418 protein-coding genes, 7 tRNA genes, 5 pseudogenes and 1 other annotated feature (2 of these 431 only partly in view) are annotated in these 461,373 nt (G+C 56.0%); of the genes and pseudogenes, 246 read left to right on the top strand and 184 right to left on the bottom strand.

Annotation, left to right across the window (positions count from 1 at the left end; all coding sequences use genetic code 11):
• The 3 genes from ACZ5CE_RS12225 to ACZ5CE_RS12215 all read right to left on the bottom strand — a co-directional run.
• Window positions 1-109, bottom strand: the 5' portion of a protein-coding gene (locus ACZ5CE_RS12225; protein ID WP_464575183.1) for a hypothetical protein. It extends 89 nt beyond the left edge of the window; 109 of the gene's 198 nt are visible here — the first part of the coding sequence; it begins with the start codon at window positions 107-109; its stop codon lies off the left edge, out of view.
• 3 nt (window positions 110-112) lie between these two features.
• On the bottom strand, window positions 113-2,821 hold the full coding sequence (locus ACZ5CE_RS12220) for an MGH1-like glycoside hydrolase domain-containing protein (RefSeq protein WP_464575182.1): 2,709 nt from the start codon (window positions 2,819-2,821) through the stop codon (window positions 113-115).
• A 111-nt stretch (window positions 2,822-2,932) separates the two neighbouring features.
• The gene (locus ACZ5CE_RS12215) at window positions 2,933-3,757 is read right to left on the bottom strand and encodes an inositol monophosphatase family protein (protein WP_464575181.1); all 825 of its coding nucleotides are present in this window, start codon (window positions 3,755-3,757) and stop codon (window positions 2,933-2,935) included.
• Between the two features lie 45 nt (window positions 3,758-3,802).
• On the opposite strand from ACZ5CE_RS12215, the gene ACZ5CE_RS12210 reads away from it, so the two are divergent.
• The 5 genes from ACZ5CE_RS12210 (at window position 3,803) to galU (ending at window position 9,672) form a co-directional block, all read left to right on the top strand.
• Window positions 3,803-4,522 (top strand): RNA methyltransferase, encoded by a 720-nt coding sequence (locus ACZ5CE_RS12210; RefSeq protein ID WP_464575180.1) that lies wholly within the window; start codon window positions 3,803-3,805, stop codon window positions 4,520-4,522.
• Window positions 4,523-4,762: 240 nt separating this feature from the next.
• Window positions 4,763-5,233, top strand: coding sequence for a Fe-S cluster assembly transcriptional regulator IscR (gene iscR / locus ACZ5CE_RS12205; RefSeq protein WP_464575179.1), 471 nt, complete (start codon window positions 4,763-4,765; stop codon window positions 5,231-5,233).
• Between the two features lie 118 nt (window positions 5,234-5,351).
• Window positions 5,352-6,509 carry a cysteine desulfurase family protein gene (locus tag ACZ5CE_RS12200; RefSeq protein WP_464575178.1) on the top strand — a complete coding sequence of 386 codons (1,158 nt, stop codon included), beginning with the start codon at window positions 5,352-5,354 and terminating at the stop codon, window positions 6,507-6,509.
• A 451-nt stretch (window positions 6,510-6,960) separates the two neighbouring features.
• The gene (locus tag ACZ5CE_RS12195) at window positions 6,961-8,517 is read left to right on the top strand and encodes a cytochrome B6 (protein WP_464575177.1); all 1,557 of its coding nucleotides are present in this window, start codon (window positions 6,961-6,963) and stop codon (window positions 8,515-8,517) included.
• Between the two features lie 99 nt (window positions 8,518-8,616).
• Window positions 8,617-9,672, top strand: coding sequence for a UTP--glucose-1-phosphate uridylyltransferase GalU (gene galU, locus ACZ5CE_RS12190; RefSeq protein ID WP_464575176.1), 1,056 nt, complete (start codon window positions 8,617-8,619; stop codon window positions 9,670-9,672).
• Window positions 9,673-9,698: 26 nt separating this feature from the next.
• On the opposite strand, the gene asd is transcribed toward galU, so the two are convergent.
• Both asd and ACZ5CE_RS12180 read right to left on the bottom strand, forming a co-directional pair.
• Complete coding sequence (gene asd, locus ACZ5CE_RS12185) at window positions 9,699-10,583, bottom strand: archaetidylserine decarboxylase (RefSeq protein ID WP_464575175.1); 885 nt, start codon at window positions 10,581-10,583, stop codon at window positions 9,699-9,701.
• A 709-nt stretch (window positions 10,584-11,292) separates the two neighbouring features.
• The gene (locus tag ACZ5CE_RS12180; RefSeq protein ID WP_464575174.1) at window positions 11,293-13,161 is read right to left on the bottom strand and encodes an ABCB family ABC transporter ATP-binding protein/permease; all 1,869 of its coding nucleotides are present in this window, start codon (window positions 13,159-13,161) and stop codon (window positions 11,293-11,295) included.
• 215 nt (window positions 13,162-13,376) lie between these two features.
• On the opposite strand from ACZ5CE_RS12180, the gene ACZ5CE_RS12175 reads away from it, so the two are divergent.
• Window positions 13,377-13,817, top strand: coding sequence for a hypothetical protein (locus ACZ5CE_RS12175; protein WP_464575173.1), 441 nt, complete (start codon window positions 13,377-13,379; stop codon window positions 13,815-13,817).
• 303 nt (window positions 13,818-14,120) lie between these two features.
• Here the strand turns inward: ACZ5CE_RS12175 and cbbX are convergent, their stop codons facing one another.
• The 3 genes from cbbX to ACZ5CE_RS12160 form a co-directional block, all read right to left on the bottom strand.
• Window positions 14,121-15,071 carry a CbbX protein gene (gene cbbX / locus ACZ5CE_RS12170; protein WP_464575172.1) on the bottom strand — a complete coding sequence of 317 codons (951 nt, stop codon included), beginning with the start codon at window positions 15,069-15,071 and terminating at the stop codon, window positions 14,121-14,123.
• 185 nt (window positions 15,072-15,256) lie between these two features.
• Complete coding sequence (locus tag ACZ5CE_RS12165) at window positions 15,257-15,691, bottom strand: ribulose bisphosphate carboxylase small subunit (RefSeq protein WP_464575171.1); 435 nt, start codon at window positions 15,689-15,691, stop codon at window positions 15,257-15,259.
• A gap of 29 nt (window positions 15,692-15,720) precedes the next feature.
• Complete coding sequence (locus ACZ5CE_RS12160) at window positions 15,721-17,190, bottom strand: ribulose-1,5-bisphosphate carboxylase/oxygenase large subunit (RefSeq protein WP_464575170.1); 1,470 nt, start codon at window positions 17,188-17,190, stop codon at window positions 15,721-15,723.
• A gap of 144 nt (window positions 17,191-17,334) precedes the next feature.
• Between ACZ5CE_RS12160 and ACZ5CE_RS12155 the strand changes: the two genes are divergently transcribed.
• Window positions 17,335-18,240, top strand: coding sequence for a LysR substrate-binding domain-containing protein (locus tag ACZ5CE_RS12155; RefSeq protein WP_464575169.1), 906 nt, complete (start codon window positions 17,335-17,337; stop codon window positions 18,238-18,240).
• A 27-nt stretch (window positions 18,241-18,267) separates the two neighbouring features.
• Here the strand turns inward: ACZ5CE_RS12155 and ACZ5CE_RS12150 are convergent, their stop codons facing one another.
• The 5 genes from ACZ5CE_RS12150 to ACZ5CE_RS12130 all read right to left on the bottom strand — a co-directional run bounded on the left by ACZ5CE_RS12150 (window position 18,268) and on the right by ACZ5CE_RS12130 (window position 28,905).
• On the bottom strand, window positions 18,268-21,426 hold the full coding sequence (locus ACZ5CE_RS12150) for a multidrug efflux RND transporter permease subunit (protein ID WP_464575168.1): 3,159 nt from the start codon (window positions 21,424-21,426) through the stop codon (window positions 18,268-18,270).
• Window positions 21,423-22,628: an efflux RND transporter periplasmic adaptor subunit gene (locus ACZ5CE_RS12145; protein ID WP_464575167.1), complete on the bottom strand. Its 1,206-nt coding sequence runs from the start codon at window positions 22,626-22,628 to the stop codon at window positions 21,423-21,425. Before ACZ5CE_RS12145 ends, ACZ5CE_RS12150 begins: the two co-directional genes overlap by 4 nt.
• 517 nt (window positions 22,629-23,145) lie before the next feature.
• A complete protein-coding gene (locus ACZ5CE_RS12140; protein ID WP_464575166.1) occupies window positions 23,146-24,654 on the bottom strand; it encodes an efflux transporter outer membrane subunit in 1,509 nt (502 codons plus the stop codon).
• Window positions 24,651-27,770 (bottom strand): efflux RND transporter permease subunit, encoded by a 3,120-nt coding sequence (locus ACZ5CE_RS12135; RefSeq protein ID WP_464575165.1) that lies wholly within the window; start codon window positions 27,768-27,770, stop codon window positions 24,651-24,653. The genes ACZ5CE_RS12140 and ACZ5CE_RS12135 overlap by 4 nt, the downstream gene beginning before the upstream one ends.
• Window positions 27,771-27,780: 10 nt before the next feature.
• Window positions 27,781-28,905: an efflux RND transporter periplasmic adaptor subunit gene (locus tag ACZ5CE_RS12130; protein WP_464575164.1), complete on the bottom strand. Its 1,125-nt coding sequence runs from the start codon at window positions 28,903-28,905 to the stop codon at window positions 27,781-27,783.
• A gap of 210 nt (window positions 28,906-29,115) precedes the next feature.
• Here ACZ5CE_RS12130 and ACZ5CE_RS12125 point away from each other — a divergent pair, with 210 nt between their 5' ends.
• From ACZ5CE_RS12125 to ACZ5CE_RS12050, 16 genes are all read left to right on the top strand, one after another.
• Window positions 29,116-29,733 (top strand): TetR family transcriptional regulator, encoded by a 618-nt coding sequence (locus tag ACZ5CE_RS12125; protein ID WP_464575163.1) that lies wholly within the window; start codon window positions 29,116-29,118, stop codon window positions 29,731-29,733.
• A 523-nt stretch (window positions 29,734-30,256) separates the two neighbouring features.
• Window positions 30,257-30,775 (top strand): Rrf2 family transcriptional regulator, encoded by a 519-nt coding sequence (locus ACZ5CE_RS12120; RefSeq protein WP_464575162.1) that lies wholly within the window; start codon window positions 30,257-30,259, stop codon window positions 30,773-30,775.
• Between the two features lie 58 nt (window positions 30,776-30,833).
• Complete coding sequence (locus ACZ5CE_RS12115; protein WP_464575161.1) at window positions 30,834-31,175, top strand: HesB/IscA family protein; 342 nt, start codon at window positions 30,834-30,836, stop codon at window positions 31,173-31,175.
• Between the two features lie 103 nt (window positions 31,176-31,278).
• Window positions 31,279-32,715: a Fe-S cluster assembly protein SufB gene (gene sufB / locus ACZ5CE_RS12110; protein WP_464575160.1), complete on the top strand. Its 1,437-nt coding sequence runs from the start codon at window positions 31,279-31,281 to the stop codon at window positions 32,713-32,715.
• Window positions 32,712-33,500 carry a Fe-S cluster assembly ATPase SufC gene (sufC, locus tag ACZ5CE_RS12105; protein ID WP_464575159.1) on the top strand — a complete coding sequence of 263 codons (789 nt, stop codon included), beginning with the start codon at window positions 32,712-32,714 and terminating at the stop codon, window positions 33,498-33,500. The genes sufB and sufC overlap by 4 nt, the downstream gene beginning before the upstream one ends.
• Before the next feature lie 2 nt (window positions 33,501-33,502).
• On the top strand, window positions 33,503-34,819 hold the full coding sequence (sufD, locus tag ACZ5CE_RS12100; protein WP_464575158.1) for a Fe-S cluster assembly protein SufD: 1,317 nt from the start codon (window positions 33,503-33,505) through the stop codon (window positions 34,817-34,819).
• A gap of 3 nt (window positions 34,820-34,822) precedes the next feature.
• Complete coding sequence (locus ACZ5CE_RS12095; RefSeq protein ID WP_464575157.1) at window positions 34,823-36,082, top strand: cysteine desulfurase; 1,260 nt, start codon at window positions 34,823-34,825, stop codon at window positions 36,080-36,082.
• A gap of 16 nt (window positions 36,083-36,098) precedes the next feature.
• Window positions 36,099-36,581, top strand: a complete 483-nt coding sequence (sufU, locus tag ACZ5CE_RS12090) for a Fe-S cluster assembly sulfur transfer protein SufU (RefSeq protein WP_464575156.1) — start codon at window positions 36,099-36,101, stop codon at window positions 36,579-36,581.
• Window positions 36,582-36,702: 121 nt separating this feature from the next.
• Window positions 36,703-37,263, top strand: coding sequence for a NifU family protein (locus tag ACZ5CE_RS12085; protein WP_464575155.1), 561 nt, complete (start codon window positions 36,703-36,705; stop codon window positions 37,261-37,263).
• Between the two features lie 300 nt (window positions 37,264-37,563).
• Window positions 37,564-37,977 carry a protoporphyrinogen oxidase HemJ gene (gene hemJ, locus ACZ5CE_RS12080; RefSeq protein ID WP_464575154.1) on the top strand — a complete coding sequence of 138 codons (414 nt, stop codon included), beginning with the start codon at window positions 37,564-37,566 and terminating at the stop codon, window positions 37,975-37,977.
• Between the two features lie 69 nt (window positions 37,978-38,046).
• Window positions 38,047-39,147: a 3-dehydroquinate synthase gene (gene aroB / locus ACZ5CE_RS12075; protein WP_464575153.1), complete on the top strand. Its 1,101-nt coding sequence runs from the start codon at window positions 38,047-38,049 to the stop codon at window positions 39,145-39,147.
• Entirely contained in the window at window positions 39,140-40,270 is a 1,131-nt protein-coding gene (locus ACZ5CE_RS12070; RefSeq protein WP_464575152.1) for a deoxyguanosinetriphosphate triphosphohydrolase, read from the top strand. The genes aroB and ACZ5CE_RS12070 overlap by 8 nt, the downstream gene beginning before the upstream one ends.
• 269 nt (window positions 40,271-40,539) lie before the next feature.
• On the top strand, window positions 40,540-41,607 hold the full coding sequence (gene hemE / locus ACZ5CE_RS12065; RefSeq protein ID WP_464575151.1) for a uroporphyrinogen decarboxylase: 1,068 nt from the start codon (window positions 40,540-40,542) through the stop codon (window positions 41,605-41,607).
• 141 nt (window positions 41,608-41,748) lie between these two features.
• A complete protein-coding gene (locus ACZ5CE_RS12060) occupies window positions 41,749-42,432 on the top strand; it encodes a response regulator transcription factor (RefSeq protein WP_464575150.1) in 684 nt (227 codons plus the stop codon).
• Window positions 42,419-43,687: a sensor histidine kinase gene (locus ACZ5CE_RS12055; RefSeq protein WP_464575149.1), complete on the top strand. Its 1,269-nt coding sequence runs from the start codon at window positions 42,419-42,421 to the stop codon at window positions 43,685-43,687. The genes ACZ5CE_RS12060 and ACZ5CE_RS12055 overlap by 14 nt, the downstream gene beginning before the upstream one ends.
• A 248-nt stretch (window positions 43,688-43,935) precedes the next feature.
• Window positions 43,936-45,054, top strand: a complete 1,119-nt coding sequence (locus ACZ5CE_RS12050) for a hypothetical protein (protein ID WP_464575148.1) — start codon at window positions 43,936-43,938, stop codon at window positions 45,052-45,054.
• 132 nt (window positions 45,055-45,186) lie between these two features.
• On the opposite strand, the gene ACZ5CE_RS12045 is transcribed toward ACZ5CE_RS12050, so the two are convergent.
• The 5 genes from ACZ5CE_RS12045 to ACZ5CE_RS12025 are packed head-to-tail and all read right to left on the bottom strand — an operon-like array spanning window position 45,187 to window position 54,653.
• Complete coding sequence (locus ACZ5CE_RS12045) at window positions 45,187-46,683, bottom strand: complex I subunit 4 family protein (RefSeq protein WP_464575147.1); 1,497 nt, start codon at window positions 46,681-46,683, stop codon at window positions 45,187-45,189.
• On the bottom strand, window positions 46,676-48,241 hold the full coding sequence (locus tag ACZ5CE_RS12040) for a complex I subunit 4 family protein (RefSeq protein ID WP_464575146.1): 1,566 nt from the start codon (window positions 48,239-48,241) through the stop codon (window positions 46,676-46,678). Before ACZ5CE_RS12040 ends, ACZ5CE_RS12045 begins: the two co-directional genes overlap by 8 nt.
• 7 nt (window positions 48,242-48,248) lie before the next feature.
• Window positions 48,249-49,880: a proton-conducting transporter transmembrane domain-containing protein gene (locus ACZ5CE_RS12035; protein WP_464575145.1), complete on the bottom strand. Its 1,632-nt coding sequence runs from the start codon at window positions 49,878-49,880 to the stop codon at window positions 48,249-48,251.
• 4 nt (window positions 49,881-49,884) lie between these two features.
• Window positions 49,885-53,175 (bottom strand): DUF2309 domain-containing protein, encoded by a 3,291-nt coding sequence (locus tag ACZ5CE_RS12030; RefSeq protein ID WP_464575144.1) that lies wholly within the window; start codon window positions 53,173-53,175, stop codon window positions 49,885-49,887.
• Between the two features lie 2 nt (window positions 53,176-53,177).
• Entirely contained in the window at window positions 53,178-54,653 is a 1,476-nt protein-coding gene (locus ACZ5CE_RS12025) for a complex I subunit 4 family protein (RefSeq protein WP_464575142.1), read from the bottom strand.
• Window positions 54,654-55,496: 843 nt separating this feature from the next.
• Between ACZ5CE_RS12025 and ACZ5CE_RS12020 the strand changes: the two genes are divergently transcribed.
• The 3 genes from ACZ5CE_RS12020 (at window position 55,497) to ACZ5CE_RS12010 (ending at window position 57,874) form a co-directional block, all read left to right on the top strand.
• A complete protein-coding gene (locus ACZ5CE_RS12020; RefSeq protein ID WP_464575141.1) occupies window positions 55,497-56,474 on the top strand; it encodes a sodium-dependent bicarbonate transport family permease in 978 nt (325 codons plus the stop codon).
• A gap of 147 nt (window positions 56,475-56,621) precedes the next feature.
• Window positions 56,622-56,921, top strand: a complete 300-nt coding sequence (locus ACZ5CE_RS12015; RefSeq protein WP_464575140.1) for a P-II family nitrogen regulator — start codon at window positions 56,622-56,624, stop codon at window positions 56,919-56,921.
• A gap of 461 nt (window positions 56,922-57,382) precedes the next feature.
• Window positions 57,383-57,874: a transposase gene (locus tag ACZ5CE_RS12010; RefSeq protein ID WP_464575139.1), complete on the top strand. Its 492-nt coding sequence runs from the start codon at window positions 57,383-57,385 to the stop codon at window positions 57,872-57,874.
• Window positions 57,875-57,958: 84 nt separating this feature from the next.
• Here ACZ5CE_RS12010 and ACZ5CE_RS12005 read toward each other — a convergent pair whose 3' ends face one another.
• A complete protein-coding gene (locus tag ACZ5CE_RS12005) occupies window positions 57,959-58,144 on the bottom strand; it encodes a hypothetical protein (protein ID WP_464575138.1) in 186 nt (61 codons plus the stop codon).
• 1,027 nt (window positions 58,145-59,171) lie between these two features.
• Here ACZ5CE_RS12005 and ACZ5CE_RS12000 point away from each other — a divergent pair.
• The 3 genes from ACZ5CE_RS12000 (at window position 59,172) to ACZ5CE_RS11990 (ending at window position 61,876) form a co-directional block, all read left to right on the top strand.
• Window positions 59,172-60,521, top strand: a complete 1,350-nt coding sequence (locus ACZ5CE_RS12000; protein ID WP_464575137.1) for a SulP family inorganic anion transporter — start codon at window positions 59,172-59,174, stop codon at window positions 60,519-60,521.
• Between the two features lie 94 nt (window positions 60,522-60,615).
• Complete coding sequence (locus ACZ5CE_RS11995) at window positions 60,616-61,038, top strand: universal stress protein (RefSeq protein WP_464575136.1); 423 nt, start codon at window positions 60,616-60,618, stop codon at window positions 61,036-61,038.
• A gap of 253 nt (window positions 61,039-61,291) precedes the next feature.
• Window positions 61,292-61,876, top strand: a complete 585-nt coding sequence (locus ACZ5CE_RS11990) for a gamma-glutamylcyclotransferase (protein WP_464575135.1) — start codon at window positions 61,292-61,294, stop codon at window positions 61,874-61,876.
• 520 nt (window positions 61,877-62,396) lie between these two features.
• On the opposite strand, the gene rsgA is transcribed toward ACZ5CE_RS11990, so the two are convergent.
• Genes rsgA through ACZ5CE_RS11975 form a run of 3 tightly spaced genes read right to left on the bottom strand, consistent with a single transcriptional unit; the run spans window position 62,397 to window position 64,961 of the window.
• Window positions 62,397-63,278 (bottom strand): ribosome small subunit-dependent GTPase A, encoded by an 882-nt coding sequence (rsgA, locus tag ACZ5CE_RS11985; RefSeq protein ID WP_464575134.1) that lies wholly within the window; start codon window positions 63,276-63,278, stop codon window positions 62,397-62,399.
• A gap of 14 nt (window positions 63,279-63,292) precedes the next feature.
• Complete coding sequence (locus ACZ5CE_RS11980; RefSeq protein ID WP_464575133.1) at window positions 63,293-63,634, bottom strand: 4a-hydroxytetrahydrobiopterin dehydratase; 342 nt, start codon at window positions 63,632-63,634, stop codon at window positions 63,293-63,295.
• Window positions 63,635-63,668: 34 nt separating this feature from the next.
• A complete protein-coding gene (locus ACZ5CE_RS11975) occupies window positions 63,669-64,961 on the bottom strand; it encodes a M48 family metallopeptidase (protein WP_464575132.1) in 1,293 nt (430 codons plus the stop codon).
• A 116-nt stretch (window positions 64,962-65,077) separates the two neighbouring features.
• On the opposite strand from ACZ5CE_RS11975, the gene orn reads away from it, so the two are divergent.
• Window positions 65,078-65,659 carry an oligoribonuclease gene (gene orn / locus ACZ5CE_RS11970; protein ID WP_464575131.1) on the top strand — a complete coding sequence of 194 codons (582 nt, stop codon included), beginning with the start codon at window positions 65,078-65,080 and terminating at the stop codon, window positions 65,657-65,659.
• A 26-nt stretch (window positions 65,660-65,685) separates the two neighbouring features.
• Window positions 65,686-68,241, top strand: a complete 2,556-nt coding sequence (gene glgP / locus ACZ5CE_RS11965) for an alpha-glucan family phosphorylase (RefSeq protein WP_464575130.1) — start codon at window positions 65,686-65,688, stop codon at window positions 68,239-68,241.
• A gap of 51 nt (window positions 68,242-68,292) precedes the next feature.
• Here the strand turns inward: glgP and glgA are convergent, their stop codons facing one another.
• Together glgA and glgB are read right to left on the bottom strand one after the other, a co-directional pair.
• Entirely contained in the window at window positions 68,293-69,768 is a 1,476-nt protein-coding gene (gene glgA / locus ACZ5CE_RS11960; protein ID WP_464575129.1) for a glycogen synthase GlgA, read from the bottom strand.
• A 520-nt stretch (window positions 69,769-70,288) separates the two neighbouring features.
• Window positions 70,289-72,511 carry a 1,4-alpha-glucan branching protein GlgB gene (gene glgB, locus ACZ5CE_RS11955; RefSeq protein WP_464575128.1) on the bottom strand — a complete coding sequence of 741 codons (2,223 nt, stop codon included), beginning with the start codon at window positions 72,509-72,511 and terminating at the stop codon, window positions 70,289-70,291.
• Window positions 72,512-72,674: 163 nt separating this feature from the next.
• Between glgB and glgC the strand changes: the two genes are divergently transcribed.
• From glgC to mltB, 7 genes are all read left to right on the top strand, one after another.
• Window positions 72,675-73,952 carry a glucose-1-phosphate adenylyltransferase gene (glgC, locus tag ACZ5CE_RS11950; RefSeq protein ID WP_464575127.1) on the top strand — a complete coding sequence of 426 codons (1,278 nt, stop codon included), beginning with the start codon at window positions 72,675-72,677 and terminating at the stop codon, window positions 73,950-73,952.
• 119 nt (window positions 73,953-74,071) lie between these two features.
• Window positions 74,072-75,781 (top strand): glycoside hydrolase family 57 protein, encoded by a 1,710-nt coding sequence (locus ACZ5CE_RS11945; RefSeq protein WP_464575126.1) that lies wholly within the window; start codon window positions 74,072-74,074, stop codon window positions 75,779-75,781.
• A 403-nt stretch (window positions 75,782-76,184) separates the two neighbouring features.
• Window positions 76,185-78,242, top strand: coding sequence for an alpha-amylase/4-alpha-glucanotransferase domain-containing protein (locus ACZ5CE_RS11940; RefSeq protein ID WP_464575125.1), 2,058 nt, complete (start codon window positions 76,185-76,187; stop codon window positions 78,240-78,242).
• Between the two features lie 513 nt (window positions 78,243-78,755).
• The gene (gene fdxA / locus ACZ5CE_RS11935; RefSeq protein ID WP_464575124.1) at window positions 78,756-79,079 is read left to right on the top strand and encodes a ferredoxin FdxA; all 324 of its coding nucleotides are present in this window, start codon (window positions 78,756-78,758) and stop codon (window positions 79,077-79,079) included.
• 21 nt (window positions 79,080-79,100) lie between these two features.
• Window positions 79,101-81,878 (top strand): PD-(D/E)XK nuclease family protein, encoded by a 2,778-nt coding sequence (locus ACZ5CE_RS11930; protein ID WP_464575123.1) that lies wholly within the window; start codon window positions 79,101-79,103, stop codon window positions 81,876-81,878.
• Entirely contained in the window at window positions 81,875-85,477 is a 3,603-nt protein-coding gene (locus ACZ5CE_RS11925; RefSeq protein WP_464575122.1) for a UvrD-helicase domain-containing protein, read from the top strand. The genes ACZ5CE_RS11930 and ACZ5CE_RS11925 overlap by 4 nt, the downstream gene beginning before the upstream one ends.
• A 48-nt stretch (window positions 85,478-85,525) precedes the next feature.
• Window positions 85,526-86,578, top strand: coding sequence for a lytic murein transglycosylase B (gene mltB, locus ACZ5CE_RS11920; RefSeq protein WP_464575121.1), 1,053 nt, complete (start codon window positions 85,526-85,528; stop codon window positions 86,576-86,578).
• A 41-nt stretch (window positions 86,579-86,619) separates the two neighbouring features.
• On the opposite strand, the gene ACZ5CE_RS11915 is transcribed toward mltB, so the two are convergent.
• The 3 genes from ACZ5CE_RS11915 to ACZ5CE_RS11905 form a co-directional block, all read right to left on the bottom strand.
• Window positions 86,620-87,696: an ABC transporter ATP-binding protein gene (locus ACZ5CE_RS11915; RefSeq protein ID WP_464575120.1), complete on the bottom strand. Its 1,077-nt coding sequence runs from the start codon at window positions 87,694-87,696 to the stop codon at window positions 86,620-86,622.
• A gap of 260 nt (window positions 87,697-87,956) precedes the next feature.
• Window positions 87,957-89,516, bottom strand: a complete 1,560-nt coding sequence (locus ACZ5CE_RS11910; RefSeq protein WP_464577507.1) for an ABC transporter permease — start codon at window positions 89,514-89,516, stop codon at window positions 87,957-87,959.
• A gap of 138 nt (window positions 89,517-89,654) precedes the next feature.
• Window positions 89,655-90,632: a Fe(3+) ABC transporter substrate-binding protein gene (locus tag ACZ5CE_RS11905; protein WP_464577505.1), complete on the bottom strand. Its 978-nt coding sequence runs from the start codon at window positions 90,630-90,632 to the stop codon at window positions 89,655-89,657.
• 132 nt (window positions 90,633-90,764) lie between these two features.
• Between ACZ5CE_RS11905 and ACZ5CE_RS11900 the strand changes: the two genes are divergently transcribed.
• Window positions 90,765-91,034 (top strand): hypothetical protein, encoded by a 270-nt coding sequence (locus tag ACZ5CE_RS11900; protein ID WP_464575119.1) that lies wholly within the window; start codon window positions 90,765-90,767, stop codon window positions 91,032-91,034.
• A 162-nt stretch (window positions 91,035-91,196) separates the two neighbouring features.
• On the top strand, window positions 91,197-91,517 hold the full coding sequence (locus ACZ5CE_RS11895; protein WP_464575118.1) for a heavy metal-binding domain-containing protein: 321 nt from the start codon (window positions 91,197-91,199) through the stop codon (window positions 91,515-91,517).
• 132 nt (window positions 91,518-91,649) lie between these two features.
• Here the strand turns inward: ACZ5CE_RS11895 and ACZ5CE_RS11890 are convergent, their stop codons facing one another.
• Entirely contained in the window at window positions 91,650-92,345 is a 696-nt protein-coding gene (locus ACZ5CE_RS11890) for an SDR family oxidoreductase (RefSeq protein ID WP_464575117.1), read from the bottom strand.
• 216 nt (window positions 92,346-92,561) lie between these two features.
• Here ACZ5CE_RS11890 and ACZ5CE_RS11885 point away from each other — a divergent pair, with 216 nt between their 5' ends.
• Entirely contained in the window at window positions 92,562-93,383 is an 822-nt protein-coding gene (locus ACZ5CE_RS11885; protein ID WP_464575116.1) for an SDR family NAD(P)-dependent oxidoreductase, read from the top strand.
• 45 nt (window positions 93,384-93,428) lie between these two features.
• Here the strand turns inward: ACZ5CE_RS11885 and ACZ5CE_RS11880 are convergent, their stop codons facing one another.
• From ACZ5CE_RS11880 to ACZ5CE_RS11840, 9 genes are all read right to left on the bottom strand, one after another.
• On the bottom strand, window positions 93,429-94,490 hold the full coding sequence (locus tag ACZ5CE_RS11880) for an AI-2E family transporter (protein ID WP_464575115.1): 1,062 nt from the start codon (window positions 94,488-94,490) through the stop codon (window positions 93,429-93,431).
• Between the two features lie 469 nt (window positions 94,491-94,959).
• Window positions 94,960-95,358, bottom strand: coding sequence for a GlcG/HbpS family heme-binding protein (locus ACZ5CE_RS11875; protein WP_464575114.1), 399 nt, complete (start codon window positions 95,356-95,358; stop codon window positions 94,960-94,962).
• Window positions 95,359-95,436: 78 nt separating this feature from the next.
• Entirely contained in the window at window positions 95,437-97,470 is a 2,034-nt protein-coding gene (locus ACZ5CE_RS11870) for a sodium-translocating pyrophosphatase (protein ID WP_464575113.1), read from the bottom strand.
• A gap of 138 nt (window positions 97,471-97,608) precedes the next feature.
• Entirely contained in the window at window positions 97,609-98,868 is a 1,260-nt protein-coding gene (locus ACZ5CE_RS11865) for a 6-phosphofructokinase (RefSeq protein ID WP_464575112.1), read from the bottom strand.
• A 195-nt stretch (window positions 98,869-99,063) separates the two neighbouring features.
• The gene (gene adk, locus ACZ5CE_RS11860; protein WP_464577504.1) at window positions 99,064-99,717 is read right to left on the bottom strand and encodes an adenylate kinase; all 654 of its coding nucleotides are present in this window, start codon (window positions 99,715-99,717) and stop codon (window positions 99,064-99,066) included.
• 122 nt (window positions 99,718-99,839) lie between these two features.
• Window positions 99,840-102,857 carry a valine--tRNA ligase gene (locus tag ACZ5CE_RS11855; protein WP_464575111.1) on the bottom strand — a complete coding sequence of 1,006 codons (3,018 nt, stop codon included), beginning with the start codon at window positions 102,855-102,857 and terminating at the stop codon, window positions 99,840-99,842.
• A 156-nt stretch (window positions 102,858-103,013) separates the two neighbouring features.
• Window positions 103,014-103,376 carry a hypothetical protein gene (locus tag ACZ5CE_RS11850; RefSeq protein ID WP_464575110.1) on the bottom strand — a complete coding sequence of 121 codons (363 nt, stop codon included), beginning with the start codon at window positions 103,374-103,376 and terminating at the stop codon, window positions 103,014-103,016.
• Between the two features lie 83 nt (window positions 103,377-103,459).
• Window positions 103,460-103,885: a DNA polymerase III subunit chi gene (locus tag ACZ5CE_RS11845; RefSeq protein WP_464575109.1), complete on the bottom strand. Its 426-nt coding sequence runs from the start codon at window positions 103,883-103,885 to the stop codon at window positions 103,460-103,462.
• 1 nt (window position 103,886) lies between these two features.
• A complete protein-coding gene (locus ACZ5CE_RS11840) occupies window positions 103,887-105,398 on the bottom strand; it encodes a leucyl aminopeptidase (protein ID WP_464575108.1) in 1,512 nt (503 codons plus the stop codon).
• 267 nt (window positions 105,399-105,665) lie between these two features.
• On the opposite strand from ACZ5CE_RS11840, the gene ACZ5CE_RS11835 reads away from it, so the two are divergent.
• The 3 genes from ACZ5CE_RS11835 (at window position 105,666) to ACZ5CE_RS11825 (ending at window position 107,894) form a co-directional block, all read left to right on the top strand.
• The gene (locus ACZ5CE_RS11835) at window positions 105,666-106,148 is read left to right on the top strand and encodes a methylated-DNA--[protein]-cysteine S-methyltransferase (RefSeq protein ID WP_464575107.1); all 483 of its coding nucleotides are present in this window, start codon (window positions 105,666-105,668) and stop codon (window positions 106,146-106,148) included.
• Entirely contained in the window at window positions 106,135-107,046 is a 912-nt protein-coding gene (gene xerD, locus ACZ5CE_RS11830) for a site-specific tyrosine recombinase XerD (protein ID WP_464575106.1), read from the top strand. The genes ACZ5CE_RS11835 and xerD overlap by 14 nt, the downstream gene beginning before the upstream one ends.
• Window positions 107,047-107,204: 158 nt before the next feature.
• Window positions 107,205-107,894, top strand: a complete 690-nt coding sequence (locus ACZ5CE_RS11825; protein WP_464575105.1) for a YiaD family glycine zipper/OmpA-like lipoprotein — start codon at window positions 107,205-107,207, stop codon at window positions 107,892-107,894.
• 19 nt (window positions 107,895-107,913) lie between these two features.
• On the opposite strand, the gene ACZ5CE_RS11820 is transcribed toward ACZ5CE_RS11825, so the two are convergent.
• Window positions 107,914-108,366 carry a YbaN family protein gene (locus tag ACZ5CE_RS11820; RefSeq protein ID WP_464575104.1) on the bottom strand — a complete coding sequence of 151 codons (453 nt, stop codon included), beginning with the start codon at window positions 108,364-108,366 and terminating at the stop codon, window positions 107,914-107,916.
• A gap of 562 nt (window positions 108,367-108,928) precedes the next feature.
• Between ACZ5CE_RS11820 and ACZ5CE_RS11815 the strand changes: the two genes are divergently transcribed.
• From ACZ5CE_RS11815 to ACZ5CE_RS11565, 51 genes are all read left to right on the top strand, one after another.
• Window positions 108,929-109,393 (top strand): FKBP-type peptidyl-prolyl cis-trans isomerase, encoded by a 465-nt coding sequence (locus ACZ5CE_RS11815; protein ID WP_464575103.1) that lies wholly within the window; start codon window positions 108,929-108,931, stop codon window positions 109,391-109,393.
• A 250-nt stretch (window positions 109,394-109,643) separates the two neighbouring features.
• Window positions 109,644-109,728: transfer RNA gene (locus tag ACZ5CE_RS11810), tRNA-Tyr, on the top strand.
• A 182-nt stretch (window positions 109,729-109,910) separates the two neighbouring features.
• A tRNA-Gly gene (locus ACZ5CE_RS11805) sits at window positions 109,911-109,984 on the top strand.
• Window positions 109,985-110,092: 108 nt separating this feature from the next.
• A tRNA-Thr gene (locus ACZ5CE_RS11800) sits at window positions 110,093-110,167 on the top strand.
• 50 nt (window positions 110,168-110,217) lie between these two features.
• A complete protein-coding gene (gene tuf, locus ACZ5CE_RS11795) occupies window positions 110,218-111,408 on the top strand; it encodes an elongation factor Tu (protein WP_464575088.1) in 1,191 nt (396 codons plus the stop codon).
• Between the two features lie 89 nt (window positions 111,409-111,497).
• Window positions 111,498-111,573 (top strand) — tRNA-Trp (locus ACZ5CE_RS11790).
• 164 nt (window positions 111,574-111,737) lie between these two features.
• The gene (secE, locus tag ACZ5CE_RS11785) at window positions 111,738-112,082 is read left to right on the top strand and encodes a preprotein translocase subunit SecE (RefSeq protein WP_464575102.1); all 345 of its coding nucleotides are present in this window, start codon (window positions 111,738-111,740) and stop codon (window positions 112,080-112,082) included.
• Window positions 112,082-112,615 (top strand): transcription termination/antitermination protein NusG, encoded by a 534-nt coding sequence (gene nusG / locus ACZ5CE_RS11780; RefSeq protein ID WP_464575101.1) that lies wholly within the window; start codon window positions 112,082-112,084, stop codon window positions 112,613-112,615. The genes secE and nusG overlap by 1 nt, the downstream gene beginning before the upstream one ends.
• Before the next feature lie 100 nt (window positions 112,616-112,715).
• On the top strand, window positions 112,716-113,147 hold the full coding sequence (gene rplK / locus ACZ5CE_RS11775; RefSeq protein WP_464575100.1) for a 50S ribosomal protein L11: 432 nt from the start codon (window positions 112,716-112,718) through the stop codon (window positions 113,145-113,147).
• A gap of 2 nt (window positions 113,148-113,149) precedes the next feature.
• On the top strand, window positions 113,150-113,842 hold the full coding sequence (gene rplA / locus ACZ5CE_RS11770) for a 50S ribosomal protein L1 (RefSeq protein ID WP_464575099.1): 693 nt from the start codon (window positions 113,150-113,152) through the stop codon (window positions 113,840-113,842).
• 74 nt (window positions 113,843-113,916) lie between these two features.
• Window positions 113,917-114,048 carry a hypothetical protein gene (locus ACZ5CE_RS11765; RefSeq protein WP_464575097.1) on the top strand — a complete coding sequence of 44 codons (132 nt, stop codon included), beginning with the start codon at window positions 113,917-113,919 and terminating at the stop codon, window positions 114,046-114,048.
• Window positions 114,049-114,366: 318 nt separating this feature from the next.
• Window positions 114,367-114,891, top strand: a complete 525-nt coding sequence (rplJ, locus tag ACZ5CE_RS11760; protein ID WP_464575096.1) for a 50S ribosomal protein L10 — start codon at window positions 114,367-114,369, stop codon at window positions 114,889-114,891.
• Between the two features lie 64 nt (window positions 114,892-114,955).
• A complete protein-coding gene (gene rplL, locus ACZ5CE_RS11755; RefSeq protein WP_464575095.1) occupies window positions 114,956-115,336 on the top strand; it encodes a 50S ribosomal protein L7/L12 in 381 nt (126 codons plus the stop codon).
• A 170-nt stretch (window positions 115,337-115,506) separates the two neighbouring features.
• On the top strand, window positions 115,507-119,580 hold the full coding sequence (rpoB, locus tag ACZ5CE_RS11750; protein ID WP_464575094.1) for a DNA-directed RNA polymerase subunit beta: 4,074 nt from the start codon (window positions 115,507-115,509) through the stop codon (window positions 119,578-119,580).
• A 110-nt stretch (window positions 119,581-119,690) separates the two neighbouring features.
• Window positions 119,691-123,920: a DNA-directed RNA polymerase subunit beta' gene (gene rpoC / locus ACZ5CE_RS11745; protein WP_464575093.1), complete on the top strand. Its 4,230-nt coding sequence runs from the start codon at window positions 119,691-119,693 to the stop codon at window positions 123,918-123,920.
• 276 nt (window positions 123,921-124,196) lie between these two features.
• Complete coding sequence (locus ACZ5CE_RS11740) at window positions 124,197-125,609, top strand: aspartate aminotransferase family protein (RefSeq protein ID WP_464575092.1); 1,413 nt, start codon at window positions 124,197-124,199, stop codon at window positions 125,607-125,609.
• Window positions 125,610-125,996: 387 nt separating this feature from the next.
• Window positions 125,997-126,374, top strand: a complete 378-nt coding sequence (gene rpsL / locus ACZ5CE_RS11735; protein WP_464575091.1) for a 30S ribosomal protein S12 — start codon at window positions 125,997-125,999, stop codon at window positions 126,372-126,374.
• A gap of 73 nt (window positions 126,375-126,447) precedes the next feature.
• A complete protein-coding gene (gene rpsG, locus ACZ5CE_RS11730) occupies window positions 126,448-126,918 on the top strand; it encodes a 30S ribosomal protein S7 (protein ID WP_464575090.1) in 471 nt (156 codons plus the stop codon).
• Window positions 126,919-127,023: 105 nt separating this feature from the next.
• Window positions 127,024-129,114, top strand: coding sequence for an elongation factor G (gene fusA / locus ACZ5CE_RS11725; protein WP_464575089.1), 2,091 nt, complete (start codon window positions 127,024-127,026; stop codon window positions 129,112-129,114).
• Between the two features lie 24 nt (window positions 129,115-129,138).
• Complete coding sequence (gene tuf, locus ACZ5CE_RS11720; protein WP_464575088.1) at window positions 129,139-130,329, top strand: elongation factor Tu; 1,191 nt, start codon at window positions 129,139-129,141, stop codon at window positions 130,327-130,329.
• Window positions 130,330-130,414: 85 nt separating this feature from the next.
• Window positions 130,415-130,723: a 30S ribosomal protein S10 gene (rpsJ, locus tag ACZ5CE_RS11715; protein ID WP_004180980.1), complete on the top strand. Its 309-nt coding sequence runs from the start codon at window positions 130,415-130,417 to the stop codon at window positions 130,721-130,723.
• Window positions 130,724-130,842: 119 nt separating this feature from the next.
• Window positions 130,843-131,568 (top strand): 50S ribosomal protein L3, encoded by a 726-nt coding sequence (gene rplC / locus ACZ5CE_RS11710; RefSeq protein ID WP_464575087.1) that lies wholly within the window; start codon window positions 130,843-130,845, stop codon window positions 131,566-131,568.
• Window positions 131,568-132,191, top strand: a complete 624-nt coding sequence (rplD, locus tag ACZ5CE_RS11705) for a 50S ribosomal protein L4 (protein WP_464577502.1) — start codon at window positions 131,568-131,570, stop codon at window positions 132,189-132,191. Before rplC ends, rplD begins: the two co-directional genes overlap by 1 nt.
• Entirely contained in the window at window positions 132,188-132,523 is a 336-nt protein-coding gene (gene rplW, locus ACZ5CE_RS11700; protein WP_464575086.1) for a 50S ribosomal protein L23, read from the top strand. The genes rplD and rplW overlap by 4 nt, the downstream gene beginning before the upstream one ends.
• The gene (rplB, locus tag ACZ5CE_RS11695; protein ID WP_464575085.1) at window positions 132,524-133,357 is read left to right on the top strand and encodes a 50S ribosomal protein L2; all 834 of its coding nucleotides are present in this window, start codon (window positions 132,524-132,526) and stop codon (window positions 133,355-133,357) included.
• A 6-nt stretch (window positions 133,358-133,363) separates the two neighbouring features.
• Window positions 133,364-133,651, top strand: coding sequence for a 30S ribosomal protein S19 (rpsS, locus tag ACZ5CE_RS11690; protein ID WP_464575084.1), 288 nt, complete (start codon window positions 133,364-133,366; stop codon window positions 133,649-133,651).
• An 8-nt stretch (window positions 133,652-133,659) separates the two neighbouring features.
• Window positions 133,660-134,007 carry a 50S ribosomal protein L22 gene (gene rplV / locus ACZ5CE_RS11685; protein WP_464575083.1) on the top strand — a complete coding sequence of 116 codons (348 nt, stop codon included), beginning with the start codon at window positions 133,660-133,662 and terminating at the stop codon, window positions 134,005-134,007.
• Between the two features lie 14 nt (window positions 134,008-134,021).
• Entirely contained in the window at window positions 134,022-134,942 is a 921-nt protein-coding gene (rpsC, locus tag ACZ5CE_RS11680) for a 30S ribosomal protein S3 (RefSeq protein ID WP_464575082.1), read from the top strand.
• Window positions 134,926-135,342, top strand: a complete 417-nt coding sequence (gene rplP, locus ACZ5CE_RS11675) for a 50S ribosomal protein L16 (protein ID WP_464575081.1) — start codon at window positions 134,926-134,928, stop codon at window positions 135,340-135,342. Before rpsC ends, rplP begins: the two co-directional genes overlap by 17 nt.
• A gap of 1 nt (window position 135,343) precedes the next feature.
• Entirely contained in the window at window positions 135,344-135,538 is a 195-nt protein-coding gene (gene rpmC / locus ACZ5CE_RS11670) for a 50S ribosomal protein L29 (protein WP_464575080.1), read from the top strand.
• Window positions 135,535-135,804, top strand: a complete 270-nt coding sequence (rpsQ, locus tag ACZ5CE_RS11665) for a 30S ribosomal protein S17 (protein WP_464575079.1) — start codon at window positions 135,535-135,537, stop codon at window positions 135,802-135,804. The genes rpmC and rpsQ overlap by 4 nt, the downstream gene beginning before the upstream one ends.
• Window positions 135,805-136,002: 198 nt before the next feature.
• Entirely contained in the window at window positions 136,003-136,371 is a 369-nt protein-coding gene (rplN, locus tag ACZ5CE_RS11660) for a 50S ribosomal protein L14 (protein WP_464575078.1), read from the top strand.
• A gap of 17 nt (window positions 136,372-136,388) precedes the next feature.
• A complete protein-coding gene (rplX, locus tag ACZ5CE_RS11655) occupies window positions 136,389-136,706 on the top strand; it encodes a 50S ribosomal protein L24 (protein WP_464575077.1) in 318 nt (105 codons plus the stop codon).
• 15 nt (window positions 136,707-136,721) lie between these two features.
• Window positions 136,722-137,261: a 50S ribosomal protein L5 gene (gene rplE / locus ACZ5CE_RS11650; protein WP_464575076.1), complete on the top strand. Its 540-nt coding sequence runs from the start codon at window positions 136,722-136,724 to the stop codon at window positions 137,259-137,261.
• 6 nt (window positions 137,262-137,267) lie between these two features.
• Window positions 137,268-137,573: a 30S ribosomal protein S14 gene (rpsN, locus tag ACZ5CE_RS11645; protein ID WP_464575075.1), complete on the top strand. Its 306-nt coding sequence runs from the start codon at window positions 137,268-137,270 to the stop codon at window positions 137,571-137,573.
• A 150-nt stretch (window positions 137,574-137,723) separates the two neighbouring features.
• Complete coding sequence (rpsH, locus tag ACZ5CE_RS11640; protein WP_464575074.1) at window positions 137,724-138,119, top strand: 30S ribosomal protein S8; 396 nt, start codon at window positions 137,724-137,726, stop codon at window positions 138,117-138,119.
• A 10-nt stretch (window positions 138,120-138,129) separates the two neighbouring features.
• Window positions 138,130-138,663 carry a 50S ribosomal protein L6 gene (rplF, locus tag ACZ5CE_RS11635; protein ID WP_464575073.1) on the top strand — a complete coding sequence of 178 codons (534 nt, stop codon included), beginning with the start codon at window positions 138,130-138,132 and terminating at the stop codon, window positions 138,661-138,663.
• Window positions 138,664-138,674: 11 nt separating this feature from the next.
• Complete coding sequence (gene rplR / locus ACZ5CE_RS11630; RefSeq protein ID WP_464575072.1) at window positions 138,675-139,031, top strand: 50S ribosomal protein L18; 357 nt, start codon at window positions 138,675-138,677, stop codon at window positions 139,029-139,031.
• 14 nt (window positions 139,032-139,045) lie between these two features.
• Entirely contained in the window at window positions 139,046-139,588 is a 543-nt protein-coding gene (gene rpsE / locus ACZ5CE_RS11625) for a 30S ribosomal protein S5 (RefSeq protein ID WP_464575071.1), read from the top strand.
• Window positions 139,585-139,773: a 50S ribosomal protein L30 gene (gene rpmD / locus ACZ5CE_RS11620; protein WP_464575070.1), complete on the top strand. Its 189-nt coding sequence runs from the start codon at window positions 139,585-139,587 to the stop codon at window positions 139,771-139,773. Before rpsE ends, rpmD begins: the two co-directional genes overlap by 4 nt.
• Window positions 139,774-140,205: a 50S ribosomal protein L15 gene (gene rplO / locus ACZ5CE_RS11615; RefSeq protein ID WP_464575069.1), complete on the top strand. Its 432-nt coding sequence runs from the start codon at window positions 139,774-139,776 to the stop codon at window positions 140,203-140,205.
• 17 nt (window positions 140,206-140,222) lie between these two features.
• On the top strand, window positions 140,223-141,551 hold the full coding sequence (gene secY, locus ACZ5CE_RS11610; RefSeq protein WP_464575068.1) for a preprotein translocase subunit SecY: 1,329 nt from the start codon (window positions 140,223-140,225) through the stop codon (window positions 141,549-141,551).
• Window positions 141,552-141,565: 14 nt separating this feature from the next.
• Window positions 141,566-141,784 (top strand): translation initiation factor IF-1, encoded by a 219-nt coding sequence (infA, locus tag ACZ5CE_RS11605; protein WP_004181006.1) that lies wholly within the window; start codon window positions 141,566-141,568, stop codon window positions 141,782-141,784.
• A gap of 17 nt (window positions 141,785-141,801) precedes the next feature.
• Window positions 141,802-141,915 carry a 50S ribosomal protein L36 gene (rpmJ, locus tag ACZ5CE_RS11600; RefSeq protein ID WP_074746766.1) on the top strand — a complete coding sequence of 38 codons (114 nt, stop codon included), beginning with the start codon at window positions 141,802-141,804 and terminating at the stop codon, window positions 141,913-141,915.
• 53 nt (window positions 141,916-141,968) lie between these two features.
• Window positions 141,969-142,349 (top strand): 30S ribosomal protein S13, encoded by a 381-nt coding sequence (gene rpsM, locus ACZ5CE_RS11595; RefSeq protein ID WP_464575067.1) that lies wholly within the window; start codon window positions 141,969-141,971, stop codon window positions 142,347-142,349.
• 40 nt (window positions 142,350-142,389) lie between these two features.
• Window positions 142,390-142,779 carry a 30S ribosomal protein S11 gene (gene rpsK, locus ACZ5CE_RS11590; RefSeq protein WP_464575066.1) on the top strand — a complete coding sequence of 130 codons (390 nt, stop codon included), beginning with the start codon at window positions 142,390-142,392 and terminating at the stop codon, window positions 142,777-142,779.
• Between the two features lie 9 nt (window positions 142,780-142,788).
• Window positions 142,789-143,415, top strand: coding sequence for a 30S ribosomal protein S4 (rpsD, locus tag ACZ5CE_RS11585; protein ID WP_464575065.1), 627 nt, complete (start codon window positions 142,789-142,791; stop codon window positions 143,413-143,415).
• 34 nt (window positions 143,416-143,449) lie between these two features.
• A complete protein-coding gene (locus ACZ5CE_RS11580; RefSeq protein WP_464575064.1) occupies window positions 143,450-144,454 on the top strand; it encodes a DNA-directed RNA polymerase subunit alpha in 1,005 nt (334 codons plus the stop codon).
• Window positions 144,441-144,839 carry a 50S ribosomal protein L17 gene (gene rplQ / locus ACZ5CE_RS11575; protein ID WP_464575063.1) on the top strand — a complete coding sequence of 133 codons (399 nt, stop codon included), beginning with the start codon at window positions 144,441-144,443 and terminating at the stop codon, window positions 144,837-144,839. Before ACZ5CE_RS11580 ends, rplQ begins: the two co-directional genes overlap by 14 nt.
• 241 nt (window positions 144,840-145,080) lie before the next feature.
• On the top strand, window positions 145,081-145,398 hold the full coding sequence (locus ACZ5CE_RS11570; RefSeq protein ID WP_464575062.1) for a hypothetical protein: 318 nt from the start codon (window positions 145,081-145,083) through the stop codon (window positions 145,396-145,398).
• Window positions 145,399-145,490: 92 nt separating this feature from the next.
• Window positions 145,491-145,937 carry a hypothetical protein gene (locus ACZ5CE_RS11565; RefSeq protein ID WP_464575061.1) on the top strand — a complete coding sequence of 149 codons (447 nt, stop codon included), beginning with the start codon at window positions 145,491-145,493 and terminating at the stop codon, window positions 145,935-145,937.
• 68 nt (window positions 145,938-146,005) lie between these two features.
• Here ACZ5CE_RS11565 and ACZ5CE_RS11560 read toward each other — a convergent pair whose 3' ends face one another.
• Window positions 146,006-147,169: an NAD(P)/FAD-dependent oxidoreductase gene (locus ACZ5CE_RS11560; protein WP_464575060.1), complete on the bottom strand. Its 1,164-nt coding sequence runs from the start codon at window positions 147,167-147,169 to the stop codon at window positions 146,006-146,008.
• A gap of 62 nt (window positions 147,170-147,231) precedes the next feature.
• Entirely contained in the window at window positions 147,232-148,155 is a 924-nt protein-coding gene (gene gluQRS, locus ACZ5CE_RS11555; RefSeq protein ID WP_464575059.1) for a tRNA glutamyl-Q(34) synthetase GluQRS, read from the bottom strand.
• A 636-nt stretch (window positions 148,156-148,791) separates the two neighbouring features.
• On the opposite strand from gluQRS, the gene ACZ5CE_RS11550 reads away from it, so the two are divergent.
• Window positions 148,792-149,607 carry a methane monooxygenase/ammonia monooxygenase subunit C gene (locus ACZ5CE_RS11550; protein ID WP_464575058.1) on the top strand — a complete coding sequence of 272 codons (816 nt, stop codon included), beginning with the start codon at window positions 148,792-148,794 and terminating at the stop codon, window positions 149,605-149,607.
• On the opposite strand, the gene ACZ5CE_RS11545 is transcribed toward ACZ5CE_RS11550, so the two are convergent.
• Complete coding sequence (locus ACZ5CE_RS11545; RefSeq protein ID WP_464575057.1) at window positions 149,604-149,819, bottom strand: hypothetical protein; 216 nt, start codon at window positions 149,817-149,819, stop codon at window positions 149,604-149,606. The two genes, ACZ5CE_RS11550 and ACZ5CE_RS11545, sit on opposite strands and share 4 nt — an antisense overlap.
• Window positions 149,820-149,855: 36 nt before the next feature.
• Between ACZ5CE_RS11545 and ACZ5CE_RS11540 the strand changes: the two genes are divergently transcribed.
• Both ACZ5CE_RS11540 and ACZ5CE_RS11535 read left to right on the top strand, forming a co-directional pair.
• Complete coding sequence (locus ACZ5CE_RS11540; RefSeq protein WP_464575056.1) at window positions 149,856-150,680, top strand: methane monooxygenase/ammonia monooxygenase subunit A; 825 nt, start codon at window positions 149,856-149,858, stop codon at window positions 150,678-150,680.
• On the top strand, window positions 150,680-151,939 hold the full coding sequence (locus tag ACZ5CE_RS11535; protein ID WP_464575055.1) for a methane monooxygenase/ammonia monooxygenase subunit B: 1,260 nt from the start codon (window positions 150,680-150,682) through the stop codon (window positions 151,937-151,939). The genes ACZ5CE_RS11540 and ACZ5CE_RS11535 overlap by 1 nt, the downstream gene beginning before the upstream one ends.
• A gap of 469 nt (window positions 151,940-152,408) precedes the next feature.
• Here ACZ5CE_RS11535 and pdxR read toward each other — a convergent pair whose 3' ends face one another.
• The 6 genes from pdxR to ACZ5CE_RS11505 form a co-directional block, all read right to left on the bottom strand.
• Window positions 152,409-153,911 (bottom strand): MocR-like pyridoxine biosynthesis transcription factor PdxR, encoded by a 1,503-nt coding sequence (gene pdxR, locus ACZ5CE_RS11530; protein ID WP_464575054.1) that lies wholly within the window; start codon window positions 153,909-153,911, stop codon window positions 152,409-152,411.
• Window positions 153,912-154,150: 239 nt separating this feature from the next.
• Entirely contained in the window at window positions 154,151-154,747 is a 597-nt protein-coding gene (locus ACZ5CE_RS11525; RefSeq protein ID WP_464574880.1) for a NapC/NirT family cytochrome c, read from the bottom strand.
• Window positions 154,747-155,454: a cytochrome c-550 CycA gene (gene cycA, locus ACZ5CE_RS11520; protein ID WP_464574881.1), complete on the bottom strand. Its 708-nt coding sequence runs from the start codon at window positions 155,452-155,454 to the stop codon at window positions 154,747-154,749. Before cycA (ACZ5CE_RS11520) ends, ACZ5CE_RS11525 begins: the two co-directional genes overlap by 1 nt.
• Window positions 155,455-155,842: 388 nt before the next feature.
• Window positions 155,843-156,946 carry a hydroxylamine oxidation protein HaoB gene (haoB, locus tag ACZ5CE_RS11515; RefSeq protein WP_464574882.1) on the bottom strand — a complete coding sequence of 368 codons (1,104 nt, stop codon included), beginning with the start codon at window positions 156,944-156,946 and terminating at the stop codon, window positions 155,843-155,845.
• Between the two features lie 3 nt (window positions 156,947-156,949).
• Window positions 156,950-158,674, bottom strand: coding sequence for a multiheme c-type cytochrome (locus ACZ5CE_RS11510; protein WP_464574883.1), 1,725 nt, complete (start codon window positions 158,672-158,674; stop codon window positions 156,950-156,952).
• 310 nt (window positions 158,675-158,984) lie between these two features.
• A complete protein-coding gene (locus ACZ5CE_RS11505; protein ID WP_464575053.1) occupies window positions 158,985-159,734 on the bottom strand; it encodes a Nif3-like dinuclear metal center hexameric protein in 750 nt (249 codons plus the stop codon).
• Between the two features lie 56 nt (window positions 159,735-159,790).
• Between ACZ5CE_RS11505 and ACZ5CE_RS11500 the strand changes: the two genes are divergently transcribed.
• Complete coding sequence (locus tag ACZ5CE_RS11500; protein ID WP_464575052.1) at window positions 159,791-160,987, top strand: Do family serine endopeptidase; 1,197 nt, start codon at window positions 159,791-159,793, stop codon at window positions 160,985-160,987.
• A gap of 79 nt (window positions 160,988-161,066) precedes the next feature.
• Here ACZ5CE_RS11500 and tatC read toward each other — a convergent pair whose 3' ends face one another.
• From tatC to sdhC, 24 genes are all read right to left on the bottom strand, one after another.
• A complete protein-coding gene (gene tatC / locus ACZ5CE_RS11495) occupies window positions 161,067-161,861 on the bottom strand; it encodes a twin-arginine translocase subunit TatC (protein ID WP_464575051.1) in 795 nt (264 codons plus the stop codon).
• A gap of 140 nt (window positions 161,862-162,001) precedes the next feature.
• Window positions 162,002-162,418, bottom strand: coding sequence for a Sec-independent protein translocase protein TatB (gene tatB / locus ACZ5CE_RS11490; RefSeq protein WP_464575050.1), 417 nt, complete (start codon window positions 162,416-162,418; stop codon window positions 162,002-162,004).
• A gap of 81 nt (window positions 162,419-162,499) precedes the next feature.
• On the bottom strand, window positions 162,500-162,742 hold the full coding sequence (gene tatA / locus ACZ5CE_RS11485) for a Sec-independent protein translocase subunit TatA (RefSeq protein ID WP_464575049.1): 243 nt from the start codon (window positions 162,740-162,742) through the stop codon (window positions 162,500-162,502).
• 11 nt (window positions 162,743-162,753) lie between these two features.
• The gene (locus tag ACZ5CE_RS11480; protein WP_464575048.1) at window positions 162,754-163,107 is read right to left on the bottom strand and encodes a histidine triad nucleotide-binding protein; all 354 of its coding nucleotides are present in this window, start codon (window positions 163,105-163,107) and stop codon (window positions 162,754-162,756) included.
• Between the two features lie 2 nt (window positions 163,108-163,109).
• Window positions 163,110-163,439 (bottom strand): phosphoribosyl-ATP diphosphatase, encoded by a 330-nt coding sequence (locus ACZ5CE_RS11475; protein WP_464575047.1) that lies wholly within the window; start codon window positions 163,437-163,439, stop codon window positions 163,110-163,112.
• Window positions 163,436-163,825 carry a phosphoribosyl-AMP cyclohydrolase gene (hisI, locus tag ACZ5CE_RS11470; RefSeq protein WP_464575046.1) on the bottom strand — a complete coding sequence of 130 codons (390 nt, stop codon included), beginning with the start codon at window positions 163,823-163,825 and terminating at the stop codon, window positions 163,436-163,438. The genes ACZ5CE_RS11475 and hisI overlap by 4 nt, the downstream gene beginning before the upstream one ends.
• 109 nt (window positions 163,826-163,934) lie before the next feature.
• Window positions 163,935-164,693 carry an imidazole glycerol phosphate synthase subunit HisF gene (gene hisF / locus ACZ5CE_RS11465; protein ID WP_464575045.1) on the bottom strand — a complete coding sequence of 253 codons (759 nt, stop codon included), beginning with the start codon at window positions 164,691-164,693 and terminating at the stop codon, window positions 163,935-163,937.
• 263 nt (window positions 164,694-164,956) lie between these two features.
• Window positions 164,957-165,700 carry a 1-(5-phosphoribosyl)-5-[(5-phosphoribosylamino)methylideneamino]imidazole-4-carboxamide isomerase gene (gene hisA / locus ACZ5CE_RS11460; RefSeq protein WP_464575044.1) on the bottom strand — a complete coding sequence of 248 codons (744 nt, stop codon included), beginning with the start codon at window positions 165,698-165,700 and terminating at the stop codon, window positions 164,957-164,959.
• Window positions 165,701-165,763: 63 nt separating this feature from the next.
• Window positions 165,764-166,417, bottom strand: coding sequence for an imidazole glycerol phosphate synthase subunit HisH (hisH, locus tag ACZ5CE_RS11455; protein ID WP_464575043.1), 654 nt, complete (start codon window positions 166,415-166,417; stop codon window positions 165,764-165,766).
• Between the two features lie 27 nt (window positions 166,418-166,444).
• Window positions 166,445-167,032 carry an imidazoleglycerol-phosphate dehydratase HisB gene (gene hisB / locus ACZ5CE_RS11450; protein ID WP_464575042.1) on the bottom strand — a complete coding sequence of 196 codons (588 nt, stop codon included), beginning with the start codon at window positions 167,030-167,032 and terminating at the stop codon, window positions 166,445-166,447.
• A gap of 34 nt (window positions 167,033-167,066) precedes the next feature.
• On the bottom strand, window positions 167,067-168,170 hold the full coding sequence (gene hisC, locus ACZ5CE_RS11445; RefSeq protein WP_464575041.1) for a histidinol-phosphate transaminase: 1,104 nt from the start codon (window positions 168,168-168,170) through the stop codon (window positions 167,067-167,069).
• Window positions 168,171-168,305: 135 nt separating this feature from the next.
• Complete coding sequence (gene hisD, locus ACZ5CE_RS11440) at window positions 168,306-169,613, bottom strand: histidinol dehydrogenase (protein WP_464575040.1); 1,308 nt, start codon at window positions 169,611-169,613, stop codon at window positions 168,306-168,308.
• A 14-nt stretch (window positions 169,614-169,627) separates the two neighbouring features.
• Window positions 169,628-170,311, bottom strand: a complete 684-nt coding sequence (gene hisG, locus ACZ5CE_RS11435; protein WP_464575039.1) for an ATP phosphoribosyltransferase — start codon at window positions 170,309-170,311, stop codon at window positions 169,628-169,630.
• Between the two features lie 387 nt (window positions 170,312-170,698).
• Window positions 170,699-172,138, bottom strand: coding sequence for a dihydrolipoyl dehydrogenase (gene lpdA / locus ACZ5CE_RS11430; protein ID WP_464575038.1), 1,440 nt, complete (start codon window positions 172,136-172,138; stop codon window positions 170,699-170,701).
• A 68-nt stretch (window positions 172,139-172,206) separates the two neighbouring features.
• The gene (gene odhB / locus ACZ5CE_RS11425) at window positions 172,207-173,535 is read right to left on the bottom strand and encodes a 2-oxoglutarate dehydrogenase complex dihydrolipoyllysine-residue succinyltransferase (protein WP_464575037.1); all 1,329 of its coding nucleotides are present in this window, start codon (window positions 173,533-173,535) and stop codon (window positions 172,207-172,209) included.
• 11 nt (window positions 173,536-173,546) lie between these two features.
• The gene (locus ACZ5CE_RS11420; RefSeq protein ID WP_464575036.1) at window positions 173,547-176,414 is read right to left on the bottom strand and encodes a 2-oxoglutarate dehydrogenase E1 component; all 2,868 of its coding nucleotides are present in this window, start codon (window positions 176,412-176,414) and stop codon (window positions 173,547-173,549) included.
• A 55-nt stretch (window positions 176,415-176,469) separates the two neighbouring features.
• Window positions 176,470-177,771: a citrate synthase gene (gene gltA, locus ACZ5CE_RS11415; RefSeq protein ID WP_464575035.1), complete on the bottom strand. Its 1,302-nt coding sequence runs from the start codon at window positions 177,769-177,771 to the stop codon at window positions 176,470-176,472.
• Between the two features lie 39 nt (window positions 177,772-177,810).
• On the bottom strand, window positions 177,811-178,044 hold the full coding sequence (locus ACZ5CE_RS11410) for an FAD assembly factor SdhE (RefSeq protein ID WP_464575034.1): 234 nt from the start codon (window positions 178,042-178,044) through the stop codon (window positions 177,811-177,813).
• 7 nt (window positions 178,045-178,051) lie between these two features.
• Window positions 178,052-178,747, bottom strand: a complete 696-nt coding sequence (locus ACZ5CE_RS11405) for a succinate dehydrogenase iron-sulfur subunit (RefSeq protein WP_464575033.1) — start codon at window positions 178,745-178,747, stop codon at window positions 178,052-178,054.
• Between the two features lie 306 nt (window positions 178,748-179,053).
• Window positions 179,054-181,537, bottom strand: a complete 2,484-nt coding sequence (locus tag ACZ5CE_RS11400; protein ID WP_464575032.1) for a glycogen/starch/alpha-glucan phosphorylase — start codon at window positions 181,535-181,537, stop codon at window positions 179,054-179,056.
• A 98-nt stretch (window positions 181,538-181,635) separates the two neighbouring features.
• Entirely contained in the window at window positions 181,636-183,144 is a 1,509-nt protein-coding gene (gene zwf / locus ACZ5CE_RS11395) for a glucose-6-phosphate dehydrogenase (RefSeq protein WP_464575031.1), read from the bottom strand.
• A 237-nt stretch (window positions 183,145-183,381) separates the two neighbouring features.
• Entirely contained in the window at window positions 183,382-185,145 is a 1,764-nt protein-coding gene (gene sdhA, locus ACZ5CE_RS11390) for a succinate dehydrogenase flavoprotein subunit (protein WP_464575030.1), read from the bottom strand.
• Window positions 185,136-185,498 (bottom strand): succinate dehydrogenase, hydrophobic membrane anchor protein, encoded by a 363-nt coding sequence (sdhD, locus tag ACZ5CE_RS11385; protein ID WP_464575029.1) that lies wholly within the window; start codon window positions 185,496-185,498, stop codon window positions 185,136-185,138. Before sdhD ends, sdhA begins: the two co-directional genes overlap by 10 nt.
• Complete coding sequence (sdhC, locus tag ACZ5CE_RS11380; protein ID WP_464575028.1) at window positions 185,492-185,869, bottom strand: succinate dehydrogenase, cytochrome b556 subunit; 378 nt, start codon at window positions 185,867-185,869, stop codon at window positions 185,492-185,494. Before sdhC ends, sdhD begins: the two co-directional genes overlap by 7 nt.
• Before the next feature lie 504 nt (window positions 185,870-186,373).
• Between sdhC and ACZ5CE_RS11375 the strand changes: the two genes are divergently transcribed.
• The 3 genes from ACZ5CE_RS11375 to prpC are packed head-to-tail and all read left to right on the top strand — an operon-like array spanning window position 186,374 to window position 189,454.
• The gene (locus ACZ5CE_RS11375; protein ID WP_464575027.1) at window positions 186,374-187,357 is read left to right on the top strand and encodes a malate dehydrogenase; all 984 of its coding nucleotides are present in this window, start codon (window positions 186,374-186,376) and stop codon (window positions 187,355-187,357) included.
• Between the two features lie 32 nt (window positions 187,358-187,389).
• Window positions 187,390-188,298, top strand: coding sequence for a methylisocitrate lyase (gene prpB / locus ACZ5CE_RS11370; protein ID WP_464575026.1), 909 nt, complete (start codon window positions 187,390-187,392; stop codon window positions 188,296-188,298).
• On the top strand, window positions 188,291-189,454 hold the full coding sequence (gene prpC, locus ACZ5CE_RS11365; RefSeq protein ID WP_464577500.1) for a bifunctional 2-methylcitrate synthase/citrate synthase: 1,164 nt from the start codon (window positions 188,291-188,293) through the stop codon (window positions 189,452-189,454). The genes prpB and prpC overlap by 8 nt, the downstream gene beginning before the upstream one ends.
• A gap of 297 nt (window positions 189,455-189,751) precedes the next feature.
• Here the strand turns inward: prpC and ACZ5CE_RS11360 are convergent, their stop codons facing one another.
• A complete protein-coding gene (locus ACZ5CE_RS11360) occupies window positions 189,752-192,607 on the bottom strand; it encodes a DEAD/DEAH box helicase (RefSeq protein WP_464575025.1) in 2,856 nt (951 codons plus the stop codon).
• A gap of 802 nt (window positions 192,608-193,409) precedes the next feature.
• On the opposite strand from ACZ5CE_RS11360, the gene ACZ5CE_RS11355 reads away from it, so the two are divergent.
• The gene (locus ACZ5CE_RS11355; protein WP_464575024.1) at window positions 193,410-193,775 is read left to right on the top strand and encodes an MliC family protein; all 366 of its coding nucleotides are present in this window, start codon (window positions 193,410-193,412) and stop codon (window positions 193,773-193,775) included.
• An 80-nt stretch (window positions 193,776-193,855) separates the two neighbouring features.
• On the top strand, window positions 193,856-195,307 hold the full coding sequence (locus ACZ5CE_RS11350) for a bifunctional 2-methylcitrate dehydratase/aconitate hydratase (RefSeq protein ID WP_464575023.1): 1,452 nt from the start codon (window positions 193,856-193,858) through the stop codon (window positions 195,305-195,307).
• Window positions 195,308-195,893: 586 nt separating this feature from the next.
• On the opposite strand, the gene ACZ5CE_RS11345 is transcribed toward ACZ5CE_RS11350, so the two are convergent.
• Window positions 195,894-197,252, bottom strand: a complete 1,359-nt coding sequence (locus ACZ5CE_RS11345; protein WP_464575022.1) for a hypothetical protein — start codon at window positions 197,250-197,252, stop codon at window positions 195,894-195,896.
• Window positions 197,253-197,268: 16 nt separating this feature from the next.
• The gene (locus tag ACZ5CE_RS11340) at window positions 197,269-198,030 is read right to left on the bottom strand and encodes an esterase/lipase family protein (protein ID WP_464575021.1); all 762 of its coding nucleotides are present in this window, start codon (window positions 198,028-198,030) and stop codon (window positions 197,269-197,271) included.
• A 28-nt stretch (window positions 198,031-198,058) separates the two neighbouring features.
• On the opposite strand from ACZ5CE_RS11340, the gene ACZ5CE_RS11335 reads away from it, so the two are divergent.
• The 3 genes from ACZ5CE_RS11335 (at window position 198,059) to ACZ5CE_RS11325 (ending at window position 202,440) form a co-directional block, all read left to right on the top strand.
• A complete protein-coding gene (locus tag ACZ5CE_RS11335) occupies window positions 198,059-198,211 on the top strand; it encodes a hypothetical protein (RefSeq protein ID WP_464575020.1) in 153 nt (50 codons plus the stop codon).
• 408 nt (window positions 198,212-198,619) lie between these two features.
• On the top strand, window positions 198,620-199,378 hold the full coding sequence (locus tag ACZ5CE_RS11330; RefSeq protein ID WP_464575019.1) for an SDR family oxidoreductase: 759 nt from the start codon (window positions 198,620-198,622) through the stop codon (window positions 199,376-199,378).
• A gap of 233 nt (window positions 199,379-199,611) precedes the next feature.
• Complete coding sequence (locus ACZ5CE_RS11325; protein ID WP_464575018.1) at window positions 199,612-202,440, top strand: aconitate hydratase; 2,829 nt, start codon at window positions 199,612-199,614, stop codon at window positions 202,438-202,440.
• A gap of 36 nt (window positions 202,441-202,476) precedes the next feature.
• Here the strand turns inward: ACZ5CE_RS11325 and ACZ5CE_RS11320 are convergent, their stop codons facing one another.
• The 9 genes from ACZ5CE_RS11320 to ACZ5CE_RS11280 form a co-directional block, all read right to left on the bottom strand.
• Complete coding sequence (locus tag ACZ5CE_RS11320) at window positions 202,477-203,394, bottom strand: Crp/Fnr family transcriptional regulator (protein WP_464575017.1); 918 nt, start codon at window positions 203,392-203,394, stop codon at window positions 202,477-202,479.
• Window positions 203,395-203,600: 206 nt separating this feature from the next.
• A complete protein-coding gene (panC, locus tag ACZ5CE_RS11315; RefSeq protein WP_464575016.1) occupies window positions 203,601-204,425 on the bottom strand; it encodes a pantoate--beta-alanine ligase in 825 nt (274 codons plus the stop codon).
• A gap of 24 nt (window positions 204,426-204,449) precedes the next feature.
• The gene (panB, locus tag ACZ5CE_RS11310) at window positions 204,450-205,241 is read right to left on the bottom strand and encodes a 3-methyl-2-oxobutanoate hydroxymethyltransferase (RefSeq protein WP_464575015.1); all 792 of its coding nucleotides are present in this window, start codon (window positions 205,239-205,241) and stop codon (window positions 204,450-204,452) included.
• Between the two features lie 157 nt (window positions 205,242-205,398).
• Window positions 205,399-206,040, bottom strand: a complete 642-nt coding sequence (locus tag ACZ5CE_RS11305; RefSeq protein WP_464575014.1) for a deoxynucleoside kinase — start codon at window positions 206,038-206,040, stop codon at window positions 205,399-205,401.
• Window positions 206,041-206,043: 3 nt separating this feature from the next.
• Window positions 206,044-206,544, bottom strand: a complete 501-nt coding sequence (folK, locus tag ACZ5CE_RS11300; RefSeq protein WP_464575013.1) for a 2-amino-4-hydroxy-6-hydroxymethyldihydropteridine diphosphokinase — start codon at window positions 206,542-206,544, stop codon at window positions 206,044-206,046.
• A gap of 12 nt (window positions 206,545-206,556) precedes the next feature.
• Window positions 206,557-207,960, bottom strand: a complete 1,404-nt coding sequence (gene pcnB, locus ACZ5CE_RS11295; protein ID WP_464575012.1) for a polynucleotide adenylyltransferase PcnB — start codon at window positions 207,958-207,960, stop codon at window positions 206,557-206,559.
• Window positions 207,961-208,095: 135 nt separating this feature from the next.
• Entirely contained in the window at window positions 208,096-208,878 is a 783-nt protein-coding gene (locus tag ACZ5CE_RS11290) for an ABC transporter ATP-binding protein (protein WP_464575011.1), read from the bottom strand.
• 87 nt (window positions 208,879-208,965) lie between these two features.
• Window positions 208,966-211,029 (bottom strand): ATP-dependent DNA helicase RecG, encoded by a 2,064-nt coding sequence (recG, locus tag ACZ5CE_RS11285; RefSeq protein ID WP_464577499.1) that lies wholly within the window; start codon window positions 211,027-211,029, stop codon window positions 208,966-208,968.
• 50 nt (window positions 211,030-211,079) lie between these two features.
• On the bottom strand, window positions 211,080-211,469 hold the full coding sequence (locus tag ACZ5CE_RS11280; RefSeq protein ID WP_464575010.1) for a Rid family detoxifying hydrolase: 390 nt from the start codon (window positions 211,467-211,469) through the stop codon (window positions 211,080-211,082).
• A 414-nt stretch (window positions 211,470-211,883) separates the two neighbouring features.
• Between ACZ5CE_RS11280 and murA the strand changes: the two genes are divergently transcribed.
• A complete protein-coding gene (murA, locus tag ACZ5CE_RS11275) occupies window positions 211,884-213,134 on the top strand; it encodes a UDP-N-acetylglucosamine 1-carboxyvinyltransferase (protein ID WP_464575009.1) in 1,251 nt (416 codons plus the stop codon).
• Between the two features lie 74 nt (window positions 213,135-213,208).
• Here the strand turns inward: murA and ACZ5CE_RS11270 are convergent, their stop codons facing one another.
• Window positions 213,209-214,063, bottom strand: coding sequence for a formylglycine-generating enzyme family protein (locus ACZ5CE_RS11270; RefSeq protein ID WP_464575008.1), 855 nt, complete (start codon window positions 214,061-214,063; stop codon window positions 213,209-213,211).
• Between the two features lie 285 nt (window positions 214,064-214,348).
• Between ACZ5CE_RS11270 and ACZ5CE_RS11265 the strand changes: the two genes are divergently transcribed.
• Window positions 214,349-214,675 (top strand): hypothetical protein, encoded by a 327-nt coding sequence (locus ACZ5CE_RS11265; RefSeq protein WP_464575007.1) that lies wholly within the window; start codon window positions 214,349-214,351, stop codon window positions 214,673-214,675.
• Between the two features lie 78 nt (window positions 214,676-214,753).
• Here the strand turns inward: ACZ5CE_RS11265 and ettA are convergent, their stop codons facing one another.
• Window positions 214,754-216,418 (bottom strand): energy-dependent translational throttle protein EttA, encoded by a 1,665-nt coding sequence (gene ettA / locus ACZ5CE_RS11260; RefSeq protein ID WP_464575006.1) that lies wholly within the window; start codon window positions 216,416-216,418, stop codon window positions 214,754-214,756.
• Window positions 216,419-217,106: 688 nt separating this feature from the next.
• Here ettA and ACZ5CE_RS11255 point away from each other — a divergent pair.
• Complete coding sequence (locus ACZ5CE_RS11255; RefSeq protein WP_464575005.1) at window positions 217,107-218,660, top strand: DUF7868 domain-containing protein; 1,554 nt, start codon at window positions 217,107-217,109, stop codon at window positions 218,658-218,660.
• 3 nt (window positions 218,661-218,663) lie between these two features.
• Window positions 218,664-219,398: a DUF2182 domain-containing protein gene (locus tag ACZ5CE_RS11250; protein WP_464575004.1), complete on the top strand. Its 735-nt coding sequence runs from the start codon at window positions 218,664-218,666 to the stop codon at window positions 219,396-219,398.
• A gap of 228 nt (window positions 219,399-219,626) precedes the next feature.
• On the opposite strand, the gene ACZ5CE_RS11245 is transcribed toward ACZ5CE_RS11250, so the two are convergent.
• Window positions 219,627-219,800: a hypothetical protein gene (locus ACZ5CE_RS11245; RefSeq protein WP_464575003.1), complete on the bottom strand. Its 174-nt coding sequence runs from the start codon at window positions 219,798-219,800 to the stop codon at window positions 219,627-219,629.
• A gap of 390 nt (window positions 219,801-220,190) precedes the next feature.
• On the opposite strand from ACZ5CE_RS11245, the gene ACZ5CE_RS11240 reads away from it, so the two are divergent.
• Window positions 220,191-221,249 (top strand): ISNCY family transposase, encoded by a 1,059-nt coding sequence (locus ACZ5CE_RS11240; protein ID WP_464575002.1) that lies wholly within the window; start codon window positions 220,191-220,193, stop codon window positions 221,247-221,249.
• A gap of 17 nt (window positions 221,250-221,266) precedes the next feature.
• On the opposite strand, the gene ACZ5CE_RS11235 is transcribed toward ACZ5CE_RS11240, so the two are convergent.
• Window positions 221,267-222,022, bottom strand: coding sequence for a glutathione binding-like protein (locus ACZ5CE_RS11235; protein ID WP_464575001.1), 756 nt, complete (start codon window positions 222,020-222,022; stop codon window positions 221,267-221,269).
• 241 nt (window positions 222,023-222,263) lie between these two features.
• Here ACZ5CE_RS11235 and djlA point away from each other — a divergent pair, with 241 nt between their 5' ends.
• On the top strand, window positions 222,264-223,037 hold the full coding sequence (gene djlA, locus ACZ5CE_RS11230; RefSeq protein WP_464575000.1) for a co-chaperone DjlA: 774 nt from the start codon (window positions 222,264-222,266) through the stop codon (window positions 223,035-223,037).
• 33 nt (window positions 223,038-223,070) lie between these two features.
• Here the strand turns inward: djlA and ACZ5CE_RS11225 are convergent, their stop codons facing one another.
• The gene (locus ACZ5CE_RS11225) at window positions 223,071-223,817 is read right to left on the bottom strand and encodes a hypothetical protein (RefSeq protein ID WP_464574999.1); all 747 of its coding nucleotides are present in this window, start codon (window positions 223,815-223,817) and stop codon (window positions 223,071-223,073) included.
• A 198-nt stretch (window positions 223,818-224,015) separates the two neighbouring features.
• Between ACZ5CE_RS11225 and ndhC the strand changes: the two genes are divergently transcribed.
• The 14 genes from ndhC (at window position 224,016) to ACZ5CE_RS11155 (ending at window position 239,294) form a co-directional block, all read left to right on the top strand.
• Window positions 224,016-224,453 (top strand): NADH-quinone oxidoreductase subunit A, encoded by a 438-nt coding sequence (gene ndhC / locus ACZ5CE_RS11220; RefSeq protein WP_464574998.1) that lies wholly within the window; start codon window positions 224,016-224,018, stop codon window positions 224,451-224,453.
• A gap of 113 nt (window positions 224,454-224,566) precedes the next feature.
• Window positions 224,567-225,121: an NADH-quinone oxidoreductase subunit B gene (locus ACZ5CE_RS11215; RefSeq protein ID WP_464577498.1), complete on the top strand. Its 555-nt coding sequence runs from the start codon at window positions 224,567-224,569 to the stop codon at window positions 225,119-225,121.
• A gap of 3 nt (window positions 225,122-225,124) precedes the next feature.
• Window positions 225,125-226,906 (top strand): NADH-quinone oxidoreductase subunit C/D, encoded by a 1,782-nt coding sequence (gene nuoC, locus ACZ5CE_RS11210; RefSeq protein WP_464574997.1) that lies wholly within the window; start codon window positions 225,125-225,127, stop codon window positions 226,904-226,906.
• 6 nt (window positions 226,907-226,912) lie between these two features.
• Complete coding sequence (gene nuoE, locus ACZ5CE_RS11205; protein WP_464574996.1) at window positions 226,913-227,446, top strand: NADH-quinone oxidoreductase subunit NuoE; 534 nt, start codon at window positions 226,913-226,915, stop codon at window positions 227,444-227,446.
• Window positions 227,424-228,695, top strand: a complete 1,272-nt coding sequence (gene nuoF, locus ACZ5CE_RS11200; protein ID WP_464574995.1) for an NADH-quinone oxidoreductase subunit NuoF — start codon at window positions 227,424-227,426, stop codon at window positions 228,693-228,695. Before nuoE (ACZ5CE_RS11205) ends, nuoF (ACZ5CE_RS11200) begins: the two co-directional genes overlap by 23 nt.
• Window positions 228,696-228,697: 2 nt before the next feature.
• On the top strand, window positions 228,698-231,484 hold the full coding sequence (nuoG, locus tag ACZ5CE_RS11195) for an NADH-quinone oxidoreductase subunit NuoG (protein WP_464574994.1): 2,787 nt from the start codon (window positions 228,698-228,700) through the stop codon (window positions 231,482-231,484).
• On the top strand, window positions 231,481-232,437 hold the full coding sequence (nuoH, locus tag ACZ5CE_RS11190; RefSeq protein WP_464574993.1) for an NADH-quinone oxidoreductase subunit NuoH: 957 nt from the start codon (window positions 231,481-231,483) through the stop codon (window positions 232,435-232,437). Before nuoG (ACZ5CE_RS11195) ends, nuoH (ACZ5CE_RS11190) begins: the two co-directional genes overlap by 4 nt.
• A 27-nt stretch (window positions 232,438-232,464) precedes the next feature.
• Window positions 232,465-232,980, top strand: a complete 516-nt coding sequence (nuoI, locus tag ACZ5CE_RS11185) for an NADH-quinone oxidoreductase subunit NuoI (RefSeq protein ID WP_464574992.1) — start codon at window positions 232,465-232,467, stop codon at window positions 232,978-232,980.
• A 35-nt stretch (window positions 232,981-233,015) separates the two neighbouring features.
• Complete coding sequence (gene nuoJ, locus ACZ5CE_RS11180; RefSeq protein ID WP_464574991.1) at window positions 233,016-233,552, top strand: NADH-quinone oxidoreductase subunit J; 537 nt, start codon at window positions 233,016-233,018, stop codon at window positions 233,550-233,552.
• Entirely contained in the window at window positions 233,539-233,865 is a 327-nt protein-coding gene (nuoK, locus tag ACZ5CE_RS11175) for an NADH-quinone oxidoreductase subunit NuoK (RefSeq protein WP_464574990.1), read from the top strand. The genes nuoJ and nuoK (ACZ5CE_RS11175) overlap by 14 nt, the downstream gene beginning before the upstream one ends.
• A 237-nt stretch (window positions 233,866-234,102) precedes the next feature.
• Window positions 234,103-236,076 (top strand): NADH-quinone oxidoreductase subunit L, encoded by a 1,974-nt coding sequence (nuoL, locus tag ACZ5CE_RS11170; RefSeq protein ID WP_464574989.1) that lies wholly within the window; start codon window positions 234,103-234,105, stop codon window positions 236,074-236,076.
• Window positions 236,073-237,575, top strand: a complete 1,503-nt coding sequence (gene nuoM / locus ACZ5CE_RS11165; protein ID WP_464574988.1) for an NADH-quinone oxidoreductase subunit M — start codon at window positions 236,073-236,075, stop codon at window positions 237,573-237,575. The genes nuoL (ACZ5CE_RS11170) and nuoM overlap by 4 nt, the downstream gene beginning before the upstream one ends.
• The gene (locus ACZ5CE_RS11160; protein WP_464574987.1) at window positions 237,572-239,095 is read left to right on the top strand and encodes an NADH-quinone oxidoreductase subunit N; all 1,524 of its coding nucleotides are present in this window, start codon (window positions 237,572-237,574) and stop codon (window positions 239,093-239,095) included. Before nuoM ends, ACZ5CE_RS11160 begins: the two co-directional genes overlap by 4 nt.
• A gap of 31 nt (window positions 239,096-239,126) precedes the next feature.
• Window positions 239,127-239,294, top strand: a complete 168-nt coding sequence (locus ACZ5CE_RS11155; protein WP_464574986.1) for a DUF3330 domain-containing protein — start codon at window positions 239,127-239,129, stop codon at window positions 239,292-239,294.
• A gap of 149 nt (window positions 239,295-239,443) precedes the next feature.
• On the opposite strand, the gene ACZ5CE_RS11150 is transcribed toward ACZ5CE_RS11155, so the two are convergent.
• From ACZ5CE_RS11150 to ACZ5CE_RS11135, 4 genes are all read right to left on the bottom strand, one after another.
• A complete protein-coding gene (locus ACZ5CE_RS11150) occupies window positions 239,444-240,610 on the bottom strand; it encodes a lipocalin-like domain-containing protein (protein WP_464574985.1) in 1,167 nt (388 codons plus the stop codon).
• A complete protein-coding gene (locus ACZ5CE_RS11145) occupies window positions 240,610-243,216 on the bottom strand; it encodes an ABC transporter permease (protein ID WP_464574984.1) in 2,607 nt (868 codons plus the stop codon). Before ACZ5CE_RS11145 ends, ACZ5CE_RS11150 begins: the two co-directional genes overlap by 1 nt.
• The gene (locus ACZ5CE_RS11140) at window positions 243,213-243,887 is read right to left on the bottom strand and encodes an ABC transporter ATP-binding protein (protein WP_464574983.1); all 675 of its coding nucleotides are present in this window, start codon (window positions 243,885-243,887) and stop codon (window positions 243,213-243,215) included. Before ACZ5CE_RS11140 ends, ACZ5CE_RS11145 begins: the two co-directional genes overlap by 4 nt.
• A 298-nt stretch (window positions 243,888-244,185) precedes the next feature.
• Complete coding sequence (locus tag ACZ5CE_RS11135; protein WP_464574982.1) at window positions 244,186-244,830, bottom strand: phosphoribosyltransferase; 645 nt, start codon at window positions 244,828-244,830, stop codon at window positions 244,186-244,188.
• Between the two features lie 568 nt (window positions 244,831-245,398).
• Here ACZ5CE_RS11135 and ACZ5CE_RS11130 point away from each other — a divergent pair.
• From ACZ5CE_RS11130 to ACZ5CE_RS11120, 3 genes are all read left to right on the top strand, one after another.
• Entirely contained in the window at window positions 245,399-246,592 is a 1,194-nt protein-coding gene (locus ACZ5CE_RS11130) for an acetate/propionate family kinase (RefSeq protein ID WP_464574981.1), read from the top strand.
• Window positions 246,567-248,990 (top strand): phosphoketolase family protein, encoded by a 2,424-nt coding sequence (locus ACZ5CE_RS11125; RefSeq protein WP_464574980.1) that lies wholly within the window; start codon window positions 246,567-246,569, stop codon window positions 248,988-248,990. Before ACZ5CE_RS11130 ends, ACZ5CE_RS11125 begins: the two co-directional genes overlap by 26 nt.
• Before the next feature lie 355 nt (window positions 248,991-249,345).
• Window positions 249,346-249,624, top strand: a complete 279-nt coding sequence (locus ACZ5CE_RS11120) for a hypothetical protein (protein WP_464574979.1) — start codon at window positions 249,346-249,348, stop codon at window positions 249,622-249,624.
• Window positions 249,625-249,691: 67 nt separating this feature from the next.
• On the opposite strand, the gene ppsR is transcribed toward ACZ5CE_RS11120, so the two are convergent.
• Window positions 249,692-250,531 (bottom strand): posphoenolpyruvate synthetase regulatory kinase/phosphorylase PpsR, encoded by an 840-nt coding sequence (ppsR, locus tag ACZ5CE_RS11115; protein WP_464574978.1) that lies wholly within the window; start codon window positions 250,529-250,531, stop codon window positions 249,692-249,694.
• A 223-nt stretch (window positions 250,532-250,754) separates the two neighbouring features.
• Between ppsR and ppsA the strand changes: the two genes are divergently transcribed.
• From ppsA to ACZ5CE_RS11090, 5 genes are all read left to right on the top strand, one after another.
• Window positions 250,755-253,160 (top strand): phosphoenolpyruvate synthase, encoded by a 2,406-nt coding sequence (gene ppsA, locus ACZ5CE_RS11110; RefSeq protein ID WP_464574977.1) that lies wholly within the window; start codon window positions 250,755-250,757, stop codon window positions 253,158-253,160.
• Window positions 253,161-253,217: 57 nt separating this feature from the next.
• Window positions 253,218-253,832, top strand: coding sequence for an undecaprenyl diphosphate synthase family protein (locus ACZ5CE_RS11105; RefSeq protein ID WP_464574976.1), 615 nt, complete (start codon window positions 253,218-253,220; stop codon window positions 253,830-253,832).
• A 125-nt stretch (window positions 253,833-253,957) separates the two neighbouring features.
• On the top strand, window positions 253,958-254,293 hold the full coding sequence (locus tag ACZ5CE_RS11100) for a hypothetical protein (protein ID WP_464574975.1): 336 nt from the start codon (window positions 253,958-253,960) through the stop codon (window positions 254,291-254,293).
• A 674-nt stretch (window positions 254,294-254,967) separates the two neighbouring features.
• Window positions 254,968-255,297, top strand: coding sequence for a hypothetical protein (locus ACZ5CE_RS11095; RefSeq protein WP_464574973.1), 330 nt, complete (start codon window positions 254,968-254,970; stop codon window positions 255,295-255,297).
• A 456-nt stretch (window positions 255,298-255,753) separates the two neighbouring features.
• Window positions 255,754-256,782 (top strand): methyltransferase, encoded by a 1,029-nt coding sequence (locus ACZ5CE_RS11090; protein ID WP_464574971.1) that lies wholly within the window; start codon window positions 255,754-255,756, stop codon window positions 256,780-256,782.
• A 21-nt stretch (window positions 256,783-256,803) separates the two neighbouring features.
• On the opposite strand, the gene ACZ5CE_RS11085 is transcribed toward ACZ5CE_RS11090, so the two are convergent.
• From ACZ5CE_RS11085 to ACZ5CE_RS11075, 3 genes are all read right to left on the bottom strand, one after another.
• A complete protein-coding gene (locus ACZ5CE_RS11085; protein ID WP_464574970.1) occupies window positions 256,804-257,220 on the bottom strand; it encodes a hypothetical protein in 417 nt (138 codons plus the stop codon).
• Between the two features lie 379 nt (window positions 257,221-257,599).
• Window positions 257,600-257,929: a BON domain-containing protein gene (locus tag ACZ5CE_RS11080; protein WP_464574969.1), complete on the bottom strand. Its 330-nt coding sequence runs from the start codon at window positions 257,927-257,929 to the stop codon at window positions 257,600-257,602.
• A gap of 316 nt (window positions 257,930-258,245) precedes the next feature.
• Window positions 258,246-258,383, bottom strand: coding sequence for a hypothetical protein (locus tag ACZ5CE_RS11075; RefSeq protein ID WP_464574968.1), 138 nt, complete (start codon window positions 258,381-258,383; stop codon window positions 258,246-258,248).
• 131 nt (window positions 258,384-258,514) lie between these two features.
• On the opposite strand from ACZ5CE_RS11075, the gene ACZ5CE_RS11070 reads away from it, so the two are divergent.
• A complete protein-coding gene (locus ACZ5CE_RS11070) occupies window positions 258,515-258,664 on the top strand; it encodes a hypothetical protein (RefSeq protein ID WP_464574967.1) in 150 nt (49 codons plus the stop codon).
• 48 nt (window positions 258,665-258,712) lie between these two features.
• A complete protein-coding gene (locus ACZ5CE_RS11065) occupies window positions 258,713-258,901 on the top strand; it encodes a hypothetical protein (RefSeq protein WP_464574966.1) in 189 nt (62 codons plus the stop codon).
• 338 nt (window positions 258,902-259,239) lie between these two features.
• On the opposite strand, the gene ACZ5CE_RS11060 is transcribed toward ACZ5CE_RS11065, so the two are convergent.
• The 7 genes and pseudogenes from ACZ5CE_RS11060 to ACZ5CE_RS11030 all read right to left on the bottom strand — a co-directional run bounded on the left by ACZ5CE_RS11060 (window position 259,240) and on the right by ACZ5CE_RS11030 (window position 264,822).
• Window positions 259,240-259,587: a YegP family protein gene (locus ACZ5CE_RS11060; protein ID WP_464574965.1), complete on the bottom strand. Its 348-nt coding sequence runs from the start codon at window positions 259,585-259,587 to the stop codon at window positions 259,240-259,242.
• A 386-nt stretch (window positions 259,588-259,973) separates the two neighbouring features.
• Complete coding sequence (locus ACZ5CE_RS11055; protein ID WP_464574964.1) at window positions 259,974-260,468, bottom strand: hypothetical protein; 495 nt, start codon at window positions 260,466-260,468, stop codon at window positions 259,974-259,976.
• A 124-nt stretch (window positions 260,469-260,592) separates the two neighbouring features.
• The gene (locus ACZ5CE_RS11050; RefSeq protein WP_464574963.1) at window positions 260,593-261,252 is read right to left on the bottom strand and encodes an IS630 family transposase; all 660 of its coding nucleotides are present in this window, start codon (window positions 261,250-261,252) and stop codon (window positions 260,593-260,595) included.
• The gene (locus ACZ5CE_RS11045; protein WP_464574962.1) at window positions 261,252-261,695 is read right to left on the bottom strand and encodes a helix-turn-helix domain-containing protein; all 444 of its coding nucleotides are present in this window, start codon (window positions 261,693-261,695) and stop codon (window positions 261,252-261,254) included. The genes ACZ5CE_RS11050 and ACZ5CE_RS11045 overlap by 1 nt, the downstream gene beginning before the upstream one ends.
• A gap of 83 nt (window positions 261,696-261,778) precedes the next feature.
• Window positions 261,779-262,542: pseudogene (locus tag ACZ5CE_RS11040) on the bottom strand (IS5 family transposase).
• 241 nt (window positions 262,543-262,783) lie between these two features.
• A complete protein-coding gene (locus ACZ5CE_RS11035; RefSeq protein ID WP_464574961.1) occupies window positions 262,784-263,821 on the bottom strand; it encodes a hypothetical protein in 1,038 nt (345 codons plus the stop codon).
• Between the two features lie 269 nt (window positions 263,822-264,090).
• The gene (locus ACZ5CE_RS11030; RefSeq protein WP_464574960.1) at window positions 264,091-264,822 is read right to left on the bottom strand and encodes a hypothetical protein; all 732 of its coding nucleotides are present in this window, start codon (window positions 264,820-264,822) and stop codon (window positions 264,091-264,093) included.
• 99 nt (window positions 264,823-264,921) lie between these two features.
• On the opposite strand from ACZ5CE_RS11030, the gene ACZ5CE_RS11025 reads away from it, so the two are divergent.
• Window positions 264,922-265,904 (top strand): IS5 family transposase gene (locus ACZ5CE_RS11025; RefSeq protein WP_464574959.1). Its coding sequence is split into 2 segments (ribosomal slippage): window positions 264,922-265,828 and window positions 265,828-265,904, totalling 984 coding nucleotides; the frame shifts between segments, so codons are not numbered across the junction.
• Between the two features lie 169 nt (window positions 265,905-266,073).
• On the opposite strand, the gene ACZ5CE_RS11020 is transcribed toward ACZ5CE_RS11025, so the two are convergent.
• From ACZ5CE_RS11020 to petA, 7 genes are all read right to left on the bottom strand, one after another.
• A tRNA-Lys gene (locus ACZ5CE_RS11020) sits at window positions 266,074-266,155 on the bottom strand.
• A 60-nt stretch (window positions 266,156-266,215) separates the two neighbouring features.
• A tRNA-Thr gene (locus ACZ5CE_RS11015) sits at window positions 266,216-266,291 on the bottom strand.
• Window positions 266,292-266,352: 61 nt separating this feature from the next.
• Window positions 266,353-266,778, bottom strand: a complete 426-nt coding sequence (locus ACZ5CE_RS11010; protein ID WP_464574958.1) for a ClpXP protease specificity-enhancing factor — start codon at window positions 266,776-266,778, stop codon at window positions 266,353-266,355.
• Window positions 266,775-267,374, bottom strand: coding sequence for a glutathione S-transferase N-terminal domain-containing protein (locus tag ACZ5CE_RS11005; protein ID WP_464574957.1), 600 nt, complete (start codon window positions 267,372-267,374; stop codon window positions 266,775-266,777). Before ACZ5CE_RS11005 ends, ACZ5CE_RS11010 begins: the two co-directional genes overlap by 4 nt.
• A gap of 62 nt (window positions 267,375-267,436) precedes the next feature.
• Window positions 267,437-268,174, bottom strand: coding sequence for a cytochrome c1 (locus ACZ5CE_RS11000; RefSeq protein ID WP_464574956.1), 738 nt, complete (start codon window positions 268,172-268,174; stop codon window positions 267,437-267,439).
• Window positions 268,171-269,418: a cytochrome b gene (locus ACZ5CE_RS10995; protein WP_464574955.1), complete on the bottom strand. Its 1,248-nt coding sequence runs from the start codon at window positions 269,416-269,418 to the stop codon at window positions 268,171-268,173. Before ACZ5CE_RS10995 ends, ACZ5CE_RS11000 begins: the two co-directional genes overlap by 4 nt.
• A complete protein-coding gene (gene petA, locus ACZ5CE_RS10990) occupies window positions 269,418-270,020 on the bottom strand; it encodes a ubiquinol-cytochrome c reductase iron-sulfur subunit (protein WP_464574954.1) in 603 nt (200 codons plus the stop codon). The genes ACZ5CE_RS10995 and petA overlap by 1 nt, the downstream gene beginning before the upstream one ends.
• 405 nt (window positions 270,021-270,425) lie before the next feature.
• Here petA and yacG point away from each other — a divergent pair, with 405 nt between their 5' ends.
• Complete coding sequence (yacG, locus tag ACZ5CE_RS10985) at window positions 270,426-270,626, top strand: DNA gyrase inhibitor YacG (RefSeq protein ID WP_464574953.1); 201 nt, start codon at window positions 270,426-270,428, stop codon at window positions 270,624-270,626.
• A gap of 160 nt (window positions 270,627-270,786) precedes the next feature.
• Here yacG and ACZ5CE_RS10980 read toward each other — a convergent pair whose 3' ends face one another.
• Both ACZ5CE_RS10980 and ACZ5CE_RS10975 read right to left on the bottom strand, forming a co-directional pair.
• The gene (locus tag ACZ5CE_RS10980) at window positions 270,787-271,737 is read right to left on the bottom strand and encodes a Nudix family hydrolase (RefSeq protein WP_464574952.1); all 951 of its coding nucleotides are present in this window, start codon (window positions 271,735-271,737) and stop codon (window positions 270,787-270,789) included.
• Window positions 271,734-272,609, bottom strand: a complete 876-nt coding sequence (locus ACZ5CE_RS10975; protein ID WP_464574951.1) for an ATP-binding protein — start codon at window positions 272,607-272,609, stop codon at window positions 271,734-271,736. The genes ACZ5CE_RS10980 and ACZ5CE_RS10975 overlap by 4 nt, the downstream gene beginning before the upstream one ends.
• Before the next feature lie 345 nt (window positions 272,610-272,954).
• Between ACZ5CE_RS10975 and ACZ5CE_RS10970 the strand changes: the two genes are divergently transcribed.
• Entirely contained in the window at window positions 272,955-273,599 is a 645-nt protein-coding gene (locus ACZ5CE_RS10970; RefSeq protein WP_464574950.1) for an HvfA family oxazolone/thioamide-modified RiPP metallophore, read from the top strand.
• 133 nt (window positions 273,600-273,732) lie between these two features.
• Here the strand turns inward: ACZ5CE_RS10970 and argJ are convergent, their stop codons facing one another.
• Window positions 273,733-274,971 carry a bifunctional glutamate N-acetyltransferase/amino-acid acetyltransferase ArgJ gene (gene argJ / locus ACZ5CE_RS10965; RefSeq protein WP_464574949.1) on the bottom strand — a complete coding sequence of 413 codons (1,239 nt, stop codon included), beginning with the start codon at window positions 274,969-274,971 and terminating at the stop codon, window positions 273,733-273,735.
• Between the two features lie 111 nt (window positions 274,972-275,082).
• Here argJ and ACZ5CE_RS10960 point away from each other — a divergent pair, with 111 nt between their 5' ends.
• Window positions 275,083-275,316, top strand: a complete 234-nt coding sequence (locus ACZ5CE_RS10960) for a sulfurtransferase TusA family protein (RefSeq protein ID WP_464574948.1) — start codon at window positions 275,083-275,085, stop codon at window positions 275,314-275,316.
• A 106-nt stretch (window positions 275,317-275,422) separates the two neighbouring features.
• On the opposite strand, the gene ACZ5CE_RS10955 is transcribed toward ACZ5CE_RS10960, so the two are convergent.
• The 4 genes from ACZ5CE_RS10955 to ACZ5CE_RS10940 form a co-directional block, all read right to left on the bottom strand.
• On the bottom strand, window positions 275,423-276,388 hold the full coding sequence (locus ACZ5CE_RS10955) for an ADP-ribosylglycohydrolase family protein (protein ID WP_464574947.1): 966 nt from the start codon (window positions 276,386-276,388) through the stop codon (window positions 275,423-275,425).
• 75 nt (window positions 276,389-276,463) lie between these two features.
• A complete protein-coding gene (locus ACZ5CE_RS10950; RefSeq protein WP_464574946.1) occupies window positions 276,464-276,643 on the bottom strand; it encodes a Trm112 family protein in 180 nt (59 codons plus the stop codon).
• Between the two features lie 117 nt (window positions 276,644-276,760).
• Window positions 276,761-277,177: an ExbD/TolR family protein gene (locus ACZ5CE_RS10945; protein WP_464574945.1), complete on the bottom strand. Its 417-nt coding sequence runs from the start codon at window positions 277,175-277,177 to the stop codon at window positions 276,761-276,763.
• A 26-nt stretch (window positions 277,178-277,203) separates the two neighbouring features.
• Entirely contained in the window at window positions 277,204-277,818 is a 615-nt protein-coding gene (locus ACZ5CE_RS10940) for a MotA/TolQ/ExbB proton channel family protein (RefSeq protein WP_464574944.1), read from the bottom strand.
• 259 nt (window positions 277,819-278,077) lie between these two features.
• Here ACZ5CE_RS10940 and ACZ5CE_RS10935 point away from each other — a divergent pair, with 259 nt between their 5' ends.
• The 5 genes from ACZ5CE_RS10935 to ACZ5CE_RS10915 all read left to right on the top strand — a co-directional run bounded on the left by ACZ5CE_RS10935 (window position 278,078) and on the right by ACZ5CE_RS10915 (window position 283,247).
• Window positions 278,078-279,061 (top strand): IS5 family transposase, encoded by a 984-nt coding sequence (locus ACZ5CE_RS10935; RefSeq protein ID WP_464574943.1) that lies wholly within the window; start codon window positions 278,078-278,080, stop codon window positions 279,059-279,061.
• Window positions 279,062-279,466: 405 nt separating this feature from the next.
• Window positions 279,467-280,798, top strand: a complete 1,332-nt coding sequence (xseA, locus tag ACZ5CE_RS10930; protein WP_464577496.1) for an exodeoxyribonuclease VII large subunit — start codon at window positions 279,467-279,469, stop codon at window positions 280,796-280,798.
• A 307-nt stretch (window positions 280,799-281,105) separates the two neighbouring features.
• Window positions 281,106-281,480 carry a DUF423 domain-containing protein gene (locus ACZ5CE_RS10925; protein ID WP_464574942.1) on the top strand — a complete coding sequence of 125 codons (375 nt, stop codon included), beginning with the start codon at window positions 281,106-281,108 and terminating at the stop codon, window positions 281,478-281,480.
• A gap of 67 nt (window positions 281,481-281,547) precedes the next feature.
• Window positions 281,548-282,759, top strand: coding sequence for a THUMP domain-containing class I SAM-dependent RNA methyltransferase (locus ACZ5CE_RS10920; RefSeq protein ID WP_464574941.1), 1,212 nt, complete (start codon window positions 281,548-281,550; stop codon window positions 282,757-282,759).
• Window positions 282,760-282,764: 5 nt separating this feature from the next.
• Window positions 282,765-283,247: a disulfide bond formation protein B gene (locus ACZ5CE_RS10915; RefSeq protein WP_464574940.1), complete on the top strand. Its 483-nt coding sequence runs from the start codon at window positions 282,765-282,767 to the stop codon at window positions 283,245-283,247.
• Here the strand turns inward: ACZ5CE_RS10915 and ACZ5CE_RS10910 are convergent.
• Complete coding sequence (locus ACZ5CE_RS10910; protein WP_464574939.1) at window positions 283,244-283,414, bottom strand: hypothetical protein; 171 nt, start codon at window positions 283,412-283,414, stop codon at window positions 283,244-283,246. The genes ACZ5CE_RS10915 and ACZ5CE_RS10910 overlap by 4 nt on opposite strands.
• Here ACZ5CE_RS10910 and htpX point away from each other — a divergent pair.
• On the top strand, window positions 283,413-284,294 hold the full coding sequence (gene htpX, locus ACZ5CE_RS10905) for a protease HtpX (RefSeq protein WP_464574938.1): 882 nt from the start codon (window positions 283,413-283,415) through the stop codon (window positions 284,292-284,294). The genes ACZ5CE_RS10910 and htpX overlap by 2 nt on opposite strands.
• A 247-nt stretch (window positions 284,295-284,541) precedes the next feature.
• Here htpX and ACZ5CE_RS10900 read toward each other — a convergent pair whose 3' ends face one another.
• Window positions 284,542-285,564: an MlaA family lipoprotein gene (locus tag ACZ5CE_RS10900; RefSeq protein ID WP_464574937.1), complete on the bottom strand. Its 1,023-nt coding sequence runs from the start codon at window positions 285,562-285,564 to the stop codon at window positions 284,542-284,544.
• A gap of 262 nt (window positions 285,565-285,826) precedes the next feature.
• Window positions 285,827-287,365, bottom strand: a complete 1,539-nt coding sequence (gene murJ / locus ACZ5CE_RS10895; protein WP_464574936.1) for a murein biosynthesis integral membrane protein MurJ — start codon at window positions 287,363-287,365, stop codon at window positions 285,827-285,829.
• A gap of 252 nt (window positions 287,366-287,617) precedes the next feature.
• Between murJ and rpsT the strand changes: the two genes are divergently transcribed.
• A complete protein-coding gene (gene rpsT / locus ACZ5CE_RS10890; protein WP_464574935.1) occupies window positions 287,618-287,881 on the top strand; it encodes a 30S ribosomal protein S20 in 264 nt (87 codons plus the stop codon).
• 56 nt (window positions 287,882-287,937) lie between these two features.
• On the opposite strand, the gene ACZ5CE_RS10885 is transcribed toward rpsT, so the two are convergent.
• On the bottom strand, window positions 287,938-288,816 hold the full coding sequence (locus ACZ5CE_RS10885; protein WP_464574934.1) for a slipin family protein: 879 nt from the start codon (window positions 288,814-288,816) through the stop codon (window positions 287,938-287,940).
• Between the two features lie 44 nt (window positions 288,817-288,860).
• On the bottom strand, window positions 288,861-290,357 hold the full coding sequence (locus ACZ5CE_RS10880; protein WP_464574933.1) for an NfeD family protein: 1,497 nt from the start codon (window positions 290,355-290,357) through the stop codon (window positions 288,861-288,863).
• Window positions 290,358-290,438: 81 nt separating this feature from the next.
• Between ACZ5CE_RS10880 and ACZ5CE_RS10875 the strand changes: the two genes are divergently transcribed.
• The 5 genes from ACZ5CE_RS10875 (at window position 290,439) to ACZ5CE_RS10855 (ending at window position 297,109) form a co-directional block, all read left to right on the top strand.
• Window positions 290,439-292,418, top strand: a complete 1,980-nt coding sequence (locus ACZ5CE_RS10875; RefSeq protein ID WP_464574932.1) for an aminotransferase class I/II-fold pyridoxal phosphate-dependent enzyme — start codon at window positions 290,439-290,441, stop codon at window positions 292,416-292,418.
• Between the two features lie 357 nt (window positions 292,419-292,775).
• Window positions 292,776-293,948, top strand: coding sequence for an acetylornithine/succinylornithine family transaminase (locus ACZ5CE_RS10870; RefSeq protein WP_464574931.1), 1,173 nt, complete (start codon window positions 292,776-292,778; stop codon window positions 293,946-293,948).
• Between the two features lie 365 nt (window positions 293,949-294,313).
• On the top strand, window positions 294,314-295,270 hold the full coding sequence (gene argF / locus ACZ5CE_RS10865; RefSeq protein ID WP_464574930.1) for an ornithine carbamoyltransferase: 957 nt from the start codon (window positions 294,314-294,316) through the stop codon (window positions 295,268-295,270).
• 71 nt (window positions 295,271-295,341) lie between these two features.
• Entirely contained in the window at window positions 295,342-296,559 is a 1,218-nt protein-coding gene (locus ACZ5CE_RS10860) for an argininosuccinate synthase (RefSeq protein WP_464574929.1), read from the top strand.
• A gap of 64 nt (window positions 296,560-296,623) precedes the next feature.
• Window positions 296,624-297,109 carry a YajQ family cyclic di-GMP-binding protein gene (locus tag ACZ5CE_RS10855; protein ID WP_464574928.1) on the top strand — a complete coding sequence of 162 codons (486 nt, stop codon included), beginning with the start codon at window positions 296,624-296,626 and terminating at the stop codon, window positions 297,107-297,109.
• A gap of 107 nt (window positions 297,110-297,216) precedes the next feature.
• On the opposite strand, the gene ACZ5CE_RS10850 is transcribed toward ACZ5CE_RS10855, so the two are convergent.
• From ACZ5CE_RS10850 to ACZ5CE_RS10825, 6 genes are all read right to left on the bottom strand, one after another.
• On the bottom strand, window positions 297,217-297,996 hold the full coding sequence (locus ACZ5CE_RS10850; protein ID WP_464574927.1) for a type 1 glutamine amidotransferase: 780 nt from the start codon (window positions 297,994-297,996) through the stop codon (window positions 297,217-297,219).
• 538 nt (window positions 297,997-298,534) lie between these two features.
• The gene (locus tag ACZ5CE_RS10845) at window positions 298,535-299,152 is read right to left on the bottom strand and encodes a FecR family protein (RefSeq protein ID WP_464574926.1); all 618 of its coding nucleotides are present in this window, start codon (window positions 299,150-299,152) and stop codon (window positions 298,535-298,537) included.
• Between the two features lie 51 nt (window positions 299,153-299,203).
• Complete coding sequence (locus ACZ5CE_RS10840; RefSeq protein ID WP_464574925.1) at window positions 299,204-299,626, bottom strand: ExbD/TolR family protein; 423 nt, start codon at window positions 299,624-299,626, stop codon at window positions 299,204-299,206.
• Window positions 299,626-300,375, bottom strand: coding sequence for a MotA/TolQ/ExbB proton channel family protein (locus tag ACZ5CE_RS10835; RefSeq protein ID WP_464574924.1), 750 nt, complete (start codon window positions 300,373-300,375; stop codon window positions 299,626-299,628). The genes ACZ5CE_RS10840 and ACZ5CE_RS10835 overlap by 1 nt, the downstream gene beginning before the upstream one ends.
• 4 nt (window positions 300,376-300,379) lie before the next feature.
• Window positions 300,380-301,021: an energy transducer TonB gene (locus tag ACZ5CE_RS10830; protein ID WP_464574923.1), complete on the bottom strand. Its 642-nt coding sequence runs from the start codon at window positions 301,019-301,021 to the stop codon at window positions 300,380-300,382.
• A 4-nt stretch (window positions 301,022-301,025) separates the two neighbouring features.
• A complete protein-coding gene (locus ACZ5CE_RS10825; protein WP_464574922.1) occupies window positions 301,026-301,577 on the bottom strand; it encodes a TlpA family protein disulfide reductase in 552 nt (183 codons plus the stop codon).
• 527 nt (window positions 301,578-302,104) lie between these two features.
• Here ACZ5CE_RS10825 and ACZ5CE_RS10820 point away from each other — a divergent pair.
• From ACZ5CE_RS10820 to ACZ5CE_RS10805, 4 genes are all read left to right on the top strand, one after another.
• Window positions 302,105-302,674 carry an RNA polymerase sigma factor gene (locus ACZ5CE_RS10820; protein ID WP_464577494.1) on the top strand — a complete coding sequence of 190 codons (570 nt, stop codon included), beginning with the start codon at window positions 302,105-302,107 and terminating at the stop codon, window positions 302,672-302,674.
• Window positions 302,671-303,033, top strand: a complete 363-nt coding sequence (locus tag ACZ5CE_RS10815) for a DUF3619 family protein (RefSeq protein ID WP_464574921.1) — start codon at window positions 302,671-302,673, stop codon at window positions 303,031-303,033. Before ACZ5CE_RS10820 ends, ACZ5CE_RS10815 begins: the two co-directional genes overlap by 4 nt.
• The gene (locus ACZ5CE_RS10810) at window positions 303,015-303,407 is read left to right on the top strand and encodes a DUF3106 domain-containing protein (protein WP_464574920.1); all 393 of its coding nucleotides are present in this window, start codon (window positions 303,015-303,017) and stop codon (window positions 303,405-303,407) included. The genes ACZ5CE_RS10815 and ACZ5CE_RS10810 overlap by 19 nt, the downstream gene beginning before the upstream one ends.
• Before the next feature lie 73 nt (window positions 303,408-303,480).
• Window positions 303,481-303,909: an RDD family protein gene (locus tag ACZ5CE_RS10805; RefSeq protein ID WP_464577492.1), complete on the top strand. Its 429-nt coding sequence runs from the start codon at window positions 303,481-303,483 to the stop codon at window positions 303,907-303,909.
• A 53-nt stretch (window positions 303,910-303,962) separates the two neighbouring features.
• On the opposite strand, the gene tldD is transcribed toward ACZ5CE_RS10805, so the two are convergent.
• From tldD to ACZ5CE_RS10790, 3 genes are all read right to left on the bottom strand, one after another.
• On the bottom strand, window positions 303,963-305,423 hold the full coding sequence (gene tldD / locus ACZ5CE_RS10800) for a metalloprotease TldD (protein WP_464574919.1): 1,461 nt from the start codon (window positions 305,421-305,423) through the stop codon (window positions 303,963-303,965).
• 25 nt (window positions 305,424-305,448) lie between these two features.
• The gene (locus ACZ5CE_RS10795; protein WP_464574918.1) at window positions 305,449-306,306 is read right to left on the bottom strand and encodes a carbon-nitrogen hydrolase family protein; all 858 of its coding nucleotides are present in this window, start codon (window positions 306,304-306,306) and stop codon (window positions 305,449-305,451) included.
• A gap of 357 nt (window positions 306,307-306,663) precedes the next feature.
• Entirely contained in the window at window positions 306,664-310,554 is a 3,891-nt protein-coding gene (locus tag ACZ5CE_RS10790) for a YhdP family protein (protein WP_464574917.1), read from the bottom strand.
• Window positions 310,555-310,768: 214 nt separating this feature from the next.
• On the opposite strand from ACZ5CE_RS10790, the gene glnE reads away from it, so the two are divergent.
• From glnE to ACZ5CE_RS10765, 5 genes are all read left to right on the top strand, one after another.
• Window positions 310,769-313,534: a bifunctional [glutamate--ammonia ligase]-adenylyl-L-tyrosine phosphorylase/[glutamate--ammonia-ligase] adenylyltransferase gene (gene glnE / locus ACZ5CE_RS10785; protein WP_464574916.1), complete on the top strand. Its 2,766-nt coding sequence runs from the start codon at window positions 310,769-310,771 to the stop codon at window positions 313,532-313,534.
• 138 nt (window positions 313,535-313,672) lie between these two features.
• Window positions 313,673-314,593, top strand: a complete 921-nt coding sequence (locus tag ACZ5CE_RS10780) for a branched-chain amino acid transaminase (protein ID WP_464574915.1) — start codon at window positions 313,673-313,675, stop codon at window positions 314,591-314,593.
• Window positions 314,594-314,632: 39 nt separating this feature from the next.
• A complete protein-coding gene (locus ACZ5CE_RS10775; RefSeq protein WP_464574913.1) occupies window positions 314,633-314,839 on the top strand; it encodes a zinc-finger domain-containing protein in 207 nt (68 codons plus the stop codon).
• Window positions 314,840-315,137: 298 nt separating this feature from the next.
• Window positions 315,138-316,514, top strand: a complete 1,377-nt coding sequence (locus ACZ5CE_RS10770; protein WP_464574912.1) for a phosphomannomutase/phosphoglucomutase — start codon at window positions 315,138-315,140, stop codon at window positions 316,512-316,514.
• Between the two features lie 6 nt (window positions 316,515-316,520).
• The gene (locus ACZ5CE_RS10765) at window positions 316,521-317,048 is read left to right on the top strand and encodes a low molecular weight protein-tyrosine-phosphatase (RefSeq protein ID WP_464574911.1); all 528 of its coding nucleotides are present in this window, start codon (window positions 316,521-316,523) and stop codon (window positions 317,046-317,048) included.
• A gap of 542 nt (window positions 317,049-317,590) precedes the next feature.
• Here the strand turns inward: ACZ5CE_RS10765 and ACZ5CE_RS10760 are convergent.
• Complete coding sequence (locus ACZ5CE_RS10760; RefSeq protein ID WP_464574910.1) at window positions 317,591-320,434, bottom strand: Rne/Rng family ribonuclease; 2,844 nt, start codon at window positions 320,432-320,434, stop codon at window positions 317,591-317,593.
• A 404-nt stretch (window positions 320,435-320,838) separates the two neighbouring features.
• On the opposite strand from ACZ5CE_RS10760, the gene ACZ5CE_RS10755 reads away from it, so the two are divergent.
• The 7 genes and pseudogenes from ACZ5CE_RS10755 (at window position 320,839) to ACZ5CE_RS10725 (ending at window position 325,254) form a co-directional block, all read left to right on the top strand.
• On the top strand, window positions 320,839-321,873 hold the full coding sequence (locus ACZ5CE_RS10755) for an RluA family pseudouridine synthase (protein WP_464574909.1): 1,035 nt from the start codon (window positions 320,839-320,841) through the stop codon (window positions 321,871-321,873).
• A 115-nt stretch (window positions 321,874-321,988) separates the two neighbouring features.
• On the top strand, window positions 321,989-322,939 hold the full coding sequence (locus ACZ5CE_RS10750) for a S49 family peptidase (protein ID WP_464574908.1): 951 nt from the start codon (window positions 321,989-321,991) through the stop codon (window positions 322,937-322,939).
• 357 nt (window positions 322,940-323,296) lie between these two features.
• Window positions 323,297-323,458 (top strand): annotated as a pseudogene (locus tag ACZ5CE_RS10745) (type II toxin-antitoxin system RelE/ParE family toxin); the annotation flags it as partial.
• A gap of 48 nt (window positions 323,459-323,506) precedes the next feature.
• Window positions 323,507-323,770: a HigA family addiction module antitoxin gene (locus tag ACZ5CE_RS10740; RefSeq protein WP_464574907.1), complete on the top strand. Its 264-nt coding sequence runs from the start codon at window positions 323,507-323,509 to the stop codon at window positions 323,768-323,770.
• Between the two features lie 220 nt (window positions 323,771-323,990).
• Complete coding sequence (locus ACZ5CE_RS10735) at window positions 323,991-324,329, top strand: VOC family protein (protein ID WP_464574906.1); 339 nt, start codon at window positions 323,991-323,993, stop codon at window positions 324,327-324,329.
• Between the two features lie 344 nt (window positions 324,330-324,673).
• Complete coding sequence (locus ACZ5CE_RS10730; protein ID WP_464574905.1) at window positions 324,674-324,931, top strand: AbrB/MazE/SpoVT family DNA-binding domain-containing protein; 258 nt, start codon at window positions 324,674-324,676, stop codon at window positions 324,929-324,931.
• Window positions 324,928-325,254, top strand: coding sequence for a type II toxin-antitoxin system PemK/MazF family toxin (locus ACZ5CE_RS10725; RefSeq protein ID WP_464574904.1), 327 nt, complete (start codon window positions 324,928-324,930; stop codon window positions 325,252-325,254). The genes ACZ5CE_RS10730 and ACZ5CE_RS10725 overlap by 4 nt, the downstream gene beginning before the upstream one ends.
• A gap of 390 nt (window positions 325,255-325,644) precedes the next feature.
• On the opposite strand, the gene ACZ5CE_RS10720 is transcribed toward ACZ5CE_RS10725, so the two are convergent.
• The 5 genes from ACZ5CE_RS10720 to ACZ5CE_RS10700 form a co-directional block, all read right to left on the bottom strand.
• Window positions 325,645-326,193 (bottom strand): DUF1444 family protein, encoded by a 549-nt coding sequence (locus tag ACZ5CE_RS10720; RefSeq protein WP_464574903.1) that lies wholly within the window; start codon window positions 326,191-326,193, stop codon window positions 325,645-325,647.
• A gap of 10 nt (window positions 326,194-326,203) precedes the next feature.
• Window positions 326,204-331,021 (bottom strand): RHS repeat-associated core domain-containing protein, encoded by a 4,818-nt coding sequence (locus tag ACZ5CE_RS10715; protein ID WP_464574902.1) that lies wholly within the window; start codon window positions 331,019-331,021, stop codon window positions 326,204-326,206.
• Window positions 331,022-331,145: 124 nt separating this feature from the next.
• Entirely contained in the window at window positions 331,146-331,805 is a 660-nt protein-coding gene (locus ACZ5CE_RS10710) for a PEP-CTERM sorting domain-containing protein (RefSeq protein WP_464574901.1), read from the bottom strand.
• A gap of 325 nt (window positions 331,806-332,130) precedes the next feature.
• Window positions 332,131-332,859, bottom strand: coding sequence for an SAM-dependent methyltransferase (locus ACZ5CE_RS10705; protein WP_464574900.1), 729 nt, complete (start codon window positions 332,857-332,859; stop codon window positions 332,131-332,133).
• A 13-nt stretch (window positions 332,860-332,872) separates the two neighbouring features.
• Entirely contained in the window at window positions 332,873-333,469 is a 597-nt protein-coding gene (locus tag ACZ5CE_RS10700; protein ID WP_464577491.1) for a Maf family nucleotide pyrophosphatase, read from the bottom strand.
• 268 nt (window positions 333,470-333,737) lie between these two features.
• Here ACZ5CE_RS10700 and ACZ5CE_RS10695 point away from each other — a divergent pair, with 268 nt between their 5' ends.
• From ACZ5CE_RS10695 to mltG, 9 genes are all read left to right on the top strand, one after another.
• Window positions 333,738-334,238, top strand: coding sequence for a YceD family protein (locus tag ACZ5CE_RS10695; RefSeq protein WP_464574899.1), 501 nt, complete (start codon window positions 333,738-333,740; stop codon window positions 334,236-334,238).
• A gap of 25 nt (window positions 334,239-334,263) precedes the next feature.
• The gene (rpmF, locus tag ACZ5CE_RS10690) at window positions 334,264-334,443 is read left to right on the top strand and encodes a 50S ribosomal protein L32 (protein WP_464574898.1); all 180 of its coding nucleotides are present in this window, start codon (window positions 334,264-334,266) and stop codon (window positions 334,441-334,443) included.
• 71 nt (window positions 334,444-334,514) lie between these two features.
• Window positions 334,515-335,576, top strand: coding sequence for a phosphate acyltransferase PlsX (gene plsX / locus ACZ5CE_RS10685; protein WP_464574896.1), 1,062 nt, complete (start codon window positions 334,515-334,517; stop codon window positions 335,574-335,576).
• Complete coding sequence (locus ACZ5CE_RS10680; RefSeq protein ID WP_464574894.1) at window positions 335,573-336,532, top strand: beta-ketoacyl-ACP synthase III; 960 nt, start codon at window positions 335,573-335,575, stop codon at window positions 336,530-336,532. The genes plsX and ACZ5CE_RS10680 overlap by 4 nt, the downstream gene beginning before the upstream one ends.
• Window positions 336,533-336,674: 142 nt before the next feature.
• On the top strand, window positions 336,675-337,625 hold the full coding sequence (gene fabD / locus ACZ5CE_RS10675) for an ACP S-malonyltransferase (RefSeq protein WP_464574893.1): 951 nt from the start codon (window positions 336,675-336,677) through the stop codon (window positions 337,623-337,625).
• 70 nt (window positions 337,626-337,695) lie between these two features.
• Window positions 337,696-338,436 carry a 3-oxoacyl-ACP reductase FabG gene (fabG, locus tag ACZ5CE_RS10670; RefSeq protein WP_464574892.1) on the top strand — a complete coding sequence of 247 codons (741 nt, stop codon included), beginning with the start codon at window positions 337,696-337,698 and terminating at the stop codon, window positions 338,434-338,436.
• A 146-nt stretch (window positions 338,437-338,582) separates the two neighbouring features.
• Window positions 338,583-338,819 carry an acyl carrier protein gene (acpP, locus tag ACZ5CE_RS10665; RefSeq protein WP_464574891.1) on the top strand — a complete coding sequence of 79 codons (237 nt, stop codon included), beginning with the start codon at window positions 338,583-338,585 and terminating at the stop codon, window positions 338,817-338,819.
• A gap of 36 nt (window positions 338,820-338,855) precedes the next feature.
• On the top strand, window positions 338,856-340,103 hold the full coding sequence (fabF, locus tag ACZ5CE_RS10660; protein ID WP_464574890.1) for a beta-ketoacyl-ACP synthase II: 1,248 nt from the start codon (window positions 338,856-338,858) through the stop codon (window positions 340,101-340,103).
• 111 nt (window positions 340,104-340,214) lie between these two features.
• Window positions 340,215-341,213 (top strand): endolytic transglycosylase MltG, encoded by a 999-nt coding sequence (gene mltG / locus ACZ5CE_RS10655; RefSeq protein WP_464574889.1) that lies wholly within the window; start codon window positions 340,215-340,217, stop codon window positions 341,211-341,213.
• Between the two features lie 252 nt (window positions 341,214-341,465).
• Here mltG and gshA read toward each other — a convergent pair whose 3' ends face one another.
• Window positions 341,466-343,052, bottom strand: coding sequence for a glutamate--cysteine ligase (gene gshA, locus ACZ5CE_RS10650; protein ID WP_464574888.1), 1,587 nt, complete (start codon window positions 343,050-343,052; stop codon window positions 341,466-341,468).
• 659 nt (window positions 343,053-343,711) lie between these two features.
• Here gshA and ACZ5CE_RS10645 point away from each other — a divergent pair.
• From ACZ5CE_RS10645 to nuoN, 28 genes are all read left to right on the top strand, one after another.
• Entirely contained in the window at window positions 343,712-344,662 is a 951-nt protein-coding gene (locus ACZ5CE_RS10645) for an HpcH/HpaI aldolase/citrate lyase family protein (RefSeq protein WP_464574887.1), read from the top strand.
• Between the two features lie 273 nt (window positions 344,663-344,935).
• Window positions 344,936-346,126, top strand: coding sequence for a malate--CoA ligase subunit beta (locus ACZ5CE_RS10640; RefSeq protein ID WP_464574886.1), 1,191 nt, complete (start codon window positions 344,936-344,938; stop codon window positions 346,124-346,126).
• Window positions 346,126-347,013: a succinate--CoA ligase subunit alpha gene (gene sucD, locus ACZ5CE_RS10635; RefSeq protein ID WP_464574885.1), complete on the top strand. Its 888-nt coding sequence runs from the start codon at window positions 346,126-346,128 to the stop codon at window positions 347,011-347,013. The genes ACZ5CE_RS10640 and sucD overlap by 1 nt, the downstream gene beginning before the upstream one ends.
• 151 nt (window positions 347,014-347,164) lie before the next feature.
• Window positions 347,165-347,551 (top strand): hypothetical protein, encoded by a 387-nt coding sequence (locus ACZ5CE_RS10630; protein WP_464574884.1) that lies wholly within the window; start codon window positions 347,165-347,167, stop codon window positions 347,549-347,551.
• A gap of 661 nt (window positions 347,552-348,212) precedes the next feature.
• Window positions 348,213-349,937: a multiheme c-type cytochrome gene (locus ACZ5CE_RS10625; RefSeq protein WP_464574883.1), complete on the top strand. Its 1,725-nt coding sequence runs from the start codon at window positions 348,213-348,215 to the stop codon at window positions 349,935-349,937.
• Window positions 349,938-349,940: 3 nt separating this feature from the next.
• Entirely contained in the window at window positions 349,941-351,044 is a 1,104-nt protein-coding gene (haoB, locus tag ACZ5CE_RS10620; RefSeq protein ID WP_464574882.1) for a hydroxylamine oxidation protein HaoB, read from the top strand.
• Between the two features lie 388 nt (window positions 351,045-351,432).
• Window positions 351,433-352,140, top strand: coding sequence for a cytochrome c-550 CycA (gene cycA / locus ACZ5CE_RS10615; RefSeq protein ID WP_464574881.1), 708 nt, complete (start codon window positions 351,433-351,435; stop codon window positions 352,138-352,140).
• Window positions 352,140-352,736 (top strand): NapC/NirT family cytochrome c, encoded by a 597-nt coding sequence (locus tag ACZ5CE_RS10610; RefSeq protein WP_464574880.1) that lies wholly within the window; start codon window positions 352,140-352,142, stop codon window positions 352,734-352,736. Before cycA (ACZ5CE_RS10615) ends, ACZ5CE_RS10610 begins: the two co-directional genes overlap by 1 nt.
• A 403-nt stretch (window positions 352,737-353,139) precedes the next feature.
• The gene (gene pstC, locus ACZ5CE_RS10605) at window positions 353,140-354,084 is read left to right on the top strand and encodes a phosphate ABC transporter permease subunit PstC (protein WP_464574879.1); all 945 of its coding nucleotides are present in this window, start codon (window positions 353,140-353,142) and stop codon (window positions 354,082-354,084) included.
• Window positions 354,085-354,177: 93 nt separating this feature from the next.
• On the top strand, window positions 354,178-355,104 hold the full coding sequence (pstA, locus tag ACZ5CE_RS10600; protein ID WP_464574878.1) for a phosphate ABC transporter permease PstA: 927 nt from the start codon (window positions 354,178-354,180) through the stop codon (window positions 355,102-355,104).
• 29 nt (window positions 355,105-355,133) lie between these two features.
• A complete protein-coding gene (gene pstB, locus ACZ5CE_RS10595; RefSeq protein ID WP_464574877.1) occupies window positions 355,134-355,910 on the top strand; it encodes a phosphate ABC transporter ATP-binding protein PstB in 777 nt (258 codons plus the stop codon).
• 878 nt (window positions 355,911-356,788) lie between these two features.
• Window positions 356,789-357,547, top strand: a complete 759-nt coding sequence (gene tpiA / locus ACZ5CE_RS10590; protein WP_464574876.1) for a triose-phosphate isomerase — start codon at window positions 356,789-356,791, stop codon at window positions 357,545-357,547.
• 18 nt (window positions 357,548-357,565) lie between these two features.
• Complete coding sequence (gene secG / locus ACZ5CE_RS10585) at window positions 357,566-357,919, top strand: preprotein translocase subunit SecG (RefSeq protein ID WP_464574875.1); 354 nt, start codon at window positions 357,566-357,568, stop codon at window positions 357,917-357,919.
• An 82-nt stretch (window positions 357,920-358,001) separates the two neighbouring features.
• Window positions 358,002-358,086, top strand: a tRNA-Leu gene (locus ACZ5CE_RS10580).
• A gap of 89 nt (window positions 358,087-358,175) precedes the next feature.
• Window positions 358,176-358,532, top strand: a complete 357-nt coding sequence (locus ACZ5CE_RS10575; protein ID WP_464574874.1) for an NADH-quinone oxidoreductase subunit A — start codon at window positions 358,176-358,178, stop codon at window positions 358,530-358,532.
• 4 nt (window positions 358,533-358,536) lie between these two features.
• Window positions 358,537-359,013 carry a NuoB/complex I 20 kDa subunit family protein gene (locus ACZ5CE_RS10570; RefSeq protein WP_464574873.1) on the top strand — a complete coding sequence of 159 codons (477 nt, stop codon included), beginning with the start codon at window positions 358,537-358,539 and terminating at the stop codon, window positions 359,011-359,013.
• Between the two features lie 11 nt (window positions 359,014-359,024).
• The gene (locus ACZ5CE_RS10565) at window positions 359,025-359,639 is read left to right on the top strand and encodes an NADH-quinone oxidoreductase subunit C (RefSeq protein WP_464574872.1); all 615 of its coding nucleotides are present in this window, start codon (window positions 359,025-359,027) and stop codon (window positions 359,637-359,639) included.
• Window positions 359,640-359,660: 21 nt separating this feature from the next.
• On the top strand, window positions 359,661-360,914 hold the full coding sequence (locus ACZ5CE_RS10560) for an NADH-quinone oxidoreductase subunit D (RefSeq protein WP_464574871.1): 1,254 nt from the start codon (window positions 359,661-359,663) through the stop codon (window positions 360,912-360,914).
• 30 nt (window positions 360,915-360,944) lie between these two features.
• A complete protein-coding gene (gene nuoE / locus ACZ5CE_RS10555) occupies window positions 360,945-361,421 on the top strand; it encodes an NADH-quinone oxidoreductase subunit NuoE (RefSeq protein ID WP_464574870.1) in 477 nt (158 codons plus the stop codon).
• Window positions 361,418-362,695 (top strand): NADH-quinone oxidoreductase subunit NuoF, encoded by a 1,278-nt coding sequence (gene nuoF, locus ACZ5CE_RS10550; protein ID WP_464574869.1) that lies wholly within the window; start codon window positions 361,418-361,420, stop codon window positions 362,693-362,695. Before nuoE (ACZ5CE_RS10555) ends, nuoF (ACZ5CE_RS10550) begins: the two co-directional genes overlap by 4 nt.
• A gap of 90 nt (window positions 362,696-362,785) precedes the next feature.
• A complete protein-coding gene (gene nuoG, locus ACZ5CE_RS10545; RefSeq protein ID WP_464574868.1) occupies window positions 362,786-365,221 on the top strand; it encodes an NADH-quinone oxidoreductase subunit NuoG in 2,436 nt (811 codons plus the stop codon).
• Window positions 365,222-365,252: 31 nt separating this feature from the next.
• Window positions 365,253-366,353 carry an NADH-quinone oxidoreductase subunit NuoH gene (nuoH, locus tag ACZ5CE_RS10540; protein ID WP_464574867.1) on the top strand — a complete coding sequence of 367 codons (1,101 nt, stop codon included), beginning with the start codon at window positions 365,253-365,255 and terminating at the stop codon, window positions 366,351-366,353.
• A gap of 13 nt (window positions 366,354-366,366) precedes the next feature.
• Window positions 366,367-366,855 carry an NADH-quinone oxidoreductase subunit NuoI gene (nuoI, locus tag ACZ5CE_RS10535; protein ID WP_464574866.1) on the top strand — a complete coding sequence of 163 codons (489 nt, stop codon included), beginning with the start codon at window positions 366,367-366,369 and terminating at the stop codon, window positions 366,853-366,855.
• A gap of 18 nt (window positions 366,856-366,873) precedes the next feature.
• Window positions 366,874-367,479: an NADH-quinone oxidoreductase subunit J gene (locus tag ACZ5CE_RS10530; protein WP_464574865.1), complete on the top strand. Its 606-nt coding sequence runs from the start codon at window positions 366,874-366,876 to the stop codon at window positions 367,477-367,479.
• A 51-nt stretch (window positions 367,480-367,530) separates the two neighbouring features.
• Window positions 367,531-367,836 (top strand): NADH-quinone oxidoreductase subunit NuoK, encoded by a 306-nt coding sequence (gene nuoK / locus ACZ5CE_RS10525; RefSeq protein WP_464574864.1) that lies wholly within the window; start codon window positions 367,531-367,533, stop codon window positions 367,834-367,836.
• Window positions 367,837-367,921: 85 nt separating this feature from the next.
• On the top strand, window positions 367,922-369,877 hold the full coding sequence (nuoL, locus tag ACZ5CE_RS10520; RefSeq protein ID WP_464574863.1) for an NADH-quinone oxidoreductase subunit L: 1,956 nt from the start codon (window positions 367,922-367,924) through the stop codon (window positions 369,875-369,877).
• Window positions 369,878-369,986: 109 nt separating this feature from the next.
• The gene (locus ACZ5CE_RS10515) at window positions 369,987-371,471 is read left to right on the top strand and encodes an NADH-quinone oxidoreductase subunit M (protein WP_464574862.1); all 1,485 of its coding nucleotides are present in this window, start codon (window positions 369,987-369,989) and stop codon (window positions 371,469-371,471) included.
• A 40-nt stretch (window positions 371,472-371,511) separates the two neighbouring features.
• On the top strand, window positions 371,512-372,963 hold the full coding sequence (gene nuoN / locus ACZ5CE_RS10510; RefSeq protein WP_464574861.1) for an NADH-quinone oxidoreductase subunit NuoN: 1,452 nt from the start codon (window positions 371,512-371,514) through the stop codon (window positions 372,961-372,963).
• Between the two features lie 202 nt (window positions 372,964-373,165).
• Here nuoN and ACZ5CE_RS10505 read toward each other — a convergent pair whose 3' ends face one another.
• On the bottom strand, window positions 373,166-374,287 hold the full coding sequence (locus ACZ5CE_RS10505; RefSeq protein ID WP_464574860.1) for a PQQ-dependent sugar dehydrogenase: 1,122 nt from the start codon (window positions 374,285-374,287) through the stop codon (window positions 373,166-373,168).
• Between the two features lie 171 nt (window positions 374,288-374,458).
• Here ACZ5CE_RS10505 and htpG point away from each other — a divergent pair, with 171 nt between their 5' ends.
• On the top strand, window positions 374,459-376,396 hold the full coding sequence (gene htpG / locus ACZ5CE_RS10500; protein ID WP_464574859.1) for a molecular chaperone HtpG: 1,938 nt from the start codon (window positions 374,459-374,461) through the stop codon (window positions 376,394-376,396).
• Window positions 376,397-376,466: 70 nt separating this feature from the next.
• Here htpG and nhaR read toward each other — a convergent pair whose 3' ends face one another.
• Entirely contained in the window at window positions 376,467-377,399 is a 933-nt protein-coding gene (gene nhaR / locus ACZ5CE_RS10495) for a transcriptional activator NhaR (RefSeq protein ID WP_464574858.1), read from the bottom strand.
• Window positions 377,400-377,747: 348 nt separating this feature from the next.
• On the opposite strand from nhaR, the gene ACZ5CE_RS10490 reads away from it, so the two are divergent.
• The 5 genes from ACZ5CE_RS10490 (at window position 377,748) to slmA (ending at window position 385,126) form a co-directional block, all read left to right on the top strand.
• Window positions 377,748-379,133 (top strand): TolC family protein, encoded by a 1,386-nt coding sequence (locus ACZ5CE_RS10490; protein ID WP_464574857.1) that lies wholly within the window; start codon window positions 377,748-377,750, stop codon window positions 379,131-379,133.
• Window positions 379,134-379,141: 8 nt separating this feature from the next.
• Window positions 379,142-380,293, top strand: a complete 1,152-nt coding sequence (locus ACZ5CE_RS10485) for an efflux RND transporter periplasmic adaptor subunit (protein WP_464574856.1) — start codon at window positions 379,142-379,144, stop codon at window positions 380,291-380,293.
• A gap of 3 nt (window positions 380,294-380,296) precedes the next feature.
• Window positions 380,297-383,479 carry an efflux RND transporter permease subunit gene (locus ACZ5CE_RS10480; protein WP_464574855.1) on the top strand — a complete coding sequence of 1,061 codons (3,183 nt, stop codon included), beginning with the start codon at window positions 380,297-380,299 and terminating at the stop codon, window positions 383,477-383,479.
• Window positions 383,480-383,520: 41 nt separating this feature from the next.
• Window positions 383,521-384,462, top strand: coding sequence for an acetylglutamate kinase (gene argB, locus ACZ5CE_RS10475; RefSeq protein ID WP_464574854.1), 942 nt, complete (start codon window positions 383,521-383,523; stop codon window positions 384,460-384,462).
• A 61-nt stretch (window positions 384,463-384,523) separates the two neighbouring features.
• Complete coding sequence (gene slmA / locus ACZ5CE_RS10470; protein WP_464577489.1) at window positions 384,524-385,126, top strand: nucleoid occlusion factor SlmA; 603 nt, start codon at window positions 384,524-384,526, stop codon at window positions 385,124-385,126.
• A 120-nt stretch (window positions 385,127-385,246) separates the two neighbouring features.
• On the opposite strand, the gene ACZ5CE_RS10465 is transcribed toward slmA, so the two are convergent.
• The 4 genes from ACZ5CE_RS10465 to ACZ5CE_RS10450 all read right to left on the bottom strand — a co-directional run bounded on the left by ACZ5CE_RS10465 (window position 385,247) and on the right by ACZ5CE_RS10450 (window position 386,313).
• Complete coding sequence (locus tag ACZ5CE_RS10465) at window positions 385,247-385,603, bottom strand: type II toxin-antitoxin system RelE/ParE family toxin (protein ID WP_464574853.1); 357 nt, start codon at window positions 385,601-385,603, stop codon at window positions 385,247-385,249.
• Window positions 385,596-385,841, bottom strand: coding sequence for a type II toxin-antitoxin system ParD family antitoxin (locus ACZ5CE_RS10460; RefSeq protein ID WP_464574852.1), 246 nt, complete (start codon window positions 385,839-385,841; stop codon window positions 385,596-385,598). The genes ACZ5CE_RS10465 and ACZ5CE_RS10460 overlap by 8 nt, the downstream gene beginning before the upstream one ends.
• Before the next feature lie 68 nt (window positions 385,842-385,909).
• On the bottom strand, window positions 385,910-386,038 hold the full coding sequence (locus ACZ5CE_RS10455) for a hypothetical protein (protein ID WP_464574851.1): 129 nt from the start codon (window positions 386,036-386,038) through the stop codon (window positions 385,910-385,912).
• Between the two features lie 29 nt (window positions 386,039-386,067).
• Window positions 386,068-386,313, bottom strand: a complete 246-nt coding sequence (locus ACZ5CE_RS10450; protein ID WP_464574850.1) for a hypothetical protein — start codon at window positions 386,311-386,313, stop codon at window positions 386,068-386,070.
• 300 nt (window positions 386,314-386,613) lie between these two features.
• Between ACZ5CE_RS10450 and ACZ5CE_RS10445 the strand changes: the two genes are divergently transcribed.
• The 3 genes from ACZ5CE_RS10445 (at window position 386,614) to ACZ5CE_RS10435 (ending at window position 389,011) form a co-directional block, all read left to right on the top strand.
• A complete protein-coding gene (locus ACZ5CE_RS10445) occupies window positions 386,614-386,892 on the top strand; it encodes a hypothetical protein (protein WP_464574849.1) in 279 nt (92 codons plus the stop codon).
• 152 nt (window positions 386,893-387,044) lie between these two features.
• The gene (locus ACZ5CE_RS10440; protein ID WP_464574848.1) at window positions 387,045-387,251 is read left to right on the top strand and encodes a hypothetical protein; all 207 of its coding nucleotides are present in this window, start codon (window positions 387,045-387,047) and stop codon (window positions 387,249-387,251) included.
• A 137-nt stretch (window positions 387,252-387,388) separates the two neighbouring features.
• On the top strand, window positions 387,389-389,011 hold the full coding sequence (locus ACZ5CE_RS10435; RefSeq protein ID WP_464574847.1) for a dihydroxyacetone kinase subunit DhaK: 1,623 nt from the start codon (window positions 387,389-387,391) through the stop codon (window positions 389,009-389,011).
• 296 nt (window positions 389,012-389,307) lie between these two features.
• On the opposite strand, the pseudogene ACZ5CE_RS10430 reads toward ACZ5CE_RS10435, so the two are convergent.
• Window positions 389,308-389,906: pseudogene (locus tag ACZ5CE_RS10430) on the bottom strand (IS4 family transposase); the annotation flags it as partial.
• A gap of 93 nt (window positions 389,907-389,999) precedes the next feature.
• On the opposite strand from ACZ5CE_RS10430, the gene ACZ5CE_RS10425 reads away from it, so the two are divergent.
• The 11 genes and pseudogenes from ACZ5CE_RS10425 to ACZ5CE_RS10375 form a co-directional block, all read left to right on the top strand.
• Complete coding sequence (locus ACZ5CE_RS10425) at window positions 390,000-390,251, top strand: hypothetical protein (RefSeq protein WP_464574846.1); 252 nt, start codon at window positions 390,000-390,002, stop codon at window positions 390,249-390,251.
• The gene (locus ACZ5CE_RS10420; RefSeq protein ID WP_464574845.1) at window positions 390,251-390,793 is read left to right on the top strand and encodes a P-loop NTPase family protein; all 543 of its coding nucleotides are present in this window, start codon (window positions 390,251-390,253) and stop codon (window positions 390,791-390,793) included. The genes ACZ5CE_RS10425 and ACZ5CE_RS10420 overlap by 1 nt, the downstream gene beginning before the upstream one ends.
• The gene (locus ACZ5CE_RS10415; RefSeq protein ID WP_464574844.1) at window positions 390,790-391,230 is read left to right on the top strand and encodes a hypothetical protein; all 441 of its coding nucleotides are present in this window, start codon (window positions 390,790-390,792) and stop codon (window positions 391,228-391,230) included. The genes ACZ5CE_RS10420 and ACZ5CE_RS10415 overlap by 4 nt, the downstream gene beginning before the upstream one ends.
• Before the next feature lie 637 nt (window positions 391,231-391,867).
• Window positions 391,868-392,098 carry a DUF433 domain-containing protein gene (locus ACZ5CE_RS10410; RefSeq protein ID WP_464574843.1) on the top strand — a complete coding sequence of 77 codons (231 nt, stop codon included), beginning with the start codon at window positions 391,868-391,870 and terminating at the stop codon, window positions 392,096-392,098.
• The gene (locus tag ACZ5CE_RS10405; RefSeq protein ID WP_464574842.1) at window positions 392,095-392,469 is read left to right on the top strand and encodes a DUF5615 family PIN-like protein; all 375 of its coding nucleotides are present in this window, start codon (window positions 392,095-392,097) and stop codon (window positions 392,467-392,469) included. The genes ACZ5CE_RS10410 and ACZ5CE_RS10405 overlap by 4 nt, the downstream gene beginning before the upstream one ends.
• 6 nt (window positions 392,470-392,475) lie before the next feature.
• Entirely contained in the window at window positions 392,476-393,033 is a 558-nt protein-coding gene (locus ACZ5CE_RS10400) for a recombinase family protein (protein ID WP_464574841.1), read from the top strand.
• An 851-nt stretch (window positions 393,034-393,884) separates the two neighbouring features.
• The gene (locus tag ACZ5CE_RS10395) at window positions 393,885-394,922 is read left to right on the top strand and encodes an IS110 family RNA-guided transposase (protein ID WP_464574840.1); all 1,038 of its coding nucleotides are present in this window, start codon (window positions 393,885-393,887) and stop codon (window positions 394,920-394,922) included.
• Window positions 394,923-395,193: 271 nt separating this feature from the next.
• A protein-coding gene (locus ACZ5CE_RS10390) for an IS3 family transposase (protein WP_464574839.1) occupies window positions 395,194-396,362 on the top strand; the annotation gives its coding sequence in 2 pieces (ribosomal slippage) (window positions 395,194-395,482 and window positions 395,482-396,362; 1,170 coding nt in all).
• Window positions 395,472-395,588, top strand: a sequence feature (AL1L pseudoknot). It overlaps the preceding gene by 117 nt.
• A gap of 25 nt (window positions 396,363-396,387) precedes the next feature.
• Window positions 396,388-397,568, top strand: a protein-coding gene (locus tag ACZ5CE_RS10385) for an IS3 family transposase (RefSeq protein ID WP_464574838.1) whose coding sequence is annotated in 2 segments (ribosomal slippage) — window positions 396,388-396,640 and window positions 396,640-397,568 — 1,182 coding nt in all. Because the reading frame shifts where the segments join, the coding sequence is not laid out codon by codon here.
• Between the two features lie 45 nt (window positions 397,569-397,613).
• Window positions 397,614-398,012, top strand: coding sequence for a hypothetical protein (locus ACZ5CE_RS10380; protein ID WP_464574837.1), 399 nt, complete (start codon window positions 397,614-397,616; stop codon window positions 398,010-398,012).
• Between the two features lie 31 nt (window positions 398,013-398,043).
• A pseudogene (locus ACZ5CE_RS10375) lies at window positions 398,044-398,388 on the top strand (Tn3 family transposase); the annotation flags it as partial.
• Between the two features lie 59 nt (window positions 398,389-398,447).
• Here the strand turns inward: ACZ5CE_RS10375 and ACZ5CE_RS10370 are convergent.
• Genes ACZ5CE_RS10370 through ACZ5CE_RS10280 form a run of 19 tightly spaced genes read right to left on the bottom strand, consistent with a single transcriptional unit; the run spans window position 398,448 to window position 423,891 of the window.
• On the bottom strand, window positions 398,448-400,745 hold the full coding sequence (locus ACZ5CE_RS10370) for an eCIS core domain-containing protein (RefSeq protein WP_464574836.1): 2,298 nt from the start codon (window positions 400,743-400,745) through the stop codon (window positions 398,448-398,450).
• Between the two features lie 12 nt (window positions 400,746-400,757).
• Window positions 400,758-401,507 carry a carboxypeptidase-like regulatory domain-containing protein gene (locus tag ACZ5CE_RS10365; protein ID WP_464574835.1) on the bottom strand — a complete coding sequence of 250 codons (750 nt, stop codon included), beginning with the start codon at window positions 401,505-401,507 and terminating at the stop codon, window positions 400,758-400,760.
• Between the two features lie 3 nt (window positions 401,508-401,510).
• Window positions 401,511-405,086, bottom strand: a complete 3,576-nt coding sequence (locus ACZ5CE_RS10360; RefSeq protein WP_464574834.1) for a DUF6519 domain-containing protein — start codon at window positions 405,084-405,086, stop codon at window positions 401,511-401,513.
• 10 nt (window positions 405,087-405,096) lie between these two features.
• The gene (locus tag ACZ5CE_RS10355) at window positions 405,097-407,376 is read right to left on the bottom strand and encodes a hypothetical protein (RefSeq protein ID WP_464574833.1); all 2,280 of its coding nucleotides are present in this window, start codon (window positions 407,374-407,376) and stop codon (window positions 405,097-405,099) included.
• The gene (locus tag ACZ5CE_RS10350) at window positions 407,373-410,183 is read right to left on the bottom strand and encodes a baseplate J/gp47 family protein (RefSeq protein WP_464574832.1); all 2,811 of its coding nucleotides are present in this window, start codon (window positions 410,181-410,183) and stop codon (window positions 407,373-407,375) included. Before ACZ5CE_RS10350 ends, ACZ5CE_RS10355 begins: the two co-directional genes overlap by 4 nt.
• Window positions 410,180-412,753, bottom strand: a complete 2,574-nt coding sequence (locus ACZ5CE_RS10345) for a baseplate J/gp47 family protein (protein WP_464574831.1) — start codon at window positions 412,751-412,753, stop codon at window positions 410,180-410,182. The genes ACZ5CE_RS10350 and ACZ5CE_RS10345 overlap by 4 nt, the downstream gene beginning before the upstream one ends.
• A gap of 7 nt (window positions 412,754-412,760) precedes the next feature.
• Window positions 412,761-413,132, bottom strand: coding sequence for a GPW/gp25 family protein (locus ACZ5CE_RS10340; protein WP_464574830.1), 372 nt, complete (start codon window positions 413,130-413,132; stop codon window positions 412,761-412,763).
• The gene (locus ACZ5CE_RS10335) at window positions 413,129-413,377 is read right to left on the bottom strand and encodes a hypothetical protein (RefSeq protein ID WP_464574829.1); all 249 of its coding nucleotides are present in this window, start codon (window positions 413,375-413,377) and stop codon (window positions 413,129-413,131) included. The genes ACZ5CE_RS10340 and ACZ5CE_RS10335 overlap by 4 nt, the downstream gene beginning before the upstream one ends.
• Before the next feature lie 4 nt (window positions 413,378-413,381).
• Window positions 413,382-414,095, bottom strand: a complete 714-nt coding sequence (locus ACZ5CE_RS10330; RefSeq protein ID WP_464574828.1) for a phage baseplate assembly protein V — start codon at window positions 414,093-414,095, stop codon at window positions 413,382-413,384.
• Entirely contained in the window at window positions 414,095-415,213 is a 1,119-nt protein-coding gene (locus ACZ5CE_RS10325) for a hypothetical protein (RefSeq protein WP_464574827.1), read from the bottom strand. Before ACZ5CE_RS10325 ends, ACZ5CE_RS10330 begins: the two co-directional genes overlap by 1 nt.
• 2 nt (window positions 415,214-415,215) lie before the next feature.
• Complete coding sequence (locus tag ACZ5CE_RS10320; RefSeq protein WP_464574826.1) at window positions 415,216-415,488, bottom strand: hypothetical protein; 273 nt, start codon at window positions 415,486-415,488, stop codon at window positions 415,216-415,218.
• A 9-nt stretch (window positions 415,489-415,497) separates the two neighbouring features.
• Complete coding sequence (locus ACZ5CE_RS10315) at window positions 415,498-416,184, bottom strand: hypothetical protein (protein ID WP_464574825.1); 687 nt, start codon at window positions 416,182-416,184, stop codon at window positions 415,498-415,500.
• Window positions 416,184-416,459 carry a hypothetical protein gene (locus tag ACZ5CE_RS10310; RefSeq protein WP_464574824.1) on the bottom strand — a complete coding sequence of 92 codons (276 nt, stop codon included), beginning with the start codon at window positions 416,457-416,459 and terminating at the stop codon, window positions 416,184-416,186. The genes ACZ5CE_RS10315 and ACZ5CE_RS10310 overlap by 1 nt, the downstream gene beginning before the upstream one ends.
• Window positions 416,456-418,576 (bottom strand): ATP-binding protein, encoded by a 2,121-nt coding sequence (locus ACZ5CE_RS10305; protein WP_464574823.1) that lies wholly within the window; start codon window positions 418,574-418,576, stop codon window positions 416,456-416,458. Before ACZ5CE_RS10305 ends, ACZ5CE_RS10310 begins: the two co-directional genes overlap by 4 nt.
• Window positions 418,573-419,700 (bottom strand): Pvc16 family protein, encoded by a 1,128-nt coding sequence (locus ACZ5CE_RS10300; protein ID WP_464574822.1) that lies wholly within the window; start codon window positions 419,698-419,700, stop codon window positions 418,573-418,575. Before ACZ5CE_RS10300 ends, ACZ5CE_RS10305 begins: the two co-directional genes overlap by 4 nt.
• Window positions 419,701-419,704: 4 nt before the next feature.
• Complete coding sequence (locus ACZ5CE_RS10295; RefSeq protein ID WP_464574821.1) at window positions 419,705-420,544, bottom strand: hypothetical protein; 840 nt, start codon at window positions 420,542-420,544, stop codon at window positions 419,705-419,707.
• Window positions 420,541-421,362 carry a hypothetical protein gene (locus ACZ5CE_RS10290; RefSeq protein ID WP_464574820.1) on the bottom strand — a complete coding sequence of 274 codons (822 nt, stop codon included), beginning with the start codon at window positions 421,360-421,362 and terminating at the stop codon, window positions 420,541-420,543. The genes ACZ5CE_RS10295 and ACZ5CE_RS10290 overlap by 4 nt, the downstream gene beginning before the upstream one ends.
• Before the next feature lie 5 nt (window positions 421,363-421,367).
• Entirely contained in the window at window positions 421,368-421,877 is a 510-nt protein-coding gene (locus tag ACZ5CE_RS10285) for a phage tail protein (protein WP_464574819.1), read from the bottom strand.
• Window positions 421,878-421,902: 25 nt separating this feature from the next.
• Window positions 421,903-423,891: a phage tail sheath subtilisin-like domain-containing protein gene (locus ACZ5CE_RS10280; protein ID WP_464574818.1), complete on the bottom strand. Its 1,989-nt coding sequence runs from the start codon at window positions 423,889-423,891 to the stop codon at window positions 421,903-421,905.
• Window positions 423,892-424,159: 268 nt separating this feature from the next.
• Here ACZ5CE_RS10280 and ACZ5CE_RS10275 point away from each other — a divergent pair, with 268 nt between their 5' ends.
• From ACZ5CE_RS10275 to ACZ5CE_RS10265, 3 genes are all read left to right on the top strand, one after another.
• Window positions 424,160-424,303: a hypothetical protein gene (locus tag ACZ5CE_RS10275; protein ID WP_464574817.1), complete on the top strand. Its 144-nt coding sequence runs from the start codon at window positions 424,160-424,162 to the stop codon at window positions 424,301-424,303.
• An 82-nt stretch (window positions 424,304-424,385) separates the two neighbouring features.
• Window positions 424,386-425,867 (top strand): eCIS core domain-containing protein, encoded by a 1,482-nt coding sequence (locus tag ACZ5CE_RS10270; RefSeq protein ID WP_464574816.1) that lies wholly within the window; start codon window positions 424,386-424,388, stop codon window positions 425,865-425,867.
• Window positions 425,868-425,938: 71 nt separating this feature from the next.
• Window positions 425,939-426,337 (top strand): hypothetical protein, encoded by a 399-nt coding sequence (locus ACZ5CE_RS10265; protein WP_464574815.1) that lies wholly within the window; start codon window positions 425,939-425,941, stop codon window positions 426,335-426,337.
• Between the two features lie 303 nt (window positions 426,338-426,640).
• Here ACZ5CE_RS10265 and ACZ5CE_RS10260 read toward each other — a convergent pair.
• From ACZ5CE_RS10260 to gpmA, 9 genes and pseudogenes are all read right to left on the bottom strand, one after another.
• Window positions 426,641-427,727, bottom strand: a pseudogene (locus ACZ5CE_RS10260) (IS630 family transposase).
• Window positions 427,728-428,090: 363 nt separating this feature from the next.
• Window positions 428,091-428,480: a hypothetical protein gene (locus ACZ5CE_RS10255; protein ID WP_464574814.1), complete on the bottom strand. Its 390-nt coding sequence runs from the start codon at window positions 428,478-428,480 to the stop codon at window positions 428,091-428,093.
• 506 nt (window positions 428,481-428,986) lie between these two features.
• Window positions 428,987-429,646, bottom strand: coding sequence for an IS630 family transposase (locus ACZ5CE_RS10250; protein ID WP_464574813.1), 660 nt, complete (start codon window positions 429,644-429,646; stop codon window positions 428,987-428,989).
• A complete protein-coding gene (locus ACZ5CE_RS10245; RefSeq protein ID WP_464574812.1) occupies window positions 429,646-430,089 on the bottom strand; it encodes a helix-turn-helix domain-containing protein in 444 nt (147 codons plus the stop codon). Before ACZ5CE_RS10245 ends, ACZ5CE_RS10250 begins: the two co-directional genes overlap by 1 nt.
• A 523-nt stretch (window positions 430,090-430,612) precedes the next feature.
• Window positions 430,613-431,689, bottom strand: a complete 1,077-nt coding sequence (locus ACZ5CE_RS10240) for an aKG-HExxH-type peptide beta-hydroxylase (protein WP_464574811.1) — start codon at window positions 431,687-431,689, stop codon at window positions 430,613-430,615.
• Window positions 431,690-431,745: 56 nt separating this feature from the next.
• Complete coding sequence (locus ACZ5CE_RS10235) at window positions 431,746-432,561, bottom strand: HesA/MoeB/ThiF family protein (protein ID WP_464574810.1); 816 nt, start codon at window positions 432,559-432,561, stop codon at window positions 431,746-431,748.
• 83 nt (window positions 432,562-432,644) lie between these two features.
• Window positions 432,645-434,093, bottom strand: a complete 1,449-nt coding sequence (locus ACZ5CE_RS10230; protein ID WP_464574809.1) for a S41 family peptidase — start codon at window positions 434,091-434,093, stop codon at window positions 432,645-432,647.
• Window positions 434,094-434,128: 35 nt separating this feature from the next.
• Entirely contained in the window at window positions 434,129-435,430 is a 1,302-nt protein-coding gene (locus tag ACZ5CE_RS10225; protein WP_464574808.1) for a murein hydrolase activator EnvC family protein, read from the bottom strand.
• A gap of 145 nt (window positions 435,431-435,575) precedes the next feature.
• Entirely contained in the window at window positions 435,576-436,325 is a 750-nt protein-coding gene (gene gpmA / locus ACZ5CE_RS10220) for a 2,3-diphosphoglycerate-dependent phosphoglycerate mutase (RefSeq protein WP_464574807.1), read from the bottom strand.
• 322 nt (window positions 436,326-436,647) lie between these two features.
• Between gpmA and ACZ5CE_RS10215 the strand changes: the two genes are divergently transcribed.
• From ACZ5CE_RS10215 to ACZ5CE_RS10195, 5 genes are all read left to right on the top strand, one after another.
• The gene (locus ACZ5CE_RS10215; protein ID WP_464574805.1) at window positions 436,648-437,055 is read left to right on the top strand and encodes a rhodanese-like domain-containing protein; all 408 of its coding nucleotides are present in this window, start codon (window positions 436,648-436,650) and stop codon (window positions 437,053-437,055) included.
• Entirely contained in the window at window positions 437,019-437,318 is a 300-nt protein-coding gene (gene grxC / locus ACZ5CE_RS10210; protein WP_464574804.1) for a glutaredoxin 3, read from the top strand. The genes ACZ5CE_RS10215 and grxC overlap by 37 nt, the downstream gene beginning before the upstream one ends.
• Before the next feature lie 236 nt (window positions 437,319-437,554).
• Window positions 437,555-438,037: a protein-export chaperone SecB gene (gene secB, locus ACZ5CE_RS10205; protein WP_464574803.1), complete on the top strand. Its 483-nt coding sequence runs from the start codon at window positions 437,555-437,557 to the stop codon at window positions 438,035-438,037.
• A 12-nt stretch (window positions 438,038-438,049) separates the two neighbouring features.
• Window positions 438,050-438,547, top strand: coding sequence for an SH3 domain-containing protein (locus ACZ5CE_RS10200; protein WP_464574802.1), 498 nt, complete (start codon window positions 438,050-438,052; stop codon window positions 438,545-438,547).
• Complete coding sequence (locus tag ACZ5CE_RS10195; protein ID WP_464574801.1) at window positions 438,544-439,545, top strand: NAD(P)H-dependent glycerol-3-phosphate dehydrogenase; 1,002 nt, start codon at window positions 438,544-438,546, stop codon at window positions 439,543-439,545. The genes ACZ5CE_RS10200 and ACZ5CE_RS10195 overlap by 4 nt, the downstream gene beginning before the upstream one ends.
• 50 nt (window positions 439,546-439,595) lie before the next feature.
• Here the strand turns inward: ACZ5CE_RS10195 and trmL are convergent, their stop codons facing one another.
• Together trmL and ACZ5CE_RS10185 are read right to left on the bottom strand one after the other, a co-directional pair.
• Window positions 439,596-440,060, bottom strand: a complete 465-nt coding sequence (gene trmL, locus ACZ5CE_RS10190) for a tRNA (uridine(34)/cytosine(34)/5-carboxymethylaminomethyluridine(34)-2'-O)-methyltransferase TrmL (protein ID WP_464574800.1) — start codon at window positions 440,058-440,060, stop codon at window positions 439,596-439,598.
• 126 nt (window positions 440,061-440,186) lie between these two features.
• Window positions 440,187-440,825: a phosphoribosyltransferase family protein gene (locus ACZ5CE_RS10185; protein ID WP_464574799.1), complete on the bottom strand. Its 639-nt coding sequence runs from the start codon at window positions 440,823-440,825 to the stop codon at window positions 440,187-440,189.
• A gap of 283 nt (window positions 440,826-441,108) precedes the next feature.
• Between ACZ5CE_RS10185 and bioB the strand changes: the two genes are divergently transcribed.
• The 5 genes from bioB to bioD all read left to right on the top strand — a co-directional run bounded on the left by bioB (window position 441,109) and on the right by bioD (window position 445,744).
• The gene (bioB, locus tag ACZ5CE_RS10180; RefSeq protein ID WP_464577487.1) at window positions 441,109-442,098 is read left to right on the top strand and encodes a biotin synthase BioB; all 990 of its coding nucleotides are present in this window, start codon (window positions 441,109-441,111) and stop codon (window positions 442,096-442,098) included.
• Between the two features lie 99 nt (window positions 442,099-442,197).
• Complete coding sequence (bioF, locus tag ACZ5CE_RS10175) at window positions 442,198-443,367, top strand: 8-amino-7-oxononanoate synthase (RefSeq protein WP_464574798.1); 1,170 nt, start codon at window positions 442,198-442,200, stop codon at window positions 443,365-443,367.
• A 9-nt stretch (window positions 443,368-443,376) separates the two neighbouring features.
• Window positions 443,377-444,174 carry a pimeloyl-ACP methyl ester esterase BioH gene (gene bioH, locus ACZ5CE_RS10170; protein WP_464574797.1) on the top strand — a complete coding sequence of 266 codons (798 nt, stop codon included), beginning with the start codon at window positions 443,377-443,379 and terminating at the stop codon, window positions 444,172-444,174.
• Window positions 444,171-445,049 (top strand): malonyl-ACP O-methyltransferase BioC, encoded by an 879-nt coding sequence (bioC, locus tag ACZ5CE_RS10165; protein ID WP_464574795.1) that lies wholly within the window; start codon window positions 444,171-444,173, stop codon window positions 445,047-445,049. Before bioH ends, bioC begins: the two co-directional genes overlap by 4 nt.
• An 11-nt stretch (window positions 445,050-445,060) precedes the next feature.
• Window positions 445,061-445,744 carry a dethiobiotin synthase gene (gene bioD, locus ACZ5CE_RS10160; protein ID WP_464574793.1) on the top strand — a complete coding sequence of 228 codons (684 nt, stop codon included), beginning with the start codon at window positions 445,061-445,063 and terminating at the stop codon, window positions 445,742-445,744.
• Between the two features lie 53 nt (window positions 445,745-445,797).
• On the opposite strand, the gene ACZ5CE_RS10155 is transcribed toward bioD, so the two are convergent.
• The gene (locus ACZ5CE_RS10155; RefSeq protein ID WP_464574791.1) at window positions 445,798-446,187 is read right to left on the bottom strand and encodes a phage holin family protein; all 390 of its coding nucleotides are present in this window, start codon (window positions 446,185-446,187) and stop codon (window positions 445,798-445,800) included.
• Window positions 446,188-446,870: 683 nt separating this feature from the next.
• Between ACZ5CE_RS10155 and ACZ5CE_RS10150 the strand changes: the two genes are divergently transcribed.
• The 3 genes from ACZ5CE_RS10150 to ACZ5CE_RS10140 all read left to right on the top strand — a co-directional run bounded on the left by ACZ5CE_RS10150 (window position 446,871) and on the right by ACZ5CE_RS10140 (window position 451,271).
• Window positions 446,871-447,851 carry a diguanylate cyclase gene (locus ACZ5CE_RS10150; protein ID WP_464574789.1) on the top strand — a complete coding sequence of 327 codons (981 nt, stop codon included), beginning with the start codon at window positions 446,871-446,873 and terminating at the stop codon, window positions 447,849-447,851.
• Window positions 447,852-448,240: 389 nt separating this feature from the next.
• Window positions 448,241-450,328, top strand: a complete 2,088-nt coding sequence (locus ACZ5CE_RS10145) for a putative bifunctional diguanylate cyclase/phosphodiesterase (RefSeq protein WP_464574787.1) — start codon at window positions 448,241-448,243, stop codon at window positions 450,326-450,328.
• A gap of 169 nt (window positions 450,329-450,497) precedes the next feature.
• Entirely contained in the window at window positions 450,498-451,271 is a 774-nt protein-coding gene (locus tag ACZ5CE_RS10140) for an MBL fold metallo-hydrolase (RefSeq protein WP_464574785.1), read from the top strand.
• Between the two features lie 90 nt (window positions 451,272-451,361).
• On the opposite strand, the gene ACZ5CE_RS10135 is transcribed toward ACZ5CE_RS10140, so the two are convergent.
• From ACZ5CE_RS10135 to ACZ5CE_RS10125, 3 genes are all read right to left on the bottom strand, one after another.
• On the bottom strand, window positions 451,362-451,568 hold the full coding sequence (locus ACZ5CE_RS10135) for a hypothetical protein (RefSeq protein WP_464574784.1): 207 nt from the start codon (window positions 451,566-451,568) through the stop codon (window positions 451,362-451,364).
• Between the two features lie 222 nt (window positions 451,569-451,790).
• Entirely contained in the window at window positions 451,791-452,072 is a 282-nt protein-coding gene (locus ACZ5CE_RS10130; protein ID WP_464574783.1) for a hypothetical protein, read from the bottom strand.
• 153 nt (window positions 452,073-452,225) lie between these two features.
• Window positions 452,226-452,351, bottom strand: coding sequence for a hypothetical protein (locus tag ACZ5CE_RS10125; RefSeq protein ID WP_464574782.1), 126 nt, complete (start codon window positions 452,349-452,351; stop codon window positions 452,226-452,228).
• Between the two features lie 62 nt (window positions 452,352-452,413).
• On the opposite strand from ACZ5CE_RS10125, the gene ACZ5CE_RS10120 reads away from it, so the two are divergent.
• Window positions 452,414-452,644 carry a hypothetical protein gene (locus tag ACZ5CE_RS10120; RefSeq protein ID WP_464574781.1) on the top strand — a complete coding sequence of 77 codons (231 nt, stop codon included), beginning with the start codon at window positions 452,414-452,416 and terminating at the stop codon, window positions 452,642-452,644.
• Here ACZ5CE_RS10120 and ACZ5CE_RS10115 read toward each other — a convergent pair.
• From ACZ5CE_RS10115 to cysB, 5 genes are all read right to left on the bottom strand, one after another.
• Window positions 452,627-452,851, bottom strand: a complete 225-nt coding sequence (locus tag ACZ5CE_RS10115; RefSeq protein WP_464574780.1) for a hypothetical protein — start codon at window positions 452,849-452,851, stop codon at window positions 452,627-452,629. The two genes, ACZ5CE_RS10120 and ACZ5CE_RS10115, sit on opposite strands and share 18 nt — an antisense overlap.
• Before the next feature lie 267 nt (window positions 452,852-453,118).
• The gene (locus tag ACZ5CE_RS10110) at window positions 453,119-454,234 is read right to left on the bottom strand and encodes a JmjC domain-containing protein (protein ID WP_464574779.1); all 1,116 of its coding nucleotides are present in this window, start codon (window positions 454,232-454,234) and stop codon (window positions 453,119-453,121) included.
• Window positions 454,235-454,328: 94 nt separating this feature from the next.
• A complete protein-coding gene (locus ACZ5CE_RS10105; RefSeq protein ID WP_464574778.1) occupies window positions 454,329-454,502 on the bottom strand; it encodes a hypothetical protein in 174 nt (57 codons plus the stop codon).
• Window positions 454,503-454,656: 154 nt separating this feature from the next.
• The gene (mutL, locus tag ACZ5CE_RS10100) at window positions 454,657-456,528 is read right to left on the bottom strand and encodes a DNA mismatch repair endonuclease MutL (RefSeq protein WP_464574777.1); all 1,872 of its coding nucleotides are present in this window, start codon (window positions 456,526-456,528) and stop codon (window positions 454,657-454,659) included.
• 225 nt (window positions 456,529-456,753) lie between these two features.
• Window positions 456,754-457,680, bottom strand: coding sequence for an HTH-type transcriptional regulator CysB (gene cysB, locus ACZ5CE_RS10095; protein WP_464574776.1), 927 nt, complete (start codon window positions 457,678-457,680; stop codon window positions 456,754-456,756).
• Window positions 457,681-457,865: 185 nt separating this feature from the next.
• Here cysB and ACZ5CE_RS10090 point away from each other — a divergent pair, with 185 nt between their 5' ends.
• The 3 genes from ACZ5CE_RS10090 to cysD form a co-directional block, all read left to right on the top strand.
• Window positions 457,866-459,959, top strand: a complete 2,094-nt coding sequence (locus tag ACZ5CE_RS10090) for a nitrite/sulfite reductase (RefSeq protein ID WP_464574775.1) — start codon at window positions 457,866-457,868, stop codon at window positions 459,957-459,959.
• A 36-nt stretch (window positions 459,960-459,995) separates the two neighbouring features.
• Window positions 459,996-460,829, top strand: a complete 834-nt coding sequence (locus tag ACZ5CE_RS10085) for a phosphoadenylyl-sulfate reductase (RefSeq protein WP_464574774.1) — start codon at window positions 459,996-459,998, stop codon at window positions 460,827-460,829.
• A gap of 83 nt (window positions 460,830-460,912) precedes the next feature.
• Window positions 460,913-461,373 carry the 5' portion of a sulfate adenylyltransferase subunit CysD gene (gene cysD / locus ACZ5CE_RS10080; RefSeq protein WP_464577485.1) on the top strand. 487 nt of this gene lie beyond the right edge of the window, so only the first 461 of its 948 coding nucleotides appear in the window; its start codon is at window positions 460,913-460,915; its stop codon lies beyond the right edge, outside the window.

Genomic DNA, 461,373 nt, shown 5'->3' with positions numbered 1-461,373 from the left:
TCCTCATCCTGCTGCGGCGCGAGCGCGAATAAGCCGCATCGGCTCCGCGCAAGCGTTCCGCGATAACGCTGGCAACAGCGCGACGGGCAAGCGGCTCGTCAAGCGGCATCTCTCATTCGGTTGGTTTTGACGGGGCGGTGGCTGACCGCTGCTTCCAGAATTCGGGAATATCCTGGTGGTAACCGCGCATGATCAGGTTTGCCACCAGCCCGCTCCAGCCGGTCTGATGGGCGGCGCCCAGGCCCTGGCCTGTCTCGCCATGAAAGTACTCGTAAAACAGCAGCAGTTCTTGCCAGTGCGGATCTGTCTGGTGGGGACTGTCCTTGGGAAAGGCGGGGATAAGGCCCGATTCTCCGCGGCGGAAAATATCCGCAAGCCGGTCCGCGAGCAGCGTGGCGCCATATTTGAGGTTGATTTCGTAACCGTTCAGGCAGGGAGCGGGAAAGGTGAACGAATCTCCCAGGAAGCGATACAGTTTTTCCATGGCCTGTATCAGCAGATAATTGGTGGGCATCCATACCGGTCCACGCCAGTTGGAGTTGCCGCCAAACAGCGGTGAATCGGATTCACCCGGTACATACTGGATGATGGCGCTGCCAATGCCGGGAATGTGCCCGAGGTCATGCCGGGTAGCGTGATACTTGGATACCGAGCGGATGCCGTGCGGGGAGAGGAATTCCTTTTCGTCGAACAGGCGAGGCAGTATCCTGACCAGCATGGAAGCATTTATCAGGGACAATAAATGTTCTCCGCGTTCGTTGGTATGCACCGGGCAGGCGCAGATGCTGCTTCCATCGAACATTCCGCCCTTATGTTTCCACATCAGCGCATTGAACCGCGTGCGGCCGGCCAGCAGGCGCGCATCCACTACCTCGCTCGCGAACAGCGGGATGATGCCGACCCAGGAAAATACGTCGATGCGGTGCGTCGATCCATCTGGAGTAACCACGAGATCCTTGAAAAAACCGTCTGCATCATCCCAGAGAGATACCTCTGCGCCGGTGTGTCCGGCAATCGTGTTGGCAATCGCCAGGAACTGGCTATAGCACTGGATTGCAATGTCCTCATATGCGGAATCTTCAACAGCGATTTCCAGCGCCATCACGGTGAGCTGCAGCGAGAACATCGCCATCCAGCCGGTGGCATCGGCCTGCTTGAGTGTGTAGCCGGGAGGCAGCGGCCGGGAGCGGTTGTATACCGAAATATTGTCCAGCCCCAGAAAACCGCCCTCAAATACGTTCATGCCCGACGCATCCTTGCGGTTTACCCACCAAGTGTGGTTCAGCAGCAGCTTGTGCAGTACGCGTTTGAGAAAAGCGGTATCCCCCTTGCCGCGCTGAACGCGCTCGGCACGGAATACCTTGAGCGCACCCATGGCGTGCACCGGCGGATTGACATCATCAAACATCCACTCGCAGGCAGGGATCTGGCCATTGGGATGCAGGTAGTCTTCGTGCAGCAGCAGCTCGATCTGATCCTTGGCGAAATCCACGTCAATAATCGCCAGCACCGCAGCGTGAAAAGCCAGGTCCCATGCGGCGAACCAAGGATATTCCCATGCATCCGGCATGGAAATCACATGATTTGCCTTGAGATGGCGCCAATTATGGTTACGCCCATGTTTCCTTGCCGGGGATGGGATTTCGCTGTCGCCTCGCAGCCAGGTGGAGACGTCGTAATGAAAAAACTGCTTGTTCCAGATCATCCCAGCCAGTGCCTGTCGCAGGATGCGATGGTCCTGGGTAGTCGCTTCTGGAAGCAGGCTCCTGAAGAAAGCATCGGCTTCGGAACGGCGCAAGGCGAATATGTCCTGATGGACGGCAAATGGCTCGGCATGAGGGGCGGCTGACAGTACCATGTCAAGGACAGCGGCTTTTCCCGCTGCAATGTGAAGTTTATGCATGGCCGCAAACTTTGTTCCCCGCTGCGCCGGGTTGACCGCAGCATGATCGCCATGGATGAGATAGCGATGAAACGCATCCTTTACATAAGGACCCGAATTGGGTACGGCCCACAAGTGGCAGTCATTGGTTTCGTTTTCGGTATATAAAAGGTCTGCCTGTTGCAAGCCGTAGAGATGATACGTTCCCAGCACCGGATGTTCGGCCACGGTCGCCCAGGCTGCGCCATCGGGTGCTGGAATAGCAGAAAGCGATGGTTTCTCGCTTTTTTTCTGTAACCACGACCAGTCGTTGCGAAACCAGAGCTGGGGCAATAACCATAGCGTGGCGTCCTCGTTGCCACGGTTGGTGGCAAGAACGCGAATATGCACCTCTTCCGGCGACGCCTTGGCATAGCCTATTTCCACGTCCCAGTAGCGGTTCCCGGCAAAGGCGCCGCTGTCGATCAGGCTGAATGGCGGATCCTCCCGCGAACGGCGCGTGTTCTCATCGACCAGACACCTGTAAGGGAAAGCCGACTGGGGGTACTTGTAGAGATAGCGAAGCCAGGAGTGCGATGGTGTTGCATCCAGGTAGAAATAACATTCCTTTACATCTTCGCCGCGATTGCCCTGTTTTCCAGTCAGGCCGAAGGCCCGCTCCTTGAGAATATCATCCTCGCCGTTCCATAATGCCAGTCCGAAACAGAGCCGTTGCGCTTCGTCACAAATGCCGCCCAAGCCATCCTCGTTCCAGCGGTAGGCGCGCGAACGGGATTGGTCATGGCTGAAGTATTCCCAGACATTACTATCCGGACTGTAGTCTTCCCGCACTGTGGCCCAGGCGCGTTCAGAAAGATACGGTCCCCACAAACGCCAGTTCTCGACCTGATGACGCTGGTTTTTCAATCGTTGCCGTTCGGCATCCAGTTGAGTGAACACGGCCTTACTCTCCTCTTTTCTGTGGAACCGGGACCATCGGGACTATCGGGAACATCAACCACGATAAATAACCGCTCCGGTTGAGTGGACGTGGCGCAGCCGGGACAGTACCTACCGGTCGATTTCCGCGCCTGTTTTCAATGCTTTCGTGAGATGAGGGGCGATCACCTGCAACAAGTGCCCAAAAATTTTGGGACTGCCAGCGACCAGGTTGCCGCTTTGCATATAATTCGGGTTGCCTTCCAGGTCTCCCACCAGGCCGCCCGCTTCGGTTATAAGCAGGCAACCGGCAGCGATGTCCCAAGGCGACAGCCCCAATTCCCAGAAGCCGTCGTAGCGGCCCGCCGCCACGTAGGCGAGGTCCAGTGCGGCGGAGCCGGGACGCCGGATACCGGCGACACGAGGCATGACATCCCTGAACATGGCCAGGTACGCTTCCACATGGGTAAAGTCGCGAAATGGAAAGCCGGTGCCGATCAGGCAGTCAGTTAGCTGGGTTCGCTTCGTTACCCGCAGCCTATGGTCATTCAAATAAGCACCGCTGCCGCGGCTGGCGGTAAAGAGTTCGTTGGCGGAAGGGTTATACACCACGGCCTGTACCGGGATATTTCTATGCATCAGCCCGATCGATACCGAATAGTGCGGAAAACCGTGAAGAAAGTTCGTCGTCCCGTCGAGCGGATCGATGATCCACTGGTAATCCGATTCGCCCTGGCCGTTTCGAGCGCCACTTTCTTCTGCTAGAATGGAGTGATCCGGGTAGGCATCCAGCAACGTCTTGATAATCGCATTTTCCGCGGCGCCATCCACCTCGCTCACGTAATCGCTGTGCGCTTTGCGCGAGACATGCAATAAATCCAGGTTTTGCGCAGCGCGGTTGATGATATTGCCTGCGCGGCGGGCGGCTTTAACCGCAATGGTAAGCATGGGATGCATTTTGGGGTTCAGAAGTTCCAGAATTGAGCAGAATGCGATTTTAATATGAATCCCCCCCATCCGCTCGATAAAGTCCGTATCGTCCTTAGCCACACCAGCCATCCCGGCAATATCGGAGCAGCAGGCCGTGCCATGAAAACGATGGGATTGGACAAGCTCTACCTGGTCAATCCCAGGTTTTTCCCTGACAAGGAGGCTGAAAGACGTGCCGCGGGGGCATGGGAAATACTCCATGCTGCGGTTGTATGCACGAGCCTCGATGAGGCCTTGTGCGGGACCAGCCTGGCCGCGGCTGTCACCGCCCGCCCGCGCGATCTCTCGCATGAGGTGTTCGATGCGCGCCAGGGAGCGCGGGAGATGCTCGGATATGCCCGGGGAGGACCGGTAGCGCTGGTTTTCGGCAATGAGACCGCAGGCCTTACAACGGCGGAAGCCAGTAAATGCCAGATTTTTGTCAATATTCCCGCCAATCCGGAATACTCCTCGCTTAACCTCGCCAGCGCGGTACAAGTCATGGTTTACGAATTGCGCATGGCGCTGCCGGACGTGTCGTCTTTTTCCCCGCAGCCGGGTCTGGCAGCAACTTTCGACGATATCGAACTGCTTTACCGTCACCTGGAACGTCTGGCGATAAGCAGCGGGTTCCTGAACCTGAAAGAGCCCAAGCGTTTCGAGCAGCGCATGCGGCGGCTGTTCGCGCGGGCGCGCCTTGAAAAAGAAGAAGTCAATATGCTGCGCGGCATATTGAGCGCGCTGGAGAAATAGGAGAGTTGCCTATCGAGGCCTATCAATATTCCGTTATCAAACGTCTTTACAACCAGGTAGTCTTCAAAAATAGTTGACTGCGATAAAGGGACTTTATATACTCGACTAACCTTGTCGGGTATTTGAGACTGTCGGGTATTTGAGACTGCTCATGACCCCAGGCCAATTATGCGCAGTATTATCCTATCGATTTCGTATCATTTCGTATCAATCCCGTACTAATTCTCATTGGAGCAGAAAATGCGATTGACGACCAAGGGACGTTTTGCAGTAACGGCTATGATCGACCTTGCCTTGCACAGTGCAGAAGGGCCGGTCACATTGGCGGGCATCAGCGAACGTCAGAAAATTTCCCTTTCCTATCTGGAACAACTGTTCGGAAAACTGCGGCGCAACAAGCTGGTGGGAAGCGTGCGCGGACCGGGGGGCGGATATTGCCTGACAAAGCCCATGAGCGAAGTATCGGTGGTGGATATCATCCTTGCGGTGGATGAGCCGATCGATGCTACGCAGTGCGGCGGCAAGGAGAACTGCTACAACGATCAACGTTGCATGACGCATGACTTGTGGGCAAGCCTTAACGCCAGGATTAGGGATTATCTAGCGCTGGTTACCCTGGAGCAACTGGTGGCGAGCCCAAAAGTAAAAGATATCGCCGTCTTGCAGGACATGAGGGCCTGTAAAAGCGAGGAAGAAGCCGCTCTGGCCTGACGGGACTTCCCGCCTTTCTTCGGATTCGACAGCTGGATCCGCCGGTAGCGATATCATGCCCGCGAACCAATAGCCAATAGCTGGCTGGAGTTGGCCGAATTGGCTGAATGGAATCTCGATGACCTACACATATTTCGATCATAACGCCACGACGGCTGTGGATGATGAAGTCCTGGATGCCATGCTGCCGTATTTCCAGAAAGAGTTCGGCAATGCTTCCAGCCGGCACGTTCGCGGTATTGCGGCACGCCAGGCTATAAACCGGGCACGGGAACAGGTAGCGGAAGCAGTTGGCGTGCAGCCAGCGCAAGTAGTGTTTACCAGTGGTGGATCAGAAGCGAATAATCTCTTCATGCTCGGAGCAGCAGGATATCTCAAGCCTTCACGTGTTATCGTCAGTTCGATCGAACATCCCTGCGTAATGAAGGCAGCGCAGGAATTGGCGCGGAACCCGGACAGGAAATGGGATTTGCGCCGCATTGCAGTGGACGCCCTTGGAAGGGTGAAGGCCGCCGATGCCGAACGCGCCCTGAATGAGCGAACGGCGGGGCTTGTCTCGGTAATGTTGGCCAATAACGAAACCGGCGTGATACAGGATGTGGCAGCCGTGGCCGAGAAGGCCAGGGCCGCTGGCGCGTGGGTGCACACAGACGCGGTGCAGGCGTTTGGAAAGATTCCGGTGAATTTTGCAGCGCTCAAGGTTCATGCCATGACGATATCAGGCCATAAAATCAATGGTCCCAAGGGTGCCGCCGCTCTTATCATGGACAAGCGCCTGCCGCTCAAGCCGATGATTTTTGGTGGAGGGCATGAAAACGGATTGCGCTCCGGGACAGAAAACGTTCCTGCCATCGTGGGGTTCGGAGTGGCGTGCACCCTGGCCAGAAAAAGAATTACGGAATCCGCGTCGCGCCTTTTGGCGATGCGCGCGCAACTGGAGCAGGGGCTGCGCGAAATGGGTGCGGTAGTTTTTGGCCTTGGCGCCGAGCGCTTGCCGAACACATGCTATTTTTCTCTGGAAGGCATCGAGGGCGACACCCTGGTCGTCCGCATGGACAAGGCAGGTTTCGCAGTGGCCAGCGGCGCTGCCTGTTCCAGTGTAAATCCCGGCCGCAGTCATGTGCTGGAAGCGATGGGTGTGGATCCCCTATTGACGCGTTGCGCCGTGCGAGTGAGCCTGGGCAATAGTAATTCTCCGGAGCAGGTGGACAGTTTCCTCCAAAGCCTTCGGTCTATAACAGACCAGTTAAGACAGATGAGCATGGCTGCCATCTGAACAATTTTCTTTACTCCTTCTACAGGGAGAACGGGTTTCTCCTGCTTCTTCCTGCTGCAGCGGTGGGCGTATTCTTCATTGATCCACACAAATGGGGCAGCGAATAGCGAATAGCTGCTGTGCTGTGGATAAGTGGCAGTCTGTCCTGTTTTATTCATGAGCTGGATGGCGAACGGCAATCTGGCCAATCTGGTTTTTCTGTACTTCGCTTCATCCGTTTTTCGTGGTTTCCAGTAATGTTCAGTAATGAGAAGGTAACGCGCATCCGATATGCTTTATTCTCATCATTCTCCATTTCCCGATCTCATCCAGGTCAATTTTCATTGTGCGATGGCGTACAGATTGGGGACCCGAAAACTGAAAAAATACCAAGGAATTTCCTCTTCGAAAATTTGAGGATTGGCACAATCGGGCGGTGATGGTCTGCTCTTTGATTTCTTCAGGAGGAGAGATGAAAACGACAAAAATCCTGGCATGCTGTTTGACCTTCGCCGGATTGGGATCAAGCGTGAACCATGCGCTTGCCCAAACCGACCAGTACGATCGGCCGCGGCAAACACAAACGGCTGGAAGCCAACCGGATGCGGTTCGAGATGCGCAGTCCGTGCGAGAAGTGCCGGTTTCCCGTCCCGAGCAGAACAGGAACGAACACGACCGCTCCGGCGTATTTTCCGCGACGAGCGCCATGCCTTCGTCGCCTGCGTTTAATAACCAGCCTGATAAAGGAAAAACACCCGGTTTTGATTTCTACCGCGATCCATTGAACGCCAGGAAGCCGATGCAGACGTTCGAAGAAATCATGAAAATGGATGTCGCAGATCGAAGCGGAGTCATGAGAGCTCAGCGCGAACTGCTCATGCGGCGCTATAACCTGACTCCCGTGCTGGATCGGGAAGCAAAAATGTCGCGTGGCAAACCCTTGGCAATAGGACCGACCGCGCGTCTGCAGGGGGAACTAACCTGGCAAAGGCTGGCAAGCATGTCTCCCGCGGAGATACGAAGCCAGAATGTTTTTCCGTATCCGGCATTGCCTCACCCCAAGCAGTCTCCGGGAGGACAGGTTTTTCCGCAAGTGCAGCTCGACATGTTTCCCCGCCTGCAGCGGTTTGATGTCGAGTTTGATCTCCCCGATGCCTTTTTGCCGGAGTTTCCTCCCGCCATATTTCTTCAAACCCGGCCTGAGCTTGGCGACGTTTCGCGCGGAGAAGTGGTATCGATCAATAATTACTACCGCCTGTTCAAGGATATCCTGACGCCCGTGCAGCTGGATGGATTGCGGATGCTGCTTACTCCTTTTCCCCAGGAGGAATTCAATCCGACCGATGACCGCAAGAGCGCGCAGCCCAGCCTGGGGGTCGCCTGTCTCGACTGCCATGTGAATGGGCATACGACCGGGCAGTTTCATCTCAGTCCGGATATCCGGCCCCAGGAGCGTCGTTTCCGCCTGGATACCGTCAGCTTGCGCGGGCTGTATAACCAGCAGATCCATGGCTCCAAACGAAGCCTGCGTTCGGTCGAGGATTTCACTGAATTCGAGTTCCGCACGGCTTACTTCAATGGCGATCCGATTCATGCGATGAAAAAGGGAATGACCATTTTTGATCGTATCCATGTAAGCCATATGGCGCAGCTCCAGAATATGCTCGATTTTCCACCGGCTCCCAAGCTGGATAGCCGGGGCCAGCTGGATCCCGGTAAGGCTACGGATAAGGAGCTTCGCGGTGAAAAGCTTTTTTATGGGAAGGGCCAGTGCGCCGCCTGCCATAAACCGCCAGCTTTTCTTGATAACCAGATGCATGACCTGAAGCTCGAACGCTTCCTCAACGAGCCAGGGGATGGGCCGATGAAGACGTTTACGCTACGCGGAATCAAGGACAGTCCGCCCTATTTTCATGATGGCCGTCTATTGACGCTAGAGGATACCGTCGAGTTCTTCAATCTCGTACTCGGGCTCAAACTGACCGACGAGGAAAAATCGGATCTCGTGGCGTTTCTGCGCGTGCTGTAGCTCGACCAATGACGATTCGGAGGAATCAAAAGGAATGAATGATGGAATGACAGCCTGACTGGACGATATCACCCCCGTAATATCCTATGGAGAATTCTCATGAGCCTGAACACTGCCTCTGCCTCACCCGCAACTTCTGTCGGGAAAGAAGTGCTTTCTCTTAAAGGGTCAGTATCTCGAAAGCCGGCAAAAGTGGTACGCAAGGCGGTGTTTCCGGTTGCAGGCCTGGGAACGCGTTTTCTGCCGGCGACCAAAGCGATAGCGAAGGAAATGCTGCCGATCGTGGATCGCCCCCTGATCCAGTATGCGGTCGATGAAGCCGTAGCGGCCGGGATCGAAGAAATCATTTTTGTAACCCATCGCAGCAAGCGAAGCATCGAGGATCACCTGCATCGCTCGGTGGAACTGGAAGCCGAATTGTCCACCCAGGGCAAGCATGCCACCCTTAAAATGTTACGCCAGCTTACACCCAGCGGAGTTCATTTCAGCTTTGTCCGGCAGGAAGAACCGAAGGGATTAGGGCATGCGATCTACTGCGCACGGCGGCTGGTCGGCAATGAATCTTTCGCTGTGCTGCTTCCCGATGACCTGATCGATGGGCAGCCACCGGTGCTGGCTCAAATGGTCGCGCAATACGAGCGCACGCCAAACAGTCTCATCGCCGTTCGGTCCGTGCCGAGGGAAGATACACGCCGCTACGGCGTGGTGGATGCGGCGGCAGAGGAAGCAGGAAGCCGTATCGCGAAAATTCGCAGCCTCGTGGAGAAGCCCGCCCCCGAGGTTGCGCCTTCGACCATGGCGATCGTGGGACGCTATATCCTTTCGCCCGCGATTTTCGAGTGCATAGCGAACCTTGGTCCGGGAATAGGGGGAGAAATTCAACTTACCGATGCGATATCCCGCCTGCTGAAGCTGGAACCGGTCATGATCTATCGTTACCAGGGCAAGCATTACGATTGCGGAAGCAAGGCAGGGTTCCTGGCGGCCACCGTGGCGTATGGCTTGCGGCATCCCGAAGTCGGGGAAGAATTTCGCGAAATTCTGCTGAAGGCTGTGCATGAGCTTGCGACGGAGGCTGCTTATCCTTCAAGTTTCGGATCAGACGAGGATGTCCATCCGGCGACCCTGATGCGGGGGGCGCTGCAAAGCGTCTGATTGCGGTAGAGGCTCCTGGCAGCAACCTATCGGGCGTTTGCTTGTTCCATCCTCATTTCGGTGCTGGCGGTGGTGGCCATCATTTCCCCGAGCCGCACAGCTTGCGTGGAAACCCATGCCTCATTGAACATCATGCCGCTTTTCGGGAATAGCATGACCACCGTCGATCCAAGCTGGAACCGGCCCATTTCATCACCCTTCTGCAACACCGGACCCCGTTCGCCGTAGCGCCATTCCTGTGTTCCTGCCGAATGGCTGGGGTTGACAACTCCATGCCAGACGGTGGATATGCTACCGACGATCGTGGCTCCAACCAGGACCATTACGAATGACGCGCCTCCCGATTCGAACACGCAGACCACGCGTTCGTTCCGTGCGAATAGACCTGGGATGCCGCGAGCCGTAGCGGGATTTACCGAGAACAGGGAACCGGGTATGTAAGTCATGCTCGTCAATCTGCCAGCGCACGGCATGTGGACGCGATGATAATCGCTGGGACTGAGATATACCGTCGCGAAATGACCGTCGTAAAACTGATCGGCCAGTTCCTGGTCCCCTCCCACCAGAGCCATGGTAGAGTAGTTGTGGCCTTTGGCCTGCAATATCTGGTTTCCGCCAATAACGCCAACCTGGCTTATAAAACCATCGGCCGGACAGACATAATCCGCCTTTGAAATGGAGCGCTTTCCGGGCGCCAGCGCACGGGTGAAGAATTCATTGAAGGTGCGATAATGATGAACATCCCGCTCGGCTGCCTCCTCCATGTTGACGCCATAGCGCCTGATGAACCAGCGGATGATCAACGTGGTGATGGGTCCAGCTTCGGCATTGGCAACTTTTCCCGCGAAAATCGTCAATGCCTGCTTGGGTATGAGATATTGGGGAAATACCGAAAAGAACTCGCTGAACACTTTGGATACCTGGGGCAAAAATAACCGGGAATTATAATCGGGCTGGGGGATTAAGGAAGCGCTGAATAAATCTCCGCTGGCGCGGCGGTGGCTTTGCGGGATGGGATGCGCGAAAGGCAACGACGCGAATGGTTGATCCCCTTCGCTAGGAGCCTGACAAGGCAGACCGCTCGCAAAGCCCCGCCCCATAAGGGTTGCAGTAAAATCGGGTGCTCACCGCGTTGCGCTCCTTGGCATCGTAGTCCCGGCTACGACCTTCGTCGCGCGCCTTATGATCATCCCGATTTTACCAGTAACGCGCTCAGTGAGGATTTGTTCAGCGCTTCCTTAAGTCTTGCTGTGATCTTCAACTGCTTTGGCGAAAGCCGTGTTGTCCACTATGGGACACTTTTAATGACTTCAATCCAGGATAAAAATTCCAGTCGCCCTCGACAATACAATGATCTTCAATCCGGCAGCTTGAGAAGGCTCTGGATTCCGGCTCGCCACTGGTGCAGCGGCCGGAATGACGGGTATTTTTTATGCAATGAATTTATGACTTACCACAGCTGGCAGCTTGTCGGACTTAAAGGAAATCGGCTGTAAAAGCGTCTGGCTGGTCTTATTTCGTCGCTTTTTCGATCAATAGAACAACTATTGGCCTTCAAAATCGTCAAAATCCTCCTCACCCAGTCACATTTTCGCTTCGGTTGTCAAGTCCGACAGGCTGCTAGAAGCCGTCAATTGTCCCGGCCTTCGAAAGCTTGGGCGAGTTTGCCGGGAGAGATTCTTCAGCTGAAATCGCTGGCGATTGCAGGTGGGGCCGTTCTTCCTGCTGCTGAAGCCGCCACATATGCGCATAAGCGCCGTTAGCCGCAAGCAGTTCCAGGTGAGCGCCACGTTCTATAATACGGCCATTGCTCATCACCAGTATCTGATCGGCATCCGCTATGGTCGACAACCTGTGGGCGATGGTTAAAGTGGTACGGTGCATGGCGACACGTTTAAGCTCAGCCTGGATGGCTTTTTCCGACTTCGAGTCCAGTGCCGAAGTTGCCTCATCAAATATCAGTATTCTTGGGTTCTTCAGGATCGCACGCGCTATGGCCACGCGCTGTTTTTCTCCCCCAGAAAGTTTCAAGCCGCGTTCCCCCACCGTGGTTTCATATTTTTTCGGCAGGCTTTCGATAAAGTCGTGAATATGCGCCGCCGTCGCCGCCGCGATGATCTCCTCCCTGGCTGCATGGGGACGCCCATAGGCGATATTGTAATAAATCGTGTCGTTGAACAGGACAGAGTCCTGGGGAACAATTCCAATGGCTGCGCGCAGGCTTTTCTGCGTCACTCCCTTTATGTCCTGTCCATTTATTAGGATTCTGCCGGAGGTTGTGTCATAGAAGCGAAACAGCAACCGGGCCAATGTCGACTTTCCCGATCCGCTGTGTCCGACGACAGCGACATTACCGCTTGGAGGAATCTCGAAGCTGACATCAAATAGAATTTGCCGATTGGGTTCATAGCTGAAATCGACGTTTTCGAAGCGAACCTCGGCACTGTTTCCGGCAAGCTCGATTGCATCGGCACTGTCCCTGATTTCCTCATCCTCTTCCAACAGGCTGAACATTTTTTCCATGTCGGCCAACGAGTGTTTGATCTCCCGATAGACGAACCCCAGAAAATGCAGCGGCATGTAGAGTTGCAGCATGAAAGCGTTGATCAGCACCAGATCGCCCAATGTCATCGTTCCCTGGATAACCTCCTGCGCCGCCAGTGAAAGCAGGAGTGTAATTCCTATCGCGATGATGACGCTCTGCCCGGAGTTGAGAAGAGCAAGCGATGTCTGGTTGCGAACCGCTGCCATCTCCCATTTTTGCAGATGTTCATCATAGCGCCGAGTCTCCCACGCCTCGTTGCCGAAGTACTTGACCGTTTCATAGTTCAGCAGACTGTCGATCGCCTGGGTATTGGCTTTTGAGTCCATGTCGTTCATCGTCCGCCGAAAGATCATGCGCCACTCTGTCACGACCAGGGTGAGCGTGATGTACGCGGTCAGGGTACCGAAGATGATCACCGAGAACCATGTGCTGTATCTGGATAGGAGAATGACCGCAACCAGCCCGATTTCCAGCAATGTCGGCAAGATATTGAACAGCATGAAATTGAGAAGAAAAGAGATGCCGCGCGATCCGCGCTCGATATCGCGGGATACGCCCCCTGTCTGGCGCTGCAGATGAAAACGCAGCGACAAGGCGTGCAGGTGGTTGAATACATTGATAGCCGCGCGGCGTATGGCGCGCTGCGTGACCTTGGCGAAGATCGCATCCCGCAGCTCTCCGAATAGTGTGCTGCCCAGGCGCAACACGCCATAAGCGGCCAGCAGAAGAACCGGCAGAGCCATCAGCGCGCGCGGGCGGTCAAGGGTGTCTATGATTTCCTTCAGCACCAATGGGACGCCCACATTGGCGAGCTTTGCCATGATGAGAAGTGATAGTGCCAGAACGACCCTCCCTTTGAATTCCCAGAGGTAAGGCAGCAGGCTGCGGATGGTCTTCCAGTCGTTTCGGTTGGCGGGTGGCACTTCCAGGCGGGTGGGGCGCATCGATCTTGGAGTTAGGGATGGCGATATCGGGATGAATAGTGGAATGAAATCTATCTTATATTGCTGCCAATCCCAGGTGAGGAGGTTGAAATATGGACATAGCCTTCTATAGTACAAAAGTGGCGGCAATTTGTAGATAAGAGTTCTTTCGGACTATCAATAGCGTCAATTTATCGTCTCCGCCGTCATCCCTTTCAACCAACCTGGAGATAAAAATGGAAAAATATTTCTTTCTGAAGTGCCCACTCTTCGATCGCGTCCGCATTGATGCTCCGTCATCGTTAGTCGCATCCTCGTCTTTTACGATTGGCTCGAAGGCATCGATCAAAGCTGGTTTGGCAGTGGTAAAGAGTTCCCCTTTCAAGACAGTATTCGTGATCGACGAGGCGAACAAGCAATCCATCTTCGCGATCACCCAGAATATCGACCTGGTCAACGAAAGCAGAAGAAGAAAAGGCGGCGGAGGAGGACCGGGACCACTGCCACCCGATCCGGCTTCAGCGTGCTGCGCGACATGCTTGAGCCGCGGCGCTTCCGGATGCCTGGTCCTGGAAAATATGGATTGCTGGTGTCTCTATACAGATGGAGGCGGCGGCGGTACAAGGGATATCGATACCAACAATGATCTGGACGCGATGCAGCGCCTGGGCCGATAGAAAAGGGAACTGAAATTTTACAAGCGGAAAACCTGGCAGACCGGCATTTTTGGGATCTACGGCAATGGCAATTGAGGCAAGCAAGCTTCGGGACTTCGAGCCGGAGTTAAACCCAAATCCGGCAGTGGATCGCTCGTTTTTGTTGAATCCTGCTGCCTTCTGGATTCTTATTCCAAAAAAGAGGGCGCCGGAACCAGGCGCCCACCCAATGGAAGGTTTTCAATAACTTGCCCAGGATAACAAGGTGAGGTATTGGAGCCAGTTATTCATCCGCTTCCCACAAAATGGAGGCTGCAAGCCCATTCAACTCGCTGGCGGATTCTCGTTTGCACCCTCATCGCCGTCCAGGTCGACTGCTCCTTCCTTGAATACGCGGCTGGCGCGGATATCCTCCGCCTCGATGGTCATCAGATCGATCCGTGAAAGATTCTTGCGCGCTCCCTTGAACAAGCGATTGGCCTGCCGCAGTCTTGCCCGGTCGAGGGCGTTGCGAACCGAGCGTGCATTGGCAAAATGATCCATTTTCATCCTCAGGTGGATATATTCGCCAAATGCCACCTCGCCTTCGGGGCTGAAGCGATAATTCTGGGCAGCGAGCATGAGCTTGGCGATAGCGACCAGTTCATCCGCGCTGTAGTCGGGAAAGTCGATATGATGGGCGATACGCGAACGCATGCCAGGATTGCTGCGGAAGAATTTTTCCATGCGGTCTTTGTAGCCCGCAAGAATGACAACCAGGTCATCCCGGTTGTTCTCCATTGTCTGCAGCAGGATTTCTATCGACTCCGCGCCGTAGTCGCGTTCGTTTTCCGGCTTATAGAGATAATAGGCCTCATCGATGAATAGCACTCCACCCATCGCCTTTTTCAGCACTTCCTTGGTTTTTGGGGCGGTATGGCCTATATATTGGCCCACCAGGTCGTCACGTGTCACCGAGACAAGATGCCCTTCCCGCACATAACCCAGTCTATGCAGGATTTCGGACATGCGTAGCGCTACCGTGGTTTTCCCTGTACCTGGATTACCGGTAAAACTCATGTGCAGGCTGGGCGCACCGGCAGTCATATCCAGTTTCTTGCGCACGCGATCCACGAGCAGCAATGCGGCTGTTTCGCGAATGCGGGTTTTTACCGGTTTCAAGCCGATCAATTCCAGATCCAGCTTGTCCAGCACTTCCTTGATGTTGGAATTGCGAAATTCGGCGTCCAGATCCACTGAACTATTATCGGGAGTTAGGAGTTCTGGATTTTTCACTTTTGTTCCACTTGTTTAGGTGTGTCAGGAAACATTCCTGGGTATGTCAGTTTAAAAAACGAGCTTGCTGTCAACTTGATAAAGGGCTGGGTAAAGCGCTCGATGAATTCACAGCCTCATCATCCCGCCTATCCAGCCCCCTCCTTGGGCTTGGCCCCTTCCCGGAAAGGAAGAGGCCAGTTCCATCAATAACGCTCGGCTTCCGGCTTGTCGGTAGCGTAGGAGTGAATGGTATAGCGAACGCAACGGCCATCCGTTTCCTGGCGATCCAACCTGAAACCCGGCTCGTTCTTGGGGCGGTTGACGATGTATGACATGGTCGGGCTTTCGACCCCGCGCGTGGAGTTGAAGGCCGTTACCCGAATGTAATGATTCGGATAGGTTTTGCGGCAATCATTGATTTCCGAGAGAATGCCGGCAGGATCCTTCAGATCAAACATCGGGTTGCCGAACATTTCCCAGTATGTATTGCGCGGATGCGGATCGTCGGTGTATTCCACACCGATGGCCCAGCCGTTCTTCAGCGCGTACTTGATTTGCGCCGATATCTGCTTATCCGTCAGCGGGGGCAGAAAAGAGAACTGCCCCTGCGTGACACGGTTTCCTACATTGGTCATCATAATTATTTTCTCCTGGATAGGGGATAGGGTTAGACGTTCGCCGTGGTCGAGGGCACGAAATCGGCGGTGTCGGTGGATTCGTAATTGAAGGTGATATCCTTCCAGGTGTCCAGAGCCTGCTTGAGCGGTGTGCACCACTTGGCAGCAGCTTCGAGAATCTGAGGACCTTCTTTCACATAATCGCGACCTTCATTGCGTGCCATGACCATCGCCTCCAGCGCCACGCGGTTGGCAACAGCGCCAGCTTGAATACCCATGGGGTGGCCGATGGTGCCGCCGCCGAACTGCAGGATCACGTCTTCGCCGAGATAATCCAGCAACTGGTGCATCTGGCCAGCGTGAATGCCGCCCGAAGCAACCGGCATGACCTTGTTCAGCGAGGCCCAGTCCTGATCGAAGAACAGGCCGGTTTCCAGGCTGGTCTTTGTGTCGGTTTCCCGCAGGGTATCGTAGAACCCCTTGATCATGAGGGGGTCGCCCTCGAGCTTGCCGACAACCGTACCGGCATGGATGTGATCGACCCCGGCCATCCGCATCCATTTGCAGATCACGCGGAAGTTCATGCCATGGTTTTTCTGGCGCGAGTAGGTCGAGTTGCCCGCACGGTGCAGGTGCAGGATCATGTCGTTCTTGCGCGCCCACTTGGCCATTGACTGGATGGCGGTGTAGCCGACCACCAGGTCGATCATGACAATGACAGAACCGAGCGACTTGGCGAATTCTGCGCGCTCGTACATGTCTTCCATGGTGCCCGCAGTGACGTTCAGGTAGTGGCCCTTGACTTCGCCCGTCGCGGCGGAAGCTCTGTTGACTGCTTCCATGCAATACAGGAAGCGGTCGCGCCAGTGCATGAAGGGTTGCGAATTGATGTTTTCGTCATCCTTCATGAAGTCCAGGCCGCCCTTGAGCCCTTCGTACACCACACGCCCATAATTGCGGCCGGAAAGCCCCAGTTTCGGCTTGGTGGTGGCGCCCAGCAACGGACGGCCGAATTTGTCGAGGCGCTCACGCTCCACAACGACGCCGGTGGCGGGCCCCTGGAAGGTTTTCAGGTAAGCCACAGGAATGCGCATGTCTTCCAGGCGCAGCGCTTTCACTGCCTTGAAGCCGAAAACATTGCCGATGATGGAGGCAGTCAGGTTGGCGATGGAGCCCGGTTCGAACAGATCCAGATCATAGGCGATGTAGGCAAAATACTGTTGCTCGGTCTTGGTGCCCGGGCCGGTATTGGGAACCGGATCAGAACGATAAGCCTTGGCGCGGTATAGTTCGCAGGCGGTCAGGCGGTCCGTCCATACCACGGTCCAGGTTGCGGTGGAGGATTCGCCGGCGACAGCCGCGGCGGCTTCCTCATGATCCACCCCTTCCTGGGGCGTGATGCGAAAAAGTGCAATAATATCAGTTTCCTTGGGGACATAATCAGCGTCCCAGTAACCCATTTTCTTGTATGGAATGACGCCGGATTTGTAGCGTTCCTTGCCCTTTATTTCTTGACTCATGGTCGGTTCTCCTCGTGGGGTGGTAAAAGTACTACACGTACATTGTAATCGGATAGATTATAAATTCCAGTCATGTATTTTGATGGATATGATAATATTTTCCTTATATATCATAGTACCCGTGCCGCGGGCTCAATCCTGGCGATGCTGCATATTACCCTGAGACAATTAAAGGTTTTTGAATCTGTCGCCCGCAACCTCAGTTTTTCGCGCGCTGCCGAAGAGCTTTATCTCACCCAGCCAGCTGTATCAATGCAAATCAAGCAATTGGAGGATAATATTAATCTGCCTCTCTTCGAACAGTTGGGCAGGAAGGTGTACCTGACCGATGCCGGCCGGGAGTTATATCATTACAGCCGTATCATTTCCCAGCAACTGGCGGACATGGAACTCGCGCTGGATGAATTGAAGGGGCTGGACAGGGGCAAGCTCACCATCTCGGTGGTGAGTACCGCCAATTACTTCGCTCCGCATCTGCTCGCCAAGTTCTGCCAGCGCTATAGCGGCATCACGGTCAGTCTCAATGTTGCCAACCGGGAAACTGTGCTGAAGCATCTGGCGGATAATGTCACAGATCTGGCCATCATGGGCCTGCCGCCGGATGGGCTGGATATCGCCACGGAATCATTCATGGAAAATCCGCTGGTTGTCATCGCTCCGCCAACTCATCCACTGTGCGCTCTCCGGCACATCCCGGTGAAAAGGCTGGAGCAGGAAACATTCCTGGTGCGCGAGCCTGGTTCCGGCACGCGCAGCGCGATGGAGCGCTTTTTTTCCGAGCATCATATTTCCATCAACAAAAGCATGGAAACGGATACCAACGAAGCCATCAAGCAGGCAGTCCAGGCAGGAATGGGATTGGGTATCATGTCGTTGCATACCGCCGAGCTGGAGCTGGAGACAAAGCGGCTCCAGATTCTCGATGTCCAGGATTTTCCCATCATGCGCCACTGGCATGTGGTGCATCGCAAGAACAAGCGCCTCTCGAGCGCGGCGCACGCTTTCAGGGAATTCCTGCTGAAGGAAGCGCCGGGCTTGATGCCCGCATGACCACAGCGGCACCTGCGGCGCCTATGTCTACGGCTGGCTTCCCGCGTTGTTCTGGGAATTTTCCGGGGTGGATTCCTTGTTTTTTCTTCTCGTAATTTTTCCGATCACCACGAAAAAGAGCGGGACAAAATAGATAGCCAGAAAGGTGGCGGCCAGCATTCCCCCAAAAACGCCCGTTCCGATCGAATTCCGGCTCGCCGCGCCTGCTCCGGAGGCGACGACGAGCGGCACGACGCCCAGGATAAATGCGAGCGACGTCATGATGATAGGCCGGAATCGAAGCCTAGCTGCTTCCAGGGCAGATTCGACTAGCGGCATTCCGGCGCTGTAGCGTTCGTTGGCGAACTCGACGATGAGAATCGCGTTTTTTGCTGCAAGCCCGATCAATGTGACCAAGCCGATCTGGAAATAGATATCGTTGGTCAATCCCCGCAACCATACGGCCAGCAGTGCGCCCAGAATTCCGAAAGGTACAGCAAGTATGACAGCGAATGGAACGGACCAGCTTTCGTACATGGCGGCGAGTACCAGGAAAACCATCAGGAGCGCGAAGGCGAATACCACCGCGGATTTTCCCCCGGCATGCCGTTCCTGATAGGACATTCCGCTCCAGTCGATGGCATATCCCTGGGGAATCAACACTTCGTCGGCTACCTGCTGCAAGGCATCCAGGGCTTGCCCGGAGCTGAACCCGGGCGCGGCGCCTCCCAGCACAAGCGCGGTGTTGAAGCCATTGAAGTGGGTAACAGGATCGGGACCGCTGGTAAATTTTGTGTTGACCACCGAGTCCAAGGGAATCATGGTAGGGCTTGTCCCGCTTTGGGAGCGTACAAAAACCTTGCTGATATCGCCGGGATTGGACCGATATTCCGGTGGGGCTTCAGTCTGCACGCGATAGACGCGGCCGAATTTCATGAAGTCATTGATATACAGATTCCCGAAGTAGGCCTGCATGGTGTCGAACACTTCGGAGATCGGAACGCCCAGTGCCTTGGCCCTCTCGCGGTCCACGGTGGCGTAAAGCCGCGGCGTGCTTACGCGAAAGCTGGTGGTCACCGCCCCTATCGCGGGCTGCGCTCTGGCTTTCGCTACAAATTCCTCAGCCACGGCGGCAAACCGCGTGAAATCGCCTCCGCTCGGGTCCTGGAGTTGTACCGAAAATCCCCCGGTGGAGCCGAGCCCCCGGATGGAAGGGGCATTGAACGCGAGAATCAGTGCTTCGGGAATTCGGGCAAATTCCTGAAATGCTGCCGCGATGAGCGCGGGGACCTGCTCGTTCGCGTTCTTCCGCGCATCCCAGTGATGCAACGGAATGAACATCGTGGCCTGATTGGCGCCGCGAGTGCTGAATACGAAATTCTGGCCAGCCAGCGCATCAGTGGAATGTATAGCTTTGATTGATAGAAAGTAGTTTTCCAGTTTACGCACCACCTCGATGGTGCGCTGTTTCGAAGCGCCTTCGGGCAATTGAACAACTGTAATGAAGTATCCCTGGTCTTCTTCTGGAAGGAAGCTGCCGGGAATGGTCCTAAACAGACCGAAGATCACGAACAGAAGCACCAAGAAGATAATCAGCGCCATTATGGAGTGCCGCAGGACCCTGGTCACCCCTCCTGCATAACTTGCCTGCATCGAGTCGAACGACCGGTTGAATATTATCCAGAATCCTTTTGGTGCCTCATGGCCGGGCTTGAGAACGAGGGCGCAAAGCGCGGGACTCAATGTGAGCGCGACGAACCCGGAGATCGCCACCGACAAGGCGATGGTAATGGCAAACTGCTTGTAGAGTTCGCCGGTGATGCCTCCGAGAAAGCCCACGGGCACAAACACAGCCGCCAGTACCAGTACGATCGCAATCACGGGACCGGTTACCTCATCCATGGCTTTCTTGGCGGCATCCTTGGGCGCGAGGCCCCGGGACATATGACGCTCGACATTTTCCACGACCACGATCGCATCGTCCACCACGATGCCGATCGCGAGCACCATGCCGAACAGGGTCAGTGTATTTATGGAAAATCCCAGGGCTTCCATGCCTGCGAGGGTACCCAGCAGTGAAACGGGAACAGCGACCGCGGGAATGAGCGTGGCGCGCCAGCTTTGCAGAAAAACATATACAACCAGGATGACCAGGAGCATGGCCTCGGCAAGCGTCTTGATCACTTCCTTGATGGACACATCGATGAACGTGGTGGTGTCGTATGGAATATCGTAAGACACTCCGGCGGGAAAACTGACAGCGAGTTTGTCCATCTCTTCCCGCACGTGCTTGATGGTGTCGAGCGCATTGGCCCCCGGTGAGAGGAAGGTCAGGATGAAGGTATTCGGTCTTCCGTTCCACCGCCCTTCGAGATCATAGGATTGCGCTCCCAACTCCACCTGAGCTACATCCTGGAGACGCACCATGGAGCCGTCCGGATAAGCCCGGACGATCATCTCCTCGAATTCCTTGACCTCGCTCATCCGGCCTTGCGTGATGACCGGAATGGTCAATTCCGTGCCCTTGGGTGCCGGCTCACGGCCAATCCGGCCTGCCGGAAAATCCCGGTTCTGCTCCCGGACGATGGTGGCGATGTCGGTGGGCGTGATGTTGAGCTGCGCCATCTTGACGGGATCCAGGATGAGGCGCATCGAATAATTCTGGCCACCAAAAATAATGGCATCGCCGACGCCCGGGAGCCTCTTGACGTTGTCCAATAGGCGAAGCAATGCATAATTCGACAGATAGATGGTATCGTGCCGGGGATCGGTCGAGCTCAGCGCAATCACTGCCAGCAAATCCGGCGATGTCTTTTTTACCGTTATGCCCTGGCGGATTACTTCATCGGGAAGCTGGGGTTCGGCGAGCCGCTGCCGGTTCTGCGTCTGAACCTGGGCGATATCGATATCCGTCCCGATCTCGAACGTAAGGCGCATCGTCATGTGGCCGTCGTTGGTGCTGATCGAGTCGTAGTACATGAGATTGTCGATGCCGGGCAGCTGGACTTCGATGGGACGCGCTACCGCGTCTGCCACCACTTCGGCACTGGCCCCAGGATAATCAGCATCGATCTGCACCATGGGGGGGGTGATCTCAGGGAACTGGGCAATTGGCAAGGCCTGGAGCGATACCAGGCCCACGACCACAATGATAATGGACAGAACCGAAGCAAAAATCGGCCGGTCGATGAAAAAATGCGGACTCATGAGGTTTGCCCGCCAGGCTCTTCGTTCTTCTTGCCGGGAGAGGAATCCGTATTCCGATATGGAACGGCATTGACCTGGATTCCTGGCTGAATCCGGTAAAATCCTTCCACCACGACCTGCTCTCCTGGCTGAAGGCCCCGATCAATCAGCCATTCATCGCCATACCATATGGTCGCGTCGATCGGGCGTTGCTCCGCCTTGCCATCCTTGCCGATCACGTACACGAAGGCGCCCTTGGGGCCGTGCTGGACTGCGCGCTGCGGAATCAGGATGGCATCCGTGCGGATGTACCCTTTCAAGCGAACTTTCACGAATTGCCCGGGATAGACATAGGATTGCCCCGGAGAGAGATTTCCCTCCGGATTAGGAAATACGAAGCGTCCCTGCAGCATGCCGGTTTCCGTGCGAAGGCCGACTTCCGCAAAATCCAGCACCCCCTCCTGCGGGTAGACGGTGCCATCGGAAAAAGTCATGACTCCACGCAACTGAAAAATATCCGGCCTGGCCACCTTGTGTTCCGTCAGCTCGCGCCGCCTTCGAAGCAGATAACTTTCTGGAACGCTGATATTGACGTACATGGGATCCAGCTGGTCGATGGTCGTCAGCAAGTCGGTCTGGGCCGAGATCAGGCGTCCTTCATAGTAGCGGCTGCGTCCGATTCGTCCGCTTACCGGCGCCGTGATGAGCGTGTTTCCCATATCGAACTCGGCCTTCACCAGGTCGCTTTGCGCGGATTCGAGCGTTGCGCGCGCAGCCAGGTCCTGCGCGACGGCATCGTCCACGTCTTTCCGGCTGACAGCCTGCTCTTCAAGCAGGGGCTTGACCCGTGCGACATCCTGTTCTGCCTGCAGCAGGTGTGCCTGCGCCTGGGCCACTCTTCCCTTTGCGCTAAGATAGGCTGCCCGGAAAGGAACAGGATCGATGAGGTACAGCTTGTCGCCCCTTCTGATATTGCGACCCTCGGTAAAATAGATTTTCTGGATAATGCCGGTAATCTGCGCCCGGATTTCCACGGGACGAAAGGCTTCGGTGCGTCCGATGAACTCCGGTTCGTCCGGGACCGTCCTGGGAGTAACGGTGATCACTTCCACCTCGGGCATGGGCTGGGGCGAAGGGGTGGGGGGCTTGCCGCCGCAGCCGGCGAAAAAGGCCAGGATCATTCCAACGCTACTTTGCACAATGATGCTTCTGCTCAAGTTCATTGCTTTGCTCCCGGCATACTCCTGGATCAGGAATAGAATAAGAAACACTTCAGGCTTTCGAGGAAGCCCTGAATAAATCTCCGCTGGCGCGATGACCAAAGGCGGAACAGGTCTTCCCGACGGAAGAAGCGTCCCCGCAGTGGGCTGCTAACGCCCCATATATACTTTGGCACGGTCCGGTATCCCCGCTGCCGCCCGATCCCCGTTTCACGGGGTCCGCCGGACCATGCTTCGGGGGAGCCATGGCGTTGCGCTCCCTGGCATCACAGATCCGGCTATGGCGTTTGCCTGCATGCTTAATGATCATCCCGGTTTTACCAGCAACGCTCAACGAGAACCTGTTCAGCGCTTTCTTAAGTTCAGCACTTCCTCAAGCTTAGACCGGTCCGGACAAAATTAAAGCTAAAGGAAAATTTGTCGAGAGGCTGGCCTGGCTATGCAGTGGAATTCATGATGCAGCAGATTAAGGTGCATCATGATGACAGAAGAAGAGAAACCTGCTTCCTGAATGCGCCTGTCAGGCGGGCGACCATCCTCCGCCGAGGGCACGGTAGAGCTGAACGACCGATACGAGATGCAGGCGGCGCGTTGCTGCAAGGGCGAATTCAGCGTCGAAAAGAGTACGTTTTGCGAGAAGTACGTCGACATAGCTTGTGATTCCTCCCTTGTAACGTAAATTGGCGACATGCAAAGCCGAGCGTAGCGACTTAACCTGCTGCTCCTGGGCTTTTTGCTGTTCAGTAACCGTACGAACCGCGACCAGCGCATCCTCGACCTCCTTGAATGCCACCAGAATCGTTTGCTCGTACTGGGCCAGAACCTGCCTTGCCTGGGCCTCCACCGCGCGCTGTTCGAAGCCCAGGCTTTGCGCATTGAGCAGCGGCCCTGCCAGCCCGAGCCCTCCCACCCCGAACTCGCTACCAGAGAGCAGAATTTTCGACAAGGCCGGACTGGCGACACCCAGGAAACCCGTGATGGTCAACCTGGGAAACCGCGCCGCCTTGGTCATGCCTATCCGGGCCGTAGCCGCAGCCAGTGTTTGTTCCGCCTGCAGAATATCGGGGCGGCGCTGCAATAACTCGGAAGGAAGGCCCGCTGGAACTTCCGGGGGAACAATCTGGCTCGTCAGCGACCGGCCTCTTGAAATGGAAACCGGGTTTTTCCCAACCAGCACGCTCAGCTCATTTTCCTTCTGAACCATTTGTCGCTCAAGCTCCGCCACGCGAGTCGCCGCATTGGCGCGTTCCGCCTCGAACTGATCCAGGTCCAGGCGGGAGATCACCCCTCCGCGCAGTTGTGCCCGGGAGAGGGCTACCGATTCCTCCCAGGATTGCAGCGCATTTCGGGCAATGTCCAATTGCATATCGAACTGCAGGAGATCGAAATAGGATTGTGCGACGGAACTCACCACGGTAAGAACGATTGCACGGCGATTTTCCTCGCGCGCAAGCAGATCCGCGCGCGCTGCCTCGTTGGAGCGCCGCACCCTGCCCCAGATATCGATTTCCCAGTTCAAGGTGGTCTGGCCGAAGTAGCTGTAAGGGGTCGGGAATCCCGGAAAAAGAAAGCCTCCAAGGCGTCCGAAGGCGGGCGCATTGACGTTCATATCCATTTTTGGAAGATAATCCCAGCGCGCTATGCCCAGGCGAGCCTGGAGCTCCTCGACGCTGGCCACCGCCTGCTTGAGATCCCTGTTCTGGAGAAGGGCCTGCCTGATCAGCCGTTGAAGTTCCGCGTCGTTGAGAAGCTCCCACCAGGGAAGGTTGGCGATGGACTGCCCCTCGGTGTAGGCCATGCGAAACTTGTCGGACGCGTCGACATGCGGCCTGGTATAGTCCGGTCCCATTGCGCAGGACGCCAGGAACAATATCGAAGGGAGCACCAATAGGCGCGTCCAGCGGCGGGAAGTTGTTGTCCCGGCCCGCTGGCCAGGGAGCAGACCCATGCAGGCGATGCCTTCCGATTCAAGGCGCAAGGTCATCCAGTTTGGCAAGACCACGCGCCACCACTTCGAGCATGCGTTCACAATGCCTCCTGCCCCGATTCTTTGATGGGCGCTGGTGCCCGCTTGCGCGAGAGCCAGGTGAAAAACAGCGGAATGAATATCGTGGCCACGAATGTCGCCAGCAGCATGCCTCCCAGCACGCCGGTGCCCATGGACTGGCGCGCCGCTGCTCCGGCTCCGGTCGCGAACACCAGTGGCAGGATACCTAGCACGAACGCCATCGAAGTCATGACAATGGGACGAAAGCGCAAACGCGCGGCTTCCATTGCAGCTTCGGCCACCGGCAAACCTTCCTTTATCTTCTGGCTGGCGAATTCCACGATCAGAATAGCATTTTTTGCGGCAAGACCGATCAGCGTAATCAAGCCTACCTGAAAGTAAATATCGTTGGGCATTCCGCGCACCAGAACCGCGAGCAATGCACCCGCCAGTGCAAACGGGACAGCCATGATAACTGCGAGCGGCAGCACCCAGGTTTCGAATTGAGCGGCCAGTATGAGAAATACCATGATGATAGCGAAACTGAAGGCGAAAACTGCGGCGGAACCGGTCCGTTTTTCCTGATAAGCCTGCCCTGTCCAGGCAATCTGATAATTGTCTGGCAGATTTTTCGCGGCAATTTCTTCCACAAGCTCGATGGTCTCGCCCGAGCTCACGCCAGGCGCTCCCCCACCCAGTATCTTTGCTGAAAGCAGGCCATTGTAGCGTTCCAGTTGCTCGGCGCCCACGACAGTGTTGATCTTGCTCAAGGCGGACAAGGGTACCATGCCTCCGGATTGCGATCGCACGTAAACCCTGCCGAGATCCTCCGGTTTCATGCGGTATTGAGGCTCGGCCTGCAATTGTACGCGATAAGTGCGCCCCAGACGGTTGAAATCATTTATATAAAGTGAACCCATTGTGCTCTGCAATGTGGCGTAGATGTCGGCAATTCTTACTTCCTGTGAAATGGCCTTGGCCTCGTCCACTTCGATAAAGAATTGCGGCACGGTGGGACGGAAAAATGTGGCGATGCCGGCAAGGCGCGGCTCCTGGTTCAGCGCCGCGATAAAGTTGTTTACCACTGCGGATAACTGGGCCGGACTGGCCCCGGTCCGGGTCTGCACATACACTTCAAAGCCGCCGGCCGTGCCCAGCCCCCGGATCGAGGGCGGGTTGAATGTGATTGCTATGCCATCCGCCTGCTGCATGCCGATGCCCATCAGTTTGCCGACGATGTCATCCGCGGTGGCCGTGCGTTCCGACCAATCCTTGAACGCCACGAACATGGTGGCCGAACTGGTCTTGTTGCCCCCTCCGATCAGGTCGAAGCCATTGACCACGAACTGGTGGGCTACGGCGGGGTCTTCCGCAATGGCGGCGCGCACCGACTCAGCGGTACGTGTTGTCCGGGCAAGGGTGGCACCATCGGGCAGAATCGTTGCGGTAACGACATAGCCCTGATCTTCCGGTGGCACGAAACTGCCGGGGACGGTATCAAGCAGATATACCGAAACGCCGATAATGCCGGTGAATACAAAAGCGCCGATGATTTTATGCCGGATCGTGATTCCCACCGTGCCGACATAAAACCGGGTAAGCCGGCTGAACCCGCTATTGAAGGCACGGAAGAATGCGGATTCGCCATGGGTGTGTCTCAGCAGGATGGCGCATAGCGCCGGCGTGAGGGTCAGCGCCACCACGCCGGAAATGGTGACTGCGACGGCTACCGTGACGGCGAACTGGCGGTAAAGCTCGCCGGCAATGCCGCCCATGAAGGCGACGGGCACGAATACGGCGCAAAGCACCAGTACGATGGCGACGACGGCACTCGCAACCTGCTCCATGGAGCGGATGGCTGCCTTGAACGGAGATAGCTTTTCCTCATCCATCAAGCGCTCGATATTTTCCAGCACGACAATGGCATCGTCCACCACGATGCCGATGGACAGGACCATGGCAAAAAGGGTGAGCGTATTGATGGAAAAACCGAATATCCATAAGCCGGCAAAGGTGCCTATCAGTGAAATGGGAACCGCGATGATGGGAATGAGTGTTGCGCGCCAGCTCTGCAGGAACAGGTAGACGACGATGATCACCAGCACCATGGCTTCCCCCAGTGTCTTGACCACCTCCCACATCGATGCCTTGACGAACTTGCTGGTATCGTAAGGCACCACATAATCCATCCCTTCGGGAAAGCGCTGCTTCAGCTCATCCATTTTGGCTATGAGCTCATTGGCCGTTTCCAGCGCATTCGCACCCGGCTGCAAAAAGATGGGTATGCCCGCACCCGGCTGGCCATTCAGGGCAGTCCGGACATCATAGCTTTGCGCCCCGAGTTCGATGCGGGCGACATCCCTGAGATGGAGAACGCCTCTGGGTCCATCCGCACGCAAAATGATGTTGCCGAATTCTTCAGGTTCAAGCAGCCGCCCCTTGGCATTTACAGTATAGATCAGTTGCTGGTCTGCGAGCGCCGGTTCCTGGCCTATCTTGCCTGCCGCATACTGCGCATTCTGGGCCTGAATGGCGGTGGCGATATCCGTCGTGGTCACGCCGAGCTGCGCCATCCGGTCCGGGCGCAACCAGACGCGCATGGAATAATCCTGCCCCCCGAAAACCAGGGCGTCGCCCACGCCTTTGGTTCGCTTGAGCTCATCCAGCAGGTTGAGCGTCGCGTAGTTGCTCAGATACAGCGGATCATATTTCCCTTTCTCCGTTGAGATCAGCATGAAGACCAGCAGAATGTCGTTGGAGCGTTTCTGGATGATCAGACCCGTCCGCCGGACTTCATCGGGCAGGCGGGGCAGGGCGATATTGACCCGATTGCTGACGTTAAAGGTTGCCTGGTCGATATCGGTGCCTACCTCGAAGGTGACGGTAATCGTCAATGTTCCACTGGAGTCGGCACTGGAACTGAAGTAAAGAAGATCGTCGACAGCGCTCAACTGTTCCTCGATCGGCGCGGCGACAGTCTTGGTCAGGGTCTCGGCGCTGGCGCCGGGGTAGGTCGCGGTGATCAGGACAGTGGGAGGCGCGATCTGCGGATATTGGGCGATGGGCAACTGCATGGCGGCTGCCAGTCCGGCCAAAACAATGATGATCGAGATGACCGATGAAAAAATCGGCCTGGTGATGAAAAACGAGCTGCCCATTGATGTCCGCTTATGTTTTCTTGTCAGCGGCGGCGGGCGGGCCGGGCGGCCCTAGAGGCATTTCTCCCGGCGCATGAGGCGATACCCGCGCGCCCGGGCGCAGTTTGATGATGTTATCGACAACGACCTTATCGCCTGCTTTCAATCCTTCCAGGATTATCCAGTCGGTTCCGATCCACTGTCCCGCAACGACGGGCCGTACTGTCACCTGGTTTTTGTCATCGAGCGTGTATACGCTTTTCCCCAGGTCCGACGTCTGCACGGCAATCTGCGGCACGAGAAAAACACCGCTGCGCTCGCCCGTGGTGACGCGCGCGCGAACGAATTGCCCCGGCAGCAATTGATTGTCGCTATTGTCGAATGTCGCGCGTAATTGCTGCGTCCCCAATGTAGGATCTATGCGGCTGGCCGCGAAATTCAATTCCCCTTCCTTTCCATATTCGGTGCCGTCGGGCAGTATCAGGGTCACCTTCCTGACCTTTTGTTCGGTCAGGGGCCCGCCGATCTGGGCGAGTTCGTTGTCGGACAGGCTGAATCGCACCCATATCGGCGTCAACTGGACAATCGTGGTCAGCAGGCTGCTATTCGCTTCCACCAATGCTCCCTCGGAGAACTGGAAGCGCCCTGATATGCCGCTTACCGGCGCGGTCACCAGCGTATAGGAGAGATTGCGCTCCGCATCGCGCACCCGGGCTTCAGCCGCTTGCTGCGCGGCGCGCGCAATAGCGCTGTCGGAAACGGCGTTATCATATTCTCGCTGGCTGATGGCCTGATTGGTCAGCAGGTCATGCAAGCGTTTCTCCTCGCGCTCGGTCTGCGCCATGCGCGCTCGTTGTTCGGCGAGCTGGGCTCTTGCTTGATCCAAAGCATACTGATAGGGCACGGGGTCGATCTGAAACATGGACTGGCCCGCTTTGACCGGCGCGCCTTCCTCATACAGGCGCTTGAGCAGGATGCCGCCGACGCGCGGCCTTATTTCCACTTCCTTGGCGCCTTCGGTTTGCGCAACGGCTTCGGCGCTGACAGGCACGGTGGCAGGCTGGACTTCGATGACACTGACAGGAAGGGCCATGTCACCCGAAGGCTGAGCAGGCGCAGAGCTGCCTTTGCCACAACCGGTCAATACAATACCCATAGCGCCCGTTGCCAGAATGATCAGCGCTTTTGAGCGAATGGCCGCTAACAATTTGTGGCATTTATTTTTATAATTGCTGCCAGCCGGCATCGTCAACTCCCGTTTCGATAATATAATCGCTTGCATACATTCGTGTATGTATGTAAATTATTCATCAAAAGCATGCCGGTGTAAATAGGAAATATTGGAAGCGAGAACGAAACTGGAACCATGGTTCGAAAAACGAAAGAAAATGCGGAGTTGACCCGGCAATGCCTCATCGAGGCGGCTCGCCAGGTTTTTCTGGAGCGCGGCGTCAGCCGTACCACGATGGAGCATGTTGCGGCGCAGGCGGGGGTTACGCGCGGTGCCATCTATTGGCATTTCAACAATAAAATCGATCTGTTCCAGGCGATGCGCGAACAGGTCTTCCTTCCGCTTATCGACCGCATGGACGATACATTGCTCGTGGAAGACTCCGGGGACCCGCTCAGCCGTATAGAAAATTTTTTGTGCGATACCATCCAGATCCTGACTGACAGCATCGAGACCCGCCAGATATATGAAATCATGATGATCAAATGCGAATACGTGGATGAATTCGCTACCGTGCTGCAGCAAATTTTATTGAATTGTTCTGGTATCGAGGCAAAACTCCGTCTGGTTTACGAGCGCGCCGAAGCTCGGGAGCAACTGCATCCGTCTCACCATCCCGCTCAATTGGCAATGGACACACACTTGTTTTTTATCGGCCTGCTGCATATGTGGGTAAAGGATACGGATGGCAATCGCTTTCGCCACCAGGCCATTGATCTCATCAAGGCGCATATGAGGCTGCGCCACCGTTAAAGTGTTGGGAAGAATGCCTGGGCACCTGGGCAGATCCCGTACGAGCGCTTCCCAAAAACTCGCCCAGATTCCTTGATCGCCATTCCTCGATCCGGCTTCCAGGTCCAAGTGACCTGCTTCAGAGACTTCGGGGATTCACCCGTTCCGCTGGTTTGATTCCCTCGGCGCCCACATTCTGGCCGCCTGCACGAAGCCGCATCGGACTATGGAATTTCCAAGGTCCAGGGAACCGGCTGCTCTTTTTAGTATTGCCCGTATTGCTGGCTGCCGTTGCCGCCGGAACAGGCTGCGATTTTTCGCACAGTTACCAATGGATGCGTTTACGCCATGGCGGGAATCGCTGGTGGCATCGCTTCCTTGTGAAGGATTCGCGATGGCCGAATATTTCGGCAACCGCATGCGCAGTTATAGTTGACTAAATCTCTCAGGTATCTTATAGTTGACTAAATCAGTCATGTATTGATCGCATGGACTGTCATTTTGGTGACTTTTCAACCGAATTACGAGTAAGGAGGAGCTTAACATGAGGCTAACGACGAAGGGACGATTTGCAGTAACAGCACTGTTGGATCTTGCCATGCAGCGCAGCGCTCGTCCGGTGACGCTTGCGGAAATCAGCGAGCGTCAGCAAATTTCGCTGTCTTATCTCGAGCAACTGTTTGCCAAGCTGCGGCAGCGTTCACTTGTCGATAGCGTGCGGGGACCGGGAGGGGGATATTGCCTCGCAAAGGATATGGGGCAAGTGTCCATTGCCGAGATTATCCTTGCCGTGGATGAGCCGATGGATTCGACGCAGTGCAGCGGAAAGGAAAACTGCCATAACGACAAAAAGTGCATGACTCACGATTTATGGGTAAAACTTAACGAGCTCATTTTTGATCATCTTGGCGGGATAACCCTCAAGCAATTGGTCGATGAGCAGAAAGCAAGACAAAATGCGGTCGTGCAGATGATCGATATGCGCAAGATCATGCCGGAGCGCGTAGTGCCGGAGCGCGAGGGCATGTTGCGGGAGCGTGAACGAGCAACAGTTTCAGCCTGATCCATGCGGGGAAGGCCTTCGGCCGCCAGCGTGTGAAACAGTAAAGCGGGAGCGAGACATGGCAATAACATTGACCGAAAATGCGGCAAAGCAAATCCGGAAGCAACTCGCAAAACGTGGCAAGGGGCTTGCGCTTCGCGTCGGCGTAAAAAAGTCCGGCTGCTCGGGGTTTGGCTACACCTTTGATTATGCCGACGAACTCCATGCGGATGATCAACTGTTCGAGTCGCATGATGCCAGTGTCGTGGTTGATGCATCCAGTCTTCCATTCATCGATGGCTCTCGTATCGACTTTGTAAAGGAGGGGTTGAACGATTCTTTCAGATTCGACAATCCCAACATCGACAGCACTTGCGGCTGCGGTGAAAGCTTTAACCTGAAGGAATCCGCCAACGCGTAGCTTCGCGCAGCTTCCGGATCGAGTCGGGGCTGGCGGTTTCGCCAATACACGACAGGAAGTGCGGCCGGAATTTCTTCGATGTGAATGATAGTGGAGCGAGCTAATGAGCGCAGTACTGCAAAATCTGGTCAATCAGCCCTACAAACACGGTTTCGTCACCGAGATCGAGTCGGATGTCGCGCCAAAGGGACTGAATGAAGACATCATTCGCCTCATTTCAACCAAGAAAAACGAGCCGGAATGGCTGCTTGATTTTCGACTGAAGGCCTATGAGCAATGGCTCAAGATGGAAGAGCCCAAATGGCCGAACGTCAGGTATCCGGCTATCGACTTTCAGGCGATCAGTTACTACGCGGCGCCAAAGCCGAAACAGAAATTGAACAGCATGGACGAGGTCGACCCGGAGTTGCTGCGCACCTTCGAAAAACTGGGGGTGCCGATGCACGAGCGCGCCGCTCTGGCGGGAGTCGCGGTTGATGTGATTTTCGACAGCGTGTCCGTGGCCACCACCTACAAGCAGAAGCTTGCGGAGGTGGGCATTATTTTCTGTTCGATTTCGGAAGCGGTTCATGCGCATCCTGCCCTGGTGAAGCAGTACCTGGGCACCGTGGTTCCCGTCGGAGATAATTATTACGCTGCCCTCAACTCCGCGGTATTTACCGATGGCACCTTCTGCTTCATTCCAAAGGGCGTCCAGTGCCCTATGGATCTCTCGACTTATTTTCGCATCAATACGGAAGAATCAGGCCAGTTCGAGCGCACGCTGATCATCGCCGAGGAAGGAGCGTCCGTTTCCTACCTCGAAGGCTGTACCGCTCCAAAGTTCGACACGAACCAGTTGCATGCGGCGGTGGTCGAACTGGTTGCTCTGGATAACGCCGATATCAAGTACTCGACCGTGCAGAACTGGTATGCGGGTGATGAAAATGGCCTGGGCGGCATCTACAATTTCGTGACCAAACGCGGTCTGGCCAAGGGAACTAATTCGCGTATTTCGTGGACCCAGGTTGAGACGGGTTCAGCCATTACGTGGAAGTATCCTTCCTGCGTTTTGCAAGGCGAGAATTCCGTAGGAGAATTCTATTCGGTTGCTGTCACCAACAATTATCAGCAGGCGGATACCGGCACAAAGATGGTTCATATTGGCAAGAATACGCGCAGTACCATAGTCAGCAAGGGGATTTCCGCAGGGCATTCCAATAACAGCTACCGCGGACTGGTCAGAATTGCGCCTACGGCTGCCGGTGCGCGCAATTATTCGCAATGCGACTCCATGCTCATAGGCGACAAATGCGGCGCTCATACCTTTCCCTATATCCAGGTGCGCAACAATAGCGCCAAGGTCGAGCATGAAGCATCAACTTCGAAGATCGGTGAAGACCAATTGTTCTATTTTGCGCAGCGGGGCATTGGCAACGAGGAAGCGGTTTCGATGATTATCAATGGATTTTGCAAGGACGTGTTTCAGCAATTGCCCATGGAATTTGCGGTAGAGGCGACCAAGCTGCTTGGATTCAAGCTTGAGGGGAGTGTGGGATGATATACCATGACAGCAAAGTGCTGCTTGAGGTGCGCGGACTTCGCGCAACCGTTAATGGCATCGAAATACTGAAGGGTATCGACCTGACGGTGAGAAGCGGCGAAGTTCATGCAATCATGGGGACGAATGGCTCGGGCAAAAGCACGCTCGCAAAGGTTCTTGCCGGCCATGACGCCTATGAGGTGACGGGTGGTTCCGTTTTGTTCCAGGGCAGCAATCTCCTGGATCTGGCGCCGGAAGAGCGTGCCCGCGCGGGCGTGTTCCTCGCATTCCAGTACCCGATAGAAATACCAGGTGTCGCCAACAGCCATTTCCTGCGGCTCGCCTACAATACCCTGCAGGCGCAGCGCGGCGAGGAAGAACTCGATCCGCTCGAGTTTGAGGACTTCGTTCGTGAAAAAATGAAGCTGCTGGAAATGAATCCGGATTTCCTGGATCGCGGCGTCAATGAGGGTTTCTCGGGCGGCGAGAAAAAACGGAATGAAATCCTGCAGATGGCGCTGCTTGAGCCAAGGTTGGCGATACTCGACGAAACCGATTCCGGGTTGGATATCGATGCGCTGAGGATAGTCACCAAAGGAGTGAACCAGCTCGCCTCGCAGGATAACGCCATCGTCCTGGTGACGCACTATCAGCGCATGCTGAATTACATCGAGCCGGATTTTGTGCATGTGATGCGGGCGGGCCGTATTATCAAGACTGGCGGCAAGGAGCTTGCCCTTGACCTCGAAATGCGGGGTTATGACTGGGTAGGCGTGGAGCACCGCGCTGCCGTCGAGGCATGAGCATGAGCGTGGCCGCCGGGAGCAAATATCTTGAAAGCCTTCTTCAGGGACGGCCACGGATGCCGTCGAGTCCCCTGGGATGGCTCAATGAATTGCGGGCGGAAGCGGTAGACCGGCTGGGAGCCCTGAAACTACCCACCACCCGCGATGAGGAGTGGCGGTTCACCGATATTTCACCTCTTGCCAACCTGTCGCTTCAGCCAGCCCGCGCGGGCTCATCATCGTTGCAGACTTCCGATATCGCCTATCTCCATCTGGATGAAGCCGCGGTCAGGCTGGTTTTTGTGGATGGATCGTTTGCGCCGCACTTGTCTCTCCTGCCCGACCCGACAGAGAACAGTCAGGGGACGATGATTGGAAATCTGCCCATTGTCCTCTCCAGGCAGGATGAGAGTGTCGAAAAGCATCTCGCGAAACAGGTCGAATTTCGCAATAACCTGTTTGCTGCGCTCAATACCGCCTTCCTGCATGATGGCGCGCTGGTCGTGGCACGGCGAAATACCGCGATCGAAAACCCGGTTCACCTCCTGTTTATCACCACCCAGGCAGAAACGGCAAATCATCCCCGTTGCCTGGTTATTGCCGAGCAGGGCAGCGCGATAACGGTTGTCGAGGACTATGTTGCATTGCAGGAGGGAGTCTGCGTTACCAACGCCGTAACGGAAATTTTTCTTGACGATAATTCTGAAGTGAATCATGTCCGCGTGCAGCGCGATAGCGCGGAGGCATTCCACATCGCAAACTGCGCGGTATCGGTCGGGCGTTCCAGCCGTTATCGGACCACCAGCGTGGCGATGGGGGGGCGTATTTCACGCTATGACCTGAACGTGTTGCTTGCGGCGGAAGGTGCCGAGTGTGCGGTTGACGGGCTCGCTTTGATTGGCGGCCGCCAGCTTGCGGATACGCATACCTGCATAGATCACGCGAGGGCGAATGGCACGAGCCGTCAGTTGCATAAGTGTATTGTCGATGGCGCCGCGCACGCGGTATTCAACGGCAAGATCGTGGTCCGTCCAAACGCGCAGCGCACCGATTCCTCGCAGTCGAGCCGCAACTTGCTGCTGAATCCGAGGGCCCGCGTGGATACCAAGCCACAGCTTGAAATTTTCGCGGATGACGTAAAATGCGCGCATGGCGCGACCGTGGGACAGCTCGACCATGAAGAGCTGTTCTATCTCAAAAGCCGCGGGCTGGCTGAGGCTACGGCACGCAATCTTCTTACCTATGCATTCGGCGCTGAAATTATCGAACGAATTCGCATAGCATCGCTCAAGCACCGGCTCGAAGAGATGGTGCTCGAACAAACGCGGAAAAATTGACTAGTGAAACTCATAGAGTCTGCTTTGGAACCGCAATTCACTTCCATGCTCGATGTCGAGCGCATTCGTGCGGATTTTCCCATCCTCGGGCTCCAGGTCGAGGGCAAGCCGCTCGTTTATCTGGATAACGCCGCTTCCAGCCAGATGCCCCGGCAAGTGATGGACCGGCTGGTGCGCTACCAGACGACGCAGCATGCCAACGTCAATCGGGGAGTGCATTACCTGTCCGAAACCGCCACGGCGGAATACGAGCAGTCCCGCCGCAAGGTGCAGCACTTCATCAACGCGCGCGAGGACCGGGAGGTTATTTTTACCAGCGGCACCACCGATTCCATCAATCTGGTCATGCATGGTTATGGACGCAAATTTATCGGTCCCGGCGATGAGATTATTCTGACCATGCTCGAGCACCATTCCAACATCGTTCCCTGGCAGATGCTGGCGGAAGAAAAAGGGGCGAAGATCCGCGTCGTGCCGATCAACGATGCGGGCGAACTCCGTATCGACGAATACGACAGGCTCTTCAACGAGCGCACCAAATTTGTCGGCGTTCTGCATGTATCCAATGCGTTGGGGACCATCAATCCGATCAAGCAGATGATCGCGGCCGCGCATCAGCGGGGCGTCCCGGTATTGATCGATGGGGCCCAGGCCGTGCCGCATGTGGTCGTGGACATGCAGGACCTCGACTGTGATTTCTATGCGTTTTCCGGGCATAAGCTTTGCGGTCCTACCGGTATCGGCGTTCTCTATGGCAAGGCGGAATTCCTCGAGCGCATGCAGCCGTTCAAGGGCGGCGGCGACATGATCCTGTCGGTAACATTCGAGAAAACGGTTTACAATTCGATTCCCCACAAGTTTGAAGCTGGTACTCCTCCGATTGCTGCCGCCATCGGGCTCGGCGCCGCCATAGATTATTTGTCTGGAATCGGCATGAGCGCAATCGCTGCGCATGAGCACCGGCTGCTCGAGTATGCAACCGGACAGATACGCGACATACCGGGCCTGCGGATCATCGGGACTGCTGCTCATAAGACCGCCGTGCTGTCGTTTGAGGTCGAGGGCGTGCATCCGCACGATATTGGTACGCTTCTGAACCAGGAAGGGGTTGCTGTGCGCACCGGCCACCATTGCGCGCAGCCGGTAATGCTGCGCCTCAAGGTTCCGGCGACGACGCGCGCTTCTTTCGCGTTTTATAACACGATGGCGGAAGTGGATGCGTTTATCGCCAGTCTTCGCGCCGTTCTTGAAATTTTCAGATAATGAAGAACGGATAATAATGAATACTAAATCGCTTTATCAGGAGGTTATCCTCGATCACAACAGGAAACCCCGTAATTATGGCGTTTTGGAAAAACCCAGCCATCAGGCCGTGGGGCATAATCCATTATGCGGAGACCATCTCGACATTGCCCTCGATCTCGAGGATGGACGCATCGATAGAATCGCATTCAAGGGTGAATCGTGCGCGATCTGCAAGGCCTCAGCGTCGATGATGACGACTGTGGTAAAAGACAAGACCCGGGCGGATGCGGAAACCCTGATTGAGGAATTTCGCGATATGGCCATGGGCAAGCTGGACGTGGATGGCCCTCACCACCTGGGGCGGCTGACGGTGTTCGCCGGCGTGCGGGACTTGCCGACTCGCGTCAAATGCGCGATTCTGCCATGGCATACCCTGCATGCGGCTCTTAACTCTGTTACCGTGGCCTCCACCGAAGCCCAAGATGATCCGATGCACGCTGCGATCGGCGATGCCTAGGGCCTGTCACTCTGCTGCGCAGCACATGCCTCGTTCCGGTTAAAATTTGCACCTATCATGGGTCTCGGGCGATGCGTAACAAGTGTTAACAGGTCCTAGAAAATCCTGAAAGGAAAAGACAATGCCTAAAATAGCTGAAATAGAAGGGACACCGAACCGGAATGCATTGAAATTCATCCTCAAGGAACCTTTGACCTGGGGGGTGACCTGTTCATACGACAATGCGGAGCAGGCAAAGGACGATCCGCTCGCGGCGGCGCTGTTCGATATCGATCATGTAACCAACGTATTTTATGTCGATCGCTGGATTACGATCACCCAGGATGGTGGCGCGGACTGGCAGGACCTGGCTCGTGAGGTGGCGGATCCGATTCGCGCCGCACCCGCTGCCGCATCCGGATCGGCTGCCAAGATCGAAGCTGCCAGCAGCACCATTGCGGGTTTAAGTCCGGAAGACCAGCAACGCCTGGAAACGATCAACATGCTGCTCGAGGAGGAAGTCCGGCCCTATCTGCAAAATGATGGAGGTGATCTCCATGTGCTTGGTCTTGAAGGCAACAAGCTCAGCGTTCATTATCAGGGTGCTTGCGGCACCTGCCCCAGCTCCATCTCGGGCACCCTGAGGGGGATTCAAAATATGCTGAGATCGATAGAACCGGATATCGTTGTGGTCGCGGTCTGAGCCTATCCATAACGTATATCCGGTATTTTTAGCAGGGCCGCGGGGAATGGCTTTCCGGGCTGCTCTCCATCCTGCCCGGTAAACTCCTTCGCTTGAACTCGAGTTCCTGCTACTCATCTTTTTCTGCGAATTCCCGCTAACAATGGTATCGTAGGCACGCTCGCCAGCTCTGCTGGAACGTCATCCGGCTTCCCCGGCTTCCTTTCCGGCGGTGCTCGATGCCCTGGCTTATGAGGGTCCGGCGAGACCCAGATATGCCTGGCTTATCCCGAAGAATGGGTCCCGTGTGTTCAAGGAAAGATGCTCTGGATAAAATCTCTACATATCATTTTTGTAGTGACCTGGTTTGCGGGCCTTTTTTACCTGCCCCGCTTGTTCGTCTATCACGCGGCCAGCAGTGACCCAATAGGCATCGAGCGCTTCAAGGTAATGGAGCGCAAGCTGTTCTATGGCATCATGACACCGAGTGCCGTGCTGGCGGTTCTTCTCGGTTCATGGCTCTGGCTGGGCTATGGAATTTCAGGAGGGTGGCTGCATGCCAAGCTTGCGCTCGTTCTCCTGCTACTGATCTATCACGTGTATTGCGGGAAATTCCTGGTTGAATTCAAGCATGACCGCAACCGGCGAAGCCATGTCTATTATCGATGGTTTAACGAAATTCCCGTCGTGATCCTGTTTGCCGTGGTCATTCTCGTAGTAGTAAAGCCTTTTTAGGGAAACATCTCCTCTCTTTCCAGGGCCTATGAACGATGCGAATCAGGCCCTTTACGGATCTTCAAAAAAATGCAGACAATTACGGTAGGACTTGCTTCAGCCTCGGCTGATCGCAGCTACCCCATACATATCGGCAGCGGAATCCTGAACCAGGTTTCGCTCATTTCACATCATTTGCCGCGAAAGCGGGTCGCAATTGTCTCCAACACGACCGTTGCGCCGCTTTACATGGATAATCTGCGCAGCGTGCTGGAAAGCCAGGGGATAACATGCATTCCCGTCATTCTGCCCGATGGCGAAGAACACAAGAATTGGCAGACACTGAATCTCATCTATGATGCGCTTCTGGCATCCCGGTGCGAACGCAGCACTCCCATTATCGCGTTGGGCGGCGGTGTGGTAGGAGATCTGGCCGGTTTTGCGGCAGCAACCTACCTGCGCGGCGTTCCCTTCATACAGATTCCGACTACCCTGCTGGCGCAGGTCGATTCATCGGTGGGAGGCAAGACCGGCATCAACCATCCGCTCGGGAAAAACATGATAGGCGCCTTTTATCAACCCCGGATAGTGGTGATAGACGTCAACACGCTTGATACCCTGCCCGAGAGAGAACTGCGCGCCGGCCTCGCGGAAGTCATAAAGTATGGCCTGATACGCGATCCGGATTTTTTCATGTGGGTAGAGCAGAATATTTCAGGGCTTCTTGCCCGGAATATTCCGGTGATGGTGGAGGCGATAGAGCGGAGTTGCCGCAACAAGGCGCAAGTCGTGGAAGCTGATGAGCGTGAGAGCGGCCTTCGGGCATTGCTCAACCTTGGCCATACCTTTGGCCATGCCATAGAAAACGCCATGGGTTATGGCAACTGGCTTCATGGGGAGGCGGTAGCGGCGGGGACGATGATGGCGGTGGAACTTTCGCGGCTGTTGAACATGATTTCCAGAAGCGATGTGGAACGCATTCGCGCGCTCTACGTCCGGACCGGGCTTCCCGTCCATGCTCCAGATCTTGGCATGGAGAAGTATTTGAAGTTGATGGAACTGGACAAGAAGGTGGAGGGAGGAAGAATGCGCTTTGTCTTGCTGAAACGTATTGGCGAGGCAGCGGTTCATTCCGATATTCCTATCGAAGTGTTGGCGAAAATATTTCCGGATCGCGCAGTCAATGCGTGAGCTGGCGCCTTACGCGGTATCCGCGGAAATTTCGCGCGGCAGAAGGATTTCCGAAGACTCGGCGCCTGGACGGACCGTATTTCAGCGCGACCGCGATCGCATCATTCATTCCACCGCGTTTCGCCGGCTCGAGTACAAGACCCAGGTTTTCGTCAATCATGAGGGCGATCTGTTTCGCACGCGTCTGACGCACAGCCTGGAAGTGGCACAGATCGGCCGTTCGGTCGCGCGCAATCTGCGCCTCAACGAGGATCTGGTCGAGGCTATCTCATTGGCTCACGATCTCGGCCATACGCCCTTCGGGCATGCGGGACAGGATGCATTGAACGGCTGCATGAAGGACCATGACGGGTTCGAGCACAACCTGCAATCGCTGCGGGTGGTGGATGTGCTGGAAGAACGCTATGGCGCGTTCGATGGCTTGAATCTGTGTTTTGAAACGCGGGAAGGAATACTCAAGCATTGCTCGAAGAAAAATGCCGCCCGCCTCGGAGAAATTGGCGAGCGCTTCCTATCGGGTGGCCGGCCGTCTCTCGAGGCGCAACTGGCCAATCTTGCCGATGAGATTGCATATAACAATCATGATGTGGATGACGGGTTGCGCTCCGGTCTGATCACCCGGCAGCAACTCGAAGAAGTCGGCATATTCGCACGGCATTTCTCCATGGCACAGGAGGCATACCCGACAATATCCGGACGGAGATTGATCCACGAAACCGTGAGACGCATGATCAATACGCTCGTCGGGGATTTGACGAAGCAAAGCGAAATCAATATCGGCGTTGCACAGCCTAAGGACGTAACGGCGGTAAGGAGCGCGCCGTATCTTATCGGATTCAGCGAGGAAATCCGGAGAGAACAGCAGGAGTTGAAGCAATTTCTCCGCGAAAACCTGTATCGGCACTACAAGGTGGTTCGAATGAGCGCAAAGGCGCGGCATACCGTGGAGAGGCTGTTTGAAGCGTTCCGGTCCGACGTCCGCTTGCTGCCGCCTGTCTATCAACAAAAATACGATCAGGACGGATACCAGGCAATCGCCGACTATGTCGCCGGCATGACAGATAGGTATGCGATCAGAGAATACCGGCGGTTGTTCGGAATAGAGGGCATAGAGGAAAGCTGAATGGGAGTGGATCGGCCTGCGGCATGATGCTGGAATATGGATGGACGATGGTCCGCGCAGCGACGGCAGGCAGGCCATGCTGCAACAGGATAATATACCGGGACCCGGATCACTGGTAATATCGAGGGTTGAGGAGAAGGACTCCGCGCATGGATGGGCGCCGGAAATGATTTTGGAATCGAGTATTAACGGTTTTCCGGCCGGATGCGGATATTTTTCCGCAGGTTTTTGATTGTTTTTTGGCAACAGAGTGGAACCAAGCAACGCAAATGACAAAACTGAAGAATGACACGCTGTTACGGGCGCTGATGCGCCAGCCGACAGACTATACTCCGGTGTGGCTGATGCGCCAGGCCGGACGGTATCTGCCTGAATACAACCAGACCCGCGCCCGCGCCGGCAGCTTTCTTGCGCTTTGCAAGAACCCCGATCTCGCTACCGAAGTAACCCTTCAGCCTTTGGCAAGATTTCCGCTGGATGCCGCAATCCTCTTTTCAGACATTCTTACCATCCCCGATGCGATGGGTCTGGGGCTTTATTTTGCCGATGGCGAGGGCCCGAAATTCGAACGTCCCTTGCGCGAGGAATGGGAAATCAGGGACCTTGCCGCACCCGATCCCGGAGTCCATTTGCGATACGTGATGGACGCGGTTTCGCAAATTCGCAAGGCGCTCGATAACCGGGTGCCGCTGATCGGATTTTCCGGCAGTCCATTCACGCTTGCCTGCTACATGGTGGAAGGTTGCGGTGGTACCGATTTTCGCCAGGTCAAGACCATGCTCTATCGGCGTCCGGATCTGCTGCACCATATTCTCGGCATCAACGCACAAGCCGTGACCGCTTACCTCAATGCGCAGATCGAATCAGGCGCGCAGGCGGTAATGATATTTGATACCTGGGGCGGTACATTGTCGCATTCGGCCTACCAGGAATTTTCCCTGCGCTACATGAGCCAGATTCTGGCGGGACTCAAGCAGGATCATGCAGGCGTGCATGTTCCCAGTATCGTCTTTACAAAGGATGGGGGACTCTGGCTGGAGAGCATAGCCGACAGCGGCTGCAATGCCGTAGGCCTCGACTGGACCGTCGATATCGGCGAAGCCCGGCGGCGTGTAGGCCACAAGGTAGCGCTGCAAGGCAATCTCGATCCTGCAGTGCTATTCGCCGGACCGGAGACTATTGCCGTCGAAGTCGAAAAGACACTTGAGAGCTATGGCGCCGGCCCGGGTCATGTATTTAATCTGGGCCATGGCATTTCTCAATTCACCCCGCCGGAGAGCGCCCTGGCGCTGGTCGAAGCAGTGCACGCCATCAGCCGGAAGTTTTGCAAGCAATAACCTTTATAATTTACCGTTGGATAAAATCTCGATATATCATTTAAACTAGAGTTAATGGCGTTGTTGCCATTCCAGTTAAATTTGGATTTTTCCAGTCCTATTTCGCCCGCAACAGACCTGAATTCCGAGTAGAGGCATTTCGTGCATATACTGATTATAGAAGACGATCCAGCCATCGCTACCAATCTCTATGATTTCCTGGAAGCGCGCGGACACAGCGTGGATGCCGCAGCGGACGGAATTACTGGGTTGCATCTGGCGGTTACGCAGCGATTCGATGGCATTCTGCTCGATCTGGGCCTGCCGGGCATGGATGGCATCACCCTCTGCCGCAAGCTGCGGCACGAGGCGGATCTCGATACTCCTGTGCTGATGCTGACTGCCCGCGATACGCTGGAGGATAAACTGAAAGGTTTCGATTGCGGCGCCGATGACTACCTAATAAAGCCGTTTGCCCTGAAAGAAGTCGAAGCGCGCCTGGTCGCCATGCACAAGCGGCATGGAGGCAAGGTCACCAGCCGCCTGCTGGAGACCGGGGATCTGTCTTTTGATCCGAAGACCTTATCCATTCGTTTCGCTGGCGCCGCAGTCAAGCTCCCTCCCAAGTGTATTCGCCTGCTTGCGCTCATGATGGGTGAGCCCGGCCGCGTATTCAGCCGCCGCGAGCTTGAATCCGAAGTCTGGGGGGACGCCCAGGGAACCAGCGACACCTTGAGAAGCCACATGCACGAATTGCGCCGTGCGTTGAGCCGGGCTGGAGGCTACGATCCCATAGAGACTGTTCACGGCCTGGGTTACCGCCTAGTTTCTCGTGCCCGGGCTTAAGCGCGGCCTTCGCCTGCGGGTTGCGCTGGCGTTCGCAATATTCTGCATCATCGTCGTCGGCACGCTCGGTATCAGCCTCTATATAGCCTCCGACGACATCGAGGAGGCGCATATCGAGCAGATCATGGAAACCGAGATGGACTATCTGCTCCAGCGCTATCGGGAAAGCGCCGATTTCGTACCGCAGGTTGGGTCCAATCTTGAAAAGTACATTGTTCATGATCCCACCGACGAGGCCCATCTTCCTCCCTACCTGCAGGGACTCAATTACAGGCGTCACAAAGTATTTCGCGGACCGGAGGAGATCCGGGTTGCGGTGCGCCATGTCGACGGCGTAAAGTTTATCGTCGCCTACGAAATCGGACTGCATGACCAGCGCCAGCAGGAGCTGAGGCTCCTCATCGTATTATCCCTACTCTCGGTCGTAGGCGTCGCGCTGGTGGTGGGATATCTGCTTGCCGGGCTGCTCGTGAAACAGGTTACGGACCTTGCCGAGCGCGTCAGGCATCTTGCGCCGGGAGATGTGCAGGGAACAACGATGATCCAGCCCGGCCAGGATGAGGAGGTGGCCCAGCTTGCCCATGCGCTGGATGATTACCAGAACCGGATTACGCGCATGCTGCGGCGCGAGCAGGAATTCACCGCCAACGTCAGCCATGAATTGCGTACGCCGATAACGACAATTTTGACGAGTTGCGAGTTGCTGGTAACAGAGCCCGGTTTTTCGGAAAGGGCGCGGGTTCGCATCGGGATGATCGAGGCCGCTGCCGGCCGAATGGGCGAGCAGCTCCAGGCGCTCTTGTTCCTTGCCCGCGAGCAGGCGCTGGGCATCATGGAACCGGTAGCGCTTGCCGAGTGCGTCTATGAGGCCGTCGAGCCGGTGTGCACGGAAATCTACCGGAAGCGGCTTCTTTTCGAGGTAACGGTCGAGCCGAAAGCCGTGCTTACATTGAATCGGCAAGCACTGCACACTGCGCTCGTCAATTTGCTGCGCAATGCCGTGCAATACACTGAGCGCGGCTTCATTCGTGTCAGTTTCAGCCAGAAACGCCTTTCAATTTCCGATTCGGGAATTGGTATCGAACCCTATTACCTGCCTTTGCTCTATGAGCGATTCTTCCGGGGATCCACTCAGGGAGAAGGGTTGGGAATCGGCCTTGCGATCGTCAAGCGCATATGCGACCACTACGGATGGATAATAGACGTGGAGAGCACGCCGGGAAAAGGTTCGACTTTCCATATTACGTTTCCGTAGGCAATCTCCGAACAAGTTCCGGGCCGCGCTCCAGAAGCCATGGCGTTGCGTTACCTGGTATCGTAGAGGCCCAGCTACGACCATCGCCGCGCACCTTATGTCTCCATTTTGCTGCAACGCGTTCAACGAGCGCTTATTCAGATTCTGTAAAGAGCTTGACGAATTTTTTACATTCCCTATGGTAAGATTGATGGTCTTGACGCCATCAGCATATTCAAAATCCCACCCAAACGCCCGGAGATCACAGTATGTATACTAATGTTACCCGTTTACCGATAGAGAAACGCATAGACTGGCTCTTCAACCTCGCTGACCGGCATGGAAATACGTTTCGCAGCCCTGAGGCGTGGCTGGCGCGCGAACGCTATCTTGCCGAACATCCAACAGCCATTGCCGTAATGAAGTGCATGGACGGCCGCATCAATCTGCCGGTGATGACGAATACGCCACCGGGTATTCTCATGCCGTTTCGCAACCTTGGCGGTGCTTTCGATCTCGGCTGGCCTCATCTGGGCGAGGTGCTTGCTCATCATGTGCAGGACTGGGTAAGGGTGGGTCGCAGAGTCCTGTTTCTGGTTACTTACCACTATTCCAAAGGCGATCCGCATCGTGGATGCGCCGGTTTCAACTATGATACCGAAGCAGCCTATGCCCATACCCTGGTCATCCGCCGCCAGATGCAGCAAATTTTCGGTGCGGAGCACTCAACGATTTATCCCCTTATCTGTGGTATCGAAACCGACGAGGATACGATTGTCGTTCATGGCACCAACGGTGAAAAACTGGATATGTCGCAGATCACGCCGGATGAGAGATCGACGCTGGAACCCCGTCTTGCCGCCCTGCTGCCCGACATGCCCGCCCAGATGCGAGCCGACCTGTTGCCCTTGTTGCTTGGTAACCTCGACACTATCGCGCGGGTGCGTGAACAGGCGGCGCGTCATGAGCGGCTTCTGGATATCGAGCATCGCGAATGGATGATCTGTGTGGGCCGTGGCTTCGACTTCCTGCATACGCCTAACCTGGCCCTGATAATTGGGCCGTACAGCCCGAACCTGGATGTACCCATCGGCAAGGCCGCCGGCATTATCGAGGGCAATATGCGCAGCGGCCGCATTCCCGATGATGGGTTCCTGCTTCTGGCCTCGGTTCCTTACATGGAGATCGGCATCGACCGGGCGCGCGCCGAGTTGAAATCCATCTTCCTGGCTCGCTTCGCTGCAGAGGTCATACGCAACGAGCGTCCGGAATTGGCTGAGAAGATGTTCATCCGTACCGCTGTGCTCGACTGGCACGCGCGGACGCTCGAGACCATAGCGGAAGATGCAGCGGAAAACGATCAGGGCGATATCGCGGCATCGTTCTGATACCGGGGTTCCGGAGGCCGTGTTGACGGCGCAAGGGAATTTCAGGATGGAGATGATGGAGATGTGTCTGCGGAAGAACCTCGTCGCTCTAGGGTAGTCCGTTAAAAATCATGACCAGGCAGGCTGACTAGACTAATGAGTCAGCCTGTTTAGCCAGGATGTGGCAGCCACCCTGTTTATATCAAGGATCAGATCGGGAAAAAATCCGAATAACAGCACTATGGATGCAGGTACGCACAGTAACCCAAATTCACGGGAACGCAAATCCATGACACGGCTCAAGTGTGCATGGATGACTGGTCCGAGGAAGGCGCGCCTCATAAATGACAGCATATAGGCTGCTCCCAGAATAGCTCCCAGCAATGCGGCGATGCCTAGTCCGGGATGGGCGTTCAGCGCGCCGAGTATCAGCAGTAGTTCCGCCGGAAATCCGCTCGTGCCCGGAACTCCTATGCTGGCGAAGGCAAAAATAAAGAAAAATGTTGTCAGGCGCGGCATTATTTTTGCCAGACCTCCCAGATGGATCAGTTCGGTGCTACCCAGGCGATGCTGTATGAGACCAGCAATCAATATCAGGCAGCTGGCAATCAGCGTGAAATTGAGCAGTTGAAAAATTGCTCCTTGTATGCCCTGCATATTGAGTGTCGCCACGCCCACTATCACCAGGCCAACATGGCTGACACTTGCGTAAGCCAGCACGCGGCGCAAATTGGTCTGCCGCAGGGCGATCATGGCTGCGTAGATGAAAGTGATGGCTCCTAATATTCCCAATACCCAGGCATATTTCGCTGACGCGTCCGGGGCCAGCGGCATGGCGAAGCGCAGCATGCCGAAAGCACCCAATTTCAAGCCTACCAGCAACGCCGTCAACTGTGACGGGGCCTCTACCGCAGTGGTAGGCAGCCAGGTATGAAATGGCACCAGCGGGGCCTTGACTGCGAAACCGGTGAGCAATAGCAGGAAAATGATTTTTTGCAGATCTTCAGAAATGGGTGTGTTCAGCAACACAGGAAAACTGAAGGAAAGATCCAGCGGAATGTTGCCGCCGGTCTGCATGGCGTGATTGACCCCAAGCATGATAAGGGCAAAAAGCAGCGGCACACCGCTGAACAGCATATAAAGCATATATTTCATCGCCGCGCCTCGGCGATCGGGACCTGCTCCCCACAGTCCGATCAGAAAGAAAATAGGCGGCAGTATCAATTCCCAGAAAAGAAAGAACAGCATCATGTCGAGTGCAACGAACACGCCCATGGTGCCTCCCTCCATAGCGAGCAGAAGGGCAAAATGAAAACGGGTCAGGTGCTGAACGGATTTCCACGAAGCGATAATCGCCACCAGTGTCAGCAACGCTGACGCCGGCAGGAACAATACTGAAATTCCATCAATACCGATCAGGAACAATATATTGAGGCTGGGTATCCATGTGTGCTGCTCAACCAGCTGAAAGCTGCTGCCGTTCGCAGCGTCAAACCAATCCACTACCACCAGGGTGGTGATGAATTCAAGGCCGGCGATTATCAACGCAACCCATTTGGCGATATGGGTGTCCTGGATAAGGCCGACCGCAACGCCGCCGGCCAGGGGCAGAAGAATGACCAGGCTCAGTATCGGAAAATTTTCAATCATGCCGGGCGTCCGGTGCGGCCGCGGGCCCGTGGGAGCGGCCGTTTTTGGGTTTATGATAATAGGCGCTCATTCCAGTCGGATCCCTTTCGATATAGTTGAGCCATGGGGCCGTATTAAAACCGGTCCCGATGAGCAACGAGCAGATGGTGATAATAATGGCGGGCTCCATCCTGACCCGATACTGGTGAGGCTTCTGGGGTTGAAAGGCGCGCCTTGAGGTCGTCATGAATATCCGCTGGAAAGCCAGCAGAAGGAAGGCTGCCGCCAGGACATTGCCCACGAGAATGGCGATTGCAACCAGCCACCCATATTCCTCGATAGTCCCTTCGATCAGCAGGTGAGCTGCATCGAATCCGGGTGTTCCGGGCATGACCATGGTACTTAACGCAGCAATGAAAAAAAGCAGCGCAATGCCGATATTCGTATCAAAAAGTCCGCCCAGGCGAGGGGTAAATACGGTTCGTGTACGCTCGTAGACCAGGCCGACGCTAAAGAGCATGCCAGCCGATGCCAGGCCCCATGCCAGGGAGAGGAATATGGCGCCATTCAGCCCATGTTCGTTGAAACAGAAAAGGCCAATAATCAGCATCCCGGCGTGGCTGATAACGGAAAATGCGAGCAGCCGCCGCACATTGATCTGCATCAGGGCGAGCAGCGCGCCGTAAAAGATCGTGATGAGCCCCAGAGAGACCACAAACCCGGCCCATTGCTCGGCGGCTTCCGTTACCACCGGCAGGATGAAACGTGCGGTCCCATAGATACCCAGTTTCAGGCCCACCACCAAAGCGATCACGCTGGCCACGGCGCTCTGTTCCGCCAGTATCGGCAGCCAGCCATGAAATGGGAACAGCGGAATGCGAACGGCAAAGCCGAAAAACAGAAGAATAAATATCAGTGTTCCGTTCTGCAAAAAGGCTTTGTTATGCTTCAGTGTCAGCCAGTCGAAACTCACGGGCAACCCCGAATCCTGCAATCCGAAGCCCAGCAGCAGAAATCCAGCCAGTGTCATCAGCAGTGCCCAGCCCCAATACTTCAGCAGGTGGGCGATCACCCATAGTTTTTTATGTCCTGTGCCACTGTGGATCGTGAGTAAAATAACCGGCACCAGTTCCAGGAGGGTCCAGAGCCAGAACTGCGCGATATTCAGCGCGGTAAAAGCGCCGATCAGGATGGCTTCGTAGCCCAGGAGGCAGGTAATGAATTTCCAGTCGAAGGTCCGGCGGGTGGTTGCCTTGTATACGAGAACCAGCGCGACCAATATCGTCGTGAGAGGAATGAACAGGATGCTCAGGCCGTCAACTCCGACGCTGTAATAGGTAAAGCCGAAAAAACGTTCCTGCTCGGCGAACTGGATTCCGGCTTTTTCCGGATCGAACAGGGATAACATATAGAAGCTCAGGAATAAATCGAGCAGCGTGGCGGCGAAGCCGAGCGTTACGGCAATGGCTGTGGAACGCAGGATGAGAATAGCGGCCATGGCCGCCATTGGAATGAGTACGAGCGTGGTCAGCAACGGAAATGTCACTGATTCCTGCCAGAAAGCGATATTGGTTTCCATCAGCGTTTCATAGCCCGACCAGCAATATGGTCAGAACAAACAGGGTAAGGTAGCCGGGATTGAGCAGCAACTGTTCGATCTTGTTGGCCGCGAGCCCAAGCTTGCGCCCATAATCGATCATATCCTCGCCAATACCGCGTATGACGAGCCGGTCTTCGAACCAGTAAAGGATGGCGGTAACCCGGCGGGTGAGGTCCCCGGTAAACCCGCTCCCCCGGGCGAAATCGCTATCTTGAATTTCAGGTTGCGGAGCCATTCTTCTTTTTTCCAGCGTGAGGCTGCTGGCGACACCCAGAGTGGAATACAGGGATTGTTTCGTGGCGATCTTGCGCTTTTCCATTTGGGCCAGGGTCGATATCGTGCGAAGGGAGGGAAGCGGAATCCCCATTGCGCGGTCAACGACATGGTCGTCAAAATAAGCCAGATCATGAGACAGCCTTTGTACCGGTTTCACCAGAAACCAGTCCGTAACCTGATCCATCCAGAAACGCTGCAACGAAGCGGTATATAGCCAGCGCATACCCGCAATTTCGCGGTCAACGGGTCTGATTGGGTTGCCCAGGATGTAATGCATGAGAGATGGCGCCGAAAGTACCTGATATCCCCGGACCACCGCATGGGCGCATAAATGCCAGCTTGCCAGTTCCCACAAGCCCAGTCCGCATTCCAGGAACATCAGGCCCAATTGTCCGGACGTGGCAAAAAACAGCGAGCTCTTGACGTCGATCTGGGTCAGTCCGATGACAAATCCGTATATGGCCGTGAGCAATCCGACAATTGCAACCAGTACCATCACGAACGGCGCCCGTTCAAAAACCGGCTGTAACAGAAGGATGAGATAAACGCCGGAATGCACCATTATTGCGCCGTAAAAGCCGGCGCTGGAGGGGGTGGGCCCTTCGGCTGCGCGAGCGAGCCAGGGGGCGAACGGCAGTTGCGCCGATTTTGCAAACGCCGCGATGGCGAAGCAAAGGGCAATCGCGCTTGCCTGTCCGGCGGATAGCTGTGCGGCGAATGCGTTGAGCTGGTTCCAGTCGAGCGTTTTTGCCCAGGCATAGCTCAGGCCGATGCCGAGGATAAACCCGATATCGCCTGCGCGAACGGTAACGAATACGCGCGTCGCATTGTACGCCGCCACCGGCCTGTCATAGGCATAAGCAATCAGCAGATAAGAGCAAAGCCCTGCAATTTCCCATCCTATGAACGTACCCACCGCATTCCCCGATAACACCAGCAGGAGCATTGCGGAAGCATAAAGGCTCAGCAAGAAAAAGAAACGGTGAAAGCCGGTTTCCCTGTGCAGGTAATTGACCGAAAACCGCACGATGACAAACAAAAGCACTGCAAACAGCGTTGCCAGCACCATGCTGAAACCGGAGGTAATGAAATTGACCGGCACGCTGAGGCTGCCGCTATCCAGCCACTGCCCAGCCTCAAAGGAGCCAGCGGTCCATCCCAGGAAATCGCCGGCCAGCAGCGCCAGCGCCGCCACGCAGGAGAGGGAGATGGCCCAGGTGGCGATGCCCGCCGTGGTTCGTTCACTGGCTTCGCCATCCAGCACCCCCCAGAGGTGGCCGATACCGATCACCGCGCCGGCAATCAGGGGAAGCAATGGGATGAGTATGGCTAGCGCATCCATCGCATCAGGCCTCCAGGCGCCGTGGTTGCCCGATCAGGGCAGGGGGCAGAGGCAAAGTCTTGTCATGATAATACTCCGGCGATGTTGCGCAGACCGGCAGGGTTATGGCGTCTTCGGTCCATGGGACAAATCCTGTTTCAGGTTCAAAAACGAATATCTCTCCGCTATCCGGATCTTTTGCACTGAGAAGTATCCATTCCCCGGCGATCAGTTCACGCAGGCTTGCCTGCCGGGCATAGATTTGCCCCAGTATCGACGTTTTTGCTTCAACCAGAATCTGCAGCCGCATCGCCTCGTGAATCTCTATCATCTGTCGCGGCAGGCCGGTACGCAGATCGCTCGATGCGCCTTCCATGACGGCGAACATTCCCACGACATTATGCGGAACCTTGGTTCCGCAACCGAGGCGTTCATTATTGGCCGTGGAGAAGTAGTACTCGAGATTGATGCCGGCACCCACCGGGCCGACTGCGAGCAAAATGCCTTCCAGGACTTTGCCTTCCGGATCCTGCGTCGGATCGTAGGAGATTAGAAAGACTCGGCGATCGAAGAATACTCCCTGCGTAACCGATCTGCGCCCAACCACGGCCGATGCGTTGGTGGCATGCCCCAGCTCGGGCCTCGCCTGGGAAAAATCGGTGGCGCGCTCTTCGATATGCTTCAGCGCCTTTGCCGGCGTAGGCCTGCGCGGGGCAGATGCCAGGCGGCGACAGCGCTCGTGTGCGGACATCTGCTGCGCATGCCGCAATTCGGTCTGCAGTTTGGCCAACTCCCCCCGCTGTTCCCCGGGTACATCATTCAGGTCGTACCAGATAATTTCTTCATTGCATGTATTGTGCTCGGCTCCGATAAACCAGGTGTCCTGCGGAATGTCGATGCCGCGTTCGGCTACCAGTTTGCGTATCTCCGGGCGGTTGGCCATGGCGGCAAACAGCCTCGCGTTCGGTCCGCCATGGCGTCCGCTGCAGGCGCCGCAGTCATAGGCTGCAAGGTGAGGATTATTCTGGCTGATGGAACCATGGCCCATCAACACGACCAGATGCGAGAAGCCGTAGGTCAGGCCGGCATTGCGCAGAAAGCCCGCCACCCGATCCGCCTGCTCCTTATCCGTGAAGCCCAGCTTGGGCCGGTCGGGGGTTGCAACGGTGGCCGTATCCGTCGACGTGAACATGAGTTGGGTGTTTACCGGTGTTACGACAAGCTCGCGAACACTTTCGACCAGCCTTTGCTGGCGTTTGGGCACTATTGATTTGGCGAGCAGTCCGGCAAGCATGACTGGTGCGATGGCATCGATGACCGGATAGGAGAGCAATAGATTGCGGCGCAAGCCCTGATGCAGCAGATTACCGATCCGCCTGCTTCTCTGGCGGCCGTCATTGTGCTGGAGCAGGGCCTCCTCGCTGTTCGGCCTGGGTATTTCCTGAACTTCATGCGCTGGCGTGACGACTATCGGGCACAGCGGAGTCACTTTCGTATCGTCCAGGCCTTTATAGTTCATCGGTACGCCAAAGAATCCTGCGGCTCCCAGTGTTTCGATCCGCGGATTGAGTTCTTCCAGATGGCGGCGGAATCCTTCTTCCCGGTCGTCGATGCAGAAAACGATCTGCGAGTTGGGGCGCACTTCCCGTCGCGGCCATGTTCCCCGACCATGGTTGGCGCGCATTGCCTGAAAAATGCTGTCGCGGTAGTTTCGTTCATAGGCATGCAACCAGATCTTGGCCCGCTCCGTCACGTCAAATTCATCCAGTATCGCTAGCATGTTCTTCAGATCGCGGCCATTCAATTCCTCGACGCCGGACGCATTCAGTCCAAGGTGCTGGCATAAGCGGAAGGATCGCCAGCCACTCCCATAAATAGTATGGATACGTCCTTGTTCCTCCGCCAGCGGGCTGAACCGCCAGGTCTGAATCAGGTCCGCGAGCTGCTGCCAATCGGCGCGCGCATGCCGTTCCGATCCGGCGAGCATGGTCAGCGATTCTGCCCGCTGGGTCAGGTATTCCGGTAATTTGCCTTGGTAGAGTTGGTAGCGAACTGTGAATTCCGAAAGATTTTTATAAAAATAAGCCTCAAGGCTGCTCACCTTTGCTTCGATCTTCCAGGTTCCCCTGCAAATCTGGTTCAACCAGAGCCGGTCCAGCGTGAGCCGGATTGCCAGATAATCGGCAAGATTGGGTTTTGCATCTTCCTCCGCCTGATACTTGGGATGATGCTGGCGCCAGTTGATCAAGCCCGACCATCCGGGTATCTCCAGTGCCAGCCGGCGCAAGTATCCTTCCCATTTTTTTTGTGGAATCTCCAGCTCAGTCAATTGCAGGATGATCGCATCCATGGCATCCGCAGGCAATTCCGCCAGAATTTCCCGCCAATCGGGTAAATCGTGCAGAAAAGGATTGACGTCATATCGAATCAGGGCGCGCCACGCTGCGTAGATCCCCAATTGACTACGCTCCGGGGTGCGCCACGCCGCGATTCCTTCATCCATGCAGGAGCCGCAAATGCGAATCAGTTGAGGCCGAACGGAATCGAGGATATCGGTTCCGGTCAAGGCCAGGATAAAACCCCGCAGGGTGAGGCTGTCGCCCAATTGCTCAAGCAGATTATCCAGCGCCTTGCTTGCTCGCTGCCGCACTTCCTGGTGCACCGACGTGCTATTGGTTCTGCTGCGGATATGTTCCAGCCATGCTTCAGCTTGCTCCACGGACAAATCCAGTAAATTTTCCGGATGCAATCCCGCATGTTCCAGTTCCAGCTTTTCCAGGATCGCGGTCCACAGCTGCCTCAGGGCATCGGATGGTCGCGTGTTGCCGGAAAGAAGCCGCTTGCGGGCGCTATCGGGCACATCGGCCTGTATGGCGTCCAGGGCATCGAGTTCTTCGATTTGCCAGTTCAATTCGCTGACGGTCGACGGCTGCAAGTCGTACAGCAGCGCGATGTGATAAAGTTCCTTGCGCGTTATGGTTCTGTCTTTCACGCTGCAGACAATCTGGTCTGCTTCGAGGCCGGAGTTGCGTGCGAGGGCGTAAAAGAGGTCGCTGTCGGTAATGCGGCCTTGCCGGTAGAATTCCCGGCTGCGTGTTTCCGGAAGGTAGCTGCAAATACCCGTTAGCGCCTCGAAAGCCGCCAAAGCTTCGTGAAACGGGAGATGCTGAAAACCGTGAAGGGTATTATGATGAACAAAGTCGAGAATGGGCGCCTGTCCCGGCAATACATGGTCCAGATGGTTCAAGGCTGCCGTGATTCGTTCGCGTATGCTGACTTCGCCGCCCGCCTCAGCCTCAATATGCGTTTCTTGCATCGTTATCCTCCCGGAAGCCGTACCCTCACCAGATTGTTCATTTCGGCAAGCGTTGCCGTTGAAAGATCAATCAGCGAAGCCGGCAGAAGCCCGAACAAAACGATACCGGATACCAGAATGCCCAGCGCCAGCAATTCCTGCGGCCGCAAATCTTCGATCTGCTTCATCTGCGGCTTGACCGGACCGGTGAATAGCAGGCCAATGGTGCGAATCGCGTAGGCAGTGCTGATCAGAATAGCCAGGCTGAAAAATATCATCAGGCCGCCCCATCGCTGGAAGCCGCCAACCATTGCGTGCAGTTCCGCTACCGCGCCAACGGTTCCGGGCATGCCCATCGCCGCCAGAAGTGTGATGGTGGTGAAAAATGCAAAGCGCGGCATCACCTGCACCAGCGAACTGTAGTCCTGGATATTGCGCGTATGGGTGCGGTCATACAGCAGGCCCACCACCAGGAACAGTGCTCCCGCGATGAGTCCGTGAGCTGACATCTGCAATACCGCGCCGATAAAGCCGGTCTCGTTCAACGTCGATATCCCCAGCAGGACTATACCCATGTGGCTGATCGAAGAATAAGCCACCATCGCCTTGAGATCGCTTTGCCGCCAGGCGAGCAACCCTCCGTATATCATCCCGAACAGCGCGAGAAAAACCAGCATCGATTGCAGGGCCTGGGCAGCTTGGGGCAATATGGTCACCACCCTGATAAGGCCATACGCACCCATTTTCAGCAATATTCCCGATAGCAGGATACTGACCGGGCTGGGCGCTTCCACGTGAGCCAGAGGTAGCCATCCATGCAGAGGGAAGATCGGCATCTTGACCCCGAATCCGATCAGAAAACCGAGGAATGCCCAGATCTGCTGGTCTTTGGGCATGTTTTCCGAAACATGGCTCATTGCGCTCATCAGGGAGACATGCTCGGGTACATACTGATATACGGCAATCAGGCTGACCAGCATGAAAATGGATCCACCCATCGTGTATAGCACAAAGTTGAGGCTCGCCGTTTGACGGCGTTTTCCACCCCACCGGTCGATCAGGAAAAACATCGGAATCAGGGTAATTTCCCAGAAGATGTAGAAGAGCGACCAGTCCTGGGAGAGAAACACACCCAGCATGCCGAATTCGGTCAGGAGGATGCTGATGTGATAGCCCTTGACGCTGCTGGTTATGCTGGAAGACACCAGGAGGGCAATGGAGGTGAGCAGCGTGGCGAGCGCCACCATGGGCAGCGACAGCCCGTCGACGCCCAGTGCATAGGCGCTGCCAACCTTGGGGTTGATGGAGAAATACTCGCCGAACTGCAGTCCCGCGTTATGGGGATCGAAGCTTGCAAGCAGATAACAACTTAGAAGAAAGGCGATGCTGGCAAAAAGGTTGCCTATATTGCGGGCTACATCTGCATCCCTTCCGGCAATCAGCGCCATGAGTAGAGCGCCTATCGCTGGGGTCCAGAGAATTGCACTCAAAATCCCCATTTTCTAGTTGTGAACCCCCTTGTTCGCGTTTTTGGTTTTAATTGTTATTTAATTGTTATGAATATTATCTGGGAACTAATGTTGCGCTTTTAGTGTGGGGTATTTGATGAAGAAGTGCAAATTTATTTTTCGAAATACGGCGATTATTAGTGCGTTCACAAATACATCACATATAGAAAATGTTTTCTTCACATTCGATATGTTAATTTCGCTACAACCGGAATTCGAATCCTTTATAACGATATATAAGCCGGTGAAATATTGGTTTATACATAAATACAATGAATTAAGAAGAGATATTATACTGGGATGGATTGAGAGGGGATTTAACTCAAACAGATCGCATTCTAGCGACTCGAGTTGAGCAATAAAGGCAAAGGAATGAGAATAAGAGTCCTGGCGGTCAGTGGTTTTGCATGACGAGCGGGTTTTTTTGGTTCCTTGCGCCACGATTTCCCATGCCGGAGTCCAATCCAATTTTGGAGCGACATATGACTATCCTGTATTTGAAAGACATAAAACGGCCTCTCTCCCATCCGACAGGCACAGATATCGAGCCTGCCACCTCTGGGAAGAAGGGAAGCGTAGTTCAATTGGCCGAGCGGCAATCGTGGTGGCCAAATATTGTGCAATGCCTGGAATTTCCGCAGCAATTGCGGAAGGGTAAGAATTATGCTCCTTCGAGCAGTTGGCTTCCGGAACATTCGAGCCAATGCCTCGAGGGTGTGCATAGCGGGGGGTCTTAAAGGGCCAAGGAGTTCAAGAGGTTTAAGGGAGTGGGTGGAAAGGGCGGATGTTCGGAATAATCCAACCAAGTTAATAATTATCAAGAGGAGTTTTTAAATGTCTAGTCTTCTCGTACCGGCGATTCTTTTCTTCGCCCTTGGTATGTTTGCGTGTCTCATCAAGTCGGATCTGAAGTTCCCGCCCGACATGCACAAGATGATCGTCATCTATCTGCTTATCGGTATCGGGTTGCATGGCGGCAGAGCGTTCATCAATTCGCCGATCGGAGACGCCATGCCCGCAGTTTTGGCGGCTTTCGGGTTCGGGATAGGGCTGCCGATCATCGCTTATGTTATTTTGCGAGGCGTGGGAAAGATCGATCCGCTCAATTCCGCGGCGATCGCGGCGCACTATGGTTCGGTATCTGCCGGGACTTACATGACGGCGGTTGCAATGCTGAACAGCATGAACGTGACTTACGAAGCTTATCCCGTCATCATGCTTGCCATCATGGAGTCCCCCGCTATCATGATCGGCCTCGTCCTGGCCGGTTATTCCCGCAAGATCATGGGCGGCGCGCAAAAGGGCGAAAAGGGAATGTACGGCCACCTGATAAGGGAAGCCTTCACCAATGGCAGTATCCTGCTGCTGTTTCTGTCCATGGGAATCGGCTATGTGGTTTCGGAGCCGAGCTACAAAAAAATCGAACCATTCTTTGAAGGCATATTCATGGGCGCATTGTGCATATTCCTGTGCGACATGGGCATGGAGGCCGGAAAAAGGATCTCGGAATTCAAGACAGTGGGTGTCTTCCTGGTGCTCTTCGGCATCGTGATGCCTATCATTGGCGCCACGTTCGGCATGCTGGTCGGCCACTACTATCTACAATACTCCGTGGGCGGCGTTACCCTGGTAACCGTGCTTGCGGCAAGCTGCTCCTATATCGCAGTGCCACCAGCCATGCGGCTTGCGATACCGGAGGCGAACCCATCCTTTTATCTCACACTATCGCTAGGCGTGACCTTTCCCTTCAACATCGTGATCGGCGTCCCCACCTATTACGCCATTGCTCAGCATCTGGCGGGACAAGGTTAACAAGAACTGAGTTGGTTAATAATGGAATGATATTAACTTCCTGAATCTTTCGAGTGGGCTTCTTTCATTCGAAGGATTCAGGTTCCTACCGAATAACTTTAAGAGAAGAGCGAAGCCATGATCATGAGACCGGATACTTTAATTAGAATGAAACGAATCGAAATCGTCGTGGACGAAGAGGCGCTTGGGGATTTGCTCGGACTGTGCAGGACCGCCGGCGTTCGCGGGTATACATTCATCAAGCATGCAGGGGGGCTTGGGTCGCGCGGCGAACGGCTGCCCGATGACTACGCGCTGGAGGAAAAAAATGCTGTCGTAATCCTGGCGTGCGAGGAGCAGCAGGCGGAAAGGATGGTAACGGCCCTGCGGCCTCGTCTCAAGGAATGGGGGGGGATGTGCCTCGTTTCCGACTGCGACTGGGTGATCGGTCCCGCTGCTTCGTACTGATGGACCTTTCTTTCCTCCGGTCCCCTGGGAATATGGGTTCAATATCCACGGGGTTCGGAGGAAAGGGTCATCAGGTTTGTTGCCAGTAGACGGTATTTTTCGCAACTTCCGACACAAGGAAAATTGATCCCGGATGGTATGCGAATATGGTGAAAATCCATGATCCTCTTTGCAGCATTTCGCTGGACTGACCTAAGGATTGGAGATTGGTCGATGATTTCCACAAAGGCCCCCCAGCTTGCGCCATTTTTTTTAGCTCCTGCCAAATACATCACAGATAAAAAATGTTTTCTTCACACCCGATATGTTAATTTTCTCAGCAACCAGAAAGAGAAGGTCGCATAAGCCGAACCTTGAAATCCGAGTTTTAGCTTCTGGATTTATATCCTTTGGAGCCCGCGCGATCAGGACGCGCATGAAATGGCAAAGCTAATCGATCAACTTTGGATTGAACAATAAAAATGGCAAGACCTGCAACGGGGCGAGAATTTGTGGAGGCGGCAAAAGAAAGAATCGCATCGGCCAAGACGGTTGATGCACTACGAGCAGCTCAAGCATTGCTCCTTCCGCTGGAGTTTGGGTTGTCGCTGGAGCAGACGGCAACCATTATCGGATTGTCCAAGAGCCGGACAGGAAAGCTTCGGACACGATTCCAGAGAATCGAAACCGGCCAGGAGCAGATCAAGACCAAAAAAGGCCTGCGGAATCATGCAAGAATGAGCCTGGATGAGGAGGTGCAGTTCCTCGCTCCTTTTATTTCCCAGGCGCAGAACACCGGGGTTCTTCCCATTCCTCAACTGAAGGCCGAGTTGGAGCGCGCCGTAGGTCGGTCGGTATCGACATCCACCGTTTACCAGTTGCTTCGCCGCCACGGGTGGTCGAAGCTGGCGCAACATCCGAGGACGGATGCAACCGTCATGCAGGCGTGGGAACGGCTGGGCCGAAAGAAGTAGTAGTGATCCGGTCAGCCGCGATCAATTCCAGATATCCGGGTTTTGGGCGAAAACCCCTGGACAGGGAGATGCCGGATTCCCATATCATTGCTTCTTGATCGCCCATACTCCCTCTGTATTCCGTAACGCCTTGGCCGAGCTCAGTTCCTCCACCAAGCTAAAATAACCAGATCTGTCAAACTCTGTTTCGCGTCCGCATTTTTTCATGCGCAACCCAGAGATGGGGCGGAATTTCACCCGATCCATCGCTGTCGCCACCTGCCAGTTCATTTTCTATTCCAAGGTTTAACACCACCGGTTTTAGTCGGGCTTTAGTTTGGGCAGGATGGGTGAACAACGCGTAACCCGTCATTTCCTGGTGTTGGATAGCTATTTTTTGATGGGTTGCGTTTCACTCCATCCATCCTACCGTTGCCACAATTGTTACAGTTGCTACCGATGATTTCCAAATGAAAGCCAATCGGACGCATTGTGCAGGCGAGCGTGTCCGGACTTTCAGTCCGCAACCCCAACCCACCAGCTTTAGCTGGTGGTTGTCGGTTAATCATGTGGTTCGCATCCCGTTCCGGCGAATCCAGCACCGGCATGGGAAACAGGTGTAAACAGTCCTGGATTCCTCTTTTCCCCCTGCCATCTTTCCCCCCGTCATTTGCTTCCAGCCAGTCGGAAACAACAAGGCAAATAGATACCGACGCCGGATCGACGCGTTCGGCATGCCTGTTCCTTCAGGAAAGCAATCCGATAGTCCTCAGCTTATCTCAAGGAGCTTTTTCGTTCCCATTCTCTATCATTCATCAAGCTTTTATCCAGAAAGTCAGGAATAAAAATATCTCACATAAAATTCACAAATATAAATAATTATATTTCCAAAGGCTAGATATAAGATCCTTTGAATATATATAACACATTGAATAAAAGTATATTTATAAGATAAAGTAAAAGAGTCTCGTGAGAGTCAGTTGCATTTGTGAAGTTCTGTAGATATTACTTCACAAAAATTTCACAAGTATTATACATATTCTTCACATTATAGGTGCTATGTTATCGCCGTCTTTAATGCCATTCAGGTGGTGCAAGGCGTTCCAGGCGAAATTTGGCAAGGAAAGGGCTTCAAGGTGTTAGGGTTGGTCTTGGCCAAGATTTGGTGGAGCCATTCACGGTACTCGGGGTGAAATGAAGACTTGGGAATTTCTCCTAACATCAAGGCAGGAAGCGAAGGAAGCGGCCAGGGTACAGGTTCATCCTTCACGGCAGATACTCTTTTATGGTTAAAAATTTGGAAGGAAGGATAGGTATTATGAGCTCATATACATCAGATAAGCCGCTTCCGCAGGCGAATGATCCCCAGGCCGGCGGAAATGCCGAACACATCGATCCATCCGGATCGGCGGGGTTTCAGGCAAGATTCCTGGCTCGGGACATACAGGCGGGAATCATATGCGGTGCAATGGCCATTCCGCTATCGACAGGTATCGCCATGATGTCGGAGTATCCCATCAAGGTGGCGCTGGCTACGGTAGTTTTTGCCTGTTTCATTGGCTGGATCAATGCCTTTTTCAAACCCGGAAATTATATCGGCGTGCCCGGGGTGGCCGCCGGCCTCGCCCCCGCGCTGGCATTGGGGGTGCATAGCTTCGGCATAGAGAACATGGCATTCGTGATCTTCCTTACCGCCGCGATGCAGGCCGTGGTGTGGAAATATAACTGGCAACGCTATATTTTGCAGGCGGTGCCGGTTTATCTCGTCGAGGGTTTGCTGGCAGGGGTGGGTTTGAAGATCGCGCTCAAATTCGTGACCTTCACCTATGAGATTCCGGCCGACCAGGAGACGGCCGATGTATTCTGGAACGAGGCCCGCATCCAGATTGCGCTTATATCCGTGGCCGGATTCGCGATGTTTGTCTACCTGTTCTCCAAGTTCAAGGATACGAAACCTGCCATTCCTTATTTCCTGTTGATAGCAGCGAGCATAGTCGTGGCACAATTCATTCCCGTATCCATGCTGCACGTGGATGATGTGGATCTCGAGCTCGCCCTGCCTATTCCCCATATCGAAGATGCCATGACCTGGGTTTACATCGTCGGGTTTGCCGCCATGTTGGCGACGATAGACGTGATCGAGCAGGTGATGAGCAATGCCGCAATCGAGAAGATCGATCCTCTGAAGCGCAAATGCAACACCAATAACAGCCTCTTCGCCATCTGGATTTCCAACATGGGTGCAAGCTTCTTCGGAGGCATGACCAATCTCGACGGTCTGGCGAAAAGCACGACCAACAAGCTGGCTGGGGCTTATACCAAGTTCTCCAACCTGATAGTCGGCCTCGTTATCCTGTTCTTTGTGCTCAATACCCATTATCTGGAGTATCTGCCGAAATTCTCGCTGGCGGCAATCATGATATTCTCTGGCTGGAAAATGATCATGGGCCTGTGGCATGTCGCTCACTATGGGCAGTATGCCTTGATACTGGCGACGGTAACCGGTCTGCTGGTATTCAAGATAGGCATTTTCGAAGGCATGCTGGTTGCCCTGGCGGTGCACGGTTTAGTCAACTACCTGGTTTTCCATCAAGCGGGAAAGCTTCCCAGCAAAGTCATCATCAAGAAATATTTCGAAAAGTTCTCCACCGGCGGTGGGGCTGATTAAGCCCGGAAGCAGATGGAGTGGGAAGCACAGCGGGAAGTGCCAGGAGCGCTTCCCCCGGTAACCAGTGATAATGAATAGGTGAATAGGAGTCGATATGTACAAAAAAATCATGGTGGCAGTAGGGGATGATGCAAGCTCGCCTCTCGCCCTTCAGGAAGCTGCACACATTGCACGCGCTAACGGTGCTGCTCTGTGCATCGTTCATGCAGTAGCAGAGGATGATGCCGAGGAGGATTCCGAAGACAGAAAACAGGAGGGTCAACGCCTTCTGGATCGCGCGAGAAACGAAGTATCTGCCATTCTCCCCGTCGAGGCGCGCCTGCTGGAGGCGGAAGCCGAATATGGACTGAATGGCATCGCGGCAGCGGTCGCTGGCGCGATTGTTGAGTGGGGAGCGGATCTCCTCGTGGTAGGGACAAAAGACCGGAGCGGGCTTGAGCGTCTGGTAATCGGGTCGGTAGCCGGGAGATTGGTGGATACGGTGGAAATCTCTATCCTGCTGGTGCGTCCCCACTGATTGGGTTCAAAAAAATTTCCGCCTAATGTGAAGAAAACATAAAGTTCTCATAAAATACTTGTGAATATGTAAAGAATATGTATAATAATTGTGAAGGAAATGTGAAGGAATGATGAAACAACGAAGATAGTTAGAGAGGAGGCATCAGATGACTGTGAGGGTGTGCCCCTATTCTGGTGTCGTTAAAGCAGGTAATAGTTGATACCGGGGCGCAATAGAAATATCCCATTAACTTATTTGGTTGACTACTATCATGATAAAGACATCCACTCAAACGTTTTTGTATTTCGCCTATGGCGCCAACATGTTCTCCCGCAGAATTCAATCTCCCAACATTGCACCCTCAGCCGTAGCCGTGGATATCGGTTTCGTGCAAGGGCGGCGCTTTACGTTCGGCAAGGTCAGTCGCGATGGTTCCGGTAAATGCGATGTGGAAATGACTAACAATTCGAGCAACCGCGCGTATGGCGTACTTTATCGTATCAACGCGAAGGACAGGGAAAATCTGGATCGGGCAGAAGGGCTAGGTCTCGGATATGGCGAGGCGAACGTCCAGGTTGTGACCGCGAAAGGCACTTATACCGCCATGACCTATGTTGGAAGCTACAGGGAGCCGATTCTGCGACCCTATCAATGGTACAAGGCATTTGTCATCGCCGGCGCCATTGAACATGGATTACCGGCCGAGTATATCGAATGGTTGCGGACATTCGAAGCGCAAGCTGACAGCAACGCCAACCGCAGATCTGAAAGGGAAGCTCTGCTTTTCGGAGATCTGCCCCTGGCCAGCTTCAATCAGGACGCTGATACCCGGCAACTGGCAGTGAATGAAGCATGACGCATTTATTCAGGCAAGCTCGATATCAATGAAAAACGGCGCCCTTGCAGGCGCCGTTTTCTTTTCATGTGAGCCTCTCCCGTTGATACCGTTCATGATTGAATCTAGGGAAGCGCTGAACAAATCCTCACTGAGCGCGTTGCTGGTAAAATCGGGATGATCATAAGGCGCGCGACGCAGGTCGTAGCCGGGACTACGATGCCAAGGAGCGCAACGCGGTGAGCACCCGATTTTACTGCAACCCTTATGGGGGGGGCTTTGCGAGCGGTCTGCCTTGTCAGGGTCCTAGCGAAGGGGATCAGCCATTCGCGTCGTCGCCTTTCGCGCATCCCATCCCGCAAAGCCACCGCCGCGCCAGTGGAGATTTGTTCAGCGCTTCCCTAACTCCGCCCTGTGGCGAACTCGCCATACAGGTGAACGTCGAGTAGCGCGGAAAGTCTTAGTGGATTATGGCTCTGGACTGGAAATGAGTAGCCAGCTGCCGGGTTTACGTTGAACCTGAAGCTGAATCGGTGGGCGATCAGAGCGAGGTCCCAGGTGGCGAGACCAGCTTCTGATAAAAAGCAAGGCGACGTGGATCGATCCTGCCTTCGTTTGCGGCTTGCGCTATTGCGCAGGCTGGCTCTCCCGTGTGGCGGCAATTACTGAACTTGCACTGACCAAGATAACGCCGGAACTCGACGAATTCCCAAGCGAGCTCCGCCGAACAGATATGGTTTAGTCCGAATTCCTGCAATCCGGGAGAGTCTATGAGCCGCGTATCCCCATCAAGCGCATAAAGACGCGCATGGGTGGTCGTGTGGCGGCCCGAGTCGAGCGCGGCAGAAATACCTCCGGTAGCCCGGTTTGCCGCTGGAATCAGCCCATTGATGATGGTCGACTTGCCCATGCCTGACTGGCCCACGAGAACGCTAAGATGTCCCTGCAGATGGGGTAGCAGGACGGACGCATCGATTTTGGCGCTGAGTTGCACCACGGGATAGCCCAGGCTTCCATAGAGGGCAAGCGACTCGGAAGCGGTACGGGTGGGTTCTCCCAGATCGCTTTTGTTCAATGCGATCAGCGTGCGGATATGTTGATTTTCAGCTGCCGCAAGACAACGGTTTACCAGTTCTTCGCTAAAACTGGGAATTGCCGCCACCACAATGACCATCTGGGTGATATTCGCGGCGATGAGTTTTTGCCGATAGGGGTCGCTACGATATAGCGAGGTGCTCCTGGGAAGTATGGTTTCTATGACACCCTGCGTGGATGTAGTGGGCCGAATTTCCACATGGTCGCCGCACGCCCCGCCGCTCCGCTTCCCCCGCATGACACAGGAATAAAGAGAGCCATTTGCCGCATTCACCAGAAAATGCCTGCCGAACGCAGCAACGATTTCGCCCGAAAGCGCAGTAGCCAAGCCGCTGGCAGACTTCAAATCGCGAATATGGTATCGATCTTCGCCGCGCAGATAAAATCATTTTCCGACAGGCCGCTTATTGCGTGGGTCGTATACTCCACGCGACACCTGTTATAACCTACGGTCAGATCGGGATGGTGGTCCTCACGATGAGAAATCCAGGCAATCGCATTCACGAAGGCCATGGTCTGATAATAATTTTTGAATTGATAATCCTTCCGGATGACGTTATCCAGAAACTCCCATCCCTCAAGCTGCTGCATCAGTTCGGCAACCTCGGTGGATGAAAGCGGAGGCATCGCACCTTCGCAGGGCTTGCACCGCCGGGCTGTCAAATCGTCTACCACTGTCTCCATAATTCCCCTCCCGCATCGTGTTGGTTGTCAGTTATTATATAGGCAACTGGCTCCTTGCTTTATACGCAATTTGATCCCGTACCAAGCCCTGGAGGCGGCCTATCCTTATTGCCGCTGGCGGATGAGAATCATAAAACGCCGAATGCAGCGGATCAGGCGTCAGTGTCGCCGCGTTATCCTTGTAGAGCTTGATCAGGGCCCGTGTGAGATCTTCGGCAGAAGAATTGTCGGCGGCATATTGATCCGCCTCGAATTCATGCGTGCGGGAGTACAGGCTTGCCAGTGGCTGGAACAGAAAAGTGAATGCAGGCATCACCAGGAAGAATAGCGGCAGTGCAACCGCGGTCGAAGGTACCGAGGCTACGGTCACGCCCAGTTCACGGTAGAACCATTCCTGTTGCATGAGGTATTCCAGAATCCAGAGAAATACCAGGCTCATGAAGAAGGTCCATACGATACGCTTGATTACGTGATGACGCTTGAAATGCCCCAGTTCATGAGCTAGCACCGCCTCGATCTCGGATTCATCCAGGTGCGTTATCAGGGTATCGAAAAAAACGATGCGCTTGGTCTTGCCAAAACCGGTAAAATAAGCATTCCCATGGCTGCTGCGGCGCGATCCGTCCATTACAAATAGCCCGCTGGACCTGAATCCGCATTTCTGCATCAATTGCTCGATCCGCGTTTTAAGCGATGCATCTTCGAGAGGCGTAAACTTGTTGAATATCGGCGCTATCCACGCTGGGTAAACGGCCAGAATCACGAGATTGAAGGCCATCCATGCGAGCCAGACGTAGAACCACCAGTTCGTGCCCATCTGTTCCATCAGAAAAAGGACGCCCAATAGCAGCGGCATTCCGAGAAACAGGCTTAGTACGGTCCGTTTCGAAAGATCAACGAAGAACATGGGGGGCGTCATGTTGTTGAAACCGAATCGCCGCTCCACGACAAAAATACGATAATAGCTCAAGGGAAGTCCGACCGCGGTCATCAACAGCGCAGTGCTCGCAATCAGCATCGCCCCGTTCAAAATAGAATGGCTTGACCAGCCCATCCAGAAGCCGGCCAATGCATTCAAGCCGCCGCCCAGGGTCAGTATCAGCAAGACTGCTGTCTCCAGACAAACGGAAACATATTCCAGCCGCGTTTTCGCGCAGGTATAGTCCGCCGCTTTCTGGTGGGACTCAAGACTGATTTGTGAAGAAAAGTCATCCGGCACGCGGCCGCGATGGGCGGCCACGTGGTGGATGTGGCGCCTCGCCAGCCATATCCTGGTAAGGAAGGTAAGCATTACGGCGAGGAGGAACAGGAGTGTAAAAACAGGCATAAATGTAAGGGGTCGATCATTCCTCGGGATTGAGGGGCTTCAGGGGCGGAGAAGTGACGAGCTACCTCCGGATATGACACAATTGCCTGTCAAAAATTCAGTAGACGTTTTTAATTATGGCACAAGACAATAATAACCTCATATGGATCGATATGGAAATGAGCGGGTTGAGTCCCGATAGCGACCGTATCATCGAGGTAGCGCTGGTGGTGACAGACAGCCAGTTGAACGTATTGGCGGAAGCGCCGGTATTGGTGGTATCTCAGCCTGATTCGGTGCTGGATGGCATGGACAGCTGGAATAAATCGACCCATGGCCGATCCGGGTTGATCGATAGAGTCAAGGCATCCAGGCTGGACGAAGCCGAGGTGGAGGACCGCATGATCGCATTTTTGCAGCAGCATGTTCCCCCAGCGATCTCTCCCATGTGCGGCAACTCGATCTGCCAGGACCGCCGGTTTCTGGCGCGCTGGATGCCACGGCTCGAAGCCTACTTCCATTACCGCAACCTGGACGTCAGCACCCTGAAAGAACTGGCGAAGCGCTGGAGGCCGGAAATCCTCCCGGGTTTGACCAAGCAATGCAAGCATGAGGCGCTGGCGGATATTCATGACTCCATAGCGGAGATGAAATATTACCGCGAGCATTTCATTCAAAGCGTGGATGGCAGCATAGCCATTCCCGCCCGATCGTCATAATTTACTTCTCCCGCGAGGAACTGCGCATGGCCTCAGGAACCGCATACACTCTCGTCGTCAATCCCAAAATACCTGAACGTCTGGCGCGGCTGGAAGAGCTGGCGAACGATCTCTGGTACAGTTGGGATCGTTCCACGCGTTCGCTATTTTCACGCCTTCATCCCGGTTTATGGGGAGCGGTCGGCCATAACCCCAAAGCTTTTCTCAAACGAATCGATGAATCGTTGCTGCTGAAAGCGGCTGAAGACCCCGTATTCCTGGCGAGCTACAACAGCGTGTTATCCGCCTACGATTTCTATCATTCCGCTCCCGTCCGGCATGATCCGGGGGAGACGCTCGAATCCACCGATCGAATCGCATACTTCTGCTTCGAATTCGGCTTTCATGAAAGTTTTCCAATTTATTCGGGTGGACTGGGAATCCTTGCCGGCGACCATTGCAAGGCGGCAAGCGATCTGCGCCTGCCGTTAGTCGGCGTCGGGCTGCTGTATCGCCAGGGATATTTCTCCCAGACCATCGATAACCTTGGGAATCAGCAAGTTACTTATACTGATTCCGATATCGAAGATTTACCGGTCGCGCCCGTGTTGCGGGCCGACGGTTCGGCAGTTTGCGTCGAAGTGGAATTGCCGCATCGCAACGTAATGGTGAAGGTATGGGAAACAAAAATAGGCCATGTGGTCCTTTATCTGCTCGATACAGATCTCCCGGACAATTCGTTCGATGATCGCGACATCACCCATCAGCTCTACGGCGGTGACAGGATCATGCGCATAGAACAGGAAATCATACTCGGCGTCGGCGGCGCTCGTGCCTTGCGGGAACTGGGAATAAATCCGGCGATATGGCATATCAACGAAGGCCATGCAGCTTTCATGATGCTTGAACGCATGCGAAATCTGGTTCGGCGGGGACTGGATTTTGATAGCGCATTGGAGGCGGTGGCGGCGAATACCGTATTTACCACGCATACGGCGGTTCCCGCAGGGCACGATCATTTCAGCGATGACATGATTTTTACCTATTTCGAAAGTTTTTGCCGTGACATGAAAATCACGCGCGAGCAACTGGTTGCGCTCGGCCGCGTGCCTGGCAGTCACGATTTCAACATGACTGCGCTTGCGATCAACGGTTCCCGTTTTCATAACGGCGTGAGCAAGATACACGGGAACGTGTCGGCGCGTATCTGCCGGGAACTGTGGCCTCAGATCGAACCGGAGGAGAATCCGGTGGACTACATAACGAACGGCGTGCATGTATCGACCTTCCTTGCGCAGGAATGGTCCGATTTGTTTGATCGTTATCTCGGTTACGAATGGCGCAACAATATCAGCAATACGGCGTACTGGTCGCGTCTGGATACCATACCCGATCATCTGTTCTGGAGCGTGCGGCAAACCCTGAAATCCCAGATGCTCTATGGAATACGCGCCCGCCTTTCCCGGCAAAATGCCCGAAATCACGGTTCGGAAGCGCATCTCGATCGCCTGCTCCGATTGACCGATCCCATCAACCCCAATATTCTGACGCTCGGTTTTGCCCGCCGCTTCGCCACCTATAAGCGCGCTGCATTGCTGTTCGAGGATCTGGACTGGTTGCGCAAGATCGTGCTGGATCAGGATCGTCCGGTTTTGCTGATTTTTGCCGGCAAGGCGCATCCCGCTGATGTGCCGGGGCAGGATTTGATCAGGCGGGTGAGCCAGGTAGCACAACTTCCGGACTTCGAGGGAAGGCTCCTGCTGGTCGAGGGTTATGATCTGCGTCTGGCGCGCCGTCTGGTCGCAGGAGTGGATGTATGGCTCAACAGTCCGGTCTATCCGCTTGAAGCAAGCGGAACTTCGGGCATGAAAGCCGGTATCAACGGAACCATCAACCTTAGCGTGCTCGATGGCTGGTGGGGGGAGGGTTACGATGGCAAGAATGGCTGGGCCATCAAGCCGGGACCCGAAAACATGTCTGCGAGCCTGCGCGATAGCGAGGAAAGCAGGGATTTCTATGAAACCTTACAGGACGACGTAATTCCGCTCTATTATAGCCGCGAGAAGTTTGGCTATTCGCCAGGATGGGTAAAAATGGCAAAAAACTCCATGATGTCTCTTTTGCCGCGCTATAACGCAGCCCGCATGGTAGGTGAATACACCAGCAAGTTCTATTTCCCGGCAACCAAACAGGGCAAGCGTTACGCGGAGAATGATTTCCGTGAGGCAAGAAACATCGCCGCGTGGAAGAACTTCATCAGAAAGGTTTGGACCGGGGTGGGGATTCGCCGCATCGACACTCCCCATAAGCGTATCAATTTTGGCGACACCCTGCATTTCGACGTTGCGTTGAAGCTGAATGGCCTCAGGCCCGAGGACGTCACAGTGGAACTGCTGATTTGCCGCCAGTTCAAAAAAACAAAGCTGCACGAATTCGAACACTTCGAGTTCGAATTCACCGGGGTACAGGAAGCGGGAGAAGACATGTTCGCGCTCGATCTGACTCCGGGCCTCTGCGGGAAGCTGGAGTATTACATACGTGCCTACCCTTACCACCCCCTCTTGACGCATCCTTTCGAGATGGGAATGACGGTGTGGCTCTAATTCGCATGGTTCCAGCGATCACCGCATGAAGACGGAAAATGAAGCTGGAAATCAGGACAGCAGGGACAGATAGAGTTTACGGTAGGAACTGGCGCTGGAGCGCCAACTGAAATCCTTCAGCATTCCATTCTTTTGCAGTTGCCGCCAGATCCGCTTATTATCGTAGGCGGCAGCAACGCGGCTGAGCGCACCGGCAAAACTTTCGGCAGTCATGTCGTGAAACACAAAGCCGCTGGCGCTCCCGTCGGCGAGCGTGTGGGGCGTGCAGTCGACCACGGTGTCGAGCAGTCCTCCAGTGCCGTGGACCACCGGGGGCGTTCCGTAACGCTGGCTATACATTTGATTCAGCCCGCAGGGCTCGAAGCGGGACGGCATGAGAAAACTGTCTGCCCCAGCTTCGATCAGGTGCGTCAGCTTTTCGTCAAATCCAATTCTGACCGCGATTTTCCCTGGATGATGGTTGGCCAGAGCGGCCAGCTCCTTTTCAAGCACCGCTTCGCCGGTGCCTAAAATGACCAGTTGCGCCGGAATATCCACTAGTTGCCTGGCTATTTCCAATAACAGGTCGCAACCTTTCTGATACGTGATCCGGCTGACGGCGCCGAACAGCAGAACCTGCCGGTCGACGGCCAATCCCATCGCCTGTTGCAGGGCGCGCTTGTTGGCAACTTTCGGGGCGAGATCGTCCGGGCTGTAATTCTGTACAAGATGAGGATCGGTGGATGAATCCCACTCTGTGACCGGGATTCCATTGAGAATGCCGCTGAGATGCTGTGCGCGGGCAGCCAACAGGCCTTCCATCCCGAAACCCAGCGGGGCGGCCTGGATTTCTTTTGCGTAGGTCGGGCTTACGGTAGCAATACGGTCGGCATAATAAAGCCCCGCTTTCATAAACGACATTCCGCCATAATATTCCACCCCGTTCATGCTGAAACTGGCAGGGGGCAGGCCCAATTGCCCTGCTGTCTCTGGAGAAAAAACGCCCTGGAAGGCAAGATTATGGATTTCCATGAGGGACGCTGCTTTTTTCCCTTTATGAAAATGGAGGTATGCCGGCGCGAGGCCGCTTTGCCAGTCATTGCAATGTATGACATCCGGATACCAGGGGAGGGGGCTCGCGTCGCTCGCCAGAATGGCGCCGATCCTGGACAACAAGCCGAAGCGCAGGGAATTGTCGCTCCAGTCATGCCCGGCTTCATCCACATAAGGACCTCCTCCCCGGTTATAAAGTGGCGGGCAATCGATGATGAATACCGGAATGTTCGCGGATGGTCCGGCGGGTAATTTTGCCGACAACAATGCCGATGCCGGAAAGGGCGCATGTTCAGGAAAATCCGCTACCTTACGTTTATATCTGAGCTTTTTCAGTACTTGCGAATATCCTGGGATAAGCACGCGTACATCCACCTTCATTTCGCGCAGCGCCGCCGGGAGTGCCGCGCTCACATCTCCCAGACCTCCCGTTTTGCTCAAGGGATAAATTTCAGGAGTGACAAATAGAATGCGAAGGGTGGAAGAAGACAGCATGGCTGAAAAGAATGTATGTCGTTATATCCGTCTGCTTCAGGCTCTGTAGCTCATCCCGCATAAATTCCGCTGATCCTCGATGGACCCTGCCGGCCAGGTGCAGTCATTATCACATGGCATTCCAGGCGAATAGCCGTGCTTTGCAGGCTTTGGAATGATCTTGATTCAGGTTCAAGAACAGGTACAGCACTCGACCACAGGCGGTGTGAATGATTGCACTGCTGCGGGGGGATTCCCTGAGCGCCCGCCAGTTTTTCTGCGTCTGTTATCGGGATCGGAAAGGGCTCAACCTGCAGCAGCACGAGGCAGGCCCCTTGAGTCCTTCATATTCAGCGGATTCAGCGGACTCGCAGGGCTCGCCGAACTTGCCGGACTTGCATTTGGCAACTCAAGGATGGCGGAATCATGGCAGGAAATGGTGCCGAGATTTCCGGATATTTTCGCCACATGTTTTTTCCTGCAACGGATGCCGTGCTCCTGCAATCAGCCTGATTCTACCGGCAGCGTATTTCATGAACCCTTATTCAGGAGTCCTTAATACCATAACGTCCTCCGTTCTTTCAAGTGACAGAACGATTCCGGCCAGCGGGGGCAGCGTAATGACAAGAGAGTCCGGCCACCCCATCCAGGATTTGCCCGTGGAGGCGATCAGGCCCATGTTGCCCAGGTTGGCGCCGCTATAATGAGAAGAATCGCTGTTGAATATCTCCAGGTAATTTCCGCCTTCCGGCGCTCCGATGCGATAGCCGAGACGGGGCACCGGCGTAAAATTGAGTACGATGAGAAGAAAAGAGCCGCTTCGGGAATAGCGGAGATAGCTGATGACCGAATTGTCGGCATCATGGCAATCCACCCAGGAGAAACCTTCGGCTGCAAAATCCATCTGATGCAGAGCAGGTACATGGCGGTATAGCCGGTTCAGGTCACGCAACGCGGTTTTTATCCCGCGATGCTGCTCATATTCGAGCAGTTTCCAATCCAGTTCCCTCGCGGAATCCCATTCGCGGTCCTGCGCAAATTCGTTGCCCATGAAATTGAGCTTCTTGCCGGGGTAGGTCATCTGATAGGTTAACAACAGACGCACGTTGGCGAACTGCTGCCAGGTGTCGCCGGGCATTTTTCCCAACAGCGACCCCTTGCCATGCACGACTTCATCGTGCGACAGCGGCAGGATAAAATTTTCCGTATAAGCATAAAGCTGGCCAAAGGTGAGCTGGTCATGATGAAAGTGACGATGAATGGGGTTTTTTTTCATATAGAAGAGCGTATCGTTCATCCAGCCCATATTCCACTTCATCGAAAAGCCCAAGCCACCCAGATAGGTGGGACGGGATACCGCAGGCCAGGCAGTTGACTCTTCCGCGAGCGTCAGGGCGCCCGGGAATTCCTCATGCACCATGATGTTCAATTCCCGCAGAAAATCTATCGCTTCCAGGTTTTCCCTTCCTCCATACCGGTTGGGCAGCCAACTCCCCTGATCGCGCGAGTAGTCCAGATAAAGCATGGACGCGACCGCGTCGACGCGTAATCCATCGAAATGAAATTCGGACAGCCAGTAGTGCGCGCTGGACAGCAGAAACGATTTCACTTCGTTGCGCCCGAAATTGAAAATATATGTCCCCCAGTCCAGGTGAACTCCGAGGCGAGGGTCTTCATGCTCATACAGCGCGGTCCCATCGAACCGGGAAAGCGCAAAGTAATCTTTCGGAAAATGCGCGGGGACCCAGTCGAGAATGAGTCCGATGTTGGCTTGATGGCAGGCATCGACCAGAAATTTCAGATCTTCCGGGGAGCCGTATCGGGAAGTCGGCGCAAAGTAACCAGTGGTTTGGTAGCCCCAGGACTCATCAAGCGGGTGCTCCGAAATTGGTAGCAGCTCGATATGGGTAAAACCCATTTCGCGCACATAGGGGATAAGGTGACAGGCAAGCTCGCGATAATTGTAAAATTGCCCATCGGCATGCCGTTTCCAGGAGCCTGCATGCAGCTCGTAAATATTGAGCGGCGCGTGCAGCCAATCCCATGATGCACGGTTTGCCATCCACTCGGCATCCCTCCAGATTGTTTCGGAGGGCGCGGATACAAAAGCGGCATTTGCCGGACGCAGTTCATACCAAGTGGCATATGGATCGGTTTTCAGCAGGATCTCTCCGCTGTCACGATTACGGATTTCATATTTATAAAGCGAATGCGGTGAAACGGAAGGGATGAACAGCTCCCATACTCCGCTAGTCCCATGAACGAACATGGGGTGCACCCGCCCATCCCAGCGATTGAAGTTTCCAACCACGCTGACCCGTTCCGCGTTGGGCGCCCACACCGCGAAAAGCACGCCCGAGACGCCTTCGATTTCAAGAGGATGGGAGCCCAGGGTGTCATAAGCGCGCCGCAGGCGGCCTTCATTGAACAGATACAGGTCGTGGTCCGAAATCTGAAGCGGAAAAGCGTAGGGGTCGTAGGTTTCATACAATTGCCCCTTGAAAAGCGGATCGTTGCTTTCGATGCGCAAAAGATACGGAACCGGCGGAAGGGCGGCGCCCCGCCATTCGAAAATTCCGTCGGGATGCACCCTGGACATCCCCTCGAAATTCCCTCGAATATTCACCCATACATTGATTGCGTCGGGATAGAACACGCGGATCAGGCTGAAATCTCTTTCCCTGCGGGGGCCGAGGTAGGAAAAAGGATCGTACAGCCGCGCCGCCAACAGTGCGTCCGTCAGCAAACTATCGCTATCCGGCATGATGTCTCCTGAAAAGTGCTCGCATGGCGGGAATTATAACTTGCGCTTGGCGTTGAATTGGGATCAAATTATGCAAGGATGAGGCGGCGATGGCGGCAGGCAGAATGGAAGCGGGCCGAAATGAAAGACGGCCGAAGTCGAATTTTTCGAGAGCGGACATCTTATGACTCACGAGGTTGATTTACGTTTTCACAGCCATATTACGCGCAATACCGTGGCGCTCATACTGGCCGGAGGGCGAGGCAGCCGCCTGCGGCAGCTTACGGACTGGCGGGCCAAACCGGCTGTGCCGTTTGGCGGCAAATTCCGGATTATCGATTTTCCCCTGTCCAACTGCGTCAATTCCGGCGTTCGCCGGATAGGCGTGGCCACGCAATACAAGGCGCAAAGCTTGATCAGCCATATCCAGCATGGCTGGGGCTTTCTTGACGGCCGCTTTCAGGAGTTCGTCGAACTGCTGCCAGCGCAGCAGCGGATAGAGGAAACCTGGTACCAGGGGACTGCCGATGCGGTGTATCAGAATATCGATATCCTTCGGCGGCATAACCCGGAATACGTTCTGATCCTGGGTGGGGACCATGTTTACAAGATGGATTATCGAAAGCTGCTGGCCGACCACGTCGAAAAATCGGCGGACATGACGGTCGCATGCGTCGAGATTCCCCTGGAAGAGTCGCGCTCCTTTGGCATCCTCAGCATAGACCAGAACTGGCGTGTCACCGATTTTGCCGAAAAACCATCCCATCCCACCCCCGTGCCGGGTCAGCCAACGAAGGCGCTGGCGAGCATGGGCATTTATGTATTCAATGCATCGTTTCTTTTCGACCAGTTGATCCGCGACCATGATGAAGGGCGCTCATCGCATGATTTCGGCAAGGACCTGATTCCTTATCTGGTTCCCCTTCATCGCGTATATGCTCATCGATTTTTCGATAGTTGTGTCAACATGGCTTCCGGTATGCCGTATTGGCGCGACGTGGGGACGATCGACGCCTACTGGGAAGCCAATCTCGACCTGACGCATATCACCCCGGATCTGAACCTGTATGATGAGGAGTGGCCGATATGGACGCATCAGGAGCAATTGCCTCCTGCCAAATTCGTTTTTGACGACAATGACCGCCGGGGCCAGGCGCTGGATTCCATGGTTTCCGGCGGCTGCATTATCAGTGGCTCATCGGTGCGCCGTTCCTTGCTGTTTTCCAACGTCCAGGTGCGCAGCTATAGCAGCATCGAGGATTCGGTGATATTGCCCAACGTGGATATCGGACGCCATGTCAGGTTGAGGCGGGTGGTGGTGGACAAGAACTGTGTGATTCCGCCGGGAATGGTAGCCGGGTTTGATCCGGACGAAGACCGGCAGAGGTTTCATGTCACGGAAACCGGGGTAACACTCATTACTCCCGAAATGCTGGGGCAAAAAACACATTTTGTGAGATAGCCGGAAAGGCGCCAGGGATGGCAGCGAACGGGATGGCGGCTGTATAATCCGGGTCCCAGGGAATTTCGGCGATTCAATTGCGGGTATTGGGGAATGCGATAGGTTCTGATCAGGCTTACATGGAAACGCAATCATTGAATCTGGTTCTGCTGTGGCACATGCATCAGCCGGATTATCGCAATTACGAAACCGGCGAATTTACCCTTCCGTGGGTATATCTCCACGCCATCAAGGATTACACCGACATGGTGGCGCATCTGGAAGCGCATCCTCGCATGAAAGCGGTAGTGAATTTTGTGCCCGTATTGCTGGACCAGATCGAAGACTACGCTGCGCAATTCGCCAATGGAGAAATGCGGGATCCGCTCCTGCGCTTATTGGCCACGCCAGATCTGGACCGGATTTCCGCAAGCGATCGCCTGCGCATATTCGACAGCTGCTTTCGCAGCAACCACGTAACGATGATGCAACCGTATCCTGCATACAAGCGGCTGCACGATATGCACGAGACATTGCGCGGAAGAGGCGAGGCGGAGCTGACTTATCTTTCCGGCCAGTATCTGGCGGATCTGCTGGTGTGGTATAACCTGGCATGGACCGGCGAGAGCGTGCGCAGGAGCAACGAAGCAGTGGTCAGGCTGATGACCCAAGGTGGCGGTTTCACCTATTCGGACCGCATGCATTTATTCAACCTGATCGCGGAACTGATGACGGGATTGATTCCACGCTACCGCAAGCTTGCCGAAGCCGGGCAGATAGAACTTTCCACCACGCCGCATTATCATCCGCTTGCGCCTCTTCTGATCGATTTCAATTCCGCCCGTGATAGCATGCCGGACTTGAGCTTGCCGATGGAGGAAGCATACCCTGGCGGCCGCGGCCGCGTGGGCATTCAGCTGGCTTCGGCCATCAAAAGCCATGAAAAGCGCTTTGGCATCACGCCTGCGGGAGTCTGGCCGGCGGAAGGGGCGGTATCCGGACAGTTGCTGGATATCATAGCGGAGCACAACGGTGGTTGGTGCGCCAGTGGGGAAGGTGTGCTCGCCAATAGCCTGCATCATTCCTATCCGGAAGGCCACCCGGAACGGAGCCGCTACCTCTACCGTCCTTATCGGGTGGAGGGAAGAGCAGAAAACGTTCTCTGTTTTTTCCGCGACGAGAAGCTATCGGACATGATTGGCTTCGAGTATGCAAAATGGTTTGGGCGGGATGCCGCCGAGCATCTGGTGCATTCCCTGGAAGACATCGGGCGAAGCATTCCACCCGGAGAGAATTCCATTGTCAGCGTCATCCTCGATGGGGAAAATGCGTGGGAATATTATCCGTACAACGGATATTATTTTCTTAATGATCTCTACGGAATCCTTGAAAATCATGGCGCGATCCGGACCACCACCTATCACGGCTATATTGCTTCGATGAAGCAGGGCGACGCCGCGACCCTGCCGGTTCTGGCTGCGGGTAGCTGGGTCTATGGGACATTTTCCACCTGGATCGGCGACCGCGACAAGAATCGCGCGTGGGATCTGCTGTGCGCGGCGAAGCGCAGTTATGATCTCGTCATCCAGAGCGGACGACTGACCGAGGAGGAGAGAACGAAGGCGGAACGCCAACTGGCTTCCTGTGAAAGCTCCGACTGGTTCTGGTGGCTCGGCGATTATAATTCACCCCACGTCGTGGCGAGTTTCGACAAGCTGTTTCGCGACAATCTGGCCAACCTTTATACTTTGCTGAAGTTGCCGGTGCCGGTAACCTTGCTGGAGCCTATCAGCCACAGCCACGGGGGTGCGGCGCCGGAAGCGGGTGGCACAATGCGGCGCGCATCCTGAGACCCGCATGAGAGATGCCCGGCGCGCTTTCATTCAGCGCCGTTCGTGATGCAGCAGCCGATCTTTTCGCCCGGAACATGCGAAAGCGGATCTTCTCGCGCGAGGCGTGGATGGATGTGCCGCGTCTCGCTTCAGCGAGGATTTGTTCAGTGATTTCCTCGTTGCGGGAAGGCGAAAGTGCCGGTTGCCGTGAAATGCAAGTCTGGCCTTGATTCCAGCAAAATATTCCAGCCAGCAGCACCGTTTATGGCGCGAGCCGATGCGTTTCATCCCATGACCAGCCATGCCCGCGTTCCCGTGACGGCGGGCGATGGTGGCGAATTGCGTTTCGATATCCCTTGCCCGCAAGATTTCGCAGGCCCGGGTAGATGCTTTCCCTCGGCATTGCTCTGGAGGTAACTCGATGGCTTCCCCGGTCAGTCTGCTCTTCGGTGTTCATGCTCACCAACCGGTCGGCAATTTTCCTGAAGTATTGGCGGATGCACACACCCGCTGTTACCGGCCGTTTCTGCAAGTGCTTCATCGCTACCCCGATTTTTGCTTTGCAATGCATATTTCCGGTTGGCTGTTGGACTATCTGATCGAGCATTACCCCGCGGATATGGACTTGCTGCACAAAATGGTATTACGCGGGCAGGTTGAACTGTTTGGCGCGGGCGACACCGAGCCAGTGCTCGCGGCAATTCCCAATCGCGATCGCATAGGGCAAATTCAGACTTTTTCGGACAAACTGGAGCTGAAGCTGGAGCAGCGTCCCCGCGGCGCCTGGCTGACGGAGCGGGTCTGGGAGACATCGGTGGTCCCGGCATTGGTGGATTGCGATATTCGCTACGTGATCGTGGACGACTATCATTTTCTTTGTGCTGGCAAGAGCACCGTGGAACTGCAAGGCTACTTCACTACCGAGGAGGATGGGCGCAAGCTCGACTTATTTCCGATTTCGGAGACGTTGCGTTATAGATTGCCATTTTCTCCGGCTCATGAAGTAGTGGCCTATATCGAGGCCCTGGCAGAAAACAGCCATGATCACGCCGGCAGCGCTGCGATATATTTTGACGATATCGAAAAATTTGGCATTTGGCCCGAAACGTATCAGTGGGTATACGAAAAAGCCTGGCTAGACGACTTTATCCAGCGAGTATTGTCGTCGCCGCGAATCCGCACGCAGCATTATCGTGATTACCATGCCGCCACGAAAACACGCGGGATCGTTTATTTGCCCGCGACTTCGTATATCGAGATGAACGAATGGACATTGCCTGCGAGTGCCGCCAACGCCTATGCGGACCTGGTGCATCAGGCCAGGGTCTCGGGGTGGTATGAGAGCCGCAAGGCGTTTTTGCGTGGCGGAATCTGGAAGAATTTTTTCTCGCGCTATCCGGAATCCAACTGGATGCACAAACGAATGCTGGGCTTGTCGGCGCGCCTGGGGATGCTGCCCGAGCCGCAACGCACCGCTGCAATGACACAAAAACTTTATGAGTCACAAGCCAATGATGCGTATTGGCACGGTTTGTTCGGAGGTTTGTATTTGCCGCATCTGCGGCGAGGGGTATACAAGGCCATGGTGGAGCTGGAAGGCATGCTGGATGTTCGCGTTCCGCGTCCCTCGCATTTCCTGGAGGATACCGACCTCGATGGGATGGAGGAACTGTATCTTCAGAACGGGGTGATCCAGGCCATTTTGAAGCTGGATGGAACCGGAAGTGTCTGTGAACTCGATTCTTATCTGCTGAATCACAATTTCGGCGACACCTTGCGGCGCCAGGCCGAACACTATTACCGGAAAATTCAGCAGGGCGAATACGGCTCTGGCGGCGCGGGCTCGGGCGGTATCGCATCAGCCCATGACAGAGCGGGCCTGAAGCATGAAATCAGTGCCAGCGATATGGAAGTCGACGATCATCCCCGTGGAATGTTTATCGATTGCTTCAAAGGCCAGTTCGTCAATTATCAATTGCGGGACACCGACCAGGGCGCGCATTTCGCGGCGGGTGTGCTGGCGCTTCACGTGGACAAAAGAATCCGTCTTTCAGACGCACGCTTGACGGTTTCGTACGTTTTCGCGGGCGAAAAAGAGGGCATGTTCGGGACGGAAATCAATGTTGCCATGCCGAGCTCCGATGGCTGGGGCGGACGCTACATTTATCAGGGCGAGATTCCTGGCGGGTTTGGCCATCACCTCGAACTGCCAGGTTTGACCGATATCATTCTGGATGACGATGCGCTGCCTGGCGGGATCGCGTTAAAGACTTCTGCTCCAGTTGGGTTGCGCGCCCAGCCGTACCATTCCGTGTCCCAATCGGAAGGAGGATTCGAAAAGATCATGCAGGGGGTGGCCATCACCCTGGAATGGCCGGTGGCCACGGGGGAACTGGTGATCAGCATGGAGATCAGGCCGGGAACCAGGCACGGCAATGACGATCCGGATGCGGGAAACCCAGACGGCACGGGGTATTGAACCTAAATCCGGCAGTTGACCGCTCTTTTCTTAGTTTAGAGCCATGATCCACAAAGACTTTCCGCGGTACTCGACGTTCACTGTTATGTTGAGTTCGCTACAAGGCGGATTGCGCGATTTTTGCGGCACATGGCAGCGTTGCAACTCCTTGCAATGGAATGGCCATTGCGCGTCGTTGCGCCTTGCCCTGCACTTCAAAAACCGCACACTCCACCCTGTCCAACCGCCGGATTTAGGTTGAAGCATCGCAGCGGGGATCCGTCTAACGGACGGGATTGCGCGAATCCCCGCCCTCACAGTAAACGTAGCGAGACTTGGGCGTCCGTTCGTTTTTTTGCGGGGTTTAGGTATCCATGACCGCTGCAATCTTCCACCGCTGCGGTTTAGCCGCGGCTGTTTTTTTGCCCGAGGATGGTGCGGAGCAGGGTGAGGAGCAGGCTGCACAGTTGTGGCGATACGTACAAGATTTCTGGTAAAATCGCGAATTCTCAAAGAGACAAGCAAGGACCCGAAATGAGTTACGTGGTAACTGAAAGCTGTATCAAATGCAAATACACTGATTGCGTAGACGTTTGCCCAGTGGACTGCTTTCGCGAGGGGCCTAATTTTCTGGTGATCGATCCGGATGAGTGCATCGATTGCACCTTATGCGTGGCGGAGTGCCCGGTGGAAGCAATTTTTGCCGAGGATGACGTGCCAGTTCATCAGCAGCATTTCACAGCGCTTAACGCTGAGCTATCCAAAGTCTGGAAGCCCATCATCGAGAAGAAAGATGCCTTGGCCGATGCCGACGAATGGGCGAATGTAACTGAGAAACTGGACAAGCTCGAACGCTGATCCGCAGCGGTTTGCAACCGCATGTCCTCTATTTCGAATTTCCCCGGTATTCATTTCAACGATCTTTTCCCCGATCTCGCCGCTGGCCCCACGACCAGCGTCACTGTAGTCACTCCTAACCGAAGGCTCGCGGCGGAGCTCAAGCGCAATTTCAACCAGACCCAGGCCTCTGGCGGCGCTGCTGCCTGGGAAGCCGCGGATATCCTGCCGATTTCCGCATTCATCGAGCGTCTTTACCAGGAAGCGCTTTATTCCGGGCAAGTGCCGGAACTGCCCATGCTTCTTACCCCTGCGCAGGAGAATGTCTTATGGGAAGACATCATCCATCATTCCGCAGCGGGCGCGGCCTTGTTTTCCATTCCCGAAACCGCACAGCTCGTTCGCGAAGCATGGATACTGGCACACGCTTGGCAGCTTGTTCCGCAACTCCGGAGTTTTCCGCTGAACGAAGATGGAAGGGCATTCCTGGATTGGGCGGGCCTTTTCGAAAAGACCACGCAGCGTATGCGGCGGACAGATCGCGGGCGCTTATCCGATCTGGCGTCGGAGCTATGCTTGCAGCCCGAAACCAGGAAGCCGAAGCGCCTGGTCTATTATGGCTTTGATATCCTTACGCCCCAGCAGGCATCATTTCTGCGCACGCTCCAGGAATCGGGTTGCGAAGTCATGGCAGCCGAGCCTCTGCAGCGCGGGCCGCAAAGCGTCAATGTGAGCCGCGTGACCTGCGCGGACCATGAAGACGAAATACGCCTTGCAGCTGCCTGGGCGCGGGCGCGCATCGAGGCGAACGGCTCCGCCCGAATAGGTATCGTCGTTCCGGAGCTTTCCAGCCGTCTCGATGTTGTCAAGCGTGTATTTGGCTCCCTGATGCAGCCGGATGTGCAGCAATCGCTGCCGGGGGCAGCCAGAGCCGTTTCGCCTTTCAACATCTCGCTTGGCGTGCCTCTCACCTCCTTCCCCATCGTACGCGCTGCTTTCCTCGTGCTCGAACTGGGTGCGATGGAAGTGTCATTCGAACAGGCGAGCATCCTGTTGCGTTCCCCCTTCATCAGGGGCGGCGAGACGGAAATGACGGACCGTGCGCGGCTCGACGCGCGCTTGCGCAAGCATGGCGACCCTGCCATCACCGTGGAACAACTGCTCGCTTCCATAGAGCGGGAGCGCGAAGGGGGCGATATCGTCTGTCCGCTGCTGCTGCAGTCATTATCGGCTCTTGTCCAATTCAAAAGGGCATGGTCGGCTGGCCGGCATCCTCCGTCTGCATTAGCCAGTGCAATGACAGATGTGCTTCGTGCAGCCGGTTTTCCCGGTGAACGGCAACTGGATTCCACCGAGTTTCAGGCACTGAAAAAATGGCAGGAGATCATTGCGGATTTTTCGGTTCTTGATGCCGTGTGGCCGCGAACGGGATATCACGCAGCGCTATCGCGCCTGCACCGGATGGCGGCCGAAACCTTGTTTCAGCCGGAAACCCCCGAAGTCCCAATTCAGATCCTGGGAGTGCTGGAAGCCGCGGGGATGAGTTTCGATCACCTGTGGGTGATGGGATTGTCGGACCAGGCATGGCCGGCACAATCGCGTTCCAATCCGTTTTTACCGATCGAGCTGCAGCGCTCCTCGAACTTGCCACAGGGCTCCCCCGCCGCCTCGCTTGAGTTAGCACGCCGGCTCACCCATGGCTGGCTTTGCGCCGCAGATGAAATTATTCTCAGCCATCCCGAGCGCGGCAATACACAGGAATCCGCGACGCTTGCTCCCAGTCCCCTGATCGCCGGCATTGCTGTCCGCGGCCCTGTATTGCCCGCTTACGCCAGCCACCGGGACCTGATCCATGATGCCCGTCAACTGGAACGCGTGGAAGACGACAAGGCTCCGGCGCTCGGCCGGCTCGCCGCCAGCGGAATCCACGGCGGCGCTGCGGTAATAAAAGACCATGCGGCCTGTCCATTCCGGGCTCTTGCCATCCACCGGTTCCACGCGGAAGGCATCGAAACGCCAGGCACCGGCCTCTCGGCAGCGGAACGCGGGATATTGGCTCACCATGTACTCGCCCAGGTGTGGAGCTGCCTGAAGACCAGACGCGCGCTCGACACGATCAATGAGCAGGATCTCGAAGTGGTGCTTGCCGATGCTGCGGAAAGTGCAGTCGCCCGCCTGCGCAAATACCGGCCAGTCACTCTTTCGGGGCGCTTCGCGGAAATCGAGCAGCGACGGCTGACCAGACTGGCGCGAGCGTGGCTCGACGAGGACAGGAAACGCGGCGATTTTCGCGTTGCGGCAGTGGAAGGCAAGCGGAACATCGAAATTGCCGGGTTGGTATTGACGACGCGGCTGGATCGGGTGGACGAGGTGGGCGATGGCCGCCGCATCATTATCGATTATAAAACCGGCGCACCATCCGCGGGCGCCATGCTCGGCGAACGCCCGGATGAACCGCAACTGCCCTTGTATCTCCTGGGTGCCGAGCCGGACGCCGCCGCGGTTGCGTTTGCACAGATCAAGGCAGGCACGGCGCGATTCCTGGGGTTTGCGCGCGACAACGACTTGCTGCCAGGGGTGCCGGCATTTTCAGAACCCAATTTCGCTCGCCAGCATGGACCATGGGAACAGCTCGTAGCCACCTGGAAGGCCGATCTTGCTCGTATCGCGACTGGATTTGCGAATGGTGACGCGCGGGTGGATCCGAAGAAAAACCGGCAGACTTGCGGCAACTGTGGCTTACGGTCTTTCTGCCGCATCGATGAGCGCTATGAGTATATGGAGGCCTTTCTTATCGAAGGTGGAGAAGGCGGAGAATGAGCAGGGTTTCGTTTATTCCACCGGATATCGCAGCGACCGTTATACCGGATCCATCCGATATGCCGGAACGTCGTCGTGCGCTCGATACCAGGCATTCCTTCATTGTTCAGGCGCCCGCCGGTTCGGGCAAGACCGGCCTTCTGATTCAGCGTTACCTCACTTTGCTCGCCTGCGTCGATGAACCGGAAGAGATCGTTGCCATCACGTTTACGCGGAAGGCGGCCGCGGAAATGCGCGAGCGGATCACGAGGGCGCTTGTCCAGGCACATGGATCGTGCGGCGACCCGACCCCGGAAACCGAACATGAAAAACTTACCCGCGAACTCGCTGACGCCGCCTTGAGAAGAGATACCCAGGCCGGCTGGAATGTCCTGGAGAATCCTGCACGGCTTCGAATCCAGACATTCGATTCATTGTGCGCATCGCTGACGAGGCAGATGCCGTTATTATCGAATCTGGGTCCTTCGCCTCAGAGTGTCGAGGATGCTTCGGATTTGTACCTCGAAGCGGCCTCTGCCACCATCCGCATGGTCGAGACCAGCCACGACGTGGGAAAGGACATCGAGCGTCTGCTCGAGCATCTCGACAACGATGCCGCCCGTCTCGAAAAATTGCTTGCAAGCATGCTGGCGCGACGCGACCACTGGCTGCGCCATATTCATAGCAGAGGCCGCGATGAGCTGGAAGGGGCATTGAAGCGCACGCGGCGCGCGGTTGTGGGACAAGTGCGTGGCCTATGCGAACTTTTCCCCCAGGGCATGCGGGCTGAACTGATCGATGTGATGCGCTATGCCGTGAGCAATTTGGCTAAGGGCGACTCCCATTCCGGGGACGTGGATCATTTCCAGTTACTTCAGTCGCTCCGGTCACTCCAGTCACATGGGGTAAAAATCCTGCCTGGGGACGGGGAACAGGATATCGCGTACTGGCGGGCGATCGTCGAACTGCTTCTGCGGAAAGACGGCGAATGGCGAAAACAGTACGCGGCACGGGAAGGATTCCCCCCGGGCAGCGGCAAGGTGGAAAAAGCGGTGGGGAAATCCTGGAAAGACAGAGTTTGCGCGCTGGTTTCTGGAATTGGCGCACAAGATGGTGCGGGCACGCTTCGGCACGCGCTACAGGAAATCCGCCACATGCCGCCTGCGACGTATACGGAGACCCAATGGGAAGTGCTCGGCTCCATCATGCGGTTACTCCCGCATGCTGTCGCCCAGCTCAAGCTCGTGTTTCAATCGAGCGGCAGAGTGGATTTTATCGAAGTCGCGCAAGGTGCCCTGCGCGCTCTCGGGGAACCGGAATCGCCCACGGACCTGGCGCTCGCGCTCGACTATCGTCTTCGTCATTTATTGATCGACGAGTTCCAGGACACTTCCATCAGCCAGTTCGAATTGGTCAGTAGGCTTACATCAGGGTGGGAGCCGGAAGATGGCCGCAGCATGCTGCTGGTCGGTGATCCTATGCAGTCCATCTATCGTTTCCGCGAGGCGGAAGTAGGATTGTTCCTCCGTGCCCGCGCCACGGGGATCGGTAATGTTGCCCTGCACCCGATTTCCCTTTCAAGCAACTTCAGATCGCAGGGCGGGATCGTGAATTGGGTCAACGATACTTTCGCGCGGGTGATGCCGCAGCAGGAAGATATTTCGCTTGGTGCAGTTTCCCATAAAAAATCGATTTCAACGAGAGACTTCCTTGGCGGAACGGCCGTGAGCATCCATCCGTTCTTTAACGATGATCACGCGGGCGAGGCGGGAAAAGTGGTGGATATCGTCGCTCAGGTCCGGCGTGAGAACCCTTGCGCCACTGTTGCCATCCTGGTGCGCAACCGCGGCCATCTCGGTGAAATCCTGCCCCGGCTAAAGAAGGCCGGCATGCGCTACAGTGCTATGGAAATCGACGGATTGGGTTCCCGGCCGATAGTGCAGGATCTGATGGCCCTGGTCCGTGCCTTGACGCACCTGGCAGACCGGTCGGCCTGGCTGGCGTTGCTGCGCGCACCCTGGTGCGGGCTTACACTGGCGGATATGCATGGCCTTCTGGCGGAACGAATCGAAGTCGTGCAGGGCGACATGCCGGAACCGGGCTTTGGCGAACCGGGCGGGATGAATTTCGAGCGGGGAAATCATACCGTGTGGGAGTTGCTGAACGATGCCAACCGGTTGCGCCGGATTTCTGCCGATGGTGCCGCCCGGCTGCAACGCGTGCGAAAGGTACTGGCAATGTGTATCCGCAGTCGCTGTCGACTATCCTTGCGATCAACGGTTGAGGCGGCATGGCTTGCATTGGGGGGGGCGGCATGCTGCGAAAACGCGGCTGACCTGGAGGATGCACAGGTCTTTCTCGATCATCTCGAAATGCATGAAGATGCAGACGGTGTCGCGCGAATAGCCGAATTGGAAGAGAAACTCTCCCGGCTTTACGCTTTTCCCGATCCACAGGCGGATGATACGCTGCAGATCATGACCATCCATAAAGCCAAGGGTCTCGAGTTTGATTACGTGATCCTGCCCTGCTTGGGACGCGCTACGCGCAACGGCGACAAGAAGCTTTTCATGTGGATGGAGTACCCGCGCGAATTCGAAGCGGGGCAAACCGAAGGCAACGAGCTGCTGCTTGCGCCGATCCAAGAAACAGGCGCGGAAGATGATCGCATTTATGCCTGGCTCGAAAAACGGGATGGGGAGAAAGAGCGATTCGAGAACCAGCGCCTGCTGTACGTGGCCGCGACACGTGCCAGGGAGCGGCTGCATCTGCTGGGCAGCATTGATGTAGGTCGGGATAATCAGGGTGGTTTTGAGCTGAGGCCGCCGGACAGGAAGACATTGTTGAGCAGGATCTGGCCAGTGGTTGAGCTGGATTATAGGGAAGCGGCCATGCGATTGGAGGTTTTGAACGCGCCGGAAACCGATGGCTTGCTGATAGCCGATGGAAAAGTGGATGGTAAAAGAGGAGAATATCCTATCAACCAGTCGTTCCGCCGCCTGGTATCGGGCTGGGTGTTGCCATCCGCGCCGGCCCCTGTTCGATGGAAGACGCCGGATCATGTTATATCGGCGGGAGGAGAAATCGAATATTCCTGGGTGGGGGAGACTGCGCGCCTCATCGGCAGTATTGTTCATCGCTGGCTGCAGCGCATCGCAGAGGAAGGGGTGAAAAGCTGGAGCCCGGCGCGAATTCAAGGCTTGCGCGATACCTTGAGGTTCCAGCTTGTGGCTGTCGGCGTCAATGAAATCGATAGCGGGACCGCTGTCCAGCGCGTGGTTGCGGCGCTTGTCCAGGCAGTGACCGATCCGCGGGGACAATGGCTGCTCGGGCCGCAAAAGGATGCACGCAATGAATTGCGCATGACGACCGTCATCGATGGCAACTGGATGGATTTCGTCATCGATCGGACGTTTATGGACGAGGACGGTCAGTGCTGGGTCGTGGACTATAAGACGAGCAGCCATGAAGGCGCGGATATCGAAGGTTTCCTCGATCGCGAGCAAGCTCGCTACCGTATCCAGCTCGATCGTTATGCAGCCCTGCTGCGGAATGAGGATGGGGCGCCGGTGAAGCGAGGTTTGTATTTTCCCTTGCTGAGAGGCTGGCGGGAATGGTAGACGAGGATAAGACGTAAGGTCGAGCAGTAATTCAATAGATAGGGCCTGATGAAACCAAGAAATTATTTGCCGCCATATCGCGGCGCCAGATGGGGGCGGACTATCCGCTTTTTATTGCATGCATCGGTATTTCTTGCTGCTGGCGGTGCACCGGCTTTGGCTGTGGCGGAGCAGTTGCGCCCGGAAGTGGAAAGTTTTATTGGAGAAATGGTGGTGCGCCACGGTTTCGAGCAGGCGAGCCTGGCCCATATCTTTAGCACCGTGCAGTTTCAGCCATCCATTATCACTGTGATGTCCCGGCCGGCTACCTCAAGGCCATGGTATGAATACCGCCCCGCATTCATCAATTCGAAGCGTATTTCCGGTGGGATCGAATTCTGGAACAGGTATGGCGGGATCCTCGAGCAGGCGCGCAAGGAATTCGGTGTTCCAGAGGAGATCATCGTCGCGATTATCGGTGTCGAAACGATGTATGGCGTGCAGACTGGCAGCCATCGCGTGCTGGACGCATTGGCGACGCTCGCGTTCGACTATCCCAGGCGAGCGAGTTTTTTTCGGGACGAACTGGAGCATTACCTGCTGCTGGGACGGGAACGCTCGGCAAAACTGGCGGATCTTTTGAATATCAAGGGTTCTTATGCCGGGGCGATCGGCGTTCCCCAATTCATGCCCAGCAGCTACCGACGCTATGCGGTCGATTTTGACCATGACGGCAAGATAGATCTAACGGGTAGCATGGCCGACGCAATCGGAAGCGTGGCGAATTATCTCAAAAGTTATGGCTGGGAGGCAGAGCAGGCGATCGTGCTCCCTGCTCTCGTCAATGGTGAGAAATATCGGGCCGCGCTCTTCGCTGGCCAGAAGCCCGGATACTCGGCGGAAGAAATGAGAAAACTGGGAATCATCACACGTACAGGTTTTCCCCTGGGAAGGCATGCCACCCTGATCAAGCTTGAAAACGCCGATGGCAATGAGTATTGGCTGGGCTTCAATAACTTCTACGTCATTACGCGCTACAACCGCAGCGTGCACTACGCGATGTCGGTATTACAGTTAGCCGAGCATATACGCACTACCAGGATTTTCAGTGTTCAGCAGTAGATTTGGCGATATTCAGAAGTTCCTAAGCTACTGCTGTTCTACTACTGTTCGTCCGATTGACTGAATGCGACGACATGATCGGCTTCGAGCCTGATGCCGATCTGCTCTCCTATGGCATGGTTGTGATGGCTGGGCACCAGCGACAGTGCCGTACTTCCGCCGGGCAGGCGCAAGGTATACAGGATATCCGCGCCACGAAAGGCCTTGTGGAGCACCGTTGCCCGAATGGGACTGTCGTCGTCATGGACGATGTCGTCGGGACGCACCAGCACGGCTACCGAATGGCCGGGGCTGCACACGCGGCAACTGTGCCCACACTGGTGCGGAACCTCTCCCGTTAGAGTGCCAAGCTCGATTTCCACATGATGCGAGTCGAGTACCGTGCCGGAAAGAAATACACCCCTGCCGATAAAGTTGGCTACGAAGCGATTGGCCGGCCTATGGTAAAGATTATAAGCGATGTCGTACTGCTGAATTTCGCCGTGATGCATCACCCCGATCTCGTCGGCAATGGCGAACGCCTCATCCTGGTCGTGTGTCACCAGGATAGCGGTAGCATTCTGACTCTTGAGGATATCGCGAATTTCCAGGCTTAAGCGTTCACGCAAGCTCACATCCAGATTGGAAAAAGGCTCGTCCAGCAGCAACAGATCGGGACGAGGAGCCAGCGCACGGGCGAGCGCTACACGCTGCTGCTGCCCGCCGGAGAGTTCATGGGGAAATCTGGCTGAGGAGTCCGCCAGCCCTACGATTCGCAGCAATTCGGCAACACGAGCCGCCTTCTCGGCTTTTTGCATCCTGTGCAGGCCAAAACCGATATTGGCGGCAACCGTGAGATGAGGAAACAACGCATAATCCTGAAACACCATCCCGATATGACGCTGTTCCGGGGGCATGGAGAATCGTGGGCTGCTTACCTCCTTTCCGTTGAGCAGGATTTCCCCTGCCGAAATGGATTCGAACCCGGCAATACAGCGCAGCACCGTGGTTTTGCCGCAGCCGCTCGGCCCCAGCAGGCAGCCGATATTACCCTTGGCCAGGGTCAGCGATAAATCTTTTACTACCGGCTGTTTTCCATAGGCATGCCGAATATTTTTGAGCTCAAGCAGAGCATTCATCCTAAATCCGGCAGTTGGACGGGGTGGAGTGTGCGGTTTTTAGGGTGCAGGGCAAGGTGCTGCGACGCGCAATGGCCATTCCATTGCAAGGAGTTGCAACGCAGCCATGTGCTGCAAAAATTGCACAATCTGCCCCGTAGCGAACTCACCACGCGGGTGAACCTTGGGTACCGTGAAAAGTCTTTGTGGATCATAGCTCTAAGCTCGAAATGAGCGGTCAACCGCCGGATTTAGGTTCATAGACTGTAGGCTTCACCGATTCATCTTTCAGTTTGCCGGACGAACAATACTATCGGAACCAGGCCAGCCAGCACGAGCGCCACGGCGGGGAGCGCAGCCTGCTCCCAGACGCCCTCCGACGTCATTTCGAAGATGCGTACCGCCAGCGTATCCCAGCCGAACGGGCGGGTCATCAATGTAATAGGCATCTCTTTCATTACATCGACGAACACCAGCGCGGCTGCAGTGTAGATTCCTCCCTTCAGGATGGGCAAGTGTATGCGTCTGAGCATGGCCCAACCATTCAGCCCAAGGCTGGTAGCAGCCTCATCGATGCTTCTGGTTATGCGCTGCATGGCGCTCTCGATTGGGCTGTGGCTCACCGCCAGGAAGCGCGTCATATACGCAATCAGCATAGTGAAGAGGGTGCCTTGTATTATTAGCCCTGTTTCAATATTGAACAACCGCAAAGTTATTGCGCTCGCCCAGTTATCGAGCCAGGCGATCGGAATAAATATGCCTACCGCCAGCACCGCGCCGGGCAATGCGTAACCGATCGTGGAGATGCGCACCGCCGTGCGAGTAAGCGGATCGGGGTAGCGGCGCGCGGCATAGACCACAAGCAGGGTCACTGAACAGGTGAGCAGCGCGGCAAAGGAGGAAAGCAGGAGGGAATGCCAGAGAAATTCGAGATAACGCTGGTTGAAATCCTGAGCGAAGACGCTTGCCGCCCAAATGACTAATTGCGTTACCGGCAGCACGAAAGCAAAAAAAAGGACGGCCGAGGCAAAGCAGCCAACCAGCCATACGTGCCAGCCCGTGAGCGGAACGCGAGCAGCCCGCGCACTTTGCCGGTTTTCCGCGTAGCGCATGCGAGAGCGGAATTGCTGTTCCAGAACCATGGCCGCAAACACGATCATGATCAGCAATGACGCAAGCTGGGAAGCCGCAGGCAATGAAAACAGGGCGTACCAGGCCTTATAGATGGCGGTGGTGAAGGTATCGTAGTTGAAAACGGATACCGTTCCGAAATCGGCAAGTGTTTCCATCACCACCAGCATGACACCCCCCACGATCCATGGGCGTCCCATCGGCAGCGCCAGCTTGAAAAACCCCTGGGTGCGATTGAAGCCCAGGGATTGGGCTGCTTCCAGCGTTCGCCTCCCTTGAGTGAGAAAGGCATTGCGGGCAAGCAGGTATACATAGGGGTAAAAAGACAGGATCATGACGATGATGACGCTAGCCCTGCCACGTATATCGGGAAACCAGGATAGGTCGGAATCCAGCCATTCGCGCAATCCTGTTTGTACCGGGCCGGTATAGTCAAAGAGACCGAGCGCGACGAATGCGGTGACGTACGCGGGAATGGCGAGCGGCAACAGCAGCGCCCAGGAAAAGAATTTCCTCCCGGGAAATTCGCATACCGCAGTAAACCAGGCCAGGCTTACCCCGATCACTGCCGTGCCCGAGGCCACGCCGAGAATCAGCCAGAATGTATTCACCAGCAGGCCGGGCAATGTTGTTTCGACCAGGTGTTGCCAGATCTCGCCGGAAGGCGTAAATAGAGAAGAGATGACGGTGCCGACGGGGACAAGAACCAGGGCGGCTACCAGGAACGGGACGAAGCGCCAGCCGGGAAATGTGCGGTGTCTGGAGGGCGATTGCTCAAGAAGCGTGTTCTGCGCGGCTGTATCGCCAGCCGCCCCATTGAACGTCTCGCCTTTCACCCTTCGAGAACCTTATTTATATCCGGCGCGATCCATCAGCTTTACCGCTTCCGCCTGCAATTCACCGGCTTTCTTGACATTGATGGGATTCTGCTTGAAGCTGCCCCATGCTGCAACCACGGGGTCGACTGGTACCCCGGGATTGGCGGGATATTCCAGGTTGACATCAGCGAACAGGTTCTGGGCTTTTTCGGACGAAAGAAATTCCAGCAGCTTGAGGGCGCCAGGTGCATTATGAGCATAGCGTGTTATGCCCGCGCCCGAGATGTTTACATGAACACCGCTTCCAGCCTGATTAGGCCAAAAAATAGCCAAAGGCAACGAAGGCTTTTTTTGCATCAACCGGCCATAATAGTAAGTATTGGCGATGGTAACGTCGCACTTTCCCGCAGCCACGAATTCCATTGCCCTGGTTTCGTCCGACAGCGGATCCGTCGCAAGGTTGGCTACCCATCCTTTTATTATTTGCTCGGTCTTGGCCTCACCCAGCTCCGCGATCATCATTGCCACCAGTGACTGGTTGTATACTTTCTTGGAAGTGCGCAGGCATAGCCTGCCTTTCCATTTCGGATCCGCCAATGCTTCATAGGTGGAAAGATCGCCCGGTTTGACTCGCCGCGTATTATAAATAATGGTACGGGCACGTACCGACAAGCCAAACCATTGATTCTCTGGATCACGCAAATAGGCGGGAATATTGGACTCGAGTATTTTTGATTCCACCGGTCTCAACAGCCCTTCTCGCGCGGCTTCCCACAGATTACCTGCATCCACGGTGATCAGCATGTCCGCCGGCGTATTTTTGCCTTCGGCTTTGAGGCGCGCCAGCAACGGGCCTTCCTTGTCAGTGACAAATTTGACGCCTATGCCGCTTTCTTTCGTGAAAGCATCAAACATAGGTTTGATGAGTTGCTCGATCCGGGCCGAGTAAACGACTACCCCCTCGGCATGGGACGTACCGGTGGCAAGCACGGTGATCGTGCAGAGCATTGAGATAAGATAATGCTTGAAACAGAGTCTCGCCATTTTTTTCTACCTTCGGCACTTGCGGCCATATGCCTTCTGATGAATCGAAGGCTGTATTATAAATGATAATAATTATCAGTGAAGTGTTAATATATCATGGAAAAACCACCACCTGATTCTTCTCGCCGGCGTTTGCAGGAGCTTCTTGGGATTCCGGAGAGACAAAGGACTGAAACCGACTGGGATGAGATCAATGAGCTTGAGATCGCCCTTACACCTGCAAACCGGACTGCTGTGCCGGAGCGAAGCGTGTACCGCAAGTCCGCTGCCGCGACGGCGGACCAGTTTAAAACCCGCGAAACGGGACAAGGCAGGCGATTCCTGAAGAAGCCGCGCAAGAGACTCCCCAAGGGTGGGGCATCGTAGCCTGTGCTGGCTTGCCGTGGCAATCCAGTCCAATCCGCGGGAGCGATCGAAGGAACCGCAACCCTGCAGATAAATACATTGTCTCATTGTCTTGCTGTTATTCTTTTACGTCACTATCACTATCAGGAACAATCGTCGGATTGACGAAACAAGGGAGAATTCATGTTGCTTACGACAACGCCGAGCGTGGAAGGAAAACGGATCACCAGGTATTGCGGCGTCATAGCTGGCGAGGCTATTCTGGGAGCCAACCTGTTCAAGGATATGTTCGCCGGAATACGGGATCTGGTGGGCGGACGTTCTGGAACCTACGAGAAAGAGCTTCAACGGGCGCGGAAGATTGCGCTTGAGGAACTGGAGGAGCAGGCTCGCGATATGGGCGCCAATGCCGTGATTGGCATCGATATCGACTATGAAATAATGGGTAAGGAAAACGGTATGCTGATGGTTTCTGCCAGCGGGACGGCGGTAATTATCGAGTAGGTCGTCCCCGGTCGATCGGGGCAAAACCGACCTGTATTGCAGTATCCTTTCCATCGGGGCGGCGAGCAACGTTCGTGCGGATGCATCTGGCCGGGGAAGGGGGAGAGGGAGAGTGCGCCGCCTTTCCCCAGGCTACCAGGGTACGATCCGGCCATCGTACGCGAGAAATTTTCCCGAATCGGCCGGAGTGAGTCCATTTATGACTTTCCGCATCCCTGCCACGCTTTCGGTCGGGGTGATCAGCGCCTTGGGTCCGCCCATGTCGGTTTTTACCCATCCAGGATGAAATATTACCGATGTGATACCCGCCGGCTGCAGGTCGATAGCGAGCGTTTTCGCGACCATGTTTACCGCCGCCTTGCTTGACCGGTAGACGATGCTGCCACCGCTGGTATTGTCGGCCAGACTGCCCATCATGCTGCTGATTGTCACCAGGGTTTTCTTTTTGCTTTTCGCTATTTGTGCTGCAAAAACTTGCGCCATCTTGAGGGGCGCCAGGGTATTGATACGGAAAGCCTGCATCCAGGCTTCATAATCGCTGTCCTGAAAGACAGCAGGAGACTTCGTATAAATACCTGCATTATTTATGAGCAAATCGATGGATTCGCCATGGAGTGACTGCGCCAATTGGTCAATTTGGGCGTGATTGCCTACGTCGAGCGCATGCACTCTGACCCGGCCGGGATGAGCGGCCGCCAGTTCGTTGAGCATGTCGGAGTGTGCGGGAAAACGGCTGCATGCAATGACCTGCCAGCCATCGGCGGCATACTGCTTACAGAATTCCAGGCCAACTCCACGGTTTGAGCCCGTGATCAATACGGTTTGCATTTGTCCTCCTGGCGAGTGCGATCGCTATCTGGATTCCGAATCCTGGATATTTATCCGAAGCGGACGCCAGGGGAGTGCGCGGGAGAGCAGAGGATGGCTGGATGTGTGCTGACCGGCTGGCATCGCGTCGGGAATATCGCCAAAAATCGCATCTTCTCGCATTATGCCTGAAAAGTAAATTTAGTCGCGGTCAGAGAGACGAGGAAGGAGAAGAGCATGATCCAGCAAATAGCCTTGGTTACCGGGGCGTCAAGCGGCATAGGAAGAGCCACGGCTGAGCTTCTTGCGCGGAATGGCTATTACGTATTTGCTATTGCACGGCGCCTGCATCGGCTGGAAGAGATACGCAGCGACCAGATCGAGCCGATTCAGCTGGATGTGACTGATGGGGAGGCGATCCGGATGGCAGTGGACCATGTCATATCCACAAAGGGGAAAATCGACATACTCGTGAATAACGCCGGCTTTGGCCAACTGGGAACAATAGAGTGCGTGCCCATGGAAGCGGCGCACCGTCAATTCGAAGTAAACGTTTTCGGCTATGCGCGCTTCATGCAAGCCGTATTGCCGCATATGCGGGCAAGAAAATCGGGATGCATCGTGAACATGACTTCTGCCATGGGAAAAATGACAACTCCCGGTTTTGGCTGGTACTCTGCTTCCAAGCATGCGATCGAGGCGCTGACCGATGCAGTGCGCGGAGAAGTGATGAACCAGGGCATCGATGTGGTGCTGATTGCGCCAGGCCTGATCAGGACGGAGTTTGTTCCCAGGCAACTGCAGCTGCTCGATGCTATTGCGCATCCCACGGTTTATCATGAAATTCTCAATGGACTGCGCCACCTTCTGGCCAATGAACCCCAATCCCCTGGTCCTGCCATTATTGCGCAGGCGGTATTGCAAGCCGTGACGAGCTCGAACCCGCCAGTACGGCGGGCACTGCCGCTCGATTCCAAAATGGCGGTGGCGGCGCGGTGGCTTTTTGGCGCTCGCCTTTTTGCTTGGGCGGTCAGGCAGCAGATGAAACTTAAATTTTAAAGACCCGGGATCGAGGGAAAAGGTGCGTAAATACGGCGAGTCTTGTCATTGGCCCTTGTTCGTCTCCCTGGTTGCTGAAAAGAGATCCCAGGCAGCGATAAAAAGCGCTGCAATCACGGGACCGATAACGAAACCATTGAGACCGAAAAGAACCATCCCTCCCAGCGTCGAGATGAGCACAACATAGTCGGGCAACTGGGTATCCTTGCCGACAAGCAAGGGCCGCAAGAGGTTGTCGACCAATCCGATTACGAGCACGCCGAAGGCTGTCAGGGTCAGGCCCTGCCAGATCGCTCCCGTGAACAGGAAGTAAATAGCTACCGGAGCCCAGATGAGGCTCGCCCCCACTGCGGGGAGCAGGGAAAGAAAAGCCATCACGCATCCCCATAGCAGCGCTCCCTGTATGCCCAGAAACGAAAAGATCAATCCTCCCAGCGCGCCCTGCGTCGCAGCCACGGCGACATTGCCTTTAACCGTTGCGCGCACCACAGTGGTGAATTTGCTGAGCAGAAGCCGTTTGTGTTCCAAGCTGAGCGGAATTGCATGTTTGATGCGGACGGACAAAACGGCTCCATCCCGCAGCAGGAAAAATAACAGATAGAGCATGATGCCGAAACTAACAATGAACTCAAATGTGTTCTGCCCGATACTGAGCGCCTGGGTTGCAATCAGTTGGCTTCCCTGCAAGGCGCCGTTTGACAGCATGTCCTTTAACTCGGATGTATTCTTTAACCCGACATTTTCCAGGAAGCTGCTCATCCAGGGCGGCAAGGCCGTCACGATCTGTTGGAAATAGGCACCGAAGTTCAGTTCTCCTGAGCGGATGCGTTGATAAACCATCAACCCTTCCTGCAGTAGCGCTGCCGCCATGAAGGTAAACGGGAGTATGACGATGATCAGGCAGAGCAGCAGGGTGGTGAGCGCTGCAAGATTTTTACGCTGGTTCATCATCGCCAGCAGACGGCGATAAAAAGGGGTGAATATGATGGCGAGAACAGAGCCCCAGAATACGGCGCCATAAAATGGCAGCAATATCCAGATAAATGCCAGGGAGACAACCACTAGCAGCAGCACGAAAGCTTTTTGCTGAAACTCCGAAGAATTCATGTGAGTCCGGACATGTAAGGGAAGAATCCTGTTGAATCTGAATCCGGCAGTTGACCGCTCTTTTTTAGTTTGGAACCATGATCCACAAAGACTTTCCGTGGTACTCGACGTTCACTTGATATGGCGAGTTCGCTACAGGGCGGATTGCGCGATTTTTGCGGCACATGGCTGCGTTGTAACTCCCTGGAATGGTCATTGTGGCCATCGTGCCCACTGCGCGTTGCTGCGCCTTGCCCCGCACTCTAAAAACCGCACACTCCACCTTTGTCCAACCGCCGGATTCAGGTTGAAAGGCTATCCTACCTTAATTGGGGCTCAAGTGAGTAGTGCATGAGGAAAAGAGAACAGTCGGATACGGCAGCAAACCTGGGAAAATTTGGCATCCCGAACCAGAGCGAGCGTCATCTCGCCCGTGCCGCTGTCAGATAATTTCTTTCCCTGGGAAGAGCACGAACGATTGATGCAGCATTTACAGTCCGTTCAATCCAGCCTGTGCAATTTGTGCGTCCTGGTGAGATCTTACGCCGCTCACTCCTACCGCGCCAACAAATTGGTCATCTACGATGACCGGTAATCCTCCTTCTATGGGGAGGGTTCCGGGCAAGCCGAGATAGCGTAGCTGGCCGGCTGCCACATGCTCTTCCCATACTTTGGTGGGGCGGCGAAATGCAATAGCGGCGCGGGCTTTTTGTATCGCTACCTCGATGCTGCCGTGCTGGGTGTTATCGAGGCGGGATAGATGAAGAAGATGGCCACCCTCATCCACGATTGCAATCACGACTGGCCAGCCATTGCGATCGGCCTCCGCTTCGGAAGCAGCCGCGATCTTCTTTGCATCGTCCAGGGTGAGCGTGATGCGGGTGTTCATAGGGATATAGGAGGTATCAATGGCTCGTCATAAAAAAAGCACGCCAGATATTTCCTGGCGTGCCTGGCCGGCTACCGGCTAGATCAGTGGAACAATCAACAAGGCCACGATGTTCATGATCTTGATCAAGGGGTTGATGGCTGGACCTGCGGTATCCTTGTAAGGATCGCCCACCGTGTCGCCAGTTACCGCCGCCTTGTGCGCTTCCGAGCCTTTGCCGCCAAAGTGGCCGTCTTCGATGTATTTCTTGGCGTTATCCCACGCGCCACCGCCGGCAGTCATCGAAATGGCAACAAAGATGCCGGTGATGATGGCGCCGATCAGCACCCCGCCCAAGGCTACCGGACCCAGCATGAGACCCACCAGGAGCGGGACCGCTACCGGCAGGAGCGAAGGAAGTATCATTTCCTTGATTGCGGCTTTGGTTACCATATCCACTGCTCTGGAATAATCCGGTTTGGCGGTGCCTTCCATAATGCCCGGAATCTCCTTGAACTGACGGCGCACTTCCACTACCACCGATCCCGCTGCCCGGCCGACCGCTTCCATGGCCATGGCGCCGAACAGGTAGGGAACCATCCCACCTAAAAACAACCCGATGATCACCATATGATCGGACAAATCGAAATTGACGGACTTGCCGCCGGTTGTGAGCGCATGAGTGTAATCGGCAAACAGCACCAGCGCGGCCAGGCCTGCCGAGCCGATGGCATAGCCCTTGGTCACTGCCTTGGTGGTATTGCCTACCGCGTCCAGCGGATCGGTAATGTCGCGTACTTCGGAAGGCAGGCCCGCCATCTCGGCAATACCGCCCGCATTATCGGTAATCGGGCCATAGGCATCCAGCGCCACGATGATTCCCGCCATGGACAGCATCGAGGTCGCTGCAACGGCAATACCGTAGAGTCCAGCCAGTTCGAATGTACACCAGATCGAGAGACAAACGACCAGTACCGGCGCAGCGGTGGATTTCATGGAAACCCCCAGTCCGGCAATAACGTTCGTGCCGTGGCCGGTGCTCGATGCCTGGGCGATATGCTGCACCGGTGCGTATTCCGTGCTGGTGTAGTATTCCGTGATCCATACCATCGCTGCGGTCAGCGCCAGACCAACCAGGCCAGAAAGATACAGATTCAGGGAAGTTACCAGCTTACCGTCGATCATCACGCCATCGCCCAGCATGATGGTGGTAATCGGATAATAGGCCACCGCGGCCAGCGCGCCCGCAACCGCCAGGCCGCGATAGAGTGCATTCATGATCTTGCCGCCTTCGCGCGCCTTAACGAAGTAGCAGCCGATAATGGAGGCGATGATGGAGACGCCGCCCAATACCAGCGGATACAGCGCCGCATTCGGTCCGGCATCGGTGATGAGTAATCCGCCCAGCAGCATGGTGGCAATAATCGTGACCGCGTAGGTTTCAAACAGGTCCGCTGCCATGCCTGCGCAGTCGCCGACATTGTCTCCGACGTTATCGGCAATGACCGCCGGATTGCGCGGATCATCTTCCGGGATACCGGCTTCCACCTTGCCGACCAGGTCAGCGCCGACATCCGCGCCCTTGGTAAATATGCCGCCTCCGAGACGCGCAAAAATGGAGATAAGGGAACTGCCGAATGCCACACCGACCAGAGCATGGATTGCCTCGGATTCGGAGGATCCCATGGCGATAAGCACGCCAAAATAACCGGCCACGCCTAAAAGACCCAGGCCCACCACCAGCATGCCGGTAATTGCACCGCCCTTGAAGGCGACGTCCAGCGCGGCGTTGAGGCCCTGTGTGGCGGCCTGCGCCGTGCGTACATTGGCGCGCACGGATACGTTCATGCCTATATAGCCCGTCAAGCCCGACAGGAACGCCCCAAGTGCGAAGCCGACGGCGGTTTTCCAGCCCAGCGCCACGAAAATGGCCACGAGCAGAATGACGCCTACGATGCTTATCGTGGTGTACTGGCGGTTCAGGTAGGCGGAGGCGCCTTGCTGAATCGCCATGGCGATGTCGCGCATGCGCTCGTTACCGGCGGGCAGACCGACGATCCATTTTATCGAAACCATTCCATACACCAGTGCCGCCATCGCGCAACCGATCGCGATGATTAAACCATTACCCATTAAAATCTCCAGTTAAGTCAGACCGGCCAAAAACGCATACGAAATTCCGATCCCATAATTTCGCATTAAGCGCCTGTTTCCGAGTCGAGGGCGGGCCTGGCAGTACGTTGCTGCCCATGCTGCCCGAGGCACGACTCTTCAGAGGGTGAAATCATCCAGTTTTTTTTCCACTGCTTTATTTTTCAGGCGTACATAGCTGGGCAATCCGTCCTTGTACGGAGGATAATCTTCGCCCTTGATAAGGGGCGCAAGATACTCCCTGCATTTGTCCGTGATTCCAAAGCCATCCTTGCTGATAAAATTCTTGGGCATCAGCTTCTCGACGTTGGCGACCTTCGAGAGCTGAGCCATGCCGACCTTCCACTTGTAGGGCTTGCTGGATAGGCGCTCGATCGTCGGCATCACCGCGTTATGGCCTTCAATGGCAAATTTGACGGCTGCTTTTCCCATGGCATAGGCTTGCTCCACGTCCGTTTTCGACGCGATATGGCGGGCGGCGCGCTGCAAGTAATCGGCTACGCCCCAATGGTATTTGAGCCCGAGGCCTTCCTTGACGATGTTCGCCACCACCGGCGCAACGCCGCCCAGTTGGGCGTGGCCGAAAGCATCGCGGACGCCCTGGTCGGATAAAAACTTTCCATCCTCTCCTTTCACGCCTTCCGATACTACCACCGAACAGTAGCCGAATTTTTTGACGTAACTGTCCACCTTGGCCAGAAACTTGGCTTTGTCGAACTGTATCTCCGGGAACAGGATAACGACCGGAATCTCGCAATCCTTGCCTGATGCCAGACCGCCAGCCGCTGCGATCCATCCCGCGTGCCGCCCCATGACCTCCAGCACGAATACCTTGGTCGATGTCTTCGACATGCTGGCGACATCGAAGCTTGCCTCGAGCGTCGATACGGCGATGTACTTGGCTACGGAACCGAATCCCGGGCAGCAATCGGTAATGGGCAGATCATTGTCGACGGTCTTGGGAACATGAATGGCTTGAATGGGATAGCCAAGCGTGTCGGAAAGTTGTGAGACCTTGAGGCAGGTATCGGCGGAATCGCCGCCGCCGTTGTAGAAGAAATAGCCTATATTATGCGCCTTGAATACCTCGATCAGGCGTTCGTATTCACGGCGGTTCTGCTCCAGGCTTTTCAGTTTGTAGCGGCAGGAACCGAATGCGCCCGACGGCGTATGCCGCAAGGCCTTGATGGCCGCCAGGGAATCCTTGCCGGTATCGATCAGATCCTCGGTCAGCGCTCCTATGATGCCGTTACGGCCGGCATAAATTTTGCCTATTTTTCCACGTTGCTGGCGTGCGGTTTCAATAACCCCGGCTGCGGACGCGTTGATAACGGCGGTCACGCCACCGGACTGAGCATAAAAAGCGTTCTTTGCTGCCATATGACCCTCTCCAGATTGTTAAATCTCCCTCATTTTCCCGAAACGTGAGCAGCCTGCCGCCGCTGCGCCGCAGTCCGGGCAGGACAACGCGCCATCAGCGCGGGTATTGGCCCTTTGCCGATGCGAGTGGCTCCGTTCGCGAAAAAAGGCGGTATCGCCAAGATCCACCAGATGCGCCGGGAAGCGTAACTGAAGCTATTTCAGTGACGCGAAAATGCTGTCACGGATTCCTTCAACCGATCCGACGCCCGCGATTCTGACATATTTGGGCGCGCCCTGGCCGCCGGCAGTCGACCATTTGGAATAGTATTCTACCAATGGTTTGGTTTGGGCGTGATAGATTTCCAGGCGCTTTCTGACGGTTTCTTCCTTGTCATCGTCGCGCTGTATCAGCGGCTCTCCTGTTACATCATCCACATCAGCCATCTTGGGAGGGTTGAATATGACATGGTAGCTGCGGCCAGATGACGGATGCATACGGCGGCCGGACAGGCGCTTGATGATCTCGTCGTCGGATACATCGATTTCGATCACAAAATTGATCGGGACGCCGGCGGTCTTCATCGCATTCGCCTGAGGGATCGTGCGAGGAAAACCATCAAACAGGAACCCTTTCCTGCAATCCGGTTGCGCAATACGCGATTTGACCAAGCCGATGATGATATCGTCGGAAACCAGACCTCCTGCATCCATGATTTTCTTTGCCATCATGCCAAGCTCAGTCCCCGCCTTGACGGCGGCGCGCAACATGTCGCCAGTTGAAATCTGCGGAATACCGAAGCGTTCCTTGATGTAGTTTGCCTGCGTGCCTTTTCCCGCGCCAGGCCCGCCCAACAGGATGATTATGATTATTCCCCCTTATCCCATAAAACCCTCACCGGCTGCACGGAGAAGGTGAGAGACACCACCGTCTATTATAAATTATAGGATTATAGCGCAGCCAGCCTGAATACCTGAAGCTTTTCCTGCGCTCAGCGCAGCTTGCGCAATTGTTCCTGGAGCTTTTCCAGGGTCGCCTCGAAACTTGCGAGCCGTTCTTTCTCCTGCTGCACCACGGCTGCGGGGGCTCGTTGGATGAAACTTGCGTTGGCCAGCTTGTTTTGCGCCTTGCTGATTTCTCCTTCGACGCGAGCGATTTCCCTTGCCAGGCGGGCACATTCCTCACTGATGTTTATTTCAATTTTCAGCATCAGCCTCAGTTCACCCACAATTGCCACCGGGGCTTCCGCGCGGGGCAATTCACCGGGCATGATTTCGACGGTGGACAATCGCGCCAATGCCATCAGGTACGGGGTGAATTCGGCAAGTGTCTGCCTGTCTCCCGCTGCCAGGAGCGGGACCTTCAATGCGGGAGAAAGACCCATTTCTCCGCGCAGCGTCCGGCAGGCATTGATCGCCTCTTTGAGTAAAACGATGCGCCGGGTTGCTTCATCATCCATTTTCGAAGAATCCGCTGCAGGATACGGCTGGATCATGATGCTTGCGCCTGTTTTCCCTGTCATGGGCGCAACCTTCTGCCACAACTCTTCGGTAATGAACGGGATAATCGGATGCGCAAGGCGCAGGGTTGCTTCCAGTACCCGCGTCAGCGTATCGCGGGTGGCAAGGCGTGCCTCAGGGTCTCCACTGTGGAGTTGTACCTTTGCAAACTCCACATACCAGTCACAATACTCATCCCATACAAATTCATAAATTTCACGTGCCGCTATATCAAAGCGGTAGTCGTGAAAAGCCTGTTCCACCGCTGCCTCCGCCGCTTGCAGACGGCTGACGATCCACTTGTCGGCGTTTGAACGGGCGAAGGATGGATCATGGTTCGGATCCGTCGTCACCCCTGCCTCTTCGCCCTGGCAATTCATCAGCACATAGCGGGTGGCATTCCATAACTTGTTGCAGAAATTCCGGTAGCCTTCGCAGCGCTGCATGTCGAATTTGATATCCCGCCCGTGAGAGGCCAGGCTGGCAAAGGTAAAGCGCAGCGCATCGGCCCCGAACGCGGGAATGCCTTCGGGAAAGTGCTTGCGCGTGATCTTTTCGATGGATTCGGCCTGCCTCGGGTTCATCAGTCCGGTCGTGCGCTTGGAGATCAGCGCCGGCAGCGTGATGCCATCGATGAGGTCGAGCGGGTCGAGCACGTTACCTTTGGATTTGCTCATCTTTTGGCCTTCCGAGTCGCGGATCAGTCCCGTCACGTAGACTTCCCGGAATGGGACCTTGCCGGTGAAATGCGTCGACATCATGACCATGCGGGCGACCCAGAAGAAAATGATATCGAATCCTGTAATCAGGACCGAAGTCGGAAGAAAGGTTTCGAGCTCCTGTGTTTGTTCAGGCCAGCCCAGCGTGGAGAATGGCCAGAGCGCGGATGAGAACCAGGTATCCAGGACATCCTCGTCCTGACGCAGAAGAGGGATTCCAGTTGTTCCTGCACGTTGTTCTATTTGCTCAATGCCGCAATCAAATTTACTCATCGCAAACAATGAGGGGATTTCATCATACAGGGGCCACCCGCTGGCAGCTTTCATAAGATATTCGAAGTATTTTTGATACGCTTCTTCTTTGGTTTTCGCCACATAAATGTTCCCGTCCTCGTCGTACCAGGCCGGAATCCGGTGCCCCCACCACAACTGGCGGGAAATGCACCAGTCCTGGATGCTTTCCAGCCACTGGTCATATACATGCCGCCAGTTTTCGGGAACGAAGGTGATTTCTCCATTCGCCACCACATCGAGCCCTCGCTTGGCCAGCCCTTCCATCGCCACGTACCACTGGTCCGTCAGCATCGGTTCAATGACCGCGTGGGTGCGGTCGCCACGGGGCACCATGAGGTTGTGGGGCCGGGTCTCGGCCAGCAGATCTTGCGCTTCCAGATCCAGGACAATTTTCCTGCGGGCATCAAAACGGTCCAGGCCCCAATACGTCTGGGGGATACCGATATCTGAGGCTAGCGGTTGTGTTCCGACGGGTCCGATTCTATGGTCATGTTGATTGGGAGCGACGTATCGTTGCCAGTCGGAGCCCGCTGCCATGGCAGAGTTATCGATGACCCTCGCATCCAGCGTGAAAATCGAAAAAATCCCGCCCGGTAGCTGGGCACGGTGCCTTTCCCAAACCTTGTAATCGTTGAAATCATGCGCAGGCGTCACTTTTACGCAGCCTGTGCCAAATTCCCGGTCCACGTAGTCATCCGCAAGAATGGGGATGGGCCGTTCGCATATCGGCAAACTCACCTTTCTACCCACGAGATGCCGGTATCTTTCGTCATCCGGATGCACCATGACCGCCACATCGCCGAGCATGGTTTCGGGACGGGTGGTCGCCACCACGACATGGGTCATACCATGTTTTTCGTCCGGTTCCACCAGCGGATACCGGATATGCCAGAGAGAACCTTCCTCCTCCACCGATATCACTTCCAGGTCGGATACCGCGGTCTGCAGCACGGGATCCCAATTTACCAGCCGCTTGCCCCGATAGATGAGGCCTTCCTCATAAAGACGAACGAAAACCTCCGTTACGGCACGGGATAAGCCCGCATCCATGGTAAACCGTTCGCGCGACCAATCGCAGGATGCGCCCAGTCTTCTCATTTGCCGGCTGATAGTGGACCCGGACTCCTCTTTCCATGCCCATACACGCTCGAGAAATGCTTCCCGTCCCAGGTCGCGCCGGCGGATATGCTGCTGGTCCAGCTGGCGTTCCACCACGATCTGCGTCGCAATGCCGGCATGATCGGTGCCTGGCTGCCATAAGGTGTTGTCGCCACACATGCGGTGATAGCGGGTCAGTGCATCCATCAGGGTATGCTGAAACGCATGCCCCATATGCAGCGTGCCGGTTACATTGGGCGGCGGCAACATGATGCAATAAGCAGAAGCTTTGCCGCTGGCTTCGTCATGGGGTTGGGGTTTGAAGTAGGAAGCGGATTCCCAATGCGGATACCAGTAACTTTCGATAGCGCCGGGATTAAAGCTTTTTTCGAGTTCCATGATGGGAGGACGGGATCGGAGAAAGGCACGAATTATAGCGGAAGACCGGAATGCCGATGCAGGCCCGGAAGCGGCCTGCGGCATGGGAGCCGGGGAGAAAGTGGGATACGGAGATACCAAGCTGCCTGGTTACCGGGATTCCAGCGGGCCAGGCGGCTAAAGACCGAATAAACGGGACTCCAGGGCCTCGACCAGGGCTTTGCGCGCGTCGGCGTCGAGCGTGGTTCCCGCATCCTTGAGCGCGGAATCGACGATTTGCGCGAGTATCGCCGTAATGCCGGACTGCGATGACAGCATCCCTGAGGTCAGCATTACCGCTTCGGTAAGGGTAGGGATATTGCCGGCCGCGCCTAATGTGTCCGCTGTCGGGATTCCGCCGGGAATGATGTTGTGAAGGGACTCGACTTCTCTTCCAACCGGAGATTGGGGCTTGCCCTGGTGCTTGTGCAATAGCGCGTCAAGCTTGTTCAGGATGCTGTCATACTCGGTTTCTGAGGAGGGACCATCATCGGTTGTCATCGGATATCCATGCGAAATGTGAATGGTGGGTTGCCTGCTCCGGGTATGTGAGTATGGACATTGTAGATTTGAAAGGTTCGAACTCAATCATGCACATCGACTCTATGGTGGCGGATCTGGTAGCCCCGGTCCTGGTAAAACCGATAGCGTTTCCGTGCCGCCTGGGTATCTTCCGGTGTCGAACCGGTAACTTCGATCAAGCGCTGGAACCGGCTGAAGAAAGGTGGATTTTCCATATCGAGATTGATCAGTACATCGTTGTGCAACCCATCCGGCGGTTCGTTGCCGACTATGACAGCTGTCACTTCGGAAAGCTTGTCCCCGGATCGGCAGTGAGGAACGAAGTCGGTCGGCGCAAACGTCCAGAGAAGCTCGTCGAAGCGCTGCGCGAGCCTCTCGTCAGAGGTGTAAATCATGACTCTGCGACCCTTCCGGTATGCTTTCGCAACCAGGCGGCAGGCAATGTTGAGCTTGTCTCCCGTACCGGAGTAGAAATCGATTTCAGTCATGTCACGGGTGGCGATTTCCTTCCTTAGTTCGGGCGATCAGAAATTGCGTGAGCAGCGGTACCGGACGGCCCGTCGCGCCTTTTTCCTTGCCTGATTTCCAGGCTGTTCCCGCTATGTCCAGATGGGCCCATCGATATTTGCCGGTAAAACGCGATAGAAAGCAGGCAGCGGTTATGGTGCCAGCGGCGCGTCCACCGATGTTCGCCATGTCGGCGAAGTTGCTTTTCAATTGTTCCTGATAGTCGTCCCATAGAGGCAGCCGCCATGCCGGATCAGATGCCTGCCTGGATGCCAGCAGCAATTCCTCCGCCAGTTCATCATCATTGCTCAGCAGTCCGGATGCGACGTGGCCAAGTGCGATGACACAGGCGCCGGTAAGGGTGGCGATATCGATCACCACCTGGGGTTCATAGCGCTGCGCATAGGCGAGCGCGTCGCACAGGATCAGGCGGCCTTCTGCATCGGTATTGAGTATTTCTATGGTTTGCCCCGACATGCTGGTGACCACGTCGCCGGGCTTGGTGGCGTTTCCGCCGGGCATGTTCTCGGTAGTGGGAATGATGCCCACGACATTGATTGCCAGACGCATCTGCGCGATTGCGGCAATTGTGCCGAGCACGCTTGCAGCGCCGCACATGTCGTATTTCATTTCATCCATTTCCGCAGCCGGTTTCAGCGAAATACCGCCCGTGTCAAAAGTAATTCCTTTTCCCACCAGCACGACCGGTTTTTCTTTCTTTGCGCCTCCCCAATATTCCAGCGAGATCAGTTTGGCCGGCTGGCGGCTTCCCTGCGCCACCGCAAGCAGCGCACCCATGCCGAGCTTTTCCATATCCCTTTGCTCCAGAACAGTGACCTTGAGCTTGTGATTTTTGGCAATGGTCACGGCCTGCTTGGCCAGATAGGCTGGAGTGCAAATGTTTGGAGCGAGATTGCCGAGATCTTTCGCCAGGTTGATTCCTTCGGAGATGGCGAAAGCCTGCTGCAGGGCGTTCTCCTGTGCGGCAACGCTTTCATGGTCGAGACTGGAGGCTGCCAACACGAGCTTGCGCAGTCTCGATCCGGTTTCATCGATCTTGCTTTTAAGGCGGTTGAAGCGGTAACTGTTTTCCTGAGCCAGTATTACCGTCTGGGAAATCTTCCAGGCGGCATTGCGATTTTCCACGGGTATGTCCGTCAGGAACAGCATGGCATCTTCCGCGCCCGTCTCGCTCAGGCCCTGGAACGCACCGCGGATGACGTCGCGATAGATCTTGTCATCGAGTTTCGTTTCCTTGCCGAACCCGACCAGCAGCAGCCGCTCGCACTGCGTACCGGGTACGTTGTGCAGTACCAGCGTTGACCCGGCCTTCCCATCAAAATCGCCCCGGCCAAGAATGTTGTCTATGTATCCTTTTGCAGTTTTGTTCATCGCTTCCGCTGGTGGCGTCAGTTCGCCTGATTCAAATACGCCCACGACAATGCAGGAGCTGCGTTGTTTTTCCGGGTTTCCTTTTTTTATGCTAAATTTCACTGTCCGCTCCTTGATTCCTGGTGGCCGATAATGGAAATGGATCAACTGGCTCAAGCTTGGGGAAGTCCTGAACAAGTCCTCACTGGCGCGATGGTGGAGGCTTGGGTGGTAGAGACTTGTTCAGGGCTTCCTCAGGAGGATTATCGCTGTTCTGTTTGCATAAAGTCAAAGTCCCAGGCATTGAGAAATCTCCAATAAATCCTCGCCATGTTGCCGTCGCACTACCAGAAGCTTGAACAAGGATGTGATGAGCAGAAAGGAGTCCCATTGAAAGTAAAGCCGGAGGATGACTATCAGGCCAGGCTTCCTACGCCATTTGCGGTACTCGGTATTCGCATCGATGAAGATTGGGTAACGGATATCGAGTACCTGCCGCTGGATACGTCGCCAATGGGGCCGCGAGGAGCGCTCGCGAAGGAGGTGTGCGCTCAGTTGTCGGCCTACGTGCGCGACCCGCGTTTCGTATTCGACTTATCGCTCCATATTGGAGGCACCCTTCATCAGCGCCGGGTATGGCGCGCCATTGAAGCCATACCCAGCGGTACAACGCGAAGTTATGCGGATATTGCTGCGGAACTGAAATCGGCTCCGCGTGCAGTGGGGCAAGCGTGTGGTGCAAACCGGCTGCCCATCGTCATTCCTTGCCACCGCGTCATTGCGAAGAATGGCGGACTCGGGGGTTTTATGAATGCGAGCGATGGGATGCCTCTTTCCATCAAGCAGTGGCTTCTGAATCATGAGCTTGGCTGAGTCTGATTCGCGCCTGCTGGATGCTTTTTTCGACGCGCTATGGCTGGAGGATGGTCTTTCCCCGAATACGCTGGAGAGCTATCGCAGCGACCTGACCCAGTTCGGGGCATGGCTTGTGAAACGGAATCCGGCCGATGGCTCCCTGGCAGCAGTGACGCGCGCCGATCTGCTTGAGTTTCTTGCCCACAGGGTTTCGGGCAGGATCAAGGCCAGCACTACCAGCCGGGAACTTTCGAGCCTGAGGCGGTTTTACGGTTTCCTGTTGCGCCAGGGGCGGATTCAAACCGATCCCAGCCTTAATATCGACATGCCAAAACTTTCCCGTCATCTGCCAGTCAGTCTGACGGAGACGGAGGTTGAAGCATTGCTCAATGCGCCGGATATAACACAACCCCTGGGTTTGCGCGACCGGACGATGCTGGAGATGCTTTATGCCAGCGGGCTGCGGGTGTCCGAATTGGTCAATCTGGAGATCGGGCAAGTAAATCTTAACGCTGGGGTGGTACGGGTCCTGGGCAAGGGAGGTAAGGAGCGACTGGCGCCATTGGGCGAGGAAGCGATGGAATGGATCGCCGCCTATGCCAGGGATATCCGGTCTGGTCTGTTGGGAGGAAAAACCAGCAATGCCTTGTTCGTGACTTCTCGCGGCTGCTCCATGACACGCCAGGCCTTCTGGCATCTGATCAAGCGGCATGCCGCCTCCGCGGGCATCAGCCGAGACATGTCCCCTCATACGCTTCGCCATGCCTTCGCCACCCATTTGCTCAACCACGGCGCGGATCTGCGGGTGGTGCAAATGCTGCTCGGGCATGCGGATATTTCCACTACTCAGATATATACGCACGTGGCGCGCGAGCGGCTCAAACAGATTCATGCTATGCATCATCCACGGGGATGATGGAAACGGGGTGGGATGGATGAGCTGTTGTCGATCCTGCGGATGAGGATACTGGAAAGTGCAAAGTAGAAAGTGCAAAGTATATAGGAGAGGGTTTTGGTGTCGTGCGATCATTGCTCGGGATGACTGATAGTAAGCCTTACAACAGGGGAGGACCCATGCGTAGACAATCTTCAGTAGTTGTTAATACAGTTGCCGCAGCGCTGGTGCTGGGCGGGTGTGCCGCGACACCTGAAATGCAGAGCAGCAGGACGAGAGATACCGCCATTGGCGCAGGGATCGGTGCGGGCACGGGCGCAATAATTGGCGCTATCGCAGGGAAGGGAACAGGCGCGGCCATCGGCGCGGCCGCGGGTGCCGGATTGGGCGCCATTGCAGGAAACGTCTGGTCCCGGCGAATGGAGCAGCAGAAACAGGAAATGGAGCAGGCGACCGCGGGAACAGGGGTGAAGGTGGCCAAGACTTCGGATAACCGCCTGAAGCTGGACGTCCCGAGCGATATTTCTTTTGATAAGGGGAGCGCTGAAATCAGGCCGGATTTCCGGTCGATACTGGATAATTTTGCGCAAAGCCTCACGGCCAATCCGGGCACCCAGGTATCCATCATCGGCCATACCGACAGTTCCGGCACCGATGCGATAAATTTGCCGCTTTCCCTCAACCGGGCGTCGAAAACACGCGATTACCTGGTGAGCCGGGGTGTGTCGACCTATCGCATCAACATCGATGGGCGCGGCTCCGCCGAACCGATTGTTGCAAATGATACACCGGCGCACATGGCCCAAAACCGGCGCGTTGAAATTTTTGTCGCGGAGCAGGCAGCACCCCAGCAGGCAGCGCCCCAATGAGGCTAGTCCTCTGCCGATGTCACGAATCGGAAATCGAGTCCCGCACCGGTATGCGCCATATGAAGAACGTCAAAACGATACCCAGCACGGCGAGCATCACCTGAAGCCATAGGGTGGGCATGACCAGAATGGATGAGCCGAATGACAGGGCCATTAGCACGTACACCCAGCGTTTGACCTCCCGCCGGATGCTGCGATGGGCTGTCCATTCGCGTATGATCGGGCCGGCGATGCGATTGGCCAGCAGCTTGTCGTGGAATCGTTTCGAGCTTTTCGCAAAGCAAGCGGCAGCGAGCAGCAAAAAGGGAGTGGTCGGCAATACCGGCAGCAACGCTCCAGCCACCGCCAGAGCGAGCGCTGCGAAGCCGGCCGCAAGGTAGAAGGAGCGCATGAGGCGGGAATCATGCAAGCGAACGGATGCCGGTTCCTGCGCTTCATTTATTTCTTTATTCACCTTCACCTGCTCCGGCATGGGTTTGATTCCGGTTGAAATCGGCGTTGTCGTTATCGGGTTGCTGCCGCCGGCTTGGGGGTCGTTGGGGTAGCCTGCTGCCGCTTCGGGCTGTAATGGGTATAATACCGGGATACGGGGAACGGATGATACCGAATGAGCCGGGTGAGCCGGAGACCATGGCGGTAAAGCAGGATATGAAACGGCTGCGAGGCCGGTTTCAGAATCACCGGACTTAGGGAAGCGCTGAATAAATCTCCGCTGGCGCGACGGCGGCTTTGCGGGATGATGCGCGAAAGGCGACGACGCGAATGGTGCGACCGCGCAGGGCGGAGCAAGCAGTGTCTTCCGAAGGAAGATGCGACCCCGTAGCGGGCTATTGGCGCCTCATGTATACTTTGGCGCGCTCTGGCATCGTAGTTCAAACTACGACCTGCGTCGCGCGCCTTATGATCATCCCGATTTTACCAGCAACGTGCTCAGCGAGGATTTGTTCAGCGCTTCCTTAATTTAACCGGGCTTGTCCGGCGTAAATCGCAATCGCTGCGGCCGCGAGCAACATTAATCAACATTCGAGGTAGCCATGTCTAGAGCAAGCAAGCTGATCAATCTGGTGGCAGTGATATTGAGCGTGATTCTGCTGCCTGCCGAAGCTTTTTCCGAAACTGCGCAAGGAGCGAACAAGGTGACTGAACTGATAAAAAAGGATACAAAAATCGGTACCGGGGAGGAGGCAATCATTGGGAAAACGGTAGAGGTTCACTATACCGGTTGGCTTTATGATCCCAGCGCGGCTGATAAAAAAGGTGCAAAATTCGACAGTTCAAGGGACCGCGGATCGCCCTTTTTCTTTCTGCTCGGAGCGGGGCGAGTCATTAAAGGCTGGGACAAAGGGGTCACAGGCATGAAAGTGGGCGGACAGCGTACCTTGATCATGCCGCCCGAGATGGCTTATGGGGCCCGAGGCGCGGGTAACGTCATACCGCCGAATGCCGCCCTGATTTTTGATGTCGAGCTGCTTGGGCTCAAGCCAGGTCCTACCCATTAAGGAAGCGCTGAACAAGTCTCCGCTGGTTCGCAGTTCGTGATGAGGCATGAGTTGCTGCATGGCGGAAATCACCCGGCTCGCACAGCCATAATTTTTTCCTTATTTCCATCCATTCCTGGAATCAATGCCACTGTTTCGTTGCGCCAGCTTCCCCTCGATGTGTCGCGAGGCATTCTGTCTTTCCTGCAAGTAACCCTAAAATCCTCGTTGACTTGCGGGATTAAACCCTTCACAATTAGAGGTTTCGTTTGGAGGGGTTCCCGAGCGGTCAAAGGGATCAGACTGTAAATCTGACGGCTCTGCCTTCGAAGGTTCGAATCCTTCCCCCTCCACCAGACAGTAGCAGAAAGTAGCAGAAATTTTATTGGAAACAGCAGAGTTGGCCGGTTTCTCGCGGTAAATGCGGTGGGAGCGCTTTCCTGCGCGATCTGAGATGCCGGACAAGGATGCTGGGAAGATGCAGTGACGATCCAGTGGAAGGTGATTATTTTGCTTTGATCCAAAGCGATTCCCAGAAGCGGGTGTAGCTCAATGGTAGAGCAGAAGCCTTCCAAGCTTACGACGAGGGTTCGATTCCCTTCACCCGCTCCAACTGATTCCAGGCATCGAGCTTGAAGGAAAGTAAAAGATCCCCGGAAAGTTATTGCAAGTTTCTGCGGAACTGGTTTTTGCAAAGGCATTTTTGGCAGAAAGATGCTTGCCCATGTAGCTCAGTGGCAGAGCACTCCCTTGGTAAGGGAGAGGTCGCCAGTTCAATCCTGGCCATGGGCTCCATAGGTATTTAGATGACAAATTGGACGTAAAAAGCCTTAGGGGGGAATCTCATGTCGAAGAGTAAATTTGAGCGGACGAAGCCGCACGTGAATGTTGGGACGATAGGTCATGTGGACCATGGGAAGACGACGCTGACGGCGGCGATCACGATGGTTTTGTCGAAGAAATTTGGAGGGGAGGCGAAGAGCTATGCACAGATAGACTCGGCGCCGGAAGAGAAGGCGCGCGGGATCACCATCAACACGGCGCACGTGGAATACGAGACCAAGAGCCGGCACTACGCGCACGTGGACTGTCCCGGGCACGCCGACTACGTGAAGAACATGATAACGGGTGCGGCGCAGATGGACGGAGCCATACTTGTGGTATCGGCTGCGGACGGTCCGATGCCGCAGACACGCGAGCACATACTGCTGGCGCGGCAGGTAGGGGTGCCCTACATTGTGGTGTACATGAACAAGGCGGACATGGTTGATGACGCCGAACTGCTGGAACTGGTAGAGATGGAAGTGCGGGAATTGCTGTCCAAGTACAGTTTTCCCGGGGATGACACCCCCATTGTGATTGGATCTGCCCTGAAGGCCCTGGAAGGAGACCAGAGCGACATAGGCGAGCCCTCCATATACAAGCTTGCGGATGCGCTGGACAGCTACATACCCGAGCCGGTGCGTGCGGTTGATGGCGCATTCCTGATGCCGGTGGAAGACGTATTTTCCATATCCGGGCGAGGCACGGTGGTGACCGGGCGGGTAGAGCGCGGGATAGTCAAGGTAGGGGAAGAAATCGAGATAGTTGGATTGAAGCCCACCATCAAGACCGTGTGTACCGGAGTGGAAATGTTTCGCAAGCTGCTGGACCAGGGACAGGCTGGAGACAACGTAGGCGTTCTGTTGCGCGGGACCAAGCGAGAAGAAGTCGAACGCGGGCAAGTGCTGGCCAAACCTGGGACGATCACCCCGCACACCAAGTTTGCGGCCGAGATCTACGTGCTGAGCAAAGAAGAAGGCGGGCGGCACACCCCCTTTTTTCAGGGATACCGTCCGCAGTTTTATTTTCGCACCACCGATGTGACGGGTGCGATCGAACTTCCGGCGGGGACCGAGATGGTGATGCCTGGGGATAATGTATCGGTGACGGTCAACCTGATTGCGCCCATCGCCATGGAAGAAGGACTGCGCTTTGCCATTCGTGAAGGCGGCAGAACCGTCGGCGCCGGCGTCGTGGCCAAAATTATAGAGTAACGCGGAGGTGGTCGTTACGCTTCCTTGCTTTCCTGAGTCCATATGCAAGTGAACTTGCTGATTTTTATCTTTGCTTTCGAAGGAAATACAGGCCAGTAGCTCAATTGGCAGAGCGTCGGTCTCCAAAACCGAAGGTTGGGGGTTCGATGCCCTCCTGGCCTGCCAAAATAAGATAAGAAGAATTAATCATAACGTGTTTCGATGAAAGCAATATTTCATAATGCCCATCCAGTTGAATCGTTATCTATCCGCCAGATCGGACGTTTGCGTAAACGCAGCCCTGGCGTCGTTTTTTTACTGGCGGGGCATAAAGGCAGAGTGAGATAGTGGTGGACAAGATCAAATTAGGCCTGGCTTTTCTGTTACTGATTGCAGGAATCGCCGGTTTCTACTATCTACGCGATAGTGCCATGGTTATTCGCGTGATATCGGTATTGGCAGGTCTCGCACTGGCAGCTGCAGTAGTCTCGTTTACTGCGGCGGGCAAGCAGTTTTATGCGTTCAGCAGGGAGTCTTCGGAAGAAACCCGCAAGGTGGTATGGCCGAGCCGGAAGGAAACGCTCCAGACCACTGCCGTCGTTTTCGCGTTTGTGCTGATAATGGCCATATTCCTGTGGCTGGTGGACGCGGGCTTATTGTTGGCGGTGAAATATCTCATGGGCCAGGAGGGGTAGTGGATAAGAAATGGTTTGTGGTTCATGCCTACTCCGGATTCGAAAAAAGTGTGCAGCGCGCACTGAAGGAACGAATCCATCGCGCGGAGATGGAGGACAAGTTTGGCCAGATACTGGTTCCGGTGGAAGAAGTGGTTGAAATGAAGGGGGGGCAGAAGAACCTCAGCGAGCGCAAGTTTTTCCCCGGCTACGTACTGGTCGAGATGGAAATGACGGATGAGACGTGGCATCTGGTCAAAAATACCGCCAAGGTTACCGGTTTCATCGGTGGCTCCGCCATGAAGCCCACACCGATCAGCGAGAAGGAGGTTCAGAATATCCTTCATCAGATTCAGGAAGGTGTGGAAAAGCCCAAGCCCAAGGTGCTTTTTGAGGTGGGAGAAGCCGTGCGTGTCAAGGAGGGTCCCTTCACTGATTTTCACGGCAACGTGGAAGATGTTAATTACGATAAAAGCAAGCTGAGGGTATCCGTGTCGATTTTTGGCCGGCCTACACCGGTCGAGCTGGATTTCAGCCAGGTCGAGAAGGCTTGATGACCAGAGGCAGGTACGGAAGGAATCGGTTCGGCTTTGTTAATTTTGTTTATCGGGGAGAGCGCTATCGCGTTCGCTTGCACCCAACGGGAGGCTTATCGTGGCAAAGAAGATAGTTGGTTATATCAAGCTGCAGGTGGCAGCAGGCAAGGCTAATCCCAGTCCGCCGATCGGGCCTGCGCTCGGTCAGCGAGGGCTTAACATCATGGAATTCTGCAAGGCGTTCAACGCCGCGACGCAGAAAATGGAAGTTGGTCTGCCGGTTCCTGTCGTCATTACCGCATATGCCGACAAGAGCTTCACCTTTATCATGAAAACCACGCCGGCGACCGTGCTGATCAAGAAGGCTGCGGGTGTGGGCAAGGGGAGTCCCAAGCCGCATACGGATAAAGTGGGCCGATTGACACGAAAACAGGCCGAAGAAATTGCTCAGGCAAAAATGCCTGACCTGACTGCAGCTGACCTGGATGCAGCGGTGCGCACTGTCGCCGGTAGCGCCAGAAGCATGGGCGTGGAAGTGGAGGGCGTATAAGCATGAGCAATATTTCCAAACGCTACAGGGCAATCAAGGAAAAGGCGGATCGCAGCAAATCCTATCCGTTGCCGGACGCGCTCAACATCATAAAGGAAACCGCGACTGCGAAATTCGATGAGTCGATCGACGTGGCGGTGAATCTCGGTATCGATGCAAAAAAGTCGGATCAGGCGGTACGCGGTTCGGTTGTGCTTCCAGCGGGCATAGGCAAAACGGTGCGGATCGCGGTATTTGCACAAGGTGACAAGGCCAGAGACGCGCTGGCAGCGGGCGCCGACATCGTCGGGTTCGAAGACCTGGCCGAACAGATCAAGGCAGGGAATATCGATTTCGATGTGGCGATTGCCAGTCCGGATGCGATGCGCATCGTTGGCCAATTGGGGCAGATACTCGGTCCCCGCGGATTGATGCCCAATCCGAAGGTTGGGACGGTAACGCCGGATGTGGTGGCCGCGGTAAAAAATGCAAAGGCTGGGCAAGTGCAATACCGGGCCGACAAGGGTGGCATCGTGCAGTGCACCGTTGGCCGTGCCTCGTTCAGTGTGGACGCCTTGACGCAAAATATACTGGCGCTGGTGGATGCGCTCAACAAATCAAAGCCGGCCACGTCCAAGGGCGTCTACCTCAGGAAAATTTCGGTCTCCAGCACGATGGGCATTGGAGTTCGAGTGGACCAGACCACCGTAAGGTAACAGGGTAAACGGGTAACAGGTAGCTTCCGGAGATCGCCTGGATTTGCCCGGACGAGTTGGAATGGCGGTGTCGAATGTGGCTGTTTGCCTGCGGAAATGCGGGTGCTTTTCACATCGTCGTGCCGGATATGAAGTATTTGCAAGACTTTGGGCTGCCGGACGATGTCATAGCGATCCGGCAGGTTATCAAAGACCGTCGGGGTTGAAAGCCGATGGACTTTGGCGGGACTTAAGCTGGGAAAGCAATTCGGTTGCGAACTGCTTGTTTGGCTGCCAGGCTGGTCGAAGACTGTCGCTCGAAACTTAATTGTAAAACGGAAAAGATCGAACAGAGTTAAATATATTGGCTATATGGATCTCGTTTCTTTTTCGATTGAACGCCCAACGCAGATGGCGTGCCCCAAAACAGGAACAGATTCAGATCCTGATCGAAGGTCGCCGGTTCGTGGATCGGGTATGGGTTGGCGAATATTATCGCATCAGTCCAAAACTCGATATCACATTTAACTGATGGGGAATGTATCTTGAGTCTAAATCTAGAGGAAAAGAAGGCGGTAGTCGCCGAAATCAATGCCCAGGTGGCAAACGCCCAAGCCATTATCATTGCGGAATATCGCGGGCTTGGGGTGGGGCATATGACTCAGCTACGTGCGAAAGCGCGCCAGTCGGGAATATATTTTCGTGTTCTCAAAAACACGCTGGCGCGCCGTGCCGTTATGGATACGCCATTCGCTGCGCTATCGGAGCATATGGTGGGCCCTCTTGCTTACGGCATCGGGAGCGATCCCGTGGCTGCGGCAAAAGTGCTGTATGAGTTTTCCAAGGGTAACGACAAATTTGTGATCAAGGCAGGCGCGATGGCGAACCTTGTGATGAACGGCAAAGAGATTGCGAGTCTTGCCGCGCTTCCAGGGCGGGATGAGTTGCTTGGCAAGTTGCTGGGCACGATGCAGGCTCCGGTTGCCAATTTCGTCCGGACGCTGAACGAAGTGCCTGCACGTTTCGTTCGCGGCCTGGCAGCCGTTCGCGATCAGAAGCAGGCTGCCTGACCCCGGCTTGGTCACACAATCCCCGGCATATCCATATTAGAACGCTTTATATCAGGAGAAAATCATGGCTGTAGGCAAGGCAGAAATTCTGGATTCAATTGCAAACATGACGGTGTTGGAGCTATCCCAGCTCATCAAGGAAATGGAGGACAAATTTGGTGTTTCGGCTGCTGCAGTGGCTGTTGCAAGCGCAGCGCCCGCAGGCGGAGCCGCGGCCCCGGTGGTGGAGGAGCAGACCGAGTTTTCCGTGATTCTGAAGACCGTAGGCGAAAGCAAGGTCAACGTCATCAAGGTGGTACGGGCGATCACCGGTCTTGGACTGAAAGAAGCGAAGGATCTGGTGGATGGAGCGCCAAAGGCGGTTAAGGAGGGCGTTTCAAAAGCTGATGCCGAAGCAATACAGAAACAACTCACCGAAGCCGGTGCCACCAGCGAGATCAAGTAAGCTTCGTGGATCAAGGCCAGCTGACGGTGTTTTCGAAACACCGTCAGGTTCTGGCGTTTTTAACGTTTGGTTTGCCACAATCTGCGTTACAGATACTTGGCACGGTAGCTGAAACAGGTACTCTGCTCTTCCATTTTCTGTCACTGTCTTCTGACCCTTCCGGAGATTCCATGAGCTATTCGTTTACCGAGAAAAAACGTATCCGTAAAAGCTTCGCCAAGCGCGCCAGCGTCTTGCCGATTCCTTTTCTTCTCGCGACACAAATCGAATCTTACGCAGCATTTCTGCAAGCTCAAGTTGAGCCCGATCAGCGGGTTAATCAAGGATTACAGGCAGCGTTCCTCTCGATTTTTCCTATCGAGAGCCATTCCAAGAATGCCCGGCTGGATTTTGTCAATTATGTCCTCGGCGCTCCTCCGTTCGACGTCAAGGAATGCCAGCAGCGCGGCCTTACTTACGCGTCTCCACTGAGAGCCAAGGTGCGGCTGACGATAATGGACAAGGAAGCATCCAAGCCGACCGTACGGGAAGTGAAGGAGCAGGAAGTATACATGGGTGAAATTCCGCTCATGACGAATACCGGTTCCTTTGTCATAAACGGCACCGAACGAGTGATCGTCTCCCAGTTGCATCGCTCCCCCGGCGTTTTCTTCGAACATGATCGCGGCAAAACGCACTCGTCCGGGAAACTGCTTTTTTCCGCGCGCATCATCCCCTATCGCGGCTCCTGGCTCGATTTCGAGTTCGACCCCAAAGACTATCTCTATTTTCGGGTGGATCGCCGGCGCAAGATGCCCATCACGGTGCTGCTCAAGGCGATAGGCTACACGCCTGAGCAAATCCTCGCGACTTTTTTTTCATTCGACACGTTTCATCTGTCCGGGCAGGGGGTTCTGTTTGAACTGATACCGGAACGACTGCGTGGCGATATGGCGCGTTTCGACATTACCACGAAAACCGGAAAAGTCATTGTCCAGAAAGACAAGCGCATTACCGTCAAGCATGTCCGGGAAATGCAGCAGTCTGGCCTGGACAGACTGGCGGTGCCGGAAGATTTTCTCTTGGGACGGGTGTTGGCGCACAATGTGATAGACAAGGAAACCGGGGAAGTCCTTGCGCAGGCAAACGATGAGATTACGGAATTGATGCTTGCCAGGCTTCGCGAGGCGAACATAGAAAAAATCCAGACTATTTACACCAATGATCTGGATCAGGGCGCGTACATCTCGCAAACCCTGAGAATAGACGAGACCACCGATCAGATGGCTGCCCAGGTATCGATTTATCGGATGATGCGCCCAGGCGAACCGCCGACCGAGGAAGCGGTCAAAGCGCTGTTCAACGGTTTGTTTTATGCGCCGGAGCGCTACGATCTTTCCGTTGTCGGCCGCATGAAGTTCAATCGGCGCGTGGGCAAGACGGAGTTGAGCGGTCCGACGACCCTCTCGAACGAGGATGTGATCGCCGTCATCCGGATTCTGGTGGAGCTGCGCAACGGCCGTGGCGAAATCGATGACATCGATCATCTGGGCAATCGCCGGGTCAGGTCGGTGGGCGAATTGGCGGAAAACCAGTTCCGCTCTGGGCTGGTAAGAGTCGAAAGAGCGGTCAAGGAACGCCTTAGCCAGGCGGAATCGGACAACCTGATGCCGCATGATCTGATCAATGCGAAACCCGTATCGGCAGCCGTGCGCGAGTTTTTTGGCTCCAGTCAGCTATCCCAGTTCATGGATCAAACGAATCCGCTCTCCGAGATTACTCATAAGCGGCGTGTCTCTGCACTGGGTCCCGGCGGCCTGACGCGCGAGCGCGCGGGTTTTGAGGTGCGAGACGTGCATCCCACCCATTATGGCCGTGTATGCCCGATCGAGACTCCGGAAGGGCCGAATATCGGATTGATCAATTCACTGGCATTGTATGCCCGCACCAATGAGTATGGTTTTATGGAGACGCCATACCGCAAGGTGAAAAGCGGAAGCGTAACCGATGACATCGATTATCTGTCAGCCATCGAGGAAGGCCAGTATGTGATCGCTCAGGCGAATGCAGAGCTGGCCCGTGACGGCCAATTTACCAATGATATCGTTTCCTGCCGCTACAAAAACGAATTTACGCTGGCAACGCCGGATCGGATCGAATACATGGATGTTGCGCCGGCGCAGATCGTTTCCGTAGCGGCGTCATTGATCCCGTTTCTGGAGCACGACGATGCCAACCGCGCGCTGATGGGCTCGAACATGCAGCGACAGGCGGTGCCTTGCCTGCGTGCGGAGAAATCTCTGGTCGGAACGGGGATTGAACGCGTGGTTGCGGTCGATTCGGGGACCGCGGTACAAGCGGTGCGTGGCGGCGTAGTGGATTATGTGGATGCAAGCCGCATCGTTGTTCGGGTACACGATACGGAAACACGTGCCGGTGAAGTCGGGGTGGATATCTATAACCTGACCAAATATACCCGATCCAATCAGAACACCAATATCAATCAGCGTCCTCTGGTCAAGGTGGGTAACGTGATTGCCCGCGGCGATGTGGTGGCGGATGGCGCATCGACTGACAAGGGAGAGCTCGCGCTGGGGCAGAACATGCTGGTGGCATTCATGCCCTGGAATGGCTTCAACTTCGAGGATTCCATACTCATCTCCGAACGTATCGTCGCGGATGACCGCTTCACGTCCATCCACATTGAAGAGCTATCGGTGGTCAGCCGTGATACCAAGCTGGGAACAGAGGAAATCACCGGAGATATCTCGAATCTGTCCGAGGTTCAGCTTGGGCGGCTGGATGCTTCCGGAATAGTCCATATTGGCGCGGAAGTGGAAGCGGGCGATGTGCTGGTGGGGAAGGTCACGCCAAAAGGCGAGACTCAGCTGACTCCCGAAGAAAAACTGTTGCGTGCCATTTTTGGCGAGAAAGCATCGGACGTGAAGGATACCTCGCTGCGCGTGCCGTCGGGTATCTCGGGGACAGTGATAGACGTGCAGGTGTTTACCCGGGAGGGAATAGAGCGGGATAAGCGTGCCCAGCAGATCATCGACGATGAACTCAAACGCTACAAGAAAGACCTCGCCGACCAGATGCGGATTGTGGAAGCCGACGCGTTTGAACGCATCGAGCGTCTGCTCAAGGGTAAGGTGGCGACAGGGGGGCCGAAAAAACTTGCGAAGGGAACTCAGATAACAAAGGAATACCTGGATGGCGTCGATCCGCATCACTGGTTCGACATTCGTCTCGCGGATGAGGAGACAAGCCTTCAGCTTGAACAGATCGAGGATGGCCTTGCGCAGAAGCGCAAGGCATTCGATGCCGCTTTCGAGGAGAAGAAGAAGAAGCTTACACAGGGCGACGAGCTGCCGCCGGGCGTTCAGAAAATGGTCAAGGTTTATGTGGCCGTCAAGCGGCGCCTGCAACCGGGCGACAAAATGGCGGGGCGGCATGGCAACAAGGGAGTGATTTCCAAGATCGTTCCGATAGAAGATATGCCTTACATGGCAGACGGTACGCCGGTGGATGTCGTGTTGAATCCTCTCGGGGTGCCATCGCGCATGAACGTGGGCCAGATCCTGGAAACCCATCTCGGATGGGCCGCGAAGGGGTTGGGTAAAAAAATTGGCGACCTGCTGCAAGCACGCAGCAAGATAGCCGAGATCCGTGATTTGCTGGACAAGATCTATAACACGAGCGGCAAGCAGGAGGATATCGCTTCACTTAGCGATGCGGAGATTCTCGACCTGGCGGAGAATCTCAAGGATGGGGTGCCCTTCGCAACCCCCGTATTCGATGGGGCGACCGAACAGGAAATCAAGAATATGCTGGAGCTTGCCGGTCTCCCCAGATCTGGCCAGGTGACCCTGCTCGATGGAAGAACCGGGGAGGCTTTCGACCGCCCGGTATCGGTAGGGTACATGCACGTGCTGAAGCTCCACCATCTGGTGGACGACAAGATGCATGCGCGTTCCACCGGGCCTTATAGCCTCGTGACCCAGCAGCCTCTTGGGGGCAAGGCGCAATTCGGTGGACAGCGCTTTGGCGAGATGGAAGTATGGGCGCTGGAAGCGTATGGCGCTGCGTATACGCTGCAGGAAATGTTGACGGTGAAATCCGATGACGTAAATGGCCGTACCAAAGTATATGAGAGTATTGTTAAGGGTGACCACAAGATTGACGCAGGAATGCCTGAATCCTTTAACGTACTTGTGAAGGAAATTCGCTCGCTGGCTATGGATATCGATCTGGATCGGCATTGACGCTTTATTAGCGATTTTATTATGGGCGGGACCGATACGGAATCCTATGCGCCGGTCCCGCGCTTTTCGCCATTATTTTTGTATCGGCGCCTGATCAACAGGAGTGACAAATGAAAGCACTGCTTGATTTATTCAAACAGGTTACCCAGAAGGAAGAATTCGACTCGATCAAGATCGGACTGGCTTCTCCCGAAAAAATACGTTCCTGGTCTTATGGCGAGGTGAAAAAACCGGAAACCATCAATTACCGCACGTTCAAGCCGGAGCGGGATGGCCTGTTCTGCGCAAAGATTTTTGGCCCCGTCAAGGATTACGAGTGCCTGTGCGGGAAGTATAAACGCCTGAAGCACCGTGGCGTGATCTGCGAGAAATGCGGTGTCGAGGTAACACTGGCCAAGGTTCGGCGCGAGCGTATGGGCCATATAGAACTCGCATCCCCCGTAGCGCATATCTGGTTCCTCAAGTCCCTGCCATCGCGTCTTGGCATGGTGCTGGACATGACGCTCCGGGACATCGAACGCGTGCTCTATTTCGAGGCCTACGTGGTTACCGACCCGGGCATGACGCCGCTCAACCGGTGCCAACTGCTTACAGACGACGATTATCGCGCCAAAACGGAGGAGTACGGAGATGATTTTCGCGCCAGCATGGGAGCGGAAGGAATTCGTGACTTGCTGGCAAACCTGAACATTCGCGTCGAAATCGATAATCTTCGGCGAGAAATGGGAACGACAGGTTCGGAAACCAAGATGAAGAAGATCTCCAAGCGCCTGAAGGTGTTGGAGGCGTTCAATAAATCGGGCATCAAGCCGGAATGGATGGTGTTGGCGGTCTTGCCGGTCCTGCCACCCGAATTGCGCCCGCTGGTTCCCCTGGATGGAGGACGTTTCGCCACCTCGGACCTGAACGACCTGTACCGCCGTGTCATTAATCGCAACAACCGGCTGAAGCGTCTGCTCGAGTTGAAGGCTCCAGAAATCATCGTGCGCAATGAAAAGCGCATGTTGCAGGAAGCGGTCGATTCGTTGCTGGATAACGGCCGCCGGGGCAAGGCCATGACGGGCGCCAACAAGCGGCCGCTGAAATCTCTGGCTGACATGATCAAGGGCAAGGGAGGGCGGTTCCGCCAGAACCTGCTCGGGAAACGCGTCGATTACTCCGGCCGGTCCGTGATCGTGGTTGGGCCGCAGCTCAAATTGCACCAATGCGGCCTGCCAAAGAAAATGGCGCTGGAATTGTTCAAGCCGTTCATTTTCAACAAGCTCGAAATCATGGGTATTGCCAGCACCATAAAGGCTGCGAAGCGCGAGGTGGAGAATGAAAGCCCTGTAGTGTGGGATATTCTCGAGGATGTGATTCGCGAACACCCGGTGATGCTGAATCGCGCGCCTACGCTGCATCGGCTTGGCATCCAAGCATTCGAGCCGGTCCTGATAGAAGGCAAGGCCATTCAGCTTCATCCTCTGGTATGCGCGGCTTTCAATGCCGACTTTGACGGTGACCAGATGGCAGTCCATGTCCCGCTCTCGCTGGAAGCGCAAATGGAATGCCGTACGTTGATGATGTCAACCAATAACGTGCTGTCGCCGGCCAACGGCGAGCCGATCATCGTGCCATCGCAGGATATCGTTCTTGGCTTGTACTACACCACGCGCGAGAAGATCAATGCGCGCGGCGAAGGCATGATTTTCTCCAACATCGGCGAAGTATCGAGAGCTTACGAAAGCCGCATAATCGAATTGAACGCCCGGATTACCGTGCGCATCAAGGAGTATGAGATAGACCGCGATGGCGAGCGCAGCGAAAAGACGACTCGTTACGAGACGACGGTGGGGCGGGCTTTGCTCTCCGAAATCCTTCCAACCGGGCTGCCATTCCCATTGATCAACAAGGTACTCAAGAAGAAGGAAATTTCCAAGCTTATCAATGCCAGTTTCCGGCGCTGCGGGCTGCGCGAGACGGTCATTTTTGCCGACAAGCTGATGTACTCCGGCTTCAGCTATGCCACGCGTGCCGGCATTTCGATCTGTCTGGACGACATGCTCACCCCTGCGCAGAAAGATGCCATCATCAATGCGTCGGAGAAGGAAGTGCAGGAGATCGAGGTCCAGTATACCTCGGGGCTCGTCACGCAAGGAGAGCGCTACAACAAAGTGGTGGACATCTGGGGCCGGGCCGGTGATCAGGTTGCGAAGGCCATGATGGATCAGCTCGGTGTCGAGCCGATATATGATCCGGCCACGCGGGAGGTCAAGACGGATAACAAAGGCGAGCCGCTGACGCAGGAGTCCTTTAATTCCATCTACATGATGGCGGACTCGGGCGCGCGCGGGTCCGCCGCCCAGATTCGGCAGTTGGCAGGGATGCGCGGTCTGATGGCAAAGCCCGATGGCTCGATCATCGAGACGCCTATCACCGCGAATTTCCGTGAAGGGTTGAACGTGCTTCAGTATTTTATTTCCACCCACGGCGCCCGCAAGGGTCTTGCCGATACGGCATTGAAAACGGCAAATTCCGGTTATCTTACCCGCCGTCTGGTCGATGTCACCCAGGATCTCGTGGTAACCCAGGAAGACTGCGGCACCAGTAACGGCGTTGTCATGAAAGCTCTGGTTGAAGGCGGTGAAGTCATTGAAGCCCTGCGGGAGCGGATACTCGGGCGGGTAGTGGCCAACGACATCGTCAATCCCGAGCATCAGGCAGTGATTTATCCTGCGGGCATCCTCCTGGATGAAAACGCGGTGGATACCATTGAATCTCTGGGAATCGACGAAGTCAAGGTAAGGACTCCTCTTACCTGCGAAACGCGCTATGGCCTTTGCGCCAAGTGCTATGGAAGGGATCTGGGGCGTGGAACGCCGGTGAATGTGGGTGAGGCCGTGGGCGTCATAGCTGCTCAATCCATTGGCGAGCCCGGCACCCAGCTTACGATGAGAACATTCCACATCGGAGGCGCCGCTTCCCGAACGGCGGTGGCCAGCCAAGTGGAAAGCAAATCCAACGGTGTCGTGCACTATTCTCCTACCATGCGCTATGTGACCAACGCCCGCAATGAACTGGTCGCGATTTCCCGTAGCGGCGAGGTAGTGATACATGATGACAACGGCCGGGAGCGGGAGCGTCACAAGGCGCCTTATGGAGCAACCCTGCTGATACGCGATGGCGAGGTTGTCCGGGCAGGGCAGGTGCTGGCCGCCTGGGACCCGCATACTCGTCCCATTATCACCGAGTACGCGGGCAAGGTTCGCTTCGAGAACGTGGAAGAAGGCGTTACCGTGGCCAAGCAGATAGACGAGGTGACTGGCTTGTCCACACTTGTGGTAATCGATCCGAAACGGCGCGGCGTGGCTCAAACCAAGGGCTTGCGTCCGATGGTGAAGCTGCTGGACGAGGATGACAAGGAAGTAAGGCTGGCCGGCGGTACCTTGCCTGTCAACATCACTTTTCAGGTCGGCTCGGTTATCACCGTTCGGGACGGCCAGCAGGTAAGCGTGGGCGAGGTGCTGGCGCGTATTCCGCAAGAGAGTTCCAAAACCAGGGATATTACGGGGGGGTTGCCGCGGGTTGCGGAATTGTTTGAGGCGCGATCGCCCAAAGATGCCGGAGTCTTGGCGGAGGTGACCGGAATTGTATCTTTCGGTAAGGATACCAAGGGCAAGCAGCGGCTGGTCATTACCGATCTGGACGGGATTTCTCATGAATATCTGATCCCCAAAGACAAACATGTCACTGCACATGACGGCCAGGTGGTGAACAAGGGTGAAAGTATCGTCGATGGGCCAGCCGATCCCCACGACATTTTACGGCTGCTAGGCGTAGAGGCCTTGGCCCGCTACATCACCGACGAGGTCCAGGATGTTTATCGTCTGCAGGGTGTCAAGATCAATGACAAGCACATCGAGGTGATCGTGCGCCAGATGTTGCGCCGTGTGCAGATCACGGATGCCGGAGACACGCGTTTCATACCTGGCGAGCAGGTGGAGCGTGCAGACATGCTGGCGGAAAATGAGGCGGTAATGGCCGAGGACAAAAAACTTGCGCAATATGAGTTCATGCTGCTGGGTATTACAAAGGCTTCCCTGTCCACGGATTCGTTCATTTCGGCCGCTTCCTTCCAGGAGACTACACGCGTGCTGACGGAAGCAGCCATCATGGGCAAGAAGGATGATCTGCGTGGCCTGAAGGAAAATGTGATCGTCGGGCGACTCATTCCCGCGGGTACCGGTCTTACCTTCCATAACACGCGCAAGAAGCAGAGGTTGCTGCAGGATGCGGGGGAAAGTCCGGATCTGGGCGAAATCGAGACCGAAGAAATGCGCGACAGCGGATATACGGTCTAGCAATACATACATGGGGAAGCGGGGTTATCATAAATTTCATTAGATCGCCCTTGCCGAATAGGAAGAGCGATTCACATGCTTTGAGGTCGAAATCCGCGCCTGCCTACTGCCTGTACCGGTATGCGAGGGAGAATATTGAGAAAGGATAGCTTGGCTCATATTTAAGGATGGAAACAATGTCTGGTGGAAACAGGGGGGACAGGTTAAGAGCGCTAGGTCGTCCTGAAATGGATCATTATGGTTATCGCCTGAGCGGTGCGGACGCGGGGGCGGATCATGCCGATTGATATCAACGGAATAATCAACGAGACACGTGGCAGGAACTTCGAGCTTTTCGAGGAGCATATCAATCCGGTTTTCGTAAAGGTATTGCGCACGCTGGGCTTCAATCGATCATGGGTTCGCGGTGAAGGGCCGTATCTTTGGGATGAAACGGGAACGCGCTATCTGGATTTTTTGACAAACTGGGGCGTTTTTAATTTTGGCCGACGTCATCCGGCGATAAGGAATGCGCTGCAGCAGGTGCTGGATTCCGATTTTCCGGGATGGGTGGGGTTTGACGCGCCTCCGCTTGCCGCCACCCTGGCTCGCGAACTCGTAAAGCGTATGCCGCCCGGGTTGGACACAGTCTATTTCAGTAATTCGGGGACTGAAGCGATTGAGGCGGCTATCAAGTTCGCACGCGCATACACTGGCCGGCCTCGTACCATTCATCTGGCCAAAGCCTTTCACGGGCTGACGATGGGGTCGCTTTCCCTTAATGGAGAAGCGAGTTTTCGCCGAGGTTTCGACCCCATGCTTCCCGATAGTTCCGAAGTCAAACTGAACGATCTGGCCAGCCTTGGCGCGCAACTCGCCAAGGGCGACGTGGCTGCCTTCGTATTCGAGCCTATTCAGGGCAAGGGTGTCAATATTGCCAGCGACGAATATCTGCTCGGCGCTCAGGATCTGTGCCGGAAGTACGGCACACTCATGGTGTGTGATGAAGTTCAGACAGGCATGGGACGCACAGGCCGGTTTTTGGCAACGCAATGGGTCGACAACTTGCGGCCGGACATCATTTGCCTTTCCAAGGCATTGTCGGGAGGATATATACCGGTAGGCGCGACGATTACGCGCCGTGCGGTTTACGACAGCGTTTACGATACGATGCACCGCGCGATCGTGCACGCTTCGACTTTTGGCATGGGGAATATGGCGATGGCCGCAGCCCTTGCATCATTGAGCGTTCTTGATGACGAGAATCTGATGGAGCGCGCAAATGAACTGGGAGCCCGTTTTCGCCGCGGAATCGAGGAAATGGTGCCGCGTTTCGAATTTTTGAAGGGAGTGCGACAGCGCGGACTAATGATTGCCGTCGAGTTCGGCCAGCCGGAGTCCATGTCGTTAAGGGCTGCCTGGGCCATGGTCAACAAAATGGACGAGAATCTTTTCGCTCAGGCCATCGTTCTGCCGTTGCTGGACGATCATCATATCCTGACGCAGGTTGCCGGTCATGCCATGCCCATCATAAAGCTTCTTCCCCCTTTGAATATCGATGAAAGCGATGTCGATTGGTTTCTGGCTGCGCTTGAGGATGTCATGGTGAATCTGCACAGGTTTCCAGGACCGGCCTGGGAGGTACTGAAGAAGCTGGGCAGCCACGCTCTCACGGCAAAGCGGCGGGAGGGCCGGGTTACGGCCGGCTGACGCTGACACGTTTGCGCGGCCATGTGAGACGAACTGCCGAAATCCGCCCCGTAGCGAACTCACCATATGAGTGAATGTTGGGTATCGCAGAAAGTCTTTGTGGATCACGGCTCTAAACTGGAATTGCGCGGCCAACTGCCGGATTCAGGCTCAATCCTCACGTTCTCTTGCCCGACAAAGACTTGAGCTTGACATGTCGCGATAATGTCCATAAAATGCGCAGTCTTTTCAGCCGCCTTAGGTCCTTTCAGATTCTCTTAGGTTTGGGGTTCCCTCAAGGTAAGGGAAAGAAAGGAAAATACTTCGCAAGGGCGGAATCCACACTTCACTTGTATCGGATAGCGGGCGGACGGCTTCTGCCGTCATCCTGCTTTATTAGGAATTGAAATGCCGACAATCAGTCAGTTAGTAAGGAAGCCTCGTGCGGCCAGGAGGGTCAAGAGCAAGGTCCCTGCGCTGGGAAACAGTCCGCAGAAGCGCGGCGTTTGCACTCGGGTTTATACCACGACGCCCAAAAAACCGAATTCCGCATTGCGCAAGGTAGCACGGGTCCGGCTGACTAATGGATTTGAAGTATCGAGCTATATAGGTGGAGAGGGGCACAATCTTCAGGAACACTCGGTAGTTTTGATTCGCGGCGGACGTGTCAAAGACTTGCCAGGCGTTCGTTACCATACTGTGCGCGGAAGCCTGGATACGGCCGGAGTCAAGGACCGCAAGCAAAGCCGTTCCAAGTATGGCGCCAAAAGACCGAAAGCAGCATAGATTAGTGCGAGGTGAAGCCGGAATCCATTTCCGGTCATCTCTGCTGAATTATCAAGAAAACCGGGGTTAGAAAATGCCAAGAAGGCGAGAAGTTCCAAAGCGGGAAATTTTGCCCGATCCAAAATACCATAATGCCGAAGTTGCCAAGTTTGTCAATGTGCTGATGACGCGCGGCAAAAAATCGGTGGCGGAGCGAATTATTTATGGCGCCATGGATCACATTCATAAAAAAACGGGTAAAGATCCTGTAGAAGTTTTCACGCAGGCATTATCGAACGTGCGTCCGATGGTGGAAGTGAAGAGCCGACGTGTTGGAGGGGCAAACTATCAGGTGCCTGTCGAGGTGCGCTCGGTTCGGCGCAACGCCTTGGCGATGCGCTGGCTGCGCGATGCTGCGCGCAAGCGGGCAGAAAAATCCATGGGCGCACGCCTGGCCGGCGAACTGTCGGAGGCGGCGGAGGGGCGGGGCGGCGCTGTCAAGAAACGTGAAGAAGTCCATCGCATGGCGGATGCGAACAAGGCATTTGCGCATTATCGCTTCTAGCCAATCTGGAAGAGCGGAATTGCCTGCGAGCGGATCTTTTTGCTTGAAAGACTGAATACCTGTTTTCAACGTTTTGTCCTGATATAAATTTAAGGTCTAAACACCGTGCCAAGAAAGACACCTATCGAACGATATCGGAATATCGGCATCATGGCGCACATCGATGCGGGTAAGACCACGACCACCGAACGCATTCTCTTTTACACGGGTGTATCGCACAAACTCGGAGAGGTCCATGATGGCGCGGCCACCATGGACTGGATGGAGCAGGAGCAGGAGCGGGGCATTACCATAACTTCCGCTGCCACAACCTGTTTCTGGCGGGGAATGGAAGGCAATTATCCCGACCATCGTATCAACATCATCGATACGCCCGGTCACGTCGATTTCACTATCGAGGTCGAGCGTTCGTTGCGCGTTCTGGATGGCGCGTGCACCGTATTCTGTGCGGTTGGCGGAGTTCAGCCCCAGACCGAAACGGTATGGCGCCAGGCAAATAAATATAAGGTTCCGCGCCTTGCGTTCGTCAACAAGATGGATCGGGCGGGCGCCAATTTCATGCGTGTGTACGAACAGATCCAGTCCCGGCTTAAAGCTCATCCGGTGCTGGTTCAGCTGCCTATCGGCTCGGAAGAGAAATTCGAAGGAGTCGTGGATCTGGTCAAGATGAAGGCCATCTATTGGGATGACTCGAGCCAGGGTACGAGATTCGAGGAGAGGGATATTCCCGGCGGAATGGTGGAAGACGCCAGAAAATGGCGCGAAAAAATGGTGGAAACCGCTGCCGAGGCAAGTGAAGAATTGATGAACAAGTACCTGGAAGAGGGAGACTTGTCCATTGACGATATCAAGCAGGGTTTGCGTCTTCGCACCCTGGGTAACGAGATCGTGCCGATGCTCTGCGGCTCGGCCTTCAAGAACAAGGGAGTCCAGGCCATGCTGGACGCCGTGCTCGACTATCTGCCGTCGCCAGCCGACATTCAGGCCATAGATGGAGAGAAAGAAAACGGCGAGCACGGCGAGCGTCATGCCAATGATGAGGAACCCTTTGCAGGGTTGGCTTTCAAGATTGCAACGGATCCCTACGTCGGCCAGTTGATTTTTTTTCGCGTCTATAGTGGCGTGGTCGCCTCCGGCGATACGGTATATAACCCGGTGAAGGGGCGCAAGGAACGCATCGGAAGATTGCTGCAGATGCATGCCAATCAGCGCGAAGAAATCAAGGAAGTTCGTGCGGGCGATATCGCTGCTGCCGTTGGCCTGAAGGAAGCGGTGACCGGGGATACCCTGTGCGACCCCGGTGACGTCATTACCCTCGAGCGGATGACCTTTCCCGAGCCGGTCATTCATGTTGCGGTGGAACCGAAGACAAAGCTCGACCAGGAAAAGATGGGCATAGCGCTGAATCGCCTGGCTCAGGAGGATCCGTCCTTCCGGGTTCGCACCGATGAGGAATCAGGTCAAACCATCATTTCCGGAATGGGTGAATTGCACCTGGAAATTATTATAGACCGGATGAAGCGGGAATTTGGAGTGGAGGCCAATGTCGGCGCGCCCCAGGTTGCTTATCGCGAAGCCATCAAAAAACCGGTGGAGATCGAGGGCAAGTTCATCAAGCAATCGGGTGGACGGGGGCAGTATGGCCACGTCTGGCTCAAGATGGAGCCCAATGAAGCGGGCAAGGGCTATGAATTCGTGGATGCCATCAAGGGTGGCACCGTGCCTCGGGAATATATCCCCGCGGTGGATAAAGGACTCCAGGAAACGCTTCCCAATGGTGTATTGGCGGGTTTTCCCGTGGTGGACGTCAAAGTCACGCTATTCGATGGGTCCTACCATGATGTCGATTCCAACGAGAATGCGTTCAAGATGGCCGCATCCATCGCGTTCAAGGACGGTATGCGCAAAGCCAATCCGGTGCTGCTGGAGCCGATGATGTCAGTGGAAGTCGAAACGCCAGCCGATTTTATGGGTAACGTGGTCGGGGATCTGTCTTCGCGGCGCGGCATGATTCAGGGAATGGACGATATGCCTGGGCTCAAGGTGATACGGGCCGAGGTCCCATTGGCGGAGATGTTCGGCTATTCGACTTCACTGCGGTCAGCGACCCAGGGGCGAGCGACCTATACGATGGAATTCAAGCATTATTCCGAGGCTCCGAAAAACGTAGCGGAAGCAATCATAAACAAGAAGTAATCGTCATCAAGTAAAGGGAATCTCATGTCGAAGAGTAAATTTGAGCGGACGAAGCCGCACGTGAATGTTGGGACGATAGGTCATGTGGACCATGGGAAGACGACGCTGACGGCGGCGATCACGATGGTTTTGTCGAAGAAATTTGGAGGGGAGGCGAAGAGCTATGCACAGATAGACTCGGCGCCGGAAGAGAAGGCGCGCGGGATCACCATCAACACGGCGCACGTGGAATACGAGACCAAGAGCCGGCACTACGCGCACGTGGACTGTCCCGGGCACGCCGACTACGTGAAGAACATGATAACGGGTGCGGCGCAGATGGACGGAGCCATACTTGTGGTATCGGCTGCGGACGGTCCGATGCCGCAGACACGCGAGCACATACTGCTGGCGCGGCAGGTAGGGGTGCCCTACATTGTGGTGTACATGAACAAGGCGGACATGGTTGATGACGCCGAACTGCTGGAACTGGTAGAGATGGAAGTGCGGGAATTGCTGTCCAAGTACAGTTTTCCCGGGGATGACACCCCCATTGTGATTGGATCTGCCCTGAAGGCCCTGGAAGGAGACCAGAGCGACATAGGCGAGCCCTCCATATACAAGCTTGCGGATGCGCTGGACAGCTACATACCCGAGCCGGTGCGTGCGGTTGATGGCGCATTCCTGATGCCGGTGGAAGACGTATTTTCCATATCCGGGCGAGGCACGGTGGTGACCGGGCGGGTAGAGCGCGGGATAGTCAAGGTAGGGGAAGAAATCGAGATAGTTGGATTGAAGCCCACCATCAAGACCGTGTGTACCGGAGTGGAAATGTTTCGCAAGCTGCTGGACCAGGGACAGGCTGGAGACAACGTAGGCGTTCTGTTGCGCGGGACCAAGCGAGAAGAAGTCGAACGCGGGCAAGTGCTGGCCAAACCTGGGACGATCACCCCGCACACCAAGTTTGCGGCCGAGATCTACGTGCTGAGCAAAGAAGAAGGCGGGCGGCACACCCCCTTTTTTCAGGGATACCGTCCGCAGTTTTATTTTCGCACCACCGATGTGACGGGTGCGATCGAACTTCCGGCGGGGACCGAGATGGTGATGCCTGGGGATAATGTATCGGTGACGGTCAACCTGATTGCGCCCATCGCCATGGAAGAAGGACTGCGCTTTGCCATTCGTGAAGGCGGCAGAACCGTCGGCGCCGGCGTCGTGGCCAAAATTATAGAGTAACGACAGGACCAGGATGGGATTTGGGATGAGTGCCCTGCACTGAATCGCCAATTCAAAATCCAGATCCTCAACCTGAGGTTTAAGCATGCAAAGCCAAAAAATCCGGATTCGTTTGAAAGCGTTTGACTATCGATTGATAGATAAATCCGCCATGGAAATCGTTGAAACGGCAAAGCGTACAGGCGCGGTGGTAAAGGGTCCGGTGCCGCTGCCGACGCGTATCGAACGCTTTGATGTCCTGCGGTCCCCTCATGTAAACAAGACTTCGCGTGACCAGTTCGAGATCCGGACTCATCTGCGACTCATGGATATCATGGATCCCACCGACAAAACCGTGGATGCCTTGATGAAACTGGATTTGCCCGCGGGCGTGGATGTGGAAATCAAGTTGTAAGTATTGCGTTTTATCTGGCTGGATCCCATTGAAATAATCATGGGCTCAGGATTCGCTTCAAAGAACATATAAAATCGCCGGTCAATTGCAATCGGCACCTTTTAAGAAGGGTAATTAAAATGAGTTTAGGACTTGTCGGCCGGAAGGTTGGCATGACCCGCATTTTTACGGAGGATGGCGATAGCCAGCCCGTAACCGTGCTGGATGTGTCCAACAATCGTGTTACACAACTCAAATCCGCGGAAACCGATGGTTATACCGCCGCCCAGGTGACCTTTGGCAAGCGCCGCCCCAGCCGGGTCAATAAACCTGCCGCCGGACATTTCGCAAAAGCTGCGGTGGAAGCTGGCCGTATTCTGAAAGAATTCCGCGTAACGCCGGAAGTGCTTGCCGGCCTTGCTCCCGGAACAAGCATAGCCGTCGATATTTTCAAAACCGGTCAAAAAGTGGATGTGACCGGGATCTCGATTGGCAAGGGATATGCCGGGGTAATCAAACGCCATAATTTTGCCTCGAACCGGGCCAGTCACGGTAATTCCAGGTCGCATAACGTTCCGGGTTCCATTGGCATGGCACAGGATCCCGGGCGCGTGTTTCCGGGCAAACGCATGTCCGGACACCTGGGGAGCGTGCGGTGTACTACGCAGAATCTGGAAATATTGCGTATTGATACCGAGCGCAGCCTGTTGCTCATCAAAGGGGCGATTCCCGGGTCGAGAGGGAGTGATGTGCTCGTGTGTCCAAGCGTAAAAATTACCAGGATTACGGCAAAGCCCCCCGTCAAATCTGAAGGCAAAGGGGTGGCAAAAGGTGGCACGAAGGCCGGCAAAAAGGCGGGAGCATGATGGAACTTAAACTCATCAGTGAGAAAGATGGGCAGTCGGACGCGAGCGTTCCGGTTTCCGACGCGCTATTTGGCCGTGAATATAATGAAGCCCTGGTGCATCAGGTAGTGACGGCTTATCTGGCCAACGCCCGTAGCGCGAACCGGGCTCAAAAAGGACGTTCGGACGTCGCCAAATCCACTCGTAAGCCATGGCGCCAGAAAGGAACCGGCCGGGCGCGCTCGGGAATGGCATCCAGCCCGTTATGGCGGGGTGGCGGAAAAATCTTTCCCAATAGTCCCGACGAAAATTTTACACACAAGGTCAATCGCAAGATGTATCGCGCCGGCATCGTTTCCATTCTGTCTCAACTGGTACGGGAGGATCGCTTGTCGATAGTGGAAAGTTTCAGCATAGATGCGCCGAAGACCAAGGTGCTGGCGACAAAGCTGAAGGACATGGGGTTGGACGAGGTCATGATTATTACTGACAGTATCGATGAGAACCTATATCTTTCTTCCCGCAATCTAGCTCGTGTGAGAGTAGTGGAAGCAGGTCACGCCGATCCGGTCAGTCTCATGCGTTTTGCCAAGGTACTGGTGACACGAGGGGCCTTGACTAAAATGGAGGAGATGCTTGCATGAAAACGCAAACATTCAACCAGGAACGTCTTATGCAGGTGATATTGGCACCCCAAGTTTCCGAGAAGGCGACCTATGTGGCTGAAAAGCACAACCATATCATCTTTCGTGTTCTCCGGGACGCTACCAAGAACGAGGTTAAAGCGGCTGTCGAATTGATCTGGAAAGCGCAAAACATTCAGGTGGAAAGAGTGCAAGTCGCAAATGTTAAAGGAAAGGAAAAGCGCTTTGGCCGCTTCATGGGGAAGCGCAGCAGCTGGAAGAAGGCTTTCGTTAGCATTAAGGCCGGCCAGGAAATAAATTTCTCGGAAGTTGCTCAGGGAGAGGTCAAGTAAATGGCGCTCGTGAAAGTCAAACCTACTTCTCCGGGACGGCGAGCAGTCGTCAAGGTCGTCAATTCCGAACTGCATAAGGGCGCTCCCCATGCGAAACTTCTGGAAAGGCAGAATCGTACCGCGGGGCGCAACAACCATGGCCATATTACCACCCGCCACATAGGCGGAGGCCATAAGCAGCACTACCGAATCGTTGATTTTCGCCGGAATAAGGATGGCATCAATGCCAGAGTCGAGCGGCTGGAATATGACCCGAATCGCAGCGCGAATCTTGCGCTGCTTTGCTATGCGGATGGGGAGCGCCGCTATATCATCGCGCCGCGCGGCATTACTGCCGGGAGCGTGTTGATGAGCGGGGTGGATGCGCCTATCAAGGACGGTAACACGCTTCCTTTGCGCAATATCCCGGTAGGAAGCACCATACATTGTGTGGAAATGATGCCTGGCAAGGGTGCGCAGCTGGCCCGTTCGGCTGGTGCTTCGGTTCAGCTTCTGGCGCGTGAGGGGGATTATGCCCAGTTGAGGTTGCGTTCGGGGGAAATACGAAAGGTTCATATAAATTGCCGAGCCACCATCGGAGAGGTGGGTAACGAGGAACACAATCTACGTTCGATTGGCAAGGCGGGTGCGCAACGCTGGCGCGGTATCCGGCCTACCGTGCGCGGCGTTGTGATGAACCCTATTGATCATCCTCATGGTGGCGGGGAAGGAAAGACTGCGGCGGGCCGCCACCCGGTCAGTCCTTGGGGAACGCCTGCGAAGGGGTTTCGTACACGCACAAACAAGCGTACTGACGGCATGATAGTACGGCGCCGTTATTCAAACAAAGGATGATGAGTCATGGCACGTTCCGTTAAAAAAGGACCTTTTGTCGATCTGCATCTGATCTCGAAGGTGGAGGCTGCGCGCGCAACCAACGACAAGCGGCCGATCAAGACATGGTCCCGCCGTTCGACAATTCTTCCCGATTTTATCGGCCTGACCATTGCCGTGCACAATGGCAAGCAGCATATCCCCATATATGTCACGGAAAATATGGTAGGGCACAAGCTGGGGGAATTTTCGCATACCCGGGTTTTCAAGGGCCATTCGGGCGATAAGAAGGCGGGCGCGGGATCAAAGAAATAGGAACATAAATGCAAACAACTGCCGTATTACGTGGAGTGAGATTGTCCGAGCAGAAAGGGCGGCTGGTGGCCGATCAGATTCGCGGGCTGCCGGTGGACCGGGCACTTAATCTGCTCGCTTTCAGCCCGAAAAAGGGAGCAGCGATCATACGCAAGCTGCTGGAATCGGCCATTGCCAACGCTGAGCATAATGAAGGTGCGGACATAGATGAATTGAAGGTGTCGACAATATATGTGGATCGGGGGCCTTCCATGATGCGAACCAGCGCTCGCGCCAAAGGGCGCGGCAACCGCATTGTCAAGCCGACTTGCCATATCTTTCTTACCGTTGGCGACAAAGTCGGCAACAAAAAATAGGCGCACAAAGACATATGGGACAAAAAATAAATCCGACGGGCTTCAGGCTTTCCGTATTGAAGAACTGGTCGTCGAAGTGGTACGCCAATGGAAAAAATTTCCCTGGGATGCTCAACGAGGATATCAAGGTACGGGAATATCTCAGGAAAAAATTGGCTCATGCCTCGGTAGGAAAGGTCGTCATCGAGCGGCCTTCCAAGAATGCCCGTATTACGATTTATAGCTCACGCCCTGGTGTAGTCATCGGCAAGAAAGGTGAGGATATAGAGGTGCTCCGCGGAGCGCTCCAAACCCTCATGGGTGTGCCCGTTCACGTGAATATCGAAGAAATCCGGAAGCCGGAAATCGATGCACAGTTGATCGCGGACAATATCGCGCAGCAGTTGGAAAAGCGCATCATGTTTCGTCGCGCGATGAAGCGCGCCATGCAGAATGCCATGCGGCTTGGCGCTCAGGGAATCAAGATAATGAGCGCGGGCAGATTGAACGGCATTGAAATCGCTCGTACTGAATGGTACCGGGAAGGTCGCGTGCCACTGCATACCTTGCGTGCCGATCTGGATTACGGCACTTCTGAAGCAAAAACGACCTATGGCGTGATTGGAATCAAAGTATGGGTTTTCAAGGGCGAAGTAATCGGAAGAGGTGATCAGTCTACAGGGACAGGCGCGCAACTTCCCAACCAGGCGCCCGCTCCGAGCGGAGAGCCCGAAGGAAAGCGGCCGCCCAGGAAGCCGGCATCCGCTCCCGGCAGGACTGGAGCAGGACCAAGGCCAGCCGCCAGAGCGGAATCGAAAAACGAATCCAAATCCGAAATCAGGTCAACTGATAAGAAAGCGGAAAAAAGGATGGATGGTGCTGGCGAGGACTCTAGCGCCACCTCTGCAGTTGGAAAGACAGTAAAGCCAGGAGCAAGAGATGCAGCAGCCAGCTAGAACCAAGTACCGCAAACAGCAAAAAGGCCGCAATACCGGGGTAGCGACCCGCGGTGCAAAGGTCAGCTTTGGCGAATATGGGCTTAAGGCGATAGGTCGCGGCCGGTTGACGGCGCGCCAGATAGAAGCCGCCCGCCGTGCCATGACCCGGCACATCAAGCGGGGCGGACGTATCTGGATACGGATTTTTCCCGATAAACCCATTTCGCACAAGCCTGCTGAGGTTCGGATGGGAAATGGCAAGGGAAGCCCCGAGTACTTTGTCGCCGAAATTCAACCGGGGAAAATGTTGTATGAAATGGATGGCGTCGATGAAGTCCTGGCACGCCAGGCCTTTCGCCTGGCTGCCGCAAAGTTGCCAATCCAGACTACGTTCGTTATAAGACAGGTGGGTGGTTAATATGAAGGCAAAGGAATTGCGCTCCAAAGAGCCGGCAGCGCTGGAGCAGGAGTTACTGGAACTGTTGAGGGCGCAATTCGGCTTGCGCATGCAAAAAGCTACCCAGCAGCTAAGCAATACCAATCAATTGCGGAAAATGCGCCGCGATATTGCGCGTACCAAAACCATACTCAGCCAAAAAGTGAAGCTGTCATGAGCGAAGAAGCCAAGTTAAATCGTACCCTTTCGGGAAAGGTGGTGAGCGACAAGATGGACAAAACCATTACCGTCTTGGTTGAACGTAAGGTAAAGCATCCGCTCTACGGAAAAATTATGGTTCGCTCAAAAAAGTATCACGTTCATGACGAAAACAATGAGTTTCATGCCGGGGACACCGTTGTAATCGAAGAATGCCGGCCGTTTTCCAAAACAAAAGCCTGGCGTGTGGTCAAGTTGATGGAGAAAGCCGCGCAATTCAGCTGACCGGGTTCGAGGCTGAATGAAACGAGTCCTCACTTGTTTTTCCAAAGGGAAGGCCGTATAATTCCGCCTCTTCGATTTTCCGGTTTTCAGATCTTAAATTTTGTGCGGCCGATGTACTGGCGCCGCTACACCCCCGAACGGGATCCAATACTGTCCGCGCCGGATTGGGCGGGAAAAGTTGGAAAGAGCGAGTAAATAATGATCCAAATGCAATCGACTCTGCAAGTTGCAGATAATACCGGTGCACGTTCAATCATGTGCATTAAGGTGCTGGGGGGCTCCAAGCGGCGATATGCCGGCATAGGGGACATAATAAAAGTCAGCGTCAAAGACGTGGCACCGCGCGGACGCGTCAAGAAAGGCGAGATATACAATGCGGTGGTGGTGCGTACTTCCAAAGGCGTCCGTCGTGCCGACGGCTCATTGATCAAGTTCGACAATAACGCCGCGGTATTGCTGAATTCGAAGCTGGAGCCTATCGGCACCCGCATTTTTGGTCCGGTTACCCGGGAATTGCGGAATGCGCGCTTCATGAAAATCGTGTCGCTTGCGCCGGAAGTTCTGTAGCGCGTCAGGGAGTCAGTATGCGGAAAATAAAAAAGGGTGATGATGTTGTTGTCATCAGCGGCAAGGATAAAGGCAAGCGGGGTACCGTATTGCGCGTGGTAAGCGCTGACCTCGTGGTTGTCGAGGGGGCCAATAAGGTCAAGAAGCACCAGCGGCCGGACCCGAATAAAGGTACCACCGGCGGAATTGTTGAAATGGAGAAACCTGTCCAGATTTCCAACGTGGCAATATTTAATCCCGCTACGCAAAAGCCGGATCGCGTGGGTATCAGAATTCTTGAAGATAAACGCAAAGTCCGCTATTTCAAATCGAACGGCGAGTTGCTTGACGCGTAGGGGTGAAGAGGACATATGGCTCGTTTACAGGAATATTATCGTAATACCGTCGTAAAGCAGCTGATGGAGCAATTCGGCTACAAGTCGGTAATGGAGGTCCCGCGGATCCGCAAGATTACGCTCAATATGGGCGTGGGCGAGGCGGTGGCCGATAAAAAGGTGATGGACAGCGCTGTAGGGGATATGCAAAAAATAGCTGGCCAGAAACCGGTGATCACCAAGGCGAAGAAATCCATTGCAACCTTCAAGGTGCGGGAGGCGTACCCGGTGGGGTGCATGGTGACATTGCGGCGTATTCGCATGTACGAGTTCCTCGATCGGTTGGTCAATGTGGCCATTCCACGCATTCGCGATTTTCGGGGTATTTCGGGCAGATCCTTCGATGGACGGGGTAATTACAACATGGGAATCAAGGAGCAGATCATCTTTCCCGAAATCGAATACGACAAAATCGATATGTTGAGGGGCATGAATATCACCATCACTACCACGGCGAAAACAGATGCGGAGGCCAAGGCGTTGCTGGCGGCATTCAAATTCCCATTCAAGAACTGAGACGATATGGCCAAAGTAGCTATCATTAACCGCGATTTGAAGCGTAGGGAAACCGTAAAAAAGTTTGCCGCACGGCGTGCAGAGCTATTAGCCGTGATCAACGATTTCAATTTAAGTGAAGAAGAGCGCCATTCAGCGCGAATCAAGCTCCAAATGCTTCCCAGGAATGCGAGTCCGGTTCGGCTGAGAAACCGTTGTTCTCTGACGGGCCGCCCCCGGGGCGTCTATCGCAAGTTTGGCCTCGGCCGCAATAAATTGCGCGATATCGCCATGAACGGGGAAATACCCGGGTTGACCAAGGCCAGTTGGTAATCGAAGCTTGCCTGCATTAAATTATCCGGCCGCCACGTTTGCTCGGGGCGCCGAATCTGTCGAGGGTTTGATCTTTACGGTCTGCCCCGGTATCTTAACAATATATGTATTGGCCCCTTGCCAAAATCGGATTTCTAGAGGTATCCCCGGATGAGCATGAGTGACCCCATCGCTGATATGCTGACGCGCATCAGAAACGCGCAGCTTTCTGAAAAGGCCTCGGTAGCAATGCCTGCTTCGAAGCTCAAGGCCGCCATTGCAGGAGTGTTGAAAGAAGAAGGGTATGTTGAGGATTTCGCGGTGCATGAAGCCGATGGCAAGTCCGTGCTGGACATCAGTTTGAAATATTATGCCGGGCGTCCCGTGATTGAAAAGATCGAGCGGATCAGTCGCCCCGGCCTGCGCATATATAAAGCAAGCGATAAGCTCCCGAACGTGATGAACGGGTTGGGGGTGGCGATAGTGTCGACATCGAAAGGCGTCATGACCGAAAGAAAGGCACGGGCCAATGGCGTGGGCGGTGAAGTTTTATGTATAGTTGCCTAGAGGTATAGAAATGTCTCGAGTGGGAAAAAGTCCTATTCCGGTTCCGGCGAATGTGGAGGTAACCTTGTCGGCTTCCGAAGTGGCGGTAAAGGGACCGCTGGGTACATTGCGCCGCGATATCGGATCCGATATCGCTGTCGAGCGCGAAGGAGATAGCTTGCTGATAAAAGTCTCCAACGATACCAAGCACGCCAACGCCATGTCCGGAACGATGCGCGCCTTGCTGGCGAATATGGTGAAAGGCGTAACCAGCGGCTTCGAGAAGAAACTGACATTGGTGGGAGTGGGATATCGCGCTCAAGCGGCTGGTGATGTCCTGAATCTGACGCTGGGATTCTCTCATCCGGTCGCGCATAAAATGCCCGAGGGAATAAAGGTCGAAACGCCGACCCAGACAGAAGTCATCATAAAAGGCATAGATAAGCAGCAGGTTGGCCAGGTTGCCGCCGAGGTGCGCGCCTACCGTATCCCGGAACCGTACAAGGGCAAGGGTGTACGATATGCCGACGAGGTAATCGTCATGAAAGAAACCAAGAAGAAATAATCAGGATATATATGCCGAATCCGACAGAATCCCGGTTGCGCCGGGCGCGTCAAACCCGCGCCAAGATCGCCGAATTGAAGATGATACGGTTGGCCGTGCACCGCAGCAACTGCCACATCTATGCTCAACTCATAGATGGCGCTGGCGGCAGAGTATTGACCAGCGCATCTACCCTGGAGCCAGAGGTAAAAAAGGAGATTCCCAATGGCGGCACCATCGGCGCTGCCGCAGCTGTGGGCAAACGTGTCGCAGAAAAAGCGAAAGGACTGGGTATCGAAACTGTCGCATTCGACCGTTCAGGTTTCAAGTACCACGGGCGTGTGAAGGCCTTGGCCGATGCCGCGCGTGAATATGGCCTCAAATTCTGAGTGAGGACTAAATAATGGCTAAGATGCAGGGACGGATGCAGGGAAAGATTCCAGCCGGTGACGATCGCGGCGATGGACTCAAGGAAAAAATGGTGGCGATCAATCGGGTCACCAAGGTAGTGAAAGGCGGGCGCATATTGGGTTTTGCGGCATTGACCGTGGTTGGAAACGGGGATGGCAGCGTTGGAATGGGCAAGGGCAAGTCACGTGAAGTGCCTGTGGCAGTGCAGAAAGCGATGGATGAAGCGCGCCGCAAGATGATCAAGGTGAGTCTCAAGAATGGAACGCTTCATCATCCGGTTATCGGCAGGCATGGGGCTGCCACTGTATATATGCAGCCGGCTTCCGAAGGAACGGGCATTATTGCGGGTGGCCCGATGCGGGCAATATTCGAGGTCATGGGCATACATAACATTCTGGCTAAATGCATAGGCTCAACCAACCCCTACAATGTCGTGCGCGCGACGCTGCAAGGACTGCAAGACATGAATACGCCTGCGGAAATCGCCGCCAAGCGGGGTAAAAGCGTGGAAGAGATCATGGGGTTGTCCAAATGACAGAGAGCCGGAAAAAAATAAAGGTCACGCTGGTCAGGAGCCTGATCGGCACCAAGCGGTCTCATCGCGCCACTGTGCGCGGGTTGGGATTGAGTAGAATCAACAGCAGCACCGAATTGGAGGATACGCCAGCGGTGCGCGGTATGATCAATAATGTTTATTACCTCGTCAAGAGTGAGGCATAGATGCGGTTAAATTCCATCAGACCGGCTACCGGAGCAAAGCATGCCCGCCGGCGCGTGGGGCGCGGGATAGGCTCGGGCCTGGGTAAAACCGCGGGACGTGGCCATAAGGGACAGAAATCCCGAGCGGGGGGGTTTCACAAGGTGGGATTCGAAGGCGGGCAGATGCCTATGCAGCGGCGTCTTCCGAAACGGGGCTTTATATCGCGCGGCAGAAAAAATGTTGCGGAGATCCGATTGTCCACCCTGGGAAAAATGAACAGTGATGACATCGACATTCTCGCGCTGAAGCAGGCCGGAATTATTCCCGATTCTGTGATGGCAGCCAGGGTAATACTCTCCGGGAATATCGAGCGGGCGGTGAAGCTCAAGGGCCTCGCCGTCACCAAGGGTGCAAGGATGGCCATAGAAGCAGCGGGTGGAAGCGTTGAATAAACTCATTGGGATAGACATTGGCTGCTAGCGATTCCTTTCGGGGACTCTCCGGAAAGCTCGGCGACTTGAAGCGCCGCCTTTGGTTTCTGCTCTTCGCGCTGATCGTCTACCGGATTGGCGCGCATGTTCCTGTTCCTGGCATTGATCCCGTCGTGCTGAAGGATTTGTTCGAGTCCCAGCAAGGGGGCATCCTGGGAATGTTCAACATGTTTTCAGGCGGCGCGCTTTCCCGTTTCTCGATTTTCGCTCTCGGCATCATGCCGTATATCTCGGCGTCGATCATCATGCAACTGGGAACGGTAGCCTTCCCTTACCTTGAAGCATTGAAAAAGGAAGGGGAGTCGGGCCGCAGAAAAATCACCCAGTACACCCGGTATGGAACCCTGGGTCTGGCGCTTGTTCAGGGATATGGCATATCCATTGCGCTGCAGTCCCAGGCTGGCCTGGTAATCGAGCCCGGCCCCATGTTTCTTTTGACCACGGTGATCACGCTGGTCACGGGCACCATATTCCTGATGTGGCTGGGAGAGCAGATAACGGAGCGCGGAATCGGCAATGGCATATCGCTAATCATTTTTGCCGGCATTGCAGCCGGATTGCCGAGTGCCATTGGCGGTACGCTCGAACTGGTTCGGACGGGTGCAATGCATTTCCTGGTCGCCCTGGGGATTTTTATCGCTGCGACGCTGGTAACCGCTTTCGTGGTTTTCGTGGAGCGCGGCCAGCGCAAGATACTCGTGAATTATGCGAAACGCCAGGTCGGGCGCAAGGTATATGGAGGCCAGAGCTCTCATCTCCCGTTGAAGCTCAATATGGCAGGAGTCATTCCTCCCATTTTTGCTTCCAGTATCATATTATTTCCCGCGACGTTGGCGGGGTGGTTTGCCGGCGGTGAATCCATGAGCTGGCTGAAGGAAATAAGCGGCGCATTATCGCCGGGGCAGCCAATCTATGTGATTTTGTATGCTGCCATGATCATATTTTTCTGCTTCTTTTATACGGCTCTGGTATTCAATCCGAAAGAAACGGCTGAAAACCTGAAGAAGAGCGGCGCTTTCATACCGGGTATACGGCCCGGCGACCAGACTGCCCGATATATCGAGCGTATCATGTTGAGGTTGACGCTGGCTGGTGCGATTTATGTGACGCTTGTATGCTTGCTGCCCGAATTCCTGATTTTGAAATGGAATGTTCCATTTTATTTTGGTGGTACGTCTTTGCTGATCATAGTGGTGGTTACAATGGATTTCATGGCGCAGGTTCAGGCTTACATCATGTCCCATCAATACGAAAGTCTATTGAAGAAAACGAATTTCAAAGGTGGCGGCGGACTGCCCGCGCGATAGTCTACAGGGACGGGATGGCAAAGGAAGAAACAATACAGATGCAGGGGGAGATCCTGGAAACGTTGCCCAATGCGACGTTTCGGGTCAAACTGGAAAATGGGCACGTAGTATTAGGGCATATTTCCGGCAAGATGCGCATGCATTACATCCGTATTTTGCCTGGCGACAAGGTTACGGTGGACCTGACGCCATACGACTTGAGCAGAGCGCGTATCACGTTTCGCGCCAAATAGGAAGAGAGGATCTGAGCATGAAAGTACTCGCATCAGTAAAAAAAATATGCCGCAATTGTAAAATCATTCGGCGCAATCGCATCGTGCGCGTTATCTGCACGGATCCACGGCATAAGCAGCGGCAGGGCTGAAAGCGCCGCGAAGATCGGAGTAATCTTATTACAACATTCTGCAGGAATAACGTATGGCCCGTATCGCTGGAGTAAACATTCCCAATCATCAGCATGCCGTGATCGCGCTGACTTCGATATATGGCATCGGCCGCACCCGAGCCCGTGAGATTTGCGTGGCTGTGGGCATAGGAACCACGACCAAGATAAAAGACGTGACCGATGCCCAGATGGACAAATTACGCGACCACGTGGCTAAATTCGTCGTGGAAGGCGATTTGCGAAGAGAAGTATCGATGAACATAAAACGCCTGATGGATCTCGGTAGCTATCGTGGCCTGCGCCATCGTCGCGGCTTGCCCGTGCGAGGGCAGCGTACGCGTACCAATGCCAGGACGCGCAAGGGACCCCGCAAGGCGGTTCGTTCTTCCAGCGCAAAGGCGGCAACACGCTAATTTGACCATTAACCGGGCGCCAGAATAAGGGAATCATTACATGGTAAAAGCATCAACGCGGGTACGCAAGAAAGTCAAGAAGAACGTGGCGGAAGGAATTGCACATGTTCACGCCTCGTTCAACAACACGATCGTCACGATCACGGATCGGCAGGGGAATGCATTGTCCTGGGCGACCTCTGGCGGAGCAGGTTTCAAGGGATCACGCAAAAGCACGCCATTTGCTGCGCAGGTTGCGGCGGAGCAGGCAAGCAGGGTTGCGCAGGAGTGCGGGGTAAAAAACCTGGAGGTGCGTATCAAAGGTCCCGGCCCCGGACGAGAGTCGGCGGTGCGCGCATTGAATGCGGCGGGATTCAAAATTACCAGTATTTCGGATGTGACGCCGGTTCCGCATAATGGTTGCCGGCCACCGAAGAAACGTCGTATTTAAGGAGTTGCCGTGGCTAGAAATCTAGATCCAAAGTGCCGTCAGTGTCGCCGCGAAGGAGAAAAGCTGTTTTTGAAAGGCGAAAAATGCTTCACTGAAAAGTGCGCAATCGAACGCCGGAACTATGCGCCAGGCCAGCATGGCCAGAAAAGCGGGCGGTTGTCTGATTATGGCGTGCAGTTGCGGGAAAAACAGAAGCTGCGCCGTATATATGGAATCCTGGAGCGCCAGTTTCGTAATAACTATGAGCTGGCCGACCAGCAGCGCGGCATCACCGGGGAGAATTTACTTCAGTTGCTGGAATGCCGCCTTGATTCGGTTTCCTATCGGATGGGTTTCGGGGCGTCCCGATCGGAAGCACGGCAGATTGTACGGCACAACGGAGTGCTAGTGAATGGCCGCAGGGTTAATATTCCCTCTTATCAGGTAAAGCCGGGCGACGTGATAGAGGTTGCGGAGAAGGCAAAAGGCCACCTGCGTATCAAGGCTGCGGTGGAGGCTGCGGAACATCGCACTTTTCCCGAGTGGATAGAGATGGATGTCAAAGCGATGAAGGGAACATTGAAGGCCAAGCCCGAACGTTCCGATCTGCCTGCGAGCATCAATGAATCGCTAGTAATAGAACTGTACTCGAAGTAATCAATCATCGAGCTTTCCGCAAAAGGATCAGGTTATGCCAAGTAACACTTTTCTTACGCCGCGCATTATTGACGTTCAGAATGTTTCTCCATTGCATGCGAAAATTACAATGGAGCCATTCGAACGTGGTTATGGGCATACGTTGGGAAATGCATTGCGCCGTATTCTTCTTTCTTCGATGCCGGGATTTGCGCCAACCGAGGTTCAAATCAGCGGGGTGGTGCATGAGTACTCTGCCCTGGACGGCGTGCAGGAGGATGTGGTCGATATCCTGCTGAACTTGAAGGGTATCGTTTTAAAGTTGCATAACAGGAGCGAAGCCGTACTGGTTCTCAAGAAGAAAGGTGAGGGTACGGTTACAGCCGGCGATATCGAAGCCTCGCACGATGTGGAAATCATTAATCCCGACCACGTCATTGCGCATCTTACCGCGGGTGGAAAGCTTGATATGCAAATAAAGGTGGAACTGGGCCGGGGCTATGTACCCGGGACCGTTCGCCAGCCAGGAAATGAAGGCCGCACCATCGGCAGTATTCTCCTCGATGCGTCCTTTAGCCCGGTGCGGCGCGTGAGTTATGCGGTGGAAAGCGCGCGCGTGGAGCAACGCACCGATCTGGATAAGCTTGTGATGGATATTGAAACCAACGGTGTTGTGGATCCGGAAGAGGCAATCCGGTACGCGGCAAAAGTCCTTGTGGAGCAACTCTCCGTATTTGCCGACCTCAAGGGCACGCCAATGCCTGTGGAACAGCCTAAGCTGCCTCAGGTGGACCCGGTCCTTCTTCGGCCTGTCGATGATCTCGAGCTTACCGTTCGTTCGGCCAATTGCCTCAAGGCCGAAAACATCTATTATATCGGCGACCTGATCCAGCGTACTGAAACCGAGCTACTGAAAACCCCCAATCTGGGGAGAAAGTCGCTGAACGAAATCAAGGAGGTATTGGCCTCTCGCGGATTGACGCTCGGTATGAAGCTCGAAAGTTGGCCTCCAGCCAATCTTGATAAAAGTAAAAAGGAAGCAAGCCATGCGTCATCATAACGGACTTCGGAAGCTGAATCGCACCAGCAGTCATCGTCTTGCCATGCTGCGAAATATGACCAATTCGTTATTGCGGCATGAGGTCATTAAAACTACATTGCCCAAGGCCAAAGAGTTGCGCCGTGTCATTGAGCCAGTAATAACCTTGGGCAAGAAGCCCTCCCTGGCTAACAGGCGGCTTGCATTTGATCGTTTGCGGGATCGGGATATGGTCGGAAAGTTGTTTTCTGAATTTGGGCCTCGCTATCAGGCTCGCCATGGTGGGTACGTGCGCATTCTTAAATACGGGTTTCGTAAAGGCGACAATGCGCCGATGGCGCTGGTGGAGTTGATGGATCGTCCTCAACCAGTCACGGAGGCAACGCCAGCAAAGGCCGCTGGTTGAGCGTTACGATCACGCTTGTAATTACATTCGCAAATGGAGCAGGGAAAAAGCCGGGAATACCCGGCTTTTTTCATTGAGCTTCACCCATGCTGGCTCATAGAATAAATACCGGAGGCGCGGGATAGCAAGTCAGCGCATCAGCTCGCGCCTATTCTTATATGGTTAAGTTTTTTTTCTGGGCATGGACTTGGTTCCGAAGCATCGTTAAAATAAATAGTTTTGATCGGGAGAACCCTTTTTGATGGACTTGACGGACTGGACAAACGAAGAAATTATTTCAGTGCATGAAAAGCTTGTTGATTGGCGCCGCCGGCGTCAGGCACCCACATGGGGAAATAAATTTCTGAACTGGACGGGATTTACCGGAGCGTTTGCCTTCCTCACGGGGCTGATGGATATGTTCTTTGGCGGCCCCGGTCTGGCAAACGTCATCCTGGTTTTGCTTGGTGCGCTTGCCTGTTTTTCCTGGTACAAGGGGGACAAGCAATTGAAGAAAAATATCGGTTTCCTCGGCGAGTTGGATCAGGAAATTATCCGCCGTGGGATAAAAATCAAATAGCCTCTCCAAATTCCCTATCTCTATGGGAACCTGCAATTTTCATAATCGGACTATCCATCTGATTCTAATGCTTCCCCATGATTGTGTTCTAAATGCTTCTCGATAAAGAGACTGGTGCATATGTCGACGATAGAGACGTATCGCTTTTCACGCCGCTGTGCCAGTTTATTTGGATTCAGGGAAACCCTCTGCCCCTGATTTATGGCCTGAAGCCCGAGGTATACAGGGAGCAAGGTATCGACCTGCTGTTACTGAAGCATCTGGAAGCGGTTGATCTGATCTCTCTCGCGGCTGCGGGATACGTCAAGAAAAAGCTGGGCAAACATACCCGTTTATTTTATTTTGGCCAACCGACCAAGATACAGTTTCCCGGTGATGCAAACAATCAACTGGATCTTGGACATGTACTTTTAACCGACAAGGGAAAAATGTTGGCTCGCTTTTGTGAGACGAGACGGAATCAGGCTTTTTACGAGTACGTTGTCGAGAGATGGCTGCGGCAGGGAATGGTCGTTTCATCCATCCTCAAGCGGCGCTGAATCGAATGATTGCCCCTGCCATATCTGCTTTATCCACGAATGTGTTTGGGATCTGGTACACGGACTTGTCATAGAAGATAAGAGTTGATTCCTTCCAGCAGTAAATCGTATTGCGCCTCCACCACTTCTTTTATCACCAGTGCCGGCATGCCGGTAATGACGTTACCCTCCGATGCCAGCCATCCCACCGCATCCTCCGGCCCCAGGCTGATGACATAACCCAGGTCACGGTGCAGATAAGGTTCAAGCAGTTTCAACGAGCCGGAGTGACGCAGCATATTTCGAGCTGCAAGTGTTCCTTTACGCACGGCGGATTGAGCGGTGCAGGTGTTCGAACCAAAAGCCTCAAAGCTCGAACAATCTCCCGCCGCAAAGATATTTTGCAGTGTTTTTTGTCCAGCCAGGACTTGCCCAAATGCGTTTGTGGAAAGCAAAGGGGAGCGGGTTTTACCCACGAATAGAAACGAGAAAGTGGAAGGTAATGCATATTGCCGGCCACTTTCCATCTCCTCCAGCACAATTTCATGCCTTTGCTGCTCCCGATAGAGCGTGCGCGGGTAAAAATCGATGCTCATTTCGGACATCCGGTCCTGTGCATAGGTGGAAAAACCTGCCGGAAATGGGCTGAGTATTCGGGTATCGCCATGAATCAGGCGTAGCCTTCGCTGAATTTTCCGGCGCTTGAGGAAATGAGCAATTTCAAAAAGAAACTGGATCCCTGTTGCTCCGCCCCCAATTACAGTAATCGGCCCCTCCGCGATGCCATCGCTATCATGACCAACGCGGGTGTCCCACAGGTTGGATCCCGCGATATCCATGAAGTCATGCAGGTCCGCCACATTTTCAGATTCGAGGATGGGCGCGGGATCGGAACCGGATGCAATCAGCGCATAGTCGAATTCCAGGATTTCGCCGTTGACAAGAATTGATTTGTCGTTCTGCCATTGCAGGAGCGCATCTGCCTGCCACGCCAGTCCAGCACAAATATGGCGGCAGCCGTATTGATTTTCCAGCATCGAAAACGGTATCTGAAAATCTTCAAGCGGGTATCTGAAGGTTTCGTGCAGGTGGGTGATCTTCAAATGATGCGGCCGGGGATCGATAATGGTGACAAGCGCTCGTGGCATATACCGAAAAATTGTCACCAGGGCGGCTATTCCCGCATATCCCGCACCGATGATCAGAATTCTAAGCTGCGTATGCCTGGGTATATAAAAAGGCAGAAAAGACACAGTATCTCCTTTCAAAATACGGGAAAAGATTCGATTTTCATTTATTATACTCGTTTTGAACCTTATTCCCCGAGTCCACCATCATCGATATTCATGCGCAGCGTGATGGCTTCCGGTTTCCAACTGCTTATCGCCCATTCCCAAAGCGTTTTTACATTTGCCCGAACCAGTTCTGCCGGTGGCATTTGACCCAGGAAGCGCAACGCCTCCATCAGCTGAGGTATCGGGCGAGAAGCATCCAGCGGCGCAGCCCCGGTCTGTTTGCTGAGCTTTTCACCCCGGGCATTGGTGACGACGGGAAGATGCATATATAGCGGCGTGGGGTAGCCCAGTAATCTCTGGAGATAAATCTGGCGGGGAGTGGAATTCAGCAAATCCTCTCCACGCACCACGTGCGTAACCCCTTGTGCAGCATCATCCACCACAACCGCCAACTGATACGCAAAGACTCCATCGGCACGGCGCAACACGAAGTCGCCAACATCGCTTTCGAGCCGTTGTTGCATTCGGCCATGCAACGCATCAGTAAATTCAATCGGGTTGTTATCCGTTTTTAAGCGTCGAGCGCCAGTTTGTCCTTTATCGGAACCAGCACGGCAAGTACCGGGATAGATCGGCCCCTCAATTCCCCTGATGCTGGAATCAGCGATTTCCCTGCGGCTGCAGAGGCAGGAGTAAACCAGGCCGCAGTTTTCAAGTGCGCAGAGCGCGGCTCGGTACGCTGCATCCTGCTGGTTCTGATACATCGGTTTGCCATCCCATTCCATACCCAGCGCTTCAATCATGCGCAGTATTTCTTCCGATGCGCCCGGAGGTTCACGGGTGGCGTCCAGGTTTTCCATCCTGACCAGCCACTTGCCATGCCGTGACCTTGCCTCCAGATAACTTCCCACGGCGGTGACGAGCGATCCAAAATGCATCGGTCCCGTAGGCGATGGAGCAAAACGACCGATGTAGGCGGAATCTTGAGGGTTGTTGATGGGCACAGGTGAAGGCGATATTCTGACCTAACGGCAACAACAGACAACAACACTTGAATGGTGGCGGGTAGTATACCGAATAACACCAGAGCGGGTATTTCCTGCTGGTTTCTCCATGGCATTCATTTGCAGGGTAGTCACAACCGCTGCTGAAGCTTCATGCTTTACGACTGAGCTGGAAGAAAACCTCGTTCTCCGCGTTCTGCCCGCATCATCGCCTTTCACGCACTCATCCGCAAAGCCCCTGTCTGCGGCGGAGGCGACATTGGGAGGGCGCCCCGGCAAGTTGGCGCTGGCGGTGGGAGACAAACTGCTTGACTTGGGCGATCTTCGCGGATAGTCTTTACGGGGTTGTGGGTATGTAAAGTATCTGTAAGGACGGGTGGACGGGCGGGAACTGGCGGGATCGGGATATCGGGGAAGGGAAGATATTTTGGATTGTGCCGGGTAGCATCGGCCGGGCGCCAGGGTAGTAACGAGTGTAACAAGTAACGGGAAAGAGAAGAAAGAAGGAAGCCCGATCCGGGAAGCGAGCATGCTGGCCTGCAGTTCTTGGGGCAGGAAGGAAGGAATGGGGGCAGGCGGCAATGCGGCCGGGCAGGAAGGAGCGGCACTTGATCAACGCAATAGGAGATAAATGAAATGGCAACAACACTAGGGACGTCAAGCCACGCGGCGTCGAGCGGACGCGACTACGACATGTCGCTGTGGTACGACTCGAAGTGGTACAAATTTGGGTTATTGACCATGCTGGGCGTAGCGATTTTCTGGATTTGGTTCCAGAGGACGTTTGCCTACTCGCACGGGATGGACTCGATGGAACCCGAATTCGAGAAGGTATGGATGGGTCTGTGGCGGGTTCACATGATCGTCATGCCGATATTTGCACTGGTGACCTGGGGCTGGATATGGAAGACCCGCGACACCAAGGAACAGCTGGACAACCTGGACCCCAAGCTGGAAGTCAAGCGTTACTTCTACTGGATGATGTGGCTGGGCGTGTACCTGTTTGGCGTATACTGGGGCGGCAGCTTCTTCACCGAGCAGGACGCCTCCTGGCACCAGGTCATCATACGCGACACCAGCTTCACCCCGAGCCACGTGGTGGTGTTCTACGGCTCCTTTCCCATGTACATCGTCTGCGGCGTGGCGAGCTACCTGTATGCCATGACGCGCCTGCCGCTGTACTCGCGCGGGACCTCGTTTCCGCTGGTCATGGCCATTGCCGGCCCGCTCATGATTCTGCCGAACGTGGGATTGAACGAATGGGGCCATGCCTTCTGGTTCATGGAAGAACTGTTTAGCGCGCCGCTGCACTGGGGCTTCGTCATCCTGGGCTGGTCCGGGCTGTTTTCTGGCGGCATTGCTGCCCAGATCATCACCCGCTACTCCAACCTGACCGACGTCGTCTGGAACAACCAGAGCAAAGTCATCCTCAACAACCGCATCGTACCCTAAGAAACGAAACACTGGAACACGGGCAACAGAAGAGGAAGCAGGAACGCAACAGAGGAACTGGCGGCTGCACCCCCGCAAACTGCAGCAAGCAGCGGCCCGGGAACCCGGGCAGCCGCCGCAACACCCAGGGAACAGCCTGCGCCCGGCTTGCGCGACACGCAAGCAATCGCAAGCGCAAACACCGCGAGCAGGCGGCAAGGAACATTTCGCAAACAAGGAATCAACGACACACATGAGGGGAGGGCGCGATGAGCAGAACAGATGAAATAATACGGGCGGCGAAAATGCCGCCGGAAGCGGTAAAGATGTCCAGGATGATAGACGTGATCTATTTTCCCATTCTGTGCATTTTATTGGTTGGAACCTACCACATGCACTTCATGCTGCTGGCAGGAGACTGGGACTTCTGGCTGGACTGGAAAGACCGGCAATGGTGGCCGGTGGTCACCCCGATCGTGGGCATCACCTACTGTGCAGCCATCATGTACTACCTATGGGTCAACTACCGGCTGCCCTATGGCGCCACCCTATGCATCGTCTGCCTGCTGGTAGGCGAATGGCTGACCCGGTTCTGGGGCTTCTACTGGTGGTCGCACTACCCCATCAACTTCGTGTTTCCCTCCACCATGATACCGGGAGCGCTCGTGATGGACACCGTCATGCTGCTCACCCGCAACTGGATGATCACCGCCCTGGTAGGCGGAGGCGCGTTCGGACTGCTGTTCTACCCCGGCAACTGGCCCATTTTTGGCCCGACCCACCTGCCGCTCGTGGCTGAAGGCGTGCTGCTCTCCCTGGCCGACTACACCGGCTTCCTGTATGTACGCACCGGCACCCCCGAGTACGTGCGGCTGATCGAACAAGGATCGCTGCGCACCTTTGGCGGCCACACCACCGTCATAGCCGCGTTCTTCTCCGCCTTCGTCTCCATGCTCATGTTCTGCGTATGGTGGTACTTTGGCAAGATCTACTGCACCGCCTTCTTCTACGTCAAAGGCCCGCGTGGACGCGTATCCATGAAGAATGACGTCACCGCCTATGGAGAAGAAGGGTTTCCGGAGGGGATCAAATAATGAACGCAAAGAACCTGATCAAACTGGGCAAAGTGGGGATAGCCGGCGTAGCTGGCGCTGCCACCCTGGCCTTGAGCCTCATGCTTGACATCTCCCCTGCGGCCGCGCACGGCGAACGCTCGCAAGAACCGTTCCTGCGCATGCGCACCATCCAGTGGTACGACATGAAATGGGGTCCTGACACCACCAAGGTCAACGACATCGCCACCATGACCGGCAAATTCCACCTTGCCGAAGACTGGCCGCGCGCCGTAGGCAAGCCGGGACGCGCCTTCTTCAACGTTGGCAGCCCCAGCCCCGTGTTCGTGCGGCTCTCCACCAAGCTCAACGGCGAACCCACCTACATCTCCGGCCCCCTGGAGATCGGGCGCGACTACGCCTTTGAAGTCAGGCTCAAGGCGCGCATACCCGGGCGCCACCACATGCACGCCATGGTCAACATCAAGGACGCAGGCCCGATTGCCGGCCCTGCCGCGTGGATGAACATCACCGGCAGCTGGGACGACTTCACCAACCCCGTCAAGCTGCTGACCGGCGAGACCATAGACACCGAGACCTTCAACTTCAACAACGGCATGTTCTGGCACATCCTGTGGCTGGGCCTTGGCATCTTCTGGATCGGCTACTACGTAGCCCGGCCCATGTTCCTGCCCAGAAGCCGGGTACTGCTGGCCTATGGAGACGACCTGCTGCTCGACCCCATGGACAAGAAAGTGGCCTGGATCGTTCTCATTGCCACCTTTGGCATCGTCTGGGGCGGGTATCGCTACACCGAGACCAAGCACCCGTACACCGTCCCCATCCAGGCGGGCGAATCCAAAGTGCAACCCATGCCCGTCAAGCCCAACCCCATCGCCATCAAGGTGACGCACGCCAACTACGACGTGCCGGGGCGTGCCCTGCGGGTGACCATGACCGTGACCAACAGTGGCGACACCGCCTACCGCATAGGCGAATTCACCACTGCGGGCGTACGGTTCATCAACAAAGTGGGATTGAAGCACCTGGACCGCAACTATCCGAAGGAACTGGTAGCCACCGGACTTTCGTTTGACAACGACAGCCCGATCCAGCCCGGAGAGACGCGCGAAGTCAAGATGGAAGCCAAGGACGCACTGTGGGAAGTACAGCGGCTGATGGCGCTTCTGGGCGACCCGGAAAGCCGGTTTGGCGGATTGCTCATGACATGGAGCGATTCGGGCGACCGCAACATCAACAGCATAGCAGGCGCTGTGATACCGGTCTTCACCAAACTCTAAAGCAACCCAGGCGAAACACCGGTCCGCCACCGTCGCCAGACGGCAGTGGATCGGTGTTTTTTAACGTGAGCGAAACAGAAGCATAAAGCAAAAAAGACAACGAACAATCCAATCAGTTTTCAGTCCAGGTTATTTTCGCCGAGCCTCTACTAATTAAGTGAGGTAAACCCCCGGCTTTGCCGGGGGACTCCGAAAGGTTTGACCTTTGCGTCGGTCGGAGATGGTTTTGAATCGGTGCATGGAACTGGAGAGGCCCTATGATCGAAGTAATGTTTGCAAGAGAGATCAACTTTGGAGCTGTACGCCTCACTGCGCCGCGAAGCGGCTCACGGTTTTGAGACCCCTTTGAGGGGTTCACCCAATAAACCACCGGCTTTGCCGGTGGTAATTTAATTCGAACTGCCATCCTGAAAGGAAAGAAGAAAACGATCAGTCTTGATCGTGATGGAGCTGACGCTTGCTGCTGCGGTCAAGTTATGTCCCGGGTCAGGATATTGGGCGGAAAATCTCGAAATGCGTCCGCTATTCGCCGGATGCCGGCACGAATCTGATATTCATTGAGAGATGAAAAACCGAGTACTAGCGTGCGTGCACTATAGTCACATTTCCCGAAATCACAGGCAGTACCGGGGCCAATTGAGTAAATGCCGACTCCTTGACGTAAAGCCAATGCCTGGAGTTGAAATGCGTCCGGGTAGCTTTCCGGTAAATGCCAGGCGAGATGCAGGCCACTTTCCAGGCCAGAAAGCTGGACAGGCCCGAAATGCTCGTGTAACGCTTCCACAAGGCAATCCCGCCTCTTGCAATAGAGATTACGCATGCGTCTCAAATGGTTGCCATATGCGCCACTGCGAATGAACTCAGCCATTGTAGCCTGATCGAGCCAGGCATGCCCACTGTTGAGCAATGCCTTGGCCGCACGTGCTGCCTGTACCAGGCTTTTGGGTACGACCAGATAGCCCAGGCGTAATCCAGCTCCCATGGATTTAGAAAAAGTACCCAGGTACATCACGCAACCGTAATCATCCAGTCCCATTAGAGCAGTCAATGGCGAACCGCGATACCGAAAATCCGAATCGTAATCATCTTCAATGATGTATGCTCCGCAACGCCTGGCCCAATCGAGCAGCTTTAGGCGGCGCTCGATAGGCAGTGTGAAGCCCAGGGGATACTGATGAGATGGGGTTACATAAAGAAGTGCGACGCCCTCCTTGGGCAATTGTTCCACATTCAGTCCCGATTCATCCACTGGCACCTGTATCAATCGGGCGTAATAGCTCTCGAAGAGGAGAGCTGCTCCCTGGTAACAAGGATTTTCCGTTGCGACGAGGGTCCCGTCTTTGACGAGAAGGCGGGCAGCCAGATTCAGCCCTTCCTGCGAGCCAGCGGTAATGATGATCTGATCGGATGACACGCTGATTCCACGCGCTACCCCCAGGTGATCGGCAATAACCTCTCTTAGCTGGGATAATCCGCCTGGATCACAATATTCGGTGAAATTGAAATGAGTACTGGTGGAGGTGAATGTCCTGTTGATAAAGCGGCGCCATATCTTATGCGGGAATAGATCAGGATCAATCCTGTCAGGATAGAAATCGAAATCCAGATTTCGCGGATTTCGCGCCGGCACTCGTCCGATAAAGGGTATTACAGGCCGATCTATCGATTCCCCGCTGATGGGAACTGAAGTCGCGATCCGGCGCGTGGCGGCAAGGCAGGTTTCAGGAAGCTCAAGATTTACATAGGTTCCAATTGCCTTTCGGGCTTGAAGATAGCCCTCTGCAATCAGCCGATCGTAAACCAGCAGAACCGTATTTCGGGATGTGCCCAGTTGCTCGGCGAGCACCCGGCTGGCAGGGATGGGAGTGCCTGGTTTCAGCCTTCCCGCCAGGATCAGGTGCCGGAGCTGCTCAAAAATCTGTCCTTGCAGGGACTGCCGGCTGCCGTGGTCCAGCACAATGGGAATTGCCATAGTCTTTTTGCGGCACACGCGAGTGCCGATTTATAATCCAGGGCCTGTTAACACTTGTTTCTCGCTTACGACCCAGGAAGGTAGCGGGTTTCAGGTGCGAACCGCACAGCGGAGCAGGCCTTGGCAAGTTCCGGCTAAACTCCTTCTGGCGCAGATTGACCGTAAGAGCCAACAAGACGTGGCAAGCCTGATTTTATACGGTTAAAGCGGTCAATAGAGTTGCGCCTGGCGAAGGCAAACTATTCCTCCTCCTCTTCGTCGTCCTTATCTTTTTTCTCGGGTTTCAGGACCATTTTGCCTTCCTTGAGGCTGGCATTGAGGTCGGTCTCGGCCACTTCCTTGTGCACCAGGTTCTGGTGGCAGTCGATGCAGGTTGCCCCCTCGGTCTCCATCTTCTTGTGCGCCGCCTTGGCATCGCCCCCCGGCGGCTGCGGGTTCTTGTGGCATTCGCGGCAGGTCCTGCTGTCCCATTTCTTGAGGTTCATGCGCGCATCGTGCGCCATGATGAGCCTGCGCTCGTTGAATTTCTCCAGGGTGGAGTAGTCGTTGGCATATTCCAGGTACAACTCGCGCGCACCATCGACCACGTGCGTGGCCACAGCCAGGTGGAAGTTCTTGAACCCCTGCGGGATGTGGCAGTCCTTGCACCCGGGATTGGCACCCAGCGCTCCATAGTGGGAGGAGCTCTTGAGCTCTTCGGCCGGATAGGACATCGAATGGCAGCTGGTGCAGAATTCAGTGGTGGAGACGGCGGCCTCGCCGCCGAATACCACCGCCACCATGACGATCCCCAGTAATACACCCCCAAGCAGGGTGCCTGTGCGCGCCCCGGCCATCAGTCTTCCGTGCCCGATTTCTCGCCGACTTTGGCCTTGGACTGGAAGTCGTCATGGTACTTGAACTTGGGATCGCCCTCGAAGGTGCCGTCCAGCTTGTAGTGCTCGTGCATGGCCTTGGTGTCCTTGACGTATTTGTCGAAGTCGAAGGTGTATTTCTTGTCCACTTCAGGGGTGAACGGGGTGTAGGGTTCCTTGGCCCCCTTCCACGGCGAGCCCTTGTAGTTCAGGTGGCAGGCGTTGCAGGATTCCTCGAACTTGAAGTCCTGCCCGGCATCGGCCAGGCTCTGGCGCGGGGCGGTCTTCTTGGATTTTTCATACGCCGCCCCCGCCTTGCGGTGCATGCCGCGATACTTGGAGCCGGGGCCGTGGCAGGATTCGCAGCCTACGCCAGTGGTGAATTTGCTGGGGTCCTCGATGGTGTAGCCGCCTTCCTTGCCCCAGCCGTCCACGTGGCAGCCCACGCAGTCCTTGTCCTTGGTGTAGTCTTTCTTGGGATCGAGCTTGGCTTTCTTCTTGGCTTCAGCCTTGGTGTTGGGCTTGAGCGAGTCCATGGCCTTGGCGTGGGCGGTCTCGCCCCAGGATTGCGCCTGGCTCTTGTGACAGGAACTGCATTTCTTGCGGCCTTCGAATGATTGGGCGGTGGCACTGCCCGCGAATACCGCCAGCATGGCTGCCGCGGCAAGTGCAAATGTCAGGGGGCGCATGGTTTCTCCTTTTTTATTCGGGAATGAAGATCTGTTCGTATCCGTGAATTATCCGTCTCTTATCAGGATATCCAGCAATCCCCACAGGGATTTCATTTCGGGATTCCTGCCTTTATTCCCATACTGTATCGCTGGTTTATCCAAACGGGTAGCACCAGTACCATCACTCTTTCTGGTACCATGGTACCGCGTCCGCCAAAGCCGGTAGCCAGGCATGAGGGGCTCTCTCTATGGCGGGGTCGGGCAGCGCAGGAACGCATCGGGCGCAAAGCCCAAAGCCGCTTGTCATCCCGGCAGCACGTGCCTTGCGGTCGAGCACAAGGGGTGCTGCATGGGGACGCATCTTGCAGCAGGGGAGGTCTGCCAGGGATCAAACCTTGCCAGGGGTTCAGCTTTCAGGAGCAGCCGGGACAGGGGTTGCAGGGGTTGCACTGGCTGCATCAGCTGCAGGCCTGGCCCCGGGGATCTGGTAGACCCAGTAACCGCCTTGCTGGTAGATGAGCTGCAGGGCGGTCAGTTCCAGGGGCATGGTTTCGGTGAAGGGCAGCATCTGGGCGATCAGGGTCTGGCTGCTCTGGTCGTCGCGCAGGAAGTAGCCGCGCACCATCTTGTCAGAGATGGATTGCAGGGTGTAGGTGTGAAAGCCGTTGCCCTGCATCCAGTTCTTGAGGTAGCCGATGAGGCCGTGCATGTTGCCTTCCATGGGGAAGTTCTTGTAGGTGATGTCGAATTGCTGGGGCCGCAACAGCCCCAGCTTGTAGAGGTCGGTGACGTGGATGACAAGGTAGGCTTCGCGTTCACCCGCGAGCTCGCGCAGCTGTGCGGCGCCTTTTTCGGGGGCGGCCAGCAGGGCGTCGGCAAAGCGCTGGAACTGGCGCTGCTGTTGCGCGTCGGGGGCGCCACCCCAGAAGCTGTCTTCGTATTGGCGGATGCTGTCGCCGCGGTTTTGCCAGTGGGCGGGAATGATGAGGGGTTCGCCCAGGTGGGAGGTGAACAGGGTGTCGCGCCCGGCCAGGAGGCGGATCTGGCGGGAGGTGTCCCACCAGCCGAGGATGAGGGCGTCCCTGGGGGCATGCTTGCCGATGGCGGCAGCCAGGGTGATGAGTTCGGAGAGCTTGCTGTCGGTGGACAGGAGCAGTTCGCTGGTGCGGTTTTCCCAGTCGAGCATGACAGGCGGGGTGGCGCCCTGGCGCGCGGTGTGGAGGATGGCTAAAGGCTGGTCCACGCCTTCGGTGCGGATTTCGTACTGGGCGATGGCAAGGTCGGGCCAGGCTTCCAGTCCCAGCTGGCTGAAGGTGTCGGCATTGCCTTCCTGCACCAGTTGGTAGCGGTAGGGGGCGGGTGGGGGATTGAACCAGAGCCAGGCAAACCAGGCAAGCAAAAACACGCCTCCCGCCACCAGGAGGATGCCCAGTGACGGGAGGAGTTTGTTCCCCGGGCGCGCCGTGCTTCGGTCAGCGCTCGGGGAGGGGGTGCCGGTGGAGATGGCCAAGCTTTACTGGCGCTCGCTTCTTTCGCGCCGGCGCCATCCCGCCAGGGCCAGGGTGCCAGCCAGCAGCATGCCCCCGCCCAGGCCGCCCAGGGAGAGCTTCTCGCTGTTGCCATCGAGGTCGAGGAAGCTGGTGCGGCCTTTTTCCATCTTGGCTACCCGGGCCTGCAGGGCGGCCATTTCACGGATCTTGGTGTTCTCGTCCATGACTTCGACGTAGGCGCGGTTCATGGGGCCCCAGCCTTCGGTGTAGGTCCAGCCGCCCGGGTTGACGTGCGCCAGTCCTACGTGCAGCTTGGGCAGGTCGTTTTCTCCCATTTCCAGCACCTTGAGTTCGATGGCGGCAGGGTTGTTGTCCTTGGACCAGTAGAGCTGGGTGAAGCCTGCGAACATTTCCTTGTCAGGCGGCAGCGGCAGCGGCCGGTTGGTCTTCTGTCCGGTGAGCAGTCCTTCCTTGTAGAGCTTCTCGGCTACACCGTGCGCTTCCTTGAATTTGGCGATGCCGTGCAGGGTGCCTTTGTCCATGAATTCCAGGTAGGAGCGGGCAAAACGCTCGCTGTGGCACTGGGTGCAGGTCTTGACCCAGGAGTCCAGCCGGGCTTCGGACCATTCGCTGTTGATGTTCTCGGCTATGCCAGGAACAGCCGGGTAGTTGGCCCAGCGGATCTTCCTCACGACGTTGTGGCTGTATTTGCCTTCGTATTCAAAGTGGCAGCCGGCACAGGTGGGGGCGGTCTGTCCGCCTTTGCTGTAGGCGTCCTTGAGCGGCGCTTCCCAGTTCCATTTGTCGCCCATCATGGAGACGATCTTGCCGTGCTTGCTCATGGAGTACGCTTCCCAGTTGTTGTGGTCCACGCCGCTGTGGCAGGTGGCGCACGCTTCGGGTTTGCGCGATTCGGCTACGGAGAATTCGTGACGGGTGTGGCAGGAGTCGCATTTGTTCTGGTTGGTGTGGCACATGCTGCAGCCTTCGGCGATCTCGCGCTGGGGCATGGCGGCAAATACGGCAACTTCAACGTTGGCTTTCCAGTCCAGTGCGTGCGAGGGGCGCCCTTGCGGCCATTGCTTGTTGGGCCAGACGAGGGTGTCGCGCTCGGATTCGCGCTCGGCAAATTCCTGCAGGTGGCAGGTGCCGCATACGTCCGCCGTGGGCATGCGCAGGTCCTTCATGTGGTCGGCTTTCTTCTTGGTGTTGATGTCGACGTGACAGTCGATGCAGCCAACTTCCTTGAGCTTTTCATTGGCTCCCAGCCGCCCCATGGAGCGCAGGTTCTTCTCAACGTCTTCCAGCTTGGCTTTCTTGTAGTAGGTGGGGTCGCTGGGCTTTAGGTTCCTGACCTTGTCCAGGTTGGCGTGCGTGCTCTTCTTCCAGGCATTCACCCATATCGGCGATTCGTCCGTGTGGCATTTGACGCATTCCTGCCGCTCGGCCACTTCTTTCATGGAGGTCGGCGGCTTGTAGTAGGAGGCCGGGTCAAAATACATGCTCATGGGTATCGGCTCCCAGTATTTGGCCAGCGTCCCTCTCCCCGCTCCTTGCTCAGGGTCCTTGTAGCGCTTGGTCACCGCTTCGTGCAGTTGCTTGGGCGATGCGCTCTGTTCCAGATTCAGCGCTTTGTAGGTCTCCTTCGGTACGCTCGGAAAATTCGCCTGCGCTCCCGACGCCAACATCAACCCTACCCCTATCCCCACCGCTCCCTTACATACCCTCAGCCAATACTCGGCTCCCATCGCTCTCTCCTTTCCAATATATATTTGTCATGAGGCACATGTTGTTCCCGTTTTCCCGAGTGCGAACAACACCTGCACCATGCGTCACGCCGAACCGGCATCCTTTCAGGCGGACATCCGTAATTATCGACAGTACTTTATTACTTTTGATAATGTATAACTCGTCTGGTCAAACGGGTAGCACCAGTTTCCGGACTCTTGCTGGTACCAATAATTTCGTATGTGCCGATCAATAAACCGACCACCCGCAGACCTGCCCGATTCAGTTTCAACTTTTCCGCCTACAACTGCTTCGGGCACTCCGGATCGTTCAGACGGGGTTGTCGATATCGATGAACTGATGGCTGATTCCGAACTTGTCCGATATATGTTCCCCTAGCGCCTGTACGCCGTACCGTTCCGTGGCGTGGTGGCCTGCGGAAATGAAGGCCACTCCTGATTCTCGGGCGATATGAACAGTCTGTTCGGAAATTTCCCCCGTGATAAAGGCATCCACACCAAACCGGACTGCTTCGTCGAAATAACCCTGCGCGGCGCCCGTACACCAGGCGATCCGGCGCATGACTTTGGCGTCATCCCCGATTACCAGGGGCTTGCGCAGCAGCGTGGCTTCTATATGCTGCCGTAATTCCTTCAGTTTCATGCCCTGAAATGGCGGAATCCCCTGCATGGCAAGATCCTGCTCGCCGAAACGGCCGTCTTCAACCAGTCCCAGCCGGCGGGCGAGCTGTGCATTATTGCCCAGCTCCGCGTGCGCATCCAGCGGCAGATGATAGGCGAGCAGACTGAGATCGCTCTCCAGCAATGCCGCGAGCCGCCGCCGCTTGATGCCAACGACGCGCGATTCCTCATTGCGCCAGAAATAGCCGTGATGCACCAGGACCGCGTCCGCACCCGCCAGAATGGCCATTTGCAGGAAATCAAACGAAGCGGTTACCCCGCTGACTACCCGCCATACTTCATTTCGGCCTTCCACTTGGAGTCCATTTGGGCAATAATCACGAAACTGGTCAATATTCAGGAGCTTGTTCAGGTATGCTTCAAGCTCGTTCAGTTGCATCGATATTTCATCCCTTTTTTATTCGGGTGTGTTAAACCCCAGTCTCCCTATTCCAAATGCGCAAACTCTGGTTGATTTTCGCACAATTCACGACACTGGTTCTCGCAATAGTGTTTGTGGTTTCCACCTTGAGGCCGGATCTATTACCCCGGGGCCAGTTGAGAGAGGGGGGCGGAACGATAGTGACGATCAAGGAAGCGGTTTCTGATACGCAAACCAAGGCGGAATTCAGGCCGGGCAGTTTCAGCAACGCGGCGCAAGCCGCCATGCCATCCGTCGTCAATGTTTTTACCAGTAAAGAAGTGAAGGCAGCGCCCCACCCATTGCTGGAAGATCCGCGATTCAGGCGCTTCTTCGGCGACCCCCTTGAATCCCAGAGCCGGCGCGCGTCCAGCCTCGGGTCGGGGGTGATTGTCAGTCCGGAAGGTTATATTCTCACCAATCACCATGTGATTGAAGCGGCGGACGAGATCGAGATTGCACTGGCGGATGGTAGGAAGAGCAAGGCCAGGGTCATCGGTTCCGATCCTGAAACGGATCTTGCCGTTGTGAAAGTGGATATGGAAGCGCTTCCCACCATGACTTTCGGGCAATCGGACAATGCCCGGGTCGGGGATATCGTGCTTGCCATAGGCAATCCCTTTGGAGTGGGACAGACCGTTACCATGGGAATTATCAGCGCATTGGGTAGAACCCATCTTGGCATCAATACTTTCGAGAATTTCATACAAACCGACGCCGCCATAAATCCCGGAAATTCGGGCGGCGCGCTGGTAGATACGTCTGGCAATCTGATTGGCATCAACACCGCCATCGTTTCCCGCACCGGGGGGTCGCTTGGCATCGGATTCGCCATTACGACCACTGTCGCCAAGCAGATCATGGAGCAGATCATCCAGACGGGAGGAGTAACACGGGGCTGGATCGGCGTGGAAGTGCAGGATCTGACACCAGAGCTCGCCGAGTCGTTCAAGCGCCCCAACACCAACGGCGCACTGATCGCCGGAGTCCTCAAGGGAGGTCCGGCGGATCGCGCCGGGGTCAGGCCGGGAGACATACTTATTGCGGTGGATAGCAAGCCGGTGATCGATTCCTCGGCAATGCTCGACCTGATCGCCGCCTTGTCTCCCGGTCAAACCGCTACGATCCTGGTGATGCGCAACCAGGCGGAAAAAACCGTCAAAATCAGCGTAGGCAAGCGACCCAAGCCTGCTTCCCAGGAGCAGGATCTCGACCCGGAGGGAATGGAATAGGTAACAGGATTCCGAAGCCGTGCGAGATCTTTGTGCGAAACCCGGGCATCCTCTGCATCAGCCCGAGCGTGGGGAAGCACTATTCGGAAGTTCCGGCATCTCCCGCTTTGCGCGCCCGGTGTCCACCGTCCGACCGGTCGGGGATCAGCCGGGAAGTAGGGGTCGAGCGGGAAATCAAGTTCGCCACCAGGATTCCAGCTTCATACAACAGATAAAGCGGCACCGCCAGCATGAATTGCGAGACGATGTCCGGCGGGGTAAAAATCGCGCCAATCACGAACGCGCCAACCAGAACATAGCGGCGAGCATTCTTCAATTGTTCTATTGAAACGACGCCGATATGGGCCAGTAGCACAACAAATACAGGCACTTCAAAAGTGATGCCGAAAGCGACGAACATGGTCAGAACGAAGTCAAGATATTTGCCGATATCGGTCATGACCGCGACGCCTTCGGGGGCAAAGTGGGTAATGAATTCGAAAACAAGTGGCAATGCGGCAAAGTAGGCGAAGGCGATTCCGCAGAGAAACAGGAACGTGCTGACGAATACGAGGGGCAGTATCAGTCGTTTCTCGTGGGAATATAATCCGGGCGCCACAAATGCCCAGATCTGATAGAGAGTGTGGGGCAGGGTAATCACAAACGCAGCCATCATGGCCACCTTCATCGGCACAAAAAACGGCGTAACGACCTCGGTGGCGATCATCTGCCCCCCCTGCGGCAGTTTCTCGAGCAAGGGCAGCGCAAGCAGAGAATACAATTCCCGCGCATAAAAAGAACATGGCAGAAAGCCGATCAGTATTCCTCCGCATATGCGCACCAGTCTTGCGCGCAGTTCCACCAGATGCGAAATGAACGTTTCCTCGGTGCTCATGTGCCGGAGAGAACCAGGTAGCTTGAACCTGAATCCGGCAGTTGATCGTTCATTTTCAGTTTAGAACCGTGATCCACAAAAACTTTCGCGATACTCGACGAATGGCGAAGAGCGTTGCCTGTCATGCACGGTTTCACCGGCTAAAGGTTCGGCCGGCGCGATAGGGAGTCTGCGGGGCCGGGTTGAACTGCGGAGTCCGGCATGTTCTCCCGGACAGGTTCCGTCATTGTATCCGTGACAATAACAGATTTTGTTTCGGTTTTTTCCATCAAATCTTCTTCTGGTTTTTCGCTGGCCACCTCCCGAATTCCATTTACTTCCGTCCTTATCGTCTCCTCCATGGAATGTGCCGCCCCTTCCATCGAAGTCTTCAATTTCTTCAATTCCTCCAGTTCCATCTCGCGCTGTATATCGTTCTTGACGTCTGCGACGTAGCGTTGGGCACGTCCCAGCAGGTAGCCGAGTGTACGCGCCACCTTCGGCAAGCGCTCCGGGCCAACGACAATCAAGGTGACTACTGCAATGACCACGATCTCCGCGAGACTGATATCGAACATTTTCGAAAGTATGGATCAGGCCGCGAAAGTACCAGGAAGATGCTTGAACGGCGAAGCGCTGGGAGAAGATTGCACCACTCCTCATCCCTCGCGCTTTTCGTGTACCTTGTCCCGCGTGTGGCTGAGATCGATCTCTATGGTTTGGCCGGTATTTTTTTCATGTGCGCCTGATATTGCCTCCTCATCGGCTCCTTTCACGCCTTCCTTGAATCCTTTTACTGCGCCGCCCAGATCGCTGCCAAGATTTCGCAGCTTCTTTGTTCCGAAAACCAGAACAACAATGATCAGAACGATCAACCAGTGCCAGATGCTCAATGAGCCCATAATTCGCTCCTTTATCTCCTGTGCGGAATCATGCCGGGCAGGCGCTCCCCGCCGCCGATGACATGAATATGCAGGTGGTATATCTCCTGGCCTCCGACGGGTCCGGTATTGATAACAGTCCGAAAGCCGTCCCGGCACCCCTGTTCCTCCGCAAGCCGCGGTATCAATGCCATCATTTCTCCCAATAGGTCGCGGTGCTTGTCATCCACTTCCATCAGGGAGGGAATGTGGAGTTTAGGTATCACCATGAAGTGCACGGGAGCTGCGGGATGGATGTCGTGAAATGCCAGAATGCTGTCATTCTCGTACACCTTCCCCGAGGGGATTTCTCCCCGCACAATCCTGCAAAACAAACATTGATCCATGATCATTCCGTTTTCCGAGCCGCCTTTTCATCGATTCCGGACAGGCCTTCGCGGCGTTCCAGCTCGGCAAGCACATTGTCCGGGCTGAGGCCGTGGTGGGCCAGCAGTATCAGGCAGTGAAACCACAAGTCCGCCATTTCTCCTGTAATATGCTTCTTGTCCCCGTCTTTCGAAGCCATCAATACTTCAGCCGACTCCTCCGCAAGTTTTTTCAGGATTCTGTCCTGGCCTCCATGCAGCAATTTCGCTACATAGGAAGAGGCGGGATCGGCCAGCCTCCGGGCTTCGATCGTTCCCGCCAGCCGGAACAGGATGGAGGAGTTATCGATCATCTGCCGTAAATCTGTTCCGGATCCTTGATCACCGGGTCCACTACTTTCCATTGCCCGTTTTCAAACTTATGGAAAAAACAGCTGTGCCTTCCCGTGTGACAGGCAATGCCGCCAACTTGTTCAACGGTGAGCAACAGGACATCCCCGTCACAATCCAGTCGAATTTCCCTCAATTTTTGCACGTGGCCGGATTCTTCGCCTTTGTGCCACAGCTTTTTGCGGGAGCGGGACCAGTAGTGCGCCTCGCCTGTTTCCACTGTAAGTTTCAACGCCTTGCGGTTCATCCAGGCAACCATCAGCACTTCATTGCTGCCTGTCTCCTGTGCCACGGCCTGCACCAGTCCGTCATCCGACCAGTTCACTCTGTTGAGCCAAGTATCTGACATGGATAATGCAACAATCAGTAGTTAAAAAATCATCAGCGAGCTGCCCATGATGCGGCCCGGCAGTTTCTCGCAAGGCTCGAAAATCGCGGGAAGTGAATTCATTCTATCACTATAGCCGTATTTCCACGCCGCGTTGCGCCAGGTACTCCTTGGCCTGGCGTATGGTATATTCACCGTAGTGGAAAATACTGGCAGCCAGCACCGCATCGGCATGGCCTTCCAGTATTCCCTCCGCAAGATGCTGCAGATTGCCGACGCCGCCGCTGGCGATAACCGGAACAGTCACCGCATCCGATATGGCGCGGGTGAGCGCCAGATCGAAACCGTTGCGCGTGCCGTCCCGATCCATGCTGGTCAGCAATATTTCTCCCGCACCCAGCGATTGCATCTTCCCTGCCCATTCGATGGCATCAAGGCCGGTTGCCTTGCGCCCCCCGTGGGTGAAGACTTCCCAGCCTTGCGCCGTCCGCTTTGCATCTATCGCCACGACGATGCATTGCGAACCGTAGCGGCTGGCGGCGTCCGCCACCAGGTCGGGATTCTGCACGGCCGAGGTATTGATGCTTACCTTGTCAGCTCCGGCGTTCAATAACCTCCGGACATCTTCGACCTTGCGAACGCCGCCTCCCACAGTCAGCGGAATAAACACTTGCGCCGCAACTTCTTCAATAATGCGAAGTATCAGGTCGCGATTGTCGGAACTGGCGGTAATGTCGAGAAAGGTCAGTTCATCCGCGCCCTGCTCGTCATAGCGGCGGGCTATCTCGACTGGATCTCCTGCATCTCGCAGCTCGACAAAATTGACGCCTTTGACGACCCGGCCATTGGTAACGTCGAGGCAGGGAATGATACGTTTTGCCAAGCCCATGGTATTTCTCTACGTTCTTTATAAGGACAGGTTTTTACTCAACATTGGTGGTCAACCTGCCTTCAATGCCCTCAGATGCGCTATGCGGGCAGGCGAGCGATTCGCTCCGGATTGTTGAAGCTTTCCGGAATCCGAAGCGAATCCGTGCTGAACATGACGGCAGAAACAGCACTTTTCCCAATGATGGGCAATTGGAATGAGCGAGCAGCCGCGGTGCGGGCGGCTCAATCGCCGATGGATTCAATATGGAAGGGCATCCAGTTTCATTTCAGACATAGATCATCTGCCAGGGCCTGTGCCAGCTTGAAATCCAGCGTACCCTCATACAGCGCCCGTCCCGTGATGGCGCCCATGATGCCTTCCGCCTCGATCTCGCAAAGCGCCTTGACATCATCGAGATTCTTTACACCGCCGCTGGCAATGACGGGAATGCTGAGAGCCCTGGCGAGTTCCACCGTGGCATCGACATTGACACCGCTGAGCATGCCATCGCGTCCGATATCCGTGTAAATGATGGCCTCGACTCCATAATCCTCGAACTTCCTTGCCAGATCCACGACGTCATGCCCGGTAACCTTGGACCAGCCGTTAACGGCCACCTTGCCATCCTTTGCATCCAGCCCAACCATGATATGGCCGGGAAAAGCATTGCATGCATCATGCAGAAAGCCGGGTGTTTTGACCGCTGCCGTTCCAATGATGATGTAGGTGATGCCATCGTCGAGATAACGCTCGATCGTTTCCAGGTCGCGTATGCCGCCCCCAAGCTGCGTTGGAATCTCATCGCCGATTGCCTCGACTATCTCCCGGATTGCCGGCTCATTCTTCGGTCTTCCGGCAAATGCGCCATTGAGATCCACGAGATGCAGCCGCCGCGCGCCCTGATCCAGCCAGTGCCTGGCCATCGTACCGGGCTCTTCCGAAAAGACCGTGGCCTTTTCCATCATGCCTTGTTTCAGACGGACACAATCACCGTCTTTGAGATCTATTGCAGGAATGATCAACATTTTGAGTCAGGATAGGAATGTGGAGATCTCGGATGGGAGAACAAAATGACGTCTGCGCTCTGGCTACCCATTTCGGGAAAGCGGCTTCCACTGCACGAAGTTTTTCAGCAACGTCAAGCCTGCTTCATGGCTTTTTTCCGGATGAAACTGAACGGCGAAAATATTATCCTTTGCCACGGCGCAAGTAAACGAAAAAGGATACTGGCTGTAGGCCGCTACCGACTCCGGGGAGGAGGCCGCGACGTAGTAGCTATGCACGAAATAGAAACGCGCGTTCTGAGCGATACCTCTCCACAAGGGATGCGCCGAGGTCTGATGTACCTGGTTCCAGCCCATATGCGGCACCTTGAGCTTCTGCCCGCCGGACTCCTCCGTCCGGCTGGAGGGGAAGCGCACTACTTTCCCCGGAATGATGCCAAGCCCGCTCACATTTCCTTCCTCGCTGCTTTCAAGCAGCATTTGCAGGCCGATGCAGATGCCGAGAAACGGTTTGTTGATGGCGGCATCCCTCACGGCGTCGCGCAATCCGCGGGCATCGAGCTCGTGCAGACAATCCGGCATGGCTCCCTGGCCGGGGACCACGACCCTGCCTGCTTCGCGAACCAGTTCCGGATCGTCGGTTACTGCTATCGAGGCATCCGGCGCCGCGTGCTCCAGAGCTTTGGCCACGGAACGGAGGTTTCCCATGCCATAGTCGACGATTGCGATATCAGTCATGCCCGGAAATGAAGAGGGGGAGAGAAGCTACAGGGAGCCTTTGGTGGAGGGGATGGTTCCTGCGGCGCGGGGATCAGGTTCCGCCGCCATGCGCAATGCGCGGCCGAAGGCCTTGAATATGGTTTCCGCCTGATGATGCGCATTGCGGCCGGAAAGGTTGTCGACATGCAACGTCACCATGGCGTGATTGACGAAGCCCTGGAAAAATTCATTGATCAAGTCGACGTCGAATTCGCCGATGCGGGCGCGTCTGAATTCGACATTGAATTCCATACCCGGCCGTCCCGAGAGGTCCACGACAACCCGGGATAACGCTTCATCCAGGGGCACGTAGCTGTGTCCATATCTGCGCAGGCCTTTCTTGTCGCCAATCGCCTGCGCGAATGCCTGTCCCACGGTGATGCCGATATCCTCCACCGTATGGTGAGCATCGATGTGCAAATCTCCTTTGGCACTGACGTGCAGGTCTATCATACCATGCCTGGCTACCTGTTCGAGCATATGGTCCAGAAATGGCACGCCGGTATCCAATGAGGCTTTGCCGGTTCCGTCCAGATCGATCTTCAGGGAAATCCGGGTTTCCAGGGTGTTGCGAGTGACTTCGGCGTGGCGCATGTGCGGGATGGGTGCGGGTATGGTTCGGTATCAATCAGTATGAAGGAAGAGGCGATGCCGGTTCGAACTCGGCAAGCGATGCTTTCAGCATGTCCAGGAAACATGCATTTTCGCCCGGTGTGCCAACCGTTACGCGCAAGCAGTTTTTGAGCAACGGGTGGGAGCCATTCAGATTCTTGATCAGCACTCCCCGTCGTTTCAGTTTTTCAAATACCTGAGTGGCTTCATTTACGCGAAACAAAATAAAGTTCGCGTCCGTCGGAAAAGCGTGAATGCCGCCTATAACTGACAGTCGCTCGATCATGACCGCGCGTTCAGTCCTTATCACATTCGCCTGACGCAGAAGAACTTCATGATGTTGTAATACACGTTCCGCAATCGACTGGGTGATGACCCCGATATTATACGGCAAACGCAGTTTCTCGAAATGCGTCAACCACTCCTTCCTGCCGACCAGCATTCCCAGCCGCAAGCCGGCCAGCCCCAGCTTCGAAAGCGTGCGCATCAGCAGCAGATTGGGATATTGCGCCAATCGGTCCATGAAGCTGGCGCCGGCGAACGCGTGGTAAGCTTCATCCACGACGACCAGGCCAGGCGCAGCTTCGATGATACGCAGGATCGCGGCGGCGTCAAACAGATTGCCGGTGGGGTTATTGGGATAGGCGATAAAAATGAGCTCAGGCTCGTGCCGTACGATGGCGTCCAGCATGGCGTCAACGTCGAGCGTAAAATCGGCCTTCAAGGGTACTCCCACGTATTTCATTCGCGCAAACGTCGCTATCATGCGAAACATGACGAATGCGGGTTCGACACTCATCAGCACCGCTTCAGGCTTCGCGACCGCCAAAGCAATGAGCTGGATGATCTCGTCGGACCCGTTGCCCAGAACGATATCCATTCCATCCGGAATAGGCAGCGCGCTACGCAGCACATCCTTGAGGGAAGCTGCGTTTGCATCGGGATAACGGTTGATGGCGGCTTCGCCGGCGAGCCGCGCTATTTCGCTGCGTAGCTCCGGCGGCAGGCTATAAGGGTTTTCCATCGCGTCCAGCTTTACCATGCCTTTTGCGGGAGGAACATGATAGGCGGAGAGCGCGAGGACTTCCGGGCGGATGACTTGATCGGGAGAGCGGGGCATAAGCGGGCTATTCTACACCATGGCTACACTATGGCCGATAAAGCTGAATCAGGGCTGGTTTTTGCCGTCATTGCTTCATCTTCGTGGGACAGCGTTTAACACGCTACAGCGCCCGATCCGGAACAGACTGAAAATCTAATCGTTCTTCCTGTATCGATATTCCGCTGACATGGCGTGGGCCTGCAGGCCCTCTCCCCTTGCCAGTATGGAAGCAATCGCGCCAAGCTCGGCTGCATTCTCCCGTGATACATGGATAAGGCTGCTGCGCTTCTGGAAATCATATACGCCCAATGGCGACGAGAACCGGGCAGTGCGCGAAGTGGGCAGCACATGGTTGGGCCCCGCGCAATAATCGCCCAGGGCTTCGGAACTGTAGCGTCCCAGAAATATTGCTCCGGCATGCCTGATTTTCTCGACCCATGCTTCCGGCTGCTCGACCGATAATTCCAGATGTTCGGGGGCGATATGATTGGCGATGGCGCAGGCTTCGTGCAGATCACGCACCTGGATCAATGCCCCCCGGTCGCGAAGCGAAGCTTGTATCACAGCCTTGCGCGGCATGGTTTCCAACTGGAGCGCAATGCTTTCCGCTACCGCATCGATGAAAGCCGCTTCGGGGCAAAGCAGGATGGCCTGCGCCAGTTCATCATGCTCCGCCTGTGAAAACAGGTCCATCGCGATCCAGTCGGGGTCCGTCCCGCCGTCGCAAATGACCAGGATTTCCGAAGGTCCGGCCACCATGTCGATGCCGACCAGGCCAAACACATGCCGTTTGGCTGCGGCCACGTAGGCATTGCCGGGGCCGACGATCTTGTCCACTCGCGGCACGGCATGCGTTCCATAAGCCATTGCTCCCACCGCCTGCGCCCCTCCGATGGTGAAGACGCGATCCACTCCGCAAATGGCTGCCGCCGCCAGCACCATGTGATTGGTCTCTCCATTGGGAGCGGGCGTAACCATGACGAGTTCCTTGACGCCCGCCACCTTTGCCGGAATGGCGTTCATCAGCACCGATGAAGGATACGATGCCTTGCCGCCCGGTACATATAATCCCACGCGATCCAGCGGCGTTATTTTTTGGCCAAGCTGCGTGCCGCCGGGCTCGACGTAGCTCCATGAGTGCGCCACTTGCTTTTCATGGTAAACGCGGACACGCCACGCCGCCAGGTCGAGCGCCTTGCGCTGATCTTCCGGCAGGCTTTGCAGGGCGTGCTGCAACTGGTCCCCGGACAGTTCCAGTTCCGCTATTGCCGCCACTTCCCGGCGATCGAACCGGCGCGTGTAATCGAGCAGCGCATCGTCTCCGCGCTTCTTGATATCCGCAAGAATATCGATGACTACGGCATTGAGCGCAGCATCCTGCGTATCGTCGAATGCCAGCAGCCTGTCCAGCGTGCCTTGAAAGCCGCTGTCAGTGGAACATAAGCGTGTGATCTGGGCCATGAAAATCGAGAATATTACTGGTGCGCAACCTCTGTCACTTCCTGTGAAGCGCCGCGCTGCATGCTGGCGGCCGAGAATGCCTCCAGCATCGGTTGTATCGTTTCACGCTTCAATTTCAGTGCCGCCTGATTGATGACCAGGCGTGCCGAAATTGGAACGATCTCTTCCACCGCCTTGAGCTGATTGGCTCTTAGCGTGTTGCCGCTTGAAACCAGATCGACGATGGCGTCAGCCAGGCCTACCAGTGGCGCAAGCTCCATGGAACCATAAAGCTTGATGAGATCCACGTGCATGCCCTTTTCCGCGAAGTGCTCCCGGGCGGTATGGAGATATTTGGTCGCAACCCGCAGGCGGGCGCCGCGCCTCACTGCTGACTCATAATCGAAGTCGTTGCGTACCGCCACTATCATCCGGCAGCGGGCAATATTCAAATCGAGAGGCTGGTAAAGGCCCGCTCCGCCATGCTCCAGCAACACATCCTTTCCCGCTATGCCCATGTCCGCGGCACCGTACTGCACGTAAGTTGGGACGTCGGAGGCGCGCACGATGATCAGCCGGACCGTATCGCGGGTAGTGGCGAGGATCAGTTTGCGCGACGTCTCGGGATCCTCCAGCGCCACGATTCCCGCAGCTTTCAACAGCGGAGCGGTGTCATCGAAAATGCGCCCCTTCGAAAGGGCAATGGTGATGGGGATCATGGAAAATTCATGAAAAACCGTATTTTACCCTAAAGGCGGCAGCACCGGACTATTGCCGCAATATTGAATTTGCAGGCCGAATTGGTGGAGTGTGATTCGATATAAGAAGTCGGAACCGATATGCGACAGTTCCTGAGGGAGGGGCGTCAGCATGGATGAACGAATTGCCGTTGTCGGATTACGCCTCGCTAATCCGACCTACAAACTTATCCTAAACAGGGTCTTAACCCCTTAAACCACTACCTGCAACCCTTTTCACCTTCACCACCTTTACCACCTTCACTCTCTAAATTATCCCCGACAGTAGTGGGCTTACGCAGGAATGACGAGGCAAGAGGCTTCGATAGAATCATTTCGATCAATAGCACAGCTTCAGGCTGAATTGGGTTATATATGGATTGCCCGCTTTTCCACGCCAAGCGCCGCCTCATGCAGGACTTCCGACAAAGAGGGATGAGCGTGCACGATACGGCCAATGTCTTCGCTGCTGGCGGCGAATTCCATCGCCACCACCGCTTCCGCGATCATTTCGGAAACGTACGGGCCTATCATGTGGACGCCCAGGATACGATCGGTAGCGGCATCAGCCAGCACCTTGACGAAGCCACCGGTTTCGCCCAGCGCCCTGGCGCGGCCATTGGCCATGAAAGGAAACTGGCCAGCCTTGTATGAGACACCCGCCGCCTTCAATTCCTGCTCGGTCTTGCCCACCCAGGCAATCTCGGGCGAGGTGTAGATGATGGAGGGAATGGTGCCAAGGTTCACATGCCCATCCTGGCCGGCGATCGTTTCAGCGACCGCCACACCTTCCTCGGAGGCTTTATGCGCCAGCATGGGTCCGCGCACCACATCGCCTATGGCGTAGATATTCCGCAGATTGGTCCGGCAATGGTTATCCACTTCGATATAGCCGCGCTCATCCACTTTCAACCCGATATTTTCCGCGCCCAGCCCAGCCGTATTGGGCACGCGTCCCACGGCGATGATCAGTTTGTCCACTTCCAGCTTTGCAGCTCCGTTTTCCGGGGTTGCATACTCAACGGCAACACTGTTTTCTCCCGCGCTGATCCCCGTGATTGTGGCGCCGGTCTGGATAACCAGGCCGGTTTCTCTCGTAAGGAGTTTGCGCGCTTCCTTTGCCACCTGCTCATCGGCGGCAGCCAGGAAACCAGGCAACGCTTCCAGGATGGTGACTTCAGCGCCCAGACGGCGCCAGACGCTGCCCATTTCCAGGCCGATGATGCCGCCGCCTATCACCCCCATCCGGGCGGGCACATCCGTCAGCGCCAGCGCGCCCGCGCTATCCAGTATTCGCTCGTTGTCCACGGGAGCGAACGGCAATTGGCGCGGCGTGGAACCGGTGGCGATAATGACATGCCGGGCTTCCACCATCTCCTTTTTGTCGCCATCGCTCACCGCTATCTGCCAGGACGTATTGCCGTCGCCGCCGCTGAGCAGGATTCCTCGGCCGTGTATCGAGGTTACCTTGTTTTTCTTGAGCAGCATGGCGACACCGCCGGTAAACGCGGAAACGATCTTGTCCTTGCGCGCTATCATGGTGGGAACATCGAACGACAGGTTTTCGATCCTGATCCCGTGAGCGGCAAATTTTCCCGCCGCGCGCTCGTAATTCTCGGACGATTCCAGGAGGGCCTTCGACGGGATGCAGCCGACGTTCAGGCACGTCCCGCCGAGGCTGGGTTTGCCTTGCGGGTTTTTCCATTCGTCTATGCAAACGGTATTTAGGCCCAGTTGGGCGCACCTTATGGCTGCGACATAGCCGCCCGGTCCGGCGCCTATGACCGCTACATCAAAAATTGCTGACATTGTTGTTTATTATGAAAATGTATGAAAAGACTGACAGAATTGGCTCCAAGCGATCGGCGCGTGATGTTTCAATCTTCCAGCAGCGGGCTTGCCGGATATTCGAGCGCTTCTTTCATCGCGACCAGGGAGAGCACCGCTTCTCGCCCATCTATGATGCGATGATCATAGGAGAGCGCAAGATAGTTCATCGGACGGATTACCACCTGGCCATTCTCCGCCACGGGTCTTTCCTTGGTGGCATGGATCCCGAGAATGGCGCTTTGCGGCGGATTCAGAATGGGCGTGGAAAGCATGGAGCCGAACACGCCGCCGTTGGTGATGGAAAAAGTGCCGCCCGTCAGATCTTCAATGGTCAGTTTGCCATCCGTGGCGCGCTTGCCGAAGTCTGAAATCCTTCTTTCTATCTCGGCCTGAGACAGCGTGTCGGCGTCCCGAATGACGGGAACCACCAATCCACGCGGGCTGCTCACTGCAATGCCGATATCGTAATAGCCATGGTAGACGATATCGTTTCCGTCCACCGACGCATTGACAATGGGGTATTTCTTCAGCGCGGCGACAGCCGCCTTGACAAAAAAAGACATGAGGCCCAGCTTGACTCCATGCTCCTTTTCGAACCTGTCCTTGTACCGGGTGCGCAGATCCAGTATGCCCTGCATGTTGACTTCATTGAATGTGGTCAATATCGCGGCTGTGGATTGCGATTGAACCAGGCGCTCCGCTATGCGTGCGCGCAGCCGCGTCATGGGTACCCGTTTTTCTGGCCGCCCGGCTGCCGGTTGGGGAGCAGCCGCCACAGGCATTTCTGCAGAAGCGGCGGCAACAGCAGAAGCCGTGGAACCTTCCGGAGTCGCGTCCGGCGCGGAGGGGCGATTTCTGCTTTCCCTATGCGCTGCAACGTCTTCCTTGGTAATCCGGCCGCCGCGTCCGCTACCCTTGATGCCACCGATCTCATCAGCCTCGAGATTTGCTTGCGCCGCCATGCGCCGGGCCGCCGGCATCAGGGTTGCCTGGTTGGCGGCAGCGCGAGGTGTTGGAGCGGGAGTTGAAGCAGTGGCGGGTTGCGCGCCAGCTATCTTCGGCCTGGCTGCCGTTGTTCCGGGAACAGCGGGAACATCGGGAGTCTCGGAAGCGGGCGCTGGCGAAGCAGCGGTTTTAGCCTCGCTATCCAGTAGCGCGATAATTTCACCGCTCGCCACTATGGCGCCATCGCCCTTATTGATTTTCGTCAATATGCCGGCCATGGGGGCAGGCAATTCCAGCACGACCTTATCGGTTTCGATATCGACGAGATTTTCATCACGATCGACATGTTCGCCTTCTTTCTTGTGCCAGGAAAGCAGCGTCGCTTCCGCTACGGATTCGGACAACACGGGAACCTTGATCTCGACAGGCATGGTTCTTCCTTTTAAATTTTCTCGCGAAATGCTGCCTCGACCAATTCCTTCTGCTGCAGATTATGCTTCTGGGAATATCCCACGGCGGGGGAGGCCGAGGAGGGACGCAGGGCATAGCCCAGCACCTGCCCTGGCCGCGTATGCCTCAGAAGGTAATGCTGGATGCGATGCCAGGCTCCCTGGTTTCCCGGTTCTTCCTGGCACCACAGCACGTCCCGGGCATGGGGATAGCGCTCGATCTCGACCTGAAAGTCTTCATGAGGGAAGGGATACAGCTGCTCGACGCGGACTATTGCCACATCCGAAATTGCCTGTTTCCGGCGATAGGCGAGCAGATCGTAATAGACCTTGCCGCAACACGCGATTATCCGCCGCACCTTCCCTGAATCAAGCTCTTCGGTCTCCGGAATGATCGCCTGAAAACGTCCTTCCGCGAGTTCTTCGAGGCTCGATACCGATTCCTTATGACGCAGCATGCTTTTCGGGCTCATGATGATCAGGGGTTTGCGCAGCGGCCTGATCATCTGCCGGCGCAGCAGATGAAACATTTGAGCGGGCGTGGAGGGAACGCATACCTGAATGTTGTATTCCGCGCAAAGTTGCAGATAGCGTTCCAGCCGTGCGGAAGAGTGCTCCGGCCCCTGGCCCTCGTAACCATGCGGCAGCATCATCACCAGGCCGCATTGCCGGCCCCACTTCGCTTCACCGGATGCGATGAACTGGTCTATCACTACCTGTGCGCCATTCGCAAAATCGCCGAACTGCGCTTCCCATACCACCAGCTCATTCGGTTCCGCCGTCGCATAACCATATTCGAAGCCAAGCACGGCTTCTTCCGACAGCACGGAATCGATGATGACGAAGTCCGGCTGGCCCGGCGCGATGTGGCGCAGCGGAATATAGGTCCCTTCGTTCCACCGCTGCCGGTTCTGGTCATGAAGCACGGCATGCCGATGAAAAAAAGTGCCACGTCCCGAATCCTGCCCGGAAATGCGCACCGCGAACCCGTCCGCAAGCAGCGCGGCATAAGCAAGATTTTCTGCCATGCCCCAATCCAGAGGCAGTTTTCCTTCGCTCATCTGGCGGCGATCGGCGATTATTTTTTCCACGCGGGGATGCAGCTTGAACTTTGCGGGAATGTCGGTCAGCCGGTCTCCGAGCTTCTTCAGCTCCGCCATGGGCAGGCCGGTAACTGTCTCCATATTCCACTTGCCCCCCTTCAGGAACGGTGTCCAGTCCATGGCATGGGGGGATTTGTAGTCATAGAGGACCGTTTTATTCGGGTTGCGCCCTGCATCCATGTCGTCGCGATAGGCCTTCACCAACTGTTCGGCCTGTCCGGCGCCGATCACGCCTTCTTTTTCCAGTTTCTCGGCATACAGCTTGCGTGTGCCGGGGTGGCGGCTGATGATCTTGTACATCAGCGGTTGCGTCACCATCGGTTCATCCTGCTCATTGTGGCCCAGTGTGCGGAAACAGACCATGTCGACGACCACGTCCTTGTGGAACCTCATCCGGAAGTCGAGCGCGATTTCTGTAATCATGAGCACGGCTTCCGGATCGTCTCCGTTGACATGAAAAATCGGCGCTTCGATCATTTTCGATACATCGGTACAGTAAAGCGTGGAGCGTGCGTCCCGAGGGTCGGAAGTGGTAAATCCGATCTGGTTATTGATGATGACATGCAGCGTTCCGCCCGTTCCATACCCGCGGGTCTGGGAGAGATTCAGCGTTTCCATCACCACGCCCTGGGCGGAATACGCCGCGTCGCCGTGCAGCAGCACGGGCAGCACCAGGTTGCCTTCCCTGTCCCCGGCGCGATGCTGCCGGGCTCGCACCGAGCCCTGCACCACCGGATCCACAATTTCCAGATGGGAAGGGTTGAACGCCAGGGTCAAACGCATGACGCCGCCCGGCGTCGAAACCGCGGAGGAAAATCCCTGATGGTATTTGACATCTCCTTCGGAGAGTTCCTGCACCTGCTTGCCCTCGAATTCCTGGAACAGGTTGGCCGGCGCTTTGCCCAGGGTATTGACCAGCACGTTCAGCCGCCCGCGGTGGGCCATCCCGATGACCATCTGTTCCACGCCCATCTCTCCGGCCCGTTGCAGCAGGTTGTCAAGCAGCGGAATCAGGCTTTCCCCGCCCTCGCCGGAAAATCGTTTCTGGCCCACGTATCGGGTATGCAGGTATTTTTCCAGCCCTTCCGCGGCGGTAAGCCGCTCCAGGATGTGGCGCTTGTATTCCGCGGAGAAGACGGGCTGGGAGCGCGAGCCTTCGATACGATTCTGTATCCACCGTTTTTGCTCGGTGTCGGTGATATACATGTACTCGAGGCCGACACTTCCACAATAGGTCTGCCGCAATATTTGCAATATATCCTTCAGCGGAGCGCGGGCCGGACCGATAAGGGAGCCTGTGCCGAACACCGTATCCAGGTCCGATTCCGTCAATCCGTAGTAGCCGGGATCAAGCTCGGGAATAAATGGCTTTTCCTGGTGCTTGAGCGGATCGAGATTGGCATGCCGCACGCCGAGAAAACGATAGGCATTGATCAGCTGCAGGACCGAGATCTGCTTGCGCTCCAGGGCAAGGCCTTCGTTATCCTCACTTTCATTTCCGCCGGCTCTTCTGGCTCCAGGAATGGCGCGCGGACCAGCGCCGCCAAGAGGGGAAGAAGGGGAGGTTGACGTGGTTGCGGGACGCATGTCGCCCTGGCCATTCCCAGTTTGGGGCAGTTTTTCGAAAAACCTGCTCCATTCCGGCGAAATCGACTTCGCGTCCCGCATATAGTCTTCATAAAGCCCTTCGACGTAGGACGCATTCGACGCGGACAGGGGAGAACTTTCGAGCACCATTCCGGAGCGCTGTTCTGTCATGCCGGGTTCTCCGCGGATAGAGAAATTTTCGAGTGAGGCCACGTCATTTGCCAGATCATTTACGCAAGGCAATCGGGACGACATCGCGCGTTACCGTGCCGGTATAAAGCTGACGCGGACGTCCGATCTTGTGGTCGGGGTCGGAAATCATCTCATTCCATTGCGCAATCCATCCGACCGTGCGCGCCATGGTGAAGATGGCGGTGAACATGGATATCGGAATCCCGAGAGCGCGCTGTACGATGCCGGAATAGAAGTCCACGTTGGGATACAGCTTGCGTGAAATGAAATACTCGTCCTCCAGTGCAATCTTCTCCAGTTTCATCGCCAGCTTGAACAAGGGATCGTCATGCAGTCCGAGCTCGCTCAGCACTTCATGGCATGTTTCGCGCATCAGTTTCGCGCGCGGGTCGAAATTCTTGTATACGCGGTGGCCGAAGCCCACCAGCCTGAAGGGATCGCTCTTGTCTTTGGCGCGATCGATAAATTCGCCGATGCGCGATTCATCGCCGATCTCTTCCAGCATGTTGAGACAGGCTTCGTTTGCTCCTCCGTGCGCGGGGCCCCACAGACACGCAATCCCCGCGGAAATGCAGGCGAAGGGATTGGCTCCGCTGGAGCCCGCCATCCGCACGGTGGAGGTGGACGCATTCTGCTCATGGTCTGCATGCAGGATAAGGATACGATCCAGCGCCCTGGCCAGCACCGGATTGGGCTTGTAGTCCTCCGCCGGGGTGGCGAACATCATGTGCATGAAGTTTTCCGCGTAACTCAGGTTGTTGCGCGGATAAATGAACGGCTGGCCGATATTGTACTTGTATGTCATCGCGGTGATGGTCGGTAATTTCGCTATCAGCCGATAGGCGGATACCTCGCGGTGCGACGCATCCGAAATATCCATTGCATCGTGATAAAACGCAGACAATGCGCCCACCACGCCCACCATTACCGCCATGGGATGCGCGTCGCGCCGAAAACCGGTAAAGAACCGCGCCAGTTGCTCGTGCACCATGGTGTGTTCTTTGATGGTTTTGTCGAATGAAGCTTTTTGCGTCCTGGTCGGCAGGTCGCCATTCATCAGCAAATAGCATACCTCCATGAAATCGCACCGCTTTGCCAGTTGCTCGATAGGGTAGCCGCGATACAGCAGTATGCCTTTGTCGCCATCGATGAAGGTGATTTTGGAATTGCTGCTGGCGGTGGAAAGAAAGCCGGGATCATAAGTAAAGACGCCGGCCTGGGCATGCAGGCTGCGTATATCCACTACATCCGGCCCCATCGTGCCGGAGATGAGCGGAAACTCGAAAACCTTCTCGTCACCATCCAGGCGGAGGGTTGCTGTGCGTTTTTGTTCCATGCCATCCTCGCTATTCAAAAATTTTCAGGGCCGGCGCCATCAGACAGTCTGCAGCAAACGCAGCACAGGCTGGACGCTTGGGTCCCACGCTTGCTGCCTTTGCATAATCATATCCCACAAGTCGTTATCGGGAATGTCCAGCAGCATTTCGAATTGCCGCAGTTCATTCTTTCCCAGCGTGGCGTAATGCTCGTCCATGAAACGCTCGAGCAGGATATCCAGTTCCAGCAAGCCGCGCCGGCAGCGCCAGCGGGCGCGTTCCAGTTCTCTCATCGTTGTCTTATACCGTCCTTTTGACCATCATATCCTTGATTTTGCTGATCGCCCGGTTGGGATTCAATTCCTTTGGGCATACATCGACGCAATTCATGATGGAATGGCAGCGGAACAACCGATACGGGTCTTCAAGATAATCCAGTCTTTCCTCGGTAGCCTGGTCGCGGCTGTCCGCCAGAAAACGGTATGCCTGCAATAATCCGGCAGGACCGACGAATTTATCGGGATTCCACCAGAATGACGGACAGGCGGTGGAGCAGCACGCGCATAAGATGCATTCGTACAGTCCGTCCAGTTCCGCGCGTTCCTGCGGCGATTGCAACCGTTCGGTTTCGGGTGGCGGATCATTGTTGATGAGATAGGGCTTGATCGAATGATATTGCTTGAAGAACTGCGTCATATCGACGATAAGATCCCGTATTACCGGCAATCCCGGCAGCGGGCGCAATTCTATCGGTTCGCGCAGCCCCGCTATCGGCGTGATGCAGGCCAGTCCATTGCGCCCATTGATATTCATTCCGTCCGAACCGCATACGCCTTCCCTGCAGGAACGGCGAAGGCTCAGGCTGTCATCCACCGCCTTGATGCGCACCAGGGCGTCCAGCAGCATCCTGTCCGCCGGTTCCAGCGCGATGTCATACTGCTGCATGTATGGCTTTGCATCCTTGTCCGGATCAAAGCGGAAAATGGAGAATCTCATGATCGAATCCTTTATCGTACACACATTCTGCGGCACTCCGCTTCAGCGGAAGGATTGCCGCCGCCTATTCAGCACACACCGCCGCTGCTCTCAAAGCACCACTATAAAAATAACGGAATCCTTATTTGCCCGGAAGTCCCTGGTGTGGCGAATCATGAATTCATTGCGTAAAAAATCCCCGCCATTCCGGACGCCGCACCAGCGGTGAGCCGGAATCCAGAGCTTTTTCAGGCTACTGGATTTCCGTCCCTCGCTGCGTTCCCCCATCGAAATTATTCCGGGCTGGTGACCTGTGATACCCGCTTTCTACTGGCGGCTGCTCCTTGGCCGGGAATCCCAGATTTCGGTGGCATATTGCATGATCGTCCGGTCGCTCGAAAATTTGCCCATGTTGGCGATATTCAGGATGGCTTTGCGTACCCATTGCTCCTGGTCCTGGTAAACGATCTCGACCTTTTTCTGGCAGGCGATATAGGACGCGTAATCGGCCAGCAGAAGATACTGGTCTCCATGATCTAGCAGTGCGTCCACAATGGGCTTGAACCGGTCCGGCTCGTCCGGCGAAAAGAAGCCGGAGCCGATCATGTCGAGCACGGCCCGCAATTCCTCGTTGGAATGGTAGAAGTCCCAGGGGCGGTAACCCTCGGCTTTCACCTGGGAAACTTCGGCTGCGGTCAGGCCGAAAATGAAAATATTCTCATTGCCGACCTCATTGCCGATTTCGATATTGGCGCCATCCAGCGTTCCTATCGTCAAGGCGCCGTTCAATGCGAGTTTCATATTCCCCGTTCCCGAGGCTTCCGTGCCCGCGGTGGAAATCTGCTCGGACAGATCCGCCGCCGGGATCATCCGTTCCGCCACCGAGACGTCGTAATTGGGCACGAATACGACCTTGAGGTTGTTGCCGACGCGCGGATCGTTATTGATGATATCAGCAATATCATTGATCAGCTTGATGATGAGCTTCGCCATGAAATAGCCCGGCGCCGCCTTGCCGCCAAAGATGACCGTGCGAGGGACGTGGCGAGCGCCGGGCTGGTGGCGGATGCGGTTGTATGCGGTCACGACATGCAGCAGGTTGAGTAGTTGCCGCTTGTATTCATGGATGCGCTTGATCTGGACGTCGAACAGCGACTCGACGCCGATCTCGAGGTCGAGTTTTTGTTTCAGCATGCTTGCCAGTTGCTCCTTGTCAGCGCGTTTTACCGCGGCGAATGCCTGCCGGAAGGATGCATCGTCGGCAAGCGGTATCAACTGCTTCAACTGGGCGAGATCCTTGATCCAGCCGGAACCGATGCGGGAGGTAATGAGCTCGGCCAGACGGCGGTTGGCCAGATGCAGCCAGCGGCGCGGCGTGATGCCGTTGGTGATATTGATGATCCTGGAAGGGAAAAAACGGTCGAAGTCCGCGAATATCGTTTGTTTCATCAATTCCGTATGGATCTGCGCCACTCCGTTTACCTTGTGGCTTCCGACAATGGCGAGATGGGCCATGCGAATGCGTCTTTCACCCTCTTCATTGATGATGGACATGCGGCGCAGGATACCCGTATCGCCGGGATAGCGGTGCATCACGTCTTTCAGAAAACGGCGGTTGATCTCATAAATGATCTGCACGTGGCGAGGCAGGACTTTTTCGAACAGCGAGACTGCCCAGGTTTCGAGCGCTTCCGGCATGAGGGTATGATTCGTATAGGCAAAGGTGCGTGTGGTGATATCCCATGCCTTGTCCCAATCCACCTGATGCAAGTCCACCAGGATACGCATCAGTTCGGGGATGGCGATTGCCGGATGCGTATCGTTCAACTGAATCGCGACCTTGTCGGGCAAGGCATCGAAATCCGCCTGATACTTGCGATAGCGGTAGAGAATATCCTGCAGCGAAGCGCACACGAAGAAATACTGCTGCTTGAGCCGCAGTTCGCGTCCCATTGCCGTGGTATCGTCAGGATAGAGCACCTTGGACAGGTTTTCGGATTCGTTCTTATCCTCCACCGCCTTGACATAATTGCCTTCGTTGAAATACCGCAATTCGAAATCGCGCGTGGCCTTTGCCGCCCATAGCCGCATATTGTTGACGGTAGCCGTTCCGTAACCCGGAATGGGCGTATCGAATGCCATGGCCATGACATCGTCGGTATCGATCCAGTGATAGCGCGCGGCGCCCCGCTCGTTTTCGTATTGCACCACCCGGCCGTGGAACTTGACCTGGTATAACACTTCCGCGCGAGGAAATTCCCATGGATTGCCGTAACGCAGCCAGTTGTCCGGATGTTCGATCTGCCTTCCATTTTCGATGCGCTGGGAGAACATGCCATACTCATATCTTATGCCGTAGCCGTAGCCCGGAATATCGAGTGTCGCCATGGAATCGAGAAAACAGGCGGCAAGCCTTCCCAGGCCGCCATTTCCCAATGCGGCATCCGGTTCTATTTCGCGCACTGCATCGAGATCGATTTCCAGTTGCTGCAGCGCTTCCCGGAATTGCGGATCGAAGCCAAGGTTTTGCACGCTGTTCATCAGCGTGCGGCCTATCAGGAATTCCAGCGAAAAATAGTAGACGCGCTTGACATCATTGTCGTAATAGCTGCTCATGGTTTCCATCCAGCGGTCTATCAGGCGATTGCGCACCATGTAGGCCGCTGCGAAAAACCGGTCGCGATCGGTCGCGGTCCGCGTATCTTTGCCGACGGAATAGATCAAACTGTTGGAAAGAGACTGTTTGATCGCGCTCACATCGAAACCAACTTTTTCGTGCTCAAAAATGGATTTCTTCAAGGAATGGGTCATGGTTTATCCAATCATTTGGCGATAATCAGGAAACGTATTCCTCTGGTATTCCTTATCTATCTGGTTGGCAAAATGGCTCGCCCGGACCAGGCATGATATCAATAAGCCTGCAAATCAGCGCCTTCCGGATTTAGCGAGTGGCGCCAGAACTGGTCGTCATTGTCGAACAAGCGGTATGTGCCTCGCGGTCCCCAACTGCCGGCCTGGTAGCCGTTGATAAAATCGCGCTCCATCGCCCATACCTTGATGATGGGATCCACCGCGCGCCAGGCCCATTCCACCTCGTCAATACGCAGGAATAATGAATGGTCGCCCAGCATTACATCCAGCAGCAAGCCTTCGTAGGCGTCATGCTCCTGCTCGGTTCCCTTGCGGTAAGTTGCGTCCAGGCTGATGGTGCGCGTGGTCAGATCCAGTCCCGGCACCTTTACCTGCATTTCTATCTTCAGGGAGTCATTGGGCTGGATGCCCAGCATAATCCAGTTCGGGTGGGAAGCTTCGTGATGATGCGTGTGGCGCAGCAGATCCTGTGGCGGTTTTTTGAAGCGGATGCAAATTGCCGAGCTGTTTTCCGCCATGCGCTTTCCAGTGCGCAGGTAGAACGGCACACCAGCCCAGCGCCAGTTGTCGATAAAAAGCTTCAGCGCGGCATAGGTTTCCGTGGCGCTGTCCGGTGCGACGCCTGGCTCATCCAGGTATCCGGGAACGGGTTTGCCGTTGATGGTGCCGCTGGTATATTGTCCGCGAAAAGCATGGGCATGCACGGAATTCTGCGTAATTGGCCGTATCGCCTTCAGCACTTTTACCTTCTCGTCCCGCAAGTGCTCTGCCGACAGTGTCACCGGCGGTTCCATCGCCACCAGAGCAAGCAACTGCAACAGATGGCTCTGGATCATGTCGCGCAGCGCGCCGGCGCTCTCGTAATAATCGGCCCGGCCTTCTATGCCCAGCGTTTCAGAATGGGTAATCTGCACGTGATCGATATAATGATTGTTCCAGATCGGTTCCAGCAGAATGTTGGCGAAGCGGAAGACGATCACATTCTGCACCGTGCCCTTGCCGAGATAATGGTCGATGCGATAAATCTGCGGCTCGTTCAAATGGCGGTACAAGCTTCCCTGCAGGGTTTGCGCACTGAGCAAGTCATAGCCGAAAGGTTTCTCGATGACCACCCGGCACCATCCTCTCTGCTGGTTGAGCAACCCCAGTGTTCCCAGCCGGTCGATGATCGCGGGAAATTCCGACGGGCGCACTGCCATGTAAAACACCACGTTTGGAGCGAAGCCCGGGGTTTCTTCCAGTACCTGCTTCAATTTCGCGTAGGCATCGCTATTTCCCGGAGGATTGGGATGATAGTGCAGGCGGGTGCAAAAACGCTCGAACGCCTGCTCATCCATACCATCAGGGAATTTGGCCTTCAGAATATCGGTTACTTCCGAAGTCCACCGCTCATCGTTCCACGACTCGAGGCCGCAACCCAATATGGTCATGCTGTCGGAGAGGCGCCCCGCTACTTCCAGGCGAAACAGCGCTGGTATCAATTTGATACGCGACAGGTTTCCGTTTGCCCCGAAAATCACCAAAACACAGGGATCGATACTTTTCATATTTCTCTCCTCATGGTTTTTCAGCATTGCTGCCCTTGCTGCACCGGGAAACGCGGGCGCGGATGATCGCCATGCTGCGCCTGGCTGATCCACTGGCCGGCAATCGGACTGGCAGCTTGTTTCTTATTTCCGCTTGTCTATTCGCCCTTGCCCTCTACCCCTGCCTGGCTGCAAAAAAACGCCTGCGTGGTTATGTTTGTGTCGTTATCCAATGGCGGCAGTCCGGCCGATATTCCGTCAGTATGTCCTGGCTTTCGGCGGAAATGACGGGACCGTCAATGGTTTCAGCCGCACGGGCTTGTAATCCAGCCGCTGCTCTTCGTTGAAATACAATGTATGCTTGAGCCACTTGTTGTCATCCCGGTCAGGAAAATCGTCCCGGGCATGGGCGCCCCGGCTTTCGGTGCGCGCTTGCGCCGAAGCCATGGTTGCAACCGCCACCTTGACCAGGTTGTCGAGTTCCAGCGCTTCCATCCGCGCGGTGTTGAAGACCCTGCTCTTGTCCCTGATCTCTGTGTGATTGGCGCGCTCTGCTACCTCGCCGATTCGCGCCACACCCTGCTCAAGCATTTCGGCAAATCGAAATACGCCGCAATGTGTTTGCATGGTCTTGCGTAATGCATCGCTGACTTGTGCAACGCTTTCCCCATCCTTCTGGTTTTCCAGGCGGGCAAGCCGTGCCAGCGTTCCGTCAGCCACATCCGGCGCCAGAGGCTTATGATGGGGGTTTTTTTTCAGATCCTCGATGATTTGCTGTCCCGCTGCCCGCCCGAAAACAAGGATGTCCAGCAGTGAATTGGTTCCCAGCCGATTCGCGCCATGAACCGAAACGCAAGCGCACTCTCCGACTGCATAGAAGCCCTGGACCACTTCCTCCGGGCCGGTTTTATAGGGCACGACCACTTGTCCGTAAAAATTGGTCGGAATGCCCCCCATCATATAGTGTGCGGTGGGAGTGACGGGTATCGGGTCATGGATGGGATCCACATGCGCGAATTTCATGGCGATCTCGCGTATACCGGGAAGCCGCGTGTGGATGACTTCGGCGCCCAGATGATCGAGCTTCAGCAGCAGATGATCTCCATCCCTGCCGCAGCCTCGTCCTTCCTTGATTTCGGTAGTCAATGCACGCGACACGACATCCCGGCTGGCCAGATCCTTGGCATGAGGCGCATACCGTTCCATGAAGCGCTCGCCGTCCTTGTTGAGCAGATAGCCTCCTTCTCCGCGCACCGCCTCGCTGATGAGTACGCCCACCCCATATACGCCAGTAGGATGAAATTGCCAGAACTCCATGTCCTGCAAAGGAATGCCTGCCCGCGCGGCCATTCCCAGGCCATCTCCGGTATTGATGAAAGCGTTGGTGCTGGCGCCGAATATGCGCGCGCTGCCGCCGGTTGCGAACAGCGTAGCTCGCGCCTGAAGCAGCATGACTTCGCCTGTTTCCATGTCTAGCGCCATCACCCCGCAAACGTCCCCTCCCTCGTCGCGAACGAGATCGAGTCCCATCCACTCCACGAAAAATTGCGTATTGGCCCGCACATTGCGCTGATAAAGCGTATGCAGCATCGCGTGGCCGGTTCGATCCGCAGCCGCGCATGAGCGCGTTGCCTGGGCTCCGCCGAAATGTTGCGATTGCCCTCCGAAGGGCCGCTGGTAAATTTTGCCGTTATCAAGCCGGTCGAACGGCATGCCAAAGTGCTCGAGCTCGTACACGACTTCGCTCGCCTGGCGGCACATGAACTCGATAGCATCCTGATCACCGAGATAATCGGAACCTTTCACGGTATCGTACATATGCCAATGCCAGTTATCCTCGGTGACGTTTCCCAAAGCTGCGGCAATGCCGCCTTGTGCCGCGACAGTATGAGAACGAGTGGGAAACACCTTGGACAATACCGCAACCTTCAGGCCCGCTTCGGATAACTGCAGTGCCGCCCGCATGCCGGCGCCGCCCGCTCCCACGATCACCGCGTCGAATTTTCTTTTCACTATCGCCACGAAGTTCCCGGAGCCCAGAGGATTTCAGCGGACCAGATGGCATAAAACAGCAATGAGAGGATAGCCAGTACCTGCAACGCCAGCCGGATGGCAGTGGCATGCACATAATCCATCAGGATGTTGCGAATCCCGACCCATGCATGCCAGAAAAGGCTGACGAGAAACAGGAAAGCGCCTATCCGCATGCCGCTGTAACCGAATATCGTTTTCCATCCGTCATGGCCGTGCGGCGCCGAAAACAGCCATGCAGCCGCCGCATACAGGACGAAAACAATCATTACGAATGCAGTGATGCGCTGAGCCAGCCAGTCGAACAGGCCATAATGCGCGCCAGTCAATGCTCGTTTCACCATACTCGTATCGAAACCAGCACAGTAAACAGGATGCCTGCGGCAAGGACCGCCTTGCTGCTCGCACGCGCTTGCCTCAGCGCGCCTCCATAGCCGAGATCCAGTGCGAGAAAGCGGATGCCGGCGAAGAAATGATGCAGAAAAAACCAGAGCAGAAGTGTCAGAAGTCCCTTGATCAGGGAATTGTCCAGGACAGATTGTAATCGGGCATAATCCTGCGGAGAATTCAAAGCCATGTCGAGCCCGCAAAGCAGGAGAGGGATTCCCGGAAAAAAAAGCAGCGCTCCGCTCACCCGATGCAGAAATGAGACTACAGCCGGCAGGGGCTGTCGTATTTTGAGAAGGTTGAGGTATTTGGGGCGATCACTTTGCACTTTTCGCTCCCGAACGGTTGAGTTTTGTATCTACCGGATTAGTTTAGACGGTTATACTGGACGATACAACAGGAGCACACCTCACTTAATCCATACTGAAAACAGGGTCTTGAGAATGCCTGAATGAATCTTCGCTGAGCGCGTTGGTGGTAACATCCGGATGATCATAAGGCATGCAACGATGATCGTGCTGGGGCCACGATGCCAAATGAATGCAAATTGACAGTGATGGGGAATGTTTTTATAGTCGAGTTAGTAAGGCGAGCATCGTTGAGCGGAAAAAGTCGTGTGAGCGCGCGAGTTGTCTCATCTGTGCCGGATGATGGCTTCTGCGACGCTCGTCTTTGCGATTTCCGCGCCTTGGCCATTTCAGGCTGAGGCTGACCGGTATGTGTACTGCCACGGACTCCCTGCCGCTTCCATTGCTGTCGCGTTGTTTGCCAGGAATGCGGCAAGGATATTGCCGTGCCAGGTTTAACGGCAATCTCCCATAGGAGCGCAAGAATGAAAAATCCTATTCGCATAGCGGTCACGGGAGCGGCCGGCCAGATCTGCTATAGTCTGCTGTTTCGTATCGCTGCGGGCGACATGCTGGGTAAGGATCAGCCGGTCATCCTGCATTTGCTGGACATCCCCCAGTCATTGCCTGCGCTGAAAGGCGTGGTGATGGAGCTGGAGGATTGCGCGTTTCCCCTTCTGGCAGGGCTGATTGTTACCGATGATCCGAAGGCTGCTTTTCGCGATGTGGATATCGCATTGCTGGTAGGAGCGCGGCCCCGCACCAAGGGCATGGAGCGGAAGGATCTCCTGGAAGCAAACAGCGCCATATTCATCAGCCAGGGCAGGGCGCTCAATGAAGTAGCGAGCCGCGAGGCCAGGGTCCTGGTCGTGGGCAATCCGGCCAATACCAACGCTTATATCGCGATGACCCATGCGCCCGACCTGAAGCCGGGAAATTTTTCCGCAATGATGAGACTGGACCATAACCGGGCGCTATCCCAGCTTGCCGCTCGATCTGGTTGCCCCGTGGCCGGCGTGCGAAGGATGATCGTCTGGGGAAACCACTCGGGCAGCCAGTATCCGGACCTGAGCCACGCGCAGGTGAACGGAAGAAAAGCCCTTGATGTGATCGGTGATCCAGGATGGGTGGAGCGTGAGTTTATTCCCACGATCCAGAAACGCGGCGCAACCATTATCGAAGTGCGCGGCTTGTCCAGCGCCGCCAGCGCCGCGAATGCGATTATCAATCATGTCAGCGACTGGTTCTTTGGCACCAGGGAGAATGACTGGGTTTCAATGGGCATTCCCTCGGATGGGAGCTATGGCATTCCAGGGGGTGTCATATATGGCTTTCCGGTGGTATGCAAGGGCGGCACTTATCAAATCGTTCCTGATCTGGAAATAAGCGAATCGGGAAAAGAGAAGATGCAGGTTTCTTACCGCGAGTTGGTGGAAGAACAGGAATCGATCAGGCACTTGCTCAAATAAACATCTCTCCCACGATTCGTGACGATTTCCTGATGATCCCTTCCTCCGCGGGTTCGCGTTTTCGCGCCGCACTTTCAAGCGAACGGCCACTGCAGGTGGCGGGGTGTATAAACGCCTACTCCGCGCTCCTGGCGAAACGTGCGGGTTTCAAGGCAATCTATCTCTCCGGCGCGGGCGTGGCTGCAGCATCCCTCGGCTTGCCGGATCTCGCTATCTCGACACTCGACGATGTTCTGACCGACGTTCGCCGCATTACCGATATTACGGACGTACCATTGCTGGTGGATGCGGACACCGGCTTTTCCATATCGGACAGCAGCTTCGGCATTGCCCGCACCGTAAAGTCGCTGATCAAGGCCGGGGCAGGGGCGATGCATATCGAAGACCAGGTGCCTGCCAAACGTTGCGGTCATCGTCCGGGCAAGGTTATCGCCAGTGAACGGACAATGGTGGATCGCATCATGGCTGCGGTAGATGCCCGGTGCGATTCCAGTTTCATGGTCATGGCAAGAACGGATGCGCTGGCGGTGGAAGGGGTGTCTGCCGCTATAAGCCGCGCGTGCGCCTATGTGGCGGCCGGCGCGGATGCGATATTTCCGGAGGCCGTTGCCGACCTGGAGACATACAGGCAGTTTGCGGCAGAGGTGAAGGTCCCCATCCTGGCAAATATTACGGAATTCGGCGCCACTCCGCTCTTTACGGTCGAGGACCTGGCGCGAGCCAACGTCGCCCTGGCACTTTATCCTCTGTCCGCATTCCGGGCCATGAGCGCAGCTGCATTGGCGACATACCAGGCGATACGGCGCGATGGCACGCAAAAAAACATGGTCGGTGCCATGCAGACCCGCGCGGAGCTATATGATTTCCTCGATTACCACACATACGAGGAGAAGCTGGATAGCTTGCTCACCCAGGCAGCGAGGCAGATTGAAGATCAGTGACAATACACAAAATTCCGGTGAGGCTAAAACGAAGAAATCCGTAGCGCTTTCCGGCGTCGTTGCCGGCAACACGGCGATATGCAGCGTTGGCAAAAGCGGCAATGATCTGCATTACCGCGGGTACGATATCCTGGATATAGCGGAGATCTGCGAATTCGAGGAAATCGCCTATCTATTGATTCATGAAAAACTGCCCACGATGGCGGAACTGGCCGGCTACAAGGAAAAGCTCCGGTCCCTGCGGGATGTGCCCGCCGGCATTAAAACGGTACTGGAGGCACTTCCCGCCTCGGCGCATCCGATGGATGTCATGCGGACCGGCGTATCCGCGCTGGGTGCCATGCTGCCGGAAGAGGAAAATCATTCCGCGGTGGGTGCCCGGGATCTGGCGGACCGGCTGCTGGCCAGTCTCGGCAGCATGCTGCTTTATTGGCATCACTATGTCCATCATGGCCGCCGAATCGACCTGACCACCGATGCCGGTTCCATCGCCGCGCATTTTCTGCGCTTGCTGCACGGCAGAGAATGCCCGGTAACGTGGATCAGGGCGATGCATGCTTCGTTGATATTGTATGCGGAGCACGAGTTCAATGCATCGACCTTTACCGCTCGGGTGATCGCGGGAACCGGCTCGGATTTCTACTCGGCAGTAGCCGGCGCAATCGGCGCGTTGCGTGGCACCAAGCACGGCGGCGCGAACGAAGCAGCTTTCGATCTTCAAACTCATTACGCAAATCCGGATGAGGCGGAGGCAGATATACGGCGGCGCGTGGCAAACAAGGAAATCATCATCGGCTTCGGCCATCCCGTCTATACCGTCTCCGATCCGCGCAACCGGATAATACGGGAAATTGCGAGAAAACTGTCGGTGGAAGCGGGCGACATGGAAATGTTCGATATCGCAGCCAGGATAGAGGAGGTGATGCAGGATGCCAAGAACATGTTTCCCAATCTGGATTGGTTTTCCGCCGTGAGCTACCACATGATGGGTATCCCCACGGCGATGTTCACGCCGCTGTTTGCGATCGCCCGCACTAGCGGCTGGGCTGCGCATATTATCGAACAAAGGGACGACAACAAGATCATACGGCCTTCCGCGAATTATATCGGGCCGGAGGATCGGAAGTTTGTTCCAATCGCGGCGCGCAATGAGTAATTCATGCGGCGCAATGCGCTTCGCTTATTGCGCCCTAGGTGACTGCGTGACTACGTGGCGAGGAGACCAATGGGTCTGACCCCAATTCTCTTTAATTTCCCAATTCTCTTCCCAATTTTTCCGCATTAGCTCTTCCGTCTCGCTTTGATTTCAGCCCGAATTCGCTCGATCTCACGTTGCTTGGCCTCGCGGGTGCCCCATTTCGGCGTCTCTTCCAGTCGCTGTTTTCGCGCCGCCTCCTGCTCAGTCTTCCACCGTTCGAGTGCCGCATACCGTTCGGCCTCTCGTTGCTTCTGCTCATGTTCCGTCGCCTGCCTGCGCGACTGCGTGCTCGGCAGCGATGGGTACCGTGCGATCGGGTAGCCCCGACAGTGCCAGATATTCATCAATGCGGCTCCAGACGAAATCCCAGGCGAACTCGCTGACGAAAGGCAGATTGAGCGCCTGATAGACAGGTACCCAGGTTTCCTCCTCCCCCTGCCGGCGGCGCACCGAGAGTTCCGGGTTGAACTGGTACCAGCCCTGTCCCACCCGTTTGAAGAGACCCCGGTTGTAGGAGTACTCCCGCTCCACCTCGTTTCTTGCCAGCACACCGGAGAGATGCTGCCGCTTGTTGCGTTCCGGCCGTACCACGTTGGCTGGCAGATGCTGCCATGCATCCAGGATCGCCTGTGTTTCGAACGCGCCGTAGGGTCGTCGCTGCCGGTGCGTGAAGCGTGATTTGAATAGCGCCCACAAGGTCTGAAAAAGAAAGTATTCGGACAGATGCCGGTCGATGCGCACCAGTCGTTCGCCGATGTTCACATCGATGCTTGCCGGGGCCAGGAGTTCATAGAGAGCGGCAAACGGACCTTTTGCGAATTTCGGGTCACGGAATGCCTCCAGCATCGTCCAGTGGAGCGCATTACGGCCATAATGGTCGGTCGTTTCCCGGTTTGCGCCACGCAGTATCAGAGCCTCGGCCAACGGCATATTGCCCGCTGATGCGGCCGCCATGAGCGGCGTCTGATTCATCGGGAGGCGATGTTCGATACCATGCCGGTCGCACTGCCGCAAAATTTCCTTGAAATTGCCGGCGAAATAATGAATGAAGCTTTTACGCCCCAGACTCGCACGCTGCATTAAAAAATTCTTCGCACCGGTGAAATCGGTCTCCTGCTCGAGCCAGGCGACGAGTACCGGCTCGTCGTGGCAGGTGGCAATCTCGTAGAGCTGTTGCTTGGGCTTGCCGCCCGGTGTCCGTTCGCGGAATACCTTGATGAGCAGTTCCCGCACCCTTGCCTCGTCGAACACCGGCCACGGTGGCAGGGTCTGCTTCAGGATACTGTGCCGGATGGCATCCGCCTGCTCCTGCTTGCCCTGCAATTCCAGCTTGCGGGCCTCCTTCTGCCAGTCTTCCACTGTTGCCTGCCTGGCCTCGATCGTCGCCGGCCCTTCTTCCGCAATGTTGAGCAGATTGAAGAGAGGATGCTCCATGTCGGATTCAATGAGATACAAATTCTTCACCGCCCGCGTAAGCGCCACATACAATGCATTGATGAAGAATTTGTAGACTTCGAGCGACTTGTCGCTCTTGTCCCGGGAGCGGCGGTACGCCAGTGCATCGATGGCTAGATCGCGCTTGTCCACGCCTTCCAGAATATCGGCAAACTCGCCCCGATGGTCGGAGACGAAGCGGTAGAGCACGATATTATCGTACTCCAGTCCCTTGGCTTCGTGGATGGAAAAAAGCAATGGCGTGGAAAAATGCTTCTTTGCTTCGATCTTGTCCTCGTCTCGCATCACCAGCACGGCGAATTGTGTCGATTGGCGAATCTTCCGGTCCAGATCACGCTTGACATTGTCTTTGTCCGGCAACAAGGCCACTTGTCCCACCTCGTCGCCCACCGCATCGACCAGGAAGTTGCTTTCCCGATCGATGGAGCCGAAGCGCCTGTGCTTGATCTTGAGCAGTGTATTGGCGATGCGTGTTGCCTCGCGGCTATTGCGGAAATTGGTGGTGAGTACGCGCAATTCCTGCCGCTCGGCAAGTTGCGGGTCACGCCAGAACAGGCTCTTTACCCGGCTCCATGCGAAGAAGTTGGGATGGACGATCTGATTCGAATCGCCACACAGCAGAAAATGGCCTGGTTTCTTCAACGTCTTGAGCACTAGCGCCAGTTGCACCGCGGTAAGATCCTGAACTTCATCGATAATGATGAAGTCGTAACGTGGTGCTGCGAGCACCAGCCAGTCCTGTGCGACAAGGTTGACGTCGTAGAGCTTGGCCTCGGCCAGCCAGGACCGGTACTTCTCGAAAAGATCGTAGACCCGGTCGCGTTCGCTTTCCGGGAAGATGCATTGGCGCACGCCCAGAGCATGGTAGTTCTCCCGGGTGAGCAGGCCATTCGCCCCTGCCGAGATCACGCCGCGAAGCTCCTCGAAAGACTGGTGACCGTCGATGCCACGAAAAGCCTGGCGCATACGGCCGAACCATTGGGTGAAGTCGCGCCAGCCGGCCTCCCGCCCTGGCGGCACACGGATCGACTCGATGAACTCGCGGTAGGACAGAAACACCGCATCTTGGCCGGTATGCTCAAAACCGTTGGCGTAATAGAGATCGCGGGCGCTGTTGGCGAGATAAGCGGAGTGGGTGACATATAATATCTCGCCCTCGGCGTGCTTGAGCTTTTCCAGAGTCAGGGCGGTCTTGCCGCTGCCGGCGGAACCGACAACGATTAGCGGCGGTGGCAGATGATAGATGGCTTGCTGTGCGTCATCGAAAGAGATGGGTTTGTCAAGCAAATGGATGTCGCGACGAGAAGGATGCAGGTAGCGTATGGGCAGGGCGTCACGAAGCGCTTCACTGGCATCGATGTCGGCAATCTTGGTCTCGTCGATTGCCGCACCCCGCAGGAAGCGGCTCTTGTCGTAATCATGATTTTCGATGACCTCGAGCATGAGAGCACACACCTCGTCGGCATGGCGTACGAGGGAAAATAGCAGCCGGTTGGTGTCGTCAAGCTTTGCCCGGTAGAACTTGCCGTGGCTGAGGTTGGAGAGTTTCTTTACTTGAGCGGCGCGAAAGTCATTACGGACGATGGCCTCGGTTACTTTAAGGTAGGCCGCTTTGACACGAGAGGTGTCGAGGCCCACATATTCGAGGATTTTCATGGAACGTCCATCCGCTGGCGTTAGTCGAGAATTAATGAGAGGCTGGAATCACGGAGAGACACAACTACGCGCCTATATCTATGTATAAGGCGTTGCCCGGACGAACATAACGGCCGCTGTCCGCGTTGCGTATCTGCTACCGGCCTCACGGATACGGTCCCGCGCACCAGGGTCGTTGTAAAGGTCATCATCCTAAGGAAGCGCTGAATAAATCTCCGCTGGCGCGGCGGTGGCTTTGCGGGATGGGGTGCGCGAAAGGCGACGACGCGAATGGCTGATCCCCTTCGCCAGGAGCCTGATAAGGCAGGCCGCCCGCAAAACCCCGGCCCCATAAGGGTTGCGCTCCCTGGCATCGTAGTCCAAGCTACGACCTGCGTCGTGCGCCTTATGATCATCCCGATTTTACCAGCAACGCGCTCAGCGAGGATTTGTTCAGCGCTTCCCTAAGTCCGTCCTGTAGCAAACTCGCCATGCAGGTGAACGTCGAGTACCGCCGAAAATTTTTGTGGATCATAGCTCTAACCTGGAAATGAGCGGTCAGCCGCCGGATTTAGGGTCATGGTCTCAGATTTTGCGTTGGTGGGATCAGACAAAGGGCACGTCCCAAGCGGACAGACAGGAGCTGATAGTAATTGTAACGCCTTCCGCTGGAGGCTTCCATAAACCCGGCTTACGTGGCGAGAGCATTATTGCTGGTTTAGCCGGATTCCGGGTTAACAGCCCGGAATGACGAGATTCATGGTATTTTTTGTGGAATCATTCGTTCGGGTACCGTTCAACTCAATTGGGGCATCAAATATCGATGCGTTTTTTTCTTCTCGTTACCATCATCGCCTTGACCGGTTGTAGTCATTTCTTTCCCGCTCACGTACCAATTGACGAGAGAGAAGCGGGTATTGGCGTACCGATTGCCTACCGCTGCAATAGCGGCAATATCGTGAAGGCATCCTATCCCTCCAGCACCATGGCAGCTGTGCAGTACAAGGGCAGGATGCGCGAGATAGCCATTGCCGTTTCGGGCAGCGGAGCGCGCTATGTCGGGAACGGGTTGGAGTGGTGGACCAAAGGAGCGGGACCAGGTTCATCTGCCACGCTTTTCCGGCATGAGAAGGACGGCACGACAGGGGATATAGTCGAAAGCTGTATTCAGCTGCATACCGGCGGATGAGACAGTGCTGCCGCTTTCGCCGGAATAACAGTATTCCCTGGCGGGATCGCCAGCTTTATGACAGGTAACCCATGCCATTCATGTCACCGCACACTTCCAGTGGCCGCCCCAATCCTGACCAGGTGCTGGCGGATATTGCCGACTACGTCATCGGCCGCCCTATCCGGAATGCCCTGGCTTATGAGACGGCCCGGCATTGCCTCATCGACTCCCTTGGCTGCGCAATGGAGGCGCTTGCCTACCCGGCTTGTACCCGGCTTCTGGGTCCGCTCGTTCCAGGAATAACGGTGGCTGGCGGAGCGAGGGTGCCCGGTACCGGGTTCGAGCTCGACCCCGTGCAGGCGGCATTCAACATCGGTGCCATGATACGGTGGCTCGACTTTAACGATACCTGGCTCGCGGCGGAATGGGGCCATCCCTCGGATAATCTCGGCGGCATACTGGCCGTAGCGGACTGGTTGGCACGCAATGCGGCAACCCCGGGAAACGGGCCGCTCGTCATGCGTGATGTATTGACCGCCATGATCAAGGCGCATGAAATCCAGGGCTGCCTCGCGCTGGAAAACAGTTTCAACCGTGTCGGGCTGGATCATGTCCTGCTGGTGAAAGCCGCTTCGGTTGCGGTGGTGACACACATGCTGGGCGGTAGCCGCGAACAGATCATCGATGCCCTTTCCCAAGTGTGGGTGGATGGGCAGGCGCTGCGCACTTACCGCCATGCGCCCAATACCGGTTCCCGCAAGTCCTGGGCGGCGGGAGACGCCACCAGCCGCGCAGTCTGGCTCGCCTTGATTACCTTGAAAGGAGAAAGCGGTTATCCATCCGCGCTTACTGCGGAAAAGTGGGGTTTTTACGATGCCTTGTTCAAGGGACAGTCATTCCGGTTCCAGAGGCCGATTGAACAGTGGGAATCCTACGTGATGGAAAATATCCTGTTCAAGGTTTCATTTCCGGCTGAGTTTCATGCGCAGACAGCGGCGGAGTGCGCGATGCAACTGCATCCCCACCTAAAGGCGCGTATCCATGAGATCGGGAAAATCACCATTCGCACGCACGAGGCTGCGATCCGCATCATCGACAAGAAAGGACCGCTAGGCAATCCCGCGGACCGCGACCATTGCATGCAATACATCGTTGCTGTCGTGCTGATTTTCGGACGGCTTACGGCCGGCGATTATGAGGACGCGGTAGCTGCCGATCCCCGCATCGATGCGTTGCGGGAAAAAATGACCTGCGTGGAGGACCCGCAATTCACGACGGCGTATTATGACCCGGAAAGACGGGCAATTCCGAACGGCATAGAGGTGGAATTCAAGGATGGGAGGAAGCTGGAGGAGATCGTGGTGAGCTACCCTCTGGGCCACAGGTTTCGCCGCAACGAAGGTATTCCACTGCTGCAGGAAAAATTTCGCCGCAATCTTGCGCTTCGCATTTCGCCCCAACGGCAACAGGCGATAACCGGTTTATGCCAAGATCAGGCCAGGCTGGAAGAAACGCCAGTCGACCAATTTGTCGATATGTTCGTGATCTAGGGAACCTCTGAACAAGTCTCCACTGGCGCGGCGGTGGCTTTGCGGGATGGGATGCGCGAAAGGCGACGACGCGAGTGGTGCGACCGCGCAGGGCGGAGCAGTGTCTTCCGAAAGGAAGATGCGACCCGTAGCGGGATGCCTGCGCCCCAACAAAACTGTGGTGCGGTCGAAGCATCCCCTCCGCTGCCCGATCCCCGCTCCGCAGGGCCCCTCGGGCGACGCTCCGGGGCGCTCCTTCGCCAGGAGCCTGGCAAGGCAGACCGCCCGCAAATCCCCGTCCCATAAGGGTTGCGGTAAAATCGATTGCTCATGGCGTTGCGCTCCTTGGCATCGTAGTCCCGGCTACGACCTGCGTCGCGCGTCTGTCTTATGATCATCCCGATTTTACCAGCAACGCGCTCAGCGAGGACCTATTCAGAGGTTCCCTAATACCGCCGGCAACCCGGCCGGGTAAATCCGGATTCAGGCGGGCTGCCTTCAGTAAAATTCAATCTGAATCCGCGTTGTAGCGAACTCACTATATTGGTGAACGTCGAGTACCGCGGAAAGTCTTTGTGGATCATGGCTCCAAACTGGAAATGAGCAGTCAACTGCCGAATTTAGTTTCAACCGGTGTATCCCCTGTCCCAGGGGTCGAGTGGGCCGGGTATTCTGTCGGGCCTGGATGGATATTGAGCAGGATCTTGAGAGCGATGAGTCTCACTTTCCAGGACTCAATCACCGCGGGGTCCGCCGATAGTCCCCCTGCCAGCATCGCCGCACCGTCCATATGCGCGGCGTCGCCCTCGGTCAGGAAAAGGCGCAGCTCGTTGCTGCTCGTTATGCCGGTGCGCCGGACAAAGTCCGGATAATCCTCCCGCAGGTGTGCCGCAAGCCAGGCCTGATTTATCCATTGCTTTGACTGGTTGTAGGAGAAGCAGGTGCACACCGCCAAATCCACGGCATCGGCGTTGCACAGATTTTCAACGTTGTCGTAACCTTCCCGTTCCAGCCGCAGCTCATGCGCATAACTCATCCCGGCCAGCATGGAAAGCGGCAGCGCCCGGTAGCTGTCTCCGGGGATGCTTCTCATCACTTTGAGCACAACGCGCTCGATTGCCAGCGCAGCCCGCTTGGGATAGAAACCGAAGAAAAAGCTCAAAACGGGAAGCAGGCTCAGGCTTGCCGGTATGGTTGGCTCTGTTTCATCCGCAGCATCTTTCGCATCCTCCTTCGCAGGCGCGGAATTACTGGCGGGTGTGGCAACGGCTTTGAAATCCTCGGGAAAGGTGAAATTGAAGACGAATGAAAGCACCAGCGCCAATATGCTCGCGACGATCATGCGCACGGCGCCGTCGACAAAGGTATGCGACGTCAGATCCAGCGTGAAGTATGCGCGGATAACCGAACCGATGAAGTAGATGTAGGCGCCCAGGAAACCATACTGGAAAGCCGTGAGGCTGCGGACAACATGGGAATAGTACGCGTCCGGGTTTTTCCCGTATAGTTCCGCGAAAGGCCCCATGGTCAGCATATTTGCGCCAAGGCTGAAATCCACACCCAATTCCGCGCATGAGGGAGCGGGTTTGAACAGCAGCAGTATGCAGGTGCCCAGCAGGACCACGGTCGTGGTGAGCCATACGCTGCCCCGATAGGCGCTGAAGGATGCTCGGCGGCCCATGCGTCGCCGAATTTCTCCCCGCCGCTCAACCGGCACTTCGCGCTGCAGCAGTTTTTCCTTGCGATCCGTCATGGCCTGTATATAGCTGAGCGCCAGCGATGGCACCACGAGAACCGCAAGCAGGGTCATGACCAGGTTATATTGAAAAAAAACGGGATCGAACCAGTGCGCGACCGCCCGGAAATCTCTGTATTTCACGTCATCGGGACCAAGAGCGGACTCCAGTCCCAAGCCAACGATCAAGCACGCCGGAACGATGAATACCAGCCAGTCATACCACGGCATGGTTCGTCTGCGATCTTCACCCTGATCCATGGCCGTCCTTTGGGTTCATTGCGTCTTCTGCCGCCGCCAGGGATTCGGCAGCCACTTTTTTCCAGAACTGCAGATGATTGAATGGCCGGGCCGCGCGGGCATTGGGTAAACCCAGGCTCCATCCCAGAAGCTCGATATGATCCGCGCGCACCATTCCACGGAATGTTCCCCATCGCGCCGAGCTCTCCGGCACCAGGCCATCGTTCGCTTCCGGAATAACGTGCGCATAATGCCTGAGCCAGAAGGGAAGTTCATTATCGGGACGGACGCTGGCATAAGAAGCATAGGTCACGTCTTCCCGGTTCGGTATCGGCGTTGCCAGACGTGTTTCAGGAGTCAATTCTCTCAATCCGGGCAGTCCGCAATGCCTGAACCAGGCCGGTATGGCGCCGCGCGATTCGATCATCCACTGGGCGAGAGGAGAGCCGCGATGCGGCGTGGCAACGGTAACCAGGCTCTTCACGCGCCGATCCGGATCGAGATGGGCAATGAGATACCTGGCGTCGAGCCCTCCCATGCTGTGGCCCACCAAGGCAAAAGCCTGTGTATTGCTGCGGAAGATGTGCCGGGCGAGTGTCTCAGCCCGCTCCGCGATGGTGCCAGCGCCGGGTACTTCGGGTATCAGAGGCATGATTCGCATGGGCAGCAGGACTTTCCTTATGCCACGAAAGTATTCGATCGGTCCGAGGTGTGAGAAACCAAGAAACCCATGCAGGAGAACCAGGCTGGAAGGAGTCGTGAAAGCCATTTTTTTATGATATTTTTATGATATCCACATGGCAAGTAATCTTCTTTTGACGCAGAGGCATGCTGATCCGGTGGCAGCGCTGCGGGCAGGTGTCGGGCTTCTCCACTATGATAGTGATGTCGCCGCCCTATTTATGTTACTCGATTTTGAGATTCGCGTGATTACGCTCGCTAAAAAATGAATCCAGCGCAGCCACGGGTGATAGACTTAAGGAAGCGCTGAATAAATCTCCGCTGGCGCGACGGTGGCTTTGCGGGATGGGATGCGCGAAAGGCGACGACGCGAATGGTTGATCCCCTTCGCCAGGAGCCTGACAAGGCAGACCACCCGCAAATCCCCGTCCCATAAGGGTTGCGGTAAAATCGGGCACTCATGGCGTTGCGCTCCTTGGCATCGTAGTCCAAGCTACGACCTGCGTCGCGCGCCTTATGATCATCCCGATTTTACCAGCAACGCGCTCAGCGAGGATTTGTTCAGCGCTTCCTTAACAGCGAGGATTTGTTCAGCGCTTCCTCAAGGGTGTGTGGGGCATCTCCATCGTCACCATGGAAGCATGATCGGGCCTCGCGATGAATCGGGAATGGACAGCATGAAGCCAAGGTATGACATCAGGGACAAGGTGGCGGTCATCACGGGCGCAAACCGCGGAATCGGCAGAATGATAGCGGAGGTGTTTCTGCGTGAGGGTGTCGCCAAAATCTATGCCGCGGTCAGGGATGTGTGTTCCGTGGAGCCTTTGATCAACCAGCATGGCAACCGGGTCATCCCCGTTCATCTGGATCTCGCCAAGCGGGAAACTATTTCGGCGTTGGCCGGCAACGTACCTGACGTCCAGATAGTGGTCAACAATGCCGCCGTCTTCATGGCAAGGACACCTCTGGATGGCGACGCCGTGGAAGCGCTGGAGCTTGCGATCAGGATCAATGTATGCGGCCTCATGCATGTGGCGCAAGCCTTCGCTCCCGTCCTCAAGCGCAACGGCGGCGGCGCCTTCGTGCAAATCAACTCGGTTGCTTCATTGAAATGCTCTTCAAGCTTTGCAACTCATTCCGCCTCGAAAGCGGCTGCCTATTCCATTACTCAGGCGCTGAGGGAGTTGCTGGGCCAGCAAGGCACGCTGGTGCTCAGCGTCCACCCTGGCCTTATTGCCACTGATATGTCCGATAGCGCCGGCCTCAACAGGTCCGCGGAGCCGCCTCTGGTCGTCGCGGAAGAAATAGTCTCCGGCCTGAAAAGCGGACATTTTCACCTTTTCCCCGATTCCCTGGCTAAAAGGGTGGGCGACGCCTACGAAAGCTTCGCAAAGAATGTGATCGAAGCCGATATTCCGGAATACCATACGGAATGAAGGGGCATCAAGCCTGTCAAAGCTTGTTTTGCCTCCGCGATAGTGGGTTTCGGCCGGAACGAAGCACGAGGCACGCAGTGGCGGAAGCTTTGCAGGTGGCTGGCAACAACGTTGGAGGCAGCAAGGACCATATCATGCCGCATACCCCAGCTCCCGATGTTGCCGTGCCGCGAATTCTGCGCCGATGCGCTTCCTGGGGCTTGCGGCCCCGCTAATTTTTGAAGGAATATTCCGTGACGCATAATCTGTTTGATACTCTCAAGGAGCTTGCTCTTCCAGGCGGCAAAAACACGAAATATTATTCCCTGCCCGCGCTGGAGGCGGCCGGCTTCACCAAAGTTTCGCGACTGCCGGTTTCGATCCGCATCATTCTCGAGTCGGTTCTGCGTAATTGCGATGATATAAAGGTTACCGAGGCTCATGTGAAGCAGCTCGCCAACTGGCAGCCCAGCGGGGCGCGCATGGAAGAGATTCCGTTTGTTGTATCCCGCATCGTTCTCCAGGATTTCACCGGAGTTCCCCTGCTGGTTGATCTTGCGGCAATGCGCAGCGTCACGAAAAGGATGGGCCGGGATCCAAAGGTGGTCGAACCGCTGGTGCCGGTTGATCTTGTGGTCGACCATTCGGTGCAGGTCGACTACTATGGTAATGACGATGCGCTCAAGCTCAACATGGAAGTGGAATTCCGCCGCAATCATGAGCGTTACCAGTTCATCAAATGGGGCATGCAGGCGTTCGATACGTTCAGGGTGGTGCCTCCGGGCATCGGAATCGTCCATCAGGTGAATCTGGAATATCTCGCCCGAGGCGTGCATCAGAAAGAGGGTGTGGCGTACCCGGATACGCTGGTAGGGACGGATTCGCATACGACCATGATCAATGGCATAGGCGTAGTGGGATGGGGTGTCGGAGGGATAGAGGCGGAAGCGGGTATGCTGGGCCAGCCCGTCTATCTTTTGACCCCGGACGTGGTGGGTGTGAATCTTAGAGGACGCCTGCGCAATGGCGTTACCGCTACCGACCTGGTATTGACGATTACGGAAATGCTGCGCAAGGCTAATGTGGTGGGACAGTTCGTGGAATTTTTCGGCGAGGGGACCGCTTCATTGACAGTACCGGACCGTGCAACGATCGGCAACATGGCGCCGGAATATGGAGCGACGATGGGTTTTTTCCCGGTGGATGATAAAACCATCGAGTATTTCAGGAACACGGGGCGCACCAGGGACGAGGTTGCCGCGTTCGAGTCCTATTTCAAGGCACAGGAACTGTATGGCGTTCCACGGGGGGGCGACATCGATTACACCCGTGAACTCGAACTCGACCTGGATACGATTACACCCTCTCTGGCGGGGCCGCGGCGTCCGCAGGATCGTATCGAGCTTGGCAGCATGAAAACCCGGTTTTCCGAGCTTTTTTCCAAGCCTGCCGCCCAGGGTGGCTATGGCAAAAATGCCGAGGATCTGGAGCGGCGCTATCCTGTGCGCGGCTGCGGGGATGCCGTGAGCAAGGAGGCGGCCGATGGTGAAGCCCAGGAAAAGGTTCCTCTGCAGCCGGGAAGCGCGAGGAATATTGCCGAGATGATTGCTAATCGCCCCCTGATGGATACGGATGAAAAAGTATGCCTTCCCAATGGACCAGTCGATCTGAGGCATGGCGATATCCTGATTGCGGCAATTACATCCTGCACGAATACATCCAATCCCAGCGTATTGATCGCAGCCGGATTACTGGCGAAAAAGGCGGTCGAGCGGGGTTTGACGGTAAAGCGCCATATCAAGACTTCTCTTGCGCCCGGATCGCGCGTGGTGACAGAATATCTTTCCGCCGCCGGATTGCTGGCCTACCTGGAAAAGCTCGGCTTCAATCTTGCGGGCTATGGCTGCACCACTTGCATTGGCAACTCCGGCCCGCTTTCGGAGCCTATCGAAGAGGCTGTGGTCGAGAATGATCTCGTGTGCGCGGCGGTGCTATCCGGCAATCGCAATTTCGAGGCGCGGATCCATCCCAGCATCCGGGCAAATTTCCTTGGTTCTCCTCCGCTGGTAGTGGCGTATGCACTCGCCGGAACGATGCTCAAGGACCTGTCTTCGGAACCATTGGGTCTGGGAAAAGACGGCAAACCGGTATGGCTCAGCGATATCTGGCCAAAAGATGAAGAAATCCAGGAATTGATAAAATTTGCAGCGAATGCGGAAACATTTCGCCGGCTCTACAGTAACCTTACCAGGAATCATCCCTTATGGAACGATATCGCTTCAATAGCCGGGGATACCTATGACTGGCCGGCCTCCACTTATATAGCGGAGCCGCCTTTCTTCCAGGATTTTTCGATGAAGTATGCGCAGCCCGGCAATATATCGGGAGCACGCGTCCTGGCCATATTTGGAGATTCGGTGACCACCGATCATATCAGTCCTGCGGGAGCGATCAAGGATACCTCGCCCGCAGGAAAGTATCTGCTTTCAAGCGGCGTGGCGAAGATGGATTTCAACAGCTATGGCGCACGCCGCGGCAATCACGAAGTCATGATGCGAGGGACTTTTGCCAACGTGCGTATCAAAAACATGATGATCCCCGGCAGCGAAGGCGGGATTACGCTGCACCAGCCCGATGGTCGGCAGATGAGCATCTTCGATGCCGCGATGCAATACCTGGCTGACGGCGTGCCAACGCTGGTATTCGGGGGTGAGGAGTATGGCACCGGCTCAAGCCGGGATTGGGCGGCAAAGGGCACGCAATTGCTAGGGGTAAAGGCGGTTATTGCCAAGAGCTTCGAGCGGATACATCGAAGCAATCTGGTGGGCATGGGTGTATTGCCGCTTCAGTTCAAGGATGAAAATGACGCGCAATCGCTCGGCCTTCGGGGCGACGAGCAATTCGATCTCTCGGGGCTGAAGGAGATTCGGCCACAGCAGAACGTGAAGCTCGACATATCCCGCAAGGACGGTTCGCGGCAAACAGTCGACCTGCTATGCAGGATAGATACGGCGATCGAGGTCGAATATTACAGGCACGGGGGGATTCTTCCCTACGTACTCAGGGAACTCATGGCTTCCTGAATTTCCTGAAGAGGCCAGGTCGACAAGCCGGGCTACTCAGCTTGAACCAAAGTCAGGGGAGGGCGATATTTGGTTTCCAGCCGAGCAGTCCGGGGCTCTCCACAGTTTACGGACCATCGTTCTTTCTCTCCGCCTGCCTTTCGTGCCGCCCCATGGGCCATGGACAGCACTTCGATGAGTTCGCCTGGTCCACAGCAATCGCTCATACTCTTTGTTGACCACGGAATAACATTCGCACACGGATTTCTTCAGTTTTTCGTGCTCAAACACCGTGATGTGGCCACGGCTGTACCGGATGGCGCCGGCGGTCTGCAACTTGAGCGCAGCCTGAGTCACGCTCTCTCGACGCACTCCCAGCATGATCGCAATCTGCTCATGCGTCATTTGCAGTTCACGTCCGGATGACCTGTCGAGGCTCATCAATAGAAAACGGCATAGCTGCTTCTCCACATTGTGATGACGGTTACATACCGCGTTCTGCGCCATCTGCGTCATGAGCGCCTGGACGAAATGCAGAGCCAGCTGTTGCAGAAAGCCTTGCCGTTCAAATTCCATTTTCAGTATCTTTTCCTTTATTCTGTAGCCATAACCGGGGGCTTGAACCACTATTCCCGGGCTGCTGCCTCCGCCGAGGAGCGACGAGATGCCGGTGAATCCCTCGCTGCCGACAATGGCCAACTGTACCGATGCACCATTTTTTACTTCATATAGCGGTGCAACGATGGCGCTGGTCGGAAAATACACATAAGTTATCGGGGTCGCGGCTTCATGTATGAATTGCCCAGGTGACATCCTGACATGTTCGAAATAGGGCTGCAGCCGCTTATAGTCTTCCGCAGGGAGGGCGGCGAGCAGGCGGTTATTCCTGGGGCTTTCGAAAAGAAACATCTCCTTCTCAATCTGGTGCATTTCTTCGCGGTGGTCCGGTTGGTTGGCCTGATTCTTTACAAGCACTTACCATGCCAGAAATAAAGATGAGAAAATACAATGAGTTGAGCGGGAAAGATTTATTTAGGGGCAAGTTTTGTTGCCCTTCAGCAACATGCTGATCTTCTCCCTGGATAAGTTCTTGAAACCAAACATTTCATGTCTGTCGTCAAAAGGTGACGCCTATCGAATTCCATCCATTTTGCCGGGTCAAACCCCGTAATGCTGTTCGGCTAGACTTCGAGATTGTCAATCAGTCTGGTCTTGCCCAGCCTGGCCGCCCCCAGTACCACCACGCGCTCGTTACCGGCCTGGGCTGGAGCGAATGTATTTTGGTCTCGCACTGCCACATAGTCGACCTTCCAGCCGTGCCGATCGAGGACGGCCGTCCCGTTTTCCTCCAACTCGCGAAAGCTTGTATTGCCGCTTTTTATTTCCTGCCCAAGTTGACGCAATGTCTGATATAGCCGGGGGGCCTGGCATCGCTCCTCGGGAGCGAGGTAGCGGTTCCGTGAACTCAGGGCAAGGCCATCCGGCGCTCGCACCGTATCGGCGGCAAGGATTTCGATTGGCAGATTCAACTGCTTTACCATTTCGCGCAGGATATGTAACTGCTGATAGTCTTTTTTTCCGAATACCGCCACCTGGGGTCCGACGATATTGAAAAGCTTGAGCACAATCGTGGAGACGCCGCGAAAGAAGCCCGGCCGGAATTCGCCCTCCAGCGTGTCTGCCATAGACGGGGGATCCACCAGGAATTCCTGAAGGGCGGGATATAAATCCTTTTCTCCAGGAGCAAAAACCACATCAACATAATGGTTTTGCAGAAGACGGTAGTCTTCCTCCAGTGTGCGAGGATACCGATCGAAATCCTCCGTCGGTAAAAATTGCAGCCGGTTGACGAAAATGCTTGCGACTACAAAACCGGTTTTTTGCCGCGCGGCGCGGATCAGTGCCAGGTGGCCGTCATGCAGGCCACCCATCGTGGGCACAAAGGCGATTGAAGGTTGTTGCCTGAGACGGCTTCGCAGCGAGCCGATGGTAGTGATGATTTCCATGCCGCGGCACGTCACCCCGGCAGATCAAAAAGCATGTTCCGGCCCTGGAAATTCGCCGTTCTTTACCGCCTTGACGTAATTTCGCACCGCCTCGTGGACGCCGCCGGTTCCGGCCAGGAAATTTTTCATGAATCTGGCCTTTTTCCCGGAATAGATTCCCAGCATGTCATACAGGACCAGAACCTGTGCCGAGCAATCCATTCCGGCGCCGATGCCGATGGTGGGGATGGATAGCGTTTCGGTAACCTGCTTTGCCAGTACCGCGGGAACCACTTCCATCAGGAGCATGCCCGCACCCGCTTGTTCCAGGCTGACGGCATCCTCCAGCAATTGCTTTGCCTGAAAGCCGGTCTTGCCTTGCAGCTTGTAGCCACCCAACTGATGGACTGACTGAGGAGTCAAGCCGATATGGGCGCATACCGGGATGCCTCTGCGGGTGAGAAATTCAACGGTTTCCGCCATGATGCAGCCGCCCTCGATCTTGACCATGTTTGCGCCCGCAGCCATGAGTTCGGCGGCATTTTCAAACGTATCCCCGGGTGCAACCTGAGAGGTGCCAAATGGCATGTCTGCCATGATAAATGCCCTGCTGGAGCCTTTTTTTACGCAGCGGGTATGGTAGATCATATCTTCCAGCGTCACCGGAAGCGTTGTTTCCTCGCCTTGCAGGACATTTCCCAGCGAATCGCCCACCAGAAGGATATCGACGCCGGCATCTTCCAGCAAGGTGGCGAAACTCGCATCGTAACAGGTAAGGATAACTATTTTTTCACCATCATCCCGCATTTTTTGTAGCGTGTCCTGTGTAGTGCGCATACATGGCTCCTGCATAACTCGTCAAATAGATCTTGAAGCGAAACGGATATTGGCTTCGCCGTTGCCGGACGCCATTTCGTGCCTCGCTTCAACCGAACTTCGATTCTTCAAGTCCGACCAGACTGCTAGCCTGTCGTCCCGATATCCGGAGTGCCGGTCAGACTCCCTGGTCGAAGTACTCGCGCCGACTTCGCATTACGTTGACGCGCTCCAGCAGTAGCCGGAAATTCCCCGGGTTGTCCACCAGATTGAGATTTTCGCTATTGATGATCATCAAGGGCGCATCTTCATATTGGTGAAAAAATCGGGCATAGCTGTCGGCAACCTGCCGAAGATAGTCTTCGGAAATATTTTTCTCGAAGGGGCTTCCCCGCCTTTTCACCCGCCCCATCAGCGTCGGAACGGATGCCTGCAGATAGATCACAAGATCTGGCGGTCGCTGCCTGGACTGTAATTGATGGAAGATTTTTTTGTATAGATCGTATTCGCTGTCACTTAGCGTGAGCCTGGCAAATAGCGGATCCTTATCCAGAAAAAAATCGCTTACGATGGTGCTCGCAAACATATCCATTTGCGTTAAGCCCTGAAGCTGATTGATGCGCTGAAACAGGAAAAATAATTGCGTCTGCAACGCGTGACGCGGCATGTCTCCGTAAAATCTGTCCAGAAACGGATTTTCCTCCGGTTTTTCCAGCAATGTCTGCCCGCTCAAGTGAACGGCCATGCGCCGCGCCAGGCTGGTTTTTCCCGCTCCTATGGGACCCTCGATTACAACGTAGCGGCAATCTTCCAGCTTCACGGCCTATGTCCGTTCGATTTGCTGGTCTTTGCATAATGCCAGCAATTGAGCAAGGGGACCATGCCCATCGATGTGACAATCCGGCGCAATTTCCAGAAGGGGCTGCAACACGAATGCGCGTTGATGCATGCGTGGGTGTGGAAGGATAAGATCGGGCTCATCACTTTTTATGTGATCATACATGAGAACATCCAGATCGAGTGTTCTGGGAGAGTCAGGATATTCACGTATTCGGCCATGGCTGCGCTCGATTTCAAGTAGAGCCGCGAGCAGTCCGCGGGGTGAAAGGGCGGTCGCCATTTCTACCACCGCGTTGATAAAATCGGGTTGATCGAGCCGCCCAACCGGGGTGCTGCGATAGAGAGAAGAGCGCCGCAGCACGCGGCTGGAAGGAAGCTCCGCCAGCTCCTCGAATGCGCGTCGAATCTGGGACACCGGATCATCCAGATTGCTGCCGAGCGCAATATAAGCCCGTGAGACAGGGTTGGGGAATGGGCATGCCATGGAATTATTTCGCTATTCCCGTATTTCGCCTTTATTCCGCAACGCCGGCTCGCCGGCGGAAGCCGGCTTCTTTCGGGCGCGGCTTCTTTTACGCTTCCCGGGCGTGTCGTCCTTGAGCAGCATGGCTTCGCGCTCCCTCGGATCGACCCGCTGAAATGCTTCCCACCACTTTCCCAATTCCCTATCCAGTTCGCCGCTTTCGCACCGCAGAAGCATGAAATCGTACGCAGCGCGGAAGCGGGGATTCTCCAGCAGCCGGAAGGGCCTGCGGCCGGATCTCCCGATAAAGCGTGGCTGGATGGCCCAGATCTCCTTCATGATGGCGTCATACCTATGAGGAATGGCAAGCTTCTTGTTCTGGATCGCCAGGACGTCGCTCATCGCCTGATGCAAGGCGGGAATCACTTTTTCCCCTGTGCGCTGGCGGGCATCCCACGCCGTAAGCACTTCATGCCATAATAGAGCTGCGAACAGAAAGCCCGGAGATACCGGTTTTTCTTCGCGTACCCGCTGATCGGTATTCTCGAGCGCGAGCATGATGAAGCGCTCGCCCAGTGGCTGTTCCAGTATCGCGTCCAGCATTGGCAACAGGCCGTGATGCAGGCCACGCCTGCGCAAATCCAACACGCACGCCGATGCATGCCCGGATAACAGCAGCTTCAGCATTTCATCGAACAGGCGGGATGGCGGCACATTCTGTAGCAGGGGAGCGAGATCGGCGATCGGCGCCGCAGTGCCGGCATCTATCTGCATGTCGAGCTTGGCTGCCAGCCGGACTGCTCGCAGCATGCGGACGGGATCTTCGCGATAGCGCTGGATCGGGTCGCCGATAATGCGCAGGCGCTTCGCCTCGATATCCTCATAGCCGTCCAGGTAATCCCAGATCTCTCCCTTTACCGGGTCGAAAAATAAGGCATTTACGGTGAAATCACGCCGTCTCGCATCCTCTTCCTGGCTGCCGAACACGTTATCGCGCAGCAGGCGCCCGTGTTCATCGGCATGTACGTGGGGGGCGCCATCGTTATCCTCGCCGAGGGGCATGCTTCCCCGAAATGTTGAAACTTCCACGGTTTCCGGGCCGCACATCACATGCACCAATCTGAAACGCCGCCCTATGATGCGCGAGCGCCGGAAAATCGACCGCACCTCCTCGGGCGTGGCGTTGGTAGCGACATCGAAATCCTTGGGTTCCAGCCCCAGGAGTACGTCACGAGCGGCTCCGCCTACTACAAAAGCGGCATATCCTGCTTCCTGCAGTTCCGAAGTGACTTTCAATGCGCAAGAGCTGATATGGTCCCGTGTTATCCGATGCTGCCTGCACGAAATGATTCGCAGCCCGGAACTGGATGAGCTGGAAAGGGGAACAGGGGCAGCAGGTTTGCGGTTGAAGACGCGGTGAAGCAGTTTACGAATCATTACGAAAGTGGAGGACCTCTGAATAAATGCGGTAGATATCGAGAACCAGGAGAATCAGGATAGCGATATGCTAAAGATGCGGAAAAGCGACCAAGTTAGGAAATTCTCAAGGATTTCCTGAAGAAATCGGCTGAATTATACACTGGAGACAGATCCCGGCAGCGTGTGCCGCCGTGGCTCCCTCACAAATTCCTCCATGCTGCATTGATAAAGCGCTTCGAGATTTTCCCGATTGAGGAGATCTTCAGCACCTCCCGCAATAATTTGCCCGTTTTCGAATATCATCAGGACGTGGTCGCAGAAGCGGCTGGCCCATCCTATATCGTGGAGCACCATCATGAGGGCGCTGCCTTGCCTCCCCAATTCCTTGAAAAGCTGCATCACGCCAAGTTGATGCCGCAGGTCGAGGTGTTGCAAGGGTTCATCCAGCAGGTAATATTGTGGCGATTGAGCAAGCAGCAAGGCAATACGCGCACGTTGGCGTTCCCCGCCGGAAAGCGTGCCAAGGGGCCGGTGGGCGACATCGGCCAGTTCCATCCGTTCTATGGCTTTAAGCGCAATGTCACGGTCGGCCGACCGCCAGCCAAACAGGGTATCGGCGTAGGGATGCCGTCCCAGGAGCACGTATTCCCGCACGTCTCCCCAAAATTCCCCGGGTTCTTCCTGCAGCAGCATGCCCAGATGACGGGCAAGATCCCGGCGGGACCAGTTTTCAAGCAGCTTGCCTCCCAGACTGATGAGTGAGCCGCCATCCCCGTTTGCCTGCCGCAATCCCCCCAACGCATGGATCAAAGTAGTCTTTCCGCAACCATTGCGGCCGAGTATGGCCCAGCATTCGCCCGGATTGACAGTCAAATTCAAGTCGTGACAAAGTAATTTATCGGGGTATTTCAGCGTCAAATTTCTGGTTTGCAGCATCACAATATGTCTCTTCGCAGCATGCGCCTCCCGCCACGGTGCGGTTTCGAGATCACGACTGGGTATCGATGGACGTCACAGGTATTTTCATGCCCTCAGGTATTCGCTTTTTTTCCCGAGCCACCGCTGAAGATGCCGCTGCGCGGCATAAGGATGCTCGCGGAGGAGCTCGCTCGCCGCGGTTTGCGCGGCGGCAAGCAAATTCCCATCCTGTTCGAGGTTGGCAAAGCGCAGCATGGGTACGCCACTTTGGCGCGCTCCAAGAAACTCGCCGGGTCCCCGCAGCTTCAAGTCCTCATGCGCGATCTCGAAGCCATTCGCATGTTCGAATATGATTCTAAGCCGTTCCCGCGCGATGGGCGACAAGGGTTTCTGATATAGCAGTATGCATATGCTTGCCTCACCACCGCGTCCAACCCGGCCTCGCAACTGGTGCAACTGCGACAAGCCCATGCGTTCGGCATGCTCGATCACCATTAGCGACGCGTTGGGCACATCCACGCCCACTTCAATTACGGTTGTTGCAACCAGTAGTTGAGTTTCACCTTTCCTGAATGATTCCATCGTTGCCGATTTTTCCCGCGCGGAGAGGCGGCCGTGCACAAGACCGATTTTCAGCTCGGGAAATGTGGCCGCCAGTTTGCCATGCGTCTCCAACGCGGTCTTCAGCTGCAAAGCCTCGGATTCCTCGATCAGCGGACACACCCAATAGGCCTGTTTTCCCGACCGGCACGCCTCGCGTATGCGGCCTGTTACTTCCTCGCGGCGTTCATCGGCAACCAGCTTGGTCACCACCGGGAATCTTCCTGGCGGCAGCTCGTCTATTACCGAGACATCCAGGTCGGCATAGTAGCTCATCGAAAGGGTGCGTGGGATTGGGGTAGCGCTCATCATCAACTGATGCGGTACCATTCTGGCTGCTGTACCCTTCATTCTCAGCGCCAGCCGCTGATGCACACCAAAACGATGCTGTTCATCGACGATGGCAAGCCCAAGCCGATGAAACTCCACATGCTCCTGCACCAGCGCATGCGTACCGATCGCCACCGATGCACTCCCCTGGGCGATGCTGGCGAGCATATTTTCCCGCTGTTTTGGTTTCTGGCTTCCAGACAGCCACGCAATCATCAATCCGCGCGGGGCAAAAAGCGGATCCAGCCAGCCGGAAAATTTCTGATAAAGCTGCTCGGCAAGAATCTCGGTAGGAGCCATCAAGGCGGCCTGGTAGCCGTTTTCAACAGCGGCCAGCACGGCCAACGCGGCAACCACCGTTTTGCCGCTGCCTACGTCACCCTGCAGCAACCGCTGCATCGGATGCCCGGTGACGAGATCCTTCCTGATCTCTGAAAAAGCGTTCTGCTGGCCGCGCGTGATCTGGAAAGGAAGCGATTGCAGCAGCGCCGAGGTCAATTCTTTCTTTTCGCGCAGAACGGGGGCGCTGCCGCTGCGGCGCTGCTGGTAATGCAGGCGCATGGAGAGCTGCTGCGCCAGCAACTCATCAAACTTGATTCGCTGCCAGGCCGGATGGGTGCGCTGCTGCAATAATGCTATTGACGCTTCGGGAGGAGGATTGTGCAAAAAGAATACGCTGTCCCAGAAACCGGGAAGCCGATGGCGTTTCAACAATGCCTCCGGCAATGTTTCCAGATCTTTCTGCTGCTGGTTGTTATCGGCGATCTGTTGCAGAGCCTGCTGGATCAGTCTGCGCAGGGTTTCGGAGGAGAGGCCCGCCGTGGATGGATAAACCGGCGTCAGAGTTTTGGGCAACGGCGTATGCTTATGTATTATCCGGCACTTCGGATGCACCATCTCGACCCCGAAAAAACCGGAGCGGATCTCTCCCAGCAGTCGAACGCGGACACCTTTGGAATAAGCTTTTACCTGGCTGCCATAAAAGTTGAGGAAACGCATGAAGAGGGTACCACTGCCATCCTCCACCTGGCATACCAGCTGGCGTCGCGGGCGAAACAGGATTTCGCTGTGCGTGATATTGCCTTCGACTTGAACTGCCTTGTTCAGAGGAACATCCCCGATGGGATAGAGGTGAGTTTCGTCATCGTACCGCAGCGGCAAATGCAGCATCAGATCGAACTCATCAGCAATGCCAAGCTTGGCCAGTTTCTCCTGTGTTGCCTGGTGGATGGCGCGGATAGCGGGAGGTCCGGCCGCTCGATGGCCGGAATCCTGCCCGGCATTGCCCTTCACCCCGGCAATACCATCACCGCATCCATTTCCACCAATGCACCGCGCGGAAGCGCCGCCACGCCTATCGCAGCCCTGGCGGGATACGGTTTATCGAAGTAGCTTGCCATGGCGGTGTTGACCTTTTCAAAATTGGAAAGATCCGTCAGATAGACATTCAGCTTCACGATATCGGACAGGCTTCCTCCACTGGCTGTTGCTACAGCTTTCAGATTCGATAGTACCTGCTGTATTTGCCCCTCGATCCCGGCCACCATCTGCATCGAGGAAGGATTCAGGCCGATCTGCCCGGAAAGATAAACCGTATCCCCTCCATTTACGCGAATTGCCTGAGAATAAGTTCCTATGGCCTGGGGTGCATCGGGGGACTGGATTGTCTGTTTTTTCATCTGATTTCCTTAAGAGTATATAAATTGTGCCAAACTTGAGCCGCCCGCCAGTAAATCAGGACGGATAAATACGAAGCCGAGGAGTCCAGTTTACGATATGATGGCGGGAACGACAGGTTTTCAGTCGATAATCAAAGTGCTAGCCCCGCGTGATCCTATCGGATCCTGTCTGCCCGTATCTCCTGAATTCCGAATTGTAATCCAGGTCGATCTCATCAGTCTTTCCAAATGAGAACCCATGTTCGACGTCGGGAGCCGAGGGAGTTTTTTGTGGGAGACGGCAGATAGGGAAATCCCGAATTTGTTCTCGCGGCGCCACGGCGCAACAGCGACGCGGAGGAAGCCGGTCCCGGCGCCCCAGCGCGCCCGGCCGGATTGTACGCGCCAATATAACCTGACAACTATTTTGTAACCATGCAAAAACTCATCATTCAAGGCGGGATGCCCATCTATGGCGAAGTCCGCATTTCCGGGGCCAAAAATGCGGCATTGCCCATTCTATGCGCGTCGCTGCTCACCGCAGATATGCTCACAATCGAAAATGTTCCCTATTTGAACGATGTGATCACCATGCTGAATCTCCTCGGACAGATGGGTATCGGCATTGAGACGGAAAAAGAAAGAACGACGCTGACTGCGGCGCATCTCAATCATCTCATCGCACCGTATGAAATGGTTAAAACGATGCGGGCGGCAATCCTGGTACTGGGACCCATGCTGGCGCGCGCGGGGGCGGCAAAAGTGTCGCTGCCGGGTGGCTGCGCGATTGGCTTGCGTCCGGTGGATCAGCATATCAAAGGCTTGCAGGCCATGGGAGCCGAGATCGAAATCGAGCATGGATATATCCACGCAAAAGCCAGGCGGTTGAGCGGCGCCCATATCGTTATGGATATCGTTACCGTTACTGGCACTGAAAACCTGATGATGGCCGCCACGCTGGCCGATGGAACCACGATAATCGAAAATGCCGCGCGTGAGCCGGAAATATCGGATCTCGCCAATTGCCTCATCGCGATGGGTGCAAAAATCCACGGGGTCGGGAGCGATATCATTACCATCGAGGGGGTGGAGACATTGCATGGCGCGACCTATAGAGTGATGCCGGATCGAATAGAAACCGGAACATTTCTGATCGCGGCAGCCGCAAGCGGCGGGGAGATATACCTCAAGGAGACTCGACCCGATACCCTGGATGCAGTGCTCGACAAACTGATGGAGGCTGGCGCGGCAATCGAATCGGGACCAGACTGGATTCACCTCAAAATGAAACATGCTCCCAAGTCCGTCAATCTGAGGACTGCGCCTTATCCCGCTTTTCCTACGGACATGCAGGCGCAGTTCATGGTATTGAATAGTGTCGCTACCGGGACCGCAATCATTACCGAAACCATATTTGAAAACCGCTTCATGCATGTGCAGGAATTGAAGCGGATGAATGCGGATATCAAGGTGGAGGGGAACGCAGCCATCGTATGCGGTGTCGCCGCGCTGGATGGCGCAGCCGTCATGGCGACTGACTTGCGCGCTTCAGCCAGTCTTGTGCTGGCCGGATTGATCGCCAGGGGGGAAACCGTCATCGACCGCATTTACCACCTGGACCGCGGATATGAATTCATCGAGCAGAAACTGTCCATGCTGGGCGCAAGAATAAGGCGCGCAACCTGATTTTCTTCGGGTGGGCTTCGTCGGCGCTCAATAGCTGCTTCGGAATTTTTACCGCTACTGCCGCAGAAAGTGCTTCAGGGGAGGGTGATGGCCAGACGAAATCCGAGATAGCGCATGCGTTTGTTCGTCTCGAACCAGTTGCACATTCCGGCACGCATATCCTGCGGCCGATGGTTCCATGATCCCCCGCAGAATACCCGCCGGGTGCAGTTACCGCTCCTGCAGGCATCCGTCCATTGCCAGACATTTCCCATCATGTCGTATAAACCGAAAACGTTGGGTTTGAAGCTGCCCACGGGAGCGGTTTTTTTATTATCCCACTCGCTTCCGCATCCGTCGCAATTGGCATGATTGCGTCCGATGTCGTTTCCCCAGTAATAGTCGGAGGTGGTTCCGGCACGCGCGGCGGTTTCCCACTCCTGTTCGCTTGGCAGACGGTAGGCTTTACCCGTCTTGTGAGACAGCCATTGGATATAATTTTGAGCATCGTTCCAGCTTACGTTGATCACCGGCCGGTTTCCTCGTCCCCACCCATTGTCCGATGGCTGATATCCTCCACAACCGCCATCCGCAACGCATGAATCCCATTCCCTGAAAGTTACCGCAAATTTGCCAATTGCAAACTTGTTGCCGGGAATGGGAATGATTTCCGGGCAATCCGGGCAGCTGTCGAGTCCGCGCAACGCTTCTCCCGGGCCGGACCGCGTTCCGTTCCCCAGATTCTGGTCCCGTTCCTGCTGCGCCACCAGGTGGACCGGTTCGGCAGTCTGGATTCCGGTGGTGTTTGCAGGCGCGGCTATGCCGGCTGGCAATTTCGCATCCGGAGAATCATTTTTGTGATTGCCCATGAGACTGGGCGAATAGGCGTGCACTTCGGAAAGATGCATTATCAGGATCGGTGCGAGAAGGAGGCAATAAACTGATTTCATGAACTGCTTTACAAAAGTAGTAGGCAAGCTGATAGTCGGCTATATTGATTTAACGTAATCCGCGGCGAAGCAGAAGAGGCTGCGCAGGCAGAGTCCAATCCGGATGGCAAGTGCCGCAGGGAAAAGGCAATCCTGATCCGGACGCGGCCGTGGATGATGAATACATGTCCCTGCGGGATATCCGCAGTTATTGTTGTGCTATGTGTGTTAACGCACCGTATTTTTCATTGATATAAGCCTATTGTTACAGAAGCAGTTTAATGGATCAATCAACGGGAGACTACCATGAAATCTTGCTCAATCTCAAAATCGAGGTCACTGTTTTTGGCGGGGGTATTCATGTTCGGCGCCACCGTGGGAGTGGCTCAGGCCAATGGAGTGGTTCAGACCAAGGAGTGCGATATGCCGGATGAGATTGCTGCGGGCGATTCCGCTGCCGTCAGGGCCGATTGCCCCCCCGATCAGGAAGCAATGAAAAAGAAACCGAAAAAATACAAGGCAAACCCGGATAATTCCCGGTATACCACCGACGGCACTGAACGGTTCGATGATGGCGGCGATAAAGGGCAGGACTACTCAGGTACCGGACCCAAGCGCGAAGGCCGCTATTAGCCCGGACAGATCCGGCAGGGTGTATCCTCACTTGCCGGACCCGCTTTTACCGTCATTAAAAGAATAACCCAGCCAACGTCACCGGTTGATCGGCTTGTATCGAAGGCGCTTGGGCTTCGCACCTTCTTCGCCCAAGCGTTTCCGCTTGTCGGCTTCGTATTCCTGATAGTTGCCGCTAAAGAAGGCAACCTGGGAATTTCCTTCGAACGCGATGATATGCGTGGCGATACGATCCAGGAACCAGCGGTCATGCGAGATGACGAGCACGCATCCGGCGAACTCGAGCAAGGCGTCTTCCAGCGCGCGCAAGGTTTCCACGTCCAGGTCATTCGAAGGCTCGTCCAGCAGCAGCACGTTGCCGCCGGAAATAAGCGTCTTCGCCAGATGCAGCCGCCCGCGCTCGCCGCCAGAGAGATTGCCCACCAGCTTTTGCTGGTCCGCGCCTTTGAAGTTGAAGCGCCCCAGATAGGCGCGGGCAGGTGTTTCATATTTGCCCACTGTAAGGATGTCGTGGCCTCCCGAAATCGTATCGAATACGGTCTTGCCGCCTTCCAGGATATCGCGTGACTGATCCACATGAGCGATCCTGACTGTCGCTCCCACCGCTATCTCTCCCGAGTCGGGCTGTTCCTTCCCGGTTATCATGCGAAACAGCGTTGACTTGCCCGCGCCGTTCGGCCCGATGATGCCGACAATGGCTCCGGGAGGAATCTTGAAGCTCAAGCCGTCGATCAGCAGCCGTTCGCCATAGGCTTTCGAAATATTCCTGAATTCGACGACCTCATTGCCCAGCCTGTCCGCGACCGGGATAAAAATTTCCTGCGTCTCGTTACGCTTCTGGTATTCCTGCGAGTTGAGTTCCTCGAAGCGCGCAACCCGCGCCTTGGATTTTGCCTGCCGTCCCTTGGGGTTTTGACGCACCCATTCGAGCTCCTTGTGCAGCGCTTTCTGGCGTGCTGATTCGGTCGCTTCCTCCTGTTTGAGCCGGTTTTCCTTCTGCTCCAGCCATGAGCTGTAGTTGCCTTTCCATGGAATGCCATGCCCACGGTCAAGCTCCAGAATCCACTCCGCGGCATTATCCAGGAAGTAGCGATCGTGCGTGACGGCCACGACAGTACCGGGAAAACGCGTGAGGAACTGTTCCAGCCATTCCACCGACTCGGCGTCCAGATGGTTGGTCGGTTCGTCCAGCAGCAGCATGTCAGGCTTGGACAACAGGAGCCTGCACAGGGCAACCCGGCGCTTTTCGCCACCGGAAAGGTTTTTTACCACTGCATCCCATTCGGGCAGGCGCAGCGCATCCGCCGCAATTTCCAGCTGTTGCCCGGCATCGCCTCCGCCAGCGGCGATGATGGCTTCCAGGCGAACCTGTTCGGAAGCCAGCACATCAAAGTCCGCGTCCGGCTCGGCGTAAGCCGCATAAACGTCCTCCAGTCTTTGCTGCGCGCCGAATATTTCGCCCAATCCTTCCTGCACCGCTTCGCGTACCGTCTGCGCTGGATCGAGCTGCGGTTCCTGCGCAAGATAGCCGATGTTGAGATTGGGCATGGCGGTGACTTCCCCCTCGATCTCCTTATCCAGTCCAGCCATGATTTTTAGCACGGTGGATTTTCCCGACCCGTTGAGTCCCAGCAGGCCTATCTTCGCGCCAGGAAAGAAGCTGATGGAAATATCTTTGAGAATCGTGCGCCGCGGGGGAACGATTTTGCTTACGCGATTCATGGTAAGAACATATTGGGCCATGGCAGGGTGTAGGTCTGTGAATGATAAGCGCGCAAGTTTAACGTATGAGGTTGCTCATATGAAAACTTTGCCTCCTCAGAGACAGTAAATCGGGTAATTTGGCTGATCAACCTCTGAAAAATCCAAGATAACACAAACCGCCTGGCGGGCCTGCAGGGAGCAGGTTGCTTCAGTAACAACATAGTTAATTCATAATTGACAAAAGAGATAGATCAGGCGTAATCTTTGCCATGAGGTCCAGCAAAGGTTAACCATTTAACCTTTGCCGCCCGAATTTCTATTGTTCTTGCGAGTGAAATATGGGGCCGTGCCTGATTCAACTTCGCCGCAGATACAAACTCAGCCAGATCTTGGGCGAACTGTGCGGCGTTTCCAAAGCTGCCGGTTTCCCAATGGGAAACCGGCAGCGCACGCCGGAAATAAAAAAGCTACTCGAGCTTCGGTTGCAGCTCGATTTTTCTTCCGACTGGTTGCTCACCGGAGAAAGAGATCCTCACTTGATGCACGGTGGCAACTTCTAGAGGCATAGAAAAGGTGGAGGACATGAAAAAATAACTGCGTTGGCGGTATTTAAGTGAACCGCGGTGACGACGTATCGTTTCTGGGCTCCAGTCTTGGGCGGGATACCGCCGGCCGGTGATTGTGCGGTTAAATCATAAAGTGACAAGTTTAGAAAGCAGAGGAGAGAATGGCTATCTATACACGCTCGAACGCTTGGAATAACGGCGGCACTTTCACCAATAAGGATCTGCTTTGGTATGCCAAGGGGGTTCAAGCGATGCAGGCGCTTCCGCTCGACAACTTAAATAGTTGGTGGTCATTCGCCGCCCTCCATGGCGAGTACATCACGGATCCTTCATTTCCAGGCTGGGGTTACTTGCCATCACCGCCCGCGACGCCGACAACTCCGCAACCGCCACAGAGCATCCAGGATAAATACTGGAATCAATGCCAGCATCAGAGCTGGTATTTTCTGCCATGGCACCGCGGCTACCTGATCGCCCTGGAGGCGCAGATCCGGGCGGTGGTGAAGGCTGCTGGCGGCCCGTCGGACTGGGCGCTACCCTATTGGAATTATTTCGGGACGAATGAGAGCAGCATTCCCCCGGCTTTCATCGCGACAACACTGCCCGACGGCAGCCCTAATCCCCTCTTTGTCAAAGCCCGTTACGGCCCGCTGGGCAACGGGAATATTTTCGTGCCGATTCCGCCGGTTAGCCAGAGCGTAATGTCCAATGACCTGTTCACCGGTTCGGACACGAAAACCGCTAAGCCCGGGTTCGGCGGACCGAAAACGGGATTCAACCATGGAAGAGGGTTGAACGGCAACCTGGAATCCAATCCGCACAATCAAGTACACGGCGCTGTCGGGGGGAGTCTGCCGAACGGCACGTACGGTCTGATGAGCGATCCGGGTATTGCGGCACTCGATCCGATCTTTTATTTGCATCACTGCAATATCGATCGCATGTGGGCTGTTTGGAACCAGGCCGGAAATAAGAATTCCACCGATCCAGCTTGGCTCAACGGTCCTGCTGCGTCGGGCCAGCGCGAGTTTGTGATGCCGTTGCCTACCAACAGTTCATGGGTGTACATTCCTAGCCAGATGGATAGCCTGAGCAAGGTGGATTACACCTATGACACATTGCCGGCACTGGCCCCGACCGTTAATATGCTTTCACAACGGCTGTACCGCCTGGGAGCTGTCGCCGCGGCGGCAAACGTAAAGGAAGAAGAGCCTGTGGACCACGGAGCGGAAGAGGAGCTGTTGGGCGCAAACGAAGGCGCCTTGCCCATCAAGGGCGCGAGCGCCGCAACTACAGTCAAGCTTGCGCCGCGGGTTCGGGCCAAGGTTATCGCGAGCCTTGCCGCCCCATCCGAGGCCGCCCCGCCCGATCGAGTCTACCTGTACCTTGAAAATGTTCGCGGCACCCAGGACGCCGTGTCGCTCAATGTCTATATCAACCTGCCAGAAGGCACCAATCCGTTCGGTCATCCCGAACTACTGGCAGGAACCGTCGGGCTGTTCGGGCTTCGCCTAGCCAGTCGAACGGATAAGGGGCATTCCGGCGATGGTCTAGATTTCAACCTCGAAATCACTGACATCGTGGATACGCTGCATCTGAGAAACCAGCTCGACACCGATTCGATCCACGTCACCATCCTGCCCCAACCGCCGGTTCCAGATAGTGGAGAGGTTACTGTCGGGCGGGTCAGTATTTATCGCGAAGGGTCGAAGTAGCCGATGACATATGAAGCACGGGAATTCGCACGAGTGCGCTATTCTGTGCTGCTGCTCACCGCAGGGACATGGATTCTCCTGATTGTGCAGCCGCAGGGCATGGCAGGACATTCGCACCCCCATACCTTGAATTTTGCCACGGCGCTAACGCTGGCTGCGGGCTGGGCGCTGATGTTGGTGGCGATGATGGCGCCGTTGCTCATTCCTTCTATTCAATACGTGCGGCAACGCAGCTTCAAGCACCGCCGAGCGTGCGCCGTGGCGCTCTTCGTTGCGGGTTATGGAGCGTTGTGGATGGCCGCTGGGGCCGTAGTGCTAGCAATCGAGACCACCGTCAAACTGCTGGCCCCGATGTCGTTTTTGCCGGCAGTAGGCGTGGCGCTGATTGCCGTGGTGTGGCAGTTTTCGCCTATCAAGCAGCGGGCTCTCAATCGCTGTCACCTGCATACCGAACTTGCCGCATTCGGCGCTACCGCCGATCTCGCCGTGCTGCGTTTCGGTTTGGCGCACGGAGTCTGGTGCGTGGTTTCCTGCTGGGCGTTGATGCTGTTCCCTATGTTGCTGCCATCGGGGCGCCTGGCCGCCATGGCCGCGGTGGCATTCCTTATTTTCAGTGAGCGGTTGGATCGGCCGATGCCGCCGTCCTGGCGATTTCGCGGATTGGCCAGCGTGAAACGAATGGTAGTGGCTCGCGCACATATTCAGTCCACGGGCCCACGCACAGGTTCGCACGCTTAAGCGGCGTTTTGCGAGGATGACATAATTGCCAACGGTCACTAGGCGCGCTTCATCTCCTATGTCGGACCGGAGCTGATAGATCAGCGGATTTTGGCTTGTCTCGCGGAACCTGACGCGAATCTCCTGGATGAAAGTCATCACACGGTGTGGGTTGTCCTGGGTGATGGTGATATACCCGGCGATATCGTTCAGATCGCTATCAACGAAGCGGGAGAGCTCCAGTCGCATTTATTTTGCCATGCCTGAAGCATCGGCGATTGCCTGATATTTGTGTTCAAGGCGGTCGAGCGCCTCATCGGCGACGATTCCTGGCGTCTTGTCACGCAGCGCTTCCTGCCAAAGTTTCCGCAGTCCCGTGATTCCCTGCTGGCGCAAGGCGCGTTTGTTTGTCCAGTCACGCACCGCATCACGGATGACTTCGCTGCTGCGGCATGTTCGCCCATCGCCACGGCGTTACGGTTAATGGTTACCATTTCCGGCGGCAGGGCAATACTGGTCTTCTCGACAGTGGCCTTTCGGCACCTCCTGATAGAGTAGGAATAATTCTACCAAGATAGCAAAAATGACGAGCAGTGGCGGTTGAATCCCTGCCATGCGAATTGCCTCAATAAAAAAGTAACCGAAGGAGTGGATCAAGAGGATACGTTGCCTCAAATTGCCGGTAACCGGACGAATAGGGGTTATCGACATGGGCAAGCATGAGAAACGGGTTTATCTTGAGGCAATACGCAAGCGTTATCGTCAAGCCAGACGTGCTGACAAAGGCAGGATTCTGGATGAATTCAGCTCGGTATGCGGTTATCAGCGCAAGTACGCCATCAGGCTTTTGAGTCACAGGCCTGTCAAACCGGCGGGGCGTCCTGGACGCCCTTCGCAATCAATCAGCCGGTACTGCTGGCGGTACTGCGCAAGCTATGGCTTGCAACCGATCAGATGTGCAGCAAGCGTCTGGTAGTTGCCATGCCGCTGTGGCTGCCCCACTATGAGACGCGCTTTGGCGCCCTGGACGATCCTGCCCGAGCGAAGCTTGCAGGGATTTCGGCCGCCAGCATCGATCGTCTGCTTAAACCAATCCGGGTCCAGCACCCCAAGGGGTTATCCGGCACCAAGCCAGGCACGTTGCTGAAGAATCAGATTCCGATACGCACGACGCATTGGGATATCACGCTGCCTGGTTTCATGGAAGCCGATACCGTGGCCCATTGCGGCAACAGTCTGGCCGGTGATTTTGTCTGGAGCCTCACCTTGCCTGGTATCCTCACCGGCTGGACAGCGTGCCGTGCCACCTGGAACAAGGGTTCAATCGGTGTGCTGGAGCAGATCAAAACCATTGAGCAGGCATTGCCTTTTGACTTGCGTGGATTTGATTGCGATAACGGGAGCAAGTTTCTCAATCATCACTTGCTGCATTATTTTTCCGAGCATCCAGCCAAGCCCGCCTTCACCCGTTCGCCCTATAAAAAGAACGACAATGCGCATGTCGAGCAAAAGAACTGGCCGCATGTGCGGCAGTTGTTCGGTTATGAGCGTTTCGATAATCCTGGACTGACAACGCTGATGAACGCCTTATACGCCAAAGAGTGGAGCCAACTCCAGAATCATTTCTACCCGACACTGAAACTCAAACACAAGGAGCGCAGCGGTGCGCGCTATCGCAAAGAGTATCATCCACCCAAAACGCCATATCAGCGCGTCATGGACTGTGACAGCGTGACAGACGATATCAAGTCAAGACTGCAGGCACTGCATGAAACATTGAATCCATTCGATCTGAAACAGCAGATCGATGCTAAATTGCGTCACATCTTTTCTATCGTCAAAGTTACCTCAATTATGAGGCAACGTTCCTGACCTTCGGTATCCTTTTGTTATGAGGCAATGCGGGGATCGATTTTCCGGGCACCCGATCCCGAAGTGGCCTGGGCCAGCCTTTCGCCATTATCCCGGGTGTCATAAATATCGATTGCCTGGCGTCCCTGCGCGGCCTTGGCCATGCGCGCACGGATCTCGTCAGCCATGGCGTTGTTGCGCCGTACCGCTGGGCGGGCTTCCATGCTTTCGAACCAGCGCGTGAAATGGGGGTAGCCGGTTTCTCCAATGCCGCGCTCGGCATGCCTCTTGCACCAGGGATAAGTGGCAATGTCGGCGATGGTGTATTCATCGCAACCGAGCCAGGCGGATTCCGCCAGGCGATTGTCCAGCACCCGGTATAGCCGCAGCGCCTCGTTGTTATATCGATCTCGGGCGTACCGGTTGTCATTGGCCTGATTATTGAAATGGTTTGCCTGGCCAAACATGGGCCCGACATGCGCTACCTGAAAAAACAGCCACTGGAGCGTATCGTAGCGCTTGCGCCGGTCGGCCGGTAAAAACTTTCCAGTCTTTTCAGCGAGATAAACCAGAATGGCGCCGGATTCCATCATGGTGTAGCGCCCGCCTTCAAGGCTGTCCGTATCCACGATGGCGGGAATTTTGTTGTTGGGATTGAGTTTCAGATGTTCGGCCTTGAACTGTTCGCCGGTTCCGATATCCACGTCGATATGTTTCCATTCAAGCCCGGTTTCTTCCAGCATGATGATGATTTTTTGGCCGTTCGGGGTGGGACTGGAATGCAATTCGATCATGGATTTCTCCTCGGTAGAGTGCTATGGAGAATATTACACCCCCTTCCTTTTGCCGCACACCAGACGCCAGGGAGGGCTCTCGCCTTGCGCCGCCGTCCTTGCTGCCCGTGTTGTCTTGTGCATGCCTGTAAATACTAAATCCGCAATGCCTGCAGGGATTGCTGATATCATTTTGCAGCCGGAAGGCTCAGGACTTCCTGGGTGCAAAGGCCCGAGTTCATAATCATCGCGGGAACCTCCCTTGTTCAAGATAATTGGAATTTTTCTAGGCTATTACTTCCTCGGTATTTTCGGCGCATTCCTCGGATATATCGTGGGAAGTTTCATCGACCGCTACCGGGCCTACGGCGCAGGGGCGATCAATCCTCTTACGAGCGCCCAACGGCAGACCGTTTTCGTTGAAACGGTTTTCATCCTGATGGGGAAACTCGCCAAGGCGGATGGACGTATTTCCCAGGACGAAGTTTCCCATGTCGAAAACTTCATGGCAAAGATGGGAATGTCCTCCGAGCATCGGCGGCTGGCAATAGCCCTATTCAAGCAGGGAGCGGAGCCGGGGTTTGACGTGGAGCCGAAACTGAATGAGTTCATGGCGGTTTGCGGGCATACGAACAGCCTGAAGCAAATGCTCCTGGTTTATCTCATTGTCATGGCATTGTCCGACGGCGTGCTGAATGCGGCAGAGGAGGGCATGCTGAAAAGCTTTGCCTCTCATCTGGGATATGACCAGCTGGCCTTCAGGCAACTGCTGGACATGGTGTTGAGCCAGTCTCATTTCGCGGGAGGCCAGGCGACCTCCGCCGATGCGCTGGATGAAGCCTACAAGGCGTTGGGCGTCACTAAGGAAAGCAGCGACCAGGAGGTCAAGCGTGCCTACCGCAAGCTGATGAGCCAATACCATCCGGATAAATTGATGGGCCAGGGTGTTCCGCAGGATATGATCAACATGGCTACCGCGCAGACCCAGGAAATACAGACCGCCTACGAGTTGATCAGGAAGAGCCGGGGGATGTAGGCCCGGTTGAAATATGGCCAGTCCGGCCGGGATTCAGAATGGCTGGTGGGCGTCCGGCGGGCAATTGCGCAGGCGGTTATTCACATGGTTATAGGATAAAGGCGAGTCGATCGCGCGGTGAGCGGTTATCGCACCCTTCATCAAGCGTTTCCAGAACTGTTTCATTTCCTCTTCCACCCAAAGCTTCAGGCCGGCCTGAGCATCGGCCTGTGTGCGATAATAGCGCGGCTGGGAAAATACCTGGCGCAGCGGGCCTTCCAGCAATTTCGCGCCGGCCCGGAAATGGGACTTCCATGCCGACACATGCTCCATTTCGTGGTCGCGCACAACGCCTTTTCTGCAGGTTTCCTGAAGCTCCCTGGCGAGATAGACCCGCATCGACGAAAATCCCATTTCCACCGATACATCCGGCAGCGCGCACACCTGTCCGTCCGGGTCAATATGCCACCTGGGCATGAACTGGTAGCTGAATGCCGGTTCGGCATGCGTCAGGCCATACACGTGGTGATACGGGTCGCTGGTCTTGCCCGATAGCGATCTGAGAGCTTTCACTGTCTGCGAACTATCTTCCGTCGGGACAATATCCGTGTAGGTGGCCGCTATCCTGACCGTATCGCCCAGTTTCCGGCAATTGGCCTGGTATCCCTGGTTTTTATCCGAAGCCGAGCCATCGTTTGTCCAGAACAGCACCATCGCACAGAGAAAAAAGTCGATTGCCTGGATTCCCGGCTTCCGGTCAGCCATGATCTCTTCGCTGGAAAAATAAGGTCGGGTTTTCATGCGGGTGCGAACGGCAATTAGCTGATTACCTCCGGCCGGTCGCTACAGGCGACGGTTGTGCTGGATTTTCGCGGTGTTTCATATGTTGCCTACCGTACAGAAGGCGTGCGAGGGATTGGAAAATACTTGTTCGCTACTGCTTTACCGGGCTCGCCAGGAGTGAAGGGGCGAGGGGTCCGATCCAGAGGAGCCTGATCCTTGAATACTCCCGCCGCGCAACCCACCGAGATCTGGCCCCTGGCTGCCTATTTTCTTCTCGTCTTCGCGCTTCTCGCGGGGATTCTCATGCTTTCCCATGTTATCGGTGAGCGGCATAAGGCAGGAGCGGCAGATGAGCCGTTTGAATCCGGCATCCTTGCGGTTGGTTCAGCCCGGCTGCGACTGTCCGCCAAATTCTATCTGATCGCGGTGTTCTTTGTGATCTTCGATGTGGAGGCGGTATTCCTTTTTGCATGGGCTGTTGCTCTGCGCGAACTTGGCTGGACCGGTTATATCGAAGCGGCAATCTTTATCGGCGCCCTGGTTGCAGCACTTGTTTATTTATGGAGGCTGGGAGCCCTGGACTGGGGTTCCAGCGGACGGCGCTTCCCTGGACGCCATGGACGAAGGGAGGATGAACGATGCGATGGTCGTTAACCGCGGCAGCAGAATCGACCGGACCAACCCGGCCCGGGGCGCGAGATGAGCCAGCACCGCGGGCTTCCACCAGCCACAGTGATCATGGTTTTGGAGGAGATGGGCGGCGCAGCGTGCTGCTGGCGCGGCTACAGGATCTTGTCGCGTGGGGCCGCAAGAATTCTGTATGGCCTTACAACTTCGGCCTCTCGTGCTGCTATGTGGAAATGGCCACCAGCTTCACCAGCAAATATGACCTTGCGCGGTTCGGTTCCGAGGTGCTGCGCGCCTCGCCCCGGCAGGCCGACCTGATCGTCATTTCCGGCACCGTATTCATCAAGATGGCGCCGGTGCTCCAGCGGCTTTACGAGCAGATGCTGGAACCCCGCTGGGTCATCTCGATGGGTTCCTGTGCCAATTCAGGCGGCATGTATGATATCTACAGCGTGGTCCAGGGGGTGGATACATTCATTCCTGTAGATGTTTATGTTCCGGGTTGTCCGCCTCGCCCCGACGCATTCATGCAGGGTCTGAACCTGCTGCAGGATGCGATCGGCAAGGAAAGGCGGCCATTGAGCTGGGTCATCGGTCCGCAAGGGATCGAGCGGTGGGAGCGGCCATCCCAGCGGGATCTCAACAGGGACGGCCGAATGCGCCAGACCGCGTTGCGCAGTCCCGATGAGGTTTGAGCCTTGAATGAAATTTCATCCAGCGTGGCTCCCCCGGAACCGGATTCCCCGGGCATTCTCCAGGAACTGCGAGCGCGCTTCGGTGCGGCGATCGGTGCTTGCCAGGCAACCTGTGATGGTGTGCCCACTCCCTGGATTGAGAAGAGCAGAGTGCGCGATATCCTGCGTTATCTGAAACTGGAGGCGGAGCAGCCCTACCGCATGCTATATGACCTTACCGCCATCGACGAGCGCACGCGCGTCCACCGTGAAGGCCAGCCGGAAAGCAGTTTCACCGTGGTTTATCATTTGCTGTCGTTCGCTCGCAATGCGGACATCCGCCTCAAAGTAGCGCTTTCCCCCGAGGATCTGGTGATGCCCACCATTACGGACATCTGGACTTCGGCGAACTGGTACGAGCGCGAGATCTGGGATATGTTCGGCATCGTTTTTTCCGGCCACCCGCATTTGCGGCGCATCCTGCTCCCGGCCACCTGGCAGGGGCATCCGTTGCATAAAGACCATCCGGCACGCGCTACCGAAATGGAGCCATTCCGCCTGCCGCAGGATAAGGAAAACGCCGAGCAGGAGGCGCTGCGCTTCCATCCGGAAGAGTGGGGCATGCGGCGGGCGCATGACGGCACCGATTTCATGTTTCTCAACCTGGGACCCAACCACCCCGCGATGCATGGCGTCTTCCGCATCATATTGCAGCTCGATGGCGAAGAAATCGTCGACGCCGTGCCGGAAATAGGCTTTCACCATCGCGGCGCGGAAAAAATGGGCGAGCGCCAATCCTGGCATACCTATATTCCCTATACCGACCGAATCGATTACCTGGGAGGGGTAATGAACAACCTTCCCTACGTGCTGGCTGTGGAAAAGCTGGCGGGCATCGAGGTGCCGGACAGGGTGAAGGTGATTCGCGTGATGATGTGCGAATTTTCTCGCATTGCCAGCCACCTGGTGTTCTACGGTACCTACGCACAGGATCTGGGCGCCCTGTCGCCAGTATTTTTCATGTTCACCGATCGCGAGCGGGTATTCGACATCGTCGAGGCGATTTGCGGGGGGCGCATGCATCCGAGCTGGTTTCGCATCGGTGGCGTGGCCCAGGATCTGCCACAGGGATGGGATAAGCTGGTGCGGGATTTCGTCGACTACCTTCCATCCCGGCTTGACGAATACGACCGGATCGCGCTTGGCAACAGCATCCTGAAGGTACGCAGCCGGGATGTGGGCAGCTATACCGTGGAAGAGGCAATGGAGTGGGGCGTCACCGGACCGGGGCTGCGCGCGTGCGGCTTCGAGTGGGATTTTCGCAAGGCGCGTCCCTACTCAGGATACGAACAGTTCGAGTTCGAGATACCGACCGGCCAGCGCGGCGATTGCTACGATCGCTGCGCCGTCCGTGCCGAGGAAATCCGCCAGAGCTTGCGCATCATCAAGCAGTGCCTGGACCATATGCCGCCCGGTCCCTATAAAGCAGATCATCCGCTTACCACCCCGCCACTTAAAAAACAGACTTTGCAGGACATCGAGACCCTCATCGATCATTTTCTGGGCGTGAGCTGGGGGCCGGTGATCCCTGCGGGGGAAGCATTCATGTGCGTGGAGGCAACCAAGGGAAGCAATGGCTATTACCTGATCAGCGATGGCAGCACCATGGCCTACCGGGTGCGTATCCGCACGCCTTCCTTTCCGCACCTGCAGATGATTCCCCTTATCAGCCGCGGACTGATGGTTTCTGATTTGGTTGCCATTCTGGGGAGCATCGATTATGTCATGGCCGACGTCGATCGTTGAGGAATCATGCTGAGCGAGCAGGAGCGAAAGGAAATAGAGGCGCATTCCCGGCACTATCCGAACAATCGCTCTGCATGTATCGAAGCGCTCAAGATCGTGCAGCGATATCGGGGCTGGGTGTCGGATGAAGGCATCAAGGACGTAGCCGATGCCTTGCAGATGACACCGGCTGAACTGGAGGGCATTGCCACTTTTTACAACATGATTTTCCGCAAGCCGGTGGGCAGGCATGTGATCCTGCTATGCGACAGCGTGAGTTGCTGGATCATGGGCTATGAGCGCATGCGCGAGCATCTGCATGCCCGGCTGGGTATCGGACTGGGTGAAACCAGCGCGGATGGCTGCTTTACCTTGCTTCCGAATGTATGCCTCGGCGCATGCGACCACGCACCGGTCATGATGATAGACGACACGCTGCACCAGGATCTGGACCCCGCCAGGCTTGACGAAATCATCGACTGGCATGCGAAGCGCTTTTTTCTACAGGAAGAAAAGAAGGAAAAAAAAGAGGCCGCCGATGGAAACACCTCTGACCCGTAACATCTTGCCGGGGGAAAAACCGCCGGATTTCGCGCAGTATGAGAAGGCGGGCGGTTACGCGGCGCTGCGCAAAGCCCTGCGCATGTCGCCCGACGACATCATGGAGGAAGTAAAGGAGGCCAACCTGCGCGGTCGAGGCGGGGCGGGGTTTCCAACCGCGAAGAAATGGAGTTTCGTACCGATGGGCGAGGATGCGCCACATCCTAAATATCTCATCTGCAATGCGGACGAGATGGAGCCCGGTACGTTCAAGGACCGTTTCCTGCTCGAAGGCGATCCGCACCAGTTGCTGGAAGGCATGATCATCAGCGGGTACGCGATACAGGCCGATATCGGCTACATTTTCCTGCGGTGGGCCTACAAGCTGGCGGCGGAGCGGCTGGAACAGGCTATCGGCGAAGCTTACCGCCAGGGTTATCTGGGCAGGAATATCCTGGGCTCGGAATACAGCCTGGAACTGCATCTGCACGTCAGCGCCGGCCGCTATATGTGCGGGGAAGAAACCGCGCTGCTCAATGCCCTGGAAGGCAAGCGCGCCAATCCACGCGCCAAGCCGCCCTATCCACAGGTAAGCGGTTTATGGGGCAAACCCACGGTCGTCAACAACGTCGAGACACTGTGCAATGTGCCGCATATCGTGAACCACGGTGCCGCGTGGTTCAAAAGCCTGAGCCGTAGCGGCGATGGCGGCACCAAGCTGTATGGCGTGAGCGGAAGGGTAAAGAAGCCGGGGTTGTGGGAACTGCCGATAGGGACGCCCATCCGCCAGATCCTGGAGGAGCATGCCGGCGGCATGCGGGACGGATACCGTTTTCGTGGTCTCCTGCCGGGAGGCGCTTCGACCGATTTTCTGGTCGCGGATCATCTTGACACGGCAATGGATTTCGAATCGATGCAGGCGGCAGGCAGCCGTCTCGGCACCGGTACCATGATCATCCTCGACGACAGGACCTGCCCTGTCGGCATGCTGCGCAATCTCGAACACTTCTTCGCGCAGGAATCATGCGGGTGGTGCACGCCTTGCTGGTCCGGGCTTTCATGGGTCGAGCAAATCCTGCAAGGCCTGGAAGAGGGAGAAGGCCAGGCTTCCGATCTGGAACGGCTGCAGGCTCATGCGCGCCTGCTGGGGCCCGGCCATACCTTTTGCGCATTGGCGCCCGGTGCCGCGGAACCGCTGCAAAGCGGACTCAAATATTTCAGGGATGACTTTGAGCGGCACGTCCAGGAGAAACGCTGTCCATGGAGATGAAGATGGCGACCGTTCATATCGAGAACCGGCCCTATCCGGTCAAGGATGGCGAAAACCTGCTGCAGCAATGCCTTTCCCTGGGGTTCGACCTTCCTTATTTCTGCTGGCATCCTGCACTGGGTTCGGTGGGCGCCTGTCGGCAATGCGCGATCAAGCAATTCAAGGACGAAGAGGACAAGCGCGGCAAGATTGTCATGGCATGCATGACCCCGGCCACGGACGGAACCCGCATTTCCATAGATGATCCCGAGGCGCGGGAATTCCGCGCCAGTGTGATCGAATGGCTGATGGTCAATCATCCGCACGATTGTCCGGTGTGCGATGAAGGGGGCGAGTGCCACCTGCAGGACATGACAGTCATGACCGGCCATACCTATCGCCGCTACCGCGGGCGGAAGCGCACATTTTACAACCAGGACCTGGGGCCGCTGGTCAATCATGAGATGAATCGCTGCATCCAATGCTACCGCTGCACACGGTTTTATCGCGACTATGCCGGCGGGCGCGACCTGGAGGCACTGGCACTGCGCAACCAGGTCTACTTCGGCCGCCATCAGGATGGTACGCTCGAAAGCGAATTCAGCGGCAATCTGGTGGAAGTCTGCCCTACCGGTGTTTTTACCGACAAGACCCTGAAACAGCATTACACCCGCAAGTGGGATTTCCAGACAGCGCCCTCGATATGCGTGCACTGCGCGCTGGGTTGCAACACGATTCCCGGCGAGCGTTATGGCAAATTGCGGCGCATTCGCAATCGTTACAATGGTGCAGTCAACGGCTATTTCCTGTGCGATCGCGGGCGCTACGGGTATGACTTCGTCAACAGCCGGCACAGAATCAGGCGGCCCGCATTTCGAAAACAAAAGGATGCGCCGCTGCAATCCGCCACCAAAGACGAGGTGCTTCAGCACCTGGCCGAGCTGTTCTCGAAGGGAAGCCAGGTAATCGGCATTGGTTCGCCACGCGCCTCGCTCGAAGCCAATTTCGCGTTACGCACACTGGTGGGACCCGAACGGTTCTATGCCGGGATATCTGCGCGCGACCATGATTTACTTTCTTCCATACTGGATATTTTACGGCAGGGTTCCGCGCGCTCGCCGTCGCTGCGCGAGGTGGAACTCGCCGACGCGGTACTGGTATTGGGGGAGGATGTAGCCAACACCGCGCCGCTGCTGGCGCTGGCGCTGCGTCAATCGGTACGTCGCCAGCCGCTCAGGATCGCCGGGAAAATGCACATTCCACACTGGGATGATCATGCGGTGCGCGAAGCAACCCAGGGAAAAAGCGGCCCATTGTTCATTGCCACGCTCGTCGGCACCAGGCTCGACGATATTGCCACGCAGACCTTTCACGGCACACCCGATGAGCTCGCCCGTCTTGGTTTCGCCGTGGCGCATGCGCTCGATTCCCATGCTCCGCCGGTTCCCGATCTGCCGAGTGAAACAGGCAAGCTGGCCCATGCCATCTCGGAAGCGCTGAAAGCGGCGGAGCGTCCTCTCGTCATCTCCGGCACGGGCTGCGGCAATGCCGGAGTCATCGAGGCGGCAGCCAATGTGGCATGGGCGCTATGTCATACGGGACACCCGGCGGAGCTTTGCTTTGCGCTTGGCGAGTGCAACAGCCTGGGTGCGGCAATGATGGGAGCCCCTGGCTTCGAATCGGCGTTCGAACCCGTGCATGGCATCGACGGTAGCGCTGAAATGCCTGCCACAACCGTTATCCTTCTTGAGAACGACCTCTATCAGCACGCGGATGCCGGCGTAGTCGGCCGGTTCCTTGCCGCTGCCCGGCACGTCGTGGTCATCGATCACACCGCCCACCAAAGCAGCACGCAAGCCGACGTCGTGCTGCCAGCCAGCACTTTTGCCGAAGCCGATGGAACCCTCGTGAATAGCGAAGGCCGGGCTCAGCGTTTTTTTCAGGTATTCGTTCCGCAAGTCGATATCCGGGAAAGCTGGCGCTGGGTGCAGGACATCATGACCCTGACCGGGCGCAGCAAGGATGCTTCATGGGTGAATCTGGATCACGTGATGGCAGCCTGCGCAAGGGATATTCCCGAACTGGAGCCTATTTTGTCCGCCGCGCCCGGTTCGGAATTCCGGATGGAAGGACAGAAAATCCCGCGCGAGCCGCACCGCTACAGCGGGCGTACGGCCATGTCGGCCAACGCCAGCGTGCATGAGCCCGAACCGCCAGACGACCCTGATGCGCCGTTTTCATTTTCCATGGAAGGATATTCGGGACGTCCTCCGCCAGCGCTCATCCCCCGCTTCTGGGCGCCAGGCTGGAACTCAGCGCAGGCGGTCAACAAGTTTCAGGATGAGGTGGGTGGACAGCTTGCCGGAGGCGATCCCGGCACACGCCTGATCGAGCCGAAACCCAACAGTCGCATGGACTATTTCCGCAACGTACCTTCCGTGTTCGACCGTCGTGCCGGAGAATGGCTGGTGGTGCCGCTGCATCATATCTTCGGTTCGGAGGCGTTGAGCTTGCTTGCACCCGCTATCGCCGAGCTGGCTGTAGCACCCTATCTCGCGCTGAACCCGGAGGATGCGGCGGAACTGGGTCTGGCTGCCGGAGCCAGTGTGTTATTGCAACTGAGCAGGAATGGCGGGGCGGATCACGAAATGGATTATGAGATACCCGTGCAATTGAGGGCCGAGCTGCGGCGCGGCGTGGCCGGGCTGCCCGCAGGCCTGCCGGATCTCGCCGGAATCATCCTGCCTGCATGGGGCAGGGTGGCAGGAGCGAAGAAGAGTACAAAGATAGGGGAGGGCGCTGCACCATGAACGAGCTGGCGCGAAACTGGCTCAACATTATCGTGATCCTGATCGTCGTGTTCAGTTTCGCGGCGTTGCTGTCCTGGATCGAGCGGCGGCTGTTGGGGGTCTGGCAGGATCGCTATGGCCCCAACCGGGTTGGGCCATTCGGTGTGCTTCAAGTCGTTGCCGATGCGATCAAGCTTCTCACCAAGGAAGACTGGGTGCCGCCATTCGCCGACAAGGCGGTATTCGTCCTGGCGCCGGCAATCATCTTTGCCACCACGCTGTTCGCGTTTGCCGTCGTGCCTATCGCGCCAGGTATCGGCGTAGCCGATTTGAATATCGGATTGCTGTTTTTTCTCGCCATGTCCTCGCTCGGGGTGTACAGCATCGTTCTGGGAGGCTGGGCATCCAACGACAAGTACTCGCTTCTGGGCAGTTTCCGTGCAGCGGCCCAGATGCTGAGTTATGAGGTTTTCATGGGGCTCTCGCTGATGGGCGTCGTCATGCTGGCTGGTTCGTTCAATCTGCACGACATCGTGACCGCGCAGGAAGATTTATGGTTCTGCGTTCCGCAAATCCTCGGCCTTATGACCTTTGCCGTCGCTGGAATCGCCGAGGCGCGGCGCCTGCCTTTTGACCTGCCCGAAGCGGAGAATGAACTGGTAGCGGGCTTCCATACCGAGTACTCCAGCATGAAATTCGGCCTGTTTTTCATTGGCGAATATGTCGGCATCATTCTCATTTCGGCGATGATGGTGACATTGTTCTTCGGTGGATGGCAGGGACCGTTATTGCCGCCGCTGATATGGTTTCTTCTCAAGACCTCCATCATCATCAGTTGTTTCATCCTGCTGCGGGCGTCATTACCGCGGCCGCGCTACGACCAGCTGATGGCCTATGGCTGGAAAGTGATGCTGCCGCTGACGCTGGTCAATCTGCTGCTTACGGGAGCGATCGTGCTCGCATGGGAGTCATGATGACCTGCCGCTTGGGAGAGAAATGACATGTGGAATTCATTGAAGACGATGTGGATCATCTTTTTGCATATGTTCCGGCGCAGAGTGACGATCCAGTACCCGGACGAAAAGCCCGATATTCCGCCTCGCTGGCGTGGCCGCATCATCCTGAGCCGCGATCCGGACGGGGAGGAACGTTGCGTGGCGTGCTATCTCTGCGCGGCCGCCTGCCCGGTCGATTGCATTGCCCTGCAGGCCACGGAGGATGAGCATGGCCGGCGCTATCCGGAATTCTTTCGCATCAATTTTTCCCGCTGCATTTTTTGCGGCTACTGCGAGGAAGCGTGTCCCACCGATGCCATCCAGCTCACCCCGGATTTCGAAATAGGCGAATACGACCGGAAAAACCTGGTGTACGAAAAAGAGGATCTGCTGATCGATGGACCCGGCAAGTATCCAGACTATAACTTCTATCGGGTGGCGGGACTCGCCATAGGGAGCAAGAACAAGGGCGAAGCCGAGAACGAAAAGCCCCCGGTGGATCCGCACAGTCTGCTGCCCTGAATCCCGAAACCGTATCCGATGTAGAGGAGGCGTTCATGGAAATCACGTTCTACCTGTCAGCGGCGATTGCCATTGCCGCCACGCTGATGGTCATCACGGTTTCTAACGCGACGCATGCGTTGCTCTACCTGATCGTTTCGCTGCTTGCGGTGGCTATCGTATTTTTCGTGCTGGGCGCACCCTTTGCGGCAGCGCTGGAAATCATCATCTACGCCGGAGCGATCATGGTGCTGTTCGTGTTCGTGATGATGATGCTCAACCTGGGAAAGGCTGCCGCCGCGAGAGAGCAGGGCTGGCTGAATCCGGGCATCTGGACGGGTCCGGGCGTTCTGGCCGCCCTGCTGCTGGCCGAACTGGCGTATATTTTCGCGCAAGGCGGCGATACGCCCTGGGGCACGGCCGCGGTGACTGCGAAGGAGGTCGGCATCGCTCTCTTCGGACCCTATCTTCTCGGCGTCGAGCTGGCTTCGCTGCTGCTCCTGGCGGGTTTGGTGGGAGCATGCCACCTGGGCTGGAATCAGGCGGGCATCGAAACCGGGCACGAGGAAGAGCGTGGCCATGAGAACGGCTGAGGCCATTGCCGCGATCCCGATGCATCATGGGCTGGTGCTTGCAGCAATCCTGTTCGCGCTGGGAATGATCGGCATCCTGGCCCGGCGCAATCTCGTTTTCATCCTGATGTCGATCGAAATCATTTTTAATGCGGCCGGACTTGCCTTTGTGGTTGCCGGTGCACGCTGGGAGCAGGCCGATGGGCAGGTGATGCTCATCTTTATCCTTGCGGTGGCAGCGGCGGAAGTTTCGGTCGGCCTCGCATTGCTGCTGTTGCTCTATCGCCGCTTCCAGACCCTGGATGCCGACGCGGTGAGCAAGATGCAGGGATGATCCCAAACCCGGCGGTTGGACAGGGAGGGAGTATGTTTTTTGGGGTTGCAGGGCAAGGCGCAACGACGCGGGAATGGCTGTTCCATTCCAAGGAGTTGCAACGCAGTCAGGTACCTCAAAAAAGCATAATCTGCCCTGTAGCGAACTCACAAAAAGGTGAGGGTCAAGTGTCTTAAGAGCTTTGCAGATCAGGGTGGTAACTGAAAATGAGCGATCAACTGCCGGGTTTAAGATAATATGCTGTCCCTCCTCTGGCTCATTCCCACGCTGCCTCTGGCCGGTTTCCTGGTGCTGGCACTCGGAGAAAGATATCTGGGGCATCGCAGCATTGCGGTAATTGGGACGAGCTCGACGGCTCTCTCGGCACTCATTGCCATCCTGATCGGGATGGATTTCATCGCTGCGCCACCGCCGGGCTTTGTTTTCCGGCAGGAAGCATGGAGCTGGATCGCCGTGGCCGGTTTCTCGCCAGGGATCGGCTTTTATCTTGACGCATTATCACTGGTGATGGTCCTGGTGGTGACTCTCATCAGTTTTCTGATACACCTTTATTCCACGGAATTCATGAGCGGCGATGAGGACTATGCGCGCTTTTTCGCCTATATGAATCTCTTCGTCGGTTCGATGTGCATCTTGATACTTGCCGACAATCTCCTGTTTCTTTATCTGGGTTGGGAAGGGGTGGGGCTTTGCAGCTATCTGCTGATCGGATTCTGGTATCGGGATCCTGCCAACGGACGCGCCGCGCGCAAAGCGTTTATCGTAACCCGGATCGGCGATACCGCCATGGCGATCGGCCTTTTCTTGCTATTCACCCATCTGGGAACCCTCGATATCCAGCCGCTGATGCAGTCTGCCGGCCAGCAATGGCCGGAGGGGGAAGGACTCGCCATTCTTACCGCGGCACTTCTGCTTGCCGGTGCGGTGGGCAAATCCGCGCAGCTTCCATTACAGACCTGGCTGCCCGATGCAATGGCCGGGCCTACGCCGGTGAGCGCGCTGATGCATGCTGCAACCATGGTAACGGCAGGCGTTTATCTGATTGCCCGCACGCATGTGCTCTTTACGCTCGCGCCAGTGGCGCAGCATGCGGTAGCGGTGATCGGCGCCCTTACCCTGTTGCTGGCGGGATTCAGCGCGCTCGTTCAAACCGACATCAAGCGGGTGCTGGCCTATTCGACCATCAGCCAGATTGGTTATATGTTCCTGGCCCTTGGAGTAGGCGCATGGTCAGCGGCCATTTTTCACCTGATGACGCACGCTTTCTTCAAGGCCTTGCTGTTCCTGAGCGCGGGCGTGGTCATCATGAGCCTGCACGAGGAACACAATATCTTCCGGATGGGCGCACTGAGGAAAAAACTTCCCATCGCATTCTGGACTTTTCTGATTGGCAGCGCATCGCTCGCGGCGCTGCCACTTGTTACTGCAGGCTTCTACAGCAAGGACCTGATTCTCTGGCGGGCCTGGTCGTCAGCAGGAGGAAATCCATGGTTATGGGCCGCGGGGTGGGGGGGTGCAATATTGACTGGCCTTTATATCTTTCGCGTGGTGTTTCTCGTCTTTTTTGGCGAAGCGAGGACTGCTATGCCTCCCGGAACCGCACGGCCAGGGCTGCGCATAACTCTACCGCTTATAGTGCTTGCCGCATTCTCTCTGGTTGGCGGATTGATTGAAACTCCACCTTTTCTCGGCAATTTAACGCTGTTTTCCAGCTTTGTTCAGCATGCCTTGCCACCGGCTCAGGCCGTTCATGACGAAAAAAATGACGAAACCATACTGGAGCTGCTCGCAATTGCTGCCTCTCTTGGCGGCATCGCATTGGCGTACCTGTTGTTTTTGAGATATCCCGCCTTTCTCCAGGGAATGATGCTGATCCCGGCATTCGCAAGAATCCGGGAATTCTGGCAGTCTGGCTGGGGTTTCGACCGTTTCTATGAGTTCCTGTTCGTGCGGCCCTATCTCTGGCTTGCGCACGCGGATCGGCGTGACGTGATCGACAATATCTACAAGATGGCGCTTTCATGCATGCTCAGGTGGCTGCAGAAGGTCGATCCTCACGACGTGATCAACACTATCTACAATGGCCTGGCCGGGCTTTGTCTGTTTCTCCATCGCGCCTTGAGTGCAACGCAAAGCGGACAGGTGCGCCGCTACGCGGCGGCGATCGCCACCGGGTCGATCGGTATTCTATTCATCGGGATATTCGCATGATTCTCTCCGCCTTAATTTTCATCCTTGTAGCCGGCGGTGTGCTGGCATGGATGGCGAATCGGTGGTATCCGGGCTCTGCAAAGTGGGTCGCGCTGGCTACGGTGGGCATCGAACTGGTTTTGACGATATGGCTTTGGCTGCAGTCTGCCAGCGCCATGGCTCTTTCCGCTCACGGGGGATGGTTTGCCGAGATCAAGGCGGAGTGGATACCGCGTTTCGGAGTGAGCTTTCATCTGGCCATGGATGAAACAAGCCTCATCCTGGTCATGCTGACCGCTTTTCTGGGGATAGTCTCAGTGGCATGTTCCTGGACGGAAATCCAGGAGCGTGCCGGGTTCTTTTACTTCAACCTGCTATGGACTCTGGCAGGGGCAATCGGCGTATTCCTTGCGCTGGACCTGTTTCTGTTTTTCTTCTTCTGGGAGCTGATGCTGGTGCCGATGTATTTCCTGATTGCGATCTGGGGTCACGAGAATCGGCGGTATGCATCGATCAAGTTCTTCATTTTCGCCGAGGGGAGCGGCCTGTTCATGCTGGTGGCAATTCTTGCGCTGGTATTCGTCCATTACCGCGGTACTGGAGTCCTGACATTCGATTATTTCGAGCTATTGAATACGGCAATGGCTCCCTCCACCGGACTGTGGATCATGCTCGGCTTTTTCATTGCTTTTGCAGTCAAGACGCCCATCGTGCCATTTCATACCTGGCTGCCGGACGCACATACCGAGGCGCCGACAGCGGGAAGCGTAATTCTTGCAGGGGTATTGCTGAAAACCGGCGCGTACGGACTGCTGCGCTTCGTTGTCCCGCTATTCCCCGATGCCGCGCTGCAATTTGCGCCGGTGGCGATCACGTTGGGAGCAACCGGAGTTCTCTACGGCGCTTTCCTGGCGTTCGCCCAGACGGATTTGAAACGCCTGGTGGCCTACACCAGCGTGAGTCACCTGGGCTTTGTGGTGCTCGGGATATTCGCCTGGAATCCCTGGTCGCTTGGAGGAGCCGTGATGCAGATGATCGCGCACGGCATCAGCACGGGAGCGCTGTTTGTAATCGCAGGCATTTTGCAGGATCGGACCCACACACGCGACATGCGTCGCTTTGAAGGCCTGTGGAGCGTCATGCCGCGCCTGGCGGCAATGGGACTGTTTTTTGCCATTGCCACGCTTGGGCTGCCGGGAATGGGTAATTTCGTCGGGGAATTCCTGATATTGATGGGATTATACCGCGTCAACAGCGTACTGGCGTCCGTCGCGGCGGTGGCATTTGTCGCCAGTGTCGTGTATGCGCTTGCGCTGGTGCAGAAAACCTTTTATGGTGAGAATAAGCATGATTGGCAACTACCTGATCTGTCGGGCCGAGAAATGGCGACCTTGTATTCAATGGCGGCCATTACGCTATGGCTGGGGCTGTACCCTCAACCGGTACTCGATGCCGCGCCGGACATAGCAAGCCGTCCGCCTGCGATTGCTGTCGCTGATCGCGAGGGGAACGCGGAATGAACCCGCCACCCTCCGCGCTACACCCGGACTTCATGGCCCTATCCCCGCTCATCCTCCTTTCCGGGTCTGCGATAGTGGTGATGCTGGCCGCAGCCTTTTGCCGTCATCCCCGACCGGTCATGATGTTGACGCTCGCGGGGCTGGTTCTGTCATTTGCATCACTGTTTCTGCCCCAGGGCATCGGGTCACGCCAGATCACGGCTCTGCTGATCCTCGATACCTATGCGCTGTTTTTTATCGGGCTCATCTTTGCCGCAACCTTTGTCGTCGCAGTACTGTGCTATCGCTACTTCGGCGGCTCTGAAAGCCGCCATGAAGCGCTTTACATCCTGCTGCTGCTGGCTGCGCTCGGAGGCGGAATTCTGGTGGCGAGCAGCCATTTTACCTCGTTTCTGCTGGGTCTGGAATTGCTCAGCATTTCACTGTTTGCATTGATCGCCTATCCGCGCTTCACGGAGCGGCCTCTCGAAGCGGGAATCAAATACCTGATCCTCGCCGGGCTCTCATCCGGATTGCTTTTGTTTGGCATGGCGCTGGTCTACGCACAGCTCGGAACGATGCAGTTTGCGAAAATCGGAACAATGCTTGCTGCCCCGCATCAGGCGCTGGAGCTCTACGGACTGGCAGGGCTCGCGCTGATTGTCTCCGGTGTCGCATTCAAGCTGGCGCTGGTGCCCTTTCACATGTGGACCCCGGATGTATATGAGGGTGCGCCTGCGCCGATTACCGCATTTATCGCCACTGTTTCAAAGGGCGCCATGCTTGCCCTGCTGCTGCGCTATTTCCTCATGGCAGGCGCGCACCAGTTGCAGCCGATCACATTCGCACTGAGCCTGGTTGCCGTCACGACGATTCTGGTTGGCAACCTGCTCGCCCTGTTACAGGATAACATCAAGCGGCTTCTTGCCTATTCCTCAATTGCCCAGCTTGGCTATCTGCTGGTCGGCTTTCTGGCATTCGGCGCAATGGCGGCTGAGGCGGTGGCTTATTATCTCGCCGCTTATTTTGTAACCATGCTGGGCGCTTTTGGTGTGGTTACCGTATTGTCCCGAGGGGTTCCGGAACAGGACAGCGGTTCGCTCGCTGATTATGCCGGTCTGTTCTGGCACAGGCCATGGCTGGCCGGAGTATTCACTGCCATGCTGTTGTCGCTTGCGGGCATTCCGCTGACCATGGGTTTCATCGGCAAGTTTTACGTGCTGGCGGCCGCAATCAGCGCTTCATTATGGCTGCCGGTCATCGTCCTGGTGGTTGGCAGCGCGATCAGCCTGTATTATTACCTGCGGATCATTGCCGCGATGTTCTCGAGCGACTCGAACGCAGACCATGGCAAAGAAATATCACCTCCGGTGCCGGCTTCCCTGGCGGAAAGCATCACGCTGGCTGCACTGACAGGGTTGCTGATAGGATTGGGCATCTATCCCGCGCTCCTCGTTCCATCGCTTGAGACAATGGCCGTACAGGTGGCCGGGCTGGCGGAACATTCCACCCTGGCTTACGTTTCCTGGAACGGCAAGTGACAGCAAAAGCTGAAAAAAGAGGAGGTTTGGAATGCGTGAGCCGGAGCAGCCATCCGATCCCGAGATGATCCCCTGCATCGTGTGTTTCAAGGAAATTCCGGTATCAGAGGTGTTAAGCGAAGAAGCAGTCGATTATGTGCTGCATTTTTGTGGATTGGAGTGTTATGCGAAATGGAAGAGTCATGAGGACGCCGGATGAGTTTCGGGATCGAAGCCGGGTTGTGCCGGGCAAAAAGGGGAATGGAAATACATGTTCTGATCGAGTCAATCGCTCGTGGCGTCGCGGCACCTATGTTCTCCGACAAATTGCATTCATAGCCTTGTAATTCACGAGCCGATATTCATCCTTCATAGCTTGAGCGGCTTCACATAACCGGTCATTTCAAAATAGCCGCGTCCCGCAGGCGCCCCATCGCGGGTCACCGTTACCGCCCCCTCCCAGTAAACTGCGCCGACGGATTCGCGCGAATCGAGTTCCTGATCGTCCTGCAATGGGGTGAGCAGCCATTCTGTCGCGCCGGTTCTGATTCGCATCGCCACGGGATAGGTGGCGCCCGTTCGCGGTGAACGCCAGGTGCGCTGCGGTTCGAAGTTCACCTCCTGCGGCGTGAAAAGCGTCATTTTTCCGGATTGATCGCGTAGGCCGGCGTAAGCCCATATCTTGCAGCCGTCCTTGCCACGAATCTGAAAAGCCATCAGGGCCGATCCGTCATCGAGATTGACTCCAACCCAATCCCATCCGTCCGCATCCGGGTCGAGATAGGCGGTGGACCACTCGTGGTCGAGCCACGCACTGCCGTTGACGGCAATGGATTTGCCGTCGCGCACGATCGTCCCCGCCACCTCGAGGTGGGGTTCGCTATAGTAGTAGCTTGCCTGTTCCGGTTGTGGTCCTTTGCGGGAAAAACCGTTTTCTCCCTGCTTCATCGGTGGTTGCGTGGGCGTGAGCGAAAGGTGCAGCGAGAAGTCCCGGGAGCTTATGCTGGTCTGGTAGCGGCCGTTTTCTTCGCGCAGCATCGTCCAGTCGTCCAGCCTTACGTCCGTATTGCCGACCTTGGTATAAGCCAGGCCAAATCCGTCGCGGGCGCTTTTCTGGTCATGCTGGAGTTTCCCGACCGCGGGGTCGGATAGAGCCGCATGGGCAATGATGAGCTGATTCGGTGCAAAACGGCTGGGGTTGCTCGTGTCGAGGCCGGTGGCTGCGCGAAAAAACGTGACCTGGAATCCAAGCGGTTTTTTCTCCGGCGTTTCCAGCCACCCCGTCACGTACCACCATTCGGTTCGAAAGGTGGGGTGAGCGCCAAAATCGCGAGGAAATGACAGGGCGACCCCTGGCACGACGGCAGAAAACTTCGGCAGGACGCGAGATGGCTCATCCGGCGATGCGGCGCACGCAGCGGCAATGAAAGCCAGTGACAGAGACAGCGGCAGGAACACCTTTCTTCCAGCCGCATGTTTCCGGCCTGCGCGTCCAAGATGGCTATTGGAAATCAATGTACAATCTGGTGATGGCATTACCAATCCTCCCTTACTGCACGCACCGCCTTGCCGGAAACCGCATGCCGGCCGGACATCAAGGCCGTCAGCGACGCCAGGGCCAGCAATGTCAGGGCGACCGCCCCCAGCCCCTTCCACGGCAAGCTCATCTGCATCGTCCAGTGGAACGATTGCGGATTCACTATGAACACCAGGATCAGGCTGATGCACCAGCCGATCATCGATCCGAACATGATGCCGAGGGCGGTAAGGCAGGCGCCCTCCATACCCAGCATACCGAGAATTTGACCCCGCGTCATGCCTATATGGCGCAAGATGCCAAATTCCCTGGCCCGTGCCAGCGTTTGTGCGGAGAAGCTCGCGGCCACTCCCGACAGCCCGATGATGATCGCTACCCCTTCCAGGAGATAGGTCACGGCGAAGCTGCGGTCGAAAATATTCAGGCTCAACGCGCGTATTTCGCCAGGTGTGGAAAACTCCAGCGCTTCCCCGAAGGAAAGGCGTTTCAACCAGGTGATTACCTGCTCCGGCTTGACTCCGGATTCCAGCCACAGCGCGGCGTCGTTGACTTTCTGGTCTCCCGTCAGCGCGCGATAGTCCGAAAGCCGCATCTGTATGGCGCCGAACTGCCTCCCATAGTCGCGCCACACACCAGCAACGACAAAGGCGGGTGGGATGCGGCCCGATGATGGAGCTGGTCCCGGGGTCCCCAGGGGCAGATCTACCCGCGTTCCGGCCTTGAATCCATACAAGTCCACCATCGCTTCCGATACCCATATGGGAATCGCGTCCTCCGGGAGCAGGGAAGGCTCCATCACATCGGCAGTCAGCGGCAATATGCTCGCAGGGTCGGTTATGTCGATAGGGCGAGCCGTTAAGGCCACGGCGGGCCGCGCCGGGTCGAGCATGATCTGGGATGAACGAAAGAAATCGATGCGCGATACGCCGGGGGCGGCTGCGATCGACTTCATTTCTTCCGGGTAAAGGCCGCGCGCATCGCCTGCCGCCGCGGTTTGAACGTATAAATCCGCTGGGAGGATATGCCTTAGCCAATCGTCGACCGATACGCGAAAGCTGGCGACCATGATGGCCATGGCGACCACCAGGCTGAAGCTGGACACCACGCCTCCCAGGGCGATGGCGGCCTGGTTCGGCGCATTCGCCAGCCGTGCCAGGGCGAGCGCGGGTAGCGTCCCTGACATGTGGCGCATCATGGAAAGCAGCATGGAAAAAATCGATGCGGAAAGGCGCGGCATGAGCGCGATGCCGCCAATCAATAGCAGCGCTATGGTGAGATAACCGAACACCGGTAATTCAAAAACCGGCGGCATTCCTGCGAACAAGGCCCCTGATGCCAGGCAGAGGAGGGCTGGCCACGGATTGGCAAGCCGGGAGAGCGCCATATCCTCGCTGCCTGCCTTGAGCGCAAGAGCCGGCTTTGCCTTCGCCGCTTCCCTGGCGGGAGCGGCGCTTCCAAGCAAGGTGACGGTAAGTCCCAGCAGGAAAAAGATGGCGGCCGCAAGCGGATCAAAATGCAATCGGGGTTTTACGCCGGAGAAAAATCCGCTTCCCAGGTCGCCGCCGAAAAAATGGATCGATCCGGCGGCGGCCAGATAGCCCAGCCCGAGGCCGAGCAGGGATCCCAGGGATCCCAGGACGGCGCCTTCCAGCAGGATCTGCCCCAGTAGCTGCTGTTGCGTCCATCCGATCACCCGCAGCAGCGCAAACTGGCTTCGGCGCCGTACGATTGACAGCGCCTGCGTGGAAAAAACGAGGAATGCGCCGGTGAACAGCGCCACCAGAGCCAGCATGTTGAGGTTGACCCGGTAGGCGCGCGACATGTTTGCGACGCGCACTTCCTGGTCCGCGGTTTCGGTAACGAGGTATCGCGCGCCCAGGTCCCGCGCGAGCGCAGTCTTGAAACGGTCGTGGTCGATACCACGGACCAGTTTAAGTTCGATCCGCGATAACTGGCTCAGGCGCTGGAAGCGCCATTGCGTCGCGCCGATATCCATTACACCCAGTCTCTGTCCTGCCCGTGTCCGCACCAGGCCGCCGGCGACCCGAAGCCTGACGGCTTGCGTTCCCATGCGCAATTGCAGCCGATCCCCTCGCTTCACTTTCAGCCATTCCATTGCCGCCGGGGAAAGAAAAATGGCATCATCCTCCAGCATATCGAACAGCCTGTCTTCGTCTGGAATGCCAATCACATCGGGAGAGATGGCCGCAGCCCGAAAAATATCCAGTCCGAGTATCTTCAGCGTAGCATTTTTGCGCTCACCCGAATTGCCGGGGATGGCAACGTCGAGTTCCAATATCGGATTGGCGAGCTCGACCCCGGACCGTTGGGCCAGACGCGGATAGAGGGATTCGTCGAACGTGGGCTGGACTCCGCGCACTTGCAGGTCGGATTGGCCGGAAAGGCTGCGGGCAGCCGCGGAGAATTCGTTGAAAGCCGCCGTGTTGATCAGATGCACGGCAAACCCGAGTGCCACCCCGAGAGCGATCGCGCAGATGGTTACGGCTATTTGCAGCCGATGAGCCCGCCATTCGCCCGATAACAGCCAGAAACCCAGGACACTTCTGCGTGACGAGGCCGTCATCCTGTTTCGTGTGGTTGTCATTGCATCTGCCGTGCTGCGGGACTGAGTCCTTCTTTCGTCAGCAGCAGCGTCCGGTCGGCAGTGGCCGCCGCTGCGTGCGAATGCGTGACGAGGATGCCGGAGGCGCCATTTTCCCTGATTTCTTCCCGCATCAGCATAAGGATCTCATGCGCTGTGTCAGGGTCGAGATTGCCGGTCGGCTCGTCCGCCAGAATCAATGCGGGGCGATGCACCAGGGCGCGGGCGATGGCAACGCGCTGCAGTTCTCCACCGGACAACTGCCGGGGAAAATCATCGGCCCTGTCCGGCAATCCCACGGCGCCCAACATCTGTTCAGCGCGTTTTTCCGCGTGTTGCGTGGCGGCGTTGTTCAGCAGCAAGGGCAGGGCGACATTCTGGCGCAGCGTCAAATGCGGCAGGATGTGAAACGCCTGGAATACGAAACCAAATTCCTTGCGCCTGAGCCTGGTCGCGGCGTCGTCGCTCAACGAGGAAATAGCGGTGCCGTTAATCAGAATTTCACCGCGATCGGGTGAATCGAGGCCCGCAATCAGGTTCAGCAGTGTCGATTTGCCCACGCCGGATTCGCCCATTATCGCCACATATTCGCCCTGCCGAAGCAGGTAGGATAAGCCGGCCAGTACTTGCCGCCCGCCGGCGTAGGCTTTATCGATATTCCGCAGTTCCAGCATGACTGATGCGCGCTATACCGCGTGGGCGAGCAGGAGCAGGTTCCGGGTGGGTATTCCGGGTTTCTGGAGGCATCAACATTAAATCGTAAAAATAGTGAAATTTTTCATGGCGATAAGCTTTATCGGTTTTCCCGGATTTCTCCGGGTTTCTGAAGCCGAAAAGCCTATTGTACCGCTTTGCACCGTTTCGGACTGGGTTCGGACCGGGAGCACGAGAGTCGTTTGAATGAGTACAGCGGAAAAACCGCCGGGACGTAATCCTGTTAACGACAGATTTTCCCATTAGTAAAAAGTAAACCTAACCGGCTTGTGGTCGGGCGGAACCGGCAAGAATGGCGACAACTTCTTCATCGTCCACCTGGGGAAATTCCCCGTAAAATTGTCCTACCGCCTGGAAGTGGGCTGGAACCGAGAGACACACCACGCGGTCCGCATCAGCGCCGACTTTTTTCAGCGCGTCGGACGAGGCAACCGGTACGGCGCAGACCAGTTCCCCCGGATTTTTTGCTCTGATGGAATGCAGTGCCGAGATCATGGTTGAGCCGGTTGCGAGTCCGTCATCCACCACGATAACCACGCGGGAAGCCGGGTTGATCGGCGGCCGCACGGGTGTATACTGGGCGCGACGCTGACGCATCACGTCAAGCTGGGCGGAAACTTCGGCATCGATATATCGCTGGGTCGCGCCAACGCTGGAGGCGTAATCCGCGAGATAAATCCGGCCGCTTTCGTCCACGGAACCGATGGCGAACTCGGGGTGGTGGGGAGCGCGCAATTTATGCACGAGCACCACGTCCAGATCGCCGTCCAGCTCGTCGGCGATGACCTTGGCCATGGGTACCGCGCCCCTGGGAATCGCGAGAACCAGCGGCTGCCTGCCCCGGTATTCGGATAGCGCTGCGGCAAGCTGTCTGGCTGCCGCCATACGATCTTCAAAAAACATTCTGCCTCCAGCTGGGTCTTGTCGTTTATCGATCGGGCAAACGTAAAAAAGCGGATGTAAAAAAGTGGATGGGCCTCTTTTCTTCCAGCATCGCCTGAAGACGGTTTTTCAAGAATTTCCATAGGGTGTCCATAGGGTAGTATAGGCTTTATGGCGATTGTCGGCGCCAGGCGCATGTCAAGTACTACGGCGCCGGTCATGATTTCGGGGGATAGAAAAATCTTTTTTCTGATGCCAGAGATAGACGGATGGCTACGCCTATGATCGGCAACGTACAGACCCGGCACGAAAGCGCGTCTATTTTCGCGGTGCGCTTATAAAATCTGCGATTCGAGTCCATTTGTCCGCAGTATCGACAATGGGAAGCATTAGTATCCTGAACCGGAAATACGTCGAATAAATACCTGGATCATTTCCGCGAAGACCGCAATCCAGTAACCTGAAAAAGCGCTGGATTGCGGCGCCCGGAATGGCACGGGCTTTTTATGCAATGGATTTACGATTCACCACACTAGCGCTGTCATCTATAGCGGTGACAATGGCAGCGCGATAATCTGAAAGAACGCCAATGCCAGATCCTTCCAGCAGCGCATCCGAGATCATTCTGACTGTCAATACCGGCAGCTCATCCGTGCGCCTTGCGGCATTCGCGCGCGAGGATGATGTGGTTTCCATGCTGGCGAACGAGCGCTATGGGTTTGGCGCCCGTGCTTTGTCTGCGAAGGATGTGCTTGCCACGTTCATGCAGACTCATGGAATCGCGCATGTGGATGTTTCCGCGCACCGTGTGGTCCATGGCGGGGAAACACTCAATACCTCCCGCTTGCTCGACCGGAAAGTCGAAGCCGAAATTGACCGGCTGACCCATCTCGCACCCTTGCATAACCCCGTTTCACTGCAATGGATACGTGCGGTCCGTGAGATACTGGGTGGAGATATTCACCAGGTCGCCGTATTTGACACGGCCTTCTTCGCCAACCTGCCCCCGGTGGCGAAGATCTATCCCATTCCACATGTTTTGTCGCAAAAATATCGGGTGCGCCGCTATGGCTTCCACGGACTGGCGCACCAGGCCATGTGGCAGAAATGGCAGTTGCTACGGCCGGAGATAGGGGGCGGAGGGAGAGTTGTCTCCATGCAGCTTGGCTCCGGTTGTTCGATTGCCGCGATCGATAAAGGTCTGCCGCGCGATACGTCCATGGGGTTTTCGCCCCTGGAAGGATTGATGATGGCGACGCGTTCGGGAGATATCGACCCCGGACTCATCGCATTTCTCCAGCGGCAGGAAGGTCTTACGGTGGCGCAACTGGACCGGATGCTGAACGAGCAGTCCGGCCTGCTGGGCATTTCCGAAACGAGTGCCGATATGCGGGAACTGCTCGAGTCCCAGGATGAGCTTGCACGCCTGGCGGTGGAGATCTACTGCTATCGCGCGCGCAAATACCTTGGCGCATACCTTGCAGTATTAGGAGGCGCAAATGCGGTAATTTTTGGCGGCGGCGTGGGGGAGAACCTGCCTGCCATCCGCGAACGAATTCTCAGCGGCATGGAATGGTGCGGGATCGGGATCGACCATGAAAAAAACAGGTGCGTGCAAGGACCCTCGCGTGTCAGCACCGCTGCCGCCGGTATCGAAGTTTGGGTTATACCGGTTGATGAGGCCGAACTTCTGGCGCGCGAAGCGGTAGCCCTGATGCAAACACAAACAGTGGAGACCAGGATTTTTGGAGGATCGGATGAAGGATACCCCATTGCTGGCTGAAAACGAGCTGCCGCTTTCCCCGGATGAACTGAACCGGATTCAGCGTTATTGGCGGGCAGCGAATTATCTCTCCGTAGGCCAGATTTATTTGCTCGACAATCCGCTGCTCAGGAGGCCGCTCACGCTCGATGATGTCAAGCCTCGCCTGCTGGGGCATTGGGGAACGACCCCGGGACTCAACTTCATCTATGCTCATCTCAACCGGATCATCAAAAAAAATGCCCTGAGCATGATTTATATCGCCGGCCCCGGCCATGGCGGTCCGGCAATGGTTGCCAACACCTGGCTGGAGGGGACTTATAGCGAGTTCTATCCTTATGTTTCGCGGGATGCAATCGGGATGCAGCGGCTGTTCAAGCAGTTCTCGTTTCCCGGTGGAATACCCAGCCACGTGGCGCCGGAAACGCCGGGTTCGATTCATGAAGGCGGAGAGCTGGGTTATGCGCTATCACATGCTTTTGGCGCCGCTTTCGATAACCCTGATCTTATCGTCGCCTGCATAATTGGAGATGGAGAAGCGGAGACCGGGCCGCTTGCGGCCTCCTGGCATTCAAACAAGTTTCTCAATCCTGCCCAGGATGGGGCGGTGCTGCCAATCCTGCACCTGAACGGCTACAAGATCGCGGGTCCGACGGTGCTTGCCCGCATCAGCCATGAAGAGCTGGAAGACCTGCTCAGGGGATATGGCTATGAGCCCTATTTTGTCGAAGGCGCCGATCCCGGATTCATGCACCAGAAAATGGCCGCCACGCTGGATAGCGTGATTGGCAGGATCCAGGCGATCCAGAGGGCAGCCCGGGCTGTGGCGCCGGATGCGAGCGCAACCGGCAGCGCCGGGACCTACCCGCGATGGCCCGTGGTCGTGCTGCGCAGCCCCAAGGGCTGGACCGGGCCCGAGGAAGTGGATGGAAAGAAAATCGAGGATTACTGGCGCTCTCACCAGGTACCGCTTGCCGGGATCGGTTCAAAACCGGAGCACCTGAGGCTGCTGGAAAACTGGATGAGAAGTTACAAACCGGAAGAGCTGTTCGATGCGGAAGGGGGGCTGTTGCCGGAACTGGCGAACCTTGCGCCTGAAGGGGATCGCCGCATGGGAGCCAACCCCCATGCCAATGGCGGGCGGCTGCTCAAGGATCTGGAGATGCCGGATTTCAGGGACTACGCGGTTGCTGTGCCCGAACCGGGGGTTACGCTGGGGGAAGCCACAAGGGAAATGGGAAAACTGCTGCGGGACGTCATGAAGCTCAATCATGACAGCAGGAATTTCCGCGTAATGGGGCCGGATGAAACCAGCTCCAACCGGCTCGATGCCTTGTTCGAAGTAACGGGCCGAACCTGGCTGGCGCCGATATTGCCCGAGGATGAGCACCTGGCTGCGGACGGAAGGGTGATGGAAATACTTTCCGAGCACACATGCCAGGGCTGGCTGGAAGGATATCTGCTTACGGGGCGCCATGGGCTCTTTTCATGCTACGAAGCATTTATCCATATCGTCGATTCGATGCTGAACCAGCATGCCAAGTGGCTCAAGGTCACCACAAGGGAGATCCCGTGGCGCAGTCCGATCGCATCGCTGAATTACCTGCTGACATCGCATGTATGGCGCCAGGACCACAACGGTTTTTCGCACCAGGATCCCGGTTTTATCGATCTGGTGGTAAACAAGAAAGCCGACATCATTCGGGTTTATCTGCCGCCCGACGCCAACACATTGCTCTTTATCACCGACAAATGCCTGCGTTCCCGAAATTTCATCAATGTCATCGTGGCGGGGAAGCAACCGGCCCTGCAGTGGCTCGACATGGACGCGGCAATCAAGCACAGCACTGCCGGCATTGGCATCTGGGACTGGGCGAGCAACGATCAGGATGGCGATACCGACGTAGTGCTCGCGTGCGCGGGTGACGTGCCGACGCTCGAAATGCTGGCTGCCGTGGACATATTGCGGCGTCATGCGCCCGAGATCAAAATGCGCGTGATCAACGTCGTCGATCTGATGACATTGCAGCCCAGGGAGGAGCATCCCCACGGGTTATCCGATCGCGACTTCGATACGCTTTTTACTCCAAGCAAGCCCATCATCTTCGCTTACCACGGGTATCCCTGGCTTATCCATCGCCTGACATACCGGCGCACCAACCATGAGAATCTCCACGTGCGCGGCTACAAGGAAGAGGGCACCACGACCACGCCGTTCGACATGACCGTGCTCAATGACCTCGATCGCTTCCATCTGGTAATGGATGTGGTTGATCGCGTGCCGAAGCTCGGCTACAGGGCGGCCGGCCTCAAGCAGAAAATGCGCGACAAGCTGACGGAGCACAAGCAGTATATCGTGCACCATGGGGAGGATATGCCGGAAATACGCCATTGGCGCTGGTCTTCCCCGGCTTCATGAATAGCGCCCATGCTGCTCATCATCAATGCCCTTGCCATTTATGCTTCATTCTCGCTGAACCAGACGCTCGCGATATATTGGGGAGCAGTTTTGCCGGCGTTGTATGCCCTTGTGGTTGCGCCGCAGGCGCTGATCGAGCGCTCGGGCATTCCGCCCGCGACGATAACGAGAATCCTGGTTCCCAAATGGAATAACGCCGAGGATCTGACAGCGTATATCGTGAAATACTGGATGGCCCTGGCGACCTCCACCACTTCCTGGAAAAAGCGGCGCGACAGCGTGATCCTCTACCTGACGGCTTTTTTCTTCAGCGCCGTCTATATCTTCAAGGAACTTTTTGCGGCAGGGGGGGCTGATGCTCGCGGTAGGCTATGTGCTGTACCGGATGAGCATAAAAGTGGATCGTCCCCGATCGATCTATGCCAGCTCCGAATTCAAGGATGGAAGTTACGGCGATTCCGGGAGAAAGGAATGGGAACTGGCAGCCATGGCCATCATCGCATTTTCCGACCTGTATCCGGATGATGAGCCCCTGCAGGAATCCGCCAGCGAGGTTCTGGAAGACGGCGATGTCAAGCTGCTGCTGGCCAAATACCGCTACGAGGATGGCGCAAGCTGGGCGGCGGCGAGTTGAGGGGCGCCGAGGTGCATTGAAGTCTTTTGTCCGTGGCGCCTGGCACGGCGCCCGGGTTATGTCTGCGCTAATAGATCTTTCGCTGCAGCTTCGCGTGATGCAATACCGCTATGGCCATTTCCTCGATGGATTTATTGGTTGCATCCAGATAGGGTATTCCTTCCCGCTTCATCAGCGCTTCAGCTTCGCGCACTTCCTGCTGGCAATTGTCGAGCGACGCGTATCGGCTGCCCGGCCTGCGCTCGCTGCGTATCTGATGCAGGCGCTCGGGATGGATGTTGAATCCGAACAGCTTCCCCTCCAGGTTCTCGAGCTGTTCGGGCAATCCCGCCCTGGCGAAATCTTCCGGGACCAGTGGATAGTTTCCGGCGCAGACGCCATACTGAAGAGCAAGGTAAAGGCAAGTAGGAGTCTTGCCGCTACGCGATACGCCGACGAGAATGATGTCGGCCTGTGCCCAGTTTTTCCTGGAAATCCCGTCGTCATGATCCAGGGTGAATCTTATCGCATCGATGCGCCGCCGGTGGTCGGCCGTGTCGCCGATCCGGTGAGAGTGTCCCATGGCAGGCGAAGAGGTCACGCCAAGCTCGGCTTCGAGCGGCGCAATGAGGGAACCGAAGCAGTCCAGGTGAAATGCATTGGCGGAGTTGAGCGCTGCGCGGATCGAGGGATTTGCAAAGGTGCTCAACAGCAGTGGGCGGACGCCATCCGCGGCAGCGCGCTCGTTGATCTCGCTCACGGCAGCCGCGGCCTTATCCGGAGTATCGATATAGGGGATGGTGATTTCGTTGAACTGCAGGTTATCAAACTGCCTCAGGAGGCTGCGTCCCAGCATTTCCATGGTGATGCCCGTGCGATCGGAAACAAAAAAGGCAGTGCGGTGCGGTGGGTTTGCTGTGGTTGACATTTGCTTCAACTTGCCAATAATGAATAATGGCTTCGTTGTAGCACATGGGGAAGAGGTGAGCAAATCCTCGTTGGCGCGGCGGCGGTCTCATAGGATAGGATGGGGTGCGCGAAAGGCGGGCACGAATGGCTGGTCCCCGGATGGAGTCCCGGCGGGCTTGCCATGGCCGGAATGGACCGCGTGAAATAGAAGCAGGGAGCGACTTGGGCGCAACGGAGCAGAAATGGGTGATACGCAATACGTCATGAACTTCCGGGAGCTGCGCATCGCCGATGTGGGAATCGTTGGCGGCAAGAACGCATCGCTGGGAGAAATGATCAGCCAGTTGACTCAGGCAGGGGTTCGTGTCCCTGACGGATTTGCCACCACGGCCGATGCCTATCGCGATTTCCTGGGCCATGCCGGGCTAGGGCAGCGGATCGAAACGCTGCTGCACGGCCTGGATACGGAAGATATCGAGGCGCTGGCGGCAACCGGGTCGCAAATTCGCGGCTGGATCGTGGAAACTCCCTTGCCGCCCCGGCTGGAACGGGAATTATCCGCCGCTTACGGCAAGATGGTCAAAGAAGCTGGAGATCCGGAGCTTTCCCTGGCGGTACGGTCTTCCGCCACGGCGGAAGACCTGGCAAACGCATCATTTGCGGGGCAGCAGGAAACCTTCCTCAATGTCCGGGGGTTGGAAGATTTGCTGAAAGCGGTCAGGAAGGTTTTTGCTTCCCTCTACAACGACCGCGCCATATCCTATCGCGTCCATCAGGGTTTCACGCATTCCGAGGTGGCGCTTTCCGCGGGAATCCAGCGCATGGTGCGAAGCGACGTGGGCGCTTCCGGGGTGATGTTTACCCTGGATACGGAGTCGGGCTTCGACCAGGTGGTGTTGATTACGTCTTCCTACGGCCTTGGCGAAACAGTCGTGCAGGGAGCGGTGAACCCGGATGAATTCTACGTCTACAAGCCGGCGCTAAGGCAGGGAAAGCCCGCAATCCTGCGGCGCAGCCTTGGCTCCAAACTCATCAAGATGCAATTTGCCGCCCGCTACGAGGGTGGCCGGCCGGTGGAAACGGTGGAAGTAGGGGAAGCCGAGCGGTTACGGTTTTCCATCACGGATGACGACGTGGAGGAACTGGCCCGGCAGGCCCTTGCCATAGAGCGGCATTATGCGCGGCCGATGGATATAGAGTGGGGCAAGGATGGGGTGGATGGCGAGATATATATCTTGCAGGCGCGGCCCGAAACGGTCCAGGCGCTGGCCGCGGTGGAAACCTTGCGGCGCTATCGGCTGAAGACGAAATCCAGGGTAATCGTTTCCGGCCGGGCCATCGGCCAGAAGATCGGCGCAGGCCCGGTGCGCCTGATCCTCGATGCAAATGAAATGTCCCGCGTGCGGGAGGGGGATGTGCTGGTGACCGACATGACCGATCCCGATTGGGAGCCGGTAATGAAACGGGCCTCTGCTATCGTTACCAACCGCGGGGGGCGGACCTGCCATGCTGCCATCATTGCCCGTGAACTGGGCATTCCGGCGGTGGTGGGCTGCGGCAACGCCACAACCTTGCTTTCCGAAAGCCAGGGTGTCACCGTTTCCTGCGTGGACGGGGATACCGGGAAGGTTCACGAAGGAATCCAGGAATTCGAGGTGATCGACCTCGAGCTGGGGAGCATGCCGAAGCCGCCGGTACAGATCTCGATGAACGTGGGAAATCCCGAGCTGGCATTCAGCTTTCAGCGCATACCCAATCACGGGATAGGCCTTGCCCGGCTGGAATTCATCATCGCGCGCGCCATCGGGTTGCACCCCAAGGCCGCACTGGACTATCCCAATCTCGCATCGCCGCTCAAGCAGCAGGTGGAACGGCAAATGGCGGGTTATGGCGATCCCGTGAACTTTTACGTGGAGAAATTGACCGAGGGGATCGCAACCCTCGGAGCAGCTTTTTTTCCCAAACCTGTCATCGTCCGCATGTCGGATTTCAAGTCCAACGAGTATTCCAGTCTCATAGGGGGGCAACAGTACGAACCCAGGGAAGAAAACCCCATGCTGGGTTTCCGCGGCGCTTCCCGCTACGTGGCTGACAGCTTCAGGGAGTGTTTCGGACTGGAATGCCGCGCCTTCAAGCATGCTCGGGACGAAATAGGGTTGACCAATCTCGAGGTCATGATCCCCTTTGTGAGAACCCTTGAAGAGGCAAAGCAGGTGGTGGAGCTGCTCGAAGTCCATGGCCTCAAGCGTGGTGAGAATGGCTTGAGGCTGATCATGATGTGCGAAATTCCTTCGAATGCCCTGCTGGCGGATCGGTTCCTGGAATATTTCGACGGCTTTTCCATCGGCTCCAACGATCTTACCCAGCTCACCCTCGGGCTGGATCGTGATTCCAGCCTGGTAGCGGAATCATTCGATGAACGCGATCCCGCGGTAAGGGCCTTGCTGCAGATGGCAATCCAGGCATGCCGCAAGGCAAAAAAGTACATCGGAATCTGCGGCCAGGGTCCGTCGGATCACCCTGATCTGGCAGCGTGGCTCGTCAAGGAAGGCATCGAAACCCTGTCGCTCAACCCCGACGCAGTGGTGGAAACCTGGCTCCAGCTCGCAGGGGAGGACACGGTACCGGAAGACGCCAGGCCGCTATAGCTTCCGGATTTTTCATGCTGTCAGGCATTGCGGGCGGCGCTTGGACAAGGATCGGCAATGGCGAAAAATACTGTTCCGCGTCACATTGGCTTCATCCCCGATGGTAATCGCCGCTGGGCCCAGGCTCGGGGCCTTCCAAAGCAGGCCGGGTATGCGGAAGGTATCGAGCCCGGCCTGTCCCTGTATGAGATATGCAAGGAACGAGGTATCGTGGAGACTTCCATTTACTGCTTCACTCAGGACAACACCAAGCGTCCCACTACCCAGAAAATCGCCTTTACCGCTGCTTCCATCGAATTCGCTTTCGAGATTGCCCGCCGCGGCGCCGCCCTGCTCGTTGTCGGAGATGAAACTTCCGCACAGTTTCCCAAGGGGCTGAAGGTATTTCGCGAACGCCAGGGTACGGGCATGAAGGTGAATCTGCTCATAAACTATGGCTGGGAATGGGATCTCGGAGGTCTCGGGAACGGTGGCTTGCGATCCCGGGAAATCTCCCGGCTGGATATGATCGTGAGATGGGGCGGAGGACGCCGCCTGAGTGGTTTTCTGCCGGTGCAATCGGTATACGCGGATTTTTATGTCCGGGATGAGTATTGGCCGGATTTCGAACCGCAGCATTTTGACAGCGCTCTGTCCTGGTTCAGAAGGCAGGACCGGACATTTGGCGGCTGAGGAATCCCTGAGCAAGTCCTCGCTGAGCGCGTTGCCGATATTGTGTGATGTCGTACAGTAAAGCCAGCCGGCGAAGCGTAATCTTTTATCACAGCAATATTGCTGAGCAGATAAAAGGAGATGTCATGAGATACGAATCCATATTGAACAGCAAAGCGGCGAGATCCTTTCTCGGCGCCGTCTTTCTAGGCCTGGGTATTGCCGGCGCGGTTCATGCGCAGATCAACACGCCCGGGCAGGGCGATTCGATGCAAAGGCCGATGGATTCCATGCAACCCCCCGTCACTCCGGGCAGGCCTTTCGCTAAAGGCACCACTCGCGGGGAAGAAGCGGAAAGAAAAAATCGTTTTGATAGAAACCAGGAAGAAGCCAACAGAGGGCACAAGCTGGACAGCGGTTCCGGCTATGGCAGCGGGCAGGGTGGCGAATCCAGCTCGGGCAGTTCCGGTGGCGGATATTGAGGCCAGTTTCTTTCCGTAGCCGTTCGACGCTTTCAATCTCTGTGGGTTTGATTTTCCGCCCATCGGGGTAAAGGCTGGCTGAGGGTGGCGGATTATAAGAGCGCGGTCAATACCCCGTTGCTTGCGGCGGGGTGCTTGATTGCATACATCTGAAAGGTAAGGCTCAGCCCCGGCGAACTGCCATTCCCGGCAACTCCTGATAGATCGTGGTGAATTTTGATACCACGGTTTTCCTGCTTTCTGCAAAATCTGGTCCTGTTGCTGCCCAAATGATTTATTCCGGCAGATTGCAGGTTTATTATTAGAAACCTGCTTAACCTCATGCCCATCGTCCAAAACAAGGGTGATTTCCCCGGCAAGTAGTCGCTCTTTTATTTATTCTGCCACTTTTTTTCATTCCTTTTATTTCACAAATTAATCACATCTATGTGACATCTTCTTCACAGGCAATATGGCAGTCTTCACATCGTGGGTATCAGATTGTACAAAAACCATTCGACCCATTTAGCAGGCGAAAATGTATGGGGAAATCCTGCCGAATCACGCGTTGAGCCGGTTTTATAAGGTCTTTTCTGGGTGCCCGGATTAAAAGGAGGAACGCTGTGAGACAATCGCTTTTTCACGTTTTGATGGTTTGCCTGTTTCTCCCTCTGCTTTGGATAATCGCAATTTCGTTGAACAAGTTCGGCTTCCCCTTGATGGAGCAATTCGAGGATAGGTCAGCAAAATTCTTCATCATATTTCCCTATATTCTTCTTACCATGGTGGCGTTGTACGGTGCCGGGAAGGCAGCGGCGCGCTTGTCCGGAATCCTGTCGCGCAAGTATGGGAAGCCCGAGGAAAACACCGTTGCAGCGGATACGCAGTGGGACGAACTGCTTGACCCGCAGGCCATTGAGCGGAACCGTTCCATTTTCATGAAGAATGTCGATAACTGGCTGAGGAACAGCATGCTCGCGAGAGTTATTTTTGGCCTTGTGATAGGCGCAGTCCTGGTCATGTAAAAGCAACTGCGCATAGCTCTTTGTCCACCGGGCGATTCCAGCCCGGTGACTGATCCGGATGCGGTGTGGGGGCGCAAAAAACGCGGGTTCGTTTTCTCCGCTGTTATTCTCTCATCATAAACCAGAGATCAGATACGCTTTATTTTCCGCAATTGCTTGCATCTCCTTGGTATCCGTTTCTTCCCTCGCTGATTTTCTTTCTCCCGGTAACTGAAGGCGAGTGGCCGCTGAGCCCGCGCCATATAGGGGATAGGGTTGCTTGGATTGATAGTCCGTCCATTGATTCTGTCTTCTCGCCGATGCGATTCTGACTCAGTCCTGTAAAATGGACTGTTGATCAATGAGCTATCGATATTCCCGCAAAGCTGGATAAAAGCGAATTTATGCCCGGGGAAGGGCGAGCCGGCTGACAGGCGTCCTGCTTGCTGTCACCTTTATCAAAGGTCTGGAGGAATCATGGTTGAAGAGAAAAATCCTTCCCGTATTCTGGAGATGGGCTTTGGTTTCTGGCCATCCAAGGTGCTGCTTACAGCCGTGAAAATAGCGCTTTTTACCAGGCTTGGAGATCGATCGATGACAGGTGATGTGCTCGGCAGGGAGCTTGATCTTCATCCACGGGGGATTTGGGATTTTCTGGATACCCTGGTGGCGCTCGGCTTCCTGGAACGGAGTGGAGTGGGTCAGGATGCGCTTTATTCAAACACCGCCGAAACAGGTTCGTTTCTCGACAAGAATAAACCGGGTTACATCGGTGGCATTCTGGAGATGGCCAATGACCGCCTGTACCGGTTCTGGAATGACCTCGAAATGGCGCTCAAAACTGGCCAGCCGCAGAATGAAATCAAGCACAGTCAGAAATCCATGTTCGAGACGCTTTATGAAGACCTGCCCCGGCTTGAGCAATTCATGGGAGCAATGAGGGGAATATCGCTTGGCAACTTCCAGATTTTTGCGCAAAAGTTCGAATTTTCGCGCTATCAGTCGCTTTGCGACGTGGGAGGGGCAACAGGATTGCTGTCAACCCTGGTGACAAAACAACATCCTCACATGCGCTGCACGAGCTTCGATTTGCCCGTGGTGGAGCCGATCGCGCGAAAATATATTGCAGAAGCGGGATTAGCGGATCAAATCAACGTGGTATCCGGCGATTTCCTGAAAGATCCCCTGCCAAAGGCCGACATGATTACCATGGGGATGATCCTGCATGACTGGAACCTGGAAAAGAAGAAACACCTTATTCGCCTCGCCTATGAAGCGCTGCCGGAAAATGGCGTTTTCGTGGCAATAGAAAATATCATCGATGACGACCGGCGCACCAACGCCTTTGGCTTGATGATGTCCCTGAACATGCTGGTGGAATTCGGAGATGCATTTGATTTTACCGGGGCGGATTTCTGGGAATGGTGCAGGGAAGCCGGGTTCAAACGATACGAAATCATGCATCTGGCCGGGCCTTGCAGCGCGGCAATCGCGTACAAGAGTTAGCTCAGATTAATCTCCGGCGGCTTATTTCTGCCGCCTGTCACCCTGGCGACGTTCCGTATTTCCTTTTCCGGATTCCTGGTTTGCATCTTCTTGTGAACCGGTCGGCTTGCAAATATTGGAGACGATTTGCAACGCCTTTTGGTGAACGGAATCGAGCGATTTACTGGAGGTGTCGCCTGCGGCAAGCGTTTGCAGGAGGCTGGCAAGTTCTTTCCGCGTATGAGGGGGCAGTGCTGCGACCAGCGCCTCAAGAAGCTGGTGAGATTGCTGCAACTGTTCCAGGGGAGGTTCCAGAATTTTGCCTGCTTCTGAAATTGCCCTGTCCTCGTTCGGCTTCATAGATGTTGTTTTCCTGCGGAAGTAGGAAGTAGCTTGGGATATCGGAGAAAGGCGCGCCTTCCAGCCGATATAATGCATCAATGCCCAGGGAATATACAACAGGAAGATGCTTCAGAAGTGCCCGGCGGATGAACGGGCAGGTTGCACAGAGAGGGACAACTGGCAATTGATCCGGCAATAGTTATTGCTATGCTGGCTCAAGTTCACCGCATCTCGTCGGAGCATATGCACTTTACGTCGCAGCGTCAAATCCTTCTTCAAGGCCTCAACGCAATCCGAGAAAACTCAATACCGCAAGAAGGATAACGATAAAGCCAACCCACCAGATAATGCTGTTCATATCAAACTCCTCCGGTTAAGTGAACCACAACCCTATTGTTCCCTTTAACGCTTCCGGGCTCTGTACGGAAAAGCACATAAAGCATGGCAGGAAGCGGATGAAGTGCGCTGTTGTCAGCCATCCGGTTCCCGCATTTCGCTAGTCGTCTTTCTTGATCTTTATATGATTCTTGACCGACCTTACTCCTTCGGTTGCATGCGCAATCGAATGCGCTTTTTCCGCTTCCTCTTTCGTCCGGGCGGTGCCGCTTAGGTACACGATTCCGTTCGCGTCAGTGTCGACGTGTATATGCGCAAGGCTGGCAAGTTTTTCATCCGCGAGTTTGGCTTTTATCTTGGCGGTTATGACAGAGTCCTTGACGAAGATCTTCGGGTGCGAGCGGTCGGCGTCGGAATCCTCCGTATGGCCGAGAATCGGCGTCATTAAAAGGCTCGCCGCCAGACACGCTGTTGCCACTTTGATTTTCATGATCTATGCTCCATTTATAAGGTGAACCCAGATATTCTCATTTTTCACTCAAGCACGTCTGTACGCCAGCATACAAACACGTCGGAGGGCCATCATGAGAATGAGATTGGTGATGCCAGGTTGGAAGCTTCCGGGGAAGAGGGAAGCCACGTAGCGGAAGAGACAAGCGCACATGATCGATATCGATGCTGTGGCAATGGAGGCACAGCTACGGGATTTACGCGGGAACAGCGCCCGGCCGGTTGACGTTACAGTAGATATCGATGACTCGCAACGGCGTTTTTCACTGCTGCTGAAAAAGGGGTCGGGTCCCGAGTCAAGCCTTCATATCGACCTTGATGAAGTCGGGGTGCGCAGCCTTCTCGATAGCCGCCATGGACTTGCTGATTTCGCCACCTATGTCGTGGCTGGCGCTCGCAGGTACGCTGTTGTGCTGGAGGAGCGCCCGAACCATCGCAGTGTCTTACTCATGTCACTGCGCAGGAACTCGATGCCGGGCTCGCGGAGCAGGATGTCACTTTACTGCGCTTGCGCAGTTATATTGAAGATGGGCAGCGGCTATTGCCGCCGTCGCGGAAAAATCCAGTGTCGGCAAGGTGGTGGTATGCCGACATCGACGCTGACACGGTAGCCAGGCAACTGGATCGCCACAATGCCTATCCTATCGATCTCGATGCCACCTGCGGCGAGCAGGGGATCCGCTTTATGATGGTAATGTATCGCGACAAGCTTTGATCCTGCGGGTGGCTTCAGACCGTTATCAATCATCATACAGGGAGCTGAATGGACATCTGGCCGAAGAATTACGACACATTGAAGGTCCTGCATATGGATGATGAAATCAGCACCGAAGAAACCGTGCGAATCACCATAGAACTGTTGAATCCCAGTAGCTCAGAGACGGTTGAAATCGATAGGGAAGAGGGTGAAAAGATTATTGAGCACTTGAAACGGGTTTTTTCCATTGAGTGACCCGCATCCGACAGTTGCAGCGGCCGTACGTTTATCGATGGCCGATCTTTTTCTCTGGTGCGTTTGGCGTTGTGATGTGCCGCGATAAGTCTTGCCCTGTTCCAGGGTGGTGAATCATAAATTCATGGCAAAAAAACCCATCATTCCGGACAACGCGCCGCGGGGAGCCGGAATCCAGAACTTTTTCAAGCTATAGGATTTCCGCCTTCGCCTTCGCGGGAAGGCCCCAGATATTTATTCGACGTGTTTCCAGCTCAGAATGCCAGGAGTTTCCAGTAGAAACCTTCATCTCGGAAGTCCTACAGTTTAATCTGCAGTCCTCGTTGGCGGGGCACCGGTTATTTTTCGCCTGACTCTATAGTATCGACTATGGAGGCGTCCGGTGCATTTTTCTTGACCGATTCTATTCCACCATCCCGAGCTTTTTCGGTCTCATAGGATTCACTGGTACCGATTACCTGGTTGTTGCCCGATTTAAGATTGAATCTGTATTTGCCGCTCTCGGTGGTTTTGCGCTCATAGCGCGCATCGTCCGGGGCGTTCTTTTTTACAGATTCCACTCCGTTCATGCACCCGGATTTCGCTTTGTACCCTTCGCCTGCGAGAATGGTCTGGCCGTTACCTGCCTTGAGCCTGAACCGGAATTCCCCAGCCTTATCTTTATAGATCTCGAATTTCCCAGTCATTTTGAAATCCCCTCAATTCGTTATTCGTTTTGTCATGAGATCAGGAAAAGCGCTACCAAGTCCTACTCCGCCCAAGCATCAGATTGGGAAGGAATTGGAGCAGACTTCTTTTCCCCCGGGCTTGACAGGATCGTGCTGGTTTTGCATAACCTGGGTTATGAACGCGGCAGAAACGATTGTCTGGGAAGCCTTCATGGGTTTTTCTTCTGTTTTAATGGGACGGGTATAGTGAAAAAGGGGCTGACCCCATTGTTTCTGGTACTCCATGCGAGCCCGAAACGCCTTCGATACCCTCCAACTTGCCAAACGTCGCGCCATTTTTCCAGGGCTTCAACCGAAGCATCATAGTTGTGAATTCGGCAAATTATCTATGTATGGATAAGATCTTAATCCACTAATGGAATAGCGGAAGCGAGTTCGAAGCGAGTGATAGCCCGTATCTTACTCTCGATTTGCAAGTAACGTGCAACTTTCGCTCCCGGCAGGATTTTGCTGAGCTTGGGCACATACGACTGTTTCAGCTTAACTTCCGCCATTTCGACGCCGATTGCTTTTTCAATCAGTTTCTTTGCCGTTGAGTCGGGCACTGGGCCCTTGTTATAAGCTACAGAATACTCGTCAATTACCTTCGCCAAACGCTTGTCGATCGCACGCATATCCTGCTGATAAGCTTCGTAGACGGGCCAAAACGCCTTCGCTTCTGACTCGGTCAGATTCATGTTATTGGCAACAACAAATTTCTTATCCGCGGTAACTTTTTCCCGCAAGATACCCATGTTGTTTGCCGGTTCACCATCAACCTCAGCGAGTACAGGCAATGGCAGAGACACGGCGAGGATCAATAAAGTAGAGCGCAGCATGCTCGTTATATTATTCTTCATTATTTATCACTCCCATAGAAAATTGAGATGGTTGGTTAAGTTTCGTATGAAAAGATGAGAATACTTTCAAATTTTTCTTCAGCCAATAAATATGTCTAATGATACTAGTATTGAAACATGTTAATTAAGAAACATAATGCCGCGCCATTTTCCTGTCCGCATCCTGCCGGGTAAACGACCATTCGATGCAACGGTGTTCGGCATTGCGACGCCGCTGCCAGGCATCGACTTCGGTGGCGAGCGTGGTTCGATCCGGCAGACGCCGATTCAGACACTGGCGATCCAGGATGCCGATTTCGATTTCAGCCATGTTGAGCCAACTGGCATGTTTCGGCGTGTAGTGGAATACGGCTCGACGCAGCAGCGCGCGGGCTTCCTTGACACCGAGCACCTCCTCGAAGCCCTTGCGGAAATGGGTATTAAGGTTGTCCAGCACCAAATGGACGCGCTGCGCCTTGGCATAGGCCTGCTGGAGCAAGTACTGGACGAAGGTCACGAAGTCGGCTTTGGTGCGGTGGCCGGTGACTTTGACGGTTCGCTGACCACCCTTGGGTTCCACGGCCACGAACAGGTTGCACGTACCGGCACGCACGTATTCATAATCCAGCCGCACGGGTGTTCCGGGGCGCATCGGCAAAGGCGCACGAGAATCCTGGAGCAACTGTTTGCTCTTCTCGTCCACACAGACGACAGGTTCGTCCGGCCGCAACGGGTGAGCATAGAGGTCGAGCAGATCGTACATGCGTTGCCGATACTCCTGCGTCAGTGTGCCGACACACCACATCAGCTTGCGCCACGGCTTGATGCAGTTTTTTTTAGCAACCGGCGGACGGTCTCGCGGCTGATGGGGCCAATCCCCGCCTGCGCTTGCGCGGCCTGCTCCAGCAATTCAAGCGTCCAGCGCTTGGCGCCGGCCGGCGGTTGCGAGCAGGCCAGGGCGGAAATCCTGGCTTCGATGTCCGTATCGTACCGTCGAGGTTTGCCGGGGCGCGGGAGGTCATGCAACGCATGCGCCGCGCCGCCTTCCAGATATGCCGCCCGTGTTCTCCAGATGGCGGTACGACCGATGCCGAGAACCGCCATGATCTGGACTTCCGGTATGCCCTTGTCCAGAGCGAACAAGACGTGTGCCCGATTGACTTCCCGGGCGTGGTGCAAACCGATCGCGCGGTACGACTCAATCAATTCGCGATCCTCGTCGGTAAGATGCAATTCAGTCTGTCGCATGGCCAACTCCTCGTCACAGGATAAGTATGCGACAGCATAGCAAATGTTTCGTTAGTTATGTGTTTAAATACTAGATAGTGTAGTCACGAGATATTTGCCCAGAGAGCGATGCACCTGATTTGCACAGCGGCGAGGAAAGAGGCGGTATTTTTGGCGTATCTTGTGGCGATGCCGCGCCATCTCTTGAGATGGAGGAAAGCGTTTTCGACAAGATGCCGCAATTTATAGAGTTCTTTGTCGTAAAACCTTTGTGCTGTGCGGTTTTTCTTTGAGGGGATCACGGTTTCCATACCCTGTCTCCTTGCCTGTTCAATAATTGCGTTGCTGTCATAGCCGCGATCCGCCAGCAAATAATCCGCATCAAGTCCTTCGATCAGGCGATCAGCCTGCGTGCAATCCGCTGTGGTACCTTGTGTAATAAGAACTCTGACCGGCATACCATGCGCATCCACGGCCAGATGTATCTTGGTGTTGAGCCCCCTTTTGTGCGGCTCATATCCTGATTTCCGCCTTTGGCCCCGGCGGCATGGGGATGAACCTTGCAATGGCTGGCGTCAATCATAAGCCATTCGTAATCCGGATCGTCAATCAGGGCTTCCAGTAATCCTTCCCAGACGCCCTTGTCGCGCCAGCGGATAAAGCGGCGGTGCGTATTGCTCCAATCCCCGTAATCCGGCGGCAAATCCCGCCACGGTGCGCCTGTGCGCATAATCCAGAAAACAGCATTGATGAACTGGCGGTTATCTCTAGCTATGCCTCCCCAAACACCTTGGCGGCCAGGCAAATGGGTCTCAAGCAGCGCCCATACTTCGTCTGATATGTCATGCCTGCGGTGTGAATGTGTCATATGCGATCCTTTCATCTTTATAAGAATCTCATATCTCTCATCTCGTGACTACATTATTTAGTTCGATAAACTTTCAATGAGTGTATCATCGATCACACCGGTAACATGAATGCCTTCGAAAGATCGATAAGATTTGCTGCGGAGTCGGAACTCGAAGCAGCTTGAAGGATCGGTGGGGAAACCCCGCTTTTTCGGGATCGATCTGCGAGGGATGAGTCTTAACAAAATAGAAATCCAGTGTTTATTGGATTAATAAGAAGTCATGCGAAAAATCACTAACTAGCTGGCTACATTTCATATCGCGAAAATTGAGTCCATGGTCACCAATATAGATTACACGATTGTCACTCGGATCTTTTGGACCAAAACGATGAGAAATCGTAGTTACTCTGCTACTTGATATTCCCTGGCAGGTTGCGAACACTTTACGGTCTCTAATGTACTGCTCAGGTTCGAGTAATTCCATATTTTTTTCTTGGAATGCAAAACCTAGGAACACTAGCCGAAGGGCAGTTTTCATGTGCCGGCGTATGGCGACGATGTCGCTCGAATCTTTGTCGGTTCCTTCCGTGAAAGTTTTTATCTGTTTTGCAAGTATTGGAAGATTAGTTGGATGAGGGATTTCGCCAAACGAATTCGGGGACTCCTTACTTAAGTAAGGCAACGATCCCACACACCCGTATGGATGATATATTTCAATTCCTTTAATAATGTCTGCTGCTTCAGCGCCGTCAATTCCGTAGTAGCTCCGTAGAGAATGGTAAATAAAATGTTCCACACAGCGATCGTAATTGAAAATTATTAAAGCTATTGACGAGAAACGCTGCCTTAAATTTTCCTTGTGGCATCCTTCCGTCAGCAACTGCATAAACCCATTGAACCAAGTTTTTTCCAGGTCTCCCTTGAATGACAGCATGGAGTGCGGATCTTTTAAATATAGCAGGCTCCGGAATTCTGCCTTAAGAATCGAATACGCAATCGCGAGCTTTCCGCAAAACACAATCGCTTTGTTATCACTGTGGACATGGAGAAAGTTATCAATGGAGATAGACTGAGGCATTGCCCGTCGGATATGTTCGCAAGCGTCATGAAGCTCGTTCCAACTAAAAAGCTCCGGGAAATGGAGTGTTGTAGCAAATCGGAAAACCTCCCATATATGGTCCTCTCCGCCTCTTTTCTCTCCACGAAGGGAGTCCGCGATTATGTGCTTTAGCTCGGAACCCACAGGGAGACCTACTTCATTGCTGGCGCCGGCGCCAATCACAAATACTGTTTTCATCTATATTGATGAGGTTTAAAGGAGTTGGGCTTTATCCATAAAAAGCTGAGTGTGCAACGTATGAGCCGGTCAGCGCAATACAGCCAAACGAAAGAGGATAATTACCGGTCCGGGTGGCGGTAGACGTGCGGACGGTTCGAGCAATCGGGCGCGCGGCGCTACTATGCTTCAGCCCTGGGGGTTGACACCAGGGGGCGGGGTGATAGTTGTATTTAAGCCGAAACGGGCATGCGTGTACTTTTTTCAAATGTTAGAGCCCATCACGACTGTCATAGTAGTTGGGCTGCCAGCGTCCAGATATTCTCGTAATGCTCGCGTTTGAGCGTTGCCATTTCCCCATCGAGCGGAGCCAGATATGTTGTAGAAGTTTTAACGGCATCTTTAAGCGATTGGCCGGTAACCCAAACCGCCCCGTTATCCACGATTATCACTCTATCGTGCAACTTGGTACTCTGCCGAAGTTGGATTGACGCTTTATATGAGATATTGAAATGATCTACGGCAGCCTTGAGAGCAGGTACATACCTTAGAGACGGTGCCCCTGGTTTTTGCGCCAGGGTCAGCAAATGAATTTGCACCTGCGGGGTTAAATCGGCAACGTAATTGTCAAACGCATGCGCATCCAGATACGGATCTACTATCAGTAGCGAGTGTTCAGCCGTTGATAAAATATCCCGCAAAGCGGTAAAGAAGTCGTACACAGCCCCTGGACCGAAGATCTTGCCCGTGCTATCAGACTTCGGGCAAAACTCTATGTCAATCACGACATCCTGTAAGAGAGTGAAGATTTCAGCGAGCTTCCGCGTACTGAAGATATGGTAAAGCGAACCTATTTGAGACTGCAGCGTATTAGCTTTTTCCTCGTCCCACCGCTTGATTAGCGCAACTGCTTTGCCAAACCATGAACGGTGGGTGGCGGCATCAATGCTGAAACTAGAGTGAAAGCTTGGCGCGGCCAAAATATGAGATTTTAAGGCGGACAGCAAAATTTGCGGTTCCAAGATTTACCTAAGGAAACGCTGATTTAATGCATTTTGACGAACGGAGGCAGTGGATGACATGCGAGAATTGGTGCATTGAAAACAGATAGGCACTTGGCGATGCAAGGGAGTTTTTCTGACCTGGAATACGCGGCGAAGAAGAAGGTGACGCGACGCGACCGATTTCTGGGCGAGATCAATGCTGTGACACCGTGGTTGGCACTGGTGGCCGAGATTGAGCCATTCTACCCCAAGGGCACAGGCCGTGGTCGTCCACCGATTGGCGTGGAACGCATGCTGCGCATGTACATCGCCCAGCAATGCTTTGGTCTTTCGGATGAAGGCATTGAAGATGCCATTTACGACAGTCAGGCTCTCCGGTCCTTTGTCGGGATTGACCTGTTGCGTGAGTCGGCACCGGATGCCACCACCCTGCTCAAGTTCCGTCGCCTGCTTGAAGACAACAAGCTGACCGAGCGCATCTTTGCCGCCATCAATACCTTGCTGGCCGTGAAGGGGTTGATTCTCAAGGAGGGCACCGTCGTCGATGCGACGATCATCGCAGCCCCGTCCTCGACCAAAAACCAGAGTGGCGGGCGTGATCCAGAGATGCACCAAGCCAGGAAAGGCAACCAGTGGCACTTTGGCATGAAGGCCCACATTGGCGTCGATGTCGAGTCTGGCATTACCCATACGCTGGTTACCACGCCAGCCAATACCCATGACGTTACCCAAGCCCATGCGCTGTTGCATGGGAATGAGAAGGTTGTCTTTGGCGACGCTGGCTATCAGGGTGTCGAGAAACGGGAAGAGAACCTGAATACCGAAGTTCAATGGGAAGTAGCGATGCGCCCCGGCAAGCGCAAGACGTTGCCGGATACTCCAATTGGCCGCCTGAAGGAGCAGATCGAGCAGATCAAGGCGAGTGTGCGGGCCAAGGTCGAGCATCCCTTCCACATCGTCAAGAACCTCTTCGGCATGAAGAAGGTGCGCTATCGCGGACTGGCCAAAAACACGGCACAGCTTTAACCCTCTTCGGATTGGCGAATCTGCTGATCGCCAAGCGGCGACGGTTTGCACTCGACGCCCAAGGTGCGTCCTGAAATAGGCGAAACGATGAAATTCGCGGGAAAACAGGGCAAATGCCGCCCAAAAACAGGAGCAGAGCAGGCATTTCCTGCCCGCGTCGATGTAAATGATGAATGAGTGCCGCCTGCTCGTGCCATCTTCGATCAAATGATGATTTGTTCAGCGCTTCCCTAAAATAAAAGATGGTGCCGCATGCCCGTATCGAATGGACGATCTACCGCTTAAAAGGCGGTTGTTCTACGGTGCGGAACCGCAAAAATGTTGCCTTAGTGGTTGCCTAAACTCCTACCCACATTCCATTATATCAGCTAAGTCATTGTTTTATTGGTGCCGACAGAAGGATTCGAACCCTCGACCTTCTGATTACAAATCAGCTGCTCTACCAACTGAGCTATGCCGGCGCGGGAGCAATTATAGAGACTGGGAAGCGGAGGAGCAAACTTCCGGGACTGAAGGAGATGGCTACTTGATGATTTGCAGGCGAGGTTTTTCGCCCTTGGAGGGTATTCTTTGCGGCGATGTGCGACTCTCGCCCGTCTCTTCAACATCAGGTTCTGTTTGCGGCGCATCGGACTGTTCCTCAGGCGGGAAAATAATGCCTTGAGAGGACTCCTTGGCGAAGATTCCCTGGACCGCGCTGACCGGGATGGAGATTTCCCGGGTAACGCCATTGAAGCGGGCGGAAAACTGGATCAGGTCGTTGCCAAGAGTCAGATGATAGGCCGCGTCCTGGCTGATATTGAGTATGATCTCGCCATCCTTCACGTATTCCTCGGGTACGCGTGTCTGGTCATCCACCTTGACCGATATGTAAGGAGTCCGGTCGCTATCGGAGCACCACTCGTAAATCGCGCGGATTAGATAGGGCTTGGTGGAAAGCTCTCTCATTTGCGCATTGCCTTCTCGGAAGCGGTCAGAGCTTCGATGAACGCTGGCCTGCTGAACAAGCGTTCGGCGTATTTCAGCAAGGGGGCTGCCTGCTTGGGGAGTTGTATCCCGTAGTAGTCCAGCCTCCACAGCAGGGGTGCAATCGCGACATCCAGCATGGAAAATTCATCGCCCAGCATGTATTTCTGCTTCACGAACACCGGCGCGATCACGGCGAGATTGTCCCGAATGGTTGCGCGCGCCTTTTCCATGAATTTGGGATTTCCCTGTTCCACGGCATCGATATGGCAGAACAGCTCCTGCTCGAATCGATGCAGGAACAATCGCGCGCGGGCCCGCATGACCGGATCGGCAGGCATCAATTGCGGGTGTGGAAAGCGGTCGTCGATATACTCATTGATGATATTGGACTCGTACAGGATAAGATCGCGCTCGACCAGCACAGGTACCCGGCTATAAGGCGTCATGACCGCCAGGTCTTCCGGTTTGTTATGCAGATCCACATCGATTATCTGGAAATCCATCCCCTTCTCGTAGAGCACGATCCGGCAGCGATGGCTGAACGGGCAGGTGGTGGCTGAGTACAACGTCATCATAATAAATTACTTTCCGGGCTCATGTTACCTAAGCACCTTAAAGGGAAAAAAGGCGGAAACGGTCAATGAACATCTCTCCAGTACTCTTTTTTAAGTGCGTAGGTCAGTCCCAGCATGAGGAAAAGGAAGAGCATCACGATTGCACCCAACTGAGTGCGCTTGGTAGCAGCGGGCTCGCCCAGGTATACAAGATAATTCACCAGGTCCGCGACATACGCGTCATATTCGGCTTTTGACAATACCCCGGGGGAGGTGAGTTTCAGTATTTTCACTTCGTGGGTGCCGCCATGGCCGTTATCCTCGGCCTGGACCTCCAGCGTCTGCTCGCCCTGCAACTGATACAGCACGTGTGGCATTGCGGCCTTGTCGAACAGGAGGTTGTTCCAGCCGGTTGCCGTGGAATCGTCGCGGTAGAAGGTGCGCAGATAGGTATAAAGCCAATCTGGGCCGCGGGAGCGCGCAATTACCGACAGGTCGGGCGGCGCAACGCCAAACCATTGTTTCGCTTCCTTTTTTTTCATGGCGACAGTCATCAGTTCGCCCACTTTCTGTCCGGTGAATATGAAATTCTCGCTGATCTGCTTCTCGCTGAGTTCGAGGTCGCGCAAACGGTTGTAGCGCATGTATTCGGCGCTGTGACAGGTCAGGCAGTAGTTGACGAAAGCCTGGGCGCCGCGCTGCAGGGAAATCTTGTCTGTCGGATGCAGCGGAGCCTTGTCCAGTCTCATCTCCGGACCGCTCGCAAATGCCGTGAGCGGGATAAAGCAGCAGACCAGTAAAAAACCTTTCATTTTTCTCATTCTTTTACCCTTGTTGGTTCAGGCTTGGTTTTATCTATTTTGCTGTACCATGGCATGAGAATGAAGAAGGCGAAATAGATGACCGTGAATACTTGCGCGAGTATCGTGTAGAGCGGCGTCGGCGATTTCGTGCCGAGCCAGCCCAGAACCAGCACGCTTATGACAAAAAGGAACAGCGCAAACTTAAAGATCGGCCCCTTGTAACGGATGGACTTGACGGGGCTGCGGTCGAGCCAAGGCAGCAAAGCGAAGATGGCGACTGAGCCGCCCATTAGGATAATGCCCCAAAGTTTTGCGTCGATCCATAGGAAGTTAACCGTAACCGCCCGCAGCATGGAGTAGTAGGGAGTGAAATACCAGACGGGGGCGATGTGATCCGGCGTCTGCAGCGTGTTGGCAGGAATGAAATTGTTGTACTCCAGGAAATACCCGCCCATTTCCGGGGCAAAAAAGATGATGCCGCAGAAGACCATCAGGAAAACGACCACCCCGAAAATGTCCTTTACGGTGTAATAGGGGTGAAACGGTATGCCATCGACCGGGATATTCGTCACCGGGTGCTTGTTTGCCTTGATTTCGATTCCGTCCGGATTGTTCGATCCGACTTCGTGCAGCGCGAGTATATGCACCACTACCAAGGTGACGAGCAGCACCGGGAGAGTCACGACGTGATAGGCGAAAAAGCGGTTCAGTGCCGCATCCGAAAGCATGAAGTCGCCGAGCAGCCAGTTGGAAAGGGTCGGGCCCACCATGGGAATGGCCCCTATCATGCTTACGATCACCTGGGCGCCCCAATAGGACATCTGGCCCCATGGCAGGATGTAGCCGGTGAATGCCAGCATCATCAGCACGAAAAAGATCCCCATGCCGATCAGCCACAGCAGCTCTCGTGGCTTGCGGTAGGATCCATACATCATTCCGCGGAACATGTGCAGGTAGACCACGACAAAAAACATGGAAGCGCCGGTGGAATGCATGTAGCGTATCAGCCAGCCGAAATCCACATCCCGCATGATGTACTCGACCGAACCGAACGCCATGCTGGCATCCGGCTTGTAATTCATGGTGAGGAAAATCCCGGTGAGGAGCTGGTTCACCAGCACGAGCATCGCCAGAGAGCCGAAGTAATACCAGAAATTGAAGTTTTTCGGGGCGTAGTATTCGGTAAGATGCGCCTTCCAGTTGGAAGTCAGCGGAAAACGCGCATCTATCCAGCCGATCATCGACTCCAGTCGCTTGCTCATTATGCGGACTCCTTGTCAGACCCGATCAGCAGCCGGGTATCGCTCAAATACATGTGGGGAGGCACAACCAGGTTGGTGGGTGCGGGAACGTGCTTGTATACTCGTCCGGCGAGATCGAACTTGGAGCCGTGGCAGGGACAGAAGAAGCCGCCTATCCAGTCCGGGCCAAGATCCGCGGGAGCGATGTCCTTGCGAAATACGGGAGAACATCCGAGATGGGTGCACACTCCCTCGACAACGAGAATCGCGGGTTTGATGGAGCGTGTTTCATTCTGCGCATAAGGCGGCTGCTGCTGCTTTTCCGATTTGGGATCGGCCACCTCTCCGTCGAGCTTTTTCAGCGTGGCGAGCATTTCAGGCGTGCGGTCCAGCACCCACACCACCTTGCCCCGCCATTCCACCAGCAGCAGCATTCCTGGCTCAAGCTTGGCCAGGTCGACCTCGACCGGAGCCCCGGCGGCCTTGGCGCGTTCGCTCGGCATCATGCTCATCACGAAGGGCGTGGCGATCGCCGCGCTTGCGATCCCGCCCGCTACCGAAGTGACTGTGATAAGGAAACGTCTTCTACTGTTAATTCCCTGTTTTTTCTCGATATCTGCCATGGCTTGCAGTCCGGTTTTTTAAATTAAAGGCTCTGAATAAACTTAACCATTTTAACATAGTATGTATTGAAAAATAAATAAACATCGTGAAGCTCATTGATTGCATGGGAAAAAATCGTACCGGATGGTTTTAGCCGAATGAACGGATATATTCCCGGAGCGTCCGGCCATTCTTTTGCAATCCTGAATTCTGCTGCTTCAGCCCCGGCGCCTATGCCATGATGGATGTCATTGCCGGATTTGGGATGAGCTATCTATAATGAAATAGCTGCGGCGAAACGATGGGTTGCAGAGGGAAAGAGGGGCAGATCAAGGGTGCTTCGATACGCTTTTTTCCCGCGCTGCACTGGATAGCGCGCTTTTGTTATTTGGATTATTTGGATATCTCAATTTGCTGGATGAATCATGAAGCAGCCTGTCGTGAACTGCCCGCAATGCGGCAAAATAGTCGTGTGGAATTCCAGAAACCCTTATCGCCCTTTTTGCTCGGAGCGTTGCAAGCTGATCGATCTGGGCCAATGGGCGGCGGAGTCTTACCGCATTCCGGATGACGGGGAGAAGGAGGGCGAACCGGCAAGGAAGAAAAGGGAAGAAGGCGCGCGATAGAATGACCGTAGGGATAGCGGGCTCTGCGGTATCTCCGCGAAGGGGTGAAAATCCAGTAGCTTGAAAAAGCGCTGGATTCCGGCTCACCGCGTGCGCGGCGTCCGGAATGACGGGAATTTTCCATGCAACTACGCGATTCCATGCCAGATGAAAGGAACGCCTACGCGATGCCCCGCATCAGGGCGACGCCATGGGCGCCGTGCTCCCAGGCGGCAGCCAGGTCATCTTTCCGCAATCCGCCGAGCGCGTAGACCGGCATGGAGCATCCCCCGATCATCGCGGCAAATTTCCGCCATCCCAGCGGAGAGCAGTCAGGATGGCTCAAAGTTGGCAGCACCGGCCCGAGCACGACGAAATCCATCTCCATCTGCTCCGCCTGAAAAAGCTCTTCCGCATTATGGCAGGATGCGCCGCACCACTCGATATCGGGGCGTTTCTTCAGCGCCATGAGCCGGGCCGCGGATAGATGTATCCCGTCTGCCCCGGCCTCTCGATAGAAATCCGCATTGCCGGTATCGCAGTTCACCAGCACGCGGGCACTATGGGGCCGGGCGAGGCTGATCACAGTGCGTGCAAAATCGGCCAATGCTTCTTTCGTCATGTTTTTCTCGCGCACCTGTATCAGCCGCAATCCCTGTTTCAGGGCGGCTTGCAAATGTCCCAGCGTTACAGGCACGCCGATTTCCGTGGCGCGGGTAATGGCGTAAACGGAGGGTAGATCGAGCGCCCGCAGGATCGGTGCATTCGCCGGAAGCATGGGCTCGACCTCCGGCCGGGGCGCGTGCTGCCATGACAGCACCTGGTTTTCGCGAGGCTGGGGCTCGCCATGCCATTCCATTATGCGGTAAAAGTGCAGACGGACGGTGGCATGGGGATAGCTGAAAGTGCGGGTGATCCATGGATACGCGCTTTCGACATGTATTCCCAGCTCCTCCTGCAATTCCCGCTGGAGCGTGCGTGGCAATGGTTCATCCGTCATCGCCTTTCCGCCAGGAAATTCCCAGTATCCTGCGTAGGGTTTGCCTTTCGGCCTGCGTGCCAGCAGGAATTTTCCGTCTGGCCGCGTGATCACTGCGGCGGCGACTTCGACGATTTCAGCGTGTTCACTCATCCTTCGGCGCCATGCCCTGCTTGCTGCCTGCCTGCCCAATCCCGCGCAAATTGCCAGGCTACCCGGCCGTTTCTCGCGCCGCGTGCAATCGACCATCTCAGCGCGGCTTCGCGAACCGGCGGGCTCATTTTGTGGATGTCAAAATAGGCAAGCCATTGACGAACGATATCCAGATATTCGTCCTGGTTGAATGGATGGAACGATATCCATAGGCCGAAGCGCTCCGACAGCGATGTTTTCTCCTCGACCGATTCACTGGGGTGTATCTCTCCGTCGATATGGCGCGTATCCAGATTATCCCGCATGTACTCCGGCATGAGATGCCGGCGGTTGGATGTGGCATAGACCAGGACATTCTCGGAGGTTGTGGCGACGGAACCGTCCAGTACCACCTTCAGCGTCTTGTAGCCAGGTTCTCCGGCTTCAAATGACAGATCGTCGCAATAGAGTATGAAGCGTTCCCGGCGCTGATATATTTTCTCGACTATATCCTGCAGGTCCGTGAGGTCTTGTTTTTCCACTTCGATCAGGCGTAATCCCGCCTCCGCGTAGCTGTCGAGCATGGCCTTGATAAGCGAGGATTTCCCCGTGCCGCGCGCGCCGGTAAGGAGTACGTTATTTGCGGGATATCCGTTTACAAACTGCCGGGTGTTCTGATCCAGGCTCTCCTTTTGCGTTTCGATCCCTCGCAGCAATTCCAGGCGGATGCGGTGCGGATGCGCTACAGGTTGCAGGAAGCCTTTATGGCCGTGCTTGCGCCACCGGAATGCGACCGCATTCCAGTCCGGCTCGGCCGCTCTTTGCGAAATCATCTCTTCCAGGCGGGAGAGCAGGTTTTCGGCGCGAATGCATAAATCGGCGAAATCATTCATGGGTATCCCGTATCGTTTTTTTGCGCGGTATCCAGGCAGCGGATAAGGCGAACCGGAGTGAATTATATTCAAGATCTCTGGCGATTGCCGGTTTTGGGGAGGCGCGTCCAGGTGTTCCGTACGGCTTTCTCAATGTGTGTTACCGTACTGAACCTTTGACAGGAAGAGTCATGATTTCAACTGTTGCGCTTGACCGAATGGAAATCCGGTTTTTGCAGTGTGACAGATCAGAATCCCCGAACCCGGTTGCAGGCCGGCTGCCGGTTGTGTCGGCGTGCCCGGACAGGAGGATCTCCGCCGTTAACCCAGTTGCATCCCAGCTACATTTTCGAGGAGAAAAACACCATGAATAAGATGACCAGTAAAAAAACACTTATTTCTCTTGCTCTAGGTTCGGCCTTCGCGGCTGGCACGTTCGCCACACTGCCCATCGCCTCTGCAGGCGAGAATCCGTTCGCAATGCAATCGCTCAGTAAAGGATACCTGGTCGCTCAAGGATACAGTGACAGCAAGAGTTCCGACGACAAAGGGTATGGAGGGAAAAAGAGTGATGGCAAATGCGGCGAGGGTCGATGTGGAATGGCCATGGCGGATACCGATAAAGACGGCAGGGTAAGCAGGGATGAGAATACGCGTCATTGCGAAAAGATGTTTGGCATGATGGATGCCAACAACGACGGATATATCGACAAGGATGAAGCCAAAAAAACCGGGTATGACCGCAAGCATGGAGAAGGAAAGTGCGGCATGTCCATGGCGGATACCGATAATGATGGCAGGGTAAGCAGGGACGAGCACGCGCGTCATTGCGATATGATGTTCAGCAAAATGGATGCCAACAACGACGGGTATATCGACAAGGATGAGGCAAAGAAAATGAGAAGGAAGCATCACCACCATGGAGATCGCTCCGGTTATGGCGGGTCGGGTTCCGGCGGGTATGAAACGGACTACCGGAAATTCCCCCATATGAAGCCCATGGGCGAGTAACAGAAGACTGCAGGCAGGTTCGAGAGGCGGGGGTTGCACGTGAAAGCGCAACTTCTGCCCGCCGCCTGTCGCCAGGGATGGTCTTCCAACAGCTCCAGGCCATCAGGGAAAGAATGGGGGGGTGACGGCGCCGCTAGCTTCGATAATCCGCGTTTATCTTTACGTAGTCATAAGACAAATCGCAGGTCCAGACGGTGGCCGACTCCGCTCCCCGGTTCATTGCCACGCGGACCGTTATTTCCGCCTGCTTCATGACGCGTTGCCCATCCTGCTCGCGGTAGCTGTTTGCCCTGCCGCCATTTTCAGCCACGAGCACATCGTCCAGGTATAGTTTCAGTCCGCTCACATCCAGGTTTTCCAGGCCGGCATAGCCGATGGCTGCCAGTATTCGCCCCAGATTGGGATCTGAAGCGAAGAAAGCGGTTTTGACCAGTGGGGAATGGGCGATGGCGTATGCCGCTTTTTTGCACTCTTCCACGGTTTTTCCGCCCTCGACGCGCACTGTAATGAACTTCGTCGCGCCTTCTCCGTCGCGCACGATGGCTTGCGCGAGGTGTATTGCGGCGTCGGTGATCGCGTCGCGCAGCATGATGAATTCGCCGCTGGTATTGTCGGTGATGGATGGATTCCCGGCTCGTCCGGTCGCAGCCACGATAAAAGCATCATTGGTCGAGGTATCGCCATCAACGGTAATGCAATTGAAAGAGTTTTCCGCCGCATGCCGCAGAATTTCTTCCAGCAGCGGCTGATCGAGGGCCGCATCGGTCGCGATGTAGCCAAGCATGGTCGCCATGTTGGGGTGTATCATTCCCGAGCCCTTTGCAATACCGGTGATCGTCACGGTTTTGCCGTGCAGGAGCAGTTGCCGCGATACGACTTTTGGAACGATGTCGGTAGTCATGATCGCTTCCGCGGCGGCCAGCCAGTTGCCAGGCTCAAGGCCCGACACGGCGGCTGGCAGCCCCGCCACTATCCTGTCGAGCGGCAGCGGTTCCATGATCACGCCCGTGGAGAACGGCAATACCTGTTTTTCATCGCAGCCCATCAATCGCGCAACTGCCGCGCAGGTGGCACGGGCGCGTGAAATGCCGTCTTCTCCGGTTCCTGCGTTGGCGTTGCCCGTATTGATTACCAGGGCGCGAATGGATTCGCCGGGCCCCGGGTTCAAAAGGCGATCCTTGGCAACTACCACCGGCGCTGCGCAAAAATCATTTTGCGTGAATACGCCTGCTACTTTCGTATCTTCATCGAGTGCAATGACGAGCAAGTCCTTGCGGTTGGGCTTCCTGATCCCGGCAGCGGCAATGCCGAGCTTCACGCCTTTTACGGGAAACAGCTGCTCGGCGTGTGGAGGGGCAAAATTGACTGGCATTGCGGCACAACTGGTAAACTGTGGAAAGTTCGCATTCTAATCAAAACACAGCGTGCTGCGTGGATTCCTGCATGATTTACAATGCGAGATGTTGAGCAGACCGGAGAAACCATGAACTGGAATTGGGACAAGGAACTGGATGTGCGCGGCCTTGTCTGCCCCCTGCCTATTCTGCGCACCAAGAAATCTCTTGCCGAGATGGTGGCCGGGCAGGTATTGAAAATTGTCGCCACTGATCCGGCTGCCGTGATCGATTTCCAGGTTTTTGCCGATCAGACGGGAAACCATCTGCTGTTTTTTTCCGAATCGGATGAGGAGTTTTTGTTTTACCTGAGGAAGCGCTGAAGACACTGCTCCGCCCTGCGCGGTCGCACCATTCGCGTCGTCGCCTTTCGCGCATCCCATCCCGCAAACCCACCGCCGCGCCAGCGGAGATTTATTCAGCGCTTCCTTAAATATCGGTCCCGAATCCCAGGGCTGCGCATGAATCTGCCGCGACGACGAGTTTCCGGTAGCGACCAAGCCATGGCAATGGGATGGAGCATCCTGCTTCCTGTTTTCCGGTGCCTATTGCAGCCATTGCGCCCAGCATGATCGAGCGGCCGCAACTGTCTCCGCCAGCGCGGATATTGGATTCGACGGCGCTGCGATAGTCCGGTGCCCGCTGGGCAATGTGAAAAATTACGGGGAGGCCTTCGGCGACATGGCATGCCGGACCGAATCGCTGCGCCGCGGCGACGCCATCGAGCGTTGTCATGGCGAGCGCCTCGGCAAGCAACGGCCCGAGAACGCTTCCGGCAAATGACAGGGCATTTGCCAGCGCCTGCGCGGCCGGCTCTCCCCGCAGCATGTTATATAAAGCTGCTGCGGCACACTGCCCGGCAGCGACTGCGAGCGCATTGTCGTTGGTGATACGCACCACTTCCTCCACGCGATCCATCAAGCCATCCTGTGATCCATCGTGGAGTGCGACCAGGGCAGGGAGCGCCGCCAAGGCTAGATGCTGGTCGTCGTCAGCCCCGGATGCCACGGGGAATGCCGCGGGTTCCAGCAGCAGTAGCGCATGCAGCGTCGTGCGCATGGGTGAATCGATATAGCCGACGTACGTTCCACCCGGTCCGAAGTATGACCGCAACTCCGTCTGATAGGCTACCCGGTCGAAACTGCCGTGCCGGGCGAGATGGTTCAGCATCAACAGGCATGTTTCCCCATAGCCGCTCGAGTCCCCGGTATTTTTGCCGCCGTGCGCGAAATAGCCCTTTGCACCCGAATAGTCGTTCATATCCGGTGGCAGGAATACGAGGCCCCTATCGGCGGCAATCCGGGAGATGCGATCCGGATCATAAAGCCAATGCAACCCGAGCGATGCCGCATCCGCCACCAGTGCGCCGAGGATGGCGGCATCATTTTTAGTCATTTTTCAGTACCATGAAAAATACGAGATTCATTTTCCGGAGTCTCCAGTATTTTCTTCCTTTTCTTCCTTCAGGCCTCAAATATCCTCTTCCGGCGGCAGTTTCCGCGCCTCATCTTCCAGCATTACAGGGATGCCATCCCTGATGGGAAATACCAGCCGGTCTGCCTTGCAGATCAGTTCTTTTTCGTTTTTCCTGTAGAGCAACGGCCCCTTGCATAGCGGGCAAACCAGGATGTCAAGCAGTTTCATGTCCATGCGCGAACCTCTATTTTGCGGACCCGGCAGAACCGGGAGAAGGAGAAGACATCCATCATTTAGCGTTCCATGACCGGCATTCCAACCGGGTTGTCCTGGCATTTTTATGGGCAGGATTTACCTGGGGTTTTCGGTCGTGAAGGTAATGTGATTATAACCAGCGAGGCGCGCTGCTTCCATCACTCTGATTACCGCCTGGTGCGTGGATTCGGCATCCGCGTGAATGACAATGACCGGATCAGGACGCTCGCCTGCCGCCTTGCGCAGCGCCGAGCCTAGCTCTTCCGTGGTGGATTGCTCGACCGGCGCCCCGTTTACCTTGTAGGCCCCGGCCGCGCTTACTAAAATATCGATGGCATTGGAGCGTCCTGCGGATTTGTTCGAGGTTGCTTGCGGAAGGCTGATTTCCATTTCGGAAAATTTCGAATAAGTCGTGGTGATCATCAGAAAAATCAGGATCACCAACAGCACGTCGATCATGGGCAGGAGATTGATCTCGGGTTCTTCCTTGTGCCTGCCGCGTTGAAAATTCATGGGTAAATCCTATGCTTCCAGTGGAATCAATCCTTGCGCTCTCCGTGGATCATTTCAACCAGCTTCAAGGCCTGCAGCTCCATCTCCACTATAAGTCCGTCCACCTTGGCATGGAAGTGACGGTAAAAGATGATGCTTGGAATAGCCACCAGGATACCGAAAGCCGCGTTGTACAGCGCCACTGATATGCCATGGGCAAGTTGGGCCGGATCGGAACCACCAGCGGTCGGCGAACTGGCGCCAAAAATTTCGATCATGCCTACCAGCGTGCCGAACAGGCCCATTAGCGGGCTAAGGGACGCGATGGTGCCCAGGGTCGTGAGATAACGTTCGAGGTTATGTGCGACAGCGCGGCCCGCTTCTTCGATGGATTCTTTCATTATCTCCCGGGTGCTTTTATCGTTTCGCAGACCTGCCGCAAGAATCTGGCCCAGGGGTGAATGCTTTTCCAGGCGCGCGAGCATGTCTGGACTGGTGCCGTTCTTCCGGTATTCCTGCAACACCCGGGGGAGGAGGTCTCGCGGTGTAACCACATTGAGGCGCAAGGCCCACAAGCGTTCGCCAATGATAGCCACAGCCACGATGGAAGCCAGGATAATTGGCCAGATGGGCCAACCCGCAGCTTGGATCAACGCGAACATGCGGCAAGCTCCTTGTTATCGGTGCAAAAAGAGAGCTGTAATGTATCGCGCCCCTGTATTTTCAGCAAGGCTAAGGCATCATGTAAGCCCGAATGAATCTCCGCTGGCGCGGTGGTGGCCCTGCGGAACCGGATGCGCGAAAGACGAGGATTTGTTCAGAGGCTTTCTTAAGGAAACGCTGATTTAATGCATTTTGACGAACGGAGGCAGTGGATGACATGCGAGAATTGGTGCATTGAAAACAGATAGGCACTTGGCGATGCAAGGGAGTTTTTCTGACCTGGAATACGCGGCGAAGAAGAAGGTGACGCGACGCGACCGATTTCTCGGCCAGATCAATGCTGTGACACCGTGGTTGGCACTGGTGGCCGAGATTGAGCCATTCTACCCCAAGGGCACAGGCCGTGGTCGTCCACCGATTGGCGTGGAACGCATGCTGCGCATGTACATCGCCCAGCAATGCTTTGGTCTTTCGGATGAAGGCATTGAAGATGCCATTTACGACAGTCAGGCTCTCCGGTCCTTTGTCGGGATTGACCTGTTGCGTGAGTCGGCACCGGATGCCACCACCCTGCTCAAGTTCCGTCGCCTGCTTGAAGACAACAAGCTGACCGAGCGCATCTTTGCCGCCATCAATACCTTGCTGGCCGTGAAGGGGTTGATTCTCAAGGAGGGCACCGTCGTCGATGCGACGATCATCGCAGCCCCGTCCTCGACCAAAAACCAGAGTGGCGGGCGTGATCCAGAGATGCACCAAGCCAGGAAAGGCAACCAGTGGCACTTTGGCATGAAGGCCCACATTGGCGTCGATGTCGAGTCTGGCATTACCCATACGCTGGTTACCACGCCAGCCAATACCCATGACGTTACCCAAGCCCATGCGCTGTTGCATGGGAATGAGAAGGTTGTCTTTGGCGACGCTGGCTATCAGGGTGTCGAGAAACGGGAAGAGAACCTGAATACCGAAGTTCAATGGGAAGTAGCGATGCGCCCCGGCAAGCGCAAGACGTTGCCGGATACTCCAATTGGCCGCCTGAAGGAGCAGATCGAGCAGATCAAGGCGAGTGTGCGGGCCAAGGTCGAGCATCCCTTCCACATCGTCAAGAACCTCTTCGGCATGAAGAAGGTGCGCTATCGCGGACTGGCCAAAAACACGGCACAGCTTTATACCCTCTTCGGATTGGCGAATCTGCTGATCGCCAAGCGGCGACGGTTTGCACTCGACGCCCAAGGTGCGTCCTGAAATAGGCGAAACGATGAAATTCGCGGGAAAACAGGGCAAATGCCGCCCAAAAACAGGAGCAGAGCAGGCATTTCTTGCCCGCGTCGATGTAAATGATGAATGAGTGCCGCCTGCTCGTGCCATCTTCGATCAAATGATGATTTGTTCAGCGCTTCCTTAAAAAGTTCCTTAACTGTCCACAATTGCTGTGGATAAGTTTGTGAGCAACTTGAAGGTAGAATTGTTAAGTTACCCTTCTATAACGACATTTTCTGGGTAGACTGTTTTTTGAACTTTTATAAAGTCGTTTATAAACAGTGTGTTATACTGAAACCTAATATTCATGCGGTTTTGCGTAACGTAACTATACAGATTTGTTACAGATGTGGATTATTGTAGAATGTCAAGATGAATTTTCAAATGGAAATGGAAATGCCGGTCCTGCATCCGGTGCTGAGCGTTAGCGAATTGAATCGCAGTGCCAAGGAATTACTTGAACAAGCGTTTCCATTATTATGGGTAAGCGGGGAAATTTCAAACATCAAATGCTACGGGTCAGGCCATTGGTATTTCTCCTTGAAGGATGCCCAGGCACAGGTGCGCTGTGTCATGTTCCGGGAAAAAAACCGATACCTCGATTGGCAGCCAAAGGACGGAATGCAGGTGGAGGCGCGCGCGCTGGTGACGTTGTATCAGGCGCGCGGGGAATTTCAGCTATGCGTGGAAACACTCCGGCGCGCGGGGTTAGGAAGATTATACGAAGCATTCGAGCAGCTCCGGGACCGGCTTGAGAAGGAGGGCCTGTTTGCTTCCGGCCGCAAAAAGCGGTTACCGCCTTTCCCGGCACAGATAGGCGTCATCACTTCTCCCGACGGGGCCGCGCTGCACGATGTGCTGTCAACGCTGAAGCGGCGCATGCCTTCCATGCCCGTGGTGGTTTATCCGGTTCCGGTGCAAGGCTTTGGTGCCGCCGAGAAGATTGCCGCAGCTATTCGAAAGGCGGAAATCCATGCCGGGTGCGAGGTGCTGATCCTATGCCGGGGAGGGGGGAGCATCGAGGATTTATGGGCGTTCAATGAAGAAGTCGTGGCACGGGCCATTGCCGCATGTTCCATCCCCATCGTCAGCGGAGTAGGGCATGAAACCGATTTCACCATCGCTGACTTCGTCGCGGATGCCCGCGCGCCCACTCCTACCGGCGCGTCCCAGTTGGTCTGTCCCCACAGGGAGGAGCTGTTGCGGACCGTGGCAGTTTTGTGGAGCCGCGCTTCCCGCAGTATCCAGGGTCGGATCGGGAGCATGATGCAAGGCGCGGACCGGCTCGGATGCCGGTTGGTGCATCCGGGAAAGGCTATCCGCGACCAGCTTGCCCGCCTCCAGTATTTGCGCAGCCGGCTTGACGCCTGTTCGGCGCAGCATCGGGAAAATCGAAATTGGCGTCTGCGCGAGCTTGGCCATCGGCTCGCCCTTGCGGCTCCGGATGTCCGTCTATTGGACGGGCGCAGGCATGAGTTGGGGTTGCGTCTGGATCGCGCCACCTCCAGGCGCATGGAGGTACTGATGATGGCATTGCAGCGCCAGCGGGAAAACCTGGCCCATCTCAATCCCTGTTCCGTGCTGGAGCGCGGCTACAGTATTGCCTATGCCCCTGACGGGACAGTGGTGCGAAATAGCGGCCAGATCAGCATAGGAGAAGTCATCCGGGTAGAATTTGCTACCGGCTGGAGCGATGCGCTGGTCGAAAAAAAAGACCGGTAAACGGAAACAGGCAGCGCGAAACGGTCGCCCCGATGCCCCGGCATGTGACTTTTTTGATGCATCTTTCCTTCGGGAGGAGTATTTCAGGCCGCGCGCCTTGCCTGCGGAACCTGGTGTTCCCCGCTGGACATTTGGACAGCAGTGATGCACAGTACATGCTGGTCCTGTCAGGAGCGTAATTCAGATCCTGATTGCTATGTTGTTATGCTGCGATGCGCGTCCAGCAGCGTGGTGCGGGCAGGCGTGGTTCCCTCCTGGCGCCGGCTTCAGATCGATTTTTCAGGAAATAATTTCTAACTATTCTCCAATGGCACGTATCTTTCTTGCGCTCGGCGCGGTCAATGCATTTCTTTGCGTGGGATTGGGCGCCTTCGGTGCGCATGGGTTGAAGCAGAAGTTGACGCCGGATATGCTGGCTGTGTACCAGACGGGCGTCCAATACCATTTCTACCATGCGCTGGGCCTGCTGGCGGTAGGCCTCATACTGATGCATTTCCCGGCGTCCCGGCCGATAAGATGGTCGGGCTGGTTGATGCTCGCGGGAATTGTCCTGTTTTCCCTCAGTCTTTATGTACTGAGCCTGACAGGGATACGCGGGCTGGGGGCCATCACGCCATTCGGCGGAGTATCGTTTCTGAGTGCATGGGCTTTACTAGCGTATGGGGCGTGGGCTTCAAAATAAGCTGGGCGACTTGGGTGACCGTGACCTGGTGAATAAGTAATTCAGCTCAATCCTTTCAAGCCCGTCAATGGCCCATCCGCAATATTTTTTTGCCCCCTGTCCCCGCGGACTCGAATCCGCACTGGCTACCGAATTGCAACGGCTCGGCGCATCCTCGGTGAAGGAAGACGACGGCGGCGTGGGGTTTGAAGGCAATTGGGAAACCTGCTATCGGGCAAATCTGGAAAGCCGCATTGCCAGCCGTATCCTGTGGCGAGTCGCGTGCGGACCCTATGCCGGTGAAGCCGATGTTTATGAGGCTGCTCTTGCGCTGCCGTGGCATGAATGGTTCACTGCGTCCCGCACCATACGCGTGAATGTGGCCGCTGTCAGATGCCCGTTGCGCAGTCTCGATTTTGTTACCTTGAGGATCAAGGATGCGGTCTGCGACAAATTCCGGCGGGTCGCCGGCTGCCGGCCCAGCGTTGATACGTTTCAACCGGATATCAGGATACACGGCTTTCTCGATGCGCAGAATTTCTCGCTGTATCTGGACACTTCCGGCGATCCCCTCTTCAAGCGCGGGTTGAGGAAAAGCGCAGGAGAGGCGCCGATAAGGGAAAACCTGGCAGCGGGAATCCTGCATCTCGCAGGCTGGACAACGGGCATGGCGCTGCTGGATCCGATGTGCGGCAGCGGAACATTCCTTATCGAAGCAGTCCAAATCTCACTGGATATTGCTCCTGGATCCGGGCGTGGTTTTGCTTTTGAGAAGCTGGGCGAATTCGATGAAGGGTTGTGGAAGCGGCTGAAGGCGGCTGCAGCGGACCGCGAGAAGCCGAAGAGGCCCCTGCCGATATTCGGAAGCGATCTGTACGGAGATGCATTGTCCATGGCCCGTACAAATTTGTCCGCCTCCGGGTTCTCCGAAGTCGTTACGCTGAAACAGGCAAATGTCCTGGAGATTGCGGCGCCGGCGCCGTCCGGCACTATCGTAACCAATCCTCCTTATGGCCGGCGCATGGGCGAACAGCAACGGCTGGAAGATTTCTATCCCAGGCTTGGCGATATGCTCAAGAAGAAATTCAGCGGATGGAAAGCATATATCATCACCGCTGATCCGCTTCTGCCAAAGCGTATCCGGCTGGCTGCGTCTCGCCGCATTCCGCTATTCAATGGGTCGATTGAATGCAGGCTATTGGAGTATAAAATGACTGCTGGCGGGATGCGCAGAGGAAGCGCCAGTACCGGTTCCGCCAATACCGGACCCCATTCCCTGGCTGATCAAGGCCGTCCATAAAATCGATGAGAATAATTTTTCTGTTGATATTTCTTGGTTGCGCCGGATTGCTAAGTTATGCTATTTACCTTCAGCTCGTCAGGAATCTGCTGCCTTGCCCCCTCTGCGTGGTCCAACGGGTTGCCTATTGCCTGGTTGGCATAGCTGCGTTGGTGGCATTTTTGCAAGGGCCGCGGGCATTTGGCCGGAAGATCTACAGCGGATGGATCCTCGCTGTCTCGGCCGCCGGGGCGGCGGTCGCGTTGCGCCAAGCCTGGCTGGTGCGTTATCCGGAAGCGTTCGAATGCGGCATCAGTCCGGAGGAAGCATTTTTGAATGCGCTGCCTCTGGCGAAGTGGTGGCCAGCCATGTTCGAGGCCAACGGCGACTGCGCCGATGTAACCTGGAAGTTCATGAGCCTTACGCTTCCCGATTGGTCGGCGATTTTTTTCATCCTGTTTGCAGGGCTGGCGGCATACGCCATGGCTGCACGATACCGGCGGCGTTAGCGGCTGGAGTTCGAGGAAAGCAGGAAGAGGCGCAGACCGGTCTTCCTGCCGTGCCAAAAATCGATGGATAGCCGGATAGTCGTTCCTACTTGAAAACTGAACTTCCAGCCCCATTTATGCTCTATCTTTGCACGCAGCTTTACAAGTAGAAATGGAGTTATCTTCATGAAACGGATTTTCCTGTTCATAGCAACCAACCTTGCGATTCTTCTGGTGCTGAGCATCACGCTGCGCCTGCTGGGCGTGGATCGCATCCTGGATGCAGAGGGAACCAACATAAACCTTAATTCCCTGCTGATCATGGCGGGTGTGATCGGTTTTGGCGGCTCTTTCATTTCGCTTGCCATGTCGAAATGGACAGCAAAGCGCCTGACGGGAGCCACCGTGATCGAGCAGCCCTCCGATCCGACGGAACGGTGGTTGGTGGACACCGTCCGCCGCCAGGCTGAGCGGGCAGGTATCGGCATGCCGGAAGTTGCGATTTACGATGCCCCGGATGTCAATGCTTTTGCCACCGGCATGGATCGAGACAACGCATTGGTCGCTGTAAGCAGCGGCCTGCTTCACAATATGCAGAAGGATGAAATCGAGGGTGTCCTGGCACACGAAATAAGCCATGTGGCGAACGGCGATATGGTCACGCTTGCCTTGATTCAAGGTGTCGTCAATACTTTCGTGATATTCCTGTCCCGAGTGATCGGCCACTTCGTCGATCGGGTTGTATTTAAGACCGAACGAGACCATGGTCCGGCTTTTCTCGTGACCAGCCTGATAGCGCAAATGGTTTTGGGCATTCTTGCCAGCATGATCGTCATGTGGTTCAGTCGCCAGCGGGAGTTTCGTGCGGATGCGGGAGGAGCTCAGCTTGCGGGCCGCAACAAGATGATCGCCGCTCTGGAGCGCTTGAGACAGCAGCATGAACCGGCGCAATTGCCGGATCGGCTGGCGGCCTTCGGGATATCGGGCAAAAGCGATGGTATCAGAAACCTGTTCATGTCCCATCCGCCGCTGGAAGCGCGTATAGCCGCGTTGCGCGAGATGCAGTAATCCGGGTTTTCCATGCGGTTCGGTGCCTGCTGGATAGTAATGATCGGGAAAAATCTTTGTGGATCATTGTCCTAAACTGGAAATGAGCGGTCAACTGCCGGATTTGGGTTCAAGGAGTCCATTCAGGCGGGGGAGGATTTTTGCTACCGGAAATAAAAATGCCGGAATGTTTCCATTCGGAACATTCCGGCATTTTTCAGCTGTTTAGCTTTTTTGGAAGCTGCTTTTAACCTGCTTTACGCCTTATTTATTCGCCGTCGTCCTCATCCCGCTGTTTCGGCGGGTTCCCGTCATAAACCAGATTGCGCCGCCGCTGCAGGTAGGCCTCGCGTACAAACTCATATTTGTCCAGCGCGGCTTCGTCCAGCGTCTTTTCCGATTTCAGCAATCCAGCGCGTGTGTCTGCGGCCCTCGTGCTCCCGACTATTGGCCCGATAAACGGAGCGACGAAGAAGCTGCCGACAAAGACCGGGTCGGTCGCAATATCCAGCACCCTGCCGCCAGCGTCGCGGGTTGTGCTTGGCCCGAGAAAAGGGAGCACCAGATAGGGTCCGCTCGCGACACCATGGTATCCCAGTGTCTGTCCGAAATCCTCATCGTGTTTTTCCAGCCCGATGTCGCTTGCCAGATCGATTATGCCACCCAGGCCGAAGCTGGTATTGACCACTACCCGCATGCTGCTGGTCAGCGCATTGTTGAACTTGAGCTGGAGGAGATTATTGAGAGTTATCGGGATATCACCCAGGTTCGAAAAAACATTTCCTACCGCGTTTTCCAGTGGATCGGGCATGATCCACCGGTATCCCTTTGCCACGGGCCTGAGCAGATAGTCGTCCAGGGATTCGTTGAAGCCAAATACCGCACGGTTCATAGGCTCCCATGGATCTTTCTTGCTGTAGGGCGGGTAGGAGCTCGGCGCCGCGGCCTTGAATACGGGACCGCTGACCGGCGCTTGGGAATCCTTCCTGGCATTATCGGAGGCAGCGGCAGCGCTGGCAGATACATTTGTATTCTTCGTGGTGCTGTCGCTATTGGCGGCATTCGTTCCGGAACCAGTACCCGCGACGCTGCTTGCCGTGGTGCCGGCCGCTGCAGCGCTACCCGCTTTGGCACTGCTATCGGCCTTGGCGCCGCTGTCCGCGACGGGGGTAGAGGTATTCTCCATGCCCTTGTCGGCCTTGGCGTTCTTGTCCGTCGTGGCGCAACCGTTCAGGAAAAATCCCAGAAGCAGGATTAATAAGGTTGAATATCTGGAGGAAGAGCGAGTCATGTTCAAAATTTAATGGGGTAATTTACCGTTAACGGGAATGAATCGCCGCCCATTATATGGCTAATCCCCCTGCCAGATAAGTTTTTTTTCTACTGTCAGGCCGAGGGTTTATGCGCAATAACGCCGGGAAATTCTCGTCTCATTAAAAAGAGCATTAATCCTGCTTCGTTACAGATGAGACATCCTTTTTTTCATTAACTGGCCTGTTGCCGGTCCTGGCGCTGACGGTTGCACCGGGCATTAATGCCGTTTCTTAAAACGATTACAGCACGCCTTTCTGGGAAAAATCACGAAGCCTGAAACCAAGCAGCCACAACATGACGAAATAGATCATGGCGCCCAGCGCCACCACCCATGTCAGCCGCAAGGCGCGATCGAGCGTGGAACTGATCAGCCAGGAGGAATCGGTGCCTGAGGCAAACCACAGCGCACAGCCCATCGCTGCCAATGCCATGAATATTTTCAGCATAAAGACCATCCATCCCGGCTGCGGCTGGTAAATTCCGTGGAGGCGAAGCTTGTAGTAAAGCAGGGAGGCGTTAAGGCATGCGCCCAGGCCAATGGCGAGCGCGAGGCCGGCATGCCGCAGGGGCATGATGAGTGCGAGATTCATCAACTGCGTGGCGATCAGCGTGATGACCGCGATTTTTACCGGCGTTTTGATGTTTTGCCGCGCATAAAATCCAGGTGCAAGCACTTTCACCAGTATCAATCCCGATAGTCCCACGCTGTAGGCGATAAGGGCGTCGCGGGTCATCAACACATCGTCGGCGGAAAATTTTCCATGGTAGAAAAGCGTGGCGACGAGTGGAGTGGCAAGGATGGCGAGCGCCAGCGCTGCAGGCAGGGTGAGCAGCATGGTAAGCCGCAGGCCCCAATCCAGCAGGCGGGAATATTCTTCGGCACTCTTGTCCGCATGATGCCGAGACAATGATGGAAGCAATATGGTTCCGAGGGCTGCTCCCAGCAGTCCTGCCGGAAATTCCATCAGCCGGTCTGCATAATAGAGCCAGGTTACGCTTCCCGTTACGAGAAAAGAAGCGAAAATAGTATTGATCAGCAAACTGATCTGGCTGATCGATACGCCGAAAATAGCGGGTATCATTTGCTTGAGCACGCGCCATGCCCCATCGTCGTCGGATTTGAAGCGAAGCCGAGGCATGAGGTTGAGACGCATCAGGAACGGTAACTGGAACAAAAGCTGGAGCACGCCCCCGACGAACACCGCCCAGGCCAGCGCCAATACCGGCGGGTCCATCATTGGCGCTCCCCATAGCGTAAACGCGATGAAGGAAATATTCAGAAGAGCCGGAGTCAGTGCCGGCACGGTAAATTTGCTCCAGGTATTGAGTATCCCGCCCGCCAGCGCGCCAAGCGATATGAACAGGATATACGGGAACGTGATGCGCAAGAGGTCGGTAGCCAGCTCGAATTTTTCGGGGCTGCCGCCAAATCCAGGGGCGCTGACGTAAATTATCGCTGGCGCCGCGATGACGCCAGCCAATGCCACGAGGAACAGGCATATCGACAGCAGGGTCGCCACACGGTCGATCAGTCCGCGTGTTTCCTCGAAGGTCCGGCGTGACTTGTATTCCGCCAATATGGGAACAAATGCCTGGGAAAATGCCCCTTCCGCAAACAAGCGCCGCAGCAGGTTGGGGATGCGAAACGCGACAAAAAAAGCGTCGGTCGCCATTCCGGCGCCAAAAACGCGGGCGATCAGGACGTCGCGTACGAACCCCAGGATACGGGATATCAACGTCATGCCACTGATGGTGGTGAGGGCTCTGAGCAGATTCATGGCTGAGTATGGTAACCCGAATACAGAAAGGGGGTTGTGCCAATGGTAATAAATCAGCTCGATCGCGGCCGGCCCCGATCGGCCATTGAACAGATAACAGATATATGAACGGATATGTCGGCGCCTTCGACTGAAGAGCAAAGCCGGGATGGGACAAGGTTATCCAGATGTCCGGCTGCGCGGCTTGCAATATGGCTTGAATAGCCGTATTATTCGAAAGATTTTCGCATTGAATTAATTCGGGGTTTTTACATGGCCAATAGCGCCCAGGCAAGAAAACGCGCGCGACAGAACGTCGAACAGCGTAGCCGCAACATGAGCATGCGTTCCCAGTTGCGCACAGCAATCAAGCATGTGAGAAAAGCCATCAGCTCCGCGGACAAATCCGCCGCTCAGGCCGCGTTCCAGGCCTCTGCCGGCATGATAGATTCGATTGCCGACAAGGGCATCATCCACAAGAACAAGGCTGCACGCCATAAAAGCCGCCTGTCTGCCGCAATAAAGGCGATCGCCTGAGATCCATCCAGCGCGGGTGGCGGAAACAGCAGAAGCGATAGCTTCCGACTGGGAGGCTATGCGGAGTTGTTTGCCCGATCCGTTGCCGTTTCCTCCATCCGGTTGCTGCCCAATGCGGCTTCATCAGTCGCATCGGGTCCGCCAGGCTCATCAGCTGAGCCAGCTTCATCGAGCCCTCGGCGGTTTGGAGTTTTGAGAACGTTCGTCAGCGTCGACATCAGGTCCATCGATACCGGAAAAATAATGGTGTTCGACTTGTCGCTGGCGATGCTGGTCAGGGTCTGCAGATAGCGTAGCTGCATTGCGCCACTCTGGCGGGAAAGCGTTTGCGCTGCCTGCATCAGTTTGTGCGATGCCTGCAATTCACCTTCGGCATGAATCACCTTGGCGCGCCGTTCCCGCTCCGCCTCCGCCTGCCGCGCAATCGCCCGTATCATGGACTCATCGATATCCACATGCTTGATTTCGACATTGGAGACCTTGATTCCCCAGGCATCGGTCTGAACGTCGAGAGCCTTCTGGATATCCAGGTTGAGTTTTTCCCGTTCCGCCAGCATTTCGTCAAGTTCGTGCTTGCCCAATACGGAACGCAAGGTGGTCTGGGCGAACTGGCTTGTGGCGGAAAGGAAGTTTTCCACCTGGATAATGGATTTTTGCGGATCGACGACACGAAAATAAACGACTGCATTGACCTTTACCGAAACATTGTCGCGCGAAATGACATCCTGGCTGGGCACATCCATTACCACCGTGCGAAGATCGACCCGGACCATTTTCTGGATGCCGGGAATGATGATGATCAATCCTGGTCCCTTTACCTTGTCGAAGCGGCCGAGCGTGAATACCACGCCCCGCTCATACTCGCGCAAGATGCGAAATGCAGTGAACAACACGATTACCAGGACGGTGATCAATGCGGTCAAATCGGCGAACATATCTACCTCCTTGTCGTATTCTGCTACTGCTACTGCTACTGCTACTATTTGTCCACTGAAGTCACCTGCAGGACCAGGCCATCAATCCCGGTGACGCGCACCTTTTGCCCGCGCGATAACGGCTGGGCGCAGCGTACTTTCCACAGTTCACCCTGGACAAGCGCCATACCTTCGACCGCGGCATCTTCCAGCATTTCTCCGGTGGCTCCCACCAGCGCCTCCCGTCCGCTGACAACGGGGCTGCGATAAGCCTTGAGTGCTGCGCCAACGACGACGACCAGGAATGCCGCGCTGGCAAGCGTCACGCCGGCAACGAGGGATAAGGGAATGCCATAGCCGGGCAGGTCGGTTTCGATCAGCATCAGCGACCCGGCAGCGAAGGCGACCACTCCACCGATACCCAATGCGCCGAAACTGGGTAAAAAGGCTTCTGCGATCATGAATGCGATGCCCAGCAGGATTAGCGCAACGCCGGTGTAACTTACCGGCAGCAATTGAAAGGAATACAGGGCGAGCAGCAGGCAGATGGCGCCGGCCACGCCGGGCAGGACAAAGCCGGGATTGGAAAGCTCGAAAAATAATCCGTAAATACCGATAAGCATCAGTATATAAGCCACGCTTGGGTCGGTGATGATCGCCAGCAATTGAGTCCGCCAGTCTGGCTCGACGATGCGGATCGTGGCGGAAGCAGTATCCAGAACCCGCTCCCGGCCAAGCACCGATACCTTTTTGTTGTTTAACTGCTTCAACAACTCGGGCACGTCGGCGGCCACGTAATCGATGACTTTGAGATCCAGCGCTTCGGCGGCGGAAAGGCTTGCCGCTTCGCGTACCGCCCGTTCAGCCCAATCGGCATTGCGTCCGCGCAATTGGGCAAGCGAGCGGATGTATGCGGCTGCGTCGTGCACTGCTTTGCGCGACATGGCGTCTTCTGGCGGCAGCTTGTCCTCACTCCCGATTTTAGGGTCGTGTTGGCTGGCGCTGGATTCCGGACTCGTCTCCGGTCTGGTTTCGGGTTCGGGATGGGGTTCACGGCGGGGCCTGGGCTGCTCTGGCAACCCCTCTATCCTTACCGGGGTGGCGGCACCCAGGTTTGTGCCTGGCGCCATTGCTGCAATATGGCTCGCATAAAGGATATAGGTCCCGGCGCTTGCGGCCCGTGCGCCACTGGGCGCGACGAAAGCGGCTACCGGCACCGGCGAAGCGAGGATTTCCCGGATGATCCGGCGCATCGATGAATCCAGCCCTCCCGGAGTATCCATCTGCAATACAATGAGGTGTGCGCCTTCGGTTGCGGCATCATGCAGACCGCGCTCGATAAAGTCAGCGCTGGCAGGCGCAATCACTCCGTCGACTTTCAGCACGACTACCGGCGCAGCCATGATGAGCCCGGGCAGCAGCAATAGCATGGCCGAGCCATATCGCAGAAGCCGCAGGGGCGGAAAGGCCGGGAAACGCAATTTCATGAAGTCACTATAGACCGTTTCGCCCTTCACTGCTTTTGCCGAAATCGGCTCGAATTGCCTCAAGGCCGCATCCATGCCTTCCTGAGCCTTGCAATCGGCTTGCAATCGAAATGGTTTTAGCGCATAAAGCGGTTTTTTAACCTGGAAGCGGCCTTCATGAAAAGACCCATCAGCCGGATTCTCATCATCAATGACGAGAACCTGATACTCAAAGAGCTTATCAAGGGGCTGAATGCTGCCGCGAAGTCTCTGGAAAACCCCCTGGGCATCACTTTTACCGGCGTTACCACGGCGCGCGAAGCGCTGGAAGCGATCAAACAGGATGGAGATATCCAATCGGTCGTGGTGGACGATACGCTGTATACGCTCAAAAACGGCGAAAAAGGTTCTCGCAATCTTCAAATGACCGCATTGAAGCTGGTGCAGGAAATTACCCGCTTCCGCCCCGAACTGGACATTTATGTCCTCATTGCGCAGGAAAAGGAGGATGAAGTGGTGGATTCCCTCTTTTCCGAAACGGTAGACGGCTATTTTTACCGTGAAGAGCGGGACTATCGGGGAATGTATCGCATCCTCAATGCGCAGATCCAGGAAAAAGCACGTACGCCGTTCTATGACCAGCTAAAAAGCTATGTTCTCATGGCGAAGGATGCCTGGCACACGCCGGGACACTCCTCCGGCGATTCGTTGCGCGATAGCCCGTGGGCCAGCGATTTTTATCAATTCATCGGGGAGCATATATTCCGGGCGGATCTCTCGGTATCGGTGCCGATGCTGGATTCGTTGATGGAACCGTCCGGCGTGATCGCCGAAGCGCAGAAGATTGCCGCCAAGGCATTTGGGGCTCGACGTACTTTTTTTGCCACCAACGGCACTTCCACCGCCAACAAGGTCATTTTCCAGACGCTGCTCGCTCCCGGGGAAAAACTCCTGCTGGATCGAAACTGTCATAAATCCGTGCATCACGGCGTGGTATTGTCGGGCGCGCATCCGATTTATCTGAACTCCTCGGTCAACAAGAAGTTCAGCGTTTACGGTCCGGTGCCGAAGCAGACCCTGTTCAATGCCATCGAAGAATATCCGGATGCCCAGGCGCTGATACTCACCAGCTGCACCTATGATGGACTGCGATACGATCTGCGCCCCATTATCGAGGCTGCCCATGCAAAAGGCATCAAGGTGATCATCGATGAAGCCTGGTATGGTTTTGCCCGCTTTCATCCTGCATTCCGTCCCACTGCCATGGAAGCGGGAGCGGATTATGCCACCCAGAGCACCCATAAGGTGCTGTCGGCCTTTTCGCAATCCAGCATGATTCATGTCAACGATCCCGATTTCAAGGAACATCTGTTCCGCGAGAATTTCAATATGCATACTTCCACCAGCCCCCAGTACAGCATGATTGCCAGCCTGGATGTGGCGCGCAAGCAGGCGAGCCTGGAAGGTTACAAGCTGCTTTCACGCACGCTCGAGCTGGCAAAGGAGGTGCGGGATCAGGTGAATTCCACCGGGGTGTTCCGGGTGCTGGAACTTGCCGATCTTCTGCCGGAAGAGGTGAAACACGACAATATACAGCTGGATTCCACCAAGGTGACGGTGGACATATCCCGTTGCGGCTATACTGTGGAGGACCTGATCCGGGAATTATTCGAGCGGTATAATATTCAGGTGGAGAAATCCACGTTCAATACACTTACTTTGCTGCTTACCATCGGTACCACCCGGAGCAAGGTTTCGCGGCTTTACGACGCGCTGATGCGCATCGCGCGGGAAGGCCGCGCGCCTCGACGCCTCTACCAGATTGCGGAGCTTCCCGGTTTTACGAATTTGAAATACCTGCCGCGCGACGCATTTTATTGTGGCGGAGAGCTGATGCCGCTGCTGGACGAGCAGGAGCGGGTAAATAACGATATCGACGGGAGGGTTTGCGCAGACCAGATTACTCCTTATCCTCCCGGAATCCCGGTGCTGGTGCCAGGGCAGGTGATCACGCAGGAGGTCGTGCAATATCTGGTCAGCATGTTGCGCTCTCAAAAGCGCGTTGAAATGCATGGTATCGTTTATGACGGATATTTGCCTTGCCTCAGGTTGCTCACTCCCCTGGAGGAAAAAGGCTTGAAAAAGCTGAGTAAATAGGTAAAGATAGAAGGGTGGTGTACGACAGTTCATTTTCGACGCACGGCGGCTCATGCCGCCGTGCTGCATTTCGACCCTGAAAATGGTATCGCTGATGCGACTGCTTCCAGCTCCTGCGCGGAAAAGCCGGGACTTGAGACTGGGTTCCAATGTGCGTGACAAGGCCGGAAATCCGCGGAACCTGATTTTGCAGGGAGACCGGGACTTGTTGCATGACGAGATGGCCAGTATATTGCACTGGCGGGAACGTGGAACCCGGCGCCAGGGTTCCTGCTCCCTTATTCCCCCTGTATGCGGGGCTGCCACAGCCTTATTTCCTCGATGCATTCCATATAGCGTTCAAGCAAGGTTTCCGATATGTCAAATCTGATGAACACCTATTTGCCTCAGCCTGTCACTTTTGCAAAAGGCGAAGGGGTGTGGTTGTGGGACGAAGCAGGCAAGCGCTATCTCGATGCGCTGGCGGGGGTAGCAGTATGCGGGTTAGGACACTGTCATCCCAAGCTGGTGAAAGCGATCTGTAGCCAGGCTGGAACGCTCATTCATACCTCCAATCTTTACCGGATAGGAAGACAGGAACAACTGGCCGTCCGGCTGGCTGCCCTCTCAGGAATGGACCGGGCATTTTTTTGCAATTCCGGCGCGGAGGCGAACGAAGCGGCGATCAAGCTGGCCAGACTATTCGGCCATGGCAAAGGTATCGATCTTCCCACTATTGTCGTAATGGAAAAATCGTTTCATGGGCGCACCATGGCTACCCTGACTGCGAGCGGCAACCGGAAGGTGCAGGCAGGGTTCGAGCCGTTGCTGACAGGATTTGCACGCGTGCCATACAACGACCTGGAAGCGGTAGAGCAGGTGGGTATTCGCAACAAGAACATCGTCGCCATCCTGGTTGAGCCGTACCAGGGCGAAGGGGGTGTCAACGTGCCGCAGGCGACGTACCTGCAGGGGTTGCGCCATCTATGTGACCAGAACGGCTGGCTGCTGATGCTGGATGAGGTGCAATGCGGCATCGGCCGCAGCGGCAAGTGGTTCGCGTTTCAGCATACCGGCATCATGCCTGATGTGATCACTCTGGCGAAGGGCCTGGGTTCGGGGGTCGCCATCGGCGCCTGCCTTGCGAAAGGCACGGCGGCGGAAGTGTTCAAGCCAGGCAACCATGCTTCTACTTTTGGCGGCAATCCTCTGGCATGCAGTGCCGCCATGACCACGCTGGAAGTGATCGAAGAGGAAGGCCTGCTGAGAAATGCGATGGAAATAGGCGACTTCATGCGTAGCCTGTTGAGGACACAGCTTTCCGATCTGCCGGATATAAAGGAAATTCGGGGCCAGGGATTGATGATCGGGATCGAACTTTCCAGGTCCTGCGGCGATCTCGTCGGGGAGGCCCTGAAACAAGGGCTTCTGATCAATGTGACCTCGGATAAAGTGGTTCGCTTGTTGCCTCCCCTGATCATGAAGAGAAGCGAAGCTGAGCAGGTGGTGAATCTCCTGTCCGGTATTATCCGGGAGTTCCTGGCGGCATGATGATGCGGGCGGTCCGGCCGCTTGAGGAGGAGCGCCAGCGTAAGGGTTACGGCCCTGCTGTTCGAGATCCAGCTTGTGTTTGCCAATAATCGTAAATCCGGCAGCTGGCCGCTTATTTCAATAAATTTGGTTAAAACCACCGTCTTTAGACGGTGACTTTGACTTTGATGGGATTGACTCATGCGCGTTTAGCTTGATGCGGTTAGATGACTTTAGTCATCTGCATCCAAGCTGCGCTAACCCACCTACTTTTAGTAGGTGGTAGTTTAGTTCCGGCATAGAGCTATGATCCACCAGGACTTTCCGTGGTACCCGACGCTCACCGGTATGGTGAGTTTGCTACAACTGCCGGATTCAGGATAATTATGCGGATCAAGCATTTCTTGCAATTCAACGATTTCTCCCGGGAGGAGTTCGAGCATCTGTTTGAGCGGACGCGCTGGATGAAGCATGAATTCAAGCAGTACCGCCGCTACTGGCCCCTGGAAGACCGAACCATGGCAATGATTTTCGACAAGCATTCCACGCGCACCCGCTTGTCATTCGAAGCGGGTATGCATCAGCTGGGAGGCGCCGCGATCTATCTTTCCACCCGCGATACGCAGCTGGGGCGGGGCGAGCCGGTAGAGGATGCGGCTCGCGTCATTTCCCGGATGGTCGATATTGTCATGATACGCACTTATGAACACAGCATCATCAGCCGCTTCGCCGACCACTCCCGGGTGCCTGTGATCAACGGATTGACTGATGAGTACCATCCTTGCCAGATCATGGGGGACATTTTCACTTTTATCGAACGAAATGGAAGTATCGCCGGCAAAACGATTGCGTGGATCGGGGATTCCAATAACGTATGCAACACCTGGCTTCAAGCTGCAGAGGTTTTCGATTTCAATGTGCATGTGTCGACTCCACCGGGATACGAAGTCGAACCGGAGCGGGCGGGACTTTATGGCACCGACCACTACGAGGAATTCGCCGATCCCCATGATGCGGTAAAAGGTGCTGATCTAGTCACCACGGATGTCTGGACCAGCATGGGTTTCGAGGCGGAGACCGAGGAAAGAAAAAGGGATTTCGCCAATTTTCGCGTGGATGCGGAAATGATGGCTTGTGCCAAGCCGGATACGCTGTTCATGCACTGCCTGCCTGCGCATAGGGGGGAGGAGGTGGCGGCGGAAGTTATCGATGGCCCGCAGTCGATAGTATGGGAAGAAGCAGAGAATCGGCTTCATACCCAGAAGGCGCTCATCGAGTATCTTCTGCTGGGGAAAATAGGCCTGGAGAACGGCATCGCTGGCGCAAAAACTTCACTGGCTTGATTGCGCGGTTCCAGGGTTTATCATCAATTGGGTATGGAATGAAAAAAGCAAAAAAATCAGGAACATCCAGAATGACCGATATCGGAAAGGTTGTGCTCGCTTTTTCCGGCGGATTGGATACTTCCGTTATCCTGAAGTGGCTGCAGGACACGTACCGATGCGAGGTCGTGACATTCACCGCGGATATCGGACAGGGGGAGGAAGTGGAGCCGGCGCGGGCGAAGGCCAGGCAATTGGGCGTGAAGGAAATTTTCATCGAAGATCTTCGCGAAGAATTCGTGCGGGACTTCGTTTTTCCCATGTTTCGGGCCAATACGATATATGAAGGCGAATATCTTCTTGGAACCAGTATCGCCCGCCCGCTGATCGCTAAACGCCAGATCGAGATCGCGCTGGAAACGCAGGCGGATGCGGTTTCTCATGGCGCAACCGGGAAAGGCAACGACCAGGTGCGCTTCGAACTTGGCTATTACGCGTTGAAACCCGATATCCGCGTGATCGCGCCGTGGCGCGAATGGGATCTCACTTCGCGGGAAAAGCTTCTGGCGTATGCGGAACAGCATGGCATCCCGGTGGAAATGAAGAAAAAGAAAGGGTCCCCTTATAGCATGGATGCCAATCTGCTGCACATCTCCTATGAGGGCCGTATTCTGGAAGATCCCGCGCGGGAACCGGAAGAATCCATGTGGCGCTGGAGCGTCTCGCCGGAAAAAGCGCCGGACGAGGCCGAATATCTCGACCTGGAATTCAGGCAAGGCGATATCATCGCGCTCAATGGCAAGTCGCTTTCGCCTGCGCGCGTGCTTGCGCAATTGAATCAGTTAGGCGGCAAGCATGGGATCGGGCGGCTGGATCTGGTCGAGAATCGTTATGTGGGCATGAAATCCCGCGGCTGCTACGAGACTCCTGGAGGAGCGATCATGCTTCGCGCCCATAGGGCCATGGAATCCATCACCCTCGACCGGGAGGAGGCTCACCTGAAGGATGAGCTGATGCCGAGATATGCCGCCATGATTTACAATGGTTATTGGTGGAGTCCCGAGAGGAGGATGATGCAAAGCCTGGTCGACGCATCCCAGATCAACGTAAATGGCTGGGTGCGGGTGAAGCTCTACAAGGGCAATGTGATCGTGGTGGGTCGGGATTCCAAAACCGACTCCCTGTTCGATCCCCGCATTGCCACCTTCGAGGATGACCAGGGTGCCTATAATCAGACCGATGCGGCCGGATTTATCAAGCTGAATGCGTTGCGGATGCGCATTGCGGCAAATTTGAGAAAAAGAAAATAAGCGCCGGGCGGCCCCAATCGGTCCAAGCGGCTGAAAGGAGACTGGTGATTCAGGAGAATCGAATATGCCTTCATTCGACATTGTTTCCGAAGTTGACAAGCAGGAGGTAAGAAACGCGGTTGACCAGGTGAACAAGGAGGTCAGCACCCGCTTTGATTTCAAGGGATCGGATGCTCGCGTGGAGCAGGCGGATTACACGCTTACCGTCTTTGCGGATGATGAATTCAAGCTGGGCCAGGTGCTGGATATTCTCATGGCCAAGCTGGCCAAGCGCAATGTCGATGTGCGATGCCTCGACAGGGGGCAGGTCGAAAAAATCAGCGGCAATAAGGTCAAGCAGCAGGCAACAGTGAAAACAGGCGTGGAAAGCGAACTGGCAAAAAAAATCATCCGGCTGATCAAGGATAGCAAGCTCAAGGTGCAAGGCAGCATCCAGGGAGATGCCGTCCGCGTCTCAGGGGCGAAGCGCGACACCCTGCAGGAAGCCATACAACTGGTCAAGAAATCGATTACCGAATTCCCGCTTCAATTCCAGAATTTCCGCGAGTGATCATCCTGAATCCGCTTTGTAGCGAATAGCGAACTCATCACGCAGACGAACATCGCGTATCGCGAAAATCTTTGTGGATCATGGCTCTAAAAACTGGAAATGAGTGGTCAACTACCGGATTCAGGATAACCCTTGTTCCGCGAGGCTGTTCTCCTCTCTCCTTCAGGGTGCGGATTTGTTAGAGCTTCGCTAAACCCCGCAACCCATTTCTCATATAAGCGGCAGGCGACCTGATTCAAGGCGGGAATGCGCTCATCCAGGCCGGTTTGTATCGCTTCCGCCGGCTGGACTGCTGGCCCAGGGCTTGCCGCAATTTCGCCGGCGCCGTTGCTGCACCAGGTTTTTACCATTTCTTCAGTCATTTCCACATGACACTGGAGTGCCAGGTGTTTATCCAGGACGAATGCCTGGTTCCTGCAATAGGAATCGGAAAGCGCCACGGCCGCCCCTTCAGGGATGGTAAAGGCTTCTCCATGCCAATGGAATCCCTCGAAGGCAGAAAGTTCGCCAAACCACGCTCTTGCCGCCGGAGTGTCCGCAACCTGGACTTTGCCCCACCCGATTTGCTTGACAGGACTTCTGCTCACGGCGCCCCCGAGTGCCTTGGCCATCAATTGGCCACCGAGACAATGGCCTAGCACCGGTATGCTTTCCGCAACCGCCTGGCGTATCAATGCAAGCGCCGGCCCGATCCATGGCAGATCATCGTTTACACTCATGGGTCCTCCCATGAATACCAGTCCGGCGAACTGAGCAGCTTCGGAAGGAAGGGCTTCCCATGCATCCACCTTGATGAGCCGCCAGGGAATGGAGCGGGAATCCAGATAGGTGGCGAAATATCCTGGTCCTTCCAGCGGATGATGCCTGAATATGGCGACTGGCTTCATGCGGCGCGAATGGTTGTGGCTATCTGCCTCTTGGTCCCATGGCTGCCGGTGTCGGCCAGCTGCAGAAGGGGAAGGTGCTATTAGGGTCGGGGCCGGAATCGGATCTGGAACCCTAGGGAAGCGCTGAACAAATCTCCGCTGGCGCGGCGGTGGCTTTGCGGGATGGGATGCGCGAAAGGCGACGACGCGAATGGTGCGACCGCGCAGGGCGGAGCAGCGTCTTCCGAAAGGAAGATGCGACCCCGCAGCGGGATGCCTGCGCCCCAACAAAACTGTGGTGCGGTCGAAGCATCCCCTCCGCTGCGCGATCCCCGCTCTGCGGGGCCCCTCGGGCGACGCTCCGGGGCGCTCCTTCGCCAGGAGCATGACAGGGCAGACCACCCGCAAAGCCCCGCCCCATCCGGGTTGCGATAAAATCGGGCACTCATGGCGTTGCGCTCCTTGGCATCGTAGTCCCGGCTACGACCTGCGTCGCGCGCCTTATGATCATCCCGATTCTACCAGCAACGCGCTCAGCGAGGATTTATTCAGCGCTTCCCTAGCGAGTGGGTTTCCAGGGTACGATATCTGTTTCTGCTATGACCCTCTGTCCCGTTACCATCTTGTTGCTGAAATCCGCTTTTTCCCGGGAGCCCACGAGATACTTTCCTGTTTCCACCTGGATTTCGACCTGTCCCGCCGCTACCGCCACGCTGCCCCCGTTAGAACGTTTGCTGACGCTGAATCGGCTGTCCATGCCACTGATATAGACTGCTCCCACCTTCACTTGCAGTTTTTCGGCTCCAGTATTCTTGACGTCAAAAAAAGCATTCCCTCTCAGCATTTCGATGCGGGGAGGTTCGGTATTGGTGACGGTCACGCTGCTGTCACTGTCCAGGCTGATGTCGATATGGGGTGTTGCTGTCACGGTGATGCGCTGCCCCGGCACGGTTTCATGCAGCCGGGTTGCCATCGGCTTCGCAATGAGCCAGGACATGACGCCGAGAAACAGCGCGGTGGAGGCGATGGAAAGATGGATAAGGAAACGGCGCCAGCGGCTGCCGGGCGTCACGCCAGGCATGTCGCGGTACTTGTCCGGAATGAATCGTAAAGCCTTTCTTCCATCGCGCTTTTCCTCGAATGGCCGTGGACAAGATGCAATTTTAACCTCATTCAAGCAGGTCCGCCACGTACCGGGGGCGCTGGCGAAGACTTATCCAGGACTTTCCTAATTCTTCTCGGAAGGATCCGTTACAAAACCTATTCGGACCAGCCCGGCTTTCGCCGCGATGGACATGACTCGCGCCACCTGCTCGTAATGGACATGTTTGTCGGCCCGTATGTGCAGCTCCATGTTGGCATTCTGGCTGGCAGCGGCGGCAAACCGCGGAGCCAGCACATCCATGGTAACGGGCTCCCCATTCCAGTAGAGGCTGGAATCTTCGCGCAGCGCGAATTCAATATGCTCCGGCTGAGTGATATTCGGACTGCTCGATGCCTTTGGCAGATCGATCTTGACTGAATGCGTCAGCAGGGGAGCAGTAATTATGAAGATCACCAGCAACACCAGCATGACATCAACCAGGGGGACCACGTTGATTTCAGCCATGGGTATCTGGCGGCTGCCCCCTTCCATGCTTCCGAAAGCCATTATAGTCTCCTTTCGCTCGGCGCCACGACGCGAAGGGGCCGTTCGTCCCCGGCGGAGCTATTCGTTTTTGCGCCGACCGCGATCAATACGAAGAGATCATGGGCAAAGGCATCGAGCCGGGCCAGCCAGATGCGGTTACGGCGCACGAACGTGTTATAGGCCAGTACGGCGGGAATCGCGACTGCAAGGCCCAGGGCGGTCATGATCAACGCCTCCCCCACCGGACCGGCCACCTTGTCCAGGGTGCCCTGGCCGGAAAGCCCTATCTGAACCAGCGCGTGATAAATACCCCATACTGTGCCGAACAAGCCGATATAGGGCGCGGCGGAACCTGCCGAGGCTATCACCGTCAGGCCGTTCTCGACTCGGGTGGCCTCCTGGTCGAGGCCATTTCGTAATACGCGGGTAATGAATTCGCTTGCTCCGCCTGCTGCGGCAAGTTTTTGCAGGCCATGTTTTTCCGAATCGACGGCAGCATCCATTGCAAGCTGCGCAAGCTGTGCGAAGGCGTTATCATTCGAGTCTGCTTTCCCTTCTTTCAGCGTCGAGTTCACTTCCTGCAGGGAACTGGCGCTCCAGAAGCGCTTGAGAAAGGCGTCGGCGCGCCTTCCTGCCAGGAAATTCGACAGACTCTTGGTAAGGATGAGATACCAGCTCGCTACCGAAAGACCCAGCAGCAGCACAAGCACGCTGATACCGACGCCATCGAGCTGCGCCAGAAAATTAGAAAATCCGAGACCTGTTTGCATTAGATCAATCTCCTTGCAGTACAAAGTTGAAGGGTTGCAGAGCGATGGCTCTTACCGGCTGGCCATCGCGCACCGGCGGCGTGCACCGCCAGGTTTTTACCGCAGCCATGGCAGCGTCGTCGAGCCGCTTGAAACCGCTGCTGGTAACGACTCGCGCAACACTGACATAACCTTTTTCGTCCAGCTCGACGCGCAGCATCAGTTTGCCTTCTTCACCGAGGCGCCGGGAAAGGGGAGGGTAGGCGGGTGCACTGAGTTCAGGACATGCGACCGACAGCTCGGAAGATAGCGTGACGGGGCCTGCCGGCATCTGGGGCGCGCGGGGAGCTTCTTCCACGGGCACAGGTTCGGGCTCAGGCGCTGGCGCCAGTGCGACCGGCTCGCTTTCCGAGATCACCGGAGCTTCCGCGACTATCTGGCGGGATTGTTGTTTCTTGATCGGCTTCGGCTTGGGCAAAGGCGGCGGAGGCTCGGGTTTGGCTTCTTCCTGCGGCCGGGTGGCAGGGATAAAATTGACGAGGAGGGTGGCTAGCTGTTCCGGCGGCGGGATCAATTGCTGCTTGAAAAGGAAATAAAGCAATGCGCCATGCGCTGCAAGAACAAGCATCAGGCTGGGCAAAAAGACGGGATTGCGTTTGAGTATCATGCCATTAATGACCGGAACCCGAGGGCATGTTCCGGGAAAGCCAGTCTTCGAAAACCTTCTTGTTTACCAAGCCGCTCTTGACCTCGCGCTGGTGCCTCTGATCAAAAAAATAGGTGCGGGGAACCTCTCCGTACCAGCGGCCGTCAATTTCGAGCCGCAAACGTTCCGGAACATCCTCCGCGAAGACCCACTGCTCGATCTTTTTCAGGCCATAGCTTTCCGTTCGCGCCACGAGTTGCGGTCCATCGCCCATTGTATCCGTGGATACCAGCACGACATCCAGCTGGGGATGGCTGCGCCTGAGTTCACCCAGAGTCTTTAATTCCGTTGGGCAATACTGGCAGTCAAGCGACCACAGAACAAGAATAAAGGGCTTGCCCTGGCGGGCTGCGAGAACCTGGGAAAAGCTGCCGGCGGCAAAAGGCCGCACACTTTCCATGGCGCTGGCAGGGCTGATGCAAACCAGCGCCAGCGCGAGCGTCAGGCAACGCAATGCGGCTTTCAATGGAAGTCCCGGAAGCGCTGCGGAGAATTCGAAACCGGTTTTTTTATTCATCAGAATGCAAATCTAATTAAGAATCAATCGCAGGGAGATTTTACCATCTACGTCCGGCTTATGTACAGAAATGAAAAGTGTATGATTCTAAATCCGGTAGTTGACCTTTCTTTTTTAGTTTGAAATCATGATCCGTAAAGATTTTCGCGATGCTCGAAGTTCATCTGCATGATGAATTCGCTACACTGCCGGATTCAGGATGATCTGAATATCTTCGTTGCCGAGTGTTTGTCGCGATCCACGGGGGTTGCGCTTAACAAAATCCATTAGGGGTAATAGGGATAATAGGGGCTAACAGCGGTAATCGCAATGCGGCAAATTGTCGCACCCGGGGAATATGGCCGGATATCATCGGGTGAGAGGGGTGGAGGCGGCGTCCGGGACGGCAATTGCGGTGGCTGGTTCAAGACAGGTGGCTTCTGGCTGCTGTCTCACTTGGGTAAACTTTTCCGGAGAATGGAAAATATTTGATACCATTGCTCGCGAAACAATCGACGCGCTAATCCAATTCCAATAGGGCAATTGTCCTGGCTACTCAACAGGAATTTTCAAATTTTCTGGCTCAAATTGAAAGACGGGCCTATAAGCAGGCGTTATTCGCGGTACGTGACGAGCATCTGGCGCTGGATATCGTTCAGGAGTCCATGATGAAGCTCGTGGAGAAATACGCTGCCAAGCCATCGGAAGAACTCCCTCTTCTGTTCCAGCGCATCCTGCAAAACACCATTCGGGATTTTTACCGGAGGCAAAAGACGCGGTCTCTATGGACCACGTTGTTTTCATCATTCACCTCCGGCAAGGAAAACGAAAATGAGGACTACGATTTCCTGGAAACTTTACGCGTGGAGAGCGCATCGAATCCAGGCAATCCGCAGGAAAAACTGGAACAATCGGAATCTATCCGCATGATCGAGAGGGCGCTCTCCGACTTGCCGGCGCGTCAACGGGAAGCCTTTCTGCTGCGTTACTGGGAGGATATGGATGTTTCGGAAACGGCAAAGATCATGGGATGTTCCGAAGGAAGCGTAAAGACGCATTGTTCCCGCGCAACCCATGCCCTTGCCATCGTGCTGAGTAAAAAGGGAATTACGTTATGAACGAACCGCAAACAGGAAAGAAAATCGCGCAAATCCTGGATCAGGGACTGGACAATATCAGGCAAGGTACGCTGGACCGGCTGCAATCCGCGCGCAGCGCTTCGCTGGAAAATTACTATCCGGCGGAGACAATAGTGAATGTCGGTGGTGCTTCCGTTCGCAGTGGGCATGAGTGGCATTTGAAAAGGGGGAGGTTCGTCTCCCTGGTTTCCTTGCTGCTTGCGCTCATGGGGATCGTTTATTGGCAGAGCCTGCAGGGCGACGAGAATGAAGACATCGATATCATGCTGCTCGTTGATGATCTTCCGGTAAACGCCTATCTGGACAACGAGTTCGAAACATGGCTCGAAGGCTCCTGATCCCGGGGCTGTGGCTGTGCTTCCTGCTTTCTGCTCATGTGTCGGCTGAATCGAAGCAGCCCTCATGGAACCAGCTGATGCCGCAACAAAGGGAAATCCTGGCTCCGCTCTCGCAGGAGTGGGATCATATGGAGCCGGCAAAAAAAAAGAAATGGCTGGGCATAGCGAAGCGCTATCCGGGGATGACGGGCGAAGAGCAGCAGCGCATGCAACTGCAGATGCGGGACTGGTACCTGCTTACTCCGGAGCAGCGCCAGCGTGCGCGCGAAAAGTACAAGACGATCAAAAAAATGTCGCCTGACAAGCGGGATGAAATAAAGCAGAAATGGCGCCAGTACGAGCAATCGCCGGATGGCGCACTGGCAAATCAATAAGGTGGCAGCGCCGGATTCCGCACTTTCCTTACATCAAGGCGGATAGGCATTCCTGATGGATTATCCGGAGTCGATTAAAATTTCGGTCCCTGGTTTCTGGCGCAGGGTGGTGAGCATGATTTACGAATCATTGCTCCTGCTGGCGGTTCTGTTTATTGCCGGCGTGGTTTTTCATCTCGTGTTTCGCGATACGAATTCGCTTTTTTTCAGGCCTGCATTTCAACTTTACCTCCTGCTGGTGGCAGGAACGTACTTTACCTGGTTCTGGACGCATGGCGGACAGACCCTACCGATGCAAACATGGAAATTCCGCGTGGTCAGCGTCGATGGAAGGCGGCTGAATTTAAAACAGGCGCTTGCACGCTATCTGTTTGCCGTGATCGGAATTTTTTTGGGCGGCTGCGGAATACTGTGGGCATTATTTGACCGGGAAGGTCAATTTTTGCACGACAGGCTGGCGGGCACGCGCATCATCAAATTCGAGGCGATCAGCAAGCCCTGAACCAGAAGAAAAAGCAGTTTACCCGCAGAAGGCGGGCATGGAAGAGTTTCTTCTCATGCTGTTCCGCCTACCGTCAATCCCTCTATGCGCAAAGTGGGCTGGCCTACCCCCACGGGCACGCTCTGGCCTTCCTTGCCGCAGGTTCCCACGCCGGGATCGAGCGCCATGTCGTTTCCTATCATCGAAACCTGGGTAAGTATGTCGGGTCCGTTGCCTATGAGCGTTGCACCTTTTACCGGATAAGATATCCTGCCATTTTCGATCATGTACGCTTCAGCCGCGGAAAACACGAATTTCCCGCTGGTGATGTCCACCTGGCCTCCACCGAAGTTCACCGCGTACAAGCCATGCTTTACGGAAGCGATGATTTCTTCGGGGCTTTTATCGCCGTTCAACATGTAGGTATTGGTCATGCGCGGCATGGGAATGTGAGCGAATGATTCCCGCCGGCCATTCCCGGTGACGGCAACGTTCATCAGCCGGGCGTTCAGGTTGTCCTGCAGATAACCTTTCAGTATGCCGTTTTCGATGAGTACGGTACATTGGCTGGGATTGCCTTCATCATCGACATTGAGCGAACCGCGCCGCCTTGCAATCGTTCCATCGTCAACCACTGTCACGCCCGCCGCGGCCACCCGCTCGCCAATACGGCCTGAAAATGCGGAACTCCCCTTGCGATTGAAATCTCCTTCCAGGCCGTGGCCGATCGCTTCATGCAGCAGTATTCCCGGCCAGCCGGCACCCAGTACTACGGTCATGGTTCCCGCAGGAGCAGGTTTTGCGTTGAGATTGACCAGGGCCTGGTGCACCGCCTTGGCCGCATAGTCGCGCAGGACGTCATCAGTGAAGTACGCGTAATCGAAGCGACCGCCGCCTCCCGCCACACCCTGTTCGCGCCTGCCGTTTTCCTCCGCGATGACTTGCAGCGACATGCGCACGAGCGGGCGCACGTCAGCCGCCAGAACCCCGTCGCTGCGCGCAACCAGGATGACTTCGTAATCTCCCGATAGGGAAGCCATCACCTGGATAACCCGCTTGTCGACCGCGCGGGCATAGCCCTCGAGCTTTTCCAGCAGCGCGACCTTTTCCTTATCGTTGAGCGCGGAAATAGGGTCGTGCGGAAGATAAAGCTCGCGGCCCTTGCTGCGGCGGACTGCTTGAACCGAATGCGAAGCTCCCTGGCGGGCGATTGCACGAGTGGCCTGCGCTGCAGAGGCGAGCGCAGGCATGCTGATGTCGTCCGAATAGGCAAAAGCGGTCTTGTCGCCGCTGATCGCGCGTACGCCCACACCCTGATCGATATCGAAGCTGCCGGATTTGACTATGCCTTCTTCCAGCGCCCAGTTCTCGCCCCGGCTGTATTGGAAATACAGATCTGCATAATCCACGTTGTGGGAGAACATCTGCCCGAATACTTCCTGCAGGCCGGCCGTATCTATCTCATAAGGCGCCAGAAGACAATTGCTGGCCGTGACAAAGAGATCGCTCGTTGGGGAAATGGATTCGGTAATCATGGTATCCAGGTCAAAAATTCGATAATCAGCAATAATGCAGGATCCGGTGTTCCAAAGCGGGCAAACTATTGCGCAGGCTGGTCTGATAGTCGGAATTGATATCCGCTATCACCACACCCGATCCCCGCGGAAGCCGGTCAAGCACTACGCCCCAGGGATCGACTATCATGGTGTCGCCATGGGTTTCCCTCCCGTTGACGTGATATCCGCCTTGAGCAGGCGCAACCACATAGGCGAGATTTTCGATGGCGCGGGCGCGGATGAGTGTTTCCCAATGCGCCTTGCCGGTAGTTGAAGTAAAAGCCGCAGGAGCAAAAATGATATCCACCTTTCCCATGGAGCGGTAAAGCTCCGGAAAACGCAAGTCGTAGCAGATGGAAAGACCTATACGGCCAAAGGGGGTTTGCAGGGCAACCACGCCACATCCGGGTTCTATGGTTTTTTCCTCGGCATAGCTTTCGTTACCCAACTCCAGGCCAAACAGGTGTATTTTGTCGTATCGCGCGACTTGATCCCCTTTGTCATCATAAACCAGGCAGCTGTTGCGGACCTTGTCGGGCTGGGACGATACCAGGGGTACGGAACCCCCTACCAGCCAGATGCCCAACCGTCTCGCGATGTCGCTCAGGAATTGCTGTATTGGCCCGGAATTATCCTGTTCGCGTGCCGCCACCCGATCCGCGTCACTCATTCCCATCAAGCAAAAATATTCCGGAAGCGCTATCAGCTTTGCCCCTTGCGCCGCTGCCATTTCTATCAGGCGCCCCGCTTCTTCCAGATTGCCCACGACATTGGGCCCGGCCGCCATCTGAATGGCGGCAATACGGACAAACCTTTGACTTTCGGTTCGCGAGGAGGTTGCAATTGGATTATCCGCTGTCATGGGCGATCTTGTTCTACTATTGCTCCGGTTGGCCAGGCATGTCCGGAATTATGGGTGATCATCTTTTCAGCTTATTCAGCCTGGAGAACCTGTGAAAGAAGTTCCGATCAACGCCGGGTTCATTTCGCCGGATCGGACTTCGCCTATCGATGCCTCATGGCGGAGGCAGGAGGCTTCCTGGCAAATCAAATGCAAACAGATTAACCGAAAAGCGGTTTTTTTTAAACCCTTCAGATGATACTCATGGCGGAACTTTCATTTTTTCCGGCATCGTATCGCATCGTGTCGATAAGGCAGCGGTGGATTCCCTGTTTTCGGGACAAAATGTCTTCGGGGAATCTTGTCCCACAGCTCAAGCTATTGCTGCCCAGGCTCATCGGTTTCGTGTTCGTGCGCCTGCTCTGATTTTTTTACCACTATCGGCTTGGTCCAGGTTCCCGTTATGTCATATTCATTAGGCGTCGGGGTGCTCTGCAACGCCTTGTTTACGATCATCTCGGTGAGTCCCACCACCGGCGTGGCCAGTCCAAGCGACGGGATAACCTTGAAATTCAGTTTCTGGGTCTCCGCTTCAAGATTTACCTCGCCATTCAGGATAATATTGGCCGCGGGTCCTTCGATCTGGAGGTCATCGGTAACCGCCACTCCGTGCGCGATCCTTATATCTCCCGAAATATCGTCGAAGGCAAAACCTTCACTGAACACATCACGAAAGTCCAGCATGACTCTTCGCGGTAGCGCGCGCAAATCGAAAAAGCCGAATAATCTCCCGATCCCAGGCTCAAATCTGGGAAATTGCCCGTGTTCCGCCTGCAGCTTGAAGGTGCCAAACATGGTTGCGTAATCGATAACCAGTGGGCTTCCATCCCAGGATACCTCGCCTTCGAGCTTGCCAGTGCCACGTTTCACGCGATCGGGATGACCCAGGCGCGTCAGGAATTTTCCGATATTGCTCGACTCCAGGGTAATCGTGGCCTGAACTCGCGGGGTAGCGGCTCGGCTATGCCATATTCCTTTTGCCACTATCGAGCTTTCCGGGCTGCTGAGCCGCAATTTGTCGATACGCCAATTCTGCTCGTGCTGAGCGCCCTTCAATTCGAGGTGCCCCAGCCGCATGTTTCCGAGTATCAGGTCATTCACCATCACGTCGAGTGCCGGCGCAGCTTTTTGCTGAGGCCTTGCTTGCACCGCCGGGGCTGGCCTGGGGGATGAAGGAGATGAAGTCGAAAGAGCGGTTGGGACGACCAGTTTGTCCAGGCGCGCTAGAATCCTTCCGTTACCCGATGGGTTCCAGTTGATGTCGCCGGTCATTTCGCTGCTTGCGACAGTGGAGTGCCAGATCTTGTCAATTTTTTTTGCGCTCAGTTCGATATCGGTGAGCCGCCTGCCGAAAATAGTAAGATTGCCGAGATGCAGATCCACCCCGGTTATATCGGGAAAAGCTTCCGCCGCGCCGCCCGCCTGTCCTTGAATCATGATTTTCCGCCATTGATCCAGATCCAGCGTCCGTATCGTGCCGCTCACGGATATTCCCGGCATCTCCAGGGTTGGGACGGAAGCGGCGCCAAACGTCACAACACCTTCGTCCACCTGGTATTCCTCCGCTTCGTCCTGCGTGCGTCTTACTTTTGCCGCGGCAATATTTCCATAGCTCAAGATGAGCGTATCCTTGTTCACAGCGGCGGCTTTCCGCTCGAAACGCAGAGGTATGCGGTCGGAGGCCGCTTTGGAGAAAGGTTCGGGCAATGCCGAGGTAATGCCCTGGAGAGACGATTCAATCGACAGGTTAGCCAGTTTGTTGCGGACGTGGATCATTCCCCGCCATTCGGCGCTGCCTCGAAGGTATCTCGTCCACGCGTGAGGAGAGCGGGTTGCATCGCGCTGCCAGCTTCCATACAGATTGTCCAGGTTGATTTTGCCCAGGGCAATCATGCGGACGCTCCCGTCGCGCGTGTCGACAGAACTGAGAGACATCGGGCCGCCAAGCAGCCGGGCTGTAATATTGTTGGCGCTTATTCCCGATTCGGTAAAAAAAATTTCTCCGCTGATATCGCTCAGACTGGGCAAATTCTCCCCAGGATTGATTTCATTGCCCGTGATCTGGTAGCTCCCGGCAAGATTGACGCGTCTGGAATGTCTTGCAGAGGTCAGCGGGGTGTCAAGTTTGAGGTGAAGCCTTCCGTTTCCGGCAACGCTGATTTGATTGGAAAGCGTGCCAGCCAGGCTGCCGGATCCATACCTGGCCGCCAATTCCAAGAATTGCCGGGTCTCGCCGGTTGCCTCTGCCTCGCATTCGAGTGCCGCCCCGGGTTCACCGATGTCCCTGACGCGAAGTTTTATCTTGCTCAGTTTTGTGCCGATAATCGCGGCCTGCGGTCCGTTGAATTCGACCCGGTCACCGTGGAGCTGGATATTTCCTGAGATATTTTCGATCCGCGGCCATTCCGGCGTGAGATCCACCGTCGCTCCCGACGTGTTGATGAAGAGCCGGAATACGCCTTGATCTTCCTGACGGAAAGGAAATTCATCAAGATTGCCCTTGAGATGGAGCCGGGCCTCCGTAATGACTCCAGCCACCATCGATTTTTCCAGCCACGTTTTAACGGACGAATCCTTTCGGACTGGAAGATACCGCATTACCCAGGGCACATCCGCCCGCGTCAAGTGGCCTGCGATGTCAACCATTCCCCGACCATCACGTCCGGTGCGATAGCTGCCATATGAAACCCCCGCGGCATAGGGATTGGAGAAAGAAATATTACTGAACCTGAATTCGCTGGCGTCATTCCCTGAAGCGATGCTCCAGCTTGCCTGTCCGGTCAGGGTATCGAGCAGGAGCGGTTCGTGGAACAGGTCCGGCAGTTCTATGCTCGTTTGCTGTGAACTGATATTGAGCACCCCCTTCCGCTCCGTGATGTCAATGCTGCCGGTCATGCCGCCGAATGCGGGCAGACTCTCCCATTTCTTCATGCCTAGGTTGGTAAAATGTCCTTTCGCGCTGAAGTGTGATGGGGACGACAGATCTCCGTTCCATCCCACCTCAACGTGATCGATCTCTCCGTGCGGCGACGACTGTCTCAGGAAATTGCGCAGGGAGTCCGTCATCGGCAGATACTCGGTCAGGTCGCCAAGCGTCCGAAGGTTCAATTTATCCGCGCTCAGCTTGCTGCTGCTCGCCGCTCCGTTCTGGCCAGGGATCATCTGAAGCGAGAAATTCAAGGGTTGCAACCGCGGCTTGCCTTGGATGAAGGCGCTCAACCTGCTTGCCGATAGCTCGAAGCCTTCTTTCTCCTCGTTGTTTATTCTTTTCCAGCCTATCCTGCATTGCACGCGGGAGAGAGTCAGTTCCGGTAGATTTTTTGCCATCCGGGCCTTGACGTTGCTCAATCGCATGTCCATCGTCAATTTCCGGATGTCCAGTCCTTCCATTCCCATCCACATGCGCAACGCACCGATGCCGCGCCTTAGCTCGATCTCGCGTGGAAAAGGCAGCCACGCCTGCCAGAGGGCGACATTGGCCTGATCTATCCGCAGAAACAGCTGGCCTCCCCACTGCTCGGGATAGTCCAGCGACCTGCCCCTGAAGTCCCCTCGCATGTCCAGTTGGGCCGCAAGCTCGGCGGATGGCGTGGCGCGAATCCCGAAGCGATGCCGGTTATCCTGATTTTCCAGGAGCAGATCCACCAGCAATTCCAGTTCCGGCGCAGCCCGCAGATCATCCTGCCATACGATGCTGGCGTTATGGATGGTGACCCGTTTCTGTTGCAATAGCCAGTTGGAAAAACCATTTTCATTTTCGCCTGGCTCATTCTCGAGTGCGAAACCGGCGAGATGAATGACGCCCTCTGCATCGCGCCGCACAATCAGGTCGGGCTGATCGATCCTGATTTCACGAAAGTGCAGCCCACCGTAAAGAATGGAACGCCACGATACGGTGCCCTCCAGCCGATGCAGCAATAGCGAGATCTTTCCCTCCTTGTCATAAACATGGATGGCGCCAAGCATCATGTGAGGGCGAAGGCCGTCCCAGTTCGCGCTGATCTCTCCCACCGTTACCTGCTGGCCTGATGCCCGGCTGATCGCTGACGCAATATCCTCGCGATAGTTCTCGATATTTGGCAGCACCCAATACCGCAGCGATAGCAGCAGCAAGGAAAAAAAGGCTGCCGCTGCAATCAGTAGCCAGGCCACATTGCGCAATAAAGCGGCGCAGCGCCGTGCAAGAGGTAAAATTGCTGAAAGGTTCAATAAGGATTTCCGGTTTTCTGCTGAGGGTGATCTGTTTTATCCAACCGTCCAGTGAAAAAAACGTCGAGAGGGCGACCTTGGCGATAAAGCAATTGGTAAAACGATCTAAATGGATTTGCTTGCGCGACGCTTTCCAGTTCTGCGAGAGCAGGTGCATGCCCGTTGAAATACGGGGTTTTGACGATCGATTTATTGTAACTCCGAATCTTTGGCCATGCATCCCGATCATCCCGTCGAGACAGTGATCGATTCGATCCTTCCATATAGCCGTTATGCGCAGCGCTTGCTGGACAGCGAGCCGGAATTGCGGGTGGAATTAGAAAAAAGCCTTCATCGCCCTTTCGTTGCGGCCGAGATGCGGCAATTTCTGGATGCGGATGCGGATGCGGTAGCGGTCAGTGATGAAGCTGGCCTGCAGCGTATATTGCGGAGCCTGCGCAAGAAGGTGATGTTGCGGTTGCTGGCTCGGGATCTGGGTGGACTGGGAGACCTGGCCGAAGTCATGAGGAGCATGACCGACCTGGGCGAGACAACCATTCGTTTCGCGCTGGAGCGGCAGCAGGCCTGGCTGACCGACCCGAACCGATATGGACGCCCGAGGAATAAGGAGAAGAACGCTCCCCAGGAAATGCTGGTGGTGGCCATGGGCAAATTGGGAGGCGGAGAGCTCAATGTCTCCTCGGACGTGGATCTGGTTTTTGTTTACCCGGAAGATGGAGAAACCGATGGCCGCCGTTCAGTCTCCAACCAGGATTTCTTCGTTCGCCTTGGACGCAGATTGATCGCCAGCCTCAATGATATGACTTCCGACGGCTACGTTTTCCGGGTCGATATGCGCTTGCGTCCATATGGCGAAAGTGGCCCGCTGGCGGTGAGTTTTCCCATGCTGAAGGATTACTTCATAAACCAGGGGCGGGAATGGGAGCGATACGCCTGGATCAAGAGCAGGCTGGTCGCCGGCCCTTGCGCGGAAGGCTCGGTTCTGATGGAGCAGATCGCACAGCCGTTCGTGTTTCGAAAATACCCCGATTTCGGCGCGTACGAATCCATGCGCGGTTTGCATGCGCAGATTCGGCAGGAGGTCAGCCGCCGTGAATTGCATGAAAATATCAAGCTTGGACCAGGCGGCATCCGCGAAATTGAATTCATCGCCCAGGTATTCCAGCTTATCCGTGGCGGGCGGGACGCCGAACTGCGTATTCGTCCGACCCTGGAGGTGCTGCACCGCTTGCGGGAGAAGCGGCAGCTATCGGAAAAGGCGGTAGCGGAACTCTCCGAAGCTTATTGTTTTTTTCGCAATCTCGAGCATCGCCTGCAGTATCTCGACGATCTGCAAACCCAGACATTGCCTCAAGCGGCGACAGACCAGGCGCTGATAGGGGAAACGATGGGCTTTTCAAGCTACGAAGGGTTCCTGGAGCGCCTTGATGACCATCGAAGCAGGGTGACGGGTCACTTTGAACATATATTCGCCGCTCCCCGGGAATTTCATACCTCCGGCATGCTGACCGCTCTCTGGGAAGAGCAAGTTGAAGAAGAAGCCGGACCGGAGGCTGCCGTCCGGCTGGCGGCAATGGGGTTTTCCGATCCTCAAAGCAGTCTGGGACGTTTACAGGCATTTCGCGCCAGTGCGCGCTACCGGCAGTTACCCAAGCCGAGCAAGGCACGCATTGACGCGCTTGTTCCCGCTCTGATCGAGGTGGCCGCGAAAATGCCAGGGCCGGATGCGACGCTGGAGCGGATGCTACGGCTGCTTGAAAGCGTGAGCCGCCGCGCGGCCTATATCGCGTTGTTGCGGGAATATCCCGAAGCGCTGGAAAGAGTGGCCAAGCTCGCCAGCACCAGCCAGTGGGCTGCCGAGTATCTCAACGCACATCCTATTCTGCTGGATGAGCTGCTTAACTCCGAGGGCTTTCAAAACGCACCGGACTGGTCGCTTGCCAGGACCGCTTTAGAGAGCCAGTTAAAACAGGCGGAAGGCAACGATACGGAGCAGCAGATGGATGTGTTGCGGCATTTTCACCATGCCCAGGTGTTCCAGCTGCTGGCCAGGGACGTGGAGGGTTTGCTGCCCCTTGAAACGCTGAGCGATCATTTGACGGAACTTGCCGATCTGATACTCGATAAGGTGTTGCATCTTGCATGGTCCGGATTGAGGAGGAGGCACAGGGAAGATCCCGCATTTGCGATTGTGGGCTATGGCAAGTTGGGCGGAAAGGAACTGGGCTACGCATCCGACCTGGACATCATATTTCTTCATGACGATCCTCATCCCGATGCGTCCGAGATATATGCGAGATTGAGCCAGCGCATTAATTCCTGGCTGACCAGTTACACTTCTGCGGGCTTGCTGTACGAAACCGATCTGCGCTTGCGTCCCAACGGCAGCAGCGGACTGCTTGTCAGTTCCCTCGATGCTTTCGATCAATATCAGCGTAACCAGGCATGGGTATGGGAGCACCAGGCGTTGACCAGGGCGCGTTTTGTCGCGGGGGATTCGCGGATAGGAGATGCGTTCGAGCGAATACGGAAGGAAGTGCTCCGCCAGTGGCGCGACCCGGCAAAACTCAAGCGCGAAGTCCTGGCAATGCGTGAGAAAATGTTCGAAGCGCACCCCAATTCGTCCAGATTGTTTGACGTCAAGCACGACCGCGGCGGCATCATCGATGTCGAGTTCATTGTGCAATATTTGATTCTGAGTCATGCCTGCGATCACCCGGGGTTGACGGACAATATCGGCAATATCGCCTTGCTGAAGCTGGCGGGAGAGCTGGGGCTCGTTTCCGTAGCGGCCGCGCAACGCGTGCTTGTGGCTTATCGGGAGTTTCGCCGTGTGCAGCACAGGCTGAGATTGAGCGGAAATCCGGATGCTGCCGAGTCGTCCTCCGGCCGGCATCAGAAATTTGTCCGGGTGGAAGCCGATCGTTTCAGGGAAAGCATTGCCGCCGTGCTTCAGTTATGGGCGGAAGTTTTCGATTGATCCCAAATCCGGCAGTTGGACAGGGTGGAGTGTGCGGTTTTTGGAGTACAGGGACGGCAGAGGCAGAGAATGTGATTCAATTTATCAAGGGTAAAATGCGATAGAATAGGGATTTTCAAAGATCCCGAGGAGTTTTTGATGTCGATGGCTGACCGCGACGGCGTTATCTGGAGCGACGGTAATATCATCCCGTGGCGCGAGGCTACCACGCATGTATTGACCCATACATTGCATTATGGAATGGGAGTATTCGAAGGTTTGCGCGCCTATAAGACGCCCGGAGGCACGGCGATTTTCCGGTTGCGGGAACATACCGACAGGCTATTCAATTCCGCGCATATTTTCATGATGAAAATGCCCTACGACAAGGCTACGCTGATGCAGGCGCAATGCGATATGGTGAAGCAGAACAGGCTGGAATCCTGCTACATTCGCCCTATTGTTTTTTACGGATCGGAAGCCATGGGAATTTCCGCCAGGACGCTTTCAGTTCATGTCGTGGTCGCAGCCTGGCCCTGGGGCGCCTATCTTGGCGCGGATGGTCTCGAAAAAGGCATCCGTGTCAAGACTTCTTCATTTTCCCGGCACCACGTCAATGTCAACATGTGCCGCGCCAAGTCTGTCACCACTTATGCCAATTCGATACTCGCTCATCAGGAAGTGGCGCATGACGGATACGATGAGGCCCTGCTGCTGGATGTGGATGGGTATGTGGCGGAAGGAGCTGGCGAAAACATATTCATTGTCAAGCAAGGAAAGCTCTACACTCCGGACATGACTTCATGCCTGGAAGGCATCACTCGCGCTTCCATCATCGAGCTTGCCACGGAAATGGGAATCCCTATAATCGAAAAGCGGATCACCCGGGACGAGGTTTATTGCGCGGACGAGGCGTTTTTTACCGGCACCGCTGCCGAGATAACGCCTATCCGCGAACTGGATAACCGCCGCATAGGGGAAGGTGAGCGGGGCGCCATTACCGCCAGGCTGCAGGCTGCTTTTTTTGACTGTGTGGGCGGCAGGGCCGCAAGCCATGCGGATTGGCTCACCTATGTCTGATCGATGTTGATGCGTATCGAAGGAAACGAAGGAAAACCCATGCAGAATGCCAACGTGAGAAAGCAGGAACCGATCGAGGTCACGGGCGACGATCTGCCATTACATTGTCCTATGCCATCCATGCTCTTATGGAATTCGCATCCTCGTGTCTTTCTCCCCATAGAGAATACCGGTGAAGCGTTGTGTCCCTATTGTGGCACCCAGTACACGCTCAAAGGCGGTTCGGGGACAGGACACCATCGCTGAAAGACCCGTAGAAATACGGTCAATGGGAAACAATTCATCACAGGGCATTTGGCGTGGCGGCGCCTGGAGGGGGAGGCAGCTTTTACCCATGCGTGTGTCCGGAGGGGCGGGATGGGTTGCTGGATTTTCCGCACCGTTGGCATGAATCTAAGTTTTTTCCGGCCATGGGGCCATGGGTGCGCTGCCTGCTTGCCCGGCATATTCCCGGATGTCCTGATCCGCTTGTAAACCTCGCCATACCCATCATTCCAATAACTTAGCATAATCTCATGCCTGATCAATAACTTAGCATAATCTCATGCCTGATTTACCGAAAGAGATTTTTAAAGCCTACGATATCCGCGGTATCGTTGGTCAAACGCTCACCCCGGAAATTACTGAAGCCGTGGGACACGCCATCGGTTCCGAAGCACGTGTCCGCGGTATTCAATCTTTGGCAATAGGCCGGGATGGCAGAACATCCGGTCCGGAGCTTGCGGCGGCGCTGGCGGCGGGGTTGCTGAAAAGTGGTGTCGACGTGGTCGATGTCGGGATGGTGGCTACCCCCATGCTCTACTTCGCGGCGCATACCTTATGCGGCTATTCCGGCGTAATGGTGACTGGAAGCCACAATCCTCCTCAATATAATGGCTTGAAGATGGTGCTGGGTGGAGAAACCCTTGCGGCGGAATCCATTCAGGCGTTATACCGGCGCGTGGTAAATCAGGATCTGGTCCATGGTCAGGGGGGATATCGCAAGCATGATATTGCTGAAACTTACTTGCAGCGCATTACTGCCGACATAAAGCTGGCTCGCCCCATGAAAGTCGTCGTCGATTGTGGCAACGGCGTTGCCGGCGCTTATGCGCCGGAGCTATACCGCAGGCTCGGATGCCATGTAACCGGGCTCTTTTGCGAAGTCGACGGGACCTTTCCCAATCATCATCCGGATCCCTCCGCACCCGAGAACCTGCACGATCTGATACATGAGCTTGGAACAGGCGACGCGGAAGTCGGGCTCGCCTTTGATGGCGACGGGGACCGCGTGGGCGTGGTAACGAAAAACGGTTCGATAATTTATCCCGATCGTCAATTGATGTTATTTGCGGCCGATGTTTTGTCAAGAAATCCTGGTGGGCGGATCATTTATGACGTGAAATGCACTCGCAACCTCGCGCCGTGGATAGAGCAGCATGGTGGCCAACCGATCATGTGGAAAACAGGGCATTCGTTCATCAAGGGCAAGCTGAAAGAAACCGGGGCAGTGCTCGCGGGCGAGATGAGTGGCCATATTTTCTTCAGTGAGCGTTGGTATGGATTCGATGATGGATTATATGCGGGCGCACGGTTGCTGGAACTGCTCAGCCGCGAGGCAGATATCGATGCTGCCCTTCATGCAATTCCAGATGCTATCAGTACTCCGGAACTGCAGATCAGGCTGAAGGAAGGAGAAAATTATCAGGTGATCGCCCAGTTGCAAGTAAATGCGCGCTTTGATAATCCGCTTCGTGTGATTACGACGGATGGGCTACGGGTGGAGTACGCCGATGGGTTTGGCCTGGCACGTTCATCCAATACCATGCCCGTGATTGTGCTGCGATTTGAAGCGGACAGCGCGGCAGCGCTCACGCGGATACAGGAGGATTTTCGCAAGGTCATTTTACAAGCCCGGCCAGATGCGGCGTTACCATTTTAGTGAGCCATGAAAGTGGAAGAGCATCTTAAAACACGCGTTCTGTTTGTTTGCATGGGAAATATTTGCCGGTCTCCTACTGCGGAGGCTGTATTCAGGCAGCAGGTCAGGGATGCTGGCTTCGAGCAAGCCTTTCACATCGACTCGGCTGGCACTCATGATTACCATGAGGGTGAGCCGCCGGATGAAAGAGCCCAGCAGGCGGCGACCCGGCGCGGCTATGACACCCGAACCCTGCGGGCGCGGCGCGTGCATGAAAGGGATTTCGAGCATTTTCATTATATTCTTGCAATGGATAAGGCCAATCTCGCCATATTGAGGCAGGAATGTCCGCCTCAATACAGTCATAAGCTCGGCTTATTGATGCAATACAGCCGCAGGTTTTCCCAGGGGGTGGAAGAGGTTCCTGACCCTTATTTCGGTGGACGCCAGGGTTTTGAACATGTGCTGAACATGGTGGAGGAAGCCGGTCAGGAGCTGCTCAACCGGATATGCCAAGAAAAAAATATAGGGACGAGCCTCCTGGGGAAGCGCTGAACAAATTCTCACCGGCACGATGGTTTTTGCGGGATGGGATGCGCAAAGCGGTGTGAATGGAGCGGGTTTCGCGGCTGCCTGTAAATATCCTCAAGAGAGAGCAGGGGCCGCGGATTGCGGCGAATCCAGGGAAGCGCTGAACAAATCTCTGCTGGCGCGGCGGTGGCTTTTCGGGATGGGATGCGCGAAAGGCGACGACGCGAATGGTGCGACCGCGCAGGGCGGAGCAGTGTTTTCCGAAAGGAAGATGCGACCCCGTAGCGGGCTGCTGGCGCCCCATGTATACTTTGGCGCGCTCTGGCATCCCCGCCGCTGCCCGATCCCCGCTTCGCGGGGCCCCTCGGGCCACGCTCTGGGAAGCCACCGCGTTGCGCTCGTTGGCATCGTAGTCCCAGCTACGACCTTCGTCGCGCGCCTTATGATTATCCCGATTTTACCAGCAACGCGCTCAGCGAGGATTTGTTCAGCGCTTCCCTAGTTCTCCCTATCGGAAATCCTCCCCAAGCCACCGGAATTTTCTCGCGATGGCTTTATACAGCCGGTCACTTGTGCGTTTCAATTTGCACTAATGGCTCGCCAGCAGCCGCCGCAGGCGGAGGCGCAGGCTTTCTTTTCCGTCGGCCTTCCAGAACGGACTCTACAGACGCGTGCTCGTCAGGAGTCATCCGTTTTCCGGGAATGGTTTCAATCATGATCAATCCACTCGCTGCCAAATTCAACGGTTCCGGTGCAGGAGCGGATTTCCCGGCTGCTTGCTGAACTGATGGCGCCGTTGCTTCCGGCGTTTTGTCCGAAAGTTCGTTTTCTGTTGCAACGCTTGCAACCCCGCGTATTCCTTCCGATGCATCGGTAAGCAGCAGAGGCGGGGAGGATGGCGCAAGGGGTGCAAGTGATGCGGATAAGGGTTCCTGCTCCGGGATGGGGGAAAGCTGATACGGTCTGCTTTCCTGCTTGGGCGCTGCCCCGGCGGCTACTCCAGGTGAAGTGGCAGTCTTGTTTTCTTCATCCGGCACTACAGTTGGCGCTTCCTCTTCCGGATCGCTTGACTGGTTGGCCGGCTGTCCGCCCACCGGCTCTGGCGGAAGTACCGTCTTCGATTCGGGAAGCGCTCCCGTCTCGATTGTTGGCAAAGCCACGCTTACCATGGCAGGTGTTTCCCATATCGGCTCGCGGGCAACTTCGTTTTCTGCCTTATTTTGTTGCATGGCCGGACCGGCCATTTGCTGATCCTGGATTTCTCTTGGCGAGGTGTTTTTTGCTTCGCGGGGAAGGCGATCCTGGCGGTCACCCCGGTCGCGCTGCCTTCCGCCACGGCGGCGTCTGCGTCCCCCATCCTCTCCCCGCTGAGCCTGAGCCAGGTCTTCCGTTGCCGGTTGTTCCTCCGCAGGCAACCGGGTGTCCGCCCGAGATTGTTTTTCCTCCCGTTTTTCCTCTCGAGGGGGGCGTTGCGGCTTTTTCGTGCCAAAGCGCTCTGCCTGGGGTTTCGAATCGCCGCGCTCACTGCGCTGGCTCTGCGCGGTTTCCCGGGGTTGACCCGGGAAAGTGACCACCTCGCCGGTTCGTTCGCCGCGCTCCCCACGCTCTCCACGAACTGGTCGGGCCGGCCGGACGCGATCGCGCCGGCCAGGGCCGCGTTCGAGCTGTTGCGGTCCGGCAGCAGCCTGTTCCGGCAGAGCTCTTTTTCGCTCTCCCCCCGGTTGCCTGAACCATCCCAGTATTTTATCCAGAAAGGATACCTGCCCGGGTTCGCGTTGCGGTACCTGCTCCCGTACTGGCGCCGGCTGGGACGGGGTTATGCCTTTTACGGCAGCCTGCTGCCGCACTGGTTTGGTTTCCTGCGAAGCCGATGGCAGGGTAATTTCCGTCGTGGGTTTCTCCACCAACTGGTAGCTGGTTTGAATTTCACCCGACTTCACCTCGTCGTGTCGCAAGCGAGTTATATTGTAATTGGGAGTTTCGAGATGAATATTTGGAATCAGGACCACATTGACTTTCAATCTGGCTTCGATCGCATGTATCTCGGAACGCTTTTCGTTGAGCAGATAGGTCGCCACATCCACCGGTACCTGGGCTTGAAGCACAGCGGTATTTTCCTTCATTGCCTCTTCCTGGATGATCCTGAGAATATGCAATGCCGAAGAATCAGTGCCGCGAATGTGCCCCGTGCCATGGCAGCGCGGGCAGGAGATATAGTTGCTCTCGCCGAGCGAGGGGCGCAGCCGCTGCCGCGAAAGTTCCAGCAAGCCGAAGCGGGAGATTTTTCCCATTTGCACGCGTGCGCGGTCATAACGCAGCGAGTCATGCAGGCGATTTTCCACTTCTCGCTGATTGCGGGCTACTTCCATATCGATAAAATCGATCACCACCAGCCCACCCAGATCACGTAGCCGCAACTGCCGCGCGATCTCATCGGCGGCTTCAAGATTGGTATTAAGCGCCGTTTGCTCTATGTCGGAGCCACGGGTCGCTCGCGCGGAATTCACGTCGATCGATACCAGCGCCTCAGTATGATCGATCACGATGGCGCCGCCTGATGGCAAAGTTACCTGGCGCGAATAAGCGGTCTCGATCTGGTGTTCGATCTGGAAACGCGAGAATAGAGGCACGTCGTCGCGGTAGAATTTCACGCGGCCGACGTTCGCGGGCATGACATGGCTCATGAACTGGCATGCCTGCTCATAGATGTTTTCAGTGTCGATCAGGATTTCACCAATTTCCTGGTGAAAGTAATCGCGGATTGCCCGTATGACGAGACTGCTTTCCTGGTAGATAAGAAAGGCGCCGCTCTGGCCGTGCGATGCTTCCTCGATTGCACGCCATAATTGCAGCAGATAATTGAGATCCCACTGCAATTCTTCCTCGCTGCGGCCTATTCCCGCTGTGCGGGCAATAATGCTCATGCCCGAAGGAATATCGAGCTGGGCCATCGTATCGCGCAGCTCGGCGCGGTCTTCCCCCTCGATGCGGCGTGAGACTCCGCCACCTCGCGGGTTATTTGGCATCAATACCAGGTGGCGGCCCGCCAGCGAGATATAGGTGGTGAGCGCCGCACCCTTGGTGCCACGCTCGTCCTTGTCTACCTGGACGATGAGCTCCTGGCCTTCATGGAGAGCGTCCTGCGGCCTGCCGCGGCCGGTATCGGCGGTCTCCTTGAAGTAGGAGCGGGAGATTTCCTTGAAAGGAAGAAAACCGTGCCGCTCTCCGCCATATTCGACGAAAGCGGCTTCAAGACTGGGCTCCAGGCGGGTAATGACCGCCTTGTAAATGTTGCCCTTGCGTTGTTCCTTGCCGGATGATTCGATGTCCAGGTCAATGAGTTTTTGACCATCGACAATCGCGACACGCAGTTCTTCCGGCTGTGTCGCATTAAATAACATGCGTTTCATTTTATGCCTCCCGCGCTCTGGACACGGGCGGACAGCCTACGCTGCGGGGATTCTTCCGCGCGTATACGAGAGCATACTAGTCAGGCAACGTTGGTCATAGGCTTGGCTGCTGTTAAAGATGACTATTTTCTCTGGCGTGTCGCTGTGGCCCTGCTTCAATTAACTAGCAGAGCCAGGAAATTAAGTTTCAATCAGGTTTCGGTTATGGCGCCGGTAATGGGCGCAACGAAACCGAAAACTGAAATTTACGTGTGCTTTGAGCGCGCAAATCAATTACTATCACTACTTTAGTGGTGAGTGACGTTAACCAGGTTTTTCGGGTTGGCGCTTGTCCCTTATTGGACAGGATTTTCATCAACAGCGCTGCCTTGAACGCCGGATAAAGGGATAGGCTGAACTCCGAATTGGCAAGTATAAGTAGAATTAGAGATTTAGGCAAAGATTTTCCCCTGCTTGCCGCGGTGAATGAAGTGGTGGATGAGAGTGGTGACGGACAGCGCATAGATAATTTCCTGTTCAAACGGCTTAAGGGAGTACCTAAAACCCACATCTATCAGTTATTGCGGAGCGGGCAGGTGCGGCTCAACAGCAAACGGGTGGACGCTGGTCACCATTTGCAGTCGGGTGATGTGGTGCGTATTCCGCCAGTTCGCACCGGGGTCAGGCCTGTGCCTGGACATGGCGGCGTCAAGCCCGCGCCTTTTCTATTCGAAATCCTGTTTCACGATGAGGCGCTGATCGTACTCAACAAGCCTGCCGGCATGGCCGTGCATGGCGGAAGCGGCGTGAGCCAGGGTGTGATAGAGCATTTGCGCGCCCAGCATCCCGAATGGAAATTCCTGGAACTGGTCCATCGTCTCGACAGGGGAACATCGGGCGTCCTGTTTCTTGCCAAGTCCCGCGCAGCGCTGATTGAACTGCATCGACAAATTCGGGCGGGACAGATGGAGAAACGCTATCTGACTCTGGTGAAGGGAAAGTGGCGGAATCCGAGGCAAGCTGTACGGTTGCCGCTCCACAAGTATGTCACCCCCACCGGGGAAAGGCGGGTGGTTGTGGCATCTGCGGACGGATTGAATGAAAAGGGGGCAATGCCCGCTCATACTATTTTCATTCTCAAAAAATCATGGCCTGATTTCAGCCTGCTGGAAGCGGAACTAAAGACAGGCCGAACTCATCAAATTCGCGTGCATCTGGCTCATCTCGGATTCCCGATCGTGGGGGACGACAAATATGGCGATTTTGACTTGAATAAACGATTATCCAGGGAGATGCCGGCAAAAGGGCTGAAACGCCAGTTTCTTCATGCTGCTGTGGCGGAAGTGGTACATCCCGTCACCGGGAGGCGACTGCGGGTCGACGCGCCTTTGGCCATCGATCTGCGGACATTCCTGGAACAACTCGACCTTTCGGAAACTAGTGTAGTGAAGCGCTCTTGATGGAACTTATAATCAGGCTATAAGCCGCGTGGATACTGGGTTTCATATATTTCAATCAGTGTGCGGCATTGCACTGGCAGTCTGTCGGAAAGCAATCAACTCCCGGATTTAGGAAATGGCTGATACAGAAACTCCCAACGAAGGCTCCGAAAAACAGGTGCTCGAAAAGCTGTTGCTCTCGTCATTGCGGGAACAGCGCAGAGCGCGCCAGTGGAGTATTTTTTTCAAATCCCTGACTTTTGTCTACCTGTTTATTCTTTTGTTTGTCGGGTTGGGTTGGTTCGGCGATAGCGGCATGTCGATTTCCGGCAAGCACACTGCGCTGGTCGAGTTGCGCGGCGTCATCGCGCCGGACAGCATCAGCAGTGCCGATAATGTCAATGCCGGTTTGCAGCATGCATTCAAGGACCAGAAAACACAAGGGGTGATATTGCGCATCAATAGTCCTGGAGGAAGCCCCGTGCAAGCGGGCTACATCAATGATGAAATCCGGCGCTTGCGCGCCGAATATCCACGAATTCCACTTTATGTGGTGGTGGAGGATGTTTGCGCCTCCGGAGGCTATTACGTTGCCGTTGCCGCTGACAAGATTTTTGTCGACAAGGCAAGTATTATCGGCTCGATCGGTGTCCTGATGAATGGATTCGGTTTTACCAATGCAATGGACAAGCTGGGTATCGAGCGGCGGCTGCTTACCGCGGGAAAAAACAAGGCCTTTCTCGATCCTTTTTCACCGGTCAATCCGGAACAGGCGGAATATGCGAAAAAGATGCTGGACGATATTCACAAGCAGTTTATCGAGGTCGTCCAGGAAGGCAGGGGCAAGCGCCTGAAGAATACACCCGAGATTTTCAGCGGCATAGTCTGGACCGGACAAAAAAGCATCGATCTGGGTCTGGCCGACGCAATGGGAAGTGCGGAATATGTTGCGCGAGAGATCATCAAGGCCGAGCATATCGTTGACTATACGACCCGGGAAGGATTCGCCGAACGCTTTGCCAAACGCTTCGGGGCAGCCGCGGCGAGCGTCCTGATGAGCATGGGGTCCTATGGGGGATTGTGGTAGCGGGAGGTCGCGTTACGCGGCGCAGCCCCGAGGATCTCCAGGCGGCGCGAGCCATGCAGAAGGATTCCAATATTCCTGTTTCGACCGTCGCCAAACGTCTAGGGTTGCCCCCCTTGACGCTTCACCGCCATATTCCAAAGGCGAGTATTCCCAAGGCGAGAAGCGAAAACCTGGATGGACGCCATCCATGAAAATGCTGATGAAGAACGATATCAAGGAATCGACGCCGGCTCAGAAGCTGAAGGGCCGGTAGCTTGGTCATTCACAAGGATGGAGAGGATGAAAATCGGCCTGGTCGAGTGATGGCAAGATTCGCAAACGGTGAGTTTTTCGAGATCATAGGCTGTCGAGACGGTAGCCGAGACCGATATTCCAGGTTATCGGCTTCACCCCTTGACGGGCGACCTTAAAGGCTTCTGGAGCATTCGCGTAACTGGAAACTGGCGGATCATATTCCGCTTCAAAAATGGAGCGGTACGGGATCTGGATTTAATAGATTATTTAATAGATTATCCTTGAAAAGGAGCTGAAAATGACTATGAAAAATCCTGTTCACCCGGGCCGGATATGAAAGGGGCACTTGGTGAGTTGAATCTAACCGTGACCGGTGCGGCTAAGGCTTTAAACGTGTCGCGCCCCACGCTGTCCAGCCTCATCAACGAGAAGGCCGGTATATCGCCGGAAATGGCCGTGAGGCTGTCGAAATCCATGGGAAGCACCCCCGCTTTCTGGATGCGGCTACAGATGATCTTCGATCTTGCCCAAGTCGAGGCTCGTGCCGATACGATTATTGTCAATCACGTGATTCAGACGCATTTGACGATAGGGTAAACATGAATTCAAAAGAACGTACGGCTCATATGCGCCATGAATTTAAGAAACGAATAAAAAACTGGATATAGCAAAAACGGTTGTTTTTAGGAGATGCCAGCAACGTGGCCCGCTTTCCGCTTTTTCGCCCTTGTTTCCATCCTAACAGTCTCTTGAAACCGGCTCTCCTGAAAGCTACGCGATAGTTGAGCTTTTAAGATTTGGAGAGGTGCAGCAATCCATGAGACTTGAAGCGCTTACCCCGATGCTGCGAACCTGGGATCTTCCCGGTTCTATTGACTTCTACATTGAAGTGCTCGGTTTCCACTGCGACAGTTCCAGCGACGAGCGAGGCTGGGCCTCCCTCCATCGTGACGATGTGAAATCATGCTTGCTGGCCCGAATCGACATGAGAATGACGCAGCTCCCGGCTTTGCCGGATCTGTATTTCAGGACGAACCAAGTCGATGCCTTGTGGCAATTGCTGAAAGACAAGACGGGCGTCTGTTACCCAATCGAGGATTTCTCCTACGGCATGCGGGAATTTGCCATCTATGACAATAATGGCTATGTGCTTTAGTTTGGGCAGCCTCCGCGCGCCTCATAACTTCTAAACGAAGATCCACGAAGATCAGTCACGCCGCGTCAGCATTCTGGAGCAGGATTTGACCTTACAGCTCAATGCGCTGAGAAGGGTGCGAGAGGCATTCTTCAGCGAGATCGGCTTCCGCCATGTCGGTTAAACGAAGGGTCAACGTTTTGCTAATAACTGCTTCCCTCGCTCTACGTCACTTTTCATCCACAGAATTATCAAAGCCTATGGCAAATAACAGACTGATCCCGTATTCCACTGGATGGCAGGCTTGCAGGTTAGAGGGGGAATAAATTATACTTTAATATAATGCTATTCGCTGGAGGTGCATCATGTACACAACCAATCTGCGCAAGGTTGGCGGCTCGGTCATGTTGGCCGTCCCACCAGCATTCCTTGATCAATTGCACCTGCAAGCCGGCGCAACGGTTGGCTTGGCCGTCGATCGCGGCCGCTTGGTAGTTGAACCTAAGCCACGGCCACGTTACACGCTTGCGGAGTTGCTGGCCGCCTCGGACTACTCGCAGCCGCAACCGGCGGAAGAACGCGAATGGGTCGATGCATCCACCGTAGGCGGTGAACTGCTATGAGGCGGGGCGACATTTATCTGGTGTCGCTCGATCCAACCGCAGGGCATGAGCAAAGCGGCAGCCGTCCCGTCTTGGTCGTATCGCCGGCCGAATTCAATGAGGCCACCAAGCTGCCGGTGATTCTCCCGATCACCAACGGCGGCGAGTTCGCCTGCCGCCTGGGCTTCGCCGTGCCCGTGACCGGCATCAAGACCATCGGCGTCGTCCGTTGCGATCAGCCGCGCGTGATCGACCTGGCTGCCCGTCACGCCCGCAAGGTGGATACTCTGCCAGAATCCATCATGGACGAGGTGCTGGCGAAAGTCGCCACGCTTTTCGAGTAAGCAAGCATAAGCATGAATGGATTTCGCCCGCTGGCAGCGAAGATGGAACAGCACATGCAACAGCTTTCTGCCTAAGGCGTCAACGACGCACCTGCCATCATCAACCGCATGAAACCTTGGGAATTCGTCGGACGGTGCCATGAGCTGATTGTCTGATGTCCCGACCCAAACCTTGTCCCTATGGCAAATAACAAGACCTGACCCCGTATTTTCGTACTCGCATTTATGACCATTCAACATGAAACAGTTTCCTTACGGGTTCAAGGCGCAAGAGTGCCTGGGAAGCGCCAATATTTCCACGTCGCAGGTCGACGGTCATTGCAAGATGCGACCGGAGGATAAGCCTCTTTCTAAGGTTAATTATTAAGCCGGCAGATTGCAGGGAAGTTGTTAATCAGCATAACGAAGCCAGTTCTTGCCGTGCCGGCGAAACAAGATTGGAGTAATAGCATGATCTCCCGTTTGTGCCCGGTCAATAATTGCACGTAGTTCCGAAATTCCTTCGTTAGAACTAATATCACAAAATGCTAATACATCCCGGGTTGGCGCTGCTGCCACAAAACCTTTAGTAACAAGATGGGAAAATGTTTTGTCCCATAAATTATCGACGAGTAGAAGGCTAGCTTCAAAATTTCCATCCAGAAAAATAGCGAAGGTGTGCCCGTAAGAGCGAACCTCGAGCTTGGTCTGTATTAGCTTTTTTAAATTTTGTATGCTGTAATCATATAACTGTGTTTCTGTCAAACCAGAGGAACTAAGATCATGGTTCTGAACATATTGAAATTTTTTCCCAAAATCCAAGAGATAAGCCACAACTAAGCCATTATTAAGTTCTCTGAGAACAGGCTGATTGTCAAATGTTAGCCTGATATCTGAATTACTGCTTTCAAGCGAAGGCTTTAAATAGGGAAGCGCATCCTGTAGGTGTTTTGAGAGCAATTGGTGTCCATTATTCAATAATTATTATAGGTAAATCTTCAATCGGTACTATAGGTAAATCTTCAATCGGTGTTATCTCCGGAATTCGCACATTTGCACCATTAAGGTTTTTTATTTGCAAAGAAACGTTATTTGCACCACCTCCAACGATATTTTTAAGGCCAAGTGCTAGAGCATTAGGTCCTCGTGGCGTAAATAGTCCCCGTAGTATTTCTGGATAACATACTTTCTGGTTGGGTGTCAACCTTGCAAATGGCCCATTCTTAACTTCAGTCAAAGATAGTTCTCCAGTTTCTGGATTATAAGCTCCTATATCGACTCTCACGGTACCGGATGGGGTGTCAATGGTAATCTCTTGCCCTATATTACTTCCAGAAGGAAATTCTTGAATAACTTGATTTACGCCAGATTGGCCTTGGAGAACTGGTCCAGCTCCTCCTGCAAGGCCCTGTGGGTCGATCCTTGTAAGTGGATTACTCCCTACATAGGCGTAAAGATTTAGCCCTCCTTTCTCTCTAATCGGATCGCGCGACAGCCACCTTGCCGTCTTCGGATCATAGGCCCGGTAATTGGTAAGATACAGTCCGCTTTGCTGATGATAAAACATCCCCGCATAGCGGAAGTCAACTGAAATCCGCCCATTCGTCGCTATTGGGTTGCCGTAAGGGTCATAGTCGTAACTGGCGACCTTGGCCCCGTTCTGGGCTGCCATCACATCCCGCACCGATCCCAGATGGTCAGTGCCGTAATAGAGCAACGTGCCACCCTGCGGGATTGCCATGCCTTGCGGGTAATAGCGGCGCGTGACGATATCCCCCGCCGTGCGGGCCTGGCACAGCGTAGCGCCGCACCACAGATAGCGGGTCTCTGTCATTGCTCCGCCATTTGTCTCGACGATGGCGATGCGCCGCCCCATGCCGTCGTGACGGAACGTGGTTGCCTTGCTGGCGTCATTCTTGTAACCGATGGAAATCAGGCGGTTCTCGGCGTCCCACTGATAGGTCCGGACTCCGTCATCCTTCAGATTACCGTTCGCGTCATGGCTGAAGCTTTCATTGTTATAGCTCGTGAGCTGGTTGACGCTGTTGTAATGCGGCATCGCGCCATTGATGGAGGTCAGGTTGTCGGCCGCGTCATAGCCATAGCTGAAAGCCGCTCCGCTTGAGGGCTGAGCTCCGGTCAAGCGGTCATTGGCATCGTATGTATAGTGCCAGCTCTTCTGCGCTGCTCCTCCCGCGGTTTCCGTCAGCGTGGAAATCTGGTTTTCCGGTGTAGTGGCATACTGGAAGCCGCGCGCCAGTCCACTATTCGTGATCGACTTCAGGCGGCGGTCATGGGTATTGTCCTCATAGCCCCACTGCGTCCCCACGGCCCCGGCCTGCTGGCTTACGAGCTGGCCGGTCTGGCCTAGATAGCTGAAACTGAAGGAGCCCAGCGGATTGGTGTGCTGGGTGACGCGGTTGAGCCTGTCATAGGCAAAGGATTCCGTAACCGCATCCACCGTGCGGCTGGCAACCCGCCCGAGGCCATCATACTGGTAGGAAACAGCGTCATTGGCATATGGCCCATTCTCGCCTGTCAGCTTGAGCGCCCCTAGGGAGCCGATAGCGCCATACTGGAACTGGGTGGTTCCCGCCCCATCGGTCATGGTGGTCCTTCGCGGGAAATACGGGTCGTAGGTGAAACTGACGCCGGGCGTGGTACTTATAGCATTGGCATAATTCAGGGCCGCGAGCCGGTCATCCTTCGTATAGCCATACTGTCTGGTCTGCCCCAGGGCATCAGTTACGCTGATCAGACGGCTTGCGCTGTCATAGGCATAGGTTTCCCTGGAATCATCGGCATAGACCTTGGCGATAGGGCGGCTCTGGATATCGATATCCCAGTGCGTCGTATTCCCATTGCCATCGGTGATGCTGCGCAGCACCCCGTTACGGTAATAGCTGTAGCTGGTGGTCTGGCCCACGGGGTCGGTCATCGAGGTCATGCGCCGGTTGGCGTCATAGCTGTAGCTCGTAACCCTCCCCATCCGATCCCTTGTTTCCACCAGGTCGAGCAGGTCGTAGCTATTCAGCGTGGTGGTTCCGTCGGGATAGAGGATTTGCGTAACCCGGTCGATGGCATCGTATTCATAAGCCACGCTACGGCCTTCCGAATCGGTGGCAGTGGCAATGCGGTCGAAAGCGTCATAGGTGAAGCTGTACTGCACCGCGTTATTCGCATTGGTGATCGAGGTCAGCCGCCCCAGCCCGTCATAGGCGTAGCGCGTGGTCTGCCCGAGTGCGTCGGTCACGCCCGTTACCTGGCCAGCCGCGTTGTAGGTATAGGAGGTTGTCTTTCCCGCCGCATCGGTCGCGGTCAGGGGAAGGTGCTGGCTGTTGTAGGTGAAGGCCGCCAGCGTGGCCTGGCCGCTGCCCGTGGTCTGCTGGATGGAAGTAAGATCGATGTCATTGGAAGCGTAGGTAAAGGAAGTCTTGCGCTCTGTAGGGTCGGTGGCTGTGAGCGGCTTGCCGATGCTGTTATAGGTAAATCTTCTTGCTTGCGTGGAGCCGTCATCTAATACTCGGCCGATTGCTATCGGTGTCCCGGCAGTTCCTTCCATGATGGAATTACCTTGTCCCGGGTAGGTATTCCAGACGCGGCGCTCAAGGGGCTGTTTGCTGCTTTCTATGATCGGTGAGGTCTGTCCAGCCGGATTATGAAGCCAGTGAATGATTCGGGCTTGGGTGTAATCGGTATGAGTGATAGCATAAAGATGCTTGTCCCAGTGGAAAGTATTACGGTAGTAAAGAAAACCGTTCAATATCCCCATGCCAGCCGGAGCCACAGGATCATCATTGGGTATGCCGGAAGCAAAATGCCGGAATTCCAGTCGTTCGGTAAAACCCATCGGATCGGTCATTTCCAAGAAGCGTGAGTTTTCATAGATGTTCTGCCCATAGGTGAAATGATGGGTACCATAGGGTGTCGTCATTTCATTGATGAGCCCCCCCGTATCGTATTTGAAGGAGGAAGTAATGCCGATCACATCGGTGATCGAGGCGAGACGTCTGTTTGTGTCGTATGTCAGTTCGGCACGGCGTCCGAATGGATCGGTTATTCCGGTTACGAGCAGGGGATTGGCAGGGAACTCATAACTGAAGATGGTGTTGCGGCCAGTGGCATCCGTGAGCGATACCAGGCGCAACTGATTGTCATAATTGAACGTTAGCGCGTTACCCGAAGGATCGATTATTTGGCTCAGGAACATGCGGCGCGGGTATACGGTTGCGCCATCGCTCTGGGCGAATACCTGCTTGCTTCCATCGGGCATGCGCAATTCATAGGAAGTGGCGGGACCGGTGGCGGGTATGCGTACCAGCACCGCCTGGCCCTGCCGCTCGGGGGAGAACGCGCCGGAGGCCGTTGAATAGCTGTAGCCGATCGAATAATCCACCGATCCCCCACCCGCTGCATAGCGCAGAACTGAGCGGCCAGGCGAGTCGGGAGTATCCTGAACCCAGGACAGCACGTTCAGTGTCCATTTGGGGCTGATATTGAAAAAGCTGAAATTGGCTGGCTGGCTGGCTTCGCGCTGATTGTAGGTCAGGCTGATTTTGGCGGAAGGCCCCTTCGGCGGCTGGTACCCGACCGGAACGTCGCTTAAGTTCAGGCTCACCAGCATCATTTTAGCGTTCACTACACACATGGCTGGTGGTGACGCTGCGGAGCCAGTGAGAGGAACAGGGCCTTTTGGATTGGAGCAGGTCAAGTTGCTATCAAGCTTCTGTGTCGTACCGGGCTGATTAACACTTGTCTGTCCCATTCCATAGATACGCCTTGCCTCTTCAGGAGTGGCCATACGCCAGGACGCAACTTTCTGGGTTCCAGCCGGAACCAGGAAATACCCGCTTGCCTCCGCATCGATGGCTTCCCTGGTGAGCCAAGCATCTCCCGTTGCAAAAGTGGGGTCCTGGACGTGGTAGAGGCCGTTCTGCTCGCCGATAATGGCGGCATAGTGGTTCAGCTTCCAGTTAACTACCGAAGGAACAGGAATGGGCTGGCCGGGGCTACGGAACACCAGCTCATGAGGAATGTCGGCTTTGGCCGCTAGCTCCGATACCTGGGCGAGAGTGTAGCCGCGCGGACCTGAGCGGGCCGCATCCATGATGGCGATTTTTGACGAATCAGCGTGTGATGAGACGAGCAGGCTCTTGAGCGCCATGGGGCCGCAAAGATAAGCCTTGTCGTATTCATTGCGGAACATCCACAGGCTTTCATGGGCATCGGTAATTAGTTCCGTAGCTGGACCACTCATGGGTCGGTCCTTGATGTCCTCCAGGAGTTTTTCAAGCCCGTCTGCATGTCCCAGGCGGGAGCGCATGCGGGTAAGTTCCCCTATGGCCCGATCTGCCAGCATCTTGCCCATGGGATTATCGGCGGGACGGGTCTTTTCCGCCTTCCACGCTCGTTCCCAGGCATCTATCGCCCTGGAAAAATAGCCTTGGCGGTAATAGGCGAGGCCCAGGTTCGCGAGAACGCCGACATTCCATCCGGAACGCGGATGTTCCTTGAGGAAAGCTTCGAACACGGCCAGATCGTCAGGAGAAGGCTGGCTGCGGTAGGCGGATATGGCTTCGGCAAGCGCCCTATCTTCCCGCTGCGCGGTGGCGTACATTGGCACGAGCGGCTCCTCGAAGCCGTCCACCTTGATAAACGGCGGGGGAGCGGGATTTTCAGGAGGCGCGGCCTGGAGCGGAATGCTGCCTATGGACAGGGCAAGCGTGGCAGCAGTAAGGAAAGAAGAAAGAAAGCGGGAAACAGCCGTGCGGGACCAGAAGCGAGCCATGCGAACTCCTGAAAGAATGAGTGCCGGGGAATCCCAGGCCGCACTCCTGGGGAGCAGGCAGGCGGCCTGATCTACATCGTCATGCTGAAACCTTGAAGCTTTTGAAACCTGTTGCGGCTAACGCTTACGCTCTGCCCTTCCTGCGGCGCAACACCCAGGCTCCCAGTCCCCCAAAGCCGAGCAGCGCGAGGCTTGAGGGTTCCGGCAGCGGGTTGGGCGGCGTGATCGAGCCTGGGGCGAAAGTCAGGTCATCGACGGTGAATTGCGTGCAGTTGACCGTGCCGCACTGGAACGGGTCGGTCGTGGAGCCAGTTGTGCCCGCGAAGAAATCCAGCTCATCGATGCCGGTGAAGCCGAAACTGACGAACAGGGGAGCGGCGGTATCGAGGGTCAGGGTTCTTGTGAACAGCAGGGCGCCATTCAGCCTGCCCTGCACGGTAAGGCTCAGATCATCGTAGTAACCGGAGCCCAGATAAGCGCTGACGAAATCGAAGAGGTTGGCGGCCTCGATTTTACCGATGATGGGCGTGACGATTGCGCCGAACGATTCGCCACCGCTATAGGCCGCATTGTCGGGCGAGACGATTCCATTGTTGAAGCCGGGGAAGCCTGGAATGCTCGTATAGGCCGAGAAGTTGGTCCAGGTGAAGCCCTGATAGGGATTCAGGGAATCGAGGCTGAGATCGCCGCCGGAGGCATCGAGATCATCGAAATTGACGATGGCAGCAAAAGCAAAGGAAATCTGGGAGAACAGCAGCACAGCTAAAGCGATTTTGGGAAACATTATTGTTATTCTCCTCAAAAAATCCTTACTGTAGAGCTTCAGTATACTCCCGTTTCAGCTTCTCCTTAATTAATTTTTTATTACTTGCGAAGATGGGCAAGCCGGTCTAATTGGATTAGAAGGTTTATTATTTATATCAATTGCTTAAATAGATAGCTATCTCTTTTCTTCTCTCTTCCGTTGTGCAATCCGACATTCCCCGCATATTGAGGGGGCGGAGAGTTTGTTGCTTCGGGAGTAACAGCGGGTGAAGTATTGTCAGCTTCCGCGCAAGAGAGGCTATTATGATTGAAGCACTGAACTCATCCGATACTTGTTCAGAGGTTCAGGGGTTTCTTAGGCCCGTATCACCCTGAAGCAAAAAAATGGAAGGCTTTTTATCGAGGTCCGGGGAATGATCTTTCCATTGCCTGATTGTTCTGGTGGCGACATGCTCATCTGGCAGCGTGAGATTGCAGGCAATGCACAGCCTGGTATCCGGGCGGCATGTCGAGACAAGAAGCTCCATGAGTTTTTGATTGCGGTAGGGGGTTTCGATAAAAATCTGTGTCTGGCTGCGGATGATCGATTCTTTTTCCAATTCCATGATTCTTTTTACGCGCTTGCCGGCCTCGATGGGGAGGTATCCATGGAACGTAAAGCACTGGCCGTTCAATCCGGAGGCCATCAGCGCCAGCAATATCGAAGATGGCCCGACCAGAGGCACGACGCGAAGGTTTCTCTGATGTGCGAGCTGCACCAGTGCTGCACCCGGGTCAGCGATTGCCGGGCATCCCGCTTCGGATAACAATCCGACGTCGGCGCCTTCGAGCAGCGGGGTCAACAGACCCGGAAGCTCGCTGTCCGGCGTATGCTCATCCAGTATGCTCATGCTGATTCTTTGCAGCGGCCGGACGCAACCGATCTGTTTCAGGAAGTGCCGGGCGGTTTTTGGATGCTCGACGATATAATACTCAAGCTCTGCAGCAAGCTGCCGAACCGCATCCGGTATGATCCAGTCAAGCTCTCCGCCGCCCAAAGGCGTGGGAATGAGATAGAGGGTGCCTATCGCCACGCTGGCCACGCTGTCACACTATCTCTATGCCTTCGCGCGATAGCATGTCCACAAGCGCCAGGAGCGGCAATCCGATCAAGGCAGTGGGATCGTCGCTAAGGATGGATTCGAGCAAGGCGATACCCAGCCCTTCGGCCTTGGCGCTTCCCGCACAGTGATAGGGTTGTTCCTTATCCAGGTAATTTTCGATTTGCCGATCGCTCAGATTCCGGAATTTCACGCGCGACGGAACAAGTCTTGTCTGCATATTCCCATTTCGGCTATTGAAGAGGCAGAGCGCAGTGTGAAAGATCACTTCCTTTCCCCGGGCGGCCTGAAGCTGCTTCACTGCATTCGAGTAGTTCAATGGCTTCCCTAGCTGAACACCTTCCAATACGGCGACCTGATCGGCGCCAATGATGATGGCATTACCCGAGCCTGCGGCGACCGCCCGCGATTTGGCTTCGGCCAGCCGGATGGCGGTCATCTCCGCCTTCTCCCGTGGCAGGGGCGTTTCGTCTATTTGCGGGCTGCATACATCGAACGGAATTCGAAGGCGGCGCAGCAATTCCTGGCGGTATACGGAACTGGATCCCAGGATAAGTCTTTGATCGATTTGTTGTGTTTTCAAAGTCTGGTTGAGTTGATTTTTGACACTCACTGTCAAAAATTATATGATGCGCGCCGTGCGTCACGCCTGCTGGATTCTAATGCCAAACGCTGCTTCTATCAATCGAGAACGTAAATCGATGAGGAAGTGGTTAAGCCGGTACGATGTTTGAGCATGAGTATGAAATGCAGCAGGGCTTCCCAGCAGGGCTTCCCAGCAGGGCTTCCCAGTAGGGCTTCCTTAAGGCAAGCATTTCAAGCATTCCATTTTCGCAGGAGGATTCCGTGCCGTGCCAGCCCCTATCGTTATAGACCCCCTTGATTTTGCCCGTAACGCGGAGGTGCTCCGTGGTAAAATGGTGGTTTCCGGATTCGAGCGCTTGCGGGATTATCTGACCGATAATCGCGGCGAATTACAATATTCCATTATTGGGGGCTCGGGAGCGGGAACCGAGCCCAGCTTGCAAATACGCATCCAGGGGCAGATAAGTCTGAAGTGCCAGCGCTGCCTCGGAACAATCGGGCATATGCTGGACTTGCGGACGGACCTCATGCTGGCGAGGGACAAAAGCGAACTCGCCCGCCTTGACGCGGACGCGTCGGTTGACTGTATCCTGGCAACGCCGGAACTGGACATTGCTGCTCTTGTCGAGGATGAGGTGATCCTGAGCCTGCCCGCTTCTCCTCGCCATGGAGAAGATGAGTGCGCCATCGATAAACAGGAGAGTGGCAATACGGAAGAGGGGAGAACTGCCTTTTCCGCACTGGCAGCGCTAAAAAAGCTGCATTGAAATTTATTTTACGGAGTTAAACGCTATGGCAGTCCAGCAAAACAAAAAATCACCATCCAAGCGAGGTATGCATCGCTCGCATGACTTTTTGAGCAATCCATCGCTGACGGTGGAGCCCAGTACGGGAGAAGTCCATCTGCGCCACCATATCAGCCCCAATGGTTATTATCGCGGCAAAAAAGTCATCAAGACAAAAGGGGATTGATCGTCCCGAAGCCGTGGGGATACTGAAAACCCCGGCCTAACCGTGGCCTAGCCGGCCTTGTGGCGTCGAAATTGAATATTACCGTAGCAATAGACTGCATGGGTGGTGATCATGGCCCTCATGTGACGGTTCCTGCAGTCATCAATTATCTCGATCGCAATCCTGATGTGGATATTGTTCTGGTAGGATTGCCCGACGTTATCGAATCGGAATTGCGGACCAGAGGAACGGCGCTTGGTCCAAGGCTGAGGCTTCGGTCGGCAAGCGAGGTTGTCGGTATGGACGAGTCGCCTGCCCTGGCTCTACGAGGAAAAAAAGATTCCTCGATGCGGGTGGCGATCAATCTGGTTAAAAGCGGCGAGGCCCAGGCGTGTGTCAGCGCGGGTAATACGGGAGCGTTGATCGCCACTTCCCGCTTTGTATTGAAAATGCTTCCAGGCATCGATCGTCCGGCTCTGGCGGTGGTGCTGCCCACCATGCAAGGACACACTTATGTACTTGATCTGGGCGCCAACGTGGATTGCACCGCGGAGCATCTTCTTCAGTTTGGAGTAATGGGCGCTACGCTGGTTTCTTCCGTTGAAAACAAGACAAGGCCCAGCGTAGGCTTGCTCAATATAGGCGAAGAAGAAATAAAAGGCAACGAAGTGGTCAAGCAGGCTGCGGAATTGTTGCGCGATAGCGGACTCAATTTTTTCGGCAATATCGAAGGAGACGATATTTATAAAGGAACGACCGATGTCGTGGTCTGCGATGGGTTTGTCGGGAACGTGGCGCTGAAAACCTCCGAGGGCGTGGCGCAAATGCTTTCCACTTACCTGCGCCAGGAATTCAAGCGCAACCTGTTGACGAGACTTGCGGGAGTAGTGGCTTTGCCAGTTATCAAGGCATTCAAACGGCGCGTGGACCATCGCCAATATAATGGCGCAAGCCTGCTCGGACTGCGCGGTATCGTCATCAAAAGCCATGGGTCCGCCGACAGCTATGCATTCGGGTGCGCCATCGGCCGAGCAGTGGATGAAGTCAGCGGCGGAATGCTGCGTCATATCAGCGAACGCGTGGCGCAATTGCAGCACCATTCCAGAAAAACGCCTTCTCATCCCCAGCCTTTGCCGGAAAGCCTTCTTCCATGACCTATTCCAGAATAAGCGGAACGGGTAGCTACCTGCCGGAAAGAATTCTCACAAACGATGAACTCGAGCGCATGGTGGATACCAGCGACGAATGGATACGGACCCGCACCGGTATCGTTGAGCGCCACATGGCGGCGGATAACGAAATGGCAAGCGATCTCGCGCTCAATGCCAGCCGCAGCGCGCTTGCCGCTGCCGGCATTCAGGCCGCGGAGATCGACCTTATCATTCTCGCAACGACGACACCTGATGTTATTTTTCCCAGCACTGCATGCATCCTTCAAGATAAGCTTGGCGTGGGAGGGTGCCCCGCATTCGACGTGCAGGCGGTATGCAGCGGCTTCGTCTACGCGCTTGCCACAGCGGATATGTTCGTTCGGGGTGGAAGGTGCCGGAATGCGCTGGTTGTGGGCGCCGAGATCTACTCCCGAATACTCGACTGGAGCGACCGCAGCACTTGCGTGTTGTTTGGCGATGGCGCGGGGGCAGTCGTGCTGACGCAAAGTGATCAGGCGGGAATACTTTCCACTCATCTGCATGCCGATGGCAGCCACAGGGAGACGCTCGCTGTGCCAGCGAACATCGCCGGGGGCAAACTTAGAGGCACGCCGTTCGTCATGATGGAAGGCAATGCCGTTTTCAAATTTGCGATTCAGGTCCTGGAAGAAGCGGTAGAGGAAGCGCTGGCGGAAAATGACTTGCGAGCGTCCGATATCGACTGGCTGATCCCGCATCAGGCAAATATCCGGATCATTCAGTCCACAGCGAAAAAGCTGGGCATACCGATGGAAAAAGTAGTGGTTACGCTGGACAAGCACGGCAATACTTCCGCCGCCTCGATTCCTCTGGCGTTGGATATCGCGGTACGCGATGGCCGTATAAAGCCTGGCCAGCATGTTTTGCTGGAGGGCGTCGGTGGAGGATTCACCTGGGGGTCGGCGCTCATCAGATGGTGATGTCCACTCCTGGGTTCTTCCTGTTCCGCTTGCCATCGGGCAGGGCGCCAGTCATTCGACCACGGCAATCGGAGCGCGGCCCGTCCGGTTTTCCGCAGAAAGCGTTCATATGACCTCCAATACAAACCAAGCGACCGGTAATATGAAATTGCTCACACAAGTTGCATGCGTGTTTCCCGGACAAGGTTCTCAATCCATAGGAATGATGGGCGGATATGCGGATTTTCCAGAAGTGCGCGAAACTTTCGCGGAAGCGGCGGATATCCTGGGGCAGGATTTCTGGAAGATGGTTAACGAGGGCCCGATTGATGAGCTCAATTTAACCGTAAATACGCAACCGGTGATGCTGATCGCCGGTGTTGCGGTCTACCGCGCATGGCAGAGCTGTACGAATTCTGTTCCGGCATTCATGGCTGGCCATAGCCTGGGCGAATATACCGCGCTGGTTGCCTCGGGCGCATTGCTTTTTGCCGACGCCTTGCCGCTCGTGCGTTTCCGCGCCGAAGCCATGCAGGAGGCGGTTCCCGGAAATACCGGCGCCATGGCAGCCATTCTTGGGCTCGACGATGAAGCGGTACGGTCTTTATGCCGGACAGTTGCCAGTTCTTCCGATGGGGAGTCGCTGGAACCGGCGAACTTCAACTCTCCTGGACAAGTCGTCGTAGCTGGACATAGGAATGCCGTGCTGCGGGGCATGGAGCTTGCGAAAGCGAATGGCGCAAAAGGCGCCGTAATGTTGCCCATGAGCATTCCTTCCCATTGTTCATTGATGAAAGGCGCGGCGGAAAGAATGCGGCGGCAAATGGAAATAGTGAAGCTTGGGGCTCCGCAAATTCCACTGCTGCATAACGTGGACGTCCAGGGGCATGGCGATCCAGGTGTCATAAAAGAAATTCTGGTGGAGCAATTGTTCAAACCGGTGCGCTGGACGGAGACTATTCGCGCTTTTGCTGCCGCGGGCGTGAATATTGTCGTGGAGTGCGGCCCGGGGAAGGTGCTGTCAGGATTGAATAAACGCATCGACAAAAACCTGCAGAGCTTGCCCTTGATTGATGGCCAGGCTCTTCGGCATGCTTTAAGCCTATTAACATAAGCAGCCAACCTCCGCGAGCTTTGAGCGGACGAATCTGCGAACGAATTCCCTGATACGGTAATGGAGGATAATGTTACAGAATAGTGTAGCTGTCGTGACCGGGGCGAGCAGAGGCATAGGACGTGCCATCGCGCTTGAATTGGGCAGGCAGGGGGCGACCGTGATCGGGACCGCCACCGCCGAAAGTGGTTCTCAGGCTATCGACCACTATTTGCGCGACGCAGGTATCAATGGGTTTGGAGCCGTGTTGAATGTGAATGACGCCGCGCAAATCGAGAGCGTTCTTAAAACGACAAACGATAAATTCGGCGATATCGCGATCCTGGTAAATAATGCAGGAATAACCAGGGATAATCTGCTTGCTCGGATGAAAGATGAGGAATGGGACAATATCATCGAGACTGACCTCAAATCCGTGTTCCGGTTAAGCCGTGCCGTTCTGCGCCAAATGATGAGGATGCGTTACGGCCGTATTATCAATATCTCCTCGATCGTCGGGACTACCGGCAATATCGGACAGAGCAATTATGCGGCCGCCAAGGCCGGCGTATTCGGCTTCAGCAAATCCCTGTCGCGCGAGGTGGCCAGCCGCAACATTACGGTGAACTGCATTGCACCGGGTTTCATCGAGACAGACATGACACGCTCGCTTACGGAAAAACAACGGCAGATGCTGTTGCAGCAGGTACCGTTGGGCAGGCTTGGGACCCCCGAGGAGGTTGCTTCGGTCGTCGCCTTCGTCGCCTCGCCGGCCGCGAGCTATATTACCGGCTCGACATTTCATGTCAACGGTGGAATGTATATGGATTGACGAACAGCTGCCGGTTGTCGAATTCGGTCTTCCGGAAGGATACCGTGAGCTCCAGGGAGCCTTGAGGTCCCGCCAAGGTAGTAATTTTACTAATATTGAAAACTTGCTAGAATGACGGCGTTTTCTTACGGAGAAGAGGTCTTTAGATGGAAAATGTGGAACAGCGTATAAAAAAAATCGTGGCTGAGCAACTGGGAGTGAATGAGGCTGAGGTAAAAAACGAATCTTCTTTTGTGGATGATCTCGGCGCGGATTCACTCGATACCGTGGAGCTGGTCATGGCGCTGGAAGAGGAATTCGAATGTGAAATTCCTGATGAGCAGGCGGAAAAAATAAACACTGTTCAACAGGCCATCGATTACATCAATACCAACAATCCCTGATCTCTTGCTTCGAGCACCTCTTTTTCCGGAGTCATCTTGTCCAGACGTAGGGTAGTCATTACGGGGTTGGGCATGATCTCGCCCGTCGGCAATTCAGTTCCGGACGCGTGGGACAATGTTCTCTCAGGCAAGTCCGGCATCACCCGGATTTCCCGTTTCGATTCCTCGGCCATTGCTTCGCAAATCGCGGGGGAAGTCAAAGATTTTGACGTCAATCACTATCTTTCCGCCAAGGAAGCGCGGCGCATGGATATTTTTATCCATTACGGAATGGCTGCGGGGATCCAGGCGGTCAAAGACGCGGGCATTGACGATATAAACGGTTCCCGGCTGGAAGGCGAGCGCATCGGAGTCAATATCGGTTCCGGCATCGGCGGCTTGTCGATGATCGAAAACACCCATATTGCTTACCAGGAGCACGGTCCGCGCAAGATATCGCCGTTTTTTATTCCGAGCACGATCATTAATATGATTGCGGGAAATCTGTCCATCATGTTTGGCTTCAAAGGACCGAATCTGGCGATCGTCACGGCATGCAGCACTGCGACCCATTGCATCGGCGATTCGGCTCGCCTGATTGAATATGGCGATGTCGATGTCATGGTTGCGGGTGGTGCGGAATCCTGCGTCACGCCGCTCGCCGTCGGCGGGTTTGCCTCGGCACGGGCTCTTTCAACACGCAACGACGATCCCGTTACAGCGAGCCGGCCGTGGGACCGGGGCCGTGACGGCTTTGTTCTGGGTGAAGGCGCCGGAGTGCTGGTTCTGGAAGAAATGGAGCATGCGAAACGCCGCGGAGCCCGGATTTACGCGGAATTGTCGGGGTATGGAATGAGCGCCGACGCCTACCACATGACTGCGCCTTGCGAGGATGGAGAGGGCGCGGCGCGTTGCATGACCAACGCGTTGAGGAATGCCGGGATCAATACGGCCGAGGTGGACTATATCAACGCGCATGGAACATCCACTCCACTGGGAGACATAGCGGAAACCATCGCGGTAAAACGCTGTTTCGGTGAACATGCGGCCAGGCTCGTGGTGAATTCGACAAAATCGATGACCGGGCATCTGTTGGGTGCGGCGGGCGGCGTGGAGGCGATATTTTCCACCCTGGCGGTACATCATCAGGTTTCTCCTCCTACCATCAATATATTTGAACAGGATCCCGAGTGCGATCTGGATTATGTTCCCAACACCGCGCGTGAAATGAAGATCGATGTGGCCATGTCGAACTCCTTTGGCTTTGGTGGAACGAACGGCACACTGATCTTCTCTAAAATTTGAGCATGAGTATGGAAATTGGCCGGGCGTGAGGTAAGGATACTGTTCTCCTGTATCCGAATTCGCCAGTAAACAAGTCCTCTCTCGGGAATTTGTCCAGATGTTTCATGGCGCATGCGTATTTTAAAACGGCTCGTCTTCATTATCCTGATTGGCGTTGTCCTGTTTACGGCCTGGTTTGCCTATCGGATAAACGCTCCCGTTCATCTCCCCGAAGTTCCCTACGAATTCTCGATTCAATCCGGCAGCAGCTTGACAAGTGTTGCCAGGCAATTGACCGGCGAAGGGGTTTTGCCTGATCCGTGGACATTTGTGCTGCTTTCGCGCGCCATGGGTCTTGCCGCGTCTCTCAAGGCTGGCGACTATGAAATCAGCGAAAGCACGTCTCTCCTGGAATTGCTGAAGCGCATCACAAAGGGAGACATCAATCAGAGCGATATCAAATTCATCGAAGGTTGGACTTTCGCCCAGGTTCGGCAAACCCTGGATGATCATCCGGCGCTGCGTCATGACACGGCCGGCTTATCCCAGGAAGAGATTCTGAAGCTGATCGGCGCTTCGCAGACAGCGGCGGAAGGATTGTTTTTCCCCGACACTTATTTTTTTCCAAAAGGCAGCAGCGACGTAGCGATATTGAAGCGTGCCTATCGGGCGATGCAGCACCGTCTCGATGCGGCCTGGACGAAACGATCGGCTGATCTGCCTCTTTCCGATCCTTATCAGGCGCTGATTCTGGCCTCCATAGTCGAAAAGGAAACCGGCAGAGAAAGTGATCGCGCCATGGTGGCTGGCGTGTTCGTCAACCGGTTGCGAACAGGCATGCTGTTGCAAACCGATCCCACCGTTATCTACGGCCTAGGGAAAAAATTCGATGGCAACCTGCGAAAGAAAGATCTGCTGGCCGATCACGCATACAATACTTATACCCGCGGGGGCTTGCCGCCTACTCCCATTGCGATGCCTGGGCTCGCCTCGATCCAGGCCGCACTCCATCCTGCAAAAACCGATTCGCTCTATTTTGTCTCGAAGGGAAACGGCGAATCCCATTTTTCCAGCAGCCTGGCGGAACACAATCAGGCGGTCTTGAAGTATCAGAAGAGAGGGGCGCGATAAGGATCCTGTCGCTCCTATAATCCTAAATCCGGCAGCTAACCGCTCATTTCCGGTTTAGAGTTATGATCCAGAAAGACTTTCCGCGGTGCTCGACACTCATCTACATGGTGAGTTTGCTACAGGGCGGATTGCGCGGTTTTTGGAGCACATGGCTGCGTTGCAACTCCCTGGGAATGGAATGGCCATTGCGCGTCGTCGCGCTTTGCCCTGCGCCCCGGAAACCGCACATTCCACCCTGTCCAACTGCCGGATTCAGGATAGCCTGAAGTAATTTTCCAGGTAGTCTTCGAAAGGGATTTTCTCGCCTGATTCCAGATGGCTCTGGTCTATCCGGGACTTGGCGATACCTGACTCCAGCTCCTGCCTGAGCGGCATGCTTGGTGGCTGATTCCTGAAGTGCTGCGTATATTCGCCTGATTTCTGCAGCGAGAAGTCATCTACCGACATTTTCTGCTCCCGCATCTCAGAGAGCATCCGGGCTGAGGAAGTCATATCGGGATACCGAATCAGTTCTATCTGCTTCTGCAGTGCCTTATGGTAGGGTTTCTCGTGATCGCCTCCGTCCAGAACGTCGCAGACTTCCTCCATTTGTTCACACAGCATCGATGCCCAATGCCGAAGTGAAATCTGATTTTTTCCGTTTGATAGTTTAAGCCCGGGCTCACGCCCGTTGTTTGCTACCGTCAACGCATTGCTAGTGATTTCGGCGCATTTATCCAGGTCGTGTTTCGGACTTTTCTCGAACAGGCAGAAAAGGATAAAGGCTTCGAGAAATCGCGTGCTTTCGAGCGAGATCCCAAGCGGTTCAAAAACATCGACGTCCAGGGACCGCATTTCGATATATTGAACACCCCTGCTTCTCAATGCCCGAAGCGGTCGTTCGTTTGGCCCGGTGGGCTGCTTCGGCCGCACCGAGGTGTAGTATTCGTTCTCGATCTGGAGGAGATAAGTATTGAGTTGCTTGTACCGGCCGTTTTGATCCTTTACGCCAATTCTTTCATAGCCCGCATAGGATACCGATGTCGCCCTGGTCAAATCCCTTATATATTCATCCAGGCTGTTGAAGGAAACGTGAAATGTTGCCTGAACCGGATTTACATAACCGATCTCGCTCATCCTCAGGGAGGTTGCGTACGGTCTGTAGTAAGACGTTTCATCCAATTTCTCCAGGGTATGGCAGAAAGCCGAATTCCGGCTGTCGACGAAGCTCTTGCTTACCACGGGTGAGGAGCCGAGCAGGTAAAGGATGAGCCATCCATAGCGCTGCAAATTCCTGATCAGGCCCATATATGCATCTGCCGTGAATGATTGCAGATCGCCCTTGTACGCCATGAAATCCCGGTATTGCGACCAGAACTCCGCAGGAAGCGAATAGTTGAAATGAATTCCCGCGATTACCTGCATGCAGCTGCCATAACGGTATTCCAGCCCCTGCCGGTAGATATGCTTCATGGATCCGGGATTGGATGAACCATAGCGCGCTATCGGTACCGTGCCGTCGCGCAGGTCTCCCATCGGCATGCTCGTTGCGAGCAGCAATTCATCCTCTATGTTGCTGCAAACGTATCGATGCAAGCCACCCAGGAAATCCAGCATCTGCTGTCCATCCGATAACGCTGGCGTAATCAGCTCCAGCAGCGCTTCGGAATAATCGGTGGTGATGTACGGGTGAGTCAGCGCCGATCCCAGTCGAACAGGATGCGGGCGCCGCGATATCGATCCATCAACGGCTATTCTCAGGCTTTCTTTTTCGATACCTTTCAAGGCGCCGGTCAATGCGGGCCGAAGCACTTCGCCGAGGCCCGGCCTGAGCCGATCTCCAGATGGATCATTGGGCATTCCAGTTGCTCCCTTATCGTTCATTTATGCCGCTTTTACATCATTTCGGCCCGGGTCTGGCACGATATCATGCCGATTGTTGCCGCTTCCTGCTGCACAGTCTGTCAGGACCATTACGCATTGAGCGGATAGGAGGCGGGGACCATCGGTTTCTAGCGATGCGCCATGAAAACGCTAAGGTACCAGAGTTGTTACGCGTCGTCGCTTTTCGCGCATCCCATCCCGCAAAGCCATCGCCGCGCCAGCGAAGACTTGTTCAGGGCTTCCTTCATGTCATATTGGGGCGGCCGGCACGTTTTTCGAGAGCAGATTCGAGCGCATGTAAAATTTGAACATTCCCGTCTTCAAACGTAAAATGGCGGGTTATTCAACCTAAATCCGGCAGTTGGACAGGGTGGGGCGTACGGTTTTTGGGGTGCAGGGCAAGGCGCGACAACGCGCAATGGCCATTCCATTCCAGGGAGTTGCAACACAGCCATGTGCCGCAAAAATCGTGCAATCCGCCTTGTAGCGAACTCACCACGCAGGTGAATGTCGAGTATCGCGAAAATCTTTGTGGATCATGATTCTAAACAAAAAAAGAGCGGCCAACTACCGGATTTAGGTTCAAGGAAGCCCCGGCACATGCCGGTTCAATGATATCCAACAGGAAAAGAAAAATGAGCCACACCTTATACGAAGCTTCCGTTGTCCGTGTACAGCGCTGCGAACTGGCAGTCCCTGGTTCCAATCCCGGAATGTTTGAAAAAGCCTTGAAAAGCGGGGCTGATTTTATCTTCCTGGATCTCGAGGATGCGGTCGCGCCGGACGACAAGCTGCGAGCGCGCAAGAATGTCATCGAGGCGCTGAATGACCTGGACTGGAAGGGCCATGGCATAACCGTTTCGGTGCGCATAAATGGGCTGGATACGCAATTCATGGTGAGGGATGTGGTGGATGTGGTGGAACAGGCGGGCAGCCGGCTGGATACCATCCTGATTCCCAAAGTTGGCCTTTACTCAGATGTCTACATGGTGGAAGCCATGATAAGCCAGCTGGAAATGCAGGAGGGTCTGAAAAACAGGATAGGCATCGAGGCATTGATCGAGACGGCGCTGGGCATGGCGAATGTGGAAGACATCGCCCGTAACGGTGCGCCGGGGCGCCTGGAGGCGCTGCATTTCGGCGTGGCCGATTACGCGGCCAGCAATCGTGCCAGGACAACCAATATCGGCGGACTCAATCCCGACTATCCCGGCGATCAATGGCACGCAGCCATCAGCCGCATGACGGTTGCCTGCCGTGCCTATGGCTTGCGGCCTATAGATGGCCCGTTTGGAGATATCAAGGATCCCGAAGGCTATAAGATGGCGGCAAGAAGAGCGGCTGCCTTAGGCTGCGAGGGTAAATGGGCCATACACCCGTCTCAAATTGCCTTGGCCAATGAAATCTTTACGCCTCCCGATGCAGAACTCGAAAGGGCCAGACGTATTCTGGCCGCCCTGGAGGAAGCGGCGGCGCAAGGGAAGGGAGCGGCCGCGCTGGACGGCAGGCTGATCGATGCGGCTTCGGCAAGGATGGCCAATAATGTAGTAAAAATGGCGGAGGCGATTGGCGCAAGAAGTGCATAGACAGGAGAGAATGGAGTCGTGCGCGGTGATGGCACATACCTGCTCCACACTTTGTTTCTCCATCGCGCGGATTCTCATGACGCGGCCAATAATGAGCTGCCATTATGTCATTATGACGTGGAGCTATTTGCGATACGGTGGGGCTCCACTGCCAAAGCCGGGAATCCGGATAAAATTATTGTTTTTTTTCAGCAAATTTCATTCCGTTCCCGCTGCGAAGCGGCTCATGGCGCGGAAGCATATTTTTCCATCTAATTAAAATAAGGTGACGTATTGGATATTCACGAGTATCAGGCAAAAGAGATTCTTGCGAGATGCGGTGTCAAGATAGCTGAAGGGGGGCTGGCCTACAGCCCGGAAGAGAGCGTGCAGCGCGCCAGGGAAATAGATGGCAATGTATGGGTCGTGAAAGCGCAAATCCACTCGGGGGCGCGCGGCAAAGCGGGGGGCATCAAGATTTGCGGGACCCATGATGAAGTGGAGTCGGCAGCGGAGGAGTTGCTGGGAAAGAATCTGGTGACCCGCCAGACCGGACCGGAAGGCAAGATCTGTTCAAGAGTCTATGTCGAAGCTGGCACGCTCATTTCCAAGGAAATATATCTCTGCTTCCTGATCGACCGCAGTTCGGAGCGTATTGTGATGATTGGCTCGGCCGAAGGTGGCATGGAAATCGAGGAATTGGCGGAAACCAATCCCGGCGCCATTAAAAGAATTTTCGTCGAACCCAGCGTAGGCCTGCAGGATTTCCAGGCACGTGAAATGGCATTCGCATTACAGCTGGATGCCTCGCAGCTCATTCATGCCGTCAGAACCATCAAAGGCTGTTACCGCGCGTTCCGGGATCTCGACGCGAGCATGCTGGAAATCAATCCGCTTGTCGTGACAGTCAGCGGTGAATTGATCGCGCTGGATGCAAAGATGAGCTTCGATGAGAACGCGCTGTTTCGGCGCCACGAGATTGCCGAATTGCGGGACCAAACCCAGGGAGACCCGCGCGAGGTCGCGGCGGCGGAGCATGGTCTGAGCTATATCGGGCTTGACGGCGACATCGGGTGCATGATCAACGGCGCCGGCCTGGCGATGGCGACGATGGATATGATCAAGCTGGCGGGCGGAGAGCCCGCAAATTTTCTGGATGTGGGGGGTGGCGCATCCGCGGAGCGCACGGAAAAGGCATTTCGACTGGTATTGGCGGACAAAGGGGTAAAGGCGATGCTTGTAAACATATTCGCGGGGATCAATCGTTGTGACTGGATCGCGGAGGGCGTGGTGCATGCGGTAAAAAATATTGACATGCAGGTTCCCCTGGTAGTGCGCTTGTCCGGCACCAATGTGGAAGAGGGCCGGAGGATCATCGAGGAAAGCGGCTTGCCTATCGTTAACGCGAATACGCTGGCCGAAGCGGCTTACAAGGTTGTTCAGGCACGAAACGAAGTCGTTGCGGCGGAAGGCAAAGGAAAATAATGGCCATTCTAATCGACGAAAAAACGCGCATCATCGTCCAGGGTTTTACCGGCAAGATCGGCACGTTCCATGCGCAGGACATGATCAACTACGGGTCGAATATCGTGGGTGGCGTGACACCGGGCAAAGGGAGTTCGCAACACCTGGGCCTGCCTGTTTTCAATACGGTAAAAGAGGCCATGGAAAAAGTGGGGGCTGATGCAAGTATCGTATTTGTGCCTCCGGCTTTCGCGGCGGATTCAATCATGGAAGCGGCTGATGCAGGGATTAAATATTGTGTTGCCATTACCGATGGCATCCCGACGCAGGATATGATGACCGTTAAAAATTTTTTGCGCCGTTTCCCGAAGGAAAAAAGAATGGTGCTGACTGGTCCCAACTGTGCCGGCACCATCAGTCCGGGACGCGCAATGCTGGGAATCATGCCGGGGCACATCTATTCCCGCGGAGACGTGGGAATCGTGGGCCGCTCCGGCACGCTGGGATACGAAGCCGCGGACCAGATGCGAATATTGGGCATCGGCATATCGACGTCGGTTGGAATTGGAGGCGATCCCATCATCGGAAGCTCTCATCGTGATATTCTGGAACGTTTCGAAGAGGATACGGAAACGAAGATGGTGGTGATGATCGGCGAAATCGGCGGACCGCAGGAGATTGAAGCGGGTATTTTCGCCAAAGAAAACATGAGTAAGCCGGTTATTGCCTACATAGCAGGCCTGACAGCTCCCGAAGGCCGTCGCATGGGCCATGCCGGCGCGATTATTTCATCAGCCGGAGAGAGCGCTGCAGAAAAGGTGGCGGCACTGAGAGATCTGGGGGTCACCATTTGCCCGACGCCCTCGGCAATAGGTGAAACGGTGGCAGCCGTGCTGGCGGGGAAATAAATCAACCGGATTGCAATTCGGGTTTTGCCAGACTTGTATCGGGGATCAGCAGTTTGTCGGGTTCCTCCTTTAAGTCCGACAGGCTGCCAGGGTTTCAGGAAAATCAGGGGGTGCTTACAGGGGATTTATTCGGAGTCGGAGGTTCCTTAACATGCCTATCAGCTGGATGACCGCATTAAAGATCATTCCTTGGGGAAATGTCCTGGAATCCGCGCCGCATATCGTCAAAGCGGCAAAACATCTGTTTTCTGCGGCAAAGGCCGCTGAGAACGATTATGCATCAGGCTCGGATCCGGGGCGGCGCGAGGGCCTTGCCAATCTGGACAGCCGGATCAGGTTGATGGAGGAGAGAATTGCCGAGTTGCGCCAGGAGCAGCAATCCTCCGCCGAGCTGATCAAATCGCTGGCTGAACAAAATGCGCTGATCGTGGAGGCGGTCGAGATATTTCGCATGCGGCTGAAGATTGTTCTCGTTACCTCCTTCATATTGCTGGGCATATTGGCCGGACTGGTTTTCTGGCTGTTAACGCGTGCATGATCCTGAATCCGGCAGTTGGGCAGAGTGAAGTGTGCAGTTTTTGGAGTGCAGGGCAAGGTGCCTCGACGCGGAATGGCCATTCCATCCCAGGGAGTTGTAACGCAGCCATGTGCTGCAAAAACCGCGCAATCCGCCCTGTAGCGAACTCACCATACAGGTGAACGTCAAATACCGCGGAAAGTCGTTGTGGATCATGGCCCTAAACTGGAAATAAGCGGTCAACTGCCGGTTTAGGATGATAGGTTAAAGTGCATTATTCCAGACTGGGCCAACCAGGCGATAAAAGGCACTGATGAATGGTTTTACGGATTTTCAAGTATCGTGCAAAAGGGCTTGTCGGAGATTTATTCAGCGCTTCCTTAGTTGTAATATCGATACAGCCGTTGAGTACATTCTTGACAGTCTGGGATGGAGAGGATAGGCTAGGCGGCGTTTTGAGGGTGGCCCTTGGAGCATTGGGGGTATAGCTGAAAAAAGGTGTATGTAGAAAGGTCTGTATGGAAAGGTGTATGTAGAAAGGCGTAAAAAGGCGGACCGGATGACGGGAGAGGAATGACGGCTAGGCGGGCATGGGGACAAGTCATGCGGCTGGAAGCGGCCAGGACTGATCATTCGAGTACAGAAGAGTACAAAAAAATTTCATGGAACAAAGGAGAGAGCGATGGGAGCCGAGTATTGGCTGAGGGTATGTAAGGGAGCGGTGGGGATAGGGGTAGGGTTGATGTTGGCGTCGGGAGCGCAGGCGAATTTTCCGAGCGTACCGAAGGAGACCTACAAAGCGCTGAATCTGGAACAGAGCGCATCGCCCAAGCAACTGCACGAAGCGGTGACCAAGCGCTACAAGGACCCTGAGCAAGGAGCGGGGAGAGGGACGCTGGCCAAATACTGGGAGCCGATACCCATGAGCATGTATTTTGACCCGGCCTCCTACTACAAGCCGCCGACCTCCATGAAAGAAGTGGCCGAGCGGCAGGAATGCGTCAAATGCCACACGGACGAATCGCCGATATGGGTGAATGCCTGGAAGAAGAGCACGCACGCCAACCTGGACAAGGTCAGGAACCTAAAGCCCAGCGACCCCACCTACTACAAGAAAGCCAAGCTGGAAGACGTTGAGAAGAACCTGCGCTCCATGGGGCGGCTGGGAGCCAATGAAAAGCTCAAGGAAGTTGGCTGCATCGACTGTCACGTCGACATCAACACCAAGAAGAAAGCCGACCACATGAAGGACCTGCGCATGCCCACGGCGGACGTATGCGGCACCTGCCACCTGCAGGAATTTGCCGAGCGCGAATCCGAGCGCGACACCCTCGTCTGGCCCAACAAGCAATGGCCGCAAGGGCGCCCCTCGCACGCACTGGACTGGAAAGCCAACGTTGAAGTTGCCGTATTTGCCGCCATGCCCCAGCGCGAGATCGCCGAAGGCTGCAGCATGTGCCACACCAACCAGAACAAATGCGACTCCTGCCACACCCGTCACGAATTCTCCGTAGCCGAATCGCGCAAACCCGAAGCGTGCGCCACCTGCCACAGCGGCGTGGACCACAACAACTGGGAAGCGTACTCCATGAGCAAGCACGGCAAGATCGTCTCCATGATGGGCGACAAATGGAACTGGGAAGCGCCGCTCAAGGACGCCTACAGCAAAGGCGGACAGACCGCCCCCACCTGTGCCGGCTGCCACTTTGAATACGAAGGCAAATACAGCCACAACGTCGTGAGGAAGATCCGCTGGGCCAACTACCCGGCTGTTCCTGGCATAGCCGAGAACATCAACAGCGAATGGTCCGAAGCCCGGCTGGACTCCTGGGTCAAGACCTGCACCCAGTGCCACAGCGAGCGTTTTGCCCGCTCCTACCTGGAATTCATGGACAAAGGCACCCTGCACGGCATCGCCAAATTCAAGGAAGCGCACGGTGTAGCCGAGAAGCTCTACAAGGAAGGACTGCTCACCGGACAGAAGACCAACCGGCCGCTGCCGCTGCCGCCTGACAAGGAAATGTTCGCAGGCTTCACCCAGCTCTACTGGTCCAAGGACAACAACCCTGCCGCCATCGAACTCAAGGTGCTGGAAATGGGAGAAAACGACCTGCCCAAGCTGCACGTAGGACTGGCGCACGTCAACCCGGGCGGCTGGACCTACACCGAAGGCTGGGGCCCCATGAACCGCGCCTACGTCGAAGTCATGGACGAGAACACCAAGATCCGTGAAATGGCCGCCCTGCAGGCCCGGGTAGCCAAGATGGAAAAAGGCCGCACCAGCTTCCTCGACCTCGATGGCAACAGCGAGAAGCTCTCCCTGGGCGGCCTGGGCGGGGGCATGCTGCTGGCTGGCACCCTGGCCCTGGCGGGATGGCGCCGGCGCGAAAGAAGCGAGCGCCAGTAAAGCTTGGCCATCTCCACCGGCACCCCCTCCCCGAGCGCTGACCGAAGCACGGCGCGCCCGGGGAACAAACTCCTCCCGTCACTGGGCATCCTCCTGGTGGCGGGAGGCGTGTTTTTGCTTGCCTGGTTTGCCTGGCTCTGGTTCAATCCCCCACCCGCCCCCTACCGCTACCAACTGGTGCAGGAAGGCAATGCCGACACCTTCAGCCAGCTGGGACTGGAAGCCTGGCCCGACCTTGCCATCGCCCAGTACGAAATCCGCACCGAAGGCGTGGACCAGCCTTTAGCCATCCTCCACACCGCGCGCCAGGGCGCCACCCCGCCTGTCATGCTCGACTGGGAAAACCGCACCAGCGAACTGCTCCTGTCCACCGACAGCAAGCTCTCCGAACTCATCACCCTGGCTGCCGCCATCGGCAAGCATGCCCCCAGGGACGCCCTCATCCTCGGCTGGTGGGACACCTCCCGCCAGATCCGCCTCCTGGCCGGGCGCGACACCCTGTTCACCTCCCACCTGGGCGAACCCCTCATCATTCCCGCCCACTGGCAAAACCGCGGCGACAGCATCCGCCAATACGAAGACAGCTTCTGGGGTGGCGCCCCCGACGCGCAACAGCAGCGCCAGTTCCAGCGCTTTGCCGACGCCCTGCTGGCCGCCCCCGAAAAAGGCGCCGCACAGCTGCGCGAGCTCGCGGGTGAACGCGAAGCCTACCTTGTCATCCACGTCACCGACCTCTACAAGCTGGGGCTGTTGCGGCCCCAGCAATTCGACATCACCTACAAGAACTTCCCCATGGAAGGCAACATGCACGGCCTCATCGGCTACCTCAAGAACTGGATGCAGGGCAACGGCTTTCACACCTACACCCTGCAATCCATCTCTGACAAGATGGTGCGCGGCTACTTCCTGCGCGACGACCAGAGCAGCCAGACCCTGATCGCCCAGATGCTGCCCTTCACCGAAACCATGCCCCTGGAACTGACCGCCCTGCAGCTCATCTACCAGCAAGGCGGTTACTGGGTCTACCAGATCCCCGGGGCCAGGCCTGCAGCTGATGCAGCCAGTGCAACCCCTGCAACCCCTGTCCCGGCTGCTCCTGAAAGCTGAACCCCTGGCAAGGTTTGATCCCTGGCAGACCTCCCCTGCTGCAAGATGCGTCCCCATGCAGCACCCCTTGTGCTCGACCGCAAGGCACGTGCTGCCGGGATGACAAGCGGCTTTGGGCTTTGCGCCCGATGCGTTCCTGCGCTGCCCGACCCCGCCATAGAGAGAGCCCCTCATGCCTGGCTACCGGCTTTGGCGGACGCGGTACCATGGTACCAGAAAGAGTGATGGTACTGGTGCTACCCGTTTGGATAAACCAGCGATACAGTATGGGAATAAAGGCAGGAATCCCGAAATGAAATCCCTGTGGGGATTGCTGGATATCCTGATAAGAGACGGATAATTCACGGATACGAACAGATCTTCATTCCCGAATAAAAAAGGAGAAACCATGCGCCCCCTGACATTTGCACTTGCCGCGGCAGCCATGCTGGCGGTATTCGCGGGCAGTGCCACCGCCCAATCATTCGAAGGCCGCAAGAAATGCAGTTCCTGTCACAAGAGCCAGGCGCAATCCTGGGGCGAGACCGCCCACGCCAAGGCCATGGACTCGCTCAAGCCCAACACCAAGGCTGAAGCCAAGAAGAAAGCCAAGCTCGATCCCAAGAAAGACTACACCAAGGACAAGGACTGCGTGGGCTGCCACGTGGACGGCTGGGGCAAGGAAGGCGGCTACACCATCGAGGACCCCAGCAAATTCACCACTGGCGTAGGCTGCGAATCCTGCCACGGCCCCGGCTCCAAGTATCGCGGCATGCACCGCAAGGCGGGGGCGGCGTATGAAAAATCCAAGAAGACCGCCCCGCGCCAGAGCCTGGCCGATGCCGGGCAGGACTTCAAGTTCGAGGAATCCTGCAACGCCTGCCACCTGAACTACAAGGGCTCGCCGTGGAAGGGGGCCAAGGAACCCTACACCCCGTTCACCCCTGAAGTGGACAAGAAATACACCTTCGACTTCGACAAATACGTCAAGGACACCAAGGCCATGCACGAGCACTACAAGCTGGACGGCACCTTCGAGGGCGATCCCAAGTTCAAGTACCATGACGACTTCCAGTCCAAGGCCAAAGTCGGCGAGAAATCGGGCACGGAAGACTGATGGCCGGGGCGCGCACAGGCACCCTGCTTGGGGGTGTATTACTGGGGATCGTCATGGTGGCGGTGGTATTCGGCGGCGAGGCCGCCGTCTCCACCACTGAATTCTGCACCAGCTGCCATTCGATGTCCTATCCGGCCGAAGAGCTCAAGAGCTCCTCCCACTATGGAGCGCTGGGTGCCAATCCCGGGTGCAAGGACTGCCACATCCCGCAGGGGTTCAAGAACTTCCACCTGGCTGTGGCCACGCACGTGGTCGATGGTGCGCGCGAGTTGTACCTGGAATATGCCAACGACTACTCCACCCTGGAGAAATTCAACGAGCGCAGGCTCATCATGGCGCACGATGCGCGCATGAACCTCAAGAAATGGGACAGCAGGACCTGCCGCGAATGCCACAAGAACCCGCAGCCGCCGGGGGGCGATGCCAAGGCGGCGCACAAGAAGATGGAGACCGAGGGGGCAACCTGCATCGACTGCCACCAGAACCTGGTGCACAAGGAAGTGGCCGAGACCGACCTCAATGCCAGCCTCAAGGAAGGCAAAATGGTCCTGAAACCCGAGAAAAAAGATAAGGACGACGAAGAGGAGGAGGAATAGAAGACGGCTCCGTCTTCATCCCCGAAGGCCCAATCTCTCAGGGCCCAATCTCTCAGCTTTGCATGCCGCTGTTCCGGCAGCCCGCCGGAACAGCGGTTTTGTTTATCTATTTCATTCCAGTCGACTGGATTGGATAACCCATCCGGCTGGAATGCGAACGACCGGGTACGGGGATGGTTGCGTACCTTTACCATCCGATATCCATAAGGTTTTGCATCGGCCCTGCCGAGATCGCGCCGACGGATCACCCACCATCCGTAGCAAGTAGTCGAGAAAGCATGTAAATCTGGATCTCAAAGCCAGATCCGGTTTCAGGGAGCGGGCAGGTCCGTTCCTTTTCATGTCACGAGACTGTAATATAGGCATCGTAACATATCCAGATCAAGGAAGACCTCCCCTCCCGATGCATCCTCCCCAGACAGTACGCCCCTCTACGGACGCGGCCCATTCCAGAAGGCTTGGCTATAGTTATCGCCGCCATCTGGGTGAACGCTTCATCGAGGCCATACTGTTTTTGATGGCTTTTATTTCCGTCGTGATTACCCTTGCCATCGTGGCAATGCTGGTGAGTGAATCGCTCGTGTTTTTTGAGCATGTTTCACTATGGGATTTTCTCACCGATACGCAATGGACTCCGCTGTTTGATGATGCGCACTACGGCATACTTCCATTGGTTTCGGGCACCGTAGTGAGCTCCGCCGTTGCGCTTCTGGTAGCAATACCGCTGGGGACGATAACCGCTATCTATTTATCCGAGTTTGCGCCTTTTGCGGTGCGGGAAATCGCCAAGCCTTTTCTCGAGCTGCTGGGTGGGGTGCCAACGGTGGTATACGGCTATTTCGCTCTGCTGTTTGTTACGCCTGCTCTTCAGAAAATCATTCCGGATTTGCCTGGCTTCAGCCTTCTCTCCGCCGGACTGGTCATGGGCATCATGATCATTCCCTATGTCAGTTCAATGGCTGAAGACGCGATGCGGTCGGTACCCATGCATCTGCGGGAAGGCTCTTACGCCATGGGGGCTACCCGGTTCCAGACCGCTCGTCGCGTAGTAATGCCCGCAGCATTTTCCGGCATAGCTGCCGCCTACATTCTCGGCATCTCGCGCGCAGTGGGGGAAACCATGGTGGTCGCTATCGCCGCAGGCATGCAGCCCAACCTGACCTGGAATCCCCTGGAGCCCGCAGCGACCATCACCGCTTATATCGTGCAGGTCAGTCTGGGCGACTTGCCGCATGGCAGCATTGGCTACCAGACAATTTTTGCAGCGGGACTTACATTGCTTTTAATAACGTTGGCATTCAATATCCTTGGCCATGTTCTGCGCAAGCGCTATAGGGAGATATATTGACTTCGTGTCCTTATCCACTGCTCCAGCGCCCGCTTTTCCCGAAAGCGGTGCGCCGGACCCGATAAATAATTTTCCTTTCCTTGCGGGTAGTCGATGAGAGATGACAAAAATCTGAACGAAATCCGGACAATCATCGCCCGTCATAAACTCTGGGATTTCGTTTTCATGATTGTCGGCATACTTGCGCTCATGATCGCAATGCTGACATTCATGGCACTGTTTTCCCATATGTTGATAGACGGGCTGCCGCGCTTGTCCTGGGATTTCTTTACTTCCTTTCCATCGCGCCGTCCAGGATCAGCCGGCATCCTTTCCGCATGGGTAGGTACTACGCTGGTGATGCTGGTTACCGCCATAGCCGCGGTTCCCATGGGTATCGGCGCGGGAATTTATCTCGAGGAATATGCCTCGAAAAATCTCATCACTGAAATCATAGAAATCAATGTTACCAACCTTGCCGGGATTCCATCCATCATTTATGGATTGCTGGCGTTGGGCCTGTTTGTGCATCAGTTCGGTTTCGGTCAAAGCATCCTTTCCGCGGGACTGGCATTGGCGTTGCTGATATTGCCGGTTGTGATCGTGGCGACGCGGGAGGCAATTCGCGCAATACCACTGGTCATTCGCGAAGGCGCCTACGCCCTGGGCGCGACCAAGTGGCAAACGGTTTTGCATCATCTCCTTCCTTATTCTGCTGCGGGTATCCTGACGGGAGTAATTATCGGCCTTGCACGTGCAATTGGCGAAACCGCGCCGATTATCACAATCGGTGCGCTGACGTTCATCGCCTTTCTGCCACCCTCGCCGATCAAGGATGAATTTCCCTATATTTCGTTCGAATGGTTGATGGCACCCTTTACTGTCATGCCAATCCAGATGTTCAACTGGGTATCTCGTCCGGAAGAAGAGTTTCAGGTAAATGCTGCAGCTGCGGGCCTGGTTCTGGTTGTGATGACTCTCACCATGAATGGCCTCGCAATTTATTTGCGCTATCGGATGCGTAAAAATCTAAAATGGTAGAAAAAATCGGAGAGAACGGGAGTTCCGTTATGGCCGATGCGCCAAATCAGTATAAATCCGAAGTCAAAAACCTGAGTTTTTATTACGGCGCATTCTCCGCGCTGAAAAACATCAACATGAGGCTGCATGAAAAGCAGGTTACCGCCCTGATCGGGCCTTCAGGTTGCGGAAAATCCACTTTTCTTCGCTGTTTCAATCGCATGCACGACCTGTACCCCGGTAATCGATACGTAGGGGAAATCATCCTGCATCCGGATAATGTCAATATCCTTGCGCGCGAGGTGGACCCGATTGAAGTGCGAATGCGGGTGAGCATGGTTTTCCAGAAACCCAATCCCTTCCCGAAATCCATTTATGAAAATGTGGCATATGGCTTGCGGGTACGAGGCGTAAAACAGCGTGCTCTGGTGGACGAAAAAGTGGAGGAGGCCTTGCGCGGTGCGGCGCTCTGGGATGAAGTCAAAGACCGCCTCAACCAGCTTGCCTACAATCTCTCGGGAGGCCAGCAGCAACGCTTGTGCATCGCCAGGGCTTTGGCGACCGATCCCGAAATATTGCTGTTCGATGAGCCCACTTCAGCACTCGATCCCATCGCTACAGCCAGTATCGAGGAGCTTATTGCCGATCTGAAAGACAAGGTCACGATTCTCATTGTCACGCATAACATGCAGCAAGCCGCCCGGGTGTCGGATTACACCGCATATATGTATCTTGGTGAGGTCATCGAGTTCGATGTCACGGATACCATCTTTATCAAGCCAAAAAACAAGCAGACTGAGGATTACATAACTGGCCGTTTTGGCTAGGGAAGCGCTGAACAAATCCTCACTGAGCGCGTTGCTGGTAAAATCGGGATGATTATAAGGCGCGCGACGCAGGTCGTAGCCGGGACTACGATGCCAGGGAGCGCTGCGCCATGGCTCCCCAGAGCGTGGCCCGAGGGGCCCCGCGAAGCGGGATCGGGCAGCGGCGGGGATGCCAGAGCGCGCCAAAGTATACATGGGGCGCCAGCAGCCCGCTACGGGGTCGCATCTTCCTCTGGAAGAAACTGCTCCGCCCTGCGCGGTCTCGCCCGATTTTACCACAACCCTTATGGGGCGGGGTTTTGCGAGCGGTCTGCCTTGTCAGTCTCCTGGCGAAGGAGCGCCCCGGAGCGTCGCCCGAGGGGCCCCGCGGAGCGGGGATCGGGCAGCGGCGGGGATGCTTCGACCGCACCCCAGTATTGTTGGGGCGCAGGCATCCCGCTACGGGGTCGCATCTTCCTTTCGGAAAACACTGCTCCGCCCTGCGCGGTCGCACCATTCGCGTCGTCGCCTTTCGCGCATCCCATCCCGCAAAGCCACCGCCGCGCCAGCGGAGATTTATTCAGCGCTTCCCTAGGTGCAGTATCTCACCGCGCTTGTTGGGCGTATTGCTGCCCGGCCAGGCTCCTGGCGAAGGGAACGCCCCGGCGGATTCATATCTATCTTTGGAAGAAACTGCTCTGCCCAGGACGTTCGCCTGTATTCGGAAAGAGACAGTATTTCTCCATCCATTTCATGAGAGTCCGGCGAGGCATGACATCCGGTTTCATGGCCGGATGGGCTGATTTCCCGGGTTTTGCCTCGGCGTTCCTTCTCCTCCTGATTGACCCCGTATTCATTCACAGGTAACATTCGCAGCTTTCAAGGGAAAGGCAACGCTCATGGCTGCGCGTCCAAAACTCATCGCTGGCAATTGGAAGATGCACGGCAGCATCGGCCAGAACCGTGATTTACTCCATGCGGTGGTGCAAGGAACAACGGGGCTTGAAGCCGGTGTTGCAGTATGCGTGCCTTATCCTTATCTTTCCCAGACGCAATCGCTGCTTCAGCAGACACATGTCTCCTGGGGAGCCCAGAACGTAAGCCAGCATGAAAAGGGTGCTTATACCGGCGAAGTATCGGCGAGCATGCTGACCGATTTCGGCTGCCGCTACGCCATCGTGGGTCATTCCGAACGGCGGGCGCTATATGGTGAAGATAATTATATTGTGGCGCTTAAGTTCAGGGCGGCCCAGGCTACAGGGTTGATACCCATTCTATGTGTCGGCGAGACCCTGGACCAGCGCGAAGCTGCCATAACCGAGCGGATCGTTGCAGAACAACTGGATGCGGTAATCGATCTGGCGGGAATCGCCAGCCTGGAAAAATCGGTGCTGGCTTATGAGCCGGTATGGGCGATCGGCACAGGGAAGACGGCCACGCCTGAGCAGGCCCAGGAAGTCCATGCATTCGTTCGCAACCGCATTGCCGGACGGGATCCTGGAGTTGCGAGCGGCCTGCAAATTCTTTATGGAGGCAGCGTCAAAGCCAGCAACGCGGCGGAGTTGTTTTCAATGACGGATATCGATGGCGGACTGATCGGCGGCGCCTCGCTCATCGCTGACGAATTCATCAAGATTTGCCTCGCTGGCAAAAATTAATTCATCGTGGGGTAACCAGTGGAAACACTTGTTTGGGTAGTGCACGTGCTGTCAGCCGTCAGCGTCGTTGTCCTGGTTCTTTTGCAGCACGGCAAGGGTGCGGATATGGGCGCAGCTTTTGGCAGCGGCTCATCGGGAAGCTTGTTCGGAGCCAGCGGTTCGGCGAATTTTCTCAGCCGGACCACGGGCATACTGGCCGCATTATTCTTCATTACAAGCCTTGGGCTCACTTACCTTTCCGGTCATAAGACCGAAGGAGCCGGAGTCATGGACAAAGCGGTGCCGGTGCAATCATCCAAGACGGTGCCACCGCCTCCTCCGGTGGCTCCATCGGAGGGAGAAGCTTCAAAAGCCGCGGAAATACCAAAATAATTTTAATGATGAGTTAATTGAACAATTTATTAAAGCCGTGTTCTAAGTTGATCAAGCTGGAGACTGGGACTCAAATTAAGCCGCCGACGTGGTGAAATTGGTAGACACGCCGTCTTGAGGGGGCGGTGGCGAAAGCTGTGCGAGTTCGAGTCTCGCCGTCGGCACCAGTTCTGCAAACAGGGTGAGATCCAGGTAACCGAACGCAGTAGAGCAGGTGGTTTTATCTGATCCAGGGCCCTTTACTTCTGATACCGCTATGCTTGAAAACTACTTTCCCATTCTGTTATTTATCGTAATCGGGCTTGCAGTTGGGGTGGTGCCCATGGCGCTTGGGTGGTTGTTTGGCCCCAATCGTCCCGACAGCGAGAAACTTTCTCCCTACGAATGCGGCTTTGAGGCGTTCGAGGACGCGCGCATGAAGTTCGACGTGCGCTATTATCTCGTCGCCATTTTGTTCATTTTATTCGATCTGGAAATCGCCTTTCTGTTTCCGTGGGCAGTCGTATTGAATGAGATCGGCTTGTTCGGCTTTGTGGCAATGATGGTTTTTCTCGGCATACTCGTCGTGGGTTTCATTTATGAATGGATGAAAGGTGCCCTGGAATGGGATTGACGTTATGAGCGCTAACGGTGGGATGGAAAAAGGTTTCGTTACCACAAGTCTGGATAACGTAATCAATTGGGGCCGCACGGGCTCCATGTGGCCGATGACTTTTGGACTTGCGTGCTGCGCGGTGGAGATGATGCAGGCCGGCGCCTCGCGCTATGATCTCGACCGTTTTGGCGTGGTGTTCCGCCCCAGCCCGCGGCAATCCGACGTGATGATCGTGGCCGGAACATTATGCAACAAGATGGCGCCTGCGCTGCGCAAGGTGTATGACCAGATGGCAGAGCCCCGCTGGGTGATTTCCATGGGGTCGTGCGCCAACGGCGGCGGTTACTATCATTATTCCTATTCCGTTGTGCGGGGCTGCGACCGTATCGTGCCCGTCGACATCTATGTTCCCGGTTGCCCGCCTACCGCCGAAGCTCTGCTCTACGGCATCATTCAGCTGCAGAACAAGATTCATCGTACCAACACCATCGCCCGTTGAGTCAATCCCTTATGTCGTCCCCTCATCTGGAAACGCTCTCGCTTTGCCTGCAGAATGTACTGGGAGACAAGGCGGCCGGCATCAGCGACCGGCTGGGCGAACTCACGGTACAGGTATCCTCCGGGGATATGCTGGAGGTGATGCAGATACTCAGGGACCATCCCGATCTCCGGTTTGAGATACTCGTCGATCTATGCGGAGTGGATTACTCGGCCTACGGAGGGGAGTCGGCGTGGGCGGATAGCCGGAACAAGCGCTTTGCATCTGTGTACCACCTGCTTTCCCTTGCCCATAACCGCCGGCTGAGGATAAAGGTATTCGCGGATGACGACGAGTTTCCTGTTCTGGACTCGGTGATCAACATTTGGCCATCCGTCAACTGGTTCGAGCGCGAAGCCTTCGATCTTTATGGCATCGTGTTTACCGGGCACCCTGATTTGCGCCGCATTCTTACTGATTACGGATTTATCGGCAATCCGTTTCGCAAGGATTTTCCCATAAGCGGCAATGTGGAAATGCGCTATGACCCCGATCAGCAGCGGGTAATTTATCAGCCGGTCAGCATCGAACCACGGCAGATCACCCCGCGCGTCATTCGTGAAGAGCATTATGGAGACAGCGAATGAACTTCCTGTCGTTTTTCGAGCATGGCTGAAATACGCAACTACACGATGAATTTCGGACCGCAGCATCCCGCTGCGCATGGCGTGCTGCGCCTGGTGCTGGAGCTGGATGGTGAAGTCATCCAGCGCGCGGACCCCCACATCGGGCTGTTGCACCGCGCCACCGAGAAGCTTGCAGAGAACAAGACCTTTATCCAGTCGGTGCCATATATGGACCGGCTGGATTATGTATCCATGATGTGCAATGAGCATGCGTATGTCATGGCAATAGAGAAATTGCTCCAGCTCGAGGTGCCATTGCGCGCGCAATATATCCGCGTAATGTTCGATGAGATCACGCGCATACTCAATCATCTATTATGGCTGGGAGCGCATGCGCTGGATGTGGGCGCGATGACGGTATTCCTGTACGCTTTTCGCGACCGTGAAGATTTGATGGATTGTTACGAGGCGGTTTCCGGAGCAAGAATGCACGCGGCCTACTACCGTCCTGGCGGCGTCTATCGCGATTTGCCGGCTTCCATGCCGCAATATCAGGCTTCGAAAATCCACGATGAAAAAACCACGCGCATCCGCAATGAAAATCGTAGCGGCTCGCTGCTTGATTTTATCGAAGACTTTACCAATCGGTTTCCGACCTACGTGGATGAGTATGAAACCCTGCTTACCGATAATCGCATCTGGAAACAGCGTCTTGTCGGCATCGGTGTCGTTTCGCCGGAACGTGCCAAGGCGCTGGGTTTTACGGGCCCGATGCTGCGCGGTTCGGGGGTAGAGTGGGATCTGCGTAAAAAGCAGCCCTATGAGGTCTATGATCGCGTTGATTTCGACATCCCGGTAGGTGTCAACGGCGATTGCTATGACCGGTATCTGGTACGCATCGAGGAGTTTCGCCAATCCAATCGAATCATCAAACAGTGCGTCGACTGGCTGCGCAAGAATCCGGGGCCGGTAATAACCGACAACCACAAGGTTGCGCCCCCGGCCCGGGTCGAGATGAAGCAGAATATGGAAGAGCTGATTCATCATTTCAAGCTGTTTACCGAGGGCTTTCACGTCCCCCCGGGAGAAGTCTATGCGGCCATCGAGCATCCCAAGGGAGAATTCGGCATCTATCTGGTATCGGATGGCGCCAACATGCCTTATCGCCTGAAGATCCGCGCACCGGGTTTCCCTCATCTCGCGGCGCTCGATGAAATGTCACGGGGACACATGATTGCGGACGTGGTCGCTATTATCGGCACGCAGGATATCGTATTCGGTGAAATAGACAGATGACTTCAGGAATGGCAAAGATAGTTCAGTGAGATGTTAAGCGCAGAATCCATCAAGAAGATAGACCGCGAGCTGACCAAATACCCGTCAGATCAGAAGCAATCGGCCGTCATGTCCGCGCTTGCCATCGCTCAGGATGAAAAAGGGTGGCTGGCTACGGAAACCATGGATTTTGTTGCCCAGTATCTGGGCATGCCGCCCATCGCAGTCTATGAGGTGGCGACTTTTTACAATATGTACAATCTTCAGCCGCTCGGCAGGCACAAGATCACGATATGCACGAATCTTCCCTGCGCTCTGTCCGGCGCCAACGAGGCCGTGGTACATGTCCAGAAAAAGCTGGGGATTGGTTTCAATGAAACCACCGCCGATGGACAATTCACGCTGAAGGAAGGCGAGTGCATGGGAGCGTGTGGTGATGCGCCCGTCATGCTGGTGAATAACAAGCGCATGTGCAGTTTCATGTCCAACGAGAAACTCGACGAACTCCTGGAGGAATTGAGCAAATGACCCAGCTTCCGCAAATATTGCTGGCAGGGCTCAATTCGTCTGATCCGGATGACTGGAAGCTCAGGAATTATGAAAAGCGCGAAGGATACAGCGCGCTGAAAAAAATCCTGAGCGAAAAAATACCGCCGGAAAAGGTCATCGAGGAGGTGAAGAAATCCGCCCTGCGAGGGCGCGGGGGCGCGGGCTTTCCGACGGGCCTGAAATGGAGTTTCATGCCCAAGCAGTATGAGGGCGACAAGTACCTGGTATGCAATTCGGATGAGGGCGAGCCCGGCACCTTCAAGGACCGCGACATCATGCGCTATAACCCGCATATCCTGATCGAGGGCATGGCGATCGGCGCTTATGCCATGGGTATCGGGACCGGGTACAACTACGTCCATGGCGAAATCTGGGATACGTATGAGCGCATGGAAGAGGCGGTAGCGGAAGCGCGCGATGCGGGATACCTGGGGGATAATATTCTGGGTTCCGGTTTCGGCTTCCAGTTGCACAACCATCACGGCTATGGCGCGTATATCTGCGGTGAGGAAACCGCACTGCTGGAATCGCTGGAGGGTAAAAAGGGGCAGCCGCGTTTCAAGCCGCCGTTCCCGGCAAGTTTCGGGCTCTACGGGAAACCCACGACCATCAATAACACGGAAACCTTTGCATCCGTGCCCTGGATCATCCGCAATGGCGGCGAAAAGTTCCTGCAGCTTGGCAAGCCCAACAATGGAGGCACGAAGCTCTTTTCCGTTTCCGGCCATGTCAACAGGCCCGGGAACTACGAGATCCCCCTGGGCACGCCATTTGCCACGCTGCTTGAAATGGCTGGGGGCATGCGGGGCGGGCGAAAGCTGAAAGGATGCATTCCCGGCGGGTCTTCGATGCCGGTGCTGCCGGGCGATATCATGATGCAAACGGACATGGATTATGACTCCATCGCCAAGGCCGGGTCCATGCTTGGCTCGGGCGCGGTCATCATCATGGATGATACGACCTGCATGGTAAGAGCCCTGGAAAGGCTGTCATATTTTTATTTCGAGGAATCCTGCGGGCAATGCACGCCGTGTCGCGAAGGCACGGGCTGGCTCTATCGCGTGGTGCACCGCATAGAAACCGGCAAGGGCCGGATGGAAGATCTGGATCTGCTCAACAACGTTGCTGACAACATACAGGGGCGAACTATCTGCGCCCTGGGCGATGCCGCTGCCATGCCGGTCCGCGCCATGATCCAGCATTTCCGGGATGAATTTGCCTATCATATCGAGCATAAGCATTGCATGGTCTAGCGCGGCTGACGCATTTGAAGATGAAATTCACAGGCTCTCTCATATTTGTATGTTCTCTCTCTGAAACGAGGGGGCCAAGAGCTATATTCCATGATTAATTTTGAAATTGACGGAAAGCAGGTATCGGTTCCCAAGAATGGCACCGTCATGGATGGCGCCAATCAGCTGGGAATATACATCCCGCATTTCTGCTATCACAAGAAATTATCCATCGCCGCCAATTGCCGCATGTGTCTTGTCCAGGTGGAGAAGGCGCCCAAGCCGCTGCCCGCCTGCGCAACGCCGGCGATGGAGGGCATGAAGGTATTTACCCACTCCGGCCAGGCGGTGACCGCACAGAAAGGGGTGATGGAGTTCCTGCTCATCAATCATCCGCTGGATTGCCCGATCTGTGATCAAGGCGGCGAATGCCAGTTGCAGGACCTGGCGGTGGGCTATGGCGCAAGCTCCTCACGCTACACCGAAGCGAAGCGGGTGGTGGCAAACAAGAACCTGGGCCCTCTGATTTCCACCGATATGACGCGGTGCATACACTGTACGCGCTGCGTGCGCTTTGGGCAGGAAATTGCCGGGATCATGGAACTGGGCATGGCCGGCCGCGGAGAACACGCCGAAATCCTGGCGTTTGTGGGAAGTACCGTCAATTCCGAGCTGTCGGGCAACGTGATCGATCTGTGCCCGGTGGGTGCGCTGGTGAGCAAGCCATTCCGGTACACGGCGCGTACCTGGGAACTGATGCGGAGGAAATCCATCAGCCCGCACTGCGGCCTGGGTTCCAATCTTACCGTTCAAGTGAAGCAGAATCGCGTAATGCGCGTGTTGCCGCGTGAAAATGAAGAAATCAATGAGTGCTGGCTGTCCGATAAGGATCGTTTTTCATACGAGGGCTTGAATTCCGAGGAACGGCTGCGAACGCCCATGGTGAGGCGCGACGGCCAATGGCATGAATGCGATTGGCAGACTGCTCTCGAGTTCGTCGCGAATGGATTGAATGCGGTAAAAGAAAGGCATGGCGCGCAACGAATAGGCGCATTGGGTTCGCCCCATAGCACACTGGAGGAGCTCTATCTGCTGCAAAAGCTCGTTCGCGGGCTGGGCAGCGGCAACGTGGACCACCGGTTGCGCCAATCGGATTTCCGGGGCGATGCGCACCGGCAGGGCGCTCCGTGGCTGGGCACTACAATAGTGGAAGTTTCTCAACTCAAGTCGGCGTTGATAATTGGAAGCACGTTGCGGAAGGATCATCCCCTGATCGCGCAACGCCTGCGCCAGGCGGTGAAGCAGGGCGCGCAGTTGAATCTCATCAATCCGGTGGATGATGATCTGCTTACCAAGGTGCCCAACCGGATTATCGTTGCCCCGGACGCCATGGCTTCGGTGCTGGCGGAGGTCCTGAAGGCCGCGGCCTTGCTGAAGGGAGTCGAGGTGCCGGGGTCCGCGAAGGGCGTGGCAGATTCGGCTCAACCTGCGGACACGGCACGGGCGATGGCCGAAAGTCTGATCAATAACAAGCCCAGCGCCATCCTTTTGGGCAACCTGGCGCAGCATCATCCCCATTACGCCGATATCCAGGCATTGGCCCAGCAGCTCGCACAAATCACCGAAAGCTCGTTCGGCTTTCTGGGCGAAGCCGCCAACAGCGTGGGAGCCTACATCGCCAAGGCCATTCCCGATCCCGATACCCATCATATGGGAATTCTATCCGGCGGCCCCGGCGCAGTCACCGCGGGCAAAAACGCTTTGCAGATGCTCGGCATGGATGCGAAGGCGCCTTCGGCTGCGGCGGAAGCATGCAGCGCCTACCTGCTGATGAACCTCGAGCCGGAACTGGATAGCTATAATCCTCAGCAGACCAGGAAAGCGCTGGATGAGGCGGAGCTGGTCGTCATGATGACGGCATTCTCCGGCCAGGCGGTCATCGATGGTGGTTACGCGGATGTGCTGCTGCCTATCGCGCCTTTTACCGAAACCTCCGGCACCTTTATCAATACCGAAGGCCGGGTGCAAACCTTCAATGGCGTGATGGCTCCCTTTGGGGAGACACGCCCCGCCTGGAAGGTTTTGCGCGTGCTGGGAAACATGCTGGGATTACCTGGTTTCGAATACGAAACGCCGGAGCAGGTGAGGGCGGAAGTCCTGCCGGTGGAAGGCGATGTGAGAGCCTGCCTGGATAATGGCCTGAAGGATTTCACCGTGCAGATCCCAGCCTCCGGAAGTGGCGGAATCCAGCGCGTCGGCGAAGTTCCCATTTATCAGGCTGATCCGATCGTAAGGCGGGCAGACTCGCTGCAACGAACGAGCGATGCAGCGCCGCCGGTAGCGTCGATGCGGGGCGATCTGATGGACAGGCTCGGCATCAGCCCCGGCGAGAAGGTGCGCGTGAAACAGGGAGCGGGGGAAATTCAGTTGCCGGCAGCGCGGGATGACAAACTGCCGCCCGATTGCGTCCGGATTCCCGCGGCACATCCGCTTACCGTGGCGTTGGGTGGGATGTTCGGCCGGGTGACGGTGGAACGATTGCAATAGCGATGAAAGAAACGGGAGCGATCGTCATCTGATGGACTACGCGCAGCAAATATTCGGGGATTTGTTCGGGCCGGAATGGGGTCCCGCTCTTTTCGTTCTGGCGAAGAATGCGTTGCTGATCGTCGCCATCATCCTGCCTCTGATGCTGGCTGTGGCTTACCTCACCTTTGCCGAGCGCAAGATCATCGCCTACATGCAAATGCGTGTCGGTCCCAACCGGGTGACGTTCTTCGGCATCCCCTGGCTTGGGGGGTGGGGGCAGCCCATTGCAGACGCGGTCAAGGCGGTGATGAAGGAAATCATCATCCCGAGCGGAGCGAACAAATTCCTGTTCGTGCTGGCGCCCGTGCTGACCTTTGCGCCAGCGCTGGCCGCCTGGGCGGTGGTGCCATTCTCTCCCGAAGTCGTGCTTGCGGACATCAATGCCGGCCTTCTCTATATTCTTGCCATGACTTCGATGGGCGTATATGGGGTCATCATCGCGGGCTGGGCATCCAACTCGAAGTATGCCTTTCTCGGTGCCATGCGCTCCGCGGCGCAAGTGGTTTCATACGAATTGGCGATGGGCTTCGCCCTGGTATGCGTGCTGATGATGTCGCATAGCCTGAACCTGGGCGATATCGTGAAAGGCCAGCAGGGCGGAAGCTTCATCAACTGGTATCTGATCCCTTTGTTTCCCATGTTTCTGGTCTATTTCATTTCCGGCGTGGCGGAAACCAACCGCGCGCCGTTCGATGTGGCCGAGGGTGAGTCGGAGATCGTCGCCGGTTTCCACGTCGAATACTCGGGCATGGCCTTTACCGTATTTTTCCTGGCGGAGTACTCCAACATGATCCTGGTGGCCACGCTTGCCAGCATCATATTCCTGGGGGGCTGGCTGCCGCCGTTGAACGTGGCGCCGTTCACCCTGGTTCCGGGGTTCATCTGGCTGCTGCTGAAAATATCGTTTCTGCTATTTTGTTTCCTCTGGTTCCGCGCCACTTTCCCGCGTTACCGCTACGACCAGATCATGCGGCTCGGCTGGAAAGTTTTCATCCCTATCACGCTGGTCTGGATACTTCTGCTGGGCCTGGTGATGCAGCTTCCATCAGGGCTGCGGGAGGCATTTCCACTGAATTTATGGTTCCACTGAGACAGGAGAAGCCATGAATCGCATAAAGGATTTTTTTCGCACCTTCCTGCTGTTCGAATTGATTAAGGGGATGATGCTGACCGGAAAATACTTATTCGCGCGAAAAATCACGGTATATTTTCCAGAAGAAAAGACTCCCATGTCTCCGCGTTTTCGCGGATTGCATGCGCTTCGCCGCTATCCCAACGGGGAAGAGCGGTGCATCGCCTGCAAGCTGTGCGAGGCGGTGTGCCCGGCGCTGGCGATCACCATCGAATCGGAGCAGCGCGACGACGGCACCCGGCGCACCACGCGCTATGATATCGATCTTACCAAATGCATATTTTGCGGATTTTGCGAGGAGTCATGCCCTGTCGATTCCATTGTCGAGACACGGATTCTGGAATATCACGGCGAGAAGCGCGGCGACCTGATCTATACCAAGCAGATGCTGCTTGCGGTGGGGGACCGTTATGAGGAGCAGATAGCAAAGGACAGGGCAGCGGATGCGGGTTATCGATAAATCCGCCGTTAATTCAATATGAGCTTCCCGGATATAATCTTCTATTTTTTTTCGGTAGTGCTGGTAGGGTCGGCGCTGGGCGTCATTACGGCGCGTAACCCGGTGCATTCGGCGCTGCTTCTCGTCCTGGCGTTTTTTGCGTCTTCCGGGCTGTGGCTGTTGCTGGAAGCCGAATTCCTCGCCATTACGCTGGTGCTGGTCTACGTGGGAGCGGTGATGGTGCTGTTCCTGTTTGTGGTGATGATGCTGGATATCAATCTCGATCGATTGCGCGAGGGTTTCTGGAAGTGGTTCCCCTTTGGCCTCCTGGTCGCGCTGTTGATGGCGGGCGAGATGGCCATGGTGGTGATGGGCAAGCAATTTGGCGCGGGTGACATGCCGGCTCCGCCTTCCCGCCCGGAGGATTACAGCAACACCAAGGAACTGGGAAGGCTGATTTATACGGAATATGTCTACGCTTTCGAGCTTGCGGCGGTCATCCTGCTGGTGGCGATCGTGGCTGCCATCGCTCTGACCTTGCGGCATCGTACGGGCATGAAGGCGGTTGATGCGTCCAAGCAGGTCGCGGTCAAGCGTGCGGACCGGATACGCATGGTTTCCATGCCATCCGAAAAGAAAGAATAAGAACAGGCCATGAAATGGCTGTATCAATCTGCCTGAAAAGGGGGCGTTAGCATGGTTTCTTTATCACATTATCTTGTTCTGGGAGCGATCCTGTTTGCGATCAGCATAGTCGGTATTTTTCTGAACAGGAAAAATGTGATTATCATTCTCATGGCGATCGAGTTGATGCTGCTGGCGGTAAATATGAATTTCGTCGCCTTCTCCCATTACCTGCAGGATGTTTCGGGTCAGATATTCGTATTTTTCATATTAACCGTGGCCGCCGCCGAATCCGCCATCGGTCTGGCGATATTGGTCGTGTTGTTTCGCAGCCTGCGCACCATCAATGTGGACGATCTGGACAAACTGAAAGGGTAATTGAAAGGGTAATCACCGCGGACGCAGCTTCCTCGGCGTGGCCCTGGATCGGTGTCGGGATACAAAAAATAAGAATTGGAACTTCATGACTGACATGGAAAAGCTCTATTTGCTGGTTCCGCTGGCGCCCCTGGGTGGAGCGCTCATTGCCGGACTGCTAGGCCGCCTGATAGGGCCGGCCTGGAGTCATCGGGCGACCATTGCGCTGATGATCGTCTGCGTGATCGCCTCCATTGCGGTATTCCTGGACGTGCTCGAAGGAAATACCTTCAATGGCAGCGTTTACACCTGGCTAACGACCGGCGACACGCGTTTCGAGATCGGCTTCCTGATAGACAGACTGTCGGCGATGATGATGGTCGTGGTCAGTTTCGTATCCTTGATGGTGCATGTGTACACCATCGGCTACATGCAGGGAGACCCGGGTTACCAGCGGTTTTTCAGCTATATTTCGCTCTTCACGTTTTCGATGCTGATGCTGGTGATGTCCAACAATTTTCTTCAGCTTTTCTTCGGCTGGGAAGCGGTTGGACTGGTTTCCTATTTGCTGATCGGCTTCTGGTATACGCGGCCCACGGCGATATACGCCAACCTAAAGGCTTTTCTGGTCAACCGCGTCGGTGATTTCGGATTCCTCCTTGGTATCGGCCTGGTATTGGTTTATTTCGGCACGCTGGATTATGCAGCCGTTTTCGCCAGCGCCCCGCAAGCGGCTTCGCGGACGATAGAAATCCTTCCCGGACAATCGTGGGCTCTGCTGTCTGCTATCTGCATTCTGCTTTTTGTCGGCGCCATGGGTAAATCCGCGCAATTTCCACTGCACGTATGGCTGCCTGATTCGATGGAAGGTCCCACACCCATCTCCGCGCTGATACACGCGGCCACCATGGTCACGGCCGGCATTTTCATGGTGGCGCGCATGTCGCCGCTGTTCGAGCTGACTGAAACGGCGTTGTCGTTCGTGCTGATCATAGGCGCCATCACGACCCTGTTCATGGCGCTGGTCGCCATCGTCCAGAATGACATCAAACGGGTCGTGGCCTATTCGACGTTGTCGCAACTGGGCTATATGACGATAGCGCTGGGAGCCTCGGCGTATTCCGCCGCTGTATTCCATCTCATGACACATGCTTTTTTCAAGGCAGTGCTGTTCCTTGGCGCAGGTTCGGTAATCATCGCGATGCACCATGAGCAGGATATGCGCAAGATGGGCGGACTCAAGAAATACATGCCCATTACCTACTGGACAATGTTTGTGGCTGCGCTGGCAAACGCGGGCGTCGCCGGTTTTTCAGGGTTCTTTTCCAAGGATGCGATTATTGAAGCGGTGCATTTCGCTGGAATTTCCGGTTCCGGCTTTGCCTATTTTTGCGCTGTTACTTCCGTGTTTGTCAGTGCTCTCTATACTTTCCGCCTCCTGTTCATGACATTTCATGGCAAACCGCGCATGGATCACCATACGGAAGAGCATTTGCACGAGTCGCCCTGGGTTGTCACGCTGCCGCTGATCGTTCTGGCCATTCCTTCCATTGGCGCGGGCTGGTTGATCGGACCTATGCTGTTCGGGGATTATTTCGGCAGCGCCATTGTGATCATGCCCCAGCATGAGGCCATGGCGAAGATGGCATCCGAGTTCCATGGCATCGGTGCCATGATGACGCATGCATTGGGGACTCTTCCCTTCTGGTTTTCCGCCGCGGGAATTTTTACCGCCTGGTATCTGTATATGGCGAAGCCCGGATTACCGGGAAAAATACGGCAGGCGGCAGGACCGCTCTATACATTGCTCGACCGCAAATACTATATCGATGAGCTCTATTCATGGCTTTTTGCCGGTGGCGCGCGTGCTGTTGGCAAGGGGCTATGGAAAGTCGGTGATGTAACGATCATTGACGGCTTTTTCGTCAATGGCACCGCGCGGCTGGTAGCCGGAACCGCCATGCTGGTGCGCCGCTTCCAGTCCGGCTACATTTATCACTACGCATTCACCATGATCGTCGGCGTGTTCATATTGATGAGCCTGTGGTTGTATGGGACTTGAGCACGATGACGACACGACGCGAAAGATAAGGCACGGCAGGAAATAACAAAAATATCATTGCGGTTTTCCGCATGTTTCGCGCTGCGCTAATGAACAAGACGGAATAAAAATGCTGTTTGGTTTCCCACTGATAAGTCTGGTTATCTGGTTGCCTATTTTCGCCGGGATCGGGGTGCTGGCAACCGGGGGTGATCGCAATGCCTACGTCGCGAGATGGCTCGCGCTCGCCGGTTCGATTGCCGGTTTTCTGGTGGCGATCCCTCTTTATACCCAGTTCGATCCGCTCGCCGCAGGCATGCAGTTCGTGGAATACAGCCCGTGGATCGAACAGTTCAACATCTACTATCACCTTGGCGTCGATGGCATCGCCATGCCGCTCATTCTGCTCAATTGCTTTACTACGCCACTCGTGGTGATTGCCGGCTGGCAAGTGATAAGCAAGCGCGTGTCTCAATACATGGGCGCTTTCCTGATCATGTCGGGCATCGTCAACGGCGTGTTTTCGTCGCTCGATGCAATCCTGTTTTACGTATTCTGGGAAGCCTCGCTTATCCCGATGTTTCTGATCATTGGAGTCTGGGGTGGCCCCAACCGGGTATATGCGGCAATCAAGTTTTTTCTCTACACCCTGCTGGGCTCGCTGCTCATGCTGGTGGCCTTCATCTACTTATACAATGTTTCCGGTGGAAGCTTTTCGATACTTGAATACCATGACCTGCCATTGCCGCTGACACCGCAAATTCTGATATTCATCGCTTTCCTGCTCGCTTTCGCGGTAAAAGTGCCGATGTGGCCGGTTCATACATGGCTGCCTGATGCCCACGTGGAAGCACCCACCGGTGGATCGGTGATTCTGGCGGCGATTCTCCTGAAACTTGGGGGTTATGGTTTCCTGCGTTTTTCCCTGCCTATCGTGCCGGATGCAAGCCATCATCTTGCGGGCGTGATGATCGTGCTGTCTCTGATTGCAGTGGTCTATATCAGCCTCGTCGCCCTGGTGCAGGCGGACATGAAAAAGCTGATCGCCTATTCCTCGGTATCGCACATGGGATTCGTCACGCTGGGTTTTTTCCTTTTCAATGCATACGGGATTGAAGGCGCGATGGTGCAGATGATTTCGCATGGCTTTATTTCCGGTGCCATGTTTCTGTGCGTGGGGGTCCTGTACGACCGGCTGCATTCACGCCAGATAGCGGATTATGGCGGCGTGGCGAACAGGATGCCGGTATTCGCGGCATTCTGGATGCTGTTTGCCATGGCTAATTCGGGGCTTCCAGGCACCAGCGGTTTCGTCGGGGAATTCATGGTCATCATGGCGGCGATCGAAGTGAATTTCTGGTATGCATTTTTTGCCGCGACGACCCTTATTACCGGCGCGGCCTATACGCTGTGGATGTACAAGCGCGTCATATTCGGAGCCGTGGCGAGTCCTGCTGTCGGAGGCCTGGAAGATCTCAACAAGCGCGAGATGCTCATCCTGGCGGTTCTAGCCGCGGCGGTGCTCTGGATGGGGTTGTATCCATTGCCCGTGACGGAAGTCATGCATGCTACCGTGGAGGACTTGCTGGCGCATATAGGCCGCAGCAAGCTATAGTTCATATGACATCGGTGTTCCGTCTGTCCGAGGATAATAAATGAATTTCACGCAGCCTGATTTCGCCCCCGCCTATCCAGAGATATTTCTCCTGATAATGGTATGCGTGGTGTTGCTGGCGGATCTAGCATGGGGTAGGAAATCCCCGTATATCGCTTATGTGTTCGCACAAATAGCATTGCTTGGCTGCCTCTTCATCACCTTCTCCACCTCTTCGCCAACAGTGGTTCACACGTTTTCCGGCATGTTCGTGGACGATCCGATGGCTGATATCCTGAAGATGCTGGTGTACGGCACCGTTTCCGTGGTACTGGTATATTCCCGAAGCTATATTTCGCTGCGCGGGTTGCTCAGCGGTGAATTTTTCAGCCTGGCGCTGTTTGCGACACTGGGCATGATGGTCATGATTTCCGCCAGCCACTTTCTCACGCTATACCTGGGGCTGGAGCTCCTGTCGCTGTCGCTTTATGCCATGGTGGCGTTACGGCGCGATCTTGCGGGCGCAACGGAGGCTGCAATAAAATTCTTCGTGCTGGGCGCGTTGTCTTCGGGCTTCCTGCTCTATGGGATGTCCATGATTTACGGTTCCACCGGTTCGCTGGATATCGCACGCGTGGCTGAAGTGATTCGAAGCGGCGCGGTGAATCATTACGTGATGGTAATCGGCCTTGTATTCGTTGTCGCCGGCATCAGCTTCAAGCTGAGCGCCGCGCCGTTTCATATGTGGGCTCCGGATGTGTACGAAGGAGGATCCACGGCGGCGGTGCTGTTCATCGGTTCCGCGCCCAAGCTCGCCACATTCGGCTTCATCATGCGCTTGCTGGTCGAAGGGCTGGGAGAGATGGCGGCGGACTGGCAGGGCATGCTCATCATCCTGGCGGTAGTATCCATGGCCATCGGCAATCTTGCCGCCATAGCCCAGACGAATATCAAGCGCATGCTGGCCTATTCCACGATTTCCCATATGGGATTCGTGTTGCTCGGGATACTCAGCGCGGATGGAAATGGCTACAGCTCAGCGATGTTTTACGTTGTCGTGTATGTGCTGATGACCCTGGGCATGTTCGGCATCATCATGCTTCTGTCCCGGGCGGGCTTCGAAGCGGATAACCTCGAGGATTTCAAGGGGCTGAACCGCCGCAATCCCTGGTATGCGTTTATTACTCTGCTATTGATGTTTTCCATGGCGGGCATTCCGCCCACGGTCGGTATTTACGCCAAGCTGGCGGTATTGCAGGCTGTTCTGAACGCTGGCCATATCTGGCTGACCGTGCTGGCGGTACTGCTTTCCCTGATCGGCGTATTTTATTATTTGCGCATCGTCAAGCTGATGTATTTCGACGAACCAACGACGGATGCGCTAATCGAACCGCAGCAGGACGTCAAGCTGCTGCTCAGCGCGAACGGCCTGGCGATACTCGGATTCGGCCTGTTTCCCCAGGTATTGATGGCCTGGTGCGCTTACGCAATTCAGCAATCCATTTCAGGCTGATCATCAGTCTGGGTAGCGGCCGGCGGCCGGTGGCCGGCAAAAGCATGTTTAATGCAGGAAGCGAAACAGAAAACCTGAACAGGGAATCTTAGCGAGACATATGCGCTCTGCTGGAAGAGCGCGCCCGGAAATCCCGGGCGGCCCCATTGTTCGTGCGGTGACTGGCATAAGCTGCTGGTTTTCTCGTGGCCGAAGCGGAAGATCAAGGTTTTTTGTAGCTGATACGGTATATCGCTCCAGCATAATCATCCGAGACCAGCAGCGCCCCGTCCGGCATGACCAGCACATCCACCGGTCTTCCCCATACATTTTCATTTTCCAGCCAGCCCTGCGCGAATACCTCCTGCCTGACTACCTTGCCATTTTTTGTTTGAACCCGCCTGAGCTGGTATCCGATCTTGTTACGGCGGTTCCAGGAACCATGTTCAGCCACGATGATGTTGTTGTGGTACTCCTTCGGAAACATTTCGCCTGTATAGAAACGCATTCCCAGCGTCGCCGCATGCGCGTCGAATTTCGCGGCAGGAGGGGTAAGCTTGCCACAATCCCGCTTCGCGCCATATTTGGGGTCCAGGATATCGCCGCCATGGCAGAATGGATAACCAAAATGCATACCCTTCCTGGGCGCGTGATTCAGCTCGTCAGGCGGTATGTTGTCCCCCATCCAGTCGCGGCCGTTATCCGTGAACCATAATTCCTTCGTTTCCGGATGCCAGTCGAAGCCCACGGAATTTCGCACGCCGGAGGCATAGACTTCATAGTTGGCGCCATCGGGCTCGATGCGGGAGATCAACGCGTAGCGTTCGGGATCCGGTTCGCAAATGTTGCAGGGAGCGCCCACTGCCACATACAGCAGGCCGTCGGGGCCGAAACCGATATATTTCCCGCCGTGGTGCTTATCATTCGGGAATTTCTCGGTCACCACGACAGGTTTGCCTGCCTGGTCGAGTTTGTTTTCGATGTCGTCAAAGCGCAGAATGCGGTTGATGGCGGAAACATACAGCGCGCCATTGTGGAATGCGACACCGATGGGCATCGAAAGTCCATTGGCGATGGTCCTCACCTGGCGCGTGGCGCCGGTATCCGTAATGGCGTAAACTTTTCCTTCCGCGGCGGAGCCGGCGAATACCGTGCCGTTTTTTCCCAGCGCCAGGGCACGCACATTGGGAACGCTTGCCCATAATTCGATGGAAAATCCCGCAGGTAATTTGATTTTCTCGAGCGGAAGCTGATCCTGGTTTTGCTGATATTGCGCCATGGCCAAAGATGTGCCGGCGAATAAGCAGATATTGAGAAAAGCCAGAAGAGTTTTTATTGCAGACATGACGGAAGCTCCCGAATGGTGCGGTTGTATCGAAGCAGATAATTGTAATCGAAGCAGATAAAGAGGCGGGATACTCATGGTTTGCATCCGGAATTTTAGTGGAATTGCTTGAAAATCATCAATTCGTCCCCACTATCTCTTTTTATGAAAAATTGTCAGGAGAAAAGATCCATGCAAGCGGCAGCTACAAAAGAACACCTGAGCTTTCAGACCGAAGTCAAACAGTTGCTCAACCTGATGATCCACTCCTTGTATAGTAACAAGGAAATATTTCTACGCGAACTGATTTCGAACGCCTCGGATGCCGCGGACAAGCTGCGCTTCGAGGGATTGACGGATGGCGCGCTTTATGAATCCGATTCCGATCTCCAGATCCGTGTGAGCTACGATGCCTCCGCGCGCACCATAACCGTGTCGGATAATGGCATTGGCATGTCCCGGCAAGAGGTCGTCGATAATATCGGCACTATTGCCAAATCCGGCACCCGGGAATTTTTTAGTTCACTGACGGGCGATCAGGCCAAGGATGCGCATCTGATCGGGCAGTTCGGGGTTGGTTTTTATTCGGCTTTTATCGCCGCGGACAAGGTGACGCTCATTACCCGGCGCGCCGGCCTGACGCCTGAGCACGGCGTTCGATGGGAATCGGGCGGGGAGGGAGACTATACGCTGGAGACGGTCGAAAAAGCGGACCGTGGCACTCAGGTGATACTGCATCTGCGTGAAGGCGAGGACGATCTTCTGAACGGTTGGCGCCTGCGGAGCATCATCCGTAAGTATTCCGACCATATCACGCTTCCCATCGTGATGAAAAAGGAGGAGTGGTCGCAGGAAAAAAATGAAAATGTCATTACTGAAGAAGACGAGACGGTCAATCAGGCGAGTGCGCTGTGGGCACGCCCCAAGAGCGAGATAAAGCCCGAGCAGTACGAGGAGTTCTACAAGCATGTGGCCCATGATTTCGAGTCCCCTCTGGCTTACGTTCATGCCCGGGTGGAGGGAAAACAGGAATATATCCAGCTGCTCTATATTCCGTCGCGTGCTCCATTCGATCTGTTCGACCGGGAACAGCGCCATGGCATCAAGCTGTATGTGCGCCGTGTCTTTATCATGGACGATGCAAAGCAGTTGTTGCCGAGCTACTTGCGCTTTGTGCGCGGCGTCATCGACTCCAATGATCTGCCGCTGAATGTATCGCGCGAAATATTGCAGGAGTCGAAGGATATAGAAGCAATCCGCGCCGGCTCGGTTAAAAAGGTGCTAGGCCTGCTTGACGATCTGGCCCAAAGCGAGCAGGAAGAAGAAAAGGCCAAGTTCAAGACCTTCTGGAAGGAATTCGGACAGGTTCTCAAGGAGGGTGTGGCGGAGGATTACACCAATCGCGAGCGCGTCGCCAAGCTGTTGCGCTTCGTGTCCACCCATGCCGATACCGACGAACAAGGCGTTTCGCTGGGCGACTACTTGTCGCGAATGAAAGAAGGGCAGGAGAAAATTTATTACGTGGCGGCTGACAGCCTGAAGGCGGCGAGAAGCAGCCCTCATCTGGAGATTTTCCGCAAGAAGGGGATTGAAGTCCTGTTATTGTCCGAACGTGTGGATGAATGGCTGGTTGCGCACCTGACCGAGTTCGAGGGCAAGCCTCTGCAATCCGTTGCTAAAGGCAGTCTCGATCTGGGCAAGCTCGAGGATGAGGCGGAGAAGAAAGAGCAGGAGAAAGAAGCGGATGAATACAAGGAGCTTACAGAAAAAATCAAGAGTGTTCTTGGCGAACAGGTCAAGGAAGTCCGTATCACCTTACGCCTGACGGAATCGCCCGCCTGCCTCGTCGCCGATGCCCATGCAATGAGCGGGAATCTGGAGCGCTTATTGAAATCTGCCGGTCAAAAAGTGGATCATGCCAAGCCGATTCTCGAAATCAACCCGCATCATCCAATGATCCAGCACCTGAAACTGGAACAGGCCCACTTTGACGACTGGAGCCGCATATTGTTCGACCAGGCATTGCTGGCCGAAGGAGGGCAGCTCGATGATCCTGCGGCGTTTGTCAGGCGGGTTAACGACTTGCTGTTTTTGAACGCCGGAAGCGGGGAGCAGGTGAATCCCGAATAAAATTCGCGCGTTAAGGGCCGTAGCTTACAGGTCAGGAAACCTTGGGCTGCTCCTTGTTTCGGGAAAGTGCCTATTCTTTCTCTTTCAAAGCGCTTTTGCCGGGATCGGGGCTGGCAAACAATTCCCGGTGAGCGGTATCGGTAATGGCAATGACTGCGGGATGGGTGAGCCGGCGCTCCATGGAAATGGCGTAGAATTGCTCGGTGACTTCATCGGTTTGCCCTAGAACGGCAACGCCGTGTTCGCGCCGGACTTCATCCGCGATGACTGATGGAGCAATGAAAACCCCGATGCCTTCCTGGCCAAAAGCCTGCATTAACGCGCTATCGTCAAATTCGCCAATGATCCTGGGGTGAATTTGATGGACGTCGAACCACCGCATCAGAGGCGTGCGCACGGCGGTTTCCTTGCCGGGAATCAGAAAAGGCGCGCCGTCGAGCGCACGGGGCCATGCACCCTCACATCGGGATGCGAGCTGCGCTCCCGCAAAAAACGTAATGCCGCAATCCCCGAGTTTGTGGCTGTAGCCTTTCACGTTGGTTTCCGCGGGCATTGGCCGGTCTGCCAGGACCAGATCGAGGCGCTGTATGGCAAGTTCGACCAGCAGTCGCGCCAGCTTGTCCTCCCTGCAGACGATGCGCACGGGTTCGGTGAGCGACATTGCCGGTGCCAGCAATCGATAGGCGATGGATTTCGGAACTGCATCATCGACACCGACGCGAAACTGGATGGCTTGCCTTTCGGGGCGGTTTCGCAGGGCTTCCTCGAGTTCGCTTCCTATCTGGAACACTTCGTCGGCATAGGAAAGTGCAAGGCGTCCGGCTTCTGTCAATTCAAGGCGTCGTCCCACACGCAAGAACAACGCTACGCCGATCGCTTCTTCAAGAAGTCCTATCTGGCCGCTGAGGGTTTGCGGAGTGAGATGCAAGCGCTCGCTCGCGCGTACGATGCTTCCCGCCTTGGCGACAGCCCAGAAATAGTGCAATTGCTTGTAGTTGAGCATTAGAATGGTTATTCTAAAAACTTCCTTGTGTTTGGATCATTCGGAAATCCCGATGATATCATCAGTAAGATACTCCTTTTCTTGATGCAATTTTTAATCTAGACTCGATTATCACCCTTGAGACCGCGTTTACGATTTAAATGCAGCTTTATCCAGGCTGGGGGCGGCGAGCAGCATTCCCGAAGGGAGAATCGCATCTCAGCGGTTGACTCTCGCAATCAAGCTGCTCGGTTGTAATCACTGCAACAGGCGGCGCCCCCCGCAATTCCGGCTCAAGAACATCAGGCGCAGCGGCCAGGAAATTATGAAAGGCAGTAAATGCAAATAGCAACGCGTTGTCGAATATTATTGAGTCTGATTCTCATTCTGCCATTTTTCACTGCCTCAGCTCAACAAGCGACGACACCCCTACAGACTGCGCCACCTATTCCCCAGCCGGATTCCACTGTACCGTTTACCTTCTCCATATCGCCTTCCTCTCCCGCCAGCGAACCTGGTCCGCCCACACCTATTCCCATTCCCCGTGGGCCCAAGCCGGCGCCTTCCGCTGGAAACTCGGTTTCCATAGAAGACGTGCAGCGATTGGGACTGCAGGCGAACGGACTGGCTCAGGCAGCAAAATCCCAGGTGGGAATGGCGGAGGCGGGAGTTATCGGAGCGGCGGCTTATCCCAATCCGGTGGTGAGCGTGATCGGCGGGCCTCAGCATGCCCGAATTCCTTTGGCCAATCCAGCGACAAACACGAGGTCGGTGACCGTCACGCAAACGATTGAGAATCCTTTCCTGCGGAGCGCGCGCATCGGTTCGGCCGAGGCCGGGGTAGAGGCGAGCCGCGCCAGTGCTGACCAGGTTCGCGCAGACCTGGCCGCGCAGTTGCGGGTGCGTGCGTATGAATTGCTGCTGCGGCAGGAAATGGCGCGGATGGAGGGAGGCGTTCTGGATGTCATGGAAGAGGTGCGAAGGCGCATCAAGGTAGGCGTGGGAGTGGGTGAAACAGCCCGCTTCGAGTTGATCCGGGCCGACGCTGAAGTGCTGAATGCCGCCAGCCGCAAGGAAGCTGCTGAACTCAATACGCAGCGCGCCCGGATCGCGCTGCTGCAGTTCACCGCAGGTGCCTTGCGGCCCGATTTCGAGCTGGATGCCTCCCTTTTCGATCCGGTCAGTCTGCCGTCACTGGAGGAATTGCGCCAGGAAGTGCCAACCGTTAATCCGGATGTGATGCGGTTGCAGGCGGAAGAGGAGCGAGCCCGGCTGCGTATTAACCAGGCGCGTGCCGCGATCCTTCCCTCGGTGGATATCGTCTACCAGAACTATCAGGATGCCCAGTACACCGATAACAGAGGGGGGTTTAACGTGAAAATTCCTCTGTTATATCGCCAGCGCGGTGAGATCGACGCAGCCGTGGCGGATACCGCGCGGGCGCGGGAAACACTGGAATATCGCCGGTATGAGATTGGGCAGTTGCTGGAATCAGCCTGGCAGGCGATGCAGATTGCAAAACGGCGAGTGGAAATGTTCGAAGGAGGCATCATCAAAGAGGCGGAATCGGCGTTGCGCATTGCCCAGGCTGCCTATCGTTTTGGCGAGCGCGGCCTGATCGACGTGCTGGACACGCAACGGGTATTGAGAGGGATACTCGTCGACGCTTTGCAGGCGCGCTTCGACTTGCAGGCGGCTGCTGCCGAGATTGATCGCTTGCGTGCCAATTATCCCAGGGAGCAGGCAGTCGAATGAAACTCGGAATGAAAAGTCTCGGTACGGCTGTACTCGTTGCACTATTGTCTGCATGCAGTGGTGGGGAGGAGCAGGTAACCCAGAAAAAAGAAGAGGTGGCGCCGCAGAAGGCAGCCGATTTCAACAGCGTCACGCTCAAGCCGGAAATGGCGCAGCGGGTCAGGATCGGGCACCCCACCATGGTGGATATCGCGGACAAGTTGCAGGTGCCGAGCCAGGTGGATGTGGACGAATACCGGCTCGTGCGGGTCGGCGCCAATGTGACAGGCCGTATTGTTGATGTGTATGCGATGCTGGGCGATACCGTCACGGCAGGAGCGGCGCTGGCTCGCATTTCCAGTCCGGAATTGACCCAGGCGCAGCTCGCCTATCTGCGGGCGTCTTCGCGGGCAACCCTGGCGGAAAAGGCGGCGGAGCGGGCGCGTCAGATGCTGGCTGCGGATGTGATCGCCGTTGCCGAGGTGGAACGGCGCGAGTCGGAATTGCAGGTATCTCAGGCGGATCTGGAGGCTGCAAAGGACCAGTTGCGGCTGCTGGGCGTGGATAGCGGCGCGTTGAAGGAGTTGATAACCAAGGGGCACATTCTGCCTTCGGTAACCATCAGCGTGCCGCTTGGCGGCGTGGTCATCGAACGCAATGTCGCCATAGGCCAGGTGGTGCAGCCCTCCGAACAATTGTTCCGGGTTGCGGATTTGTCGTCCGTCTGGGTCGTGGGCGATGTGCCGGAGCAAATCGCCCGCAATGTCCGGGTGGGCCAACACGTGGAAATCCACGTTCCGGCTCTGGGCGAGGTGAGTTTCGATGGGCTTATCATTTTCGTGGCCGATACGGTTAATCCGCTTACCCGGACGGTGATGGTGCGTACTGCAGTGGAAAATCCCCAGCGCAAGCTCAAGCCGGACATGCTTGCCACCATGCATATCACCGACAATCCCCACAAGAGCCTGGTTGTGCCGGAAACCGCCGTGGTGCGCGAAGCGAACCGCGACTATGTATTTTTGGCACAGGGCAATAACCGGTTTCTGCGCGTGCCGGTAGAACTGGGGCACGAGGTGGCGGATATGCGGCCGGTTATTCGAGGACTGAGCGTGGAGCAGAGCATCGTCGTGGACGGCGCCTTCCACCTGGATAACGAGCGCAAGCTCGCCGAGCTGGAGTAAGCGATGCTGGCTGCGATTGTGCGAGCCATGCTGAGGCAGCGCCTCGTGGTTGTGGTGGTGGCGCTTGCGTTGTGCGTCGCGGGAATGTTTGCCGCCAGGAATTTATCTGTGGATGCTTTCCCCGATGTGACCAACATACAAGTGCAGGTCGCAACGGTCGCGGTTGGCCGCAGTCCCGAAGAGATCGAGCGGCTGGTCACGATACCGGTGGAAATCGCCATGACCGGGCTGCCGGGGCTGGTGGAGATGCGCTCCATGAACAAGAGCGGATTGTCACTCACCACACTGGTGTTTACCGATCAGACCGACGTTTACTTTGCCCGGCAACTGGTGATGGAGCGTTTGATAGAAGTTTCTCCCAGGTTGCTGCCGGGCATTACGCCCGTTCTTGGGCCGGTATCCACCGGATTGGGCGAGGTTTACCAGTATACCCTCGACCATCCGGATGACGGGGAGCGCGCGCTCACAGTCGAGGAGTTGACGGAACGCCGAACCATTCAGGATTGGGTGGTGCGTCCGATGCTGCGTTCAATACGGGGTGTGGCGGAAATCAATTCCATCGGTGGCCACGTCAAGGAGTATCACGTGCTGGTCGATCCGAACCGGCTGCGTCACTACAACCTCACGTTATCCGCGGTAGACCGGGCTCTTGCTATCAATAACGCAAACGCCAGCGGCAACATCCTTCCCTTGCATACGGAGCAGTACCTTATCCGTGGCGTCGGCCTGATTAAAACGCTGGACGATATTCGCAATATCGTGCTCAAGGAGCTGGATGGCGTGCCTGTGTTCGTGCGAGATGTAGCGGAAGTGAAGTTCGGAGAAGAGGTGCGGCAGGGCGCCAGCATCAAGGGTGGCTATACCGAGTCGGTTACGGGCATTGTGATGATGCTGCGTGGAGGAAATGCGAAGGAAGTTGTCAGCCGGGTGAAAGAAAAAGTCGCCGAGATCAACGAGCGCGGCCTGCTGCCCGGGGGATTTCAAATCGTCCCGTTTTATGATCGGACTGTTATGGTGGATGCGGCGCTGGATTCCGTATACCGTGTTTTGATCGAAGCGCTGGTCTTCGTCATCGTTGTAATGGTGATCTGCCTGGGGAACCTGCGTGTGAGCCTTGTCGTCTGCGCAACCCTCATCATCACGCCATTGGTCACGTTCATGATAATGAATCACCTGGGCATTCCTGCCAACCTGATGTCCCTGGGAGGATTGACTATCGCGATCGGACTGATGGTCGATCCCACCGTGGTGGTGGTGGAAAACATCTTTCTGCGCCTGAGCCATGCGAACGGTAATGAATCGAAGAGCGAGGTAATTGCGAAGGCGGCAGCCGAGGTGGGCGCCCCCGTGATATATGGTATTGTCATTATTGTTCTGGTATTTCTGCCGTTGATGTCACTGCAGGGCATGGAAGGCAAGATGTTCAGTCCACTGGCCGTTACCATATCGATTGCATTGCTGGTGGCGCTGCTTGTTTCCGTGCTGTTGTCGCCGGTGTTGTGCGACTATGCCCTGAAGGGTGGAAGCGAGGAGGATACAAAAATTGTATCCATCCTGAAATCCCTCTATTTGCGTCTTCTTTATCTGTCGCTGGCGAATCCCAAGGCGACAGCAATGGTGTCGATAGGATCACTTTTGCTGGCAGTCGGCCTGTATCCATTGCTTGGGAAATCGTTCATTCCAATCATGCGCGAGGGTGCTGTCACGCCCGTGATCATCCGTGTTCCTTCGATTTCCCTGGAAGAATCGATCCAGCTGGAAAACGAAGCCATGAAGCTGATCGCCGCAGTTCCTGGCGTGACGTCGGTGGTATCCAAAATCGGGAGAGGGGAATCACCCGCGGATCCTGCCTCACAAAACGAGTCAGACCCTATTGCATCGCTGGATCTCGAAGGATCTGGCCGTACGCAAGAGGAAATCGAGGAGGATATCCGCAAGGCGCTGACGGTATTGCCCGGGGTGAATATCGCGCTGTCCCAGCCTATCGCGCAGCGGGTGGATGAAATGGTGACTGGAGTACGCTCGCAGGTGGCAGTCAAGATCTTTGGTGATGATCTTGAAGACCTGCGCAAGTTATCGGAGCAGGTCGCACGCATTGTCAAATCGACACGCGGTGCGCGCGATCTTCGCATCGAACGCTTGTCAGGTCAGCAGGAATTGACCATCGATATCGACCGGCGCGCCATTGCACGCCATGGAATCAATGTCGCTGACGTGAATGAGCTGATTGCAACGGCCATTGGCGGAAAGGCGGTGACGCAGGTGTTCGAAGGCGAACGGCGTTTTACGCTCCTCCTGCGCTTTCCTGAGAAATTCCGTAATGATGTCGAGGCCATCCGCGACCTGTTGCTGCGTCCTCCCGGCAATGCCGGGCCTGAAAGTCTGCTTGCGCGCGGCGGCATGCTGGTGCCGCTGAGCGCGGTTGCCGATATTAGTGTGGTCGACGGGCCGGCGATCATTTCCCGTGAATATGCGAAGCGGCGCGTGGTAGTCGGCGTAAATGTGCACGGGCGCGACCTGGGCGGTTTTGTTGCTGAGCTACAGCAGCGCACGGCGAAGGAAATCAAGTTGCCGCCCGGGTATTATTTTGAGTGGGGAGGCCAGTTCGAGAACATGGAACGGGCCATGGCGACGCTGGGAATTGTCGTTCCGGTCACATTTGCCGTAATATTTTTTCTGCTGTTCATGCTGTTCAATTCGGCGAAGCTTGCCACATTGATTTTTACGGCCTTGCCCTTCGCTTCGGTGGGTGGTGTAATCGGGCTGTTTGTTACGGGTGAATATCTATCGGTGCCGGCGTCAGTCGGGTTTATTGCAGTGTGGGGCATAGCAATATTGAACGGGGTGGTCCTGATTTCTTTCATCAAGGAACTGCGCGAGCAGGGACTCAGCGTGCGCGACGCAGTGAAAACAAGCTGTGAAGCGCGCTTTCGGCCTGTGCTGATCACTGCCGCGGCAACCATATTGGGGTTGGCGCCGTTCCTGATCGCCACCGGCCTGGGTTCCGAAGTGCAGAAGCCGCTTGCAATCGTCGTGATTTGCGGCCTCATTACCGCAACCGTGATGACGAAAGTGGTCGTTCCCATGATGTACCGCTATTTTGATCCCATGCCCGATGTGCCCGACCAGATGCTCCCGGTTGCAGGTGCCGTACAGCCGCATCGTCCCCATGCGCCGCATGAATGACCCAGCCGATGTAACAATGTAACTGAATCAAAAGGAACGATATGACGTTGTCTCCTTCATCTCCGATAGACAAAGCCAAAATTCTGGCTGAAGCGCTGCCATATATCCGTCGCTTTCACGGCAAGACGATGGTCATCAAATATGGGGGCAATGCAATGGTCGAGGAAAATCTCAAGCAGGGATTTGCCCGCGACGTCGTGTTGCTGAAACTGGTGGGGATGAATCCCGTCATTGTCCACGGTGGAGGACCGCAGATAAACGACATGCTGAAGCGGGTGGGCAAGCAGGGCGAATTTGTTCAGGGGATGCGCGTGACGGATGCCGAAACCATGGAGGTGGTCGAAATGGTGCTCGGGGGTCTGGTCAACAAGGATATCGTGAATCTCATTAACCGCCAGGGAGGACTGGCAGTTGGATTGACGGGCAAGGATGGAGGATTCATCCGTGCAAGGAAGATGCTGGTGCAGAGCAGGGACAAGGTCGAGGAGCGGCTTGATATTGGCCAGGTGGGAGAAATAGAGAGCATAGATCCAGCCCTGATCGCGTTGCTGGAAGCACGGGATTTCATACCCGTGATTGCTCCCATCGGGGTTGGCAGCGACGGTGAGTCCTATAATATCAATGCAGACCTCGTCGCTGGAGAGCTCGCCAAAGTTCTGGACGCGGAGAAATTGATACTGCTCACCAATACCGCTGGCGTTCTTGACAAGAATGGGAACTTGTTGACCGGTTTGACAGCGAGCCAGGTGGATGAGCTGATTGCCGACGGAACCATCGCTGGCGGCATGATACCCAAGATCGCTTCCGCTCTGGACGCGGTAAAAAAAGGCGTGAAATACTGCCATATCATCGATGGCCGGATCGAGCACGGCATATTGCTGGAGGTGCTGACCGACGAGGGCATAGGGACACTGATCAAGCGAGCCGATTTTTCGGAGATGCAGGGCAGCGAAGCATCCGGGCATTGTGGCCAGGGAGCCTGAGGCGTGGGCGCTTGCATACACGCAGGGCATGCAGCGCCGCCACGGCTTTGTCGAGGGAAACATGGCAGTTAGTAGGGCAGGAGACAGAAAGGATCAAATTCTGCAGGCGCTGGCCGAAATGCTGGAAGGCCCCCGGGCGGAAAAAATCACTACTGCAGCACTTGCTGCCCGGCTCGATGTGTCGGAAGCCGCTCTCTACCGCCATTTCGCCAGCAAGGCGCAGATGTTTGACGGATTGATCGAATTCATCGAAAAAACACTTTTCAGTCTTATCAACAAGCTGATAACGGAAGAGAAGAACGGCATGCGGCAGGTCGAAGGCATCGTGTCGCTTCTGCTCGGTTTTTCCAGGAAGAATCCGGGCATGACCCGCGTGCTCATTGGCGATGCGCTAATAAACGAAAACGACCGTTTGCAGTTGCGGATAAACCAGTTGCACGACCGGCTCGAGGCAACTCTCAAGCAGGTGTTGCGTTTTGCGGCAAGCGAAGGGGAGATTCCGGCTGATCTGGATGCCGCTGCCCAGGCAAACCTGCTGATGTGTTTTGTGGCAGGGCGCTGGCACCAGTTTGCCAAGAGCGGATTCAAGCGCGACCCGATGGAGCATTGGGAGGCGCAGCGCATCGTGTTGTTTTTGCCTCTCGGCCGGCATGAGACAGGGTGAGCTGTTAACCTGAATCCGGTAGTTGGATAAGATGGACTGAACGCTATTTCATCCCGACCGACGAGAAGCGCGGCGGGGCCGTGATGGCTTCCCTCATGCAGAAGACCGGCAGCAACGCGGTCACGGTGAAGGGCGGGGAGGATGAAGCGCCGCCGCCAGCGTTTTCCCGCAGCACTGACGAGGCCGCCCCGCAAGGCGGTTTTTCTGCTTCTGGACTCCTGAAATGCGAATGATGGCGATGCCGTAAGGTGTGACGCGAAAATAAATCATGTGTCGCCCCACATTGTGGCGGCGATAGCCTGGCCGGATATGATTGCAAGCCGAGGCAATCATTGGCGAACTTGCGAGCTCGCCAAAGGCGGAGCTCAGCATGTCGGTGTAATGCTCGGCCTGCCCCACATTCCATTGGTGGCAGGTGTAGCGCCAGATGTTTTCCAGGTCATGTTCGGCTGCAGGGGAAAGGCGATATTCAGCCATGCGCAGCCCGCATTCTTTTCTTGAATGCGGTGGCGTCAAAAGGCTGCGATTCGCCGCTGTTCTCGCCTTCGATCAGCGCAGCGCGAATACCCTCAGTCTCGGTACTGCGTTCCTGTTCCCGTCGGATAAGATCGCGGATATATTCGCTGTCGTCGATGTAGTGCCCTTCGTCAATCTGCGTCTTGATCCACTCATCCTGCTGATCCGTCAATGTGATGGTTTTACTTATAGTCCTCATACGCCCTCCAAGGAAATGATGCATGATTTTTTCATGTATCGGTTTCAAACGCGAGCCATTATAAATGGCTACCACATTGCCCCGAACAGCAGCAGCACGAATAGCGTGCCGACTATGGGCAGCGCCGAGCGGTTGGCGTAGATGCCGCCAAAAAAGCTCGTGGTCGTGAGGCCGATGAGGCCGATGGATGCGATCATTATTATAGTTATATAGCATGATTACCCCTTTACCTTGAATTGTTTCCACCAGTCCTGAGACGAGTTTTGGCTTTTTTAGCCGCTATTTCCATGGCGTGGTTCCATACGCGTTCCCGAAACTGGTCGTCAAACATAACCGGCTCGCCTTCATCGAGCGCGGCTTCCAGCGTGTCCTCCAGTTCCGTTTGTAGCTCCTTCCGCCGCTCTTGCGGCAGCAGGTGCCAGTAGGCCGGGTCCAGGATCGTATCCGGTTCGTCAGTCTGTTTTTTTCTCATAGCGGGCCTCCTGACATGTTTGTGGTTTTAAGAATAGAGAACATTTTCCATCAAAAATCGCAAAAATGTTTCGCTTAGTCGTCCTTCGTGAACTTCAATACCAGCGACCACGGCCTGGTTATTCACAGTGCCAGGGAAGCATTGAAGTCATGCTCGGAAGCCGTTCGGCCATCGACATGAAATGACAACGAGATGGTGGATGACAAAAGTTATCCCTAGTGAAATAGTTCTCCCTTTGGTGGTGAAATGATCTCCCCACCAGTTCACCCGCTGAATTGATCAACTCAACAGGTGACACTCATGGCACCTATTCCCTCGCGAAAAAGTTATACACACGACATCCATGACACCTATCGACCCGGATATGTCTCATCCATGATACATATCGTCATGAAACCACTCACCCTCGTCTTCGTTCTTGCTGGCTACATGACCGCCAAGTCCATGACCACCCCGAGCGGCCTGGTGCAGCGAGCCATTGTCGCCATCCGCGAGTGGATACGCGAGCACGTGCCAGGCTTCGGACTACTTGGTGCCCGCCCGGGCATTCGTGCAACAGGGCGGAGCGGCTCCCCTTGATGTTCCAGTCGGCGCATTCGTTCCTACCGGGGCATTCTCTCGTAATCCGGATAGAATAGAAGTTGATGACAAGATATATCCGACGACCAACAGCAACGGCCAACGGATACATCAAACCGACGAAGGCATAAGAAACTTTTGGAGATGGCTTAATGGCTTTCAATCAAAAGGATTGGGAGGCAGGGCTGGCGAAGGCACAAACGCAGGACGAGTTCACAGCACTGATAGACGAACTGCCGCAGGGCGATGGACACGAGATGAGCGAGGAAGCCCGCGAGTTTTTTACTATGGAACAGCGGATGATTTCTCAACATTTAACCACCTCCACCACAAAAACCGCAAAGACGTCGGCTGGCTAGGCGTGGCGTCTATGTAACTAGCGGTTTTGTTGCAAAAAATAAGAAACAGCTATATTTTGATATTTAACTAAATATTTTTAAACAACTTTTAAATTTACTTTTTATCAAAAATCACTTTTTGCAACAGAGCCGAAAACATGGCCCGGTTCATCAACACCAAAGAAAACATCGTCACCGAAGCCGTCGATGGTCTGGTCGCGGCGTCTGGCGGTAAGCTGGCGCGGCTCGACGGCTATCCACATATACGGGTGGTCGTACGCAATGACTGGGACAAGTCCAGGGTCGCGTTGATCTCGGGAGGCGGATCGGGCCACGAACCGGCACATGCGGGTTTCGTCGGGGAAGGGATGCTGACGGCTGCGGTGTGCGGCGACATCTTCGCCTCGCCGACAGTCGACGCGGTACTGGCAGGCATTCTTGCCGTGACAGGATCGTCCGGCTGCCTGCTCATCGTCAAGAATTATACCGGTGACCGATTGAATTTCGGGCTGGCGGCCGAACGCGCCCGACAGCTTGGCCTGAATGTCGAGATAGTCATCGTCGACGATGATGTGGCGTTGCCCGACTTGCCCCAGGCCCGCGGCATCGCCGGCACGCTTTTCGTGCACAAGATAGCCGGCGCGTTGGCCGAGAATGGTGCCGACTTGGCGCACGTCGCCGCAGCCGCGCGCAAGGTCGTGTCAAAGACAAAAAGCATCGGCATGTCGCTAAACACCTGCACCATCCCAGGTTCGCCAAAGGAGGATCGCATCTCGCCCGGCATGGCCGAGCTTGGGCTTGGCATCCACGGTGAAGCCGGGGTTGAGCAGGTTGAGTTCAAGGGCGCGAGCGAAGCTGTCGCTGCCATGGTCGAGCGCCTGTCAGCTGCAATGGAAGAAAAGCCGCATGTCGCTATGGTCAACAATCTCGGCGGCACGTCGGTCATCGAGATGTCGATCATCCTCAACGAAATCCGGCGGTCAGCGATTGGCGAGCGGATAAGCCACGTCATCGGGCCGGCGGCCATGATGACATCGCTCGACATGCATGGCTTCTCGATTTCGACCTATCCTGCCGACGATGCCGAGATCGTCCTGCTCAAGCAGCACACGCCGCTGGCGGCATGGCCACGGGTCTGCCGGCTGGGCCAGGTCGCGATTCAGGCGCTTCCGGATGGCCTGACGGCTGTCGTTCCGATGCCCTCGATGCACAAGCCGACTAGGGAATTCCTGACCAGTTGCTGTGAAGTTCTGATCGCCGCCGAGAACGACCTCAACGCGCTCGACGCGAAGTCAGGCGATGGCGACACCGGCAGCACGTTAGCCGGCGCGGCACGCGCCCTGATCAGCGCGGTGGACCGATTGCCGCTTGCCGACCATGCCCAGCTCTATCGAGCCATTGGCTTGGAGCTTTCCCAAACCATGGGAGGCTCGTGCGGTGTGCTCCTCGCGATCTTCTTCGCCGCAGCGGGCGATGCCGCCTCAAGCCGCTTGCCAATGCGCGAAGCGTTGCAGGCCGGGTTGCGGAGAATGCAGGAGATCGGCGGGGCACGTCCGGGTGACCGCACCATGGTCGATGCCCTTGCGCCGGCCCTTTATGCCCTGGAAGAGAGCCTGCCAGAGGCGGCGAAAGCCGCGCGTGCGGGTGCCGATCGCACTGCCCGCATGAGCAAGGCGAATGCGGGCCGCGCTTCCTATGTCAATGCCAAGCATTTGGCCGGTCACGCTGATCCAGGTGCTGAGGCGGTCGCGCGATTGTTTGAACACCTGGCCTTATTTTAGATTGGAAGCCGGTAGCGTCGGGCAATTTAGCTGAATAGAATCAGTTGATTAGGGTTTTAGAGCATGGCATCATGATGTTCTATGTTTGTAAGTAATTAAGTGAGGTAAACCCCCGGCTTTGCCGGGGGACTCCGAAAGGTTTGACCTTTGCGTCGGTCGGAGATGGTTTTGAATCGGTGCATGGAACTGGAGAGGCCCTATGATCGAAGTAATGTTTGCAAGAGAGATCAACTTTGGAGCTGTACGCCTCACTGCGCCGCGAAGCGGCTCACGGTTTTGAGACCCCTTTGAGGGGTTCACCCAATAAACCACCGGCTTTGCCGGTGGTAATTTAATTGATCAAGTGTTATTTTCTCGAAAAGAGTGAGGCTCGGATCTGTAGAATTGTGTAGAGCGAAGCCTTGGTCTTGAGTCGTTTCTTTACGGGGGCGACCAGGACATAAACGGTAATCGCGATCCGGATTTGGGTGTTGACAGCATTCTCGGTGGTACCGTAGAACGTCTTGATGCGCAGATGCTGTTTGATCCATTTGAAGAACAGTTCGACCTGCCAGCGGCAGCGGTAAAGCTGAGCGATGGTCAGGGCGGGCAGTTCGAAGTTGTTGGTCAGGAACACCAGTTCCTGATCGTGTCGGGTGTCGAAGAACTTGATGCGCCGCAAGTATTGCGGGTAGTCCCTGGGCTTGTAGTAACCGGTCAGCGTGATTATCTGATCGCAGCGCAAGCCGGTGGATTTGTCCACTGGTCGTGAATAGACGCGGCGATAAGTCAGGTTGGATTTGGCGCGAATGACGAAGAACGCCTTAGCCTGATGCAGCAGGAACAGCCTGGAGAAATCGGTGAAGCCCCGATCCATGATGTAGAAGCTGCCGGCCTCGGGCATCAGGAAATCGAGGCCCGCGCCAAGGCGGTCGAGCAGCGGAAGGGGCCACCCAAGAAGGGCGAGGACAATATCCTTTCCATCATGACGGATGCACGCAAGGCGGCGATGGATATGCATCTTGTGGACATGAACGTACGGGAGCGCGATCCGGAGCGGCGCATCGCCATGGCCGGAAAGGAGGTTATCGAGCGCTACCGCAAGTACCAGGACGTGCGCGGCACGCAACTGATTTTCTCCGACATGGGCGCGCCCTTGAAGCATGCCCGCAAGGAAATGGCGGAGTACGAGGAGTTACCGACCCGTCAAATGCCACGCTTTTCGGGTACAAGGCGTTGCAGGCATCGCGCCTGGATTTGATGGACGGGACCCTATTGAACGAGGCGAAGTTCGATGCGCTGATCATGCGGATCCTCAGCGAGGACGCTAACTTTGTCGTGGACAATGGCGCATCGAGCTTTATCCCGTTGAACAATTACCTGATTGAGAATTCCGTGATCGATATGATTGTCGAGCATGGGAAGCAGGTCGTTGTTCATACCGTCATTGCCGGCGGATCGTCGTTGATGGATTCTCTCCATGGGTTCGCTGACCTGGTCGAACAAATGCCCGGGCAAGTGCGCATGGTGGTGTGGCTGAATGACCATTTCGGGAAAATCGAGGTCGACGGCCTGCCATTCGAGGAAATGAATGTTTACCTGAAAAATCAGGGCCGGATCCATGGCATCGTCCGGCTTCCGAAACAAAACCCGGCGACCTTTGGCGCGGACATGGAGCGAATGCTGACGGCAAAGTTGACGTTTGATGAAATCAATCTGTCATCGGATTTCGACCTGATGAAAAAATCCCGTCTGTTCCGGGTGAGGAAGGATATCTACCGGCAGCTGGAGGAAGTCGTATGATTGATTCCGACGCAATCAGGAAGGAGATAGCAGTCAGGTATGGGTTTGTGCTGGATAAGGATGATCCTGCATTGGTTTCGGGGATGATATTCGATTCAGTCCTGGAGCAGGCCGTTTCCACTCTGAATGCCCAGCAGGAATCGAACCTGAAAGCGCTGCTCGCTGCCCTGCAAAAGGGCAACGAGGAAACCAAGCGGCTTGCCGCGAAGGTGGTCAATGAAGGGACGGAGTACGCATGCGATCAGCTGCATGCCGCCATCAAGGCAACGATGCGGGAAAGCCAGGAAGAGTTCAAGCAGAAAATGAGGAAGGCCTGGGTAGCGATTCAGGCCGCCAAAAAAACCGCGATCATGGGAGCCGCGGTATCGGCAACCTGTTCGGTAATCATGGTCGGTGCTATGGCGACTATGGCGACTATGGCGACTCATGTTCTTTAAGCCCGCTGTTTTGGACAGTGACGTTCTGCCGGCTTGGTGTCGAACTGCTCCACCATGCCTTTAAACCGATAACCTTGTGAGTGGGGAGCGCGCAGAATTCGGAAAAAATCGTACGCTAACAAAGCGTAAAGTAAATGATTACAGCAACTTACAAAGCTTAGTTGTAATAATTTTTGATTTAATTTTATAACCAGTAAAAAATTATAGTAATCAATATCTTGTAAAACGTTAACGTGCGTTAAATACGAATTCCGAGGCGCCCTCCCAATACGGGTAAAGCTCGTCCATGGCACAAACTCCATGATCTGCGCGAACATCGTCTTGCCCGAATTCATAAGCAACCTCCCGAGGAATCAATCCCGGAAAGCTACTCGAATATGAAGAAACTAATTTCAAATCGGCACCAAAATAATTCACTTGAAAACCCGCGCCAGAGCTTGATCTCCGCGCACACGTTAATGATTTAACCGGACACTACTGGTCCAGTATATTCTCTCAAAAACGGAGGTTTTTGATAAGCCTCGTCGCGTCATTGATGTGGCACACAGAATCAAGGCGCTTTCATTCTCACAAATAGTTCTTGAAACTATATTCTCAATCCACTACCATGACAATGAGTTTCGATAAGGAGCAGAGCATGGGACAACTGAATCGCATTACCCAGCAGCCCGGCGTGATGGGCGGCAAGGCCTGCATCCGAGGCATGCGCGTCACGGTCGGCATGGTCGTCGGCCAGATCGGGGCCGGTCACAGCGTCGATGAAATCCTCGCCGACTATCCCTACCTGGAACGCGAGGACATTATGCAAGCGCTTCGCTACGCCGCATGGCGGGCCGAAGAACGCGAGGTCATGCTGACCACCCCATGAAGTTGCTCGTCGATATGAATCTGTCCCCGCGCTGGATCGGTGTGCTGGCCGCCGCGGGCATCGAGGCGGTGCACTGGTCAACGCTTGGTGCGAACAACGCGGCGGACTCGGAAATCATGGCCTACGCTAATTCCCATGACTACGTGGTGCTCACTCATGACCTGGATTTCGGCGCAATCCTCGCCGCTACCCATGGTGAGAAGCCCAGCGTCGTGCAAATCCGCGCCGAGGATGTCAGCCCGGACGTGATCGGCAAGCAGGTCATCGCCGCCTTGCGGCAGATGGCATCGGAGTTGGAGGAAGGCGCGCTGCTCACGGTCGATCCGAATCGTACGCGCTTACGCGTGCTACCGCTGCAGTCGAGAGACTGAAAAGCCATGCTGATCGGTTATGCCCGCGTTTCAACGCAAGACCAAAATCTTGACCTTCAAATCGATGCTTTGACCAAGGCGGGCTGCAAGAAGATCTTCGACGACAAGATCGGCGGCAGTCGCGCCGAGCGGCCCGGACTCGCCAAGGCGCTGGAAATGCTGCGCGAGGGCGATACTCTCGCTGTGTGGAAGCTGGATCGGCTTGGCCGCAGCGTTAAGAATCTAGTCGATCTGGTCGGCGAGCTACATAAGCAAGGTATTCAGTTCAAGAGCCTGACCGACGCCATCGATACCGGCACCCCATCAGGCCGTTTCTTCTTTCATGTCATGGCCAGTCTGGCCGAGATGGAGCGGGAACTGACGGTCGAACGCACCCACGCAGGGCTGGAGGTCGCTCGCCAGCTTGGCCGCAAGGGCGGACGCAAGCGGCAGATGACCGATAGCAAGATCGAGTCGGCCAAGAAGTTGCTGGCCAACGGCGTGCCGCCGCGAGACGTGGCCAAGAACCTCGGTGTGTCCGTGCCGACGCTGTACCGCTGGATTCCGGCCTCTGCGCAGCCTTAAGTCGGTTCACTGTTCCATTGCTCCCCAGACCCCAATTACAAATATTCGCCGATGTTTGTAATGTAATTGTCCAATTGCTCACTGCTTCGCTGCGTGATATTTCCAAACGGTCACCGGGAAGCAGACGTAGTTTTGTAGATCGGCAACCATTTAAGTTTTTGCGTCATTCACAAATATTAGTTTAATACTCAAGCTCGTCATACTTTATGAATGATAAAGGACGTTGTCATTCGCTTACTAGACAATCGGGCTAGCTCAGTTTTGGGGACCGTTAATTAAATTACCGTGCTTCAACCGCTAACAGCTGAATTCAGAGCTTGCTGCGTTTTTTATATTGATATCTAACGAAGGGGGCCACTTCCCATGGTTGCCCTTCGTTGCTATGGGTATTGTCAAACAACAGTGATAGTCCCCTGTGCCTTCAATGGGCACGGTATGGCGGGATCAAAGGTAATCTCAATCGCGCCGGCGACGAAAAAACCACCGATATGTTGGGCCGCAATTTCTGGCGGAGTTCCCGGCTTGGTTAGATTCACATCCTGTGCAAAGACGAATACGCGCCAAATATCATAAATGTCCTGCTTCTGGCAATGTCGCGTATGCGCTGGCATAGCGCGCTTTGATCGCGCGCCCTGCTCTTGGCATACCATACCGAGCGCGCTAGTGTAGTGCGCCATTCTGTTTGAACCGCCCCGGATTTTGAGGAGGCTCTGATATCTGAGAGAAATGGTATGGACGCCGCCCGCCCGTGAGGAATGGTAGGGAAGGATGGGACTCTCCCGGGCTTGGCATCGGCATGATCACGGTGGAAGATCGCATAAATCTTCACATTGCAAACCGGAGGAGCCGAGATGAAGCTGACGCCAGTTGGAATCGATATTGCAAAGATGGTCTTCCAAGTGCACTACGTGGACGAGGAAACGGGTGAGATCGTGAACAAGCCCGTCAAACGTGCAGCGTTTCTAGAACATTTCGCGAACCGATCGTCGTGCCTCATCGGAATGGAGGCGTGCGGCGGTGCGCACCACTGGGCGCGGAAACTGATGAAGATGGGTCATCAGGTCAAGTTGATGCCGGGAGAATTCGTGAAGGCATTCAACATCCGCAACAAGAACGACGCGGCGGATGCTCGGGCGATCTGGCTGGCGGTGCAGCAACCTAGCAAGGCGGTCGCGGTTAAAACCGAAATTCAGCAGGCAATGCTGGCGCTGCACCGGATGCGCGAACAACTGGTGAAGTTCCGGACGATGCAGATCAACGGCTTGCGTGGGCTGCTGACCGAGTACGGCGAGGTGACGGCTAAAGGACGGGCGTCGCTTGACAAGGCGATACCGGAAATCTTTGCGCGGGTCGCGGAGCGTTTGCCAGCGGTGCTGATCGACACGCTGCGTGAGCAGTGGAACGGACTGACAAATCTGGACGGGCAGATCGCAGCGATCGAGCGCCGGATGCGCGAATGGAAGAAGGACGATGGCGCCGTGAAGGCGATCAGCGAGATTCCCGGCGTGGGGTTGCTGACCGCAACCGCGGCGGTCGCGATGATGGGCGACGCGAAGGTGTTCCGATCAGGGCGGGAGTTTGCCGCGTGGGCAGGACTCGTGCCGAAGCAGACCGGATCGGGCGGCAAGGTGAATCTTCATGGCATCAGTAAGCGCGGCGACACATATCTGCGCACGCTGCTGATCCACGGTGCGCGCAGCGTGTTGATAAACGCGAAGGACCCCGGTCCGTGGATCAAACAGATGAAGCAGCGGCGGCATCCGAATGTGGTGACTGTCGCCCTGGCAAACAGAATAGCGCGAACGATCTGGGCGGTGCTTGCCCATGACCGACCATACCAGAAAGGATACGTAAGCGTGAAGCCGGCGTTAGCGGTAATCACCAGATGAGAGGTTGACTCTGTAAAGATGGAACGTCTAGGTTGCGTTGGGAATCGATAGCGATGGCAACACAGGTCGGACCGTGATCCGCCAAACCTGAATGGCTCCAAGAACTTCGAGTTCGTGAGAGAAATGAGGTGCGGATCAGCGGAATCCATAGTGGCCCGCAGCGGAAGGATCGGCTGCAACAAGGCCGGATATAAAGCTGCGAACCGTTCCTGTCAAGTCAGACCAATTCGAAGTCCCTTGCAAAACGGGAGGCGTCCATATAAATGGAGCCATGAACAAATCAAACAAGTTTTCCCCCGAAGTACGTGAACGTGCGGTGCGCATGGTGTTCGAACACCGTGGCGAGTATCCTTCCCTGTGGGCAACCGTTGAATCCATTGCGCCCAAGATCGGTTGTGTTGCCCAGACCTTGCATGATTGGGTCCGTAAACACGAGATCGACACGGGCATGCGCGATGGCGTGACCAGCGCCGAGCGCGACCGGGTAAAAGCGCTGGAGCGTGAAGTGCGGGAGTTGCGCAAAGCCAATGAGATATTGAAACTGGCCAGCGCTTTTTTCGCCCAGGCGGAGCTCGACCGCCGATTCAAGTCCTGAGGCAGTTTATCGACCAGCATCGGGATACCTATGGGGTCGAGCCGATCTGCAAGGTGTTGCAGATTGCCCCGTCAGGCTATCGATGCGCCGTTGCACAGCAGAGGAATCCTGCAATGCGTTGTGCTCGCGCCAAGCGTGATGACAGGCTGAATCCAGAAATCAAACGGGTCTGGCAAGCCAATATGCAGGTCTACGGTGCTGACAAAGTCTGGCGGCAACTGAACCGTGAAGGTCACCCTGTGGCGCGTTGCACGGTCGAGCGGCTCATGAAACGCCAGGGCCTGCAAGGCGTGCGGCGTGGCAAGACCGTACGCACCACGATTCCTGACACATCGGCCCCATGTCCGCTGGACAAGGTCAATCGCCAGTTCAAGGCCGATCGTCCCAATCAGTTATGGGTTTCGGACTTCACATATGTATCAACGTGGCAGGGCTGGCTGTATGTGGCCTTTGTCATTGACGTATTTGCCAGACACATCGTGGGTTGGCGCGTGAGCAGTTCCATGCATACGGATTTCGTGCTCGATGCGCTCGAACAAGCTCTCCATGCTCGCCAGCCCGGGAAATCAGAGAGCCTGGTGCATCACAGCGATAGAGGATCGCAATACCTCTCTATCCGCTATACCGAGCGTCTGGCCGAAGCAGGCATTGAACCCTCGGTGGGCAGCCGCGGAGACAGCTATGACAATGCGCTGGCTGAAACCATCAACGGCCTATACAAAGCCGAGCTGATTCATCGCCGGGCACCCTGGAAAACCAGGGCCGCTGTGGAGATGGCGACCCTGGAATGGGTATCCTGGTTCAATGAGCTTCCCCCGAAAAATCGTCTTCCAAGGGTGATGTAAAATCGAAGTCACATTGGAGAGGAAGATGATAAAGATACCGAGGCAGGAATACACAGGCGAGTTCAAGGAATTGGCAGTCAAGCGTATCAAGGAAGGGCTGACACCGGGCAGGATAAGCAAGGAGTTGGGAGTCAGCGACCAGACTCTGCGGAACTGGGTTAAGGCTGCAGCGGCAGGCAAGCTCAACGGTGCCGGAGGCAAGGTGGTCACGCCGGAGCAGATGGAGCTATCCCGGTTACGCACCGAGAACGGCCGGCTCAAGCGGGAGAATGAAATCCTAAAAAAAGCGACAGCGTACTTCGCGAGGGATGTAGCGTGAAGTACGCCTGGATTAATACGCAGCGGACGGAATATGGACTGGACGAGATGTGCCGGGTCCTGGATGTCAGTGAAAGTGGTTACCGGGCATGGAAGCGTGGTGGCAAGCCGGAACGCAAATGGCTGACGGATAGCCGGATGCTGATGCTAATCCAGTCCATCCATGCCGAACTCAAGGGTGCTTATGGCAGCCCGAGGATGGTCAAGGAATTGCGGGAACGGGGTTTCCCGGCCAGTAAGGAACGGGTTGAGCGGTTGATGCGGGAGAATGGTATCCGGGCGCGCCACAAACGGCGTTTCAAGGTTACAACGGATTCCAGGCACACTCTGCCGGTGGCGCCCAACCTGCTGGATCGCAACTTCACACCGGACGCCCCGAATCAAATCTGGACATCCGACATCACCTATTTGTGGACAGACGAAGGCTGGTTGTATCTGGCCATCGTGCTCGACCTGTTCAACCGTGAAGTGGTCGGCTGGTCATTGAAACCGCGCATGACGGCAGACATCGTGACCGATGCGCTGACCATGGCGTGGTTCCGCAGGAAACCGGCGGCGGGGCTGATCCACCACTCGGATCGGGGCAGCCAGTATGCCAGTCTTGCCTTCCAGGACAGGCTGAAAGAGTACGGCATGATCTGCTCGATGAGCCGCAAGGGGAATTGTTGGGATAATGCCCCGACTGAGAGCTGGTTCAATAGCCTCAAGAACGAGCGTGTGCATGGACTACGCTATGAAACACGAGCAGAGATGACAGCGGCAAGCTTCGAGTACATTGAGGTATTCTACAATCGGAGACGGCGACACTCGACCTTGGGCTACAAGTCACCGATGCAGTTCCTTGATGACTGGCTCACTGCTCAGCAGAAGAAACAACGGGTAGCATGAATCCCACCTGTTGGAAGACGAAAAATCGAGGGAACCTCACTTACGGTGAGGCGCTATCTTAAGTTGACCAACGTCTCACCGAAAATTTTCGCATTGTACGCTCAGGACAAAATGACCTTCGAGCAGATAGCCGCGTTGGCCCTCACCGAAGACCCCGCATTGCAGGAGCGCATCTGGCACAACACCCCGGAGTGGCAGCGCAATGGTTCGACCTTCCGGCGGCTCATCACCGAAACCGAAATCAACATACGGACGAATCCGCTTGCCAAATTCGTGGGCGTGGAGGCGTATGAAGCAGCAGGAGGCCTGATACGGCGCGACCTCTTCGGGGATGAGGATGACGGCTACATGCAGGACGCCGAATTGCTGGAATCGCTTGCCCTGGAAAAGCTCAATCAGGCCGTCGAACCTCTTAAAGCGGAAGGCTATGCATGGGTGCACTGACCGGTTGAATCCGCCGGTACGGTTTATTGGGGTAGGGTCAGGGCTGAACAAGGGCGAGGCACGCAACTCACTGGCCCGAGACGTCTTCTTCCATTGACTCGGCGAGATCCGTGATCGTTCCTACGAGAACCAGCGCTATCGCGCCAGCGGCCTGAATCTGGTCGTGGCCGCTATCACGCTGTGGAATACGATCTATCTGGAGAAAGCGATTGAAGCGCTGCGCCAGCATAAAAGTGTCGATGAGGCCCTTCTGCCCCATGTTTCACCGCTTGGGTGGGAATACATCAACTTGATCGGAGACTACGTCTGGCATGCCAACAGGCGGATAACCAAGGGAAGATTCCGGCCGTTACGTGATCCTGATGACGATCTATGACCAGAGCAAGGCTGTGGCTTACATTGGTTTTTGGTTCCATTGCTCCCCAAACCCCGTAATCAGAAGGGAACACCGTAGATCTGGCGTATGTTATATTCCAAATAAGTATTCATTTCGCTTAGACTTTGCACGATCGGTGCAGTCGTCGTGTCGATGATGCCACCCTCAGGTGGTCTGCCTTCAGCCGCAGTGTGGCCCACTTCCGATCCTACGGCGCTGCCAATGGCTCCGAATAGAAGCCCCCCTAGGAAGCCGCCCACCACACAGACTGCGTCCACAGGACCGGTCGGAGAGCAGAGAATGGCGCCTGCGGCGGCCCCACCCAGCGCAGATCCGAGGATTCCACCAGCCCAGGAACCTCCTTCCTCGGCCAGTACCGTGGGCAAGGTTCCAGTATCGATCGACTCCCGAATACGCTCTTCGGTGTGGTAAATCCCGTAGACGAGGAGAATTCTGCCGCCCCCTCGAATAAGAAACATGGAGGCTGATCCGCTGGGCGTGACATGAATGTTCAGTCGTTGCACCCCTGGAGCCAGCGGACCCTCGGTCATCGCTTCAGTCATCAATCTACCCCGACCTGCGTAGTGCGGATCGACAGCACCCCCTGATCCTTCTCCGGTCATAACATCTATGCCAGATGGTGTAGTGGGCCTCATCCCGATGGCACCCTCGATCTCGGCAGTCGGGACCGTGATGCAATTATTGGTGCACATTGGGGCTTGGCCTCTCCTCATAAGGATCTCGTAAACTTGCATCTCGGACTGTCCTACTTCACCTAGGACGGGATCACCCTGTGAGCGAGGCGGGCTATAGGTGTACTGATCGCCGTACTGAGATCCTCGCAGTGTTTCGGCGAAATTAGCAGCCTGGTCTGCATCTCCCAGGACATATAGATAGCTCTGCTGACCGGGCATCAACGGAAACAGAGTGTCGTTCGCGAAGCTGCCCGGTACTCCCTCGTGCAACCGGATCGTGAAGTTCCTTCCCACCCCGGGCAGCGTCTCGGCCAAGTAGTAACCCAAGTTTCCACGGTATCCGCGGAGCGTGGGAAAAAGGGCGGATTGTGGGTTCGACCAGATTGAGGTGTGGCCCTGTGTCCATAGGATGCCCGTTGAGTTACGCGGCAGAAAGGAGAATGGCGTGGGAGAGAAGTAGCTCGCACCCACGCTTGCCGATGCTAAGATCGAGGGTCCCGAGGACGGTCTTCGGTTGGCACTTTGACTACCCATGACGCTTGACAATGGCACCATTACGCCTTCCGGCAACACGGAGGGAGAAATACCTGCGACGCTCCGAAGTGCGTCTGGAGAAAGCGATGTTACGTTGAACTGGAAAGAACCACCGTCGAAACCGGCTTCGGAAGTGTTTGTAGCGAGGATACGCACGGTCCCTTGGCCAGCGAAAAAAATATTGGGGTTAGGCTGTCCGGGACCAATACTGTAATTAAAGTCGAAATGCGTATCTTCGGAGGTAGTGCCTAGATCAAAATCGACCTGGTTTCGGCCGAGGCGGACCTGCGCATCGTAGATGCCCTCAGTTACATCGCAGTGATTTAGCGCATAAAAAGTCGTCTGACCTTCGTACCGAAAGCGAATCTGGTTCTCGGCGCAGTTAATGAGAACCTCGTCGACAGTCCGCTGAATTATTCCCTCGTCACTCTTTTGTTGCACCACATGCGCAAGCTCGTGGGCCAAGAGATGCTTGCCTTCCGTGCTCGAAGGCGCATACTCCCCAGCCCCGAACACGATGTCGCTGCCCAAGGTAAAGGCGCGCGCCTGCACTGCGCTTGCGCCCTTTGCCGCGTCGGCACCGGTGTGTATGCGCACGGCAGTGAAATCGCGCCCAAAGCGCGGCTCGAAATAGTTACGCAATTCCGGCGACAGCGGCGTTCCTCCCCGCTGGGCTGCGTGCACGGCAGTGGCGGTGTCTAGAGCGACTTCACCATTCGCCACGCTAGCCGCCTTGGTCTGGATTGATGGCTTCTCGTCCTCGCAGTCGGTGCACTGGCGCGGAACTTGGCTCGTAACCGATCGGATCCCGGCCGGTTCGGCCATCCGCATGACTCGCTCAGCGACCTCGTCCGCCTCGCACTCGTAAGCGTCATCAGGGGAACTGACGGTTGGCTTGCGCTGGATCGACATAGCCGCGTCGTCCAGAGAGTCGGCGTCCACAGCATAGGCCTGGCTAGAGTTTGTCTGGCAGCGCGGACAACCACCGCCACAGGCGCACGACGTCTTGCGGTATACGGGCAGGGGTTGGGCTATCGGCGTAGCCACTGATGGCGGCAGGTCGCGGCTGATCCCTTGTCGCTGTGATCGTTCTGCTTTGCGGCTAAGGTCGACGGCTTGAGTTTTCATTTTCTCGTGGACTTATCCGCCGCCGCCTTGGAACGGCGCATCGGGCTCGGCGGGAGGTGCCGCCGCAGCGTCCGCCGCCGTATTCGGCGTTGCCGCCGGTATGACGACGTTTTCCCGAACGGTGGTGCGTACGATACTGCTCAGGTCGAGCTTGCCTACGACTTTCTGCAGATCACTGCCCTTCAAGGCGACTTCCGCGGTGACTTGGGAGCCGGGGGTGAAGTTAATGGTGGGCGCGGTTTGCGGTATGAACGATGCTTGCGATTCGCCCACAGCGACGGTGACGGACTTGCCGGCGCCAATTTTCTGGGCTAGTTCCGAGCTGACGGTGAAGGCGTAATAACCGGAGCCATCGGTCTTCACCGGGGGGATACCCAAATCCTGGCCCTTCGCGTCCACCAGCCGTACTTTGACGTTGGCTAGGGATCCCAGTTGAGCGTCGGTGATTCGTCCCTGAATCAAGGTGGCTCCCGAGGCTACTTTAGGTATCCGTATGGCAGCAATGTCTACCTCTATAGCTAATGCGCCGGCTACTTCCAGGCGGTTGTCGGCGCGTGCTCGCATCGCCGTCACGCGCGGATCGTCGGCGCCCAGCTTCGCAGAGAGCCGGTCAGTTTCCAGCTGGAACAGAGGTCGCGCCGCCAGGTTGGCACTGCGCACCGTATCGGCCAGGTTGGCGCGCTGGTCTTGCAACTGTTCGAACAGCGAGATCAAGGTTTTCTTGAAGGCCTCGGTATCGGTCAAATCGATTCTGGTGGACATAGTTTACCCCCGTGCTTTGAAGACTAGATCAGAAATCCGATTAAAGTCCTGGCAACGCGTGGCGTCGAGCACCAGATTGCCGGTTTGCACTACCGGCAGGTTGGGATTCGCGTCCGATGCGATGATGCAATGGTCCGCCTGGTTGAAGCTGGTGATGTTCATTTGCTGACCCACGGTCCACAGCGACATGGAGGTTTCCGAGCTGAGTTCACGGAAACGATTACCGATGGCTCGCAGCGAACCACCGAACAGCACGCTATTGGCGAAAAAGTTGATGGTGCGGAAGCTATAGGATTGATTGCTGTCGGCGACTAGGTCGTCCACCGCCGAAATCAGATTGCACACCGTACTGGTATTGCCGCTGCCGATGCGTACCTGGTTGTCGGAGAACTGCGTATATCCGCCCGGCAGGATCTGATTGACGTTGGCGGCGCGGGAGAAGTCGGCGGCAGTCTGAAGGCCGCCCAGATTGTAGAGGAACACCGCTCCAGCGACTTGGTCGAACGGTCGCAGGCCGGAAATCTCGCTGGAAAAATGGTTGTCGGCAATGGCCGCCGGACCGAAGACGATCGCTGCAAGCGCCTGGCCGGCCGGCTGGTCTACCACGTTGCCCTGTACGCGTAGCCCTGGCCGCGCGCTGGAGCGCAGCGACGACACGCCGGATAACAGGCCGGAAACGCTTACCGCGCTGGCCAGGGCCACCACCAATCCGCCGCGGATACCGGTTTGCATGACCGCGTTGGCGCTGACCGCGGTGAGCGCACCGTTTTCCTGTATGCGGTTGCGGGAAATCTCCGTCTCCTCGCTCTGGGCGACGAATATGCCGCACACCGGGTCCAGATGGCTGCGGCCGTTGTTTTCGACGAGGTTGTCGACGATGGTGAGATCCTCGACCAGACCCAGCGAAATGCCGCCCAGGCCGCGCAAATTGGCCAGCGCGCGCATGGCTTCAGTGAACGGAGTTTGCAGGCAGTTCTCAATGCGGTTGCTGTCGATGGTGAGGCCGATCACCGGATTGCCGTAGATGATGAGAAACGGGTTTAGCGAGGGGTTCACTGAGGTGAAACCCGCCGCCGCGTCGCTGGCTTCGAACGGCGCCACGCCGATGCCGTTCAGGCCCATGTTGGTGATCTGGTTGCCGACCATCCGGATGTCATAGAGAAACGCCAGGCCGTTGCCTTTCGGACTGTCCACGGCTTTCAACGTGACCGCGTATAACAGCACCGGTTCTTGCTGTATGACGGTGATTTCGTCGACGGCATAGCCAGGTGTGGCGACGCTGATCTCGTAGGCGCCGTCGGCCGTCACCTTGAAATCGCCTTGCTGATCGGTAACCGCTTGTACTTGCTGGCCGGTTACCAGATTGGAAAAGTTGAGCTGGATGCCGCCTCCTGGTTTGTTCTGCGGTAGGGCGATGCGGCCGGCGATCTGGCCGTTGGTGCTGTCCAATTGGTGAGTGGCCTGCGGCGGTTCCTCTATGGGCTGAAAACGCTGCACGCCGCCCAGGCTGATGCCGTTGCCGGCACCACCGTCCACGCTGTTGTTGCGCACCGTGACGCGCTCGCTGCCGGCACCGATCTGGATGCCGCTCTTCACCAGATAAGGGGCTTGCGGTGTGATCCTGATGGGTATCAGCCACACCCGATTCACGTACAGCGAGAATAGGCGTGGTGCGGCGTAGGCCAGTTGCAGCCTTGCGCAGGGATCGGTGGGCTGCACGCCCCCGTTGTTGCCGCCGGGCACGTCGATCGGCGGCATATCCGGCGCCGGCAGCACGGTGATTTCGTTGCATTCGATGACGCTGTCCTCGACCGCGACGAATATCGCCACCCCGGCACTTTCCTTGTCGAGCATGCGGATGCGATTGCTGTGGATACGCACCCGCGTGGCATCTTCCGCGGCGATGCCGGTGGCGCAGGCGAGTATACGGTTGCCGCGGATTTCGATGCGGTTGGACGCACCCGGCGTGCTGGCGGAAATCTCGATACCGGAGCCGCCCAGGGTCGCCATGTCGATGTCGCAAATGGCGATTTCTTCCGAATCCACGATGCGGAACAACGGCAGCTTTTCGCCTAGCGCCGCAGGTACCACCATGCTGCGCGCGCCGCAGCCCTGAATGGTGACGTATTTGCGTCCACTAATCACTGCGTTGGTTTCGTGTATACCGGGCAGCAGGCACAAGCGACCGCCGGCGCCGGGCAGACTGTCTATGGCCGCGGCGATGGAGTCGAAATCGCCGTGAGAGGTTCTGCCATCGCCCACCTGGAACGTGCAACAGCCTTTCTGGTTGGGCAGTGGCTGGAAGATGCGCCGGCAATCGTCTATTTGCAGCTTGTCGGCGTCGGCGGTTTTGTCGGTCTGCCATTCGATCACCGCTAGCGGTCCGCGCCGGTAGTGGATACCGACTGGCACCGCGTTGCTGGGCCAGACGCTCAAGTCGTTGGATACGCCGCTGGCGCGCACCGGGAACCACCAGTAGTCGCCCGGACGATAGTTGGAAAGGTCGGCGGCCGGAGCGTCGAAGGCAAGGGTAATGCCGTCTTCCAGCTCCTTGTCCTGGGGCAAGCCGGTGGGAAAGTCGCTGACGTTGGCAATGCCGTCCCACAGTCGGAAGAACACGCTATCGGTGGCGGTCGTCGGCCAGGTACCGCTGTCCTGGACCAGGGTCAGTACATCGTTTTGCGCCAGCGTGGCATCGGCGCTGAACTCCACATTCCAGCCGCCCCCCGGGGATTCGGTCAGCGCTTCCAGGTAAAAATGGCTGAGGCCGCTGTAGTTGATGGCATTGTTGTTGGCATCGACGGTTACCTTGCCGGTGACGCTGTCGAAGCGCCCGCGTCCCACCAGACCGCCGTTTATGCGCGACCATTTGAAACGCGCTTGATTGGCCTTGGGCTGGCCGATTTCAATGCGGTACAAACGATGCTCCAGGCCAGTGTAGCCGCCGCCGGCTTCCAGCGGGCAGTCGCCGGTGATGACGGTGGCTGCGGCCAACCCGGCGGTCAAACGGCCCTTGCCGGAAAAATCGTCCTGGCCGCGCAGCGCCACGGCGCCGCAATCCTCGTCTGCGGTCAGGCGTAACAAGCGCAGGGCAAAGCAGGCGCGGGCACGCTCGGTGGTGTCCGGGCCGCCCAGCGCTGGTTCCAGCAAGGCGGCGGACTGAAAGGCGGAGATCGCTTCTTCCCATACCTCCAGCACCAGGGCGTCGCGCACGCCGGCGGCGATGCTGGCCGTGCCGATGCCGGCCGGATTGGCCGGGGCGGACAGGTAAATAGCGTCCAAGCTGCCGACGGTGGAATGGACCAGCAATCCGTCTACCCAGGCGCGGCCCGGATTTAACTTGATCTGTACCGTGCCGTTGGCGGTGGCGGTGAGTGCTTTGAAACTGTCGAAGGCATCGACCGGCACCGAAACCATGCGCCCGCCGAAGGCGTCGCGAGCGGCGCTACTCTGCCAGTGGCTGGCGATGAGTTCGGCCGCGTTGAAATCGAAGTCCTGCAGCACGCGTCCTTGTTGGTGTAGCACGCCGACGTGATTGTCTTCGGCGCGGAAACCAAACTTGGAAAAGTCACCTTTCATGATATTTCTCCTAAGTCAGATAAATCAGGCGCGCGGCCACGCCGACAGGCAGGTATTCGCGGCAACGGATGCTGAGGTTTTTCCGCTTGTGCGTGTTGAGCAGATAACCGAAGGCGCCCATTTCGTCGGCCTGCGGACCTTGTTCCAGGATGCGCCGGTCGCAGCTGTCGGCCAGCTGGCCGTAGCCCGGCCGGCCATGTATTTCGCTGGTGAAAGTGAGCCGCGCGTCGTTGCCAGTCACGCATCCATGGTGCTGCGGTAAACGGTCGTTGCGGCCTTCGAAGTAACTGAATTTGAGGCAGCCGGACAGGGTGTCGTGCACCTGCAACTGCTGGACGAACAGGCCGCCTTGCCCGATGGCGCGGAACACGCGCATGCGCCCGAAGGCGGTGACCCCGTGCACGATCAAGTCCGGCCCCCACCCCAGTTCCGGATCGCCGCTGGCACAGCTCAGTGCCAGCCGCGGCGATTCCAGCAGGCCGCCGCCTGCGTCGACAATGGAATCGCTGAGCAACAGGTGATAATCGCTGTCGATTTGCAGCGGGCCGACGATCGAGTGGCGTATGGCGAGTCGCGGTGTGGGTTCGAAGTCGCGTTTTTCGTTGGCATCCAAGAAATCGTAGTCGTTGGTAAGGTGGAGGGCGGTGACGAAAGGCGCGCGCGCGTCGTCGAAATTCAGGTGACCACCGGGATCTAGGGTGGTGCCTTCCACGGTCAGCACGCCGATGGCAGCGCGCTCAATCAGCGCGACGCCGCTAAAGCCGGGAGCCTCCGCGATGTACAAGCCTTCCAGCCGCACTTCCAGGCTTTCCTGTTCGAGCAGCGGCGTGCCGCTGACCTTATCGGGGCGAAATGCCAGTGGAAGGGCCAGGCGGATCACCGGGCGCTGACCGGAAGCTGCGCGGATCCACAACGAATGCTTGAGCCGCAGCACTTTCTTGCCGCCTTCGTCGCCGATGCCGGCTACCAGACCGAGGTCCAGCTCGTGGGTCATACTGTCGTCGATCTCTATGACGGTGGGGCCACTGCTGCTGGCCAGATTGGCCAGCGCGGTGGTCAGGCCGTCGGCTGCCTGATGATAGTTGACCACGATGGGGGTGCCTTGCCACTCGGTGAAAAGACGGTTGGTGAGGGGCTGCGCGCCGGTGGGACCGGCAAAACCGTGGGTGGCCGATACCAGCAGATCGTCGAGGATGCGCTGGGCTTCCGTGGCATCGGCCTGTGTACCGAACAGCAAGCGGCCACGTTCCGGGTCCACCACGATTTCGTGGCTGCGCAGTGGTGGCGCCAGTCCCTGCTCCCAGGCACACAGATTGGCGCCGCGGAAGTGCCAGACCAGGGTTTTCAGCGCGGCGTCGTCCGGCAGATGCAAGGTCAGCCCGGCGCTGGTATCGGCGCTCGGCACCGTTCCCGGCGCGTAATAGGCCAGATCGATGTATTGCTCCGGGCGGGCGTCCGGAACGCCTTGCGTGATGCGGGCGCGCAGCATCGGGCCGGGCACTGCGTCGAGGACGGATAGGTCCAGTGCTTCGGGATCGGTGGGTACCAGGTAGTTGAACAGCACCATCGGGCGGACCAAGGGATCAAGGTCGAAGCGCACGGCGAATTTGGCTTGGATGGCGTCGGCCGGGGTAAGGGTGATCACACCGCCCACCGCCACCGGTTGCGTTACCTGCACCTTGTAAGCGATCAGCCGCCACAGGAACAGCGCCAGGTTGGGCAGGTTGTAGAGGCCGCCGGTTTTGACGTCCACCACGCGGGTGTAGGGATCGAAGGCGGTGTCGAGCAGCGCGGCCACGGCCGGACTGCGCAGGTTCACGGTGCCGCCTTGGGCGGGCGCCGCCAGGGAATGCAGCAGTTGCAACGGCAGCGTACCGCCTCGATCTGGGCGCTGGTGGTTGAGGTGCTGCTGCCAAGCCAGGCGCTCGCGAATTTCCACCGCGTGCGCGGCCCAGCCGGTGAGACCATGCGCCAGCGATTCCACAGCGCCCAGCGTGCCCTTGCGACGCCGATGCTTGACGGTGCGCGCCACGTCGGCACGGAGCGTCCAGTGGTCTCCAGCCAGGTGGGAGGTGCCTAGCAGGTCGGCGATATAGGGGATCACCCAGTCGTCGCAGGTTTCGATGAACAGGTTGTGGTAGAGGCATTCGATGTCGCCGTGGAGTGCGCTCAGTACGCTGTCCATGGCCGCCACCAGACCACGCAACTGGTTCGGCGGGATCTGTTCCGTGTCGCGTTGTCGGTAGAGCTCGGGCAGCCGTTCGTAGAGGGGTTTGCGGGCTGTGCTCAAGTGCTGGCCTCCGGGCGGCCGGAGCTGGCCACCAAGTTGATGGCGAGATCGGCGGCGGTCAGTGCCAGCAGATGGTCGGGCGGACACTGGAAGCGCCGATAGTCGGCGTTGCCTGACGCGAGCAGCAGCAGTTTGATGCGGCCGATGGATTCCAGCGTCGCCCAGTCGATGCCGCTTACGTTTTGCACCGCGTCCAGCACTTGCGAGCCGTGCGCTGATGCGCCGAATTGACGGTTGCGCAGACTGAACAGGCCGTGATCGCTGGCAACGCCGTTGGCTTCCTCGCCGCTGGCGCCTAGGGCTTCGAGAATGTGACGGCGCACATCCGCCTCGCGCAGCTGGGGGTCGTAGCCTACCCGCAGCGACAGGTGTATCCAGTCCCGCCGGCCTTGCACCACTTCCAACGGAAAGCGTTGCGGTCCTTCCTTGCGGTCGATGGCGCGTAATGCGTCGGCGACGTTTTGCACGTCGGCGGCGCTCTCGCTGTCGGTGAGCACGGTGAGGCGCACGTGCGGATAACCGAAGCTCGCGTCCCAAGTGGCACGCGCTTTGAGCACGCCGGGTAGCGCCAGCGCTTCGGCCTCGTAATCGGTGATGGCCACTAGCCGTCCCAGGCTTTGCATGCGTAGCGGCGCGGCGATGCGCGCTGTGTTTTGGCTTTCCGGCTGGGCGCCGCCCACTACCGGCACCGGCAGCGCGACTTTATCCAGATTGACCAGCCGTGCGTTGGCCTTGGGTTCAGCATCCGGCTTGGCATGGCCGACGGCGCCGATGCCGCTGCGCATCCTTGCCATCACGTTGCCGCGCCCGGTGGACAGGCGCGCGCCGGTTTTGCCGTCGCCGAATTGCACATAACTCTTGCCGGCGTCGTCTTCGCGCACCACGAATACTTGATCGTGAGGGCCGGCGTCGAAGAAGTTGTCCAGCCGCTGCCATTCGATACCATTCACCCATACCGAGAGTTCGGCCTGTTGCGGCGGTGTGTCGCCGGGCGCCAGCAGATAGGTGAGCGGTTGCTTGGGCAGTGAGAAAGTCTGGAACACGGCGCGTCCGTCGCCATCGCCGAGCACCGTGACATCCTCGGTCTTACCCTGGGTGGTCGCCACCAAATTCCCGTAGACGGTGATGCGCGGCGCGTCGTGGGGGTAATCGGCATAATTCACCTGGCGGTCCAAGGTGATGGTGCGCAATCGCTGTACCTGGGGATCGTCGGCGGGTGCGACCGCGACCACGGTGGCGATGTCGGCATCGCGGCCGGTCTGTGCCAGGGCGACGCGGCGGCCTTTGAGGGCAGCCACGTCGTCGCCGTTGCCGAAGAAGTCCAGCTTGGCGCCTTGCGTGGCGCTGACCGGCCGCGGTTCGGCGCTCAGGCGGATCGGTGCGCCGATCACTTCGTGGAACGACAGCGAGCGGATATCGGCATAATCGAGGTGGGCGAATCCGTCCTGCGCGCTCAGGTTGCGATCCAGAGTCAGGAAAGTGCTGGCGCCGTTCAGTGTGCCCCAACCGGCGGTGCGTGGTTCGGTGCGCTGTACGGTGCGCACCAGCACAGCGTGGCGGGCGGCGGAGCCATCGTCGTGGGACGACAAGCGGCCCTCAACCAGCATGGTGGTGCCTGACGCCAGCTTGTCGGCGGGCCCGTCCAGCGGCACTTCGTTGGCGCCCAGGGCTGGACTGGCCGGTATGCCGGTGCCTGACGTCAAGCTGCGGATGAACGAGATGTTATTGAACTTGGGCGCGCCGCCGTCGCCCAGGACGACTTCCTGGGCCGGCGCGTTGTAGCCAAAGTGTTTGTAAGAAGCGCCCAGCTTGTAGGCGACCATTTCCAGCACAGAAGTCGGTGCGAGCGGCGCCAAGGGAAAATAGGTGAATGCCGGGAACTGGTTGAGAAACACCGCGCTCGCATTATTCACAGCGCTCACCGTATTCGCTGTGCTGGTCGAAAACACTTTGCTCGGCAGCGGCTGGATCAGCTTGGAGGCGGTACTGGAGGCGAGCTTGACGCTGCTGGCGAACAGATTGGTCGTAAACAGCTGGCTGATGCCCAGGCCCGAGAAGAACAGGAACTCGTTGAGGGAGCTGACGCCGCCGTGGATCGAGAGGTAGCGTTTGCCGAACGCTTCCCACACCTGGTCTATGGTTACGGTTTGGCTGTACAGCAGTTGCGCGGGCGCCAGATTGCCATCTTTGCCCACGCCTAGCATCAGCCGGTCGCCTTTGGCCAGTTTCATGTCGGGCGGCAGCGCGGCCACCAGTTCGAAGCGTTTGGTGCCGTTGAAGATGGCCGGCTGCACGCGCGGCACATAGAAATGGGTGGTGCTGAGGCGGGGAAAAGCCAGTGCGGTAGTGGCGGTCTCGAAGATCACCGGCTTGTCCTGACCTAGTATGTCGGCCTTGATGGGAAACCCTTTGGGAATTTCCACTGGCTTGTCGCCCTTGGCCAGCAGCGCGAACGTGGCGAGTCCGCCCAGGCCCGGCGCCAGCCGGTAGCCGGTGAGCTTGACCAGGTCGGCGACACTCTCGCGCCATTTGGCGGTGTTGATGAACAGCTCGTTGCCGTAGAGCTGCTGATAGAAGCTGAGGATGTCGCCGACCATGGCGGTGCTTTCCAACAGTGCCACGCCTGGTTCGTCGGCCTGGCGGTAGGTCCAGGCGGACAAGGCGGGATGTGTGTCGATCAGTGCTAGCATGTGCGCACGCATGCTGTGGTAGGTGCCGATACGATAGGCGATGGTGGACAGGCCGGGGCGGTTGTAGGGCAGCTCGGGAAAGACTGGCGGCGTCGCGCACTGGTGTTTGCAGCTCATCGGCGGCCTCCGCGGATGTCGAAGCTGATGCGGCCCTGTTCAAGCCGGCTGGGGTCGTTGGCCACGACGATGATTTCGAACGGACCGACGCTCAATTGGTCGACGATGGCCTTGGGCAGGCCTTCCGGCTTTACGGTGACCGCTTTGCTGGCGCCACCGCTGCCGGGATTCCAGCGACGCATGCTGATCCACAACACGCGCTCTACGCCTTTCACCGCCATGGCGCGGCCGATCAACTGGCTGGCGTGCAGCGCCTGGCCGAAGGTCCACGCGTCCGGGTGGAAAAAGCCGCGCTGGCCGTCGGACGTGTAGCCGTCGGAAAACTCCTGATCCAGTTCGAAGCGCAAGTCTTCCGGCCAATAGGAACTGCCGGCACACAGGGCGATTTCGATGTCCAAAGGCACGAAATTGGGCGGACGGATTTCCAGGTCTTCGCCTATCAGGCGCACGGCGTTCAAATAAGCAGCGATACGTTCGTTAACGGCTGCATCCAGCTGGGTAGTACCGACCGGGTCGATGGCGACGCGCACTGTGCGCCAACTGCCGGTCCACGCATAGGAGGCGCGAGCGTGGGACACCAGATCGCTCAGCTCCTCGGCGCGGCGCGCGTAATCGTCCAGGGTGACGGCGCGCAACTGGCGCCGGCGATAGGCTTCCGGCACGCGGCGGACGATCTCCTGCACCGGTTCCGGGTCCAGCCCGTCGGTGACGTCGAAGGGATTCCAGACACGCAGCACGTCGGGAAACTGGCTGGCACCTTGGTCCACGCCGGTCAAGCTGTCCGCGCCCACGTTGCCCAGGCTGCCGCCGCCGATTTGATAATTCAATGTCACAGTGGCGCCGGCGGGCAGGGCGCGGCCGTTGATGCCGTTGCCGAAGCGCACGCTGCTGCGCCCGTATTCGTCGGTTTCGACGATGAAGTGGGTGTCGCTATCCTTGCTGTCGATGAAGTCGATGACTTCAGTCCAGGGGTCGGCAAAGCCTGAGACCGTGGCGCGGACCGTACTCAGCGGCGGATGGTCTCCACCCACCGGTGTGCGCCGGTAGGCCAGCGGGCCCCGTGGCAACGGACATAGCGTTCCCCAGCGGGGCCCGGGCTCGGTGGCCGGCGAGCCCCTCAGCGACTGGCTGGGCGCTGCGCTTTGGTGGCGCACCGCGGTGACTTCGTAGTGGACCGAGTCTTGGGCGATGAAGCTTTTTTCGTCCAGCGCATTCAATGGCTGTCCGGCGGCGACGCAAGTGGTCTGGCGCGGCCGACCGTGGGCCACCCACAGCAGATTGCCGTAAAACAGGCAGAGGTTCTTGACGTCGGTGCCGCTGCATTTGGCGCTGAAGCAATAGCGGCGCTTGAGGGCGCTAGCTTGGGTCCAGCGCACGCGTATCAGCCAACTGCCGGTGAGCGGGTCGCGGCGTTTTTCTACGCGCGGCGGCAGACCGAGCGCGGCCGGCGGCAATAGTTCCAGCAATTGGCGGGCGTGGATATCGCGGCCGTTGGCGGTGCCGGTTTCCGGATTCAGCTCCTGCTGCAGCAGGAGCTGCGCCACGCTGGGTTGCAGCAACAAGGCCAGCAGAGCGTCCGCGGCGGCTTCGTCCATCGGCGCGGCATTGGTCAGGTCGGCTTCGGTGGCGCCGGCGTTCAGCGCGACTACCGTGCCGTTCCAGTCGTACAACTGCAGTTCGTTGAGGCCGGTAAGCCATTGCGCCGGGGCGGGCGCCGCGAAAGTCACGGCGCTGCGCTCCGACCAGTGCGTGCCGTTCCATACGCCGAAATGCGGCGTCGGGCTAGGGGCGCGGTCGGCGGAGGCGATCACCGCCATCCAGGTGCCTGCCTGATTACCCTGATGGACGTGGTAATCCATCAAGCGCGCGTGGCGGGCCAAGGACACGCGCTTCCTGGCGCGAGCCAGATAGGCTTCGTTGGTGACACGGTCCTGGTAGTCTGCCAACTCGTCGGCATCGACGGCGATCAGGTCGATCAGAACCTGGTCCAGATCCGCCTCGCTGCTGGGTGTCCAGCCGGGCACGCGTTGCATCATCGCGTTGACGATGACGTGTTTGAAGGAATCGTAGTCGCGTGCTAAGTAGTCGATGGTGGGGGAGGTCTCGCGCGGGTTACCACGTGGACTGTCCGGCGCGCAATTGATGTTGAAGCAGCCGGGCCGGAACTTGAACGGCAGTTCGGCGAACAGCGGATCGATGGTCGGCTGTACTTGGCCGCCGCCGTTGACGAATTGCAGCTGGCAGCCCAGGCGGTAGGTGGAATAGTCGCCGATCGGCTCCACTTTGACGCGCAGCGTCGCTGCGCTAGTACCGGCCTGCACGTCGGTCACCTGAATTTGCCCGGCTTGTGTGCCGGCGAGCAAGCGCGTGCCGCCGCTGACCGTGAAATCGGCAGGCTTGGGCAGCGGTGAGAGGTGCAGGGCGTTGACGAATTCCAGGTCCAGCCAGGCGTGGCTGGGGCTGCCAACCGGTTCCAGGCTGACGAACGCCAAGCGCATGCCGTTGAGATCGTGGGACTCCAGGGCGCGGGCCCTTTCCATCAGCGCGTTGTCGTCGGAAACCGTGTTCATGGATGCCTCAGCCGGTGTTACGTTCGAAACGAAGTTGTTCCGTCTCGTCGGTGACGATGATGCGGTAGCGCAAGTCGACCGTGAGGGTCGACTCCTGCGCGGTGACGTCCACGGCATCGATGCTGATGCGATGGCCCAGGTATTTGTTCAGCACGTTGAAGATCTGCGCCTTGGCCACCGCCGCCGACACGTCGTCGTTGCGCTCGAACACCATGCGTTTCAGGCCGCCGCCAAAGTTGGGCAGGAATGGCCGCTCGCCGGGGCTGGTGAGTAGCAGCTGGATGATTTCGCCCTTGATATGGGCATTCAGTGTGGCCGGCGTGGCAGGGCGGCCGGCGCTGCCAATGTTGAACGGGAATGCCAGGTGCCGCCCGCTCATGAGTCGATCACCGTGACTTTAAGCTGGTGATGATGAGTTACCTGGTCCAGCGTGGCGTCGGTGGTTTCGATCTGCAGCTGTTTCTCTTCCAGATAGCGCAGCACGCCGATGGCGATGGCCTTGAACAGTATATCGCGGTCTGGCTTGCCCAACTCGCTCAGGGGTTCGCCTTTTTGCGCGTGCCATTCGTCTTCCATGGCCTTGGAAATACGTTGCGTTAGATCGCTGATGCTCAACGTGCCCATTGGTTTATCCCGTGATGACTTTGGTGGAGAGCATGGACGGCTGCGGCACCGGGAATGGCGGCTGCGCCGGTGCCGGCGTCACCGGTATGCCCAGCACGGTTTCGCCGGGGTGGGTGTGGGCGATGAAAATCGAGTAGATCTGCGTCAGGTACTGCAGCAGGTCGTCGCCGAACACCAGCGGGTGGGTGGAGTTTTCCACCAGCTCGATCTTGGGCGCTTCGACGATCAGCCGGGTGGCGGATTGCACGCGCAATTCGCCCGAACTGGCGCTGATCTTCAGCAGGTTGTCGCCGTTCTGATCAGACACGGCGATGGTTTGCTGATCGTCGTCCAGGGCTACGGTGAGGCCTTGCTGGGTGCGCAGCAGCTTGAGGTTGGGATCGGCTTTCTTGCCGGTCTCGTCGCTGGGCGGCTCGTCCTTGCCCCACCAGCAGCCAGTCCAGATCGGCAGGTCTAGCTCGCCTTTTTCGAATTCGACCCACACTGCGGCGCCCTTCGGCGGGATCGACCACAAACCCACATCAGGTCCGCCATAGGGCGCGCATGGGCGCGCCCAGCTGGAGTCGACCTGGCTCATGATGTCGGGCACCTGCACGCGCAAACGTCCGCGGTTTTCCGGGTCGTTGTTGTCGACCACCGTACCGCTGTATTTGCCGTAATAGCTGTGCTGTACCCGATTGGCGAGATCAACCACCAAGCTTTCCAGGTTCGGGCGCATCAGATCAGCCCTCCCGGTAGCAGCGAGCCACCGCCACCCGCGCCGCGCGAGCGCGCATTGCGGGTCAGGCTGACTTGCTGGGTGTGGCTGGAGTCGGTCAACTGATGGCTGACCTGGCGGACCAGATAGTCGCCGCTCAGATAGCCGCCGACGCCGGCCACGCGCACTACGTCATAGGCCGACACGATGGCCGGGTAGGCTACCGTGTCCAGCTCCACGTCGGCGTGGTAAGCCCAGGACGACAGGTCGACTGCCGCCTGGGTGGCGGCATCGAGATCGCTGCTTTCGTCCAGGGTGTGCAACAGCAAGGTGACAGCGGTCTGGTCTTGCGCGCTGTGGATGGGATCGCCGTTCATGGCGGCCAAGGCGCTGGTGGTGACCTCGCTGAATTGAGCGGTGTGGTCGGCGACTGCGACGCTGCCGGCCTTAGCGGTGGTGGGGCGTAGCGCGTCATAATAGGCGGAGAATTTGCCCACGTTGCGCTGGTCACCGAGCAGCAGGATTTCCGGTAAGTCACCGTAGTCCAGGCGCGGACGCTGGAATACGCCGATGCTGGTGCCAGGGCTGGTCCCCGGTTTGACATAAACAAACATGCCGTGGCGCTTGGCCAGCTGCCGCAGTAACTGCATGTTGGTGCCGCGCTGCACCACCGCGCGGGTGGTCGCGCCACTGGCCGCCGGGATGTCATCCACCTCGGCACTGAGACCAGGGTATTCGGTGATCAGCTGGGAGGCGATGTCTGAATCGGCCATGTCTTCGAACAACTGCACTTTTTCCTCCAGGTCCAGCAATACGCTGTCGTCCTGAATGATAAGCACCATCTCGCTGGTGCCGGGCCCGGCGGACATGGTGATACGCTGGCCGACCACAGGCCCATCGATCAGGGCGATGAAATCACCGTCGGCCACTTTCGCTTCAATACGTACGCGTTTGAATGGCTGCACCCAGTCCTCCTCGAGGAACGCCCAGCCACCGGCATCGTCCAGCGTGAGCGGCAGCGTCAGTTCAGCCTCGCTGGCCATGCCGATGGCCTGTTCAACGCGAATCTGGCCGACGGCCTCGATGCGTTCCTGGGACGCCGGCTGGTTGTCTAAATACAGGCGGAATTCGCTGGTCACGGCTATTTCTCCGGTACCTCGATCACGCGGCCGGTGACCCGCGTCAGTTCGTTGGCTTCCAGTTCGCTGTTGGCATCGGCGATATGCCAATACAGGGTGGCGTCCCGGTAACGGCCCTCAGCCATGATGTCGAGCTGATCATGAGAGCGCACCGTGGTCAGCACGCCCGCCGTTGCCGGTAACCGGCGCAATTTTACGGCGTTGACGTCGCGGCTTTCGACATCCTGGGCGGTTATGGCGGGAAGGCCGAAGTAACGGGAATTCTTCAAGAACATGGCGGGACCTCAAAATGGAATAATTTCACCGATCATCTTTGCAGTATTGACCAGGTTGGCCACCGCCTGCACGTCCTTCGCGGTTTTCGAATAGGCGAGGGCGCCCTTGGCGATCTCGTCGTCGCCCGGCGGCACGCTGATGACCGATAAACCCAACTGGACTTGCGCTTCCACCGGGTTCAACAACTGGTCGAACTTCTGCTCGGTAATGGACAACGACTGGATACGCGCCGGCAACACGCGCGTCAGACCCCAGATGAACAACAGGCGCGGTACCTGTTCGCGCGGAACCTTGCGCGTCGGCGGCGGCCCACCGGAGCCGGTGAGCGCCGCACCGACCGCATCCAGCGCCGCGCCAAGCAGGCCGGATGCTGAAGGCGGCTGCACCATCTTTTCCAGTGCCGCCAATTGCGGTCCCACGCCGAACAAGCGCGGTACCGCCGACAGCGCACCGCCGGCCCCCAGATCGTCAGCGGCCGAGAACACCGCCGTTAGATTTAGGGTTTCGATGGGCGGGGCGGCAGTGACTCCGGTTTCTTGGTGGCGGCGATTCTGGTTGTTCTCGGTGCCGTTGGAGATGCTGATGGAACGGGTTACCTGTTCCGGGTTGAACTGGAAAATTACGATGTTGGGAAATGGACCGGGAAACGCGCCCTTGTATTCCACCAATGCGCCCCGCAGATATTTAGTTGCCATCACATACCCCGTTCCATAGCGCCGACGATGTGCTGGACCACCCTGTCGGCGATGGCATCTGCCAGCAGGGCGCTGTCGTTGAGCGCTGCCTGGATAGGCGCCAGCCGCACTTCGCGTAAATCCACCGATGCCAGCGATTCGCGATTCAGGCCCGCGGCGGACAGCCGCGCGCCGATGGCGGTTTGCAGTTGCTCCGGCAGCGCTTCGGCCAATTCGATGGAACCGCCGCCCAGGCTGATGTTAAGTCGGTCGATCTCGATACGCAGAGCGCTCATGGATTCTCCTCGATCAAGTGGGCGTAAGCGCCGAACAGGCCGGTATTGGCATTGCGCCCCATTTTCTCCAATTCACGGCGCATGGCGGCGGTCGCTGCCTGCATCGTGACTTTGGCGGGCACCGGATGGACTGCAGCACTCTGTAGACAGGCGTTGAAAGCCACTGAACGGATGTGCCCGCCGGACATTTCGAAGTTGTGCGCCAGGAAGGCGAAATCGATGTCTGCCACGTCGGTACCACGCGGGAAGGACGACCGCCAGATTTGCTCACGCTCCCGTGCCTGCGGCATGGGAAACTCGACAATGTAGCGCAGCCGGCGCGTGAACGCGTCGTCCAGGTCGCGGCGGCGATTGGTGGCGAGGATGGCCAAGCCCTTGAAGCGCTCCATGCGCTCCAGCAGATAGCTGATTTCGATATTGGCGAAGCGGTCGTGGGCGTCTTTGACTTCGGTGCGTTTGCCGAACAGCGCGTCGGCTTCGTCGAAGAACAGCACGCAATCGGCGGCTTCGGCAGCATCAAACAGCTGCTTGAGGTTTTTTTCCGTTTCACCGATGTATTTGTTCACCACCTGGGACAGATCGACCCGATACATGGGCAATGCCAGGTTGTGAGCCAGTGCTTCAGCAGTCATGGTCTTACCGGTGCCGGGCGGACCGCACAGTAGAGCGGAAATACCGCCTTCGTTCCAGATTTTGGCGGTGCCCCAGCGATGGTGCACCGTGGTAAGTGCCTGCATGGCGCGACGTATCTCTTCCACCTGACGCTGCTGCGCCGGCGGCAATACCACGTCGGCTAGGGAGAAACGCGGTGCTACCGATTGGGCTAGGCTGCCCATGGTGGTGGTGGCGTGGTTCCAGCATGCATCCAGCAGTTGGTTTTCGCTGATGGGGGTGGGAATGGCGGCCAAAGTGTCTATCACTTGCGTCAAGCCCCGCCGTTCGAAGCGGAAGCGGCTAGCGGCCTCGTCAATGGCTGGGTGGATGGCCGCGCCGCGCAGGCCCAAGCCTTCCTTGAGCAAGGCGGCGCGGCCGGCATAATCCAGGCGCGGCACTGCTACCGCGGCACGCGTCAGGGACGCCGGCCAGCCTCTGCGGGAAGCGCCGTCGCCACAGGGTAGATACCAGCGCAGCGGCAACGCCGTCAGTCCCACGTACCAAGGTTCAGCCGCCGCGTCGCGTTCCAGCCAGTCTTCCGGCAACAGGATGTCGACGCCATGCAGCCAGGCGACCGTCGCCAGTTCTCCCAGCGTTTTGCGATCCGGCGGGTGCGCTGCGTTGAGCGCGGCGATCGGCCGGCCGCTATACTCCGCCAGCAGGCTGGCGGAGTCGACAAAGGCCGCTCCGGCGGGTCCGGTGAGGGGCACGATCTGCATGGATTGCGGCAGGTCGCGGCCGAGCGCGGCGGCGCTGATTTCCGCCGCACGCGGCAATGCCATCCCGGCTTGTCGCTGGATCGGGGCGAACGGCGCCGGCAGCGGCGCATTGGGCTGGACCAGCGCGCGCGCCACCATGGCGGGCATTTCCAGCGGCTCGCGCCAGTGCGGCCCGCCACTGCTGGATCCGCTGGCGATCAGGCCGTATGAAAACAGCGAGCCCGAGCTATCGGCGGCGAAAGCGATGGCCAAGGGATCATCCCATAGCCGCTGCGCCAGGGACAGGGTGGGGAACGGGCGGCCGGCGTCGTTTTGGCAGGCGGCACATACCGGCCCCAGAGCGGCGTCGATGCGCGCCGCCAGTGCCAGGGCCAGCAGGAACTGTTCGGCCAGCGTCAGAGATAGCGCGCGTTGCACGTTCTGCCATACGCCGCCGGACGCTGGTAGGGAGGTCAGCCGGTCGATTTCCTCGGATAAATAATGAGCGGTGACATCGCTGGCGAAATAGCGGAGCTTTTGCTCGGTATAGCGGGCCAAATCCAGGCTTTCCACGGTAGGGTCGCACGCCGGCGGCAACTCCGCCTCGTCGTGCCTAACTGTATGGCCCTGCTGACGCCATACCCAGCCGGTTTCGCGGCGCAATCTCAGGGTGACTTGTGCCAGCCAGCCGGCCACCGTCGGATCGGCGGGGGCTAGGGTCGGCGTCATGCTCACCGGGAGCGAGAGGGGCTCGGTGATGCTCATCGCCAGTCAATCTCCGGTGAATCGATCGCCTGTTCGCCGTTCACGCGCACCACCACGGCATACAGCCCCGGGTCGATGGCTTGGGCGGGCGAGATGGTGATGCTGATGGACGTTTGCGGCGTGATGATGGTGACCTGTGGCGAGGCGGCGACCTTGCCGTTGCCGAATAGCGCCACGATGACATTGTCGTTCGGGCCACCCAGCTGCCGTCCGCTGATGGTGACGGTGCCGTGGACCCTAGCACCGGCATGCACGACCGGTGCCACCACGCCGGTGACGCTGGGCCGCAGATGACCAAGCACCGCTTCGCTGGTGAAATGCTGGCCGCTGGGCAATAACTGACCGATGTAGACCGGGTAGGCTCCGGCGGCGAGGGTAGTCGCGAGGGGCAGGATCATGCGCCGCTCGCCCAGAGGGGATGCGGGGTCGACCGGGAACGATTGGGTGCCGATGAAAAACTCGTCGTAGCCTTCCACGTCGCTGCCGATCAGGGCCAGACTGTTGCCGGCGACAAAAAACTCCGGCTGCAGGGCGCTGATACGTGGTCCCATAGAGGGCAGCACGATCACACCGGGACTGGCGAACGGTCCCACCGCTTTCACCAATGGCGCGCCACCAGCTGGCGTGGCCGATTTCACCATAATCGGGCGCACCTGGAAGGCGGTCGACATGCGGTATTTCTCGTCGCTGCCCTGCATTACTTTGGACAGCAGGTCCACGTCCGCTTCCTCGAAGCTGATTTTGAGCGGTTCAGGATTTTTCGTCAGCGCGACGAAAGTGCCGGGCGGCCGCACGAAGTTGAGGTCGTTCAACGCCGCCAGTCCGCGTCCCAGTAAGCGATGCGCGGCGATTGAGTCGCTTTCCTTGGTGTCGAAGGCGGTCAGCAGATAGTGCAGCGTCAGCCACAGCGGCGGCGTTTGGCCGACGTCCAGCGCCACCTCGCGCAAATACGGATCGAAGCCGATGCGGTACAGGAACAGGTTGAACTTGCGTCCTTCCGCGCCACCGGTGGCAGCCGCTTCCGGCCGGCCTACGTCCACCGATAGCGTGGTGGCTGCGGTCAACTGCATTTGCAGTAGTTCCGAGACGGCTCCGATGGCTTCTACGCTGTCGGCTAGGGCCATGGCGTCAACCGTTATAGCGGAAGTAGTGCCGGCTGGGCCGGAATGTGGGCTGGGAAGCTTGCTTGGCCGTTGGCTCCGACGGCTGGCGCGGTGCTTCGAACACGGCAGCGGGGGGTGGCGGCAAGACATCGATGCACAAGCTGCCGATACGTACGTCAATGGCCAAGCGTGCGGGTGCCCCGGTACGCGGCGGGTGGTTGCCGCGCTGCTCACGAGGTGCGATATTCGCCTCCGCGTTGCCCGAGCCAGGTGTATGCAGTGCTGGCATTTCCAGTGGCTGTGACTTGAATTCAGGCGGGCGCGGTGCTTCCGCGGCGCAGGCCCGTGTTTGCCGCTGCAGCAGTGCTTGGGCTGCCTGCGTCGTAGCGTAGGGCTGGGCGGATTGGCTGGCGCTGGATGTGACGTCGAGGCGCACGGCGGCTAGGCCAGTGGGATCGGATGCCGCTTCGGTGACCGCCGCTGTTATCCCTTGTGGGCAATCGTTGTGCATCGTCAGCGCCAGATCTGGCCCGGTGCTTAGCCGCTGGGAATCAGCCGCAGCGGCTGCCGGGGGTTGTACCGGTTCCACTGGCGGACGCGGCTCGGCGGGCGTCAAGGTCGGCGCCTGTTGAGCAGTTGCCTTGGCCGGGGGTGGAATGTCCTTAGGCGATTGGCTGAAAGGCTGAACTGCGCTGAGTGGTATGCCGGGTATTTTGGGCGGGGCAGCAGGCGGGTTTGCCGATGGCATTGTGGTTTCGACGCTGAGTAACTGCCCCATGGTGGCGGCGCTCGGTGTCAACACGGCTCGTCCTAAGCCGGTCCCATGGGCGGTTTTCCTGGCCAATCTGGCGAAATAGCCGCTCATTGCCACAGCTCCTGTTCCACGCGGGCCAGATAGAGTTTGCGTCGCTGCGGCGGCATGGCGAGGATTTCCGCTTCGCTCCAGTGATAAGCGCTGGCCAGCCGGTCGATGTCGTCGAACAGCCGGCTTTGGGCGCGTTCCAGGCTGGCGAGCAACAGGGGTTCCAGGTCGCACTCCAGTTCCTGAGATTCCCCGCATTCCGGACATGAGGCGAGCAAGGTCAGCACGGTGAGCGGATCGGCGTCCTCCAGCCCGCGTTCGATGGCGGCTACACAGGATGGCGGCATGAGCCAATCCGGCGCCGATGGTTGGCCGTCCACGCTGATCACCAGGTCTTGTGCCATTAAGGTTTGCGCTAGGACGCTGTTGTTTGAGGACCGCTGCCAGCGCAGCTGGTCGCTGCCAGTGGGTAAGCGGATTTCCAGTTGTCCTAATTCGCTGGCGATCGCGACCGGGACCGAGCTGTCCGGTTGCACGAAACCGATCTGTACTAGATTGAGATCGATTTCCATGGGGGTTCTGCAGTCCGGCTGACGGCAACACTGCTGCCAGGCGATGGCATCGCCCTGGGTGGCGCGGGTCACGGCGATCAGCGCAGCGAGCCGCTCGCCGATACTGGCCTGCCACAATTCGTCCGGGTCCGGCGCTAGGCCTTGGCGGTTGTGCAGGCTGGACAGAAGTACCGCGGTGATCAGTTCGGGACCGTAGCCATCGAAGTCCACGTCCAGATGCGAGGCGTCGCTGCCGAAGCTGCGCGGCGCGTAGGCGGCGAGTGGGCGTTTTGCGACGATACCATTCATTCTGGGCGCTGTCTTGATCAATGGAATCAACCTGCCTCGGCGGGTTCGGCGGTGTCAGGATCGCGCTCCCAGCCTTCCAGCTCCACTTTCAGGTGTTCTATGGCGATGGCGTTGGCATTTGCGTCTAGATCGGGCACCGCCGTGTATTCGCTCACCCAGCAGCGGTACAGAAAGTAGCGCAGGGCGACCTGGCCCTTCTCGTTCATTATTTCCAAGGTCAGGTCCTTCTTGTAGCCCACCAGATCCATCAGCGGGTCGCCGTTGATGTTGTGGACGACGTTGGCCCATTTCTCGAACTCGTGGTCGTGGGTTACGCCACGTTCCATGGAAACGCCTTCGTAGGTGGTGCGCCCCGGCGACTTGTGGTCGTGGCTGTTGTCGCCGCCGCTGCGGTGTTTGACCACGTCGGTGGTGCGCTTCAACGAGCTGACTTTGCTGATGCCCAGCACCGTTTTGCCATCCCATAAGACGCGGAATTTGAAATTCTTGTAGGGGTCCACGCGGTGCGTGTTGACAATGAAACCGGTATTAGCCATGAATGTTCTCCCTTATTTCTACGAGTCAGAGCTGGCCAGCGATTTGTTGGATGCTGATGACAACGAATTCCGCCGGTTTCAGCGGTGCGAAGCCGACGATGATGTTGACGATGCCTTTGTTGCGATCGTCCTGGGTGGTGGTTTCCGCGTCACATTTGACGAAGAACGCATCCTTGGGTGCAGTACCCTGGAACGCCCCCTGGCGAAACAGCGACATCATGAAGGCACCCAAGTTGAGCCGGATCTTGGCCCACAGCGGCTCGTCGTTGGGTTCGAACACCACCCATTTGGTACCGCGAAACAGGGATTCTTCCAGCATCAGGGCGAGGCGGCGGATCGGCACGTATTTCCATTCCGATGCCATCTGGTCGGCGCCGTCCAGAGTGCGCGCGCCCCAAGTGAGGTTCCCGTAGATCGGGAAAGTGCGCAGGCAGTTGATGCCTAGAGGATTGAGGGTGCCGTTCTCGGCATCGGTGAGCTTGTAATCCAGATCCGAGACCCCATTGAGCCCAGCTTCCACGCCAGCCGGTGCCTTCCATACGCCGCGTTCGGCGTCGGTGCGCGCATAGATGCCGGCGATCGTGCCGCTGGCACCATACGACTTCAGGCGGAAATCCTCCAGCGGATCGGCGATCTGCAGCCGAGGGAAGTAGAGTGCGGCATTCTTGTGGCGGAAGCCCGCGTGTGCGTCCAGCCAGGTTTTGATCTCTGCTGGCTCGTTGATCGTTGCGGGGATGTCGATTAGTAGGAAGGCGCGCTTTTTCTCGCAGTAGGAAAGAGCTTTGGATATGACCGTCACCATCTGGGCGTCGGTCATGTTGGCGGCGACCGGCAGACAGAGGATGTTGAACAGATCGGCTTTCTCCAGGGCGAATAGGCCTTCGTTGTTGGCCTCTGCGGACGCTCCGACGATTTCGCCCGGACCGGGTGCCATGCCATCGCCACCGGTGGCATCCTTGAAGTAGGCGGCCACGCTCGCGGAGTTGCTGCCCAGTGGGTATTCGGTGATGTTCTCCAGCACGCCGGCGCCGGTGAGCTTCAGATCGTCCGCCACCGTGGTGCCGCCGTCGTTGGCAAACTTAAGCTGATCTAATGGGTTGTAGCTTGGACCTCCGCTGGCGGCAACAGCGACGAGCTTTGCGGCGCCAATCACATTGACACTGGCACCCGTGAGCCCGGGCGGCGTCGGCGCGCTCGCGTCGGCGCTATTGACTGCCGTACGCATGGCGCGTTCTATACGGTTTGCGAGCTGCGCGAGCGAAGCGACGTCGCCTCCTCCCCATTTATCGAGCGTGCAGGTGTATTGGGTGCCAGCGAAGGAAACGCGAAACTTCCCCTCACTGAAACTGTCCAGCTGCGGCTGCGTCAGCGCGGAAATGTCGCCCCCGGTGGTTCCGCAACCCAACGGGATGCTGGTCGCGGTCATGGCTGTGCCGGGGACTAGTTCGATGAGCTTGGAGTCTGCTTTGACCACGTTAATCGCGTAGCGCGGGCTGTTCGAATCGAGGCTTAGATTGATGAAGCGCTCGCTGCCGATGGGACGCGACTTTCCGTCCGCTCCGTCGTAACGCACCACAGTGAGGTTGAATAACTTGGATGGGTCGGCGGTGCGCGAGTCTAGGAATACGCGCAGATTATTGCCCCAAGTGCCGTCACTGGCCGCTCGGACGTGGAGTACGTCGCCACCTGGACCGGGCGTCGTATCGGACTTAATCATCACGTTGGCGGTGCTGAGTGGATGGGTGCCGTCGCTACCGGCTACGCGGATCACCAGTGCCGAGCCGCCTCCGTTCTGGAAGAACTGGGCAAGAGCGTAGCTCGCCTCGCTGCGGGTGTCGATGCCGCCGAACGTGCGCACGAAGTCGGTCATGCCGAAGATCTCGACTGCTTGGTTCATCGGTCCCTCGCGGAAGAAATCGACGAATGCAGAAATCGAAGTCGCGACGGATGTAATAGTGTGAACGCCGCTCGACACCTCTTGGATATAAACGCCTGGATAGCTGACTTGTACCATTTGCCTGTCTCCTTAACCTCAATTTAATCTATATAAGCGCTTCTAAGCATTGTGCAAATCATCCCTTCCAGGCCCATACTTAATTTAACTGCAAAATTTGCAATATAGGTCACTAGGTTTTATCTATATTTATAGATATATAAGAAAATCGGAAAAAGCAAACTAAAGATGAGATAAATTGCTTCAATAAAAAAGTAACCGAAGGAGTGTATCAAGAGGATACGTTACCTCAAATTGTTGGTAACCGAATGAAGGGAGGGTTATTGACATGGGCAAGCATGAGAGACGGGTCTATCTTGAGGCGATACGCAAGCGCTATTTTTGTGTCAGGCGGAGTGACAAGGGCAAGATCCTGGATGAGTTCTGTTCGGTATTCGGCTATCAGCGCAAGTACGCCATTCGGTTATTGTGAAGCAAACCTGCCACGGCGCTACGTCGTCCTGGAAAACCAGGGTCGCAGTTATATGCAGGTTTTTTTAAAGGAGGGCAAGACGATGTTTACGAGACAAACTTCCTTCGATTCTGCGAAAAAAAATTTGCACCTTCCGCGCATTTTTGACCTGCGGCCACGAGTGCTGCCAAGCCCACTGCAAACCCAGATCTTACAACGCCAGCCCGCTTGCGCTTGCGGCGGTGGCTGCCCACGCTGCCAAGCTGCTTCCAACCTGAAAATCGGCGCGCCGGACGATGCCTACGAGCGGCAGGCCGACGCGGTGGCCGATAGAGTGATGCGTATGACGGATACCGACGTCAGGGGCGCTTCCGCTGACTCAGGTCAGCAACGCCAATACGCCTCCGGGATGGACGGAGTGAGGATGTTACAAACAAAGCGCATGGGAAATACCGAGAACGATGCCGGCGAGGCGCCTGCGGTGGTACATGAGGTGCTGCGTTCACCGGGGCAGTCTCTCGATTCCGGTACCCGCGCCTTTTTCGAATCGCGCATGGGCGTCGATCTCAGCGAAGTACGCGTGCATACGGATAGCAAGGCTGCGGAGTCCGCTCAGCTGTTGTACGCTCGAGCATACACCTTGGGTCATGAGATCGTCTTGGGTGATGGAGAGTATGCCCCGCACTCAAGTAAAGGAAAGGCGCTGCTCGCCCATGAGATTACACATGTGATCCAGCAGACTTCGCCTCCGGCGGCGATGCGCCAGATAGTGCCGGTCGCTCGTGCCGGTTCTTCCCGAGGCGGGGTCGTGCAGCGACAGGCCGAGTTGGTATCCGAAGCCGAGCTGGCATCCCAACTTGGAGTTTCGCCCGACAACCTTCGCGATAGTGAACTAGGGACGGTAGAAGCATCCGTATACGAGCAGGAGGAAGACGAATCCGAAGAGGAGGAAGCCGGATCCGGGTTGACCGTCCAGCGTTCCATGAGCAGCGGGAACCGGGTAATCCAGCGCACTCTGGCAGACACTCAAAGGCTATGTCCTCCTTATGCGGGCTACTCCGCGTCCATCCCTCTTGAAGGCTATAACTGCTCGGGGCTTGCCCACCGGAGGTATGTATTTATGAACCTGGGTCCCACCCAAAGCGCGCTATCGGCGGGAACTACCGTGGCCTGCGGCAGCCAATGCGCCGAGGGCAAGGTGAAGCACTGGCTATGGAAATACAACCTGTGGTTCGAGAATAGCGCTGGCCGCAGACTGAGCAATTCGGTTCCAGACTTCCACACCGTCGCCGGCGTAAGCGGGCTGGGCGGAGTCGCTCCTACGGACGTATACTCGAAGAACGGCAAGCGACCCATCTACGGCCCAGGGACCGGCCCAAGCTTTCGGCCTTCCACTCGGGAACGGGCGACCCTCAGCCACCCGTCTGAAATGCCGATATCCGACCGGGCCGGCAATCCGGTCTTTAAGGCGCGTGCCGATTACAGCGACGCGTGTTTTTGCCTGGATTGCCCCCAGCGCGATCTGCCCGTTCAGGGGCCACCTCCTACTCCGTCGCCAGCGCCTCCGGCGATTTTCGAGGAGTAGGCAAGGACATCCCAACGGGGGCGAGGGGCGCAACAAAGCCTCGAGCCAATCAGCAGACACTAGGGGAAAGTATGAGTGCCATTACCGTCATGCTGCCAGACCAGGTTGTTAACTGCCGGAGCGGCGATTTTTTAGTGCACAAAACCGGCGCATCAGCTTGGCAGGTGCTTCTGGTCGACCGGTTTGTCTTGCTCAGTCCATTGATTCCACTGGGATCTCGTGATTCCACCGAGTTTATTGAGGAGGAGCACTTGCATGATTCGGAAAGGCCGTCGCGCGTAGGGGAGATACAAGTCCTAGTGACATGGTTTCCTCCGATCTTTGCTTCGGAGGAAACCGCGATCAGGGCAGTCGATCACGAGGAACTCGGGGAGGGCGTCCGGAATGTTTGCCTAGAAATTCGCGAGTTCACGAAGGAGAGCACGCGAACCCACCAGCGAGCCCAGTCCATATCGGGTGCATTCTCGTAACGTAGCATGCCGGACGTTTCGGAATTTATACGGCGGAATATGTTGCGTTCCGGTATCCCAAGTTTTGATGCTTGGCCACTAAGTCAAACCTCGCGTCTAATCAACAAAGGTACAAAAACTCGCATTGGAATTTTTCTAGGTCTTATTAATTTTAGAATTTCCGTTTTTCCAAAGGCTTAAATTTTTTGAAATTCCTGAGCTGCCATTTTAGCGACTTGATTCCGACCCAATCCTCGTGCTTCGGGAATCCACCGGCTGTGTAGCATCGCGAGTTTCTGGGTACCAATTCAGCTAAGGCCGCGCCTAGTGTAGTGCGCCATTCTGTTTGGCACTTAAGCGGCGATTGGCGCGGATGACTTTTTGCAAGATATCGTTGGCCTTGGCAGTCCAGACGAAAGGTTTGGGATTTTCATTATGCTGTTTCAATGTAGGCTTCAATGGCACCGATCAATTGAGGGACTCCGGTAAATACGCCCCGGCGCAGGCGTTCACTGGTCAGGTCACGGAAGAAGCGTTCAACCATATTGAGCCACGACGCGGAGGTAGGGGTGAAATGGACGTGGAAACGCGAGTGCTTCTTCAGCCATTGCTGGACCTTGGGGTGCTTGTGGGTGGCATAATTGTCACAGATCAGATGAAGGGTTTTGTTTTGTGGCGTTTCCCGGTCGATCTGGCGCAGAAACGTCAACCATTCGCTGTGCCGGTGATGTGGCTGACACTGGGCAATGACCTTGCCGTCCAGAACATTCAAGGCGGCAAACAGCGTGGTGGTGCCGTGGCGCTTGTAATCATGAGTCATGGTCGCGGCGCGTCCTTTCTTCAAAGGCAACCCCGGTTGTGTACGATCCAGTGCCTGAACCTGGCTTTTTTCATCGCAGCAGAGCACCAGAGCATGTTCCGGCGGATGCAAATACAGACCCGCCACGTCCTCCAGCTTCTCAACAAATTTTGGATCACGCGAAACCTTGAAGGTCTCGATCAGGTGCGGCTTCAATCCGTGCGCACGCCATACCCGCCGCACGCTCGTGGCGCCCACTCCCGCCACCTCTGCCAGAGTACGCGTGCTCCAGTGGGTAGCGTTGTGCGGCTTGGTTTGCGTGGTCAGGCGTACAATCTCCGACGCATCCACCGTGGGGCTGCGCCCGCCGCGCGGCAGATCCCGTTCGATTGCCGCCATGCCATCTTTGGCATAGCGCTCGCGCCAGCGCCCTACCTGAATGCGGCCTACATCCAGTTCCGCTGCTATCCGCGTGTTGTCCTTTCCGTGCCACGCCAACAACACAATCCTGGCGCGCCGCGCCAGCCGTACACTCGATGTGTTCGAGCGCGACAGCTTGGTCAGCACTTTTTCTTCTTCCGCTGTCAGCACAATCTCCGGGGCAGTTCGCATCAGCTTCCTCCTGTCGCACATCTCAACATTTCGACAGAAGATACGGCTATTAGTTCTATTAATTAAGGCGCACTACACTAGCTTGGTCGTTGGGGATCCAACTGCCGATATTGCGCTGCTGCGGGTTGTGCTGGTTGGCGTAGGTGACGAGGTGCGTTGATAACGGTATTCCGCTAGACAAGGTATTTACGGAAGGTATCAGCCAAGGATACAAATAGGCCGCAAGTCCAGGCGCACTCAATTACATCCGTCACGGGTACGCTCGTAGTCCGGCTGTCTCGACCTTTGAAGCCTTGTCTCTGAGCCAGCCTCGCCTGCCTGCACGCTCGATGATCGACTGCTAAGGCAAATATGGTTTGAGGCTTAGGAACGATCACGATGCTCAAGTTTTGCCCGATGAGCAGCAAGCATTCTCTCTTCTTCAGCACTGTAGGGAACGATCGTATCGTTACCTTCCAGCGTATTAATGCGGAACAGGTAGGCGCTCAGTGATGCTGAAATCTTCAAGATCTTCTGCGGCACCAGCGCACGGGTTGCAAAAAACTCGGAGCCGCTGTCCGGCGCGCATATGAAGCAAGTCCTATCCATTACATACACGTGCCCGTCTGAGTACAACCGGGAATCCCTTTGCTTAAACAACTGATAGAGGTTGTCGGTTGCCTTGAAAAGCCGCGTACCAGCATGAGATCTATAACCGATGGTGTAAGAGTCTAGGCGCGAAGACAGATACTCTCTGTCGAGAACAGCATGCATGAGCACGACATCTACATCGACACTAGCGTATACCGCGACATGATTACCAGAATGTTTCGCTGCATCATTGGCCTGTCTCGGTTCGACTCGCCGCAATGGTGGTCGGACATACTACCATGAAGCACATAGGCGCCGCACCCGACAAGCGCTCGACAGATACTTAGGACCTGTTCCCAGGTGTCGTGCGTGAGATCAGTAACATGCGAAGGTGATGGGCGCGACTCCTCCATTGTCATAAAGAAAAAAAGCGCAAGTGTCTGCGCAGCGAGTCACAGTCAGGATGAGACAGCGACCATAAATTCATCTGGTTAGCAGCCTGTCTGACCGCCTTCCATTGATCGCTGCGAAAATCCTTTCGTGTCTCGCTAGTGTCGCACAGGAACTGGGCCTGCTTGATAAGCACCTTCGCATAGGCTGTTCGTAGGAAGCGGGAGCTCAAGCCGCCAAGGCGAATGCGATCCAAAGCATCGGCGTCTTTTAGGCAGACTAGTATTGAAACATGTTAATTAAGAAACATAATGCCGCGCCATTTTCCTGTCCGCATCCTGCCGGGTAAACGACCATTCGATGCAACGGTGTTCGGCATTGCGACGCCGCTGCCAGGCATCGACTTCGGTGGCGAGCGTGGTTCGATCCGGCAGACGCCGATTCAGACACTGGCGATCCAGGATGCCGATTTCGATTTCAGCCATGTTGAGCCAACTGGCATGTTTCGGCGTGTAGTGGAATACGGCTCGACGCAGCAGCGCGCGGGCTTCCTTGACGCCGAGCACCTCCTCGAAGCCCTTGCGGAAATGGGTATTAAGGTTGTCCAGCACCAAGTGGACGCGCTGCGCCTTGGCATAGACCTGCTGGAGCAAGTACTGGACGAAGGTCACGAAGTCGGCTTTGGTGCGGTGGCCGGTGACTTTGACGGTTCGCTGACCACCCTTGGGTTCCACGGCCACGAACAGGTTGCACGTACCGGCACGCACGTATTCATAATCCAGCCGCACGGGTGTTCCGAGGCGCATCGGCAAAGGCGCACGAGAATCCTGGAGCAACTGTTTGCTCTTCTCGTCCACACAGACGACAGGTTCGTCCGGCCGCAACGGGTGAGCATAGAGGTCGAGCAGATCGTACATGCGTTGCCGATACTCCTGCGTCAGTGTACCGATACACCACATCAGTTTGCGCCACGGCTTGATGCAGTTTTTTTTAGCAGCCGGCGGATGGTCTCGCGGCTGATGGGGCCAATCCCCGCCTGCGCTTGCGCGGCCTGCTCCAGCAATTCAAGCGTCCAGCGCTTGGCGCCGGCCGGCGGTTGCGAGCAGGTCAGGGCGGAAATCCTGGCTTCGATGTCCGTATCGTACCGTCGAGGTTTGCCGGGGCGCGGGAGGTCATGCAACGCATGCGCCGCGCCGCCTTCCAGATATGCCGCCCGTGTTCTCCAGATGGCGGTACGACCGATGCCGAGAACCGCCATGATCTGGACTTCCGGTATGCCCTTGTCCAGAGCGAACAAGACGTGTGCCCGATTGACTTCCCGGGCGTGGTGCAAACCGATCGCGCGGTACGACTCAATCAATTCGCGATCCTCGTCGGTAAGATGCAATTCAGTCTGTCGCATGGCCAACTCCTCGTCACAGGATAAGTATGCGACAGCATAGCAAATGTTTCGTTAGTTATGTGTTTAAATACTAGCTCGGGTGTCATCGCAGGGGCATCGCGATCGGGAGGGACATGCCAGACACAGCAGTACGCAATACGCTGTCTCTGCTCATTGTCCATTCCGCTCAGCGCCGCGTTCGTGCCTTCGCTGATCCAAGCGCCACAGCGCGCACCATGAAGAGGGTCGCTTCCTTCATTCACGCGTCTGACATCATGAAGGGTAGCGGCCCAACGTACGACTTCCAAGTCGACATTCGTGCCTTGTTCCAGCATCCAGCGACCGATTAGGTTGGCCCACGTTAACACTCTGCTGGCATGTCCTAAGCTATGAATGCCTAAAGGATCATGCAAGTACCATTCATTAGACGGTCTATAAGTATCCAATCCAACAGCGTCATTCACAGGATGAGTTGTTATACCGCCCCGTTCTTGAGGGAATGCTTGGGTTTTTTTCATATTCCGTCCACCCACACCGGCCGCAGTCATGCGATTATTTCTGTCATGTACTCTGCCAATGGGTGGTACAACCCGCGGCCGAGCTTGGTTAGCGCAGGATTGCCGCGCAATGGCTCGTCTAGAGCGTGAATCGCGGCTTGCAAGTCTGGCTCATTGGCCCGGATGTACTGGATATCACGTATGTCGTTGGCCTCGTTCATACGCACTGCTTCATAGAGCAGTTGAACGTTGGCCAAAGCATGATAGGCCATCAAGATCCGGCTCAGCGGGCGTTTTTTTCGAATGGGAGGTGGCCAGTAGAGTTCACCATCGGTCGAGTCGTCGACGGGGCCTACCCGTTGGAGCATGTAAAAGTACTGATGAGCGCATTCATGCACCAGAATCTCGGCGATATCTATTCCGCCGTGTGGGCTGGACATGTGCACAAAGCCAGGGACGTCCTCCCAACTGCCGCTGACCAGCCTGTACTGGGCCTGCCTCGGGCAGACTACTATCCCATGAAGCACGCGCTCGACCCAAGTGATGTATTTCGCGGCGTTCTTCTCCAAGACAGCAACTCCATCGTGAAATGACTTCACCATCTCTGCGGTAATTGATGTCACCGGTTGGCATTCCCTGAAGATCTCACTACCTCGTTCATCTGGAGGTAAGGCTTGTCTCGGTAGCAAGTAAATCGCTTGGTTTCTGCCAACGGCCTCCAGGTATTCTTCACCCCCGCCGGTCCACGATCCGTCTTCTCCATTGCGACACAAATCTACATGAGCACCGTCGGTCAGCCAAAATCTGATCTTGGGTGCTTGCATGGGATTGCTGTCAACCTCAACGTGCTTTACACCCTCGACAACCCTGCTGTCGAGTTGGACGGACGTAGCAGACATTGAGGCCTGCCAACTGCCCGGCTGCCCGCTTTTTACGATGCATAGTCCAATCCTTACCGCCGCCTCAACAGGATCAAGCCTGCCCTCCTTTAATGCAAGATGCGCTCGCCCAAACGAGATATCCCAGGCCGTTTGGGAGGGGCTGGCGCTGCCAATCCAACTGCGGATAAATTCGACTAATCCATCGCTTTCACGAGCCACTTCCTCACTATGCGTATCAAGCAAGCACGAAGCGACTCCCACACCGTGTGCTGTGCATCCCGACTTTACCAGCAACGCGCTCAACGAGATTTGTTCAATGCGTCCTTATCCTTAGTGAAAGTGAAAGCGCCTTCTTCAACCGCCAGCGGCTTAGCCCGGCAAACCAGGCAAGCGGGATCCTTGCTAAGCTTGATGCTACGCTGAGCCAGCGACAAGCCATCGAGCAGCAGCAAGTGCCCGGTGAGGGATTTACCGATCCCCAGCAGGAGCTTGAGTGCCTCTGCCGCTTGAATGCAGCCAACGATCCCTACCAGGGGCGCAAACACGCCCATCACCGCACAACGAACATCCTGGTCATCTCCTTCCGCCGCAAACAGGCACTCGTAGCATGAACTGGATTCATGGCGCAGATCAAAGACGGCCACTTGCCCATCGAAGCGTATGGCCGCGCCGGTCACCAGAGGTTTTTTTTGAATGGCGCAATGCCGGTTGATGGCATGCCGGGTAGAGAAATTGTCGGTAGCATCCACGACCACGTCGGCATCCAAAACCAGTTCCCTCAGGCTGCTCTCGTCGGCGCGTCGGTCGACTGCGATGACGTCGATTTCAGGATTGATTTCTGCCAGTGTTTTTTTTGCTGACAGGGATTTGGGCATGCCAATGGTTTTAGTGCGGTGTATGATCTGGCGCTGAAGATTCGTCAGGTCGACCTTGTCATTATCGCAAATGGTGAGTTTGCCGACTCCGCTTGCCGCGAGATACATTGCCGCCGACGAGCCCAGCCCGCCCGCACCGACAATCAGCGCATGCGATTGAAGGAGTGTTTCCTGGCCCTTTATGCCGATTTGCGGCAGGAGAATATGCCGGCTGTACCGCAACAACTGCCCGTCATGCATGGGAAACCGGGGCAGCCGTGCAATGAACAGAGGTGAAGGCCAGGGAAACCGCCTTGCAGCTCTGTGCTTGCCGGGGCATGGCGCTACTGGGAGCCCTGGTTAGGGGCCTGTGCGGCATTCTTCCTTATGGTTGAAGGATGGCTCTTCAAATAGTTCAGGGCCTGGGTCAGCAACAAGTCTTCACTGGAACCAAATTCTGCCGGAGGCTCGCGTTTCTTTTTCTGATCCTGCTCGCCTTCCGGCTTGGGTGCTTTTACTTCGGGCTTGGGTGCCGCCGGGGCTGCTTCCACGGGAGCCTTCTTGATCTCCGGCGTGCCATTTGACAGGTGGCGGTCCAGGTCGACTTCCCGCAAGCGTTCCGATTCATCCTTGGCAGATTCGTCGAGGATGTCAGGTGTAATTCCCTTGGCCTGGATGGATTGGCCATTGGGTGTGAAGTAGCGTGCAGTAGTCAGCTTGATGGCGGTATTGTTGCCGAGTGGAAGTATGGTCTGAACCGATCCCTTTCCAAAGGTTTGCGTTCCCATCACTATCGAGCGCTTATGGTCCTGCAAGGCGCCCGCGACGATTTCGGAAGCGGAAGCGGAGCCTCCATTGACCAGGGTGATCATGGGCACGGTCTTGATTGCAGCGGGCAAGCGCTTCAGATAGTCGTTCCGGGCATCGCGCAGGTAGAATTCCGGACTGGCCTTGAGCTTCATTTTTGCATCGTCAGTGCGGCCATCCGTGTAAACGACCAGCGAATTGGCGGGCAGAAACGCAGCGGAGACAGCCACGGCGCCGTTCAGCAAGCCACCGGGATCGTTGCGAAGATCCAGCACCAGCCCCTTCATGGGTACGGGCGTCTCCTTGAACAGCTTGTCGATTGCCTTGATCAGGTTTTCGCCGGTTTGCTCCTGGAACTGAGTGATGCGTATATAAGCGTAGCCGGGTTCGATCAACTTCGACTTGACGCTCTGGATCTTGATTATCGCCCGTACCAGAGTGAAGTTTAACGGTTTCGTCTCGCCCTTGCGCAATACGGTGAGGGTAATGGATGTGTTGGGTTTGCCCCGCATGCGCTTGATTGCCTCCGTGAGGGACAAGCCTTTGACAGCGGTATCGTCCAGCTTGATGATCAGGTCGCCCGTCTTGATACCAGCACGAAACGCAGGCGTATCCTCTATCGGGGAGATGACCTTGACGAAACCATCCTCCATGCTGACCTCTATGCCCAGTCCGCCAAACTCTCCCTGGGTGCCGATCTGCAACTCCTTGAAGGCATCTGCGTCGAGATAGGAGGAATGCGGGTCGAGGCCGGTCAGCATTCCGTTGATGGCTTCGGTGATCAGTTTCTTGTCTTCCACCGGCTCGACATAATCGCTCTTGATGCGGCCGAATACCTCGGTGAATGCGCGTAGCTCTTCGACAGGAAGTGGATGAGGCACTTCCTGTGTTTCCTTGTTCGCGATGGCGGAAAAATTAAGACTGAGCATTATCCCGGCAATTGCGCCAACGATAATCAAGCCGAATTGCTGCATTTTGTTGCCCATCAAACGTTCTCCACACTTATCCGAAAATGCATCGCTCATTTTATTCTGACCCAATTCAAGGGGTCAAACGGTTTGCCTTGATGGCGTAATTCAAAGTATAAACCTGAATCCGGGTTGCCGCCGCTATTTCCCACGGTTGCGATGGTATCTCCGCCTCGAACCGAATCTCCTACCTGCTTATGGATGGTTTCATTGTTACCGTAGAGGCTCATGTAGTTGTCGCCGTGGTCCACGATCAGCAGGTTGCCGAATCCCCTGAGCCAATCCGCAAAAACTATCCGTCCGGCAGCAATGGCTTTTACTTCCGAGCCGCTGGAGGAACGGATGAATAAACCCTTCCAGATGACGCCACCGTCAGCACGTGGACTACCAAAGCGATTGGCAAGTTCCCCGCGTACCGGCAGGCTCAGGCGCCCCTTCAGATCCCGGAAGGGGCTTGCTTGGCTCAATGCATCCGGCAGCCGGTCATTATTCAGTGCTACGGCACGGTCCTTGCGTTTTTGTTCCTCCCGCTCCTCCCGTTCCCGCTCCTGCTGTTCTCGTTCCTCCCGTTCTCGTTCTTGCCGCTCCTGCCTGGCGAGCATTTCGGTGATCCGATCGATCAGTCTGGTGAGACGCTGTTCGTCCTGCTTGAGCCTGCTGATTTCCTGCCGCCGCTGATTGATCTGGAGCGATATTTGCGTAACCAGTTCCTTGTGTCCGGTTTGCTTCTCTTCAAGCTGTTTTTTTTGTTCGACCTGCCTGGTCAGGATCGTGGCCAGGTTATGATTTTTATCCCGGGTTTCGCTCGCAAGTTCGTCGAGCTGTCGAAGATCGTTTCGCAGTGCCTGGATATGTTCGGCGCGCGCCCGGGAGAAATACGCGTAATAATGCAGATTGCGCGCGGTTTGATTCGGGTTCTGCTGGTTAAACAGGAAGGTCAGATGCTCCTTTTGTACGCCGCCATCCACATATTGGTGATAGAACAGTTTAGCGAGCTGTGATTGCTGCGCCTCCACGCGGCTCCCGATCTGCCCCGATCGTGTTTGCAGCTGGGTCAGTCTTTTCGTAGTTTCCTTGCGTTCCTGCGCAAGAGAAGTCAATTTGCTGCTCGCGGTTTTTATGGCTTCCTCGGACCTCCGCAGCGCATTTGCCGCCTCCGATTGGGATTCTTCCGTTTCCGCAAGTGCTTTCTGCAAGGTTTCGATCCGGCCGCGCAAGTGCTTCAGGTCTTCCTCGTTGGCCTGGGGAGCGGAATAAACCGGTGGCGACAGGATCGCCAAAGAGACGGCGATGAGCCTGGGAACGGCTGCGCGCGCTGATCTGGCGCGGGTCAACGCAAAAATATTCCGGGACATCTACCTGCTCGAAGAAGCTGTTTGCCACACTCTTCGCGCTCGAACCGGGAACAGGCATGCCCCCCCATAGCGGGAAAAATTGTCAGGCCTGAGGTAGAGGCAGCCGCGGTTATGGCAGACCGGTCGGGAAACCGCGAATTCATGGTTAAGGTGCAATTTTTCCCTGATTCGCCACCACGCGCATGGCTTGTTCGATCTTTGCCTGGTCACCGAGATAATAGCTGCGGGCCGGTTTCATATTGTCATCAAGTTCGTATATAAGCGGGATGCCGGTCGGAATATTCAGTTCGAGAACGTCCTGCTCGGAAAGATCGTCGAGGTACTTGACCAGGGCGCGCAGCGAATTGCCGTGTGCGCAAATGAGAACGCGCTGTCCTGATCGGACCTGGGGAGCAATGGTTTGTTCCCAGTAGGGAAGGAACCGCGCCACGGTATCCGCCAGGCACTCGGTCAGTGGAATTTCCTTGTCCGGCAGATCGCGATAACGGGGATCCAATCCCGGATAGCGCAGATCTTCGGCGGTTAACGCTGGTGGCCGGATACCATAGCTGCGCCGCCAGATCAGTACTTGTTCCTCGCCATATTTGAGCGCGGTCTCCGCTTTATTGAGGCCCTGGAGCGCCCCATAGTGCCGTTCATTCAAACGCCACGACAAATTGATGGGAAGCCACATCTGATCCATTTCATCGAGCGCGACCCACAGTGTGCGAATGGCGCGCTTCAGCACGGAAGTATAGGTGATATCAAACATGAAGCCGTTTTCCCGCAACGATCGCCCGGCATTTCTGGCTTCTTCCAGGCCTCTCGGCGTCAGATCGACATCTGTCCAGCCGGTGAAACGGTTCTCCTTGTTCCAGGTGCTTTCTCCATGCCGCAGGAGAACGAGTTTTTTCATGCTGTTCTATAAGAAATAAGAAGGATGAGATTTTGCGAAAGGACCAGGAAGTTCCGGAACGAATCTCCGGGCAGGGAGGGTTTATTCAGGGGTTCCTGGATGAAAAGATGAAATGTCATGCTATTTTAAACCATTTTCGGCAGACCCGCAGCAGCGATGGCCTTGCAGGCATGTGGCAGGCTGCAGGAGGAAGCGCAATCCGGTTGCGGAAAAAACAGCTCGATAGGGGGAATCGGGACATTCCGTTATATTCCTGTTCCTGATAGAATCCCGTTCCAGGCGGATATCAAGGAGGCTTCCAGGTAGCATGGACCCTGTATACATGACATTCTTGCAAAATAACATCACGCTGGTGGTGGCTGCCCTGTTGAGTGGGGGTCTGCTGTTGTGGCCGATGTTTCGCCGTTCCGGTAATCAGGTGGATACGCTGGTGGCGGTGCAGCTCATCAACTACAAGGAGGCCCTGGTGCTGGACGTGCGGGAGGGCAGCGAATACAGTTCAGGACACATACCGAATTCCAAACATATTCCTGCCGACAAACTTGAAGAGCGCGTTCAGGAGCTTGAAAAATTCAAGGGCAAGCCCATCTTGCTAGTGCATCGCAGCGGCGTCAATGCTACCGGCAAGGCTGGCTCGATTCTGCTCAAGCACGGATTCAAGCACGTACATAATCTGGCGGGGGGAATAGACGCATGGCGCACGGCGAATCTACCCATACTCAAAAAGTAGAAGGCCTCATGAACGTTATCATGTATTCCACTGGTTTCTGTCCGTATTGCATCATGGCTGAACGAATGCTGCGCTCCAGAGGCGTCAGTGAAATCGAGAAAATTCGGGTCGATCTGGATCCCATGAAACGAACCGAGATGATGGAAAAGACCGGGCGGCGAACTGTTCCGCAAATTTTTATCGGTGATACGCATGTGGGCGGGTATGATGATCTGGCAAAACTGGACCGAAGTGACGGATTAGCCAAACTTCTGTCGGCTTGATTCGCATTCGGGCGCATGAGTTTCAGGAAACCGCTAAACGAATCTCCGCTGATGTAACAGGTGGCTTTGAGGGATCAGCGCTTCCCTGGGATCATGAATGACATTCGCTCTGCCACGAGCGCACCCTGTCCCGGGTTCTTGCTTTGCGAGGTGCAGCCGGGCTGTGTTAGCCTTATCCCTGCCACGGGACGTGGCTGAACCGTTTTTATCCCCTACCAACCTATACGGAATCCAGTATGAGTGACCAGCCGCAGCCGGTTTTCAACATCGAAAAGATCTACGTCAAGGATTTATCCCTTGAGATTCCCCATGCCCCCAAAATTTTTCTCGAGCGCGACACGCCGGAGGTGAATATCCAGTTGCACAGCAAAGGGGATCGCATCGATGAAGGCATGTATGAAGTATTGCTGACGATAACGGTCACAGCGAAGATCAAGGAAAGAACCATGTTTCTGATAGAGGTCGGGCAGGCAGGCGTATTCCAGATACGCCATATACCCGGAACCGAGCTCGATCCGGTATTAGGCATTGCCTGTCCCACGATTCTCTTCCCCTACCTGCGTGAGTCGGTTTCGGACGTCGTTACCCGGGCCGGATTTCCGCCGGTGATTTTGAATCCGGTAAATTTCGAGGCACTCTATCAGCAGGGAAAGCAGGCCGAGACAAATGCCGGGGAGGTGGCGGAGAAGCCGGCAGAAACCCAGCCGACCACACATTAAGAAATGACGGGCATGGGTGCCTTGCCGGCAATATACCGGATTTCCCAAAGGCTGCGTTTAGCCCCTTCGAGCATTGGCGTGCTGGCTTTTCTCATCCTTCCATTATTGCCGTCACTCGCTCTTGCGGCGATGGAATTCTTCTCTACCGGTGAAAGTGCCGTCATCATGTATGACGCTCCTTCGCTCAAGGCGGACAAGCTATATGTGGCGAGCCGCAATTTCCCGGTGGAAGTCATCGTGAAAGTGGAAGGGTGGGTAAAAGTGCGCGATAGCGAAGGCACGCTCGCCTGGGTCGAGGAAAAAGCGCTGAGTGAAAAGCGGTATGTGATCGTTACTGCTCCTCAGGCAGAGGTTTACCACGCGCCGAGCACGACTTCGGCGCTGCTATTCCAGGCGGAGCGGAATGTGGTCATGGAATGGCTGGAGCCTGCGGCGATAGGTTGGGTCAAGGTGCGCCATCAGGATGGACAGATCGGGTACGTCAGAACGCAGCAGGTCTGGGGTTCATGAGAATAGCCGTGCTGGGTGCCGGTGCCTGGGGCACCGCGCTGGCTATCAGCCTCAGCACGAACTCCCATTTCCGTCACCAGGTCATCCTGTGGACGCGCGATCCGGCTCATCTTTGCGAACTGGTTTCCGAGCGCGTCAACCGCCGTTACTTTCCTGGCTTTCCCTTGCCGGATTCCCTGCAGCTTACCACCGTTCTCCATATTGCTGTCGAGTCTGCCGAGCTTGTGTTGATCGTGGTTCCGGTCGCGGGATTGCGCGAAACATTGCGGGAAGTCTCCGCCTGCAGGAAGGCCGTTCCCGTAATATGGGGCTGCAAGGGTTTCGAAGCGCAATCCGCCAAGCTGCCGCATCAGGTTGCCGAGGAGGAGTATTCCGAAACTGTGCCTTGCGGGGTATTATCCGGACCCAGCTTCGCCCAGGAAATTGCCCTTGGACTTCCCGCCGCGCTGACTCTGGCGTCGCATGACCAGCGCTTTGCCAGGGACATGGCTGTCCAGCTGCACGCTGCGCGCCTGCGGGTCTACTCGAGCGGGGATCTCATAGGCGTGGAAACGGGCGGAGCGGTCAAGAACGTGATTTCCATCGCCGCCGGAATTTCCGACGGTCTGGGTCTTGGGCATAATGCCCGTGCTGCACTGATTACAAGAGGACTGGCGGAAATCACCCGCCTGGGACTGAAACTCGGCGGCTGCAAGGACACTTTCATGGGGTTGACCGGTATGGGGGACCTGATACTTACCTGCACCGGCGATTTATCCCGCAACCGCCGGGTAGGGCTGTTGCTCGCGGCGGGCCACGTGTTGACGGATATCCTGAGAGATCTGGGCCATACAGCGGAAGGCGTTTCTACCGCGCGGGAAGTGTTGCGGCTAGGCCGGCAGTTGCAAGTCGAAATGCCGATCACGCAAGCCGTGTGCAGCGTGCTCGATGGCGGTGTGCCTGCGAAAACTGCCGTGGAAGCGCTGCTCAACCGGGAGCTGAAGGCTGAGAGCTATTAGGGAAGCGCTGAACAAATCCTCGCTGAGCGCGCTGCGCTCTGCCTTTTGCTTTATGTGCCGTTTTTAAATTGCATCTGCCGCCAGGCTTCGTAAACCACTACTGCGACCGCATTGGATAAATTGAGACTACGGCTGTTTGCTACCATGGGAACGCGAATTCTCTGTCCTTCGGGAAGGCTTCCCAGTATCTGGACGGGCAGTCCACGGCTTTCCGAGCCAAAAACAAATACATCTCCCTCGGTATACGCTATCGAGTCGTAGCGCTGTTTCCCTCTGGTGGAAACAGCAAAAAAACGATGTCCGCGCAGATGCTCGATGCATTCAGCCCAGTTTTCGTGAACCCTCACTCTCGCGAATTCGTGATAATCCAGTCCCGCGCGCAATAGCTGCCTATCTTCCAGCCTGAAGCCCAGCGGCTTGACGAGATGCAGCCGTGCGCCGGTATTCGCGCAAAGCCGTATGATATTTCCCGTATTAGGGGGTATCTCGGGTTGAAATAACACAATGTCGAGCATGGCGCGCGTACTGTGTTTTAAACCAGCAGATTCACCATACAGGTGAATGCCGAGTACCGCGGAAAGTTTTTGTGGATCATGGCTCCAGACCGGCAATGAGCGGTCAACTGCCGGATTTGGGTTTAATCACTGATGCAGCGTTCTGGCGATTATCCAGCCTGTGATCTCACTGGCGCCGCGTTGACGGATCGCCTTTGCCAGTTCGTTCAAGGTTGCGCCGGTAGTCATCACATCATCCAGAATCGCAATGCGTTTGCCAGCCAGGTTCGCTTCGCAGATGAATGCGTTTCTTATATTTTTTCCCCGTTCCTTCCATGGCAGACCGGCTTGGGAAGGCGTATCCTTGACACGCTTGCACGCCTCCGGCAATAACGCCACTCCGCACTGCCTTGATACGCTTCGCGCGATTTCCATCGCCTGATTAAAGCCTCTTTCCCGTAGCCGGACAGGGTGGAGTGGCATGGGCACGATGAAATCGGGAAGGGCGATAGCGCCAACGAGCGTATGGAACAGCTCGGCCAGCACGGATGCCATGGCAAGATTACCCTGATATTTGAGGGAATGAATAAGCGCATCGGCTGGAAACGCATAGCTCAGCGCGGCGGCAGTGCCATCAAATTCGGGCGGGCCGGCGATACAGGCGCCGCAAACGTCCGAGCCCGTTACAGGGAGCGCGCAAATCCTGCAATGAGGAGACGGTAACCTGGGCAGGCTGTTCAGGCAGGCTGGACATAGGCTGGTCTTGCTCGCAATGCCACAGAGCACACAGTGCCTCTCAAGGAAATTTTGCCTGATATTTAATCTATTGTTCAAAAAAACCAGGGAAGAATTTGACAGTGATAAGAGAATTCACGATGATATCCGTTCTTGCCACTATAGTGGCGCCCCGTCGGGTTTGTTTTCCATTCCAAGGTTTAAAACCAGCTCGCGTTGGACGGGTGGGAGCAAAGCGTAACCCCATCATTTTCACTTCATCATGCAGAACATGACAAGCCAATCCATCCCAGGTACGAAGGCAAGCGCAGGTGTGGAGCCGGTTCGAGGCCATATGGCCGGGAGAGGTGCCGCGGGCGAGCAGGAAATATCCGCTGGCGATATTCGTGAATCCCAGCGCTGGAGCATTTCCCAAATCGAGGCGTTGCTGGATTTGCCGTTTAGCGATCTGATCCATGAAGCGCAGTTGGTGCATCGCCAACATCACGATGCCAACGCTGTGCAATTATCGACCTTGATCTCAGTCAAGACAGGGGGCTGCCCTGAAGACTGCGGCTATTGTCCGCAAGCCGCGCGCTATCATACCAATATCGGGAATCAAGGCATGTTGTCACTCGGCGAGGTGGTTGCAACGGCAGCGGCGGCGAAAGCGGAAGGCGCATCCCGTTTTTGCATGGGAGCCGCGTGGCGGGGACCGAAGCAACGGGATATCGATGCCATGATGGAAATGATAACTGCAGTAAAGGCGCTGGGGCTGGAGACATGCGCGACACTGGGGATGCTGAAGCCGGGGCAGGCGGAGCAATTGAGGCAGGCAGGCCTCGACTATTACAACCATAATCTCGATACCGCTCCTGAATTTTATAGTGAAATCATCACTACCCGGGATTACCAGGATCGGCTGGATACCCTGGAAAAGGTGCGTTGCGCAGGTCTGCACGTGTGTTGCGGAGGCATCGTGGGCATGGGAGAGTCGCGCAATGTCCGCGCCGGCCTTATTGTGCAGCTTGCGAATCTCGACCCTTATCCCGAATCCGTTCCCATCAATCATCTGGTTCAGGTGGAAGGCACACCCTTGCATGGCACAGAGGAACTCGATCCGCTGGAGTTTGTGCGCACTATCGCAGCCGCTCGCATCTCGATGCCAAAAGCGATGGTCAGATTATCGGCCGGTCGGCAGAGCATGCCGGATGCAGTGCAGGCGTTGTGCTTTCTTGCTGGCGCCAACTCGATTTTTCATGGCGATAAATTGCTTACAACCGGAAATCCCGGCATTGATCGGGACAGGGCGCTATTCGACAAACTGGGGCTTCGTCCCTTGTAATCCTGAGATAATAACGGCACATTCCCTCGCTTGATCCTCCTGCAGGCATGATGGCTACACGCACCTCATGCAGCCCAATCTGCACGGCAGCAAAACCCCATGCGCAGTGATTTCATCGAAGATCTACGCGAACGGCTGCACGCCCGGCAAGGCGCCGGGCTGTACCGCTATCGCTCGACACTGCAAAGCCCGCAGGAGCCCCGCGTTTCGATCGAGGGACAAGAATATCTCGCGTTTTGCAGTAATGATTATCTTGGCCTTGCCAATCACCCTCGACTGATCGCCGCAGTGTGCGAGGGGACAAAGCTATACGGTGTGGGGGCGGGCGCATCGCACCTGATCAACGGACATTCCGCTGCCCACCATGCCCTGGAAACAGCGCTGGCGGCCTTCACCGGTTTTCCCAGAGCTGTACTGTTCTCTACCGGTTATATGGCCAATGCGGGAGTGATATCGGCGCTGACGGGACGCCACGATGCCATATTCGCCGACAAACTCAACCATGCGTCCCTCAATGAGGCGGCGTTGCTGTCGCGGGCGCAATTTTTCCGCTATCCTCACCTCGATATGGCCGTACTGGAGCGGCAGCTTGCGGCGTCGCCTGCCAGGCACAAACTGGTGATAACCGACTCGGTATTCAGCATGGATGGGGATATTGCGCCAGTCGAGACTCTGCTGGCGTTGTGCCAGACACACGATGCGTGGCTGATGCTCGATGATGCGCATGGATTCGGCGTGCTGGGCGCGAAGGGAAGGGGAATAGCATCACATTGCAACATCAGCTCCCCTCGTGTCATCTATATGGCGACCCTCGGCAAGGCTGCAGGGGTGTTCGGCGCTTTTGTCGCAGGGGAGCCGGAGATTATCGAAACCTTGGTCCAGCATGCGCGCAGCTACATCTATACTACAGCGAGTCCGCCCATGCTTTCTCATGCGTTGCTGAAGAGCCTGGAGTTGATCGAATCCGAAGAATGGCGGCGGCAGAAACTGGTGCAGCTCATCGCATGCCTGAAGGGAGAACTGCAATCCTTGCATTGGAAATTGCTGCCATCATCGACTCCGATCCAGCCATTGATTATCGGAGAGCCTGATGCAGCTCTGGAGGTGAGCGAGGCTTTGCGTGCAAAGAATATTCTGGTGCCGGCGATTCGGCCGCCTACCGTTCCGCCGGGCTCCGCCAGGCTGAGGATCTCGTTATCCGCCTCCCACAGCGCCGAGGATGTGGCGTGTCTGGGAAGGGCTTTGAAAGAACTGGACGGCTTCCTTTAGATTGCACTGATGAGACTGCATGTCGAGTCCCGCGGCACCGGCCCGGATCTTGTTTTACTGCACGGCTGGGCCATGCACAGCGGTATCTGGGGAGAAGCGGGGGAACGGCTGGCCCGGCATTTTCGCCTTCACCTCGTGGATTTGCCTGGGCACGGGTATAGTCCGGCTTGCGAGGATGGTACGCTGCCGCATATGGCTGAGATGGTAGCCGGCGTTCTGCCGGAAACCAGCATCATTTGCGGGTGGTCGCTGGGTGGACAAGTCGCGATCGAGCTGGCGCTGCGTGAACCGGCGCGTGTCAGAAAACTTGCGCTGATATCCACTACGCCCTGCTTCGTCAAACGGGAAGGGTGGCAATCAGGCGCGGAGGCCGCGACACTGCAACTGTTCATGGCAAATCTGAAGAAAAACTACGAAGTCACCATGGGCCGGTTCCTGACATTGCAGGTATGGGATGGGGATGGGGATGGCCGCAGCCATAACGATAATGCGGCAGTGCTGGCCTGGCTGCGCGATAATTTTTTCCGGCGAGGAATACCGGATGAGGCCGCGTTGCAGGCAGGCTTGCAAATCCTGCTCACAAGCGACCTGCGCGGCAAATTAAGCGGCGTTACTCAACCCACGCTGCTGCTGCATGGCGATAATGACATTATCACTCCACCCGAGGCAGCCAGATGGATGCATTTGCAACTACCGCATTCTCAACTGATGATGCTTCCTCATTGCGGCCACGCTCCCTTTTTATCTCATCCTCACGAATTCATTTCGGCCGTGACACGGCTTCTTTTCCAAGATCCAATAAAGTGAACCACGACCATATGATCGATAAACGCCAGGTGCGGAAGGCATTCGACCGCGCGGCGGCAAGCTACGATCGGGCAGCGGTCTTGCAGCGCGAGGTGCTGAACCGCATGCTGTCGCGGCTGGATTACATCAAGTACTTGCCCGATTTCATCGTGGACGCGGGCAGTGGCACGGGCTATGGCACGCGCGAGCTTGCCGCCCGATACCCCGATGCGAGGGTTCTTGCGCTGGATGTAGCGCCCGCCATGCATTTTCACGCACGCGCCTCCGTTTCACCATGGAAACGGCTACTGCAGGCATGGCGGAATCAAACGGGCTACGTGATCGGCGATATCGAACAGTTGCCGATCAAAACTTCCTCCGCGCAACTGGTGTGGTCCAACCTGACGCTGCAGTGGTGCAACGATATCAAGCAAACGTTTGGCGAGATACACCGGGTGCTGCAAACCAATGGCCTGTTCATGTTCAGTACCTTCGGGCCGGATACGCTGAAGGAGTTGCGGCATGCGTTCGATGGCATCGATCAATTCAGCCACGTCAACCGGTTCATCGACATGCATGATATCGGCGACATGCTGGTGCATAATGGATTCGCCACACCCGTCATGGACATGGAATATATCACCATGACCTACCAGGATGTTGCCAGCATGATGCGCGATCTTAAAGCCATCGGCGCGCATAACGCCACCCTTGGCCGGCGGCGCGGATTAACTGGTAAAGCGGCGTGGCGCGAGGTCACGAGCAGATATGAGAAGGCGAGGGTGGCCGATCGGCTGCCTGCCACTTTCGAGGTGGTCTATGGCCATGCCTGGAAGCCGCAGCCGCGGACCACCATTGTGACGCCTGAGCTCAGGCGGCAACTGGGGCTCATCTGACGCAGATGCACATGGCAAAAGGGTATTTCGTCACCGGTACCGGTACCGGAGTGGGCAAGACGCTGGCAAGTTGCGCATTGTTGCATGCTTTCAATGCGGCTGGGCGGATCGCGGTGGCGATGAAGCCCGTAGCGGCGGGCTCTGAAGAGGGAAAATGGATGGATGTGGAATTGCTCGCTGCGGCCTCGGCCTTCATTCCCGCGCGCGACCACATGAATCCTTATGCGCTGCATCCGCCGATCGCCCCTCACATTGCCGCGCGTGAGATGGGGATCGAAATCGATATCGAGGTCATACGTAATTCACTGCACGTACTGCAGCGAAGCGCAGACCTGGTGGTTGTGGAAGGCGTCGGTGGTTTTCTCGTGCCGCTCAACGAGCGCCAAGGCAGCGACGACTTGGCGCTGGCTTTGAATTTGCCTGTGATACTGGTGGTCGGCATGCAATTGGGGTGCCTCAATTATGCGCTTCTGACTGCCCGAGCCGTCAGGGCGGCCGGATTGACCCTTTCGGGCTGGATAGCGAACTGTATCGATCCGGGCATGGCCGCATTCGACGAGAATGTGCTTGCACTGAATCAGAGGCTGGGTTGCCCGCTTCTGGGCGTATTCCCGTTCGATCCGCAAGCCAATCCGAAAAAAATGGCCTGCCTGCTGGAAATCCGGAAAATAAACCCTGAATCCTTCGGTACTTGAAATATATGTCCCGCAAGCTTTCAGGGAGTTTTACATTTCCGGTTTCTTGAGTTTCATATCAGCACGCCCTGATGCATGGGAACATCCATGGGATTATTGCCCGAGCCGAATATCATGGCGCTGACAGCCAGGCTGAGTAAAGTCATCACGATACTGGCGAAAAATGCGGTCCAGAACCCGGACACCCGGAAACCGGGAACAAGCGCCGATACCAACAGCAGCATGAGCGCGTTGATGACCAGCAAAAAGAGTCCGAATGTGATGAGAGTCAGGGGAATGGTGAGAACAATCACGATCGGCCTGATCACCGCGTTGACGAAACCAAGCAGTAATGCCGACAGAAAAAGGGTTTTTTTGCCGGCAAAAGAGATCCCATGAAAAATAAGGCTGACAATCCATAGGGATAAGGCAGTGATTCCCCAGTGAACGAAGAATTCAAGCACGTTGTCCCTCGAATGACATCAGGATCGTCCATGGCTGGTTGCAGAAAAAGGACGCGGAGGCCCCCAACGCAATTTTATCAGCTTCTGCAGGGGTGACGACGGGTTAAAGAAGCGGCGGAGCACTTCCTCCGATTTTCAGTCATCTATCGGTAAATTTTACAATAGTGCTTCGCGCTTTCCAGACAAGATGTAATGAAGGGCCTCCGAACAAGTTCTCGCTGAGCACGTTGCTGGTAAAATCGGGATGATCATAAGGCAAGCGACGCAGGTCGTAGCCAGGACTGGGGTGCCAGGGAGCGTGCCGCGATGAGTATCCGGTTTCACCGCAACCCGGATGGGACATAGCTTTGCGGGCGGTTCATCTTGTCAGGCTCCTGGCGATGAGGATCAACCATTCGCAATCGCCGCGTTTCGCGCATCCCATTCTGCAAAGTCATCGTCGCGCCAGCGAGACTCGTTCAGAGGTTCCTGAAATGTCCCCGGCAGGGCGATGTACAATGGTGGCACAGATTCTGCTTGGATGAACGGCAAGGGAAAATGTAATCAACCATAACCCCTGAGTGGAAGATTGTCGATGAAAGGTGATCAGCCACAGCCGGATTTATGAGGCGGCTTGTGGAGGCAATCGAAAACAGGAAGATTTATTGCAGCCGGAAAGATCCTTTAAGAAGGAGTCGTGCGACATGGTTGTTTCTTCAACCATTTTCAATGCCAGTATATTGATAGTGGATGATGTGCCGGCCAATGTGGAGCTGCTTGAGCACATGCTGCAACTGGCTGGTTATACTTCGGTCTCGTCGACCACCGATCCATTGGAGGTCTGCAGACTCCATCGGGAAAATCAGTACGACCTTATCCTGCTCGACCTCATGATGCCCGGAATGGATGGGTTTCAGGTCATGGAGTGTCTCACGAAGATAGAAGAAGATGAATTCGGAGGATATTTGTCGGCTTTGGTGGTAACCGGTCAACCGGAACACAGGTTGCGTGCATTGCAGCTCGGCGCCAAGGATGTCATCAGCAAGCCCTTCGAGACATTGGAAATCCTGGCGCGGATTCGCAACTTGCTGGAAATTCGCCTGCTGAACAGAGAAGCAAAAAAACAGAGCGGGGTTCTGGAGGAGCTGGTGGTGGATCTGCAGAAACAGATCATTACCGATCCATTGACTGATCTCTATAACAGACGTTTTCTTCAAGAATACCTGCCGCAGGAGATTGCCAAAGCAAAACGGTCTTCCAGTTCTCTTGCCGTGCTGATGTTTGATCTCGATTTCTTCAAGCGGATCAATGACGTTTTTGGCCATGAGGCGGGCGATGCATTCCTGAAGGGTGTTGCCAGGCTGCTGCAGGGTTGTATTCGTGAAAGCGACATCGCCTGCCGTTACGGTGGAGAGGAATTTGTGCTCGTCCTGTCTGGCGCTTCTCTCGATGGGGCCATAAAGAAAGCCGAAAGGATCCGGAAGGCTGTAATAGAGCTGGATCTGACCATACGGAAGAAGCCACTTGGAAGGGTAAGCACCTCGATCGGGATAGCGGTCTATCCTGAACATGGAACCGGGATGGAAGCGCTGCTCCGTGCAGCCGATGAGGCACTTTACGAAGCAAAGGAAAATGGCCGTAACCGGGTAGTGGTGAGCGAGTCGAGAAATGAAAAAGTGAAATAAAACGGTATCGAGAGGACTATTATAATTAAGGAAGCACTGAATAAATCTTCGCTGGTGCGGCGGAGGCTTTTGCGGGATGGGATGCGCGAAAGGCGACGACGCGAATGGTTGATCCTCATCGCCAGGAGCCCGACAAGGCAGGCCGCCCGCAAAGCCCTGCCCCATAAGGGTTGCGGTAAAATCAGGCGCTCATGGCGTTGCGCTCCTTGGCATCGTAGTTTCGGCTACGACCTGCATCGCGCGCCTTATGATCATCCCGATTTTATCAGCAATGCGCTCAGCGAGTATTTATTCAGCGCTTCCTTAAATCCTGTTCCGTTTCCCGCGAAGTGAATAACGTTCGATCTGCCCGCTGATATCTCGTAGGACAAACCTTGTAGGACAAGCCATTGATTACTGCCTCCCGCATTTTCAATTCCAGAATACTGATCGTGGATGACCGGAAAGAGAGCGTCGAGCTGATCCGGGGCATGCTCGATCACGCGGGCTATACCGCAGTAAGTTTTACCACGGACCCGCGGACAGTTTGCAGCTTGCACCGTGCGAATCGCTATGACCTTATTCTGCTTGACATCGTCATGCCGCTGATGGACGGATTCGAGGTCATGGAATGCCTGAGAGAGATCGGGGAAACCGGGGAACGTGACACCGTGGTGCCGATCCTCGTGATCAGCAGGCAGCCAGCACACAGGGAACGGGCACTGCGCGATGGCGCAAAGGGGTTCATCAGCAAGCCTATCAACCAGCTTCAGACATTGGCGCGCATCCATGATGTACTGGAAATAGGATTGCTTCGAGGCGCATTGAGGCAGTCCATGGCCGCGATGGGAAAAAACGTGGAGGAGCCATCGGCCGCATCCTGGGACCAGGGAAAACCGGAAAACCATTACGCCGTGCCCCGACAGGATATGCCTGGCAAACTGCTGAGCGAAGAGCGGCGGGGCTATTCCCCGCGGGCACTGGACGATTTAACGCAGACGGAGTACCTGCGCGGGCATCCCATTGACGAGGCGATGGATCGCTATTCCGCCGAAAGTGCGGAGGATAGCCTGGCTTATGCCGGTAGGGCCTGGGGGGAATCGGGGCTGGCGCCGCGTTATGACGAGCTTACTGGCCTTCCAAATCGAGCGCTGTTTTTCGAATCACTCAGGAAAACCATCAGGCAGGCTCAAGCGAGTCAGCGCGTTATTTCAGTGCTTGTTCTCGATATCGATAATTTCAAAAATGTCGATGACGTAATGGGGCCGTCTTTTGGAGACGAACTGTTGCGGCAGTTAAGTCTGCGCCTGCTAGAGTGCCTGCGTGTCCGGGACGTGATCGCCCGTCTCGGCAGCGATGAATTTGGATGCATTGTGATGACACCGGAGGGCTCGGGGAACGCCGGCGTGGTGGCAAGCAAGATCCGGGAAGCGTTGCGTCCCCCCTTCGAATTGCGCGGTACTCACATCACTTTGACGGCGAGCATTGGTATCAGTGTCTATCCCGCGGATTCGCTGGACCCCGATACGTTGATCAAAAACAGTCGTGCCGCTCTTTATGAGTCGAAGAAGGCGGGCGGGGACGCGCATCGTTTTTTTACGGAAGAAATGAATGCGCAGGCGATCAGGAAGCTTGACAGGGAAAATGCCTTGCGCAGGGCGATCAACCGGAATGAATTTGTCCTGTATTATCAGCCGCAGGTAGCGCTCTCCGATGGGTCGATTACGGGGGTGGAAGCATTGATAAGGTGGAATCGGCCCGGTTACGGATTGATCGCACCGATGGAGTTCGTGCCTATCCTGGAACAAACCGGCCTGATCAATACAGTAGGAGCATGGGTTATCGAAGCCGCCTGCAGGCAGATTGCCGAATGGAAGCGGTTGGGACTCGGGGAGATCCCTGTTTCGATCAATGTTTCGGGGAGGCAGTTTTCGCAGGACGCCCTGAGCCGTGATGTGGTTCAGGCAACCCGGAGGAGCGGTATTGGCGCAAAGTTGCTCGAATTCGAGTTTCAGACCGAGAGGGCCTTGAGAGAGAGCAGCATCGATTCGAATTTGCTCGAGCTGGAGCTGACTGAAACGTCATTGATGATGCACGCCAATAAAATGATCGATATCCTCAGGAATCTCAAGTCCCTGGGTGTCCGGCTTTCCATTGATGACTTTGGCACCGGCTACTCCAGCCTTGCCTATGTGAAGCGTTTTCCTGTCGATGTACTGAAAATTGATCGATCGTTTGTAGCAGATATTATCACCAATCCTTCCAATGCCGCGATTACCACCGCTATCATCGATATGGCGCACAGTCTGAACGTCAAGGTCATCGCGGAGGGAGTGGAAACCGCCGAGCAGTGCGCGTTCCTTCATGCTCGTGGTTGTGATGAAATACAGGGCTACTATTTTTCGGAACCTCTCTCCGCGAAGGAAATTTCAGCCATACTTGCGAGTCGCCGCAAGCTGCCCGCGCTGCCCCTGGAAGCAAAGCCTGTCATCTCTTGAGTTAAAATAATGCGATTTGCAGGTTTGTGACAAGCAGGCTGTGTTATATCATCAAGTCAGAGAAATTATCTCAAAAAAATTATCTCAAAACTCCGCTCTGCTGCAGGGAGAATGAATTCCTTCATGGACGACCCGTTTCCTTTTTCCAGATTCTTCTATTCTGCCCAGCATGCGTTTTGCCAGCCTGGGTAGCGGATCGCGTGGAAACTGCCTTGTGGTTGAGGCAGGGGATACCCGGCTGCTGCTCGACTGCGGCTTTACAATCCGGGAGACAGTTGCCCGGCTAGCCCGGTTAGGCCTTCATCCTGGCATGATAAACGGGATTGTTGTCACGCATGAGCATGATGACCACGTGGGTGGTGTAGCCCGCCTGGCAGGAAAATTCAACATTCCGGTCTGGCTGACGCATGGCACGCTGTGCGCCGTCCAGGGGGCTTTCGAGCGATTGCCGGCAATAAATATAATCGATTCATTCCACCGCTTCTCCATCAACGATATCGAGGTGCAACCTTATCCGGTTCCTCACGATGCAAATGAACCCGCACAATTCGTTTTTGGCGATGGGTCTTTTCGGTTAGGCGTGCTTACGGATGCCGGATGCTCCACTCCTCACATCGAGGCGGTACTGAATTACTGCGATGCGCTGGTGCTGGAATGCAATCACGATGCGCAGATGCTGGCGGAGAGCGATTATCCACCCAGCCTGAAGCGGCGCGTGGGCGGCCGTTTCGGCCACCTGGAAAATTCAGCTGCGGCCAGCCTTCTGGCCAGGCTGGACTGCAGGCGTTTGCAGCATGTCATTGCGGCCCATTTGAGCCAGAAAAATAATACGCCGCTGCTCGCCAGGAGCATGCTGAGTGAAGTATTGAACTGCACGGCCGACTGGATCGGTGTTGCTGATCAGGATGAAGGGTTTGGCTGGCGGCAACTTGGAAGCCTATAATCTTCTCCGGTATCCGATTTTCATATTTTGCGATTCTCGATCCAAAAAAAGCCGTCCATGGGACGGCTTTTGCCCGAAGCAGTTTGGATGTTATTTCGGTGCGGCATCCGCTGGAGCGCTGTCACCTGCGCTTTCAGATCCTTCCGAAGCAGGGGCGCTTGAATCTGCCGGCTTGGCGGACTGGGAAGTGATTTTCGCGAAATTAGCTTTTTCCTGCTCGGGAAGCGCCTGGTTCGGCTTGCCGCAGGCGGCCATTGTCAATGCCACCAAGGCAGCAGCGAGAAGCGTGAGTCTCATTATTTAATTCCCTTTTAAAAAAGTTGGTAACGGATGATAGCATACAATTAACGACCGTTACCCTTCAATCCTCAAACTAGCGTCCTGTGATCCTGTGAAAAGCGGCTTCCCATGGAAAGCCTGTGCCCGTTTGTCAAACGGTACAAAAATTCTACATGGGTATGAAAAGGTTACGGGCAACAAAAAGCCATCCGTACGGATGGCTTTTATTTAAAGCCAGGCTTAGTGGCCTGCGGGAATAGCGCTCTGTCCTTCTTTTATCGGATTGCCATTTCCGTCAAGCGCGTGACCAGGAAGAACAGCCTGACCGGAATATTCATCCTCGTCAGCAGGAGCGGCGGCGGCCTTGTCGTCTGGAGCGCTTCCACGTTCCTGATCCAGGGTTGTCCCCTCTTCTGTTCTGGTTCCGTATGTGGTTGAATTTTCCGGTAGAGCCTGCTTGGGCCTGTTGCATGCCGTCAGAGTGAGCGCCACCAGGATGGCTGCGAGGAGTGATAATTTCATGTCTGGCTTCCTTAATAAAATATAAATAGGTTTTTGTGACGGTCCCTAGTATATCGTAAAAATATACCTGATTACCCACGATCTTGCAAAAAATCAACTATCCTTAATGGTTACCGCCACGAAGGAGAGGGTATGTCGAGAGCGAGGATACCGCTATTTACCGGGCTCCTGTTTCTTGTCATCGGTGCCGGCGCTTTCAGCTTCATCCGTTTTATCAAGATCGTCAAAATTGGGAGCGGAAGCCCGATCCGCCATGGCGGAGGGCGGCGGTTTGTCCATGGGGTGCTTCTTGTACGGCTCGCAAGCGGTCAATAGGAATGACGCCAAGACAACAGCAATGAATGAGTATTTCATTGTCCAGTATTTCCTTTGAACATAAAAATATGGAGTATACCCCGGATCTGCTCAAGCTGCCATGGAAAATAGAAAATACGCTCTTTTCAGGCATTGGAAAGGGGGTTCTTGCGGGCATGAAGCCGGATATCTGCCGCATTCAGGACAAAAAAATGCCGTCCCGAAGGACGGCTTTTTTTAAGGCTTGCTTATTCCTGCCATTACTTGGTTTGATCTGATCCGGCATCTTTTTTTGCCTCCGAAGAAGCAGAGTCACCCTTCTGAGCGGCTTCAATCTCTGCATCGCTGACTTGTCCTTCACGCTTTTCCCAAAGGCTCGGGGGGTATTGTCCCGGCTTGCCTTCGCCGGCTTTGTGTTCTTTCATTTGGTCACATGCAGCGAATGTGAATGTTACAAGAGCGGCAGCGAGGAGCGAGTACTTCATTTTTTTAATCTCCTTTATAGGTTATAACAATTACAGGTAGTGGATTGAAGCGTTTCGGCCATTCAAATTTGAAGACCACTATCTTAATAGCAGAATTCAGAAATGTTGTCCAGTTGTTGTCTTCCACGGCTATAAATGATAGCGCTAATCACACAGGCAAAGGCTTTTGCAGGTTGGTTCCAATCGCTGGCCGAGGAATTTTTCCGGGTCTTGAAGATCCGCGGAGCGGTCATTGCCGATCAGGACGGGTCAGCGCCAAACCCGGTTTTATATATCAATGAAACCATCGAGATACCACTCGTAACATAATGACACCGCCTCGTCGTCGAGGTTGCCGCCCGCGGGCAGCGTGCAGGTATCAGCAAGTTTTTCCAGCGATTGACGGGTGATGGCGCTAACTGGATAAGCCTCACCGTTCAGAAAGACGGTTTTTTTCCCGCATAGCATGCGGCTTTTCAGATTCAGCGTCAGTTTGCCTTCCCTGATCTGATGGATGAATTTCTTCCGCGCTACCGTCCGGATGGGAGGCGTGAAAAAAACATGGAACTTGGGTTCCGTCAGATAAGTGCCGAGAAAGCGCTCGATATCGCTGCGACGCCATTTGATATTATTCAGCACGGTAGCGGCCTGGCGCAGCATGGCGGGGGGAAGGCGCCCTGGATGGCGTTGCCGGGTGAGATCCGGGTCGCTGTACATTCCCTCGATGTCGCTGTTGTCCTGCAGATGAACGAGAAACTGGACCGCCAATTCCTGATGGCTGGGAGCACGAAAGCCAATCGAGTATGTCATGCAGTGTTCCTCGGCGATTCCGTTGTGCGCATAGCCGGGAGGAAGGTACAGCATGTCGCCCGGTTCCAGCAGCCATTCCTGCTCCGGCCTGAAGTCCTGGAGTATCTTTAAAGGCGCCTCCGCAATCAATGTCCTGTCCTGCTGTGCCGATATCTGCCAACGCCTGCGCCCCATTCCCTGCAGTAAAAATACGTCGTATGAGTCGAAGTGAGGGCCGACACCCCCGCCAGCGGCAGCATAGCTGACCATCAGGTCATCCAGGCGCGCATGCGGGATGAAATTGAATTCGAGAAGCAGTGCGCGAGCCGAAGGCAGAAAATGGTTGACGTCCTGCACCAGAAGAGTCCACTTTGCCGGCGGAAGGCCCGAGAACGACCGGGGCATGAATGGGCCGTGTCTCACTTGCCAGAGTCCGTGTTTCCGGGTGACCAGGCGGGACTGCGCATCATCCCGGCAGGCGAGCTCCATGATGTCCTCAGGAGAAAGCAGGCCGGTGAAGCCAGGGAAGGCGCCCCGTATCAGAAGCGGCTTCTTCTGCCAGTATTCATGTAGAAAAACCCGAGGCGAAAGGCCTCCCAGCAGCGTACTTTTCATCCTGAATCCACCTTGCAGCAAGACTCCATACAGGCGAACATCGAGTACCGCGGAGAGTCCTTGTGGATCATGGTTCTAAATTGGAAATGAGCGGTCAATTGGCTAATGCAAGGATATTTAAGGAAGCGCTGAATAAATCCTCGCTGAGCGCGTTGCTGGTAAAATCGGGATGATCATAAGGCGCGCGACGCAGGTCGTAGCCGGGAGTACGATGCCAGAGCGCGCCAAAGTATACATGGGGCGCCAGCAGCCCGCTACGGGGTCGCATCTTCCTTTCGGAAGACACTGCTCCGCCCTGCGCGGTCGCACCATTCGCGTCGTCGCCTTTCGCGCATCCCATCCCGCAAAGCCACCGCCGCGCCAGCGGAGTTTTATTCAGCGCTTCCTTAAGAAGGGCCGCATTAATAATTCCTTTTGTCCGTCTACCTGCCGCGCATGAACATCCTGTCCAGATCCGAAAGGCTTATTTCGAACCAGGTTGGGCGGCCATGGTTGCATTGGTCGGTACGGTCTATTTTCTCCATTTCACGCAACAGGGCATTCATTTCAGACAGGGTAAGCAGCCGGTTGGCGCGCACCGCGCCGTGGCACGCCATGGAAGACAAAAGCTCGTTGCGCCTGCTGACCAGGGCCTGTTTCGATCCGAATTCCCGAAGTTCGCTCAATATGTCCCGTGCCATCTTCACCACATCGCTGTCCTTGAGCGCATCGGGTACGCCGCGGACCACCAGGGTCGTGGGAGAAGATATCGAAATCTCGAATCCGAGCTCATGCAGCGCCGCGCTATTTTCCTCGGCTGCGGCGACCTCCAGGCTGTCTGCGTGGAAGACTGCCGGAACCAGCAGGGATTGCATCGAGAGCGTGCATGTATCCAGCGCCGACTTGAGTTTTTCGTACAATATGCGTTCATGGGCGGCATGCATGTCCACTACCAGCAGGCCGCGCTCGTTCTGGGATAGGATATAGATACCCAGAAGCTGCCCCAGGGCAAAACCCAGCCTCGGCGCTCCGGCAACCTCGCCATGCCGGGTTTCGGCTTCCGGGCTGGCATCGTCGCGGGGCGTGAACCCATAGGATGCCGGCGTCTGGGCTACCGTAGCGTGCTGGTATGCTTGAGCCGCTTGAGCAGATCCGGCCGACCGGGCGGTATATCCCCCCAGCCTGTCATCCATCGCATCAGGCGCAAAAGCGGTCTGGCCCTTATAAGCGGAATGATTGGCTGTTGCGCTGGCAGATCCTGCGAAGGATTCGTTTTGCTGCCTGCCGCCCAGCACGGCAATTGCCGCAGATGATGGCCGGGAAATGGTGTGCGACGATGCCAGCGCTTTATCGATGGCATGAAAAATGAACTGATGAAGTGCGCGGGGGTCGCGAAAACGCACTTCGGTTTTGGTCGGATGCACGTTTACATCCACCTCTGCGGCATTCATTTCGAGGAATAGTACGAAAGCGGGATGCCTGTCCAGATGGAGAACGTCGCGATAGGCCTCGCGCAGGGCATGGGCAATCAGCCTGTCGCGTACGAAGCGGCCATTGACAAAAAAGTACTGGGAATCGCGCGAAGCCCGCCCGTACGCTGGCAGCGCAGCCGCACCCCAAATGCGCAGATCCGCCGCTGATTCATCGACAGGTATGGAAATGTCATTGAACTCGCCGCCCAATATCGCTCCTATCCGAGCCTCTGCGTTCTGCTTGCGCAGGTGGCGGCGCACGGTTCCGTTATGCTGCAGCGTGAAGCCGATGTCAGGACGCGACAAGGCCAGGCGTTTAAACGTTTCGTCGCAATGGGCGAATTCAGTGGCCTCGCTTTTCAGAAACTTGCGCCGTGCAGGGGTATTGAAATAGAGATCCTGTATTTCCACCGTTGTGCCGCAAGCCAGTCCGGCAGGTTCTGCCTGAGGGATATGGCCTCCCTCCGCATCGAGTCTCCAGGCGTGCACTTCGCCGGCTATGCGGCTGCATAACGTCAGACGGGAAACGGCGGCGATGCTTGCCAGAGCTTCACCGCGGAAGCCGAGAGTGGCGACATTCTGCAAATCGTGCAGAGAATCGATCTTGCTTGTGGCGTGGCGGGCGAGCGCGAGTGGCAGGTCCGGACCGGAAATTCCTGCCCCATCGTCCGCCACGCGGATCTGTTTTATCCCCCCCTGAGCAAGTTGCACCATGATCTGGCTGGCGTTGGCGTCGATGCTGTTTTCCAGCACCTCCTTCAGGGCGGAGGCGGGACGCTCCACGACCTCCCCGGCAGAAATCTGGCTGATGAGCAAATCGGGGAGAAGCTTGATAGCGTTCATGAGCAGAATGCCGGACAAAAATAGGTTGCCATTATACCGTCATGGCGTCCATTCCATGGTTGCTTCCACAATTGCACATTGCCGCGGCCGCAACGTGCGGGTGGCGGAGGTTCCTGGCCCGATGACCTGTGTCTGTTCTTATATTATCTGTCCGGCGGGCACGAGGAGTCTCAGGTGTGCGGCCACGAGATCCCGGGTTGAACCTGAATCCGGCAGTTCTGATAGTTACGAACGACCCTCCATCGCCGCCTTCACTACCGCATGGCTCAGATGCGGCGCAAATATCTCTATAAAATCATAGACATATCCACGCAGATAACTGTTGCGGCTGATGCCGATGCGGGTGGTGCTCGGGGTGAACAGATGGCTCGCATCTATCGACCTGAGGTGTTTGTCGCGTTTTGGTTCAAATGCCATCTGCGCCAGAATGCCGATTCCCAGACCCAGTTCCACGTAAGTTTTGATGACGTCGGCATCCAGCGCCGTAAGCACGACGTTCGGAACCAGCCCTTTCGCATCGAACGCCTGGTTGATCTTTGAGCGGCCGGTAAACGCAAAGTCATAAGTAACGATCGGATACTCGGCAATGGCTTCCAGCGTCAATACATCGAGCTTCAGCAATGGATGTCTGGGCCCGACAATCACGCAACGGTTCCATTGGTAGCAAGGCAGCATGACCAGTTCATCAAACAACTCGATTGCTTCTGTCGCGATGGCGATGTCCGCATCCCCCGAAGTAACCAGCTCCGATATCTGCGTGGGGCTGCCCTGCCGCAAAATGAGTTTCACCTTCGGGTAGCGTGCGGTAAAATGCTTGATTGCCGGCGGCAACGCGTACCGTGCCTGGGTATGGGTGGTGGCAATGGTAAGAGAGCCGGTGGCTTCGTTGGCATAATCCTGGCCGATCTTCTTCAGATTCCTCGCATCTCTGAGCATTCTTTCGGCAATTTCAAGAATGGCCCGTCCTGGAGGGGTCAAGTTAACCACGCGTTTGCCGTTACGTACGAAAACATCCACCTCCAGTTCCGTTTCCAGAAGACGGATCTGCTTGCTGATGCCGGGTTGGGAGGTATGCAGCATTTCCGCGGCTTTGGATAGATTCAGGCCCTGATTCGCGACTTCGCATAGATAGCGCAATTGCTGCAGTTTCATGGTTTATGGTTTTACCTAACATTGGGTTATAATAATCTAACATAATATTCTTTCCCGATATATATGTCTCCTGCTATCATCTTCCTTTTTCCTGGATTACAGCTTTGGCGTCGATGGAAGGCACAGGGAGATGCGAGCAAGACCCGGGCTGGAATGGCCATAATTTGTGTTAGTGGAGAAGACAGATGAGTCATTTGACTGACCTCGCCAACGATGGGGAAATAAACTCGTTTGATCAGGCGCTGCAGGATTACCAGGCCCTGAAGATGGATGTCGATCGTTTTACGGCTGCCCGTCTGCAAATGGGAATCTACGGCCAGCGGCAGGAAGGTGTGAACATGGTCCGCATCAAGCTGCCGGGAGGCCGGGTGAGCGGACCGCAATTGAACGTGATCGCGGATATGCTTGAAAAATATGCGCACCATGATGTCGTGCATATCACCACCCGCCAGGATATCCAGATGCACTACGTGCCTCTCGAGGATACGCCGGCGGTGCTGCGGCACCTCGCAACCGCCGGCCTGACGACGCGCGAAGCTTGCGGCAATACCATCCGCAACGTGACCGCATGTCCCCTGTCGGGCGTGTGCCCGCGCCAGCATGTCGATGTCACGAAGCATCTGGATGGCGCGGTCCAGCATTTCTTGCGCAACCCCCTGACCCAGCAGATGCCGCGCAAGTTCAAGATCAGCTTCTCGGCATGCGAGTCCGATTGCGCACAGGGAATGATGCATGATATGGGAATCGTTGCCGTGCATGATGAGGGGCGTTTCGGATTCAAGGTGATGGCGGGGGGCGGCCTCGGGCACAAGCCGCACGAAGCCATCATCATCGAGGAGTTCATCGAGGAAAAGGATTTGCTGCTCGTCATGGAAGCGGTGATTTCATTGCACAACCGCTATTCCGACCGGGTCAAGCGGGCCAAGGCGCGGATCAAGTTTCTGGTGGACAAGTTCGGTCCCGAGGGGTTTATCCAGAAGTATCGCGAGGAATTGGCCCGCGTCAAGGTGGCGTTGGCGGCGCAGGATTATCCGCAAGGCGAGTGGAGTCGCGGCGCTGACGGCGAAGTCCCGGGTATCGGCGCGCCGCGCCATGTATTCGGGCAAAAGCAGCCTGGCCATTTCGTATTTCCCATCGGCGTGCCGATGGGAAACCTGAACGTGGCGCAACTGCGCGGCCTTGCCCGTATTACGGAAGCCCATGGCCTGCATGAAATTCGCGCGACCCAGGATCAGAACATGTTTCTGCCAGATGTCCCGGCGGAAAAAATCGAGCCGCTGCGCGCCGAACTGACTGCATTGGGTTTGGCTGAGCCCAAAACAGGAGATGACGTAGTGGCCTGCCCTGGTACTTCGACTTGCCGGCTGGGCATCACATCCAGTACGGTTGTCGCGCCCAAGCTGAGCGGGGGGGCGCATGACCTCAAGATCCGCGTTTCTGGATGCCATAACGGCTGCGCCCAGCCGGAGACAGGCGATATAGGGATTTATGGCGAAGGCAGACGCATGCATGGCAAGCTTGTGCCGCATTACCAGATGTATTTCGGGGGCGATGGCATGGCGGGTGGTGCGTTGGCCATAAAAGGACCTTCGGTGCCTTCCGCGCGCATCGAGGCGGCGGTCAAACGGGTCACCTCGGCTTTCGAATCGGAACGCGTTTCCGATGAGGCTTTCTTCGCGTGGACCCGGCGGGCGGGTAAGGAGTATTTTGCCAATCTGCTGGCGGATCTGATGGAGGTCAGGCCGGAAGAGCTGCCATTGGTCTTGCGCGATCATGGGAGGGATGGCGATTTCAAGGTGCTGCAACTGGGCGGTGGCGAGTGCGCAGGGGTAAGCCAGGTCAAAATCGGTTCCAACTTCTTTGATGCCGCGCACGAGCGGAACTACCGGGATGCGCTCAAATTTCAAAGAAAATTCGAGGAATCGGTAAAGTGCGCCGAGGAAATCGCACGATTGATCAGCCAGGGCGTGGCGGAATTGCTGGGAGGCAGCAAGCATGAAGATCTGGCGGCGCAAGCGGAAGAACTGGCCCGCATGTTGCCGACCAAACCACAGCTATCGCAGCAACTGGCGAAATTCGCGGAGAATTTCTCGCGATCCGCGGAAGAGTTCGATGATGGCAAGCTGACTGAATGGTTTTCCGACCTGGACGCATGGACCATGGACGCCGCGGAATTTTGTCTTGCCTTCGATCGACAGCTCGACCTCGCGGGTGCCTTGCCATTGAAGGCCGCCATGCGGTCGCCGCTGTATCAGGCGCAGTCATCCGCGGTCGTGTGAGTAAGGACGAATTTTTCCGCTTTATCGAAGCGTCATATGAGCCTTGATCAGAAAATTGCCGAGGTCCTTTCCTTGCTGGACAGGGTGCAGAAGGATTATGCCCCGGCTGTCTTTGCCAGCAGTTTCGGTGCGGAAGACATGGTCCTGACTCATCTGATCGCAGAGCATCATCCGGCTATCAAGATATTCACGCTGGATACGGGGCGCCTTCCCGAAGAAACATACAAGCTGATGCAGGAGGTATCGGACCGTTACGGCATCCGTGTGCGGGCTTATTTTCCGGAGTCCGACGCGGTGGAGGCCTATATTGCGCGGCACGGGCCGAATGGGTTTTATGACAGCGTGGATTTGCGCAAAACGTGCTGCCATATCCGCAAGGTGGAGCCGTTGAAACGGGCTCTGCGCGGCAAGCGCGCGTGGATAACGGGTTTGCGCAGCGACCAGGCGCCTACCAGGAAGGATCTGGCCAAATCGGAGTTCGATGCCGGCAATGGCCTGCAGAAGTTCAATCCCCTGCTGGACTGGAGCTTGTCGGATGTATGGGCCTTCATCAGGCAATTCGATGTGCCTTATAACGACCTGCATGACAAGGGCTACTCCAGCATCGGTTGCGCGCCCTGCACGCGCGCGATCACGCCGGGCGAAGATGTGAGGGCTGGCCGCTGGTGGTGGGAAGATCCGGAGATCAAGGAGTGCGGCCTGCACCCCGCCAAAGGTATCAAAGGCACCAAAGGCCACTATCGCTCCACCATTCCCATTGGGAATGATCCAGTCATTGCGGGACAGAACGGGCACAGGGAAGGACATCCCCAAGGCCTCGAATCCAGGGAGCCAGAGTCGCGCTCCGAAAAAAATGCCGAGGTTGAGTGATCGAAATCATGTTGAATAGCATAGCAACAAACATACCAGCGTTTAATACGGATGCCGCGCATTCCGTAACCAGGGATGAAGGGATGGCCGACGGGCACCGTGCCGATTGCATCGGCGGCTCCAAGGTCGCAGTACGGCAATTCGGTCATCTGGATGCGCTGGAAAGCGAAGCGATCCACATCATGCGGGAGGTGGCTGCCGAGTGCGCAAATCCGGCGTTGCTGTTCTCGGGCGGGAAGGATTCCATTGTCTTGCTGAGGCTGGCGGAAAAGGCATTTCGTCCTGGCCGTTTTCCGTTTCCATTGCTGCACATCGATACCGGCCACAATTTTCCCGAAGTAATCGAGTTTCGCGACCGCCGCGCCCGGCAACTGGGCGAGAGGCTGATCGTGCGCACCATGGAGGAATCCATCCTCAAGGGACGGGTGGTGCTGCGTTCCGAATACCAGAGCCGCAATGCATTTCAATCGGTGACATTGCTGGATGCCATTTCCGAGTTTCATTTCGATGCCTGCCTTGGTGGGGCGCGGCGCGATGAGGAAAA

The organism is Nitrosospira sp. TNL200 (assembly GCF_055386305.1).
The sequence above is the reverse complement of the archived record's forward strand: the minus strand, read 5'-3'. Positions and strand labels throughout refer to the sequence as shown.

What these genes read in the sequence shown, in the direction of transcription:
- ACZ5CE_RS12115 (WP_464575161.1), top strand. Translation starts at nt 30,834, where the DNA reads ATGGCAATAACATTGACCGAAAATGCGGCAAAGCAAATCCGGAAGCAA.
- ACZ5CE_RS11845 (WP_464575109.1), bottom strand. Translation starts at nt 103,885, where the DNA reads ATGACTGAAATCGATTTCTACTCCGGTACGGGAGACAAGCTCAACATT.
- ACZ5CE_RS10280 (WP_464574818.1), bottom strand. Translation starts at nt 423,891, where the DNA reads ATGGTACAAGTCAGCTATCCAGGCGTTTATATCCAAGAGGTGTCGAGC.
- ACZ5CE_RS10235 (WP_464574810.1), bottom strand. Translation starts at nt 432,561, where the DNA reads ATGCATGACGGGCAGTTGTTGCGGTACAGCCGGCATATTCTCCTGCCG.
- nuoK (WP_464574864.1), top strand. Translation starts at nt 367,531, where the DNA reads ATGGTTTCTTTATCACATTATCTTGTTCTGGGAGCGATCCTGTTTGCG.
- slmA (WP_464577489.1), top strand. Translation starts at nt 384,524, where the DNA reads ATGGCAGTTAGTAGGGCAGGAGACAGAAAGGATCAAATTCTGCAGGCG.
- iscR (WP_464575179.1), top strand. Translation starts at nt 4,763, where the DNA reads ATGCGATTGACGACCAAGGGACGTTTTGCAGTAACGGCTATGATCGAC.
- nuoH (WP_464574867.1), top strand. Translation starts at nt 365,253, where the DNA reads ATGGACTACGCGCAGCAAATATTCGGGGATTTGTTCGGGCCGGAATGG.
- ACZ5CE_RS10885 (WP_464574934.1), bottom strand. Translation starts at nt 288,816, where the DNA reads ATGTTCGCCGATTTGACCGCATTGATCACCGTCCTGGTAATCGTGTTG.
- ACZ5CE_RS11875 (WP_464575114.1), bottom strand. Translation starts at nt 95,358, where the DNA reads ATGAACACCCGCATCACGCTCACCCTGGACGATGCAAAGAAGATCGCG.
- nuoL (WP_464574863.1), top strand. Translation starts at nt 367,922, where the DNA reads ATGACTGACATGGAAAAGCTCTATTTGCTGGTTCCGCTGGCGCCCCTG.
- sufC (WP_464575159.1), top strand. Translation starts at nt 32,712, where the DNA reads ATGATATACCATGACAGCAAAGTGCTGCTTGAGGTGCGCGGACTTCGC.
- ACZ5CE_RS12050 (WP_464575148.1), top strand. Translation starts at nt 43,936, where the DNA reads ATGTATACTAATGTTACCCGTTTACCGATAGAGAAACGCATAGACTGG.
- ACZ5CE_RS12015 (WP_464575140.1), top strand. Translation starts at nt 56,622, where the DNA reads ATGAAACGAATCGAAATCGTCGTGGACGAAGAGGCGCTTGGGGATTTG.
- ACZ5CE_RS10860 (WP_464574929.1), top strand. Translation starts at nt 295,342, where the DNA reads ATGACCGATATCGGAAAGGTTGTGCTCGCTTTTTCCGGCGGATTGGAT.
- mltG (WP_464574889.1), top strand. Translation starts at nt 340,215, where the DNA reads ATGCGTATTTTAAAACGGCTCGTCTTCATTATCCTGATTGGCGTTGTC.
- sucD (WP_464574885.1), top strand. Translation starts at nt 346,126, where the DNA reads ATGGCCATTCTAATCGACGAAAAAACGCGCATCATCGTCCAGGGTTTT.
- ACZ5CE_RS11225 (WP_464574999.1), bottom strand. Translation starts at nt 223,817, where the DNA reads ATGAAAACCCGACCTTATTTTTCCAGCGAAGAGATCATGGCTGACCGG.
- mltB (WP_464575121.1), top strand. Translation starts at nt 85,526, where the DNA reads ATGAAACCAAGAAATTATTTGCCGCCATATCGCGGCGCCAGATGGGGG.
- ACZ5CE_RS10870 (WP_464574931.1), top strand. Translation starts at nt 292,776, where the DNA reads ATGTCAAATCTGATGAACACCTATTTGCCTCAGCCTGTCACTTTTGCA.
- cysB (WP_464574776.1), bottom strand. Translation starts at nt 457,680, where the DNA reads ATGAAACTGCAGCAATTGCGCTATCTATGCGAAGTCGCGAATCAGGGC.
- ACZ5CE_RS12210 (WP_464575180.1), top strand. Translation starts at nt 3,803, where the DNA reads ATGAATCCCCCCCATCCGCTCGATAAAGTCCGTATCGTCCTTAGCCAC.
- fabG (WP_464574892.1), top strand. Translation starts at nt 337,696, where the DNA reads ATGTTACAGAATAGTGTAGCTGTCGTGACCGGGGCGAGCAGAGGCATA.
- lpdA (WP_464575038.1), bottom strand. Translation starts at nt 172,138, where the DNA reads ATGTCAGCAATTTTTGATGTAGCGGTCATAGGCGCCGGACCGGGCGGC.
- cycA (WP_464574881.1), top strand. Translation starts at nt 351,433, where the DNA reads ATGCGCCCCCTGACATTTGCACTTGCCGCGGCAGCCATGCTGGCGGTA.
- nuoE (WP_464574870.1), top strand. Translation starts at nt 360,945, where the DNA reads ATGTTAAGCGCAGAATCCATCAAGAAGATAGACCGCGAGCTGACCAAA.
- ACZ5CE_RS11915 (WP_464575120.1), bottom strand. Translation starts at nt 87,696, where the DNA reads ATGAATGCTCTGCTTGAGCTCAAAAATATTCGGCATGCCTATGGAAAA.
- ACZ5CE_RS12130 (WP_464575164.1), bottom strand. Translation starts at nt 28,905, where the DNA reads ATGGGTATTGTATTGACCGGTTGTGGCAAAGGCAGCTCTGCGCCTGCT.
- gpmA (WP_464574807.1), bottom strand. Translation starts at nt 436,325, where the DNA reads ATGAAAAAACTCGTTCTCCTGCGGCATGGAGAAAGCACCTGGAACAAG.
- bioD (WP_464574793.1), top strand. Translation starts at nt 445,061, where the DNA reads ATGGCAAAAGGGTATTTCGTCACCGGTACCGGTACCGGAGTGGGCAAG.
- ACZ5CE_RS10335 (WP_464574829.1), bottom strand. Translation starts at nt 413,377, where the DNA reads ATGGGCACGTTGAGCATCAGCGATCTAACGCAACGTATTTCCAAGGCC.
- ACZ5CE_RS10920 (WP_464574941.1), top strand. Translation starts at nt 281,548, where the DNA reads ATGGCCCATCCGCAATATTTTTTTGCCCCCTGTCCCCGCGGACTCGAA.
- ACZ5CE_RS11505 (WP_464575053.1), bottom strand. Translation starts at nt 159,734, where the DNA reads ATGCAACTGAACGAGCTTGAAGCATACCTGAACAAGCTCCTGAATATT.
- bioB (WP_464577487.1), top strand. Translation starts at nt 441,109, where the DNA reads ATGGCCGGGAGAGGTGCCGCGGGCGAGCAGGAAATATCCGCTGGCGAT.
- rplL (WP_464575095.1), top strand. Translation starts at nt 114,956, where the DNA reads ATGGCTGTAGGCAAGGCAGAAATTCTGGATTCAATTGCAAACATGACG.
- ACZ5CE_RS10245 (WP_464574812.1), bottom strand. Translation starts at nt 430,089, where the DNA reads ATGCGACAGACTGAATTGCATCTTACCGACGAGGATCGCGAATTGATT.
- ACZ5CE_RS10645 (WP_464574887.1), top strand. Translation starts at nt 343,712, where the DNA reads ATGAGCCACACCTTATACGAAGCTTCCGTTGTCCGTGTACAGCGCTGC.
- ACZ5CE_RS11900 (WP_464575119.1), top strand. Translation starts at nt 90,765, where the DNA reads ATGGAAAAACCACCACCTGATTCTTCTCGCCGGCGTTTGCAGGAGCTT.
- rpsC (WP_464575082.1), top strand. Translation starts at nt 134,022, where the DNA reads ATGGGACAAAAAATAAATCCGACGGGCTTCAGGCTTTCCGTATTGAAG.
- ACZ5CE_RS12165 (WP_464575171.1), bottom strand. Translation starts at nt 15,691, where the DNA reads ATGATGACCAATGTAGGAAACCGTGTCACGCAGGGGCAGTTCTCTTTT.
- pstB (WP_464574877.1), top strand. Translation starts at nt 355,134, where the DNA reads ATGGCCGATGCGCCAAATCAGTATAAATCCGAAGTCAAAAACCTGAGT.
- ACZ5CE_RS10815 (WP_464574921.1), top strand. Translation starts at nt 302,671, where the DNA reads ATGAACGAACCGCAAACAGGAAAGAAAATCGCGCAAATCCTGGATCAG.
- ACZ5CE_RS10410 (WP_464574843.1), top strand. Translation starts at nt 391,868, where the DNA reads ATGGGACAACTGAATCGCATTACCCAGCAGCCCGGCGTGATGGGCGGC.
- rpsK (WP_464575066.1), top strand. Translation starts at nt 142,390, where the DNA reads ATGGTAAAAGCATCAACGCGGGTACGCAAGAAAGTCAAGAAGAACGTG.
- rplE (WP_464575076.1), top strand. Translation starts at nt 136,722, where the DNA reads ATGGCTCGTTTACAGGAATATTATCGTAATACCGTCGTAAAGCAGCTG.
- ACZ5CE_RS12020 (WP_464575141.1), top strand. Translation starts at nt 55,497, where the DNA reads ATGTCTAGTCTTCTCGTACCGGCGATTCTTTTCTTCGCCCTTGGTATG.
- ACZ5CE_RS10770 (WP_464574912.1), top strand. Translation starts at nt 315,138, where the DNA reads ATGCCTGATTTACCGAAAGAGATTTTTAAAGCCTACGATATCCGCGGT.
- rpmC (WP_464575080.1), top strand. Translation starts at nt 135,344, where the DNA reads ATGAAGGCAAAGGAATTGCGCTCCAAAGAGCCGGCAGCGCTGGAGCAG.
- ACZ5CE_RS10760 (WP_464574910.1), bottom strand. Translation starts at nt 320,434, where the DNA reads ATGAAACGCATGTTATTTAATGCGACACAGCCGGAAGAACTGCGTGTC.
- ACZ5CE_RS10420 (WP_464574845.1), top strand. Translation starts at nt 390,251, where the DNA reads ATGGACGGGACCCTATTGAACGAGGCGAAGTTCGATGCGCTGATCATG.
- ACZ5CE_RS10435 (WP_464574847.1), top strand. Translation starts at nt 387,389, where the DNA reads ATGGCCCGGTTCATCAACACCAAAGAAAACATCGTCACCGAAGCCGTC.
- ACZ5CE_RS10530 (WP_464574865.1), top strand. Translation starts at nt 366,874, where the DNA reads ATGAGCTTCCCGGATATAATCTTCTATTTTTTTTCGGTAGTGCTGGTA.
- ACZ5CE_RS10445 (WP_464574849.1), top strand. Translation starts at nt 386,614, where the DNA reads ATGGCACCTATTCCCTCGCGAAAAAGTTATACACACGACATCCATGAC.
- nuoE (WP_464574996.1), top strand. Translation starts at nt 226,913, where the DNA reads ATGCTGAGCGAGCAGGAGCGAAAGGAAATAGAGGCGCATTCCCGGCAC.
- ACZ5CE_RS11885 (WP_464575116.1), top strand. Translation starts at nt 92,562, where the DNA reads ATGATCCAGCAAATAGCCTTGGTTACCGGGGCGTCAAGCGGCATAGGA.
- ACZ5CE_RS12010 (WP_464575139.1), top strand. Translation starts at nt 57,383, where the DNA reads ATGGCAAGACCTGCAACGGGGCGAGAATTTGTGGAGGCGGCAAAAGAA.
- ACZ5CE_RS10215 (WP_464574805.1), top strand. Translation starts at nt 436,648, where the DNA reads ATGACATTCTTGCAAAATAACATCACGCTGGTGGTGGCTGCCCTGTTG.
- ACZ5CE_RS10875 (WP_464574932.1), top strand. Translation starts at nt 290,439, where the DNA reads ATGAAAAGACCCATCAGCCGGATTCTCATCATCAATGACGAGAACCTG.
- ACZ5CE_RS11375 (WP_464575027.1), top strand. Translation starts at nt 186,374, where the DNA reads ATGAAAAATCCTATTCGCATAGCGGTCACGGGAGCGGCCGGCCAGATC.
- ACZ5CE_RS10910 (WP_464574939.1), bottom strand. Translation starts at nt 283,414, where the DNA reads ATGAAGATAACTCCATTTCTACTTGTAAAGCTGCGTGCAAAGATAGAG.
- ACZ5CE_RS11290 (WP_464575011.1), bottom strand. Translation starts at nt 208,878, where the DNA reads ATGCTGCAAACCAGAAATTTGACGCTGAAATACCCCGATAAATTACTT.
- ACZ5CE_RS10710 (WP_464574901.1), bottom strand. Translation starts at nt 331,805, where the DNA reads ATGTTTCCCAAAATCGCTTTAGCTGTGCTGCTGTTCTCCCAGATTTCC.
- ACZ5CE_RS10480 (WP_464574855.1), top strand. Translation starts at nt 380,297, where the DNA reads ATGCTGGCTGCGATTGTGCGAGCCATGCTGAGGCAGCGCCTCGTGGTT.
- glgB (WP_464575128.1), bottom strand. Translation starts at nt 72,511, where the DNA reads ATGCCGGATAGCGATAGTTTGCTGACGGACGCACTGTTGGCGGCGCGG.
- ACZ5CE_RS10610 (WP_464574880.1), top strand. Translation starts at nt 352,140, where the DNA reads ATGGCCGGGGCGCGCACAGGCACCCTGCTTGGGGGTGTATTACTGGGG.
- ACZ5CE_RS11005 (WP_464574957.1), bottom strand. Translation starts at nt 267,374, where the DNA reads ATGATGACGTTGTACTCAGCCACCACCTGCCCGTTCAGCCATCGCTGC.
- ACZ5CE_RS10940 (WP_464574944.1), bottom strand. Translation starts at nt 277,818, where the DNA reads ATGTTCGCGTTGATCCAAGCTGCGGGTTGGCCCATCTGGCCAATTATC.
- xseA (WP_464577496.1), top strand. Translation starts at nt 279,467, where the DNA reads ATGGAAATGCCGGTCCTGCATCCGGTGCTGAGCGTTAGCGAATTGAAT.
- ACZ5CE_RS11035 (WP_464574961.1), bottom strand. Translation starts at nt 263,821, where the DNA reads ATGAAAACAGTATTTGTGATTGGCGCCGGCGCCAGCAATGAAGTAGGT.
- nuoK (WP_464574990.1), top strand. Translation starts at nt 233,539, where the DNA reads ATGAGAACGGCTGAGGCCATTGCCGCGATCCCGATGCATCATGGGCTG.
- ACZ5CE_RS11765 (WP_464575097.1), top strand. Translation starts at nt 113,917, where the DNA reads ATGTGGCTGTTTGCCTGCGGAAATGCGGGTGCTTTTCACATCGTCGTG.
- ACZ5CE_RS11355 (WP_464575024.1), top strand. Translation starts at nt 193,410, where the DNA reads ATGCGTTTTTTTCTTCTCGTTACCATCATCGCCTTGACCGGTTGTAGT.
- folK (WP_464575013.1), bottom strand. Translation starts at nt 206,544, where the DNA reads ATGGCATGCCCATTCCCCAACCCTGTCTCACGGGCTTATATTGCGCTC.
- ACZ5CE_RS12030 (WP_464575144.1), bottom strand. Translation starts at nt 53,175, where the DNA reads ATGCAAGAAACGCATATTGAGGCTGAGGCGGGCGGCGAAGTCAGCATA.
- pstA (WP_464574878.1), top strand. Translation starts at nt 354,178, where the DNA reads ATGAGAGATGACAAAAATCTGAACGAAATCCGGACAATCATCGCCCGT.
- rpoB (WP_464575094.1), top strand. Translation starts at nt 115,507, where the DNA reads ATGAGCTATTCGTTTACCGAGAAAAAACGTATCCGTAAAAGCTTCGCC.
- glgC (WP_464575127.1), top strand. Translation starts at nt 72,675, where the DNA reads ATGACTCACGAGGTTGATTTACGTTTTCACAGCCATATTACGCGCAAT.
- rplN (WP_464575078.1), top strand. Translation starts at nt 136,003, where the DNA reads ATGATCCAAATGCAATCGACTCTGCAAGTTGCAGATAATACCGGTGCA.
- rpsL (WP_464575091.1), top strand. Translation starts at nt 125,997, where the DNA reads ATGCCGACAATCAGTCAGTTAGTAAGGAAGCCTCGTGCGGCCAGGAGG.
- ACZ5CE_RS10270 (WP_464574816.1), top strand. Translation starts at nt 424,386, where the DNA reads ATGTTTACGAGACAAACTTCCTTCGATTCTGCGAAAAAAAATTTGCAC.
- rpsM (WP_464575067.1), top strand. Translation starts at nt 141,969, where the DNA reads ATGGCCCGTATCGCTGGAGTAAACATTCCCAATCATCAGCATGCCGTG.
- rplF (WP_464575073.1), top strand. Translation starts at nt 138,130, where the DNA reads ATGTCTCGAGTGGGAAAAAGTCCTATTCCGGTTCCGGCGAATGTGGAG.
- rpsH (WP_464575074.1), top strand. Translation starts at nt 137,724, where the DNA reads ATGAGCATGAGTGACCCCATCGCTGATATGCTGACGCGCATCAGAAAC.
- ACZ5CE_RS10950 (WP_464574946.1), bottom strand. Translation starts at nt 276,643, where the DNA reads ATGGACATGAAACTGCTTGACATCCTGGTTTGCCCGCTATGCAAGGGG.
- ACZ5CE_RS12005 (WP_464575138.1), bottom strand. Translation starts at nt 58,144, where the DNA reads ATGAACTGGCAGGTGGCGACAGCGATGGATCGGGTGAAATTCCGCCCC.
- ACZ5CE_RS11535 (WP_464575055.1), top strand. Translation starts at nt 150,680, where the DNA reads ATGAACGCAAAGAACCTGATCAAACTGGGCAAAGTGGGGATAGCCGGC.
- infA (WP_004181006.1), top strand. Translation starts at nt 141,566, where the DNA reads ATGGCAAAGGAAGAAACAATACAGATGCAGGGGGAGATCCTGGAAACG.
- ACZ5CE_RS10460 (WP_464574852.1), bottom strand. Translation starts at nt 385,841, where the DNA reads ATGAGGACTATAAGTAAAACCATCACATTGACGGATCAGCAGGATGAG.
- glgA (WP_464575129.1), bottom strand. Translation starts at nt 69,768, where the DNA reads ATGCTGTCTTCTTCCACCCTTCGCATTCTATTTGTCACTCCTGAAATT.
- ACZ5CE_RS10350 (WP_464574832.1), bottom strand. Translation starts at nt 410,183, where the DNA reads ATGAGCTGCAAACACCAGTGCGCGACGCCGCCAGTCTTTCCCGAGCTG.
- fdxA (WP_464575124.1), top strand. Translation starts at nt 78,756, where the DNA reads ATGAGTTACGTGGTAACTGAAAGCTGTATCAAATGCAAATACACTGAT.
- ACZ5CE_RS11925 (WP_464575122.1), top strand. Translation starts at nt 81,875, where the DNA reads ATGAGCAGGGTTTCGTTTATTCCACCGGATATCGCAGCGACCGTTATA.
- ACZ5CE_RS10285 (WP_464574819.1), bottom strand. Translation starts at nt 421,877, where the DNA reads ATGGCTAATACCGGTTTCATTGTCAACACGCACCGCGTGGACCCCTAC.
- ACZ5CE_RS11820 (WP_464575104.1), bottom strand. Translation starts at nt 108,366, where the DNA reads ATGCCGGAGCAGGTGAAGGTGAATAAAGAAATAAATGAAGCGCAGGAA.
- ACZ5CE_RS12125 (WP_464575163.1), top strand. Translation starts at nt 29,116, where the DNA reads ATGGTTCGAAAAACGAAAGAAAATGCGGAGTTGACCCGGCAATGCCTC.
- ACZ5CE_RS10955 (WP_464574947.1), bottom strand. Translation starts at nt 276,388, where the DNA reads ATGACTAAAAATGATGCCGCCATCCTCGGCGCACTGGTGGCGGATGCG.
- prpB (WP_464575026.1), top strand. Translation starts at nt 187,390, where the DNA reads ATGATCCCTTCCTCCGCGGGTTCGCGTTTTCGCGCCGCACTTTCAAGC.
- rplC (WP_464575087.1), top strand. Translation starts at nt 130,843, where the DNA reads ATGAGTTTAGGACTTGTCGGCCGGAAGGTTGGCATGACCCGCATTTTT.
- ACZ5CE_RS10980 (WP_464574952.1), bottom strand. Translation starts at nt 271,737, where the DNA reads ATGAGTGAACACGCTGAAATCGTCGAAGTCGCCGCCGCAGTGATCACG.
- ACZ5CE_RS11135 (WP_464574982.1), bottom strand. Translation starts at nt 244,830, where the DNA reads ATGTTTTTTGAAGATCGTATGGCGGCAGCCAGACAGCTTGCCGCAGCG.
- rpmJ (WP_074746766.1), top strand. Translation starts at nt 141,802, where the DNA reads ATGAAAGTACTCGCATCAGTAAAAAAAATATGCCGCAATTGTAAAATC.
- ACZ5CE_RS10120 (WP_464574781.1), top strand. Translation starts at nt 452,414, where the DNA reads ATGAGTATTTCATTGTCCAGTATTTCCTTTGAACATAAAAATATGGAG.
- nhaR (WP_464574858.1), bottom strand. Translation starts at nt 377,399, where the DNA reads ATGCTCAACTACAAGCAATTGCACTATTTCTGGGCTGTCGCCAAGGCG.
- ACZ5CE_RS11155 (WP_464574986.1), top strand. Translation starts at nt 239,127, where the DNA reads ATGCGTGAGCCGGAGCAGCCATCCGATCCCGAGATGATCCCCTGCATC.
- rpsS (WP_464575084.1), top strand. Translation starts at nt 133,364, where the DNA reads ATGGCACGTTCCGTTAAAAAAGGACCTTTTGTCGATCTGCATCTGATC.
- tuf (WP_464575088.1), top strand. Translation starts at nt 110,218, where the DNA reads ATGTCGAAGAGTAAATTTGAGCGGACGAAGCCGCACGTGAATGTTGGG.
- hisI (WP_464575046.1), bottom strand. Translation starts at nt 163,825, where the DNA reads ATGTCAGATACTTGGCTCAACAGAGTGAACTGGTCGGATGACGGACTG.
- nuoG (WP_464574994.1), top strand. Translation starts at nt 228,698, where the DNA reads ATGGCGACCGTTCATATCGAGAACCGGCCCTATCCGGTCAAGGATGGC.
- ACZ5CE_RS11500 (WP_464575052.1), top strand. Translation starts at nt 159,791, where the DNA reads ATGCGCAAACTCTGGTTGATTTTCGCACAATTCACGACACTGGTTCTC.
- ACZ5CE_RS10960 (WP_464574948.1), top strand. Translation starts at nt 275,083, where the DNA reads ATGAACTGGAATTGGGACAAGGAACTGGATGTGCGCGGCCTTGTCTGC.
- argF (WP_464574930.1), top strand. Translation starts at nt 294,314, where the DNA reads ATGCGGATCAAGCATTTCTTGCAATTCAACGATTTCTCCCGGGAGGAG.
- panB (WP_464575015.1), bottom strand. Translation starts at nt 205,241, where the DNA reads ATGCGCACTACACAGGACACGCTACAAAAAATGCGGGATGATGGTGAA.
- ACZ5CE_RS12120 (WP_464575162.1), top strand. Translation starts at nt 30,257, where the DNA reads ATGAGGCTAACGACGAAGGGACGATTTGCAGTAACAGCACTGTTGGAT.
- ACZ5CE_RS12070 (WP_464575152.1), top strand. Translation starts at nt 39,140, where the DNA reads ATGCGTGAGCTGGCGCCTTACGCGGTATCCGCGGAAATTTCGCGCGGC.
- ACZ5CE_RS10485 (WP_464574856.1), top strand. Translation starts at nt 379,142, where the DNA reads ATGAAAAGTCTCGGTACGGCTGTACTCGTTGCACTATTGTCTGCATGC.
- ACZ5CE_RS10315 (WP_464574825.1), bottom strand. Translation starts at nt 416,184, where the DNA reads ATGGCAACTAAATATCTGCGGGGCGCATTGGTGGAATACAAGGGCGCG.
- hisC (WP_464575041.1), bottom strand. Translation starts at nt 168,170, where the DNA reads ATGCCCCGCTCTCCCGATCAAGTCATCCGCCCGGAAGTCCTCGCGCTC.
- glnE (WP_464574916.1), top strand. Translation starts at nt 310,769, where the DNA reads ATGCATCCCGATCATCCCGTCGAGACAGTGATCGATTCGATCCTTCCA.
- ACZ5CE_RS11255 (WP_464575005.1), top strand. Translation starts at nt 217,107, where the DNA reads ATGGCTATCTATACACGCTCGAACGCTTGGAATAACGGCGGCACTTTC.
- hisD (WP_464575040.1), bottom strand. Translation starts at nt 169,613, where the DNA reads ATGGCCCAGATCACACGCTTATGTTCCACTGACAGCGGCTTTCAAGGC.
- ACZ5CE_RS10135 (WP_464574784.1), bottom strand. Translation starts at nt 451,568, where the DNA reads ATGAGACTCACGCTTCTCGCTGCTGCCTTGGTGGCATTGACAATGGCC.
- ACZ5CE_RS10570 (WP_464574873.1), top strand. Translation starts at nt 358,537, where the DNA reads ATGAGCGCTAACGGTGGGATGGAAAAAGGTTTCGTTACCACAAGTCTG.
- murA (WP_464575009.1), top strand. Translation starts at nt 211,884, where the DNA reads ATGCAAAAACTCATCATTCAAGGCGGGATGCCCATCTATGGCGAAGTC.
- hisG (WP_464575039.1), bottom strand. Translation starts at nt 170,311, where the DNA reads ATGATCCCCATCACCATTGCCCTTTCGAAGGGGCGCATTTTCGATGAC.
- xerD (WP_464575106.1), top strand. Translation starts at nt 106,135, where the DNA reads ATGAGCTTGGCTGAGTCTGATTCGCGCCTGCTGGATGCTTTTTTCGAC.
- ACZ5CE_RS12175 (WP_464575173.1), top strand. Translation starts at nt 13,377, where the DNA reads ATGGAAAAATATTTCTTTCTGAAGTGCCCACTCTTCGATCGCGTCCGC.
- acpP (WP_464574891.1), top strand. Translation starts at nt 338,583, where the DNA reads ATGGAAAATGTGGAACAGCGTATAAAAAAAATCGTGGCTGAGCAACTG.
- ACZ5CE_RS11905 (WP_464577505.1), bottom strand. Translation starts at nt 90,632, where the DNA reads ATGCTCTGCACGATCACCGTGCTTGCCACCGGTACGTCCCATGCCGAG.
- ACZ5CE_RS11480 (WP_464575048.1), bottom strand. Translation starts at nt 163,107, where the DNA reads ATGGATCAATGTTTGTTTTGCAGGATTGTGCGGGGAGAAATCCCCTCG.
- ACZ5CE_RS12195 (WP_464575177.1), top strand. Translation starts at nt 6,961, where the DNA reads ATGAAAACGACAAAAATCCTGGCATGCTGTTTGACCTTCGCCGGATTG.
- ACZ5CE_RS12035 (WP_464575145.1), bottom strand. Translation starts at nt 49,880, where the DNA reads ATGGATGCGCTAGCCATACTCATCCCATTGCTTCCCCTGATTGCCGGC.
- ACZ5CE_RS10275 (WP_464574817.1), top strand. Translation starts at nt 424,160, where the DNA reads ATGGGCAAGCATGAGAGACGGGTCTATCTTGAGGCGATACGCAAGCGC.
- ACZ5CE_RS10255 (WP_464574814.1), bottom strand. Translation starts at nt 428,480, where the DNA reads ATGCATGCTGTTCTCGACAGAGAGTATCTGTCTTCGCGCCTAGACTCT.
- nuoI (WP_464574866.1), top strand. Translation starts at nt 366,367, where the DNA reads ATGAATCGCATAAAGGATTTTTTTCGCACCTTCCTGCTGTTCGAATTG.
- nuoM (WP_464574988.1), top strand. Translation starts at nt 236,073, where the DNA reads ATGATTCTCTCCGCCTTAATTTTCATCCTTGTAGCCGGCGGTGTGCTG.
- ACZ5CE_RS10780 (WP_464574915.1), top strand. Translation starts at nt 313,673, where the DNA reads ATGTCGATGGCTGACCGCGACGGCGTTATCTGGAGCGACGGTAATATC.
- ACZ5CE_RS11010 (WP_464574958.1), bottom strand. Translation starts at nt 266,778, where the DNA reads ATGAGAGAGCTTTCCACCAAGCCCTATCTAATCCGCGCGATTTACGAG.
- hisF (WP_464575045.1), bottom strand. Translation starts at nt 164,693, where the DNA reads ATGGGCTTGGCAAAACGTATCATTCCCTGCCTCGACGTTACCAATGGC.
- ACZ5CE_RS11880 (WP_464575115.1), bottom strand. Translation starts at nt 94,490, where the DNA reads ATGAATTCTTCGGAGTTTCAGCAAAAAGCTTTCGTGCTGCTGCTAGTG.
- ACZ5CE_RS11565 (WP_464575061.1), top strand. Translation starts at nt 145,491, where the DNA reads ATGCTTCTCGATAAAGAGACTGGTGCATATGTCGACGATAGAGACGTA.
- ACZ5CE_RS11945 (WP_464575126.1), top strand. Translation starts at nt 74,072, where the DNA reads ATGGAAACGCAATCATTGAATCTGGTTCTGCTGTGGCACATGCATCAG.
- rpsJ (WP_004180980.1), top strand. Translation starts at nt 130,415, where the DNA reads ATGCAAAGCCAAAAAATCCGGATTCGTTTGAAAGCGTTTGACTATCGA.
- ACZ5CE_RS11050 (WP_464574963.1), bottom strand. Translation starts at nt 261,252, where the DNA reads ATGTGGTGTGTCGGCACACTGACGCAGGAGTATCGGCAACGCATGTAC.
- ACZ5CE_RS10975 (WP_464574951.1), bottom strand. Translation starts at nt 272,609, where the DNA reads ATGAATGATTTCGCCGATTTATGCATTCGCGCCGAAAACCTGCTCTCC.
- mutL (WP_464574777.1), bottom strand. Translation starts at nt 456,528, where the DNA reads ATGAACGCTATCAAGCTTCTCCCCGATTTGCTCATCAGCCAGATTTCT.
- ACZ5CE_RS12200 (WP_464575178.1), top strand. Translation starts at nt 5,352, where the DNA reads ATGACCTACACATATTTCGATCATAACGCCACGACGGCTGTGGATGAT.
- ACZ5CE_RS10925 (WP_464574942.1), top strand. Translation starts at nt 281,106, where the DNA reads ATGGCACGTATCTTTCTTGCGCTCGGCGCGGTCAATGCATTTCTTTGC.
- ACZ5CE_RS10295 (WP_464574821.1), bottom strand. Translation starts at nt 420,544, where the DNA reads ATGAGCGGCTATTTCGCCAGATTGGCCAGGAAAACCGCCCATGGGACC.
- ACZ5CE_RS11580 (WP_464575064.1), top strand. Translation starts at nt 143,450, where the DNA reads ATGCCAAGTAACACTTTTCTTACGCCGCGCATTATTGACGTTCAGAAT.
- ACZ5CE_RS11975 (WP_464575132.1), bottom strand. Translation starts at nt 64,961, where the DNA reads ATGCCTGTTTTTACACTCCTGTTCCTCCTCGCCGTAATGCTTACCTTC.
- ACZ5CE_RS12150 (WP_464575168.1), bottom strand. Translation starts at nt 21,426, where the DNA reads ATGAGTCCGCATTTTTTCATCGACCGGCCGATTTTTGCTTCGGTTCTG.
- ACZ5CE_RS11160 (WP_464574987.1), top strand. Translation starts at nt 237,572, where the DNA reads ATGAACCCGCCACCCTCCGCGCTACACCCGGACTTCATGGCCCTATCC.
- ACZ5CE_RS11865 (WP_464575112.1), bottom strand. Translation starts at nt 98,868, where the DNA reads ATGGCAGCAAAGAACGCTTTTTATGCTCAGTCCGGTGGCGTGACCGCC.
- tpiA (WP_464574876.1), top strand. Translation starts at nt 356,789, where the DNA reads ATGGCTGCGCGTCCAAAACTCATCGCTGGCAATTGGAAGATGCACGGC.
- ACZ5CE_RS10125 (WP_464574782.1), bottom strand. Translation starts at nt 452,351, where the DNA reads ATGGACAAACCGCCGCCCTCCGCCATGGCGGATCGGGCTTCCGCTCCC.
- yacG (WP_464574953.1), top strand. Translation starts at nt 270,426, where the DNA reads ATGAAGCAGCCTGTCGTGAACTGCCCGCAATGCGGCAAAATAGTCGTG.
- hemJ (WP_464575154.1), top strand. Translation starts at nt 37,564, where the DNA reads ATGCTCTGGATAAAATCTCTACATATCATTTTTGTAGTGACCTGGTTT.
- ACZ5CE_RS10825 (WP_464574922.1), bottom strand. Translation starts at nt 301,577, where the DNA reads ATGAATAAAAAAACCGGTTTCGAATTCTCCGCAGCGCTTCCGGGACTT.
- nuoH (WP_464574993.1), top strand. Translation starts at nt 231,481, where the DNA reads ATGAACGAGCTGGCGCGAAACTGGCTCAACATTATCGTGATCCTGATC.
- ACZ5CE_RS11065 (WP_464574966.1), top strand. Translation starts at nt 258,713, where the DNA reads ATGGACATCTGGCCGAAGAATTACGACACATTGAAGGTCCTGCATATG.
- hemE (WP_464575151.1), top strand. Translation starts at nt 40,540, where the DNA reads ATGACAAAACTGAAGAATGACACGCTGTTACGGGCGCTGATGCGCCAG.
- ACZ5CE_RS11090 (WP_464574971.1), top strand. Translation starts at nt 255,754, where the DNA reads ATGGTTGAAGAGAAAAATCCTTCCCGTATTCTGGAGATGGGCTTTGGT.
- ACZ5CE_RS10630 (WP_464574884.1), top strand. Translation starts at nt 347,165, where the DNA reads ATGCCTATCAGCTGGATGACCGCATTAAAGATCATTCCTTGGGGAAAT.
- rplQ (WP_464575063.1), top strand. Translation starts at nt 144,441, where the DNA reads ATGCGTCATCATAACGGACTTCGGAAGCTGAATCGCACCAGCAGTCAT.
- ACZ5CE_RS11265 (WP_464575007.1), top strand. Translation starts at nt 214,349, where the DNA reads ATGAAATCTTGCTCAATCTCAAAATCGAGGTCACTGTTTTTGGCGGGG.
- rplO (WP_464575069.1), top strand. Translation starts at nt 139,774, where the DNA reads ATGCGGTTAAATTCCATCAGACCGGCTACCGGAGCAAAGCATGCCCGC.
- ppsA (WP_464574977.1), top strand. Translation starts at nt 250,755, where the DNA reads ATGGGTGATACGCAATACGTCATGAACTTCCGGGAGCTGCGCATCGCC.
- rpsT (WP_464574935.1), top strand. Translation starts at nt 287,618, where the DNA reads ATGGCCAATAGCGCCCAGGCAAGAAAACGCGCGCGACAGAACGTCGAA.
- rplB (WP_464575085.1), top strand. Translation starts at nt 132,524, where the DNA reads ATGGCGCTCGTGAAAGTCAAACCTACTTCTCCGGGACGGCGAGCAGTC.
- gltA (WP_464575035.1), bottom strand. Translation starts at nt 177,771, where the DNA reads ATGGAACAAAAACGCACAGCAACCCTCCGCCTGGATGGTGACGAGAAG.
- ACZ5CE_RS11280 (WP_464575010.1), bottom strand. Translation starts at nt 211,469, where the DNA reads ATGAAAAAACAGACAATCCAGTCCCCCGATGCACCCCAGGCCATAGGA.
- ACZ5CE_RS10340 (WP_464574830.1), bottom strand. Translation starts at nt 413,132, where the DNA reads ATGAGCGGGCGGCACCTGGCATTCCCGTTCAACATTGGCAGCGCCGGC.
- ACZ5CE_RS10305 (WP_464574823.1), bottom strand. Translation starts at nt 418,576, where the DNA reads ATGAGCATCACCGAGCCCCTCTCGCTCCCGGTGAGCATGACGCCGACC.
- nuoJ (WP_464574991.1), top strand. Translation starts at nt 233,016, where the DNA reads ATGGAAATCACGTTCTACCTGTCAGCGGCGATTGCCATTGCCGCCACG.
- ACZ5CE_RS11510 (WP_464574883.1), bottom strand. Translation starts at nt 158,674, where the DNA reads ATGGGAGCCGAGTATTGGCTGAGGGTATGTAAGGGAGCGGTGGGGATA.
- ACZ5CE_RS11000 (WP_464574956.1), bottom strand. Translation starts at nt 268,174, where the DNA reads ATGAGAAAAATGAAAGGTTTTTTACTGGTCTGCTGCTTTATCCCGCTC.
- ACZ5CE_RS10310 (WP_464574824.1), bottom strand. Translation starts at nt 416,459, where the DNA reads ATGAGCGCTCTGCGTATCGAGATCGACCGACTTAACATCAGCCTGGGC.
- ACZ5CE_RS10625 (WP_464574883.1), top strand. Translation starts at nt 348,213, where the DNA reads ATGGGAGCCGAGTATTGGCTGAGGGTATGTAAGGGAGCGGTGGGGATA.
- ACZ5CE_RS10970 (WP_464574950.1), top strand. Translation starts at nt 272,955, where the DNA reads ATGAATAAGATGACCAGTAAAAAAACACTTATTTCTCTTGCTCTAGGT.
- pdxR (WP_464575054.1), bottom strand. Translation starts at nt 153,911, where the DNA reads ATGGCAATTCCCATTGTGCTGGACCACGGCAGCCGGCAGTCCCTGCAA.
- ACZ5CE_RS10680 (WP_464574894.1), top strand. Translation starts at nt 335,573, where the DNA reads ATGACCTATTCCAGAATAAGCGGAACGGGTAGCTACCTGCCGGAAAGA.
- ACZ5CE_RS10830 (WP_464574923.1), bottom strand. Translation starts at nt 301,021, where the DNA reads ATGATACTCAAACGCAATCCCGTCTTTTTGCCCAGCCTGATGCTTGTT.
- ACZ5CE_RS10465 (WP_464574853.1), bottom strand. Translation starts at nt 385,603, where the DNA reads ATGGCTGAATATCGCCTTTCCCCTGCAGCCGAACATGACCTGGAAAAC.
- ACZ5CE_RS11825 (WP_464575105.1), top strand. Translation starts at nt 107,205, where the DNA reads ATGCGTAGACAATCTTCAGTAGTTGTTAATACAGTTGCCGCAGCGCTG.
- ACZ5CE_RS10515 (WP_464574862.1), top strand. Translation starts at nt 369,987, where the DNA reads ATGCTGTTTGGTTTCCCACTGATAAGTCTGGTTATCTGGTTGCCTATT.
- ACZ5CE_RS10140 (WP_464574785.1), top strand. Translation starts at nt 450,498, where the DNA reads ATGCGTTTTGCCAGCCTGGGTAGCGGATCGCGTGGAAACTGCCTTGTG.
- ACZ5CE_RS11420 (WP_464575036.1), bottom strand. Translation starts at nt 176,414, where the DNA reads ATGACAGAACAGCGCTCCGGAATGGTGCTCGAAAGTTCTCCCCTGTCC.
- ACZ5CE_RS12045 (WP_464575147.1), bottom strand. Translation starts at nt 46,683, where the DNA reads ATGATTGAAAATTTTCCGATACTGAGCCTGGTCATTCTTCTGCCCCTG.
- orn (WP_464575131.1), top strand. Translation starts at nt 65,078, where the DNA reads ATGGCACAAGACAATAATAACCTCATATGGATCGATATGGAAATGAGC.
- sufU (WP_464575156.1), top strand. Translation starts at nt 36,099, where the DNA reads ATGAATACTAAATCGCTTTATCAGGAGGTTATCCTCGATCACAACAGG.
- ACZ5CE_RS10750 (WP_464574908.1), top strand. Translation starts at nt 321,989, where the DNA reads ATGGCTGATACAGAAACTCCCAACGAAGGCTCCGAAAAACAGGTGCTC.
- ACZ5CE_RS10880 (WP_464574933.1), bottom strand. Translation starts at nt 290,357, where the DNA reads ATGGATGCGGCCTTGAGGCAATTCGAGCCGATTTCGGCAAAAGCAGTG.
- ACZ5CE_RS10110 (WP_464574779.1), bottom strand. Translation starts at nt 454,234, where the DNA reads ATGAAAAGTACGCTGCTGGGAGGCCTTTCGCCTCGGGTTTTTCTACAT.
- ACZ5CE_RS11270 (WP_464575008.1), bottom strand. Translation starts at nt 214,063, where the DNA reads ATGAAATCAGTTTATTGCCTCCTTCTCGCACCGATCCTGATAATGCAT.
- rpsQ (WP_464575079.1), top strand. Translation starts at nt 135,535, where the DNA reads ATGAGCGAAGAAGCCAAGTTAAATCGTACCCTTTCGGGAAAGGTGGTG.
- ppsR (WP_464574978.1), bottom strand. Translation starts at nt 250,531, where the DNA reads ATGTCAACCACAGCAAACCCACCGCACCGCACTGCCTTTTTTGTTTCC.
- ACZ5CE_RS11140 (WP_464574983.1), bottom strand. Translation starts at nt 243,887, where the DNA reads ATGCTGGAACTGCGGAATATCGATAAAGCCTACGCCGGCGGGCGGCAA.
- ACZ5CE_RS11550 (WP_464575058.1), top strand. Translation starts at nt 148,792, where the DNA reads ATGGCAACAACACTAGGGACGTCAAGCCACGCGGCGTCGAGCGGACGC.
- ACZ5CE_RS10130 (WP_464574783.1), bottom strand. Translation starts at nt 452,072, where the DNA reads ATGAAATTATCACTCCTCGCAGCCATCCTGGTGGCGCTCACTCTGACG.
- ACZ5CE_RS11145 (WP_464574984.1), bottom strand. Translation starts at nt 243,216, where the DNA reads ATGACAACCACACGAAACAGGATGACGGCCTCGTCACGCAGAAGTGTC.
- ACZ5CE_RS10840 (WP_464574925.1), bottom strand. Translation starts at nt 299,626, where the DNA reads ATGGCTTTCGGAAGCATGGAAGGGGGCAGCCGCCAGATACCCATGGCT.
- nuoI (WP_464574992.1), top strand. Translation starts at nt 232,465, where the DNA reads ATGTGGAATTCATTGAAGACGATGTGGATCATCTTTTTGCATATGTTC.
- rplX (WP_464575077.1), top strand. Translation starts at nt 136,389, where the DNA reads ATGCGGAAAATAAAAAAGGGTGATGATGTTGTTGTCATCAGCGGCAAG.
- ACZ5CE_RS11405 (WP_464575033.1), bottom strand. Translation starts at nt 178,747, where the DNA reads ATGAGATTCTCCATTTTCCGCTTTGATCCGGACAAGGATGCAAAGCCA.
- tuf (WP_464575088.1), top strand. Translation starts at nt 129,139, where the DNA reads ATGTCGAAGAGTAAATTTGAGCGGACGAAGCCGCACGTGAATGTTGGG.
- ACZ5CE_RS10945 (WP_464574945.1), bottom strand. Translation starts at nt 277,177, where the DNA reads ATGAATTTTCAACGCGGCAGGCACAAGGAAGAACCCGAGATCAATCTC.
- rpmD (WP_464575070.1), top strand. Translation starts at nt 139,585, where the DNA reads ATGACAGAGAGCCGGAAAAAAATAAAGGTCACGCTGGTCAGGAGCCTG.
- ACZ5CE_RS10455 (WP_464574851.1), bottom strand. Translation starts at nt 386,038, where the DNA reads ATGATCGCATCCATCGGCCTCATCGGCCTCACGACCACGAGCTTTTTT.
- rplR (WP_464575072.1), top strand. Translation starts at nt 138,675, where the DNA reads ATGCCGAATCCGACAGAATCCCGGTTGCGCCGGGCGCGTCAAACCCGC.
- ACZ5CE_RS10360 (WP_464574834.1), bottom strand. Translation starts at nt 405,086, where the DNA reads ATGAAAGGTGACTTTTCCAAGTTTGGTTTCCGCGCCGAAGACAATCAC.
- ACZ5CE_RS11740 (WP_464575092.1), top strand. Translation starts at nt 124,197, where the DNA reads ATGCCGATTGATATCAACGGAATAATCAACGAGACACGTGGCAGGAAC.
- ACZ5CE_RS10300 (WP_464574822.1), bottom strand. Translation starts at nt 419,700, where the DNA reads ATGGCCCTAGCCGACAGCGTAGAAGCCATCGGAGCCGTCTCGGAACTA.
- panC (WP_464575016.1), bottom strand. Translation starts at nt 204,425, where the DNA reads ATGGAAATCATCACTACCATCGGCTCGCTGCGAAGCCGTCTCAGGCAA.
- ACZ5CE_RS11125 (WP_464574980.1), top strand. Translation starts at nt 246,567, where the DNA reads ATGAAGGATACCCCATTGCTGGCTGAAAACGAGCTGCCGCTTTCCCCG.
- ACZ5CE_RS11150 (WP_464574985.1), bottom strand. Translation starts at nt 240,610, where the DNA reads ATGCCATCACCAGATTGTACATTGATTTCCAATAGCCATCTTGGACGC.
- ACZ5CE_RS11235 (WP_464575001.1), bottom strand. Translation starts at nt 222,022, where the DNA reads ATGATCGAATTGCATTCCAGTCCCACCCCGAACGGCCAAAAAATCATC.
- ACZ5CE_RS12145 (WP_464575167.1), bottom strand. Translation starts at nt 22,628, where the DNA reads ATGAACTTGAGCAGAAGCATCATTGTGCAAAGTAGCGTTGGAATGATC.
- ACZ5CE_RS12180 (WP_464575174.1), bottom strand. Translation starts at nt 13,161, where the DNA reads ATGCGCCCCACCCGCCTGGAAGTGCCACCCGCCAACCGAAACGACTGG.
- ACZ5CE_RS10740 (WP_464574907.1), top strand. Translation starts at nt 323,507, where the DNA reads ATGAAAGGGGCACTTGGTGAGTTGAATCTAACCGTGACCGGTGCGGCT.
- cycA (WP_464574881.1), bottom strand. Translation starts at nt 155,454, where the DNA reads ATGCGCCCCCTGACATTTGCACTTGCCGCGGCAGCCATGCTGGCGGTA.
- hisA (WP_464575044.1), bottom strand. Translation starts at nt 165,700, where the DNA reads ATGTTGATCATTCCTGCAATAGATCTCAAAGACGGTGATTGTGTCCGT.
- nuoG (WP_464574868.1), top strand. Translation starts at nt 362,786, where the DNA reads ATGATTAATTTTGAAATTGACGGAAAGCAGGTATCGGTTCCCAAGAAT.
- ACZ5CE_RS11100 (WP_464574975.1), top strand. Translation starts at nt 253,958, where the DNA reads ATGAGATACGAATCCATATTGAACAGCAAAGCGGCGAGATCCTTTCTC.
- rplA (WP_464575099.1), top strand. Translation starts at nt 113,150, where the DNA reads ATGAGCAATATTTCCAAACGCTACAGGGCAATCAAGGAAAAGGCGGAT.
- bioF (WP_464574798.1), top strand. Translation starts at nt 442,198, where the DNA reads ATGCGCAGTGATTTCATCGAAGATCTACGCGAACGGCTGCACGCCCGG.
- ACZ5CE_RS10915 (WP_464574940.1), top strand. Translation starts at nt 282,765, where the DNA reads ATGAGAATAATTTTTCTGTTGATATTTCTTGGTTGCGCCGGATTGCTA.
- rplP (WP_464575081.1), top strand. Translation starts at nt 134,926, where the DNA reads ATGCAGCAGCCAGCTAGAACCAAGTACCGCAAACAGCAAAAAGGCCGC.
- murJ (WP_464574936.1), bottom strand. Translation starts at nt 287,365, where the DNA reads ATGAATCTGCTCAGAGCCCTCACCACCATCAGTGGCATGACGTTGATA.
- ACZ5CE_RS10405 (WP_464574842.1), top strand. Translation starts at nt 392,095, where the DNA reads ATGAAGTTGCTCGTCGATATGAATCTGTCCCCGCGCTGGATCGGTGTG.
- rpmF (WP_464574898.1), top strand. Translation starts at nt 334,264, where the DNA reads ATGGCAGTCCAGCAAAACAAAAAATCACCATCCAAGCGAGGTATGCAT.
- ACZ5CE_RS11250 (WP_464575004.1), top strand. Translation starts at nt 218,664, where the DNA reads ATGACATATGAAGCACGGGAATTCGCACGAGTGCGCTATTCTGTGCTG.
- tatC (WP_464575051.1), bottom strand. Translation starts at nt 161,861, where the DNA reads ATGAGCACCGAGGAAACGTTCATTTCGCATCTGGTGGAACTGCGCGCA.
- ACZ5CE_RS11130 (WP_464574981.1), top strand. Translation starts at nt 245,399, where the DNA reads ATGCCAGATCCTTCCAGCAGCGCATCCGAGATCATTCTGACTGTCAAT.
- ACZ5CE_RS10200 (WP_464574802.1), top strand. Translation starts at nt 438,050, where the DNA reads ATGGGTGCCTTGCCGGCAATATACCGGATTTCCCAAAGGCTGCGTTTA.
- ACZ5CE_RS11540 (WP_464575056.1), top strand. Translation starts at nt 149,856, where the DNA reads ATGAGCAGAACAGATGAAATAATACGGGCGGCGAAAATGCCGCCGGAA.
- ACZ5CE_RS11240 (WP_464575002.1), top strand. Translation starts at nt 220,191, where the DNA reads ATGCGGTTATCAGCGCAAGTACGCCATCAGGCTTTTGAGTCACAGGCC.
- ACZ5CE_RS10730 (WP_464574905.1), top strand. Translation starts at nt 324,674, where the DNA reads ATGTACACAACCAATCTGCGCAAGGTTGGCGGCTCGGTCATGTTGGCC.
- ettA (WP_464575006.1), bottom strand. Translation starts at nt 216,418, where the DNA reads ATGGCCCAATATGTTCTTACCATGAATCGCGTAAGCAAAATCGTTCCC.
- ACZ5CE_RS11930 (WP_464575123.1), top strand. Translation starts at nt 79,101, where the DNA reads ATGTCCTCTATTTCGAATTTCCCCGGTATTCATTTCAACGATCTTTTC.
- rplD (WP_464577502.1), top strand. Translation starts at nt 131,568, where the DNA reads ATGGAACTTAAACTCATCAGTGAGAAAGATGGGCAGTCGGACGCGAGC.
- hisB (WP_464575042.1), bottom strand. Translation starts at nt 167,032, where the DNA reads ATGCGCCACGCCGAAGTCACTCGCAACACCCTGGAAACCCGGATTTCC.
- rplW (WP_464575086.1), top strand. Translation starts at nt 132,188, where the DNA reads ATGAAAACGCAAACATTCAACCAGGAACGTCTTATGCAGGTGATATTG.
- ACZ5CE_RS12215 (WP_464575181.1), bottom strand. Translation starts at nt 3,757, where the DNA reads ATGCATCCCATGCTTACCATTGCGGTTAAAGCCGCCCGCCGCGCAGGC.
- ACZ5CE_RS11330 (WP_464575019.1), top strand. Translation starts at nt 198,620, where the DNA reads ATGAAGCCAAGGTATGACATCAGGGACAAGGTGGCGGTCATCACGGGC.
- ACZ5CE_RS10725 (WP_464574904.1), top strand. Translation starts at nt 324,928, where the DNA reads ATGAGGCGGGGCGACATTTATCTGGTGTCGCTCGATCCAACCGCAGGG.
- ACZ5CE_RS10225 (WP_464574808.1), bottom strand. Translation starts at nt 435,430, where the DNA reads ATGTCCCGGAATATTTTTGCGTTGACCCGCGCCAGATCAGCGCGCGCA.
- ACZ5CE_RS10715 (WP_464574902.1), bottom strand. Translation starts at nt 331,021, where the DNA reads ATGGCTCGCTTCTGGTCCCGCACGGCTGTTTCCCGCTTTCTTTCTTCT.
- ACZ5CE_RS12155 (WP_464575169.1), top strand. Translation starts at nt 17,335, where the DNA reads ATGCTGCATATTACCCTGAGACAATTAAAGGTTTTTGAATCTGTCGCC.
- ACZ5CE_RS11410 (WP_464575034.1), bottom strand. Translation starts at nt 178,044, where the DNA reads ATGAGAGAACTGGAACGCGCCCGCTGGCGCTGCCGGCGCGGCTTGCTG.
- ACZ5CE_RS10935 (WP_464574943.1), top strand. Translation starts at nt 278,078, where the DNA reads ATGCAAGGGAGTTTTTCTGACCTGGAATACGCGGCGAAGAAGAAGGTG.
- ACZ5CE_RS10900 (WP_464574937.1), bottom strand. Translation starts at nt 285,564, where the DNA reads ATGACTCGCTCTTCCTCCAGATATTCAACCTTATTAATCCTGCTTCTG.
- ACZ5CE_RS11895 (WP_464575118.1), top strand. Translation starts at nt 91,197, where the DNA reads ATGTTGCTTACGACAACGCCGAGCGTGGAAGGAAAACGGATCACCAGG.
- rpoC (WP_464575093.1), top strand. Translation starts at nt 119,691, where the DNA reads ATGAAAGCACTGCTTGATTTATTCAAACAGGTTACCCAGAAGGAAGAA.
- ACZ5CE_RS10855 (WP_464574928.1), top strand. Translation starts at nt 296,624, where the DNA reads ATGCCTTCATTCGACATTGTTTCCGAAGTTGACAAGCAGGAGGTAAGA.
- ACZ5CE_RS11060 (WP_464574965.1), bottom strand. Translation starts at nt 259,587, where the DNA reads ATGACTGGGAAATTCGAGATCTATAAAGATAAGGCTGGGGAATTCCGG.
- ACZ5CE_RS11075 (WP_464574968.1), bottom strand. Translation starts at nt 258,383, where the DNA reads ATGGTTCGGGCGCTCCTCCAGCACAACAGCGTACCTGCGAGCGCCAGC.
- galU (WP_464575176.1), top strand. Translation starts at nt 8,617, where the DNA reads ATGAGCCTGAACACTGCCTCTGCCTCACCCGCAACTTCTGTCGGGAAA.
- ACZ5CE_RS10250 (WP_464574813.1), bottom strand. Translation starts at nt 429,646, where the DNA reads ATGTGGTGTATCGGTACACTGACGCAGGAGTATCGGCAACGCATGTAC.
- pcnB (WP_464575012.1), bottom strand. Translation starts at nt 207,960, where the DNA reads ATGATTCGTAAACTGCTTCACCGCGTCTTCAACCGCAAACCTGCTGCC.
- ACZ5CE_RS11940 (WP_464575125.1), top strand. Translation starts at nt 76,185, where the DNA reads ATGGCTTCCCCGGTCAGTCTGCTCTTCGGTGTTCATGCTCACCAACCG.
- ACZ5CE_RS11350 (WP_464575023.1), top strand. Translation starts at nt 193,856, where the DNA reads ATGTCACCGCACACTTCCAGTGGCCGCCCCAATCCTGACCAGGTGCTG.
- ACZ5CE_RS10085 (WP_464574774.1), top strand. Translation starts at nt 459,996, where the DNA reads ATGAGCCTTGATCAGAAAATTGCCGAGGTCCTTTCCTTGCTGGACAGG.
- ACZ5CE_RS10775 (WP_464574913.1), top strand. Translation starts at nt 314,633, where the DNA reads ATGCAGAATGCCAACGTGAGAAAGCAGGAACCGATCGAGGTCACGGGC.
- ACZ5CE_RS11105 (WP_464574976.1), top strand. Translation starts at nt 253,218, where the DNA reads ATGGCGAAAAATACTGTTCCGCGTCACATTGGCTTCATCCCCGATGGT.
- ACZ5CE_RS12000 (WP_464575137.1), top strand. Translation starts at nt 59,172, where the DNA reads ATGAGCTCATATACATCAGATAAGCCGCTTCCGCAGGCGAATGATCCC.
- ACZ5CE_RS11995 (WP_464575136.1), top strand. Translation starts at nt 60,616, where the DNA reads ATGTACAAAAAAATCATGGTGGCAGTAGGGGATGATGCAAGCTCGCCT.
- rpsG (WP_464575090.1), top strand. Translation starts at nt 126,448, where the DNA reads ATGCCAAGAAGGCGAGAAGTTCCAAAGCGGGAAATTTTGCCCGATCCA.
- ACZ5CE_RS11400 (WP_464575032.1), bottom strand. Translation starts at nt 181,537, where the DNA reads ATGACCCATTCCTTGAAGAAATCCATTTTTGAGCACGAAAAAGTTGGT.
- nuoF (WP_464574995.1), top strand. Translation starts at nt 227,424, where the DNA reads ATGGAAACACCTCTGACCCGTAACATCTTGCCGGGGGAAAAACCGCCG.
- ACZ5CE_RS11340 (WP_464575021.1), bottom strand. Translation starts at nt 198,030, where the DNA reads ATGGCTTTCACGACTCCTTCCAGCCTGGTTCTCCTGCATGGGTTTCTT.
- ACZ5CE_RS10575 (WP_464574874.1), top strand. Translation starts at nt 358,176, where the DNA reads ATGCTTGAAAACTACTTTCCCATTCTGTTATTTATCGTAATCGGGCTT.
- ACZ5CE_RS11080 (WP_464574969.1), bottom strand. Translation starts at nt 257,929, where the DNA reads ATGAAAATCAAAGTGGCAACAGCGTGTCTGGCGGCGAGCCTTTTAATG.
- ACZ5CE_RS11525 (WP_464574880.1), bottom strand. Translation starts at nt 154,747, where the DNA reads ATGGCCGGGGCGCGCACAGGCACCCTGCTTGGGGGTGTATTACTGGGG.
- ACZ5CE_RS11055 (WP_464574964.1), bottom strand. Translation starts at nt 260,468, where the DNA reads ATGAAGAATAATATAACGAGCATGCTGCGCTCTACTTTATTGATCCTC.
- zwf (WP_464575031.1), bottom strand. Translation starts at nt 183,144, where the DNA reads ATGAAAAGTATCGATCCCTGTGTTTTGGTGATTTTCGGGGCAAACGGA.
- ACZ5CE_RS10345 (WP_464574831.1), bottom strand. Translation starts at nt 412,753, where the DNA reads ATGAACACGGTTTCCGACGACAACGCGCTGATGGAAAGGGCCCGCGCC.
- ACZ5CE_RS10400 (WP_464574841.1), top strand. Translation starts at nt 392,476, where the DNA reads ATGCTGATCGGTTATGCCCGCGTTTCAACGCAAGACCAAAATCTTGAC.
- ACZ5CE_RS10735 (WP_464574906.1), top strand. Translation starts at nt 323,991, where the DNA reads ATGAGACTTGAAGCGCTTACCCCGATGCTGCGAACCTGGGATCTTCCC.
- aroB (WP_464575153.1), top strand. Translation starts at nt 38,047, where the DNA reads ATGCAGACAATTACGGTAGGACTTGCTTCAGCCTCGGCTGATCGCAGC.
- argB (WP_464574854.1), top strand. Translation starts at nt 383,521, where the DNA reads ATGACGTTGTCTCCTTCATCTCCGATAGACAAAGCCAAAATTCTGGCT.
- ACZ5CE_RS10115 (WP_464574780.1), bottom strand. Translation starts at nt 452,851, where the DNA reads ATGAAGTACTCGCTCCTCGCTGCCGCTCTTGTAACATTCACATTCGCT.
- ACZ5CE_RS10440 (WP_464574848.1), top strand. Translation starts at nt 387,045, where the DNA reads ATGGCTTTCAATCAAAAGGATTGGGAGGCAGGGCTGGCGAAGGCACAA.
- ACZ5CE_RS11990 (WP_464575135.1), top strand. Translation starts at nt 61,292, where the DNA reads ATGATAAAGACATCCACTCAAACGTTTTTGTATTTCGCCTATGGCGCC.
- ACZ5CE_RS10195 (WP_464574801.1), top strand. Translation starts at nt 438,544, where the DNA reads ATGAGAATAGCCGTGCTGGGTGCCGGTGCCTGGGGCACCGCGCTGGCT.
- pstC (WP_464574879.1), top strand. Translation starts at nt 353,140, where the DNA reads ATGCATCCTCCCCAGACAGTACGCCCCTCTACGGACGCGGCCCATTCC.
- ACZ5CE_RS11120 (WP_464574979.1), top strand. Translation starts at nt 249,346, where the DNA reads ATGCTCGCGGTAGGCTATGTGCTGTACCGGATGAGCATAAAAGTGGAT.
- ACZ5CE_RS10765 (WP_464574911.1), top strand. Translation starts at nt 316,521, where the DNA reads ATGAAAGTGGAAGAGCATCTTAAAACACGCGTTCTGTTTGTTTGCATG.
- argJ (WP_464574949.1), bottom strand. Translation starts at nt 274,971, where the DNA reads ATGCCAGTCAATTTTGCCCCTCCACACGCCGAGCAGCTGTTTCCCGTA.
- ACZ5CE_RS12025 (WP_464575142.1), bottom strand. Translation starts at nt 54,653, where the DNA reads ATGGGGATTTTGAGTGCAATTCTCTGGACCCCAGCGATAGGCGCTCTA.
- ACZ5CE_RS10105 (WP_464574778.1), bottom strand. Translation starts at nt 454,502, where the DNA reads ATGCGACCCCGTAGCGGGCTGCTGGCGCCCCATGTATACTTTGGCGCG.
- htpX (WP_464574938.1), top strand. Translation starts at nt 283,413, where the DNA reads ATGAAACGGATTTTCCTGTTCATAGCAACCAACCTTGCGATTCTTCTG.
- htpG (WP_464574859.1), top strand. Translation starts at nt 374,459, where the DNA reads ATGCAAGCGGCAGCTACAAAAGAACACCTGAGCTTTCAGACCGAAGTC.
- ACZ5CE_RS10090 (WP_464574775.1), top strand. Translation starts at nt 457,866, where the DNA reads ATGAGTCATTTGACTGACCTCGCCAACGATGGGGAAATAAACTCGTTT.
- odhB (WP_464575037.1), bottom strand. Translation starts at nt 173,535, where the DNA reads ATGCCTGTCGAGATCAAGGTTCCCGTGTTGTCCGAATCCGTAGCGGAA.
- nuoF (WP_464574869.1), top strand. Translation starts at nt 361,418, where the DNA reads ATGACCCAGCTTCCGCAAATATTGCTGGCAGGGCTCAATTCGTCTGAT.
- fabD (WP_464574893.1), top strand. Translation starts at nt 336,675, where the DNA reads ATGAAATTGCTCACACAAGTTGCATGCGTGTTTCCCGGACAAGGTTCT.
- ACZ5CE_RS12085 (WP_464575155.1), top strand. Translation starts at nt 36,703, where the DNA reads ATGCCTAAAATAGCTGAAATAGAAGGGACACCGAACCGGAATGCATTG.
- ACZ5CE_RS11045 (WP_464574962.1), bottom strand. Translation starts at nt 261,695, where the DNA reads ATGCGACAGACTGAATTGCATCTTACCGACGAGGATCGCGAATTGATT.
- bioH (WP_464574797.1), top strand. Translation starts at nt 443,377, where the DNA reads ATGAGACTGCATGTCGAGTCCCGCGGCACCGGCCCGGATCTTGTTTTA.
- hisH (WP_464575043.1), bottom strand. Translation starts at nt 166,417, where the DNA reads ATGACTGATATCGCAATCGTCGACTATGGCATGGGAAACCTCCGTTCC.
- ACZ5CE_RS12160 (WP_464575170.1), bottom strand. Translation starts at nt 17,190, where the DNA reads ATGAGTCAAGAAATAAAGGGCAAGGAACGCTACAAATCCGGCGTCATT.
- ACZ5CE_RS11335 (WP_464575020.1), top strand. Translation starts at nt 198,059, where the DNA reads ATGGCAAGTAATCTTCTTTTGACGCAGAGGCATGCTGATCCGGTGGCA.
- rpsE (WP_464575071.1), top strand. Translation starts at nt 139,046, where the DNA reads ATGGCTAAGATGCAGGGACGGATGCAGGGAAAGATTCCAGCCGGTGAC.
- ACZ5CE_RS11570 (WP_464575062.1), top strand. Translation starts at nt 145,081, where the DNA reads ATGGACTTGACGGACTGGACAAACGAAGAAATTATTTCAGTGCATGAA.
- ACZ5CE_RS10150 (WP_464574789.1), top strand. Translation starts at nt 446,871, where the DNA reads ATGGTTGTTTCTTCAACCATTTTCAATGCCAGTATATTGATAGTGGAT.
- ACZ5CE_RS10450 (WP_464574850.1), bottom strand. Translation starts at nt 386,313, where the DNA reads ATGAGAAAAAAACAGACTGACGAACCGGATACGATCCTGGACCCGGCC.
- tldD (WP_464574919.1), bottom strand. Translation starts at nt 305,423, where the DNA reads ATGATTACCGAATCCATTTCCCCAACGAGCGATCTCTTTGTCACGGCC.
- ACZ5CE_RS10370 (WP_464574836.1), bottom strand. Translation starts at nt 400,745, where the DNA reads ATGAAAACTCAAGCCGTCGACCTTAGCCGCAAAGCAGAACGATCACAG.
- nuoL (WP_464574989.1), top strand. Translation starts at nt 234,103, where the DNA reads ATGCTGTCCCTCCTCTGGCTCATTCCCACGCTGCCTCTGGCCGGTTTC.
- sdhD (WP_464575029.1), bottom strand. Translation starts at nt 185,498, where the DNA reads ATGGTGAAACGAGCATTGACTGGCGCGCATTATGGCCTGTTCGACTGG.
- ACZ5CE_RS10395 (WP_464574840.1), top strand. Translation starts at nt 393,885, where the DNA reads ATGAAGCTGACGCCAGTTGGAATCGATATTGCAAAGATGGTCTTCCAA.
- sufB (WP_464575160.1), top strand. Translation starts at nt 31,279, where the DNA reads ATGAGCGCAGTACTGCAAAATCTGGTCAATCAGCCCTACAAACACGGT.
- gshA (WP_464574888.1), bottom strand. Translation starts at nt 343,052, where the DNA reads ATGCCCAATGATCCATCTGGAGATCGGCTCAGGCCGGGCCTCGGCGAA.
- ACZ5CE_RS11980 (WP_464575133.1), bottom strand. Translation starts at nt 63,634, where the DNA reads ATGGAGACAGTGGTAGACGATTTGACAGCCCGGCGGTGCAAGCCCTGC.
- ACZ5CE_RS11855 (WP_464575111.1), bottom strand. Translation starts at nt 102,857, where the DNA reads ATGGAACTCGAAAAAAGCTTTAATCCCGGCGCTATCGAAAGTTACTGG.
- secB (WP_464574803.1), top strand. Translation starts at nt 437,555, where the DNA reads ATGAGTGACCAGCCGCAGCCGGTTTTCAACATCGAAAAGATCTACGTC.
- ACZ5CE_RS12135 (WP_464575165.1), bottom strand. Translation starts at nt 27,770, where the DNA reads ATGGGCAGCTCGTTTTTCATCACCAGGCCGATTTTTTCATCGGTCATC.
- ACZ5CE_RS10850 (WP_464574927.1), bottom strand. Translation starts at nt 297,996, where the DNA reads ATGAAGCCAGTCGCCATATTCAGGCATCATCCGCTGGAAGGACCAGGA.
- ACZ5CE_RS10365 (WP_464574835.1), bottom strand. Translation starts at nt 401,507, where the DNA reads ATGTCCACCAGAATCGATTTGACCGATACCGAGGCCTTCAAGAAAACC.
- rplV (WP_464575083.1), top strand. Translation starts at nt 133,660, where the DNA reads ATGCAAACAACTGCCGTATTACGTGGAGTGAGATTGTCCGAGCAGAAA.
- ACZ5CE_RS10835 (WP_464574924.1), bottom strand. Translation starts at nt 300,375, where the DNA reads ATGCAAACAGGTCTCGGATTTTCTAATTTTCTGGCGCAGCTCGATGGC.
- ACZ5CE_RS10330 (WP_464574828.1), bottom strand. Translation starts at nt 414,095, where the DNA reads ATGCGCCCGAACCTGGAAAGCTTGGTGGTTGATCTCGCCAATCGGGTA.
- ACZ5CE_RS11815 (WP_464575103.1), top strand. Translation starts at nt 108,929, where the DNA reads ATGTCTAGAGCAAGCAAGCTGATCAATCTGGTGGCAGTGATATTGAGC.
- ACZ5CE_RS10415 (WP_464574844.1), top strand. Translation starts at nt 390,790, where the DNA reads ATGATTGATTCCGACGCAATCAGGAAGGAGATAGCAGTCAGGTATGGG.
- sufD (WP_464575158.1), top strand. Translation starts at nt 33,503, where the DNA reads ATGAGCGTGGCCGCCGGGAGCAAATATCTTGAAAGCCTTCTTCAGGGA.
- tatB (WP_464575050.1), bottom strand. Translation starts at nt 162,418, where the DNA reads ATGTTCGATATCAGTCTCGCGGAGATCGTGGTCATTGCAGTAGTCACC.
- ACZ5CE_RS10795 (WP_464574918.1), bottom strand. Translation starts at nt 306,306, where the DNA reads ATGACAGCGGATAATCCAATTGCAACCTCCTCGCGAACCGAAAGTCAA.
- tatA (WP_464575049.1), bottom strand. Translation starts at nt 162,742, where the DNA reads ATGGGCTCATTGAGCATCTGGCACTGGTTGATCGTTCTGATCATTGTT.
- ACZ5CE_RS11850 (WP_464575110.1), bottom strand. Translation starts at nt 103,376, where the DNA reads ATGACAACCGATGATGGTCCCTCCTCAGAAACCGAGTATGACAGCATC.
- ACZ5CE_RS10565 (WP_464574872.1), top strand. Translation starts at nt 359,025, where the DNA reads ATGTCGTCCCCTCATCTGGAAACGCTCTCGCTTTGCCTGCAGAATGTA.
- ACZ5CE_RS11345 (WP_464575022.1), bottom strand. Translation starts at nt 197,252, where the DNA reads ATGCCGTGGTATGACTGGCTGGTATTCATCGTTCCGGCGTGCTTGATC.
- ACZ5CE_RS10995 (WP_464574955.1), bottom strand. Translation starts at nt 269,418, where the DNA reads ATGAGCAAGCGACTGGAGTCGATGATCGGCTGGATAGATGCGCGTTTT.
- grxC (WP_464574804.1), top strand. Translation starts at nt 437,019, where the DNA reads ATGGCGCACGGCGAATCTACCCATACTCAAAAAGTAGAAGGCCTCATG.
- ACZ5CE_RS10265 (WP_464574815.1), top strand. Translation starts at nt 425,939, where the DNA reads ATGAGTGCCATTACCGTCATGCTGCCAGACCAGGTTGTTAACTGCCGG.
- nuoN (WP_464574861.1), top strand. Translation starts at nt 371,512, where the DNA reads ATGAATTTCACGCAGCCTGATTTCGCCCCCGCCTATCCAGAGATATTT.
- ACZ5CE_RS10810 (WP_464574920.1), top strand. Translation starts at nt 303,015, where the DNA reads ATGGCTCGAAGGCTCCTGATCCCGGGGCTGTGGCTGTGCTTCCTGCTT.
- ACZ5CE_RS11475 (WP_464575047.1), bottom strand. Translation starts at nt 163,439, where the DNA reads ATGATCGATAACTCCTCCATCCTGTTCCGGCTGGCGGGAACGATCGAA.
- trmL (WP_464574800.1), bottom strand. Translation starts at nt 440,060, where the DNA reads ATGCTCGACATTGTGTTATTTCAACCCGAGATACCCCCTAATACGGGA.
- glgP (WP_464575130.1), top strand. Translation starts at nt 65,686, where the DNA reads ATGGCCTCAGGAACCGCATACACTCTCGTCGTCAATCCCAAAATACCT.
- ACZ5CE_RS11890 (WP_464575117.1), bottom strand. Translation starts at nt 92,345, where the DNA reads ATGCAAACCGTATTGATCACGGGCTCAAACCGTGGAGTTGGCCTGGAA.
- petA (WP_464574954.1), bottom strand. Translation starts at nt 270,020, where the DNA reads ATGGCAGATATCGAGAAAAAACAGGGAATTAACAGTAGAAGACGTTTC.
- ACZ5CE_RS10230 (WP_464574809.1), bottom strand. Translation starts at nt 434,093, where the DNA reads ATGGGCAACAAAATGCAGCAATTCGGCTTGATTATCGTTGGCGCAATT.
- ACZ5CE_RS10505 (WP_464574860.1), bottom strand. Translation starts at nt 374,287, where the DNA reads ATGTCTGCAATAAAAACTCTTCTGGCTTTTCTCAATATCTGCTTATTC.
- ACZ5CE_RS10320 (WP_464574826.1), bottom strand. Translation starts at nt 415,488, where the DNA reads ATGTTCTTGAAGAATTCCCGTTACTTCGGCCTTCCCGCCATAACCGCC.
- ACZ5CE_RS12040 (WP_464575146.1), bottom strand. Translation starts at nt 48,241, where the DNA reads ATGGAAACCAATATCGCTTTCTGGCAGGAATCAGTGACATTTCCGTTG.
- ACZ5CE_RS10425 (WP_464574846.1), top strand. Translation starts at nt 390,000, where the DNA reads ATGGATATGCATCTTGTGGACATGAACGTACGGGAGCGCGATCCGGAG.
- ACZ5CE_RS10560 (WP_464574871.1), top strand. Translation starts at nt 359,661, where the DNA reads ATGGCTGAAATACGCAACTACACGATGAATTTCGGACCGCAGCATCCC.
- ACZ5CE_RS11870 (WP_464575113.1), bottom strand. Translation starts at nt 97,470, where the DNA reads ATGGGTAATGGTTTAATCATCGCGATCGGTTGCGCGATGGCGGCACTG.
- ACZ5CE_RS11360 (WP_464575025.1), bottom strand. Translation starts at nt 192,607, where the DNA reads ATGAAAATCCTCGAATATGTGGGCCTCGACACCTCTCGTGTCAAAGCG.
- rpsN (WP_464575075.1), top strand. Translation starts at nt 137,268, where the DNA reads ATGGCCAAAGTAGCTATCATTAACCGCGATTTGAAGCGTAGGGAAACC.